A 453,406-nucleotide genomic window follows, 5' to 3' on the forward strand; every position below is an offset into this window, starting at 1 on the left:
GCACGAAAGCCGCCAGCGTTACAATCTGCCGGCCTATACGGGTCATCACGCGCTGAGCGACGCCCTGGCCACCGCCGAGCTGCTGCAGGCCCAGGTTGCCCGCCACTATTCCTGGCAGACCCCGGTGAGCACATTCTGGCGCTGAGGCGTTTGATCGAGGCAAAAGAAGAGCGGCCCGCGGGCCGCTCTTCTCATGGGCAGTGGCGCTCTCATGGAGAGCGCGCCATACGCTTAGGCGCGTGGCTCGCTCATCAGCCCCTTGACGATGGCATAGCATGCCGCCAGCAACACGAGCGTGAAGGGCAGGCCGGTCGAGATCACCGCCGCCTGGAGCGCCGTCAGGCCGCCGCCGAGCAACAGCGCGATGGCGATGGCGCCCTCGATCAGCGCCCAGAACACGCGCTGAGGCTTGGGTGCGTCGACCTTGCCGCCGGCGGTGATTGAGTCGATCACCAGCGAGCCGGAATCCGACGAGGTGATGAAGAACACCATCACCAGCACGATACCCACGAAGGAGGTGACGCTAGTCCACGGCAGCTGCCCGAGCATCACGAACAGTTGCAGTTCGAGCGCGGCATTCTTGACGCCCTCGAAATTGTCGGCCACCAGTTGATGAATGGCCGTGCCACCGAAGGCGGTCATCCACAGTACCGACACCAGCGAGGGCACCAGCAGTACGGCGATCAGGAACTCGCGCACGCTGCGGCCACGGCTGACCCGGGCAATGAACATGCCGACGAACGGTGACCAGCTGATCCACCAGGCCCAGTAGAAGGCGGTCCAGCCCTGGCTGAAGTTGACGTCCTCACGCCCGAACGGATTGGACAGCGCGGGCAGATAGGCCAGGTAGCTCGCCAGATTCTCGAAAAAGCCGGTGACAATCATCAGCGTCGGTCCGACGGCGATCACGAAGGCCAGTAACAGGAAGGCGAGCACCATGTTGACCTGGGACAATCGCTGCACGCCCTTGTCGACGCCGGCCATGACCGACATCAGCGCAACGAGGGTGATGCCCATGATCAGGAGCACCATGGTGACGTTGTTGTTGGGCGTGTCGAACAGATAGTTTAAGCCGGCGGAGGCCTGGGAAGCGCCCAGGCCGAGCGAGGTTGCCAGGCCGAACAGGGTGGCGAACACCGCCAGGATGTCGATCACGTGGCCCGGCCACCCCCAGATCCGCTCGCCGAGGATCGGATAGAAGATCGAACGCATGGTCAGCGGCAGCCCCTTGTTGTACGAAAACAGCGCCAGGGCCAGGGCAACCACGGCATAGATCGCCCAGGGGTGCAGCCCCCAGTGGAAGATCGTCGCCGCCATGCCCAGCGAGATGGCCTCTTGCTGATCGCCCGCGGCAGCACCCAACGGGGCCCAGTCGGTGCGCACGCCACCTTCTACGCTGGTGCCTGCCATCGAAGTGCCGAAGTGGGTGATGGGCTCGGAAACCCCGTAGAACATCAGCCCGATGCCCATGCCCGCGGCGAACAGCATGGCGAACCAACCGGCGTAACTGAAGTCCGGCTTGGCTTCCATGCCGCCGATGCGCACCTTGCCCAGCGGTGTAAAGATCAGCACGACCGTGAGCACCACGAAAATATTGGCGGCGAACAGGAACACCCAGGTCAGGTTGCCGGTCAGCCAGCTCTTGGCGCCATTGAAGATCGGGCCCATCTGGTCCGGCAGAGCCAGGGTGATGAACACGAAGAACAGAATCAGCAAGGCGGAGATCGAGAAGACCTTGCCGTGCAGGTCGACATCCACACCAAACCGGCGGGTGGTGAGGTTGTCCTGGCCGATCACATAGTCGGTATCGATGAGGTCCGAGCGTCCGGTCGGCGCCGGAATGCCTTCCTGGCTTTCCGGCGATGGCGACTCGTTCTGCCTGTTGGGATTTTCAGCCATAGGGCATCTCCGTTTCGGCGTGATGTTCGAAGCGTATGCTGGCGGCGTTGCCGGCCAGGCCGAGATTGCGCGACCAACTGACAAAGCATCAATGGCGTCGTGTGTCATGTCACGCGACGCTGCAAAATGAGAGCGCAATTGGTGCCTTTATCCTGACGCAAAGTGGCGACAGTTGCTACCGGAAGCGGGGCCTGGTTTTGTCGCCGTCCGGCGTTCGTTTATTCATGCGCTCGGCATGCCACCGGCGCGGTGTCGGCCAAACGGCGCCGGGCGAAGGTCGGGCTATAAGCCGACCGGGGTAATGGACTAGTATCCAATCGATCGTTTGAATTCTTGTGCTGCCGCGTGTATTCAGGCAAACCGTACCTTTCCGCCAACCGTTTCAGGAGTGTTTCATGGCCAGCTACCAGGCGCCGCTGCGCGACATGCGCTTCGTGCTCAACGAGGTTTTTCAGGCTGGTGAGGAGTGGGCCGCGATGCCCGCAACCGCCGAGCTCACCCCCGACCTTGCCGAGGCCATCCTGGAGGAAGGAGCGCGGGTCACCCAGGCCGAGCTGTTTCCGCTCAACCAGAGCGGCGACGCCGAAGGCTGTCGCTTCGAGGCGGGCCGGGTCACCACGCCCAAGGGCTTCAAGGAGGCCCAGCGGACCCTGGCCGAGGGGGGCTGGTTCGGCCTGGGCGGCAACCCCGACTATGCCGGCCAGGGGCTGCCCAAGCTGCTTACCGTGGCCTTCGAGGAGATGCTCTACGCCAGCAACGCCAGCTTCGCGCTGTACCCGGCATTGAATACCGGGGCGGCACTGTTGCTCGACCACCACGCCTCCGAGCCGATCAAGCAGCGCTACCTGCCGAAGATGTACGCCGGCGAGTGGCTGGGCACCATGTGCCTGACCGAGCCGCACTGCGGTACCGACCTGGGCTTGATCAAGACACGGGCCGTGCCCATCGGCGACGAGCGCTATGCGATCAGCGGCAGCAAGCTATGGATCACCGGCGGCGAGCACGACCTGGTCGACAACATCGTCCACCTGGTGCTGGCCAGGTTGCCCGATGCGCCGGAGGGCACGCGGGGCATCTCGCTGTTCCTGGTGCCCAAGCGCAAGGTCGCCGAGGATGGCGCACTGGGCGATGTCAACGGCGTCAGTTGCGGCGGTCTGGAGCACAAGATGGGCATCAAGGGCAGCGCGACCTGCGTGATGCATTTCGACCAGGCCCAGGGCGTACTGATTGGCGAGCCGCACCAGGGCCTGGCGACGATGTTCACGATGATGAACTACGAGCGGCTATCGATCGGCATCCAGGGGCTGGGGCTCGGCGAGGTAGCCTACCAGAGCGCCATGGATTTCGCCCGCGAGCGCCTGCAGAGCCGCGCGCCGGGCGGCGCTCGATATCCCCAACAGCCCGCGGACCCGATCCTGGTGCACCCCGACGTGCGGCGCATGGCGCTCAACGTGCGTGCCTGGAACGAGGGCGGGCGCGCCTTTGCCGCCTGCGTGGCGCAGCAGCTCGATCGTGCCAAGTTCCATCCCGATGGGGCGGTACGTGACGAGGCCGAGGCGCTGGTCGCACTGCTCACCCCGGTGGCCAAGGCGTTTCTCACCGATCGTGGCTTCGAGTCGACGGTCGAGGCTCAGCAGATCTACGGCGGCAGCGGCTACTGCGTGGAGTGGGGGGCCGAGCAGTACGTGCGCGATGCGCGTATCGCGATGATCTACGAAGGCACCAACGGCGTTCAAGCCATGGACCTGATAGGGCGCAAGCTGGCCCGTAACCGCGGCCGCTATCTGGTGCAATTCGTCGCGGCCATGCGCGAGGATCTCGGCGAGCGTGCCGGGCCCGACTTGCGCGATTCGCACACGCGCATCTCGCTGGCGCTGGTGCTGCTCGAGAACGTCACTACCCGCGTGCTCGGGCGGAGCGAGAAGCACCCCGATGAGCTCGGCGCGGCGGCGGTCGACTACCTCAACCTGCTCGGCCACGTCGCCTACGCCTGGATGTGGTGGAAGATGATGCGTGCCGCACAGCGCGGGCTGGGCGAAGACGGCGGCGTCGGCGAGCGCTTCTACCGGACCAAGCTGGCGGTCGGCCGTCACTACCTGACACGCATGTTGCCGCGTATCGAAGCCCTGGAACGACAGATCGAGGCGGGCGCCGAGGAATTGATGAATCTGGCCGAAGAGGACTTCTATCCCGAATGATGAGCTTGAAAGTACAGGATACGACCCCGGCCTCTTGAGGCCGGTTTTTTCAATTGCCCGAATTGATGCATCTGATGGGCAGGTTGTCGTCGTGGTGGTGCATGAAAGAGGTGCGTTGAACAACAATGGTGCATGGAAGAAAAGGGGGTGAGCGGCATATATTGTATAAGATACTGATTAATAGGGTAAATAAGCGAAATAAACTAGGTTGGCACATGCCTTGCGAGGGGTAACGCGACGTTATTCGGTGTCGTGGATACCTATAACAATCATTCGCAAGGAGATTGCCGTGAAAAAGCTGAATGTTTCCCTTCGTTGGTTGGCTGGCGCCTCGCTGGTGTCCCTGGGCATGTCCTTCCCCGCTTTCGCCCAGCAAGACACCATCAAAGTGGGGATCCTGCACTCTCTTTCCGGGACCATGGCGATCAGCGAGTCGACGCTGAAGGATGAGCTGCTGATGCTCATCGAACAGCAGAACGAAAACGGCGGGTTGCTGGGCAAGCAGCTCGAACCGGTGGTGATGGACCCGGCCTCGGACTGGTCGCTGTACGCCGAGCAGGCACGCGACATGTTGACCGGGGACGACCGGGTCGACGTGATCTTCGGCAACTGGACCTCGGCGTCGCGCAAGGCGGTTCTGCCGGTGGTCGAGGAACAGAACGGCTTGTTGTTCTATCCCGTTCAATACGAAGGTGAAGAGTCTTCCGAGAACATCTTCTATACCGGCGCGGCGCCCAACCAGCAGGCGATTCCCGCGGTCGACTACCTGATGAGCCAGGGCGTGGAGCGCTGGGCGCTGCTGGGTACCGACTATGTCTATCCGCGCACCACCAACAAGATTCTCGAGGCGTACCTCAAGGATCACGGCGTCGCCGACGACGACATCATGATCAACTACACGCCGTTCGGTTTCAGCAACTGGCAGTCGATCGTCGCCGAGGTCAAGGATTTCGGCAGCCAGGGCAAGAAGACCGCCGTGGTCTCGACCATCAACGGCGATGCCAATGTGCCGTTCTACACAGAACTTTCCAACCAGGGCATCAGTGCCGCCGACATTCCGGTCATGGCCTTTTCGGTGGGTGAGCAGGAACTCAGCGGCATCGATACCGGACCGCTGGTGGGGCATATGGCGGCCTGGAACTACTTCATGAGCGTCGACAGCGACGCCAACTACGACTTCATCGACAACTGGATCGACTACACCGATGACGAGAACGCCGTCACCAACGACCCCATGGAGGCCCACTACATCGGCTTCAACATGTGGCTGGAAGCGGTGCGCAAGGCCGGTACCACCGATGTCGACGCGGTCAAGGAAGCGATCATCGGCGTCAGTGTGCCCAACCTGTCCGGCGGCTACGCAACGATGATGCCCAACCACCATATCACCAAGCCGGTGATGATCGGCGAGATCCAGGATGACGGTCAGTTCAGCGTGGTCTGGGAAAGTGCTGGCACCATTGCCGGCGACGCCTGGTCCGATTATCTCCCCGAGTCGCAGAACCTGATCAGCGATTGGCGTACCCCGCTGCGCTGCGGAAAGCTCAATGTCGACACCATGACCTGCGAAGACGGCGCCGAGTAAGCACGCCCATGGCAAGCGACCTGCGCCTTGCCGTTTCCTTCACGTCAAGGCGCCCTGAAGAACGGGGCGCTCCCGAATCGTGCGCCGCGACCGTCGCGGCGCGAGAAGGAATCCTTCGATGACGCCAACTCACGCGAAGATGCGACCTGGCATCGTGATCGGATCGCAAGCCAGCACCGGTCTTCGGCGTTGCCTGACGGTCGTGGCCGTACTGCTGGTGTGGCTTGTCGGCGTCTCGCCGGTGCAGGCCGAGGTGACGCCACAGCGTGCCCAGGCCCTGCTGCAGGCGCTGGACACCGACGACTTCGATGCCAAGGCCGAGGCCGCCCAGGCCATCGCCGCCAGCGACGCCGCCCAGAAAACGCGCTGGCTCGAGGCCTTGCTCGACGGCCGTCTGGGACGCGAGCGTCGCGGCGAACGTTTTTACATCATCACCGATGATAGCGGCCGCGAATGGCCGATCATCGATGCCATCACCTTCGAGGACGCCGGCACCGGCTCCCGTCGCCGCGTCGATGCGTTTCGCATCAACAACGCGATGCGTACCCAGTTGCAGGGCCTGATCGCCTCGCTGTCGCTCGACGCGGGCGACGAGGCGACCCGTCTCGATGCCGCCAAGCGCTTGATCGGCGAGGTCGATGCGCAAAGCGTCGACGCGGTCGCTGCACAACTCGACGACGAGGAGAGTTCCGCGGTACGCGCCGAGATCGAAACCGCGCTGGCGCTGTATCGCGTGGAGCAGGGCGATGCCGCGGTCCTGGCGACCCTGCGCGGCAATCTCGACACCCGCGTGCGCAATTCGCTCTCTACCATCGCCGCCAGCGACGCCCCGATCGCTGCCCAGGCCGGCGAGACGCTGGCCGGCATCGAGAGCAAGCGTGCCTGGTACGAGCGCGGCCAGACGCTGTTCTTCGGCTTGAGCGCGGGGTCCGTGCTGGTGCTGGCGGCGATTGGCCTGGCGATTACCTTCGGGGTGATGGGGGTGATCAACATGGCGCACGGCGAGCTGATCATGCTGGGGGCCTACACCACCTGGATGATCCAGCAGGTTCTGCCCGGGCAGCCGGGGCTGGCCTTGTTGCTGGCGATCCCCGGCGGCTTCCTGGTGGCGGGCGCATTCGGGATTCTCATCGAGCGCAGCGTGATCCGCTTTCTCAAGGGGCGCCCGCTCGAGACGTTGCTGGCGACCTTCGGCATCAGCCTGATTCTGCAACAACTGGTGCGCACGGTGTTCTCGCCGCTCAATCGGCGCGTGAACTCGCCGGACTGGCTGCAGGGCGCATGGCAGGTCAACGAGGCCTTGTCGCTGACCCTCAACCGCCTGGGCGTGCTGCTCTTCTGCCTGGTGGTGTTCGCCGCGCTGTGGGCGCTGATGCGCTACACCCGGCTGGGGCTGGAGGTGCGCGCGGTGACCCAGAATCGTGCCATGGCACGCTCGATGGGCGTGCGCGCCGCGCGGGTGGACATGCTCACCTTCGGCCTGGGCGCCGGGGTCGCCGGGCTGGCGGGCGTGGCGCTGTCCCAGATCACCAACGTGGGGCCCAACCTGGGGCAGAGCTATATCGTCGACTCCTTCCTGGTGGTGGTCTTCGGCGGCGTCGGCAATCTGTGGGGCACGCTGGTCGCCGGCATGTCGCTGGGGGTGATCAATCAGGTCCTGCAGCCCTGGGTCGGTGCCGTGCTGGCCAAGGTGATCGTGCTGATCGGCGTCATCCTGTTCATCCAGAAACGTCCGCAGGGCCTCTTCGCGCCCAAGGGGCGGACATCATGAGTCTCGCCACGATGTTCAAACGCAATTCCTTGCTCGATGAGCGCTCGACCTGGATCACCAGCGTCGTGCTGATCGTCGGCATGCTGGCGGTGGTTGTGCTCCATGCCTTGCCGCCGGAGCATGCCTGGCACCTGGACGGTTCCGTCGTCTCGCTGCTGGGCAAGTATCTGACCTACATGCTGCTGGCGCTGGCGGTGGATTTGATCTGGGGCTACCTGGGCATCCTGAGCCTGGGCCACGGGGCCTTCTTCGCCCTGGGCGGCTACGCCATGGGGCTCTATCTGACCGCGCAGCAGGCACCGCTGGCGCCCTGGCAGGGTGTCTTGGCCCACTTTCCCGTGGCGGCGCTCGCCGTGGTTCTGGCGCCGGGGCTGCTGGCGCTGATCTTCGGTTGGCTGGCGTTTCGCTCGCGGGTCACCGGCGTGTACTTCTCGATCATCACCCAGGCGCTGACCTTCGCGCTGATGCTGGCCTTCAACCGCAACGAGATGGACATGGGCGGCAGCACCGGGCTGACGCGGTTCGATGAGCTGCTGGGCTTTTCGCTCGCCAGCGAAGGCATGAGCGTGGCGTTGTTCGTGGCCTCGGGCGTGGCCGTGCTGCTGGCGTTCTGGGGCTGCAAGGCGGTCACCCGGTCACGGCTCGGGCGGGTGTGCATGGCCACCCGGGACGCCGAGGCACGGGTGCGCTTCATCGGCTATCGCGTCGAGCATGTCAAGCTGGCGGTGTTCGTGCTGTCGGCGATGATCGCGGGCATTGCCGGGGCGCTCTACGTGCCACAGGTCGGCATCATCAACCCGAGCACCTTCGCGCCGCTGTTCTCCATCGAGGTGGTGGTGTGGGTCGCATTGGGCGGCCGCGCCACGCTGTACGGCGCGCTGCTCGGCGCGCTGGTCGTCAATTATCTCAAGACGCTGCTGACCGGGGTGATGCCTGACGCCTGGCTGTTTCTGCTGGGCGGCCTGTTCGTGGTGGTCACCCTGTTCCTGCCGCAGGGTGTGGCGGGCTTGATGGCACGCCTGCGTCGGCGTCGGGAGGTGACCGCATGAGCATGATGGATTCGCAGCGCATGCAACGCCTGCGCGAGTTCGCGCGTCCCGATCGCGTCTTCGACTTCATGGCGCCGGCGGATTCCCCCGTCGACGTGCGTCACGGGCCGATTCTCTACCTCGAGGATGTCAGCGTGAGCTTCGACGGCTTCAAGGCCATCGACGATCTCAACCTGACCATCGACGACGGCGAGCTGCGCTGCATCATCGGTCCCAACGGCGCCGGCAAGACCACCATGATGGACATCATCACCGGCAAGACGCGTCCCGATCGCGGCCAGGCCTGGTTCGGCAGCCGCCATAACCTGTTGCAGATGGACGAACCGCAGATCGTCAACCTGGGGATCGGCCGCAAGTTCCAGAAACCCACCGTGTTCGAGGCGCTGTCGGTGAGCGCCAACCTCGAGCTGGCGATGGCCGGCGACCGGCGCGTGTGGAAGACCTTGCTGGCCCGGCTCGACCACGAGGGGCGCGAGCGTATCGACGAGGTCATGGAGACCATCGGCCTCAGTGCCGAGCGCGAGCGGCTGGCCGGCGTGCTCTCGCATGGTCAGAAGCAATGGTTGGAGATTGGCATGTTGCTGATGCAGCGCCCGCGCCTGCTGTTGGTCGACGAGCCCGTGGCGGGCATGACCGAGCCGGAAATGCACCGCACGGCGGAGTTGATGACGCGCCTGGCCGGCCAGCAATCGGTGGTGGTGGTCGAGCACGACATGGGCTTCGTGCGCTCCATCGCGCGTACCGTCACCGTGCTGCATCAGGGCAGCGTGCTCGCCGAGGGCAGCATGGACGAAATCGCCAACGACCCGCGGGTGATCGAGGTCTATCTGGGTGGTGACGCGTCGTCCGACGTGTGGGAGGGAGAGTGATGCTCAGCGTCGACACGCTCAACCAGTATTACGGCGAAAGCCATATCCTGCGCGATCTCTCGCTGGAGGTGCCGGCGGGGCGCTGTACCTGCGTGATGGGCCGCAACGGCGTGGGCAAGACCACGCTGCTCAAGGCCATCATGGGCGAAGTGGCGGTGCGCGCCGGTCAGCTGAATTTCGCCGAGGAGAACCTGCTCGAGCGGCGTCCGGAGAGCCGCGCCGACCTGGGCATCGGCTACGTGCCCCAGGGGCGTCAGATCTTCGCCACGCTGAGCGTGGAGGAGAACCTGCGCATCGGCCTGCCGGCACGGCGCAAGCGTGTATCAGGCGAGGCGGAGCGAGGCATTCCCGAGCGTATCTACGAACTCTTTCCGGTACTCAGGGAAATGCGCCACCGGCGGGGCGGCGATCTGTCCGGCGGCCAGCAACAGCAACTGGCCATCGGCCGGGCGCTGGTGATCGAGCCGTGCCTGTTGATCCTCGACGAACCCGGCGAGGGCATCCAGCCCAATATCGTCACGCAGATCGGCGAGGTGCTGCGTCGGCTCAACCAGGAGGACGGGCTCACCGTATTGCTGGTCGAGCAGAAGCTGCCGTTCGCGCGCAAGTACGCCGACCGCTTCACGATCATGGACCGGGGACAGACGGTCGCCGGCGGCGAGATCGGTGAACTCGACGATGACCTGATCAAACGGCACCTGACGGTATGACGGACTTGTCTGTTCCCGGCCATGTGGCATCTCCCGGCGAATCACCGGGCAAGACGCCATCCGGCGATTCGGGGCATCGCTTCGACACCCGGCGCCATTGGGCGGCCTGCTTGTCGCTGGGCTTTCGCCCGCGCGAGGCACGCACGCGCATGACCCACACGCGCCACCACGGCCCCCTGCGCGTGCAACGGCCGTTCTATCCCGAGCCGGGCCGAATCCCCGAGCCTCCGTATGCCGAGCCCTGCCACGTGTATCTGTTGCATCCGCCGGGCGGACTGGTCAGCGGCGACGAGCTGCGCATCGACATCGAGGCCGAGCGCGGCGCCCATGCCCTGTTGACCACTCCGGCGGCGACCAAGCTGTATCGCGCCGATAGCCATGGCGTGAGCTGGGGGCAGCACACGCACCTGACCGTGCGGCCCGGCGCGCTGCTCGAATGGTTGCCGCAGGAAACCCTGTGTTTCGACGGCGCGCGTGGCGTACAGAGCACGACCCTGGATGTGCAGGGTGATGGATGCTGCGTGGGCTGGGAAGTCCTGGCGCTGGGGCGTCCCGCCAGCCGGTTGCCGTTCGCCAGCGGGCGGGTCGAGCAACGCTTCGCGTTGACGCGCGACGGATGCCCGCTATGGATCGAGCGTCAACCGCTCGATCCCATGCATCCGCGCTTCCACGGCCATTGGGGGCAGGGCGGCAGTACGGTACAGGCGACGCTCTGGGCAGTGGGGCTCGACGACCCTGCGGCGGCGGTGAAGGCCCTGCGGCAGCGACTGCCGGCGTCGCGGCACTGGGCGGTCACCCAACGCCTCGACGTGCTCTTGCTGCGTTACCTGGGCGATGAGCGCAATGCCGCCTGGGCGATGTGTCAGCAGGCATGGGAGGTGCTGAGGCCCCGGCTCTGCGGGCGCGAGGCATGTGTGCCGCGGATCTGGATGACCTGACCGGCAGGAGAAGGAAGGCGGAAGAAGCAAGAGGGAAGAGAAGTCTGCTCCCAGGCTCCGGGTCTCATGGGGTGACTTCTTTCTTCAAGGCGCGAAGCGCCGTTCTTACATTTTAGGAGAGCGTTATGGAACTGACCCCGAGAGACAAGGACAAGCTGCTGCTGTTTTCCGCCGCGCAGCTTGCCGAACGCCGCCGCGACCGTGGCCTCAAGCTCAACTACCCCGAGGCGGTGGCCTTGATCAGTTTCGAGATCCTGGAAGGCGCCCGCGACGGCAAGAGCGTCGCCGAGTTGATGAGCGCCGGGCGCGAGATCCTGACTCGCGACGAGGTGATGGAAGGCGTGGCCGAGATGGTCGACGACGTACAGATCGAGGCGACGTTTCCGGACGGTACCAAGCTGGTCACGGTGCATTCGCCCATTGTGTAAGGAGTTGTCGATGATTCCCGGTGAATACCAATTGCAGGACGGCGAAATCGAGCTCTGCGCGGGGCGCGAGCGGATCACCGTCATGATCGCCAATACCGGCGACCGGCCCATCCAGATCGGTTCGCACTACCACTTTGCCGAGGCCAATCCGGCCTTGATCTTCGACCGCGACAAGACGCGCGGTTATCGCCTCGACGTGGCGGCGGGCACGGCGATTCGCTTCGAGCCCGGCCAGCGTCGCGAGGTGACCCTGATTCCCTTTGTCGGCAAGCGCCACATTTATGGGTTCCGCGGAGAGGTCATGGGGCACCTGGATCAGGGAGATAAATCATGAAGATCACGCGTCAGGCCTATGCCGACATGTACGGCCCCACCGTGGGGGATCGTGTGCGACTCGGCGATACCGAGCTGTGGATCGAGGTCGAAAAGGACTTCACTCACTATGGCGACGAGGTCAAGTTCGGCGGCGGCAAGGTGATTCGCGATGGCATGGGGCAGAGCCAGCGCCTCGACGAGGCGGTGATGGATACCGTCATCACCAACGCGCTGATTGTCGACTGGTGGGGTATCGTCAAGGCCGACGTGGGGCTCAAGCAGGGCCGTATCGCGAGTATCGGCAAGGCCGGCAACCCGGACACCCAGCCGGATGTCGACATCGTCATCGGCCCGGGGACCGAGATCATTGCCGGCGAGGGCAAGATCCTCACCGCCGGGGGCATCGACGCGCATATTCACTTCATCTGCCCGCAGCAGGTGCAAGAAGCGCTGATGAGCGGCGTGACCACCATGCTCGGCGGTGGCACCGGCCCGGCCACCGGTTCCAACGCCACCACCTGCACGCCGGGCGCGTGGCATATCGGCAAGATGCTGCAGGCCGTCGATGACATGCCCATGAACATCGGCTTTCTCGGCAAGGGCAATGCCAGCCTGCCCGAGGCGCTGGAGGCGCAACTGGAGGCCGGCGCCATGGGTCTCAAGCTGCACGAGGACTGGGGCACCACGCCGGCCTCCATCGACAACTGCCTGAGCGTCGCCGAGCGTTTCGATGTGCAGATCGCCATCCACACCGACACGCTGAACGAGTCGGGCTTCGTCGAGGATACCCTGGCGGCGTTCAAGGAACGCTGCATTCATACCTACCACACCGAGGGCGCCGGGGGCGGTCATGCACCGGACATCATCACCGCCTGCGCCAAGTCGTACGTGCTGCCGTCATCGACCAATCCCACGCGCCCTTACACCGTCAATACCATCGATGAACACCTCGACATGCTGATGGTGTGCCACCACCTCGATCCCAACATTCCCGAGGACGTGGCCTTCGCCGATTCGCGCATCCGCCGCGAGACCATCGCCGCCGAGGACATCCTTCACGATCTGGGCGTGATATCGATGATCGCTTCGGACTCCCAGGCCATGGGGCGGGTCGGTGAGGTGATCTGCCGAACCTGGCAAACCGCCCACAAGATGAAGGTGCAGCGTGGCTTGCTGCCGGAAGACACCCAACGCGGCACCGACAACTTTCGCGCCAAACGCTACATCGCCAAGTACACCATCAATCCGGCGATCACTCATGGCATCGCTCATGAGGTCGGCTCGGTGGAGGTCGGCAAGCTGGCCGATCTGGTGCTGTGGGAGCCGGCCTTCTTCGGCGTCAAGCCGGCCATGATGCTCAAGGGCGGGATGATCGCCGCGGCGCCCATGGGCGACCCCAACGCCTCGATCCCCACGCCGCAGCCGGTGCATTACCGGGCCATGTTCGGCGCCCTGGGCCGCGCGGCCAGCCGTACGCGCCTGACCTTCGTCAGCCAGGCCGCGCTGGATGCCGGCATCCGCGAGCGCCTGGGACTGCAGAGCGAGCTGCTGGCCTGCAGGGACGTGCGCGGCGTGCGCAAGGCCGACATGAAGCTCAACGGGGTCTGCCCCCATCTCGAGGTGGACCCGCAGACCTACGAGGTGCGTTGCGATGGCGAACTGTTGACCTGCGAGCCGGCGACGGAACTGCCGCTGGCCCAGCGTTATCACTTATTTTAAAACCATCACGGCTGAAGTTCTTGGTGGGAGGGAACTTGTTCCCGATCGGTTTCGGCTGCCCTAATCGCGAATAAATTCGCTCCCACACTGACCTGCGTGCTGAGGTGAAACATGTTGAAACTGATTGAACGCCTGGGGCCGATAGATGAAAGCGCGGCGAGCGACACCCTGACGCTGCCGTTCGAGGCGCGGATGCGCGGTCGGCTCAAGGCGGTCAGCGATGCCGGCCGCGAGCTGGGACTGTTCCTCGAACGTGGCCCGGTGCTGCGCGATGGCGAAGGGTTGCGTGCCGAAAGCGGCGAGGTGATTCGGGTCAGGGCGGCCGACGAGCCGGCCGTGACGGCGCGCATCGAAGGCACACTGGCGCTGGCACGGTTGTGCTATCACCTGGGCAATCGTCACGTGCAACTGGCCATCGGCGGCGACGAACGCTCTTCACGAGATCAGGGCTGGGTGCGCTTCCCGCCGGACCACGTGCTCGAGGAACTCGCCGAGCGCCTGGGGGCGACGCTCGAGCATCACCAGGCGCCATTCGACCCCGAGCCGGGCGCCTATTCGCAGGGTGAAGATCATTCCCACGGACATCGACATTCCCACGGTCATAACCACGATCATGGCCAGTCACATAGACACGACCACGAGCCCGGCCATGCCCACTGAGTCCAGCCAGGCCGGCAGTGACGACCTGGCCCTGCTGGGCCTGCTGCAACTGGTCAGTCCGGCGCTGCCGATCGGCGCGTTCGCCTGGTCCCAGGGGCTGGAAAGCGCCTTCGATCTGGGCTGGGTGAGCGACGAGGTGACCCTCGGCGAATGGCTGGCAGGCGTGCTCGAGGATGGCCTGACCCGTTGCGACCTGCCGGCACTGGCGCGCCTGTACGACGCCTGGCAGGCCGGCGACGCAGACGCCCTCGCCGCATGGAACGCTTGGCTGCAGGCCAATCGCGAGACCGCCGAGCTGGCCGCCGAGGACTTCCGGCTCGGTGAGGCCATGGTGCGCCTGCTGCATTCGCTGGATCGGCTGCCGCTGGCGCCGTCGCTGCCGTCCCGCCCGACTTACGCCGCGACGTTCGCGCTCGCCAGTTGGCAGCGGGGTATCTCGGTCCGTGACAGCCTGCTCGGCTTCACCTGGGCCTGGCTGGAAAACCAGCTGGCGGTGGCCTGCAAGGCCCTGCCGCTGGGGCAGACCAGCGCCCAGCGGCTGATCGAGCGCTTGCGACCGCAGCTGGTGGCGGCAGTCGACACGGCCCTGGCGCTGGAGGACGAGGAGCTGGGGCCGGCATTGCCGGGGCTAGCCTTGGCCAGCGCCCATCATGAAACCCAATATTCGCGGCTATTTCGTAGCTGAGCGGTCATTTAAGGAAGGAGTAACGCCATGAATCATTGCTTGCGTGTGGGTGTCGGCGGCCCGGTAGGCTCCGGCAAGACGGCCCTGCTCAGGCAGCTCTGCCTGGCACTGCGCGACCATTACGATATTGCGGTGGTCACCAATGACATCTACACCCGCGAGGATGCCGATTTCCTGCTCAAGCACGATGCGCTGGCCGCGGACCGTATCCTAGGCGTCGAGACCGGCGGCTGTCCGCATACCGCGATTCGCGAAGATGCCTCGATGAACCTCGCTGCCATCGACGATCTGCACAGCCGCCATCCCAATCTGGAGCTGGTATTGGTGGAATCCGGCGGCGACAACCTCTCGGCGACCTTCAGTCCCGAGCTGTCCGACCTGACCCTGTATGTGATCGACGTCTCCGCCGGCGACAAGATTCCGCGCAAGGGCGGGCCGGGCATCACCAAGTCCGACCTGCTGATCATCAACAAGATCGACATCGCCGAGTACGTCCACGCCTCGCTGGAGGTGATGGACCGCGACGCATGCAAGATGCGCGGCGAGCGACCGTTCGTATTCGCCAATCTGCACGACGGGGTGGGGCTCGAGACCATCATCCGATTCATTCTCGATCGCGGCATGCTGCCGGAGCGCCGTCCGGACGTGCGTGCCGTCAGCTGATCCCCTTTTATACCGTTCAGGAGAGTGTCATGTCTCATTCTTTGCCTTCGCGAACAAGCTCCTTGCCCTTGCGGGAGCGAATTTATTCGCGATGGCGGCGGGCACTGTACCTCCCCGGCCATGCCGGGCGCCTGCGGCGCCAATCGCGAACCAGTTTCCTCCCACCGGCGTCCCCATGCTCCAGTGGGCCATCCAGGCTGGTTTGCGTGGGAGGGAGTTTATTCCCAATAGCGGGGTCTTGACGTTTCACGCTGATCCGCGAAGAACCAAAAAAGGACCGCCATCAGTGGCGGTCCAGTACGCAGGGAACTATCGGAGATGCGAACACGAGGTAGTCGCTGGCCCGAAGGCCCGGAGTGGGCATGCCTCGTCGCCTTGGCGTAGACGCGGCCACCCCGATGGCATGCCCTATCGATGACGCAGCATGCTGGATAGGTGGCATCCTTGCCGGGGAATCCTTTCCCTAGACACCCTTCCTTGCCCGAAGGCGGTGCCGTCTCATCGCAACCTAAGTCACACATCGCATTGAGTGAGTCACGAAGAGCCAGGCTTGCTACGCGGGCGTAGCGTGCCCGGCGCCCAGTTGCTCACTCGCTAAAAACTTAGCCATAAGCGTGCCATCTATTTTAATTCAATTTAAATACAGTGGTTTATAAAAACCATCCAGGCCCGCGCAGGTCGTTGGCTGGGCATCCATCGGCTGAGCTTTTATTAAGCGTTGCTAATATCTGACGCTCACCATGAACGCGGCGTTAACGTTAGTCTAATCAGCGCTCTACAGCGTCTCTTAATGGCGACAAAAAGGATAATTGCCGGATAAGTCAGCATTTGTGGATCCCCTGAGGCCCACGTACACTGGCGAAACAAGGCGCGACGCTGGCGGTTCAAGGAGAGAGTCATGTTCAGAGACGATGTGCCAGGATGCGGAGTCTACAGGCATACCGATGGCCGGCTGGTCAAGCAGAGCAATACGTTGGCCGAGCTACTTCATGGCGATCGTGCTAGCGCGCCGCAAACACTCGAGAACCTTCTTGACGAAGCGGGCTACACGGCCTATGAAACCGTCCAGGGCGTCTATACCGTCTATGCGCCGGTGGAAGACACCGTGCTGGGCGATGCTTTTCGACATGCATTGGAGGGCGTGCGCTATCTGATTCAGGTCGATACCGATCCCAAGTCGCACTTCTTCGTGCTGGTCGACGACAGCCTGGCCGACTATCTCGGTGTGCTTGCGCTGCTGCAGCCATTGGCCATTCACAAGCGCATGGCAGCGGAGCCTCTCCAACCTGTGGGCGAGGCATGAGCCCACGATGCCCTCTGATCGACAGTCTGGATCGCTTCTGACGATGCTGGCAGCCCCTTTCAGCAAGCTCCGCGCTCTGGCATCGCGCTCTATCCTGGCGAGACGCGTCGTTCGCATCATCGCTCGTTGCGGTTATGTCGCCAAAGGCGTGGTCTATATGATCGTCGGCGTCCTGGCGTCGCTGGCTGCCGCCGGGCTGGGTGGCAGCAGTGTCAACACCAAGCAGGCGATCACCCAGCTGGCTAGTCAGCCATTCGGTGGTCTCATGCTGGCATTGCTCAGCCTGGGCCTGCTCGCCTACGCCGTGTGGCGTCTGCTACAGGCTCTGATCGACACCGAGAATCTGGGCTACGGAGTGCGTGCCATTGCGGCGCGTCTGGGGTTTCTGGTCAGCAGCGGTATTTATAGCGGCCTGGCACTTTACAGCTTCAACCTGCTGCGCAACGCCGCCACCGGTAATACCTCGCCAACCGGTCGCACGGCCGAATTGATGAGCCATCCCGGAGGAATCTATCTGGTCTTCGCAGTGGGTGTGGTCTTTTTCGGGGTTGGCGTGCGCCAGATCGTTCGTGCAGTCAAATGCTCATTTCTGAAGAATTGGCACATGCGAGAGATGAACGAGCGTCAGCGCAAACTTGCCAAGTGGGCCACACGCATGGGGCTGACGGCCCGCGGCATCGTGTTTCTGCTCATTGGGCTGTTTCTCTGTCTGGCTGCCTGGCAGTCCGACCCTAGCGAAGCGGAAGGGTTGGGTGGCGCTCTGGCGACGTTGGCTCAGCAGCCGTTGGGTCCCTGGCTGTTGGGTATCGTCTCGCTGGGTTTGGTCGCTTATGGCATCTACTGCTTCATCAATGCGCGTTTCCGTGACGTCAGTGCCTGACAAGTAAACAACGGAGTGCGGGGTTTCTGTTGGCCTGCATGCAGTGCTCCGTCGGTTCAGCCATAGACTCTCTCGTCGAGCCAATTGCCGCAGCGCGCTTGTACGCCGGCCCAATCGCGGCCGATCTGACATACGAAGAGCGAATCGTGAGCGCCGATATGCGGATGGAGGCGTTCGATCAGAGCGGCAGCCGTGGCATCGGCCTCTATGAGTACGCTGCAGTCGACCGCCGTGGCATTGGGAAAGGATTCCAACAGATCATGGAATGCGTTGTAGGCGATGGGTAGGTGTAATTCATACGTTATTAAATAGACTGCCATAACTGCCCTGCGTAGTGGGTGAATTTATATGGCAAGCGCTAACGTAATTAATCATTGCTTAAAAAACAATAGTTTGATTCGGCCATCTGATGGTGAGCTCTCGGTTCTAACTCATGTCTTGAAGCGCGACGCCCCAGGCGGCGATCAGCGCGGTGGCGCTACGCGTAGCGCACTCGACTGCGCCTGACACATAGCCGAAGCGCAGCCGGTAGGTTTATCTCGTGGGCGTATTGCTGCCTGGCGGTGGGCCCTTGCGATTCTGATACTTGCTCCATAACTGCCTTGCCGTGCGCTTGGCCTTCTCGCGGTTCTGAGGATTCCTGAGCCAGTTGGCAACGGCTGCGCCGAGCATGCGTTTCATGGCTATCTCCTTGATGCGATGCCTGTACATAACCATATGGAGGCTTTGCGGGTCTGCGTCAAGCGCTATTCGATTGCCTGAATAGAAACAAGGGGAGAGGGGAGAGCGTTAGCTGGCCTCGTCCGTGCTCAGGAGTGCATGGGGACTTGGCGGGGACTGAGAATGCCAAGTTCTGAGATAGGTAAAGGCTCTGGTAAAGCGGCCTGCAGGCCCATAGATGGTGCGGATGGGGAGACTCGAACTCCCACGCCTCTCGGCACTAGAACCTAAATCTAGCGTGTCTACCTATTCCACCACATCCGCAAATAGGGGGCAGGAAACGCCCGTATTGTACGGGCCGCGTCGGCCAAGTCAATTGCCGTTCCGCGCGGCTAGCGTGACGCGGGAGGATGGCGCGGTTAAGGTCATCACAGGCTTGCGAGCAATTAGTGATCTTTTGTTCATGATGAAGTTGACAGAGATGGCGGGGCGCATGGGTCCGAAGCCAGCCCTGGTTGTTAACCAGGTTGACAAGATGCTGCGTCGCGCCCTGCCCGGGCGCTGTGCGTTCTGCCTGGCGCGCTGCATGCCGAACGTCCCATGGTGCGGGCCCTGCCTGGCGGTGCTGCCGTGGAACCGGCATGCCTGTGTGCAATGCGCCGAGCCCTTGCCGGAAGCGTCTCCGCGCTACTGCGGGCACTGCCTGCGGCGTCCTCCAGCGTTTGCCGTTGCGCGCATCGGCCTGCGCTACGAAGACGAGATCGCGCTGCTGCTGCGTCGCTTCAAGTTCGGCTACGACCCGCGCGCGGGCAACTTGCTGGTAAGCCTGATGAACGAGTCGTTGGCGGGGCTCGAAAGGGAGCAATTGCCTGAACTGTTGATCGCTCTGCCGCGCCATCGTCAGCGTGCCCGGGAACAGGGCTTCGACCCGGGCCCCTGGCTGGCCGAGCGCCTTGCCGCGCGGCTGGGATTGCCCTGGTACCAGCCGTGCCGGCTGCACGCCACCCCCTCGCAGCGCGGCCTGGATCGCACGGCACGGCGGCGCAATCTCAAGGGCGCCTTCGGGGTCGAAACCCTGTTGCCCGAGCGGGTTGCGCTGGTCGACGACGTGATGACTACCGGCGCCTCGCTCGACGCGCTGGCCGTGGCCTGCCGCGGCACCGGCGCCCGCCATGTCGAGGCCTGGGCGGTGGCGCGCACGCCACTCGGTCATTGAGTGCGTGCGCTGCCGTTGACGGGTGGCAATCTGCTAGCATGCGGGCATCGCTTACCGAGGAGGCCCGCATGGCCGCCAACCCGCATCCGTTCGAGAACCTGCCGCCGCAGCGCATCGTTGCCGCCATCGAGGCGCTGGGATTCTGGCTGCCCGGCGAGCCGTTCGCGCTCAACAGCTACGAAAACCGGGTCTTTCTGATCCACGACGACGAGCGACGCCGCTGGGTTGCCAAGTTCTATCGTCCCGACCGCTGGAGCGATGCGCAGATCCGCGAGGAGCATGCCTTTCTCGCCGAGCTGGCGGCCGCCGAGGTGCCGGTGGCGGCGCCCTGGCGTGATGCCGACGGCGAGAGTCTGCATGAGCACGAGGGCTTTCGCTTCGCGCTGTTTCCCCATGTGGTCGGCCAGGCGCCGGAGCTCGAGAACCCTGCCCACCTGTTCGCCCTCGGTGAACTGATCGGCCGGGTGCACTCGGTGTCGGATACAACGCCATTCGTCACACGACCGACCCTCGAACCGATTGGCTGGGCGGCGAGCAGCCGCGAGCAGGTACTCGCCGGCGAATGGCTCAGCCAACGTCAGCGTCGCGCTTACCGGCGAATCAGCGAGGCCTTGGAACACACGCTGGCGGAGCGCGCCTGGCCGGCCCAGGCGGCGATTCGCGTGCACGGCGACTGCCATCTGGGCAATATCCTGGGGCGCGACGAGCAGTTCGCGCTGGTCGATTTCGACGACTGCTGCATGGCGCCGGCCGTGCAGGATCTATGGATGATGCTGACTGCCCAGAACGACCAGGAGTGGCAGATGCAGCTCTCCGAGCTGCTGGAGGGCTACGAGCAATACCGCGATTTCGATCGCCGCGAACTGGCCTGGATCGAGCTGCTGCGGACCCTGCGCCTGATGCGTCACAGCGCCTGGCTGGTGGCACGCTGGCGCGACCCGGCGTTTCCGCGCGCCTTTCCCTGGGTCGCCGACGAAGCATACTGGGATCAGCACATTCGCACCCTCGAGCAGCAGCGCGTCGCACTCGAAAAGCCACGCTGGCTGGCCTGAGCGGCGGTTGGAGTCCATCGACCAAAGCGCTTAGCATGAACCGGCCGTGGTCACGGAGTAAACGTTGGAGGAGACGCTAATCAGTTTCGACGATGCCGCTCGGGGTCGCGGCGCTCGCTGCTACGCTATGCTTGTTGGTGAAGCCACCGGCAACACCACCATCTTGCCGGATATACATTCTCAGTCGCATGCTATCATCACGTCCGGCGTCACGCAGGCCGGATAACGCATCAGGGCATTCGCGAAGCGGGTGCCCTCCAGGAAGGAGCACATCATGGAATCGCTGCAGGACTATCCGCTGTACCGGCCCTTCGCCTACATCGATGGCAGCTGGGTCGCCGCCGACAGCGGCGAGCAGATCGAAGTCGACAATCCGGCCACCGGTGAGATCATCGGCAGCGTGCCGCGACTCGGCCGCGCCGAGACCGAGCGGGCGATCGACGCGGCGCATGCCGCGTTGCCGGCCTGGCGCGCGCATACCGCCCAGGAGCGTGGCGACATCCTGATGAAGTGGTACGAGCTGATGCTCGAGAATCAGGACGAGCTGGCGCGCATCATGACCCTCGAGCAGGGCAAGCCGCTCAAGGAAGCCGCCGGCGAGATCGTCTACGCGGCGAGCTTCCTGCGCTGGTTCGCCGAGGAGGGGCGGCGCATCTACGGCGAGACCATTCCCAGCGCCAAGAGCAATCAGCGGATCATGGTCATCAAGCAACCGGTCGGCGTCGTCGGCGCGATCACGCCGTGGAACTTCCCGGCGGCGATGATCACCCGCAAGGTCGGCGCGGCGCTGGCGGCGGGCTGCCCGATCGTCGTCAAGCCGGCCAGCCAGACGCCGTTCTCGGCCACCGCCATGGCGCTGCTCGCCGAGCGTGCCGGCGTGCCGCGCGGGGTGTTCAACGTAGTGCCGGGGCGTGCCAGCGAGATCGCCGCGGCGCTGACCGAGTCGCCGCTGGTGCGCAAGATCACCTTCACCGGCTCGACCGAGGTCGGCCAGCGGTTGATGGCGCAGGCCGCGCAGCATGTCCAGAAGATCTCGCTGGAACTGGGCGGCAATGCGCCGTTTCTGGTCTTCGAGGACGCCGACCTGGACGCCGCCGTGGAGGGCGCCATGGCCTCGAAATTCCGCAACGGCGGCCAGACCTGCGTCTGCGTCAATCGTTTCCTGGTCCAGTCGAGCGTGGTCAACGCCTTCTGCGAGAAACTTGCCGCCGCCATGAACAGCGAGCTCAGCGTCGGCGACGGCACCGAGGAGGGCGTCAACATCGGCCCGCTGATCGACAGCGACGGGGTCGAGAAGGTCAGCCGGCACATTCGCGATGCGCTCGACAAGGGCGCCGAGTTGATGCTGGGCGGCAATCATCACCCGCTGGGCGGTAATTTCTTCACCCCGACGCTGGTCAATCAGGCGACCAGCGAGATGCTGGTGGCCCGTGAGGAAACCTTCGGCCCGCTGGCCGCGGTGTTCCCCTTCGACGACGAGGAGGACGCCGTGGAAATGGCCAACGACACGCCGTTCGGCCTCGCCGCGTACTTCTATTCGCGCGACCTGAGCCAGGTGTGGCGGGTCTCGGAGGCGCTGGAATACGGCATCGTCGGCATCAATACCGGGCTGATCTCCAACGCCGCCGCGCCGTTCGGCGGGGTCAAGGAGTCGGGTCTGGGCCGCGAGGGCGGCCATCAGGGGCTCGAGGAGTTCCTCGAAACCAAGTACCTGTGCCTCGACCTGGGCTGAATCCGGTCCGGCGGTGGGCAGCCTAGCGCGGCCAAGCGTTGACGAGGCTGCCCGCCGCGTCCTTGCCTTGCGGCGTGAGGATGGTAACTTGGCAGGACTTTTCTTTACCCGAGAGGTATGCGCATGGATTCGAGCATCAGCAACACCGTCGGTGCCGCCGTCGCGCTGCAGCAGTACAACGCCGACCAGAGCGCCCAGATGTCGCTGCTCCGGCAGTCGCTCGACACCCAGGCGGGGCAAGTTGCCCAGCTGATGGAGGCGGTCGGCGACGGGCCGAAACTGGCCAGCGTCGGCAGCATCGGTACGCAGCTCAATACCTACGCCTGAGTAACGCCGCAAGCTCGGCGGTGCAATACGCGAGGCCGCTGAGGTATAGCACGCAAAACGCCGCCCCTTTCGAGGGGCGGCGTTTTGTTGGGCGCCAGGCCCAGGGCATGCGGCTCAGTGGCGGAAGTGGCGCATGCCGGTGAAGACCATGGCGATGCCGGCTTCGTCGGCGGCGTGGATCACCTCCTGGTCGCGCATCGAGCCGCCGGGCTGGATCACCGCGGTGATTCCGGCGGCGGCGGCGGCATCGATGCCGTCGCGGAACGGGAAGAAGGCATCCGAGGCCATTACCGAGCCGGGCACCTCGAGGCCTTCGTCGGCGGCCTTGATGCCGGCGATCCGGGCCGAATAGACGCGGCTCATCTGGCCGGCGCCGACGCCGACGGTGCGGCCGTCCCTGGCATAGACGATGGCGTTGGACTTGACGTACTTGGCGACCTTCCAGGCGAACGCCAGATCGCGCAGTTCCTGCTCGCTGGGCGCGCGCTCGGTGACCACCTGGAGCTCGTCGCGACCGACCATGCCGAGATCGCGATCCTGGACCAGCAGGCCGCCGGTGACACGCTTGAAATCATGCGCGTGGACACGCTCGCCGGGCCAGCTGGCGCCGACGTCGAGCAGCCGCACGTTCTTCTTGTCGGCGACGACTGCCGCGGCCGCGTCGCTGACGCCGGGGGCGATGATCACTTCGACGAACTGACGGGCGACGATCGCGCGCGCGGTGTCGGCGTCCAGCGCCCGGTTGAAGGCGATGATGCCGCCGAAGGCGCTGGTCGGGTCGGTGGCGAAGGCTTTTTCATAGGCTTCGTGAAGCGTTGCGCCGGTGGCCACGCCGCACGGGTTGGCATGCTTGACGATCACGCAGGCGGCCTCGGTGAAGGCCTTGACGCATTCGAAGGCGGCATCGGTGTCGGCGACGTTGTTGTAGGACAGCGCCTTGCCCTGGCGCTGTACGGCGGTAGCGACGCTGGCCTCGCTGGCGTTGGCTTCGACGTAGAAGGCGGCCGCTTGATGGGGATTCTCGCCGTAGCGCATCGCCTGCTTCTTGTGAAACTGCAGATTGTAGGTGCGCGGAAAGCCGTCTTCGCCGCCCTCGACGCGGCTGCCCAGATAATCGGCGATCGCCGCGTCGTAGCCGGCGGTATGCTCGAAGGCCTTCACGGCGAGATCGAAGCGCAGCTCGCCACCGACCGCGCCGTCATTGGCCGCCATCTCGTCGAGCACTCGGCGATAATCCTCGGCACTGACGACGATGCTGGTGTGGGCATGGTTCTTGGCGCAGGCGCGGACCATGGTCGGGCCGCCGATATCGATGTTCTCGATCGCCTCCTCCAGCGTGCAGTCGGGGCGGGCGACGGTCCGGGCGAACGGGTAGAGATTGACCACTACCATGTCGATCGGGGCGATGTCGTGCTCGGCCATCACCGCGTCGTCCTGGCCCCGGCGGCCGAGAATGCCGCCGTGGATCTTGGGGTGCAGGGTCTTGACCCGGCCGTCCATGATCTCCGGGAAGCCGGTATGCTCGGAGACTTCGCTGACATTGATGCCATTGTCGCTGAGCAGGCGGTAGGTACCGCCGGTGGACAGCAGGGCGACGCCGCGCTCGGCGAGTTCGCGGGCGAAGTCGACGATGCCGGTCTTGTCCGAGACGCTGATCAATGCGCGGCGGACCGGCAGGGAACGGGGGTGGTGGGGCTGTTCGGCCATGAGAGTCACTCTTCGATGTCGGCCCCGCCGAGGGCGAGGGCCTGGGCTTTTAAACGCGACGGGGGAGCCGGCTGGCTCCCCCGTGAAAACGGCCGGTGCTCAGATCAGATCGTACTGCTTGAGCTTCTTGCGCAAGGTGCCGCGGTTGAGTCCCAGCATGTCGGCGGCGCGGGTCTGGTTGCCGCCGGCATAGTCGAGCACGGCGTTGAGCAGCGGCGCCTCGACTTCGGCCATGACCATGGCATACAGGTCGGTCACGGCTTCGCCTTCGAGGTGGCTGAAGTAGCGCCGCATGGCATCGTCGACCGCTTCGCGCAGGGTCTGGCCGCGGGGGGCGGGCGTGGCGGAAAGCGGCGATTCCTCGCCTACGAGCTGTTCGGGAGTGATGGCTTGCCTGCTGTTCATGCTGCACTGATCCCTTCGGTTGCCGGCGCCGTGGCCCGGCGAAACAGTTCATCCACGAAACAACGTTGCCCCTCGGCGCTGTCCAGGGCATTGAAACGTTGTCGCAGCGGTTTGGCGTCCTCGCGGGTGGCGAGATACCAGCCGATATGCTTGCGTGCGATCCTTGCGCCCATGTGCTCACCGTAGAAGCCATGCAGCGCATCGAGGTGCTCGCGCATGACCCTGCGCCGCTCGTCGAGAGAGACGGGTGGCAGGATTTCTCCGGTGCGCAGGAAATGGTCGATCTCGCGGAAGATCCAGGGATTGCCCTGGGCGCCGCGACCCACCATGACCGCATCCGCACCAGTATAGTCGAGAACCTCGGCGGCCTTGGCGGGAGTGTCGATGTCGCCATTGGCGAACACCGGGATGCCCACCGCAGCGTTGATCTCGGCAATGGTGTCGTACTCGGCGAAGCCGTTGTAACGCTGCTCGCGGGTGCGTCCGTGCACGGCCAGCGCACGGATACCGGCGGCTTCGGCGAGGCGCGCCACGCGCACGCCGTTGCGGCTTGATTCGCACCAGCCGGTGCGAATCTTCAGCGTCACCGGGACCTCGACGGCGGCGACCACCGCCTCGAGAATCGCCGCGACCAGCTTCTCGTCGCGCAGCAATGCCGAGCCGGCAGCCTTGTTGCAGACCTTCTTGGCCGGACAGCCCATGTTGATGTCGATGATCTGGGCGCCCTGTTCGGCGTTCAGGCGTGCCGCCTCGGCGAGCATCTCGGGATCGCCGCCGGCGATCTGCACGCTGCGCGGGCCGGGTTCGCCGTGATGATCCAGGCGCATCCGCGACTTGCGGGTATGCCACAGCCGCGGGTCCGAGGTGACCATCTCGGAGACCACCAGACCGGCGCCCAACTGCCGGCAGAGCTGGCGGAACGGCCGGTCGGTGACGCCGGCCATGGGCGCCAGGATCACCCGGTTGGGCAATTGGAATCGACCTATGGCGGGCGGCTCGCCGCGTGCGGTAGCGGGCATCGTGTTCGGGACTCGGCTCAAGCGGACCGCCTATGATACCCACCTGCCGGGGCAGACTGAAGGCTGGTCCGCCAACCTGTCGCGTATTGGCTCGCTCAGCCGCCGCTCGGGCGCTCGCCGGTCAGGCACACCCAGCCGTCGCGCTCGCGCGGCTGGTGCATGATCAAGTCCTGGTCGCGATAGGCATCGAGCACGTCGTCGGCCTGGTGGGCAAGGATGCCCGAGAGCACCAGCCGGCCGCCGGGTTCGACGTGACCGGCGATCGCCGGGGCCAGTTCGACCAACGGCCCGGCGAGAATGTTGGCGAGCACGATCTGAAAGCGCTCGTCGGGCAGCCGCTCGGGCAGGCACAGCATGAACGTCGTCTCGTCGATGGCGTTGTGTTCGGCATTGTCGCGGCTGGCGGTGAGCGCCTGCGGATCGATGTCGGTGCCGGTGGCCTTTGGCGCGCCGAGCTTGAGCGCGGCGATCGCCAGGATTCCCGAGCCGCAGCCGTAGTCGAGCACCCGGCAACCCTCGAGGGTGCCGGCGACGCTCTGCTCGTCGAGCCAGCCCAGGCACAGCGCGGTGGTCGGGTGGGTGCCGGTGCCGAAGGCCAACCCGGGGTCGAGGCGCAGATTGACCGCATCGGCGTCGGGGGCGTCGTGCCAGCTGGGCACGATCCACAGCCGTTCGCCCATCGGCAGCGGCTCGAAACCGTCCATCCATTCGCGTTCCCAGTCGCGATCGGCGAGCAGTTCGTACTCGATGCTCGGGCAGGGCTCGTCGCCCATGGCCAGCGACCAGCCGTGGTGGACGCGCTCGAGCATCGCGTCGATGCCTTCGAGGTCGTCGTAGAGCCCGGTCAGCACGGTTTCCTGCCACAGCGGCGTGCTGCCGCGTTCGGGTTCGAAGACCGGGTCGTCGTGGGCGTCCTGCAGGGTGATCGCCGAAGCGCCCTCGTCGAGCAGCAGCTCCTCGAGGAGCTCGGCCTGGTCGGGGGCGATGCGGGCCTTGAGTTGCAACCAGGGCATGGTGGCTGCTCCTAATCGGTGGGTCTGAAAACGCAGGCGGCGCGATCCGGAGCCGCGCCGCCTGTCAAGAAGCCGGCGCTTTAGCCGCCGAGTTTCTTTTCCAGATAATGGATATTGACGCCACCCTGCTGGAAGGCGCTGTCGCGAACCAGATCCTTCTGCAGATCGATATTGGTCTTGATGCCTTCGACCAGCAGCTCGTCGAGGGCATTGCGCATGCGCGTCAGGGCGTTGGTGCGGTCCGCGCCCCAGGTGATCAGCTTGCCGATCAGCGAGTCGTAGTGCGGCGGCACGCTGTAGCCGGTATACAGGTGCGAGTCCATGCGCACGCCGAGCCCGCCGGGGGCATGATAGAGCGTGACCTTGCCGGGCGAGGGCATGAAGGTGCGGGCGTCCTCGGCGTTGATGCGGCACTCGAAGGCGTGGCCCTTGACCTCGACGTCTTGCTGGCGGATCGACAGCGGCTGGCCGGAGGCGATCAGCAGCTGCTGCTTGACGATATCCACGCCGGTGACCATCTCGGTGACCGGATGCTCGACCTGCACGCGGGTGTTCATCTCGATGAAGAAGAACTGGCCCTTCTCGTAGAGAAACTCGAAGGTGCCGGCGCCGCGATAGCCGATCTCGAGACACGCATCGGTGCAGGCCTTGAGCACTTGGGCGCGGGCCTCGGGGTCGATGTGCGGGGCGGGGGCTTCCTCGAGCACCTTCTGGTGACGGCGCTGCAGCGAGCAATCGCGATCAAAGAGGTGAATGGCGTTGCCCTGGCCATCGGCGAGCACCTGAACCTCGACGTGGCGGGGCTCCTCGAGGAACTTCTCCATGTACACGGTGCCATCGCCGAAGGCGCTGTTGGCCTCGCTCTGGGTCACGCTGACCGCCGACAGCAGGTTGGCCTCGCTGTGCACCACGCGCATGCCGCGACCGCCGCCGCCGGCGGCGGCCTTGATGATCACCGGGTAGCCGATCCGCCGCGCCGTCGCCAGTACGGCATCGTCGTCATCCGGCAGGGCGCCGTCGGAGCCGGGCACGGTGGGTACGCCGGCCTTCTTCATCGACTCGATGGCGCTGACCTTGTCGCCCATCAGGCGAATGGTCTCGGCGCGCGGGCCGACGAACACGAAGCCCGAGCGCTCGACCTGCTCGGCGAAGTTGGCATTTTCCGAGAGGAAGCCATAGCCGGGGTGGATGGCGCTGGCGTCGGTGACCTCGGCGGCGCTGATCAGCGCCGGGATGTTCAGATAGGATTGCGCCGAGGAGGCCGGGCCGATGCACACCGCTTCGTCGGCCAGACGCACATGCATGAGCTCGCGGTCGGCCTTGGAATGAACCGCCACGGTGCGGATGCCCAGTTCCTTGCAGGCGCGCAGGATGCGTAGAGCGATCTCGCCGCGGTTGGCGATGAGTACCTTGTCCAACATGATGGGGTCCGCCAGAGTTGTCGAGTGGATCAGGAGATGAGCAGCATCGGCTGGTCGAATTCGACCGGTTCGCCGTCCTCGACCAGGATTGCCTCGATGACGCCATCCTTGTCGGCTTCGATCTGGTTCATCATCTTCATCGCCTCGACGATGCAGATCGTCTCGCCCTGCTTGACGCTCTGGCCGATTTCGACGAACGCCTTGGCGCCCGGTGCCGGCGAGCGGTAGAAGGTGCCGACCATCGGCGAGGTCACCGCATGCCCGGCCGGCTGCGCCGGTGTCGGAGCTTCCATGGACGCGCTGGGTGCCGCTTCGCCGCCGGTGGCCGGATAGTTCGGCTGGCTCGGCGCCGGGCCCCAGTGGGGTTGATACATGGTCGGCTGGCTGGGCGTGCCGTTGGGGTGACGGCTGATGCGCACCGATTCCTCGCCTTCCTGGATCTCGATCTCGCTGATATTGGATTCTTCCAGCAGTTCGATCAGTTTCTTGACCTTGCGAATATCCATGTCGGTGTCTCTATTGCGGTGAGTGAGGCTGGTGACGCTGGCCCCTCCAGCGCCGCCTTCCGACGCCAGGCCGTAGCTTTCGATAAACCTAGCTTTCAAAAGACCTAGCTTTCGGCGCCAAATTCGCTGGTCACGTCCACTGCCGCGCCGGATAAAGGAGATGCTGACGAAGTGGCTCGCGGACATGAACAGGCGACCAATACGGTTCGACAAAAGGCGCGTGAATGACGCAGTCAACTTGCCTGAAACTCGCTAAGATCACGTCAGTTGATGACAAGATCGCGCTTGTGAACGTCGTTTATGCCGATGTCGGCGAAGTTTGCCGAAAAACCCCGGCATTGTCCAGCCGGCCGTGAACAGCGTTTCCTTGGCCCGGAAGGGTGCAAGAAGGCGCGTTCAGCCGCGTCCATCACGACTGGAGCGCAGCCTTGAACGCTTGCACGTGCCGGCAACAACGGACGAGGCATTGGCAGGGAGTCCTTGAGCTCAGCGCCAGCATGCGATCATGGCGCAGTCGGCGAGTTCTACCCGATCGATGGCAGCACCGTGCTGGCCGGCGTGCATCAACGAAAGCGCTGCGTTGGTCGGGCGGGTACGCCGCCAGCGCCATGATAGGATACCCTGCGAGTAAACGCCTTCTTCTCAACCGTCACGCCCAAGGACGTCGTGCCCATGGCCCTGTTTGGCAACCGCAAACGCCGCACCGAGGTGCTCGAGCGCCCCGAATACGGCTGGATCTGGAAACCCTTGCTGGTCCTGCTGGCGATCTATCTGCTGGTCAGTCTGGTACTGGGCATCTGGTGGAGCCAGCGCCCCGAGCCCTTCGATGTCGACCAGGCCACCACGCAGTGGCTGGGGGCGCCGGCAGATGCCGAACTGCCGCGTGGCGCGCGGTTGACGGCGAGCATGCTGACGTCCCTGGACACGTTGCTGGAAAAGCCGGGCGGCTGGCTGCGCAACGACATGCTGCTGCCCGGGGTCTGGTTGGACAACATGCCCAGTTGGGAATATGGCGTGCTCACCCAGCTGCGCATCCTCGCCAAGGCTCTGCCGGCGATGAGTCCCGCGGGCGCGGACGCCCTGGAGAGTGCCAGCAAGGCGTTGCAATCGGATAGTGAGGACTGGCTGTATCCGGCGGCCGAAAAGCGCTACAGCCAGGCCCAGGGTGCGCTTGCCAGCTACTTGAACGGTATGCTTCGCGGTGGCAATGGCTTTGCCGCCACTGGCGAGGGCCTGGCCGGTTGGCTGGATGCCGTCAGTCGGCGCTTCTCGGGGCTGACCCAGCAATTGCTGGCGAGCGTCGACGACCCCGAGGCGTTGCGCGAACTGGGTGTCGACGACGCCGCATTGCCCGAGGCCACGCCCTGGTTTCGTATCGACAACGTGTTCTTCGAAGCCCGTGGCGATGCCTGGGGCCTGTTGCAGTTGCTCAAGGCGGCCCGGCTCGATTACGCCGAGGTGCTCGGCAAGGCCAGCGCCAACACCACGCTGGAGCGGCTGATCGCCGAACTTGAACTGGCTCAGCGGCGGGTCTGGAGCCCGGTGATTCTCAACGGCTCCGGCTTCGGCATCTTCGCCAACCATTCGCTGGTACTTGCCAATTATACCCAGGCCGTCGCCGAACTGACGGGACAGCTCGCGGGCAGCGTGCAGGGGGTCGAGGTGACGGCGCCGAAAAGCGACTCGCAGCCGGCAGCGCCCACTGCATCATCGAATAGCGAAGCGGGCCGAGCCTCTCAAGGCGGTTCCGAAGCCGGTGGCAAGCCGAGTGAAGGTGGCCAGAATGATACTGGTGGCGATAGCAGCGACGCGGCCCCGGCCCGGGTGCAGCAATGAGCGCGAGTCTCGCCCAACCGAAAAGCGCCGCTCCGAGAGCGGCGCTTTGATTACTGCCGGAGCGACGGGTTGGCCGGTAGCGCTTACTGCTTGGCGTAGGCGGCGACCGATTTCTCGATGGCCTTGCGCGCGGCTTCGGCGTTGTCCCAGGACTCGACCTTGACCCACTTGCCCTTCTCGAGATCCTTGTAGTTCTCGAAGAAGTGGGCGATCTGCTGGCGCAGCAGCTCGGGCAGGTCGGTGACTTCATGCACGTCGTCGTACAGCGACGACAGCTTGTGATGCGGCACGCAGATCAGCTTGGCATCCTCGCCAGCTTCGTCGGTCATGTTGAGCACGCCCACCGGACGCGCGCGGATCACGCTGCCCGGCTGTAGCGGATGCGGGGTGACGACCAGCGCGTCGAGCGGGTCGCCGTCGTCGGCCAGGGTGTTGGGAATGAAGCCATAGTTGGCCGGATAGAACATCGGCGTGGCCATGAAGCGGTCGACGACCAGGGCGTCCATTTCCTTGTCGATCTCGTACTTGATCGGGGCGTGATTGGCCGGGATCTCGATCGCCACATAGACGTCGTTGGGCAGGTCCTTTCCAGCGGGAATCTGATTGAAGCTCATCGTCGAATCCTTGCGTTTTGCGGCTTGAAGGCGAAATGGGGCGGATTATACGAACTGCCCCGGGGGATTACCAATCCGTCGCCGGGACGAGGCGAAGGTGACTCCCTCACAGTGTATGATGGGCGCGCCGCGGCCACCTGCAAGGAGAACGACACTTGGCGGAACAAGCACTGTCCCTGAGTTACGGCCAGGCCTTCGTCGCCCCGGAGCGGCGGCGCCATCGTAGCTCCATGTCGGTATTGGTCACCGAGGGCGAGATGCTGCAGAGCAAGGGCGTCAGCGCGTTGATCAGCGACTCCATCTGGCGCAACGCCATCGCCAAGCAGGCCGGCGATCTCAGCGTGCGCGGCTTTCTCGCCGACTACTATTCCACGCCGGCGCATTGGGACGTCAAGACCTCGGCGACGCGCGTACTGCGGGCCCTGAATAGTTGGAGCTACAGTCAGAGCAGCTACATCGAGGGGGGCAGCTACGTCAGCTCGATGTCGCTGATGGTCCTGCGTGGCCGCGACGCGCATCTCTTCCACATGGGCGATACGCTGGTGTTTCGTCTGCGCGGCGCCGAATTCGAGCAGCTCACCCGCGACCACGTCACCGACCTGGGCGGCTATCGTTACCCCTCACGGGCCTTGGGGCTCGACGGCAATCTGGACATCGATTACGCGCAGCTGCCACTCAAGCAGGGCGATCTGTTCCTGTTCACCACCCGGGCGGTGCGTGGCACCTTGATGCCGTCGGATTTCGTGCAGTTGATTCGCGCCGATGTCAGCAATCTCGACGCCGCCTGCGAGCGCCTGGCCGAAGCCGCCCAGGCGCGGGCCGGTGAACGTGGCTACGGCGCCGAGCAATTCTGTTTTCAGTTGGTGCGCATCGATCGCTTGCCCGAGCTCGACTCGGCCACGGTCGACGTGCATCTCGGCAGTCTACCGGTACCCTCGGAACTGGCGGTCGGCGAGCGTCTCGACGGGCTGGAGGTGCTGGACGTGCTGTCGCGTAATGCCCAGTCGCGGGTCTACCGGGTGCGCGACGAGCGCAGCCGTAGCGAGATGCTGCTGCGGGCGCCGAGTCCCGAACTTTCCAGCCGCAATGCCTATCTCGAGCATTTCCTGCTGCAGCAATGGGTCGCCGAGCGGGTCAGTTCGCCGTTCGTCGCCAAGCTGGTCGAACTGCCGCGACCGCGCCGACACCTCTATTACCTGATGGTGGATGTGCGCGGCGAGTCGCTCAGCGACTGGCTGCGGCGTCATCCCCAGGCCAGCCTGGCCCAGCGGCTGGATATCGCCCGCCAACTGGCCAAGGCGGTGCAGGCCCTGCACAGGCGCGACGTGCTGCACCAGCAGATCCATCCCGACACCGTCCTCATCGATCCGCATGGCCAGGTGGTGTTGAGCGATTTCAGCGCCTGTTTCCGGCGCGACGGCGAGAGCGGCAAGGCGCGCGAACTGGCTCGCGAAGTGGGTCTCGGCGTGCACAGCGCGCCGGAATACGCACTGGGCGACGAGGTCGGCCGGCGCAGCGACCAATACGCGCTGGCATCGACCGTCTACTGGCTGTTGACCGGTGACGTGCCCTACGACCGGTCGCCGGGCGAGTTGCGTAGCCATACCGGACTCGAGCAGATGACGTACCGCAGCGCGCGCAGCCGCAACCCGGCGGTGTCGGCGGCGCTCGACGACGCTCTGCGCCGCGCCCTGGACCCGCAGCGTGCGTTGCGCTTTCGGCGGCTGTCCGAATTCCTGGTGGCGCTGCGCGATCCGCGCCAGCGCGGCGGCGATGAGCGCGTGGCGACCGGTACACCGGCCGGCCTCTGGCAGGGGATTGCTGGACTGCTGTTGCTGCTGCTGGTGCTCTCCTGGCTGCTGAAATAATTTCCGCTACGGGCTACGGGCTACGGGCTACGGGCTACGGGCTACGGGCTACGACAAGCGCTGGTGAGTTTTTGGGTTCGCGGCTCGAAGCCCGAGGCTCGTAAGCTACGGGCTACGACAAGCCTTACAGCGTGAACTCGGGCAGCTTGCGCGCGACCTTGGCCAGCTTAAGCTTGGCCACCATGGGCAGGCCGTTCTCGAACGGTGGGAAATCTTCACCCTGGATCAGCGGCGAGAGGTAGCGCCGGCAGGAGGCGGTAATGCCGAAGCCATCCTCGCGAATGAAGTCGCGCGGCATGTACTTCTCCTTGTTGGCGACCTCGGCCAGCGGCGCGGCCTCGATGCGCCACTCGTAGGGCGAGTCGCTGATCCGCTTGATGGCCGGCATCATCGCGTTGTTGCCGGCCAGCGCCAGTTCCACGGCCTTCTTGCCGACCGCGTAGGCCTGCTCGACGTCGGTCTTCGAGGCCAGGTGGCGCGCGGCGCGCTGCAGGTAGTCGGCGACCGCCCAGTGATACTTGTAGCCCAGGTCCTGCTTGACCATGCCGGCCAGCGTCGGCGCCACGCCACCCAGCTGGCGGTGGCCGAAGGCGTCGGTGTTGCCGGCGTCGGCCAGGAAGGTGCCGTCGGCATAGCGCGCCCCCTCGGAAACCACGATCACGCAGTAGCCGTAGTCCTTCACCGCCTGTTCGACGCGGGCCATCACCTTGGTGCGTTCGAAGGGAATCTCGGGGAAGATAACCAGGTGCGGCGGCTGGCCTTCGCCGTTGCCGGCCAGCGCGCCGGCGGCGGCGATCCAGCCGGCGTGGCGGCCCATCACCTCGAGCACGAAGACCTTGGTCGAGGTGGCGCACATAGAGGCGATGTCGAGCGCCGCCTCGCGGGTCGAGGTGGCGATGTACTTGGCGACGCTGCCGAAGCCCGGCGAGTTGTCGGTGATCGGCAGATCGTTGTCGACCGTCTTGGGCACATGGATCGCGGTCAGCGGGTAGCCCATCTTCTCGGAGAGCTGCGAGACCTTGAGGCAGGTGTCGGCGCTGTCGCCGCCGCCGTTGTAGAAGAAGTAACGGATATCGTGAGCCTTGAACACCTCGATCAGACGCTCGTACTGGGTGCGGTGGCTCTCGATGTCCTTGAGCTTGTAGCGACACGAGCCGAACGCGCCGCCCGGCGTGTGGCGCAAGGCAGCGATCGCTTCGTCGCTTTCCTGGGAAACGTCGATCAAATCCTCGGTCAGGGCGCCGATGATGCCGTTGTGTCCGGCGTAGACCTTGCCGATCCGGTCGCTGTGGCGACGGCACGTCTCGATCACGCCGCAGGCGCTGGCATTGATCACGGCGGTTACCCCGCCTGACTGGGCGTAGAAGGCGTTGTGCTGGGCCATAGGGGCTTCCTTTGCTCCTGCTTTTATAGGGATTACGCGCGGTGGGATGGCTGTGCATCATAGCCGAAAGCGCCCGCTGCTGCACGGCAGCCCTGGGGCGCGGCTGCAGGGCTGGCAGATAGCGGTTACGCTCGGGCTGACCCGTCGACAAGCCCGCGTGGAGGCGCTGTAAATACCTCCATGTACGCTACCGACGCCATCCATGGCGTCGGACCTCCACTTCGGTTTGTCCCCGGCGCCCTCATTAGTTCAACGGCGATAGCCCTGGGGCGCGGCTGGCGGCATATGGCAGCGGCTGTGGCGTCATGCTAGGCTCACGCGCCGGTGAGCGGTTCGCTGAAACGAGCCGCCGCCAGCCATACTTCAGGGCTGGAGACCCCGTCATGCACGTGCACATCCTCGGAATCTGCGGCACCTTCATGGGCAGTCTGGCGCTGCTCGCGCGCGAGTTGGGCTACACCGTCAGCGGCTCCGATGCCCACGTCTATCCGCCGATGAGCACCCAGCTCGAAGCCGCCGATATCGCGCTGATGGACGGCTACGCCGCGGCCAACCTCGAGCCGCGACCCGATCAGGTGATCGTCGGCAACGCCCTGTCCCGCGGCAACCCCGAAATCGAGGCGCTGCTCAACGCGCGGCTGAGCTACGTCTCGGGGCCGCAGTGGCTGGCCGAGCACGTATTGCCCGGACGACGGGTGCTGGCGGTGGCCGGTACCCACGGCAAGACCACCACCGCCAGCTTGCTGGCCTGGCTGCTGGAGAGCGCGGGGCTCGCGCCGGGGTTTCTGATCGGCGGGGTGCCGCGCAACTTCGGCGTCTCGGCGCGCCTCGGCGGAGACGACGCGCCGTTCGTGATCGAGGCCGACGAATACGACACGGCGTTTTTCGACAAGCGCTCCAAGTTTGTGCATTACCGCCCGGATGTCGCGGTGCTCAACAACCTGGAGTTCGATCACGCGGATATCTTCGCCGATCTGGCAGCCATCGAGCGCCAGTTCCATCATCTGGTGCGTACCGTTCCTGGCGATGGCCGGCTGCTGGTCGCCGATGGCGAACCGGCGCTCGAACGGGTCGTGAAGATGGGCTGCTGGACGCCCCTGGAGCGCTTCGGCGATGCCGAAGAGAGCGCCTGGCGGCTGGAGCTGGAGCGTGACGACGCCAGCCGTTTTCGGGTCATTCACGACGGCGAGGATGCGGTGGTCGACTGGTCGCTGAGCGGCGTGCACAACGCCCGCAATGCGCTCGCCGCGCTGGCCGCGGCGGCGACCTGTGGCGTGGACCTGGCACGCGGCTGCGCCACGCTGGCACGCTTTGAGTCACCGCGACGACGCCAGGAGGTGCGCGGCGAGATCGCCGGCATCCAGGTCATCGACGATTTCGCCCACCATCCTACGGCGATTTCCGCCACGCTCCAGGGATTGCGTGCCGCCACTCCGCTGGGACGCCTGCTGGCGGTGATCGAGCCGCGCTCGAACACCATGCGCCTGGGCACGCTGCGCTCGCGGCTGGCCGAGAGCGTCGCCGAGGCCGACCGGGTCTGGTGGTACCAGCCGCCCGAGCTCGACTGGTCGCTGGACGAGCTGCTCGAAACCAGTCCGGTGCCGGCGCAGCGGGTCGACGGCATCGCTGCGCTGGTCGCTGCGCTGGTCGACGAGGCGCAGCCTGGAGATCGCATCGTGGTGATGTCCAACGGCGGCTTCGGCGGCATCCACGAAAAACTGCTGGCGGCCCTGGAGGCGCGGCATGGCTGAGGCGACGTTCAAGCCACCGGTGACCGTCGCGCTGACCGGAGCCTCCGGCGCGCAATACGGGCTGCGCCTGATCGAATGCCTGGTGGCGGCCGAGCACGAAGTCTGGGTGATGATCTCCAAGGCGGCGCACATGGTGATCGTCACCGAGACCGACGTGCGCCTGCCGGCTCAGCCGGCCAGGCTCGGCGAGGCGCTGACCGCCCGCAGCGGCGCCGCCGACGGGCAGATCCGCTGTTTCGGCCGCGAGGACTGGATGGCGCCGGTGGCCTCGGGCTCCGGGGCGTCGACGGCCATGGTGATCTGCCCGTGTTCGACGGGCACGCTGTCGGCGGTCGCCACCGGCGCCAGCAACAACCTGATCGAGCGCGCCGCCGATGTCGCGCTCAAGGAGCGCCGCCGGTTGATCCTGGTGCCGCGCGAGGCGCCATTGTCGGCGATCCATCTCGAGCACATGCTGGCGCTGACCCGGCAGGGTGCGGTGATCCTGCCCGCGGCGCCGGGCTTCTACCATCGTCCGACCCGCGTCGAGGCGCTGATCGACTTCATCGTCGCGCGGATCCTCAATCAATTGGGTATCGAGCATCGTTTGATACCGCGCTGGGGAGAACCGCAGTGATCGTCAATCTGTCGCTGCTGTCGGTATTCATCCCCACCTTCTTCATGGTCTCGTTGACTCCGGGCCTGTGCATGACGCTGTCGATGGTGCTGGGGATGACCCTCGGCGTTCGCCGCGCGCTGTGGATGATGATCGGTGAACTGGTCGGGGTCGGCCTGGTCGCCGTGGCGGCGGGGGCCGGCGTGGCGACGCTGATGTTGCGGCAACCGCTGGCATTCGCTGCCTTCAAGTGGCTGGGCGGCGCCTACCTGGTGTATCTGGGGGTAATGATGTGGCGCTCGCGGGGACGCATGGCGATTCCCAGCGAGCCCGCCGCGGTACGCGATGTCTCGCGCTGGCAACTGATTTCCCAGGGGTTTGTCACCGCAGTCGCCAATCCCAAGGGCTGGGCGTTCTTCATTGCCCTGCTGCCGCCGTTTCTCGATACCGACCTGCCACTGGCCCCGCAGCTGGCGGTACTGGTCGGGATGATCCTGACCCTCGAGCTGTGCAGCTTGCTGCTCTACGCCACTGGCGGGCGCACCGCCAGCCATCTGCTCGCCAAGAGCGGCAACGTCCGGCTGCTCAATCGCCTCGCCGGCACGCTGATGGTGGGTGTCGGGGTCTGGCTGGCGCTGGGTTAGGAGCCGGTCGGACGTGATGCCGATCAGGCGTTTGGCAGCCACAGGATGCGACCGACTAGCAGCGCAAGCGAGGCCAGCGACAGGATTTTCCAGGGGGCCGGTGGTGGCATGTGCCGCGCAAAGCTGTGATAACTGAGGCGTACCAGCGCACAGGCCAGCAGGCCGAGCAGGGCGCCGCCAATCAGGTCGCTGAGCCAGTGCACGCCAATCACCAGCCGCGACAGCGCCATGGGAACGCTGATCAGAATCGCCAGCCAGTAGGCCGGTGCCCGATGTCGCGGGGGCAGTCGGTCGGCGACGAACGCCGCGGTCAGTCCATAGAGCACCACAGCGGTCGAGACATGCGCGCTGGGGTAGGAAAACGAGCCGATCAGGTAATCGGGCGTATCGGGCCGCACGCGTCCGGCCAACTGCTTGAACAGCGTATTGGCCAGCGCGATGCCGCCCAGCGCACCGGCCATATGCAGCAGTACGGCATAGGCCCGGCGGTGCGCCAGCCATACCGCCCAGGGGGCCGTCAGGGCGAGCACGCCGAACGTGTCGCCGGCCTTGGCCATCCATTCGGCGACAGCTACCAGGGGGGCGAGTGATAGATCCCCCAGCAGGGCCTGCAGTTGCCGATCCATGGGCAGCGGGCCGCTTTGCTCCAATACCCACAGCGTCCAGCCGGACAGCGCCGCCAGGCTGATCAGCGCCAGCGCCAGCGAGGCCAGCGGCAGTTCCGCTTCGGGGCGTGTGGTGCGTAGCCAAAGCCACAGGCGGCGCAGTCGTGGATGACGGCGCGCCAGCCCGGCGAGCAACCGATAGCCACGTCCCTGGCGGGTAAGCTGGCTGCGCAGCAACGAGAAGACGATCGCCAGCGCGACGACGAGTATCGCCAGCAGCACCAGCCAGCGTCGGCTGCTGCTGGGCAGGTCGAGCAATTGCTGCCAGGTGCTGCCCAGCAGGTAGCCTGGCAGTACATAGATCGGTGCCCAGAGCAGTGCCGAACCGATGTTGGACCACAGGAACGTGGTCGGTCGCATGTGCAGCATTCCGGCGATTAGCGGGATGATCGGGCGCACCGGACCGAAGAAACGGCCGATCAGTACCGACAGCACGCCATAGCGATGGAAGAAGCGCGCGCCGCGGGCCAGCCATTCGGGGTGGTTGCGAAACGGTCGCAACTGTGGAATGCGCTGGCGCTGGTAATAGCCGAACGCAAAGCTTAGCCCATCGCCGATCACCGCGCCGACGAAGGCCGCGGCGAGCAGGGCGAAGATCGCCAGATCGTAGTGTCCGGCCAGCGAGGCCGCGGCGGTGATCAAGATCACGCCGGGCACCAGCAGACCGACGACGGCCAGCGACTCGATCAGCGAGATGCCGGCGACGATCAGAAAAAGCCAGTTGGGTGAGGGCATGAAGCCACTTATCCATTCGGTCATGCTCAAAGGGCGGGCTCCATCAGTTTGAGGCCCGCGCTCAGCAGGCGCTGTTCGAAATGCTGGCGAGTTTCACCGGCGTGTAGGCGGCAAACTTGAATCCGCGACTGCAGGGTGCCGGTCTCGGCGATGACTTCACGATTCAGCGCATGCAGCAGGCGCTCGCGGACGATCAGTGCGCCGGCTTCCCCGGTGTCCGGCAGCAGCAGCCAGAACAACGAGCCCTGCTGACGACCCAGCAGATCGTGCTGGCGCGAGTTGGCCTGGATTGTCTGGCAGATGCGATCGAGCAGGGCGTGCAGCAGCGGGCGGCCGAACTGCTCGTCGGCCATTTCCAGTTGGGGGAGGTGAATGACCAGGGCGGCAAGCGGACGCCTGAGTGCCTTGGCCCGCTCGACCTCGGCGGCCATCCGGCGTTCGAGGGTTTCGCGCGACAGCGCGCAGCAATCGCGATCTCGGCGTACCGATCGATCGCACTGCTGGGCATGACGATGGCCCAGCCAGCCGGGCAACGAGGCCATGCCCAGCAGCGTCAGGTAGGCCAATGCCGCCGGCCCCAGCGTCAGGTCGGGGGCGGCGATGGCAAGCCACACCGGAGTCAGGAACAGGCTCAGCAGCAGCCCCGGGGCGAGCGGCAGCAGCAACAGCGTCAGTACCGGCGGCAGGCCCAGCCAGAATAGCGATAGCGTGGCTTGCTGGTGGGCCAGGTCGATGGCGACGATCAGGTAGCAACTGATCAGCACCAGATAGATGGGCAGGCGGCGGAACTCGGCATTGACCCAGCGTACGAACAGCGCCCCGCCGAGCATCAGGGTCAGTATCGCCGGCAGCAGGATATCGCTGTAGTGGCCCATCATGTACTGCCACAGCGCATAGCTGCCCATCAGCACCACGCCACTGACGTAGACCAGGCGGAACAACCAATCGGCCAGGCGCGAGCGGTCGTCGTAAGCCATTCAGGCTGACTCCTCGAGCACGATCAACGGACGCGACTGGTGGGCCAGGGCGCGTAGCTGTCCGGCCAGCTCGAGCCCCGGCGCCAGCGTGACGAAGCGAGCCTGGCTGATGCCCGGCAGTGCCGCTTTCAAGGCGTCGCGGCGCTGGCCGCCCTCCGTGGCGTCGCGGCTGATCAGCAGCGCGGCGAGGACGTGTCGGTCGAGCTGATAGCCGCTTTCGTAGCTGCGGGTATGGTCGACCAGCAGGCGCGCCAGTGTCGATGTGCGGCTCTTCTGGCGCACCAGCACCAGCATGCCATGGGTCTTCTCGCGCTGGCAGCGAGCGGTCTCCTCGGGCAGGTCCTGCTCGAGCTGATGGCGTGACCAGAACATGGCGTCCGGGATGCGCTCCGCATAGCGATGCTGAGTGCGCCAGCTGGCCTGCAGACTCAGGCTGCGGGCAATCGCCAGCAACCCCAGGGTGGCCAGCAGCAGCCCGGCGAGCACTCCCTGTTCGATGGGAAACGCGGTGCGGCTGTCGAAGTAGCTAAGTGTCGCGAGTGCGGCGTTGAGCGCCAGCAACCATGGGGGCTGCGGCAAGGCCAGCACGGCCACCCAGGCCCATAGCCACAGCAGGAAATATTGAGGGTCGAGCGCCAGCACCAGCGTCAGCACCAGCGCCAGCAAGGCCGGTAGCCAGGCGTTGGCGAGATGGATGCCGCCCGGCCGGGCATGGGTGACTATCACCAGCAACAAGGCACCGACGACCAGTACCGGCGCGGCCGACTCGCCCCGCCAGACCAGCGCCAACGCGAGGATCGACAGGGCGGTCAGCCAGACGATCAGCCGATAGGGGCCTTCTTTGAACTTGCGCTCCATGGTGGCTTACTATTGTGCTCCTTTCCGAGTAGCGGACACTGTACGATACCCGCCCCCCGGCGGCGACTCGTATCTGACTTTTTCGCCAACCCTGCGCCCGACGCACCGGCCCTGGTGGCGTGCGGCAGGCCGATGGAGACTTTTCGGACATGTCACCACAGTTCGCGACGACCGATGTCGCCTCCTACATGCAACAGCTGGGTCGCGAGGCGCGCCGTACCAGCAGTCAATTGCGGCGTGCCACCAGCGCGGCCAAGAATGCCGCGCTGGCGGCCATGGCGGCGCGCCTCGCGGCCTCCCGCGAGGCGCTGCTGACCGCCAACGAAAGCGATCTGGAGCGCGCACGGGCGTCGGGGCTGGACGCGGCGCTGCTCGATCGGCTGGCGCTCAGCGAGGCGCGCATCGAGGCGATGATCGAAGGCCTGCACCAGGTCGCCGCGCTGCCCGACCCGGTGGGTGCGATCGACGATCTGCGAACCCGGCCGAGCGGCATCCAGGTCGGCCAGATGCGCGTGCCGCTGGGGGTGATCGGGATCATCTACGAGTCGCGTCCCAACGTCACGCTCGAGGCGGCCAGCCTGTGTCTCAAGTCGGGCAATGCCTGCATCCTGCGCGGCGGCTCCGAGGCCCGCGAGAGCAACGCGGCGATCGCCGAATGCATCGTCGCCGGGCTCGCCGATGCCGGGTTGCCGGAAAGCGCGGTGCAGGTGGTGGCGATGACAGATCGCGCCGCGGTGGGGGAGTTGATCGCCATGCCCGAGTATGTCGACGTGATTATTCCGCGCGGCGGCAAGTCGTTGATCGAGCGGGTGGCGCGCGATGCGAAGGTGCCGGTGATCAAGCATCTCGACGGGGTGTGTCATGTGTACATCGATGCCAGCGCCGATCGCGACAAGGCGCTGGCGATCGCCGTCAATGCCAAGACGCAACGCTACGGCACCTGCAATACCTTGGAAACGCTGCTGATCGATGCGCCGGTGGCCGGCGAGCTGCTGCCCGAGCTGGCCGCGGCATACGCCGAACACCGCGTCGAGCTGCGCGGCTGTGAGCGTACCCGTGAGTTGCTGCCGGGAATCAAGGCCGCCGAAGAGGCCGACTGGTCGGCGGAATACCTGGCCCCGGTGCTGGCGATCCGGGTGGTCGATGGCATCGATGCCGCCATCGCGCACATCGAGCGCTACGGTTCGCACCACACCGATGCCATCGTCAGCGAATCCTATACGCTGAGCCGGCGGTTCCTTGCCGAGGTCGATTCCAGCTCGGTGATGGTCAACGCCTCGACGCGCTTCGCCGATGGTTTCGAATACGGCCTGGGTGCCGAGATCGGCATCTCCACCAACAAGCTGCACGCCCGGGGGCCGGTGGGCCTCGAAGGTCTCACGACCCGCAAGTACATCGTGCTGGGCGATGGCCAGATCCGTGAGTGACCGCATTTCGGGCGACGCCGCGCCGCGCATCGCCATGTTCGGCGGTACGTTCGACCCAGTGCATCTGGGGCATCTGCGCAGTGCCGTCGAACTGCGCGAGTGCCTGGCGCTGGATCGGGTCCATATGCTGCCCGCCCATGTACCGCCGCACCGGGAAGCGCCGGGAGTTTCGGCCGCCGAGCGCCTGGCGATGCTCGAGGCCGGCATCGGCGATACCCCGGGGCTGGTCGCCGACGCCCGGGAGCTGGATCGCGACGGCCCTTCCTACAGCGGCGAGACCCTGGCTTCGCTGCGTCGCGACTACGGCGAGCAGGCGCGCCTGGTGATGAGCGTGGGGATGGATGCCTTCCTCAGGCTGCATGAATGGCGCGAGCCGCAGCGCTTGTTCGAGCTGGCGCACGTGGTGGTGATCGAGCGTCCCGGTCATCGGGGCCCGCTGCCCGCTGCCCTGGCGCGGCTCGTCGCCGGTCGCGAAGCGGCGGATGCCGAGGCGCTGTTGCGTCGGCCGGCGGGCGGCGTGTTGCACGTGAGGCTGCCCAGCCGCATGGCGATCTCCGCCACCGGGTTGCGCACACGCCTGGCCGCGGGCCGCAGCGTACGCTATCTGTTGCCGGAAGCGGTGGAAGACTATGTTCGCTCACGCAATCTTTATCGGTCGTTGGAACCGTCGGGGTAGAATGACGGTCTGACTAGACTGTTTCTTTAGAGGAGCTATGCAGATCGACGCACTCAAGACATTGGCAGTGGATGCCCTCGAGGAACTCAAGGGCCAGGATATTGCCGAACTCGACGTCGCGGCGCTGACCAGCGTCACCGATGTCATGCTGGTTGCCAGCGGTACCTCGTCACGCCACGTGGCGGCGCTGGCCAACAATGTGGTCGAGCGGGCCAAGGATGCCGGGGTACGGCCGCTCGGTGTCGAAGGGCAGAACGGCGCCGAATGGGTGCTGATCGACCTGGGCGATGTGGTGGTCCATGTCATGCAGCCCGAGACGCGGCGCCTGTACGATCTCGAACGACTGTGGGCCGATCTGCCCGCTGACAGCGAGGAGGAGGTGCGCGGAGGCCGGGCGTGAAGTTGAAGCTGCTGGCCGTCGGCACCAGGATGCCCGACTGGGTCGAGCGGGGCGTTGCGGAATATCGCCAGCGAATGCCGCGTGACTTCGCCCTCGAAGTGATCGAGATCGCTCCCGGTGCGCGTGGCAAGAATGCCGATGTGGCGCGTGCCGTGGCGCTCGAGGGACAGCGCATGCGCCAACGCCTGAACGGCGAACTGTGCGTGGCGCTGGAAGTCACCGGCCAGGCGTGGTCGACCGAGCGGCTTGCCGGCGAGGCCGATCGCTGGCGCCATTCGGGGCGTGATGTGGCGCTGCTGGTGGGCGGTCCCGAAGGGCTCGAGCCGGCACTTTCGGCGTCCGCCGATCAGCGCTGGTCGCTGTCGCCACTGACCCTGCCGCACCCGATGGTGCGGCTGATCATCGCCGAACAGCTCTATCGCGCCTGGACGCTGCTGGTTGGCCACCCCTATCACCGTTGACTGAAGGACGCAATGCAGCATCCACGCCACGAGCCTGCTTCGCCGCCTCGAAACGTCACCCTCGCCTTGTGGCCTTCGCATGCGTAAACGCCGTTCCGCGCTGAAGAATCCCGAACAGGAAGTGCGCATCTTCCGCAACCGCTCGTTGCTGGCGGTGGCGGTGGTCATCCTGCTGTCGGGCGGCCTGATGGCACGCCTGGTCTACCTGCAGATATTCCAGCAAGAAGCCTTTGCCACGCGCTCGGAGAACAACCGCGTGCGCGTCGAGCCGTTACCGCCGACCCGCGGCTTGATCTACGACCGCAATGGCCTATTGCTGGCCGAAAACCGGCCGACCTATAACCTGACCATCGTTCCCGAGCGGGTCGACGATCTGGGCGCGACGCTTGACCTGCTGGTCGGTATTCTCGAGCTTCCCGAGCAGCAGGAAGCGGTCTTTCGCAAGCGGGCCTATCAGCGTCAACGCCCGTATCAGCCGGCGTTGCTGATGAGCGAGCTCGACGAGCGCCAGATTGCACGGCTGGCGGTCAATCGCTATCGCTTGCCCGGGGTCGAGATCGAGGGCCAGTTGCTGCGCTACTATCCCAACCCGGTGCTGATGTCGCACGTGCTCGGCTATGTCGGCCGGATCAACGCCGAGGAACTCGCCGAGCTGGACAGCGGCGACTACGCCGGCACGCACTTCATCGGCAAGACCGGCATCGAAAAGCAGTACGAAGAACAGCTGCAAGGCGACGCCGGGCTGCGCCGGGTAGAGACCAACGCCCGGGGGCGGGTGCTGCGTGAGCTCGGTCGCACCGATCCCGAACCCGGCAAGAACATCACCCTGAGCATCGACGCGCGACTGCAGAAGTTGGCCTACGATCTCCTCGCTGGCCGGCGTGGCTCGATCGTCGCCATCGACCCGCCGAGCGGCGAGATTCTCGCCATGGCCTCGTCGCCGGGCTTCAATTCCAACCTGTTCGTCACCGGCATCAGCTATGAAGATTACCGTGCGCTGCGCGAGGACATCGATCTGCCGCTCTACAATCGCTCGGTTCGCGGGCAGTACCCGCCAGCGTCCACGGTCAAGCCCTACCTGGCGCTGGCAGGGCTGGAAAACGCTGTGATCACCCCGCAGAAGACCATCTACGACCCGGGTTACTACAAGCTGCCCGGATTCGATCGGCGCTATAATAACTGGAAGCGCTCGGGGCAAGGTCGGGTCGACATGAGTCGTGCCATCGAGGTCTCCAACGACACTTACTTCTACAACCTGGCGAACTTGCTGGGAATCGATGCACTGTCCAGCTCCATGTCCCGCTTCGGCTTCGGCGAGGAGACCAGCTATGACGTGTACGGCGCTTCCCAGGGCTTGATGCCCTCGAGAAAATGGAAGCGCGAGAGCCGCAACCAGGTCTGGTTTCCCGGCGAGACGCTCTCGGTGGGCATCGGCCAGGGTTACTGGCTGGCCACGCCGCTGCAGATGGCGACCGCCATGTCGGTACTCGCCAACCGCGGCAAATGGGTGACCCCGCATCTCGCTCGCAAGATCGGCGACGAGATGGTCAAGCCGCCTCCCGCCAAGGAAGACATCAAGTTGCCCGACAAATGGTGGGATCTGGTCATCCAGGCGCTCGAAGCGGTCTTGAGCGGCAACGAGGGCACCGCGCGACGTGCCGGGAAGGGGCTCGAATACCGCATGGCCGGCAAGTCGGGAACCGCTCAGGTATTCTCCCTCGCCAACGACGAGCGCTACAACGCCGACGAACTCGATGAGCGTCTCCTCGATCATGCCCTGTTTACTGCCTTCGCGCCGATCGACGAGCCGCGGATAGCCGTTGCGGTGGTCATCGAGAACGCCGGTGGTGGCAGCTCGAACGCGGCGCCGCTGGCCCGTCAGTTGATCGATGCCTGGTTGCTGCCCGACAACACGGCGCTCGAACAGGCACAAAACGAGCTCACCCAGCGAGAAGACCATGAACCGACGCGATAGCGCCATGCTTCACTACCCGCGCCGCGCCAGCGTTCGTCGTCGTCGCACGCTGTGGTCGCGGATCCATATCGACCCCTGGCTGGGCGGGCTGCTGCTGGTGCTGCTGGGGGCCGGGCTGATCGTGCTCTACAGCGCCAGCGGCCAGCGCATGCCGGTGGTCACCGCCCAGGCCAGCCGATTCGGTATCGCGTTGGTGGCGATGGCGACGCTCGCGCAAATATCGCCCAAGACGCTATGCCGCTGGTCGCCGGTTGTGTACGCCATGGGGCTGGCGATGCTGGTGGCCGTCGAAGTCATGGGCGACATCGGCATGGGCGCGCAGCGTTGGCTGGAAATTCCCGGGTTGATTCGCTTCCAGCCTTCCGAACTGATGAAGCTGGCGATGCCGATGATGGTTGCCGCCTACCTGCAGCGCCAAGTCTTGCCGCCGAGGTTACGCGACATCGCGGTCTGCGCGATGATCATGGCCGTGCCAGTGGCCATGATCGCCAGGCAGCCGGATCTCGGCACCTCGCTGCTGGTGAGCAGCGCCGGGCTCTTCGTGCTGCTGCTGGCCGGCTTGTCCTGGCGCCTGATCGGCTGTCTGGTGGCGCTGGCGGGGGCGGCGCTGCCGTTGCTGTGGATCAACATGCTCGATTACCAGCGCCAGCGGGTCTTGACCTTTCTCAACCCCGAGAGCGACCCGCTGGGTTCGGGCTGGAACATCATCCAGTCGACCACGGCGATCGGCAGTGGCGGGCTCATCGGCAAGGGCTGGACGCTGGGCACCCAGTCGCAGCTGGAATTCCTGCCCGAACGGAAGACCGACTTCATCGTCGCGGTGCTCGGCGAGGAGTTCGGCCTGGTCGGCATGCTGCTGATCCTGACGCTCTACCTGCTGATCGTGGGGCGCGGCCTGTTGATGGCCAATGGCGCCCATGACAGCTATGGTCGGCTGGTCGCCGGCAGCATCATCCTGACGTTCTTCATCTACGTATTCGTGAATATCGGCATGGTCAGCGGTATCCTGCCGATCGTCGGCGTGCCGTTGCCGCTGGTCAGTTACGGCGGGACCTCCAGCGTGACGTTGATGGCCGGTTTCGGTATTCTCATGTCGATTCACAGCCACCGACGGCTACTGCCCCGTTGAGGCGACGATGCCGCAAACGATCGCTGGAGCGGAAATAGCCTATGCCTTCAGGACCTATGCCTTCGGGACCTATGCCTTCAGGAGTAGCAGGACGATGAGCAGCCCCCTGCGTCACTATCGCCACCGTCGGCCTGTCAAGGCGGCGATCATCGTGCTTGGCGGTTGTCTGTGGAGTCTTGGTCTGCCAGCGTTGGCGGGAGAGAACTTCGCGCCGGATGGCCATCCCCGCGTACAGGCGTTGATCGATGAGTTGGCGGCGCGGGGTCTGCCCCGCGACTGGCTCGTCGCCACCCTGTCGCGCGCCGAGTTCCGCCAGCAGGTGCTCGATGCCATGGCCGGCGCGGCCGAGCGGCAGCTGCGCTGGGACGAGTACCGCGATATCTTCATCAAGCCCGAGCGTATCCAGGGTGGCGTCGACTTCATCGCGGCAAACCGCGAGGCCTTCGCGCGCGCCGAGGCCGAGTACGGCGTACCCGCCGAGATCATCGCAGCGATCATCGGTGTCGAGACCTTCTATGGGCGCTACACCGGCTCGTACAAGGTGCTCGATTCGCTGGCCACGCTGGCTTTTCGTCACCCTTCGCGGGGCGATTTCTTTCGCGGTGAACTGGCCGCCTTTCTCGAGATCAGCAACGAGCAGGGCGTCGATCCCGCCAGTCTGCAGGGCTCCTACGCCGGTGCGATGGGCTATCCGCAGTTCATTCCCACCAGTTATCAAGCCTACGCCGTCGACTTCGACGCGGACGGCAAGCGCGACTTATGGGACAACCCGGTCGATGCCATCGGTAGCGTCGGCAACTATTTCGCGCGCAACGGTTGGCAGCCCGGCGCGCCGATTTACGCCAAGGCGCGGGGGCCGGCGACGCCGCCCACGAGCATCGAATTCAATCAGGTGCGCCGCCCCTACATCAGCATCGCCGAGTTGAGCGAGCAAGGTATCGAGCCGGCGAGCGGGACAGCCGCCGCCGGGGCCCCGGTCATCCCGCTGGCTCTCGAGGTCGACGGGGGCAAAACCCGCTATCGTCTGGGCTACGAAAATTTCTACGTGATCACGCGCTACAACCGTAGTCATCTCTATGCGATGGCGGTGAGCGAGCTGGCCGAGCGAATCCGAGCGGCGCGCGAGGCCGGGGCATGAGGTGGGGCTGGTTACTGCTGGTGGGCGGTATCATGCTCCTGGCGGGGTGCGCCGGTGATGGCGGCTCGCGCCCCGAGGCGGGCTCGGGACGCTATGCCATGGCGAACGATGCCTATCCCGACGAGCCGCCCGATGTCTCCCGGGTTCCCAATGCGGTACCTCGGGTCGAGCCGCGTGCGGCGAGCGGCAACCGCTCCACCTATCAGGTCTGGGGCACCACCTATCGGGTCATGGACGACCCCCGCGGTTATGAAGCGGAAGGCATCGCTTCCTGGTACGGCAAGAAGTTCCAGGGCTATGACACGGCCAGCGGCGAACCCTACGACATGTACAAGATGACGGCGGCGCATCGCTCGCTGCCGTTGCCGACCTATGCGCAGGTCACCAATCTCGATAATGGTCGTACGGTGATCGTCAGAGTCAACGATCGCGGACCGTTCAAGGGCAATCGCCTGATCGATCTGTCCTATGCGGCGGCGGCCCGTCTGGGTATCCTGCGCAACGGAACCGGCAAAGTGCGGGTCGAGGCGATCGACCCTGTCGCCTGGCAGGCCGAGTATCGTCAGAATGGCGCGGACAAGGCCTTGGCAAGTGGCGAAACGTCGCCGGGAAAAGGGCCTGCGCAGCGTCCGGAAGAGACTCGACTCAAGGCGCCGGATGCACCGGTTCGTGCGGGTGGTGACGTCGCCAAGGCGCTGCCGGCCACTGGCCAGCCCCAGCCCGTCGCCGAGCCGGTGCAGGCCAGCGCAGCATCGCGGATCTATCTGCAAGTGGCGGCGCTCAGTTCGGCGGCTAGCGCCGAACGGCTCAAGTCACAATTGCAGCAGCAACTGGCGCGACCGGTGCGCGTCGCTCGCGATGATCGCCTGTACCGGGTCCAGGTTGGCCCGGTCGTTAATCAATCGGCGCTCAAGCGCCTGCGCAGCGAACTGCGTAAGGCCGGTTATGCGCAAGCCTTTTCGGTGAGTGCCGGGCGTTGAAGCCGCTTTACCATCACCATCCATCGAATCAAGCCACGAGAAACATTGTCATGAGATTGCCCGCTTTACCGTCACCGTCCTGGCATTGGCTGACTGCCGCCGTCACTGCATTGTTCATCGCGGCCCAACCCGCCCAGGCTCAGGACGCGGCGCCTCAGCCTGATCCGGCTCCCCAGCCCGATTCGGCGCTGCAGCAGACGCTGCCGGAGCCGATGATCCCCTCGCCGCCGACCCTCAATGCCTCGTCATGGATTCTGATCGATGCCAACAGCGGCGAGGTGCTGGCCGAGCAGAATGCCGACAAGCGGCTGCCGCCAGCCAGTCTGACCAAGATGATGACGGCCTACATCGTCGAGAAGGAGATCGACGACGGCAATATCAACGATCAGGATCTGGTCACGATCAGCAAGAAGGCCTGGCAGACCGGCGGCTCACGAATGTTCATCCGCGAAGGGACTCAGGTCAGCGTAGAAAACTTGCTGCGCGGCGTGGTCATTCAGTCGGGCAATGATGCCAGTGTCGCGCTGGCCGAGTACGTCGCCGGCTCCGAGTCGGCCTTCGCCGAGCTGATGAACCAGCAGGCGCAACGCCTCGGGCTCCAGAACAGCCAGTTCGCCAATGCCACCGGCCTGCCAAGTCCCGGGCACTATTCGTCGGCACGGGACCTGGCGACCCTCGCCAAGCACATCATTCAGGACTATCCGGAGCATTACCAGATCTACTCGGAGAAGTACTTCACCTACAACGGTATTCGTCAACCCAATCGCAACCGCCTGCTGTGGCGCGACGCGTCGGTCGATGGCCTCAAGACCGGGCATACCGAAGAGGCGGGATATAGCTTGGCGGCCTCGGCCAAGCAGGGCGAGATGCGACTGATCTCGGTGGTCATGAACACCGCTTCCGAGGAGGCGCGGGCGCAGGAAAGCCAGAAGCTTCTGAACTACGGCTTTCGCTTCTTCGACACTTTCCGTCTCTATCAGCGTGGCGCGGTCATCAATCAGTCGCGGATCTGGGGAGGCGCCCAGGATCAACTGAAGGTCGGCGTCTCCGAGGATATCTACCTGACCGTGCCCAAGGGGCGGCGCGACGAAATGACCGCGCAACTCAACCTGCCCGAGACCCTCGAGGCGCCGGTACAGGCCGGTCAGCAGCTCGGCACCCTGAACGTCAAGCTGGGTGACAAGGTGCTCATGGAACAGCCGCTGGTAGCGCTGCAGACGGTCGAGCAGGGCGGTTTCTTCAAGCGCATCTGGGACACCATCCTGCAGTTCTTCACCGGCCTGTTCGACTGATCCTCAGCGGGTGGCGCACGGCCCTCGGCCCGCGCCACCCTTGGTCGCCGCGAATAGGTTGAGTAGAATACTCGGAAATGTCTTCGCCGAGCCGACCCCATGACCGACAACTCCCTCCGCGACCTGCGTGTCCCGAACGCGCAAGCCACGCCGCCCGCCCCCAAGGTCGAGTTTCCCTGTGACTACCCGATCAAGGTCGTCGGCGACGCCGCGCCCGATTTTGAAGCCGCCGTCATCGACGTGATCGAGGAGCATGCTCCGGGTATCGACCGGCGTACCGTCAACGCCGTCGACAGCCGCAATGGCAAGTTCCGTTCAATACGGGTGACCATCACCGCCACCGGGCAGGAGCAACTGCAGGCGCTGTTCGTCTCGCTCAAGGAAACCGGCCGCGTGCACATGGTGCTTTGACTCGATGACCAGAGTCCTGGCGTGGTGGTGACGACGTGGTGATGACGAGGAGTCGTGATGGACGCAGCGTCGGCGGCAGCGCCGATCAGAGTGTTTCAGCTCGGACGCCAGGCTTATCTTCCGGTCTGGCAGGCGATGCGCGAGCTGACCGATAGCCGCGATGCCGCTACCCCGGATCAATTCTGGGTGGTGGAACATGAGCCGGTCTTTACCCAGGGCCAGGCAGGCAAGCCGGAACATCTACTGATGCCTGGCGATATTCCGGTGGTGCAGACCGACCGGGGTGGCCAGGTCACCTATCACGGCCCCGGACAGCTGGTGCTGTACCCGCTGCTCGATGTGCGGCGCGGCAGGATCGGCGTGCGCGATCTGGTGAGCGCCCTGGAGCAGGCGGTGATCGGGGTGCTGGCCGACGCGGGCATCGAGGCCCATGCGCGCCCCGATGCCCCGGGCGTCTACGTCAATGAGGCCAAGATCGCGTCGCTGGGCCTGCGCATTCGGCGTGGCGCGAGCTTTCACGGCGTGGCGTTGAACGTGACGGGCGATCTATCGCCGTTCCAGCGCATCAATCCCTGTGGCTATGCCGGGATGCAGATGGTGCGTCTTGCCGATCTGGTGGAAGAACCTTGCTTGCCAGCGGTGGCGCAGCGCCTGATCGCGCATCTCGCGGGGCGGCTGGGCCGGAACACCGCGGCGGCCATGCCCGGCGAACTGCCGGAACATTGCCTGGCGCAGGGGCTTTCGTACAGGGTTTCGGCCTGAGCGGGTCAGGCCGCTGGCCTAGCCGACGTTGATGGCGGGAATGATATCGGGGTCGGGCTCCTGCCCCGGCACCGCGGCGGGCGCGGCAAGCCCCAGGTTGTTCTTCTCGAATACCCGATCGGCCCGATAACTGGAGCGAACCAGCGGACCGGCGGCGACTTCCATGAAACCCTTGTCGAGCCCCAGTTGCCGATAGCGTTCGAACTCGTTCGGGGTGACCCAGCGCTCCACCGCCAGGTGGTTCCTGGTGGGACGCAGATACTGCCCGAGCGTGACGATATCCACGCCAATCGCCCTGAGATCGTCGAAGGTGGCGAGGATCTCGTCGTCGGTTTCGCCCAGCCCCAGCATCAGGCTGGTCTTGGTCAGGATATCGGGGCGATGGCGCTTGGCGTGGGCCAGCACGTCCAGGGTCTTGCGATAGCCGGCGCGGGGATCGCGAACCCGCGAGGTCAGGCGTTCCACGGTCTCGACGTTCTGGGCGAAAACCTCCAGCCCCGAATCCACCACGGCCTCCACGGCCGGTTCCCGAGCGTCGAAATCCGGCGTCAGCGCCTCGACCACGACCTCGGGGGTGCGGGTCTTGATGGCGCGAATGCAGGCTGCATAGTGGGCGGCGCCGCCATCGTCGAGATCGTCGCGGTCGACCGAGGTCAGGACGATGTAGCGCAGCCCCATCAGCTCCACCGACTTGGCGGTGTTCTCGGGCTCTTCGTGATCCAGCCAACCTCGGGGGTTGCCGGTATCCACGGCGCAGAAACGGCAGGCGCGGGTGCATACCGAGCCCATCAGCATGATGGTGGCGGTGCCGTTGCTCCAGCATTCGCCCATGTTGGGGCAGTGCGACTCGGCGCAGACGGTGCTCAAGCGATGTTCCTTGACGTTGCGCTTGACCGCATCGAAGCGTTCGCCGCCCGGCATCTGGATCCGCAACCAGGGCGGCTTGCGTCCGGTGACGGCGCTCTCTTCAGCCTGCTGACGCTCCTCGGTTTGCTTGCGCTGCTTGATGCCGTCCTTGATCACGGACATGCCGCGTTCGTTGCGGTACTTCTTGCCGCTGGAAACGGACTGCGAAGACGTATCACTCATATCGGACCTGACTCTCCAATCGACCTGCTGACCGGCCTGTTCGGCGACGCGGGCCGCACGTTAAATGCCCTGCTCGGCGCGTCTCTATGAGAGGCAATTTACCACACTCGACCCGGTGTCATCACATCAGCTGCCGTGGTTGGCGGGGATCGGCAGGCAGACCACCGAGTGGCCGGGCATCGGCTCGAGCGGCGCCTTGAAGTGCGCGTTGAGCTCGGGCAGCAACTCGCGCAAAAAGCGCATGAACAGCTCGGTCACCGGGGTCGGATAACGATCCTTGGGATAAACGGCGCACCACGAGCGCTTGAGCGGAAACCCCGGCAGGGCGGGTGAGGCCAGCAGGCCCGAGGCCAGCTCCAGTTGCACCGCCAGGCGCGGCAGCACGGACACCCCGAGGTGCGCCATGACACCCTGCTTGATCGCCTCGTTGGTACCCAGCTCGAGGGTGTGCGCCAGCGAGACCCGCTCGCGGGAGGCGTACTCCTCGAAGGCGGTACGCGTTCCCGAGCCGGGCTCGCGCATCAGCACATAATGACGCGCGAAGTCCTCGAAGGTCGGTCTGTCGTCGCTGAGCAGCGGATGGCCGGGCCAGACCACGGGAATCATCTCGTTGTCGAGAACCGGCATGAACGCCAGGTTGGCGTCATCCGGCACCATGCCCATCAGCACCAGGTCGTCGCGGCGTTCGGCGAGGCGCTCAAGGGCCTGGCCGCGATTGCACACGTGCAGGCGGATCTGCACTTCGGGATAGCGGGCGCGAAACCGTGCCAGGATATGCGGCACCACGTATTGCGCGGTGGATACCGCCGTCAGGTTGAGTTCGCCGCGAATGGTGCCGGCCAGCTCGGAGAGTTCCATCTGCAGGCTCGATACCTGGCCGAATATCGATTGGACCGTGGCCGCCAGGGCGTCGGCGGCGGGCAGCACATGCAACGTCTTGCCGGCGTACTTGAACAGCGGTTGTTCCAGTGCCTGCTCGAGCTGACGGATCTGCGCGCTGACCGCCGGCTGGGTCAGACCCAGTTGTTCCGCGGCACGCGAATAGGACTGCTGGCGATGCACGGCCTGGAAGACCTGGAGCTGGCGAAAGGTCAGGCGATTGAGCAGATGAGGGCGCGACATGGCGATTTCCGCATAAGAGGTATAAGCCGTCCCTTATAGGTTGGCAAAAAAATATCAATTTTTCTATTGGTAGCCCGCCGGGTAGCGTAAAGGCACATTCAGTACGGTCGTTACCACGTGCGAGCAACCCGTGAGTGTTTCGCATGGCCACCGTGGACGCAACCCGGGAGGACCGCCAGTGTTCCATAAACTGTTGATCGCCAATCGCGGCGAGATAGCGGTGCGTATCGTGCGCGCCTGTGCCGAGATGGACATTCGCTCGGTCGCCGTGTACACCGAGCCCGATCGCTTCGCGCTGCACGTCAAGCGCGCCGACGAGGCGCATTTCGTCGGCGACGACCCGCTGGCCGGCTATCTCGATCCGCAGCGACTCGTCGACCTGGCCCGCGAGACCGGCTGCGACGCCATCCATCCCGGCTATGGTTTTCTCTCGGAGAATGCCGATCTGGCGCGTATCTGCAGCGAGGCGGGGATCGCCTTCGTCGGCCCGTCGTCCACAGTGATCGCGCGGATGGGCGACAAGACCGCCGCGCGTGCGGCGATGCGCGAGGCCGGCGTGCCGGTTACCCCGGGCTCCGAGGGTAATCTGGCCAGTTGCGAAGACGCCCTGGCGCTGGCCGAGACGATTGGCTATCCGGTAATGCTCAAGGCCACCTCCGGGGGCGGCGGTCGCGGCATTCGCCGCTGCGACGATGCCACTCAGTTGCGCCAGGCCTGGGAGCGGGTGATTTCCGAGGCCACCAAGGCTTTCGGCAGCGCCGACGTGTTCATGGAAAAGTGTGTGGTCGAGCCGCGGCACATCGAGGTGCAGATACTCGCCGATCGCCACGCCAACGTCATCCACCTGTTCGAGCGCGATTGTTCGATCCAGCGCCGCAACCAGAAACTGATCGAGATCGCCCCCAGCCCGCAGCTGACCCCCGAACAGCGTGCCTATGTCGGCGAACTGGCGGTGCGCGCCGCCGAGGCGGTGGGCTACGAAAATGCCGGGACCGTCGAGTTCCTGGTCAAGGGCAACGAAATCTATTTCATGGAGATGAACACCCGAGTCCAGGTCGAACACACCATCAGCGAGGCGATCACCGGGGTCGACATCGTCCGCGAGCAGATCCGCATCGCCGCCGGGCTGAAACTGGCGTTCCGCCAGGAAGACATTCGCCATCACGGTTATGCGATCCAGTTTCGCATCAACGCCGAGGACCCCAAGAACGACTTCCTGCCGTCGTTCGGCCGGATCACCCGCTACTACGCGCCGGGCGGCCCGGGGGTGCGTACCGACACGGCGATCTACACTGGCTACACGATTCCGCCGTATTTCGACTCGATGTGCCTGAAGCTGATCGTCTGGGGGCTGACCTGGGAGGAAACCCTGAATCGCGGCATTCGCGCGCTCAACGACATGCGCCTGCAGGGGGTCAAGACCACCGCGCCCTATTACCAGGAGATCCTGCGCCACCCGGATTTTCGGCGCGGCGAGTTCGACACCGGCTTCGTGCCGGCGCACCCGGAGCTGCTCAATTACTCGGTGAAGCGCAATCCCGAAGAGGTCGCATTGGCCATTGCTGCCGCCATCGCCGCCCACGCCGGACTATAAGGAGAGATTCATGAGCCCGAAGCAACCCGACCGGGTCCACGTCACCGACGTCGTGCTGCGTGACGGTCATCAGTCGCTGATTGCCACTCGCATGCGCACCGAGGACATGCTGCCGATCTGTCCGCAGCTGGACGCCATCGGCTTTCATTCCCTGGAGGTATGGGGTGGGGCGACCTTCGACGCCTGCGTTCGTTTTCTCAAGGAGGACCCCTGGGAGCGGCTGCGCGCATTGAAGGAGGCGCTGCCCGCCACGCCGCTGCAGATGCTGCTGCGCGGCCAGAACCTGCTGGGCTACCGCCACTATGCCGACGACGTGGTCGAGCGTTTCGTCGCGCGTTCCGCTGACAATGGCATCGATATCTTCCGGATCTTCGACGCGCTCAACGACCTGCGCAATCTGGAAACCGCGATGCGCGCGGTCAAGGCCAGCGGCAAGCACGCCCAGGGCACGCTGTGCTACACGGTCAGCCCGGTGCATACCCTGGCGATGTTCGTCGAACAGGCCCGCCGGCTGGTCGAGATGGGCGCCGATTCGATCGCCATCAAGGACATGGCGGGTCTGCTCACCCCCTATGCCACCGAACAGCTGGTGGCGGCGCTGGTCGAGGCGGTCGAGGTGCCCATTCACCTGCATGCCCATGCCACCTCGGGGCTGTCGTCGCTGTGTCATCTCAAGGCGATCGAGGCCGGCTGCCGGCACATCGATACCTGCAACTCCGGCTTCGCCGGCGGCACCAGCCACCCGTCCACCGAAGCGATGGTCGCCGCACTGCAGGGCACCGGCTACGATACCGGGCTGGATCTCGAGGCGCTCAAGCAGGTCGGCGACTATTTCCGCGAGGTGCGCAGGAAATACGCCGCCTTCGAGAGCGAGTTCACCCGCGAGGACGTCTCGGTACAGATCAACCAGGTGCCGGGCGGGATGATGTCCAACCTGGCCAACCAGCTCAAGGAGCAGAACGCGCTATCGCGGATTCGCGAGGTGTTCGCCGAGATCCCGCGGGTGCGCGCAGACCTTGGCTACCCGCCGCTGGTCACGCCGACCTCGCAGATCGTCGGCACCCAGGCGGTGATGAACGTGCTCACCGGCGAGCGCTACAAGGCCATCACCAACGAGGTCAAGCGCTACCTGCAGGGCGGTTACGGCCAGCCGCCGGCCGAGGTCGACGCCGAGATCCGTCGCCGGGCGATCGGCAACCAGCCGGTCGAGGAGGGGCGCCCGGCCGATGCGCTGGCACCCGAGATGGAGCGCCTGGGCCGCGAGACCGGAGAGCTGGCCGAGAGCGAGGAGGACGTGCTGACCTTCGCCATGTTCCCCGAACTGGGCCGCGATTTTCTGCAGGGGCGCCGCGACGGCACCTTAAGCCCCGAGCCGCTGCCCGCGCCCGACGCCGCGGCGGGGCGCCCGGCGACCGAGGGCGTGCCCACCGAGTTCGTGATCGATGTGCATGGCGAGTCCTACGAAGTGCAGATCACCGGTGTGGGACGCAACACCGGCGGCAAGCGCCAGGTCTACCTGACGCTTGACGGCATGCCCGAGGAAGTGGTTTTCGAGGCCAAGGACGACTATGTCGGCAGCGCGGCGCCGGGGCGTGCCAAGGCCAGCGCGCCGGGGCACGTCACCACCTCGATGCCGGGCAACATCGTCGACGTGCTGGTCGCTGTCGGCGACGGCGTCGAGGCCGGTCAGCCGGTGCTGGTCACCGAAGCGATGAAGATGGAAAGCGAAGTTCATGCCCGGGTCGCCGGCACCGTGCAGGCCGTCCACGTTGCGCGTGGCGATCGCGTCACGCCCGGCGAAGTGCTGATCGAGATCGACTGAGTCACAGCTTTAGGTGGTCGGCAAGTGGCTGTCGGGATGGGCGATGGTGCCTGCCGACTCACGGCGAGGCATCGCCGGACTTGCAACTGGCGCTGAGCCGGCTAGTAGTTAAGAGTAAGCAATTGTTCGCCCCACCCAGGAGAGACCCCATGGATGACAAGCACCGTAGCGATGAACTGGCCCGCCTGGTCGACCAATGCTACAGCCAGGCGCGCCGCGTCGATGGCCGCAGCGCACTGATGGGCGGTGCGCTCGGGCTATTGTTGAGCAGCCGCCATGGACGCGGCGTGCTCGGCAAGGCCCTCAAGTACGGCCTGGTGGCGGGGGTCGGTGCGCTGGCCTGGCGGGCACGCAGCGAACGCGAGCGCAGCCCATCGCGCGGGCTGGACGACGCGACGCCATCATCCAACGGCGACGAGACGATCGCCGAGACGCGGGTCTCCGAGACGCCGGCCGCCGGAACGCCGGCCGCCGGAACGCCGGCCGCCGGAACGTCGACGGGCTCCTTCGCGACCCAGCGCGACGACGCCGAACCGCCACAGGTGCCTTGAGTCGGCAACTCGCCTTCATGGCCACGTGGTCGCCGACGGCGTTCGGCGCGCGCTTGGCGCTGCATCCCGCTCTACCGTGACGCCCGCAACGCCGGGCGCCACGTATCTGCATTTCCGGACCCTTCAGGCCTGTTTCCGCCGCTGCCGGCTGCGAGTCGTCGCGCCATGGTCCGAAATGAACCCGCAATCGAGGGCTTTTGTTGGCTGCATGGCAGGCAAGATGGCGTTACCCTTATCATGCAGTGCAGCAAAGCCACTACGGGAGCTTTCACCATGTTGTCTCTTTATGCCTCCATGGCGCAGGCGGCCACGACCTTCTGGGATCCGCTGGGGATCGGTCGCGCCGCCATCGACTATTGGCGTGACGCCGCCGAGCGCAGCGTGCTCTATCTGGATGTCATGCGACAGCGCGGCAACCAGTACCTCGAGCACATGGAAAAGACCCGTCCCAGCGTGCTGGGCTTCGCGACCGAGATGCTGGTCGATGGGCGGGATCTGCCGCGTCCGGTCAATTACGAGCTGATGCGCGTGCTGCCGCCCGAGGGCGTTATCGTCGACGACGACATGCGCCCGTTCGTGGTCGTCGACCCGCGTGCCGGTCATGGGCCGGGCATCGGCGGCTTCAAGCCCGACAGCGAGATCGGCGTGGCGCTGCGCGCCGGTCATCCCTGCTACTTCATCGGTTTTCTGCCGTTTCCGGTGCCTGGGCAGACGGTGGAGGACGTCGTCGAGGCCGAAGCGCATTTCCTGCGTCAGATCATCGAGCGTCACCCGCAGACCGACGAGAAACCGATGGTCGTCGGCAACTGTCAGGCCGGCTGGCAGCTGATGATGGCGGCGGCGCTCGAGCCCGACTGTTTCGGGCCCATCCTGATCGCCGGCGCGCCGCTCTCCTACTGGGCGGGCGAGCGCGGCAAGGCGCCGATGCGCTACTCCGGCGGGATGCTCGGCGGCAGTTGGCTGACCGCCTTCGCCAGCGATCTGGGGGCGGGCAATTTCGATGGCGCCTGGCTGGTGCAGAACTTCGAGAAGCTCAATCCGGCCAATACGCTGTGGAGCAAGCAGTACAACCTGTTCGCCAACGTCGACAGCGAGGCGCGTCGCTATCTGGAATTCGAGCGCTGGTGGGGCGGCCACGTGGTCCTCGACGGTGCCGAGATCCAGTATATCGTCGACAATCTGTTCATCGGCAACCGACTGAGCAGCGCCCAGTTGCAGACCCGCGACGGCCGGCGCATCGACCTGCGCAACGTGCGCTCGCCGATCGTGGTGTTCTGCTCGAAGGGCGACGACATCACGCCGCCGCCCCAGGCGCTGGGCTGGATTCGCGATCTTTACGGCAGTGTCGACGACATCCAGGCCAACGACCAGACCATCGTCTATTGCGTCCACGATACCACCGGCCATCTGGGCATCTTCGTCTCGGGCAGCGTCTCGCGCAAGGAGCACGCCGAGTTCACGGAGAACATGGATTACATCGATATCCTGCCGCCGGGGCTCTACGAGGCCGCAGTCAACGAACGGCCCGGTGACGGGTCCGCAGCGCAGCATGTCGATGGCGATTACCTGCTCGAGTTCACCCCGCGCGATCTCGACGATGTCAACGCCATCGTCCAGCCGATCCACGAGGACGAGCGGCGCTTCGCCACCCTGGCCAGGGTCTCGGAGATCAATCTGGGGATATACCAGCGCTACGCGCAGCCCTGGATGCAGGCGATCGTGACCCCCGAGGCGGCGCGCTGGATACGCCGCATGCACCCCATCCGGCTGGGCTACAAGCTGCTCTCGGATCGCAATCCGGCCAGCGTGCCGTTGCCGGTGATGGCCGATTTCGTCAAGGCCAACCGCGCTGCGGTCGGCAACGACAACCCGTTTCGGGTCGCCGAGAGCATGCTCTCGGATCAGATCGTCAACGCCCTCAATGTCTTGCGCGACGTGCGTGACCAAGGCATCGAATGGCTGTTTCTGGAGACCTACGGTCAGCCCTGGTTGCAGACATTGGCCGGGCTCGGCGTCGACCGTGGCGAGCTGCCCAACCGTCGCCCCGGGCTCGAGCCCGAGCATGGCCGCTTCATCGCCCAGCGCATGGAGGCGCTGCGCGGACGGATCGCCGAGGGCGACAGCCATCACGCAGTGATGCGCGCGCTGATCTTCGTGCTGGGGGGCGCGCCATCCACCGACGAGCGCAACTTCCAGCGGCTCAAGCAAACCCGTGCCCAGATCGAGCCGGATATCAATCTGAGCACGTTCAAGGCGCTGGTCCGCGAGCAGTTCTTCATTCTCAAGCTGGATTCGCCGGCGGCCCTGGAGGCGCTGCCAACCCTGCTCGAGGGCCAGAACGCACAGGCCATCGACGCGCATCTTGCGCACATCGAGCATGTCGTCGAGGCCAGTGCGCCGCTGTCCGAGCGTACCCAGTCACGCCTCGATCGGGTGCGCGAATTGTTCGCGCGGGCCAAGCCGGAAGCCAGACCCGGGCCGGCGTGACGTAACGCTCGAAAACCCCTGATCGGCACGGCGGGCCAGGGGGCTTTCATGTGGCCGGGCTTGGCGAGGGTCTCGTGCCAGCGTCCCGCCCATTGGAGCAGTTCCGTCTTCTTGGCGTCATGGGCGATCAGCGCGATGCGCTTTCTCGCCGGCAGGGTGCGCTGAATCTGGCGTCGCGGACGCTCGGGGCCGCTGACCTCACCGCTCATGACGACGCCGCGTCCAGGTCGAGAATCTTCATCGAGTTGGTGCCGCCATGCGCGTTCATGTGATCGCCGCGAGTCAGGATCACATGATCGTCGGGCTCGGCGATGCCGCGGTCGCGGAGCAATCGCAGGGCGCGCACATCGAGCTCCTCGGGCGGAATGTTGGTAGTGTCGAAGGGCAGCGAGACCACGCCGCGATACAGCGCCATGCGCCGCTGGGCGATGGGGCTGTGGGCCAGTCCGACGATCGGCAGTCCCGAGCGGATGCGCGAGGCGATCAGCGGCGTGTAGCCGGTGGCGGTCATGCAGGCGATCGCCGCCACGCCGGCCAGATGGTTGGCGGCGTACATTGCGGATAGCGCCACCGTTTCGTCGATGCGGGTGAAATCCTCGTGGATGCGGTGCTTGGACTCCTGGATGCTGCGTTCGCGCTCGGCGCCCAGGCACAGGCGCTGCATCGCCTCGACGGTTTCGACCGGGTAGTCGCCGGCGGCGGTCTCGGCGGAGAGCATCACCGCATCGGTGCCGTCGAGCACGGCGTTGGCGACGTCGAACACCTCGGCACGGGTCGGCAACGGCGAGGTGATCATCGACTCCATCATCTGGGTGGCGGTGATCACCGCGCGATTGAGGCTACGCGCGCGCTGGATCAGGCGCTTCTGCACGCCGATCAACTGGGCGTCGCCGATCTCCACGCCGAGATCGCCGCGGGCTACCATCACCGCCTCGGAGGCGCGGATGATGTCGTCCATCACCTCGGGGTCGGCGACCGCCTCGGCGCGTTCGATCTTGGCCACCAGGCCGATCTCGGCGCCGGCCTCGCCGAGCAGCTCGCGGGCCAGCTGCATGTCGGCCGCCGAGCGCGGGAACGACACCGCGAGGTAATCGACGCCGATATCGATGGCGGTCTTTAGATCCTCGCGGTCCTTGTCGGTGAGGGCCGCCGCCGACAGGCCGCCGCCCTGCTTGTTGATGCCCTTGTTGTTGGACAGCTTGCCGCCGACGCGCACCGTGGTATGGACCCGCGGTGGCTCGACCTTGATTACTTCCAGTTCGAGGCGGCCGTCGTCGAGCAGCAGCACGTCGCCGGCGCTGACGTCGTCGGCCAGCGTCTTGTAGTCGCAACCGACCTGGGTGGCATCGCCGGCATCGCGCGCAAGCGACACGTCGAGGATGAACGTCTGATCCTCGACGAGCGTAACCGCGCCGTCGGCGAAACGGGCGATGCGAATCTTCGGGCCCTGCAGGTCGCCGAGCGCGGCGACGCTGCGACCATGACGCTCGGCGGCTTCGCGCACCGCACTCAGGCGGCGGCGATGATCCTCGGGCGAGCCGTGGGAAAAGTTCAGCCGCACCACGTCGACGCCGATACGGATGAGTTCGTCGAGTACGCCCTCGCGATCGCTGGCGGGGCCCAGGGTGGCGACGATCTTGGTGCGGCGAAGGGGGGCATGGCCGTGCAAGTCCGGCATGAGAAGCTCCTTACTGCTCGGTACTGTCTCTATAAAGGTGGCAACGATCGTCCGCCATGCAAAGTGCTTGTGCGGAAGTCCACGTCAACAAGCCTGGCGGTCGTGCCTGCGACAACATGTAGTCATTTTACTACATCATAGTACAGCACGTTGTCGCCGGACGTGAAAGCCGCGCGATCCCCGACTCCGCGCGTCCGACCGAGCGCAGTGTGGGACCAGGCCGGCCGCCATGGCAGGCTTGCGCCAAGCCTGGCCGCGCGTCTAGTGTCATGAAAACCCGCCTCGCACTTGACGCCATGCAGCGACTGGCGCCCAGCGGATGGCTGGGGTAGGGTAAGCGCATTTTGTCACCGGCGTTCGCGTTCGGTACGTCGTACACGTCGCCGCGTCATGCATGCGGACTCGACACGTAGAAAGTGGAGCACTATGGGCAAGTCACTGGTCATCGTTGAGTCGCCAGCCAAGGCCAAGACGATCAACAAGTACCTCGGCAACGATTTCATCGTGAAGTCGAGCGTCGGCCACATTCGCGACCTGCCGACCAGCGGCTCCGGCAAGAACGTCAGCGATCCCAAGGAGCGCGCCAGGCAGGCAGCGGCGACACGCAAGATGTCCCCCGAGGAGAAAGCTGTCTACCAGAAGCAGAAGTCCTGGCATCAGCTGGTGCGGCGCATGGGCATCGACCCGGAGCATGGCTGGCAGGCCAACTACGAGATCCTGCCGGGCAAGGAGAAGGTCGTCGAGGAGCTGGCCAAGCTGGCCAGCAAGGCCGACACCATCTATCTCGCCACCGACCTGGACCGCGAGGGGGAGGCGATCGCCTGGCACCTGCGCGAGACCATCGGTGGCGATGACGAACGTTACAAGCGGGTGGTGTTCAACGAGATCACCAAGAACGCCATTCAGGAAGCCTTCAAGGAGCCGGGCAGCCTCAACATGCCGCGGGTCGAGGCGCAGCAGACGCGGCGCTTCCTCGACCGGGTGGTGGGTTTCATGCTTTCTCCATTGCTGTGGAGCAAGGTCGCCCGCGGGCTGTCCGCCGGGCGCGTGCAATCGGTGGCGGTGCGCCTGATCGTCGAGCGCGAGCGCGAGATCCGCGCCTTCGTTCCCGAAGAGTTCTGGGACGTGCATGCCGATCTGGTCAGTTCAGCAGGCGAGCCGATACGCTTCGAACTGGTGCGCCAGGACGGCAAGCCGTTCCGGCCCACCTCCGAGGCCGAGACCCTTACGCGCATCGCAGCGCTTCACAAGGCCGATCTTGAGATCACCGCCCGCGAGGAGAAGCCGACCCGCTCCAAGCCCAACGCGCCGTTCATCACCTCGACCCTGCAGCAGGCCGCCAGCGGCCGGCTGGGATTCTCGGTGAAGAAGACCATGACCCTGGCCCAGCGTCTCTACGAGGCGGGTTACATCACCTACATGCGTACCGATTCCACCAATCTTTCGCAGGAAGCGGTGAGCGGTGTGCGCGACTACATCGAGGGTCAGTTCGGCCAGCGCTACCTGCCCGAAGCGCCGCTGCGCTATTCGAGCAAGGAGGGCGCCCAGGAGGCCCACGAGGCGATCCGTCCCTCCGAGGTGACGCGCACCGCCGCCGACCTGGCCGGCATGGAGCGCGATGCCGAGCGGCTCTACGAGCTGATCTGGCGCCAGTTCGTGGCCTGCCAGATGACCCCGGCGGAGTACCTGTCGACCACGCTGACGGTGGAAACCCAGGGCTTCGAGCTGCGCGCCAAGGGCCGCGTGCTCAAGTTCGACGGTTATACCCGGGTCATGAAGCCGACCGGCAAGAAGGACGAGGACCAGACGCTGCCCGATCTGGCCGAGGGCACCGCGATGGTGCTCGAGCGCCTCGACCCGCAGCAGCACTTCACCAAGCCGCCGGCGCGCTACACCGAGGCGAGCCTGGTCAAGGAGCTGGAGAAGCGCGGCATCGGCCGGCCGTCGACCTACGCCTCGATCATCTCGACCATTCAGGATCGCGGCTACGTCAAGCTCGAGAGCCGGCGCTTCTATGCCGAGAAGCTCGGCGACATCGTCACCGACCGGCTGGCCGAATCGTTCAGCGACCTGATGGATTACGGCTTCACCGCGCGCATGGAGGACAGCCTCGACGAGGTCGCCGAAGGCGAGCGCAACTGGCGGACGCTGCTCGACGCCTTCTACGCCGAGTTCCGGGCCAAGCTGGAAACAGCCGAGGGCGAGGACGGCATGCGCCCCAACCAGCCGGTGCCCACCGACATCGACTGCCCCAAGTGCGGGCGCAAGATGCAGATTCGCACCGCCTCGACCGGGGTATTCCTGGGCTGCTCGGGATACAACCTGCCGCCCAAGGAGCGCTGCAAGACCACCATCGACCTGATTCCCGGCGACGAGGCGGTCGCCGCCGAGGCCGGCGAGGACGCCGAGACCGATGCGCTGCGCGCCAAGCGTCGCTGCCCCAAGTGCGGCACGGCGATGGACAGCTACCTGATCGACGAGACCCGCAAATTGCATATCTGCGGCAACAGCCCCGATTGCGACGGCCACGAGATCGAGTCCGGCAAGTTCAAGCTCAAGGGCTACGAAGGGCCGACCATCGAGTGCGACAAGTGCGGCAGCGACATGCAGTTGAAGTCGGGCCGCTTCGGCAAGTATTTCGGCTGCACCAACGAGAATTGCAAGAATACCCGCAAGCTGCTTAGAAGCGGCGAGGTGGCGCCGCCCAAGATGGACCCGATCCCGATGCCCGAGCTGGCCTGCCAGAAGGTCGACGACCATTACGTGCTGCGCGACGGCGCCAGCGGGCTGTTCTTGGCCGCCAGCCAGTTTCCCAAGAATCGCGAGACCCGCGCGCCGCTGGTCGCCGAACTCAAGGCCCACGCCAAGGAGCTGCCCGAGAAGTATCACTTCCTGCTCGAGGCTCCCGCCCAGGACCCCGACGGCCGGCCGGCGCAGATCCGCTTCTCGCGCAAGACCAAGAGCCAGTACGTGATGAGCGACGAGGAGGGCAGGGCCACCGGCTGGAAGGCGATTTACGAGGACGGCCGCTGGCAGATCGAGGACAAGCGCAAGTGACTCCCCGAGGACGCACCAACCAGTTGCTCTACCAGGCCGAATTGCTGCTCGCCTGCGAGCCCGGCGACGACGAGCATGCCGCGGCGCGGCACATGGCGATCGAGGAGGGCACGCTGGCGCTTGCCGAGCTGGCGCTCGACGCGGCGTTGCGCGAACTCACCGAGCATGCTGCGTTTAAGCGTCACGACTGGCGGGAACTGCTGGAAGGCCAGGATGAAGGCGTCGCCGAGTTGCGCCGCCTGCGGGTGCTGCGCGACGACCCGGAAAGTTGGCTGGCGAGGCTCTGTCTGCGACTGCATGCGCTGCACGATGTCGAGGGCGCGGCGCGGCGCGAGGCGAGCGATTCGCTGATCGTCGCCGCCGATCGCGTGACCCTGGGCGACGAGCTACACTGGTGCCTGCGGGCCTTCAAGGACGAGCTCGCCGCGTTGCGCGAAACCAGCGTCGAATGGTGACGCCCAGGCGCGCTAAGTGTTAGGCTGTCGTCATAGAATAACGACCATGGCCGTATGCCGTGGTCGTTTTTTGTTGCCAAGGAATAACCAGCCATGGCGCAATGAATCGAGGTGACCGTGTCAGAGACTGCCGTGTTGGAAATCGTCGAACTCGCCGATGGCGAATTCGTGTTGCGCCCGGCCGATGAAGGCGAGGGCGAGCCGCTGTTGAGCATTCGCATCTCCGAGGAAGCCGCCGAGCTGCTGAGTCAGAGTCGCTTCGAGGTGGCCCGGAAGATGATCGATCACGCGATAACCCAGACCACCCTGTGGGAGGGCGAGAAGGACGCAACGTCGCTGCCCGAGACGATGCATTGACTGTCGGGCACGTTGCCGTGCCCGCTCATGAATGAAATCCATGGCGGGCCTGAATCGTACCCGCTAGCCAGCACGCTCCTGATCCATCCGGCAACCAACGAGGGGGCGGCATGCAACGTGTAGCCATTCTGGTCGACGTGCAGAACGTCTACTACACCACTCGCCAGGCGTTCGGCCGGCATTTCGACTACAACGCCTTCTGGGCGCAGGCCAGCGCCGGGCGCGAGGTGGTCGCGGCCCACGCCTACGCGGTCGACCGCGGCGACGACAAGCAGCGCCAGTTCCAGAACATCCTGCGCGCCATCGGTTTCGAGGTGAAACTCAAGCCCTACATCCAGCGCCGCGACGGCTCGGCGAAGGGCGACTGGGACGTCGGCATTGCCCTCGACGCCATCGAACTCGCCGAGCGCGTCGACCGCTTGGTGCTGGTGTCCGGCGACGGCGATTTCGCGCTGCTGGTGCAGCGTGTCGGCCAGCGCTTCGCGGTCCCGGTCGAGGTCTACGGCGTCGCTCGACTCAGCGCCGAAGCGCTGGTGCGCGCGGCCTCGCCGTTCATCGCCATCGACGCGCCGCTGCTGCTGGCGGCGCGCCCGGCTCAGCCTTCGCGGTGACGCTTCATCCAGTTGACCAGTCCGCCTTCGAGCAGTATCTCGACCTGGCGCGGGGTCAGGTCGTGGCGCAGCACGATTTCGCCGTCATCGCTTTGGACGGCGATGCGATCGCCCTGCTTCAGGGTCTCGTGCACACCCTCGAAGGTTAGCGTCTGGCCGCTTTCCAGGGTGTCGTAATCGCCGGGATCGTCGAAGCGCAACGGCAGCACGCCGAAGTTCACCAGGTTCTGCCAGTGGATGCGCGCAAAGCTCTTGGCGATGGCCACTCGCAGGCCGTTGTAGCGCGGTGCGATGGCGGCGTGCTCGCGGCTCGAGCCCTGGCCGTAGTTGCGCCCGGCGATGACGCAGTGATCGCCGCTGGCCTCGGCTTTCTGCGGATACTCCTCGTCGATGCCGCGAAAGCAGAATTCGGCGATGCGCGGGATATTGCTGCGATACGGCAGCACCTCGTTGCCGGCCGGCATGATCTCGTCGGTCGACACGTCGTTGTGCATCTTCAGCAGCACCGGTAGTTCCAGACGGTCGGCGATCGCCTCGAATTCCGGCAGCGAGGCGATGTTGGGTCCCTTGATCAATTCCACCTTGCGCGCGGCGTCGGGCTCCAATGGCGGCATCAGATCGCGAACGTCGATCAGTGGATCGTCGGGCTCGCTGACGCGCGGGTAGGCGAAGTCGAGATCGCGCGGATCGCTGATCGCCCCGTTGAGCGCCGAGGCGGTGGCGGTCTCGGGACTGCACAGGAAGACCCGGTCCTCGCGGGTGCCGGAGCGGCCGGGAAAGTTGCGCGGCGTGGTGCGCAGGCTGTTGCTGTCGTTGGCCGGGGCCTGGCCCATGCCGATGCAGCCGTTGCAGCCGGCCTGGTGCAGTCGCCCGCCGGCGCCCAGCAGGCTGAGCACGTGGCCGTCGCGATCGAGCGTCTCGAGGATCGAGCGCGAGGTGGGGTTGATGTCGAACGATACCCAGTCGCTGATCCGGCGATCCTTGAGCATTTCGGCGGCGATCGCGAAATCCCGATAGCCGGGATTGGCGGAAGAGCCGATATACGCCTGGGAGAGGCTTTCGCCGGCGACCTCGCGTACCGGTACCACGTTACCGGGGCTCGAGGGCGTGGCGATCAGCGGCTCGAGGCGTGAAAGATCGATCTTCTCGTCGATGTCGTAGCCGGCGCCGTCATCGGCCGCGAGGGGGCTGAAGTCGTCGCCTCGGCCCACGGCCGCGAGGAAACGCTGTACCGCGTCGTCGGCGGGAAACACGCTGGTGGTGGCGCCGAGCTCGGCGCCCATGTTGGCGATCACGTGGCGATCCATTGCCGACAGGCAGGCAAGGCCGGGACCGTAGTATTCGATGATCCGCCCGATGCCGCCGTCGACGCCGTGACGGCGCAGCATCTCGAGGATCACGTCCTTGGCGCTGACCCAGTCGGGCAGCTCGCCGGTCAGCCTGACCCCCCAGACCTCGGGCATCTTGAGGTGGAAGGGTTCGCCGGCCATGGCCATCGCCACGTCGATGCCGCCGGCGCCGATCGCCAGCATGCCCATCGAGCCGGCGGCCGGGGTGTGGCTGTCGGAGCCCAGCAGGGTCTTGCCGGGCTGGCCGAAGTGCTGCTGGTGGGTGGGGTGGCTGACCCCGTTGCCGGCGCGCGAGAACCACACCCCCAGCCGCGCGGCGGCGCTTTGCAAAAAGCGGTGATCGTCGGGATTCTTGTTGTCCTCCTGGATCAGGTTGTGGTCCACGTACTGTGCCGACACCTCGGTCTTGACTCGCTCGAGGCCCATCGCCTCGAGTTCCAGCATCACCATGGTGCCGGTGGCGTCCTGGGTCAGCGTCTGATCGATGGACAGCGCGATCGCCTCGCCCGGGGCCATTTTTCCCTCGACGAGGTGCGCGTCGATCAGCTGGTGTGCCACGTTCATGGCCATCGTGTGCCTCCTTTCACGCCGACCTGCGGCGTTGCGGTTGCGGTGCGGACAGGCAAATCCGTGCCCCTGTTATTACCAGTGTAGAAAAATGCCCCGTGCCGCCAACTCGTCGTGCTCGACTAACGTTGCATGCCACGACGGCTGACGTTGCGGCCTCGATCCTCTATCTTACGTTAACGTCAACTAGTCGCCTTGGCTCGCCTCGGCGCCTACGACCAAGCGCCGATCCCATAGGCCAGGCGGCTGCTTTAAAGTGATTCAGGGTGAGCCGGCTTGCCCTGCGGCGCACAGGCCCACAAGGCGACCGCGCCGGCACGGCGTTTAACGCGCGACCACTCGCCCGCGATCCGGGCGACGACAAGGGAAGATCCGATGAGCACAACAACAAGGTCCAGCGTCGTTCACCGGCCCGACTTCATGAACGGCGACGAGTTTCAGATCCCCGTCTTCAAGCTGCTCAAGCAGGACGGCACGCCCTACAAGAACGCCAAGCTTCCGCCACTCGACAAGGACAAGGCGCTGCGCATCTACCGCGCCATGCTGTTCACCCGGGTGCTCGACGAGCGCATGCTGGCCGCCCAGCGCCAGGGCCGGCTGAGCTTCTACATGCAGTCCACCGGCGAGGAGGCCACGGTGATCGGCAGTACCGCGGCGCTCGACGATGGCGACATGATCATGGCCCAGTACCGCGAGCAGGGCGCGCTGGCCTATCGCGGCTTCGCTGTCGACGAATTCATGAACCAGCTGTTCGGCAACGATCGCGACTACGGCCGCGGGCGGCAGATGCCGGTTCACTACGGCTCGAAAAAGCTCAACTACCTGACCATCTCGTCGCCGCTGGCGACCCAGATCCCCCAGGCCACCGGCTACGCCTACGGCCAGAAGCTGGCCGGCGAAGGCCACTGCACGATCACCGTGTTCGGCGAGGGCGCGGCCTCGGAGGGCGACTTCCACGCCGCGCTCAACATGGCCTCGGTGCATCGCGTGCCGGTGATCTTCCTGTGCCGCAACAACGGCTACGCGATCTCCACGCCGGCGGTGGAGCAGTTTTCCGCCGACGGCATCGCGCCGCGCGCCTTCGGCTATCGCATGAAGGTGATCCGGGTCGACGGCAACGACATCCTCGCCGTCTACCAGGCCACCCAGGAAGCGCGCAAGCTGGCGGTGGGGCACAACCAACCGGTGCTGATCGAGGCGATGACCTACCGCCTCGCCGCGCACTCGTCGTCGGACGATCCCTCGGGCTATCGCAGTCGCAAGGAGGAGGAAGCCTGGCGCGACAAGGACCCGGTGCTGCGCATGAAGCTGTGGCTCGAGGGCCAGGGCTGGTGGAGCGAGGAGGAGGAAAAGCAGGAGCAGGAAGTCCGGCGGCGCGAGGTGCTCGAAGCCATGAAACGCGCCGAGAAGCGCCCGCCGCCGCCGCTCGACAGCCTGGTCAGCGACGTCTACCACCAGGTGACGCCGGCGCTCGCCGCGCAGCTCGAGGCGCTCAAGGCGCATATCCGCAAGTATCCCGAGGCCTATCCCAAGAGCGCGCCCGGCCTAGATGCCGAGCAAGGAGGCACTCGCGATGCCTAACATGAACATGCTGCAGGCCATCAACCAGGCGCTGGACACGGCGATGGCCGCCGACGACAAGGTGATCTGCTTCGGCGAGGACGTCGGGGTGTTCGGCGGGGTGTTCCGCGCCACCAGCCACCTGCAGGACAAGTACGGCCGCGATCGCTGCTTCAACACCCCGCTGGTCGAGCAGGGCATCGTCGGCTTCGCCAACGGCCTGGCCGCCCAGGGCTCGGTGCCGGTCGCCGAGATCCAGTTCGCCGACTACATCTTTCCGGCCTTCGATCAGCTGGTCAACGAGACCGCCAAGTTCCGCTATCGCTCGGGCAACCTGTTCAACGTCGGCGGCCTGACTCTGCGCGCGCCCTACGGCGGCGGTATCTCCGGCGGGCTCTACCACTCGCAGTCGCCCGAGGCCTACTTCGCCCACACCCCGGGGCTCAAGATCGTCGTGCCGCGCAACCCGCACCAGGCCAAGGGCCTGCTGCTGGCGGCGATCCGCGACCCGGACCCGGTGCTGTTCTTCGAGCCCAAGCGGCTTTACCGCGCCTCCACCGGCGAGGTCCCCGAAGAGGACTACCAGCTGCCGCTGGGCACGGCGGAAGTCACCCAGCAGGGCGACGACATCACCCTGGTGGCCTGGGGCGCGCAGATGGAGGTGGCCGGCAAGGCCGCCGAGCTCGCCGCCAGGCAGGGGATCGCCTGCGAGATCATCGACCTGCGCAGCATCCTGCCGTGGGACGCCGAGACGGTGGTCGCGTCGGTGCTCAAGACCGGCCGGCTGGTGATCACCCACGAGGCGCCGCTGACCGGCGGTTTTGCCGCCGAGATCGCCGCCACCGTGCAGAGCCGCTGCTTTCTCTACCTGGAGTCGCCGATCGCCCGGGTGACCGGACTGGATACGCCGTTCCCGCTGACCCTGGAGAAGGAGTATCTGCCCGATCATCTGAAGATCTTCGAAGCGATCAAGCAGACCATCGAATTCTAGAACCGGCAGCCCGGCGATTTCAGGAGACAATCATGAGCGATTTCATACTGCCGGACATCGGCGAAGGCATCGTCGAGTGCGAGCTGGTCAAATGGCTGGTCGGCGAGGGCGACACCATCGAGGAGGACCAGCCGGTGGTCGAGGTGATGACCGACAAGGCGCTGGTCGAGATCACCGCGCCCGAGGCCGGACGAGTGACGCGGCTCTACTATCAACAGCAGGAGAATGCCCGGGTGCATTCGCCGCTGTTCGCCTACACGCCGCTGGAGCGCGCGGAAGACGACGACGCGGACAGCGGCGCGACGCAGGACGCCGCCGAGCGCGAACCCGCGCACGACAGCGGTCATCCCGAGGCGGTCACGCCCCCCGTCGAGTTGCCGGCCGAACGCCAGGCGGCAAGCGCGCCTGCGCGCCAGGACGAAACGGCACGCAACGCGCCGAATCAATCCGCCGGTGGCCCGCATGGGCGCATTCCGGCCAGCCCCGCGGTGCGCCGGCTGGTGCGCGAGCTCGGCGTGTCGCTGGCGGCGATCCCCGGCTCCGGCAAGCACGGTCGGGTGCTCAAGGAGGACGTGCTGGCGTTCGACAGGCGCGGCGACGGGCCGCGTCAGACGTCGCAAGCCGCGCCCACGGCTAGCGGGGGCGCGGCGCGGGTCGAGCCGATTCGCGGCATGCGCGCGGTGATGGCCAAGCGCATGGTCGAGTCGGCGACGACGATCCCGCATTTCAGTTACGGCGACGAGATCGACGTCACCGAGCTGCTGGCGCTGCGCGAGCGGCTCAAGGCGCAGGCCGAGGCGGCCGGCACGCGGCTCACGCTGATGCCGCTGGTGATGAAGGCGCTGGCGCTGGCGCTTCAAGCCCATCCGCTGCTCAACAGCCGGGTCGACGCCGCCGTCAGCGAGATCCACTACCAGCCGCACTGCAACATCGGCATGGCGGTGGACAGCCGGGCCGGCCTGCTGGTGCCCAACGTCAAGCGCGTCGAGCAGTTGAGCCTGCTCGAGATCGCCCGCGAGGTGGCGCGGCTGACCGAGGCCGCCCGCGAGGGCCGGGTCGGCCAGGCGGATCTCGCCGACGGCACTATCAGCATCTCCAACATCGGCGCGCTGGGCGGTACCTACGCCGCGCCGCTCATCAACCTGCCGGAGGTGGCGATCGTCGCGCTGGGCCGCACGCAGTGGCTGCCGCGCTTCGATGCGCAAGGGCAGGTGGTGTCGCGGGCGATCATGACCGTCACCTGGTCGGGGGATCATCGGGTCATCGACGGCGGCGCCATCGCGCGCTTTAGCAACCAGTGGAAGGGCTATCTCGAGGACCCGCAATCGATGCTGCTCGAGATGCATTGAACCGATTGCCGGGACGTCGTCATGGCCAAGGAAACCCTGGAGCAGTTCTACATCCCCGAAGAGCAGTCGATCTACCTGCTCAGCCATGACGATGCGCGCAAGCTCAAGGATTGGGTGGCGTTGTGTCGCGGCCAGCTCGAACAGCTCGGCTATCGCGGCATCGAGCTGGTGGGCAAGGGCGCCTACGGCTTCGTGTTCGCCGGGGCGCTCCCGCAGGGCGCAGGGCGCGCTGCCGAGCACGTCTTCAAGTTCTCGCGCATCACCTTGCCGCAACACCTGCAGGATCGCCTCGAGGAGGAGGCGTTCATGCTCGAGCAGGTCGATCACCCGCGGGTACCCAAGCTGGTCGCCTATCAGCGTCTCAATCGCCAATCGATCCTGGTCATGGAGCGCGCCCCGGGGGTCAATCTCGAGGAATACTCGCTACGCCACGGGCGCTTGTCGCCGCGGTTGGTGGTGCGCATCGCCGCCCAGCTGGCCGACATCCTGCGCCATCTGCGCCGCGAGACCGGGCCGCACGTGCGGCCGATCGTGCATGGCGACATCAAGCCCTCGAACCTGGTCTTCGACCCGGCCACCGAGCGCATCGCGTTGATCGACTGGGGCTCGTCGGTATTCGCCCAGTTGGACGCCGGCCAGCAGTTCGTGACCACCAACGTCATGGAGCTGATGTCCGCCGACCTGCAGCACACCAATGCGCGGCTCGGCGACGTCTATTTCATCGGCGACGAGCAGTTGAACGGCGGATTGTCGTCGCCGCGCTTCGACGAGCAGGGCACGGCGGCCACGTTGTATGCGCTGGCCTCGGCGCAATCGTGCCGCTTCGGTCACCGGGCGATTCCGCCCACCGCGCTGGGCCTGCCGGTGGAGTTCGCGCGCATGCTCGAGGCGATGCTCGACCCCGACCCGGCGCGGCGTCACCGCGGCGGCGATCATTTCATCAGCGAGATGCCGCGCCTGGCGCGGCTGGTAATGCTCGACCTGGCCGAGCCGGCGGAGACCGCGCGGGTGCCGGTGTGGGTCAGGCCCAGCAACCGCGAGATCGATACCGTGGTCTACAGCTCGCGCAAGTCGTTTTTGCGCGAGGAGGCCGCCAGCGACACCTTGAGCGCAGTCAACGACGTCCAGCTCGACCGCTACTACAAGAATTTCATGCAGGGCATGGGCGAGACCGAGAAGGCGTTTCTCGCCGCGGTCAGCCGGCTCGGGCGCTACCCGGTGGTCGGCGGCCTGGCGGTGCGCTGGGAGAGCGACGGCGTGTACATCGACAGCGTGCTCAACCTGCACGATCTGACGCTCAAGACGGCGTTCGTCGCGGCGGTCAACAACATGGTCTCGCTGGCGCGGGCGATCTACCGCCGCGGGGTGTTCAAGAGCTGCCTGTTCAACGCCCGCGATACCCTGCATATCGACCGTGATTCGCCCCAGGCGCCGTTCGAGCCCGAAGCGGGGCTGGCGTTGCCCTACGAAGTCAGCGCGGCGCCCGATCTCGAGGATCACACCCGGGTGCACTCGTATTTCGAGGACGGTCCCGATCCCGAGGAGTTCCTGCAACTGCCGGCGGCGATCATGGCCCAGCTCGAGGCGCTCAACGCCATCCATCACACCGGGTTGATCATCTTCGAGGCGCTGCCCACCCACCTCAAGATCCACAGCTACTACCGATTGCTCGACCCCGCGCGCGAGACCGAATTCCGCGCCTGTCTCGATGCGATGCTGACGGCGGTGCCGCAGATCAGCGGGCTGGGCGTGTCGGGCTATATGAAGATGCCTTACAAGGACACCAAGGTCTTCTCGCATATCGAGCGACTGCCGGCGCGTTTCTATCCCCGGGATCCGCGTGGCGAAGCGTCACTGACGAACGGTTGAGGCAAACCGACTGGCCATCGGTTTAACACAGGCTAAATACATGCGAACCTCGCAGGCGTAGCCTCGAGCGAGTCGCCAGGAAGGCGACAGGCAGTGACGAGACGGCGTTGCTGGGGCCTGCCTCCCCATCTACGTTTACAGGACGGACGGCAGCGCGCCGCATTAAAGCAGACTAATGGAGGAGTTTGCGATGAAAGAGACTCAAGACCTGTTCCCGACCCGACTGGAACGCAAATTGGGGATGTTCGAGCGTATCGACCCGGTGGTCCATAGCGAAGGCGAGCAACGCAAGGGTCCGCTCAGCGAGGATGAACTCGACGAATTCGACCGCAAGGGTTTTCTCTCCTTCGAAAGCTTCTTCGGCGAGGACGAGATGCAAGCGTTTCTGCAGGAGCTGCGCGATTACGAGAGCGACGAGGATCTCAAGCTCTCGGAAGGCACCGTTCTCGAGCCCGGCAAGGAGGAGATTCGCTCGATCTTCGGCATCCACGAGGTATCCGAGCGGTTCAGCCGCCTGACCCGCGATCCGCGCCTGTTGGCGATGGTCCAGCAGATCCTCGGCGGCGATGTCTACATCCACCAGTCGCGCATCAACTACAAGCCCGGCTTCAAGGGCAAGGGCTTCGACTGGCATTCCGACTTCGAGACCTGGCACAGCGAGGACGGCATGCCGCGCATGCGCTCGGTGAGCTGTTCGATCATCCTCACCGACAACGGCGAGTTCAACGGTCCGCTGATGCTGGTGCCTGGCTCGCACAAGTACTTCGTGCCGTGTGTCGGGCGCACGCCGGAGAACAACTACAAGGAGTCGCTGAAGAGCCAGGACATCGGCGTGCCTGACGATGCCAGCCTGCGCGATTTGATGGTCAAGGGCGACATCGAAGCGCCCAAAGGGCCCTCCGGTTCGCTGGTGATGTTCGAGTGCAACACCCTGCACGGTTCGAACATCAACATGTCGTGCTGGCCGCGCAGCAACCTGTTCTTCGTCTACAACAGCGTCGACAACACGCTGCACGACCCGTACTGCGGCAACCGTCCGCGTCCCGAGTTCCTGGCCAACCGCAAGGACTGGCGGCCGCTGACGCCGGTTGAATAAGAATGCATTCAAAGCCTGCCTCACCCGGCTGCCGCGGCCAGGTTGAAGCAAGGGTCTTTCGCCATGGAGGGCGAAAGTAGCGTCAATGGAAGGATTCACAGCGCCCTTGCGAAAACCTGGCTCGGCAGTTGGCAGCCCGGTTCTAGAACGAGCAGGGCTGCATCGTCGGCTTTCAAGGGCGCTCGCAAGGGTGCCTTTTTCGTCGCCGGCTGGCTGCCCACGGATGAAGAAAGCGTGGCGAATCGGTACAATCGCGCACTTTTGCCGCTCGGCCATTCCCGCGCCGGTCTCTCTTGCCGGCCCTTCTTCGATTGGACCCTCAGTGATTTCCACAGCCAATATCACCATGCAGTTCGGGGCCAAGCCCCTGTTCGAAAACGTTTCGGTCAAGTTCAACAACGGCAACCGCTACGGCCTGATCGGCGCCAACGGTAGCGGCAAGTCCACCTTCATGAAGATCCTCGGCGGCGAACTCGAACCGTCGGCGGGGCAGGTGATGCTCGAGCCGGGCACTCGCCTGGGCAAGCTGCGCCAGGACCAGTTCGGCTACGAAGCGCATCGGGTGATCGACACCGTGATCATGGGCAACGTCGAGCTCTGGCAGGTCGCCGCCGAACGCGAGGCGATCTACGCCCAGGCCGAGATGAGCGAGGCCGACGGCATGCGCGTCGCCGAGCTGGAGACCCAGTTCGCCGAGTTCGACGGCTACACCGCCGAGGCGCGTGCCGGCGAGCTGTTGCTCGGACTGGGGATTCCCGAATCCCAGCATTTCGGCTTGATGAGTGCCGTGTCGCCGGGCTGGAAGCTGCGCGTGCTGCTGGCCCAGGCGCTGTTCTCGGATCCCGACGTGCTGCTGCTCGACGAGCCGACCAACCACCTGGACATCAACACCATCCGCTGGCTGGAAGGCGTGCTGACCACGCGCAGCAGCACCATGGTGATCATTTCCCACGACCGCCACTTCCTCAACAGCGTGTGCACCCACATGGCGGATCTCGATTACGGCGAGATCCAGCTGTTCCCCGGCAACTACGACGAGTACATGACCGCGGCGACCCAGGCCCGCGAGCGCATGCACGCCGACAACGCCAAGAAGAAGGCGGAGATCGCCGAGCTGCAGCAGTTCGTCAGCCGTTTCTCGGCCAACGCGTCCAAGGCCAAGCAGGCCACCTCGCGCCAGCGCAAGATCGACAAGATCAAGCTCGACGAGATCAAGCCGTCGAGCCGGGTCAGTCCGTTCATCCGCTTCGAGCAGAAACGCAAGATCCATCGTGGCGCGCTCAGCGTCGAGGGTCTGACCAAGGGCTACGACGGCACGCCGCTGTTCGAGAAGCTGGGGCTGCAGCTCGAAGCCGGCGAACGCCTGGCGATCATCGGCCCCAACGGCGTCGGCAAAACCACGCTGCTGCGCTGTTTGACCGGTTCGCTGGCGCCGGATCACGGCAAGGTGAAGTGGACCGACGCCGCCGAGGTGGGTTATTTCGCCCAGGACCATGCCGACGCCTTCGCCTTCGATGCCACGCTCTACGACTGGATGGCCCAGTGGACCGACGGCGGCGAGCAGGCTATCCGCGGGGCGCTGGGACGCATGCTGTTCTCCAGCGACGACATCGGCAAGTCGGTCAAGGTGATCTCCGGGGGCGAGCAGGGGCGCATGCTGTTCGCCAAGCTGGCGCTCGAAAAGCCCAACGTGCTGGTCATGGACGAGCCCACCAACCACCTCGACATGGAATCCATCGAGGCGCTCAACCTGGCGCTGGAACACTATCCCGGCACGCTGATCTTCGTCAGTCACGATCGCGAATTCGTCTCGTCGCTGGCCACCCGCATCCTCGACATGAGCGGCGAGGGCGTCACCGACTTCACCGGCCGCTACGAGGACTACCTGCGCAGCCAGGGCGTCTACGGTTGAGCGAGTCGGCGATTGGCGTGTCCAGTGCGCGATACCGTATGGTGAAACGTAAAGTTCTTCCGAGGTGAAGCCAACCGTGACTGACCAGAATCCCCGCTTTCAGGCCGCGCTCGAGCGGCTGGACGCCCTGCACGGCGAAGACCCGCGGCTCGAGCGGACCGAGGATGGCGAGCACATTCCCTATGAATTGCTCTATGCGCGCTGGATGAGCGAATGGCTGGGGCGCGTTGCCCCCGAGGCCAGCGAAGTGCTGCAACTGGCGGTGCGCGCCCAGCACCTGCAACGCTGGCGGATCCCGCGCGACGACTATCCCCGCGATCGCCCGGGCTACCTTGCCTGGCGGCGCGAGCTGGGACGTCGCCAGGCCGAGACCGCCGCCGCGGTGCTGCGCGAGAGCGGCTACGACCAGGCCAGCTGCGAGCACGTCGCGCAGATGATCCGCAAGGAGCGCCTGCGCAGCGATCCCGATGCCCAGGCGCTCGAGGATAGCGCCTGCCTGGTGTTTCTCGAACGCGAGTTCGCGGACTTCGCCAGCCGCCACGACGACGACAAGCTGATCCGCATCCTGCGCAAGACCTGGCACAAGATGTCGCCGCGCGGCCATGAACTGGCGGCGACGATCGGCCTGCCGCCGCGCGCGCAGCAACTACTCGAGCGCGCCCTGGCCTGAGCGGGTCCAGCTCGAAGCCGCTCAACGCAACTTGATAGGCGCAGATCGGCGACGTCGGCCGGCGGATGGAAGCTGTCGGGGTCGGCGTTTTGCCAGAGCCGCCTTCGCCGACGGTTGCGCGCGTTGCTGGCTCGGCTAGCCTTGTAGGTGATCACTGTCATTCGGCGAAACCATTAACAGTGAATTCGCAAAGGCAGGTGCAATACGCGAAGACGCCATGATGACCCAGGATGCGACAGCCCCGGCCTTGCCCTGGTGGCTGCAGGCCGGCGACGAGGAGTGTCCCTTCTGCCTGCGCCGCTACCACGTCGAGGCGGGTTATTACTGTATGCACTGCGACCAGCCGATCTGCCCGTTCTGCGTGGTCGAGTTGCGTGAGAGCCGCGAGACCGTCTGTCCCGACTGCCGAGAGGAGGTGTGACGATGAGCGCCCGTGCCATGTGGCGCGGCGCGCTTTGCTTCGGCGAGGCGCGCGTGCCGGTCAAGCTCTACGCCGCGCTGGCCGATCGCAGCGTGCATTTTCGCCTGCTGCATCGCAAGGACCGCGCCCCGGTCCGTCAGGTGATGGTCGAGCCCGAGGCCGAACAGGTGGTGCCCTACGCCGAGAGCCGGCGCGCCAGGCGCTCTATCAGCGCGCCCAGGAGATGGCTATCGCCGGGCGTAGCCAGATGACCAAGGCCGAACTCATCAAGGCCATCCAGGGTGCGGCCTAGTCCGCCCGGCGCTGGCCGCCCGTGCCCGCATGTACCACCGGCAATTCGCAGGCCCTGGCCAACGCCTCGGCTTTTCGGGCATTGGCGAACAGCCTCACCTCGAGCGGCCTGAACAGCTGATTCTCGACCGCGACCAGCGGGCGCAGCCAGCGTTGATCGGTCACCGCCGCGGCGCGGTGGAAATGGCTCAGCTGGCCGAGCTGGGTCAGGCCGTAGCCCAGGTCGCGCAGCAGCGCCGAAGCGCTCATCCAGCGCAGCGCATCGATCTCGGCGTACAGGCTGACCCGCGGGTGGGCCTGCTTGGCGGCCTCGATGGCGTCGATGGCGGTTTGCAGTTGGTGGGCGTCGAGCCGCCCGCTGACGCGCAGCGCGACGACGTGCGCAGCCGGGGCGGTGAGCAATTCGAGCATGGCGGCTTCCTCGAATGGGAACGGGCCTTTCAAGCGTAGCACTCGAAGAGCACAGTGCCTCGCCCTCCGGCAGCAGGTCGAGGACAAGTTCATGCCATACGCTGGCGGCGAAATTGCGCGGCAGGCTAGAATGCACCGCCGTCTCGAGTCGTCCGGAGTTTCCCGCATGCCTAGCCATCCCGACGTGGTCGTCATCGGCGCCGGCGCCGCTGGCCTGATGTGCGCGCTGACCGCCGGCTACGCCGGCCGACGCGTGTTGGTGCTCGATCATGCCAGCAAGCCGGGCAAGAAGATTCTGATGTCCGGCGGCGGGCGTTGCAACTTCACCAACCTGGACACCGCGCCGGCGAATTTCTTCTCGGCCAACCCGCACTTCTGCATCTCGGCGCTCAAGCGTTACCGCCCGGAGCACTTTCTCGAGCTGGTCGAGCGCCACGCCATCGAGCCGGTCGAAAAGGCTCCGGGTCAGCTGTTCTGTGCCGACTCGTCGCGGCCGATTCTCGACATGCTGCTCACCGAATGCGACTGGGCCGGCGTGGCGATTCGCCTCGCCACGCCCATCGAGCGCATCGAGCGTCACGCCGAGGGCATGCGCCTGAGTACCGCGGCGGGGCGGATCGAGTGCGGGGCGGTGGTGATCGCCACCGGCGGGCTGTCGATCCCCACGCTGGGGGCGAGCGGCTTCGGCTACGATGTCGCCCGCCAGTTCGGCCTGGCGGTGACCGAGACCCGCGCCGCGCTGGTGCCGTTCACCCTGACCTCGCAGTGGAAGGCGCGCGCCGCGGCGCTGGCCGGGGTCGCCTGCGAGGTCGCGGTGCGCTGTCGCGGCGGCTATTACCGCGAGCCGCTGCTGTTTACCCATCGCGGGCTTTCGGGGCCGGCGATGCTGCAGATCTCGAGCTACTGGCAGCCCGGCGACGAGCTCGTCGTCGATCTGCTGCCGGGGCTCGATGCCGGCGCGGCGCTGCGCGAGGAACGCCGGGCGGCGCCGCGACGGCTGGTGTCGACGTGGCTCGCCGAACGCCTGCCCAGACGCCTGGCCCAGGCTCTAATCGAATGGTACGGCGACGACGGGGTGCTCGCCGAGCGTTCCAACGCCCAGCTCGAGGCGTGGGCCGAGCGGCTCAATCGCTGGCGCCTCAAACCGGCGGGCACCGAGGGCTGGCGCACCGCCGAGGTGACCATGGGCGGCGTCGATACGGCGGCCCTTTCGTCGAAGACTTTTGCGGTCCGGGAACTGCCCCAGCTGCGCTTTATCGGCGAGGTGCTCGACGTTACCGGCGAGCTGGGCGGCTACAACTTCCAATGGGCCTGGGCCTCGGCGGTGGCCTGCGGCCTGGCGTTGTAGCGGCCCAGGGGCATCGCGTGGCGGCTGAGGTGACCGGGCTCCTCAAGCGCATGGCCGGCTTCGTGCGCCGCACCGGGTCGATTTCGCACTTGAAGGGCGTGAGATGGCGCCTACGCTGAGAGGGAAACTGACGGACCCTGCCCAGCGCAAAGGAGTGTACCCATGGCCCCGCTCGCTCATCAGCTCGCAAGCGACACCCTCGAGACTCGGCACACCAAGGAGTGGCTGCGCGATTATCAGCGCGTGCGCGCTGCAACCGAGCGCCTGTGCGCGCCGCTGCATCGGGAGGACTACATGGTCCAGAGCATGCCCGATGTCAGCCCGCCGAAATGGCACATCGCCCATGTCAGCTGGTTCTTCGAAGCCTTTCTGCTCATCCCTTTTCTCAAGGACTACCGGTCGCTCGATCCGGCCTACGACTTCCTCTTCAACTCCTATTACGAGACCCACGGCACGCCCTTCCCACGCCCCGAACGAGGCGTTATATCGCGGCCCACCGTAGACGACGTATACCGTTATCGCGCCCATGTCGACGAGGCCATGGCCCGACTGCTCGAAGCGCCGCCCGTCGAGCATGTCGACGAGATCCGCCGTCGCGTGGAGCTGGGGCTTCATCACGAGCAGCAGCACCAGGAATTGCTGGTCATGGACATCAAGCACATCCTGGCGCAGAACCCGTTGTGCCCGGTCTATCGTGATGACCTGCGCGACGATCTCGCCACGTCGCCGGCGGCCACGCCCGGCGAGCTGGCCTGGCTGAATTATCCCGCCGGCGTGCGCCTGATCGGCCATGAGTCGGCTACCGGCAGCTTCGCCTACGACAACGAGATGCCGCGCCACCGGCAGTTCGTCGAGGCCTTCGAACTCGCCGATCGTCCGGTCACCAATGGCGAATTTCTGGCGTTTATCCGCGATGGCGGCTATCGGCGCCCCGACCACTGGCTGGCCGATGGCTGGCAAAGGGTCAAGGACGAGGCGTGGACGGCGCCGCTTTACTGGGTGCAGCGCGATGACGGTTGGTATCACATGACGCTGGGCGGCCTGGTGCCGGTCGACGAGCACGCCCCGGTGTGTCATGTCAGCTTCTACGAGGCCGATGCCTACGCGCGCTGGTCCGGAGCGCGATTGCCCAGCGAGGCCGAGTGGGAAGTCGCCGCCGAGGGCGTGGACATCCACGGCAACTTCGTCGAGAACGATCATCTTCAGCCGGTGGCGAAAGCCACGGATGGCGCCGCGCCGGGCCGGCTATACGGCGATGTCTGGGAATGGACCGGCAGCGCCTATCGCCCCTATCCAGGCTTTCGAACGCTGCCAGGCAGCCTGGGCGAGTACAACGGCAAGTTCATGTCGGGGCAGATGGTGCTGCGCGGCGGCTGTTGCGCCACGCCGCGCTCGCACATCCGCGCGAGCTATCGCAACTTCTTTCCGCCCCAGGCGCGCTGGGCGTTTTCCGGCCTGCGCCTGGCCCGCGACGCATGAGCGCAGCGCAAGCGACAGGGCGAACCGCCCGAGGCGCTGAAACAGGGTCAATCAAGACGCCGAACCCCGCCGGTGTGGCGGGGTTCGGCATTTTCCGGTGAGCGGCATCAGCGATTGATGGCGCGGTAAACCGCCCTTAGCCGGTTGGCCAGCAGCAGGCCGGTCATCACCCGACGTATCATCCGGCCGGTCGCGCGTGGCCGGGTGACCCCGCGCAACGATACCAGGCCCAGTGCGGCAATGGTCGGCGCCCGCCATTGCATGAGTTTCTGCCAGCCATGGTCGATCGGTGCGGTGGCCTCGCGCCAATCGCGCAGAGCCATGCCCATGTCGAGGCGCTGTTGCAGGATCTGCGTCTCGAGCTGATCGCGTCGCGCCAGGCGATCGTTATGCGTCATGCGATGACTCCAGCGCCTGACGATCCTGCTGCATGTGATGCAGGGTCGTTTCCATCAACTTGCGCTGATTGGCGATCTGCTTGGCCTTGGCCGCGAGCAATGCGGCAGCCAGCAATAGCACCAAGGAGCACAAGGCAATGGCCAGCAGGCGATGGTCGTCCCAGTAGAGGACGACCACCAGCAACAACAGCATGCCGACGCCGAACGAGAACAGGATCAGGCTGGCTCCGGCGAGCAACAGTAGCGAAAGCAGGCGGTCTCGCTCGAGTTCGAGTTCGAGCACGGCGAGACGTAGACGCGTCTCGCCCATGGCGACGACATTGCCGATCAGGCGTCGTGCCGCCGAAATGACACGCTCTGCCGGTCCCTGGCCATCGGTCATCAGCGACGTCCAAGCAGCAAGCCGATCACCACCCCGACAGCGGTGCCGACCCCGATGCTGGTCCAGGGATTCTCGTGGACGTAACGGTCGCACAGATCGGCGCTATCGAGAACGCCGTCACGCGTATCGTGGTAAAGCTTTTCACCGCGGGCTTCGAGTCTTCCGCGGGTTTCCTTGAGGCTCCGCTGGGCGCGGTCGCGCATTTCCTTGACGTTGCTGCGGGAGTCTTCGGCAGTCGCGTTGATCAACTCTTCGACAGTATGGGACAGTTGGCGGAGATCTTCCTTCAACTGAGCGGTGCTGGTGTTGTTATCATGCTGTCCGATGGGGAACATGGCCATGTGGTGTCTTTCCTTTGACGGTGAATAACAGTTTCATCATAGCAGCATGACTTGGTGTATCAACGGCTGCCGGGTATACCCGCCAGAAAGGTATTGAGGCTGAAACCGATGCCAAGACGCTGAACGTCGTTGTCATAGTCGATCAGGCTTTCTCCGTAGCCGTCGTAATATTGCACGTGGCCGCGAATCTTGCCGGCCAGCGGAAAGGAATAGTCGAGCTGTACGCCGTAGTTATGCTTGCCGGGGTTGCCCCTCACCATCACCGACAGCTCCTGGTCGCCGAAGGCCCGCGCGACGGTGATGTCGCCGTAGCCGACATAGCTTTCAAGATCGGGGTTGTCGTCGTTACTCTTGCTTTCGGGTATCCGCCAGTGTGGTGCGATGCTCACCGCCCAATCGCCGCGCTGGAACAGCAGGTCGGCGTAGACCCGGTTCCAACTGCGCGACAGTGGCTGTGAACGGCCGTTCGACTGATGGGCAAGGCCAATGCGGTTCAAGGTGTTGGTCCAACCGAGAAACGAGAGATCATTGTCGAAACTGACGAAGACCTCGGGCTCGTAATTGGTCTCGCGAAACGGCGCCGAGGCGTCGGAATTATAGGCCTGCCACCAGCTGCGCTGGGTGTAGGCGAAATACAGATCGCCGTTGTCGCCGAATAGATCGTCGAGCACGTTGATCTTGAGACTGAGCTGGAATTTCACCTCGGAGCTATCGGCCTCCGCGTCGTCGCTGATGGCGTTGAAAGCGCCCTGGTTGGGATCGGTGTTGTATGTCCAGGGCAGCAGATAATTACGCCGATAGGCGGTGATGGCCAAGGGGTTGCGGTTGGATTCGTTCTCGTATTCCCGACGCTTCTGCGCCTGCTCGAGTGCCGATTCAGTGGCGCCTCCCTGTTCGGCATCCTGGGCGATGGCCGCCAGGGGCAGCAGGGTGAGTGACGCGGCCAGTAAGAGTGAGATCGGCAGAGCGATCGGCGCAGCCATAGGGACATCCTGTAGGAAGACATTCGGATAGTCGTTTCTACCATGACTTGCCGGCAAGTCAATTCCCGGCGGCAATTGCCAAGGATCGTGGGTCCCCGCACAATCGCTTGGCGAAACAGTCGACAGTAAAGGCGGGCAGGCGTGGCGAATCAGCGGTGGTGGACAGGATGGCTGATGGCGATCGCAATGATCGCTTTGCTGGGTGGCCCGGCATGGGCGCAGGAGGACATGGCGCTGCCTGAACGGGACAGGGTCTCGCAGCGTCTGGAGACGCTCAAGGCCATCGACAAGCCCGACAGCAGCGAGCAGGCAGCCATGGATATCCTGCGTGGCGTGCTCGATACCTTCGACAAGCTGGAGGACATCGCCCAGGCGCGCACTGAGCTCGAACAGCGCCTCGAGCAGGGTCCCCAGGCGATCGAGCGGCTGCAGCGTGCTGCCCGGCAAGCCGAAAACGCCGAGCTGCCCAGCGCCGAGGCGCTGAAGAATACCCCCCGCGATGAACTCGAAGCCAACGTCAGCGAGATGCTTGATCGGCTGCAGAGCCTGCGCGATAGCCTGGCCGATGCCAATTCGCGGCTGATCGCCGCCCAGACCCTGCCCGAACGCGCCCAGGCGACGATCAGCGAATCGCTGGACAGGATCGAAGCGTTGCGCTCTGCCCGCGATCAGCTGCCGACCGGCGCGGACGGACCCGAAGTCTGGAAGATCCAGGTCGAGATGCAGCTTGCCGAGCGCGAACTGGCCCTCAAGCGTCGCCAGCTGGAGACCAACGCGCGTAGCCGCGAACTCGCCCAGCAACGTCGCGATGCGCTGATCAGACAGAACAAGGCGCTCCAGGACCGACTCGATCTGCTTCAGGCCATTCTCGACCAGCGCCGTCGCGAGGAACTCGAGTCGACGATTGCCGAAGCGGCCAGTCGCGACCCGTTGATCGCCAACGAGCATCCGATGGTGATGCGGGCTCAGTCGACAAACCGCGAACTCAGCCAGTCGCTGCTCGACGCCATCGATCGCCGCTATCGCTATGAACGCGAAGCCATCAAGGTGCGCACTCAACTGGACCGGGTGCGCCAGGTACAGCGCACCCTCAACGAGCAGATCGAGGCGATTCGCGGCAGCCTGCTGCTGTCGCGCATTCTGCGCGAACAGCGCAGCTCGCTACCCTCGATAGATGCCCAGGACGGGTTGCAGGAGGTCATCGCCGACGTGCGTCTCGAGCAGTTCGAACTGAGCCGTCAACGCGAGTCGCTGCGCGATGCTGAAGCGCTGGCCAGACAGCGGATCGGGGATGCCGACGTCGAGGCCACCCCGGCACTGCTCGATTCGCTGTCCGGCCTCTACCGGTCACGGCGTGAGCTCATCGACCAACTCGAGCAGGAATATGGCGAGCTGTTGACCACCGCGATCGATCTGCAGCTCACTCAGCAGCAGCTGGTATCGATCAGCCGTTCGCTGCGCTCGACCATCGAGGAGCAGTTGTTCTGGGTGGCCAATCGCAGCCCGCTCGATCTCGGCTGGCTACGCAAGCTGCCCGCCACGCTGGCCGCCAATGCCAGCCCGGCCATCTGGCAGGAGCGCCTGGCGGCGCTTTGGCAGCCGTTGCAGGCCAAGGCCCTGTGGGCGCTGCCGGTATGGCTGTCGGCGGGCGTGCTGCTGTTGCGTCGGCGACGGATCAAGCAACGCCTGCTGGCGCTGCATGACGAGATCGGCCGACTCAAGCGCGACACCCAGATGCACACGCCGCGGGCGATCGCCATGAATGCGTTGCTGGCCGCGCCCTGGCCGCTGGCGCTGGCCGGCGCCGGGCTGGCGCTGGCCAAGGGCACCGAGGGTAATGCGCAGCTGTTGGGCATGGCCCTGCTGCAACTGACATTGGCCTGGGGGGTGATCGAACTGGCGCGGCGGCTGTTGATCAGCGATGGCGTCGCGGTGCGCCATTTCCACTGGCCCGGCGGCTATGCCTCGCGGTTGCGACGGCTGCTGTGGTGGCTTGGTGTCGCGTTGATACCGGTGCTGTTGATCAGCACCCTGGCACGCGACAACGGTCCGACCCTGGCCGAGCAGCCGATCGCGCTGTTTCTGCTGCTGAGCGGGCTGCTGGCGTTGAGCGTGCTGATCGCCCGCTTGATCCTGGCCCACATACCGTTTTTCGGGACCAAGGTGTTCCGGCTGCTGCTGGGTCTGGCGCTGTCGCTGGTGACCGTGGTACTCGCCGGGCTGATCGTGATGGGTTACGAATACACCGCGCTGCAACTGGTCGGCCGCTTCGTGTTCAGCCTGTACATCCTGGGCGCCTGGATACTTATCGAGGCTGCAGTGGTCCGCGGCTTGGCGGTGGCGGCTCGGCGCCTGGCCTACCGGCGCGCGGTGGCGCGTCGCCGCGCCCAGGCCCAGGAGGGCGCCGAGGGCGGACTGGAGTTGATCGAGGAGCCGCCGCTGGATCTCGAACAGGTCAACCAGCAGTCGCTGCGGCTCTCCAAGCTGATCCTGTTCCTCGGTTTTACGCTGGTGCTCTACCTGGTCTGGGCCGACCTGCTGACCGCGCTGGCGTATCTCGACAGTATCGCCGTATGGACGATCGAGCAGGGCAGCGGCGAGGCGATCGGTCAGACGCCGATCACCATCGCCGACGTGTTGACCAGCCTGATCACGGTGGTGCTGACGTCATTGATGGCACGCAACCTGCCTGGCCTGCTCGAGGTGATGGTGCTCTCGCGGCTGTCGCTCAAGCAGGGCAGTGCCTACGCGATTTCCTCGTTGTTGTCGTATGTCATCGTCGGCACCGGCATCGTCATCGCGCTGGGTACGCTGGGCGTGTCATGGGACAAGCTGCAATGGTTGGTGGCGGCGCTGGGCGTGGGGCTGGGGTTCGGCCTGCAGGAAATATTCGCCAACTTCATCTCGGGGTTGATCATCCTTTTCGAACGCCCGGTGCGGATCGGCGACACCATCACGCTGGGCCAGTTGCACGGCACGGTCAGCCGTATCCGCATCCGTGCGACCACGGTGACCGACTTCGATCGCAAGGAGATCATCATCCCCAACAAGACCTTCGTCACCGACCAGCTGATCAACTGGTCGCTGTCGGACAACATCACCCGAGTGGTGCTGAATTACGGCGTGGCGCACGGCTCGGACCTGGATACGGTGCATCGGCTGTTGCGCGCGGTGGCGGACGACAACAAGCGCGTGCTCAAGGACCCCGAGCCGCAGGTGTTCTGCACCAGCTACGGCGCCACGGCGTTCAACTTCGAGCTGCGAGTCTTCGTCAACGACCTGCTCGACAGGCTCTACGCGGCCGACGAGATCAATCGCCGGCTGGATGCGCTGTTCCGCGAGCACGGCATTCGCGTCGCCTTCAATCAGATGGATGTCTGGCTGCACGACAGCGATGGCCAGGTGGCTCAGGTGAGCTCGCAAAGTGGCGCCGCCCGCCCGCTGGGCGGCGTTGACGAACCCCGGCGCAGACCGGGCCCGCGCGGGCAGTCCGATGCGGACGACGCTGAGACCTGACGGGCGGTCAGCGGCGTCGCGCGTGGAGCAGGAATTCGCGGTTGCCGTCGCCACCGCGGATCGGGCTTTCGCGCCAGGCTTCGACGCTGAAGCCATGCTCGACACAGCAGGCGTGGATGCGCGCCTCGACGCCAACATAGAGGCGTGTATCGCTGACGATGCCGCGTGCGTCGACATTGCCGGGGCCGACCTCGAACTGCGGCTTGACCAGCGACAGCAGATCGCCGCCGCCGGCCAGCAACTGCGCCAGTTGGGGCACGATCAGCGTCTGCGAGATGAACGAAACGTCCATGACCGCTGCCGTCGGTCGCAGCGGCGAGCATCGCTCGATGGCGGCGTGCAGTCGGGCATCGCCGGCCATTGCCCGGGCGTTTAGGCCTTCGATGCAGGTCACGCGGACAGCGTCGCGCAGCGTCGGATCGAGCTGGTCATGGCCGACTTCGATGCCGATCACGTGGACCGCGCCGCGTGCCAGTGCGCAATCGGTGAAGCCACCGGTGGATTGGCCGACATCCAGCACCACGCGCCCATCGAGACGTAGCTCCAGGGCATCCAGCAACGCCTCGAGCTTGAGTCCCGCGCGGGAGACATAGCGCTCCTCGGCGTCCTCGGCGATTACCAGGCGGCTGTCGTCGGGAACTTTCACGCCGGGCTTGGTCAGCGGCCGCTGCGGGGCGTCTTCGAGGGTCACTCGGCCGTGACGGATGAGCCGCTGGGCGCGGGTGCGCGAGCGCGCCAGACCCAGCGCCAGCAGCAACTGATCGAGTCGCATCATCGGGCCGCCTCGCTGGGTGGTACATCGAGCGCAGCGGCGGGTATGTCGGCGGACGGGGCTGCGCGCTGGAACTCGCGCCTCCAGCGGCTCAGCAGCGCTTCGCGCTTGAGGTTGTCGAGGGTCGCCAGCAGGCCCGGGCCGATGTCGATCGGGCGCAAGGCATCGCCCAGCCGCTCACGCAGGGCATTGGCGCTGCCCGGGCCGCTCAGCGCCGGATGGATCGTCCCCAGTGGTGTGAGCCGACCGATCGCGCGCTGGCCATACTCGCTCAGCAGGTAATCGAGAAAGCGGCGTGCGGCGTAGGGATTGCGGGCATCTCGGGCGATGAAGGCCAGCCGGTGCGTCACCAGCGCATAGTCCTTGGGCACCACGACTTCGAGCTCGGGGTGCTCGCGCGCGAATTCCCGGGCGTAGCTGCCCAGCAGGTTGTAGCCGATCCAGTAGCGTCCTTGCGCCAGCCCCTCGAGCATTTCGCGGGTGGTGCCGACCAGCGCGGTATCGACCCGGCCGAGCGCGGCCACCAGTTCCCAGTAGCGTGGTGACAGGCGCGCCTCCTCGATGGCATAGCTGTAGCCGGCGCCGCTGGTTGCCGGATCATAGGTGACGACGCGCCCACGCAGCGCCTCGGCATGGCGCTCGAGGCGCTCGAGAAGATCGGCGTGGCTGTCGATCGCGCCGAAGCGTTCGGCGACGTCGCGGCGATAGACGATCACTACCGGCTCGAAGGTGATCGCGAACAGCTCCTGGCGCCAGCGCGCCCAGGCCGGCCAGGCGCGGGCCGCGGCGCTGTCGAGCGGCTGCGCATAGCCGTTGTTGGCCAGCCAGTACTGCCAGGGCATCGCCGAGGACATGACCACGTCGGCGCGCTCGGCGGCTCCCGCGTCGAGAAAGGTGCGGTACACCGCCAGGGTGGAGAGGTTACGATAGACGATCTCGATATCCGGGTTGCGACGTTGGAAATCTTCCAGCAGCGGTGCGATCAACGGCGTATCGAGCGCGGCGTTAATGACCAGGCGCGAACGGGGCCGCTCGTCGTCCCGAGCCGCTCCGTCGTTGAACGCTGGTCCGTCGGTTAGCGCGGGATAGTTCAATTGCGCCTGGGCGAGGACGCCGAGACTCAGGCCACTCAGCACAAGGCCGGCCAGCAGCGCGACCAGCCGATTGGTGTGGGGTGTCGTCATGCACGGTCTCCCAGGAATGTCATGGTCACGCGCAAGCCGCCGCCGCTGGCTTCGTACAGGGTCAGTCGAGCGGCGTGGGCGCGGGCGATGCCATCGACGATCGCCAAGCCCAGCCCCGAGCCCTCGCCGGCGTTGCGACCGCGGTGAAAAGGCCTCAGTACCAGCAAGCGCCATTCGGCGGCGATGCCCGGGCCGTCGTCCTCGACCTCCAGGGCTGGCGGGGCGGCGCTCACTCGCACGGTGATGTGCCGCGCGCCATAGCGTCGCGCATTGTCGATCAGGTTGGCGAGCGCTTCCTCGAGCTGCCAGCCGATGCCCTCGATCAAGACGGGCTCGTCGGGTGCCTCGAGGCCCAGGTCGACGCCGTCGCGATAGCAGGCGTGCAGGGCGCTGCGGGTCGCCTCGCGAGCGATGGCGGTCAGTTCCAGGCGGCTCAGCTCGGGCTTGGCCTCGGGGTTGTTGAGTCGGGTCAGCGAAAGCAGCTGAACGGCCAGCCGGGCGGTGCGTGCACTGGCTTCCTGAATGGTTTCCAGGGCACTGTGCCAAGCCTGGGGCTGGTCCTTGCGCAAGGCCAGCTCGGCGCGCGCCGAGATCCCGGCCAGCGGCGTGCGCAACTGATGCGAGGCGTCGCCGATGAAGCGTTCCTGGTTAGCGCGCACGCGGCGCATTCGCGCCAACAGCTCGTTGAGGGTCTCGCGCAGCTCGGCCAGTTCGCGAGGCAGCTCGAGGGACAGCGGGGCGAACGTGCGCGGGTCGCGTTCGCGAATCGCCCGGCGTAGCCGGGTCAGCGGAGCCAGGGCGACGCGTACTGCCAGCAGCACCACGCCCACGGCGAGCAGGGCCATGGCGGCGATGCGCCCCAGGCTGCCCTGGAACAGCGCCCAGGTCAGCCGCTCACGGCCTTCGCGGGTGTGTGCGACGCGCACTTCGAAACGCTCGCGCTGGCTCCAGCCCTCGAGCTGCGAGGTGCGCACGGCGACGCGCAGCGCCATGCCGCGCCAGTTGGTGTCGCTGTACTGCAGCGGCTGAGGGTCGTCGCTCTGGCGGACCGGGGCCGGCAGATCGGCGTTGCCGGTGACGAATTCGCCACGCTCATTGTAGAGCGCATAGAAGACCCGCTCCTCGGCGTCGGTGGCGAGCATCTCGAGCGCCGCCGGGGGAAGATCCAGCCACAGTTGGTCGTCTTGCTTCTTGACCTGCTCGGCGATCGCCAGCGAGGCGGCCTCGAGCAGTCGGTCGAAGGCGCGGTCGGCGGTATCCCGCGCGCCCAGGTAAGCCTGGATGAGCATCAACGCGCCGAGCCCCAGCAGGGGCAGCAGCAGCCAGGCCATCAGCCGGCGGTAGAGGCTGCCACCGCCCGTCGTGGCGGCGTTGTTCTGCTCGCGACCGGTCATGTCGGTGCCAGCAGGTAGCCGAGGCCGCGCACCGTATGCAGCGTGACGTCGCTGTCGCCCAGCCGGCGACGCAGGCGATGGACATAGACCTCGATGGCGTTGTCGCCGAGCGCTTCGCCGGCAAAGGCTTCGCTGGCAAGTTGCCGGCGATCGATCGGCTCGCCGGCGCGGCGCATCAGGCAGCTCAGCAGGCGCTGTTCCCGCGGCGGGAGGCTGAGCGGCTCACCGCCCAGCGTGAAGCGCTGCGCCAGGCTGTCGAACACGAGACTGCCGACCTGCAGGCGCACGCCGGGTTTCTGACGACGCAGCAGCGCGCGCACCCGCGCCTCGAGTTCATCGAGCGCGAACGGCTTGGCCAGGTAATCGTCGGCGCCCAGGTCGAGTCCGCGCACGCGGTCCTCGATGGCGCCGCGGGCGGTGAGAATCAGCACCGGCGTGGCGCTGTCGTGATGGCGCAGGGTCTCGAGGATCTCGAGGCCGCTGCGTCCCGGCAGGTTGAGATCGAGCAGGATCAGCTCGTGGCCATGCGGGGGATCGGGGCTGGCCAGGCGTTGATAGGCGACTTCGCCATCGGCGATGGCAAGCACCGAGTAGCCTTCGAGGCGCAGGGCATCCTCAAGCGTTTCGGCGAGCAGGGCATCGTCTTCGATCAGCAGCAGTTGCATCAGCGAGCCTCCGGTGCGGCGACCTGGCGGGAGGCGGGGCTGCGCGTCAGATCGCCCACGGCCGCGTTGAGTCGTGCAGCGGCCTCCGGCGGCTGCAGACGGCCGGCGGGACCGGATAGCGACAGCCACAAGGCGCGGGATTCCAGCACGGTGTCCAGCGCCTGGCAGACCATGATGCCGCCAGCGAAATCAAGCGCCGGCGAGCGCGGGTCGCCGAGCAGCCAGTGCTCGCCGGGTCGCAGTTCATGGCGCAGCGCCACGCCGGGCATCGCGACGAGCAGGCACTCGGCGCGCCCGGCGGCGACTTCCAGCAGCGCCGCGGTTTCGCCGCTGTGCTCGGCCAGCGCATCGAGCGCCGGCTGGATCCAGGCCGCCAGCTGGCGGCCGGGCGGGTGACGCCGCGCCAGGCGTACCGGGCTGTGGCCCAGCTGGTAGCGTCCGTCGCTGCCGCGCTGGACATAATCGTAACGCTCCAGCGAGCCCAGCAGACGCAGCAGCGTACTCTTGTAGAAGCCGGTGGCACTGGCCAGGTCGGCCAGTGTGAAGCGCTCCTGGGGTGCATCGAAGACGTCGAGGATCGTCAGCGCTCGCTCTACCGCTTCAACCCGGTCCTGTGCCATGTCCGTGCCTTTCTCTCGATGCGCTTGTCGAACGTCGCTCGTGCGTTTCGCCGGGTTCAACTTTGGTATTAAGCCCCTGGATAGGCGTTGACTCGTGGAAGGCATCCGCCTAATTTCCATCCTGAGGAACGCCATTCTTCCTTACGGAATTGTAAGGTCAGCGGTCGAGTTCCTGCAAGCGATCCTTTCGCTCATCTTTTCTTTTCAAGGGGACTAGAACAATGTCGATGAGAATGCCTCTCAAGCTTCTTGCCGCTGCTTCGCTGACCCTGGTCAGCAGCATGACCATGGCCTTCGAGCCGCAAGGCAAGGTGGAATGTATCGCGCCCGCCGACCCGGGTGGCGGCTGGGACTTCACCTGCCGCAGCGTGGGTAACGTGCTCGAGGAGCTCGACCTGGTACCGGGCAGCGTGCAGACCGTCAACATGCCGGGTGCCGGAGGCGGTGTGGCCTACGCCCATACCGTCAGCAAGCGCGCCGGCGACGATCAGCTGCTCGTCGCGGCCTCGACCGCCACTACCACCCGCCTGGCCCAGGGCCAGTTTCCGGGCATGAACGCCGAACAGGTCAACTGGCTCGGAGCGCTGGGCGCCGACTACGGCATCATCGCGGTCGCCAAGGATTCCAAGTATGACGACCTCAACGAACTGATGGATGCGCTCAAGAAGGATCCGCGCAGCGTCAAGTTCGCCGGCGGTAGCGCCAAGGGTGGCTGGGACCATCTCAAGGTGCTGATCGCGGCGCAGTCGGCCGGCGTCGACAACCTGCCGCGGATTCCCTATCTGTCGTACAACAACGGTGGCGAAGCGATGACCCAGGTGGTCGGCGGTCAAGTCGATGCCTTCACCGGCGATATCTCCGAGGCCCAGGGGTTCATGGAGTCCGGCGACCTGCGCGTGCTGGCGGTACTGGCCGAAGAGCGCCTGCCCGGCAAACTCAGCGACATTCCCACCGCCAAGGAGCAGGGCATCGACGCCATCGGTGCCAACTGGCGCGGCTTCTACATGCCGGCTGATGTGTCCGAGGAAGCCAAGCAGTACTGGGTGAATGCGATCGATACGGTGTACAAGAGCGAAGAGTGGAAGTCGGTCATGAAACAGAACGGGCTGATGCCGTTCCATCCGGAGTCCGCCAAGTTCGAGCAGTACGTCAAGACCCAGATCTCTGATATCCAAAAGCTTTCCAAGGACATCGGGCTGATTAAATGACACTCAACGACCGCATCTTCGGAATACTGATGCTCACCCTGGCCGTCGCGTACGGCTGGGGTGCCACGCAGTTCCCGGTGCCGTTCGGCGGGTCGGAGGCCATCGGGCCCGAGACCTTTCCCATCATCATCGCGGTAGTGCTGGTGCTTTCCAGCCTCTACCTGATCGTCAAGCCGGATCCCGACAATGCCTGGCCCAAGAGCCGCACGGCGCTGGAGCTGGTCATCGCCGTGCTGGTGCTGATCGCCTACACGCTGCTGCTGGAGCCGCTGGGCTTTATCGTCTCCACCCTGCTGGCGGTGGGCACGCTGTGCTGGCGCATGGGTGCTGCTCCGGTGCGCGCCTATGTGACCGGCGGTGTGGCGGGCATCGTGGTCTTTGCCCTGTTCACCTACGGTCTCGACCTGGCCTTGCCGCTGGGTCTGCTTGGCGTATTGGAGGGAAGCTGATGGAAACCCTGGGGTATCTGATCGATGGCTTTGGCGTCGCGCTTCAGCCACATAACTTGATGTTCGCGTTGATCGGGGCCTTCCTGGGTACCCTGATAGGCGCGTTGCCCGGTCTCGGCCCGGCCAACGGGGTGGCCATCCTCATCCCGCTGGCTTTCAGCCTGGGCCTGCGCCCGGAAACCGCTCTGATCATGCTCACGGCGGTGTATGCCGGGGCCATGTATGGCGGCCGTATCTCGTCGATCCTGCTTAATATTCCCGGTGACGAGCCGGCGATGATGACCTGCCTCGACGGCTACCCGATGGCCAGGAAGGGCAAGGCGGCCGAAGCCCTGGCGATCTCGGCGATCGCCTCGTTCATGGGCAGTTTGATCGCCACCGTCGGGCTGATTCTGCTGGCGCCGATCCTGGCCAAATTTGCCTTGACCTTCGGGCCCGCGGAATATTTCGCGCTGTTCGTGCTGGCTTTCGCCACCCTGGGCGGCATCACCGGCAAGAACCCGGTCAAGACGATCCTGGCCGCGGCGATTGGCCTGATGATCGCCACGGTGGGCATCGATGCCACCGGCACCCAGCGCTATACCTTCGGTATGCTGAAACTTTACGAAGGGGTCGATTTCATTATCGCCATCGTCGGGTTGTTCGCGATTTCCGAGCTTTTGTTCTTCATCGAGGAGCGTGCCGGTGGCGGCAAGGGGAAGATGGTCGTCAACAAGCTCAAGCTCTCGTGGAAAGACATCCGTGAAATCATGCCGTCGAGCATTCGCGGCGGCGTCCTCGGCTTCATTGCCGGCGTGCTGCCGGGCGCCGGCGCTTCGCTGGGCAGCTTCATCGGCTATACCGTCGAGAAGAAGATCATCGGCAAGAAAGGCTACTTCGGCCAGGGCGACCCGCGCGGCGTGGCCGGCCCCGAGGCCGGCAACAACGGCGCCTCGTCGGGTGCGCTGGTGCCGATGCTGACCCTGGGCGTGCCGGGCAGCGGCACCACCGCCGTGTTGCTGGCGCTGCTGATCTCGATGAACATCACTCCCGGGCCGCTGATGTTCACCCAGAACGCGGATATCGTATGGGGCGTGATCGCGGCACTGCTGATCGGCAACTTCCTGCTGCTGCTGCTCAACATTCCGCTGGTGGGCATTTTCGTCAAGCTGCTGTCGGTGCCGCCAATGTACCTGCTGCCGATCGTCACCATGGTGGCCTTCGTGGGCATCTACTCGATCAGCAACTCGGCGTTCGACCTGTACTTCATGGTCGCCTTCGGCGTGTTCGGCTACTTCCTGCGCAAGCTGGAGATTCCCATGGTGCCGATCATCCTCGGTCTGCTGCTGGGGCCGGAGATGGAGAAGAATCTGGGCCATGCATTGACCCTCTCCGACGGTGACTGGACGGTGCTGTGGGACAGCGGGCTGGCGCTGGGCTTGTGGATCGTGGCGATCGCCGGGCTGATCCTGCCGGTCATCGTCGGCCCGATCCTGCGTCGCCGCATGCAGGCGGCCGCCGGCAATCAGCCGGACTGAGCGTCCGCGCTGCACTGAAGAATCACGGCCCCGCTGGCTGCTTGCTGGCGGGGCCGTCTTGCATGCCGGGTGGTCGAATAATCAAGAAGCGTGGGTGCAACTCAGCGGTGCGTTCAACGCGGACCGCTGTGCGCCTGCAGTTCGGCGGCCGGGACCCGGTCGGCGCCCCAGCTTCGATAGACATGGCCGATCACCCGATCGAGCTGCTCCTGGGGAATGTTGGCCAGTTCGCCATGCTCCAGCGGGTCGTAGTGGAAGATGTACAGCCGCGAGGCGAACTGCTCGAAGGGCAGCGAGGCCTCGCCGAAGCGCTCGCCGCAACCCGAGGTGCTGACCTTGGTGTCGTCGCCCCAGTCCTGGCCGCTGTCGTTGTTGGGATTGAAGAAATAGGCGCGCATCACGTCCTGCGGATCCAGATTGACCCGCAGCAGGGTGATGGCGTGCCAGCCAATGAAGCGCGCCGCGCTGTCGGTCACCGCAATGCCTGCGGGCTGCGGATGGATCAACGGCTGGTTGCCGTTGTAGTAGGGGTGATAACTGGCATAGAAATGGCGCAGGAACTCCTCGAGTTCGTGGAGCTGACCGGTTTCCACATCGACATTGATGCGGAACCCGCGGCCGGCCCACCAGCCATGGAATTCCGGATTGACCCAACGATGAGGGTCACCCTCGCGGCCGATGCAACGCCGGCCCATCTCGGCATAAATGCGATCGAGATGCGGCACCACGATCAGCGATACCGGATCGAGATCCAGTGGCAGATTCGAGGCCACGCCGGATAGGCTGGCCATCGACGACAGCGGCATGCCCTCGAAGTGCATGATGATCTCATCGTCGCGGGCCGCCCAGGCGACCATCTGCAATAGGTAGTCGGGGTCGTTGTAGGCCCACATCGACAGCGCCCGCGCCGATTGGCAGGTCGGGTTGTTGCCCTGGCCGACGCCCAGCGGCAGGCCAAGCATGCACAGCACGCCCTCGAGCAGCCGCGCGCGTGGCGCTACCGCATCGCCGTAGGCCATGCGAATGCGTTCCTGTGACCAGGCCGACACCGGCAGTCCTATCTGCCGCCACAGCGCCGGGGCGACCGGCGGCTGATAGAGGATGCCGCGTTCGAGCATCAGCGCCAGACCGTAAACCGCCTGCGGCGTGGCGGCGTAAACGCCTTCCTCGATAAGCGCCTGAACCAGTTGCCGATAGCACAGCAGGCAATCGCGGCCAGTCGCCGAAAGCCCCAGCGCCTCGGACAGCAAGTGATCGCCGTGGTCGAGCAGGTATCGCAACAGCACCGCATGATAGGCCGAGACCAGCCCGGTATCGTGCATGGCGCGGGCGAAGCCGGTGGCTTCGTACTGCAGGGCGCCGCTATCCATCGCCTGCAAACGTTCGAGGTAGACCTCGACCCCCGGATCCTCGCGGGACGCCTGAGTCGCGCCGAACAGGCTGCTGACCAGCCGGTCGGCGCCCTGGCCACTGTTGCCCAGGTCGATGTCGGGGTTGGCCTGGCAGAGGGCGATCTGAGTGATCATGCGCTTGATCGAATCGACCTGGATCGGCCGCTGTTGAAGGATGCGCCAGATCTCATCGATCAACTGGTCGATGACGTGCTCGTAGCCGATGGTTTCGGCCAGGTGCGCAAAAAGCGAGCGCGTCAGCAATGCCAGCCGGCCCTGGGTCTCGCGCTCGGCCTCGCTGGGCGCGGTGAACAGCAGCTCGAGGTTGATCGCCAGTACCTGGGTCAGATAATGGTGGGCTTGCTCGGCCGAGATCAGCGAGTGCTCGTAGCGGCCATGGGCCACGGCCAGCAGCCGCAACTCGCTCAGTGCCTCGAGCACTACGGTATCGTTCGCGCCGCTCTGCAGTGAGTGTACGGTCAGCGAAGGCACCAGAATCTGCGGCTGGGCCCAGTCGGAGCCATTGAAGACCCCGGCCGCCTCGATCGCCTGGGCCCGCGCCTCGATGGCGGCGCACCCGCCGGGCTGCAGCATCACCTTGCGGGCGCTGTCGAAGGCCCGGCGTACCTTGCCGGGCTTGGCGAAGTCGCGCGCCTTGGCGAGGATCTCGATGGCCTCGTCGAGCTTTGCCAGCAGCTCATCCAGCTTGGCGCTGTCCGCGGTGTGTTCGTCGTAGCTCGTCACAAGGGCTCCTTGTGCCCAAAGGTACGGGCGCGATTATACATAGAAATCCAGGTCTTCCTGACGTTTGAGCAGGTCGCGCATGGTGTGCGGATCGTCACCGAAGAAGTACAGCAGGCCCCAGTGCGTGCCGAAGGCCGTGCGCTTGGTCACGGTTTCCTCGACCGGCGCGGTCAGCTCATGGGACTCGAAGTAGGGATGATCCTCGGTTTCTTCGGGCATCTCCAGGCGGCTGACCACACGGCGGCGCGGATAGACGCCGAAACAGCCGGCGACACCCTTGGCGTCGACCACTTCGCGGGGGAAGAAGTCGGTGATTTCCTGCTCGGTGGTCTTGGGGTCGAAGGACAGGATCAGCCCCTGGTAGGCGTTGAAGCCGTACGCTCGCTCGAGGAGTTCGAAGACCTTGAAACCGGGCGGACGGTAGGCGACCTCGCCGAAGTACATCTCGCCATCGCTGGTGACGAAGTACTCGGGATGGACGAAGCCGAAGTCGATGTCGAAGGTCTTTATCAGCTTCTCGATCTGCCGGGTGATCGATTCGCGGTATTTCTCGAGTTCGGGGGTTGCCGGGACGAATACCGAATAGCCCAGGGTCACGTACTCGGAAATGTTGAGAAAGCGAATCTTGCCATTGTGGATCCACGCCTCGACGGCGAACTCCCAGCCATCAAGGTGCGACTCCATGAGCACCGGAAATTCTTCATCGGGAATGGTATCGACCTCGTCGGGCGTCCGGATCACGCGGTGACCCAGGCAGCCGGCCTTGTCGAAGGCCTTGAGGTGGATGGGGTCGTTGGGGTCGCCGTCGAGCTTGAGCAGCGTCTGGTTGACGCGCTTGAGAAAGCGGATCACGTCGTCCCGGTCGTGAGCCTCCTCGAAGATCCCCACGCGGATGCCGCCCAACTGGGCGCGGCGCTTCATCAATGCCTTGTCGCGCAGCAGCAGCGCCTGGCCATAGAGGCGCGGATTGTCGAGCAGCACCGAGTTGATCGCCCCGGCCCATTCCACGGTTTCCTCGTAGAGCGGAATCGCAACGTCGACGCCCATCTCCTTGAGCGTCTCGGCGATCTCCATCGAACGGTCGTTGAGGCGCTCGAAGTTCCAGGGGACATACGGGATGTCATGCTGCTTGCAGTAGTCATCGGCCCATTCCGGTGCGACGACCACGTAACGCCGATCGAAGTTGTCGGCGGCCTCGACGGCGTTGAGGCTCCAGCCAAGCAATGCGACGTAACCCTTGCTGGGGTTCTTATCCATGGTCCATGCCCTCCGTGGGCTGTTCGTTGATCAGATTCGCCACCCCTAGCCTAGCCTACAATGCGTGCCTCTTGCTCGCTCGGGGTTTATCCTTGCGAGGGCCAAGGGCCACTGTTATAGTGCGCCTCGCACTTGGCAAGTCATTGAGCAGATTGCCGGTTCGCGGTTGTCGAAAGGCTTCGAAGGTGTTGCTGAAAGCTTTTTGAACAATCGACTATGGTGGCCCTGTCGGTCCTCTCGCAACGCTAAACCGCAAACCCCGCCAGGCCCGGAAGGGAGCAACGGTAGTGGTGGCTGCGTGTGCCGGGATGTGGCTGATGGGGCCGCCTCCATTTCCGATCCCCGAAACCTCGCTTTTCCCCCCTGCGGCGAACCGCTAGAATGAATCGATTCGACGCGAATACGTCGTCGCTCCGGCGTCGCCACGTTTGTTCGCGCATATCCTCGGGGGCCTCACGGCCGACCCGACCCAGCCGCAAGGACTTCCGCGCTGCATGAGCTATCAGGTACTGGCCCGCAAATGGCGGCCGCGCACCTTCCATGAGCTGGTTGGTCAGGAGCATGTCCAGCGAGCGTTGATCAACGCCCTCGATCAGGGGCGTCTCCACCATGCCTACCTGTTCACCGGCACGCGCGGGGTCGGCAAGACCACCCTGGCGCGGATTCTCGCCAAGTGCCTCAATTGCCAGAATGGCGTGTCCTCGACGCCGTGTGGCCAATGCTCGACCTGCCGGGACATCGACGACGGACGTTTCGTCGACCTGATCGAAGTCGACGCGGCCTCGCGGACCAAGGTCGAGGATACCCGCGAGCTGCTCGACAACGTGCAGTACGCCCCCTCGCAGGGGCGCTACAAGGTGTACCTCATCGATGAGGTGCACATGCTCTCGACCCACAGCTTCAATGCGCTGCTCAAGACGCTCGAGGAGCCGCCGCCCCACGTCAAGTTCCTGCTCGCCACCACCGATCCCCAGAAGCTGCCGGTGACCGTGCTGTCGCGCTGCCTGCAGTTCGCGCTCAAGAACATGCCGCCCGAACGGATCGTCGAACACCTGGCCAAGGTGCTCGACGCCGAGTCGGTGCCCTTCGAGGAGCCCGCGTTGTGGCTGCTCGGCAAGGCGGCCGAGGGCTCGATGCGCGACGCCATGAGCCTGACCGATCAGGCGATCGCCTTCGGCCAGGGGCGCGTCCAGCACGCGGATGTGGCGGCGATGCTGGGGACGCTGGATCATCGCCATCTACTGGCGCTGGTCGAGGCGCTGGCCGAGGTCGATGCCGCGCGGGTACTCGCCGAGATCGCCAGCCTGGCCGAGCAGGGCCCCGACTTTGCCGGCGTGCTCGACGATCTGACCGGCATCCTGCATCGCCTGGCGATCGCCCAGATGGTGCCCGATGCGCTCGATAACGGGCATGGCGATCGCGAGACGCTGCTGGCGCTGGCGGCGCGGTTCACTGCCGAGGACGTTCAGCTCTACTACCAGATCGGCCTGCAGGGCCGCAGCGACATGGACAGCACGCCGGAGCCGCGCACCGCGCTGGAAATGACCCTGCTGCGCATGCTCGCCTTTCGCCCCCAGGGGGTGCCCAGGCCGCCGCAGACGCCCTTGCCGTTGCGCGGCGACTCGACCCCGCAGGCTGCGCCCGGCGAGGCGTCGCCCGGCGAGGGGGGCGCCGGAAGCATGGCGCAGTCGTCAGCCAGCCAGCAGGAACGCGCGGTGATGCCGATATCCGACGCGCCGAACGAAACGCCGCCGGCACCCGCCGAATCGCCGCCGACGGCCGCCGAACGCCCGCCCTGGGAAGCCGACGAGCAGCTCGCTGATCAGGCATCTACGCAGGCGCCTGCATTTCCCGAGCCGTCAGACGCCGCGCCGAGCGAGCCCCCGGGGATCGGTGAAGCCCATGGGGACGCTGTGCACGCCGCGCCGGGGGGGATCGATCATGTCGCCTGGCTCGAGCTGTTCCCGCGCCTTTCGCTGTCCGGGCTGACCCGCAACCTGGCGGCGCACTGCATGGTCGAGCACGACGATGGCAAGACGCTCCAGTTACGTCTCGACCCCGGTCAGGCGGCCATGAACGCCGAGGTGCACGTCGAACGGGTGCGCAAGGCACTGGCGGCGGCAGGCATCGAACGGCGGATCAGCATCGACTCCGCCGAGCTGCCGGCGGCCATCGAGACTCCCAGGTCGCGTAGCGACCGCGAGGCGCGCGAGCGTCATGCCCAGGCAGTTGAAGCGTTGCGCGATGACCCGCATATCCAGGAACTGGAGCGGACGTTCAGCGCGCGGCTGCTCGAGCAGAGCGTCGCGCCGCAGGCCGGGACGCCGACGGCCCGGTAGTTGCGATGCCGCGACCCGACGCGCCAACCACGTCAATCGACAGCCATAGCCACGAGGTGATCGCCATGTTCAAGGGCGGAATGGGCAACCTGATGCAACAGGCTCAGGAAATGCAGGAAAAGATGCAGCGCATCCAGGAAGAGATCGCCAAGTCCGAGGTGACCGGCGAAGCCGGCGCCGGGATGATCTCGGTGACCATGAACGGGCGCCACGACGTCAGCAAGGTGGTCATCGACCCGAGCCTGATGGACGAGGACAAGGAGATGCTCGAGGATCTGCTGGCCGCCGCGGTCAACGACGCGGTGCGCAAGGTCGAGACCAGCTCCCGCGCCAAGATGGAGGAAGCCACCGAGGGGCTCAATCTGCCGCCCGGCTTCAAGATGCCGTTCTGATGAGCTTTTCACCGCTGGTCGATCGCTTGCTGGAAGCGTTGCGCGTGTTGCCGGGCGTCGGCCCGCGCACCGCCCAGCGCATGGCGTTGCACCTGCTCGAGCGTGAGCGCGACGGCGGACGCCGGTTGGTCGAAGTGCTCGGCACGGCGCTCGAGCAGGTCGGTTACTGCCAGCGCTGCCGGACCCTCACCGAAGAGCCGACCTGCACGCTGTGTCGCAGTGCACGGCGCGATGGTGCGTTGTTGTGCATCGTCGAATCGCCGGCCGACATGCTGGCGATCGAGGATGCCGGGGGCTATCACGGCCACTATTTCGTGCTGCACGGACACCTTTCGCCGCTGGACGGCATCGGCCCCGACGACATCGGCCTCGCGCTGCTGGACGCGCGGCTCGACGAGGGCGGTGTCGAGGAGGTGATACTCGCCACCAACCCCACGGTCGAGGGCGAGGCGACCGCGCATTACATCGCCGAACAGATCCGCGAGCGCGGCTTGCGCCTGTCGCGTCTGGCCTATGGCGTGCCCATGGGCGGCGAACTCGAGTACGTCGACGGCGGTACCCTCAGCCGCGCCTTCAACGGTCGCTTGCCCTTCCAGGGCGATTGACCGCTCTTCGTTTCATTCACTGCAGGACATTCATGCCCCAGGAACCGATCAGTCACTGGATAGACACCCCCGATGCCCTCGATGCGGTCTGCGACGAACTCGCCGACGTCCGCTGGCTGGCCGTGGATACCGAATTCTTCCGCGAGTCGAGCTTTTATCCGGTGGCCGCGCTGATTCAGCTGTCGGCTGGCGAGCATGCCTACCTGGTCGATCCTCAGGCGCTTGCCGCGACGCCGGCGGTATGCCGGCTGCTGGGCCCCGAAGGGCCGGTCAAGCTGCTGCATGCCAGCAGTGAGGATCTCGAGGTGCTGTTCAACTGGAGCGGGGTGGTGGTGCAGCCGCTGATCGATACCCAACTGGCCCAGGGACTGCTGTCCGAAGACCCGGCGATCGGCTACCAGCGGCTGGTCGAGCACTGGACCGGCGACAGCCTGCCCAAGGGCGAAACACGCTCGGACTGGCTGGTGCGGCCGCTCAGCGAGGCCCAGCGGCGCTATGCAGCACTCGATGTGATCTACCTGCCGACGCTCTGGGAGGCGCAGCGCCAGGCGCTGCTGGAACTTGAGCGACTGAGCTGGCTCGAAGCCGACTGCGCCGCGCTGGTGGCCCAGGCTCAGCGCAGCCTGGACAGCGACGGCGAGTGGTTTCGCCGCCATCGCCAGCTGTGGCGGCTCAGCCCGCGCTCGATCGCTGCCTATCGGCGCCTGACCGCCTGGCGCGAAGCCGAGGTGCGTAGCCGCAACCTGCCGCGCAACTGGCTGGTCAGCGACAAGGTGCTGTTCGCCGTGGCCGAGCGCATGCCGGCCAACCGCTACGAACTGGCGGCCGTGGAGGACATCAAGCCGAGCCTGGTCAAGCGTGAGGGCGATGCGTTGCTGGCCCTGGTTCGCGAGGCGGCGCAACTTGATGAGGCCGAACTGCCGCCGACCTTGCCGTCGCCGCTGTCGGATCCTTTCAAGAAGCGTCTCAAGCGGCTCAAGCGCTGTGTCGGCGAAACCGCCGAGCGGCTCGGCGTGGCGCCCGAGGTGCTGGCCCGGCGCCGCGAACTGGAAGCGCTGGTGGCTGCCGATCTCGAGGGCCGGGCGTTGCCGTTGCCCGAGGGCTGGCGCGGCGAGCTGCTCGCCGAGCCGCTGCGCCAGGCGCTCGATGGCGCCGCTGCCGATGCCCGGGGCCCGGTATAGCAACGCGACGAGGATCGCCAGGATGGACAAGCGTTTATGCGAAATATTCCGTAGCCCGCGCAAGGACGAGATGTACCTGTTCGTCGACAAGCGCCAGGGTTTCGACGCGGTGCCCGAGGCGCTGCTCGAGCGCTTCGGCAAGCCGCAGCCGGTATTGACCCTGCTGCTGGGCCCCGAGCGCCGGCTGGCGCGGGCCGATGCCGGCGAGGTGCTGGCGGCCATCGCCGACAAGGGCTACTACCTGCAGATGCCGCCGGGCAAGGATGACTATCTACTCAAGCTGTATCGGGCGCCGGCCGAGCTGCCCGACTAGCCAGCATGGTCGGTGTCGCATCGCCGACCGGGGAGTGCGTGTGTTGCGAGAGCGTTTCTGGGAGCGTTACCCGCTCGCCGAACTGACCGGCGAGGAGTGGGAGGCGCTGTGCGACGGCTGCGGGCGCTGTTGCCTGCACAAGCTGGAGGACGAAGAGAGCGGCGACATCGCCACCCTAGATGTCGCCTGCCAGCTGCTCGATATCAACACGTGCCGGTGCGGCGACTATGCCAACCGCAGTGCGCGCGTACCTGGCTGCGTGCCGCTGACTCGCGAGCGGGTCGCGCAGTTTCGCTGGTTGCCGGCGAGCTGCGCCTATCGGCGTCTATCGGAGCGGCGTGGGCTGGCCGATTGGCATCCACTGGTCTCGGGCGATCCCGGCAGCGTGCAGCGTGCCGGGATCGGCGTTGCCAGTTTCGCGATCGCCGAGGACGCCATCGGCGAAGCCGACTGGGAAGATCGCATCATCGACATCCTGTCGATCGACGAGTGACGCCCTTCGCCGCGAGCTAGTCGCGGCTCTCCGCAAGGCCCAGCGCCCAGAGCAGGAACGCGTCTTGACGGGCGTTGTCCTTCCACGCCTTGAAGCGCCCCGAGGCCCCGCCGTGCCCCGAGCTCATGTCGCTATGTAGGAGGATTGGGCGGCCTTCCGCGGGGTCGTGCCCGCCGGCGGCCAGGCGCGCGGCACGCAGTTCGTTGAGCCGGGCATAGAGCTTGGCCGGCTCCCAGTAGGGCACTCGCGAATCGTGCCAGCTGCCCTGCAGGAAGAGCGCCGGGTAGGGCCGGTCGCTCAAGTTGTCGAGCGGCGAATAGTCGCGAATACGGCCTCGCGCAGCGGGCTCGTCGGGATTGCCCCATTCGGTGTATTCGGCGGTGGTCAGCGGCAGGTCGGGGTTCTCCATGGTCCGCAGCACGTCGACGAACGGCACGTCGAGGACCGCCGCGCAGAAGGCGCCGGGATCGAGATTGAGACTCGCCCCCACCAGCAGGCCGCCGGCACTGGCGCCGTAGGCGGCGATTCGTCGCTCGTCGGCGAGGCCGGCCTCGACCAGCGCCTGACGGGCGGCGAGGAAATCGCGGAAGCTGTTCGCTTTGTGCTCGAGCTTGCCGGCCAGGTACCAGGGTTCGCCGCGATCGCCGCCGCCGCGCACATGGGCGACGGCGAAGGCCGCGCCGCGCGACAACAGCTCGAGCCGGGCGATCGAGAACCACGGGTCGAGCACCTCGCCGTAAGCACCGTAGCCGTAGAGCAGCGTGGGCAACGCCTTCGCGCCGAGCAGGTCGGCCCGCGCCACCACCGATACCGGGATGCGCTCGCCATCGTGGGCGGTGGCCCACAGGCGCCGACAGGCCAGTTGCTCGGGTGCCAGGTCGCCGTGGACCGGCTGGGCCTTGAGCAGGCGCCGTGTGTCGCCGTCCAGGTCGTGCTCGATCCAGCGCGGCGGCAGGGTGAACGACTCCTCGCGCAGGCGCAGGCGGTGCGTGGCGAAGTCGGGCATGTCGCCGAGCGCCACACTGCACGGCGCCTCGGGCAGCGGCAGGCGGCGGTCGTCGCTAATGGCGTGATTCGCGTCGAAGCTGACGATGCGCAGCTGAACCTGGGCCTGATCGTGGTCGCGCTCGGTGATCACCAGGCCCCAGGCGAAGGCGTCGACGCCTTCCAGGGTCTGATCGTGGCGATGGGCGATCAATGCTCGCCAGCGTTCGGGGCTGTCTTCCTCGGCCACGTCAAGGCGAAAGTGCGTGGCTTGGCGATTGTGCAGAACGTAGAAATACCCGGGGCGATGCTCGAGCGCATACTCGACGCCGGTTTCCCGGGGGCGCACGCAGCGTGGCCGAGTGTGCGGGGCGGCGGCGGGAATCAGGTGGCATTCGGAGGTGTCCTTGGAGGCGCTCTCGAGTACCAGCCAGGTCCGCGAGCGGGTCTTGCCCAGGCCGACCCAGAATTCGACATCGCGCTCCTCGAACAGCATCATCGGCTCGCCGCCATGGATATCCAGCCGCCACACGCTGGCCGGGCGCTGGGTGGCGTCGTAGCGGGTGAACAGCAGCGTGCGATCGTCCTCGGCCCAGGTCAGCTCGGGGCCGATGCCTTCGAGCACCAGGCGCGGTTCGCCGCCGGGCAGGGCGCGCAGATACAGATCGAAGTATTCGTCGCCGCGGCTGTCCTCGGTCCAGGCCAGGCGGTCCTCGGCGGGCGAGATCGCCAGGTCGCCGAGCTCGAGGAAATGCCGCTCGCCGGCAAGTGCCTCGAGATCCAGCAGGCACTCCGGGCGCTCGGCGTGGTCATTGGGATGACGCCACCACACCGGATAATCGGCGTCGGCGGCCGTCTCGCTCCAGTAGGTGTAGCGTTCGAGGGGCGTGCGCAGGCCGCTGACCGCGAGCTCCCGGCGCGCCAGGTGGCCCTGGTAGAGCGACTCGATTAGTGGCTTAAGCGGCTCGAACCAGTCGTCGCATTCATGATTGGCGGCTTCGAGAAAGGCCGCCACCTGCGGATCGTCGCGCTGTTCAAGCCAGTGCCAGTCAATATCCGCGGAGCGCCTGAAGCGCGTGATCGGGGCCTCGGGCGGTGTTGGAACGGGCTGCTGTGCTTTCATTGGACGCGGTGTACCATGATGAACAAAACGTGTAGAGGGAGAACCTGGAGCAATGCTGATTTCCGACTCGATGCCACTTCTCTGGTTCAGTTACGTGGCATTGTCGCTGGTCGTGCTGATTACCGGCTACCTGGCGATACGCTGGTTGCCGAGGTTGCCGCGGTTCGTCGTCACCGGCGTGGTGGCAGGGCTGGTCTGGATACCCAGTAGTTTCACCCTGCCGCTGCTTGATGCGGATGCGACCTATCATGGCATGGCCCCGGCGGTGGTGGTAGCCGGCATTGCCTTCCTGCAAGGCAACATGGCTGCACTGGGAAGCGCCGCCGCGTTGTTGCTGCTGGGAACGGTGCTGGGCGCGGCACTCGGCGTGCTGGCCTGGTGGGGGCTGCGTCGCCGTGCCAGCCCGGACGCGGGCAACGATGACAGTGCGGGCGACGATCACGACCCGGCGTCGACGCCGCGGCGTGAACCGATCATTGGCTAGGCGCAAGGGCACTGCCATGCGAGGGTTGATTGCTGCGGCCTTGACGCTGCTGCTGTGCGGGACGCTAGAGGCCGCAGAGTCGGCGCCCCCCGACGTGCGCATGCTGTTCGATGTCTCGGGAAGCATGAAGCGCAACGACCCCAACCGCCTCAGCGACAGTGCGCTGGAACTGATGGTGACGTTGTTGCCCGAGGGCGCACGCGGCGGCCTGTGGACGTTCGGCAGTCGCGTGGCCAATCCGCTGCCGAGTGCGACGATCGACGCGGACTGGCGCCAACGGGCATTGGCGTTGAAACCGGCGCTGTCCGACTATCAGCAATACACCGATATCGAACAGGCGGTCCGCGAGACGGCCAGCGCGGCGCCCGCCGATGGCAAGCGGCATCTGATACTGCTCACCGACGGGATGATCGACATACCCGGCGGCGGCGATGAGCGTGGCCGCAACGAGGCGTCACGCCAGCGCCTGATGAAGCAGCTGGCGCCCACCCTGGCCGACGAGTCGGTGGTGGTCCATACCATCGCCTTTTCGTCGGGAGTGGATTCGAGCCTGCTCGCGGGCGTGTCCCGCGAAACCGGCGGCCTCTACGCGGTCGCCGAGGATCCCGCGGCATTGCTGCGGGCTTTCCTCGATGTGTTCGATCGTATCTTCCCCCGCGATCAGGTGCCGCTCGATGCCCAGAGCTTTCCGATCGACGAGCGTGTCGATGCGTTCTCGGCCTTGTTGTTTCATGACCCGGACTCGCCGGAGCCGGCGCTGATCGGCCCCGACGGCACCCGTCATACGCTGGAGGAGCACTCCCCGGCGATCCGTTGGCAGCACCAGCCGCGTTTCGACATCATCCGCGTTCCGCAGCCCCAGGCCGGGAAATGGCGTATTGAAGGCGATGTAGGGCCCGACAGTCGAATCAGCATCGAGTCGGACCTGGCACTTCGCGTTGCGCAACTGCCGACGACCCTCTATCAGGGCTTCGAGACGCCGATCGAGGCCAGCCTGAACCAGCCGGATGCGGCGACCGACGCGCCGCCGGGGCTCGAGATGCGCGCCGAACTGCGTGACATCGACGGCCGGGTGCGCCAGTCGGTCGTCTTGGAGCGCGACGGCGACAGTTATCGCGGCGTTCTGGCACCGCCGCGCAAGGTCGGCAATGCACGCCTGGCGGTGGTCGCGAAGGGTGATCGGTTCATTCGCGAACGACGCCAGGCGGTCAACGTACTGGCGCCGATCAGCGCCAAGCTCGATGAGGCAGCCGGCAGCGTCGCGCTGCGCGCCGAGCATCCGCTGCTTAACAGCGACAACACGCGGATCGCCGCCACACTGCAGGGCGAGTCGTTGACGGTCCGTACGCAGGGCGACAAGCGCTGGCGGGTCGTGCTGCCGGCGATCGACGAGTCGCTTTCGCTGGCGTTGACGCTGACGGCCAACGTGACGCTGGATGGCGATACGCGAACCATCGAGCTGCCCCCGGTGATGCTCAACCCCGAGGCCGATACCGGGCTGCGCGGAGTGAGCCTCGACCGACCCGAGGCCGAGGCCCTCGAGGAAGCAAAGCCGGATCAGCAGCCCGCGGCTTCCGGCTCGTCGCTCGATGCGCTGGGCGATGAACTGGGCCAATGGCTGGCGGCGTTGCCGGCCAGGCTCGAGTCGCTGTGGGAAAAGGCGCCGACGAGCCTGCAGCAGGCCGCCCGCGAAACGCGCCGGAATCCGCTGTGGTGGCTGCTGGCTGCGCTGATCGTGCTGTTGCTGCTCTGGCGCCGGCGTCGCAACGCCCGGCGGCGACGACATCGGCGGCGTGGTGCGCGCCGCCATCACGCCGAGCGGGAGGAGCCGCATGTGTGAGTTGCTGGGCATGAGCGCCAACGTGCCCACCGATATCTGCTTCAGCTTCGCCGGCTTTTTGCATCGCGGCGGACGCACCGGACCGCATCGCGACGGCTGGGGCATCGCTTTCTACGAGCAGGGCGGCTATCGCGACTTCCGCGATCCCAGCCCCTCGGCGGATTCGCCGATCGCCCGTTTGATCCGCGACTATCCGATCAAGTCGCACGTGGTGATCAGCCATATCCGTCAGGCCAATGTCGGCAACGTGCGGATGGCCAATACCCATCCCTTCACCCGCGAGATGTGGGGGCGTCCGTGGTGCTACGCCCACAACGGTCAATTGCAGGGCTGGGGCGCGCTGGCGCTGTCCTTCTATCGTCCGGTGGGCGATACCGACAGCGAGCATGCCTTTTGCTGGTTGCTCGGCGAGTTGCGTCAGCGCTTTGCCGAGCCGCCCGCCGAGCCCGGCCCGCTGTGGACGACGCTGCATGCGCTGTGCGAACGGCTGCGCGGTCTGGGCGTGTGCAATCTGCTGTTCTCCGACGGCGTGCATCTGTATGCCTATTGCTCGACCAAGCTGGTCCACCTCACCCGGCGTGCGCCGTTTGGCCACGCCCATCTCAGCGACACCGAGATGAGTGTCGACTTTCGCGAGCACACCACGCTGGCCGATGTGGTCTCGGTGATGGCCACCGAACCATTGACCGCCAACGAGGACTGGACCGCCATGCAGCCGGGGGAGCTGCTGGTCTGGCGCGACGGCGAGATTCAGGCCCGCTACAGGGCGAACGAGGATGGCGCGCAAACGAGTGAACGTTAGTTTGAATCGGTCGTTTTACGCCCGGGTGCGGTCTGCTAAGGTAAGCTGAACTGGCCGTGCCCATGGGCCTGCGGCCATAAAGCGCACCGGCGGATCGCTTGCCGAGTGGCAGAACAAGAAAGTCCGTCGACTCCGGTCGAACGCATCAGCGGAGATCAGCTCATGAGCCAGCACGCCACTGCGCCTCTCGTATCCGGCCCGGCCCTGCAGGGGTTGGAGGATTACGCCACGGTGACCGATGTCTTCGCGACTTCGGTCGAACGCTTCGCCGACAAGCCGGCGTTCAGCTGCATGGGTCAGGTGTTGCGCTATCGCGACGTCGACCGCCTGGCGGCGGATTTCGCCGCCTGGCTTCAGCACGAGACCGAACTCGAGCCGGGCGATCGCATCGCCATTCAGTTGCCTAACCTGTTGCAGTTTCCGGTGGCGGTGTTCGGTGCGCTGCGTGCCGGGTTGGTGGTGGTCAACACCAACCCGCTGTACACCGAGCGCGAGATGCATCACCAGTTCGTCGATTCCGGCGCCAAGGCGATCGTGATTCTCGCCAACATGGCCGACAAGCTCGAGCGGGTGATCGACAAGACCGAGATCTGCCACGTGGTGGTGACCGAGATCGGCGACCTGCATGGCTTGCCCAGGCGTGCGCTGATCAACTTCGCCGTGCGCCACGTCAAGAAACTGGTGCCGCGTTACTCATTGCCCGGCGCCCTGGGCTTTCGCGACGTACTGGCGCGCGGCGCCAAGCGGCAGTACCAACCGGTCGAGCGCGACCGCGACGACATCGCCGCGTTGCAGTACACCGGCGGCACCACCGGCGTCGCCAAGGGCACCATGCTCACCCATCGCAACCTGGTCGCCAACATGCTGCAGGCCCGGGCGGTAATCAGCGACGTGCTCGGCGAGGGCTGCGAGACGGTGATCGCGCCGTTGCCGGTCTATCACATCTACACCTTCACGGTTAATTGCCTGTTTCTGATGGAGACCGGCAATCACAGCGTGCTGATCCCCAATCCGCGGGACATCGACGGCTTCGTCAAGACGCTGCGCAAGATCCACTTCACCGGCTTCGTCGGGCTCAATACATTGTTCAATGCGCTGTGCAACCGCGACGATTTCCGCGCGCTGGATTTTTCCTCGCTCAAGCTGACCATCTCGGGCGGCATGGCGCTGACCAAGGCCGCGGCCAAGCGCTGGGAGGAGGTCACCGGCTGCCCGGTCACCGAGGGCTACGGGATGACCGAGACCTCGCCGATCGTCTCGTTCAACCCGCCCGCGGCGATCCAGCTGGGGACCATCGGCAAACCGGTACCGGGCACCTCGGTCAAGGTCATCGATGCCGACGGCAACGACCTGCCACTGGGCGAGGCCGGCGAGCTGTGCGTGCAGGGGCCGCAGGTCATGAAGGGCTACTGGAACCGCCCGGAGGACACCGCCAAGACCCTCGATGCCCAGGGCTGGGTGCGCACCGGCGATATCGCCGTACTTCAGGAAGACGGTTACATCCGCATCGTCGATCGCAAGAAGGACATGATCATCGTCTCCGGCTTCAACGTCTATCCCAACGAGATCGAGGACGTCGTCGCCGGTCACCCTGACGTGATCGAAGCGGCGGCGATCGGCGTGCCCGACGAGGACAGCGGCGAGGCGATCAAGCTGTTCGTCGTCGCCCGCAACGAGTCGCTGGACGCGGCGACCCTGCGCAGCTGGTGCAAGAAGGAACTGGCCGGCTACAAGGTGCCCAAGTTCGTCGAGTTTCGCGACGAGCTGCCCAAGACCAACGTCGGCAAGGTGCTACGCCGCGAGTTGCGCGACGCCTGAAGAAACACGGCACAAAATGCCTGCGCGAACTCGGCGTCCCCGGCAAATCGATGCGTTGCGCGGTGCTGGAGCGCCAGCCCGGTCGGAATCCTCACCTATACCCCATAGGCTCTGGTTGACTCGAAACCTGCGGTTTCTCGCCCTTTCGGGGCCGTCCTTTGGACGTTCTCTCCGCTTCGCTTCGAGTCTGTGCCCCGTGCGCCTGGCGCTTTACTCGCTCGGCGATTTGTTCAGCGCTTCTTAAAGCATCAGAGGCTTGCCCCGTCCGCTCGTCTTGCGGCGATTGGCTCGCGGGTGCAGCATGGCGATACAATAACCGGCCCGCCACGGCACGACCGTGGCGGGCCGGTCGTTTATTGAATTCAGCGAGGACGATTTGCGCGCTACCGCTTCGAATCCCGATGCTCTAGGGGCCCTGGACAGTCGCCGGGCCCAACTCGACGCCTGCCTGTTGCGCGACGCCCGCGAACAGGGGCGGCGCTTGGCCAAGCTGCGTCAGCGGGCCAAGGCCGGCAAGCCGATCGATCGTGCGCTACGGGAGCTCGACGCGCGCCTGAGGCGCTCGCAGGCACTGCTCGAAAAACGCCGGGCGCAGCCGGTGACGCTGAATTATCCCGAGTCGCTGCCGGTCGCCGAGAAGCGCGAGGACATCCTCGCCGCGCTGCGCGCGCACCCGATCGTGGTGGTCGCCGGCGAAACCGGCTCGGGCAAGACCACTCAGCTGCCCAAGCTGTGCCTGGAACTGGGCCTGGGCCGGCGCGGGCTGATCGGCCACACCCAGCCGCGGCGGCTGGCGGCGCGCTCGGTGGCCACGCGGCTTGCCGAGGAACTCGAGGTGCCGCTCGGCGCTCAGGTTGGCTACCAGGTGCGCTTCACCGACCAGAGCAGCGACGCCACGCTGGTCAAGCTGATGACCGACGGCATCCTGCTGGCCGAGACCCAGCACGATCCCGACCTCGAGCGCTACGAGGCGATCATCATCGACGAGGCCCACGAGCGCAGCCTCAATATCGACTTCCTGATCGGCTACCTCAAGCGCCTGACTCAGCGGCGGCCCGACCTTAAGATCATCATCACCTCGGCGACCATCGATGTCGAGCGCTTCGCCCGGCATTTCGCCCGCGGCGACGGTACGCCGGCGCCGGTGGTTCAGGTATCGGGGCGCACCTACCCGGTCGAGCTGCACTACCGGCCGCTGGTGCGCGACGCCGACGACGAGGAGGACCGCACCCTGCAGGAGGGCATCCTCCACGCGGTGGAGGAGATCGAGGCCATCGAGCGCGACAAGCGCTGGTTCAGCGGCCCGCGCGACGTGCTGATCTTCCTGCCCGGCGAGCGCGAGATCCGCGAGACCGCCGATACCCTGCGCCGCGCCGACCTCAGGGGCTCCGAGATCCTGCCGCTCTACGCGCGGCTCTCCAACGCCGAGCAGAACCGGGTGTTCCAGAGCCATGCCGGGCGACGTATCGTGCTCGCCACCAACGTCGCCGAGACCTCATTGACGGTGCCCGGGATCCGCTACGTGATCGACCCGGGGCTGGTGCGCATCAGCCGCTACAGCTACCGCGCCAAGATCCAGCGGCTACCGATCGAGCCGGTCAGCCAGGCCAGCGCCGATCAGCGCAAGGGTCGCTGCGGGCGTATCGCCGAGGGTGTGTGCATCCGTCTCTACAGCGAAGAGGACTACCTCGCCCGGCCGGCCTATACCGAGCCCGAGATCCAGCGCACCAACCTGGCCTCGGTGATCCTGTCGATGCTCTCGCTGCTGTCATTGAAACCCGATGACATCTCGGCCTTTCCGTTCGTCGACGCGCCGGACTCGCGCTTCGTCAAGGATGGTTTCCGGCTGTTGTTCGAACTCGGCGCGGTCGACGAGGGCAACCGGCTGTCGCCGCTCGGCCGGCGGCTGGCGCGGCTGCCCATCGACCCGCGGCTGGCGCGCATGGTGCTGGCCGCCGCCGAGCAGGACTGCCTGCGCGACGTGCTGGTGGTGGTCAGCGCGCTGTCGATCCAGGACCCCCGCGAGCGCCCGGTCGACAAGCGTCAGGCCGCCGATCAGAAGCATCAGCAGTGGAACGATCCGGAGTCCGACTTCGCCGCCTGGCTCAACCTGTGGAACGGCTTCGAGGCGGCCCGCGAGGCACTCTCGGGCAATCAACTGCGACGCTGGTGTCGCGAGCAGTATCTTAACTACCTGCGATTGCGCGAGTGGCATGACACTTTCAGGCAACTGCGCCAGCTGCTGCGCGACATGGCCATTCACGTGCCGGCCGCCGCCCCGGCCGAGACGTCCGTCGACGCTGACGAGGCGGGGCAGGCGGCCACACGTGAAGCCGTTCGTCGGCAACAGGCGACCTTCCACCAGGCGCTGCTCAGCGGACTGCTGTCGAACATCGGCCAGCTCACCGAGAACCGCGAGTATCTGGGCGCGCGCAACCGCAAGTTCTTCATTCATCCCGGCTCGGGGCTGGCCAGGAAATCGCCCAAGTGGCTGATGGCCGGCGAACTGGTCGAGACCTCGAAGCTTTATGCGCGTGACGTGGCGCGCATCCAGCCGGAATGGATCGAGCCGCTGGCGGGTCATCTAGTCAAGCGCAGCTACAGCGAGCCGCACTGGGAAATGAAGCGCGCCCAGGTGGTGGCCTTCGAACAGGTCACGCTGTTCGGCCTGCCGATCGTCGCCCGGCGCAAGGTGCATTACGGGCCGATCGCGCCCGCCGAGGCCCGCGAGCTGTTCATCCGTCGCGCGCTGGTCGAGGGCGAATACCGGACCCAGGCGGCGTTCTTCGCCCACAACCGAGCGTTGATCGATGAAGTCGAAGATCTGGAGGACAGGGCGCGAAAGCGTGATATTCTGGTGGATGAGGAAACGCTGTTCGATTTCTACGATCAGCGCTTGCCGGAAGAAATCGTCAACGGCAAGGGCTTCGAGCATTGGCGGCGCCAGGCGGAACGCGACGACCCGGAGGTGCTCAAGCTCGACAAGGCCAGCCTGATGGCCCGCCAGGCCGATGAGGTCAGCGAGGAACACTACCCGGACACGCTGACGCTCAAGGGCGTGCGCTACCCGTTGAGTTACCATTTCGCGCCGGGCGCCGAGGATGATGGAGTGACGCTGACCGTACCCGCAGCGATGCTGTCGCAACTGCCGCGCCGGCGCCTCGAGTGGCTGGTACCGGGGTTGCTGCGCGAGAAGTGCATCGCGCTGCTCAAGTCGCTGCCCAAGTCGGTACGCCGCCAGGTGGTGCCGATCCCCGACTGGGTGGATGCCGCGCTCGAGACGCTGAGCCCCGACGATGTGCCGCTGAGCGAGGCGCTCGGCGAGTTCCTGCGGGTCAAGACCGGACTGCGGCTCGCTCCCGAGGACTGGCGCAGCGAGCAGCTCGAAGCGCACCTGGTGATGAACCTGCGAGTGGTCGATCATGAAGGCAGGGAACTGGGACAGGGCCGCGATCCAGCGGCGCTCGAGCGGCGTTTCGCTGCGGCCGCCAACGCCGGCGCCCAGGCGCTGGATGCGGCCGGCGACACCCGCCAGGCGGTCGACGATCTGCCCGAAACGCCACTGGCCGAGTCGCGCAGCACGACCCAGGCGGGCATTCGGGTCGCCGCCTACCCGGCGCTGGTCGAGCAGGGCGACGCCAAGCGCAATTCCAGCCGCGACGACAAGGCAAAAGCCGGCGCGCTGGCGGTGGCGCTGTTCGATCACCCGGCCAAGGCGCATCAGGCGCATCGACACGGTATCAAGCGGTTGGCGATGCAGCGCCTGCCCGAGCAGGTCAAGGCACTCAAGCGCCTGCCGGGGCTCGAGCGCTGCGCGCTGCTGTTCGCCAAGGTCGGCAGCAAGGCGCAGCTCGCCGACGATCTGGTGGCGGCGGTGTTTCTTCACGAGATCGCCTTCGACCCGCTGCCGCGTTCGCGCCAGGCGCTGAGCGAGCGCCTCGACGAGCGGCGTGGCGAGCTCATGGCCTATGGCGAGGGTCTGGTGGCGACGCTGCAGCGCGCGCTCGAGGGCCATCTGGCGGTGACCCAGGCGCTGAAAGGCAACCTGAGCCTGTCGCTGGCGCTGGTCTATGGCGATCTCAAGGCGCAGATGCAGCGGCTGGTCCATCCCGGCTTCGTCAGCGAAGCGGGCGAATGGCTGCAGGAGTACCCACGTTACATGGAGGCGGCGCGCATCCGTCTCGAGAAGGCCCCGCGCGAGCGCATGCGCGATCAGATGCTGATGCAAGAGGCTCAGGACTTTGAGACCCGACTGGCCAATCGCCGCCAGACCGAGCGTCGCGATGGCTGGGAGGACCCGGCGCTGGTCGAGTTCGCCTGGTGGATCGAGGAATTGCGTGTCTCGCTGTTCGCCCAGCAACTGGGCACGCGCATGCCGGTATCCGCCAAGCGCCTGGAGCGCCGCTGGGCCGAGATCACCGGTCGCCGTGAGGCTTGAATGTCCATCACACGAGAAGCGGCTCAGCCGCCGTGAGGAGAACGCCATGACATCCGCCGTCATCACCGGCACCGGCCTGTACACGCCGCCCCACGCCATCGACAACGAGGCGTTGGTGGCGGCCTTCAACCGCTGGGTGGACGCCGAGAACGGTCGGCATGCCGAGGCCATCGAGCGCGGCGAGCGCGAACCGTTGCTGCATTCGAGCAGCGAGTTCATCGTCAAGGCGTCGGGGATTCATAGTCGTTACGTGCTCGATGCCGAGGGTATCCTCGATCCCCAGCGCATGCGCCCGCGTCTCGACGAGCGGTCCAACGACGCCCATTCCATCCAGTGCGAGATGGCCCTGGCGGCAAGCCGCGAGGCGCTCGAGCGGGCCGAAATCGAGGCTCACGAGATCGAGCTGGTGATCGTCGCCTGCTCGAATCTGGAACGCGCCTATCCGGCGATCGCGGTGGAGTTGCAGGCCGCGCTCGGCGCGAGCGGTCATGCCTTCGACATGAACGTGGCCTGCAGTTCGGCGACCTTCGCCATCGACGTGGCCGCCAACGCGGTGCGCAGCGGTGGCGCCCAGCGTGCGCTGGTGGTCAATCCGGAGATCTGTTCGGCGCATCTCAATTTCCGTGACCGCGACAGCCATTTCATCTTCGGCGACGCCTGCACCGCGTTGCTGATCGAGGCCGACGGCGTCGCTCGCGCCGACGCGCGGTTCGCGATTCTCGGCAGCAAGTTGACCACCCGTTACTCCAACGCGATTCGCAACAATTCGGGCTTTCTCAACCGCATCACCGACAGCGACCCGCTGGCGGAGGACAAGCTGTTCGTGCAGGAGGGGCGACGGGTCTTCAAGGAGGTCTGTCCACTGGTCGCGCAGTTGATCGTCGACCACCTCGGCGAGCTGGGGCTGGCCGCCGATGACCTGTCGCGACTCTGGCTGCATCAGGCCAATCGCCACATGAACGACCTGATCGCCCGGCGCGTGCTGGGTCGCGATCCGGACCTCAAGGAGGCGCCGGTGATTCTCGACCGCTACGCCAACACCAGCTCGGCGGGCTCGATCATCGCCTTCCATCTGCACCGCGACGATCTTGCGGGCGGCGCGCTGGGGGTGGTGTGTTCCTTCGGAGCCGGCTACAGTGCCGGCAGTATCATGTTACGGAAGGTGAGCTGATGGAAAGGTTAGGTAAGGGGCTTTGGGGACTCGTTGCCGCGGCCACGCTCGCCGGCTGTGCCAGTAATTCGCCGCAGGTCGCCAATCCGGCCGACCCGTGGGAAGGCTTCAACCGTCGCGTCTTCGCTTTCAACCAGACCCTCGATCGTTACGCGCTGAAACCCGTCGCCCAGGGTTACGATTTCGTCACCCCGCAGCCGGTCCAGGAGGGCGTCGGCAACTTCTTCAGCAACCTCGGCGAGCTGCGCACGATCATCAATAGCGCACTGCAATGGAAATGGGCCAATGCCGGGGTCGCCTCGGGACGTTTTCTGGTCAACACCACCCTGGGACTGGGCGGCGTCCTCGATCCGGCCACGCGGATGGGCTGGAACGAGAACGAAGAGGACTTCGGCCAGACGTTGGCGGTGTGGGGCGTGGGCGAGGGACCCTTCGTGGTCTTGCCGCTGCTCGGCGGGCGCACCCTGCGCCATGCCAGCGGGCTACCGGCGGACTGGTATACCGATCCGTTGACCTACGTCGAGGACGACGCCACCCGCTATGGCCTGCGCGGTCTCGAGCTGATCAATTACCGGGCCAGCGTGCTCGACCAGGAGCAGTTGATCCAGGGCGATCGCTACAGCTTTCTACGCGATACCTATCTGCAGCAGCGACGCTTCAAGGTCAATGACGGCGAGCAGGGCCGCGACAGCTTCGCCGATGACGACTTCGATTTCAATGCGGATGATTTCGCAGAGTGAGAACTCGACTCCATGGTCAAGTCCCCTACGCTGATCGGTCTTCTCGACCGCCCCGGTGAGGCGCGTGATGCGCTGGCCGCGGCACTCGGCCTGGGCGCCTCCTATACGGTGACCGTTGCCGAGCATGTCGACGCGCTGCCCGCGGAGGCCGTGCTGATCGTTGCGCACGTGCGCGCGGTGAGCCTCGACGACTGGCCGCTGCTGGCGCGTCGGCTACCGACGATCGTGGTCACCGAGACGCGCATCGACGACGATCTGCTGCCGGCGGTCGATGCCGGCCTGGTCGACTATCTGGTCGAGCCGCTGCGCCACGCCGATGTGCTCAGGCGCCTGGTGGCGCGGGCCCTGGAGCATCGGCAGCTTGCCGAGGAACATGCCCGCGATCGCGCGCGACTGGCCGAGCTCAACGAAAACCTGGAAACTCACCTGGCGCTGCTGCGACTCGATCAGCAGGCCGGCTGGCATATCCAGCGCAAGCTGCTGCCGGTGCAGCCGCTGACGATCAACGGCGTGGCGTGTGACTACTGGTTGGCGCCATCGCTCTATTTGTCGGGGGATTTCCTCGATTATCAGCGTTTCGATGGCCGTTACAGCGTGTTCTACTTCGCCGATGTCTCGGGGCATGGGGCTTCGTCGGCCTTCGTCACGGTGCTGCTGCGCTATCTGTGCAACCGCTGGCTGGGCGAATGGGATGGGCAGCGCCCCGAGGCTCTGGCGCCTCGCTGGCTGGCCCAGCTCAACCGCGAACTGCTCGACACCGGCATCGGCAAGCACGTGACGCTGTTCGTCGGGGTGATCGACCATGATCAGCGCGAGTTGCACTATTCGCTGGGCGCGCAATTGCCGATGCCGGTGCTGGTCGACAGAAGTCGGGGCGAGGTCGACGTATTGCGTGGTGAGGGCATGCCGGTGGGGCTGTTTCCGAACGTGGAGTATCCCGCCTATCGCGTGTCGCTGCCGGCGAACTTTCGCCTGTGGCTGTGTTCCGACGGGGTGCTGGAAGGCCTGCCGGGCAAGACGCTGACGGCACGGCTTGACGATCTCAAGCGACGCATCGTCGTCTGCGACGATCTGGCTACCTTGCGCGCCGCTTTGCTGGCGGGCGAGCAGGATGCCGCCACGGGTGGCGAAGAACGACCGGATGATTTGACTATTATGACGCTAAGCGGATTCGATCATGACAACGCATGATGGGCGATTGAAGGCGGCGTTCGATGGCGGTGTTTTCGTGCTCAAGTTATGTGGGGATGTTCGCTTGACCCTGTGCGCCACGCTGGACAATGAAGCCCAGCGACTGGCGGACATGCCGGGATTGACGACGGTGATCGTCGATCTGCGCGAGGCGACCAATGTCGATTCCACGGCGCTGGGCTTTCTGGCCAAGGTCGCTCTGGCGGTCAAGGCGCGGCTCGACCATCCGCCGACGATCGTCGTCGATCATCCCGACGTGCGCCGGATGCTCGACGTCATGGGCTTTTCGCGCTATTTCACGTTGGTCCAGGCGCCGATCGCCGAGCCGGCGGGCGGGCTGGCCGAGCTGCCGGCGGTAAAAGCCGACGAGGAGGGACTGCAGGAGCGCATCCTCGAGGCCCATCGCATCCTGATGCGCATGAACGAGCACAATCGTGCGGAGTTCCAGCCACTGGTCGACCTGCTCGAGGCCCAGCAGCAGCGCAGCGACTCCTGAAGTAGCGCGTTCCTCCACGTACTGGAGTCCCGGCCCATGGCGACGATGACATGCTGTCCGCCTGGGCCGTCCCGACGGGCCGGTCAAGAGCTGCTACCATTAGCGGTTCGTTGGGTCCCTCCCGGTTATTCGTCCGCCATGACAAGGAGCGTTATGTTGCAGCTCGATGCGCGCCGCGTGGCGCTATTGGTGGCAGCCAATACGGCGCTTGCGCCATTGGCCATCGATGCTTATCTACCGGCCATTCCGGCGCTGGCCGCGGCGGTCGGGGCCAGCGTGCACCTGACCGAACTGTCGGTCAGCCTGTTCCTGTTCGGGTTCGCCGTCGGCCAGTTGATCTTCGGCCCGTTGTCCGATCGGTTGGGGCGGCGTCCGGTGCTGCTCGGCGGCATCGTGGTGTTCCTGCTGTCGAGTCTAGCGATCACTCAGGTCGAGAGCCTCGAGGCGCTATGGGCGCTGCGCTTTGTGCAGGCATTGGGCGGCGGGGCCTCGGTGGTCAACTCGGCGGCGATCGTGCGCGACTGCTTCAGTGGCCGCGAAGCGGCCAAGGTGCTCTCGACCATGGTGATGATCCTGATGCTGGCGCCGCTGGTCGCGCCGGCGCTGGGCAGCCTGCTGCTGTATCTTGCCGACTGGTGGCTGATCTTTGCCTTCCTGGCGCTTTATGCGGTCTTTCTGCTGTGGCTGTTGGGTCGCTATCTGCCCGAAACCCACGGCCGCGATCCCGATGCGCCGAGCTTTGCCCAGGTTCTGGGCAATTATCTGACGGTGCTGCGCCATCGCGAGGCGATGGGCTATATCTGCGCGGTATCGATGTCGTTTGCCGGCATGTTCGCCTTCATTACCGGTTCGCCCTTTCTGTACATGGAGTATTTCGGCCTGTCGCCGGCGGTCTACCCATTCGTGTTCGGCGCCAACATCCTGATCATGGCCGGTTCCAACCGCATCAACATCCGCCTGCTCAAGCGCTCGTCGCCGCAGCGCAACCTGCTGTGGGGGCTGGGCATCCAGTTCGCTGCGGGGCTGGCGTTGGTGGTGCTGTTCGCCACCGGGCTGGCTTCGCTCTACACGGTAGCGCCGCTGCTGATGGTGTTCGTCGGCATGCAGGGGCTGATCGGGCCCAATGCGATGTCGTCGATGCTCGATCATTTTCCTACAATGAGCGCGACGGCAACGGCGATGCAGGGCAGCATCCAGTTCTCCTCCGGGGCGCTGGCCGGCGTGCTGGTCGGCGCCTTCGAGATCCCCAGCGCCTGGCCGATGGTACTGACCATGATCGGCGCTTCGATCGCCGGCAACCTGGGAGTGCGCGTACTCTCGGGGCGGGCGCTGCGCGCGCAGAAACTGGCGACCGAGCAGGCGTAGTCACGTGCAGGGCCGATTGGCGATCGTGTCATGAAGCTGTCATCTTGGTTAGGCATCGTGTGTCGGGCGAAAGTTGAACACTCTCATCGACAGGAGTTACACAATGAACCGCATCCTCAACAGCCGTATCGTGAAGACGACCGCGATCGCCGCTGCCGTGATGGGCGTCGCAGGCGTAGCCCAAGCGCGTGAACAGCTGCGCATCGTCGGCTCGAGCACGATCTACCCATTTGCCAGCTATGTCGTCGAGGAGTTCGGCGCGACCACCGATTACCAGACGCCGGTCATCGAGTCCACCGGCTCAGGCGGCGGCCTGAAGCTGTTCTGCGAAGGTGTCGGCGAGGATACGCCGGATATCACTAATGCTTCACGACGCATCAAGACTTCCGAATTCGAACGTTGCCAGCAGAACGGCGTGACCGACATCACCGAGGCGGTGATCGGCTATGACGGTATCGCCTTCGCCGAATCCAGCAGCAACGAACCGATCGACCTGTCTCGCGAGCAGATCTTCCTGGCGCTGGCCGCCAAGGTGCCGCAGGATGGCAAGCTGGTCGACAATCCCTATCAGAAGTGGAGCGACATCGACCCCTCGTTGCCCGATCGCGAGATTTCCGTCTATGGTCCGCCCACCACCTCCGGCACCCGTGACGCCTTCGAGGAACTGGTCATGGAAGCCGCCTCCGAAGACATGTCAGCCTATGGCGGCGATGGCTATACCGACATCCGCTCGGATGGCGCCTATATCGACGCCGGCGAGAACGACAACCTGATCGTCAAGCGCCTGGCCGAGGATACCAAGGCCTTCGGCATCTTCGGTTACTCGTTCCTCGAGGAGAACACCGACACGCTGATCGGCGCCAGCATCGATGGCGTTGCGCCGACCCCGGACGCGATCAGCTCCGGCGAGTACCCGGTCTCCCGCTCGCTGTTCTTCTATATCAAGAACCAGCACGCCGAGTCCGTGCCGGCGATGTACGAATACGCCAATCTGTTCATGACCGAGAAGATGATCGGGCCGATGGGGTATCTGAAGGGGCTGGGGTTGATTCCGCTGCCCGAGGAGATGCGCAGCGAACAGCGTCAGGCGGTCGAGAGCCAAGAGAAGCTCGAACTGGCCGACCTCAAGTAATCATGTCGCTGCATGAAACGGTGGGGCCGGTGGCGCAAGCCGCCGGCCCGCATGCATGCAGGGTGGCCCTGAGGGAGCGGACTCCTGCCAAGAGAATGTTATGTCGACCAACCTGATTTATCTGCTTTTCGGTGGCGTGCTGTTGATGCTGGGGCTGGTTGCCTTCTTCGCGGCACGTGGCAAAGCGACACGCACACGCGTCTCGGGAGTAGCGATGTTCGCCCAGCCCGATCAGTACGCCTGGTTCTCAGTGCTTGCCACGGCCGGCCCGGCGATTCTGGCCGGCGCGCTGGGCGCCTTCGTGCTGCTGCTGCTGGGCGCCGAGATCCCCGTGGTGTACTTGCTTTCGGCCAGCATGGTGATTGCCGCCATCGGCCTGTTCGTCGGACTCAAGCAGGTGCGCCCCGACTTTCATGCCCGCCAGGCGATCGAAAGGGTGATTCGCCTGGCGCTGGCTACGGCGGCCTTGATGTCGATCGTCACCACGGTAGGCATCCTGCTGTCGATCGTCTCCGAGGCGATCCGCTTTTTCCAGATGCAAAGCCTGTGGGACTTCATCACCGGCACCACCTGGGCGCCGGGCGACAGTTTCCTGGCTTCCGCGGGGCGTGCCGGCGAAGGCGCGGGAGGAGCGCAGTTCGGTTCGGTGCCGCTGTTCGCCGGAACCTTCCTGATTTCGCTGATCGCCATGCTGGTGGCGATCCCGGTGGGGCTGATGGCGGCTATCTACATGGCCGAGTTCGCACCGCCCAAGGTCCGCGACCTGGCCAAGCCGGTGCTCGAGGTGCTCGCCGGGATTCCCACCGTGGTCTATGGCTTCTTCGCGGCAATCACCATTGCTCCGATCATCGTCGACGTGGCCGGCTTCTTCGGTCTCGATGCGTCCTACAACAACGCGCTGGCACCGGGGGTGGTGATGGGGATCATGATCATCCCGTTCATTTCGTCGCTTTCCGACGACGTGATCAATGCGGTGCCCGACAGCATGCGCGAAGGCTCGCTGGCACTGGGCATGACCAAGGGCGAGACCATTCGCAACGTGGTGCTGCCGGCCTCGCTGCCGGGGATCATCTCCGCTTCGCTGCTGGCGGTGTCGCGGGCGCTGGGCGAAACCATGATCGTGGTAATGGCCGCCGGCATGCGCCCCAACCTGACCGCCAACCCGCTCGAGGACATGACTACCGTGACGGTGCGCATCGTCGCCGCGCTGACCGGCGACCAGGAATTCGAAAGCGCCGAAACCTTGTCCGCGTTCGCGCTGGGACTGGTGCTGTTCGTGGTCACGCTGATCCTCAACATGGTCTCGGTCCTGATGATTCGTCGCTTCCGCGACAAGTACCGCACCAACACCCTGTGACACGACGAGGAATGTTGCGCTCATGAGCCAATCCTTTGACGAGATCACCGCCCAGCTGAAGCGGCGTCATCGCCGCTCGGCGCGCCTCAAGTACCTGTCGATGGGGGCGCTGATCCTGGCGGCGGCGTTTCTGCTCGTTTTCATCGGCGACATGCTGGTCAAGGGCCTGCCGGCCTTCCAGCAGGCGCAGATTCAGGTCGAAGTCCGCTACAGCGAGCAGGCGCGTGAAATTCCGCCGGCCGCGGTCGACGATGACGTGCGCGCGCTGGTCAGTCGCGGTTATCTGCGCCTGATCCCCGGGCGCATGAACGAAAATCCCGAGCTGCTGGGCACCACCCGCATGGAGTGGGTGCTCGCCGACAGCTCGGTTGATCAGTATCTCAAGGGTAACGAGGACGACCTGCGCGCCAGCGAGGTCCGCGCGGTCGAACGCCTGGTCGAGGCCGGGCGCGCCGAGTTGCGTTTCAATACCACGTTCTTCACCAACGGCGACTCCAAGATGGCGGAACTGGCTGGCATCGCCTCGGCGGCGATAGGCACCGTCCTGACGCTGATCGTGACCATGCTGGTATGCTTTCCGATCGGCGTGATGACGGCGGTCTATCTGGAAGAGTTCGCCCCCGACAACCGGTTGACCCAGCTCATCGAGATCAACATCAACAATCTCGCGGCGGTGCCGTCGATCCTGTTCGGGCTGCTGGGCCTGGCGATCTACATCAACTTCTTCGGCGTGCCGCGCTCCTCGCCGCTGGTCGGCGGCCTGACGCTGGCGCTGATGACGCTCCCGGTGATCATCATCACCACGCGCTCGGCGCTGCGCAGCGTGCCGGACGGCATTCGCCAGGCGGCGTTCGGGGTCGGCTGCTCGCGCTGGCAGGTGGTGCGCGATCATGTACTGCCGCTGTCGCTGCCCGGTATTCTGACCGGCTCGATCATCGGCATGGCCCAGGCGATGGGCGAGACCGCGCCCTTGATCATTGTCGGCATGGTGGCCTTCATCCCCGATGTCGGCGGTTCCTTCACGGATGCCGCGACGGTGATGCCGGCGCAGATATTCACCTGGGCCGGAGAGCCTGACCGTGCCTTCGTCGAGAAGACGGCCGGCGGCATCCTGGTGCTGCTGGCGGTGCTAATCTCGCTCAATGCCACGGCGGTGTGGCTGCGCAAGAAATTCGAACGGCGCTGGTAAGTCACCACTTTGCATAGGACAAGATCATGCTGAACGAGCAAACTGTCGAAAGTCGCGATAAACCCCATGGCGTGCAGCGCCAGCCGGCGCCCGGTGGGCCGGTAAGCCGCAACGAGAAGGCCAATCATGAACTGAGCATCCGCGTGCGCGATCTCAACCTGTGGTACGGCGACAACCAGGCGCTGAAGAATATCGACATCGACATCTACCAGCGCAACGTGACCGCGCTGATCGGTCCGTCGGGCTGCGGCAAGTCGACCTTCCTGCGCTGCCTCAACCGCATGAACGACCTGATCAAGGGCGTGCGAGTCAGCGGACGGGTGGAAATGGACGGTCGCGACGTCAACGACGCCAGAATGGACGAGGTCGCGCTGCGCCGTCGGGTCGGCATGGTCTTCCAGAAGCCTAACCCGTTTCCCAAGTCGATCTACGAGAACGTCGCCTACGCGCCGCGCATGCACGACCTGGTCGGTCGCAAGGCCGAGCAGGACGAACTGGTCGAGCGCGCACTGACCGACGCCGGGCTGTGGAACGAGGTCAAGGACAAGCTGCAGCAGCCCGGTACCTCGCTGTCCGGCGGTCAGCAGCAGCGGCTATGCATCGCCCGAGCGATCGCCGTGCAGCCCGAAGTGATCCTGATGGACGAGCCCACCTCGGCGCTCGATCCGATCTCGACGGCGACCATCGAGGACTTGATGGACAAGCTCAAGCAGCAGTTCACCATCGTCACGGTCACCCACAACATGCAGCAGGCCGCGCGCGTCGCCGACTACACGGCGTTCTTCCACCTCGGCGAGGTGATCGAATACAACGACACGCAGATGATGTTTTCCAATCCCTACACCAAGAAAGCCGAAGATTACATCACCGGTCGCTACGGCTGATCACCCCCTGGGGCTTCTTGAACCGCAGCCGACGGGCGTGGTAAACCTACCGGCCACGGAGATGGCATTCCTCCGGGTCTTCAAGACCGAACCACCGCCCGTCACGGCGGTTAATGATGCCTGCGAAGCGCCCGAGGTGCGTAGCAGGCATCGTATGTCCCTTCCTCCCGGCCGCTTCGCGTTGCTTTCGTTTCCCTTGTAAATGACAGGACGAAGAACGCATGTGGTTATCGATACTGGCCATCGGCGGCGGCGCGGCACTGGGCGCCAACTTGCGCTGGCTGCTGAGTCTCTGGCTGAATGCGCTGTTTCCCGCGCTGCCGCCCGGCACGCTGCTCGCCAATTTGCTGGGTAGCTGGCTGATCGGCGTGGCCTTCGCGTCGTTCGCTCAGATGCCGTCGTTGTCGACGGAATGGCGACTGTTCGTGGTTACCGGCTTTCTGGGCGCGTTGACGACCTTCTCGACGTTTTCCATCGAAATGCTCGCCAATATCCAGACGGGCCGCTGGGGCATGACGCTGGCGGGCATCGCCCTGCACGTCGGCGGTTCGCTGGGCATGGCCGCGCTGGGCATGGCGACGTTCGGCGCGCTGCGCCATCTGGCGGGGATGCTGAAATAGGCACTCGCTCGGGTGCTGAAATAGGCACTCGCTCGGGTGCTGAAATAGGCTCTCGCTCGGGTGCTGAAATAGGCACTCGCTCGGGTGCTGTCAGGATGCTGGGAACGCCCGCTGGCCGATCGGCGCCAACGAGCGCGGTGTCAGTCGGCGAGTTCGACGGCGATTGCCGTGGCCTCGCCGCCGCCGATGCACAGGCTGGCGATGCCGCGCTTGCCGCCGCGTCGGCGCAGTGCGTTGAGCAGCGTGACGATGATCCGCGAGCCGGTGGAACCGATCGGGTGGCCCTGGGCGCAGGCGCCGCCGAAGACGTTGACCTTGTCGTGATCCAGCCGCAACTCGTCGATGGCGATCAGCGTGACCACGGCAAAAGCCTCGTTGATCTCGTAGAGATCGACGTCATCGGCCGACCAGCCGAGGCGCTCGAGCAACTTGCCGATCGCGCCCACCGGAGCGAGGGTGAATTCGCTGGGGTGCTGGGAATGCGTGGCATGGCCGAGGAGCGTGGCCTGCACCGAGGCGCCGACGGCCTCGGCCGCGCCACGGCTGGCCAGGATCAGCGCCGAGGCGCCGTCGGAGATCGAGCTTGAGTTGGCGGCGGTGATGGTGCCGTCGCGACTGAAGGCAGGGCGCAGCGTACGGATCTTGTCGAGGCGCGCCGCGAACGGCTGCTCGTCATGCTCGACGACGTTCTCGCCGTGACGCGAGGCGACCGTGACCGGGGCTATTTCACCACTCAGTTCACCGGCTTCGTGCGCCGCCATGGCGCGCTCCAGCGAGGCGATGGCGAAATCGTCCATGCGCTCGCGGGCGTAGCCCCGGCCATCGGCGACCTGCTGGGCGAACGCGCCCATCAGCTGTCCGCTCTCGGCGTCCTCGAGGCCATCGAGGAACATGTGATCCTTGAGTTCGCCATGGCCCAGGCGATAGCCGCCGCGAGCGCGGGTCAGCAGGTGCGGGGCGTTGGACATCGACTCCATGCCGCCGGCGAGCAGGATCTCGCCGCTGCCGGCGCGAATCAGGTCGTGGGCGAACATGGTGGCCTTCATGCCCGAGCCGCACAGCTTGTTGACGGTGGTCGCGCCGCGCGCGTCGCTGATCCCGGCCTGGCGCATCGCCTGGCGGGCCGGCCCCTGCTTGACCCCGGCGGGCAGCACGCAGCCGAGGATGCCTTCGTCGATGGCGTCGGCGTCGATGCCGCCACGCTGGATGGCGGCGCGGATGGCCACGGCGCCGAGCTGCGGTGCGCTCAGGCTCGACAGGCTGCCGAGCATGCCGCCCATCGGGGTGCGCGCGCCGCCCAGGATGACGATATCGCTCGTTGAAGACATGGCGTCCTCCACTCTCGTAATTCGATGGGGCCGGCATGGCTGCGTTGACCGCCGGGTGGCCCTATGCTTTGCTCGGTAAAAACCAAGCAAACGCTCGTGTTCAGGTCCTGGCTCAATGACTTTAGTGAACGCCTCACCTCGTCGCAAGGAGTTGGTCCGGATTGCCGCTCGTCTGTTCGTCGAAGAGGGCTTCGACCGGACCACGGTGCGCATGCTGTCCCAGGCGATGGGGATCAAGTCGGGCAGCCTGTTTCACCATTTCAGCGACAAGCAGGCGATTCTCCGCGCGGTGATCGAGACCGGCATGCAGCATGCGCTGACGCTGGCGCGTGGTTCGCTGGCCGAGGCCGGATGCTCGCCCGAGGTGCGCCTCGACGCGCTGGCGCGGGCGCACCTCGAGACGTTGTTGACCGAGCGCAATGCGCATGTCGTGGCGCTCTATGAATGGCGGCGCCTGGACGATGCCTCCCGCGATCATCTGATCCACCTGCGTGATGCCTACGAGTCGCTGTGGCAGAAGGTGGTCGACGAAGCGCTGGAGGCCGGGCTGATTCACGGCGATCGCTTGCTGGTGCGGCGTTTCCTGCTCGGCGCGCTCAACTGGACGGTGCGCTGGTACGACCCGGCAGGGCCGCGCTCGCCCCAAGCGCTGGCCGGCGAACTGCTTGCCATGCTGACCGGCCGCGCTTTGGCCGCCGCACAAACGGAGACACGCTGAATGCAATTGACCGAACGTACCTTCCTGATTACCGGCGCCGCCTCGGGGCTGGGAGCGGCGACCGCCGAACGGCTGGTGGCCGGTGGCGCCCGGGTGGTGCTCTGCGATTTGAGCGAGGCCGTCGATGCACTCGCCGAGCGGCTGGGCGCGGCGGCGCTGGCGCAGCGCGGTGACGTCACCGATGGCGATGACATGCAGGCGGCGGTCGATCTCGCCGTCGCCCAAGGCGGGCTGCATGGCGGTTTGCATGGAGTAGTGCACTGCGCCGGGGTAGTCAGCGTCGCCAAGCTGCTCGACCGCGACGGCAAGCCGGCGGATCTCGAGGCCTTCGCGCGCACCGTTCATATCAATCTGGTGGGCACCTTCAACGTGTTGCGACTGGCGGCGGCGGCGATGGCCCGCAACGAGCCGCAGGGCGAGGATGGCGAGCGCGGAGTGATCATTGACACGGCGTCGATCGCCGCCTTCGACGGCCAGGTGGGCCAGGCCGCCTACAGCGCATCCAAGGCCGGGGTGGCGGGCATGACGCTGCCGCTGGCCCGCGAGCTGTCGCGCCACGGCATCCGGGTGATGACCATCGCGCCGGGGATCTTCGAGACACCGATGATGGCGAGCATTCCCGATGAAGCCCTCGCCGCGCTGTCGGCCGCGGTGCCGTTTCCCAAGCGCCTGGGGCGGGCCACGGAGTTCGCCATGCTGGCCGAGCAGATCGTCACCAACGCGATGCTCAACGGCGAGACCATTCGCCTCGACGGCGGCATCCGCATGCAGTGATGAACCTCGCCGGGCGGCTCCCCCCGGATAGTTTCGGGGCACCATCCGGGGGGCTAGGGCGTGTCTTTCGGGAATCAAACGAACGCTTGACTTGCACTCGGTGCCGGGATAATTTCAAACGCATGTTTGAGAGCGGCCCAGGCCGCACGACCGACCGATTCCGGCGTGTATTGAGGAGTGTTCGTCATGCCCGACTATCAGGCTCCGCTGCGCGATCTGCGCTTCGTCATGGATGAGCTGCTGGACTACCCCGGCCACTACGCAGGCCTGCCGGGCGGCGAAGACGCCTCGCCGGACGTGATTGCGGCGATCCTCGAGGAGGGCGGACGCTTCGCCCGCGAGGTGCTGCTGCCGCTCAATCAGCGTGGCGATCAGGAGGGCTGTGTGCTCGAGGGCGGCGAGGTCAAGACCCCGCAGGGCTTCAAGGAGGCCTATGCCCAGTACGTCGATGGCGGCTGGCCGGGGTTGGCGGCCGAGCCCGAGTTCGGCGGCCAGGGGTTGCCGGCGTCGCTGAACCTGGCGCTGTCGGAGATGATCTGCTCGAGCAACCTGGCCTGGGGCATGTACCCGGGGCTGTCCCACGGGGCCGCCGATGCGCTGCGCCATCATGGCAGCGATGCCCAGAAGGCCAGCTACCTGAGCAAGCTGGTCGAGGGCGTGTGGACCGGCACCATGTGCCTGACCGAGCCGCATTGCGGCACCGACCTGGGACTGATCAAGACCCGTGCAGTGCCCGATGACGAGGGCGGCTATCGGATCACCGGCACCAAGATCTTCATCTCCGCCGGCGAGCACGACCTGACCGAGAACATCGTTCACCTGGTACTGGCCAAGCTGCCCGACGCGCCGGAAGGCTCGCGGGGCATCTCACTGTTCGTGGTGCCCAAGTACTTGCCAGAGAGCCTGCCGGATGCCGGGGGCCGCGTCGGCGAGCGCAACGGCGTGAGCTGCGGCTCGCTGGAACACAAGATGGGCATCCACGGCAACGCCACCTGCGTGATCAACTTCGACGCCGCCAAGGGCTACCTGGTGGGGCCGGAGCACAAGGGGCTGGCGTGCATGTTCACGATGATGAACGAGGCGCGCATCGGGGTGGGCATCCAGGGTCTGGGGCTGATGGAAGCGAGCTTCCAGAATGCCCTGGCCTACGCCCGGGATCGCCTGCAGATGCGTGCGCTGTCGGGCACCAAGGCCGCCGCTAAGCCGGCCGATCCGATCATCGTGCATCCCGACGTGCGCCGCATGCTGCTGACCCAGAAGGCGCTCGCCGAGGGTGGGCGGATGCTGGTGATGTACACCGGCCAACTGGTCGACCTGGCCGAGCATGCGAGCGACGCGGCCGAGCGCGAGCGTGCCGAGACGCTGCTCGGCCTGCTCACGCCGATTGTCAAGGCGTTTCTCACCGAGCTGGGCTTCGAGGCGACCAACGAGGGCGTGCAGGTGTTCGGCGGCCACGGCTTCATCGCCGAGTGGGGCATGGAGCAGTTCGTTCGCGATGCGCGCATCACGCGGCTCTACGAAGGCACCACCGGCATTCAGGCACTCGACCTGCTGGGCCGCAAGGTGCTGATGAGCCAGGGTGAAACGCTCAAGGTGTTCACCAAGGAGATCCACACGTTCTGCCAGGCGCAGGCCGACAACGACGCTCTCAAGGGGTATGTCGAGCCGCTGTCCAGGCTCAACGCCGAGTGGGGCGAACTGACCATGGCGGTGGGCATGAAGGCCATGCACGATCGCGATGAGGTCGGCGCGGCGAGCGTCGACTACCTGCTCTACTCGGGCTATGTGGCGCTGGCCTATCTCTGGGCACGCGCCGCGGACACCGCCAGCCAGGCGCTCGCCGCGGGCAAGGGCGACGAGGCGTTCTATCGGGCCAAGCTGGCGACCGCGGATTTCTACTTCCAGCGCCTGCTGCCGCGCACCCGCGGGCATGCCGAGATGATCCGCGCCGGTGGCGTTTCGTTGATGGCGTTGAGTGCCGATGAGTTCGGCCTTGGCTTCGAGATCTAAGGTTTCGGGCATGACACGATGTCTCTAGGTCAGGCGCTCTGACCCTTGCAGGCGGGCCTCGGCTCGCCATTTTTGTGACTCCTCGTTTTCTTATTCAAAACAATACCAGGCGGTTTGTCGTCGGTCGCGGATGGGGTCATCATGGAAGCACCGCAAAAAAGCCAGGATGACCCCATGGAGCACGACGTCGACGACGACAAGCGCCGTATGCCTCTCAACCTGACACTGACTCTGGCGGCACTGGTCATCATCATCGGCGGCATGAAACTCGGCGCCGACTTGCTGGTTCCTTTGATCCTGTCGCTGTTCATCGCGATAATCTGTACCTCGCCGGTACACTGGCTATACCGCAAAGGGGTGGGGCGCCGCAGCGCCGTGCTGCTGACCCTGCTGATTGCCGGGGTCTTTCTGGTGCTGCTGGGTTCGTTGCTGGCGAGCAGTTTCGCGACCTTCATGGAGGCGTTGCCCAAGCTCGAGGGGCAACTGCACAAGCAGTATCTGAGCCTGCTCAACTGGCTATCGAGCCTGGGCGTGTACATTCAGCCCAAGCAAATATCCGAATGGCTCGATCCGAGCAGCACCATGCAGATGGTGCCGACCTTCCTCGGTAGCCTGGGCAGCTTGCTGTCGCAAAGCGTGCTGATCATCCTGCTGGTGATCTTCATGCTTTTCGAGACCCTGGACTTTCGCAACAAGGTGGCGCAATCGCTGGAAAACCCCGCGCCGAGCCTGCGACGGTTCAAGGAATTCAGCTATAACTTGAAGCGCTATCTGGCGATCAAGACGTTGATCAGTCTGGTGACCGGAGCGCTGATCTACGCCGCCTGCCTGCTGCTGGGGGTACAATTTCCGCTGTTGTGGGGAACGCTGGCCTTCGGCCTCAATTACATACCCAATATCGGCTCGGCCCTGGCGGCGCTGCCCGCCGTGCTGCTGACGCTGGTAATGCCCGATGGCGGCCTGGCCAAGGCGGGGATGCTGGCCGGCGCCTATCTGGTCATCAACTTCGTGATCGGCAATCTCATCGAGCCGCGGGTCATGGGCAGGACACTGGGGCTATCGACGCTGGTCGCCTTCCTGTCGCTGGTGGTGTGGGGCTGGATTCTCGGGCCGGCAGGCATGCTGCTGTCGGTGCCGTTGACGATGACCCTGAAGATCGCGCTGAACAGTCATCCCGAAACGCGCTGGCTGGCACGCATGCTGGGTGGGCGCCTCGAATAAGATCACGAAGTCATGACGGAGCCATCGCCCCGCGTGAAGCGGGACGATGGCCAGCCAGGGGGCGAGTCCGAATCAGGCGTTCTGGTCGATGAACTGGACCAGCTGCGACTTGGACTGGGCGCCGACCAGCGAGGCGACCTTGGCGCCCGACTTGAACAGCATGACGGTGGGGACGCCGCGCACGCCCTGCTCGGCGGTAATGTCCGGCGCATCATCGACATTGACGCTGACCACCTTGAGGTTATCGGCCTTCTCGTCGGCGACTTCCTCGATCACGGGGGCCATCATCTTGCAGGGGCCGCACCAGGGTGCCCAGAACTTCAGCAGCACGGGCTTGTCGGCGCCGAGAACTTCCTGCTCGAAGTTGGCCATGGTGACATCGACGTTGTTAGCCATGTATCTCTCCAGATTGCTTGCGCGCTTCTCTTAGCGTAGTCGACCGATGGTAGCTGGCAGCTTTCGGGCTGGCAAATACCCATTGGCAGGCTGCCCGATAGTTGCATGCTATCAATAATCGCCCCGTCTTGCCGTCGGCTGGCGTGCCGACTATGATGCCTTTATATGCCATAAAGTAATCGGTTTAAAGAGTTTTAGTTCCTTTGGGGAATTTCGCGCGGTACGCAAAGGCGCCCGCAGGCCAGCAGCAGCCGTCAGTAGCAATCAGGGATTTGGCATGAAATTGCAGCAATTGCGCTATATCTGGGAAGTCACCCGGCACAACCTCAACGTCTCGGCAACGGCACAGAGCCTGTTCACCTCGCAGCCGGGCATCTCCAAGCAGATCCGCCTGCTCGAGGACGAACTGGGTGTGGAGATCTTCGCCCGCAGCGGCAAGCACCTGACCCGGGTGACCCCGGCCGGCGAGTCGATCGTCGAACTGGCCGGCGAGGTGCTGCGCACCGTCGACAACATCAAGCAGGTCGCCCAGGAACACAGCGATGAGCGGCGCGGCAGCCTGTCGTTGGCCACCACGCACACCCAGGCGCGCTATGCACTGCCGCCGCTGATCGGCGAGTTCACCCGCAAGTACCCGGATGTCGCCCTGCACATGCAGCAAGGCACGCCCAAGCAGATCGCCCAGATGGTCAGCGAAGGGCTCGCCGATTTCGCGATCTGCACCGAGTCGCTGGAGCTGTTCAACGACCTGGTGCTGTTGCCGTGCTACCGCTGGAACCGCTGCATCCTGGTGCCCGAGGATCATCCGCTGGCCAAGCTGGGCGAGCTGACCCTCGAGCGACTCGCCGAATACCCGTTGGTCACCTATGTCTTCGGTTTCACCGGTCGCTCGCAGCTCGACGAGGCCTTTCGTGCCAAGGGGCTGACGCCCAACGTGGTGCTCACCGCCGCCGATGCCGACGTGATCAAGACCTACGTGCGCCTGGGGATGGGGGTGGGCATCGTCGCGCGCATGGCGATCGACCCGGAGGCCGACGACGATCTGGTGCCGCTCGACGCCAGCCACCTGTTCGCCAGCTCCATCACCAAGGTCGGCATCCGTCGCGGCACCTTCATGCGCAGTTACATGTACGATTTCATCCAGCGCTTCGCGCCGCATCTCGATCGCGATCTGATCGATGCCGCTCTGGCCGCCGGGCCGCGTCACGAGCAGGCACTGTTCACCGATGTCGAGCTGCCGGTGCGCTGACGTCGGACCCGGCCAGGTGCGCGTAGGCCAGTCCTGAAAAACCCGCCGCGGCGGGTTTTCAAGGCATGCGCGCTGACTTGCTCAGTGTTGCAGATGCAGGCCGCATTCGCGTGTGTCCTCGACCTTGGTGGGGTCGAAGTAGTCGAAGTTGTTGGGCAGGTCGTGGCGCTGCAGGTACTGGTACATGTCCTTGGCAGTCCAGTGCAGCACCGGCGCGACCTTGATCAGCCCGGCGGCGTTGACCGAGACCGGCTGCATCTGCGAGCGCTCGGCGGTGTCCTCGGCGCGCAGTGCGGTCAGCCAGACCTGCGGGTCCATCTCGCGCAGTGCACGGGCGAACGGCTCGAGCTTGACCTCCTCGGTGAAGGCGGCGTGACGCGGATCGTCGATACTCGGCAGCGGTCCGTCGACGGCTTCGCGGTGGGCCCGCGAGCGGCGCGGATGGTAGATCGTCAGGTTCAGCGACAGCCGCTTGGCGACCTCGTCGGCGAAGCGGTAGGTCGCCTCGGTGTTGTAGCCGGAATCCATCCACACCACGGGAATGTCCGGCTGCACCTGGGTCGCCATGTGCAGGATCACCGCCTCGAAGGGCCGGAAATTGGTGGTGCAGATGGCGCGCCGGTCGAGATTCAGCGCCCAGCGCGTCAGTCCTTCCGGGTCGTGGCCTAGCTGTTCGTTGATCGCCTCGATGTTCAGGTCCATGCCGTCTCCTGGAATCGCCCGGGGACTCCCCCGAAATGCCCTTACGGTAGCAGAGCGCCGAGCCGGGCCCCCAATACCGTTTGGTTCGAACCTTATATAGCCGAATCGAAAGTTATGACGCTCAGTTAGAACGCAATGGCCTGGCTTCGCAGACGTTGGACATGCCATCGCCGAGTGTGGGGGGCTTGGCAGCGAGCGCTGCCATCAGCGGTGCGATCTTGGCCAGGGTCTCCTGATATTCGGCCTCCTCGTCGGAATCGGCGACCAGCCCGCCGCCGCCCCAGATATGCAGCCGGCCGACATCGGCGACCACGCTGCGGATGGCGATCGAGGTATCCATGCGGCCGCGCACGTCGACGTAGCCAAGACTGCCGCAGTACAGGCTGCGCCGGCTGGGCTCGAGCTCGTCGATGATCTGCATCGCGCGCACCTTGGGCGCGCCGGTGATCGAACCGCCGGGGAAAGCGGCGGCCAACACGTCGAGCGGTGAGTGGCCGGCGGCCAGTTCGCCGCTGACCACGCTGACCAGGTGATGCACGTTGGCGTAGCTTTCCAGACCACAGAGCTGCGCTACCCGCACGCTACCCGGCCGGCATACCCGGCCCAGGTCGTTGCGCAGCAGATCGACGATCATCACGTTCTCGGCGCGATCCTTGGCGCTGGCCTGCAGGTCGTCGGCGAGGGCGCGGTCCTCGGTGGGCGTCGCACCGCGCGCGCGGGTGCCCTTGATCGGCCGGGTCTCGACCCGGCCGTCCTCGACCGCCAGGAAGCGCTCCGGCGACAGCGACAGCACGGCCTTGTCGCCCCACGCCAGGTAGCCGGCGAAAGGCGTGGGCGTGGCACGGCGCAGGCGCCGGTAGGCCTGCCAGGCACTGCCGGAATAAGCCGCGCTGAAACGCTGGGCGAGATTGATCTGATAGCAGTCGCCGGCATGGATGTAGCGCTGGACCCGGCGAAAGCGCTCGCCATAGGCGGCGCGATCGAGCTCGGCGCTAAACGCTTCGCGCAACTGGAATGCTTCCTCGCCAGCGGGCGCGCTCGCCAGCCAGGCAAGCGCCTGGACGCGGCGCTCGGGGGTGGCCACCAGCCAGGCCTTTCGGGCATGGTGATCCTCGATCACCGCCCAGTCGTACAATCCCAGGCGGCAGGCGGGCAGGGCGTTGACCGCTCGGGCGTGGCCGGGCAGCGGCTCGAGCTGGCGATTGAGATCGTAGCCCCAGTAGCCGATCAGCCCGCCGAGAAACGGTAGCTCGCTGGCCGGGGCCTCGAGATCGAGGCTATCGAGCAACGCCTGCTGGGCGGCGAACGGCGCCTCGGGCAGCGCCATCGGCGGGTCGCAGTGAATCCCGCCATCGGCGGCGATCTCCAGCACCGCCAACGGGTCGCTTGAGAGGATGTCATAGCGCCCGCCGGGCGCATCGGGGCGGCCGCTATCCAGCAGCACCGCGCCGGGACGCTGACTCAGCGCGGCAAAGCGCAGCGTGGGGTCGCCCTGATAGGGCAGCGGGACGATGTCGAGTCGGGACGTCATGCCTGTTAACCGCGGTGAACGAGCGACCCATTCTATCAGTGGGCCGGCGTTGTTGTGGGTTTGTCGAGGCGCGGCTCGCCGATCAACGCCATGGGCTCAAGCTGACCGGCCACTTGTCGCCCGGCTGGATTCATTGTCGACAACCTATTGCATGATGCCGCCTGCGATATACGCCAAAAGGTGTAGCGGTTTATTATGGCGCGGTATTGACGCGCTATCGGCTGCTGGCTAAAGTGCTTATTTCTCTAGATTGTCGACAATGGTAAGCGAAACCATGCAGGACAGCGACGTACCTGAAGTCCGCACGCTAGCCGAGCGGGTTTTCAACCAGCTGCAGGACGCCATCGTGCGTGGCGAGCTGGCACCCGGCACCAAGATCACCGAGCCGGGGCTCGCCGCGGCCTACGGCATCTCTCGCGGGCCGTTGCGCGAAGCGATGCGCCGGCTCGAGACCCACCGGCTGATCGAGCGGGTGCCCCACGTCGGCGCGCGGGTGGTCAAGCTGTCGATGAAGGAGTTGCTCGAACTGTTCGACGTGCGCGAGGCGATGGAGAGCATGGCCGCGCGGCTCGCCGCCCGCCACATGAGCGCCGAGGAGATCGCCGGATTGCGCGAGGTGCTGGCGGTTCACGAACGCCAGACCGACCTGTCGCGGGGCGAGGCCTACTACCAGCGCGAGGGCGATCTCGACTTCCATTATCGCATCGTGCTCGGCAGTCATAACCGCATGCTGATGACGCTGCTGTGCGACGATCTGTACTACCTGGTGCGGCTCTATCGCACCCAGTTCAGCGCCAGCGGCGCCCGACCGCAGCGGGCGTTCGTCGAACATCATCGCATCGTCGACGCCATCGAGGCCGGCGACGAGGAGCTCGCCGAGCTGCTGATGCGCCGCCACGTCAGCGCCTCTCGCGAGAACGTCGCGCAACGCTATGCCGCGGTTCTCGAGGAGGAGGCCGAGACCACCGTGACCCCCATCCAGAGGAAATCGTCATGACCCGAATGACTCCCGGGGCGCGCTTTCGCGCCGCGCTCGAGGCCCATCGGCCGCTGCCCATCGTCGGCACCATCAACGCCTATACCGCGCTGATGGCCGACAAGGTCGGCCATCCGGCGATCTATCTCTCCGGCGGCGGCGTCGCCAACGCCTCGTTCGGGCTGCCCGATCTGGGCATGACCACCATGAACGACGTGGTCGAGGACGCCCACCGGATCACCGGAGCCACCGACGTGCCGCTGCTGGTCGACATCGATACCGGTTGGGGCGGGGCCTTCAACATTGCCCGCACCGTCAAGGAGATGGGCCGCGCCGGGGTGGCGGCGGTGCACATCGAGGACCAGGTGGCGCAGAAGCGCTGCGGTCACCGGCCCAACAAGGCGATCGTCTCGCAGCCGGAGATGGTCGATCGCATCAAGGCCGCGGCGGATGCCCGGCTCGACCCCGACTTCTACCTGATCGCCCGCACCGATGCCTTCCAGAAGGAGGGCCTGGAGGCAGCCGTGGCCCGCGCCAACGCCTGTGTCGAGGCCGGCGCCGATGCGATCTTCGCCGAGGCGGTGCACAGCCTCGACGACTACCGCGCGTTCTGCGAGAGCGTCGAGGCGCCGATTCTCGCCAACATCACCGAATTCGGCGCCACGCCGCTGTTTACCCAGGCCGAGCTGAGCGAAGTGGGCTGCCGGCTGGTGCTCTATCCGCTGTCGGCGTTTCGCGCCATGAACGCCGCCGCGCTCAAGGTCTATCGCAGCATTCACCAGCAGGGCCACCAGCACGGCGTGGTCGAACTGATGCAGACCCGCGACGAGCTCTACGATTTTCTCGACTACCATGCCTTCGAGCGCAAGCTCGATGCGCTGTTCGATCAGGAGAAATGAACGCGGGGTACTGGTTCGGTCGGAAATAGCCGAGCCAGGGCAGACGATTTAAAACAAGGAGACACGTCATGGCAGAGAAGACGCCCAGCAGCACCGGCCTGCGCGGCCAGAGCGCCGGTAGCACCGCGCTATGCACCGTCGGCAAGGAAGGCTCGGGCCTGACCTATCGCGGTTACGACATACACGACCTGGCCGAGCATGCGCGCTTCGAGGAAGTCGCCCACCTGCTGCTCAAGGGCAAGCTGCCGACCCAGGCCGAGCTCGATGCCTACGTCGCCAGGCTCAAGACCCTGCGTGGCCTGCCCGATGCGCTCAAGGCGGTGCTCGAGCAGATCCCCGCCGGCGCCCATCCGATGGACGTGATGCGCACCGGCGCCTCGATGCTCGGCAACCTCGAGACCGAGCAGCACTTCGACGAGCAGCAGGACCAGTCCGATCGCATGCTCGCGGCGTTTCCGTCGATCATCAACTACTGGTACCGCTATTCCCACGATGGCGTGCGGATCGATACCCAGACCGACGACGAGTCGGTGGGCGGCCACTTCCTGCACCTGCTGCATGGCAAGCCGGCCTCCGAGCTGCATGCGCGGGTCATGAACGTCTCGCTGATCCTCTACGCCGAGCACGAATTCAACGCCTCGACGTTCACCGCGCGGGTCTGCGCCTCGACGCTGTCGGACATCCATAGCTGCGTGACCGGCGCGATCGGCTCGCTGCGCGGGCCGCTGCACGGCGGCGCCAACGAGGCGGCGATGGACATGATCGAAGACTGGCAGAGCCCCGACGAGGCCGAGCGCGAGATCCTCGCCATGCTCAAGCGCCGCGACAAGATCATGGGCTTCGGCCATGCCATCTATCGCGAGTCCGATCCGCGCAACGCGATCATCAAGCAGTGGTCCAGGAAGCTCTCCGAGGATGTCGGCGATACGCGCCTCTACCCGGTTTCGGAGCGCGTCGAGGCCGTGATGTGGCGCGAGAAAAAGCTGTTTTGCAACGCCGATTTCTTCCACGCCAGCGCCTATCACTTCATGGGCATCCCCACCAAGCTGTTCACGCCGATCTTCGTCTGCTCGCGACTGACCGGCTGGTGCGCCCACGTCTTCGAACAGCGCGAGAACAACCGCATCATCCGCCCCAATGCGGATTACACCGGGCCGGAAAAGCAGCAATGGGTGCCGATCGAGCAGCGTCAATAATATTGGCTACGAGCTACGAGCTACGAGCTTCGAGCCCGGTATAAGCAACAACTTCAAGGAAACGCCATGAGCGCCAACGTCGAACAGAATCAGCGTCCCGATTACGACGCCGAACTACAAAAGATCGCCGATTATGTGCTCGGTTATCGCATCGACAGCCAGGAAGCCCTGGATACCGCCCGCAACTGCCTGATGGATACCCTGGGTTGCGGTCTGCTGGCGCTGCGCTTTCCCGAGTGCACCAAGCACCTCGGACCGCTGGTGGAAGGCACCGTGGTGCCGCACGGCGCGCGGGTGCCGGGTACCCAACTGCGCCTCGATCCGGTCAAGGCGGCCTGGGACATCGGCGCGATCATCCGCTGGCTGGACTACAACGACACCTGGCTGGCCGCCGAGTGGGGCCATCCCTCGGATAACCTGGGCGCGATCCTCGCCGTCGCCGATCACCTCTCGCAGCAGCGCGCGGCGCGCGGCGCGGCGCCGCTGACCATGCGCGACGTGCTCGAAGCGATGATCATGGCCCACGAGATCCAGGGCGTGCTGGCGCTGGAAAATTCCTTCAACCGCGTCGGGCTCGATCATGTGGTACTGGTCAAGGTCGCCTCGACCGCGGTAGTCGCCAAGCTGATGGGCGCCGATCGCGAGCAGCTGCTCGCGGCGCTGTCGCACGCCTTCGTCGACGGCCAGTCGCTGCGCACCTATCGCCATGCGCCCAACGCCGGCTCGCGAAAATCCTGGGCGGCGGGGGACGCTACCTCGCGGGCGGTGCGCCTGGCGGATATCGCCATGCGCGGCGAGATGGGCATTCCGGGGGTGCTCAGCGCGCCGCAATGGGGCTTCTACGACGTGCTGTTTGCCAAGACCAACAAGGACCAGCAGGTCAAGCCCGAGGATCAGCGGCGCTTCAAGGTGTCGCAGGAGTACGGCAGCTATGTGATGGAGAACGTGCTGTTCAAGATCTCCTTTCCCGCCGAGTTCCACTCGCAGACCGCCTGCGAGGCGGCGGTGCGGTTGCATCCGCAGGTCAAGGACCGTCTCGGCGAGATCGACAAGATCGTCATCACCACCCACGAGTCGGCGATCCGCATCATCTCCAAGGTCGGTGAACTGGCCAACCCGGCCGACCGCGATCATTGCCTGCAGTACATGACCGCGGTACCGCTGGCGTTCGGCAACCTGGTCGCCGAGCATTACGAGGATAGTTTCCACCGCGATCATCCGATCATCGACGAGCTGCGCGCCAAGATGGTAATCGAGGAGGACGAACGCTATAGCCGCGAATACCTGGAGGCCGACAAGCGCTCGATCGCCAACGCCATCCAGGTGTTCTTCACCGACGGCAGCAAGACCGAGCGGATCGCCATCGACTATCCGGTCGGCCATCGTCGCCGCCGCGAGGAGGGCATCCCGCTGCTCGAGGCCAAGTTCAAGGCCAACCTGGCGACGCGCTTCCCGGCCGCGCGCAGCGAGCGGATCTTTGAGCTCTGCAAGGACCAGGCGCGACTCGAAAGCACCGCCGTCGATGCGTTCATGGATCTGTTCGTGATCTGATCGCAACCGAGGGGGCGATTCCCCCTCGGTGTGTTCTGCCAAGCCCTATTGGGAACAAGCTCCTCCCTCCGCGCTCCACCGCTCGGGGCCGTGAGTCTGTTAGCAGTTGCTCTACGCCTCCTTGTGAGATGAGTAAAAAGGGAATACTTTGTACTCATGGATGGGTTTGAATTCGACGAAGCCAAAAGCCAAGCCAACCTGGAAAAGCACGGTATTGATTTCGAGGCTGCTCAAACGCTTTGGACGGACCCATGCTTGCTGGAAATCCGTGCAAACTCAGATGATGAGCCAAGGTTCTTGCTGATCGGCAAGATTGCTGAAAAGCACTGGTCGGCTGTCGTCACATACAGGCAAGGCCGTATTCGTCTGATTTCAGTCAGGCGTTCCCGCCGGAAGGAGGTTGAGCTCTATGAAAGCTAAAGACTTCGATAAAAAATTCGAGGAAGACCAGGAAGATATTGTTACCGACCTGGATCTGTCCTCGGCTCGCCGCGTTAACCAGGAACAAAAGCGAATTAACGTCGATTTTCCGGCGTGGGTCGTGGAGTCGCTGGATCGTGAGGCCGCTCGCATTGGCGTTACCCGCCAATCGATCATCAAGGTGTGGCTGGTGGAGCGCCTTCAAGCAGAATCTGCTAACAAGCCACTCAATGGTGCGCCGCAGGCGGCGCACACTACCGAGCGTTAGATTGCGTCCCGCTTGGGGGCGAACTCGTTGGCGATTCTGGTGATTTGAGAATCTGCAAACGGCTCAGCGGTTATCGCCGCCGCGCTCCAGCTTGTCGATCAGCGCATCCAAGTCGGCTTCATCCATTGCCGGTTCGCCGACGATGCGGTGCGATTCGTCGGCCCAGGCGCCGAGATCGATCAGCCGGCAGCGCTTGGAGCAGAACGGCCGGTAGGGGTTGTCGCTGGTCCATTCCACACTCTTGCGGCATTGCGGGCAGGCGACTTGCAGCGGGCGGTCGTTCGCCGTGTCGTGAGAGGCGTCGTTGTTTGAATCCTGAGTCATGTTGAATCACCGGATGGGCGGGTGAATGTAGCGGCGAGTTGGCGGTAATGGGCGTCGAGCCGCGCGACCTGAGCGGCGAGCGCGTCGAGATCGCCGCCATTGTCGATCACGTCGTCGGCCCTGGCCAGGCGCTCGTCGCGGGGCATCTGGGCGACGACGATGGCGCGGGCCTGGGCCTCGTCGACGCCATCGCGCGCGGTGGTGCGAGCCAGTTGCAGCGCCTCGGGCACGTCGATCACCAGGCTGCGGTCGACCAGCCGATGCTGGCCCGACTCGAACAGCAGCGGCGAGACCAGCAGGTGATAGGGCGCGCCGCTTGCGCGCATGCGCTCGAGGTGCGCCAGCAGGCGCTCGCGGACCCGCGGATGGGTCACCGATTCCAGCCAGGCGCGTTCGGCGGGCTCGGCGAAGACGATGGCGCGCAGCCGGCGCCGGTCGAGGCGGCCGTCGGCGTCGAGCACCTGCTCGCCGAAATGCGCGGCGATCTCGGCCAGCGCCGGCTCGCCGGGCGCGACGATCTCGCGAGCCACGTCGTCGGCATCGACCCAGGGCACGCCGTGGGCGGCGAAGGCCCGGGCGACGGCGCTCTTGCCGGCGGCGATACCGCCGGTCACGCCGATGGTCAGGGGGCGGCTCACAAACTACTCCTCATGACTGCAAAAGAACGACGCGCCCCGATCAGCTTAGTAACAATGAGCGATAGGCCGCCATCAGTGGCGCCCCATACAGCAGCGCGATCCAGCCGGCCAACGCCAGGAAGGGGCCGAAGGGCAGCGGCATGCCGCGCAGCCGGGGAATCGTCAGTTGCACGATCGAGCCGATCACCGCGCCGACCCCGGCGGACAGGATCAACAGCAGCGGCAGCAGCGGCCAGCCCAGCCAGGCGCCCAGCGCGGCGAGCAGCTTGAAGTCGCCGTAGCCCATGCCCTCCTTGCCGGTGATCAGTTTGAACAGCCAGTAGAAGGCCCACAGCACCGAGTAGCCGGCGACGGCGCCGATCACCGCGCTGGGCAACTGCCAGGGCTGGAAAAATAGCTGGTATAAAAGCCCGGCCCAGAGCAGCGGCAGGGTCAGTACGTCCGGCAATAGCTGGGTGCGCAGGTCGATCACCGCCAGCGCGAGCAGGGTCAGGCAGGCGCCGATCAGCGCCAGGCTGGCCAGCGTGGCGCCATGCAGGGCGACCACCGCCACCGCCAGCACGCCGCCGGCCAGCTCGATCAGCGGATAGCGGGCGCTGATCGGCTGGCTGCAGTGGGCGCAGCGCCCGCGGCGCTTGAGATAGCCGAGCAGCGGAATGTTGTCGTGCCAGGCGATGTTCGCGGCGCAGTTGGGGCAGTGAGAGCCCGGCGTGGCCAGATTGACCTTCGGCAGTTCGGCGACTTCCGGGTCGACGTCCATCTGAAGCGCCGCGCGGGCCTCCACGTGCCACTGGCGCATCAGCATCGGCGGCAGCCGGGCGATCACCACGTTGACGAACGAGCCCAGGCATAGCCCGAGGATCGCGACCAGCGGCCATAACAGCAAAGGCGGGAAATCGGCCGGCAAGGGAGACTCCTTCTAATCGTCGGCAGGCATCGGCGCCAGACGGTACCATAGCCGTGCATTGCTGACATGGCTGAGGTTGAGGTGTGTCACGAGCGAAGGCGAGACAAGGCGACATTCACCGAGGCCGCGGAGTTTAGCAGCGCTAAATGAGCATGCCGAGGTGAATGTCAACGCCGTATCGTCGAGCGCAGTAGCACCTGATCAAATGGCGTTGCCCAACTCGAAGATCGGCAAATACATCGACACCACCAGTCCACCGACCAGCACCCCCAATACCACGATGATGAACGGCTCGAGCAGCGAGGTCAGGGCGTCGACCTTGTTGTCGACCTCTTCCTCGTAGAAGTCGGCGACCTTGTTGAGCATGGTGTCCATCGAGCCGGCTTCCTCGCCGATGCTGACCATCTGCACCGCCAGCGTCGGGAACAGGTTGCCGGTGCGCATCGCGAAGTGCAGTTGCTGGCCGTTGGAGACGTCGTCGCGAATGCGCAGGATGGCGCGCTCGTAGACGTAGTTGCCGGTCGCCCCGGAGGCGGTCTCCAGCGACTCGACCAGCGGCACGCCGGCCGAGAAGGTGGTCGACAGGGTGCGCGAATAGCGCGCCACCGCCGACTTGTCGAGGATGTCGCCGATCACCGGCAGCTTGAGCGCGAGCTTGTGAACCCGATAGGCGAACGCCGGCGAGCGCCTGGTGCCCTGGACGAGAGCGACGATCGCCGCGGCGACGACCGCCAGCCCGGGCAGCCAATAGGCCTGGGCGAATTCCGAAAGCGTGATGGTCATGCGCGTCATCGCCGGCAGTTCGGCGCCGAAGCCGGCGAACAGGCTTTCGAACTGGGGCACCACCTTGACCAGCAGCAGCGCGGTGACGCCGACGCCCACCGCGAGCACCGCAACCGGGTAGTACAGCGCCTTGCGTACCCGCGACTTGAGCGATTCGACCTTTTCCTTGTAGCTCGCCACCCGTTCGAGCATGCGATCCAGCGCGCCGGACTGCTCGCCGGCGTCGACCATGTTGACGAACAGCCGGTCGAAGTGGCGCGGGTGCTGGCGTAGCGCGTCGGAGAAACTCGAGCCGGCGGCCACCTCGTCGGCGAGCTTCTGCACCAGGTTGCGCATCGCCGGGTTCTTGAGGCTCTCGGTGACCACGTTGAAGGCCTGCAGCACCGGCACGCCGGCGCGGATCATGGTCGCCATCTGGCGCGAGAACAGCATCACGTCGCGGGCCTTGATGCGCCCGCCGCCGCCGAACAGGCTGCTCTTCTTGCGGATGCTCGAGACGATCACGCCCTGCTTGGCGAGCTCGCGTTCGACCTCGCCGCGGATGGCCGCGACGATCTCGCCGTCGACCACCTGGCCGCGGCTGTTCTTGCCCTTCCAGCGCCAGCGGTAGAGCTGGGTCTTTTCGCGGCCGTCGCGCGCCTTGCGGGACTGCGGACGCCTGGCGGCGGTGCTTTGCGTAGTAGCCATTGTCGGTTCCCTGCGCCGATGCCGGCGCCCGTGCGTTTATTGGTTTATCGACCGCGCCGGCGCGGTCTTGATAGGCGCCCTCTGCGGGGGCGCTTCAGTCCTTGGTGACGCGGTTGACCTCCTCGAGGCTGGTCAGGCCTTCGAGAACCTTCTGCAGGCCGCTGCGACGCAGGTCGGGGTAGCCCTCCCGGCGAGCGGCCTCGTCGATGTCCATGGCGTTGGCTTCCTGCATGATCAGCCGGCCGATCCTGGCGCGAATCGGCACCACTTCGTAGATGCCCAGCCGGCCCTGATAGCCCAGCGTGCATTGATTGCAGCCCACCGACTGATAGATCGTCGCGCCGGTCAGTTCGTCGTCGCTGAAGCCTTCCTCGTGCAGCGCCTGGCGGGGGATGTCGGCGGGCTTCTTGCAGTGGCTGCACAGCTTGCGGACCAGCCGCTGGGCGATGATCAGCGACACCGAGCTTGCGATGTTGAACGGCGCGATGCCCATGTTGCGTAGCCGGGCCAGGGTTTCCGCCGCCGAATTGGTGTGCAGCGTGGAGAGCACCAGGTGGCCGGTCTGCGAGGCCTTGACGGCGATCTCGGCGGTTTCCAGGTCGCGGATCTCGCCGACCATCACCACGTCGGGGTCCTGGCGCAGGAAGGCGCGCAGCGCCGCGGCGAAGTCCAGGCCGATCTTGGGCAGCACGTTGACCTGGTTGATGCCCGGCATCTTGATCTCCACCGGGTCTTCGGCGGTGGCGATGTTGCGCTCGTCGGTATTGAGGATGTTGAGCCCGGTGTACAGCGTCACCGTCTTGCCGCTGCCGGTGGGGCCGGTGACCAGGATCATGCCCTGCGGCTGGCCGAGGGCCGTCTCGTAGATCGCCTTCTGGGTCGGCGTGAAGCCCAGCGCGTCGATCCCCAGCTTGGCCGAGGCCGAATCGAGGATACGCAGCACGATCTTCTCGCCGTAGACGGTGGGCAGCGAGTTGACGCGGAAGTCGATCGAACGGCTCCTGGAGAGCTTGAGCTTGATCGCGCCGTCCTGCGGCAGGCGGCGCTCGGAAATGTCCAGCCGCGCCATCACCTTGAGGCGCGCGGCGATGCGCGTGCGCATGTTGAACGGCGGCCGGGCGATCTCGAGCAGAATGCCGTCGATGCGCAGGCGAATCCGGTAGCTGGTCTCGTAGGGCTCGAAGTGGATGTCCGAGGCGCCGCGGCGAATCGCGTCGAGCAGGATCTTGTTGACGTACTTGACCACCGGCGCGTCGTCGCTCGAGGCGCTGATATTGGGGCCTTCGTCCTCTGCGTCCTGCTCGGAGCCGACGCTGCCGTACTCCAGCCCGTCGAGGCCTTCCTCCTCGTCGAGCGCCTCGAGCATGTTGTCGGCGTCGGCCTGGGCCAGGTAGCGCTCCACCGCCGGCTCGAGCTGGTCGATCGACGCCAGCACGCCCTCGACCGATAGCCCGGTGGCGAACTGCAACTCGTCGAGCGTCGCCAGCGACGACGGGTAGGGCACCGCCACCGTCAGCCGGTGGCCGACGCGAATCAGCGGCAGGATGCCGTGGCGACGCAGCACCTGGTCGGGCATGTCGCGGTGCGGCGGCAATATCTCCTTGCGCAGCGCGTCGAGATCGACGATCGGCAGGCCGTATTCGTGGGCCGCCGCCTGAGTCGCTTCGCGGGCCGTCACCAGGCCGCTGTCGATGACGTGCTTTAACAGCGAGGTTTCCTGGCGGCTGGCCTGCTGCTCGGCCTGATGAAGCGTCGCCGCGTCGACCAGCCCCTCGGCGAGCAGCCGCCGCGACAGGCCGCGCAGCCCGTCGCCGGCGGCATTCTGCGAGACCCTTGCCAGCGGTGAATGATCGCCGGCCTCTGGGCCGGTTGCGTGAGAAGGCTGGTAGGAGGACATGGCTGGATCGTCGGCCTCGTTGGAGCGTGCGCTCGGCAGAAAGAAGCAGGAAAAAGCGAGCGGCGGTATGGGCCGCCTGATGGTTCTACCTTACCTCAAACCGGCGTTTGACGCGCAATAACCCGCGAAAGCCGGCGCTATTCGAGCCTTGGCCTTTTCGGGCGGCGCGTATGCTGGGCAACACGGGCGGATACGTGGCCGATAGGCTCAAGCAAACAGGCTTTCAGCCGATAGCTAGCGTTGAAACGACCGCCTCATGCATCTGCATGACCCATGTGATAGCGTCCCGATGACGTGACTGGTATACAGACATGGCGGTACTCGGGGAACGTTCAAGTAAAAGCAGGAAAGGCTTCGAAGGGGAGCACCAAGAATGAACCAGGAAAAATTTCAGGCGGCGCGCCGTCAGGGCGGTTTTACCCTGATTGAGCTGATGATCGTGGTGGCGATTGTGGGGATTCTCGCGGCGATCGCGATCCCTAAGTATCAAGACTATACGACAAGGGCGAGGGTGACCGAAGCTTTAAACTTTGCTGCTGCAGCTAAAACAGCTATTTCTGAATATTATATCTCTCAAGGTGTCATGCCCGCTACCGCTGATGAGGCGGGCATCGACTTAAAAAAGAATGATTTGAAAACGGAAGTAGTTAAGTCTGTTTCCTATGCCAAAGGAGAAAGTGATGAGGGGATTATTACTGTAACTGTCAATGAGACAGGTGGCATTGCGAATAACAGCACTTTGCAATTTACAGGTACAGGCAACGAAGGTTCAGTAACTTGGAGTTGCGAGCCAGGTGCTGCTAAACCAATTGACAACAAATATTTGCCGGCAAACTGTCGAGTCGCAAGTAGCTAAAATAAAGAGAAGTAAAAAGAGACCAAGCAACTTGGTCTCTTTTTTTATTTAATACAGCGCCTGCTCTTCCCCCACCACTTCCTTCAATAACTCCAGATACAGCCGATCGGCTTCGGAAAATTCCGCCGGATCGTCGGAAATATGCACGCTGGTGGTGTCAGAAATCTCGTTGGCGATACGCGTCATCACTTCGCGGTCGTTGCCTTGCCCCAAGTGCTTGCGGGCGACGGTCAACGACTGTTCGAGTATCTGCGGGTCCTGCAACAGCTTCTTGATAAAGGCGCGCAGTTCGTTGATCACGCGCGCTTTCTGCATTTCCGAGCTGGCCATGGTCTGCCTCTCCACCGTTTGATGACTGCGATGTGACTGGCTGAAACAGCATGCCGCGAACGATAGCATGGCCGCACCGCGCGCGTCAGCGCTCTCGGTCGTGGGGTGATGATAGGGCGAGCATTCTCGGCGAACGCGCCTCATTTGTCGGTAGAACTACCTTGTCGGCAGAAAAAGCCGTGCCAAGCTTACTGTAAGTTTTTGTTACCCGGCTGCGCGGACTGGCTTACACTTTTCATAAGGCCACATGCAGGCCTCGGTCAACGAGCCGGATACCTAGAGGATAGCCATGTTCGTCAAGCGAAATGCCAAGGGTGAGATTGAACTGGTCAGCCGGCACCTGTCGCCGGACTGCACCGAGTACCTGGCCGCCGATGCCAAGGACTGGCGTGCGTTCCTGGTCGAGGAGGGCGGCGCTCAGATGCAGTGGCACGAATCCGACCAGCAATTCATCCGCGTGCTCGAGGATCTGATCGAGGCGCTGATCGAAAGCGGCACGCTGGATATCGCCAAGCTGCCCGAGGCGGCGCGCAGCAAGCTGGCCGACCGGCGACTGATGCGTTATCAGCAGCAGGTCGACAAGGCGCAGATCGAGCTGCGCTATTGTGAAAACCAGCATGAAGAGCATTGAAGCCAGTCCGAAGAGCACTGAAGCTAGTCCGACCGCCGGCCCGCGAACAGGAGAAATTGCGCTATAGTTGCGGCCCGTTGCCGGATACCAAGGTCGGTAACGCAAGGCCGAAAACGCAAGGGAACGATTTCAATGGCTTCGATTGCAGTGCCGCGCCTGGTGTCAGCGCGCTGGGCGCCGGTGCTCAAGGTGCTGGCCATGCTCTGGCTGGTACTGGCCGCCTTCATGGTGGTGCCGTGGCTGGTGCTGATTGCCGAGCGCGATGGCGATGCGCGGGCCTTCGCACTGTCGCTGGCGATCGTGATGGGCGCGGTGGCGGTCGCGCTGCTGTTGACCTGGCGTGTCGAGATCGAGCTCAGGCCGCGTCAGATGTTCGTGCTGACCACGCTGAGCTGGGTGACGGTCAGTGGCTTCGCCAGTCTGCCGTTGATTCTCGGCGCGCCGCAACTGTCGCTCGCCGATGCGGTCTTCGAGTCGGTCTCGGCGATCACCACCACCGGTTCGACGGTGCTGGTGGGCATCGAGCGGCTGTCCGACGGGCTCAAGCTATGGCGCGGCATGATGCAGTGGCTGGGCGGTGTCGGCATCATCGTCATGGCGATCGCCATCCTGCCGTTTCTCAAGGTCGGCGGCATGCGGCTGTTCCACACCGAATCCTCGGACTGGTCGGACAAGGTGATGCCGCGCACCGGCGGCATCGCCAAGGCGACCATGACGGTGTACGTGGGCCTGACCGGGCTGGCGGTCATCAGCTACTGGCTGGCGGGCATGCTGCCGCTGGATGCGGTGGTGCTGGGCATGACCTCGCTGTCCACCGGCGGCTTTGCCAACTCCGATGCCTCGTTCGGCGCTTATGCCGAGAAGCCGCTGCTGCTGTGGCTGGGGTCGTTGTTCATGCTCAGCGGTGCGCTGCCGTTCGTGCTGTATATCCGCAGCATGCGCGGCGCGCCTTCGGCATTGTGGTGCGACCAGCAGGTGCGCGGCATGCTGATGTTGCTGGCGCTGGCGATCGTCATGCTGACGACCTATCGCGTCATGAGCGGCACGCCGGCCTTCGAGGCGCTGACCCAGGTGGCCTTCAACGTGATCTCGGTGGTCACCACCACCGGTTACGCCGCGGACGATTACACCCTCTGGGGTGGGCTGGCGATCGTGGCGTTCTTCTATCTGACCTTCGTCGGCGGCTGCAGCGGGTCGACCAGCGGCGGGATGAAGATATTCCGTTTCCAGATCGCGCTGCTGATGCTGCGCAACCAGCTGCGCTTTCTGATTCACGGCAACGGGGTGTTCGCCCAGCGCTACAACGCCAGCCTGCTCAGCGACGAGATCGTGCGCGGGGTGGTGGCGTTTTCGTTCTTCTTCTTTCTGACCGTGGCGGCATTGGCGCTGGCGCTGGCGGCGCTGGGGCTCGATCTGGTCACCGCGCTGTCCGGCGCGGCCACTGCGGTGGCCAACGTCGGTCCGGGGCTGGGCGACGTGATCGGCCCGGCCGGCAACTTCTCGAGCCTGCCCGATGCCGCCAAGTGGCTGCTCAGCGTGGGCATGCTGATGGGCCGGCTGGAGATCTTGACGGTGTTAGTGCTGCTGACGCCGATGTTCTGGCGGAAATGAGTGGTAGGGAGGCGAACTCGGAGTAACCATCATCGGGACTGAAGTCCCTCCCACCAGGCCCCTGCCACCTGGGTTAGTTTCGTGGGAGGGAATTTATTCCCGATCGAAGTGGCTGCAACCATCGGGACTAAAGTCCCTCCCACCAAACCCTCGCTCACGCGATTCCCAGCCCGTAGCTATTCCTCGCTGATCCGCCCGGCGCGATTGAGAATCGGGTTGGCGTATTGCGCCAGCCACCAGTCGCGCAACTCCTCGGGTACGCCCGCCAGGCGCGCGGCAAAGCGCGTGCGGTCGGCCTCGGTGACTTCGCTCAAGTCGAGCAGCTCGGGGGCCTGGCCGGTGGCCTCCAGCGCCAGCTGATGGCTGGGAAAGGTGTGGTAGTTGCCGAGTACCTGACGGTCGATCTCGGCGGCGACCTGCTCTGGGGTCTCGAAGTCGGCGCTGAGCGGCTCGCCGAAGCTCAACCGGATGCGGCCCTTGGCGCCGGTGATGCCGGCGACGATCGAGCGGATGTCCTCGAACTCGACCTTCTCATAGCGGCCCTGGGTGTGCACGGCGTGCAGCTCGCGAGCCTTCTGGGTATCGCAGGGATCGTATTCGTAGCTGATCGACACCGGCACCATGCGCAGCTCGCGGATCGCGTCGCCGAGGCTGGCGCTCTTGTCGTGCTGACGGTGGGCCATGGTCAGCATCTTGATGATCGCCGGGTCGGCGCGGTCAATGCCGTCCTTGGCGCGGCCTTCGCGCTGGGCCATCCACACCGGATGGTTGTCCTGGGTGATCGAATGGCGAATGTAGCCGGACAGCGCCTGGTAGGCGGCCAGCATGGCGCGCTTGCCCTTGGCGCTGCGCGGCACGATGAAGCTCTTGTTGAGCCGCATCAGGTCGGTGACGAACGGCTTCTGCAGCAGGTTGTCGCCGATCGCGATGCGCACCGTGTCGCGCCCGGCCTGGTACAGCGCATAGTTGACGAAGGCCGGGTCGAGGGCGATGTCGCGGTGATTGCCGATGAACAGGTAGCCGCGCTGGGGATCGAGCTTTTCAAGGCCCTCGACCTCGAAGGCGTCGGTGCTGGTGGCGAGCATCCGGCGCATGTAATAGGCGATGCTGTTCTGGAAGTCGCGCACGCTTGTCACGCCGCGCATCTGCCGCTGCAGCTTGTAGCCGGCCAGCGCGCGGGCCAGCCAGGGCGCATGACGCGACAGCCGCGGCAGACGATAGCGGGTGATGGCGTCGAGGAACTCGCGGTCGTGGGCGAGGCGGTCGAGCACTTCGGGCACTTCCGCGTCGTAATAAGGCCGGATGCTGTCGAAATTATCCGCTGAAGGCTGTTGAGTCATGGCGTCGGCGCGGCGGGGTTGGCTTCGCCACCCAGCCAGTCGATGAGTTGTTCGATGGCGTTGCTGAGTACCTGGGTCATCAGCGCGAAATCGGCTTCCAGGCGCAGCGTCGGGTCGTCGTCGTCCTCGACCTGGGCGGCTTCGTCGAGCACGGCGTCGGCGAAGCGCAGCGACTTGATCGCCAGGTCGTCGTGAAGCACCAGCGATACCGCTTCGTCGATGGTCAGCGCCAGTCGCGTGGCCTGACGGCCGGCGGCGAGGACGGTCTGGATCTCTTCGCCGTCAAGATCGACCTGGCGGCCGCGCAGTACGCTTTCGTCGCCGCTGGTGGCCTTGAGCTCGACCTGGTCGCCGAGTTCGAGGGCGGCGGGGCGATTGTCGGGCTGGGTCAGCCATTCGGTCATCGCGCGGGTCGGCGTCGTCCTGGTCGCCAGCGGCGTGACCTTGAGGCTGCCCAATGTCTGGCGCAGCAGATCGAGAATGTCCTCGGCGCGCGCACGGCTCGAGGCATTGACGCCGATCAACTGGCGCTGGGTGTCCCACCACAGATCGAAGCGCTGGGTGCGCACGAAGGCGCGGGGCAGGAACTCTTCATAGACCTGTTCCTTGAGCGCCTGCTTTTCCTGGCGACGCAGCGGCCGGCCCTCGTGGGCTTCCTGCTCGGCGGCGCGGGAGTCGACTTCCTCGCGGACCACCGAGGCCGGCAGCAGACGCTCCTGACGCAACGCCGACAGCAGGCGGTGGCCGTGAAGCTCGTGCTGCAACTGCACGCCGGCGCGTCCCGCCGGGGCGCTCCAGCCCAACCGCCGGGCTTCGCTGCCACCCAGCGGGCGAAAAGCCTGGGCGTCGAGCGCAGTCGTCATCTCGTCGCTGGTCAGCGGCGGGGCGTCATGCACGCGATAGAGGTGCAAGTGCTTGAACCACATGGTGTCGTTCCGTTGCAAAAGGGGCACATTATGGCCAATCGTCCCGCCGGGTGCCATAGCTCGAGCCACTTCGTTGGCTCGTCCATTTGCTCAAGATCAGTTTAAAACTCTCGTTTGATAGCCAGCCGGGGGCTGGTTAGAATCGAGACGGCCCCAAGCTCATCGCCATTCTCTTATCTCAGGAAACGCTGAATAAATAGGCGAGCGGAGTGAAGCGCAAGGCGTACGGAGCACAGGAACCGGAGCATATGGGTTATATGTGAGGATTCCGCGCACCGCACAACGCAGCGATTCGCCCGCGCAGACATTTATGCAGTTTTTCCTCATGCCAAGGATCGCTCGCCATGGACCCACGAATCGCCCGTTCCACGCTGCGCGTGCGCGGCTTTCATCTCGACGGCTATGCCCACGTCAACAACGCCCGCTATCTGGAATTTCTCGAGGAGGGGCGCTGGGCCTATTTCGAGCAGCAGTTCGATCTGGCGGCGCTGTTCAATCAGGGCCTGGCCGCGGTCGCCGTCAATCTCAACATCAATTATCGCCGTGCCGCGGTGATCCACGACGAGCTGGAGGTACTGACCTCGCTGGCCAGTCTCAACCATCGCAGCGCCGTGATCCACCAGGAGATCAACCGGGTCGACGACGGCAAGCGGATCGCCGATGCCGACTTCACCTTCGTGCTGCTGGATACCAACACCGGCAAGAGCCTGCCGATCGACGGCGAGGTGCGCGATACCCTGCGCCCCTATGTGCTCGGCGAGGCGAATACCGCTCACTAGACCGAGGCGCGTGACCTGCAGTCTCAACGAGGCGGCGTCCCCGGCGCTGCCTTAATGGGCCGCGCAATGGTATAATCGTCCGATCGTGTCGCCCCGCGGGGCGCACAGCCTTCGCCTCGTCGCCTCCTCGGTGCCGGCCGGGCGAGAGCGAAGGTTAATCGCTTGCTGTTATGCCAGCGCTTATCAGTCGCAGTGCAAAGGATTCGACGACACATGGGTGACATCGCCAGAGAGATTCTGCCAGTCAATATCGAGGACGAGCTCAAGCAGTCGTATCTCGATTACGCGATGAGCGTGATCATCGGCCGCGCGCTGCCGGACGTGCGCGATGGGCTCAAGCCCGTTCACCGTCGGGTGTTGTATGCCATGCACGAACTCGGCAACGACTGGAACAAGCCCTACAAGAAGTCCGCCCGTGTGGTCGGCGATGTGATCGGTAAGTATCACCCGCATGGCGACAGCGCGGTCTACGACACCATCGTGCGCATGGCCCAGGACTTCTCGATGCGCTACGTGCTGGTCGACGGCCAGGGCAACTTCGGCTCGATCGACGGCGACAGCGCGGCGGCGATGCGTTACACCGAGGTGCGCATGGCGCGGCTTTCCCATGAACTGCTGGCCGATCTCGAGAAGGACACCGTCGACTGGGTCGACAACTACGACGGCACCGAGCGCATTCCCGACGTGCTGCCGACGCGGGTGCCCAACCTGCTGGTCAACGGCGGCTCGGGCATCGCGGTGGGCATGGCGACCAACATTCCGCCGCACAACATGGTCGAGGTGATCAACGGCTGCCTGGCGCTGATCGACGATTACACGCTGACCATCGACGATCTGATGGAATACATCCCGGGGCCCGATTTTCCCACCGCCGGGATCATCAACGGCAAGGCCGGCATCCTCGACGCCTATCGCACCGGCCGCGGGCGCATCTACGTGCGCGCCCAGTACACCGTGGAGCACCACGAGAAGAGCGGGCGCGATCATATCGTCATCACCGAGCTGCCGTATCAGGTCAACAAGGCGCGGCTGATCGAGAAAATCGCCGAGCTGGTCAAGGACAAGCGCATCGAGGGCATCGCCGAGCTGCGCGACGAGTCCGACAAGGACGGTCTGCGCGTGGTGATCGAGGTCAAGCGCGGCGAGTCCGGCGAGGTGGTGGTCAACAACCTGTTCGCCCATACCCAGCTCGAGACCGTGTTCGGCATCAACATGGTGGCGCTGGAAGATGGCCAGCCCAAGACGCTCAACCTCAAGCAGATACTCGAGGCGTTCGTCCGCCACCGCCGCGAGGTGGTGACCCGGCGCACGCTGTTCGAGCTCAAGAAGGCCCGCGAGCGTGGCCACATCCTCGAAGGCCTGGCGGTGGCGATCTCCAACATCGACGAGGTGATCGAGCTGATCAAGGCTTCGCCGAGCGCCGCCGAAGCCAAGGAGAAGCTGCTCGACAAGGCCTGGCAACCGGGCCAGGTGACCAGCATGCTCGAGCGCGCCGGGGCGGTGTCGTGCAAGCCGGAAGGCCTCGAGGAAGGCCTGGGGCTTTCCGGCGATCAGCGCGAATACCGGCTGTCGCCGGCTCAGGCCCAGGCGATCCTCGAGTTGCGCCTGCATCGCCTGACCGGGCTCGAGACTGAGAAGCTGCTCAACGAGTACCTGGGCATTCTCGAGAAGATCGCCGAACTCAGCGCGATCCTGGCCTCCGCCGATCGCCTGCTCGAGGTGATCCGCGAGGAACTGATCGCGGTGCGCGATCAGTACGGCGATGCCCGCAAGACGGTCATCCAGACCAGTCGCCTCGACTTGACCATCGCCGATCTGATCAACGAAGAGGACATGGTGGTCACCATCTCGCGCTCGGGCTATGCCAAGACCCAGCCGATCACCGACTACCAGGCCCAGCGCCGCGGCGGACGCGGCAAGTCGGCGACCAGCATGAAGGACGAGGATGTCATCGAGCATCTGCTGGTGGCCTCGACCCACGACACCGTGCTGCTGTTCTCCAACAAGGGCAAGGTCTACTGGCTCAAGGTCTACGAGATACCCGCGGCCAGTCGCGGCTCGAGGGGCAAGCCACTGGTCAATCTGCTGCCGCTGGACGGCGACGAATCGATCAACGCCATGCTGCCGGTGCGCGAGTATCGCGAGGACAGCTACATCTTCTTCGCCACCGCCAACGGCACCGTCAAGCGCACCACGCTCGACCAGTTCTCGCGGCCGCGTAGCGTGGGGCTGATCGCCATCGACCTCGACGAGGGCGATCGTCTGGTCGGCGCCGCGGTGACCAACGGCGAAGACCACGTCATGCTGCTGTCGTCCAACGGCAAGGCGATCCGCTTCGAGGAAGGCAACGTCCGCGCCATGGGCCGCACCGCACGCGGCGTGCGCGGCATGCGCCTGCAGGGCGATGCCGAGGTGATCAGCCTGATCATCCCGCGCTCGACGCAGATCGATGACAGCGACTCGGCCGACGACGACGGCGCTGACGAGGCCATGCAGGGTGAGGCCGTCGAGGTGGAGGTCGGTGCCGTCGACACCGCCGACGAGCAGATCTACATTCTGACCGCCTCGCAGCGCGGCTACGGCAAGCGCACGCGGCTGGAAGCCTTCCCGCTGCGCGGACGCGGCGGCCAGGGCGTGATCGCCATGCAGACCAGCGCGCGCAACGGTGAGCTGGTGTCGGCGATCCAGGTGCACGCCTGCGACGAGATGATGCTGATCACCGATCGCGGCACCTTGGTGCGCACCCGTGTCGAGGAGGTCTCGGCGACCTCGCGCAACACCCAGGGGGTGATGCTGATCCGCCTGGGCGAGGGCGAATCGCTGGTCAAGACCGTGCGCGTCGACGAGCCCAGCGAGGAGCAGGTCGAGGCGGCGATCGAGAGCGAGATTGCACCCGGTGAAGGCGCTGACAGCCAGGCGCTAGCCGAGGATGACGGCGCTGCCGACACCGACGATCTCGGCGACGCTAGCGACGAGCCGGGACCGGAAGAGCCACAGTGAGGCCGGGCCTGGTTCATCCGCGATCGCCGTTTATCGGCGGTCGCTTGGCATAGCTTGCCATGGTTAGTGCGGCCGTTGTAACAGCGCATCAGCTTTTCAGCGAATAGCACTTCAGCGAGAGCACTTCAGCAGAATAAGTTGCGAGAGACGACGCCGATGACACGCCGCTACAACTTCTGTGCCGGGCCGGCCGCGTTGCCCACCCCGGTACTCGAGCGGGCCCGCGAAGAGCTGCTCGACTACCGGGGCCGTGGCCTGTCGGTCATGGAGATGAGTCACCGCAGCCCCGAGTTCACGGCCATCGCCGAGGCCGCCGAGGCCAATCTGCGCACCTTGCTGCGGATCCCCGACAACTATCGGGTGCTGTTCATGCAGGGCGGGGCGACGATGCAGTTTGCCTGTGTGCCGCTCAATCTGCTGGGCGGCGGCGGAACGCCCAACTATCTCGACACCGGCATCTGGTCGGGCAAGGCGATCAAGGAAGCCGACCACCTGGCCGGCTCGCACCTCGCCGCCAGCAGCCGGGCGGGGGGGTATGTCGACGTGCCGGCCAGCGACCGGATCGCGCTGTCCGCGGACGCGGCTTATTTGCATTATTGTCACAACGAAACCATCGGCGGCCTGGCCTACGATTACGTCCCCGACGTGGCGGTGCCGCTGGTCTGCGACATGTCCTCGTCGATTCTCTCGGCGCCGCTCGACGTCTCGCGATTCGGCGTGATCTACGCCGGCGCGCAGAAGAACATCGGCCCGGCCGGGCTGACCCTGGTGATCGTCCGCGACGACCTGCTCGGGCGCGCGCTGCCGCAGACGCCCTCGCTGCTGGACTGGAAGGTCTACGCCGACAACGCTTCGATGATCAATACGCCGCCGACCTACGCCTGGTACCTGGCCGGGCTGGTCTTCGAGTGGCTCAAGGACGACATCGGCGGCCTCGAGGCGATGGCGGCGATCAACCGACGCAAGGCCGCCACGCTGTATGATGCCATCGAGACCAGCGACTTCTACAGCAACCCGATCGCCCCGGCCAACCGTTCGCTCATGAACGTGCCGTTCGTGCTCGCCGACGAGGCGCTCAACGACACCTTCCTCGGCGAGGCCGAGGCGGCGGGGCTGCTCAACTTGAGGGGCCATCGCAGCGTCGGCGGCATGCGCGCCAGCCTCTACAACGCCGTCGGCCAGCAGGCGGTCGAGGCGCTGGTGGCGTTCATGGGCGATTTCGAACAACGTCACGGCTGAACCCAGCCGTAAGCTTGAAGCGGTAAGCTGGAAGTAAAACCAGAAGCGGAACGTTGGCTTCCAGTGCTGTCTCGACCGAGGACTACTGATGAGCGACACCCCTGTCAATCTCGATGCCCTGCGCGAGCGCATCGACGAGATCGATACCCGGATCCTTGAGTTGATCAGCGAGCGCGCCCGGTGCGCGCAACGCGTCGCCCAGGTCAAGACCGCCGACGACCCTCAGGCGGTGTTCTACCGTCCCGAGCGCGAGGCCCAGGTGCTTAGACGCATCATGGCGCTCAACCCCGGCCCGCTGGACGCCGAGGAGATGGCCCGGTTGTTTCGCGAGATCATGTCCGCCTGCCTGGCGCTGGAGCAGCCGGTCAAGGTCGCCTACCTGGGCCCCGAGGGCACCTTTACCCAGCAGGCCGCGCTCAAGCATTTCGGCGAGAGTGCCGTGAGCCTGCCGATGGCGGCGATCGACGAGGTCTTCCGCGAGGTCGAGGCGGGTGCGGTCAACTACGGCGTGGTGCCGGTCGAGAACTCCACCGAGGGGGTGGTCAACCACACTCTGGACTCGTTCATGGATTCGTCGCTGCACATCTGTGGCGAGGTCGTGCTGCGCATCCACCATCACCTGCTGATCGCCGGCACTACCCGGCAGGACAAGATCTCGCGCATCTACTCCCATCCGCAATCCTTCGCCCAGTGCCGCAAGTGGCTCGACGCCCATTATCCACAGGCCGAGCGCGTGCCGGTGTCGTCGAACGCCGAGGCCGCGCGGCTGGTCAAGAGCGAATGGCACAGCGCGGCGATCGCCGGCGACATGGCGGCCAAGCTCTATGAACTGGAGCGGGTCGCCGAGAAGATCGAGGATCGTCCCGACAACTCGACGCGCTTTCTGATCATCGGCCATCAGGACGTGCCGATGTGCGGCACCGACAAGACCTCGCTGGTGGTGGCGATGCGTAACCAGCCGGGCGCGCTGCACGACCTGCTCGAACCGTTCCACCGACATCAGATCGACATGACCCGCCTCGAGACCCGGCCGTCGCGCAGCGGGGTGTGGAACTACGTGTTCTTCATCGACTTCAAGGGCCACGTCGACCAGCCCGAGGTCGCCGCGCTGCTCGACGAGGTGCGCCTGCGCGCCGCCGAGATGAAGGTGCTGGGCTCCTACCCGCAGGGGGTGCTTTAGGTGGTGAAACGCAGCCATGCGGTGGCGAAACGCAGCCACGACACGCTGGAGCGAAGCCACGACGGCGCGCGGCAAGTCGCCGAATCGCGGATCCTGATCGTCGGCCTGGGCCTGATCGGCGGCTCGCTGGCCGCGGCGCTAAAGGCCGGCGGCTATCGCGGCGAGATCGTCGCCTGCGATCGCGATCCCGACGAAATCGCCCGCGGCATCGCCATGGGTGTGATCGACGACGGCGGCAGCGAGCTAACGCCGTGGGTCGAGGCCAGCAGCCTGATCGTGCTGGCGGTGCCGGTGATGGCCATGCAAGGCGTGATGGAAGCGTTGCGTCCGCTGCTCGACGATCAGGTGGTCACCGACGTGGGCAGCACCAAGCTGGCGATTCGCACCGCCGCCGAGGCGGTATTCGGCGCGCTGCCGGCGCGCTTCGTGCTCGGCCATCCGATCGCCGGTTCCGAGAAGAGCGGCGTGGCGGCATCCAACCCGACGCTCTATCGCGGTCACAAGGTGATCCTCACTCCCGAGCCCGACAACGACCCGCAGGCGGTGGCGCGGGTGCGCGCGCTGTGGGCGGCGTGCGGCGCCGAGGTGCTGGAGATGGCCGTCGAGCGTCACGATCAGGTGCTGGCGCGGACCAGCCACCTGCCGCACCTGCTGGCCTTCTCGCTGGTCGACACCCTGGCGCGCCAGGACGAGCGGCTCGAGATCTTCCGCTACGCTGCGGGCGGTTTTCGCGACTTCACCCGGATCGCCGGCAGCGACCCGGTGATGTGGCGCGACGTGTTCACCGCCAATCGCGACGCGGTGCTCGCCGCGCTCGACGATTTCGAGGCCGGCGTGGCGCGGCTGCGCAGCGCGGTCGAGCGTGGCGACGGCGATGCCATGCTGGCGACGCTGGACCGTGCCAGCCATGCTCGGCAGTATTTCGACACCCTTTTGAACAAGACGAGATATCAGACGATGGAACAACGCAACATCCGCTACCGCGTGCAGCCCGGCGGTAGCGTTCGCGGCACGATCCGCGTGCCCGGCGACAAGTCGATCTCGCACCGTTCGATCATGCTCGGTGCGCTGGCCGAAGGCGTGACCCAGGTGCAGGGCTTTCTCGAGGGCGAGGACAGCCTGGCCACGCTGCAGGCGTTCCGCGAGATGGGCGTGGCGATCGAGGGGCCGCACCAGGGTCGCGTGACCATCCATGGGGTCGGCATGCATGGCCTCAAGGCGCCGGTCGGCCCGCTCTACGTGGGCAACGCCGGCACCGCCATGCGGCTGTTCGCCGGGCTGCTGGCGGGTCAGGCCTTCGATACCGAGTTGACCGGCGACGTCTCGCTGACCAGGCGGCCGATGGGCCGCGTGGCCGATCCGCTGCGTGCGATGGGCGCGGTGATCGAGACCGCCGAGGGCGGTCGGCCGCCGCTCAAGATCAAGGGCGGCCAGGCGCTCAAGGGCATCGATTACGCCATGCCGATGGCCAGCGCCCAGGTGAAATCCTGCCTGCTGCTGGCCGGGATGTACGCCGACGGCGAAACCCGGGTGCGCGAGCCGGCGCCGACCCGCGATCATACCGAGCGCATGCTCAATGGTTTCGGTTATCCGGTTTCCCGCGACGGCGATCTCGCCTGGCTCAACGGCGGCGGCACGCTGACCGCCGGGCCGATCGACGTACCCTCGGACATCTCCTCGGCGACGTTCTTCCTGGTCGCCGCGGCGATCACCCCGGGCTCGGATCTGACGCTCGAGCATGTTGGCGTCAATCCCACGCGGATCGGCGTGATCAACATTCTCAAGGCGATGGGCGCCGATCTCGTGCTTTCCAACCAGCATGAGGTGGGCGGCGAGCCGGTGGCCGACATCCGCGTGCGCTACACGCCGCTCAAGGGCATCGAGATTCCCGCCGATCAGGTGCCGCTGGCGATCGACGAGTTCCCGGCGCTGTTCGTTGCCGCGGCCAGCGCCGAGGGCACCACGCGGCTGCGCGGCGCCGAGGAGCTGCGGGTCAAGGAGTCCGACCGACTGCAGGCGATGGCCGACGGCCTGGCCGCGCTGGGCGTCGAGGTCACCCTCTACGCCGACGGCATCGACATCGTCGGTCGTCTGGACGGTCAGGGCGATGACGGCCCCAGCTATGGCGGCGGGCGCATCGACAGCCTCGGCGATCATCGCATCGCCATGGCGTTCAGCGTCGCCGCGCTGCGCGCCCGCGAGGCGATCGTGATCGATGACTGCGCCAACGTGGCGACCTCGTTCCCGGGCTTCATCGAGCTGGCACGCAAGGTTGGATTGGCGCTCGAAGAGCGGGCCGAGGAGGGTGCATGAGCCAGGACGCTTGCGCCGCGGTGCTCGCCATCGACGGCCCCGGCGGGGCTGGCAAGGGCACGGTCAGCCGGCTGATCGCCGAACGCCTGGGCTGGCATCTGCTGGATTCCGGCGCGCTCTACCGACTCACCGCCCAGGCGGCGCTCAAGCACGGCATCGCCCTCGACGACGAGCCGGCGGTGGCGCGCTTGGCCGGGTCGCTGGATGTCGCCTTTCTCGCCGAGGACGGCGCGGCGCGGGTGGTGCTCGAGGGCGAGGACGTCAGCGCGGCGATCCGTACCGAGGCGATGGGCGAATGCGCCTCCCGGGTTGCGGCACTGGCGGCGGTTCGCCAGGCGTTGCTGGCCCGCCAGCGCGACTTTCAGAAGCCGCCCGGGCTGGTCGCCGACGGCCGCGACATGGGCACCGTGGTGTTTCCCGGCGCGGCGCTGAAGATATTTCTCACCGCCTCCGCCGAGGAGCGTGCCCGCCGCCGCCTCCTCCAGTTGCAGGAAGCGGGCGTGGATGCTAGTCTACCGAGTCTTTTAAAAGAGATTCAGGCTCGCGATGCGCGCGACATGCAGCGTGCCGTGGCTCCGCTCAAGCCGGCCGACGATGCCATTGAGCTGGATACCACCGAGCTGTCGATACCGGATGTGGTGGATCACATTCAGAGGCTGCTTGAGGATCGAAGTCTGATCGCCTCGATCTGAAGTGAAGTCCCCGATGCGACGACGCTTCCGGGTGCCCCCGGCAAGATGTAATGACGTGCTCCGGCAACCTGACCCCATGCGACTGAGAGCCGGATCAGGTCGAACCAGCGCCAACATCCCCGGGGATTTGTAAAGTAGGCCCGCACTCGCTGGTGGTGTGGAGAAGGCGACAACCGCCATTACCGTTGATCACGTAGGATGCTCATGAGCGAAAGCTTTGCTGAACTGTTCGAACAGTCCCTCCAGGACATCAACATGGAACCCGGTGCCATCGTCATGGCCACCGTGGTGGACATCGAAGGTGACTGGATTACCGTCAATGCCGGCCTGAAATCCGAAGGCCAGATCCCCGTGGCGCAGTTCCGTAACGATAACGGCGAACTGACCATCGGCATTGGCGACGAAGTCAAGGTTGCACTCGAAGCCGTCGAAGACGGGTTCGGTGAGACGCGTCTGTCCCGCGAGAAGGCCAAGCGTGCCGAAGCCTGGAAAGAGCTGGAAGCCGCCTTCGAGAAGGACGAGATCGTCAAGGGCGTGATCAACGGCAAGGTCAAGGGCGGTTTCACGGTCGACGTGGCCTCCATCCGCGCCTTCCTGCCGGGTTCGCTGGTCGACGTGCGCCCGGTGCGCGACACCACGCACCTCGAGAACAAAGAGCTCGACTTCAAGGTCATCAAGCTCGATCCCAAGCGCAACAACGTGGTCGTTTCCCGCCGTGCCGTGCTCGAAGCCGAGAACAGCGCCGAGCGTGAAGCGTTGCTGGCGACCCTGCAGGAAGGCCAGCAGATCCAGGGTATCGTCAAGAACCTCACCGATTATGGCGCGTTCGTCGACCTGGGCGGCGTCGATGGTCTGCTGCACATCACCGACATGGCCTGGAAGCGCATCAAGCATCCGTCCGAGATCGTCGGTGTCGGCGACGAGATCAACGTCAAGGTGCTGAAGTTCGATCGCGAGCGCAACCGCGTGTCGCTGGGCCTCAAGCAGTTGGGCGAAGATCCCTGGGTCAACATCAAGGCGCGTTACCCGGAAGGCACCAAGGTCGACGCGCGCGTCACCAACCTCACCGACTACGGCTGCTTCGCCGAGCTGGAAGAGGGTGTCGAGGGTCTGGTTCACGTCTCCGAAATGGACTGGACCAACAAGAACATCCATCCGTCCAAGGTCGTGCAGGTCGGTGACGACGTTCAGGTCATGGTGCTGGACATCGACGAAGAGCGTCGGCGTATCTCGCTGGGCATCAAGCAGTGCACCACCAACCCGTGGGAAGACTTCAACGCCCGTTACAACAAGGGCGATCGGGTTGCCGGGACCATCAAGTCGATTACCGATTTCGGTATCTTCATCGGTCTGGAAGGCGGCATTGACGGTCTGGTTCACCTGTCCGACATTTCCTGGTCCGAGACCGGCGAAGAGGCGGTGCGCCAGTTCAAGAAGGGTGACGAAGCCGAAGCCGTCATCCTGTCGATCGACCCCGAGCGCGAGCGCATCTCGTTGGGCATCAAGCAGCTCGAGACCGACCCGGTTTCCGAGTTCCTGGCGGTCAACGACAAGGGCTCGATGGTTACCGGTCGTGTCGTCGAAGTCGACGCCAAGGAAGCCCACGTCGAGCTGGCGACCGATGTCATCGGTATCCTCAAGGCCTCCGAGATCAGCGCCGATCGTGTCGAAGACGCGCGTAACGTGCTGAGCGAAGGCGACAGCGTCGAGGCCCGCATCGTCGGCGTCGATCGCAAGAACCGCGGCATCAGCCTGTCGATCAAGGCCAAGGACCAGGCGGACACGCGCCGCAACATGGGCCGCCTGCGCGAGCAGGAAAGCGAGTCCAGCCCGACCACCATTGGCGACCTGATCAAGCAGCAGATGGGTCAGGACTGATCGTCCACTAGTCTCGCAAGACGCAAGATGGCCGCAGATGGCCAGATAAGAGCCGCGACCTTCGGGTCGCGGCTTTTTTTGGGCGCTCACTCGTCTAAGCCGCTCGGCGGGTAGGAGCGAGGGCGTTCACGCTGTCACGGTTCAGGAGGGCGGGTCGAGATGCGCTTCCAGCGAGCTGAGCAGGCCGCGCAGCAGCGAAAGTTCCTTGCGGTTGGGTTGGGCGCGGGCGAACAGCGCGTGCAGATGATCCGACGTCCGTGCATGGGGCTGATTGATGAATCCCGAGCCCTCCATGACGCGCTGCAGGTGCTCGTGGAAGTAGCCGAGCTGTTGCTGGGTCGGCAGCGGACCGTGGCTCGGCGAGGCCGTGGGCACCGCGTTATCGGCCCGCCGCCAGGCGCCATAGACCTCATGGGCGAGCACCTGGACCGCCTGGGACAGGTTGAGCACGCCATAGTCGGGGTTGGCGGGGATGCTGACCTGGTGGGTGCAGTGGCGGATTTCGTCGTTGGTCAGGCCGTAGCGCTCGCGACCGAAGACCAACGCCACCGGGCCCCGTTCGGCATTGGCGACCAGCGTGCGAGCCATCTCGTCGGGTTCGTCGAAGTGCGGCAAGGGCAGGCTACGCAGGCGCGCGCTGGCGCCGATTACCTGCACGCAATCGCTGACCGCCGCTTCAAGGCTGGTGACGACCCGAGCCTGTTCGACCACGTCGCTGGCACCGGCGGCCCGCCGCGTCGCTTCGGCATCGGGAAAGCAGCGTGGATTGACCAGCGTGAGCCGGGTGAGGCCCATGGTCTTCATGGCGCGGGCGCTGGCACCGATGTTGCCGGGGTGGAAGGTCTGGACGAGAACGATGCGAATATTGTCGAGCATGCTGGGCGCTTGGTGGCGAAATTCCGTCAGTTTACGCGACGACTTCGGTCGGCACGAGTGCACTGCGTCGGGGTTGTCCGATAAGGGTGGCGCGGCTAGACTGCGCTCCTTCCAAGGAGTCGTCATGCCGCCGAATTCATCTCCCCGCAAGCCGCACGCCAAGCCGGCGCCGACGTGCGTGCCCAGCGAGTTGCTGCTGTATTGCCGGCCGGGTTTCGAGAGCGACCTGAGCGCCGAACTGCAGGCCAGGACCGGCGCGCTGAATGCGCGCGACGTCGCCGGGCATGTGACGGCCGAGCCGGGTGCCGGGTATGTGCGCTGGGTTATGAGCGATGGCCGGGCCGCCAATGTCCTGCATCGTGAACTGCCGCTCGATGCGCTGGTCTTCGCCCGCCAGTCGCTGGTTGCCTTGCCGCCGCTCGTCGGGCTGTCCCGGGAAGACCGGTTGACGCCGATCATCGCGCAGGTCGTCGCCAGCGGTTGGAGCTTCGAGTCGCTGTGGCAGGAGACGCCGGACTCCAATGAGGCCAAGGCCCTGGCTGGCTTGATGAAGGCACTGCAGAAGCCGCTGGAATCGACGTTGCGCAAGCGCGGCGCGCTGCGTCGCAAGGCCGGCGGGCGGCGTCTGCATCTTTACTGGACGACCGGCGACGGCGTGCAGCTGGGCATGAGTTTCCCGGGTAAACGCAGTGAGACGCTGGGCGGCATACGCCGGCTGCGCTCCCCCCATGACGCGCCGAGCCGCTCCACGCTCAAGCTGGAGGAAGCCTGGCACGAATTCATCCCTCGCGAGGAATGGCCGGAGCGGCTGCACGCGGGGATGCAGGCGGCGGATCTGGGCGCGGCGCCGGGCGGCTGGACCTATCAGCTGGTACGCCAGGGCATGTACGTCTACGCCATCGACAATGGCCCCATGGGCCGCGAGCTGATGGCGACCGGTCAGGTCGAGCATCTGCGCGAGGATGGCTTCACCTGGCAGCCGCCGCAGCGCCTGGACTGGCTGGTGTGTGATATCGTCGACAAGCCGATGCGGGTCGTCGACATGGTCGAGCGCTGGCTGTTAAAGCGCTGGTGTCGCGAGGCGGTGTTCAACCTGAAGCTGCCGATGAAGCAGCGCTGGGCGGAAGTGGCGCGCTGTCTCGAGCGGCTGGAAGCGCGTCTGGCGGATGCCGGAGTCGAGGCACGCATCGCCTGCAAGCAGCTCTATCACGATCGCGAGGAGGTTACCGTCCACGTGCGGCTGTCATGACCCTATACATCCAACACGCCACCCGAGAGGCCAACGATGGATCCGCAATCCGATTCCTACGATGCCAATGCCGAGCTGGATACCACCGGGCTCTACTGCCCCGAGCCGATCATGCTGATGCATAACCGAATACGCGACATGCGCGCCGGCGAGGTGCTCAAGGTCGTCGCCAGCGATCCCGCGACCACCCGCGACGTGCCCAAGTTTTGTAACTTCCTGGGCCACGAACTGCTCGCCCAGGAGCAGCGCGGCGACGACTATCTCTACTATATCCGCCTTGGCTGACGCCAAGGCTATCGCAGATAGCGTTGTCGCTCGGGGCTGATCCGCCGATAAGCCTGCGAGCGGGGCCGGCCTTCCGGAGGCGCTGTGAATACCTCCATGTACGCTACCGACGCCATCTGACCGCCATGGATGGCGGAAATGCCGGAAAAGTCAGGAACTTTCTTTCCGGCCATGGCGTCGGACCTCCTCTTCGGCTTATCACCGGTGCCCCTCGTCAGTTCAACTGCGATTGCCCTGGGCTGACGCGGCTCGCCTTGGCTGAAGCCTCGCCGGGCCTCGCGACTGCCTTCAATCAGTCGTCGTGACCCACCATGCAGGCCAGCGCCTCGAGGGTGGCCGGGTCCTCCTGGCGAATGCGATTGGCGATGGCCCGCTGGAAGAAGTAGACCACCTGATGGCGGCTGTGGCCGGGATACAAGCAATCGTCGCCGGCGACCACCGGGGTCGACTCGACCCGGCTCTCGTCGACCAGCAGGGCCTCGATCGTGCCATTGTTGTAGAGCCGCCAGCCGAACACCAGCTTGAGCTGCCAGGTCGTCGCCTCCTCGTCGAGGCACAAGGCATGCGTGCCCAGCGTCTCGGGCAACTGCTGAAGAAGGGTCGTTTCGCCGCTCTCCTCGTAATCGAAATAGGCGGCGGCATGCTCGAGTTCGTAGACCTTGTGCTCGGGCGCGGTGTAGAAGATCTCTTCGGTTTCGGGATCGCGGTAGCCGACGAAGTGACCGTGCTCCGGATCGTCGAGATCGTGACAGGGTGTCAGCGCTTCCATCCACGGCACCAGGCCGACCACCTCCCCGTCGTCGCGCAGGCCCCAGGCGAGCAACGGCATGCCGTAGAGCGTGTCGAGATCGGAGGCCAGATGATAGACCATCTCGAGGCCGTCCAGCTCGGGGGCGAGGCGAACCAGATGACGCTTGGCCCTCAGCCGGTTGCGCATGGTCTCCAGATCGATGACCTGGGCGGAGCGGGGGGACATTGGGATACCCATGGTTACCCTCCTCATCGGCAAGATTTCGGCCTAGGCCTCGATTCACTATTAGCACAGCTCGCCAGTCGAAGTTAACCCCTGTCGACGGACGCGCGTGCAACGCTGACATCGGTATTCCCCCGGCTGACCCGCCAGAGACGCCATCCCAGCAGCAGCGCGGCGACGCTCAATCCCGCAACCAGGCCGAGCCAGTAGCCGTAGACGCCGAGCGGCTGCCAGTCGCCGATACCGGCGCTGCCCAGCAGGTAGCCGCCGCCGAGACCCACCGCCCAGTAGGACACCAGGGTGATCGCCATGATGATGCGCGTATCCTTGTAGCCGCGCAGCGCCCCGGCCAGGTTGACCTGCAGGGCGTCGGAGAACTGATAGATCATGGCCAGCCAGATCAGCGACACCGCCAGCGACTGGACCTGTTCGTTGGGCGAGTACAGCGCCACCACCGGCCCGGCGGTGAGCCACAGGATCAGGTCGTTGAGCAGCGCCACCAGCAGACAGGCGACGATGCCGTTCCAGGCCACGAAAGCGGCGCCGCGGCGCTGCCCGCTGCCCAGCGTGTGACCGACACGTATCGTCAATGCCATGCCCAGTGACAGCGGCAGCATGAACAGGATCGAGGTGTAGTTGAGCGCGATCTGGTGGGCGGCGACGGCAATCTCCCCGAAGCTGGCGATGAACAGCGCGATCAGCGTGAACAACGTCACTTCGACGAAGATCGCCACGCCGATCGGCGCGCCGACATGCAGCAATTCACCGAGCATGGCGCGTTGCGGGCGGGCCAGCCTCGACCACAGGTTCAAGGAAGCGAATATCGCGCTGCGCTGCGTATAGATCAGCAGCGCCAGGCACATCACCCACATCGCCAGCGCGGTGGCGATGCCGCAGCCCACCGCGCCCAGTGCCGGTAACCGGCTCAACCCCAGCGGCAGGGCGTCGCCGAACAGCGTCTCGAGGCCGGGACCGCCGTAGATCAGCAGATAATTGAAGGGAACGTTCACGCCCAGCCCCAGCAGGCTGATCCATAATGCCGGACGGGTATGGTTCATGCCGTCGGCGAAGGCACGCAGCGCCTGGAAGGCGGCCACGCCCGGCATGCCGAAGGCGACCATCGCCAGGTAGCTGGCCGAGAGCGAAGCCACGGGCTCGGGCACTGCCATCAGACGAAACACCGGCATCACCGCGAACGCCAGCAACAAGGCGGCGATCACCCCGAGACCCAGCGCCAGCCACAGGGCCTGATGCACGAAGGGCCGGATCCGGTCGACACGCTTGCCGCCCAGCAACTGGGCGACGATCGGTGTCAGGCCCATCAGCGTGCCGGTGGCGAACAGCATCAACGGCAGCCACAGGCTGGAACCCACCGAGATCGCCGCGAGATCGGTGGCGCTGGCGCGCCCGGCCATGATCACGTCGGTCACGCTCATTCCCGACTGGGCGAGTTGCGCACCGCAGATGGGCAGCGCCAGGCGGATCAGCGCGGCGTTTTCTCGCCGCCAGCGCTGCCAGCGGTTTGTGGTCGTCACCACGGCGACGCTCCCTATCGGCCGGCGGAGGAAACCGCATTCTAGGGGACTCGCGACGGCCTGCCTACGGCGACCGTCGTCGCAGGGTCGGACCGGCAAGCGGATGCCAGCCGGGCGGACGACACGTATAATGTCGGCCATGAACGAAGCTAGCGGCTCCCATCGCATCGACGACGTCATCGCGCTGTTCGACGGTCTGTTTGGCGCCGTTCACCGCACCCGGCTGGTGAGCGGCGGCGATGAGCCGCTGTACCGGCCGGCCGCGCATGGCGATGGCCACCACCAGGTGATCTTCACGCGCGACTATTTCGCCAGCGCGCTGCACGAGATCAGCCACTGGTGCATCGCCGGCGAGCGCCGCCGGCAACTCGAGGACTACGGCTACTGGTATTGCCCCGATGGGCGCGATGGCAACATGCAGCAGGCGTTCGAGAACGCCGAGGTGGCGCCGCAGGCCCTGGAGTTGCTGTTCTCGCGGGCCTGTCGGCGACGCTTCCACGTCAGCGTCGACAATCTCGGTGACATGGCGGTCGATCGCCACGCCTTCGGGGCGCGCGTCGAGGCCCGCGCCGAACGCTATCGGCGCGAGGGGTTGCCGCGGCGTGGCGAAGCGTTTCGCGCCGCGCTCGAAGCCTTCTATCGCCACGGCGCGTCGCGCGATGACGCGATCACCGAGGGCCGCGAGCGGCTGGCTCGCGGTGCGGCGGCGAGCTGCATAGCGTGACGGATGCCCCGGGCTAGTTCGCGGCGTCCTCGATCAGGCGCCGGTGAAGGTAGAGCATGACCTGCACTTCGTGGTCGGGGCGCAGCGGCTCGAGGCCCAGCTCGCTGAACAGCTCGTTGCGCGCGCGGGCCCATTCGCCGGTGGCGAGGTCGGGGTACAGGCTCTCGGCCGGGGCCAGCTCGACGAACGGGTCGACGCCATAGTCGTCGAACAGCCGCGACAACCCGGCCTCGTCGTCGAACACCCCGGCGGTGAACAGCGTGGCGCTGTAATGGTCGCCCTCGAGTTCGCGGATCACGTCCAGCGGGCTGACGCCGAAGGTGCGCAGCTCCTCCAGGCTGTAGTCGCCGAGCTTGAGCAGTTCGTCATTCAGCCACTCGTCGTCGGGCTGGATCAGGGTGTGCTTGATCTGGCCGTCGGGCAGCGCCCAGGCGATGGCCAGCGGGAGTGCATCGTCTTCACCGGTCTCGACGGTGATGAAGCCGGGATAATCCGCCATCAGTTATCCTCCAAGCGGAAGAAGCGCCGCGCCGTTGCGGTGGTTGCCCGGCAGATGTCGCCCTCGCCGTCGCCGCGCCAGTGGGCGATCTCGCCGACGATCCAGGGTAGCAGCGCGGGCTCGTGGCGCCGCCCGGGCGCCTTGGCCGGCAGGTTGCGCGGCAGCAGGTAGGGGCAGTCGGTCTCGACCATCAGCCGATTGAGCGGTATGTCGGCGAGCAGTTCGCGCAGGTGATGGCCGCGGCGCTCGTCGCACAGCCAGCCGGTCAGGCCGATGTGCAGGTCGAGATCGAGATAGCCGTGCAGCGTCTTGCGCTCGCCGGTGAAGCAGTGGATGACCGCGTCGGCGATGTCGTCGCGCCAGCTCCTGAGCATCTCGAGCATGCGCGGACCGGCATCGCGCTCGTGAATGAACAGCGGCAGGCCGGCCTCGACGGCGAGCCCTAGCTGCGCTTCGAAGGCGCGCTCCTGATCGGCCGGCGACGAGAAGTTGCGGTTGAAGTCGAGCCCGCATTCGCCGACGGCGACGATTCCCGGCTCGCGGTATAGCGCGGCGAACTCCTGGGCCGGCGTGGCCGACCATTGGCTGGCCTCGTGGGGGTGCACGCCGGCGGTGGCGTGGAGTCCGCGATGGCGCGCGGCCAGCTCGAGGGCCTGATGCGCGTGCTCAAGGTCGGTGCCGGTGACGATCAGCGTCCCGACGCCGGCGTCGCGAGCGCGCTCGATCACTGCCTGGACGTCGCGGCGGAAGCTGTCGTGGGTCAGGTTGGCGCCGATGTCGACCAGCGGCGCAGCGGCCTTGAAGCGCAGCGTGTCGGGCAACGGGTTGGCGCTGTCGGCGATGCCTGGCGAGGTGTCGCTCACGTCGATCTCCTGGGTCGCGGGAACGATCATTGTAACCAAGGCCACGCGGCGCCGGCCATGCGTTACAATGCCCGTTCTTGAAACATATTCTTCTTGAAACTCTCCACGACGAGGTAGGCGTGACGCTGCTACGGCTCGAACAGCTGCAATTGGCCTATGGCCCACAGGTCCTGCTCGATGGCGCCGACCTGACCCTGGAACGGGGTGAGCGCCTGGCGCTGGTGGGGCGCAACGGCACCGGCAAGTCGACCCTGCTGGGGCTGGTGGCCGGCGACAATCTTCCCGACGGCGGCCATATCTGGCGCGCCCCGGGGCTGCGCATCGGCGTGCTGGCCCAGGATCTGCCGGTGGCCAGCGGCGAGACGATCTTCGACGTCGTCGCCCAGGGGCTGCCCCAGGCCGGCGAACTGCTCGCCGAGTATCATCATCTGATCCAGTCGAACGATCCCGACATGAATCGCCTGGCGCAGTTGCAGACGCGGCTCGAGGCGATCGACGGCTGGTCGTTCCATCAGCGCATCGATACCGTGCTGACCCGGCTCGGCCTGCCCGCCGACAGCCTGATGAGCGCGCTGTCCGGTGGCTGGCGGCGGCGCGTGGCGCTGGCCCGGGCACTGGTCGCCGACCCCGATCTGCTGCTGCTCGACGAGCCGACCAACCACCTCGATCTGGATACCATCACCTGGCTCGAGGAGCAGCTGGCGGCATTCGCCGGCGCGGTGCTGTTCATCACCCACGACCGGGCCTTTCTGTCGCGCCTGGCCACCGCCATCCTCGAGCTCGATCGCGGCCGACTGGGGCGCTACCCCGGCGACTATGCGCGCTACCAGGCCCAGAAGAATCACGAACTCGAGATCGAGGCCCGCGAGCACGCCGAGTTCGACAAGAAGCTCGCCCAGGAGGAAGCGTGGATTCGTCAGGGCATCAAGGCCCGGCGGACCCGCAACGAGGGCCGGGTGCGCGCGCTGCAGAAGATGCGTGGCGAGCGCGCCGAACGACGCGAACGCCAGGGCCGGGCGACGATCCGCGTCGACGGCGGCGAGCGCAGCGGCAAGCGCGTGGTCGAGTTGAGCCGCGTCAGCCAGCGCTACGGCGACGACTGGGTGATTCGCGATCTCGATCTGGAGATCCAGCGTGGCGATCGGGTGGGGCTGATCGGGCGCAACGGCGCCGGCAAGACCACGCTGCTCAAGATCCTGCTCGGCGAACTCGAGCCCAGCGAGGGCCGGGTGCGCATGGGCACCAACATCAGCGTGGCCTATTTCGATCAGCTGCGCGCCGGGCTGGAGCCGGAGAAGAGCGTCTACGACAACGTCGCCCAGGGCAGCGACCGGGTCAGCGTGGGCGGCAAGGACAAGCACGTGATCAGCTACCTGCAGGACTTCCTGTTCACCCCCGAGCGCGCCCGCCAGCCGGTCAAGGCGCTGTCGGGCGGCGAGTCGAATCGGCTGTTGCTGGCCAAGCTGTTCACCCAGCCGGCCAACGTGCTGGTACTCGACGAACCGACCAACGATCTCGACGTCGAGACGCTGGAACTGCTCGAGGAGCTGCTGCTCGACTTTGCGGGAACGCTGCTGCTGGTCTCCCACGACCGGGTGTTCATGGATAACGTGGTCACCGAGGTGCTGGCCTTCGAGGGCAACGGCCGCGTCAACGACTACGTCGGCGGCTACAGTGACTGGGTGCGCCAGGGCGGTAAATTGCCGCCGGCGCCCTGGGCCTTCGATGCGGCGGGCGTCGACAAGGGGAGCAGGAACGAAGGCGGCGGGAAGCCTGAGTCCACGGCCTACGACGCTACGGCAAAGCCCGCCAGGAAGGTTGTCAAGCTTTCCTACAAGCTGCAGCGCGAGCTGGATAGCCTGCCGGCGACCATCGAGTCGCTCGAGGCGCAGATCGCCGACTTCGAAGCGCAGATCGCCGACCCGGGATTCTATCGGCAGGATGCCGAGACGGTGAGCCAGTCGCTCGAGGCGCTGTCCGCCAGGCAGGCGGAGCTCGATGCGGCGATGGAGCGCTGGATGGAGCTTGAGGCCATGGCGCAGGGCGAATAGCACGGCCACGGGCCGGCTGGCGGCCCGTGGTCATGTTCAGGCGGCCGGTCATTCGTCGGTTTCGCCGTCCTTGCCGACGCGTACCGCGAGGACGTCGCATTCGGCGCCATGCAACACACCCGTGGATGTCGAACCCAGCAGCAGGGCGAAGCCATGGCGGCCATGCGAACCGACCACGATCAGATCGACGCCATGTTCCTTCGAGAAACGGTGGATTTCGGTATCCGGCATGCCCACCACTACATATTGATCTTCTCGCGGGATGTCGTGGGGATCGGCGATCTCGGCCAGGCGATGCTTGGCATGGTCGTCGAGTTGATCTTGAATGCTGGTCAAGTCCATGGGGATGTCGCCACCGTAGGCAAAGCCCAGTGGCTCCAGGGTATGCATGACCGACAGCTTGGCGTGATTACGCCGAGCAATGGGAATGGCGCGCTCCAGCACCTTGTATGAATCCTTGGTCAGATCCACGGCGACCAGCACATGATGGTATTCGTTACTCATGGGAAGGGCCCTCCCTCATTCAACGATTGGATGCAGTCACTCTAAATCGAGAGTGTTTGCCTCACAATGAGCCTAATCAACGTTTCAGGATACGACATGACGTTTTGGCTGATTCTCGCAGTGACCATGTTGGCGATCATTTCGCCGGCCGTGTGGCTGCGGCCCTCGCGACGCGAGCACCGGATCGCCGCATTGCGCCAGGCGGCGCGGGAAGCAGGCGTTGCTGTGGGCTTTTCCAAGTCGCCGCTGCACATGGCACCGGCCGACCTGGCGAGCTATCGTTGGCGTTACCCGCAGACGCGTCCAGGACCGCGTTGCGTACTGGTGCGCGAGGCGCATGCCAGTACGCAGTTGAAGCCGTACGGGACGAACTGGCGTTGGCGGATCGAGCCGCTGCGGCGCTTGCCCGCGGAGGCGGACCAACGGCTGCAGCAACTCCTGGCGCTCTTGCCGGAGGATGCGCTGGTGCTCGAGTCGACTCGCGACCATCTATGGCTGTGGTGGGGCGAGTCGCTGGACGCGGCGGCGTTCAGCGACATCGAAAGGTCCATGGCGAGGCTGCGCGATGCCCTGGAGGGCGATGAGGCAAGCCGCGGCGCGCCCAATGTGCCGCCTGGCTAGCGCCCCGAAGGCGCGGGCGGCAGCGGTGCTAGCAGTCGCCCCCGGGGCTGCGCGTCTGTAGACGCTGGGCGTTGCGCTCGATGCGGTTCAGCAGGTCCTCGAGAGTGGCGACTTCCTGGGGCGAGATGCCTTCGAGTATCTCGGTGCGCGCCTGGTCGGCAATCGATACGATCTGTTCCAGCATGGGCATGGCGCTTTCGGTCAGGTAGACCCGCTTGGTGCGCCGGTCGTTGGGGCAGGGGCGGCGCTCGATCAGGCCTTGATCGCTCAACTGATCAAGCGTACGCACCAGCGAGGGCGCCTCGACGCCGATGGCGCGAGCCAGGTCGCACTGCGGCTGGCCATCGCCCATCTGCCAGAGATGGTAAAGGGTGACCCAACGGGTCTGGGTCAGATCCAGCGGCGCCAGACGCTCATCGAGGATGGCGCGCCACAGGCGCGGCAGGCGGGACAGTTTGAATCCGATGGTCTCAGGCATTGGGGTTGTCATTTCGCAGGCTAATATTCAGTCGATTGTCCGTAAACCGTAGCGCAATGCAACCCCTAAGGTTGGGTCTTCTCGCCGCCAGGCAACAATTGCCGCACGTCCAGGCCGGGAATGCCGACGGGAGAACGAATCATGCCATCGGCCGTGTCGGCCCGTGCGGCGGATTCGGTGACCGTGAAGCGCATCACGCCGATAAGCTGACCGGTGGCGGTCACCACATCGATGCGCCAGCGCCCGACGCTGTCCAGGGGGAACTGCTGCTTGTGCGTCCAGGCGCGGTAGCCCTGGTCGCGCCCGCCTTCAATGATCAAGGGGATGCGGTCGATCAGTTGTCCCTCGTAGCGCCATTCATGATAGATCTTCTCGCGCAACCCGCGGGGCGCGCGGATCGCCGTATACGCATAGAGGCCTTGATCGCGCAGCGCGCTATTGGTCAGCGTGAGACTGCCGCTGGGTTGGCGGCGGCTCGCATCGAAGCTCGGCGAAAGCGCGGTACCGGTCAGCCACAGCGTCGCCGGCGGCACCCAGGCGCGGCCGGCCCAGGCGGTAGCGCCCAGCAGCAGCGCCAGGCCGATCATCGCCAGCCAGCGTAGCAGTCCCTTGGGCTGCAACAGATGGATCAGGCTCGGCAGGCCGAAGATCATGATCGCCAGCACGGCGAGCAACAGGCTCTCGCCGGTGGTCAGTTGCAGCATCAAGGGCAGGGTGACCAGCACTACCAGGAATACGCATTGGGCGTGAAAGGCGAAATACAGCCAGCGATGACGCTCGGCGAGCTTGAAATACAGCGGGTCGAGAATCGAGAGTAAAGCGCAGCCGATCATCGCCAGGGTGAAGAATGCCTGGCCACTGGCCCACACGGTGGTCGCCAGCAGAAAAGGCAGGGTGAAGAACAGCGTCTCCTGATGAATCATCTGGGCGATGAAGGTGGTCACTCCCGAGGGCAGGGTGGGATAGCCCCGGCGCGCCAGGAGACGGCCTATCATGCTTTCGGAGAGCAATAGCAGCCAGGCGAACAGTAGACCCAGTGCCAGCATGACGCCGAGCGCCTGCTGGCGGTCGACCAGGAAGAAACTCAGCGCACCGATCAGAAACGCCATGGGCGGCCACAGCCAGGCATAGGGCTGTAAACGCTTCACCCAGCGTTCGATGAAGTGGTGCAGGCGCAGTAGGCGAGGCTGTGCGGCGGCGGGCATTGGGCTGACTCGGTCGGGGCTCGTGGTCGGTGCGAAGTCGCGCATCCTAGCAGCTGTCGCCGCGCCTGAGGGAGTCGCCCCGGTGCGACAGCGCCGACGGGTCGCCATTCAGTGCTTGACGAAGTCACCGGGCTTGACTCAAGCTAGCTGTATTCAAACGCTTGTATGAATGTTCTTCTCAACCCGTGGAGATGGGTCCATGATCTACCAAGGCAGCGCCCTGTCGGTTGTGAAACGCAGCGATGGCATCGCCATGCTGACCTTCGACTTGCAGGACGAATCGATCAACAAGCTCTCCAGCACCGTCATTGCGCAACTGAGAGAGGCAATCGATGCGCTCGATACCGAGCGGGGCATCACGGGGCTGGTGATCGCCAGCGCCAAGGACGTGTTCATCGTCGGCGCCGACATCACCGAGTTTCACGCGCTGTTCGCCAAGGGCGAGGACTATCTGGTCGACATGAATCAGCAGGTTCATGCGCTGTTCAATCGTATCGAGGACCTGCCCTTTCCCACCGTCACCGCCATCAATGGCCTGGCACTGGGGGGCGGTTTCGAGGTCACCCTGACCACCGACTTCCGGGTGATGGCGGATTCGGCCCAGGTCGGCCTGCCGGAAACCAAGCTGGGCATCCTGCCGGGCTGGGGTGGTTGCGTGCGCCTGTCGCGGTTGACCGGGGCCGACAACGCCATCGAGTGGATCGCCGCCGGCTCCCAGAACGGGGCCAACCAGGCGTTGAAGATCGCCGCGGTGGATGCGGTGGTGCCGGGCGAGCGGCTCGAAGCCGCGGCGCTGGACATCCTGGCGCGGGCCAATGACGGTGAGCTGGACTATCGGGCACGTCGCGCGGAGAAGACCGGGCCGCTCAAGCTCAACGCCATCGAGCAGATGATGGTCTTCGAGACCGCCAAGGGCTACGTCGCCGGCAAGGCCGGGCCGCACTATCCGGCACCCATCGAAGCCATCAAGGTGATCCAGAAAGGGGCGGGAGAAAACCGCGAACGGGCTCAGGCGATCGAGGCCAAGGTCTTCGCCAAGCTGGCGCTGAGCGATGTCTGCTACAACCTGGTGGGGCTGTTCCTCAACGACCAGCTGGTCAAGAAGAAGGGCAGCCAGTACGAGAGAAAGGCCGCGCCGGTCAACCGGGCGGCGGTGCTTGGAGCCGGCATCATGGGCGGCGGGATCGCCTACCAGAGCGCCTACAAGGGCACGCCGATCCTGATGAAGGACATCAACGAGGAGGCCGTCCAACTGGGGCTGAAGGAGGCGCGCAAGCTGCTTGCCAAGCAGGTCGAGCGCGGCAAGCTGACTACCGAGCAGATGGCCGAGGCGCTATCCAATATTCGCCCGACGCTTTCCTACGGCGATTTCGGCGAGGTCGATCTTATCGTCGAGGCGGTGGTCGAAAACTCCAAGATCAAGGACGCGGTGCTCACCGAGGTCGAAGGCCAGGTCGGCGAGAACACCATTCTTACCTCCAACACCTCGACGATCTCGATCAATCGGCTGGCGCAGAACCTGAAGCGCCCCGAGAACTTCTGCGGCATGCACTTCTTCAACCCGGTGCACCGCATGCCGCTGGTCGAGGTGATCCGCGGCGAGAAGACCAGCGATGCCGCCTTGGCGGCGACCGTGGCTTATGCCCGCAAGATGGGCAAGACGCCGATCGTGGTCAACGACTGCCCGGGCTTTCTGGTCAATCGCGTGCTGTTCCCCTACTTCGGTGGTTTCAGCTTCCTGGTCGAGCAGGGCGCCGACTTCGAGCACGTCGACAAGGTCATGGAAAAATTCGGCTGGCCGATGGGGCCAGCCTACCTGCTCGACGTGGTCGGCATGGACACCGCGGTACACGCCAACGAGGTGATGGCCGAGGGCTTCCCCGAGCGCATGGCACGTGACGAGAAAACCGTCATTCAGGTGATGTACGAAAACGGCCGCCTGGGCCAGAAGAACGGCAAGGGCTTCTACCGCTACGAGGAAGACAAGAAGGGCAAGCCACGCAAGGTCTCTGATGAGCAGGCCAGGGCGCTGGCCGGCGAGGTGGCCGTTGCCAAGCGCGAATTCGAGGACGACGAGATCGTCGCGCGGATGATGGTGCCGTTGTGCATGGAAAGCGTGCGCTGCCTGGAAGACGGTATCGTCGGCAGCCCGGCTGAAGCCGACATGGCGCTGATCTACGGCATCGGCTTCCCGCCGTTCCGCGGGGGCGCGTTGCGCTACATCGACGCCATGGGCGTGGCCGAGTTCGTGGCGCTGGCCGAGCGCCTGGCCGAAGAGCTCGGGCCGCTTTACGCGCCGACCCGGCGGTTACGCGAGATGGCCGCCAACGGCGAGCGTTTCTATAGCGCCGATGCGACTTCCAGCCACAACCCGGCCTGATCCGCCACGTATTTCAGGAGAGACGAGATGAGTTTGAATTCCAGAGACATCGTGGTGGTCGATGCCGTACGCACCGCCATGGCCAAGGCCAGGAACGGGGCGTTTCGCAACGTGCGCGCCGAGAACCTGTCCGCCGCGGTGATGCAGGCGCTGTTCGATCGCAACCCCAAGCTCGACCCCGCCGAGGTCGATGACGTGATCTGGGGCTGCGTCAACCAGACTCTCGAACAGGCCATGAACATCGCCCGCAACGCGGCGATCATGACCGGCATTCCGCGCTCGGTACCGGCGCAGACCGTCAATCGCCTGTGCGGTTCGTCGATGAGCGCGCTGCACATCGCCGCCGCCAACATCAAGGCCGGGATGGGCGACTTCTACGTCATCGGCGGCGTCGAGCACATGGAGCATGTGCCGATGGATCACGGCGTCGACGTCAATCCGGCGGCCAGCAAGCACGCCGCCAAGGCGGCGATGATGATGGGCCTGACTGCCGAACTGCTGGGCAAGATGCACGGCGTCACTCGCGAGGAGCAGGACAAGTTCGGGGTGCGTTCTCATCAGCGTGCGCTCGCGGCCAATGAGAAGGGCTATTTCGATAACGAGATCATCGGTGTCGAGGGCCACGACAGCGACGGTTTCCGGCAGCTCGTGACCCGCGACGAGGTGGTGCGTATCGACGCCAACCTCGAGGACATGGCCAAGCTCAAGCCGATCTTCGATCCCAAAGGCGGTACCGTCTCGGCCGGCACGTCCTCGGCGCTGTCGGTGGGCGCGTCGGGCCTTGCGGTGATGAGTTACGAGCGTGCCAAGGCGCTGGGGCTCGAGCCGATCGCCCGGGTGCTGTCCACCGGCGTGGCCGGCTGCGACGCCTCGATCATGGGCTATGGCCCGGTGCCGGCGAGCAAGAAGGCGCTTGCCGCGGCGGGGTTGAAGATCGACGACATCCAGAGCGTCGAGCTCAACGAGGCCTTCGCCGCCCAGGCGTTGACGGTGCTCAAGGAGCTCGGCCTGCGCGAGCGCATGGACGAGGCCGTCAATCTCAATGGCGGCGCCATCGCGTTGGGCCATCCATTGGGCTGCTCGGGCGCGCGTATCTCGACCACCCTGCTCAACGTGATGCGTCAGCAGGACACCACGCTGGGACTGGCGACCATGTGCATCGGCATGGGTCAGGGGGTGGCGACGATCTTCGAGCGTCTCAAATAAGAGCGGCGTGATTTCCAGGCGGGCCTTACCTGACTCCAGCATCAAACACAGGGCGGGGTGAAGGACTCGCGCCGCTTTCCAAGCCGCCTACGGGCGGCTTTCTGGTGCGCGGATACCGGCGTATGGCGAGCCCAAGCTACAAGCGGCGCGACGTATCGATCGGTTATACTTGAAGGCAGGCCAGCGAGGAGGCGTCATGGAACAACGCATGATCACTGCCATTGACGAAGGTGGCCAGTTGTATCCCATCGACAAGCTCGGGGCGCACCGTCTGGGAACGCGCCACGTCGCCATTTCGGTCTTCGTGTTCTCGGGCACTCAAGTGTTGCTGCAACAGCGCGCCCCGGGCAAATACCACTCGGCTGGACAATGGGCCAACGCCTGCTGCTCGCATCCCGACTGGGGCGAGGCGGTAATCGACTGCGCTCACCGCCGGCTCAAGGAGGAAATGGGCTTGGATCTACCGGTGCACAGCGCCGGTATCATGGATTACCGGGCCGATGTCGGTGGTGGCCTGGTGGAAAATGAGCACGTGCATCTGTTTTCTGCCGAGTGCGAAGCCGAAGGAGTGATGATTCGGCCCGACCCCGCTGAAGTCAGCGACTACCGTTGGCTGGATATCGTAGCGCTACGCCAAGAGATCGCCGAGTCACCATGCGCATTCACGCCTTGGCTGCGAATTTATCTGAGGCGTTCGGGCGAGACCGGCATCGTACGCTTGCAAGGTCAGCCGTAAATATTCTCGCCCGAGATAAGTCTCGGTTACTGGGCCAGCGCTTCTTCCTGTGAACTCAGGAAGTCCGATTGTGAAGTGGCTGTCCCACCGTTAGATGTCTGACTGGAATCGGTGCTTAACGATCCCTGAGCATTGTCACCCAGTGTCATCTCGATCTGCTGCCAATTGGTAGCAGAAATAGTCGTATTGCTATATATGGTGGCGGAGCCGGAGGAGCCCGAAGACGAGGCGTTCTGCTTGCTTTCGTAGAGTATCGCCGCGGCCTGGGCACTTCGAGCCGGAAAATTATACGGTTGCGGGCCGATCAAGGAACCGTCACCGGCTTGTGCAATCGGGAAGACTGTCATCCAAGCGCCGATAGCCAGTAAAACGCGGATCGGGATGAGCGTTTTTTCGTGGGCAAGCGCCTTGTCCAATAGGTTCATAAGGTTCTCCCGAACCGGGGGGGCGAATGCCCCCCGGCAGTCCCTGATGTTGTCAGTTACTGAAACTACCCAGGCTGACGTTGACGTTGTTACCAACAGCTGTTGCCACAGAGCTGATCTCAGGGCCTTTCAATGTTCCAGGATCAGTAACCATGAGGCTTACGTCATTGACGTAGGAGTAGGCTGATACGCTGCCTGTGCCGACCTGGTTAATGTTAGCAAGCAGGATGGAGTCTGCAGCTGTATTGGCCTGAAGATCCAGCGACAAGTTATTGCCGACAGCCGTCGCTGCACTGTCAACGGTCATGTTGTCGATCCCAGCAACCGTGGAGCTGGCGCTGATACTGCCCGAGCCGTACCAGATCTGGTTGCTATCCAGGTTGGTTTGCACGTCGGTTTCGACACTGGCGTTATTGGCGACAGCGGTCGCTGCACTTTCGATGGCGCCATTACCGATGGCCGAGTAGTCGTAGTTGATGTCGACGTCGACGCCGCCTTTGCCATGGCCGGTGGACCACCAGTCGGCATCGATGGTCTTGTCCGGCTTGACCATGTTGTCGATGTTGGTGACGTTACTGGTAGCACTAACACTGCCGGTGAATGTCTGGTCGATCTCGGCTAGTGCGAGCCCGCTGGGATCATCGAGACCCACATTTATATCGATATCTTGATCAACATATGTATCGACATCAAGATCCCAATCCCAGTCAGATCTATCAAAGGCCTGAGCCTGCGAGATTCCCAGCACCATGGCGCTTGCGGCGCTGATGGCGAAGGCCAGTTTATTCAGTTGTTTCATTGTTGCGTTCCTCTTGACTTACGGCTAGGTATTGCCCGGTTTCCGGCTGACAGGTCTCCCCGTCTGGTATCGGAAGACCCAGGCCTTCGGTCAGGATCTGGTAGGTACCCATTTCCACGACCGATCGAACGCCGAGTTGCAGGGGTTCATTCCTGACACCGCCGGCGTCGAATTCGATGAGTTGATTGCCAAAAAAACGATAGATCCCGGTTTCCACCTCGTAACCGACGATCTGCTTCTGCAGGCTGGTGACATAGAGCGTTCGGAAAGTCCTGACATCGACCAGGCGTAGGTCGATTCCGACGTTGATCACCGCCGTACGAACACCGCCGCCAATGCCACTGACATAGAGACGTGCCCCGCCGCTGGCAATGTTGTAGTTGAGTTCGGTAAGCGCGCCGAGGATCACGAAGTTGGCCGGCAGAACGGCGATAGGCTTGGGCTCGTAGGCCATCGCATTGCGTTCGAATAGCTGCTGCTCAGCCAGTGGCACGCGCACGTCGAGGCGCTCAGTGAGGTTGACCTTGCCCGTCTTGTACAGGGCACTGATCAGCATTTCCGAGACACCCTGGGTGAGCGCGGTGCTTTCAGTAACCGTGGTATAGGTACGTTGGCCGGTCTTGTCGGCGATCTGGCCCACGGCAATCACTGGAAGATTATTGGCAGCCGGTAACTTGTCGAGATCGGCCAGGCATTGGCTATAGGGTGTGTTATTGCTGGTCACGGGCGGCCCTAGCAGCGGCTTCACATGCTCGAAGTCCGGATCGACTGCTGCACAACCACTACCCAGGAGAACGAACAAGAGCGCTGGATAATACTTGAAATTGAGCATGTGCTATTCACCCGAGATAGTCCGTAAGTGCTTGACTATCCTTTAAGCATCATGTGTGCCAAATATTCATTTTCTCTTTCGGGCAATGAGTTGTTGGACAATAATGGCGTGATGTTATTGTTGTTTTTTGCAAAATGCCTTGTATTTTGAAAAATTCTTATTAGTGTGGCCAGCTTCAGGTTTTATAAGTTGATGACGCTTGAAGATCGAGACTTGATGAGAGCGATGGTTGCGCACTTTGCTAATGTTTTGATGTAGGTGATATCGATTAGTTCGTTGATGCTTTTTTGTTATTTTCGTAGATGTTGGCATAATGTTTTTTTGGGATTTTTGAGAGCTATGACAGGGCGTCTATTTAATTTTTCAGTAATTGGGATTAGTTTTCAATAGTTTGCGTTGATTTTTTAATGGCTGTGCTTTTGCTTTTATTGTTGCAAGCGGGCGACGTTCGGTTAGTCTACGTTTTATTGGATGTAAGCGATTGAAAAAGTAATAAAGATGCTTAGTGTGTTGGTTGGTGTTATATAACCCAATAAGATTATTAAACAAATAAATCTAGAAATTTTCTGGGGGCTTGTTATGGGTTGTGAATCATATCTTTCAAGCAGGCAAGGTGCGGCAACGGATCCTCGGGTCATGAACGCCTTTATCGGTGACTCGCTGCCGATGAAAATGTTATACAAAAAGCTGAAGCAAGTTTCATGTTCCGATGCGCCCGTTTTTATTAGCGGAGAAAGTGGCACCGGCAAGGAACTCTGCGCCAGTGTTCTCCATAAATACGGAAAGCGCCATCAAGGCCCTTTCATCGCCGTCAATTGTGCGGCGATTCCGTCTGAACTCTTCGAGTCGCAATTATTCGGCCACTTGAGGGGCGCCTTTACCGGGGCTTCCTGTGATCGAGACGGCTATACCATGGCGGCAGATGGCGGAACGTTGTTTCTGGACGAGGTCGCCGAACTCAGTCTCGATGTACAAAGCAAGCTGCTGAGATTCCTGCAGACCGGTCAGGTGATTCCCGTGGGGGCGACGGCGCCGCGTGTCGTCGATTGTCGTATCGTTTGCGCCACCAACGTCGATCCTTCCGTGCTGGTCCGTGAGGGCCGCTTTCGCGAGGATCTCTATTACCGCCTGCATGTAATTCCCGTTGCATTGCCACCGTTGCGCGACCGAGGCGATGACATCGTCGAGATCGCTCGTGCGTTGGTGGCGCGCTATGCCGGGTCGGAGGGCAAGGCCTTTCAACGGATTTCGCATCAAGCCGAGCTTGCCCTGCGGTGCTACAGTTGGCCGGGCAATGTCCGCGAACTGGAAAATGTCATCCGACGTGCGGTCGTCATGCATGACGGCGAGCAATTAACCGAGCATATGCTCGAACTATCTGTAGCGGCGCGAAGGGTGCCTCTGCCCCCAACGTTCAAGCAAGTTCCTGACGAGGGGTCCTCTGCACACGTTCGTCCACTATGGATGATCGAGCGAGATGCGATCGAGCATGCCATAGCTGCTTGTGGGGGAAACATTCAGCGAGCGGCGGCATTGCTAGAGGTAGCGCCTTCGACCCTCTACCGCAAGCGTCTCGTCTGGAAGACATCTTGAATCGTCTAATGAAGCGGCATCGTCGCTGTGGCCGGTAATAGCCGTCAAACGCTTATATTGCTGAGGAAATACTGCCTATACTGCCAACATGAAAGCTGATATCGGCTACGCTACGGCACGCAGCCTATTTGCGAAATCGGTGATAAAGGAGGTGTTGATATGCTCACGCACGTCTGGGGACTGTTGGCGCACCCGAACCGTGAATGGAGGCAGATCCATAGCGAACGGGAGACGCTGACCCATCTCTATGCTCACCACGTATTGGCATTGGCGGCGATCCCGGTGGTAAGCGCCTTCATCGGCACCACCCAGATCGGGTGGGATTACGGCGGTGGCGAAACGATACGCCTTGCATACTCGGATGCCTTTTTCGCCGGTATCGCCTTTTACGTGGCCATTCTGGCGGCGGTGGGTTTGATGGGGGTGGTCATTCATTGGCTGGCGCGGCGCTACTCTACCCAACCGAGTCGCCGCGACTGCATCATTTTCGCCGGCTACGTGGCGACGCCGATGTTCTTGAGCGGATTGGTGGCTCTCTATCCATTGCTCTGGCTATGCCTGCTGGCGATCATCGTGGGGCTCTGTTATAGCGCCGTCCTGCTGTATATCGGTATTCCCGCGTTTCTAGGCATCAGCAACGAAGAAGGCTTCATCGTCACCGGCTCGACACTGGGAATCGGCGTCTTGGTACTCGAGGTATTGCTGGGGCTGACCGTGCTGCTGTGGGGCTACGGCGCGAGACTGCTGGGTGTCGAATTGTGATGTCCAGGTCTCTTGCAATGCGAGGTGAACAACCGGGTGTCGACGACGTCCGGTTTGTTGTGCGCTCGGGAGGTGCCGAGACATGATGTCTGTTCACTGTAACGATGCCTTTAGATGATTCGGGGCTGTTATAGGTGGAATGGCGGGCGGCCTTTCAGTAGCTGGGCAGCAGCTCGGCGGGCACCAGGTGGCTCAGGGTGCGTGCCTTGAGCAGCTCGCCGGCGGCCTCGATATCCGGGGCGAAGAAACGGTCCTTGTCGTAGTAAGTCACGCGCTCACGCAATGCCCCGCGGGCCTGCTCCAGGGGTGCGGTGGTGGTGAGGCCGTTGCGGAAATCGAGCCCTTGGCAGGCGGCCAGCCATTCGATGGCGATGGCTCCACGCACATTATCGGCCATTTCCCATAGCCGTTTGCCGGCTGCGGGGGCCATCGAGACGTGATCCTCCTGGTTGGCCGATGTCGGCAGGCTGTCGACGCTATGCGGGTGCGCCAGTGCCTTGTTCTCGCTGGCCAGCGCCGCGGCGGTGACCTGGGCGATCATGAAGCCGGAGTTGATCCCACCGTTCTCGACCAGAAACGGTGGCAACTGCGACATATGCTTGTCCATCATCAGCGAAATACGCCGCTCGGTGAGCGAGCCGATTTCGGCGATGGCCAGCGCCAGATTGTCGGCCGCCATGGCCACCGGCTCGGCGTGAAAATTACCGCCGGAGATGATGTCGCCATTATCGGTGAATACCAGCGGATTGTCGGAGACCGCGTTGGCCTCGATGGCCAGTACCTCGGCGGCCTGGCGGATCTGCGTCAGGCACGCACCCATCACCTGCGGTTGGCAGCGCAGCGAGTAGGGATCCTGAACCTTATCGCAGTCGGCATGCGAATCGCTGAGCTCGCTACGCTCACCGAGCAGGTGGCGATAAGCCGCAGCGGCGTCGATCTGGCCGCGCTGGCCACGCACCTCGTGGATGCGGGCATCGAAGGGCGAACGCGAGCTCAGGGTCGCCTCCACGGTGAGCGCGCCGCACACCGTGGCCGCCGCGAACAGGTCCTCGGCCTCGAACAGGCCCTTGAGGGCGTAGGCGGTGGACACCTGGGTGCCGTTGAGCAGGGCGAGGCCCTCCTTGGGCGCCAGCGACAGCGGCTCGAGCCCGGCGATGGCCAGGGCCTCTCGGGCCGGCAGCCATTCGCCGCCGTGGCGGGCCTTGCCCTCGCCGAGCAGCAGGGCGCTCATGTGGGCCAAGGGCGCCAAGTCGCCGGAGGCACCTACGGAGCCCTTGAGCGGAATGCGTGGATAAACCTCCGCATTGATGAGCGCGATCAGTGCGTCCAGTACCTGGCGGCGAATACCCGAGAAGCCTCGCGCCAGGGCATTGACCTTGAGCACCATGATCAGCCGCACCAGAGCGTCGTCCATGGGCGCGCCGACGCCGGTGGCGTGGGACAGCACCAGCGAGCGCTGCAAGTCCCCGAGCTGGCCCTTCTCGATACGTGTCCGGGCCAGCAGGCCGAAGCCGGTATTGATGCCATAGGCGGTACGCTCTTCCGCGAGCACCCGATTGACACAGTCCACGCTGCGCTGGATGGCAGTGTCGGTGTGTCATTTTCAGAAGACGACTGCACCAATCAACGAGACATGAAGCCTGCTGTGCATACGGCTCCTGACAGCCCGATATCAGGACTCCTCTGCACGAAACTCGTCTATGCTCAATACTCGTGTGCACCAAAGCGAGGCGAGCATGGCGACCGATACCGTACCGATTGCCGAGCGCGGCGTAGCCACCCTGTCAGAACAGGCATGGGAGCGTGCTCGCTGCCGCGCGGAGATCATTGGGCCGTTGGCGCAGTCGGAGACGGTCGGGCATGAAGCGGCCGACGCAGCAGCCCAGGCGCTGGGTCTGTCCCGGCGGCAGGTCTACGTCCTGATCCGCCGTGCCCGGCAAGGTTCGGGGCTGGTCACTGATTTGGCTCTTGGACAGTCGAGCGGTGGCAAAGGTAAAGGCCGCTTGCCGGAGTCGGTCGAACGAATCATCCGCGAGCTACTGCAAAAGCGCTTCCTGACCAAGCAGAAGCGCAGCTTGGCGGCGTTCCACCGTGAAGTTGCGCGGGTGTGCAAGCTGCAAAAGCTGCGGATGCCGGCGCGCAACACGGTCGCGTTGCGGATCGCCAGCCTTGATCCACTCAAGACCACTCGACTTCGGGAAGGCCAGGATGCGTCCCGCATCCTGCAAGGTGTTGGCGGTGTTCCTCCGCCAGTCTCCGCACCGCTGGAGCAGGTACAGATCGACCACACAGTCATCGACCTGATCGTGGTGGACGAGCGCGACCGGCAACCGATTGGCCGTCCGTACCTGACCCTCGCCATCGACGTGTTCACCCGCTGCGTGGTTGGCATGGTGGTCACGTTAGAAGCGCCATCTGCCGTCTCGGTCGGCCTGTGCCTCGCACACGCCGGTTGCGACAAGCGCCCTTGGTTGGAAAGGTTGGACGTGGAAATGGACTGGCCGATGAGCGGCAAGCCCGCGCTGCTCTACCTGGACAACGCGGCCGAATTCAAGAGCGAGGCGCTACGCCGTGGCTGCGAGCAGCATGGCATCCGGTTGGACTATCGGCCTCTCGGGCAGCCGCACTATGGCGGCATCGTGGAACGGATCATCGGCACGGCGATGCAAATGATCCACGACGAATTGCCGGGGACGACCTTCTCCAACCCTGACCAGCGCGGGGAATACGCCTCCGAGAAGATGGCCGCCCTGACACTGCGCGAGCTGGAACGCTGGCTCGCATTGGCGGTTGGCACCTATCACGGCTCCGTGCACAACGGCCTGCTCCAACCGCCGGCCGCACGCTGGGCCGAAGCTGTCGCGCGTACCGGCGTTCCAACCGTCATCACTCGCACCACGGCTTTTCTGGTCGATTTCCTGCCCGTCCTCCGCCGCACCCTGACCCGCACTGGCTTCGTCATCGACCACATCCACTACTACGCCGATGCGCTCAAGCCGTGGATAGCTCGGCGCGACCGCCTGCCTGCGTTCCTGATCCGGCGCGACCCACGCGACATCAGCCGCATTTGGGTGCTGGAGCCGGAGGGGCAGCACTATCTGGAAATTCCATACCGTACCTTGTCGCACCCGGCTGTCACCCTCTGGGAACAACGGCAGGCGCTGGCGAAATTGCGGCAGCAAGGGCGCGAACAGGTGGATGAGTCGGCGCTGTTCCGCATGATCGGGCAGATGCGCGAAATCGTGACCACTGCGCAGAAAGCCACGCGCAAGGCGCGGCGCGACGCGGATCGACGCCAGCATCTCAAGTCAACGGAACAACCTGTCAAAACCACGCCACCAGCGGACACGGACATGGCAGACCCGCAGGCGGACAACCAGCCACCTGCCAAACCGTTCGACCAGATTGAGGAGTGGTAGCCGTGGACGAATATCCCATCATCGACCTGTCCCACCTGCTGCCGGCGGCCCAGGGCTTGGCCCGTCTCCCGGCGGACGAGCGCATCCATCGCCTTCGCGCCGACCGCTGGATCGGCTATCCGCGAGCAGTCGAGGCGTTGAACCGGCTGGAAGCCCTGTATACGTGGCCAAACAAACAACGCATGCCCAACCTGCTGTTGGTCGGTCCAACCAACAACGGCAAGTCGATGATCGTCGAGAAGTTCCGCCGCGCCCACCCGGCCAGCTCCGACGCCGACCAGGAGCACATCCCGGTATTGGTCGTGCAGATGCCGTCCGAGCCATCGGTGATCCGCTTCTACGTCGCGCTGCTCGCGGCGATGGGAGCACCATTGCGACCGCGCCCACGGCTGCCGGAAATAGAGCAACTGGCGCTGACACTGCTGCGCAAGCTCGGTGTGCGTTTGCTGGTGATCGACGAGCTGCACAACGTCCTGGCCGGCAACAGCGTCAACCGCCGGGAATTCCTCAACCTGCTGCGCTTCCTCGGCAACGAATTGCGCATCCCGCTGGTCGGTGTGGGCACACGCGACGCCTACCTGGCCATCCGCTCGGATGACCAGTTGGAAAATCGCTTCGAGCCGATGATGCTGCCGGTGTGGGAGGCCAACGACGATTGCTGTTCACTGCTGGCCAGCTTCGCGGCTTCGCTCCCGCTGCGGCGACCTTCGTCGATTGCCACGCTGGACATGGCTCGCTACCTGCTCACGCGCAGCGAGGGCACTATTGGCGAGCTGGCGCACCTTTTGATGGCGGCGGCCGTGGCCGCCGTGGAGAGTGGTGAGGAAGCGATCAACCACCGCACGCTCAGCATGGCCGATTACACCGGTCCCAGCGAGCGGCGGCGGCAATTCGAGCGGGAACTGATGTGAAGCCAGCGCCACGCTGGCCACTGCATCCGGCACCCAGGGAAGCCGAAGCCCTGTCTTCGTGGCTCAACCGCGTGGCCCTTTGCTATCACATGGAAGTGTCCGAGCTGCTGGAGCACGATCTTGGTCACGGCCAGGTTGATGACCTGGACACCGCGCCACCACTGGCGCTGCTGGCGATGCTCTCCCAGCGGAGCGGTATCGAGCTGGATCGGCTGCGCTGCATGAGTTTCGCCGGCTGGGTGCCTTGGCTACTGGACAGCCTTGATGATCAGATTCCAGCCGCATTGGAAACCTATGCGTTCCAGCTCTCGGTACTGCTGCCGAGACTCCGCCGTAAGACGCGATCCATCACGAGCTGGCGTGCCTGGCTGCCCACCCAACCGATACACCGCGCCTGTCCGCTCTGCCTGAACGATCCGGAGAACCAAGCCGTACTGCTCGCGTGGAAGCTGCCCCTGATGCTGAGCTGCCCACTGCATGGCTGCTGGCTGGAATCCTATTGGGGCGTGCCAGGGCGGTTTCTCGGCTGGGAGAACGCCGACGCCGAACCGCGCACTGCCAGCGACGCGATTGCGGCGATGGACCAGCGTACCTGGCAGGCACTGACGACCGGCCACGTGGAGTTGCCGCGCCGACGCATCCACGCCGGATTGTGGTTTAGGCTGCTACGCACGCTGCTCGATGAGCTGAACACCCCGCTTTCGACGTGCGGCACCTACGCGGGGTATCTCCGCCAAATCTGGGAATGCTGCGGGCATCCGCTGCGTGCTGGGCAAAGTCTGTGGCGACCGTATGAAACCCTGAACCCGGCAGTACGGTTGCAGATGCTGGAGGCGGCGGCAACGGCAATCAGCTTGATTGAGGTGAGGGATATAAGCCCGCCAGGCGAGCACGCAAAGCTATTCTGGTCCGAGCCCCAAACCGGGTTCACCAGTGGCCTGCCGGCGAAAGCGCCGAAGCCCGAACCCGTCGATCACTGGCAGCGTGCAATCCAGGCCATTGATGAGGCCATCATTGAAGCACGACACAACCCCGAGACGGCACGCTCGCTGTTCGCGTTGGCTTCCTATGGTCGGCGCGACCCCGCTTCCTTGGAACAGTTGCGCGCCACCTTCGCGAAGGAAGGCATCCCCCCGGAATTTCTGTCACATTATGAGCCTAGCCTACCCTTTGCATGCCTTAGACAGAATGACGGGTTAAGTGACAAATTTTGACGTGCAGAGCTTCCCGATGCAAACTGTCACATAATCGAACGTATATGTGACAGGTACAAGATGCTGATTGGCTACATGCGAGTATCGAAGGCGGATGGCTCCCAGGCGACGGACTTGCAGCGCGATGCGCTGGTCGCGGCCGGTGTTGATCCGGCGCATCTCTATGAAGACCAAGCGTCCGGAAAACGCGAGGATCGTCCCGGTCTGGCGAGCTGTCTGAAGGCACTACGGCCAGGCGACACGTTGGTCGTTTGGAAACTGGATCGGCTCGGGCGCGACCTGCGCCATCTGATCAATACCGTCCATGACCTGACCGGACGCGGCATCGGCCTCAAGGTGCTGACCGGGCACGGCGCGGCCATTGACACCACGACCGCCGCCGGCAAGCTGGTCTTCGGTATCTTCGCCGCGCTGGCCGAGTTCGAGCGCGAGTTGATCGCCGAGCGCACCGTGGCGGGCCTGGCCTCAGCACGGGCACGCGGCCGGAAAGGCGGCCGGCCGTTCAAGATGACCGCCGCCAAGCTGCGGCTGGCGATGGCGGCAATGGGGCAGTCAGAGACCAAGGTCGGCGACCTGTGCCAGGAACTTGGCATCACGCGGCAGACCCTGTATCGGCATATTTCACCCAAGGGCGAGCTACGTCCAGATGGCGAGAAGCTACTCAGCCGAATTTGATGCCGACATGAGGCGACGTAGCGAAAGCGTGGTTTGTCTCAATTTGACGGCGGCGAACCGCAAGCGTTCGGTTCGCCGCTCGTTTCGGTCGCAGTGCTGGCCCGCGCCTGGAAACGTTGATAACACTCCAGCCCGCAGAAGTGCTCGACGTACTCCGCGCCTTCCGGTGTGAAGGCGGCATCGAGCGGAATTTCCTTGCAGCACACGCAGCAACTGGTGGCGGTCGGATCATTTGCATTCATGGTGGCACCCCTCCATTGACTGACGAAGACGGCGAATGCCGCCGCCGGCATCGGCTTTGCGAACAGAAAGCCTTGCCCGCGCTCGAACGCTTGGGCCCTCCGCCGTAGTCCATCCATCCGGCCGGGAAGCGCTCATGATCTTTCCCTGAATGCCCGCAACGCCCGCGCCAGTGACAGAAGAAACAGGCCGGTCAAACCGAGCGCCGTGATGACCCAATACTCGACAAGGAATGCACCGGCGGTTGTGCCGGCCAGCACGGCAGCGAGGATGGACAGGTGGCAGGGGCAAGTCAGCACGGCCAGCGTGCCCCACAGGTAGCCGGTGAACGGTTTGTGCGTCTCGGCCGGCATGCGCTCGGGGCTGTTCATGGCAAACTCTCCGCATGCTGTGCCGGCGCGGTCGGCATGGCGGCCAACTGCACTTCCAGATTGGCCAACGCTTCGCGCCGGCGTTCGACGAACTGACGCAGCACAGCAAGCTGCGCGGCAGTTTCATCGCAGTTCGCCGCATCCAGCGCCCGGCACAGCCGCGCCAATGCGCCGAGGCCGATGCCCGCCTCGAAGGCGGCCCGCACGAAGCACAGTCGCTGCAAGGCGGCGTCATCGAACAGGCCGTAGCCACCCGTGGTGCAGGCGACTGGCCGCAGCAATCCGCGCAGCAGGTAGTCGCGCACGATATGCACGCTCACCCCGGCATCAAGGGCCAGCCGGGACACCGTGTAGGCGTTCATCGAACACCTCCTTTTGGTCGGTTCACGGCAATGCATATACCGTTTCGCCGAGTTCAATCCGCGCGCTGCGAATCCGATGCCGGTGCCGTAGAACATTGGGTCGATATCCGATCACGGTGTCCTAGATGACATGGTCTGCAACAGATGTCGATTAAACTCCTGGCCCAAGCCGAAAGCCTCGTGGACACTGACGATCGCCAATCCTTCCAATCCTTGATGCTTGGAGGCCCAGTCTTCCGCCGTCGGGACAGATGCAAAGAAATGTACATGGCAACAGAAGGACTGACGAACGTCGGCTGCTTCCTGCGGCAATACCAAGGACACCGCCATGCCGGCAGGTTCGACAGCCTGTATCTCGCTGGGTGAAACCGTGAGTGAAACGGGTGCTCCGGTTGCAGCGCAATGCGACGACACGCGCGCCGTCTGGCCAATGAGGGCCGGAAACATCAGAGTGTCCAGTGCGCACCAGGCGTATAGACGGCGGCCATCAATCTCGAAGATATGCGAAGTCTCGCGCAAGGTGAGGCCATAACCAACGATATTCCCATCACTATCGTACTCGGTACTGGTGGCCCGTTCGAGCACGGCATTCACTTGCTGAGCAGGCCAGTCGAGAGACATGGCAAGTGTCGTTTGCGAAACCGGACGCCCCTTGGCCAGCTCACGCAGCAGCACGACGAACAGCTGCCCGAACCCTTCGGGCTGATTAGCTGGCGCCAGACTTTCAGCAATTTCGGTGATGTAGCGTGTATGTTTCATAGCTATTTCCTTGGGATGCACAGCGCGAAAGCTGCTTTGCTTCTCTGTTTGACGCCCGCTTTGATTGCCTTGCGGGGGCCCCCGGGTAGATTTCGCAGAGGGCAATCCGCACCTACGAAGCGAATACCGGGCTGTAGAATCGTTATCCAATCACGATTTTCTCGATGGAATGGTCTGCAGCATATGTCGATTAAGCTCTTGGCCCAAGCGGAAGGCATCTTGGACGCTTACGATCTCCACGCCTTGATGCTTGGAGGCCCAATCTTTCGCCGTCACGACCGATGCAAAGAAATGGACGTGGCAACAGAATGACTGACGAATGTCCGCTGTTTCCTGCGGCAGGACCAACGACACTGCGGCGTCGGTCGGTGCGATATCCCGGATTTCGTTCGGCGAAACCGTGAGTGAAACTGGTGCTCCGGTTGCAGCGCAATGCGACGACACGCGCGCCGTCTGGCCAATGAGGGCCGGAAACATCAGAGTGTCCAGTGCGCACCAGGCGTATAGACGGCGGCCATCAATCTCGAAGATATGCGAAGTCTCGCGCAAGGTGAGGCCATAACCAACGATATTCCCATCACTATCGTACTCGGTACTGGTGGCCCGTTCGAGCACGGCATTCACTTGCTGAGCAGGCCAGTCGAGAGACATGGCAAGTGTCGTTTGCGAAACCGGACGCCCCTTGGCCAGCTCACGCAGCAGCACGACGAACAGCTGCCCGAACCCTTCGGGCTGATTAGCTGGCGCCAGACTTTCAGCAATTTCGGTGATGTAGCGTGTATGTTTCATAGCTATTTCCTTGGGATGCACAGCGCGAAAGCTGCTTTGCTTCTCTGTTTGACGCCCGCTTTGATTGCCTTGCGGGGGCCCCCGGGTAGATTTCGCAGAGGGCAATCCGCACCTACGAAGCGAATACCGGGCTGTAGAATCGTTATCCAATCACGATTTTCTCGATGGAATGGTCTGCAGCATATGTCGATTAAGCTCTTGGCCCAAGCGGAAGGCATCTTGGACGCTTACGATCTCCACGCCTTGATGCTTGGAGGCCCAATCTTTCGCCGTCACGACCGATGCAAAGAAATGGACGTGGCAACAGAATGACTGACGAATGTCCGCTGTTTCCTGCGGCAGGACCAACGACACTGCGGCGTCGGTCGGTGCGATATCCCGGATTTCGTTCGGCGAAACCGTGAGTGAAACTGGTGCTCCGGTTGCAGCGCAATGCGACGACACGCGCGCCGTCTGGCCAATGAGGGCCGGAAACATCAGAGTGTCCAGTGCGCACCAGGCGTATAGACGGCGGCCATCAATCTCGAAGATATGCGAAGTCTCGCGCAAGGTGAGGCCATAACCAACGATATTCCCATCACTATCGTACTCGGTACTGGTGGCCCGTTCGAGCACGGCATTCACTTGCTGAGCAGGCCAGTCGAGAGACATGGCAAGTGTCGTTTGCGAAACCGGACGCCCCTTGGCGAGTTCCCGCAGTAGCGGGACCAAGAGATCCGCAGTACCATTGGTACGATTGACCGAAGTGAGACGTTCTAAAATATATGGGGCGAGCTTCATGGTTCCATCTCCTTTCATCCTGCGCAGCAGGACAATTGTTTGACATCCTTGGTGAAGGTCTGCGCCGCGAGCTTCAGCCCCTCGACCATCGTCAGGTAGGGGAACAACTGGTCAGCCAGTTCCTGTACGGTCATGCGGTTACGGATCGCGAGCACCGCCGTCTGGATCAGCTCGCCCGCTTCCGGGGCCACTGCCTGTACCCCAATGAGTCGTCCGCTACCTTCCTCGGCTTGTCCTTTCGAATTTGAATTGGATAGCGTAACCTTACTTCCGTACTCATGTACGGAGTCAAGCGGTATGGAAAATAATTTGGAGAACCTGACCATTGGCGTTTTTGCCAAGGCAGCCGGCGTCAACGTGGAGACCATCCGGTTCTATCAGCGCAAGGGCTTGTTGCCCGAGCCGGACAAGCCCTATGGCAGCATTCGCCGCTATGGCGCGGCGGACGTGACACGGGTGCGATTCGTGAAATCGGCCCAGCGGTTGGGCTTCAGCCTGGATGAAATCGCCGAGTTGCTGCGGCTCGACGATGGCACCCACTGCGAGGAGGCCAGCAGCCTGGCCGAGCACAAGCTCCAAGACGTGCGCGAGAAGATGGCCGATTTGGCGCGCATGGAGGCTGTGCTGTCTGACCTGGTGTGCGCCTGCCATTCGCGGCAGGGGAATGTTTCGTGTCCGCTGATTGCGTCGTTGCAAGGTGGAACGAGCTTGGCAGGGGCTTCCACAGCTTAGCGTGCTTTATTTTCCGTTTTCTGAGACGACCACAGATCAGAAAAGACTGTGCAGCCGACTCTTGATATTCCGTGCAGTCACCTTCTGAAAATGACACGGTGCTATCCGGCAGGCTGACTTGAAGCGGGGCCTCGAAAACCTGGCGCATTTGCGCCAGGGTCATCTTGCCGGGGGAAATCTCGAGATGGCTCATCACTTGCCCTCCTGTGCGTCGATCATCGGCAGATCGAGGCCACCCTCATGGGCGCTCTGTTTGGCGATGTCATAGCCCGCATCGGCATGGCGCATCACCCCGGTGGCCGGATCGTTACGCAGCACGCGACCGAGGCGCTTGTGGGCATCGTCGCTGCCATCGGCGACGATCACCACCCCGGCGTGCTGGGAATAGCCCATGCCCACGCCGCCGCCATGGTGCAGCGACACCCAGGTGGCGCCACCGGCGGTGTTGAGCAGAGCATTGAGCAGCGGCCAGTCGGACACCGCGTCGGAGCCGTCCTGCATGGCCTCGGTCTCGCGGTTGGGGCTGGCCACCGAGCCGGAATCCAGATGGTCGCGGCCGATGACCACCGGCGCCTTGAGCTCGCCGCTTTTGACCATCTCGTTGAAGGCTTGGCCGAGACGCGCACGGTCCCTCAAGCCGACCCAGCAGATGCGTGCCGGCAGGCCCTGGAAGGAGATCCGCTCGCGGGCCATGTCCAGCCAGTTATGCAGGTGCGGGTCGTCGGGAATCAGCTCCTTGACCTTGGCGTCGGTCTTGTAGATGTCCTCGGGGTCGCCGGACAGCGCCGCCCAGCGGAACGGGCCGATACCCTGGCAGAACAGCGGCCGGATGTAGGCGGGTACAAAGCCCGGGAAGTCGAAGGCATTCGCGACACCTTCGTCCTTTGCCATCTGGCGGATATTGTTGCCGTAGTCGAAGGTCGGGATGCCCAGGGCCTGGAAGTCGAGCATCGCCTGCACATGCACCGCCATGGATTGCTTGGCGGCCTTGACCACCGCCTTGGGCTCGGACTTGCCGCGGGCGACGTAGTCGTCCCAATTCCAGCCCGCTGGCAGGTAGCCGTGCAGCGGGTCGTGGGCGCTGGTCTGGTCGGTGACCATGTCCGGACGCACGCAACGCCGGGCGTCGCAACGCTTGACCAGTTCCGGCAACACCTCGGCGGCGTTGGCGCACAGGCCGATGGAGACCCCCTGGCCCGCCTTGATGTACTTCTCGATGCGTGCCAGGGCGTCGTCGAGATCGTTGGCCTGTTCGTCGAGATAGCGCGTGCGCAGGCGAAAATCGATGCGTGACTGCTGGCACTCGATGGTAAGCGAAGTTGCGCCGGCGAGCGTCGCCGCCAGCGGCTGAGCGCCGCCCATGCCGCCGAGTCCGGCGGTGAGGATCCAGCGACCGGCGAGCTTGCCGCCATAGTGCTGGCGACCGGCCTCGACGAAGGTTTCGTAGGTGCCCTGGATGATGCCCTGGGAGCCGATGTAGATCCACGAGCCGGCGGTCATCTGGCCGTACATCATCAGGCCCTTGCGATCCAGCTCGTTGAAATGCTCCCAGTTGGCCCAGGCCGGCACCAGGTTGGAATTGGCGATCAATACCCGGGGGGCATCCTTGTGGGTCTCGAACACGCCCACCGGCTTGCCGGACTGAATCAGCAACGTTTGATGATCTTCCAGGCGCTGGAGCGTCTCGACGATCTTGTCGAAGCATGGCCAGTCCCGCGCGGCGCGGCCAATGCCGCCATAGACCACCAGGTCCTCGGGGCGCTCGGCGACGTCCGGATGCAGATTGTTCATCAACATGCGCAGCGGCGCTTCGGTCAGCCAACTCTTGCAGGTAAGCTCGGTGCCGGTGGGTGCGGCGATCTGGCGGCTGGGGTCGTGACGCTTGTCGGTGTCGGACATGCTTGTGGTCTCTCTTGGTTCTTTTAGACAAATATTGAGGCTGGTTTAGACAAACACTGCGGTTGGTGGCTGGTGGCTGGTGGCTGGTGGCCGATTCAGCCGGTCAGGGTCAATTGATGGACGAGTCGCGCCGCGACCTTGGCGGTGCGGCCGTCGATGTCGTGCTCAGGATTGAGTTCGGCGATATCGGCGAGTCGCAGCTTGCCGCTATCGCGGATGATCTCGATCAGCGGCTCGATCAGCGCCAGCGACACGCCGCGCGCCGCCGGCGCGCTGACCCCCGGCGCCTCGGTAGCGGGCAGTACATCGAGATCGATGGTGAGATAAAGATGCTCGCAGTGAGCGATGAAACGCTTGACGTCGCGCAAGATGGCCTCGAGTGTGGCCGCGGTGAATTCGCGGTCCTCGCGCACCAGCACGCCGAGATCCTTGGCACGCTGGAACAGGGCGCGGGTATTGCTGGCGCGACTGACGCCCAGACAGGCATAGCGGAACGGCCAGTGACGTTGCTCGCACGCATCGGCGATCTGGGCGAAGGGCGTACCGGAGGAGTGCGCATGGCTCGGGTCGCGCAGATCGAAGTGCGCATCGAGATTGACGATACCGATTTGCGGTGGCCGGTCGTGCTTGCTGCCTTGCGCTTCCAGGTGCCGGGCAAGCCCCTGCCAGCTGCCGAAGGCGATCTCGTGGCCGCCGCCCAGCGCCACCGGGAAATGGCCGGCGTCGAGCAATTCGGCCAGGCGCTCACCAAGACGCTGCTGGGCCTCTTCCAGGGCATCGCCTCGGCACACCACATCGCCGGCATCGAAGGCCGGGGCCTGGCGATGCCAGGCCAGCGGCGCCAGGGCGCGACGGATCGCCTGCGGACCCTGGGTGGCGCCGGGCCGGCCCTGGTTGCGCTTGACCCCCGCATCCGAGGCGAAGCCGAGCAGGGCGACGCCCTTGCTACCTGCTTGATCCAGCGGCCGAATGCATTGATGCCAGCGCTCGCTGTTGCTTTCCGGGTCGATGCGCCCGGTCCAGGCGGACATGTCGATGGTCTCAGCGGTCATGGGTGAGCTCTCCCCTGAACAGGCGCTGGCGCAGCCGGCCGGGTTGCACGGCATAGGCCAGTTCGGCGGGGCGCTGAATGTCCCACACGCACAGGTCGGCGGGCGCGCCCTCGTAGAGGCGGCCCAGCTCGCGGCGGCCTAGGGCGGCGGCGCCGTGGGCGGTCATGCCGGCCAGCGCCTCACGGGGTGTCAGACGAAACAGCGTGCAGGCCAGGTTGAGCATCAGCGTCGGCATGAACAGCGGCGAGCTGCCCGGGTTGCAGTCCGTGGCTACGGCCATGGGCACGCCGGCGTCGCGCAGCGCCTGGATAGGCGGCAGTTGGGTTTCCCGCAGGGTATGAAAGGCGCCGGGCAGGATGACCGCGACGCTGCCGGCCTGGCGCATGGCCGCGATGCCCGCCTCGTCCAGGTATTCGATATGGTCCACGGAGCGCGCGCCGTAGCCCGCCGCCATGGCGCTGCCACCCAGCTTGGAAAGCTGTTCCGCGTGCGCCTTGATGGGCAGATCATGGGTCTGGGCCGCCTGGAAGACGCGCTCGCACTGGGCCACGGAGAAGGCGATCGCCTCGCAGAACACGTCGACCATATCGACGAGCCCTTCGGCGACGGCGGCAGGAATCATCTCGTCGCACACCAGATCGATATAGGTGTCGCTGGCGGCTGCGTATTCCGGCGGCAAGGCATGGGCGCCGAGCAGGGTAGTGACGACCCGCACCGGTAGTGTCTCGCCGAGGCGCCGGGCGACCCGCAGCATCTTGAGCTCGTCTTCGACGTTCAGCCCGTAGCCGGACTTGATCTCCACGGTGGTCGCGCCGTCGTCGATCAGCGCCTGCAAACGCGGCTGGGCCTTGTCGAAGAGCGCTTCCTCGCTGGCGGCCCGCGTCGCGCGCACGGTACTCAGAATGCCGCCGCCGGCCTTGGCGATCGCCTCGTAGCTGGCGCCCTCCAGGCGCATCTCGAACTCGTCGGCACGGCTGCCGCCGAACACCAGGTGGGTGTGGCAGTCCACCAGCCCCGGGGTCATCACCCCGCCCCGGCCGGCGTCGTGGGCGTACTCGCAGCGCATCGCGTCGAATTCCTGCATCGGCTGCAGCGCTTCGATCCGGCCATCGCGTACCAGAACGGCCATCGGCTCCGGCAATTCTCGATTGCCGTCGAATACCGTCATGTCACGCCATAGCAGGGAGGATATCTCGGGCATGGAGGCTCCTTGAAGAATATCGCTTCTAATTGTATATACAAATGCGTTGACTACAAGAAACGAGAGGTCTTCATGTCGCACCAAGAAAAGACATCATTTGCGAGCGAGGAGCAGGAGCGTCGGTATTCCCTGAAGACGATGCTCTACCTGTTCATTCCCAGCCTGCTGGGGATCCTGATCTTTTTCGTGCCCGTGACACTGGCGGGACGGACCACCATCCCGCTCGATCACATGGTCACTGGGGCACGATATTTGTTGGGTGGGCTGGATGGCTGGTATGCATTGGCACTGATCGTCGCCGGGGCGGCCTATCCTTTGGTGACCGGTAACTGGCGACGTAGCGTTACCGACCGGGTCTTCACCGTGCTCAAGCTATTGGGCGTCGTGGCGGCGGTAATGGCGCTCAGCGGTTGGGGGCCGGCGTTGCTGCATACGCCGGACATGTTGCCTTTTCTGTTCGGCAAACTGGTGATCCCGGTGGGGCTGATCGTGCCGATTGGGGCTATCTTCCTGGCATTGCTGATCAGTTATGGCCTGCTCGAGTTGATCGGCATTCTGCTGCAACCGATCATGCGGCCGATCTGGCGGACGCCGGGAAAATCGGCGATCGACGCCGTGGCATCCTTCGTCGGCAGTTACTCGATTGGTCTGCTGATCACCAATCGCGTCTATCAAGCGGGGCAGTATTCGCCGCGCGAGGCGGCCATCATTGCGACCGGGTTTTCCACGGTATCGGCGACCTTCATGATTATCGTCGCCAAGACGCTGGACTTGATGGCGGTATGGAACCTGTATTTCTGGCTGACGCTGCTGATCACCTTCGCGGTGACCGCGATTACCGTGCGCTTGCCACCGCTGGCACGGATGGACGACGAGAAATCTGATGACGAGCCTGGAGTGCCTCGCGGACGCCGGCTGGTGACCGCCTGGCGCGCTGGCCTTGATGCTGCGCATCACGCGCCGAGTCTGATGCGCAGTGTGGCACTCAACTTCAAGGAAGGGCTGCTGATGGCGATCAGCATTCTGCCGTCGATCATGTCGGTGGGGTTGATCGGTCTGCTGCTCGCCAAGTACACGCCGCTGTTCGATTGGCTGGGTCTGCTGTTTTACCCAATGACGGCGTTGTGGGGGCTCGACGAGGCGATGGCGCTGGCCCAAGCCGCCTCGACCGGGCTGGCCGAAATGTTCCTGCCGGCCCTGCTGATGGGGGATGCCGGTTTCGTGGCTCGCTTCGCCACGGGCGTGGTATCGGTATCGTCGGTATTGTTCTTCTCGGCTTCGATCCCCTGCATCCTTTCGACCACGATTCCGCTTTCGGTGGGGCGCATTGTCGTCGTCTGGTTTTTGCGCACGGCGCTGGGATTGTTGCTGGCGGTGCCGGCTGGCTATCTGGCCCAGGCCTTGGCTGGCGGTTAACCGCGTGCGAAGGCCCGCCACGTCCAGCGGCGGCGCGATCAATGCGCCGCCGCTGGCGTTTGGTAGTTTGCAAAGGGCCTCTATCCCGAATGATGTTTGGCAAATTCAGGCAGAGCGTGCCTGTGAGCGCAACTTGTAGCGGTCGCCGGGATGGATCAATCGGGCGTAGCTGATCAGGTGTTCTCCGGACCAGGTGCGTCGCACCATGCTCAGGCACGGTGCGCTGACAGGAATTTCCAGCCAGTCGGCGGTCTGGGTATCGACCAGCACGGCTTCCACCACATGCTCCAGATCGGAAATCGGGCAGGCGGCGACCAGCACCTCGTTGGGTGTATAGCGCGAGAAGTCGGTTTTCAGGTAATTCGGCACCCAGCGTGGGTTGACGTAGCGATTTTCCAGTTGGATCGGAATCTCGTTCTCGCGGTGAATCAGGATGGTATGGAAAACCCGCGTGCCGAGGCGCACGCCGAGGCGCAAGGCGACTTCATCGTCGGCCTCGATGGATTCGCAGCGCAGCATGTCATTACGGTAGTGATGCCCCCGCTGACGCACTTCTTCGGCGATGTTGCGGATCTCGAGTAGCGATGATTCGGCCTTCAAGTCGGTAACGAACGTCCCCAGCCCCGGCTGGCGGACCAGATAGCCTTCGTGAACCAGGTCGCGAATCGCCTTGTTGGCGGTCATTCGGCTGACGTCGAACTGCTGGGCAAGTTGCTCTTCCGGTGGAATCTGATGATGGACCGGATAGTTTCCGGAGCGAATTCGCTCGAGAAGGAACTGCTTGATCTGTAGATAGCGTGGCGCTTGGGTCACAGGCATCTCAGGCGATCCGGTAAGCATGCGGCAGTTCGGCGAGCAGGCCGCGGCCGCCGGCCATGGTCAGGGCCAGGTCGTTGAGTGCGTCCCACACCGGCAGCGCCAGACCGCCCTTGACGGCCTGATCGATGCGCTGGGCGAACAGCAGCAATTTGTGCAGGCGGCGATGGGGTAGGCGTTGCAATGCTTGCTGATAATTGGCGCGGTGCTTTTCGGGGATCATCGGGCGCTGGGCCTTGCAGGCGTGCTCGAGGCTCTGGCCCTGCTCGAGGTGCTGTTGCAGGGAGAGCAGCGTTCGCATCTCGCGGCTCAGCGCCCACAGCACCACCGGCGCCTCGATGCCTTCGCTCCTGAGTCCGCGCACGATCCGCACGGCGCGCTCGCGCTCGCCGCGCAGGCAGGCATCGGTCAGCGTGAAGACGTCGTAGCGGGCGCTGTCTTCGACCCCCGAGGTGATCGCCTCGGTGTCGAGTCGCGCGCCGGGGGGCAGCAGCAGCGAGAGCTTCTGCAACTCCTGGTCGGCGGCGAGCAGATTGCCCTCGGTGCGTTCGCCGAGCAGCCGGGCGGCGTCCATGTCGAGGGTGAGACCGTAGCGGGTGGCCCGGTCGCGCATCCAGAAACCCAGCCGCGAATGATCGACCGGCCACACCGGCACGAACACGCCGAGCTTGTCGAGTGCCTTGAACCATTTGCTCTGCTGCTGCTTGCGATCGAGCCGGCCCGCCGAGATCAGCAGCACGTCGTCGCTGTTCGGCGCCTGCGCGGCGAACGCTTCCAGCGCCTTGCCGCCTTCCTGGCCGGGCGCCTGGTCGCCGAGGCGCAGTTCGATGAGCTTGCTGGTAGCGAACAGCGACATGCTGGCCGCGGACTCGGTGAGCCGCCCCCATTGAAAACCGCTCTCGACGTGTAGCACCTCGCGCTCCTCGATGCCGCGTTCGCGGGCCACCCGCCTGACTTCGTCGCAGGCGTCGCGCTGGATCAGCGGCTCGTCGCCGGCGACGATGATCACCGGCGGCAATTTCCTGGCCAGCGTCTCGGGCAGCTTGTCGGGGAAGACCTTCACCGCGTGGCGTCCAGGTTGCGCAGCCGATCGATCAGGCGCTGGGCGGCGTCGCGGCGCAGCGCCTCGAGCGCCCGCTCGCGGTCGTTGTCCCGAGTCAACAGCTCATTGTCGTTGGCCCGGAACGTGGTCGTCACCTGCATTCGCTGCTGGTCGAGCAGGTAGGCGTTGTCGGCGGTGCGCTGGATCGAGAACGGCACCTCGAGCTGCAGTTCGATCTCCTGGGTGCCGCTGTCGCTTCCGCTCAGGCTGATCTCCTGAATGCGCTCCGTGCCGAGATTGAGGCGCAACGGTGCGGCGTCGCTCAGTTCGATCCCGGCGTCGTGCAGCGCGCGAGTGACACTATCGCTGAGCGCCGAGGGTGTCGTCGCCAGGACCAGACGCTCGATGCCTGCGTCTTGTGTGGCCCCGGTGCCGCGCAGCTGGAAGCCGCAGCCGGGCAGGGCGGTGATGCCGGCACCGAGCAGCGCAGCGCTCAGCGACCGGGCGAGAAAGGTTCGACGCTTCACGGCTAGCTCCTTGCATTGTGGTTAGCGACACGCGCTGGGTGGCGACGCTCAGCTGGCAACGATGTTGACCAGTTTTCCCGGCACCACGATCACCTTGCGCAGCGTCTTGCCCTCGATGTGTCGCTGGACGTTCTCGTTGGCCAGCGCTTCGGCCTCGACGGTGTCCCTGACGGTATCGGGGGCGATCTCGATGCGCGCGCGCAGCTTGCCGTTGACCTGCACGACGAGCTCGAGGCTGTCCTTGACCAGCGCGTGCTCGTCGAGCTCGGGCCAGCGGGCGTCGATGGCCGGCTCGCGATGGCCGAGGGCCTGCCACAGCGCATGGCAGGCATGCGGGGTGATCGGGGCGAGCAGCAGCACGCAGGTCTCGACCGCCTCGCGGGCGACCGCCAGATCCTGAGGCGCGCCGCCGGCGCGCTCGCCCTGGAAGCGGCCGAGCGCGTTGGTCAGTTCCATCACCGCGGCAATGGCGGTATTGAAGGTGGTGCGCCGGCCGATGTCATCGCTGGCCTTCTTGATGGTCTCGTGGGTCTTGCGACGCAACCCCCTTTGCGCGTCATCGAGCGCCTGAGGGTCGAAAGAGTGAGGGTCGAGTGCAGGCGCCGTGCCGGCGTCTTGCTCGGCGGCCAGGTGATCGGCGACCAGTTTCCATAGCCGCTTCATGAAGCGATGCGCGCCTTCGACGCCGGCATCGGACCATTCCAGCGATTGCTCCGGCGGGGCGGCGAACATCATGAACAGGCGCACGGTGTCGGCGCCGAAGCGCTCGATCATCGCCTGCGGGTCGACGCCGTTGTTCTTCGACTTGGCCATCTTCTCGATGCCGCCCATCTGCACCGGCTCACCGTCGCTCTTCAATACCGCGCTGACCGGCCGGCCCTTGTCATCGCGCTTGACCTCGACGTCGGCCGGATTGAACCAGTCCTTGCCGCCGTTTCCGGTCTCGCGATAGAAGGTCTCGGCGATCACCATGCCCTGGGTCAGCAGGCGCTGGAACGGCTCGTCGCTCGCAATCAGGCCGAAGTCGCGCATCAGCTTGTGGAAGAAGCGCGCGTAGAGCAGGTGCAGAATGGCGTGCTCGATACCGCCGATGTACAGATCTACCGGCAGCCAGTAGTCGGCGCGTTCGTCGAGCATCGCCTCGCGGTTGTCGGCGCAGGCGAAGCGTGCGTAGTACCAGCTCGACTCCATGAAGGTGTCGAAGGTGTCGGTCTCGCGGGTCCAGCCGTCGCCCAGATCATAGAACGCCGGCATCTTCTTGAGCGGCGAGCCGCTGGCGTCGACCTCGACCTCCATCGGCAGCGCGACCGGCAACTCCTCGTCGGTCAGCGCCACGGTCTGACCCCCGGGGCCGTACTTGACCGGGATCGGCGCGCCCCAGTAGCGCTGACGGGCCACTCCCCAGTCGCGCAGCCGGAAATTGGTCTTGACCGTGCCGCGGCCGTCGGACTCGAGCCGCGCGGCGATCGCCTGGAAGGCGGCGTCGAAGTCGAGGCCGTCGAACTCGCCGGAATTGATCAGCGCGCCATGCTCGACATAAGCGCCTTGGCTGAGATCCGGAGCGTCGCCTCGTGCGTCGGCGATCACCGCGACGATCGGCAGGTCGTACTTGGTGGCGAACTCCCAGTCGCGCTGATCGTGGCCGGGGACGGCCATCACCGCGCCGGTGCCGTATTCCATCAGCACGAAGTTGGCCACGTAGATCGGCACTGGGTTACCGCTCAGCGGGTGACGCGCGGTGAAACCGGTATCGCGGCCACGCTTCTCCATGGTTGCCAGATCCGCTTCCGAGGTACCGCCGCGGGCGCACTCCTCGAGGAAGTCGGCCAGCGACGGGTCGTTCGCGGCCGCGGCCTTGGCCAATGGATGGCTGGCGGCAACGGCGACGTAGGTCACGCCCATCAGCGTATCGGGGCGGGTGGTGTAGACATCCAGCGTCTCGTCGCGGCCGTCGACGTCGAAGCTCAGCTCGACCCCGCGGGACTTGCCGATCCAGTTGCGCTGCATGGTCTTGACCTGTTCCGGCCAGTCGACGTGATCGAGGTCGGCGAGCAGTTCCTCGGCGTAATCGGTGATCTTGAGAAACCACAGCGGGATCTCCCTGCGCTCGACCAGCGCGCCGGAGCGCCAGCCGCGCCCGTCGATGACCTGCTCGTTGGCGAGCACGGTGTTGTCCACCGGATCCCAGTTGACCGCGGCCATCTTCTTGTAGACCAGCCCCTTGTCGACAAGCTTGGCGAAGAACCACTGCTCCCAGCGATAGTAGTCGACGTCGCAGGTGGCGAACTCGCGGCTCCAGTCGTAGGCGAAGCCCAGCGCCTTCAACTGGCGACGCATGTAGTCGATGTTCTGGTAGGTCCAGTCCCCGGGCGGCACGCGGTTCTTGATCGCGGCGTTCTCCGCCGGCATGCCGAAAGCGTCCCAGCCCATCGGCTGCAGGACGTTCTTGCCCTGCATGCGCTGGTAGCGCGAGACCACGTCGCCGATGGTGTAATTGCGCACGTGCCCCATGTGCAGCTTGCCGCTGGGGTAGGGGAACATCGACAGGCAGTAGAACTTCTCGCGGCAGGCGTCCTCGACGGCCTTGAAGCACTGATTCTCGTCCCAGTAGCTCTGGGCGGCCGATTCGATCGCGTGGGGCTGGTACTGAGTGTCCATCGTTTGCGTGGGGCACCTTGCGTTGGGGATCGGTGGCGTCGGCTCGACCCGGCGGCGGGGAGCGCGATGCAACCGCTGGAGATAACACCCTGCCACACAATGTGTGAGAAAATTAATGGAGGCAGGCATGGAATACCGTCAATGCTGGCCCAAGGATACCCCAAGACGTGCATGGGCAGGTAGGGCCGCCGGCAAGGCGGCGACCGTCAGGCCAGCACCCGAGAATGATAGGAGAGGCACCATGAGTGACGACAAGCAACAGGACCGGCGGCTGCACGATGCCTACGAGCGCGTGCTGCACCGCATGCGCGACGGGGCCGACGAGCTCTCCTGGGAGCGGCTGCAGCATGAACTCGACGAAGCGGTGGCTTTCGAAGTCGAGGTCGAGGAGTTCACCAAGGATGAGATGTCGCTGTTGCGGGCCTGGGTCGAGCGCGACTTGAAGGACCTGCGTCGCTACCTGGCCGCCGGTGGCAGCGGCGTGGCCAGTTGGCTGGGCATCGACCTGAACGTGCTGTCGCGCAAGATCAGCGAGGCGCTGTTGTCGATCGCCGATCGCAGCGTGGTGGAGCGCGAGCGTTTCGAGGACGACCTGGAAGCCGCCCGCGCCGATTACGTCGAGGGCGAGCTGGCCGCGCCGGGTCGCATGGCCTGCGTGCACTGTGGCGAGACGCTGGCGCTGGAGCGCGTCGCCCGGCTCGAGCCCTGCCATGCCTGCGGGCATCGCTACTTCGAGCGCGCCCCGGCGCGTGGCGCGGCCGAGTGACTGGCTGTTGATCGGCGCCCTGATTCGCTATCAATGGTGCCGCTGTCAATCAGCGCCGCCGGGCCTGGCGCAAGCGTAGTCCGGCGGCGAGCATCAGCCCGGCGAGCAGCCAGGTCGGCCAGCTGCCGGTGCGGGTGAAGGGCGTTTCGCCCTGCATGGTGCGGACCTCGCCGATGACCTGCGCGGTCTCGAACTGCGCCGCGCGGCTGGTTATTCGCCCCTGTGGGTCGATGATCGCGGTGACTCCGTTGCTGGTGGCGCGCATGAGATAGCGGCCGTTCTCCAGCGCTCTCAGACGGGCCATCTGCAAATGCTGCAGCGGGCCGATGGAATCACCGAACCAGGTGTCGTTGGACACTGTCATCAACACCTCGGCCTGGCGTGCCCGGCTCGCCACCAGGTCGGGATAGGTGATCTCGTAGCAGATCGCCGTGCCGATTCTCAGGCCGGCCGCGCGGATCGGTTGCTGGTCATTCGCGCCGGCCGAGAAGCTCGACATCGGCAGGTCGAAGAAGGCGATGACGCCGCGCAACAGCCCTTCCAGCGGCATGTATTCGCCGAACGGCACCAGGTGCTCCTTGCGATAGCGCCCCTGGCTGTCGCCGAAACCGATCACCGCATTGTAGTAATCGTCCTGCGCGTCGCGTTCGACGATCCCCGTCAACAGTGCCGTATCGGCGGGCAGCGTCGCCTGGAGGCGTTCGAGTAGCGGCAGGGCCTGTCGTTCGAACATCGGCAGGGCGGTTTCCGGCCAGACAATCAACTGGATATTGTCATCGAGGCCGCGGGTCAGGCGGGTATAGGTGTTGGCAGCGGTACGTCGGCCCTCGTCGGTCCATTTCATCAATTGCGGCAGATTGCCCTGCAAGAGCGCCACGCGAGTCGTCTCGCCGGGCGTCGTCCATTGCCCGGGTAGCGTCAGTGGCGCCAGCCACATCGCGGCGAGGGGAGCGAGCGCCCACCAGCGCCTTCGCAGCAGTTCGACCAGCAGCGTGCCGCTGAGCGCGGTGATCAGGCTCAGCAGATAGACGCCGCCGAGCGGCGCCAGCGGTGCCAGCGGCGAGTCGACATGGGCGCTGCCCAGCAAGAGCCAGGGGAAGCCGGTGAACAGGTAGGTGCGCAGCACTTCGACGAGTACCCAGAGCCCGGCGAAGCTGAGCCAGGCCAGCCGCGCTCCGGTGAATCGCCGGTAGCACCAGAACGGCACGGCGTAGAACAGCGCCAGGGTCACCACGAACAGCGCGGTCAGGAACACCGCCAGCGGCACGCCGGTATAGCCGTAGTCGTGAATCGACACGTAGATCCACGAGGTGCCCGAGCCGAACAGGCCGACGCCGTAGCTCCAGCCACGCAGTGCTGCCTGTCCCGGGGTCTGGGTATGAAGCCCGGCGAACACCAGAGCGACGGCCACCGGCCCCAGCCACCACAGCTGGAAGGGCGAGAAGGTCAGCGTGGTCAGGCCGCCGGCGATCAAGGCGGCCAGGTAGCCCATCCAGGGCCGATAAACAGTCGGCATTCGAGGTACTCCGTAGCGGGACGTGCCTCTTATACCAGAGCCGTTGTGCAAAACGAAACTGCCGCGATCGGCCGGGTCGGGCTGATCCTAGCCGTCGTGCCCGTCGTCGCTCGCGCCTTCGGCGACCTGCTCGACCTGCAGCAGGCGGATGCGCCGGTTGTCGGCGCCCAGTACGGTGAAACGCCACTCGCCGAGATGGGCCTGCTCGCCGCGCCGCGGCAGGTAGCCGAAGCGCTGCATCACCAGGCCGCCGACGGTATCGAACTCGTCGTCGGAGAACGCGGTATCGAAGCGCTCGTTGAAATCGTCGATGGGGGTCAAGGCGCGAATCGCGAAGCTGCCGTCGCCCATGTCGCGGATGTCGTCTTCCTCGTCGGTGTCGTGCTCGTCTTCGATGTCGCCGACGATCTGCTCGAGGATGTCCTCGATGGTCACGATGCCCGCCGTGCCGCCATACTCGTCGACCACCACCGCCATGTGGTTGTGGGTGTCGCGGAACTCCTTGAGCAGGCTGTTGAGGCGCTTGGACTCGGGGATGAACATCGCCGGGCGAATCACTTCGCGCAGGGCGATGCGGTCACGCTTGCCGTCGTTGACCTGCAGCAACGGCAGCAGGTCCTTGACCAGCAGGATGCCGAGTACCTCGTCGAGATTCTCGCCGATCACCGGATAGCGCGAGTGGCCGGTTTCGAAGATCACCGGCAGGTAGTCTTCGGGGGGCTGGTCGATGCCGATGGCGGTAACCTGCGAACGCGGGATCATCACCTCGCGGGTCTGCTGATCGCTGATCTGGAAGGCGCCCTCGATGATCGTCAGCGCGTCCGGGTCCAGGCGCAGCTTGGCGGCGGCCTCGCGCAAAAAGACCAGCAACTCGTCGCGTGAATTGGGTTCGTCGGAATCGCTGGAAAAGGCAGTGAACAACTTCTCGAGCCAGGACTTGCCGCCCTGGCTGCTCGATCGGTCTTCGCTCATGCGTCGGGTCTCGTGTCCTCGCTGTCACGCTCGTCATCGGCAAGCGCGTAGGGATCGGGAATGCCGAAGCCATCGAGAACGGCACGCTCGATGGCTTCCATGATCTCGGCTTCAGCCTCATCTATATGGTCGTAACCCAATAAATGCAAGGTGCCGTGGATCACCAAATGGGCGTAGTGATCGGCCAGTGGCTTGTGCTGCTGGCGGGCTTCGCGACGCATGACCGGATGGCTGATCACCAGGTCGCCGAGCAGCGGCAGGTCAATTCCGGGGGGCGCCTCGAAAGGAAAGGAAAGCACATTGGTGGGCCGGTTCTTGCCGCGATAGTCGCGATTGAGCGCCTGGCTCTCGGCGTCGTCGACCAGGCGGATGGTCAGCTCCGGCGCCGCGGCGCCGGATTGCCCGGTGACGCGCGCATGCGCGGCAAGGGTCGCCGCGACCCAACGACTCAGCGCCTCGACACCGGGCAGCTCATCGCCTCTCTCGATGGCCAGCTGCAGGTCGATCAGCGGCCCGGGGGCGTCGTTCATGAGGCGTTCTCGCCCGAGGAGGCCGCGCCGCGCGATTCAAACGCCCCTGTCTCGGCGGCCTGTCTCTCCCGGCGGGCCGCCTCGCGGGCCTCGCGGCGGGCGCGGTCATCGGCTTCCTGCTCGGCCTCGAAGTAGTCGTAGGCCTCGATGATCCGCTGCACCAGCGGATGACGGACCACGTCCTTGGCGGCGAAGTGGGTGACGCCGATCCCCGGCGTGTCCTTGAGCACGTCGAGCACCTGGATCAGTCCGGACTGCTGGCCGCGCGGCAGGTCGACCTGGGTGATGTCGCCGGTGATCACCGCGGTGGAGCCGAAGCCGATGCGAGTCAGGAACATCTTCATCTGTTCGCGGGTGGTGTTCTGGCTCTCGTCGAGAATGATGAAGGCATTGTTCAGCGTGCGCCCGCGCATGTAGGCAAGCGGGGCGATCTCGATCACCTGGCGCTCGATCAGCTTGGCCACCTGTTCGAAGCCGATCATCTCGTAGAGCGCGTCGTAGAGCGGGCGCAGATAGGGATCGATCTTCTGGGCCAGGTCGCCGGGCAGAAAGCCCAGCTTCTCGCCGGCCTCGACCGCCGGGCGCACCAGCAGGATGCGCCGCACCTGCTGCTGGTTGAGCGCCTCGACGGCGGCGGCGACGGCCAGGTAGGTCTTGCCGGTGCCCGCCGGGCCGATGCCGAAATTGATGTCGTGCTTGCGGATGCTGGCGACGTAGTTCTGCTGGTTCAGACCGCGCGGCTTGATGACGGCGCGCGGGGCGCGAATGATCACCTCGCCGTCGCCGCTCGTGCCTTCTTCTTCCTCGAGCGCCTCGATGCCGGATTCCTGCAGAAACAGATGCACGGTATCGGGATCCAGGTCGCCGGATTCGGTCTCGCGGTAAATATGCTCGACTACATTGGCCGCCGCCTTGACGTGCGGCCCGGGGCCGGCCAGCTGGAAGGTGTTGCCGCGGTTGCGCAGGGTCACGCCGAGGCGCGATTCGATCAGTTTGAGATGTTCATCCCGCTGCCCGCAGAGCTTGGCCAGCCGCATGGGATCATTGGGCTCGAGGGTCAGGGTGAGGACGCGATTGGCCGGAGAACTTTGTTGACTCAAGAACAGGCTTCCATAGGGTGTCTGGGAAATAGGGTATCTGGGAACATGCAGTCAGCTTAGTGCCCCGGGCGAGCCCGGGGCAAACAAATGCAGTCGACTGTCTCTGCAAGCGGACTTTGCAAGCGGGGCGCGGTCAGTGACGGACCGGCGAGACCAGCGTGGCGCGCAGCGAATTGGGCAGCGCTTCGGTGATCTCGACGTCGACGAAGGTGCCGATCGTTGCGGTGGGGTCGTCGGCGCTGAAGTTGACCACCCGGTTGTTCTCGGTGCGTCCGGTGAGCTTGCCGGGGTCGCGGGGCGAGAAGCCGGTGACCAGAATGCGCTGGGTCGAGCCGACCATGCGCCGGCTGATCTGCATGGCGTTCTGGTTGATGCGCTCCTGGAGGATCGCCAGGCGCTGTTTCTTGACCGCCTCGGGCGTGTCGTCCTCGAGCGCCGCGGCCGGCGTGCCGGGGCGTGCGGAGTAGACGAAGCTGAACGAGACGTCGAAACCGATCCGCTGGATCAGGTCCATGGTGGCCTCGAAGTCGGCCTCGGTCTCGCCCGGGAAGCCGATGATGAAGTCCGAGGAGAAGCTGATGTCGGGACGCAGCGCGCGAATGCGCTCGAGCTTGGCGACGTATTCCTCGACGCCGTGACCGCGCTTCATCGCCGCCAGGATCCTGTCGGACCCTGCCTGTACCGGCAGGTGCAGGTGGCTGACCAGTTCGGGGATCTCGCCATAGGCCTCGATCAGACTGTCGGAGAATTCCACCGGATGCGAGGTGGTGAAGCGAATGCGGTCGATGCCCTCGACGGCGGCGACGCAGGCGATCAGCTCGGCCAGGTCGATCTCCTCGCCGGTCTCGTCTTCGCCGCGGTAGGCGTTGACGTTCTGGCCCAGCAGGTTGATCTCGCGCACCCCCTGGTCGGCGAGGTGGACGACTTCTTCCATCACCGCGGCAAACGGCCGCGAGACCTCCTCGCCGCGGGTATAGGGCACCACGCAGAACGTGCAGTACTTCGAGCAGCCTTCCATCACCGACACGAAGGCGGTCGCGCCGTCGGCGCTGGGCTTGGGCAGATGGTCGAACTTCTCGATCTCGGGGAAGGTGACATCGACCACCGAGATCGGCTCGGCATTCTTGCCGCGCGCCTCGAGCATCGAGGGAATGCGATGCAGCGTCTGGGGACCGAACACCATGTCGACGTGGGGCGCGCGCTTGCGCAGGTTCTCGCCTTCCTGGCTGGCCACGCAGCCGCCGACGCCGATCACCAGCTCGGGATTGCGCTCCTTGAGCTTCTTCCAGCGGCCGAGCTGATGGAAGACCTTCTCCTGCGCCTTCTCGCGAATCGAGCAGGTGTTGAGCAGGATGACGTCGGCATCGCGTTCGTCGTCGGTCAGCTCCATCTGATGCGATTCGCCGAGCAGATCCGCCATGCGTGCGGAGTCGTACTCGTTCATCTGGCAGCCGTGGGTCTTGATGAAGAGTTTCTTCGCCATAGAATGCGTCGGCGCCTGGCGCCCGCTTTGTCCGTGAGTCGAGGGAGTGAAGGCGTGACCGAAGGGTCGCCTGCGACAGATCGAGCAAATTATACGTACCCGGCCCCCGGCTTGACCAGCCTTGGCCTTGTGAAGGCAAAGGCGCGCATGCCTACGCGGGCGGCCATGTGGTAGACTAAGCCGCCCGAATACGCTCGGCACCGGCCTGGCGGCGGGCGCGCCTGAGGTCGCACGCTGGCCGCGTTGCGACCCATGTTTTCGACTATTGCGCAGGATCCAACGGCTCATTGCAATGACGCTTCTCGCCCTGGGAATCAACCACAAGACCGCCGATGTTGCGGTGCGTGAGCGGGTCGCCTTTACCCCCGGTCAACTGGAAGCGGCGCTGGTCGCGCTCAAGGGGCTGCCGGCGGTGAGCGAGGCCGCAGTGCTGTCGACCTGCAATCGTACCGAGCTCTACTGCGTCACCGAGGCGCAGGGCGAGCAGGCGGTCATCGATTGGCTGGGTCGCTTCCACGACCTGCCGGTCGAGGAACTGATGCGCTGTGCCTATCACTATCTGGATGCGTCGGCGGCGCGGCATCTGATGCGCGTGGCCTCGGGGCTGGACTCGATGGTGCTCGGCGAGCCGCAGATTCTCGGCCAGATCAAGGGCGCCTACCAGCAGGCGCGCCAGCATCAGGGGCTGGGCGGCGAGCTGGAGCGGCTGTTCCAGCACGCCTTCGCGGTCGCCAAGCAAGTGCGCACCGAGACCGGCATCGGCGAGAATCCGGTCTCGGTGGCTTACGCGGCGGTCAGCCTGGCGACATGCATCTTCGACGACCTGACGCGTTCCCGGGCGCTGCTGGTCGGCGCCGGCGACACCATCGAGCTGGTCGCCCGGCACCTGCACGAAGCGGGCATCAGAGAGCTGATCGTCGCCAACCGCACCCGTGAACGCGCCGCGCAACTAACCGGCGAGTTCGGCGGCCAGGCGATCACCCTCGGCGAGATCCCTCAGGCGCTGGAGCGAGCCGACATCGTCATTACCTCGACCGCGGCGCCGTTGCCGATCATCGGCAAGGGCATGGTCGAGCGGGCCCTGAAGGTGCGTCGCCATCGGCCGATCTTCATGGTCGACATCGCCGTGCCGCGGGACATCGAGCCGCAGGTCGGCGAACTCGACGACGTGTTCCTGTACACCGTCGACAACCTCCAGGAGGTGATCGAGGAGAACCGGCGCCATCGGCAGGTCGCCGCCGACCAGGCCGAGGAGCTGATCAGCCAGGGCGTCAGCCACTGGCAGCACGAGCGCCGGGTGCGCGGCGCCGGCGAGCTGATCAAGCGCTATCGCGAACAGGGCGAGGCGCTGCGCCAGGGCGCCGAGGCCCAGGCACTGGCGCAGCTGGCGCGTGGCGAGGACCCCGAGAAGGTACTGCGCCGATTCAGCCAGCAATTGACCAACAAGCTGATGCATGGCCCGACGCTGCGCCTGCGCGAGGCGTCGGGCGCCGAACGACACGATGTCATCCAGGCGGCCGAGAGCCTGCTGCTCGACCCGGCCGCGCCTGCCCAGGATCCGGAATAGGACACTGCATGAAAGCGTCTTTGCGCCAGCGTCTTGAAAGCCTTCACGAACGCTTCGACGAACTCGCCGCGCTGCTCGCCGAGCCGGACGTCATCGCCGATCAGGCGCGCTTTCGCGACTACTCGCGGGAATACGCGGAACTCGATGAACTCATCGAGGCGTGGCGCGAATTCCGTGCCACCGAGAGCGACGTCGAGGCCGCCGAGCAGCTCACCGGCGACGCCGATGCCGAGATGCGCGAACTCGCCAACGAGGAGCTCTACGCCGGTCGCGAGCGGCTCGCCGAGCTCGAGACGCGACTCAAGGTGCTGCTGGTGCCCAGGGACCCCGACGATGCGCGCAACGTGTTCCTCGAGGTGCGCGCCGGTACCGGCGGCGACGAGGCGGCGCTGTTCGCCGGCGACCTGTTTCGCATGTACTCGCGCTATGCCGAGAAGCACCGCTGGAATGTCGAGGTGATCAGCGCCAGCCACGGCGAGCAGGGCGGCTACAAGGAGATCATCGCGCGGATCAAGGGCGACGGCGTCTACGCGCGGCTCAAGTTCGAATCCGGCGCGCATCGCGTCCAGCGCGTTCCCGCCACCGAGTCCCAGGGGCGCATTCATACCTCGGCATGCACGGTGGCGGTGATGCCCGAGGCCGACGCGGTCGGCGACATCGACATCAACCCTAACGATCTGCGTGTCGATACCTTCCGTTCCAGCGGCGCCGGCGGCCAGCACGTCAATACTACCGATTCGGCGATCCGCATCACCCACCTGCCGAGCGGCGTGGTCGTCGAGTGCCAGGAGGAGCGCAGCCAGCACAAGAACCGCGCCAAGGCGATGTCGCTGCTGGCCGCCCGGCTCAAGCAGAACGCCGTCGACAGCCAGCGTCAGCAGCAGGCCGATACGCGCAAGTCGCTGGTCGGTTCCGGCGATCGCAGCGAGCGCATCCGCACCTACAACTTCCCCCAGGGCCGGATCACCGACCATCGCGTCAACCTCACGCTCTACAAGCTCGGCGAAGTGATGGGCGGCGAACTCGACGAGGTCATCGCGCCGCTGATCAACGAATACCAGGCCGAGCGGCTGGCGGCCTTGCAGGACGCCTGATGCGCATCGATCGGTTGCTGGTCGAGGCCACCGCGCGTCTGGCCGCCGCCGGCTCGCCGACCCCACGACTCGATGCCGAGGTGCTGCTGGGCCATGTGCTGGGCCGCGAGCGCAGCTGGCTCTACACCTGGAACGATCACGGTGTCGAGGGTTTTCTGCGGGCCCGCTTTGCCGCGCTGATCGCCGCACGGGTCGTCGGCGAACCGGTGGCCTACCTGACCGGCGAGCGCGAATTCTGGGGGCTGGCGCTTGCCACGCACGCAGCGACGCTGATCCCGCGGCCGGACACCGAATGCCTGGTCGAAACGGCGCTGGCGCTGAGGCCGGCGACGGCGCAGCGGGTGCTCGACCTGGGCACCGGCAGCGGGGCGATCGCCCTGGCGCTGGCCAGCGAACGACCCGCCTGGCGGGTCACCGGCGTCGACAGGATCATTGAGGCCGTAACGCTGGCCAGCGCCAATGCGCGCCGCCTGGGCATCGCCAATGCCGACTTCCAGGTCAGCGACTGGTTTGCCGCGCTCACCGACCAGCGCTTTGAACTGATCGTCGCCAATCCGCCCTATCTGGCAGAAGACGACCCGCACCTCGCGCTCGGCGACGTACGCTTCGAGCCGCGCTCGGCGCTGGTGGCCGGGGGCGAGGGCCTGGCCGACCTGCACTATCTGATCGGCGCCGCGCGCCATTACCTGGAGACCGAGGGCTGGCTGCTGCTCGAGCATGGCATGGCGCAGGGCGAAGCGGTGCGCGAGGCGCTGAATCAGGCAGGCTATGGGGCGGTCGCGACCCGCCTCGACCTGGCCGGCCGGCCGCGGGTTTCGCTGGGTCGGCGCGACGACTGAACGCAGCGTGGAATATGCCCGCTGGTTATCCTTCGGGCCGATGTGATAAGACTATCGAGCCGTCATGCCGCATTGGCAGATATTGCTGTTTGCTTGTGGCATTTCGCGATAAGACCATCACTTGCTGCGCCAAGACGCGGTCAACGTAGGTGATCATCCTGCTATCGTGCAGTAGGGAACATTCTTACAATGAAAGCCAAGACACGCTCGCTGGACCGTATCGATCTCAAGATCCTGCGCAGCCTGCAGGAAAACGCGCGCATCTCCTATGTCGATCTGGCCGCCCAGGTGGGACTGTCGACAACGCCCTGCCTGGAGCGCGTCAAGCGGCTGGAAAGGGCGGGCATCATTCGCGGCTACCGGGCGATTCTCGATCCGCAAGCGCTCAAGGCGAATCTGCTGGTGTTCGTCGAAATCTGCCTGGAAACCCAGTCGCCGGCAGTATTCGACGAATTCCGTCGGGCCGTCGCCAAGTTGCCGCAGATCCAGGAGTGTCACCTGGTATCGGGCCAGTTCGACTATATCCTCAAGTGCCGGATTCCCGAGATGTCCGCCTACCGCCAACTGCTCGGCGACGTGGTGCTGACGCTGCCCGGGGTCAAGGAATCCAAGAGCTATGTGGTCATGGAGGAGGTCAAGGAGGAGTTTTCCCTGCACGTTCCCGAGCTCGACGAGCTCGACGCCAACAAGTAGTCCGGCCAGCGACGATTCCGGCCATGGCGGTAACCATCAATTCGTACTGCGAACCCGGGAGTGGTGATGAACGATGAGGCGCTGTTGCGCTATAGCCGGCATATCATGCTCGCTGCGCTGGACATCGAGGGCCAGCAGCGCCTGCTCGACGGCCATGCGCTGGTGATCGGCGCCGGCGGACTGGGCTCGCCGGTCGCGCTTTATCTGGCGGCGGCCGGGGTGGGCCGGTTGAGCATCGCCGATGCCGATGTCATCGAGATCAGCAACCTGCAGCGCCAGATCGCCCACCGTCAGGCTGACCTGGGGCGCAACAAGGCCGAGTCCGCGGCCGCGGCGGCAAGTGCCCTCAACAGCGACTGCGAGATTGTTCCACTGACCGCGCATCTCGACGGCGAGACGCTCGCCACGGCAGTGGCGGCGGCCGACGTGGTGCTCGACTGTACTGATCGCTTCGCCAGCCGCTACGCGATCAATCGTGCCTGCGTCGAGGTCGGGCGTCCGTTGGTCTCGGGAGCGGCGATCCGCTTTTCCGGTCAGTTGGCGGTGTTCGATCCGCGCGACCCGCAAAGTCCCTGCTATGCCTGCCTCTACCCGCCCGCGGCCGACGACGACGACGACGGCGATGACGAATTGCGTTGCGCCGAGAATGGCGTGATCGGCCCGCTGGTCGGGCTGATCGGCTGCTTTCAGGCGCTCGAGGCGATCAAGCTGTTGAGCGGCGCGGGCAGGCCCCACCGCGGCCTCTCGACCTTCGACGGCCTGGACGGCGAGTGGCGCCGCTTCAACGTGCCCCGCGACCCGGACTGCCCGGTCTGCGGCGTATCCGCCCGCGCGGCGAGGTAGGCCGATGGAAGGGCCGCTCGGTCAGGTCAGCGATTTCGACATTCGCCTGCTGCGGATCTTCAAGGCGGTGGCCGAAAGCGGTGGTTTTACCGCCGCCGAGGTGTCGCTGGGCATTGGCCGCTCGGCGATCAGCGTGCACATGGCCGATCTCGAAAAACGTCTGGGGCTGCGCTTGTGTCAGCGCGGGCGAGGCGGCTTCGCGCTCACCGAGGAGGGGCGCGAGGTCTACCAGGCGGCGCTGACCCTGCTGGCCTCGCTGGAGACCTTTCGCACCGAGGTCAACGGCCTGCATCAGACGCTGCGCGGCGAATTCAGCATCGGCATCACCGACAACCTGGTCAGCCTGCCGCGCATGCGCATCACCCACGCGCTGGCCGATCTCAAGGCGCGCGGACCGGACGTGCGCCTCAATATCCACATGACGCCGCCGGACGAGATCGCCCGAGCGGTACTCGATGGCCGCTTGCAGCTGGGTGTGGTACCCGACGTCAACCGCCTTGCCAGCCTCGAGGTGCGTCCGCTGTACAGCGAGCGATCGCTTCTTTATTGCGCTGACGCGCATCCATTGTTCGGCGTGGACGAAGCGCAGTTGAACGAAACCTGCCTGGCCCGTCAGCCGGCGGTGGTGCCGGGCTATCCGCTCCCCGGCGAGGCGCGCGAGCGCATCGAACGTCTGGACGGCCAGGCGACGGCATCGGATCGCGAAGGTGCGGCATTCCTGATTCTCACCGGATGTTTCATCGGCTATCTGCCCGATCACCTGGCACGCCCCTGGATCGAGGCGGGGCGCTTGCGCGCGCTGGCGCCGGAGCGCGAACGCTTCGCCACCGACTTCGTCACCGTGACCCGCCGTGGACGGCGACCGCACCGGGTGCTGGAGGCGTTTCTCGAGGCCTTGGCGGCACAGGACCGGGAGGCGGATGAGCATAGCGAAACAGGCTAGGTGTTATCGAATACTTGACAATAAGCGCGGTGTTGGTGTCAGACTAAGTGGACATTATCACGATTGCCGATTTGCGATGGTGAAAGAATTCAACAATAACTTGGGTTCTCCCGACGAGAACCAACGCTTTCGGAAGTGTGTATGAATGTAGCTGCCGTCCTGCGTCGCCCGGCGTCCTACTACGCCGCCAGTACCCAGGTGACCCTCGCGCCGACACCGCCGCTGGCCGGCGAGCAGCGTGTCGACGTCTGCGTGGTGGGCGGCGGCATCACCGGCTGCTCGGCGGCCCTGCACCTGGCCGAACGCGGCTATAGCGTGGCGCTGCTCGAGGCCGGCGAGATCGGTCATGGCGCCTCGGGGCGCAGCGGCGGTCAGATCCTGCCCGGGCTGGGCACCGACATTGGCGTGATCGAGAAGGCCCTGGGCCACGAGCGCGCCAAGGCGATCTGGGAGATGAGCCGCGAATCGGTGCGCCTGACCGCCGCGCTCATCGAGCGCCACGCGATCCCCTGCGACTTGCACTGGGGGTATCTGCACGCCGCCGTCAAGCCCCGTCATGTTCGTGAATTGCGCAACTTCCAGGCTTCCATGGCCGAGCGCTACGGCTACGAGTCGCTGCACCTGCTCGAAGGCGAGGCGCTACGCGAGCGGGTCGTCACCGACGCCTACCCGGCGGCGCTGTTCGACGCCGAAGGCGGCCACCTGCATCCGCTCAACTACACGCTGGGACTGGCGCGCGCCGCGCAGCGCGCCGGGGTGAGCATCCACGAACACAGCGCCGCCGTGGCCATCGAACGTGGCGAGCCGGCCCGGGTGAGCACTGCCCAGGGCCGGGTGAGCGCCGATTATGTGGTCATCGCCGCCAATGCCTACCTGGGTGGCCTGGTGCCCGAGCTCGGCGGGCGCATCATGCGCGCCGCCAACTATATCGTCGCCAGCGAGCCGCTCAGCGAAGCGCAGGCCGCCCAGGTGCTGCCCCACAACGACGCGCTGTCGGATGCCAACTTCGTGCTCGACTACTATCGTCTGTCGGCCGATCGCCGCCTGATCTACGGTGGCGAGGTCAGCTACGACGGGCGTGAACCGCGCCATCTCCAGGCGCGCATGGATGCCAAGATCGCGCGGCTGTTTCCGGCGCTGAAGGGCGTTGGCATCGACTACCGCTGGGGCGGCGACGTGGCGATCACGCTCAACCGCGCCCCGGATTTCGGCCGCCTCGACGGCAACCTGTTCTACGCCCAGGGCTATTCAGGCCACGGCATGTCGCTGGCCGGGCTGGCCGGGCAGCTGCTGAGCGATGCCATCGCCGACCAGGCCGAGCGTTTCGAGCTGTTTTCCGCCATGCCGCACCGACCATTCCCGGGCGGGCGCTGGCTGCGTACGCCGCTATTGGTGCTGGCGACGAGTTTCTACAAGTTGCGGGATCGCCTGTGAGGAACGCGCCCGGGGCGAGGCCGTCTGCCGCGCCGGCATGCCGTCAACAGTCGTTATACCCGTCAACGATAGGGAGAGTGGCGATGAGTGATCCCATGCCGGCTGCCGAGGCCGGTCCCCGAGAGGCGGCGGTCGCTGACGCGCCTGTCCAGTCGCGGCCCCGCGAGGCCTCGTCCATCGAGCTCGAAGGGTTGCACAAGCGATTCGGCCGCGACACCGTCGCCCTCGACGGGGTCGATCTGACCATCGAGGCCGGCGAGTTCTTCACCTTGCTGGGGCCCTCGGGCTGCGGCAAGACGACCCTGCTGCGCATCCTCGCCGGGCTCGAGGAGCCCAACGGCGGGCGCCTCAAGATCGGCGGCAAGGACGTCACCGATACCCCGCCGCACCGGCGCAGCGTCAACACCGTCTTCCAGTCCTATGCGCTGTTTCCCCACTTGTCGGTACGCGACAACCTGGCCTTCGGCCTGCGCATGCGCGGCGAACCGGCCGCCGAGCGTGACCGCAAGGTTGCCGAAGTCGCCGAATTCATTCAGCTCGGCTCGTTGGTCGAGCGCCCTGTCGATCAGCTCTCCGGCGGTCAGCGCCAGCGTATCGCGCTGGCCCGGGCGCTGATCTGCGAACCCGACGTATTGCTGCTCGACGAGCCGCTGTCGGCGCTCGATGCCGGCCTGCGCGGGCAGTTGCAGGTGGAACTGCAGCGTCTGCAGAAGCGCCTGGGCATGACCTTCGTGTTCGTCACCCACGATCAGGACGAGGCGATGGTGATGTCGGATCGTATCGCCGTGCTGGACAGCGGCATCATCCAGCAGGTGGGCTCTCCCAGCGACGTCTACGAGCATCCCGCCAATGCCTTCGTGGCGCGCTTCATGGGCCATGACAATCTGTTCGCGATCAGCCGCAGCGAGGCCGACTGGGTCGAGACCGAGCTCGGCCGGCTGACCCTGGAGCCGGCCGAGCAGCGCGCCGAGCAGGACGGCTGGTTGCTGATCCGCCCCGAGACGCTGGAACTGGGCTGCGAGGTTCCCGAGGGTTACAACCGTCTCGAGGGCGTCGTCCGCGAGCGCCTGTATCGCGGCAGTCGCATCGAATACCGGCTCGAGGTCAACGGTCAGCCGCTGATGGCGATGGCCAGCAATCTGGGCCAGCGCATGCACGATGTCGGCGATCGCGTCATCATCAGCGTGTGCCCCGAGGACCTGGTGCGCGTGGCGTCCTGAGGAGAGCAGCATGGCCAACATACAACAAGTCACACGTCGCCATGCGGTGGTCAGCGAGACCCGCCATCTGCTGTTCAGCGTGATGCCCGGGGCCGTATGGATATTGATCTTTCTGGTGCTGCCCAGTCTGTACCTGATGGCGGTGGCCTTCATGACCAACGGCGCCTACGGGCTTCCCGAGTTGCCGCTGTCGCTGGATGCCTTCAAGCAGTTGGCCGGCTTCGGCTTTCTCGGCTGGAGTCCGGGCAATTTATATACGCTGCTGCGTTCGCTGTGGCAGACCCTGGTGTCGACGGGCCTGGTGGTCCTGGTTGCCTACCCGATCGCCTATTACATCACCACCTGTCGCACGAGCCTGCGTCCGCTGATGCTGCTGGCGGTGGTGGTCCCGTCGTGGACCAACCAGGTGATTCGCGCCTTCGGCTGGATGAACCTGCTGGCCCCGGGCACGCCGCTCTCCGATGCCGCCCAGGCGCTGGGCCTGATCGGCGACTACATGGGCCTTTATCCCTCCAATTTCGCGGTGACGCTGGGGCTGGTCTACAACTTCCTGCCGTTCATGGTGCTGCCACTGTATGCGGCCTTCGAGAAACTCGATGTCGCCCAGGTGCAGGCCGCCCAGGATCTCTACGCCGCGCCGGTGCGGGCCTTCTGGCACGCGGTGTTTCCACAGACGCTACCCGGGCTGCTGGCGGGCACGGTGCTGGTGGCGATTCCCGCCTTCGGCATGTACGTGATTCCCGAGCTGCTCGGCGGCGGCAAGGGCATGATGCTCGGCAACCTGGTCGCCAATCAGTTCGCCGGCGGCTCCAACTGGCCGCTGGGCGCGGCGGGGGCGCTGCTGATGCTGCTGGCGACCTTCGTCGGGTTGTTCGCCATGCGCCGGATCGGCAAGCGCCTGGGTGGCGGCGAGGAGGTGGTGATATGAGAAAGCGCACCCTCAACCGCGGTCTGGCGGGTTTCTGGTGGCTGACCCTGGTCTTTCTCTATCTGCCGCTGGCGATCGTCGTGCTGTTCTCGTTCAACTCGACCAACAGCGCCGCCAATTTCTCGGGCTTCTCGCTGCGCTGGTATCACCGTCTGCTGGGCAACGATCAGATCATCTCGGCATTCTACAACAGCCTGATACTGGCCATCGTGTCGTCGATCGTCGCACTGATGATCGGTTGTCTGATCGGTTATGGCATGTATCGCCACCGTCATCGCAAGCTGGGCTGGCTGATCGTGCTGATCTACCTGCCGATCGTGTTGCCGGACATCGTCTTCGGCATTTCGGAGATGGCCTTCTTCGTCCAGTTCAACCGTCTGACCGGGCTGCTCGAACCGGGGCTGGGGACGATGATCATCGCCCACGTGACCTTCCAGATCCCGTTCGTCGCGCTGATCGTCTATTCGCGGTTCGTGGGCCTCGATCCGAGCCTGTTCGAGGCCGCCAAGGATCTGTACGCCTCGCCGTTCAAGCGCGCGTTGCACTTTCTGCTGCCGACCGTCAAGCCGGCGCTGATCTCGGCGTTCTTCCTGTCGTTCACGCTGTCGATCGACGACTTCGTGATCAGCTTCTTCACCGCCGGACCCGAGAGCGCGACGCTGCCGATCTATATCTGGGGCGCCATCAAGAAGGGCGTGTCGCCGGAAATCAATGCCATAGCGACGCTGATGATCGGCGCGGTGGCACTGGCGGCGGTCTTGAGTCTGCTGTTCAATCGTCAGGGGCGCCGCTAGGTGCGACTGCCAAACCTGGGAACTAGGAGAACGACACCATGAAAACAATCACCACACGCGTCGTCACCGCGCTGGGCGGGCTGTTGCTGGCCGGCGCAGCGCAGGCCGAAGAGGGCAAGCTGTACCTGTTCAACTGGACCGCGTACATGGACCCGGCGATCATCCAGGCGTTCGAGGACAAGTACGATGTCGAAGTGGTCCAGAACTACTTCAATTCGCTGCCCGAGATGTTCGCCAAGCTCAACACCGGCGGGGCCTCGCAGTACGACATCATCGTACCGTCCAACTACTATGTGCCGCGGCTGATCGAGACCGGCCTGGTCCAGAAGCTCGACAAGTCGAAGATCCCCAACTTCGACAACATCATGGACCAGTTCAAGAATACCGATTACGACCCCGATAGCGACTACACCGCCGCCTACCAGTACGGCGTCACGGGTATCGTCTACAACACCGAGACCTTCCCCGACGCCCCCAAGAGCTGGTCGTTGCTGTTCGATCCCGAGGTCAATCCCGGCCGGCCGTTCGGCCTGATGGGCGACGGCCAGGTGAGCATGGGCGCCGCCTGCGCCTACCTGGGCTACGGCTATGCCTGCACCGATTCCGAGGCCTGGAAGGAGGCCGCCAAGCTGCTGCTCGACACCAAGCAGCGCGGCAACTTCAGCGGCTTCGTCGATGGCACGCCGGCGCTGCAGCAGCTGGCGCGCGGCGTCACCCACGTCTCGCTGTCGTACAACGGCGATTATCTCTATTACCGGGAAGAGAACCCCGAGTCCTTCGCCAACATCGAGTTCATGATTCCCGACGAAGGCACCGAGATCTGGGTCGACTCGATGATGATTCCATCCGGCGCGCCCAATCCGGAGCTGGCCTACAAGTTCATCAATTTCATTCTCGATCCCGAGATCGGCGCCCAGCTGTCGAACTACAACTACTACTCGAGCCCCAACGCGGCGGCCAAGCCGTATCTCGACGCGGTGTTGACAAAGCCGCCGGTCACGCCCAGCGATGCGGATCTCGAGCGGCTCTCTTTCACGCCCAGCCTGCAGGGCGACAAGCTACAGATGTTCAACCAACTGTGGACCGAGGTGCAGTCGCGCTGATCGTTCGCGGCGGGGCGACCCGCCGCCGCACGAGCACGTGAACGCCCGATGCCGCTCCGGTGCCGCACCCCGGCCTTCGCAGCAGCATCGGGCCTGCCCCCGGCCGATCAAGGAATCTTTATGAGCGAGCGTAGCGGCCATGAACTCAGTGAATGGTTTCATGCTCATGGCATCACCGAAGTGGAATGCCTGGTCAGCGATCTGACCGGCATCCTCAAGGGCAAGATCATGCCCGCCGGCAAGTATCTCAACGGCGGCCGGCCGCGGCTGCCCGATTCGATCTTCATCCAGACGGTGACCGGCGGTTATCCCGACGACGAGGATATCCGCTTCTGGAACCCCGCCGAGCGCGACATGCAGCTGGTTCCCGACCCCGGCGCCGTCTACCTGGTGCCATGGGCCGACGATCCCACCGCGCAGATCATCCACGACTGCTTCTACCTGACCGGCGAACCGGTCGAGCTGTCGCCGCGCAGCGTGCTCAAGCGCGTGCTGGCACTCTACGAGTCGCGCGGCTGGCGCCCGGTGGTGGCGCCCGAGGTGGAGTTCTACCTGGTCAAGACCAACACCGACTCCGATTATCCGCTGGAGCCGCCGGTTGGCCGCAGCGGCCGCCAGGAAAGCAGCCGACAGTCGTTCTCGATCGACGCGGTCAACGAGTTCGATCCGCTGTTCGAGGAGATGTACGACTACTGCGAAGCGATGGACCTGGACCTGGACACCCTGATTCACGAAGAGGGCGCCGGCCAGATGGAGGTCAACTTCCAGCACGGCGATCCGCTCAAGCTCGCCGACCAGGTGGTGATCTTCAAGCGCACGTTGCGCGAAGTGGCGCTGCGCCACGGCATGTACGCCACCTTTATGGCCAAGCCGATGGCTCACGAGCCGGGCAGCTCGATGCACGTGCACCAGAGCCTGCTCGACATCAAGTTCGGCGACAATCTGTTCGCCGGCGACGATGGCGAGCCCAGCCGGCTGTTTCATCACTTCCTCGGCGGGCTGCAGGCCTACCTGCCGGCGGCGATGCCGTTCTTCGCGCCCAACGTCAATTCCTACCGGCGCCTGGTACGCACCGAAACCAGCGGCTCGGCGCCGGTCAATACCGAATGGGGTTTCGACAACCGTACCGTGGGCTTGCGCGTGCCGGTGGGCGACGCCGTGGCGACCCGGGTCGAGAACCGTCTGGGCGGCGCCGACTGCAATCCGTATCTGGCGATCGCCGCTTCGCTGGCCTGCGGCTACCTGGGCATGCTCAGCCAACTCGATCCGCGCCCGCCGATGGTCGGTTCGGCGTGGTCGTCGGGCAGCAAGTTGCCCGACGACATCGGCCCGGCGCTGGCCGCGCTGCGCGAATGCAAGCCGTTGGCCGACCTGCTCGGCGAACGCTTCGTCAACAGCTACCTGGCGGTCAAGCGCGCCGAGCATGCGGCCTACTTCGGCGTGATCAGTTCCTGGGAACGCGAGCATCTGCTGTTGCGGGTCTGACCCGCTGGATCACTGAGCGAAAGGCGAGGGGCGGCATGAAGGCGTATCGATTGAGTGGTATAGCACGCAGTCATTAGCAGTCTCCCTGCCTTCGCTTAGAAGCGACCCCGTTTCGTTGGTTGGAGATTTTCATGCAAACGACCGATACCCCCCATGTAGCGTCCTACTATGCCGCATCGGCCAACCCCAGCCCGACACGCCCGGCCCTGCAGGGCGAAACTCGGTGCGACGTCTGCGTGGTCGGGGCCGGCTTCACCGGTATTTCCGCCGCCCTGCACCTGGCCGAGCAAGGCCAGCAGGTGGTGGTGCTCGAGGCGGCGCGGGTCGGTTTCGGCGCCTCGGGGCGTAACGGCGGACAGCTCGTCAACAGCTACAGCCGCGACATGGACGTCATCGAGGCGCGCTACGGCGAGCAGACAGCGCGGGCGCTGGGCGACATGGCCTTCGAGGGCAATTGGATCATCCGCGAGCGCATCGCCCGCTACGACATCGCCTGCGATCTCAAGGACGGCAATCTGTTCGCGGCGTGCAACGCCAAGCAGATGAAGGCGCTGATCGAGCACAAGGCCCTGTGGGAGCGCTACGGCCATGAGCGACTCGAGCTGCTCGAGGGCCAGGCCTATCGACAGGACATTGGCAGCGAGCGTTATGTCGGCGCGCTGCTCGACCATTCGGGCGGTCATCTGCATCCGCTCAATCTGGTGCTGGGCCAGGCCGCGGCGCTGGAGTCGCTGGGTGGGACGATCCACGAGCAGACGCCGGTGGATCGTATCGAGCATGGCGAGCCGGTGCGCTTGCATACCCCTCAGGGGATGGTCGTCGCCGAGCGGGTGGTGCTGGCCGGCAACGCCTACATGAAAGGCTTGCTGCCGCAGATGGAGGGCAAATCGATGCCCGCCAGCACCCAGATCGTCACCACCGCGCCGCTCGACGCCGTCCAGGCCGAGGCGATTCTGCCCAGCGACCGTGCGGTGGAAGATTGCAATTACCTGCTCGACTATTACCGGCTGTCCGCCGATCGGCGGCTGATCTACGGCGGCGGGGTCAGTTACGGCGGTCAGGACCCGGCGAGCATCGAGGGGGCGATCCGCCCCAAGCTGGAAACCACCTTCCCCCAGCTCAAGGGCGTAAAGGTCGATTACGCCTGGAGCGGGACCTTCCTGCTGACGCTCAACCGCCTGCCGCAGTTCGGGCGGATCAACAGCAACGTCTATTATGCCCAGGGTTATTCCGGGCATGGCGTGACCTGCTCGCATCTTGCCGGACGCCTGATCGCCGAGGTCATGGCCGGCCACAGCGAGCGCTTCGATGCCTTTGCCGGCGTGCCGCAATTGCCGTTCCCCGGTGGCCGCGCGCTGAGCGTGCCGCTGACCACGCTGGGTGCCTGGTACTATCGCATGCGCGACGCGCTGGGTATCTAAGGGAGACTGTCGGAATGGAAACATCGTTCGAAAACTGACTTTTCTTACATTTTGTCATAAACTGTAACCCTCTCTCATCGCTTGAACCCGACGGGTGCAATCGGAAGCCGCCGAACTCCCGTATACATCGCCTGTGCAGAGCGTCGCTCATCGGATAGCGGCCCAGGCTCGCCAGGAGGCGGGCTCGCGGTCGCCGACAATGGCATCATGCGGATGCAGCAAAGAGAAAGGAGGCGACTATGAACAAGTCGATCGTCGTAGGCGGCACGCTGGCCGTGCTTGGATTGGGCGGGCTGGCGTTTGGCACCTATCAGATGAACGAGGCCCAGTCCGAACCGCAATTCGCCCGGATCACCCAGGTCGATCGGGTCACCGAAACCGTCGAGACGCCTCGCGAGGTCTGCGAAGACGTGGCGGTGACGCGCCAGCGTCCGGCCAAGGATCCCAACCGCATCGCCGGCACCGCGGTCGGCGCGATCGTCGGTGGCGTGCTGGGCAATCAGGTCGGAGGCGGCAGCGGCAAGAAGATCGCCACCGCGGCGGGGGCGGTGGCCGGTGGTCTGGCCGGTCGCGAGGTGCAGCAACGCATGCAGCAGGGCGAAACCTACACCACCACCGAGCAGCGTTGTCGTACGGTTGCCGATAGTCGCGAGAAACTGATCGGCTACGATGTTGAATATCGTGTCGATGGAGAGACCCGTACCGCGCGTCTCGATCAGGCGCCCGAAGGGGATCGGGTGCCGCTGGTCGACGGTCGAGCGCAATGGCCTGCCGATACCAGCTCCGGATCGTAGCGCCCCATCGCGCTGAATGAACGAGGCCCTGCCAATGGCGGGGCCTCGTTCTGTCGGGGCTCAGACGTGGCGCAGATACCAGTCGTATTCCAGAGTACTGACGGTACGCATCGTCTCGGCGCGTTCGGCGAGCCGGTTGGCGAGAAACACGTGATGGAAGTCGCGGCCCAGGATTTCGGCCAGCACGTCGTTCTCGGCGAACAGGTCGAGCGCGCGTTGCCAGCTGTTGGTCAGCGTCGGTTCGAGTTGTTCGTAGGCGTTGCCCTCGATCGGCGGCGGCGCCATGAGCTCGTTGCTCAGGCCATGCAGGACCGAGGCGAGTAGCGTCGCCAGCAGCAGGTAAGGGTTGGCGTCGGCGCCGGCGACCCGATGCTCGATGCGTCGCGCGGCGTTGTGCCCCGAAGGGATGCGCACCGCCACCGAGCGGTTGTCGTAGCCCCAGGAGGGGGCCATGGGCACGTACAGGCCGGCCTGAAAGCGACGATAGGAATTCAGGTTGGGGGCGAAGATCGCCATCGACGCCGGCATCAGTTCGAGCACTCCGGCGATCGCTTGGCGCAGTGCCGGGGTGCCGAGTGGATCCTCGTCGGTACTGGCGAAGACATTGTTGCCGGTCTCGTCGAGCAGGCTGATGTGTACATGGGCGCCGCTGCCGGCCTCGTCGCCGTAGGGCTTGGCCATGAACGTGGCCTCGAAGCCGTGGTTGAGCGCCACGCCCTTGATCAGCCGCTTGAGCAGCACGGCGCTGTCGCCGGCACGCAGGGCGTCGTTGCAGTGGATCAGGTTGATCTCGAACTGGCCCGGTGCGCATTCCTTGAGTGCGGTGTCCAGCGGCAGCGCCTGCTCGGCGGCGGCCTGCTGGATTTCCTCGAGGAAATCGGCATATTCGTCGAGTTCGTTGATCGAATAGAGCTGGCTCTGGGTGGCCCGCTCGCCGGTGCCGGGCGAACGCGGCGGCTGGGCCAGGCCCAGGTCGTCGCGGCGCCGGTCGACCAGGTAGAATTCCAGTTCCATTGCCACCACCGGCGTCAATCCGCGGGCCGTAAAGCGCTCGAGAACGTGCCTCAGTACCTGACGAGGGTCGGCGAAGAACGGGCTGCCGTCGATCTCTTCCATGGTCATCAGCAGTTGCGCCTGGCGGCCTTCGCGCAGCCAGGGGGTCGGGTGCAGCGAGCCGGCAATCGGACGGCAGACCCGGTCGCTGTCGCCGCTGGAAAGCCCCAACCCGGTTTCCTCGATGGTATTGCCGTTGATATCCAGCGCGAACAACGAGGCAGGCAGGTTGATGCCGTTACGATACGCCTTGATCAGGTTGTCGCGTGGGATGCGTTTGCCACGCAGAACGCCATTCAGGTCGCTGATCAGCAGATCGAAGCTTTCGATGTCCGGGTGATATTCGAGAAAGCTCCGGGCTTCGGCCTGGGCGGATGCGGACGTCATGAGGCGATACCTTTGTGCTGATGGTTGTTGTCCATGATGCTCATCTTTCCGTCGGGCACGGGTGTTGTCAAATTTTTTACGCCTTTTCCGCGCCAGGAAGTGCTCACGCCTCCTCTGCTAACGGGTTTTTGCCTTTTAATGGGGGTTTTTCAGTAATGATTAAAAAAGCCCGGGTGCCTTGGCAATCGTTTTCAATGGCATTATGTTGATTAAAACATAACACGCGAGCCGCGCTGACTATCAAAGGAGCTCACCAGGAGAAGCCCATGATAAGCCCGAGTACACGCGAACTGCAGGCGCTGGATCGCGCGCATCACCTGCATCCTTTCACCGACTTCAAGGCGCTGGGCGAAGAAGGCAGCCGCATCGTCACCCATGCCGAGGGTGTCTACATCCATGACAGCGAGGGCAATCGTATCCTCGACGGCATGGCCGGATTGTGGTGCGTCAACCTGGGCTATGGACGCGATGAGCTGGTCGACGCCGCCACGGCCCAGTTACGCGAACTGCCGTACTACAACAATTTCTTCAAGACCACGCATCCGCCGGCGGTGCGTCTTGCCGAGCAGCTTTGCCGGCTGGCGCCGGCCCACATCAACCGGGTGTTCTTCACCGGCTCCGGCTCCGAGGCCAACGACACCGTGCTGCGCATGGTGCGCCGCTACTGGGCGCTCAAGGGCAAGCCCGAGAAGCATATCGTCATCGCCCGCGAGAATGCCTACCACGGCTCCACCGTGGCCGGCATGAGCCTGGGGGGCATGGCGCCGATGCACGGCCAGGGCGGCCCGTGCGTGCCGGGCATCGAACACATCCGGCAACCCTATTGGTTTGGAGAGGGGCGCTTCAGCCAAGGGCGCGACCAGTCGCCGGCGGCGTTCGGGCGGGCCTGCGCCCAGGTCCTCGAGCAGCGCATCCAGGCGCTGGGCGAGGACAACGTGGCGGCGTTCATTGCCGAACCGGTGCAGGGCGCGGGCGGTGCGATCATTCCACCGCAAAGCTACTGGCCGGCGGTCAAGGCGGTGCTGGCCAAGTACGACATTCTGCTGGTGGCGGACGAGGTGATCTGCGGCTTTGGCCGGCTGGGCGAATGGTTCGGCAGTCAATACTACGGACTCGAGCCCGACCTGATGTCGATCGCCAAGGGGTTGTCGTCGGGCTACCTGCCGATCGGCGGGGGGCTGGTTGGCGACCGCGTCGCCGAGACGCTGATCGACGAGGGCGGCGAGTTCTTCCATGGCTTCACCTACTCCGGCCATCCGGCCTGCGCCGCGGTGGCGCTGAGGAATCTCGAGCTGATGGAAGCGGAGAACGTCGTCGCGCGGGTGCGGGACGAATTGGGCCCCTACCTGGCCCGACGCTGGGCCGAACTGGGCGAGCATTCGATCGTCGGCGAAGCGCGCAGCCTGGGGTTGATCGGCGCGCTGGAGCTGGTTGCCGACAAGGCCAGCGGCGAGCGCTTTGCCAGAACGCTTGCGGCGGGCAACCTGTGTCGCGACCTGTGCTTCCAGAACGGTCTGGTGATGCGCTCGGTAGGCGATACCATGATCATCTCGCCGCCGCTGGTCATCCGCCATGAACAGATCGACGAGCTGGTCGCGCTGGCGCGTCGCGCCCTGGACGAAACCGCGCGTCGCCTGAATACCAATACGACTGTAAGGGAGACAAGAACATGAGCGCCAACTTGACCCACGCCGACTGGCAGCGTCTCGCCGGCGAGCTGAGCTTCGAGACCCGCGCCTATATCGGCGACGCCTTCGTCGAGGCCGCCAGCGGCGAAACCTTCGAAGCGATCAACCCGGCCACCGGCCAGCGACTGGCCCGGGTCGCCAGCTGCGATGCCGCCGATGTCGAGGCCGCGGTGGGCCATGCCCGCGCGGCCTTCAATCGTGGCGACTGGTCGCGGCTGGCCCCGGGGGCGCGCAAGCAGGCCATGCTGCGCCTGGCCGCGCTGATGGAAATGCACATCAACGAGCTGGCATTGCTCGACACCCTGGACATGGGCAAGCCGATCGGCAGCTCGCTGGGCGACATGGCCGGGGCGATCGGCTGCATCCGCTACAACGCCGAGACCATCGACAAGCTGTATGGCGAGGTCGCGCCCACCGGCGAGGAGAGCCTGGGCCTGGTGCTGCGCGAGCCGCTCGGGGTGGTCGGCTCGATCGTGCCGTGGAATTTTCCGTTGATGATGACCGCCTGGAAGATCGGTCCGGCATTGGCCGCCGGCAACAGCGTGATCCTCAAGCCTTCCGAGAAGTCGCCGCTGTCCGCGCTGCGTCTCGCCCGGCTGGCCCAGGAAGCCGGTCTGCCGGCGGGTGTGTTCCAGGTGCTGCCGGGGTTCGGCCATACCGCCGGCAAGGCGTTGGCACTGTCGATGGACGTCGACTGCCTGTCGTTCACCGGTTCCACCGGGGTCGGCAAGCAATTGATGCAGTACGCCGGCCAGTCGAATCTCAAGCGTGTGTATCTCGAATGCGGCGGCAAGAGCCCCAACCTGGTGTTCGCCGACTGCCGGGATCTCGATGCCGTGGCCCGTCATGCCGCCGAGGCGATCTTCCACAACCAGGGCGAGGTGTGCATCGCCGGTTCGCGGCTGCTGGTCGAGAACTCGATTCGCGAGGCGTTCGTCGAGCGCGTGCTGGCGCATGCCGAGACCATGCAGCCCGGCGATCCGCTCGACCCGGCGAGCTTCATGGGCGCCATCGTCGACGCGACCCAGCACGCGCGCATCCTCGATTACATCCGCCAGGGCGTGGCCGAGGGCGCGAACCTGCGCACCGGCGGCCAGGCGGTGAGCCCGGTCGCCGGCGGGCTGTTCGTCGCGCCGACCGTCTTCGACAACGTCACTCCGCAGATGGCCATCGGCCGCGAGGAGGTGTTCGGCCCGGTGCTGGCGGTGTTCGGCTTCGACAGCGAGGAGCAGGCCGTGGCGCTGGCCAACGACAGCGAGTACGGGCTGGCCGCCGGGCTGTGGAGCCAGGACATCGATCGCATCATGCGGGTCTCGCGGCGGCTGCATTCCGGCCAGGTGTTCGTCAACAACTGGGCCGGCGGTGACATGACGGTACCGTTCGGCGGCGTCAAGCAGTCCGGCAACGGGCGCGACAAGTCGCACCACAGCCTGGCGGAGTATTCCGAGCTCAAGACGGTGTGGATGTCGCTGGCGACCTGACGCCGGGCGGTCCTGGCGCGCCGAGGCTTTGTCCGAAAAGTGCCTGCGCTCGACCATGCGGCGTTAAAAATAGGCTCAAAGTACTCATTTACAACCCGTAAACTCCGCCTTTTCGCCCATTTTTGCCTTGCCTGGCCATCGCTCGTCGACTTTTCAGACGAAGTCTAGAAGGTGCGCGCCGGGGTGCAGCAACTGACCAGCCGGCAGGGCGTCGAGCCGGGATTGCGGAAGCGGTGGGGCAACTGGGTATTGAAGTAATAGGCCTCGCCGGGGCCCAGTACCCGGGTGTCGATACCGATGGTGATCTCGATTTCGCCTTCGAGCACCACGCCGGCTTCCTCGCCGCGGTGGGTGATCATCTCGCGGCCGGTGTCGGCGCCCGCCGGGTAGGTCTCGATCATGAACGACAGGCCGCGGGTCTGATGATTGGCGCCGACCAGCTTGTAGATCACCTCGCCGCTGCCGATGTCGGTGAGTTCGTCGGCCGAATAGAAGACCTGATCACGGCTTTCCAGGTCGAGGGTGAAGAAATCGCCGACGCTGATCGGGATGGCGTCGAGGATCTTCTTCAACGAGCTGACCGAGGGGCTGACCTTGCCCTGTTCGATCAGCGACAGGCTCGAGTGGGTGACGCCGCAGCGCTTGGCCAGCTCGCGCTGGGAGATACCGCGCAGGGTGCGCAGCGAGCGCAGGCGTGGGCCGACATCGTCTGACATCGCGAGGGGTTCCTTGTGCGCCTTGTGCGATCGCGCCGGCAGCTTGCCCGCCGGCGCGATGGTCTTCACGCGTTGTCGAGTTTTTCCTTGAGCAGGGCGTTGACCTGCTGCGGGTTGGCGGTGCCGCGCGAGGCCTTCATCACCTGGCCGACGAAGTAGCCGATCATCTTGCCGCGCTTGTCGGGCTCGGCCTCGCGGTACTGGGCGACCTGCACCGGGCTGTCGGCGATTACCTGATCGATCATCGCCTCGATGGCGCCGCTGTCGGTGACCTGCTTGAGTCCTCGGGCGTCGATGATCGCGTCGGCGCTATTGTCATCCCCGCCTTCGCCGTTCCACAGCGCGGCGAACACCTGCTTGGCCGCCTTGCCGTTGATGGTCTCGTCCTTGACGCGGGCCACCAGGCCGCCGAGCTGCGAGGCCGAGACCGGACTGTCGGCGATTTCCAGGCCCTCCTTGTTGAGGCGCCCGGCGAGCTCGCCCTGGACCCAGTTGGCGGCCAGCTTGGCGTCGCCGCTGACGTCCTTGACGACTTCGAAGTACTCGGCCATGGCGCGGCTTGAGGCGAGCACGCCGGCATCGTAGGCCGACAGGCCCAGCTCGTTCTGGAACCGTGCGCGCTTCTCGCTGGGCAACTCCGGCAGGCTGGCGCGCAAGTGATCGACATACGCCTGGTCGAGCACCACCGGCAGCAGGTCGGGGCAGGGGAAGTAACGGTAGTCGTTGGCCTGCTCCTTGGTGCGCATGCTGCGCGTCTCGTCGGCCTCGGGATCGTACAGGCGGGTTTCCTGAACCACGCTGTCGCCGTCCTCGATCAGCTCGATCTGGCGCTCGATCTCGTAGGCGATCGCCTTCTCGACGAAGCGGAACGAGTTGACGTTCTTGATCTCGGCGCGGGTACCCAGCGTCTCCTGGCCCTTGGGGCGCACCGAGACGTTGACGTCGCAGCGCATCGAGCCCTCGGCCATGTTGCCGTCGGAGATGCCCAGGTAGGTGACGATGGCGTGGATCGCCTTGAGGTAGGCCGCCGCCTCCTTGGCCGAGCGCATGTCCGGCTCGGAGACGATCTCGAGCAGCGGCGTGCCGGCACGGTTCAAGTCGATGCCGGTCATGCCCTGGCCCATTCCGTTAGAGAAAGTTTCGTGCAGCGACTTGCCGGCGTCCTCCTCGAGGTGGGCGTGGTGCACGCGGATGCGCTTGGTGCTGCCGTCGTCGAGGGAAATCTCGACCTCGCCCGGGCCGACGATCGGCTGATACATCTGGCTGGTCTGGTAGCCCTTGGGCAGGTCGGGGTAGAAGTAGTTCTTGCGATCGAAGACCGAGGTTTCGGGAATTTCGGCATCGATGCCCAGCCCGAACTTGACCGCCATCGCCACGGCGCCTTCGTTGAGTACCGGCAGCACCCCCGGCAGCCCCAGGTCGACGGCGCAGGCCTGGGTATTGGGCGCGGCGCCGAAGGCGGTCGAGGCGCCGGAAAAGATCTTCGACTGGGTGGCGAGCTGGACGTGGACTTCCAGGCCGATCACGGTTTCCCACTGCATCATGCGTTCTCCTGACCGAAAGCGGGCTGGCGGCGATGCCAATCGGTCGCCTGCTGGAAGCGATGGGCCACGTTGAGCAGGCGCTGCTCGGCGAAATGCGGGCCGAGAACCTGGAGGCCTACGGGGCGGCCTTCCGCGGGGCGGCCTCCCGCGGGGCGGCCTCCCGCGGGGCGGCCTCCCGCGGGGCGCTGGCCGACGAAGCCGGCCGGCACGCTGATGCCCGGGATGCCGGCCAGGTTGACGGCGATGGTGTAGATGTCCTGCAGGTACATCGACAGCGGATCCTTGTTGGCACCCCGGTCGAAGGCCGGGGTCGGCGAGGCCGGCCCCATCAGCACGTCGACATCCTCGAAGGCGTCGAGAAAGTCCTGGCGAATCAATCGGCGGACCTGCTGCGCCTTCTTGTAGTAGGCGTCGAAGAAACCTTCCGAGAGCGTGTGGGTACCGATCAGGATGCGTCGCTTGACCTCGTCGCCGAAGCCTTCGGCCCGCGAGCGTTGATAAAGATCGATCAGGTCGCGGGGGTTGTCGCAGCGATGACCGAAGCGTACGCCATCATAGCGCGACAGGTTCGACGAGGCCTCGGCGGGGGCGATCACGTAATAGGTGGGGATCGCCAGCGCGGTGTGCGGCAGGCTGACCTCGCGCACCGTGGCGCCCAGCGATTCGTAGACGCCGATCGCCTCGCGGATCGCCGCTTCCACCGCCGGGTCGAGACCGTCGCCGAAGTACTCGCGAGGCAGGCCGATCTTGAGCCCCGACAGCGACTCGCCGAGCTCGGCGGTGTAGTCGGGTACGCCGCGCGCCACGCTGGTCGAGTCGCGCAGGTCGTGGCCGGCGATCGCGCCGAGCAGCAGCGCGCAGTCCTCGGCGGTGCGCGCCAACGGTCCGCCCTGGTCGAGGCTCGAGGCGTAGGCGACCATGCCGTAGCGCGACACGCGGCCGTAAGTGGGCTTCAGGCCGGTGATGCCGCAGAACGCCGCCGGCTGGCGGATCGAGCCGCCGGTATCGGTGCCCAGCGCGGCCGGAACCAGCCCGGCGGCGACCGCCGCGGCGCTGCCCCCGGAGCTGCCGCCGGGCACCGCGGACAGGTCCCAGGGATTCTTGACCGGGCCGTAGTAGCTGTTCTCGTTGGACGAGCCCATCGCGAACTCGTCCATGTTGGTCTTGCCGAGGCTGACGCTGCCGGCGGCGGCGAGTTTCTCGACCACCGTGGCGTCATAGGGCGCGACGAAGCTGTCGAGCATCCGCGAGCCGCAACTGGTGCGCACGCCCTGGGTGCAGAAGATGTCCTTCAAGGCCAGTGGCAAGCCGCTCAGCGGACCGGCCTCGCCCCGCGCGCGCGCGGCGTCGGCGCGGTCTGCAGCCGCGAGGGCGGCGTCTGGCGTTACGGTGATGAAGCTGTTGAGTTCGCCGTCGAGGCGCGCGATGCGCGCGAGCAGCGTCTCGCTCAACTCGCGGCTGGAGAACTCACCGGCGGCCAACGCCGTGGCCAGCTCGGTCAAGGTCTTGTCATGCATGAACAGAGGGGCTCCCTGAAAGGCTTTTCTTTCTTACGCAGTCTTGCGCAATCGCCAGCGACTTATTCGACGACTCTGGGGACCAGATACAGGCCGTCTTCCACGGCCGGTGCGCAGCGCTGAAAGCGTTCGCGCTGGTCGCTCTCGGTCACTTCGTCGGCGCGCAGGCGCTGGGTGGCGTCGAGCGGGTGGGCCAGCGGCGCCACGCCGCTGGTGTCGACGGCCTGCAGACGATCGACCATGTCCAGGATTCGGCTCAGGTCGTCCACGTAGCCCGCGGCTTCGTCGTCGTTCAGGCCTAGGCGAGCGAGAAAGGCGGCTCGCCGCACGTCTTGGAGTTCAAGCGCCATAACGTCTGCGGTCCTCAATGAAGGCTTCAGGCAAGGCGGGTCGATTGCGGTGCGATGCGCCGCAATCGACCGTTGGGAAAATAGCTTGATACGGTAGCATAACTCGCTTGGAAGGGCATCTCGCTTGCCGGGCTGCCCCCGCGATGATACCGTTTGCCTCCGCACAGGGTTCCGGTCTGGACTAGGTGAAAGACTTCCATGTTTAAACGTTTGAGGGGGCTGTTCTCCAGCGATCTGTCGATTGATCTGGGTACCGCCAACACACTGATTTATGTACGCGGTCGCGGTATCGTCCTGGACGAGCCCTCGGTAGTCGCGATCCGCCAGTCGGGCAATATGCGTTCTGTCGCGGCCGTGGGGGTCGACGCCAAGCGCATGCTCGGCCGTACCCCGGGCAACATAACCGCGATCCGCCCGATGAAAGACGGCGTGATCGCCGACTTCACCGTCACCGAGCAGATGCTCCAGCATTTCATTCGCAAGGTTCACCAGAGCACGTTCCTGACCCCGAGCCCGCGTGTGCTGGTCTGCGTGCCGTGCATGTCGACCCAGGTCGAGCGGCGTGCCATCAAGGAATCCGCCGAAGGGGCGGGCGCCCGCGAGGTGTTCCTGATCGAGGAGCCGATGGCGGCCGCCATCGGCGCCGGACTGCCGGTCGAGGAAGCCCAGGGCTCGATGGTCGTCGACGTGGGCGGCGGTACCTCCGAGATCGCCATCATCTCGCTCAACGGCGTGGTCTACTCCGAGTCGATCCGTGTCGGTGGCGACCGTTTCGACGAAGCGATCACCGCCTATGTGCGTCGCCACTACGGCAGCCTGATCGGCGAGGCCACGGCGGAGCGCATCAAGGAAGAGATCGGCTGTGCCTATCCGGGTGGCGAGCTGCGCGAGATCGACGTGCGTGGCCGCAACCTGGCCGAAGGCATTCCGCGCAGCTTCACGCTCAATTCCCACGAGATTCTCGATGCCTTGCAGGACCCGCTGGCTTCCATCGTTGCCGCGGTCAAGAGCGCGCTGGAACAATCGCCGCCGGAACTCGCCTCCGATATCGCCGAGCGTGGCCTGGTGCTGACCGGCGGTGGCGCCCTGCTGCGCGACATGGACAAGTTGATTGCCGAGGAAACCGGTCTGCCGGTGATCGTCGCCGAGGATCCGCTGACCTGTGTGGCCCGCGGCGGTGGCAAGGCCCTCGAGATGATCGACCAGCACACCTTCGAACTGCTTTCCAGCGATTGATCAACGGCGGCGCTTTGCGCCGCCGTTGATCGTCGCAGATGGGCCGCCTTCTCGAATGCGGCCCGCTTTCGTGGTCAGCTCGCAGGGAGTCGATCTATCAAACCGCTGTTTTCGCAGGGGCCCGCCCCCGGCTATCGCATGCTGCTATGCGCCTTCATCGCCTTCGCGTTGATGTTTGCCGAGCACCGTCTGCCGCGATTCGCGGAATTTCGCGCGGAGTTGTCGACCCTGGTCACCCCGGTGCAGTGGCTGGTCAGCCTGCCCAGCGATGCACTTTCCTGGGGGGCGCTGATGATCACCGACCAGCGCGAGCTGGTCGAGGAGAATCGCCGCCTGCGCGAGCAACTGCTGACGCTGTCCTACCGCGTCAAGCGCATGGCCAGCCTGACTGCCGAGAACACGCGTCTGCGAGAGTTGCTGTCCGCAGCGCAACGTCGTCAGGTGCCGTATATCGGCGCCGAACTGCTGTCGCTGGACTCCGACCCCTTTACCTACCAGATGGTCATCGACCGCGGCCGCAGTAGCGGCGTGCGTGTCGGTTTGCCGGTGATGGACGCTTCGGGGCTGATCGGCCAGGTAGTCTCGGTGTCCGCCTACACCAGCCGAGTCCTGATGGCCGTCGATGCCAGCCATGCGGTACCGGTGCAGAGCACCCGCAACGGGCTGCGGTTCATCGTCCAGGGGACCGGCAGTTACGACACCCTGGATGTGCTGAATGTGCCCGATACGGCCGACATCCAAGCCGGCGACCTGCTGGTGACTTCCGGTTTGGGCGGGCGTTTTCCCGAAGGCTTCCCGGTGGCTCGCGTCAGCGAAGTGGTCCACGATCCCGGCGAGCCGTTCGCCCAGGTCAGCGCCGAGCCGATCGCCCAGCCCGAAAGCTCGCGGTATTTTCTGATCCTGTTTCCGCCGCCGCGCGCAACGCGGATCAGCAGCGACGCGGTCGGTGTTGCCGTCGAGGCCGCCACCGGCCAGCCACAGCCCGGCCAAGGCGCCGCCAAGGAGCAGCCATGAACGTGTCCCTGCGCGGCCTGGCGACTACCTGGATCAGCCTGTTTCTGGCCTTGTGTCTGCAGGTCATGCCGCTTCCCGATGCCTGGCTGGTCTGGCGCCCCGACTGGCTGGGCCTGGTGCTGATCTACTGGTGCGTGGTCGCACCGCAACGGATCGGCGTGTTCCACGGCTTCATCCTCGGTCTACTGCTCGACCTGATCGAGGGCGCGCCACTTGGCCAGAATGCACTGGTGATGGCGCTGATCGCCTTTCTCGCCTTGCTGGTCTATCAGCGCATGCGCGCCTACGCGCTGGTTCAACAGGCGGTGCTGGTGTTCGTGCTGCTGGGTATCGCACAACTGCTCGAGCAGTGGCTGCGGATCATCTTCGGGCCCTTCGCGATCAATCTCGCCTTCCTACTGCCGGCACTGATCGGCGCGGTGCTATGGCCCTGGTTCTATACCTTGCTGCAAATGCTACGGCGACGCCTGGGGGTGAGCTGAATCCGCCTCATGCCGGCGATAGTTCGTCAAGGAGACGCCAATGACGCTTGTTGCCCCTGTGCTGCGCCTGGCATCGGCTTCGCCGCGACGCCGTGAATTGCTCACGAGCATTGGCGTGACGAGTGAGGTGGCACCGGTGGCTATCGACGAGACGCCCCACGCCGGTGAAAGCGCTGGCGATTATGTGTCGCGGCTGGCCCGCGACAAGGCATTGGCGGGGGCGGCCGGCAGCACGTTGGTGACACTCGGCTCGGATACCGCGGTGGTGATCGATGGTGCCATTCTCGGCAAGCCGCGCGATCGCGAGCATGCCTGCGCGATGCTCAGTGCCTTGTCCGGGCGCTGGCATTCGGTGATGACCGCGGTGGCAGTGACCGGCCCGCAGGGATTGCTGCAAGCGTGCGTGACCACGCGGGTGGCGATGCGCCCGATCGCCGCGACCGAGATGGCCGCCTACTGGGCGACCGGCGAGCCCGCCGACAAGGCCGGTGGCTATGCCATCCAGGGGCGTGCGGCGATGTTCGTCGAGCGCATCGAAGGCAGCCATTCGGCAGTGGTCGGCCTGCCGCTTTACGAGACCGCGCAATTGCTTGAGCGTCAGGGCCTCGCACTATGGCCTGACGGCGCCGGCGCTGTGTCATAATCGAGCCAAGAGCTTAGCACAAGGATTCCCGCATGAGTGGTGAGGTACTCATCAACCTGACCCCGATGGAAACCCGCGTCGCCGTGGTCGAAAACGGTGTCCTGCAGGAAGCCTTCATCGAGCGTAGCCGGCGTCGCGGTATCGTCGGCAACATCTACAAGGGCAAGGTCGTGCGCGTGCTGCCCGGCATGCAGGCGGCATTCATCGACATCGGTCTGGAACGGGCCGCCTTCATCCATGCCAACGAGGTGCTGCCGCCCAACACCCCGAGCGATGAGCAGGCGTCGATCAGCCAGTTGCTGCAACAGGGGCAGTCGCTGATAGTGCAGGCTACCAAGGACCCGATCGGTTCCAAGGGGGCGCGTCTGACCACTCATCTGTCGGTGCCCTCGCGCTATCTTGTCTACATGCCCGACTCGCCGCACACCGGCGTTTCCCAGCGCATCGAGGATGACGTCGAGCGCGAGCGCCTCAGGACGCTGGTCGAATCCTGCCTGGCCGATCACGACGCTGACGTGCCCGGCGGCTTCATCATTCGCACCGCGGCCGAGGGCGTGGGCGCCGACGAACTGATTGCCGACATGCAATTCCTGCTGCGGCTATGGCGCAAGGTCGACGAACGCAAGCTGACCGCGGCCGCGCCGAGCCGCATCTACGACGACCTGCCGCTGTACATACGCACGCTGCGCGACGTGATGCGCGACGACATCGAGAAGGTGCGCATCGATTCGCGCGAGAACTACCAGCGGCTGATCGAATTCGCCGAGGAGTTCATGCCCAACGTGGTCGAGCGCGTCGAATACTATCCGGGCGAACGGCCGATCTTCGACTTGTTCAGTGTCGAGGACGAGATCCACAAGGCGCTGGGCCGAAAGGTTCAGCTCAAGTCGGGCGGCTACCTGGTGATCGATCCCACCGAGGCGATGACCACCATCGACGTCAACACCGGCGGCTATGTCGGGCACCGCAATCTCGAGGAGACGATCTTCAAGACCAACCTCGAAGCGGCGACCACCATTGCCCGCCAGCTGCGCCTGCGCAATCTCGGCGGCATCATCATCATCGATTTCATCGACATGGAGGACAACGAGCATCAGCGTCAGGTCCTGCGGGTGCTGGAGAAGTCGCTGGAGCGCGATCATGCCAAGAACAAGCTGACCGGCGTCACCGAGCTGGGGCTGGTGCAACTGACCCGCAAGCGGACCCGCGAAAGCCTCGAACAGACATTGTGCGAGCCGTGCCCGACCTGTCAGGGGCGGGGCACGCTGAAGACGCCGGAAACGGTGTGCTACGAGATCTTTCGCGAGATCCTGCGCGAGGAGCGTGCCTATAGTCCCGATACCTACATGGTGCTCGCCTCGCAGGAAGTGGTCGACCGCCTGCTCGACGAAGAGTCCGCGGCGGTCGCCGATCTGGAGATCTTCATCGGCAAGACGATTCGCTTCCAGGTCGAAGGTCATTATTCCCAGGAGCAGTACGACATCGTGCTGATGTGAGCCCATGAGCCCGTTCCGTCTAACCCTGCGATGGGCCCTGACGTTGACGGCCCTGGCGCTGGTCCTGCTGGCGTTGCTGATCGGCGGCCTGCGTCTGAGGGTCGCGCAGCTCGACGCCGTGCGTGGGCGAATCGTCGCCGAGCTGTCGCAACAGTTCAATGCGAGTCTGACGATGAAGGCGTTCGAAGGGCGCCTGCAATGGTTCGATCCGGCGCTGCGTATCGACGATCTGCGCTTGATGTCGCAGGCAGGCAGCGATCCCTTTCCGCTGCTCGAGATCGAGTACGCCGACCTGCGCCTGGACACTGCTGCCTCGCTTCTTGCGCGGCAGCCGGTGCTCGGCGAAGCGCGCATCAGCCAGGCGACGCTGCATCTTTACCAGGATAGCGAAGGCCGCTGGCAATGGCCGGGACCGGCCGAAATCCCGCCCTACGTGATACCCGAGGGCGGCATGGACTTGTCGCGGCTTGACTATTGGGTACAGCTGTTGCTGCGCCAGCGGGTGGTGTTCAACGACCTGCGGGTGGTGCTGCACGGCCTCGACGAGACGCTGACGTTACGGGCGCCTCAGTTACTGATCGCCGAAGAATCGGGGCGTGCCCATCTCGAGGGGCAACTGTTCGTCGCCGACCAGTCGCAGCAATCGCTTTCCGTGGTGCTCGAAGTCCTGCCCGGGTCCCAGGGATTGAATGATTTCAGCGCTGCACTTCAGGCGCGCACGGATCTGGGCAGCCTGACGCGGCTGGGTCGGCTGCTCACACGCCGTGAGCCCTTGAGTCTCGAGCGGGTGAGTGGCGAGGCCGAGCTGTGGGCGCGTTGGCGCGACGGGCGCGTCGAGGATGCTCGGCTGGCCCTGTCGATACCCGAGCTGAGTGTCGCGGACAGCGAGGGCACCCTCGAACTGCGCGATATCCAGGCCCGCGGGCAGTGGCTGCGCGGTGACGGCGATGAATGGAATGCCTGGGTCAATAGCTTGTCCATGAACGATGCCCGGGACGGCGCCTCGTCGCTGCCCGAGCGTCTGCAACTGGCCGGCGAGGGCGATGACTGGTGGCTGCGCAGCTCGGCGTTTTCGGTGGATGAGCTGATGGCCTGGCGACGGCGGCTGCCGTTGCCCGAGCGCTGGCAATCGATGCTCGATGCGCTCAAGCCCGGGGGTCGCGTCGAGGGCCTGCAGGTGGGCCGACAGCAGGGCCAGTGGCAGGCGCGCGCCGCCTTGCAGGAGATGACCGCCCAGCCCTGGCAGGACGCCCCCGGTGGCGGCCCTTTCGATGCCTGGGTCGAGGCCGACGGTCGCACCGGGTACGTCGAATTCGCCGGCCGGCAGGGTGTCGAGCTGCGCTTTCCCAAGCTGTTTCCTGCCCCCTTGTCGCTCGATTATGCCAGCGGTCGCGTCAATTGGTCGCTGAACGGCGAGCAGCCGCAAGTCGCTGGCGAGGAGTTGTCGCTCGGCTGGCGCGGCGCTTCGGTCGACGGCGACTTTCAGCTGACGGTACCGGGCGAAAACGCCCGCCAGCGGCCCGGGCAATTCGCGTTGAACCTCGACATGCGCAATGTCGATGCGACGCAGACGCCGCTGGGCGAGTGGTTGCCGCTCGAGGTGTTCGATAGCGAGCTGCGTGAATGGCTGACCTCGGGCATCACCGGCTATGTCCCGCGCGGCTCGCTGCAGTTCAGTCAGCGCCTCGATGGCGAGGAGGCTGGCGCGACTCGGGAGAACGTCGATGAACTCGGCAAGAGCGCCGAGCTGCGCCTGGCCCTCGACGTCGAACGGGGCTACCTGCCCTACGATCCCGAATGGCCGGCGCTCAACGCGCTCAGCGGTCAGCTCACGCTGAATAACCAGACCCTCGAAGCGACGGTGGAGCATGCCGAGACCCTGGGCCTGGTCAGCGAAGGCGCCAAGGTATCGCTGGCCGACGAACGCTTGACGGTCGAAGGGCCGGTCGCTGGCCCCATTCAAGGCCTGTTCGACTTTCTGGCCGCCGCGCCGCTCGATGGCCTGGAGAGTTTCAGCGACTGGCGAGGCGAAGGGCGAGTCGACGGCCAACTGCGCCTCGGTGTGGCCATGGACACTCCGGAATCGGTAGACGCGCCTGTCGATGTCGATCTGCAGGCCCGTGTCGATGCACCGTCGATCCGTCTGCCCCAGGCCGATCTGGAGTTGGGCAACGTCAATGGCGCGTTGCGCTATAAATACCTCGGCGAACCTGGCAGCGACACCCTGACCGGTCAACTCGGCGCACGGGTCTTCGAGGGGCCGCTGCTTGCCGACTTCGATGTCGGCGGCCAGGGCGTGACCCTGGAGGGTCGCGCCCTGGCCCGCGGGCTGCTGGACTGGGCGGGAGTCGATGGCCTCGGCGGCCTGATCAGCGGCTATTTTCCCTATACGGCCGAACTCGACCTCGAGGCCGACAAGCCGAGCCTGAGCCTGAATAGCGATCTCCAGGGTCTGGCCATCGACCTGCCGGCGCCGTTCGGCAAGACGCTGGATGCCCGGGTTCCGCTTGCCGTGACGGCCTCGATCCCCGATCGTGTGGTCGAGCTCGAGCTGGCCGAGCGCTTGCGTCTGCGCTGGCGTTCGCTGGGCCCCGAAGGCGGCCAGGGTCAGGCCTGGTTGGAAAACTGGCCGGTCGATCCTGAATGGCCGAGTGGCAGCGGGTGGGACATCGCCTGGAACACCCCGCGGCTGTCGCTGGCAGGCTGGCAGCAAGCGCTGGCCGAGGTATCGCTGCCCTCGGCCGCGGATGAAGCCGAGGCCAACGGCCGCTCGGCGCTGACTCGGTTGCAGCGCTTTAACCTGCAAATCGACTGCCTGTACTATCAGCAGCGCTGCCTCGGCGATCTGCAGGCCTCGGCCAGCCCGCTGAACGAATATGGCTGGTCGCTGGGTCTGGCGGGTTCGCTGATGCAGGGACGTGGCGAGTATCGGCCGAGGCAGGCCGCGCCGCTGGATATTAGCCTCGCACGCTTGAATCTTGACCCGCTGCTCGCCGGTGGCGGCGAACAGAACGACGCCTCGTCACCCAGCCTGCAGAGCGAGATCGTCACCGCACCGCCCGAGCCCGCACCGCTGCCCGACTGGCTGACCCAGGTGCCGGCAGGCCGGTTGAGCATCGCCACGCTGTCGCGCAGCGGCCGTCAATTCGGCCCTTTCGAGGCGAATTGGCGGGAATCCCCCGACCGCCTGCGGCTCGATCCGGTCTCGCTGAAGCTGGGCGAGATAACCGCGCAGGGCGAACTGGTCTGGGAGGCCTCGGGCGAGCAGGCCAGCCTGACTCGTTCACGGCTATCGATCAGCGGCGGCGATCTGGGCACGGCGCTGGCGACGCTCGATCAGCCGGTGGCCATCAACTCGACGCGCACCGAGGTACAGACCCAACTGGCCTGGCCGGGCGCGCCCTGGCAATTCGCCCTGGCGCGTTCGCGGGGCAGCATCGAGGCGGAGCTGACCGACGGCCGTTTTCGCACCCTGGAGTCGCCCTCGGCGCGGCTGGTTGGATTGCTCAACGTCGACAACCTGCTGCGCCGGTTGCGCCTGGATTTCTCCGACGTCACCGGCGAAGGCACCGCATTCGACAGTGTCAGCGGCGATGCCACACTGTATGGTGGACGTCTGGAAACCCGCGGGCCGGTTGAAATCGACGGGACCTCCACCCAATTCACCCTGGACGGCAGCGTGGATCTGCTGGCACGCCAGCTCGATCTGACCCTTGGGGTCACCGTGCCGGTCAGCCAGAATCTGCCTCTGGCCGCCGTGATCGCCGGCGCGCCCTATGTCGGCGGCGCGCTGTTCCTGGCGGACAAGGTCTTCGGTGGCTGGCTCGACAAGGTCACGAGAATTTACTATCGCGTGGAGGGGCCCTGGACCTCGCCGCGAATCACCGTGGAAGATGCCGAATGACGCAACGCTCCCATTCGCCTCTCGACGAGGCCATAACCACCCTGCTCGCCCCCGGCGGCCTGGATGCCGAGGCGCTCGAGCCGGGCCTGGAACAGGCGCTGGGGCCGGGCATCGATTATGCCGACCTGTATTTCCAGCGTAGCTGGCAGGAAAACTGGGTCCTCGAGGACGGCGAGGTCAAGGACGCCAGCTTCAATATCGACGGCGGCGTCGGCGTACGCGCGCTGGCCGGAGAAAAGACCGGCTTCGCCTATTCCAACCAGATCACCGCCGATGCGCTGGCCGAGGCCGGGCGCACCGCTTCGGGGATCGCGCGCAGCGGTTCCCGGCTGATGCGGGTGCCGGTACACAGCGCGGCGGCGGCGCAGCGCTATGCCGGCATCGATCCGCTATCGGGGCTGTCCGCGGAGGACAAGATCGCCCTGCTCAAGCAGGCCGATCGCGTCGCCCGCGCCGCCGATCCCAGCGTCGCTCAGGTCAGTGCCTCGCTGAGCGGCGTCCATGAAGTGGTGCTGGTGCGCGCCAGCGACGGCACGCTGGCCGCGGACATCCGCCCGCTGGTGCGTTTCAACGTCAGCGTCATCGCCATGCGCGATGGTCGCCGCGAGCGTGGCAGCGCCGGCGGCGGCGGGCGCTATGCAATGTCGCGGCTGCGTGACGAGAACGTCGCCGAGCGCTACGCCAAGGAAGCCGTGCGCCAGGCGCTGGTCAACCTCGAGGCGGTCGACGCGCCGGCCGGCCAATTGCCGGTGGTGCTGGGCGCCGGCTGGCCGGGCATCCTGCTTCACGAGGCGGTGGGCCATGGCCTGGAGGGGGACTTCAATCGCAAGGGCAGCTCGGCGTTCGCCGGGCGCATCGGCCAGCCAGTCGCCGCCAGGGGGGTGACCGTGGTCGACGACGCCACGCTGGCCGAGCGGCGCGGTTCGATGTCGATCGACGACGAGGGCACGCCCGGCGCCTATACGCCGCTGATCGAGGACGGCATCCTCACCGGCTACATGCAGGACAAGCTCAACGCGCGGCTCATGGGCATGAGCCCGACCGGCAATGCGCGGCGTGAATCCTACGCGCACATGCCGATGCCGCGGATGTCCAACACCTACATGCTGGCCGGCCAGGACGACCCCGAGGACATCGTCAAGAGCGTCAGGCGTGGCATTTACGCGGTCAGCTTCAGCGGTGGGCAGGTCGACATCACCTCCGGCAAGTTCGTGTTCGCGGCCAGCGAGGCCTATCTGATCGAGGACGGCCGCATCACCGCGCCGGTCAAGGGAGCGACGTTGATCGGCAATGGCCCCGAGGCGATGGGGCGGGTGTCGATGATCGGCAACGACATGCAGCTGGACAGCGGGATCGGCGTCTGTGGCAAGGAGGGCCAGGGCGTGCCGGTGGGCGTCGGCCAGCCGACGCTGAAATTAGACGAGCTGACGGTCGGCGGCACGCAATCGTGAACGAACGTGCCTGCGCTCGCTCATGCGGCGTTGAACATCGGCTCGGCATGCTCATTTACGAACTTGTAAACTCCGCTGCCTCGCCGCTGTTCGCCTTGCCTGAGCATCGCTCGGCTACGTCCCGCGGGTATAGCACTATTAAATGCTGGCGGTATCGCGGATCAGTTGGAACAGCTTGCGGGCGTTGGTCGGCGGTTTGCCGCGCTGGCGCTCGCTCTGGGCATTGCGGATCAGCTGGCGCAGCGCCTGACGGTCGACGTGGGGGTGTTCGGCGATAAAGGCTTCGAGCGCCTCGCCGTCGTCCTCGACCAGCCGGTCGCGCCACTGTTCAAGGCGGTGGAAGGCGTGATCGCGGCGCAGCTTTTCCTGCTCGAATTCGTCGAACACGGCCTGGATGGCGGCGATGTCCTCGCGCCGCATGACCTTGCCGACGTACTGCATGTGCCGGCGGCGGCCTTCGTGGGAGCGGATGCGCGAGGTTTCCTCGACCGCCGCGAGCATGTCCTCGGACAGCGGCAGTCGGGCGCGCTGCGGGGCGGGCAGGGCGATGATCTTTTCGCCCAGCGCCTGCAGCGCCAGCATTTCGCGTTTGAGTTGGGACTTGCTCGACCGTTCCGGAAGATCGGCGGGGGACTCGAATGACATGCCATTTCCATAAGCATTTGGGAGGTTGGCGCAGTATACCAGCCAGCCTTCGCACAAGGAGACCAACATGACACAGGCTTTCGATGCGAGTGCGCAGCAGGCGCTGCTGGAAGCGCGTGCGGCGGCCGCGCTCGAGCAGGCCCGCGAGGCGGGTGCCGACGCTTGCGAGGTGGGCGCCAGCGTCGACCAGGGGATCAATGTCAGCGTGCGCATGGGCGAGGTGGAGACCGTCGAGTTGGCGCGCGACCAGGGCATTGCCGTCACCGTCTATGTCGGCCAGCGCAAGGGCAGCGCCTCATCGTCGGACGCCAGCGAGGCGTCGATCCGCGCGCTGGTCGACAGAGCCCTGACAATCGCCCGTCAGACCGGCGAGGACACGGCGTCCGGCCTGGCCGACAAGGCGTTGATGGCCACCGAGCTGCCGGATCTGAAGGTCCACCATCCATGGCAGTTGTCGACCGATCAGGCGATCGAGATGGCCCTGGCCTGCGAACAGGCCGGGCGCGGTGTGGCGGGCATCAGCAACTCCGAAGGCGCCGAACTGTCGAGCGGTGAAGGCGTACGGGTCTATGCCAACAGCCACGGCTTCATGGGCAGCCAATGCGGTAGCCGGCATTCGCTGTCGTGCATGCTGATCGCTCAGGACGAGCAGGGCATGCAGCGCGACTACGATTATTCCAGCGAGCGCGATCCGGCCAAGCTGGCCTCGCCCGAGGCGATCGGCCGGCGCGCCGCCGAGCGTACCTTGCGGCGGCTCGGCGCCAAGCGCCCGGCCACCGGTCGCATGCCGGTGATGTTCGCCCCTGAATTGGCCGGCGGGCTGATCGGACACTTGCTGAGTGCCATCGCTGGAGGCTCGCTCTATCGCGACGCCTCGTTTCTCTGTGACAGCCTCGGCGAGACGCTGTTTCCCGAGTGGCTGTCGCTCCAGGAGAAGCCGCGCGAGATCGGTGGGATGGCGAGTGCGCCGTTCGACAACGATGGGGTCTATACCCGCGACAACGTCTACGTCGAGCAGGGGCGGATCGCCAGTTACATGCTCTCGGCCTACAGTGCGCGGAGGCTCGGCATGACCACCACCGGCAACGCCGGCGGTGCGCGCAATGTGCGGCTGGACGCGCCGTTGAGCACACCCGAGGCGCTGCTGGCGCGGATGGGCAGCGGCGTGGTGGTCACCGAGCTGATGGGCCAGGGGGTCAACGGCGTGACCGGCGATTATTCACGCGGGGCGGCCGGCTTCTGGGTCGAGAACGGCCAGCTGCAATATCCGGTCGAGGAGTTCACCATCGCCGGCAACCTGCGCGGCATGTTCGGCAATCTGCTCGGGGTGGGCGACGATGTCGATACCCGCGGCAGCGTGCATACCGGCAGTTGGCTGATCGACGACATGATGGTGGCGGGGGGCTAAAGAGGGCCTACGGCCAGAAGAGGGAAGAGGCAAAATGATTCTTGCTACTTGTTCTTCTTCCAGGCGCATAGCGCCGTTCTTCCCTCTTCGAGACGCGAAGCGTCGGTCTTCCGTCTCCTATAGGTAGAACAGCGTCGCCAGGCCGAGGAAGGCCATGAAGCCGATCACGTCGGTGACGGTGGTCAAAATCACGTTGCCGGACAGCGCCGGGTCGATGTCGAGCTTCTTGAGCGCCACGGGCAGCAGGGTGCCGCAGAGCGCGGCGATCAGCAGGTTGATGACGATCGCTGCGGCGATGATGGCGCCCAGCGTCAGATCGTCGAACCAGACCACGGCGATGGCGGCGATCACCAGCGCCCAGAGCAGGCCGTTGAGCACGCTGACGATCAGCTCGCGGCTGAGCAGCCAGCGTACGTTGCTGCCCGAGACATGGCCGAGAGCGATGCCGCGGATCAACACCGTCAACGTCTGGGAACCGGCGATGCCGCCCATGCTGGCGACGATCGGCATCAATACCGCCAGCGCGGTGACACGCTGGATGGTGCCTTCGAACAGCCCGATCACCGCCGCCGCCATGAACGCGGTAATCAGGTTGACGCCCAGCCAGACCGCCCGTCGCCGACTGGTCCGCCAGACCGGGGCGAAGGTGTCCTCGTCGTCGTCGAGACCTGCCATGCTCATCACCTGATGCTCGGCGTTCTCGCGAATCACGTCGACCACGTCGTCGATGGTGATCCGGCCCAGCAGATGGCCATCGGTGCCCACCACCGGCGCCGACACCAGATCGAACTTCTCGAATAGCTTGGCGACGTCGCTCTCGTCGGTCATTGCTGCGATGCTGACCATGTCGGTATCCATCACTTCGCGGACCAGCATCGACGGATCGGAAACCAGCAGGCGATTGATCGGCAGGCTGCCGATCAGCTTGTCGTCGCGGGTCACCACCAACAGCGTGTCGGTGGTGTCCGGCAGGCGCTCATGACGACGCAGATAGCGCAAAACCACGTCGAGCGTGATATCCGGGCGGATCGTCAGCGCATCGGTGTTCATCAGCCCGCCGGCGGTGTCCTCGGGATAGGCGAGGACGGTCTCCAGACGCTGGCGTTCCTGCGCCTCCATCGAGGCCAGCACTTCGAGAGTGACGGTGTTGGGCAGGCGCTGCAGCAGATCGGCCAGGTCGTCGACGTCGAGCCGCTCGGTGGCCGAGACCAGCTGCTGGGTGTCCATGCGGCTGAGAAACACCGTCTGGATATCATCGTTGAGATATTGCAGGACGTCGCCCTGCAACTCGGGGTCGACCAGTGCCCAGAGCACCTCGCGCTCGCGCGGCGGGGTCGATTCGAGCAGATGAGCCACGTCGACCGGTGCCAGGCCGCGGTTGAGCATGCGTCGGACCTGATCCAGGGCGCCGTTTTCCAAGGCTGCGTTGAGCCGATCGAGGCGAGGCTGTAGTCGGCTTGGATTCTGGCTCATGGCAGTCGGCGTCCTTGATCGCCCCGCGGTGGGCGGCGTCATTCTAACATCGTGGCCGGGCTCGAAGGGCAACGATCCGTCGCGCGGTCGCACGTTCGCCGATGGACGCTTACAGATCCTCTTCGAAACGTGCCGCGAGCAACGCCTCGAGCGCATCGAGCGCCTGGCTGGCCTGCGGGCCCTCGGCTTTGATGGTCAGCCGGCTGCCACAGGGCGCGGCGAGCATCAGCAACGACATGATGTTGGCGGCATCGCCGCTGCGACCCTGATGATGAACGGTAACGCTGGCGTCGTAACCCTGACAGCACTGGACCAGCCTGGTCGCGGCACGGGCATGCAGGCCGCGCTTGTTGATCAGCGTCAGCTCACGCTGTGGCATCGGCGGCTCCCACGGCGGCGTGGATGCCCAATTCCCGATGACGAATTCGCACCCGGTAACGGCCGGTAAAGTGCTGCGCCAGACGTTCGGTCAGATACACTGAACGATGCTGGCCGCCGGTGCAGCCGATCGCCACCGTCAGATAACTGCGGTTGCTGGCGCGGTAGGCGGGCAACCAGCGTTCGAGCCAGTCGCGGATATCGTCGGCCATGGCGCCGACATCCGGATAATCCTCGAGAAAGGTCACGATCTCGGCATCTCGGCCATTGAACGGGCGCAGCCGCGGATCCCAGTAGGGATTGGGCAGGCAGCGGGCGTCGAAGACGGTATCGGCATCGAGCGGCACGCCGCGCTTGAAGCCGAACGATTCGAAGGTCAGCGTGAGCTGTTCGCTGGTATGGTGGGCGACCTGCTCGGCGATGCGTCCGCGCAGGTCGTGGACCGAGAGCTGCGAGGTATCCATCACCAGGTCGGCCAGATCCCGGATGTCCGCCAGTGCCTTCTCCTCGGACTCGATCGCCTCGGCCAGGGTCATCTGGCTATTACGGGTCAGCGGATGGCGGCGGCGGGTCGCCGAGTAGCGCTCGAGCAGGATCTTGTCCTCGGCGGTCAGATAGACCACCTGGCAATCGATGCCGCGCTGGCGCACGGCCTCGAGCTGCGCGGGAAAGCGCTCGAGGGCCGTGGGCAAGTTGCGCGCATCAATGCTGACCGCGACGCTGGCGCGCTTGCTGTCGGCCTGCTGGAGCTCATCGATCAGCGCATCGAGGAGCATCGCCGGCAGGTTGTCGATGGCATAGAAGCCCAGGTCCTCGAGTGCCTGGAGGGCGATCGACTTGCCGGATCCGGAGCGGCCACTGATGATCACGAGTTGCATGGGGCGGCTCCCTTGTCACGATGAGTCACGAGGCGGTCGTATGACGCTGGGCATACCAGACCCGAATTGAATAGGCCGGGGCGAATTAAAGCGCAGCCTTCAGGCTACCTGGCCTGCCGCGGCGCGCTACCGGCGCCGCCATCGAGGGCATGGATGGCATCGATGAGCGTTTCGTGCAGTTCACGCTGGCTGGCACTGTGGCGCAGCCGGTTGCGGGTGTCGGCGTCGTTCATGATGCCGGCGACCTGGGCGAGTAGCGCCAGGTGGGTGTCGTCGGCCTCTTCGGGTACCAGCAGCACGAACAGCAGGTCGACCGGTTCGCCATCGACTGCATCGAAATCGATCGGCTCCTGTAGCTTGATAAAGCCGGCTACCGGCGCCTTGCAATGGGGATTGCGCGCATGGGGAATGGCCACGCCATTGCCGATGCCGGTACTCCCCAGCCGTTCACGACCGATCAGCCGGCTGAACACCTCCTGGCTGTCCAGGCTAGGGGTGTTCTGGGCGATGAAGGTGCTGAAGAACTCAAGCACGCGCTTCTTGCTCCCCCCGGGCACGGCAAACAGAGTGCGTTCGGGGGGCAGTATGGTTTCCAGTGACATGATGGGGAGTCAGCGGGCGCCGGCGCCTTGCGCGCGGGCCTGGGCCTTTTCCTTGTGTTTGACGAGTTGGCGGTCGAGCTTGTCGGCCAGGGCATCGATGGCGGCGTACATGTCGCCGTTCTCGGCTTCGGCATGCAAGTCAGCACCCGCTGCGTGAAGCGTGCAGGCCGCCTGATGGCGTTCCTTCTCGATCGAGAGCGTTACCTGCACGGTGGTGATGTTGTCGTAGTGGCGTTCCAGCCGCGCCAACTTTTCGTTGACGTAGTCACGCAATGCATCCGTCAGTTCGACGTGATGGCCGGTGATGTTGGCTTGCATGGCACGTTCCTTTTCGACGAGTGATGGCCGATTGTAACCCTTTTTGCAGCTTAGCAAACCCCTCGCGGGATGGTGGCCGCAAACGTCGCTTGTCGAGAGCGGGAAGACATGTGAATCGACGTTTCGATGCGATAGGGCGCGGCACTTTCCTTGTGCCGGGGAGAGAGCTGCATATGTCTGAAGGAGCCTCAGGCGAGGCGTCTGCGTTCACCGGAGGAGGGGATGCCCAGCGCTTCGCGATACTTGGCGACGGTGCGTCGCGCCACCGCGATGCCATCGGCGGCGAGCAGCTCGACCAGCTTGCTGTCGGAAAGTGGCTTGCGCGGCGGCTCGTCGCCGATCAGCTTCTTCAGGCGTGCGCGTATCGCGGTGCTGGAGTGCGCATCGCCTTCGCTGCCGCCGCCGACATGGCTCGAGAAGAAGTACTTGAGTTCGAAGACGCCGCGCGGGGTATGAATGAACTTCTGTGTGGTGACCCGCGAGATGGTCGATTCGTGCATCTCCACGGTCTGGGCGATGTCGGCGAGCACCAGCGGTTTCATGGCCTCCTCGCCACGCTCGAGGAAGTCGAACTGGCGGATCATGATCTCGCGACCGACCTTGAGCAGGGTGTCGTTGCGACTCGACAGACTCTTGATCAACCAGCGCGCCTCCTGAAGGTGCTGCTTCATGAAGGTGTTGTCGTCGCTCTTGTCGGCGCGCTTGATCAAGGCGGCATAGTCGGGCTGGACGCGCAATCGCGGTAGCGCCTCGGGATTGAGCTCGATACGCCAGCCCTCGCGAGTATGGCGAGCCACCAGGTCGGGGATCACGTAATCCTCGCCACTGGCGTCGAAGGCTTGGCCGGGGCGTGGATCGAGGGCGCGGATCAGGGCGATCACCGCATCGAGCTGGGCATCGTCGAGACGCAGCCGACGCTTGAGCAACTTGCGGTCATCATTGGCCAGCGCGTCGAGAAACTGGCGTACCAGGCGCTTGGCCTGGGGCAGCAGCGGCGTATCGTCGGCCAGCGTAGCCAGTTGCAGCAGCAGACACTCGCGCAGGTCGCGGGCGAATACACCGGTGGGGTCGAACTGTTGAAGACGATGCAGAATCTGCTCGACCTCGGCGGCCTTGAGTCCGGAAAGCCCCTGGCTGCGCAGGCCTTCCGTCAATTCGTCGAGCTGACCGTCGAGATAGCCGTCGAGGTTGACTGCATCGATGAGACAGTCGGCGATCGCATGTTCGCGACTGTCGAGCCCGGTCATGTCGAGCTGCCAGCGAAGGTGATCCTGCAGGCTCTGATCGGCGGTGTTGCGCTCGAAGTCGGGAGCGTCTTCGCTGCGTCCGGCGCCGGGGGCCAGATCCTGGTAGGTGTCCGACCACTCGCTGTCCAGGGCGAGTTCCTCAGGGATGTCGCTGGCCCAGTCGTCGTCGAGCGCTTCGCCGACGTCGGCTTCCCCGAAATCATCCTCCATCTCGAGCATGGGGTTGGATTCCAGCGCCTGCTGGATCTCCTGGCGTAGATCCAGCGTCGACAGCTGCAGTAGCTGGATGGCCTGCTGCAACTGAGGCGTCATGGTCAGCTGGGTGCCGACCCGAAGCTGCAACGTGGGTTTCATTGCCATGACAAGCGTGACTTCACTGAGAGGATTTCACGACACGTTATCCTGCTCGGTGAGGCCTTGCAAGTGTAAAAGCAATAACCATGCCATCATGCGGGCTAATACAGCTTGGCGAGACCTTGCGTGGAGGCGCGGGCTTGACAGCCGCCATCGTGCTGCGAGCGCTCAAAGGCGGAATTCGCTACCCAGATAGACCTCGCGGACCTTCTTGCTGGCGAGTATCGCTTCCGCGTTGCCTTCGGCGATGATCTGGCCGTCGCCGACGATGTAGGCGTTGTCGCAGATATCCAGCGTCTCGCGCACGTTATGGTCGGTGATCAGTACGCCGATGCCCCGATCGCGCAATTGACGGATGATCGACTTGATTTCGCCGACCGAAATCGGGTCGACCCCCGCGAAGGGCTCGTCGAGCAGGATGAACGCCGGCTCGGTGGCCAGTGAGCGGGCGATCTCTACCCGGCGACGTTCGCCGCCGGACAGGCTCATGCCCATGTTGTCGCGAATATGGGTGATATGGAATTCCTCGAGCAGTTGCTCGAGCTGGCGCTTGCGTCCCGGCTTGTCCAGGTCGCGACGCATCTCGAGGATCGCCATGATGTTGTCGGCGACCGACAGCTTGCGAAAGATCGAGGCTTCCTGAGGCAGGTAGCCGATGCCGGCGCGGGCGCGGTGATGCATCGCTGCGCGGCTGAGGTCCTGGTCGTCGATGCCCACCTCGCCGGCGTCGGCGCGCACCAGGCCGACGATCATGTAGAATGAGGTCGTCTTGCCGGCCCCGTTGGGGCCGAGCAGGCCGACGATGCTGCCCTGGCCGATCGATAGGCTGATGTCCTGGACCACGCGGCGATTCTTGTAGCTCTTGGCCAAATGCCGGGCGAACAATGTCTTCATCGCGCGGGGCTCTCCTCTGGGCTGGCCTCTGGACTGATCTCGGCCGGCGGGGTCATTGTTCGGCCGACTTCGGTGTCAGGCTCATGCGCACGCGCTCGTTCTCGGCTCCCTGGGCCTGGGAACGCGCCTGGACCTGACGGCTATCGAGGAAGTACTCGACATAGGCGCCCTTGAAAGTGTCGCTGGCCTGGTGCAGTTCGGCCTGGCTGATCAGTTCGACGCGTCGCTCGCCGGCGTAGTAGACGATCGTCTCGCCCCAGCCCTTGACCAGCGGATCGTCGGGCGCCGGGCGCTGTTCGAGATAGGCGCGCTCGGTGCCGCCGGTAGCGGTCACCAGAGTCACTTCGCCCTGGTCGTTGCGCTCGATCTCGACACGCTGAGCGGTCAATTTCATGCTGCCCTGCTGCATGGCGACGTCACCGGTGTAGACGGCGGTGCCGGCACGGTCGTCGAGATTCAGGCGGTCGGCGGCAATGTTGATCGGCTGGTTGGCATCGCCTTCCAGCGCCAGGGCCGGCGTGGCGAGCAGCGCCGCACCGGACAGGCCTAGGGCAGCGATTAGGGTGCGCATCATGATCCTGATTCCTCGTCGATCGGCGGGTGATAGCCGCGTACATTGCCGTTGAGCTGCATTTGTCCGCTGTCCAGCCAGGCATCGAAACGATCGCCGCGCACGCGTTGCTGAAACTTGCGCAGCACGGCCTCGCTTTCACTCCAGGCATGACCGGTTTCGGCGTCGTAAATCAAGACCTCGCTGTTGATTTTCCAGCCCTGTTCGGGCGCCTGGAGCTGGGCGTTGCCGCTTAGCTTGAGCGGATTGGCGTTGGCTCCCAGCCTACCTGTGTCGGCGCTGGCGAGCCAGACCCGGCCGCGGTCGTCGACGAGCCGAGCGTCGGGCGCTTGCAGCCGCGTCACGTCATCGGTGGGGGTATGCGTAAGCCGGGGTGTCTCGAGTCGCTGATAGGCGGTACCGGTCGCATCGAAGCGGGTCAGCGTGGCGTCTTCCAGGTAGTAATCGGGTTCGCCGCTCTCGCCCGTGGAAGGGGGCGAGGGCAACGAGATGAGGTTGCGTTGCTCGATCAAGGCCAGCAGCCCACCCAGCGCGAGCAGGATGAGCGCCAGCCACCCTTTGGGCGAAAGCCGCGAGAAACGCTGGAGCATCGTTCAGTTCCGGCCGTGGAGATAAGCGTCGAGCAGCGCCGTCCAGTGGCCCCGCATCTGCAGCAGGCCATCGCAGATCTCGCGTATGGCGCCGTGGCCGCCGGCACGCAGAGTGACCCAGTCGGCCCGCTCACGGACGTAGTCTGGCGCATTGGGCACGCTGATGCCGAGCCCCGCGTAGTGGATGGGGGCGAGATCAGGCAGGTCGTCGCCGCAATAGGCGAGCTGCTCGAAATCCAGGCCCAGCGTGTCGAGTAATTCGCGCAGCAAGGTCAACTTGTCGTCACGCCCTTGAAAGACATGTTCGATTCCCAGCGCCGCGGCACGCCGAGCCACCATCGGCGACTCGCGACCGGTGATGATCGCCACCTCGATCCCGGTGCGACGCAGCAGCTTGATGCCCTGGCCGTCCTGGGTACTGAAGGCTTTGGTTTCCTGGCCATCGGCCTGGAAGTACAGCTGACCGTCGGTCATCACGCCATCGACATCGAAGGCCAGCAGCCGCATGTGACGAGCGCGCTCGACCAAATGGGGGGGATGGGGCATCGCTGTCTCCTCAGACCACGCCGCTGACGAGCAGGTCGTGCATGTGGATGGCGCCGATGGGGCGGTCGTCGTCGTCGACCACGGCCAGCGCAGTGATCCGGTTGTCCTCCATGAGCCTGACGGCCTCGGCCGCCAGAATGTCGGCGCGAATCCGTTTGCCGCCGCGGGTCATTACATCGTCGACCCGCAGCGCGCGCAGGTCGCCATGCTGGTCGAGGGTGCGGCGCAGATCGCCGTCGGTGTAGACGCCGGCCAACCGGCCCTTTTCATCGACCACGCAGGTGAAGCCCAGCCCCTTGTGCGTGATCTCGAGCAGCGCTTCGCGCAACGGGCTGCCGATGACGACGCTGGGCAGCCGCGCGCCGCTGTGCATCAGATCCTCGACCTTGAGCAGCAGGCGCCGGCCCAGCGTGCCGCCGGGATGTGACAGGGCGAAGTCCTCGGCGGTGAAGCCGCGCGCCTCGAGCAGGGCCACCGCCAACGCGTCGCCAAGCGCCAGCGCGGCGGTGGTCGAGGCGGTCGGCGCCAGATCGAGCGGACAGGCTTCGCGCTCCACGCTGGCGTCGAGGTGGGCCTCGGCATGGCAGGCCATGGCCGAGGCGGGACGCCCGGTCATGCTGATCAGCGGCGTGCCCATGCGCTTCAACAGCGGCAGCAGCGCGGTGATCTCCTGAGTCTCGCCGGAGTTCGACAGCGCCAGTACCACGTCGCGGGCGGTGATCATGCCCAGGTCGCCGTGGCTGGCCTCGCCGGGGTGGACGAAGAAGGCCGGCGTTCCAGTGCTCGCCAGCGTGGCGGCGATCTTGCGTGCGATATGCCCCGACTTGCCCATGCCGGTGACCACCACGCGCCCCTGGCAGGCGAGGATCAGCCGGCAGGCGCGGTCGAAATCGTCGGACAGCTTGCCGATCAGTGTGGCGATGGCCTGCTGTTCCAGTTTCAAGGTGCGTCGGGCGCTGGCACGAAAGGCGAAGTCGATATCGATGGTCATGGCAGTGATTGTTGCCCCCGGGGCGATTGGACTCAAGAGGCGACGCTGCCGGACGCTCCGGCCGGTTCGTCGCAACTGTGCCGGGCGCTTATTAGACGCATAGTGGCGGTGGCATGCAAGGGTGAAACCCGGTCGGGCTGGTCGTGGTACGCTGGGTTAGGATACGATGTTCGATAATTTTTCACCACTGAGTCGCCTGAATGAACGAATCGCTGCTCGTCGAGGTGGAAGGATTGCGCTTTTCCCGTGGCGAGAAGGAAATCTTTCGCGGTGTCGATCTGCAGATTCCGCGCGGCAAGATCACTGCGATCATGGGACCCAGCGGCACCGGCAAGACGACGCTGCTCAAGCTGATCGGCGGCCAGTTGCGGCCGGACGCGGGGCGGGTCAGGATCGCCGGCCACGACGTGCACCGCCTGTCGCGGCGGGCGCTGTTCCGGCTGCGCCGGCGCATGGGCATGCTGTTCCAGAGCGGCGCGCTGTTTTCCGATCTCTCCGTGTTCGAGAACGTGGCTTTCCCGTTGCGCGTGCATACCGATCTGCCCGAGGCGATGGTACGCGACATCGCCCTGATGAAGCTCGAGGCGGTGGGCTTGCGTGGCGCTCGCGAACTGATGCCCTCGGAACTGTCGGGGGGGATGCTGCGACGGGTGGCGCTGGCCCGGGCGATCGCCCTGGATCCCGACTTGATCCTCTATGACGAGCCGTTCGTGGGGCAGGATCCGATCTCGATGGGCGTGCTGGTGCAATTGGTCAAGAAGGTCAATCAGGCACTGGGACTGACCGCCGTGGTGGTCTCCCACGACGTCAAGGAGACCCTGACGATCGCCGATTATGTCTACGTGATCTCCGATGGCCAGGTGATGGCGCATGGCACGCCGGCATCGCTGGATGACACCGGCGACGCCCGGGTGCGCCAGTTCATCCACGGTGAACCCGACGGACCGGTGCCGTTTCATTATCCAGCGCCGGATTACGTCACCGACATCATGGCCGGGAGGGTGCAGCGTTGAGCGATCGTCACGAAAATCGTAGCCATGCCTTGCCCGGTACGATCTTGCGCCGGGCTGTCTTGCGCAGGATCGCGGCGCTGGGTCGGACGACGCTGGATGCCATCGACGCGCTGGGGCGGGCGGGGATGATCCTGGTGTTGTCGAGTCTGACCGTGCCGTCACGGGAAGGCTGGCGGCTGTGGCTGCGCCAGATGCATTTCGTCGGCGTGATGTCGCTGGCCATCGTGCTGGTATCCGGCATGTTCATCGGCATGGTGCTGGGGCTGCAGGGCTACACCATTTTGGTCGATTTCGGCGCCGAGGATGCGCTGGGGCAGATGGTCGCCCTGTCGTTGCTGCGCGAACTGGCGCCGGTGGTCACGGCGTTGCTGTTTGCCGGGCGCGCCGGCTCGGCGCTGACCGCCGAGATCGGCCTGATGAAGGCCACCGAGCAACTCTCGAGCATGGAGATGATCGGTGTCGACCCGTTGCGCCGGATCATCGCCCCACGGTTGTGGGCGGGCTTCGTTTCGCTGCCGCTGCTGACCGTCGGCTTCAGTGTGGTGGGCATCTGGGGCGGTTACCTGATCGGCGTGCAGTGGCTGGGCGTCTTCGATGGCTCCTACTGGAGCAACATGCAGGACAGCGTCGGCTTCTTCGCGGATATCGGCAACGGCATGATCAAGAGCGTGGTGTTCGCGCTGGTGGTGACCTGGATCGCGGTCTTCCAGGGCTATGACCTGGTGCCAACCTCGGAAGGCATTTCGCGCGCCACCACGCGCACGGTGGTTTATTCTTCGCTGGCGGTGCTGGGGCTGGACTTCGTGCTCACCGCGACGATGTTTGGAGAACTCGGATGAGACGCAGCAAGGGGATAGAATTTGGGGTCGGCCTGTTCATGCTGGCCGGCGTGATCGGCGTGATCTTCCTGGGACTGCGAGTCAGCGGTCTGGGCACCGGCGTTACGGGCGATACCATGACGCTGCACGCCAATTTCGCCAATATCGGCGGTCTCAAGGTGCGCTCCAAGGTGACGCTGGCCGGCGTCGAGGTGGGGCAGGTCTCGGCGATCGAACTCGACCCTGAATGGTTCGACGCCCGCGTCACTTTCGAGGTCGACGACAAGCTCGAAGGCGTTTTGCCGCGCGACTCCACGGCGGCGATACTTACTGCGGGGCTGTTGGGCGAGCAGTACATCGGTCTGTCGATGGGCGGCGACCCGCAAACTCTCGAGGATGGCGATACGATCCGCGATACGCAGCAGGCCCTGGTGCTTGAAGAACTGATTCAGCAGTTCGTGTCGAACATGGTGAAGGATTGAGCAGGAGTCGAGTATGGCGATGCACAGCAAGTTTTTCGTTTTGCGTTGGTTGGCCGTGATAGGCGCGGTGCTATTGATGGCATCGGCGGCCCAGGCTCAACAGAAACCCGAGCAGTTGATCCGCGACAGCATCAATCAGCTGATGGGGCAGATCGAAGGGCGCAAGGACTACTTCGTCGCAAATCCCGATGAATTGAAGGCACTGATCGACAAGAATCTCGAGCAGATTGCCGATTTTCGCTACATCGGGGCCAGCGTCATGGGCCGCTATTTTCGCAATGCCTCGCCGGAGCAGCGTTCACGCTTCGTCGATACGTTCCGTCAGACCTTGATTGACACCTACGCCAGGGGCCTGGTGACGTTCAACTATCGCGAATTGCGGGTGCTGGACGGGACGGGCGGCCGATACGAGGACCAGGCCAGCGTCGACATGGAAGTGGTGGCCGAGGACGGTCAGGTCTATCCGGTGAGCTATACCCTGCGCCAGGACGACGGCCAGTGGAAGGTCGTCAACGTCATCGTCAACGGCATCAACTTAGGGCTGACGTTCCGTAACCAGTTCGATCAGGCAATGCGCAACAATAATCGCAACTACGACAAGGTCATCGATGAGTGGGCGCCCGAAGTCGCCACCGAGGAGCTGGAGAAAGGGGGCACCGCTTCCTCGGGGCAAGAGGCGGCGCAGTGAGTATATTGCTCGATCACGACGGTGTGCGGCTGGTCGTGGAGGATCAGGCACTGATCGCCAGTGGCGAGGCCGATTTCGACGTCGCCGCCAGCCTGGCCGAGAGCGGCTGTGAATGGTTGGGTGCCCAGGCCGTTGGCAGTGTGGTGCGCTTTGATTTGAGCGGCGTCGATCGGGCCAGCAGCGTGGCGATCAGCGTAATGCTCGAATGGCTGCGCTGTGCTCGCGAACGCGGTCTCAAGATCGAGTCGGTCAGACTTTCCGAGCCGCTGGCTCGGGTGACTTCGCTGGCGGGCATCGACCAGCTGTTGCCATCTCCCACGCAAGCGGTGGGGGGCTGATCGCCTCGAGGTGATCGCGCGGTGGGCCGACAGCGCGGCTGGGCATCGCCATTGCCGGTGCTTTTCATTACCATGGACGCCTTCACGATACCCGCCGGCGACGCGTCGCCGGCCCATCTTCGACAGGAGTCCCACGGCCATGCAACCCAGTGATGTCAAGGCGCGACTGGAGTCGCGGATCGACGACTGCGAATTTCACATCCAGGGCGAAGGCTGCAACTTCCAGGTCGTCGCTGTGGGCGAAGCATTCGCAGGACTGAGCCCCGTCAAACGTCAGCAACTGATCTACGGCGCGTTGTCCGAGGAGATCGCCAGCGGCGCGCTTCACGCCGTGAGCATCAAGACCTATACCCCGGCGCAGTGGCAGGACGCGCCCGAGAGCGCCCAGAGCTGAGTACTCGACCACCATGGACAAGCTGATCATCACCGGTAACGGCCCGCTCAACGGCGAGGTCTGGGCGAGCGGGGCGAAGAATTCCGCGCTGCCGATCCTGGCCGCCACGCTGCTCGCCGACGAGCCCGTCATCATCGGCAACCTGCCGCACCTTCAGGACATCACCACCACGCTGGAATTGCTCGCGCATATGGGCGTCGAGCCGGTGATGGGCGAGAAAATGAGCATCCAGCTCGACGGCTCCCAGGTCCGCGAGTGCCACGCGCCCTATGAGCTGGTCAAGAAGATGCGCGCCTCGATCCTGGTGCTGGGGCCGTTGCTGGCGCATTTCGGCCAGGCCGACGTGTCGTTGCCCGGCGGTTGCGCGATCGGCACCCGGCCGGTCGACCTGCATATTCGCGGTCTGGAAGCCATGGGCGCCGACATCACGGTGGAGGGCGGCTATATCCGGGCCCGCGTCGATGGTCGCCTCAAGGGCGCGACGGTCATCTTCGACACCGTCACCGTCACCGGCACCGAGAACCTGCTGATGGCGGCGGCGCTTGCCGAGGGCACCACCGTGCTGGAGAACGCCGCCCGCGAACCGGAAGTGGTCGACCTGGCCGCGTGCCTGATCGCGATGGGGGCGAAGATCCGCGGCCAGGGCAGCGATACCATCACCGTCGAAGGGGTCGAGCGCTTGCACGGCTGCCACTACGACGTGATGCCCGATCGCATCGAGACCGGCACCTTTCTGGTCGCCGCGGCGGCCTCGGGGGGCTGCGTCCGAGTGCGCAATACCCGCGCCGACATCCTCGACGCGGTGCTCGCCAAGCTGGAAGAGGCGGGGGCGATGGTCCGCCACGCCGACGATTGGATCGAACTCGACATGCAGGGGCGCCGCCCGCGTGCGGTCAACGTCAGAACCGCGCCGTACCCGGCGTTTCCCACCGACATGCAGGCCCAGTTCATGGCCTTGAACTGCATCGCCGACGGCACCGGCCGCGTCGTCGAGACGATCTTCGAGAACCGCTTCATGCACGTGCAGGAGCTCAAGCGCATGGGCGCCGAGATCGCCATCGAAGGCAACACCGCGATCGTGACCGGGGTCCGGCGGCTTTCCGGTGCGCCGGTTATGGCCACCGATCTGCGGGCTTCGGCCAGCCTGGTCGTGGCTGCCATGATCGCCGAGGGCGAGACGCTGGTCGATCGCATCTACCACATCGATCGCGGCTACGAGTGCATCGAGGAAAAGCTTCAGTCGCTCGGCGCCAAGATCCGCCGCGTGCCCGGTCACTGAGCCTTCCGAGCCGTCTGGAAACACCTGGAATCGAAGTCGCCATGTCAAAGCAATTGATACTCGCCCTGTCGAAGGGGCGCATTCTCGACGAGACGTTGCCGCTGCTGGCCGATGCCGGGGTGGAGCCGAGCGAGGATCTCGGCAAGAGCCGCAAGCTTTTGTTCGACACCAATCTGGAAGGCATCAAGCTGGTGGTGATCCGCGCTACCGACGTGCCCACCTATGTACAGATGGGCGCCGCCGATCTGGGGGTCGCCGGCAAGGACGTGCTGCTCGAACACGGCGCCGAAGGGCTCTATGAACCGCTCGATCTGGAGATCGCCCGCTGCCGCCTGATGACCGCCGGTGTCACCGGCATGCAGGCACGCCATGCGCGGCGCCGGGTGGCGACCAAGTTCGTCAATATCGCGCGGCGCTACTACGCCGAGCAGGGCATTCAGGCCGAGGTCATCAAGCTCTATGGCGCCATGGAACTGGCGCCGCTGATGAACCTCGCCGACGAGATCGTCGATATCGTCGACACCGGCAACACGCTGCGCGCCAACGGCATGGAGCCGCGCGAGCTGATCGCCGACATCAGCACGCGGCTGGTGGTCAACAAGGCCGCCATGACCATGCAACACGAGCGTCTCAAGCCGCTGATCGAACGCCTGCGCCAGGCCGTCGAGGCGCGCCACGCCAAGGCCCCGGTTTCCTGATTCCCGGCGCTGCGAGTCGAGCGCCACAGACGAGGTTCGCATCATGGCCGATACCGTTACCGACAGTGCCACCGAGAGCTTCAAGATGCCCCGGCTGGATACCCGGGATGAGGATTTTGGTCCGCTGCTCGAGGTCTTGCTCGATTGGGAGGGCGTCTCCGACGCCGAAGTTCAAAAGCGCGTCAGTCAGATCATCGAAGACGTGCGTACGCGCGGCGACGCCGCGCTGGTCGAGCTGACCCGGCGCTTCGATCGCGTCGAGGCGGACAGCGTCGAGGCGCTGACGCTCAGCCCCGAGCGCCTTGAGCAGGCCTTCGATAGCCTCCCCGATGCCCAGCGCGAGGCCCTGGCACACGCGGCACAGCGGATCCGCAGCTATCATCGCCATCAGAAACCCGAATCCTGGCAATACCGCGAAGCCGACGGCACGCTGCTGGGCCAGCAGATCACCGCGCTCGACCGGGCCGGCATCTATGTGCCCGGCGGCAAGGCGGCCTATCCCTCATCGGTGTTGATGAACGCGATCCCGGCGCATGTCGCCGGCGTGCGCGAGATCGTCATGGTGGTGCCCACGCCGGATGGCGTACTCAACGATCTGGTGCTGGCCGCCGCGCACGTGGCGGGGGTCGATCACGTCTTCACCATCGGCGGGGCGCAGGCGATCGCCGCGCTGGCCTACGGCACCGAAAGCGTGCCGCGAGTCGACAAGATCGTCGGGCCCGGCAACATCTACGTGGCGACCGCCAAGCGCGCGGTATTCGGCCAGGTCGGCATCGACATGATCGCCGGCCCTTCGGAGATTCTGGTGGTCAGCGATGGCGGCACCGATCCCGACTGGTTGGCCATGGACCTGTTTTCCCAGGCCGAGCACGACGAGGATGCCCAGGCGATTCTGGTGGGCTGGGACGCGGCGCATCTCGACGCCGTCGAGGCGGCGATCGAGCGATTACTGCCGACGTTGGAGCGCGCGCCGATCGTGCGCGCCTCGTTGCGCTCGCGTGGCGCGCTGATTCGTTGCCGGGATCGCGACGAGGCGCTGGCGTTGGTCAACCGCATCGCCCCCGAGCATCTGGAATTGTCGGTGGCCGATCCCGAGTCCTGGCTGCACGAGGTGCGTCACGCCGGGGCAATCTTCATGGGCCGCTATACGGCCGAGGCGCTGGGCGATTACTGCGCGGGGCCCAACCATGTGCTGCCGACCTCGGGAACGGCGCGCTTCTCGTCGCCGTTGGGGGTTTACGACTTCCAGAAGCGTTCTTCGATCATCCACTGTTCCGCCAAGGGCGCGGCGACACTTGGCCGCACCGCCTCGGTGCTGGCGCGGGGCGAAGCACTTACCGCCCATGCGCGCTCGGCGGAGAATCGCATCGACGACTGAGTGGCGTGCCGTGCGGCTTGCGCCCGCCGGCGCATGAACACGGGCCTGCCCGACGCGGGCCCGTTTCTATGGGCGAGTGAATTTCACGGCTGACCGCGTTCAGGCTTGCTGCGGACGCGGCCGTTCGTCGACCACGACTTCCACGGTATAGCGCTTGCCACCGCGAATGTAGGTGACCGGCAGCCGCGTGCCGGGCGCGATCTCGGCAATATCGGCCATCGCCACGCGCGGGTCGATGATCGGCTTGCCGTCGATGGCGGTCATCACGTCGCCGGGTTGCAGGCCGGCCTCGGCGCCGGGCCCGCCCGGTACCACATTGGCGACGACGACCCCCTGGATGGCATTGAGCCCGAACGATGAGGCCAGATTGGCGGTGACCTCCTGTACCTCGATGCCCAGCCAGCCACGAATGACTCGGCCGTTGGTGATGATCTGGCTGAGGATGTCGCGCGCCAGATTGGTAGGGATAGCGAAGCCAATGCCCTGCGAGCCGCCGGAGCGCGAGAAGATCGCGGTATTGATGCCCACCAGCGCACCCTGCGCGTTGACCAGTGCCCCTCCCGAGTTACCGGGGTTGATCGCGGCATCGGTCTGAATGAAATCTTCATAGGTGGACAGCCCCAGTTGATTACGACCGGTGGCGCTGATGATGCCCATGGTCACGGTCTGACCGACGCCGAAGGGGTTGCCGATCGCCAGGCTGATATCGCCGACGGCGATTTTCTCCGAATCGGCAAGCCGAATCACCGGCAGCCCGTCGAGGCCGATCTTGAGCACGGCGAGATCGCTCTCGGGGTCGGTGCCGACCAGCTGGGCAAGCGTCTCGCGGCCGTCGCGCAGGGCGACCTGAATTTGATCGGCGCCGCGAATGACATGCTGATTGGTGAGGATGTAGCCCTCGGCACTGACGATCACCCCTGAGCCCAGGCTCGAGAGCAGGCGTTGTCGGCGCGGCGTGTCGTCGCGGAAGAACTGGCGGAAGAAGGGGTCGGACATCAGCGGATTCTGTTCGCGCTCGACGACCCGCGAGGAATAGACGTTGACCACTGCCGGGGCCGCCTTGGCGACCGCGCTGGCGTAGCTGGTCGTGCCGCTGAGGCGTGCGAGCGGCACGGCCTCCTGCAATTTCGGCGCCGGGCGCGGGGTGGCCGTGGCGTTGCTTGCCCGGGGTGCCGCGACGCCCGGAGCTTCGCTGGCTGTCGGCTCGCTCGGGGCCGTGGAATTGGCCGGCGGCTGGGGCTCTTCGGTGCCCAGCAGATCGGGAAACTGGTAAAGCAGGACGACGGCCAGCAACACACCACTGATGACAGGCCAGACAAGGGGCATCACGAAGCGACGCATGTATGATCCTTGAGCAAGGGGCCGCCAGCGCCACGCTTGTGTCGAAGCCGATGGGTGCAGCCATTACAATGGCGGCAGTGTATCACCGCCTTTTCATGAATGCCCGGGAGGAGCCATGCTGGCACGCGACCAACTGATACAAGCCTGCGATGCCGAGCTGCATGCGGCGCGGTTCAAGGATTATACCTTCAACGGCTTGCAGGTGGCCGGCCGCGAGCGGGTCGCCAGGGTGATGAGCGGCGTGACCGCTTGCCAGGCGCTGGTTGACGAGGCGGTTGCCTGGGGAGCCGATCTGCTACTGGTGCATCACGGTTATTTCTGGAAGAACGAGCCGCTGGCGATCACCGGCATGAAGCGTCGGCGGCTCGCGGCGCTGCTGGCCAACGATATCAACCTGCTCGCCTATCATCTGCCGCTGGACGCTCACGTCAGCCTGGGCAACAACGCCTGCCTGGCCGAACGGCTGGGCTTTCGGGTCAACGGCTGCGCCGATGGCGAACTGGGCGAAGGCCTGATATGGCTGGGCGAGCCGGCAAGCGCCATGGATACGACGGCCATGGGACGTCATCTGGCGGCGGTATTGAATCGCCAGCCGACGGTGATCAGCGGTCATGCCCGCGAGATTCGCCGTATCGCCTGGTGTACCGGGGGCGCCCAGGACATGATTGCCCAGGCCGCCGAGGCGGGAGCGGAGGCGTTCATTTCCGGCGAGATATCCGAGCGCACAACGCACATGGCCCGCGAGATGGGAATCAGCTATTTCGCGGCCGGCCACCACGCCACCGAGCGTTACGGTGTCCAGGCGCTCGGCGAATGGCTGGGGAGGGAGCTGGGTGTCGAGCACCGTTTCGTGGATATCGATAACCCGGCCTGATGACCCGCATAGCCTGCTACAAGCCGCTGCGCTCAGTAGCGCAGCGGAGTTGCGGGATCGGCCGTTTGCTCGCGCTGACGCAGGCCGAAGTCCTCGGCCAGCGTGCCTCGGCCATCGTCGGCATAGTCGCGCGGGGCAGGCGCGTCGCCATCGCTGGGCGTCTCCTCCTCGCCCTGACCACTCAGGCGGCGCTTGATCTGCAGGTCGTCGCACAGTTGGTCGGCGCCCTGGGCGAGCTGTTGTTCGAGCTCGTGACTCTGGCGCTGAATGCTGGTTACCAGGTCCGCCGCGCGGGCGAAGTGATCGTTGAGCACGCCCTTCATCTGGCTCAGCTCGAGTTCGGTCTCGGCCAATCGCTGGCGGGTTTTCTGGTTGCGCGCGACATTGGCGTTGAGCAGGTGATAGCCCAGGGCGCCGATGCCGACACCCGCCAACAGACTGGCGATTGCCAGGATCCAATCGATGTTGCCTTGATACACGTCGTTCCCCTTGATCTCTAACCACGGCCACGACGCCCACCCGGCGGTCGTCGTGGTGACACGGCTCATTATACGGGGCAGGGCGCGCGCCGGGTCAACGCGCCGCGCGACCATCGCGGTCGCATGCGCGGCGAATCTTAGCGGCGTATAATGCGCGATTTATCGATTGCAGCCGGGAGATGCCTGACGCTCATGTGCACGATAACCCCTACCTCGGCGAGCGCCAACGCCGGCACCGCGCTTGCGCCATTGGCCCGTTACCGGTCCGATCTAAAGCGCGCGGGCTTCGAGTATGACGCCGCCCAGGAGCGTGCGGTCGAGCATCTTCAGCGACTCTATGACGAGCTGATCAGCACGCCGCGCCGTTCGCTGGCGCCGATGAGTGCCGATGGCGGGCTCAAGTCGCGGATGGCCAAGCTGCTCCGCAGGCGCGATGATGAACCCGAGGCGCCGCCGGTGCCCGATGTCACCGGGCTGTACTTCTGGGGAGGAGTCGGCCGCGGCAAGACCTACCTGGTCGACACCTTCTACGAGTCGCTGCCGTTTCCGGACAAGATGCGCACGCACTTCCATCGCTTCATGCAGCGCGTGCACAACGAGCTTGAGCACTACAAGGGCGAGAAGAACCCGCTGACGCTGATCGCCGGCAAGTTCGCCAGCGAGGCGCGGGTGATCTGCTTCGACGAGTTCTTCGTCAAGGACATCACCGATGCGATGATCCTGGCCAATCTGCTCGAAGCCTTGTTCGCCAAAGGCGTGGTGCTGGTCACGACGTCGAATATCGTCCCCGACGAGCTCTACAAGAACGGCCTGCAGCGGGCGCGTTTCATTCCGGCGATCGAGCTGCTCAAGCGGCATTGCGAAATCGTCAATGTCGATTCGGGCGTGGATTATCGGCTGCGTGCGCTCGAGCACGTCGATCTTTTTCATACGCCGCTCGGCGCCGAGGCCGACGAGCGGCTCGAGCGCAGCTTTCGCGAGCTCGCCGGTGGCGAGGGCGAGCGTGAGGTGCCGGTGGAGATCAACCGTCGCGTCCTCACGGCACGGCGCTTGCACGACGAGGTGGTATGGTTCGATTTCGCGATGCTCTGCGATGGCCCGCGCAGCCAGGATGACTACATCGAGCTGGCCCGCGAGTTTCATGGCGTGCTGGTCACCAACGTTCCCAAGCTGGGGCGGGCCAGCGACGATCAGGCGCGACGCTTCATCAACATGGTCGACGAGTTCTACGACCGTGGCGTCAAGCTGCTGATGTCGGCGGCGGTGCCGATCGAGTCGCTGTATCCCGAGGGTTCGTTGACCTTCGAGTTCGCGCGCACGCTTTCAAGGCTGCAGGAGATGCAGTCGCGGGAGTACCTGGCACTGCCGCACAAACCCTGATAATGCCCTTAACCTGAGCGATCGGCTCATGTACAATGCGCGCTCGCTCAACCGTTGTCGGCGGCCTGGCCGGCTGGCAACCAAGAAAAATAGGGATGGTCGAGCGCTTTTGGCGCGCGACCCAATACATCAATTGGTGATTCAATCCATGAAGACGTTCAGTGCTAAGCCGCAGTCCGTCACGCGCGACTGGTATGTCGTCGATGCCGCGGACAAGACGCTCGGCCGCCTGGCCACCGAGATCGCTCGCCGCTTGCGTGGCAAGCACAAGCCCGAATACACGCCGCATGTCGACACCGGCGATTACATCGTCGTCGTCAATGCGGAAAAGGTTCGCGTGACCGGCAACAAGGCTCAAGCGAAGAATTATTATCGGCACACCGGTTATCCGGGGGGCCTGCGCTCGCTGTCCTTCGAGCAGATGATCGATCACGCCCCCGAGCGGGTCATCGAAGCGGCCGTCAAAGGCATGCTGCCCAAGGGCCCGCTGGGTCGTGCCATGTACACCAAGCTCAAGGTCTACGCCGGTACCCAGCATCCGCATGCCGCGCAGCAGCCGCTAGAACTGAACATCTAAGGGACCATTCGCCATGTCACAGCAGTACTACGGTACCGGGCGCCGCAAGACTTCCACGGCCCGCGTATTCCTCAAGCCGGGCACCGGCAAGATCACCGTCAACAATCGCGAACTCGGCGAGTACTTCGGTCGTGTCACCGCGCAGATGGTGGTTCGTCAGCCGTTCGAACTGACCCAGACCGGCGAGCAGTTCGATGCCTACATCACCGTTGCCGGCGGTGGCGGTTCCGCCCAGGCGGGCGCCATTCGTCACGGCATCACCCGGGCATTGCTCTCGTACAATGAAGAGTTCCGCAAGCCGCTGCGCGAAGCCGGCTACGTGACCCGCGATGCGCGTGAAGTCGAGCGTAAGAAAGTGGGTCTGCGCAAGGCGCGCCGTCGCCCGCAGTTCTCCAAGCGCTGATTTTCCGCGCTTTGCAGAAAACGCCCAGGCCGGCCAGCCTGGGCGTTTTTGTTTAGCTGGCGTCAGCATGAGCGCTCTGGACCATGCACCTGCCGAGGCCTTCGACCGAGCGGCCTGGCACTGGCGTGATATCGATTGGCTGGCCGCGCTACGGCGCCATGGATGGCTGGCAGGGAAAAGGTCGGCGGTGTCGGTGGCGGGCTCTCGCAATCGGTATGTCGTGTTATCATTCGGGTTCGAACTGATGCGAGGAAGTGTTACATGGGTGTAGTGGCCAAGCGGTCGTCGATGACCTTCTATTCCGGCAGCGATGATCATTACAGCCATCGCGTACGTATCGTGCTGGCGGAGAAAGGGGTCGCCGTGGACATTATCGAAGTCGGTGACGAGAACCGCCCCGAGGAGCTGGCGGATCTCAACCCTTACAACAGCGTGCCGACGCTTTTGGATCGCGATCTGGTGCTCTATGAGTCCAAGGTGATGATGGAGTATCTCGACGAGCGGTTCCCGCATCCGCCGCTGTTGCCGGTGTATCCGGTGGCCCGCGCCCAGAGCCGCCTGTGGATGCATCGCATCGAGCGGGAGTGGTGCCCGCTGGTCGAGGAAATCCTCTCGGGCAGCAAGAAGGACGCGGAGCGTGCCCGCAAGGAGCTGCGCGAGAGCCTGGTGGGCATCTCGCCGATCTTCGAGGACATGACGTTTTTCATGAGCGAGGAGTTCTCGTTGGTCGATTGCTGCCTCGCTCCGCTACTATGGCGGCTGCCCGCACTCAACATCGAGCTGCCGGAAAAGCAGGTCAAGCCACTGATCGGTTACATGGAGCGCCTGTTTGCGCGCGATGCGTTCAAGGCCTCGTTGACGGAAACCGAGCGCGAGATGCGCACCTGAATCCACCCGGTTGTGGCCGCCTGACGGTCACTTTCCTTTTCTACAAGGGGTATGCGCATGCTGTCCAGCCGTCCCTATCTAGCCCGGGCGCTCTACGAATGGTTGGTGGATAACGACCATACGCCTTACATCGTCGTCGATGCCGAAGGTGCTGGCGTCCAGGTGCCCGAACCATTCGTCCAGAACGGGCAGATCGTCCTCAATATCGCCCCTGGTGCGGTTCGCGAATTGAACATGGCCAACGATGCGATCACCTTCAATGCGCGCTTTGGCGGCCATCCGATGCAGGTGATCGTGCCCAGCGAGTCGTTGATCGCCATCTATGCCCGCGAGAATGGCGTCGGCATGGTGTTCGGCCATGAGCCGGTAATGCCGGGACACGATGCACCGGCGACGCAGCGCTCGGCCTCGGACGAGCAACGTCCTACCCTCGAGAGTGTCGGTGACTCATCCGACGCGCCCGAAGGCGAGGACTCGGAGTCGCCCGAAGTTGACGAGGGCGACGACAAGGCGCCGGATAAAGCGCAGAAGAAGGGGCGAGCATCGTTGCGCGTGATCAAGTCCCCGCCCCCCCCGTTTCGCAGGCAGCGCCCATCGTCCGCCGCTGCGAGTGCATCAGTCGAGGTACTCGAAGATCTTGACGATGCGCTGGACGCCATTGATACCCGAGACCTCACTGACGACGCGCTGAGCTTCATCACGTGTCACCGTTCCCATCAGGTACAGAGTGGCATTCTCGGCGATCACTTCGAGATGGCGGGTATCGATGTCTTTGTTGGCCGCCAACACGGTCTGAGCACTGGTTTCCAGCCAGTCGTCCTTCAAGCGCTGGCCCAGCGGCAGGTTGGCCGCCACCGTCAGCTCGTTGTATACCTGGCGAACCTGGCGGGTGTCCTGGGCGATCTGGCCGGCCAGATCCTTGAGCTCCTGGCTGGGTACCTGGCCGAACAGCAGGACGACCCCATTATAGCTATTGACCCCGACCCGCGCATCGTCGAGGCGAGCGTCGGTGGTGGTCATGGTGTCCTGGATCTTCGACTCGATGGTTTCATCTTCGACCTTCATGCCCGCCGTGCGGGCGCTGTAATCCTCGCCTTGGGGAGCCGGGGTGGCCACGCTGTTGATGGCCGAGCAGCCGCCGAGGGCAAGGAACGTGGCCAGCAGGGCCGGGGTAAGAATGCGTTTGTTCATTTTGGTCACTCGCTACTGCCGAAAAGTTGTTCGTCGATCAGGTCGCACAGACAGTGAATGGTCAGCAAGTGGACCTCCTGTATCCGTGCGGTCGAGGTGGCGGGCACGCGTATCTCGCAATCGTCCTGACCCAGCAGCGAGGCCATGTCGCCACCGTCACGGCCGGTCAGCGCGACGACCGCCATGCCCCGATCATGGGCAGCCTGGATCGCTTGCACGACATTGGCCGAATTGCCGCTGGTCGAGATCGCCAGGAGAATGTCGCCGGACTGACCGAGTGCACGAATCTGCTTCGAGAAGACCTCGTTGTAGCTGTAATCGTTGGCGATCGACGTCAGCGTCGAGGTGTCGGTGGTCAGTGCGACTGCGGGAAGGCTGGGCCGCTCGCGCTCGAAACGGTTGAGCAGTTCCGCGGAGAAGTGCTGGCTATCCCCGGCGCTACCCCCGTTGCCGCAGGCGAGTATCTTGCCTTCGTTGACCAGACACTGAACCATCATCTGACTGGCGACCTCGATGAAGGGAGGCAGCACCTCGCTGGCATAGGTCTTGGTGTCGATGCTGGCGTTGAAGTGGTCGAGAATGCGTGCTTGGAAATCCATGTTATCCAACGTTCGGTAGCGGTCAAAACGCGTCGAAGGCGGCGCGCACCCAAGTATACTCCAGTTGCGGTGGAGTGCCGGTGACGCCGACCACATCGAAGCGGCAGGGACATGATAGCCCGTTGCGTTGGAGATAAAAACGCGCAGCCATGATGATCCGGCGCTGCTTGCCGGCGGTCACCGTTTCCAGCGGATGGCCATGGCGGGCATCGGCGCGATGGCGAACCTCGATGAATACCAGCGTGTCGCCTTCCTGCATGACCAGGTCGAGTTCGCCACCTTTGGCATGCTGGTTGCGATGGCGTGGCTGCAGGCCATGAGCCTGCAGCCACGCCTCGGCGGCGAGCTCGATGCGTGCGCCGCGGGCACGGGCGTCGTTAGGGCGTAGGCTGGGCATTGCCACCTGCCGTCTCGCTGACTTCGCCCGTCGGTTCGGTGGGCCCGGGCATGGTCTGCTGGATGCCACGCAGCGGCGGTTGGGGGATCCCTGCACTGAACTGCGCCCAAGGCAACACGCGTTCGAGTCGACCGTCATCGCCGGCGTGCAGCGCGCCGGTGGCGCCGAGATACTCGATATCGGGGGCCGCCTTGAGCAGCGGCACGCGACGCGCCAGTTCAAAAGCGTCGACGCCCATCGCCTGGAGCTTTAATAGCGCCGGATCGCTGGTGTCATACAGCGCCTGATAACTGCTGTAATAGGGTAGCGCTTCGGCACCGCCGACAGCGGCGTCGGGGATCAGCCAGGGGATCTCGACGAACTGTACGCCGTCCAGGTCATGGTCAAGACGCGGTTGCGGTTCGCCCTCGTAAAGATGCGAAGTGGCGTAGATCGGCAGCTCGCCGGCATCGAAATAGTCGAGGGTCGGCGGTACCTGGCGAGCGAAGGGCGGCAGCGCGAGCAGGAACAGCATGTCCAGCTGGCGAGTGGTCAGCGGGCGCACCGCGTTGGCCACCGAGCCCTCGGGATTGTAGTTGACCTGAGCGGCGACCGTTCCGCCCTCGGCCTGCCAGGCCTGACGAAAGCTTTCGGCGACGCGCTGGCCCCAGGCATTGTCCGGCACCAGCAAGCCGGCCCGCCGATAACCATCCAGCGTGGCGCGTCGGGCTGCTTGACGCGCTTCGTCTTCGGCCGACAGTCCGTACTGAAATAGATCGTCGGCACGGTTTTCGGGCGAGGTGCCGTAATTCAGCGCCAGGGTCGGCAACGGCACGCTGGAGCGCTGCTCGAGCTGTGTCACCGTATCCTTGTTCAGCGGGCCTAGAACCACCTGGGCGCCGGCCAGCGTCGCCTGCGCATAAAGCGTTTCGATAGTGGCGCTGCGGGTATCGTAGAACGTCAGTTGCGGGGTCTGCTCGCCCTGGTTGAGTGCGTTCATGAGGCGCGTTTCGATCCCCTTGCGGAGCGCCGCGGCGACATTTGCCAACGGGCCGCTTTCGGGCAGAAAGACGGCAATCCGCCGGACGTCCTGGCCGCGCAGTTCGCGCAGGGCTTGCAGGTCGGCAGGCAACCGGCGCGCGGCGGGATGATTGGGGTTCCGGGCGCGCCAGTCGTCGAGCATGACGAACAGTCGGGCGATATCGCTGTCGTAGCGACGCTGCAGTCTGAGCAGATCGACCCAGTCGCGGGCAAGCGGGCTCTGCTGCGCGATCGCCTCGAGCCCCGAGCCGCGAAGCCGCGTCAGCTGGCGCCAGATGGCGTCGTTGAGATCGAAGGGGGGCTGCTCCGCCTGAAGCGCAATCAGGGTGCTCGCCGCGGCCTGCGGGTCGCCCGCCATGCCCAATGCCAGCCCGCGGCGCTGGCGCAGGGTGAGTTCTGCGTCGCGCGACAAGGCGGTATTCTCGTCGAGCAGCTCGGTAGCCTTCAGGACGCTGCGGCCATCCTGCTGCTCGAGACCCAGCTGCGAAAGCAGCAGGGCCCACTGTACACGGGGCTCGTCGGGAAGGGCCGCGGCATCGATACTGGCCGCTACCTGTAGCGCCTGCGCGGTGTCGCCGCGGCGTGCTAGGATGTCGGCGGCCTGAAGGCGGGTCTGAGCCGCCTGGGAGCCACTCTGCTGCTCGGCCTGGTTGAGCAGTTCAGCGGGTGCCTGTTGCCCGCGAATGCCTTCCATCGGCGACCGCTGGCTGGCGCAGCCGGACATCACAAGAGCAACGAGACCGACAGCGCACAGGCGTTGCAGCGATTTGTCCATACGTTTTCCATTCCTTGTCTCTGGCGGAGTCAGGCCATGCTCGGCTGAGCATCGACAGCGCTTGTTCTAGACCGCTTGCTTGTGGGGCGCCCGCTGGCTGGCGCCCGTTTTGATCTTGACGTGCGGATAACGACACATGACCGAGTCTAACAGTGGCACATTGTACGTGGTGGCCACACCGATTGGTAATCTCGATGACTTTGCCCCGCGGGCGCAACGCACCCTGGCGAAGGTGGCGCTGATCGCCGCCGAGGATACCCGGCATACGGCGCGGCTGCTCAACCATCTGGGCCTCGAGCGGCCGATGATGTCGTTGCACGAGCACAACGAGGCGCAGCGCGTCGAGCAGCTCGTCGCTCGGCTGGAGTCCGGCGACGACGTGGCGCTGGTCAGTGACGCCGGCACGCCGCTGATCGCCGATCCTGGCTTCGTGCTGGTGCGTGCCTTGCGCGAACGCGGTCACCGAGTGGTGCCGGTTCCCGGCCCCTGCGCGCTGATTGCGGCACTGTCGGCGGCGGGCCTGCCTACCGATCGTTTCCTGTTCGCCGGTTTCCTGCCGGCCAAGGGCGGCGCGCGTCGCGCGCGCATCGGTGAACTCGCCGAACGCGCTGAAACCTGGCTGTTCTACGAGTCGCCGCACCGCATCCATGCCACCCTGGCCGACCTGCAGGCGCTGCTCGGCGAGCGACGCATCGTGATCGCGCGGGAGTTGACCAAGACCTTCGAGACGTATCTGCAGGGTAGCGCGGCGACGCTGCTCGAGCGGCTCGCCAGCGACTCCAATCAGGCGCGCGGCGAGTTCGTGGTGATGGTCGCCGGGGCGCCGCCGGCGGACACCGAGGGCGGCTGGGTCGAAGGCGCGACATTGCTGCGCGCACTGCTGGCCGAGGGGGTCGGCGTCAAGCAGGCCGCGGCGGTGGCGGCCGAGTTGCTGGGCGGCCGCAAGAAGGCCTGGTATGCCCGGGCGATGTCGCTGCAGGCCGACGGTTGAGGGGGTGACGCCGCGCTGCTATTCTTGCGCGCTTGGGAGTGGGCCAGACAGTCGCCGCCGGGACTCATCGAGTCGCGGGGGAGGAAAGTCCGGGCTCCATAGGGCAGGGTGCCAGGTAACCCCTGGGCGGCGCGAGCCGACGGAAAGTGCAGCAGAGAGTAGACCGCCTAAGCAGCGCAGGCTGCCGGCAAGGGTGAAAGGGTGCGGTAAGAGCGCACCGCGCGCCTGGCAACAGTGCGTGGCACGGTAAACCCCACCCGGAGCAAGACCGAATAGGCCCCCGACGCTGTGGCCCGCAGTGGGGGCGGGTAGGTCGCTTGAGCTCAGTGGTGACGCTGAGCCTAGATGAATGGCTGTCCTCGACAGAACCCGGCTTACCGGCCGACTCCCAAGCCTAAATTCCCGTCACCCTCATCGAGTTCCGCATGTCGCAACGCGCCACGTCTTCGCCCGTCTATCAGCATGCCAGCGTTCTCCTCGACGGCGCGATCGAGCTGCTGATCGGCGATCCCCGGGCATGTTATCTCGACGGCACCTTCGGCCGCGGCGGGCATTCACGGGCGATTCTCGAGCGGCTGTCCGCCGATGGCCGATTGCTGGCCATCGACCGCGATCCTGAAGCCCTGACGGCGGCGCGCGAGATCGACGATCCGCGCTTCTCGATCCATGCCGACACCTTCAGTCGATTGGCACAAGTGGCTCGCGAACAGGGTGTCCATGGGCAACTGGCGGGCATCCTGCTGGATGTCGGGGTGTCCTCGCCGCAGCTCGACGATCCCGAGCGCGGCTTCAGCTTCCTGCGCGACGGCCCGCTGGACATGCGCATGGACCCGAGCTGCGGCGAAAGCGCCGCCAGCTGGCTTGCGCGCAGCAGCGAGAGCGAGATCGCCCGGGTCTTCAAGGCCTACGGCGAGGAGCGCTTCGCCAGGCGCCTGGCGCGGGCGGTGGTCGAACGGCGCCGCGCAGCGCCGATCGCGCGGACCGTGGAGCTGGCCGAGTTGCTCAAGGCTGCGCACCCCGCCTGGGAGAAGGGCAAGCATCCGGCGACCCGGGCCTTTCAGGCGCTGCGCATCCACCTCAACGGCGAACTCGATGAGCTCGATGCCGCCCTCGATGCCGCCCTCGACGCCCTCGCGCCCGGTGGCCATCTGGTGGTGATCAGCTTCCACTCGCTGGAGGATCGCCGTGTCAAACGCTTCATTCGCGATCAGGCGCGCGGCGACACGCACTTGCCGCGGGGCATGCCGATTCGTGACGATCAACTCAAGCGTCGGCTCGAACCGTTGGGCAAGGCCCGCCGCCCCGGCAGCCTTGAAATCGAGGAAAATCCCCGCGCGCGCAGCGCGGTGATGCGCGCCGCGCGTAAAATCGCCTGAGGAGACGCATGGTACAGGGTCGCTTGAACACGCCATCTTCCATGTGGGCGCGGATTGTCAGACCCGGTTGGCGCTATCTGATGATCGCGATACTGGTGCTGGCTGTATTGGCGAGCGCCATGGCAGTGATTGCCAGCGCTCATCTGACCCGCGTTCAATACGCACGCCTGCAGCAGCTCGAGGCCGACCAGGACAAGATGCAGACGGCCTGGGGCCGGCTGCTGCTTGAAGAAAGCACCTGGTCGGCGCCGTCGCGTATCGAGCGTCTGGCGGTCGAGCGTCTGGAAATGCGCGTCCCCGATCTTGAACAGATCGAGATCATTCGGCCATGAGTCGGCGCTCCGATAACACCCACAATCCGACCCGGGCCGAGGTCGCCCCGTTGGGTAGCGGTCGTTTCCGTTTCATGCTGGTGATGCTGGTGGTCGCCATGCTGGTGCTGGTCGGACGGATCGTCGACCTGAACGTGCTCGACCGGGTGTTTCTTCAGGGCCAGGGGGATGCGCGTACCCTGCGCGTCGAAACCATCGACGCCCATCGCGGCATGATCAGCGACCGCGACGGCGACCCGTTGGCGATATCGACCCCGGTGGTGACGCTGTGGGCCAACCCTCAGCAGCTGCCTGACGACGATATCCAGCGCATGATGCTGGCGCGTGCTCTGGCTATCGAGCTCGACGACCTCAACGCACGCATCGAGCGCTATGCCGATTACGAGTTCATGTATCTGCGGCGTCGCATGACTCCGGCCGAGGCGCAGAAGGTCATCGATCTGAACGTGCCCGGCGTCTACGTCAAGAACGAGTACAAGCGCTACTACCCATCCGGCGAGGTCACCGCGCAGCTGGTCGGCGTGACCAACGTCGACGATCGCGGCCAGGAGGGCCTCGAACTGGCCTATAACAGCTACTTGACCGGCACACCCGGCAAGCGTCGCGTGCTCAAGGATCGCAAGGGCCGTCTGGTTCGCGACCTGCACCTGATCAAGGAGGCCAAGCCGGGCGGCGAACTGACCCTGTCGATCGATCTGCGGCTGCAGTACATGGCCTACCGCGAGCTCAAGGCCGCCGTCGACGAAAACAACGCCGACGGCGGCACCCTGGTGATGATGGATGCCCGCAACGGCGAGGTTCTGGCGATGGCCAACGCGCCGTCCTACAACCCCAACAATCGCGCCGAGCTCGATGTCGAGGGGCTGCGTAACCAGGCGATCACCGATGCCTTCGAGCCGGGCTCGGTGATGAAGCCGCTGGCGATGTCGGCGGCCCTGGAAAGCGATCAGTTCTCGCCGGACACGATCGTCGATACCTCGCCCGGTTATATGCGTGTCGATGAATACACGATCAACGACTTTCGCAACTACGGCAAGCTGGACATGGGCGGCATTCTGTTGCACTCGTCGAATGTCGGCATGTCGCGGGTCGCGCTGCAATTGCCTGAAGACGCGATCTGGAAGCGTTACTACGAGCTGGGGCTGGGACAGGCGCGGGGGACCGGCTTTCCGGGCGAGGCCACCGGCAGCCTGCCGGCCCCCTACAACTGGTCCGACAGCAAGCGCGCGACGCTGGCCTATGGCTATGGCGTGGCGGTTTCCGCATTGCAGTTGGCGAGCGCCTATACGGCGATCGCCAATCAGGGCAGGCAGCTGTCGCCATCGCTGCTCAAGCTCGAGGGCGAGGATCCGCAAGGCAAGCCGGTGATCGAGCCGCAGATCGCCAACAATCTGCTGGGGATGCTGGAAAAGATCGTCCAGCCCGGCGCCGGTGGCGCGCGGGCCATGGTCCCCGGTTACCGAATCGCCGGCAAGACCGGCACCGTGCGCAAGGTGGCGAGTACCGGCTATCAGCAGACCGCCTATCGTTCGTTGTTCGCGGGTATCGCTCCGGTTTCCGATCCGCGTATCGTCACGGTGGTGATGATCGACAACGCCAAGGGCCAGGAATACTACGGCGGCCTGGTCGCCGCACCGGTATTCAGCCGCGTGGTGGGCAAGGCGCTGCGCCTGCTCGATGTCCTGCCCGACAAGAAGGAGGCCCTCAAGTGATCGTCACCACGCAGGCGCGACTCGCCCGGACGTTGAGCGCGCTATGGCCCGGCGCCGAGGCCTTGCCCAGGTTGGCCGACGACGATGCACCGCTGGCGTTGTGTCTGGATAGCCGGGCCATCGCCGACTGCCCGCATGCGGTCGTTTTCATCGCCGTGCCCGGGGTGAACGTCGATGGTCGACGGTTTATCGATCAGGCTCGGGCGGCCGGCGCCGCCTGGACGCTGGCCGCTGCCGAGCGGACCGAAGATGGCGGCGAGACCGAAGGCGTTACCAGGCTGCCGGCGCTCGGAGAACGCCTCGGTGAACTCGGCCGCTTGTTGTTCGAGGTGCCCGAAACGCTGACCCTGATCGGGGTGACCGGCACCAACGGCAAGAGTTCGGTCACCCATTATCTCGCTGCCTTGTCGGAAGCGTTGGGTCGTCCCGCCGGCGTGGTCGGCACGCTGGGCTGGGGGCGCCCCGCTGAGCTCGTCGACAGCGGCCAGACCACGCCCGGGGCGCTGGAGCTGCAGGCCGCGCTCGGGAGCATGGCCGAGCGCGGCGTCGAGCGGGTCGCGCTCGAGGTATCGTCGCACGCCTTGACGCAGCAACGCCTCAACGGCTGCCGTCTCGCCGCCGCAGTGTTCACCAATCTGAGCCGCGATCATCTCGATTATCATGGCAGCATGGCGGCCTATGCCGCCGCCAAGGCACGCCTCTTTCGACGTCCCGAGCTGCGGCTGGCGGTGGTCAACGGCGACGACCCATTGGCCCGGCTGATGCTGGCCGGGCTTTCGCCCGAGGTCCGCGTGCTGGCGAGCGGTACCCAGGAGGCCACCACCTTGCGGGTGCTCGACTGGCTGCCCCACGCAGCCGGCCAGCGTGCCTTGGTTGCCACGCCGGACGGCGAGCGCGCGCTCGAGCTTGCGCTGATGGGGCGCTTCAACCTTGACAATGTACTGCTGGCGATGGCCACGCTGCTGGGGCTGGGCGAGGATCTCGATGCGCTGTGCGTGGCGGCCGAGAAGCTCGTGCCGGTGCCCGGTCGCATGCAGTGCCTGAGTCGTCCCGGGGCGCCGAGCGTGATCGTCGACTACGCGCATACCCCGGAGGCGCTGCGCCACGCCCTCGAGGCGCTACGCGCGCACCTGCCCGGGCGCGACGACGGCGATACCGCCCACCCCGGCCAGCTGTGGTGCCTATTCGGTTGCGGCGGCGAGCGTGACAGCGGCAAGCGCGCGCTGATGGGCGCGGTCGCCGAGGCCAACGCCGATCGTTGGGTGATCACCGACGACAACCCGCGCAGCGAGGACCCTGCACGCATTCGCGAGCAGATCCTCGCCGGGCTGAGCGAATCAGCCCGGGCATCGGCCTGGTGTGTCGATGGGCGCGAACGAGCGATCGGACGTACCATCGAGGCCGCGGGTCCCGACGACGTGATCCTGATCGCCGGCAAGGGCCACGAGGACTATCAGGAGATTAAGGGCCGGCGGCTGGCGTTCTCCGACTGCGCCTGTGCCGAAGCGGCGCTGGCCCGTCGGCAGGAGAGTGCCTGATGAGCGGATGCGGGTTGGAAACGCTCGACGCAGTCGCCGCAGCGCTGGGCTGCGAGGCGCCCGAGGCACCCGCGCGAGTGGCGGCGATCATTACCGACACTCGGCAATTGCAGCCTGGCGATCTGTTCGTTGCGCTGTGCGGCGAGCGCTTCGACGGCCATGATTATCTGGCTCAGGCGCGCGAGGCGGGAGCGATCGCGGCGGTGGTTTCGCGGCCCGTCGATGACCCGTTGGCGCAACTGCTTGTCGCCGATACGCGACTGGCGCTGGGGCTGCTGGGACAGGCCCGTCGTCGGGCCTGGGGCGGGCCGCTGGCGGCAATCACCGGCAATAGCGGCAAGACCACCGTCAAGGCGCTGCTGGCGGCGATTTTCGAACGCCGCGGCAGCACGCTGGCAACGCACGGCAACCTCAACAACGACATCGGCGCGCCGCTGACGCTGCTGCGGCTCGAGCGGAGTCATCGTCAGGCAGTGGTCGAGTTGGGCGCCAATCATCTCGGCGAGATCGCCTGGACGTCGATGCTCGCGCGGCCCCAGGTGGTGGTGATCACCAACGTCACCGGAGCGCATGTCGGCGAGTTCGGCGGCATGGGACGCATCGCCCAGGCCAAGGCCGAGATTCTCGCCGGGCTGAGTGGTGACGGCACGGCGGTGCTCAACCGCGACGATGCGTTCTTCCCGTTCTGGCGCGCGCTGGTCGCCGAGGCTCGAATCATCGATTTCGGCCTCACGGAAAGCGCGCGTGTCAACGCGCGCGACCTAGTCTGTGATTGCCGGGGGCGCTATGCTTTCACGCTGGTTTTCGCGGGTCAGGCGCTGGGGCGCGTGCAACTTCAGTTGATGGGCTTGCACAACGTGCGCAACGCGCTGGCCGCCGCCGCCGCCGCGCTGGCGCTGGGTGCGGCCGAAGCCGATGTCCTGGCGGGTTTGCAGGGTGTCGTGGCGACGCCCGGCCGGCTGATGATGAGCGAAGGCATCCGCGACTGCCGTCTGCTCGACGATACCTATAACGCCAATCCCGGCGCCGTGAAGGCGGCGCTCGACACACTGGCCACGTTGCCTGCGCCGCGCTGGTGTTTCCTGGGGGCGATTGGCGAACTCGGCGATGAATCGGCGGCGTGGCACGCCGACGTCGGCCGGTACGCACGGAGCCTGGAGATCGATTTTCTCGGCACGCTGGGCGCCGAAGCCGAGCCCGCTGCTCGCGCCTTCGGCGTCAATGGCTGCCACTTCGCCGACTGGGAGGCGCTGTTGCGCCATGCCCATGAGCACTTGCCGGTCGGCGCCAGTGTGCTGATCAAGGGCTCGCGCAGTGCCGGCATGGAACGACTCGTCGCCGATTTGCGCGCCGATACACCAAGGTGATCACACTACATGCTGCTTTTGCTTGCCAATTTTCTGGCTCAATTCCAGAGCGCTTTCACGGTATTCGACTATCTCACCCTGAGGGCCGTGCTGGGTACGTTGACCGCGCTGTTGCTGTGCCTGTGGCTGGGCCCGATGGTGATTCGCCGTCTGGTCGAGCGCCAGATCGGCCAGGCGGTGCGTGACGACGGTCCGCAATCCCACCTCTCCAAGGCCGGGACGCCGACCATGGGCGGGGCGATGATTCTGATGGCGATGGCCATCAGCACGCTGCTGTGGGGCGACCTGAGCAATCATTACGTATGGCTGGTGCTGGTCGTCACGCTCGGCTTCGGCGCCATCGGCTGGGTCGATGACTACCGCAAGGTGGTCGAGAAGAACCCGCGCGGGTTGCCGGCGCGCTGGAAATATTTCTGGCAGTCGGTGCTGGGTGTCGGCGCCGCGCTGTTTCTGTATTACACCGCCGCCAGCCCGGTCGAGACGAGCCTGATCGTGCCGCTGTTCAAGGAGGTCGTCGTTCAGCTGGGCCTTTTCTATATCGTGCTGAGCTATCTGGTCATCGTGGGGAGCTCCAACGCCGTCAATCTGACCGACGGCCTCGACGGCCTGGCGATCATGCCGACCGTGATGGTCGCCATGGGCCTGGCGGTATTCGCCTACGCCAGCGGCAACGTCGTCTTCGCCGAATACCTGCATATCCCGCTGGTGCCGGGGGCCGGCGAACTGGCAGTCTTCTGCGGCAGCATCGCCGGGGCGGGGCTGGGTTTTTTATGGTTCAACACCTACCCCGCGCAGGTCTTCATGGGCGATGTCGGCGCGCTGGCGCTGGGCGCCGCGCTGGGTATCGTGGCGGTCATCGTACGCCAGGAGATCGTGTTGTTCGTGATGGGCGGCGTGTTCGTCATGGAGACCGTGTCGGTGATCCTCCAGGTGGGCTCCTACAAGCTGACCGGGCGGCGCATCTTCCGCATGGCACCGCTACACCATCACTTCGAGCTCAAGGGCTGGCCGGAGCCGCGGGTCATCGTGCGTTTCTGGATCATCACCGTGGTGCTGGTACTGCTGGGTCTGGCCACCCTGAAAATTCGCTGAATGGGTGGCCGCCAATCGCCCACGGAAGGCACTGCTCAAAGGAGGCGAGCGCCGATGCAAGCGGTACCGCAGGGTCATACGCTGGTGGTCGGCCTGGGCGTGTCGGGGTGGGCGATCGCCCGTCACCTGACGCGCCAGGCACGGCCATTCATGGTTGCCGACACGCGCCAATCGCCGCCCGGTCTCGAGGCGTTCCGGGCGGCCTTCCCAGGGGTCGAGATTCACTGCGGCCGGCTGGATGAAATCGATGCGAGCCGGGCCGTTGAGATCGTCGTCAGCCCCGGGGTCGATCCGCGATCTCCCGGCCTGGCCCGTTACTGGCAGGCGACGCTCGAGGGCGCGCCCGGCATGCCGCGGGTGATCGGTGAGATTGCGCTGTTCGCGGGTGCCTGTCGGGCGCCGATCGCGGCGATCACCGGCGCCAATGCCAAGTCGACGGTGACCACGTTGCTCGGTGAGATGGCTCGCCAATCCGGCAAGCGTGTCGCGGTCGGCGGAAACCTGGGCATCGCCGCGCTGGATTTGCTCGCCGAGTGTCCCGATGCAGAGCTTTACGTACTCGAACTCTCGAGCTTTCAGCTCGAGACGACGCCACGGCTGGGCGCGGCGACGGCGGCGTTCCTCAACCTGTCCGAGGATCATCTCGACCGGCACGGCGACATGGCAGGCTATCGGGCCGCCAAGCTGGCAATATTCCGCGGTGCTGAGCATGCGGTGGTCAACGCCGAGGATCATTTGACCTGGCCCGATGACGTTGACCTGCCCGTGTCGCGGTTCACCACCCGGCCGCCGCAGCCTGAAGAGTGGGGAATCGCCGAGTCTGGTAGCGAGGCCGCTCGCGAGCCCTGGCTGATGCACGGCGAGGTGCCGATCATGGCGGTGCGCGAGATGCGCCTGGCCGGACGCCACAATCAGGCCAATGGCCTGGCGGCGATGGCGATGGGCGAACGCCTGGGGCTATCGCATGAGGCGATGGTGCGTGTATTGAAGCGCTTCGCGGGGTTGCCGCACCGCGGTGAGCTTGTCGCGGAGGCGCACGGCATCCGCTGGATCAACGACTCCAAGGGTACCAACGTCGGCGCCACGCTGGCGGCCATTGCCGGGCTGGGGCCGACGCTCGGCGGACGTCTCATCTGGCTGGGAGGCGGTATGGGCAAGGCAGCCGACTTCACGCCGCTGGCCGAACCACTGGCGCGTCATGCCCGCGAAGCGGTGGTGTTCGGCGCCGACGCAGCGCGCCTGGCACAGGCCTTGGCGGGCCATGTGGCAATCACGCGCTGCGACGATCTGAAGGCAGCCATGGCGCGCGCCGGCGATATCGCCGAACCCGGAGATTGCGTGCTGCTTTCGCCGGCCTGCGCGAGTCTCGATCAGTTCAGCAATTATCAGGCGCGCGGTGAGGCTTTCCGTGCAGGTGCTGCGGCCTGGCTGCAAACATTCGATCAACAGGAGGCGCCATGACCGCCCTGGCTCGACGCCTGTCGACAGCAGGCAGCTCCTTTGACGGCTGGTTGCTGTTCTCTGCGCTTGCCCTGCTGCTGCTGGGGTGGGTAATGGTGACCTCGGCGTCTATCGAGATCGCCACCAGTCAAACCGGCAATGCGCACTATTACAGCCTGCGTCACGGCATCTTCGACGTGCTGGCGCTGGGGAGCGCTATGATCACCCTGCGCATTCCCCTGCTATGGTGGCAGCACAACGGTTCTCGGTTGCTGATGCTGGGGTTCGTACTGTTGATTGCCGTGCTGGTAGTTGGCCCCGAAACCAACGGCAGCCGCCGCTGGATCTCGCTTGGCGTCGTCAACGTGCAGGTTTCAGAGCTGGTCAAGCTGTTCTTGATCGTCTATCTGGCCGGTTATCTGGAACGCTTTTTGCCCGGGGTGCGCCGGCATTGGTGGGAGTTTCTCAAGCCATTGGTGATCATGGTGCCGCTGGGCGGGCTGCTGATCCTCGAACCGGACTACGGCGCACTCGTGGTCATGACCGGTTGCGTGATGGGCATGCTGCTGTTGGCCGGGGCGCCGCTGATACGCTTTCTGCTACTGATGGTGGCGGTGATTCTGATCGGTGGTTATGTGGCGGTGGCCGAGCCCTATCGGCTAGAGCGGATCACCAGCTTCGCCAACCCCTGGGCCGACATGTATGATTCCGGCTACCAGCTGACCCAGGCGCTGATCGCCTTTGGCCGTGGTCACTGGTTGGGGCTCGGGCTGGGCAATAGCGTCCAGAAGTTGTTCTACCTGCCCGAAGCGCATACCGATTTCGTGTTTGCGGTGATTGCCGAGGAACTGGGGCTGGTCGGCGCGGTAACGGTGATCGCCCTGTTCGCGATTCTCGTCTATCGCGCTTTGCTGATCGGCCGGCGGGCCGAGCTCGCCCGATTGCCGTTCGCGGCCTACCTCAGCTACGGTATTGCCTTGGTTTTTGGCGCCCAGGCATTCATCAATATCGCCGTGAGTACCGGCATGCTGCCGACCAAGGGCCTGACGCTGCCGCTGTTGAGCTACGGCGGGTCGAGCCTGATCGTCAGTGCCGTGATGGTGGCCCTGCTGTTGCGGGTTGATATCGATACGCGCAAACGCGGCCGCAGCTCACCATCCCGCGCCAAGCCGGCGACCTAGATCAAGGAGTACTCGGCGGTGGTAGAACGAGCAGCGGTCCTGGCGGGCCAGGGTAGTCGGCTTCGCGTGCTGATCATGGCCGGCGGCACTGGCGGACATGTTATTCCGGCGCTATCGCTGGCCAAGGCGTTGGCGACTGAAGGGGCTCGGGTCGAATGGCTGGGCAGCCCGAGAGGGATCGAGAATCGTCTGGTACCGGCGGCCGGTCTGGCGCTGCATCGGATCGACGTGTCGGGGCTGCGTGGCAATGGCCTGGTCGGCTGGCTGGCGGTGCCGGTACGCCTGACGCGGGCAATCTGGCAGGCACGTCGGGTGATCGTCGCTTTCGACCCCCACTTGGTGGTGGGACTGGGAGGGTTCGCCAGCGGACCGGGAGGGCTGGCAGCATGGTTGTTGCGCCGGCCGTTGATCGTGCATGAGCAGAATGCCGTCGCGGGCCTGACCAATCAGGTGCTGGCACGCTTGGCAACGCGCGCTTACGCGGCCTTTCCCGGCGCCTTTCGCAAGTCCGGCGGACGCGAGGCGATCGTCATCGGCAACCCGGTGCGCGAGGAGATCGCGCTGCTCGGCGAGTCGCCTCGGCAGGCTCCGGAAATGCAGGGGCGACGGCTTAGATTGCTGGTCGTTGGTGGCTCCTTGGGGGCAGTGGCGCTCAATGATCGAGTGCCCCAGGCCCTTGCCCTATTGCCCGCGGCCCAGCGGCCGACGGTGCGTCATCAGGCCGGGCGCGAGCGCGTGGATGCTACCCGCGACAACTACCGTGAGGTGGGCATCGAAGCCGATATCGGCGAATTTATCGACGACATGGCCGAAGCCTATGACTGGGCCGACCTGGTGGTCTGTCGCTCCGGCGCATTGACCGTCGCCGAGCTGGCGGCGGCGGCCAAGCCGTCATTGCTGGTGCCGTTTCCGCATGCCGTCGACGATCATCAGACCGTCAACGCGGGGTATCTGGTCGAGGCCGGCGCGGCACGACTGTTGCCCCAGAAAACCTTGAGTGCCGCATCGCTTGCCGAAGCGCTGAGCGAGGTACTCGACCCCCAACGACTCGCCGGCATGGCCACGGCGGCACGCGGTCGTGCGCAGCTCGACGCTGTCGAGCGGCTGGTGGCTGGCTGTATGGAGACATGTTTTGAACGATAGCAGGCGCGATCCCACACCTGCCCGGACCCGCCGGGGCCTGGGGATGCGGCGGACCCGCAACATTCACTTCGTGGGTATTGGCGGGGCCGGCATGTGCGGCATCGCCGAGGTGCTGGCCAACGAGGGCTACCGGATCAGCGGTAGCGATATCAAGGAATCGCCGATCGTTGTGCACCTGCGCCAGTGCGGAATTCACGTGGCGATCGGCCATGCGGCGGATAATGCCCATGGCGCGGATGTCGTGGTGGTCTCGACGGCGGTCGATACGAGCAATCCGGAGATTGCCTGGGCACGCGAGCATCGCGTGCCGGTGGTGCGGCGTGCCGAGATGCTCGCCGAGCTGATGCGCTTTCGTCACGGCATCGCCATCGCCGGTACGCACGGCAAGACCACTACCACCAGCCTCACCGCAACGCTGCTCGGAGAGGGCGAGCTCGATCCCACTTTCGTGATCGGCGGCAAGCTGACCAGCGCGGGAACCAATGCCCGGCTCGGGGCGGGCGATTATCTGGTCGCCGAAGCCGACGAATCGGATGCCTCCTTCCTGCATCTGCAGCCGATGGTCGCGGTGGTGACCAATGTCGATGCCGATCACATGGAGACCTATGCCGGCGACTTCGCACGGCTCAAGGACACCTTCGTCGAGTTTCTGCACAACCTGCCGTTCTACGGTCTCGCCGTGGTGTGTCTCGACGATGCCAATGTGCAGGAGCTGCTGCCGCGGGTACAGCGTCAGTTAGTCAGTTACGGCTTTCACGAACAAGCCGACTATCGCATCAGCGACTTCGCCCAGCAGGGCGGGGAGATCCGCTTTACCGCCTGGCGCCCCGAAGGCTACGCGCCGCTCAAGGTACGTCTGGCAATGCCTGGCGAACACAACGCACTCAACGCACTGGCGGCGATTGCCGTGGCGACGGATGCCGGCGTCGATGACGCGGCGATCCAGCGCGGCCTGGCAAGCTTCGCCGGCGTCGGTCGACGCTTTCAGGTGCATGGCGACTATGCATTGGCGCACGGCCGGGGCGAGGTCATGCTGGTCGATGATTACGGTCATCATCCACGCGAAGTGGAGATGGTCGTTCGCGCGGTGCGCGCCGGCTGGCCGCAGCGTCGGCTGGTGATGGTCTACCAGCCGCATCGCTACTCGCGTACCCACGACCTTTACGAGGACTTCGTGCGCGTGCTTTCCGGCGTCGACGTGCTGTTGCTGCTCGACGTATACAGCGCAGGGGAAAAGGCGATCGCCGGGGCTGATGGACGCAGCCTGGCCGGTTCGATCCGCCAGCGCGGTGAGGTCGACCCGCTGTTCGTCGAGAGCAAGCATGAGCTTCCCAAGCTGCTGGGCAACGTACTGCGTGACGGAGATATCCTAATTACCCAGGGGGCCGGTGATGTTGGCGGGATCGCCGTCTCTCTCGCAGCCGGCCGGCTCCAGGTGGATGAGATCGCATTATGAGCAGAGATACGCAGGCCGCAGTGCGCGGTGAGCGTCGACAGGATTATGGCCGCGTCGTGGTTCTCTATGGCGGCGATTCCGCGGAACGCGATGTCTCGCTGGCCAGTGGTGGCGCGGTTCTCGCGGCTCTGCAACGCAGTGGCGTCGATGCCCAGGGCTACGACCTGGCCGCTGGCGGCCTGAGCGGTCTGGAGGCGCTGGCTGCGGATCGGGTCTTCATCGCCCTGCATGGGCGGGGCGGGGAGGATGGCACCTTGCAGGGGGCGCTGGAGCTGCTGCGCATCCCCTATACCGGTAGTGGCGTGCTGGCCTCGGCGCTGGGGATGGACAAGCAACGCACCAAGCGGCTCTGGCAGGCGCACGACTTGCCTACTCCGGCGAGTATTACTCTGGGCCCCGAGTGCGACTGGTCGACAGTGGTCAGGCGCCTGGGTTTGCCGCTTGTCGTCAAACCGATACACGAAGGCTCGACGCTCGGCATCACCATCGTTGCCAATGCCGATGACCTGGCGTCGGCCTACCGCGAAGCGGCACGTTTTGATGCCGAAGTCATGGCCGAACGCTTCATTCAGGGCGAGGAATATACCGTGTCGCTGTTGGGGGACGGCATCCTGCCGGCGATACGCGTCGAAGTGCCGAGCGGCTTTTATGACTATCAAGCCAAGTACCATTCCAGCGAGACACTTTACCATCTGCCCTGTGGCTTGGACGCCGCGACCGAGGCACGGCTTGGCGAGCTGTGTCGTGAGGCCTTTGTTGCCGTGGGCGGGCGTGGCTGGGGACGGGTGGATGTGATGCGCGACGGCGAGGGACGCTTCTGGTTGCTCGAGGTGAATACCGTGCCCGGGATGACCGATCATAGCCTCGTTCCGCAAGCCGCGGCGCATGCCGGGCTCGATTTCGAGAGTCTGGTGCTGCGCATTCTCGACACCACGCTGGAGCCCTGAGCGCATGGCGGAAAGTGGCTTTCGCGTGCGCGGGGCGATCCTGGGGCTCGTGCTGTTGCTGGTCCTGCTGGGTGCTGGCGGGCGGGCGCTGTGGTTATGGCTGGATCGGCCCATCCAGCGGGTTTCGATCCGTGGCGATCTGGAGTATGTCAGCGCGGATTATCTGCGTGAGAGGCTCTCGCCGGCGGTGCAGGGCGAGACTTGGTTGTCGGTTGATTTGGATGAGTTGCGCCGACAGGCCCGCTCCGCCGAGTGGATCGCCGAAGCGCGCGTATCCAGGCAGTGGCCCAACTCGCTGACGTTCGAACTCTTTGAACAACAGCCGGTCGCACGCTGGAACGATAGCTATTTTCTCAATCCCCAGGGCGTCGCTTTTGATCGCGACAACGTGACGGTTGCCGAGGATTTGCCGGATCTCGCTGGCCCCGATGGCAGCGGTAGCGAGGTGCTTGCCCGGTATGATCGGCTGCAGAATCGATTGCTGTCATTGGGTCTGCAGGTCACGCAGCTACGGATGGAAGATCGCGGTGCCTGGCGTTTCCAGATCGATGATGCCTTTTGGGTCATGCTGGGACGTAATCAGCGTCAGGAGCGAGTAGCCCGGTTCATTGCCGCATGGCAACGCGAGTTGAGTGGCAAGGCGTCGCGAATACGCTACATCGATCTACGTTACCCGAACGGTGTTGCCATAGCCTGGCATGGAGAGAGCGACAGCAAGATCGACGAACCTTGAGCTCAAGCGTTACCTTTAATATGGCTGTCGCCCACCAACAAAGGCGTAGGGGTATTTCTTTCGACGAAAAATACCCGTATTCTGAGCGCGTATTCAATTGAACCGGTTTTAAACGCGCTGCACTCACTATAATCTGTTCAATATCTATTTAGGCTGATAAACGGATTCTTAATTCAGTGAAGATCGAGGAGTAATCCCGACCCATGCCAGGACAATCCAACGCATCCAATATGGTGGTCGGGCTGGATATTGGAACATCGAAGGTGGTCGCCATCGTTGGGCAGCCTACCGACGATGGGGGGCTCGAGATCGCCGGGATCGGCTCGCATCCCTCACGGGGGATGAAGAAGGGCGTGGTCATCAACATCGAGTCAACGGTGCAGTCGATTCAGCGTGCCGTGGAAGAGGCCGAGCTAATGGCCGGCTGCGATATTCACTCGGTCTATGTCGGTATCGCCGGCAGCCACATTAGTTCGATGAATTCCGATGGCGTGGTGGCAATCAAGGATCGCGAAGTCACTCCGTCGGACATCGATCGAGTCATCGATTCCGCGCGGGCCCGTGCGATATCCGAAGGACAACGGATACTGCACGTGTTGCCCCAGGAATTCGCCATCGATACCCAGGAGGGTATCCGCGAGCCGCTGGGCATGTCCGGGGTACGGCTTGAGGCGCGCGTGCACTTGGTTACAGCGGCATTGAATGCAGTGCAGAACATCGAGAAGTGCGTGCGACGTTGCGGGCTCGAAGTTGATGCCATCATCCTGGAGCAGTTGGCCTCGAGCCATGCCGTGCTGACAGAAGACGAGCGTGAACTCGGCGTTTGCATGGTGGATATCGGCGGCGGCACCACGGACATCGCGGTGTTCACCGAGGGTGCCATTCGCCATACGGCGGTCATCCCTATCGCCGGCGATCAGGTGACCAACGACATTGCCATGGCGCTGCGCACACCGACCCAATACGCTGAGGACATCAAGGTCAAATACGCTTGCGCGTTGACGCAGTTGGCCTCCAGCGACGAGCTGATCAAAGTTCCCAGCGTAGGCGACCGCCCGGCCCGCGACCTGTCAAGGCAGGCATTGGCCGAAGTGGTCGAGCCGCGCTACGAGGAACTCTTTACTTTGGTACGTGAGGAACTGAGACGCAGCGGTTACGAGGATCTCGTGGCCGCTGGCGTGGTGCTGACCGGGGGCACATCACGCATGGAGGGCGTGGTCGAGCTTGCGGAGGAAATCTTCCATATGCCGGTACGCATTGCCAGCCCACAGAATGTGCGAGGCCTGGCGGATGTGGTACGCAATCCGATTTATTCCACGGGCGTGGGTTTGCTACTCTACGGTATGCGCGATGCCAAGCATGCGCAGAGCCGTGCAGTTTCCGCCCAGCCCCGTAGAGAGGAAGTCTCGCGGCGTGGTCTCAAGGACGGCATTTCGGCGCTGGAACGGGTCAAAGGCTGGTTCAAAGGAAATTTCTGACAGGGCCGCACTGCGCGGTCACAGGAGACGGGGCAAATGTTCGAACTGGTAGATAACGCACCTTCCAGCAGCGCGGTCATCAAGGTGATTGGCGTTGGTGGAGGCGGCGGCAATGCCGTCAATCACATGGTCGAAAGCAACATCGATGGCGTCGAGTTCATCTGCGCCAATACCGATGCGCAGGCGCTCAAGCGAGTCGCCGCCAAGACCGTTCTCCAGTTAGGCAGCGAGATTACCAAGGGGCTCGGGGCGGGCGCCAGCCCGGACGTCGGGCGCCAGGCCGCCATGGAAGACCGTGAGCGCATCGCCGAGCTCCTTCAGGGCGCCGACATGGTATTCATTACTGCGGGCATGGGTGGCGGTACCGGTACCGGTGGCGCACCCGTGGTCGCTCAGGTAGCCAAGGAACTGGGGATACTCACGGTCGCGGTGGTCACCCGGCCTTTCCCCTTCGAAGGGCCCAAGCGCATGCGTGTCGCCGAGGAGGGCATGCGCGAGCTTTCCGAGCATGTCGACTCGCTGATCACCATCCCCAATGAAAAGCTGCTGGCCGTGCTGGGCAAGAGTGCCAGTCTGCTGACTGCCTTCAGTGCTGCCAACGATGTCCTGTTGGGTGCCGTGCAGGGGATTGCCGAGCTGATCACCAGCCCGGGCATCATCAACGTCGACTTCGCCGATGTGCGTACCGTGATGTCCGAAATGGGTATGGCGATGATGGGCACCGGCGGCGCCGTCGGCGAGAACCGAGCCCGGGAAGCTGCCGAGAAAGCGATCCGCAGCCCGCTGCTCGAAGACATCGATCTGCATGGCGCACGCGGTATCCTGGTCAATATTACGGCCGGGCCCGATTTGTCCATCGGTGAGTTCAACGATGTCGGCGCCACTGTTCAGGAATTCGCCTCCCAGGATGCGACAATCGTGGTGGGCACCGCCATCGACATGGAAATGTCCGATGAGCTGCGGGTTACCGTGGTGGCGGCGGGGCTCGATGGCCGTCGTGAGAAGCCGGCGGGCCGCGAGGCGGCAACGCGTCCGGAGACGACCGACTACCGCAAGCTCCAGCAGCCGACGGTCATGCGTCAGCAAGCGGCCAAGGCCGATCAGGAAGAGGCCGCCAAAGCACGTCAGGAGCGCCGCAAGAGCAAGGAAATGGACGACTACCTGGACATCCCGGCCTTTCTGCGGCGCCAAGCCGATTGAATTTTGCTATCGTGACGATGGGCGTGGCCGGATGACATTTTTTGTTTAAACAGCTGTTCGATGTTATAGTGAACACTGTTTCGCAACTGTGATGAAGCCTGGCCATTGCCCATGATCAAGCAAAGAACGCTCAAGAACACCATGCGCGCCACAGGGGTGGGTCTCCACTCCGGTGAAAAGGTCTACTTGACCCTGCGCCCGGCTCCGGCCGACACGGGGATCGTATTCATTCGCAGCGATCTCGATCCTGTCGTGCACATTCCCGCACGCGCCGAAAATGTTACCGATACGACGCTATGCACGGCCTTGTCCTGCGATGGCGTCAAGGTGGCTACGGTCGAGCACCTGATGTCTGCGTTCGCGGGGCTGGGTATCGACAATGCCTTTGTCGAGCTCAGCGCGCCCGAAGTGCCGATCATGGACGGTAGCGCGGGGCCTTTCGTGTTCCTGATTCAGTCCGCGGGAATCACTGAGCTGGAGGCGCCCAAGAAGTTCATTCGCATCAAGCGTGAGATCGTGGTGCGCGACGAGGACAAGGAAGCTGTCTTTCTGCCTTACAACGGTTTCAGGGTTTCCTTTTCGATCGACTTCGACCATCCGGTCTTCGAAAACCAGAAGCAGACGGCAAGCGTCGACTTCTCGACGACGTCTTTCGTCAAGGAAGTATCGCGCGCGCGCACCTTCGGCTTCATGCGTGACCTGGAGTTCCTGCGTTCGCATAATCTCGCCCTGGGAGGCAGCCTGGACAACGCGATCGTCGTGGACGACTACCGCATCCTCAACGAGGGCGGATTGCGCTACGACGACGAATTCGTCAAGCACAAGGTACTCGACGCGATCGGCGACCTGTATCAGCTTGGTTATAGCCTGATCGGGGAATTCCGGGGCATGAAATCCGGGCATGCGCTCAACAATCAGTTGTGCCGCGCCATGCTGGCCAATCCCGAGTCATGGGAAATCGTCACTTTTGAAGGGGCTAGCCAAAAGGCACCGATCTCCTATTCGGCTCCGGCAATGGCCATGTAGGACCGATGCTTGTTCTCGGCAGGTCATCCATTGACGCCAGCTCAGCGGGGCTGGCGTTTTTCGTTGCGAAAAACTTTGTATGCGCAGTATGGCCGAGCGCAGGCAGTTTTCGGACAAAGCCTAGTCTGCACCAGTCGACGGCTCTGCATGAGCCGCCAAGCGCTCGAGCGCTCGCTTCAGGCGCGGATTGTCGGTGTCGCGGGCGCAGCTCGAGAGTTCGTCGGCCGCCTGGCTCGACAAGGCGCGTGGTTGGCTGATCGGCACCCTGGGTGGCACGATTGGACGCACCTTGAAAGTCAGTCCGGTAACGGCTTCGAGTTCGGGCAATTGGCGTAATAGCTCGAGCAGACGTGCCTGCTCGTAGCGAAGCCAGGTCAACCAGACGGCGCGATCGGTGATCAGCGTGAGCTTGCCTTGACGATAGCCGCCGACGAAAAGATGGCCGCGCACTTCTTCGGGCAGGTGGCTGCGTAAGTGTTCTTGCGCGCGACCAATCACATTGGCTACACGCATCAGGCCGTTGAGTTCCGAGCCGCGACGGCCGTTACCGTCGAGTAGCGTTGTGGTGGGCTGGGCGCGAAAACGCTTAGCCTTTATACTCATTGGCTTGCACCGTTGCTTAGCGGTGCACTCAATCTAGCATGCCCCGGAGCCCTTCAACAGCATGACCGACGTGACGTTCGATTCTCAGGCCGAGACCAGTGGCAGCCGGCAGCGCTCAAGGCGCCTGTCGCGTTGGTGGCTGGCCGGTTTGCTGGTCGGTTGTCTGTTGCCCTCGTCACTCGTGCATGCGGAAGCGGTGCGTATTGCCGAGCAATTGACCCAGATTTGTCTGATGGCTCCGGCTGCCATCCGCGCCGAATCGCGCCGCGTGGCCCGCCATCGGGCGCAACGCGGCATGCCGCGACGCCGACATGTCAGAGCGTGCCTGCAAGCCCTGTGTACTCAGTGCGCAGGGCAGCCCTGTGCCGGGCTCGATGTCCTGAATCGACGCGGTCCGCCCGCACGAATGATCTAGTCTGGCCGATGGGCCAGCAAGTCGGTTGCCGAGGCATCGGACGGTGCTTCGTAACAATGATTACTTCGTGATTCAGGATATCCAATGTTAAACACCCTGGTGCGCAAGATGGTCGGCTCGAAAAACGACCGTGAAGTGAAACGCATGGGCAAGCTTACCGGCGAGATCGGCGCTTTCGAGCAGAGCCTCGCGGCGTTGGCCGATGACGAGTTACGGCAACGTACGGAGCAATTGCGAGAGCGCCTCGGAGGCGGCGAAAGCCTCGACAAGTTATTGCCCGAAGCCTTTGCGTGTGTACGCGAGGCCAGCAAGCGGGTCATGGGCATGCGCCACTTCGACGTCCAGTTGATCGGCGGGATCACCCTGCATCGGGGGCGCATCGCCGAGATGAAGACCGGCGAGGGCAAGACGCTGGTGGCCACTTTAGCGGTCTATCTCAATGCCTTGCCGAGCCGAGGCGTGCATGTGGTCACCGTCAATGATTATCTCGCACGGCGCGATGCCGAATGGATGCGTCCGCTCTACGAATCGCTGGGCCTGACGGTTGGCGTGATCTATTCGGGACAGAGCTCCGAAGACAAGCGCGCGGCTTACGCCTGCGATATTACCTACGGAACCAACAACGAGTTCGGCTTCGATTACCTGCGCGACAACATGGCTTTCGCGCTGGGCGACAAGGTTCAGCGCGAGTTGCATTACGCGATCGTCGACGAGGTCGATTCGATACTTATCGATGAGGCAAGAACGCCGCTGATCATCTCGGGACCCGTCGAGGAGAACACCGATCTCTACAAGGTCGTGGATCGGCTGGCCACCGAACTCAAGCAATGCGAGGATCCCGAAGACCCCGAGAGCGGTGAGTTCAGCCTCGAAGAAAAGCAAAAGCAGGTCGAACTGACCGAGGCCGGTCACCACAAGGTGGAAGAGCTGATGCGTCGCCAAGGGCTGCTGGCCGAAGAAGATTCGCTTTACTCGGCGCAGAATCTGGGGCTGCTGCAACACATGCATTCCGCACTCCGCGCACGCCACCTTTTCCATCGGGACGTCGATTATATCGTCAGCAACGACGAGGTGGTCATCGTCGATGAGCATACCGGGCGCAGTATGCCCGGGCGTCGCTGGTCGGAAGGCCTTCATCAGGCCGTAGAAGCCAAGGAAGGCGTGGCCATCCAGAAGGAAAGCCAGACGCTGGCCTCGACGACGTTCCAGAACTATTTCAGGCTCTATGAAAAGCTTTCGGGGATGACCGGCACGGCCGATACCGAAGCTTTCGAATTTCGCCAGATCTACGGGCTCGATGTCACGGTCATTCCGACCAACAAGCCCATCACGCGTATCGATTACAACGATCTGGTCTATCTCTCCGCCCAGGAGAAGTACGAGGCGATCATCGAGGACGTCAAGACCCAGCGTGAATCCGGCCGGCCGGTGCTGGTCGGTACGGCCTCGATCGAGACTTCCGAGCTGTTGGCGAACCTGATGAAGCGGGGAGACATCCCGCATAACGTGCTCAATGCCAAGCAACACCAGAGCGAAGCCGAGATCATCGCCCAGGCGGGTCGTCCCGGGGCCATCACCATTGCCACGAACATGGCGGGCCGCGGCACCGATATCGTCCTGGGGGGGAACTGGGAGGCTGAAGTCGCCAAGCTGGACAATCCCACTCAGGCGCAGATCGATGCCGCCAAGACCGAATGGCAGCAACGTCACGATGCGGTTCTGGAGGCCGGTGGGCTGCACGTCATCGGCTCCGAGCGCCATGAATCGCGGCGCATCGATAACCAGTTGCGTGGTAGGGCGGGGCGTCAGGGCGATCCCGGTTCGACGCGTTTCTTCCTGTCGCTGGAAGACAACCTGATGCGCCTGTTCGGCTCCGAGCGGGTACAGCGCCTGATGCAGGCACTGGGGCTCGAACATGGCGAGGCGATCGAGCACAAGATGGTTTCAAACGCTGTCGAGCGGGCTCAGAAGAAGGTCGAGGGACGTAACTTCGATATTCGCAAGCAACTGCTCGAATACGACGATGTGGCCAACGACCAGCGCCGGGTGATCTACGAGCAGCGCGATGCCATTCTCGGCGCCGATGAAGTGGCCGAGAACGTGGCAGGCATTCGCGACGAGGTCCTGGACGAAGCGATTACCGCCTACGTGCCGCCACAGAGTCTGCCCGAACAATGGGATCTGGAAGGATTGCAGCATCATCTCAAGAGCGAATTCAACCTCGACGTGCCGCTACTCGAGTGGGCCGAGGAAGACGAACATTTCCACGAGGAACAGCTGCGCGAGCGTCTACAAAACCAGCACCGCGAGATCTATGCGGCCAAGGTCGAGGCGGTCGGGCCCGAGTTGATGCGGCGATTCGAGAAGCAGGTCATGCTGCAGGTGCTGGATACCCGCTGGAAGGAACACCTGCAATCGATGGACCATTTGCGGCGCGGCATCCATTTGCGTGGCTATGCCCAGAAGAATCCCAAGCAGGAATACAAGCGCGAGGCCTTCGAGCTTTTCCAGAGCCTGCTGACCAATATCAAGCATGACGTCACGCGTATCCTGAGCCATGTGCAGGTCCGTCGCCAGGAAGAGGTCGATGAATTGGAGCGACAGCGTCGCGAAACGCTCGAGCGCGAGAAGGCCTCCGCGACGCAGCAGCACGAAACGGCAGAGGACGAAGCCGAGCCGGGTGGCGGCGCGCAGGCTGAGGCCGCAGTCTCTCAGACGGTACGGCGCGAAGGGCCCAAAGTCGGACGTAACGATCCGTGCCCCTGCGGTTCCGGCAAGAAGTACAAGCAGTGTCATGGCAAGTTGGATTAACCGCGAGCGTGTTTAACGGCGGCCGCACGGCCGCCGTAGCCCGCACCACATCGGTTCAGGAGGCTAGCGGATGGCGGTAGGCGAAGCAATCTTCCCGCAGATGCCGGCTATTGCCGGGATCCGGCTCGGTACGGCACAGGCGGGGATCAAGAAGGCGGGGCGCCGCGACGTCCTGATAATCGAAGTGCCGGAACAGGCGCGAGTCGCCGGTGTCTTCACGCGCAACGCATTCTGCGCTGCACCGGTGCATGTCGCCAAACGCCATTTGCAGCATGGCGCGAGCCGCTATCTGTTGGTCAATACCGGCAATGCCAATGCCGGCACCGGCATGCAGGGCATGCAGGACGCCCAGGCCTGTTGCGATGCCTTGGCGGCGCTCACCCATGTGGCCAGCCAGAGTGTCCTGCCGTTCTCCACCGGTGTGATTGGCGAACGGCTACCTGTCGAGCGCCTCTGCAACAGCCTTTCCGAAGCCTTGACGAACCTGGGCGATTCGGCTGTCGCCTGGGAGCTTGCCGGCCAGGCCATCCTGACCACCGATACGCGCCCCAAGGGGGCTACTGCGACGTGTAACGTCAATGGTCAGATGGTGACCATCAACGGCATCGCCAAGGGCTCCGGGATGATCAAGCCGAACATGGCCACCATGCTGGCCTTTGTGGCTACCGATGCCGAAATCGAGACGGCGTTGCTCGAGAGATTGCTGCGAGATAGCGTGGATCGCAGCTTCAACTGCATTACCGTCGACAGCGATACGTCAACCAACGATGCCTGCATGTTGATCGCTACTGGCGAGGGGCCTCGCATCGCTGGCGAGGAGTCCATCGCTGTCTTTCGCGACGCGCTGGATAGGCTCACGCGGGAGCTTGCCCAAGCAATCATCCGTGACGGCGAGGGAGCGACCAAGTTCGTCACGCTGGACGTGCAAGGCGCAAGGTCCCGCGACGAGGCCTTGAATGTGGCTTTTACCGTGGCGCATTCGCCCCTGGTCAAGACCGCCCTATACGCTTCGGATGCCAACTGGGGACGTATTCTGGCGGCAGTCGGTCGTGCACCGGTCGAAGACTTCGACGTCGAGCGCGTGACCATAGACCTGGGCGAAGTGCGACTGGTGGAAGCGGGAGAGCGGGTTCCCGGCTACACCGAAAAAGCGGGAAGCGCGGTAATGACGCGCGACGAGATCGACATTCGTATTCACCTGGGACGCGGCGAGGCTTCGGCGACAGTATGGACGTCCGATTTGTCGCATGACTACGTTTCGATCAACGCCGATTATCGCAGCTAGTCGCGATCGAAGCTTCAGAATGAGCGAGTTCTCTCATGAACTCGCGCCAGTAACGTGACAAGGGTAATAAGGCAACATGATCAAGCGACGGGTGCACGTGGCGGCTGCCGCCATCTTCAGTGATGACGGCCAGGAAGTACTGCTTGCCAGGCGGCCCTCTACGGTCGATCAAGGTGGGTTGTGGGAATTTCCCGGTGGCAAGCTGGCTCCTTACGAGACAGGCTTCGTGGCCCTGCAACGTGAACTGTACGAGGAATTGGGCCTCACGATCGATCGAGCGCAGCCCTTGATCCGTGTCCATCATGAATATCCGGACAAGCACATTCTGCTCGATGTCTGGCAGGTAGGTGACTTCAGTGGCGAACCCTATGGACGGGAGGGGCAAGCCGTGCGCTGGGTGAAGCTCGACGAGCTGTTCAACTATCCATTCCCGGCGGCCAACTTGCCTATTCTGCGGGCCGTGATGCTGCCTACCGAATATTTGATCAGCGCCGAAGAGGCTGACGATGGGGTCTTTTTGAACAAGCTGGAGCGGGCGCTGCAGGAAGACGGCCTTCGCCTCGTCCAACTGCGGGCCAAGACCCTGGATCACGAAGACTACGTGCAGCGTGCCGAGCAGGCACTTGCCCTGTGTCGCAGGTTCAGTGCTCGCCTGCTGCTCAATGGCGAGCCCGAATTGCTCAAGCTTGTCGACGCCGATGGCATTCACTTGACCAGCGATCGCCTGATGACCCTCGATCGCCGGCCCATCGTGCAGGGTAAGTGGCTTTCTGCGTCAACTCACAATGCCCAGCAACTCGATCATGCTGCGCATATCGGTTGTGACTTCGTCACGCTTTCGCCCTTGCGCACGACCCCGACGCACCCCGACGCAACACCGCTTGGCTGGCATGACTTCCAGCAGCTGGTGGAGCCGGCCGGCATGCCGGTTTTTGCGCTTGGCGGCATGACTCGCCACGATGCCAACCATGCAAGGGCGGTGGGCGCTCAAGGTATCGCATCAATACGTGACTTCTGGCAGTAGTGAGGGGGCAGTGAGATAAGCGCGGCAAGTGCTTTGAATGTGGTCTTTCGTGCCGATGCAGGTCAGAAGGACTAAACTAAAAATTCTGGTCAGCCCCCTTGCGTTCGCCGCCATCGATCCGTAAAGTACGCATCCGCTGTCGACGACGCACAGCGCTGCCGCGGCGAACGGCGCGCTTGACAGCGCGGCCCGACTCGGTAGAATACGCCTTCCTCGCAGGGCGCTGACGAGCCACCCGGTGGCGCGCCAGCACAGCGAGACGCTCTTTAACAATCGATCAGGTAATTCATGTGGGCGCTTGTCCGATACGCGGTGACAAGTCACCAAGTATCAAGGCAAGCGACTCGTCAGAGATCTTCGGATCTTGTTGAGAACGTTTGACCCTTGAGCCAAGTTTGGTCCGCTCAACGGACCGTATGATTTTAAACTGAAGAGTTTGATCATGGCTCAGATTGAACGCTGGCGGCAGGCTTAACACATGCAAGTCGAGCGGTAACGGGTCCAGCTTGCTGGATGCCGACGAGCGGCGGACGGGTGAGTAATGCATAGGAATCTGCCCAGTCGTGGGGGATAACCTGGGGAAACCCAGGCTAATACCGCATACGTCCTACGGGAGAAAGCGGGGGCTTCGTGTTCTTTCGGAATGGGGGACCTCGCGCGATTGGATGAGCCTATGTCGGATTAGCTGGTTGGTGAGGTAACGGCTCACCAAGGCGACGATCCGTAGCTGGTCTGAGAGGATGATCAGCCACACCGGGACTGAGACACGGCCCGGACTCCTACGGGAGGCAGCAGTGGGGAATATTGGACAATGGGCGCAAGCCTGATCCAGCCATGCCGCGTGTGTGAAGAAGGCTTTCGGGTTGTAAAGCACTTTCAGTGGGGAAGAAGGCCTGGCGGTCAATACCCGCCAGGGACGACATCACCCACAGAAGAAGCACCGGCTAACTCCGTGCCAGCAGCCGCGGTAATACGGAGGGTGCGAGCGTTAATCGGAATTACTGGGCGTAAAGCGCGCGTAGGCGGCCAAGTAAGCCGGTTGTGAAAGCCCCGGGCTCAACCTGGGAATGGCATCCGGAACTGGTTGGCTAGAGTGCAGGAGAGGAAGGTAGAATTCCCGGTGTAGCGGTGAAATGCGTAGAGATCGGGAGGAATACCAGTGGCGAAGGCGGCCTTCTGGACTGACACTGACGCTGAGGTGCGAAAGCATGGGTAGCAAACAGGATTAGATACCCTGGTAGTCCATGCCGTAAACGATGTCGACTAGCCGTTGGGTCCCTTGAGGACTTGGTGGCGCAGTTAACGCGATAAGTCGACCGCCTGGGGAGTACGGCCGCAAGGTTAAAACTCAAATGAATTGACGGGGGCCCGCACAAGCGGTGGAGCATGTGGTTTAATTCGATGCAACGCGAAGAACCTTACCTACCCTTGACATCCTGCGAACCCACCGGAGACGGCGGGGTGCCTTTCGGGAGCGCAGAGACAGGTGCTGCATGGCTGTCGTCAGCTCGTGTTGTGAAATGTTGGGTTAAGTCCCGTAACGAGCGCAACCCTTGTCCTTATTTGCCAGCGAGTAACGTCGGGAACTCTAAGGAGACTGCCGGTGACAAACCGGAGGAAGGTGGGGACGACGTCAAGTCATCATGGCCCTTACGGGTAGGGCTACACACGTGCTACAATGGCCGGTACAAAGGGTTGCCATCCCGCGAGGGGGCGCCAATCTCATAAAGCCGGTCTCAGTCCGGATCGGAGTCTGCAACTCGACTCCGTGAAGTCGGAATCGCTAGTAATCGTGAATCAGAATGTCACGGTGAATACGTTCCCGGGCCTTGTACACACCGCCCGTCACACCATGGGAGTGGACTGCACCAGAAGTGGTTAGCTTAACCTTCGGGAGAGCGATCACCACGGTGTGGTTCATGACTGGGGTGAAGTCGTAACAAGGTAGCCGTAGGGGAACCTGCGGCTGGATCACCTCCTTAATCGACGCGTCATCGCGTTCGGTCAGCGCTCACAATGAATTACCTGATCGGCCAGAGCAACGACTGTTTGGGTTGAGACCCAGCGTGACCATTGGGTCTGTAGCTCAGTTGGTTAGAGCGCACCCCTGATAAGGGTGAGGTCGCGGGGGTTGTTCGAGTCTGCCCAGACCCACCAGCAAAGCTGTAAGCTTGAAGCTATAAGCTGTAAGAAAATCCCTGAAGTCTTGGGTGGGTTTCTTAAAGCTTACGGCTTACCGCTTAAAGCTAGTGTTCAGGGGCCTTAGCTCAGCTGGGAGAGCGCCTGCCTTGCACGCAGGAGGTCACCGGTTCGATCCCGGTAGGCTCCACCAGCACAAGCTATAAGCTATAAGCTATAAGCTATAAGCTGTCAGCAACAGCCAGTCAAACAGTCTCCCGTTAGCGCTAAGCTATAGGCTTTGACGACACCCTGCGGTGTTGACTCAGAGCTTACCGCTTAGGGCTTATGGCTCTAACTGCTCTTTAACAATGTGAATCAAGCTGACAAATTTGAGATACGACTCAAGCGTATCCGGCAATTGTCGTGTGAAATCGCACCAGACCCCTTGGGGTTATAGGGTCAAGCGATTAAGCGCATACGGTGGATGCCTAGGCAGCCAGAGGCGATGAAAGACGTGGAAGCCTGCGATAAGGCTCGGTGAGGTGGCAAACGACCTGTGACCCGGGCATGTCTGAATGGGGAAACCCACCCAGCACAAGCTGGGTATCCCACCCTGAATCCATAGGGGTGGGAGGCGAACCGGGGGAACTGAAACATCTAAGTACCCCGAGGAAAAGAAATCAACCGAGATTCCCCCAGTAGCGGCGAGCGACCGGGGAGCAGCCCTTAAGCGTCATGATTGATAGGCGAACGCGTTGGGAAGCGCGGCCATAGCGGGTGATAGCCCCGTAGCCGAAATCCGAGTGACGTGAAATCGAGTAAGTCGGGGCACGAGAAACCTTGACTGAAGACGGGGGGACCATCCTCCAAGGCTAAATACTCCTGGCTGACCGATAGTGAACCAGTACCGTGAGGGAAAGGCGAAAAGAACCCCGGCGAGGGGAGTGAAATAGATCCTGAAACCGTATGCGTACAAGCAGTGGGAGCCCCATCACTAAGCTTCTTCGTGATGTGGACCTGTCATGGCGTCCGCTTGGCGGTTAACGTTGCCTGCAACGTTCAACCGCACCAATCGAGCAGAGGTGGCTTAGTGATGGGGTGACCGCGTACCTTTTGTATAATGGGTCAGCGACTTATATTCAGTGGCGAGCTTAACCGCGTAGGGGAGGCGTAGGGAAACCGAGTCTTAACAGGGCGATGAGTCGCTGGATATAGACCCGAAACCGGGCGATCTATCCATGGCCAGGGTGAAGGTTGAGTAACATCAACTGGAGGCCCGAACCCAAGTATGTTGAAAAATGCTGGGATGAGCTGTGGATCGGAGTGAAAGGCTAATCAAGCTCGGAGATAGCTGGTTCTCCTCGAAAGCTATTTAGGTAGCGCCTCACGTATCACCGCCGGGGGTAGAGCACTGTTTCGGCTAGGGGCCCATCCCGGGTTACCAAACCGAGGCAAACTCCGAATACCGGTGAGTGCAGCGTGGGAGACACACAGCGGGTGCTAACGTCCGTTGTGAAAAGGGAAACAACCCAGACCGTCAGCTAAGGTCCCGAAATCCTGGTTAAGTGGGAAACGAGGTGGGAAGGCTTAGACAGCTAGGAGGTTGGCTTAGAAGCAGCCATCCTTTAAAGAAAGCGTAATAGCTCACTAGTCGAGTCGGCCTGCGCGGAAGATGTAACGGGGCTAAACCAGGTACCGAAGCTACGGGTATGCCTGCATCACTTAAGGCTATTCGCTTACGCGAGTGAAACGAGCGAACGCGTCCCACGAACGGTGAGTGGGTGTGCGCGCGGACATTGGCGTAACGAGTGGGTTTAAGGATGCAGGCATGCGGTAGAGGAGCGTCGTGTACGCCGATGAAGGTTCGTTGAGAAGCGAGCTGGAGGTATCACGAGTGCGAATGCTGACATGAGTAACGACAAGGGATGTGAAAACCATCCCCGCCGGAAGACCCAGGGTTTCTGTTCGACGTCAATCGGAGCAGAGTGAGTCGGCCCCTAAGGCGAGGCCGAAAGGCGTAGTCGATGGGAAACGGGTTAATATTCCCGTACCTCACGTGATTGCGATGGGGGGACGAAGAAGGCTAGGTGAGCCGGGCGTTGGTTGCCCCGGTGAAAGTGTGTAGGCAAGTGACTCAGGTAAATCCGGGTCGCTCTTTCAAAGAGACTGCCGAGACACGAGACGAACAGGCCACGGCCTGGAAGTCATTGATGCCACGCTTCCAAGAAAAGCCTCTAAGCTTCAGATCACGTGAGACCGTACCCCAAACCGACACAGGTGGTCAGGGTGAGAATCCTAAGGCGCTTGAGAGAACTCGGGTGAAGGAACTAGGCAAAATGGTGCCGTAACTTCGGGAGAAGGCACGCCGGCGTTAGGTGAACACCCTTGCGGTGGGAGCCGAAGCCGGTCGAAGAGTCCAGGTGGCTGCAACTGTTTATTAAAAACACAGCACTCTGCTAACGCGTAAGCGGACGTATAGGGTGTGACGCCTGCCCGGTGCCGGAAGGTTAAGTGATGGTGTTAGCGCTTGCGCGAAGCTCTTGATCGAAGCCCCGGTAAACGGCGGCCGTAACTATAACGGTCCTAAGGTAGCGAAATTCCTTGTCGGGTAAGTTCCGACCTGCACGAATGGCGTAATGATGGCCACGCTGTCTCCACCCGAGACTCAGTGAAATTGAAATCGCCGTGAAGATGCGGTGTACCCGCGGCTAGACGGAAAGACCCCGTGAACCTTTACTATAGCTTCACACGGGACGCTGATGTTGCTTGTGTAGGATAGCTGGGAGGCTAGGAAACCCGGACGCCAGTTCGGGTGGAGCCACCCTTGAAATACCAGCCTGGCATCATTGGCGTTCTAACTTGGCACCGTGATCCGGTGTGAGGACAGTGTGTGGTGGGTAGTTTGACTGGGGCGGTCTCCTCCCAAAGCGTAACGGAGGAGCACGAAGGTACCCTCAGCACGGTTGGAAATCGTGCAGTGAGTGCAAGAGCATAAGGGTGCTTAACTGCGAGACAGACACGTCGAGCAGATACGAAAGTAGGTTCTAGTGATCCGGTGGTTCTGCATGGAAGGGCCATCGCTCAACGGATAAAAGGTACTCCGGGGATAACAGGCTGATACCGCCCAAGAGTTCACATCGACGGCGGTGTTTGGCACCTCGATGTCGGCTCATCACATCCTGGGGCTGAAGTCGGTCCCAAGGGTATGGCTGTTCGCCATTTAAAGTGGTACGCGAGCTGGGTTTAGAACGTCGTGAGACAGTTCGGTCCCTATCTGCCGTGGGCGTCGGAAGTTTGAGAAGGGCTGCTCCTAGTACGAGAGGACCGGAGTGGACGCACCGCTGGTGTTCCGGTTGTCATGCCAATGGCATTGCCGGGTAGCTATGTGCGGACGGGATAACCGCTGAAAGCATCTAAGCGGGAAGCCCCCTTCAAGATGAGACTTCCCTGGGGCCTTGCGCCCCCTGAAGGACCCTCGAAGACGACGAGGTTGATAGGCGCGGTGTGGACGTGCGGCAACGCATTGAGCTAACGCGTACTAATGGTCCGTGAGGCTTGACCCTATAACACCCAAGGGGCCTGATGGCCCATGGGCGAGAACGCACGACGGATACGCGAGTCGCCTCGAAAAACTGTCAGCTTGATTTGCCTTGTTCAAGACCAGGTAGCGGGGCGTTGCCACGGCAGCGTGCCCCCAGTTACGCCTGACGACCATAGCGAGCGGGTCCCACCTGACCCCATGCCGAACTCAGCCGTGAAACCGCTCAGCGCCGATGGTAGTGTGGGGCTTCCCCATGCGAGAGTAGGTCATCGTCAGGCATCTTCATGAAAAGCCCCCGGGACACCCCGGGGGCTTTTTTTTGTGGGTGCGCGAGAAAGCTGGGGCGCGATAGCGGTGGGTCGTGTCCTTCCCGCCCGTGAATGTTTTCTCGCTCACGTCAGGATTTGAGCCATCACAAAAAAACGCCGAGGCTGAGCGCTGGTTACCGGATTTTCCCGCCATCCAAGACGCAAGGCGGCAAAATCGGGATAATGGTTGACTCCCCGCCTATAGCGCGCCGAAAGTCACCAACCCGGCTCAGTTCATGGAAATCAAGGTCAACTATCTCGACAACCTGCGTCAGGAAGCGCTGTTCGACGACTTCACCGTCATCACCGACCAGCCGATTCGCTACAAGGGCGATGGCTCCGCGCCGGGGCCGTTCGATTACTTCCTGGCCTCGTCGGCTCTGTGTGCCGCCTACTTCGTGCGGGTGTACTGCAACGCGCGGGACATCCCTACCGAGAACATCCGGCTGTCGCAGAACAACATCGTCGACCCGGAGAACCGCTACAACCAGATCTTCAGGATCCAGGTGGAGCTGCCGGAGGATATGTCCGAGAAGGATCGCGCCGGCATCCTGCACTCCATCGAGCGCTGCTCGGTCAAACGGGTGATTCAGAACAATCCCGAGTTCCAGATCGAGACGGTGGAGAACATCGACGAGGACGCCCAGGCGCTGCTGATGGGCACTAATGCCAAAAACGGTGTCGAAGGGGGAAATACCTGGATTGAGGGTAAGGATCTGCCGCTGGAGCAGACCATCGCCAACATGACAGGCATTCTCGAAAAGCTCGGCATGAAGATCGAGATCGCCTCGTGGCGCAACATCGTGCCGCACGTGTGGTCGCTGCACATTCGCGATGCCGCTTCGCCGATGTGCTTCACCAACGGCAAGGGCGCTACCAAGGAAGCCGCGCTTTGCTCGGCGCTGGGCGAGTTCATCGAGCGCTTGAGCTGCAACTTCTTCTACAACGATCAATTCTTCGGCGAGGAGATCGCCGCGAGCGCGTTCGTCCACTACCCGAACGAGGAGTGGTTCCAGCCTGGGCCGAATGATGAGCTGCCGGAAGGCATTCTGGATGACCACTGCCGTGCGATCTATGACCCGGACGGCGAACTGCGCGGCTCGCACCTGATCGACACCAACTCCGGCAAGGTGGAGCGCGGCATCGTTGCCTTGCCCTTCGTGCGCCAGTCGGACGGCGAGACGGTCTATTTCCCCTCGAACCTGATCGAGAACCTGTATCTGAGCAACGGCATGAGTGCCGGCAATACGGTGGCCGAGGCGCAGGTGCAGTGCCTGTCGGAGATATTCGAGCGGGCGGTGAAGAGACAGATCATCGAGCAAGAGATCGTGCTGCCCGACGTGCCCCAGGCAGTGCTGGCAAAATACCCCGAAATCGTTGAAGGCATCGAGGCACTGGAAGCGCAGGGCTTCCCGGTACTGGTCAAGGACGCTTCGCTTGGTGGGCAGTTCCCGGTGGCCTGCGTCACGCTGATGAATCCGAAAACCGGTGGCGTGTTCGCCTCGTTCGGCGCGCACGCGAGCATGCAGGTGGCGATCGAACGCAGCCTCACCGAGCTGCTGCAGGGGCGCAGCTTCGAGGGCCTGAGCGACCTGCCACCGCCCACCTTCAACTCCCAGGCGGTGGCCGAGCCCAACAACTTCGTCGAGCACTTCATCGACTCGTCCGGGGTGATCTCCTGGCGCTTCTTCAGCGCCCGCGCCGACGTTGAGTTCTGCGAGTGGGACTTCGCGGGCTCCACCGACGAGGAAGCGGATCGGCTGTTCGACATCCTCGAGGAGGAAGGCCTGGAAGCTTACGTGGCCATCCATGAAGACCTGGGCGCGCCGGTATGCCGCATTCTGGTGCCCGGCTATTCCGAGGTCTACCCCGTGGAGGATCTGGTCTGGGACAACACCAACATGGCGCTGGCCTTCCGCGAGGACATTCTCAACCTGCACTCCCTGGACGATGCGCAGCTGGCCGATCTCCTTGAACGCCTGGAGGAGAGCGAGCTCGACGAGCAGATGAAGATCGTCACGCTAATCGGCATCGAGTTCGACGACAACACCGTCTGGTCCGAGTTGACCATCCAGGAACTGAAGCTGTTGATCCACCTGGCGCTCGGGAATCACGAAGACGCACTGGACCAGGTCGAGATGTTCCTGCAGTTCAACGACAACACCGTTGTGCGGGGGTTGTTCTATCAGGCGGTTCTCGTGGTGCTGGAAGTTACGCTGGACGACGAACTGGAACTGGACGACTACCTTTACAACTTCAGGCGCATGTTCGGCGCCGAGACCCTGGATGCCGCGGTCGGCTCGGTAACCGGCGAGGTGCGCTTTCATGGCCTGACACCTACCAGCATGAAGCTGGAAGGCATCGACCGACACCAGCGGCTGATCGAAAGCTACAAGAAGCTGCACGCGGCGCGTGCAGCCAAGGCCGCCGTATAGCCGGAGCGGGAGCCGCGATGCGCAGCTTCATCTACGACACCCTCATCCTCAGGCTCACGCCCCGCTGGTACGCGGAAGTGCTGAAGCGCGTACCCGAGGGTGCCGCCGTGCTGGATGTGGGCATCGGCACGGCGGGTGCGCTGCTGGCCAATGCCGATCTGGTGAAGTGCAAGCGCCTGCGCATCACCGGCATCGACATCGATGAGCGCCACAATGCCCAAGGTGAACAATACGCTCCGCCCCCCATAGTAACCTCTTGATCGATGTGGGATGCCCACCGTCAGTATAAGTGGGTTGCCAAACGCTGATAGACAGCGACTACCCGGCATTTTCGCTGGTTAACCCTCGCTTTGATCCGATATAGGCCAGGCAATATCCGCCAGTGTGCGATTATCCTCATGCGACCCGGAGCCTATCCCATGTTCAGCAAGCACAAGCCCGCCAGTGTCCCTGCCGACCGTACGGTATCGTCGCCTGCACAGCCACAGCGATCCTCTAGTGCGGATGAGTCGCGTAGTAGCGGTATGCGACCCGCCATCATCGGCGCCCAGACCAGCATCGAGGGCAGTGTCGTCGGCGCCGAAGAACTCATCATCGATGGTCAGGTGACGGGCACGGTCGAGTACAAGTGCAACAGGGTCAGCATTGGTAACACCGGCCGCGTAAAGGGCGATATCTATGCGCAGACGCTGCATGTTGCCGGTAGCGTCAAAGGGCGTCTGATGTCTCGGAAAAGGTCACCGTACATCGCTCGGCGCATATCGTGGGTACGATCATCACGCCCTGCCTGGCGTTGGAGGATGGAGCAGCCTTCCAGGGCAACATTGACATGGATAGCGAGAACGAGGTATTGCGCTCGGCGTTTGATGAGGTAGATAGCGAAGTGGCTACCCGGACTGTGGATCGCGACGAGGTGCCTGGCAACGTTGAACAGGAGGAGGCGCCCACGGATGAAACAGAAGTGCGTCGCGAAGATAACGCCTGATTCATAGGGACTTCATCACGTAGCTTCATGGACGGCTATCCCCCTAAACGCATCATCTCTTCGTCTGCCTTGTTGCCGAGTTAATCGCCGCCGTTATTCTTTGCGTACGTATTGACGAACGTACTGAAAGGCGTACATTGATTGAAAGTTACCAAATCGGAGGTGCGTCATGACGGGCATTACGGCAACGGAGGCGCGTAGCAATCTTTATCGACTCATTGATGAAGCAGCCGAATCTCACCAGCCGCTGGTGATCATGGGCAAGCGGAACAAGGCTGTTCTGGTTTCCGAAGAAGACTGGCAGGCTATTCAGGAGACGCTGTTTCTGCTGTCCGTTCCCGGCATGCGCGAATCGATCCGTGAGGGTATGGAGACTCCCATCGGTGAGTGTGATGGAGAGTTGGACTGGTGACATGGAAAGTGGTTTACACCAAGCAGGCTCAAAAAGACGCCAAGAAACTGGCAGCTAGCGGCCTGAAGCCCAAGGCGCAAGAACTGCTTGCCTTGATTTCAGAGGATCCATTTAGAAAACCGCCCTCGTTCGAGAAGCTTGTTGGCGATCTCGCGGGGGCGTATTCACGCAGGATCAATATCCAGCATCGGCTCGTTTACCAAGTCCTCGACGACGAGGGGGTGGTTAAAGTCCTCCGGTTATGGAGCCATTACGAATAAGCGCCAGCCGTGCCGCCGCTACATCTTGCTGACGATCAGCGCGGCATTCACCCCGCCGAAGCCGAAGCCGTTGCACAGTACATGCCGGCCGTGATGCTCGCGTGCCGCGCCCGAGACGAAGTCCAGGTCGTGCAGATCCTCGTCGGCATTTTCCAGGTTCAGGGTCGGGGGCAGGCGGTCATGCATGACCGAAAGCGCCGAGAAGATGCTCTCCACGCCGCCGGCGGCACCGAGCATATGGCCGGTGGCCGACTTGGTCGCGGAAATCGGGATGCCGGAAAGGGCCTTGCCGAAGGCATTGCGCAGGGCCGCGATCTCGGCGCGGTCGCCGACCGGAGTCGAGGTGGCGTGGGCATTGATGTGATCGATGTCGGCGGGAGTGAGTCCGGCCATCTTCAGCGCCGCCCGAATGGCCGCCGCGGCCCCGGCGCCATCTTCCGGGCCGGCGGTGATATGGTGGGCGTCGGCGCTGGTGCCGTAGCCGCTGAGCATCGCCAGCGGCGTTGCCCCGCGTGCCTCGGCGTGGGCCAGGCTTTCGATCACCAACAGCCCCGCGCCTTCGCCCATCACGAAGCCGTTGCGTGCCCGGTCAAAGGGGCGCGACGCCCTGGCGGGATTGTCCTGCTCGGTGGAGAGCGCCTTCATGGCATGGAAGCTGGCCAGCGACAGCGGGTCGATGCAGGCTTCGGCGCCGCCCACCAGGGCCACGTCAGCCTCGCCGCTGCGGATCAGGCGCATGCCATCGCCGATGGCCTGCACGCCCGCCGCACAGGCGGTCACCGGGCAACCCAGCGGCCCGCGCAAGCCATGGCGAATCGACACATTGCCCGCCGCCAGGTTGGCCAGGAAAGCCGGCACGGTGAACGGCGAGAGCCGGCGGTGGCCGCGCGTCGACAGCGTGTTCTGCGCCTGGGTGATGGTGGGGAAGCCGCCGATGCCGGAGCCGACGATGGTGGCGGTGGCCAGCCGCTCCGCATCGCTGGCCGGGAACCAGTTGGCTTGGATCAGTGCCTCTTCGGCGGCAGCCATGGCATATATACTGAACAGCTCCAGCTTGCGGCGTTCCTTGGCATCGGCCACGCGATCCGGGTCGAGGCCGGCCTGTGGATCGTCGGCGATGGCGGGCACCGAGCCCGCAATCTTGATCGGCAGCTCGCCGGTATCGAACCGAGTGATCGGGGAGACACCGGAGCGGCCGGCCAGCAGGCGCTCCCAGCCTGCCTTGACGCCGCAACCAAGCGGGCTGACCATGCCCATGCCGGTGATGACGAGCGGTGATTGCATGCTGGTTTTCCTGAACAGCTTGAGTTTGCGCCACGCTAGCACCGGGCTTGATATGATCAAGGTAATATTCAGCGTGGGAGTGTGAAACGCCATGCCCTACTCGACCAACCACAAGGCCAAATCGCGGGAGCGCATCCTCACGTCCGCGATCGAGCTGTTCAGCCGCAAAGGCTTCGAGAAGGTCTCGATAGGCCAGATCATGAAGCTGGCCAAGATGACCCACGGGGCGTTCTATGCGCACTTCGCCTCGAAGGAAGCGCTCTATCACGCCTCGGTGCGGGAAACCCTGGAAAGCAGCCGTGCGGCGCGGCTGGTCAAGGGTCCGCTGTCGGTAAAGCACCTCACTGAGCTGGTCTCCAACTGCTGGAACCTCCAGGAACTGGAACGCAAGCACAAGCCGGGGCCGGAGACGGTGCTGTTCAACGAGATCGGCAACGAGAACGCCGAGATCCGCACGTTGTTCGAAGCATCCTACCTGCGCATGAAGAAGATGCTGGAAACCCGTCTCATCGCGCTTAGTCGGCTCAAGAAACTGCCTTTCGAACCCGATCGCGAGGTTATCGCCGACAAGTCCCGGGTCATTCTCGCTTCGCTGGTCGGCGCCGTGGCCATCGCCAAAAGCCTGCCTGGCGAGCAGGAACGCCAGCACATCCTCAACGCCGCTCAGCGCAACATCCTGCAGATGCTCGGCGTCAACGAAAGCGAGCTGGAAAGCATGCTGGGCGACGCTGGGCCGGAGCAGAGCCCCGCGTAATTCATCCCGACTGGCGGCTTCTGTAATGAACGGCATGCCACGTCGCCCGAGGCCAGCACCCGACACAAAGGCGGGTCGTTCAAGCCATTTTCTGCCTAAGTGACTGCCCTCATAGGCTATTCCTATCGTGGCTAAAGCTTCTCCCTGCTTGACGATTTAGCAGTTGAAATCTTCAATGAATAGACGTCGTTTTCATGGAATCCGTTTATCCTTTTTACGTTCTGAAAGGTGCGCGAGAAACCATAAGGCGATCCAGAATTGCTGGCTCAAATGCTCTGTGAGCCACAAGCTAGCCGAGGAGAAGACTGTGTCCGATAACAAGCCTACACGCCCGGAGTGGGCCGCACGCACCACCCCCCGATTGCAGGGCAACGAGCATTGGTGGCCCGACCAGCTCACCCTCCACATTTTGCATCAGAAGCATCCCGACGCCAGCCCGTTCGGCGCCGATTTCCGCTACGCCGAGGCGTTCTCGCAGCTCGATGTCGACGAGCTGAGCGCCGATGTCGACGCGCTGATGACCGACTCGCAGGAATGGTGGCCCGCCGACTGGGGCCACTACGGGCCGTTCTTCATTCGCATGTCATGGCACGCGGCGGGGACCTACCGAGCGGTCGACGGCCGCGGTGGCGGCGGCACCGGCGCGCAGCGCTTCGCGCCGCTCAACAGCTGGCCCGACAACGGCAATCTGGACAAGGCTCGCCGGCTGCTCTGGCCGATCAAGAAGAAGTACGGCGAGAAGATCTCCTGGGCCGACCTGCTGGTCTTCGCCGGCAATCGTGCGCTCGAGACGATGGGCTTTCGCACCTTCGGTTTCGGGTTCGGCCGCGCCGACATATGGGCGCCCGAGGACGACATCTATTGGGGCCCCGAGACCGAGTGGCTGGCCACCAACGACGAGCGCTACACCGGCTCGTGGGAGGACGGCAACCGGGTGCTCGACAACCCATTGGCCGCAGTGCAGATGGGGCTGATCTACGTCAACCCCGAAGGCCCCAACGGTGTTCCGGATGCGATGAAGTCCGCGCAGGACGTGCGTGAAACCTTCGCGCGCATGGGCATGAACGACCGCGAGACCGCCGCGCTGACCGTCGGCGGCCACACCTTCGGCAAGATGCACGGCAACGGGCCGGCGGATGCCGTCGGCGAGGCGCCCGAAGGCGCGAAAATCCATCAGCAGGGCATCGGCTGGGCCAACAAGCACGAGACCGGCCTCGGCGAGTACACGGTGACGTCCGGGCTCGAGGGCGCCTGGACCCCGACGCCGACCAAGTGGGACCACTCCTATCTCAACACCATCTTCGCCCATCAGTGGGAGGTCAAGAAGTCGCCGGCCGGCGCGAGCCAGTGGGAGCCGGTCGAGGTCAAGGAAGGCTTCTGGGTGCCCGACGCCCACGTCGAAGGCAAGAAGAATCCGCCGGTGATGAACACCGCCGACATGGCGATGATCACCGATCCGACCTATCTGGAGATCGTCAAAGAGTTCCACGAGAACCCGGACGTGCTTGCCGACGAGTTCGCTCGCGCGTGGTACAAGCTGTTGCATCGCGACATGGGGCCACGCGCGCGCTATCTCGGCCCGCAGGTGCCCGCCGAGGTTCTCATCTGGCAGGACCCGGTGCCCGAACACCAGGGGCCGCTGGTCAGTGACGCGCAGATCGCCACGCTCAGGCGGCAGATTGCCGACTCCGGCCTCACCGCCAAGCAACTGGTGGGCACCGCCTGGGCCTCGGCCTGCACCTACCGCCAGACCGACCACCGCGGCGGCGCCAACGGCGCGCGCATCCGCCTCGAGCCGCAGGCCGGCTGGGATGTCAACGTGCGCTCCGGCGTGCCCGAGGTGCTCGACCGCCTCGAGCAGCTCAGGAACGCCTCCGAGGCGAACATCTCGCTGGCCGACATGATCGTGCTGGGCGGCAGTGTCGGGGTCGAGATGGCGGCGAAGGCGGCCGGCCACGACATCACGGTACCGTTCACTCCGGGGCGTACCGACGCGACCCAGGAAATGACCGAGGTGGACACGCACGCCTTCCTAGAACCGAGGCACGATGCGTTCCGCAACTACATGCAACCCCAGGCGACCGCCATCCCCGCCGAGCACCTGATGGTCGACCGCGCCTTCATGCTCAACCTCAGCGTACCGCAGATGACTGCGCTGCTTGGCGGCATGCGCGTCATGGGCATCAATGTCGGTGACAGCAACGAGGGCATCCTCACCGACCGGCCAGGACAGCTGACCAACGACTTCTTCGTTAATCTCGTCGACATGGGTACCGTCTGGGAGCCGACCGACGAGAACGAAGAGTGTTTCGTCGGCAAGGACCGGGCAACGGGCGAGCAGAAGTGGACCGCCACCCGCGTCGATCTCGTCTACGGCTCCAACTCGCAGCTACGCGCCATTGCGGAGGAGTACGCCGCTGACGGTGGCGAAGAGCGAATGCTTGACCGCTTCGTCAAGGGCTGGGTCAAGGTGATGGAGAACGACCGCTTCGACCTGCACCGCTGAGTGTCAAGCCGCGGCGGGAGAGCGATTCCGCTGTTGAAATGCCCCTAAGGTTGGATATCCAGCCTTAGGGGTTTTTATTTCCACCTCATATTTTCGTTGGCGTTGCCCTCAGCGTAACGGTTGGTTACGGTTAGGAAAAAGCTACTAAAGATGGCTTACGCAACCAAGAAGTACGCAGGGACTGCCGCACTAGGGATGATGCGAATCATCATCAATTCTACCGGGTAGGGGCGGTAGCGTCTCGTGGATCAGGGCTTAACCGCTTAACCCAGTGGGCTGCGCACGCCGGCGAACCCCTTTCCTAGCACATGAGTATAGATTTGAGTCGTTTCGAGACTCTTGTGTCCCAACAGCTCCTGCACCGTCCGGATATCTGTGCCTTGACTCAGTAATTGGGTAGCGAAGCTGTGTCGCAGTGTGTGGCAAGAGCCTGGACGAGGCAGTCTTGCCGATTTCATCGCTTGCTTGACTGCTTTTTGCACTGCCGATGGGTGAATGTGGTGAAGCACGACTTTTCCGGCATCGTCACAGCAGGGGCGGCTGGCCGGGAACAGCCATTGCCAGGCCAGGGAAGTCCCTGCGTTTGGGTACTTGCGATCCAGTGCATCGGGCAAGGTTACCGGCACACTACCATGCTGCAGACGGCAGCTAAGTTGTTGCTCGGCAGTAGCGATCTGCTGTCGCAGGGTAAGGATACAGGTGGCAGGAAGCAGCGTAGTTCTGTCCTTGTTGCCCTTGCCGGCCCTCACTGTGATGACCTGGCGTTCGATGTCGATATCCCGAACGCGTAGGCGGCAGGTTTCGATGAGTCGCAATCCTGATCCGTACATCAAGGTTCCCATCAGGTGCATGTAACCCGATAGGAAGCCGATCACGCGCATCACTTCCTCATGGGATAAGGCCACGGGTAGCCGGCGCGGCCGCTTGGCGCGTGAGAATTCACCGATATCTCCTAAGGGCTGCTCAAGGATATGGCGATACAGGAACACGAGGGCGTTCAGGGCCTGGTTCTGCGTGGCCGCCGCCACATGCCGCTCCACTGCCAGGTGTTCCAGGAAAGCATGCACCTCGGAAGCTCCCATGCTGGCAGGATGTTGGGTCCCGTGGAAACGGATGAAGTAGCGTATCCAGTAGCAATAGGTCTTCTCGGTACGTGGGCTGTAGCGTTTCACCCTCATGGTGGCCTTCACCCGGTCCATTAGCTTTGGAGGCTTGCGGTGCGCATCCATACGGCTATCCTCTAGTTGTTATGTATATACATACAGTATTATTGGTGCTGGCAGGACGTGCAAGCGCGCTACCCCCGCATAGGTAGCCGAATTATAATTAGTTTTCTTTAAAATCATTGAATTAGACGGTAAATGGTAAGCTATATTTAGTGGACCAACGTTCCGGCAGGTTGGTCCAATCATAAAACGCGCCGTCTAATACCTGTTAGCTGAAAAATATATCGAGGTAATAAATGACACACCATGAAATGCATAGATCTCATAGAGTAGGCTGGTTGCGAGCGGCAGTTTTAGGGGCCAATGATGGTATCGTATCTACAGCTAGCCTTATTATTGGTGTGGCGGCAGCAAGCTCATCACAGGAAAGCATTCTTTTAGCTGGTATTGCTGGCCTAGTTGCAGGTGCGATGTCAATGGCAGCAGGTGAGTACGTATCTGTAAGCTCTCAGTCAGATACAGAAAGTGCTGACCTTGCACTAGAAAAAAAATCATTAGCCAATAATTTTGAGTTTGAAAAAGATGAACTCGCAAAAATATACGAAAATAGAGGGCTCGAACCTGTATTAGCAGAAAAAGTAGCTGAACAGTTAATGGCGCATGATGCTTTAGGGGCGCATGCCAGAGATGAAATAGGTATATCAGAAACAGTTAGCGCTCAGCCAGTTCAAGCTGCTTTTTATTCGGCTGGTACATTTACAGTAGGAGCTGCGCTTCCACTATTAGTGGCTTGGGTTATTCCTGGAAACTTATTAATAACAGCTGTTTCTGTGTTATCTCTAGTATTTTTAGCAGTTCTTGGCGGACTTGCAGCTCGTGCTGGTGGAGCATCAATTGCTGTTGGTGCCTTTAGAGTAACTTTTTGGGGAGCTCTTGCCATGGGTTTAACTGCAGTAGTAGGTAGTGTCTTTGGCGTCGTTGCTTAATAAGTAATTAGCCAATGGCGCTATATCATCTAAATTCAGCTAACAAACAGCTCCACCGGACTCTGTAATGTTTGCACCTTTCCTGCAAAAACACGCAGCAAAGTCGCCAACATCACATCGCGCGGTGAGCTGGGCGTTATACAGACTAAGGAGAGTCAGGTTTGGAGTTAACCAAGGTAGTCCCATGGGGCCGGTCTTTTGAAGAATATCAGGGGATGTTTGGATTATCCGAGGGTGACCTGAGCAAGCGTATCCTTGGTTGTGGTGATGGCCCGGCGAGCTTCAATGTAGAGGCAACAGACCGTGGGTGCCAGGTCACGTCTTGTGATCCGGTATACCAGTTCCAGGCTGACGAAATACGACACCGGATTGACGACGTGTACCCGGAAATAATGGCTAAAATGCACCAGGGCGCAGACAACTTCATCTGGGAGTCACTGAGTAGCGTCGAGCAGCTTGGCGAAGTCCGGATGAAGGCCATGTCGAGGTTCCTGTCCGACTTTGATGCGGGTTGCCGGCAAGGGCGGTATGTATCAGCATCGTTGCCTTCGCTGCCGTTTCCTGACTCCGAATTCGATTTAGCACTCTGCTCCCACTATCTTTTTCTCTACAGTGACCATGTAGATGGGGCGGCTCACTTGGAATCAATGCGGGAGCTATGCAGAGTTGCGTCTGAGGTTCGCGTCTTTCCTGTTGTATCGCTGGATGGAAATATCTCGAAGCATTTGGATCAGGTCATGACGGCATTATCCGCAAATGGTATTGATGTCTCGTTGCAGCCTGTTAGCTACCGGTTTCAAAAAGGTGCTACCGAAATGTTGGTGGCAAAGTCTGTATAACCATGCCAGGCACGGCGACGCCTTTTTCGTTGCGGCTTCGCCTCCACTACAAAGGCGCGCATGCTGGCTAGCGTTATGCCCTGGGGTGCTATGAGTAATTATTACGTCTACGTGTACATTGACCCTCGAAATTTCGAGGAGTTTTACTATGGAAAAGGTAAAGGATCGAGAAAACACGCTCACCTGAATGATGACTCAGATAGTGAAAAATCCAGACGGATAAAAGCCATCAAGAAAGAAGGGTTAGAGCCAATCATCAGGGTGATCGCTCGTAATCTTTCGGGACACGATGCATTGCTCGTTGAGAAGACGCTGCTATGGAAGCTAGGCAAGCAGTTGACGAATATTTCATCGGGCCACTACGCAGACAATTTTCGCCCACACGACTCCCTGCACAAGTATCTTTCGGGTTTCGATTTTCAAAATGGACTGTATTACTACAACGTTGGGGAAGGTCCGCACCGCAACTGGGATGACTATGTTTCCCATGGGTTTATCTCCGCAGGGCAGGCGCCAAGGTTCCGGGATGCCATGCTAGGTTTGCAGGCAGGGGATTTCGTTGCAGCATATCTTAAGCGCCACGGTTTTGTTGGGGTTGGCCAAATTACTCAAAGCGCGAGGCCGGTTCGTGACGTTCTGGTCGGTGGCATCCCGCTTTTGCAGAAAGAACTGGTATGTCCAAATATTTCGGAAAACTCGAACGATCTCGATAAGTCGGAGTATGTGGCTCTCGTCGATTGGATCAGCACTGTTCCGCGAAATGAGGCAAAATGGAAACCAAAGAATGGATTGTTTACCTCGCAGCTCGTTCGAGCCTCGCTGGACGGTCAGCCAGAAACTGTGAAGTACTTGGAACAGGAGTTTGCCGTTGATTTCGCGGAACTTTTGGCATAACAATCGGCTGCACAGCGACCGATTTTCCGCCGCTTCGCGGCTCCAAACCGGCGCGTGAGCCGGGCGTTAGCCTTCATGGGAGAAGCATGAACGAATTTGAAACCATCTACGAGAAGTGGCATGAATATGCCAAGGGTCGAGACGTTCCGTCTCTCATCAATTTGTACGCCGAGGATGCCATCTTTGAAAGCCCGCTTGTGCCTGCCATCCTGGATCAAGACTCGGGCGTTCTTCGGGGGCGGTCGGAGATTGTCCGCTTCTTGGAGGAAGGCACTAAACGAAGGCCCAACGACTTGGTCCGTTGGTATCGAACAGGCAAATACTTCATAAATGGCGACACTCTAATTTGGGAATACCCGAGGGGAACGCCTGAAGGTGATCAAACCGACATTCTTGAGGTCATGCAAATTTCTGGCTACAAGATTACAAATCACAGAATCTACTGGGGCTGGTTCGGTTGCAAGCAACTCATCGCATCTACTCTAAAGAAGTCCCGAGTTGGAGGCTAACAATTCATTCCAGCCGACCGTCAACCCGCTGCGCGGGTTGTCGTCGGCTGAATTCCGGCGTTAGCTCCTGAGCACATAAAGCACACAATGTGCTACACTCCGACTTATGAAACCAATCACTTGGAACCCAGAGAAGAACAGGCTTCTCCAAGAGGAACGGAATATCTCTTTCGAGGATGTAGTTTTGCATATCTCGGTAGGGGGTATCCTGGATACGTTCGAGCATCCGAATCAGGAACGGTATCCGGGCCAGCAAATCCATGTGATTGAGATAGAGGGGTATGCCTATTTGGTACCCTTCGTGGAGTCGGAGGATGAGGTTTTTCTGAAAACGATCATTCCGAGCCGGAAAGCGACCAAAACCTATTTGGGAGGTCCAAAATGAGCAGGCTGGATAAAGAAGAGCAGGAAATTCTGGACGCATTTGATGCAGGAGAACTGCAGCGAGCGTCAGACATTGAAGATAGGAAAGCGCGGCATCAACAGTACGCCGAGGCGATGTTCAAGAAAGATGCACGCATCAACATCAGGCTTTCTTCCAAGGATCTCCGGGGGCTCCAGAAGAGAGCTCTTGCCGAAGGTATTCCTTACCAAACACTGGTTGCCAGCATTCTTCACAAGTATGTGGAAGGTCGATTGCATGAGGATCGGTAGCTAACCAGGCCATGCACCGGATGCCAAACCCTCCGCTTCGCTGCGGTTTTGTCACCGGTGATGGCAGGCGTTAGGCGTTCGCTTATACCTTGTCGAAGATTCTCGATAGAGCGCCATAAATGGAGAAAACTGACATGCGTAACGTAGTGTTGATCATGACGGCGTGAATCGATGGCTACGTCGTGGCCCCGAACGGACATGCAGGTGGGATACCGGAACCCGTTGAACTGAAGCGTTGGAAGCTGAGTCGAATTCGTCGCGCCAGTACACATATCATGGGTCGTGTGACCTATCAAGAAATGGAAAGGTTCTGGCCTGCCTCGACCGACGACTACGCTGCACCGATGAACGACATTCCAAAGGTTGTATTTTCGAAAACTCTCAACAAGGCCACTTGGCCTGAGTCCTCCATAGCGCGCGGGGATCTGGACGAGGAAATTCGGGCACTCAAGAGTCGGCCGGGTGGCGAAATCATTGCTTGGGGAGGTGCCGGATTCGCTCAGGCCCTCTCCAGAGCCGGACTGATCGACAGTTATGCGATCGTGGTTCAGCCCGTCGTGTACGGCGGCGGCAAGCCGATTTTCCAAAACCTACATGAAACACTCCATTTGCACCTCGTCGCGTCGACAACGTTCTCGTCAGGAACACAACGTAATCAATATGAGCCGCAGAGGCAGGGTATTGGTGCCGCTTAACGGAAGAGTGGGCCATCATGGGGCCGGATTGGGTTTGCTTCGACTGGTCGCGCCCGAATCGTTTTGCGGCAGTTCCCATGCGCTCGGATCTTCCGCCCAACAAATCGCTGCACCTGACCGCTATTCCGCTACTGGAACCTGTCAACCTGATTCGGACAGATCGTTAAAAATTAGTGTCGATTTCGTCGCGCTGCCGCTTGCCGCCGCCAGTGTCGGGAAGTTCACCACGCTGTAGGGGGCCGGGTCGTCGTCATCGGGCTGTACCGGATTGATCGAGACACTGGCCGGTGGCATCGCCACCTTGGGGCGTCCGCGTAGGAATCGCTCGGGGTGCGCCTCGAAGCTGTCATCGAGCGCTCGCTGACGGACCTCCGCAATCTCGCGATATCGGCCGGTGAAGACCTGCTCCGGGGTGAAGCCAGCCCGCCCGCTGTGAGGGTGCTGCAGGTTGTACCAGTCGACGTAAGCGCGGTACCACTGCCGGGCATGGACGATGCTTTCGAAGCGCCCGGGATAGTCGGGCTGGTACTTGCTGGTCTTGAACTGGCTTTCGCTGAACGGGTTGTCATTACTCACCCGCGGGCGGCTATGGCTACACGTCACCCCCAGCTCTCCCATGAGGTCCAGGTAGCTGCGGGCGATCATCGGCGAGCCTCGATCCTGGTGGAGCGTCAGCGCTCCCTGCGGGATTCCGTAGCGATCCACGGCCTCCTGGAAGAGCTGCTGAGCCAAGGCGGCATTCTCCTTGTGGGAGACCATCCAGGCCACGATGAAGCGGCTTTACAGGTCCAGCACCACGTAGAGAGTGAGATAGACGCCGCGGCGCCGCGTGGGCAATTTGCTGATGTCCCACGTCCACGCCTCATTGGCGGCCCTTGCCGTGATCCGTGGTATGGCATGGTGCTGAGGCGCACGTTGAGGGCGGCGATCACCGCTTTCCTTGGCCTCACGCAGCTGCCGGTACCAGGTGCTGAGCGAGCCGAGATAGATCCCTTGCTGCAGCAGGTCGTGGTAGATCTCATACACCGGCTGATCCCGGTAGGGCTCGCTGTGCGCGATCTCAAGCAGCTGCGCGCGCTCCTCGGCCGATAGCGCTCTGGGTTGCGGACAGTGCCGGCGCGACGTAGAGGCCCCGGTAGACGGCGCATGGCGGCGTTTTCGCCAGGCGTACACTGTGCTGCGGTTGATGCCCAAGGCTCGACAGGCCATGGCCAGCGGGAGCTGCGCCGGGCGCTCGTCGAGCACCGTGATCATGGTTCGCTCCCAGTGTTCATGCGATCGAGCATCGATAACGCTTTTTTTGGAGCGACAGGCAATCTTCGGCGGTCGAGAGCCTCTGCTGAAGACGGGCGTTCTCACGCTCCAGTGCCTCGATGCGCTTCTGCTCCGGGGTCTTGCTCGGGGTCGGCCCCGGGGCGGTCTTGTGGAGCTTCTCCACGCCGTTCTCGGCAAGCTCTTGGCGCCAGGTGGTCAGCTGGCTGCTGTACAGCTTTTCGCGGCGCAACAGCTCGCCGAGTTCGCCATGCCGGCAGGCATCGGCTTCAGCCAGGATGCGCAGCTTGTACTCGGTCGAGAACTGACGACGTGTGCGCTTCTCGAGCTTGGGATTCGGCGTGACCTGATGGTCGGGCAGCTCGGTTGGCGGTTTAGGCATGATACGGGCTCCTGAACCTCGGGCTCTGATAGTGAGCTTGACTCACTGAGCCGGTGTATGGATTCAGGTTGACACACAGGGATCTGGGGTCCCGGCGATCCTTTCAGCCGCGAGATCCCGGACGCGATCGGTTCGGGCCGCTTCGCATTCGTCAACCAGGGCGATTATCCCTTCTCCACGTGCCATGTCGACAACGTGGTGGAAGCGATACGCTTGACGCTGGACCACGGAACCGGTGGGTGGGCCTACTTTGTCAACGACCTCGAAACGACAACCTTTCGCGACTTCATCGCAAAGCTGGCGGCGTTGCAGGGCTTATCCATCGACAAGGTGCGCTCCATATCCTACCGCCTTGCGTTCACCCTCGGCCGGCTCATGGAAATAGGTGCTGCCTTGGTTCGATCCGATGATGATCCGCCGCTAACGCGCTCTATGATCCGAATGATTGGCCGCGAGATGACGACCAGCGATGCGGCCGCGCGCCGCGATCTGGGCTATGTCGACAAGGTTTCGCGTGCCGACGGATTGGCGACGTACCGCGTTTGAATCAAAAGAAGGTGCTTGAGAGCCATGCAACATAACTTAGGCGTTATGCTCTCTCTCAGCCTGCTCTGTCGGATAATAACGCTTGACGTCAATAACGCTCTGCGTTACCATTTCCCTATGATCATATCGTTCAAGTGTAAGGATACAGAGAAGCTGGCAAGCGGACGCCGAGTCAGACGCTTCGTCAACTTTGAGCGAGTTGCCCTGAGGAAAATTCGGCAACTCCAGGCTGCAAGCCAGTTGGATGATCTTAGAGTACCGCCCGGGAATATGTTGGAGCCATTGCCTGGTGATCGCCAGGGTCAACACAGCATCCGAATCAACAGGCAGTTCCGGGTTTGCTTCCGATGGACCAAGGCTGGTGCGGAAGACGTCGAAATTGTTGATTACCATTAGGAGGTAACTCATGCGCAACATTGAAGCTGTAACGCCAGGCGAGTTACTAAAAGAAGAATTCCTGGAGCCGATGGGGATTTCTCAATACCGCTTGGCCAAAGAGATTGGGGTGCCTGCTCAGAGGATCGGCCAGATTATTGCCGGAAAGCGTTCGATAACCGCCGACACGGACCTGCGACTTTGTCGCTTCTTTGGTTTGTTCAATGGCTACTGGTTGCGAGCTCAGACAGCCTACGACACTGAGATTGCGGAAGATGCCCTTGAAGAACAGTTGAAGAATATTCGTCCCTGGAGTGCTGTATCGGAAATCGGGCACAGGGCATAACCAACGGCTGCACAGTGCCTCCAATGACGCCCTGACCTGGTTGGCCCCGCATCCCAAGCGCGGCCAGGAGGCGATGGATGCCATCGGCGTATTGCCCTTCGTGTGTGGCGTGCTGGTGCATGATCATTGGAAGCCCTACTACCGCTACTCGGATTGCCGGCATGTCCTGTGCAATGCCCATCATCTGCGGGAATTGACGGCGGTCTGGGAAAACGACCACCAGCGCTGGGCCAAGTCGCTCCATGACCTGCTGTTGGCCATGAGCCGAGCGGTGGATGCCGCCGGCGACTGCCTCTGCGCCGATGAGGCCCAGCGCTGGCGAGCGCGTTACCGACGCTGCCTGGCGGCGGGCGACGCCGAGTGCCCGCCACCGGCAAAGCCACCGCCCGGGACGCGCGGGCGTGCCAAACGCACAAAAGCGCGCAACCTGCTGGAACGTCTCCAGGCGTACGAGGACGACGTGCTGCGTTTTCTCGAGGATCCCGCCGCGCCTTTCACCAACAACCAGGGGGAGCGCGACCTGCGGATGACCAAGGTGCAGCAGAAGATCTCGGGCTGTTTTCGCGCCTGGGAGGGCGCCGAGATCTTCTGCCGGATGCGCAGCTTCCTCTCCACCGCGGTCAAGCAAGGCATGGCGGCGCATACGGCGCTGGAGCAACTGTTTGCCGGCGAGGTGCCCACCTTCATGCGACAGGACGACCAGGATCAGGCGGCATGAGCTGAATAGTTACCCATTTTCTTAAAAGTGCTGTCCTCAAGAAATCAGCGCTCGCCGATCAGTGAGGTGAGAAAGCGCTGGCGGCGTTCGGCGTCGTTCAGCGGCTGGGCGAGCAGGTGAACGAGCTTGGTGATTGCCGCTTCGGGCGTCATGGCATCGGCGGGCAGCACGCCGGCGTCGATCAGGCCCTGTCCGGCAGCGTAGGTGTTCATCGAAACCGGCCCGTGCGGGCACTGGCTGATCGCGGCGATCAGCTTGCCTGCGCCGCTGGCCTGAGCGAGCAGCCCGGTCAGCGCCGGATCGGCGGGAATGTTGCCGCTGCCCCAGACTTCCAGCAACGCGCCCCGAACATGATCGTCGAGCAGCCAGCTTTTAAGCAGGCGCGCCGATAGCCCAGGCCAGAGCGCGATACGTACCACGGGCGACTCTTCAAAGGATGAATAATCGGCGAGTTCGAAGCGCGGCAGGCCACGCTGCTGGGCATCCAGGCCTCGGGAGGGGTAGAGCACCGGCTGATTGTCGACGAGTTCGCCGAGGAGTGGATAATTGGGGCTGGCAAAGCCATCGAAGGCATGAGTGTGCCATTTGCGGGTGTGCGCGCCGCGCAGCAATTTGCCGGCGAAGCACACGGCGACTTCCTGAAGGTTCCGGCAGGCGGCGAAGCGCAGCGCGGCTTCGATGTTGCCCGGCGCATCGCTGTCCTCGGCTTCCAGGGGGCGCTGGGCACCGGTGACCACCACCGCACGGTCGATGCCCTGCAACTGATAGGCCAGGCTCGAGGCCGTCCAGGCCAATGTGTCGGTGCCATGCAGCACGACGAAACCGCTGTAGCGTGGCGAACCCGCATCCGTAGCCGAATAGGCGCCGGCGATATCCTGCGCCAGGCGCTGCCAGTCGGCAGGCGTGGCGGCGCTCGAGTCGATCGGCGCGGCGTACTGCACCACCTCGAAGGCGGGCAGCGATGCCTGGCGGGCCGGCGGCAACGCTTCAAGGGCCGTGCGCAGGCGGCTTTCGATGTCATGGCCCGGGACGAGGCCGCGCGGGCCTTCCTGCATGCCCAGGGTGCCGCCGGTATAGATGACGAGGATGGAAGAAGAATGCATGTCAGCGTTTCAGGTCGCGGTAAAAGTTCTCGTGACTGCCGAGCGTCAGCACGCAGAAGCTGCATTAATCGGGCTGCCCGAATATGTATTCGGTTAGTTCGTTATCCTTAGCTTCCAGCTCGGCCAGTAGTGTTTCGTTGATGAAGGTAAAGGAGAGTTGGGGGGGTTCCTCGGCGATCCGGTCAATGCGAGTCCAATAATCGACCTGCTTAGGTGTGAACATAGCCATCTCTCCTTTTCAATGGGGTCCATTGTGGCGCAAAAGGCGGTGCTAAAGCACTGATAGCGCCATCAGCGCCCGCTCATCGCCTGCGGCAGATTAGGTGACGATGGCCGGAAAGAGCGTGATCAGCGCGACGCCGAGCGCCATCAGGAAGAAGAACGGCAGCGCGGCGCGGGCGATGCTGAGGATGTTCTTGCCGGTCATGCCCTGCAGAACGAACAGGTTGAAGCCCACCGGCGGGGTGATCTGCGACATCTCGACGACGATCACCAGGTAGATGCCGAACCAGCTCAGTTCGATGCCGGCGGCCTCGACCTTCGGCAGCAGAATCGAGGTGGTCAGCACCACCACCGAGATACCATCGAGAAAGCAGCCGAGCACGATGAAGAACAGCGTGAGTGCCAACAGCAGCATGTAGGGCGAGAGATTCTGCGCGGCGATCCAGGAGGCCAGATCGCCGGGCAGACCGGTAAAGCCCATCGCCGCGGTGAGAAACGACGCCCCGGCAAGAATGAAGGCGATCATCGTGGCGGTGCGTACCGCGCCCAGAGTGGCCGCCACGAAGGTCGCCCAGGGCATCTGGCCCTGTACTCGGGCCAATGCCAGCGAGAGCATGACGCCTACCGCCGCGGCCTCGGTGGGTGAGGCAAGGCCGGCGTAGATCGAGCCGATGACGCCGACGATCAGCACCAGCATGGGAATCAGACTCCGCGAGCGACGGAATTTTTCGCCCAGCGTGGTAGACGCTTCGGCCGCCGGGACGCGCTCGGGAAAGCGCCACGCCCAGAGCATCAGGTAGCCGGCGACCCGCCTGTTGGCTAATTCTGCGGCCAGGCAACGCACTGCCGATCGGCAGTCGTGTTTTGCCGGTCGGTTGTCGATACTATGAAGATGCCATGCGCCAGGGAGGTTTGCCATGCCCGCGCTGTTAGTCAATGCCGATATGGGCGAAAGCTACGGTGCCTGGACGCTGGGTGCCGACGATCGGGTCATGCCGCATGTCGATCTGGCCAACGTCGCCTGCGGCTTTCACGCCTCGGACCCCGACGTGATGCGACGCACGGTCAGGCTGGCGGTGGCCAATCGGGTCGCCGTGGGTGCGCATCCGGCCTATCCGGATCTGCAGGGTTTCGGCCGCCGTTCGCTGGCCTGCTCGTCGGCGGAGATCGAGAACCTGATGCTTTACCAGCTGGGCGCGCTGGCGGCGATGTGCCGCGCCGAGGGCACGCGTTTGCGTTACGTCAAACCCCACGGCGCGCTGTATAACGACATGATGCGCGACGAGGCGCGATTGACAGCGGTGCTGCGCGGGGTGGCGGCCTTCGATCCGGACCTGCCGGTGATGGTGATGGCGACTCGCGATCCCGGCCCGGCCAAGGCGCTGGCCGAGCCGTTGGGCGTTACGCTGTGGTTCGAGGCATTCGCCGATCGTGCCTACGACGGCCAGGGGCGGCTGGTGTCGCGCCGCGAGCCGGGCGCGGTCCATCACGATCCCGAAGCGATCGTCGACCAGGCGCTGCGCATCGCACACGGCCAGCCACTCGTCGCCAGTGACGGTAGCGAGCTGGTGCTCGAGGCGCAGACGCTGTGCGTCCACGGCGACAACCCCGAGTCGATTGCCGCCGTGCGGGCGATTCGCGAGGCGCTCGGCGAACGCGAGCCGTTGGAATGAGCGAGGCGATAATGACAAAGCTGCCGCGGCTGGAGTCGGCCGGGCTGGATGGCTGGCTGGTGCGCCTGTTCGAGTCCATCGACGAAGCCAACATGTCCTGGATCACGGCGTTGATGGCTGCCTGCGAAAAGTCTTTCGGCGCGGCGCTGATCGACCTGGTGCCGTCCTATACCAGCGTGCTGGTGCACTACGATGTGATGCGCCTGGAGGCGGGCGAGGCGCGCGAGCGCTTGATCCGCATCCTCGCCGAGCTGGCGCCCGACGCGAACGATGCAGGCGGTGAGGTCAAGGAGCTGCCGGTGTGGTACGACGAGTCGGTGGGCCCCGAACTTGTCCGGCTGCAGGAATCGAGCGGGTTGAGTCGCGAGGCGGTTATCGCCGCGCATGGCGAGCCCGAGTACCGGGTCTTTGCGCTGGGTTTCGCGCCCGGCTTCGCGTTCATGGGCCGGCTTGCCGACGAGCTGGTGCTGCCGCGGCTGGAAACCCCGCGCCAACAGGTGCCCGCCGGCAGCGTGGGCGTCGCCAATCGCCAGACCTCGGCCTATCCGCGGGTCTCGCCGGGCGGCTGGAATCTGATCGGGCGCACCGCGGCGCGTTTGTTCGACCGTCAGCGCGAAGGCTTCAGCCTGTTGCGGGTCGGCGATCGGGTACGCTTCGTCGCCGTCGACCGCGACGAATTCGAACGCCTGGGCGGCGACGTCTCGCCGCTCGAGACAAGGAATGCGAAGCGCTGATGAGCGAAATGACGGCACTGCGTGTCGAGCGCGCCGGCCCTTTGGCGCTGCTCCAGGATGCCGGGCGCTTCGGCGTGCGGCGGCTGGGCGTGACTCAGGGCGGGCCGCTCGATTTGCACGGCTGGGCCTGGGCCAACGCCCTGCTGGGCAATTCCTGGGGCGCACCGGCGCTGGAGATCGCGCTGGGCGGTGGGCTGACCCTGATCGCCGAGAGCGACAGCACGCTGGCGCTGGCCGGCGGCGATCTTTCGGCAACGCTCGATGGCGAGCCGCTATTGCCGTGGCAGAGCTTCTCGATTCGAGCCGGCCAACGTTTGACGTTTGCCGCGCCGAAGACGGGGGTGCGCGCCTACCTGGCCGCGCCGGGCGGCTTTCAGGCCGAGCCGGTGCTGGGCAGCGTGGCGAGCGTGGTGCGCGAGGAGCTTGGCGGATTCGACGGCTACGGGCGCACGCTCAGGGCGGGCGACAGGCTGGAGTTCCGCCCCGCCGCACGCGCCTTGAGGGAGGTGCCCCAGGATCGACGTGTCGATTACACTTCCGCGCCGCTGCTGGCGTTGATCCCCGGCGCGCAGATCGGCGATTTCGGCGGGGTGAGCCTGTATCGCGCCTTCAACCAGGACTGGCGGGTCGATGAGCGCGCCGATCGCATGGGTATACGGCTCACCGGCACGCCATTGGCCTGTGCGGTGGACAGCATGATTTCGGAGGGGATCGCGCTGGGCGCGGTGCAGGTGCCGCCCGACGGCCAGCCGATCGTGCTGCTCAATGACCGCCAGACCATCGGCGGTTACCCGCGGCTGGGGGCGTTGACGCCGCTGGCCTGCTCGCGACTGGCGCAGTGCGCGCCGGGGCAGTCGGTCCGCTTCGTCGCGCAATCCCTGTACCGGGCGCAGAGGGAGCACCGCCGCTTCATGGCCGGCTTTGCAAGCGACGCGCCGTTCAGCCGCGACGGGTGATCAATCGCCCCTGGTCGTCGATGGCCAGCTGGCGCTGACGCCCGGCGAGCAGCGAACACAGCGCCGCCGCGCCGATGAAGCCCATCAACACCAGCGTCAGCCGATTCATGCTGTCGCTGAACTCGATCAGACTGCCGACCAGCAGCGGTGCCAGCGACGACAAGGCCGGGCGTAGAGTGAGCGCGACCAGGATCATCAGCCCGAGAAAGGGCAGTAGCCCTCGCCAGGCAGCGTCATGGGTCCTGGCTGGCCCTTAGCGTGAGCGGTGGCCACGCCGGTTGGACGCCGTTTTATCGTCTAGTCGTGCAGGCTCGCGCGATTCGAGCGAGAAAAACGGCGCGGTCGATTGCGCCGTCATCGTCTTGGCGCGTATCTCGCTGACGTCTTCGCTGCTGACCAGGCACGGGTGGCCGTCGACCTGGCTGGGCAGGGCGACCAAACGGCCGTCGTACAGCCAGCAGCGCTGTGGCGTCCAGGCGATCTGCCAGTGGCGACCGCGCCAGTTGGCGTCACGATCACTGTAGAGCTGGAAGTCGTCCTGCGGGATCAGCGCCGCGAACTGCCCGGCATTGAGCAGGGCGCCATGTTCCTTCATGCGTACGGCACCTTGAAAGCTGCCGTCGCGTAGCCGTTTCATCAGCTGTGAGGTGCTGCCTCGGGCCTCGACGGCGGCTTCGCCACATACATGCAGCAATCCTTCGTCGAGCTGCTTGACGACCCAGATCGTTTGCCATGTCTTGCGTCGGCGTTTCAGCCAGTTGCCAAAACCCACGGGCAGTTCCCTTGTCGGTTGCACATGCCGGCTCGCATCGCGCGTAAATAACGTCACGGACCGAGTGGCTCTCTCGGTCCGGTTTTTATCAGTGATTTCAATCGCTTATGCGTCTTGTTGGTGGGCGCCATTCTACTCGGCTTTGGCGGCTCTGCCACCGCTGGCATGTTCGGGCCTTACAGTTCATGTCCCAGAATGACTTGGCAGATGGTGGAGAAGTTGCGCGCCTCCGGCGGACGATCGAGCGTGATGCCCAGGGCGCGTCCGATATCGGCCGCCGAGACCAAGCCGCGCACGCACTGGCTGCCCTGTCCATCAGTCTCGGTGATCAACAGGTGTTGGTCGCCAAAGGCCTTCAGCGCTTCGACCAGTTCGCCGACGGTGATGCGCTCCAACCGGGCGAGAGGCAGGCCGTGGAGTTCCTGGCGCGGGGTCTGGACCATTTCAACCGTCACCTCGGGACGTTCGACCTGGTACTGATGCATCGCCAGGGTCACCCGCCGGCCGCCGATCAGTTCGCGGGCGGTGATCACGCCGCTCAGCTGGTTGCTGGCGTCGATCACGAACAGCAGTCGCACGCCGCCCTGTTTCATCAGATCCAGGGCATGGGATATCGAACTCGAAGCACCGATCGTGAAGGCGCCGGTCTGCGAGAAGTCGGTCAGCAGGGCGCGGGCAGGGCTATCGATATCGAGGCTGGTGACCGCCATCGGGCGGCGTATGCTGACGTTCTTGTCGAGGGGCTCCAGGTTCAATGTCGGGCCGGCAAGGTGCGGTGATGCTGTAGTCATGGTCTTGCTCCTTGATGTGCGACGAAGGAAAGGCATCCGAGGCGATGACAAGTTCAAGTTCTGTCTCGTGATGCCGATTGATACAGGGTCATTTCATGTACTTGGCCAGATCGCCCCGCACGCTGTCCAGAAAGGTCACGAAATGCGTGTCGCGCTGGTCGTCGTGACGATCGATGCGACAACCCAGCTGCATGTCGCGCTGGATCAGGATCTCGTCGAATATTTCCAGGGTGATCTTGTTCGGGGAGTGTTGCGCGGGATCGACGAAGCCGGCCTCGAGAGTAAAGCCTTCCATGAGCGTGGCGCGAACGCGGGTCGTCCCGCCCTCGGCGAGGACTCGGCGTACGAACAGCCAGCCTTCACATGCCAGTGCCGTGGCGTCTTCCCGCTGACGACGAAACAGCGTGCGATAACAGGCGCCTTCCTGGACGCCCTTGTCGGCCATGCTGCGATACCCCTGAGTCACCCGGGACGCCATCGCACCCGAATCGGCGAGCTTGCGCAGTGCCGCCGCATGTTCACGCTGCAGTTGATCCTGACGCTGAAAGCGCTGCCAGCGGCGGTAGTCGGCGATAACGGAGGTCGCGTCGTCCATCGGGTGTCCTTGGCTGAAAAATTCGACCACGCGGGGCCAAGCTTGGCACCCGCCCGGTTGGTGCAGGATGAAGCAATTGGCCAAATATGATGGCCCAGCGTACTTGCCATGGCCAGCCCGCGATCATTCTCGCTGATAACCGTAGAGACCCTAAAGTACCGGCGTAGTTCGGCCGATACATTGATTAGATTGCCTAAACCGCGCCTTTTCGCTGAGTAGCGAAGCGCAAGCGGCTGGTTAAATGGCGCAGACTTCAGGGGACTACCATGGCGAGCATTTCATCACTGGGTATCGGTTCGGGGCTGGACCTCAATGGTCTGCTTGATCAACTCGAGGCCGGCGAGCGGCAGAAGCTGTCGCCGATCACTACCCAGCAGTCCAGCTACAAGACCAAGATTTCCGCCTTCGGCCAGCTCGAGTCGGCGCTGGACAAGCTCCAGCAGGCCGTCGGCAAGCTGACCAAGACAGACGGTTTTCAAGCCGTGTCGTCCTCGGTCACCGGCGAGGGAGTAACCGCTGGCGCGCAGACGAGTGCCGTCCCAGGTAGTTATCAGGTCAGTGTGTCGCAATTGGCGCAGGCTCATTCCGTTGCCAGCGGCCAAATGAGCGATACTACCAGTGCGCTGGGGGCAACCGGGTTTACCATCACTCAGACTTCCGGCAAGGGGACGACCACCTCGATCGATCTGGCCTTGACGGGCGACGAATCCCTCGAGGATCTGCGCGACAAGATCAATGCACAGGACGGTGATGTTGGCGCATCGATTATCAACGATGGCTCGGGCTATCGTCTCGTCCTCAACGCCAAGGATACCGGTGCTGCCTCCGAGATGACGGTGGCCATGTCCGGCGCCGATGCGGCGACCAACGCCAAGTTTACATTTGATCCGAACGCTGCGGCTGGCGATATAGACAATATGTCCCAGACGGTAACGGCTCAGGATGCGGCGCTCAAGGTGAATGGTGTTGCCATTACCAGTGCGTCCAATGAGGTCGAGGAAGCCATCCAAGGCGTGACGCTGAATATTTCTTCGCTCGTAGACGAGTCGTCGCCGGCGACGGTCAAGGTGGCTCGCGATGAAGCGGGTATCAAGAAAGGCGTGCAATCCTTTGTAGATGCCTACAACTCGTTGCAGAAAAGCATCGGTTCGCTATCGTCATACGATAGTGACAGTGGCACTGCCGGCACCTTGCTGGGCGATGGCACCCTGCGCAGTGTCGAATCCCAGCTGCGACGCGTCATGAGTGGCGCCGAAGAGGGCGCGTTCAGCATGCTCTCGGACATCGGCGTCGAGTTGACCCTGGAGGGCACGCTGAAGGTCGATGACGAAAAACTTTCCGGGGCCATCAGCGATAACTTGTCGGGGCTGCAGCAGTTCTTCATGGGCAGTGGCGGAGCGGGTGAAGGGCTGGCCGGTAAGCTGGACGGTGCGCTGGGGACGATGCTGGATGACAAGGGGCTCATCGATTCCGCCACGACGGGCTACGAAGATCGTATCGATGCGCTGAAAGAGCGCTATACGCGTACCGAAGAGAGTATCAACAATACCGTCGAGCGTTACCGTCAGCAGTTTGCCCAGATGGATTCGCTGGTATCGCAGATGAATTCCACCATGAGCTATCTAAGCCAGCAGTTCGACGCCATGAAAGCACAGACATCGCAGTAACCGAACAAGGGATCAGAAACGATGAGTACAATGCGTGGCGCAAATGCTTATGCGCGCATGGGCGTGGAAACCGGCGTGATGTCGGCCAGCCCGCACCAGTTGATCGTCATGCTGTTCGACGGTGCCCAGGCGTCGCTGCGGGCGGCACGGCTGCACTTGCAGCAGGGCAACATGGCCGAGAAGGGCAAGGCGCTTTCCAAGGCGATCGACATCGTCAACAACGGGTTGTCGGCGTCGCTGGATCACGACAAGGGCGGCGAAATTGCCGGTCGGCTGGCGTCGCTCTATGACTATGTGGTGCGCTTGCTGATGCAGGCCAACTTGCATAATGATTTACAGCGGATCGATGAAGCCGCACGGCTGCTCGACGATATCGGTACTGCCTGGCGCGATATAGCGCCTGCGGCAAGGAGCTAACGACGCATGACGGCGGCAAGAGACGTGATCGCGGAATACGAGCAATTATTGTTGCGCTCGACGCAGATGCTTGGGCTGGCGCGCGAAGGTGACTGGGCGCGTCTGGTCGAGGAGGAGTCGGCGTATGTCGTGGCCGTGGAAACCCTCAAGCACAGCGACGCCAATGGTTCACTGGATGCAAGGGGCATGACCCGCAAGGCGGAAGTGCTCGAGCGTATCCTCGAGCAGGATGTGGAAACACGTCGTCGGCTCGAAGCGCGCCGCGAGGAACTCAGTGAACTGATCGGCGGCAATCGCCGCCAGCTCAATGCCAATCGCGCCTATCGTGCGGGCAGCGCTATGGCGGTGCCGATCGGACAAGGGCGTAAGTGAGCGGCGTCATCACGCCGATTATTGATACCCTGCTTCATCAGGTGCTGGGTAAGCGCAGCAGCGTGCCCAGCAACCTGGATGTCATCGAGCCGGTAAAACCGATGGCGCCGGGCAGCGCTGCGCAGGCTTTGAAGAGTGACTCACGGTTGGAGCCGGGGCGCGCTGGCGCTGCATTGCAGCCCGGATTCAAGGAAGGGGAGCCCTCGACACCGCGGCAGATGCCCGTGGTTCCATCATCGACGGCAATGCATTTCAGTCCGGCAGCCCGCACCATTGCCGATATTCTGGTCAAGTTTCCCGCCCCCCCTTCGGTCATTTCACCGGCAACGTCCCTGCTGGCCAAGCCGGATACCGCCAACGTGCCGTTGCTGGCGGCTAGCCTGCAAGACAGTATTGAAAGCAGTGGTCTATTCTACGAGTCGCGTCTTGCCCGCTGGTTTCGTGGTGAGCTTCCGCGTGCCGTTCTGATGCGCGAGCCACAGATGCAGTTGCAGGCACAATTGCAGGGCGGTGTGCTGCCGGATGGCAGCGGGCGAACGTCGCAGGGCGCTATGCCGGCTTTGGCACAGTCGCGCCTGATGCCGATGACGGCGCAGCGGGGTGAGGGGCCGTCGCCCTTGACGCCGCCGCCTGCCACATCGGCGGCAAATGGAGCCGCCAGTGGCCCAGCGGCGGCGGCAATGCCTGGCGTCGAAGCGATGCGTACGGCAGCCGAGGCCGGATCGGCCCGGGACGTGGACCCTGCCCGCCCTCCTGAATTCGCCGATGAGACGTTACAGCGTGTGGTCCGTCATCAACTCGAGCTATTGGTGACGCCGACCCTGCGTTGGGAAGGCGATATCTGGTCGGGGCTATTCATGGCGCTGACGCTGCAATTTCCGGCGGGACTTCAGGAGCGCGATGCCCGGGGCGAGCAGGAGGGCGACGATGAGTTGCCCTGGCATAGCCGGATCAGCCTGCAGCTTGCCAACCTGGGTGAGCTCGATGTGCAGCTGCAATTACGCAACCGTTCCTTGTCGTTGGCCATTCATGCCGATCAACAGGATTCCCTGGACGCCTTGAAGCGCTCTCAGACGACGTTCGAGGAGCGCTTGTATCGGTGCGGTTTCGAGAGTGTCCGCGTCAGTGTCCTGCCGGGCACTGACGCGGATGACGCCTCCGATGGTCAGGTAAACAGCGAGCGATCCATCTCATGAGCCATGGGCGAGACTCCGATGGCCGTCGTCAGGCCGTGGCGCTGGCTTACCGGGATGGCGATCAGGCGCCGCATGTCATCGCCAAGGGTTATGGCGAACTGGCCGAGCGAATCGTCGCCGAGGCCAGTCGCCAAGGTATCTTCGTGCATGACGCGCCGGAACTGGTCGGTCTGCTCATGCAGATCGACCTCGATGAGCGTATCCCTCCCATGCTTTATCAAGTCATCGCCGAGCTGCTGGTCTGGGTCCATGAGCTCGACCAGAATGTCGCAAATCCACGACAACTTCGTTGAAGTCGTTACACGATTTCAACGAAGGGCTACGTCGAGACGCTTGTTGTATCTTCCGCATCCTAAATAAATCGCCTTTACTCGCCAAATCGCTTTTTGAAGCAATCACTTAACATTCAGTTACTTAAGTAGTTCTGTACGCTGCTGACAGAATTAAGTTTCTACTCACGAATGTTGAAGTTCGTCATAAAAACGCCTCACAATATGGTTACGATAAATGACGAATCGGACGCTACGTTGGCCCGGTTCGATAAAAAGTCGGTGGCCTAGACCCATCGACACTACGTAACGCAACGCAGGGAATGTTTCATGACGATGCCGATCGATAGCCTCCTGAGCGACATTCAGGATACCAACCTTTCCTATTTGCTGCTGGTCCAGCGATTGCTCAACGAGGACCGGGCCACCGCCATGTTCAGGCTCAAGCTCGACGAGTCGATGGCTGACTTGCTGGCCTCGCTGTCGGTCAAGCAGCTTAGCCAGCTTGCGCGCTCCAACCAGCTGCTGTGCCGGCTGTGCTTCGACGAGCCCGAGCAGCTCACCCGACTTATCGAGGATCCGCGCGATCAGGGGCTGGGTCAGATCCATGCCGCGTTGTCGATGGCATCGCGACAGCCAAGCGCCTCCCCCGTTCGCATGAGTCGGAGGTGAGTCATGGCTGACAAGAGCCTGGTTACAGAGATGCATCAGGTACAGATGGCCATCGAGTTGATTGAACTCGGCGCTCGCCTGCAAGTATTGGAAACCGAGACCGATCTCAGCCGTGCCCGTTTGATCAAGCTCTACAAGGAAGTTCGTGGCATGTCGCCGCCCAAGGGCATGCTGCCATTTTCCACCGACTGGTTCATTACCTGGCTGCCCAACATTCATTCATCGCTTTTCTACAATATCTATCAGCGCTTGATTGAAGATCACGACTGCGAACGCATGGGGGCCTTCGTTCGCGCCTTTCGCCTTTACCTCGAACAGCTCTCCCTGGAAAGTGCCGAACCGGTGCTCGGCCTGACCCGGGCCTGGACGCTGGTGCGCTTCTTCGAAAGCGATCTGCTCGAACTGTGCGAATGTACCAGCTGCCAGGCAAGCTTCGTCGTGCATGCGCATACCCCCGCCCAATCGTTCGTCTGCGGTATCTGTCAGCCGCCGTCGCGCGCCGGCAAGACGCGCAAGCGCCGTGAAGCCGCTGCCCATGCCCCGGCCAGGCAGGCCGACCAGCTGACCATAACGGCGCTGGTCGAACTCGAGGAGGCAGCCGATAGGCGAAGCGCCTGATAGCGGATTTTCTCGCCATTCTCTTGGGCTACCGGCTCAAGCTACCGGGGCCTCTGCCGATAACAGGTTAGAGGCCCCGGTTCTTTTCAGGCGAAGGAAGTTAATGTGTTAATTACCCTTGGTTATCTTATTGTTCTTGGCTCCGTGTTCGGGGGCTACTGGATGATTGGCGGGTACTTGGGCGCCCTCTATCAGCCGCCCGAAATCCTCATGATCGTCGGAGCAGCCATGGGGGCCTTCGTGGCGTCCAACAACGGCAAGGCGATCAGGGCAACCTTACGCTCTTTCTCCAAGCTCAAGCGTACCAACAAGTACAACAAGGCCATGTACATGGAGTTGCTGGCCTTGCAGTACAAGCTGCTTTCCAGGGCGCGCCGCGACGGCATGCTGGCAATCGAACGCGATATCGACGATCCGCAAAACAGTGCGCTGTTCGGCGAATACCCCAGGCTGCTCGGCGATCCAATGCTCATGGCTTTTTTGACCGACTACCTGCGCTTGATGGTCAGCGGCAACATGGATCCCTTCGAGATCGATGCGCTCATGGAACACGAAATCGAGACCTTCCAGCACGAAGCCGAAATTCCCTCCCACGCGTTGCATGCGGTCGGCGATGGCCTGCCGGCATTCGGTATCGTCGCCGCGGTCATGGGCGTGGTGTACGCGCTGGGCTCCGCCGACCAGGGCGCGGGCGAGATGGGTATCCTGATCGCCAATGCGCTGGTCGGTACCTTTCTGGGCATTCTGCTGGCCTATGGCTTCATCAACCCGTTGGCCGGGCGGATCCTGCATCAGGTCACCGAAGCGGTGAAGATGCTGCAGTGCATCCGCGTCACGCTGATGGCGAGCCTCAATGGCTACGCGCCGCAGCTGGCGGTGGAGTTCGGGCGCAAGGCGCTGTTCACCGCCGAACGGCCGACGTTCGATGAACTGGAAGATCATGTGCGCTCGACCAAGAATTCTACGGGTGGCTCATGAGTGACCATCGGCCAATCATCGTCAAACGCAAGAAGGTAAAGGCCAAGGGGCATCATGGCGGTTCCTGGAAGATCGCCTACGCCGACTTCATGACCGCGCTGATGGCCTTGTTCCTGGTGCTATGGATTCTCTCCACGGCGAGCGAATCGGAGCTGGCGAGCATTGCCGAATATTTCCGCACGCCCTTGCCGGTAGCGATGGCGGGCGGCGACAAGTCGACGGCGAGTACCAGCGCGATTCCCGGCGGCGGTCCCGATCCTAAATACAGCGAGGGTGAGCGCCAGCGCATCGATACGCGTCTGCAGACCCGGCCCAGCGACGAGCAGCGTCGCCTGCTGGGCCTCGAACGGCGTATCGAATCGGTAATCCAGAGCAAGCCTCAATTGCGCGATCTACGCTCGCAGCTACGCATGGAAATGACTCCCGAGGGATTGCGCATCCAGATCGTCGATACCGATAGGCGGCCGATGTTCAAGTTGGGTAGCGACCAGGTCGAGGATTACATGCGCGACATCCTTCGGGCGATCGCCCCGGTGCTCAATGAATTGCCCAACCGGATAAGTCTGAGTGGGCACACCGACAGTCTGCCGTATGTCGGCGGCGAGCAGGGCTACAGCAACTGGGAGCTGTCCACCGATCGTGCCAATGCCTCGCGGCGGGAACTGGTGGCCGGCGGCCTGGATGCCGACAAATTGCTGCGCGTGGCCGGCATGGGCTCGCGGGTGCCATTGAATGCGCAGGACACCACGGACCCGATCAATCGCCGCATCAGCATCGTGGTGCTGGACCGCAAGACCGCCGATGCCATCGAATTCCAGAGCGGCCCGTCTAGCCCGGTTCTGCCAGAAACCGGGGCATCCATTCTGCCCGAAGAGCTGAATACTGTGCCCGCCTTGAACCCGGGGTTGCCTGTCGCTGAGCAAGCGCCCAATGACCCTTTGACCCGAGTGGATTAGCGCATGGATATCACTGATTTCTATGACACCTTTTTCGAAGAGGCCGAGGAGCTCCTGGGCGATATGGAGCGCCACCTGCTGGATTTGGATGTCGACGACCCCGACCCGGAACTGCTCAACGCGATCTTTCGCGCCGCGCATTCCATCAAGGGTGGGGCGGGGACCTTCGGCTTCGTCGTGCTGCAGGAAACCACCCATATCCTCGAGAACCTGCTTGACCATACCCGCCGGGGCGAGCTGACCCTGCGTCGGGACATCGTCGATACCTTTCTGGAAGCGAAGGATATGTTGCACGAACAGATGAACGCCTATCGCAACGGCGTCGAGCCCGACCCGGTGGCCTTCGAGCGGATCTGCAATACGCTGAAGCAGCTGGCGCTCGATGAGCTGGGCAAGTCGATGGGCGAGCCCGCCGCCCAGGCTCAGGCGGCGAGCGGGCCCGAGGTTGCAGCGCCCGTCAGCACTGCCGGCGACGAAGCGGGGCCTGGCGCAGCGACGGACGAAGCCGACGTTAATGACAGCGATGCGCAGAACGCCGACGAGGTGCTGCGTGTATCGTTGCTCGGCGTCGGCGAGAAGGATCGCCAGCTGCTGGTCGAGGAGCTCGGTCAACTGGGCACGATTCTCTCCCAGCAGGGCGACGCCCAACGCTACGACGTCGAGCTGAGCGCGAGCATCAGCGCCGAGGATATCGAGGCGGTGATGTGCTTTATCGTCGAGCCCGAGCAGTTGGCCATCGAGCGTGTCGCGAAGCCGGCCCCAGAAGAGGGCGTAGAGGCCAGCGCTTCAGTGCGGCCCGAGCCGGCTGGCCAAGCCAGCGATGAGCCGGCCGAGCAGCTCGCAGACACCTCGGCAGCGGTTGCAAGCAACGCGACGACGCCCAAGCCCGTCGAAAGCAAGGCGCCCGCGGCCAAGAACAAGGCCAGCGAGTCGAGCTCGATCCGTGTTCCGGTCGACAAGGTCGACCAGATCATCAATCTGGTCGGCGAGCTGATCATCACCCAGGCGATGCTCGACCAGACCGCCAGCGAAATCGATGGCGTGACACACAGCTCGCTGCACAATGGGCTCAACCTGCTGCAGCGCAACGCCCGCGACCTGCAGGAAGCGGTCATGTCGATCCGCATGATGCCCATGGATTACGTGTTCAGTCGCTTTCCGCGGCTGGTCCGCGATCTTGCCGCCAAGCTCGGCAAGGATATCGAGCTGATCACCGAAGGCAAGTCCACCGAACTCGACAAGAGCCTGATCGAGCGCATCATCGATCCGCTCACGCACCTGGTGCGCAACAGTCTCGATCATGGCATCGAGATGCCCGACGCCCGTGAAGCGGCGGGCAAGCCGCGCGGCGGCAAACTGACGCTTTCGGCACAGCACCAGGGCGGCAATATCCTGATCGAGGTCATCGACGATGGCGCGGGTTTGTCGCGCCAGAAGATTCTCGCCAAGGCGGAAAACAACGGTATCGCCGTCTCCGACAGCATGAGCGACGACGACGTCTGGCAGTTGATCTTCGCGCCGGGATTCTCGACCGCCGAACAGGTCAGCGACGTTTCCGGACGTGGCGTGGGCATGGACGTGGTCAAGCGCAACATCCAGGCGATGGGCGGTCATGTCGAGATCATGTCCCGCGAAGGCCGCGGCACCACGACGCGCATCGTGCTGCCGCTGACCCTGGCGATTCTCGACGGCATGTCGATCAAGGTCGGCGAGGAGATGTTCATCCTGCCGCTGGGGGCGGTACTCGAGTCGCTGCAGCCATCCCGCGCCGAGCTGTATTCGATGGCCGGCGACGATCTGCTGCTCAAGGTGCGCGACGAGTACCTGCCGGTGATCGCCCTGCATCACGTGCTTGACGTGGCCAACGCGCGTACCGACATCACCGAAAGCATCGTGGTGATCGTGCAGGGCGAGGGGCGTCGTTACGCCCTGGTCGTCGACGATCTGGTCGGCCAGCAGCAGGTCGTGGTCAAGAATCTCGAAACCAATTACCGCAAGGTGCCGGGGATTTCCGCGGCGACCATTCTCGGTGATGGCAGCGTTGCATTGATCCTGGACATCGCCGATCTCCATCGTCTCAGCCGGCGCAAGAGCACACCGCGCTCTGCCGTCACCAACACGCCTATTCAAGAGGTGATTCCGTCATGACCACCGTTACCCAAACTGTCTCGCCGACCGACAAGGCGCACAACGCTGACGCCCATAGCCGCGAATTCCTGGTGTTCTCGCTGGGCAGCGAAGAATACGCCGTGGACATTCTCAAGGTTCAGGAGATCCGCGGTTACGAGAACGTCACGCGCATCGCCAATGCCCCCGATTTCATCAAGGGCGTGACCAACCTGCGCGGCGTGATCGTGCCGATTGTCGATCTGCGCATCAAGTTCCACCTCGACAACGTCGAGTATGGCGGCCAGACCGTGGTCATCGTGGTCAATGTCGGTGAGCGCATCGTCGGCATCGTGGTCGACGGTGTGTCCGACGTGATGACCCTGACTCCCGAGCAGATCAAGCCGGCGCCCGAGTTCGGCGTGACGCTGTCCTCGGATTACCTGAGCGGGCTCGGCAGCCTCGAAGACCGCATGCTGGTACTCGTCGATATCGACAAGCTGCTCACCAGCGAGGAAATGGCCCTGGTCGATAGCGTCAAGAAGTGATCGTCCTGGAACGCTTCTGACAGTAGAAGAACGACCTCGAGAGCCCGATCGACTCGGGCTTTCGAAACGCTGTATGTCGGTTCACACGTCAAGCCCCCGTTCGCGCAGAGCAACGGGGGCTTTTGTTCGAGCGCTGCATGCCGTTCACGGCTTGCATTCAGCGCTTAGGCGACTCCTTGCCTGACCCGCGATAACCCGCCCGCACTATCAAGGATCCGTCGTGTCTGCCGATAGCTTTCTATACCAGGGCCTGACGACAGGCATGGCGTCGATCAGCCTGTTCGCCATTACTAAAGACGCTCGCGCCAGGCCGCGAGTTGGCCACGGCCGAGTCGTAACGTGGCCATTCAACTCGGGCGCTTGTTGATTAAAACGATAGAAAGCAGGGGAACCATGAAGCTACTCGATAACATGACCGTCAAGGTCAGCTGGCTGCTGGTATTGATGGTGTTCAGTGCATTGCTGGTGGGCGTCAGTGCGCTGGGCTGGTACGCCGTGCAGTACAGCCAGCAGGCGTTGGGCACGCTGAATCGTGTCAATGTCGAACAGCAAGCGACTCTCAATCGGGTCAACAGTCAACTGCTCAATCTGCGCTTGACCATTCAGAACGAATACGCACGGATGACCGGTTCGACCTGGGGATCGCAGGCATCCCAGCTCGATTCATTGCCGGCCCGGCTCGACGAGGTGCGCGAGACCTTCGCACAGTTCAAGGCCATTCCGGTACAGCCCGGGCACCAGGCGCTGGTCGAAAGGATCAAGACCAACTTCCAATCCCTGGTCGATGAGGCGCTGACCCCGCAGGTGGCGGCATTGAGCGACATGGATCTTGCCGCCTACAGCGAGTTCGCAGGGCCCTTGCAGGAACTCAGCGATGCCTTCTATGACAGCGCCGTGGCCTTTTTCGGGACGGCCGAAGCCGAAGGCCGCGCGCTGTATGGCGAATTCCACAGCATGGCGGTTGCGCTGAAGGTCGCCATTGGCGTGGCGCTGATGGTGGCGCTTGCGATGATCCTGGGCGTGCTGTGGGGTATCACCAAAAACGTCATTCGCCCGCTGGAGCGTGTCGTCGCTCATTTCGAGCGGATGGCCGAGGGCGACTTGTCGGCACCCGTCGAACGCCGCGGCAGCAACGAGATCGGCAAGCTGTTCTCGGCGCTGGAACGCATGCAGGACGGGCTGTCGCGCACCGTCGGCAATGTGCGGCGCAGCAGCCAGTCGATCTATCGCGATTCGCAGAGCATCGCCAATGGCAACAATGACCTGTCGGCGCGTACCGAGCAGCAGGCTGCCTCGCTGGCCGAGACTGCCTCGAGCATGGAGCAGCTGACCTCGACCGTCGACCAGAACGCCGACAATGCCCGCCAGGCCAGCCAGCTTGCCGAGAGCGCCGCCCAGACGGCCGAGCGCGGCGGCAGCGTGGTCGGTCAGGTCGTCGATACCATGCGCGATATCAGCGATAGCTCGCACAAGGTCGTCGATATCATCGATGTGATCGACTCGATCGCCTTCCAGACCAATATCCTGGCGCTCAACGCCTCGGTCGAGGCGGCGCGGGCCGGCGAGCAGGGCCGCGGCTTCGCGGTGGTCGCCGACGAAGTGCGCAACCTGGCCAGCCGCAGCGCCAGCGCCGCCAAGGAAATTCGCGGGCTGATCGAGGCCTCGGTATCGCGGGTCGATACCGGCTCGCAACTGGTCGATCAAGCCGGCAGCACCATGACCGATATCGTCACCGCCGTGCAGCGCGTCAACGACATCATGGAAGAGATTGCCGCCGCCTCGCAGGAGCAGAGCAACGGCATCGGCCAGACCAACCAGGCGATCAGCCAGATGGATCAGGTCACCCAGCAGAATGCCTCGCTGGTGCAGGAGTCGGCGCACGCCGCCGCCACGTTGGCTCAGGAGGCCGAGCGGCTGCGCGAATCCGTGGCCCAGTTTCAGCTCGCCCGGGAGCAGCAGGCCAGCGCCGAGGCCGCCACCCGGCCGTCAGCCAGGGCAGCCGCGAGCCAGGCCGCCTTGCCGGCGCGTCGTCAGGGTTCGCCCACCCCCCCAGCCAGGAGCGAGGAACTCGATTGGGAGTCGTTCTGACCCTCGGGCAACCACCATAAGCGGCATTTGTCACGCCGCAATACAAACAATCAAGGGAAGCACGCATGCGCAACAACCAGCCCATCAGCCAACGCGAATACGTGCTCGACGACGAGCACTACCTGATCTCGCGGACCGATCTCAAGGGGCGCATCACCTATGCCAACCCGGCCTTCGTCGAGGTCAGCGGCTTTGCCCGGGAGGAGCTGATCGGTGCTCCGCACAGCCTGGTGCGCCACCCGGACATGCCCGAAGCGGCGTTTGCCAATCTCTGGGAAACGCTGGAAGCCGGCGAATCCTGGCGTGGCCTGGTCAAGAACCGGCGCAAGGATGGCGATCATTACTGGGTCAACGCCAGCGTCACGCCGATCTTCGAGGCGGGCGAGCTGCAGGGCTATGCCTCGGTGCGCGTCAAGGCCGAGCCCGAGGCCTGCGCCTACGCCGAACGGATCTACGCGCAGTTGCGTGCCGGCAAGAGCGGGGGAGTCAAGCTGGTGCGCGGGCAGATCGTGCGCCGCGGGATGATCGGTTGGCTGAGCCGGGTACGCCTGCGCTCGCTGCAGGGGCGCATGGCGACGATGATCGCGCTGGCGGTGCTGTTGCTGGTGGCCAGTGGCGCGTTGGGCCTCTACGGTCTGCAAACCTCGGCTGAGCGCCTGCAGTCGGTCAACGACAACGGCCTCAAGGACGTCGCCCGGTTGCAGCGGATCGATCAATTGATGAACCGTGGTCGGTCGATGCTGGCTGGTCCGGTGAGCAACCCCATGGCCGGTGACTTCGAGGACACGGTCGCCAAGGTCGAGGAGATGGCCGTGGAGATCAACGTGGTGTGGGACAACTACATGGCTCGTGAAGTCAACCAAACCCAAGAGGCGGCGACGTTCGCCGAAGGGCTCGAAAATTACCTCGAGGCGGGATTGCTGGCGACCACTCAGAGCCTGACCGACGGCGAGTCCTATCAGGCCTACCTGGCCTATAACGATGTGCTGAAACCGGAAGGCGAGCGGTTGAGTGCCATTGTCAGCGGCCTGGTCTCGGCCAAGCAGGAGGCGGCCCAGGCATTGGTCGAGCAGGCTCGAAAGATCAAGGAGCGGATCATTGCCGCCCAGCTGATCCTGGGTCTGGTGGGGTTGTTGCTGTTGATCGTCATGGGGGCCATGAGCATGCGCGCGATACGCCGGCCGCTCAATGAATCCAAGCGTTTCACCTTGCAGATTTCCGCCGGCAATCTGGCGGCGACCATGCCTGGCAATCGCAACGACGAGATCGGCGAACTGATGGCCTCGCTGAACATCATGCGTCTGAGCCTGGCGAGCATCGTCAAGGATGTCGATCGCAGTGTGGGCATCGTGCGCCCGGCGTCGCGGGACATCGCCGATGGCAACGAGGATCTGTCGTCGCGCACCGAGCAGCAGGCCGCGTCGCTGCAGGAAACCGCCTCGAGCATGGAGCAGATGACCGCCACGGTGAAGCAGAACGCCTCCAATGCCCGCGAGGCCAGTGGCCTGTCGAGCAACGCCGCGAGCTCGGTGCGCGAGAGCGGCGAGGTGATGAACGAGGTGGTCGACACCATGGGCCGGATCACCGACAGCTCGCGCAAGGTTTCCGAGATCATCGGGGTGATCGACTCGATCGCCTTTCAGACCAACATCCTGGCGCTCAACGCCTCGGTCGAGGCGGCGCGGGCCGGCGAGCAGGGCCGCGGCTTCGCGGTGGTCGCCAGCGAAGTGCGCAACCTGGCCGGGCGCAGCGCCGACGCCGCTCGCGAGATCCGCGCGCTGATCGACGGTTCCGCCCAGGAGATCGACAGCGGTGCGGCGCTGGTCAAGCGCGCCGAGCGCTCGATCGAGAGCGTGGTCGGCGCGGTGCTCAAGGTCAACGACATCATGGGCGAGATCGCCTCGGCCTCCGACGAGCAGACCGGCGGCATCGACCAGATCAACCAGGCGATCGCCCAGATGGACGAGGTGACCCAGCAGAACGCCGAACGCGTGCAGAGTTCGGCGCGTGCGGCGCAAAGCCTCGATGAGCAAGTGAGCAGGCTGGCCGACGCGGTGGCGGTGTTGCGCCTGGCGGGCAGCGGCAAGGAGAGCGTCGATCGGGCGAGTCGCTTCAAGGCGGCCGAGCGCCGTCGCGAACTCAGCCATGCGACTTCGGAAAGCGCTGCCTCGTCAGCGAAGCCGGCCAGGACTCCAGCGCGCCTCGCCGGCAGTGAATCCGAATGGGAGGCCTTTTGAACAGCCGAGTGGACTATTCCGACAAGCTGGGTGCCGTCATGGCAGGGAGCGCCACGAGCGCTTCCCTGGAGCGCGATCTGACCATGACCGATACGGACTTCGATCGCGTGCGCAAGCTGATCTATCAGCGCGCCGGCATCGTCTTGGCGGAGCACAAGCGCGAGATGGTCTACAGCCGCCTCGCGCGGCGCTTGCGCCACCACAAGCTGACGCTGTTCTCGGAGTATCTGGCGCGCCTCGAGCGTCAGCCCGACTCCAAGGAGTGGGAGGCCTTCACCAATGCGCTGACCACCAACCTGACGGCATTTTTCCGCGAAGCGCATCACTTTCCGCTGCTCGCCAACCATGTGGCGGCCAGTACGGCGCCGGTGCGTATCTGGTGCGCGGCGGCCTCGACCGGCGAGGAGCCGTATTCCATCGCCATGACGCTGCACGAGGCGTTGGGGACGCGTGCCCGCGAGGCGCGAATCGTGTCCACCGACATCGATACCGAGGCGTTGGCCAAGGCCCGTGAGGCAGTCTATCCCCTCGAGCAGGTGCTCAAGTTGAGCGAGGCGCGGCGCAAGCAGTTCTTCCTGCGCGGCGGTGGCGCTCGCGCCGGCCTGGCGCGAATACGTCCCGAGCTGACTGCCCTGGTCGAACTGCGCCAGCTCAACCTGTTGGCGCCGAACTGGGGGCTGGATGGCGGCTTCGATGCGATTTTCTGCCGCAACATCATGATCTATTTCGACAAGCAGACCCAGGCGAAAATCCTCGAGCGTTTCGTGCCATTGCTCAAGCCCAACGGACTGCTGTTTGCCGGCCATTCCGAGAATTTTTCCTACATCAGCCAGGCGTTCCGGCTGCGCGGCCAGACCGTCTACGAGTTGGCTTCGCAACCCTCAAGTCGTCCATCGGCAAGCCGATAACACCAAGACTATGGTAATCCCCCGAGCGGCGTGTCCGCTCGGGGGAAGGAAAGGAGAGAGCCCTTGAGCGCCCCCAGGATCAAGGTACTGTGTGTCGATGACTCGGCGCTGATCCGTGACCTGATGAGCGAGATCATCAACTCGCAATCGGACATGGAAGTCGTGGCGACAGCGCCCGACCCGCTGGTGGCACGTGACCTGATCAAACGCACCAATCCCGACGTGCTGACGCTGGACGTGGAAATGCCGCGCATGGATGGGCTCGATTTCCTCGAGCGCCTGATGCGGCTGCGTCCGATGCCGGTCTTGATGGTCTCGTCGCTCACTCAGGCGGGCTCGGAGATCACCCTGCGCGCGCTGGAACTTGGCGCCGTGGATTTCGTCTCCAAGCCGCAACTGGGCATCCGCAGCGGCATGCTCGACTACAGCGAGATGATCGCCGACAAGATTCGCGCCGCCGCCCGATCGCGTCCGCGCGCTGGGCGCCGCCAGCAGGACGCACCGGCCGAGCCGATCAGGGCGCCGTTCATCTCCAGCGAGAAGCTGATCATCATCGGCGCCTCGACCGGCGGCACCGAGGCGATCCGCCATGTGCTCGAGCCGCTGCCGGCCAATACCCCGGCGATTTTGATCACCCAGCACATGCCGGGCGGTTTCACCCGCTCGTTCGCCGAACGCCTCGACCGGCTGTGCCGGATCAGCGTCAAGGAGGCCGAGGACGGCGAGCGGGTGTTGCCCGGCCACGCCTACATCGCCCCTGGCGATCGCCATCTCAAGCTTTCGCGTAGCGGCGCCAACTATGTGGTGGCGCTCGACGACGGCGAACCGGTCAATCGCCACCGCCCCTCGGTGGACGTGCTGTTCAACTCGGCGGCCAAGAACGCCGGGCGCAATGCGATCGGCGTGATTCTCACCGGCATGGGCAAGGATGGCGCCGCGGGGCTGCTGGACATGCGCAAGGCCGGCGCCCATACGCTGGCCCAGAGCGAAGCGACCTGCGTGGTTTACGGCATGCCCCGCGAAGCGGTCGCGGTGGGTGGCGCCGTCGAAACCGTCGATCTGGAGCAGATGGCGAGCAAGATCATGCAGCAGGTGGCGTCCTCGGGACGTGCCCAACGCGTCTGACGCCGTGCGCCGCCAAGCCTCAACGTTAATCAAGCTGCAACGTCAATAATGCCGAAACTGAAGAGAGCCCTATGAAACGCCTGTTCGCCAACCTGTCCATTAGTTCGTTGCTGAGTGTCGCCGTGGTGACCTTCGGCGTGCTGATCCTGATCATCGCTACATTGGGTTATCGGACCGATCGCATCAGCGAAGCCTCGATCGCTACGCTGAACCGGATCAACGTCGAGCAGCTCAACGAGATCGGCCGCGCCGAATCGCTGATGCTCTACAGTCGCATGCGCACCAACGATGTCGTCTCCGAGCGCATGATGGGGCGCTTCGCCGAAGCCAAGGGCTATCTCGGCGAGGCCAGGGGGTATCTCGAGCGCGCCCGGGCGCGCTTCGCCAATTTCGCGGCGGTGCCCAAGACCGACGCCGGAAAGCCGTATACCGTGCCGCTCGAAACCAACATGACGGCGCTGTTCGACAACCTCGTGGGGCAGATGACCGCGCTCGAACAACTCGACATGGAGACCTTCGATGCGCTCAAGGCGCAAGAAAGTTCCCTTAGCGCAGCTTTCGACCAGGCGATGACCGATTTCGTGGGCTATGCCGGCAAGCGTGGTGATCAGGTCGTCAGCGACTATTACTTCGAGATCCGGCAAAGCGAGCTGATCGGCCTGGGCGTGGTGGTCTTCGCGTTGCTGTTGCTCGCCGCGCTGCGCCTGGGGCTGGCGCGCCTGGTGGTTGGGCCGCTGCGCGAGGCGGTCGAGCATTTCCAGCGCATCGCCAAGGCGGATCTGTCCCACGAGATCGCCGCGACGACGCGCAACGAGATCGGCCAGCTGTTCGCCGCCATGCGCGACATGCAGCAGGGTCTTTCCAAGACCGTGCGCACGGTGCGCGACAGCAGTGGCTCGATTTATCTGGGCACCCGCGAGATCGCCGGCGGCAACACCGACCTGTCTTCACGCACCGACCAGCAGGCGGCTTCGATCGCCGAGACCGCGGCGAGCATGGAAGAGCTGACCGCGACCGTCAAGCAGAACGCCGACAATGCCCGCCAGGCCAGCACGCTGGCCAACGAGGCGTCGTCGACGGCCGGGCGCGGCGGCGAGGTGGTCGATCAGGTGATCACCACCATGCAGGGGATTTCCGCGAGTTCCAAGCAGATCGCCGATATCACCGGGGTGATCGATTCGATCGCCTTCCAGACCAATATTCTTGCGCTCAATGCCTCGGTCGAGGCGGCCCGGGCCGGCGAGCAGGGACGGGGCTTCGCGGTGGTCGCCGGCGAAGTGCGCAACCTGGCGAGCCGCAGTGCGTCGGCGGCCAAGGAGATCCGCGAATTGATCGACGGCTCGGTCACCCAGGTCAAGCAGGGCTCGACGCTGGTCGAAGAAGCCGGCACCACCATGCGCGATGTCGTATCCGCGGTGCGCCGGGTGACCGACATCATGGACGAGATCTCGGCGGCCTCGCAGGAACAGAGCGATGGTATCACCCAGGTCGGGACCGCCGTCTCGCAGATGGACGAGGTCACTCAGCAGAATGCGGCACTGGTTCAGCAGGCCGCCGCCGCCGCCGCCTCGCTGGAAGAACAGGCCGATCGGCTGGAGCAGGCTGTAGCGCTGTTCCGCCTGGCCGACGACGGCCGGGCGGAACAGCGTGCCGCTGGCGCCACACCGGCGCTGCCGCAGGCTGGCGTCACACCCGGCCAGACACCAGCCGCCCGTCGTTCCGCCAAGCCCGAGCCGTTGCTCGAGAGCGAAGACGACTGGCAGGAATTCTGACAACGCGTTGCCCAAACCCGATTGAGATGAGGAAGCAAGATGGCCGACAAGAACATGAGCATCCTGGTGGTGGACGATTTTCCCACCATGCGCCGTATCGTGCGTAGCCTGCTCAAGGAGCTGGGCTACACCAACGTCGAGGAGGCCGAGGACGGCCAGGACGCGCTGGGCAAGTTGCGTGCCGGTGGCTTCGAGTTCGTGGTTTCCGATTGGAACATGCCCAATCTGGATGGCCTCGAGATGCTCAAGCAGATCCGCGCCGACGATGCGCTCAAGTCGCTGCCGGTGCTGATGGTGACGGCCGAGGCGAAGAAGGAAAACATCATTGCCGCCGCCCAGGCAGGCGCCAACGGTTATGTCGTCAAGCCCTTCACCGCGGCCACGCTGGAAGAAAAGCTCAACAAGATTTTCGAAAAGCTGGGCAAATAAGACCAATTTCGTGGAGGAGGGCAAGCAATGAGCGTTCAAGCGCAGCATGCCGGCACTCAGCAGGGTGAGGACCTGGTCCAGCGGATCGGGCAGGTGACGCGCATGTTGCGAGACAGCATGCGGGAACTGGGACTGGACAAGGAGATCGAGAAGGCCGCCGAGGCGATCCCCGACGCGCGCGATCGGCTGAGCTACGTGGCGACGATGACCGAGCAGGCCGCCGAGCGGGCGCTCAACGCCATCGACCGTGCCCAGCCGATCCAGGATGCATTGGAAAGTCGTGCCGAGGAACTCGACACGCGCTGGGCGCAGTGGTTCGCCGAGCCCAAGGAGCTCGACGAGGCCAAGGAGCTGGTGGTCGATACGCGTGCCTATCTGAGCGCGGTGCCTGCACAGACGCGCGCGACCAATGCCGAACTGCTCGAGATCATGATGGCCCAGGATTTTCAGGACCTGACCGGCCAGGTGATCAAGCGCATGATGGACATGATCAAGGAGATCGAGAACCAGCTCGTTCAGGTGTTGCTGGATAACGTGCCGGACAGTCAGGATCGCCAGGAACTGCGCAAGACGCTGGTCAACGAGCGCGAGACCTCGCTGCTCAACGGGCCGCAGATCAAGTCCGAAGGCACTGACGTGGTCAGCGACCAGGGCCAGGTCGACGACTTGCTGGACTCGCTGGGCTTCTGATCCGTCAGGCGGTGGCCAGCGACCGTTGCGCTGTCGTGGCCTGACCCTTGCGCTCTTGAATAGCCTGCCGCGCGACAATCGTGGATTAACGCCCGATTCGTCGCGCTTTTTGCGTGTTTGTTGACTGCCGCCCCCGCGCAGAATAAGCCTCGTTAGAATTTTGCCGAAAACCCGGCGCGGGGACCATGGCCGACAACAGCAGCGACGAGGAAAAGACCGAAGACCCCACGCCGCGACGCCTGGAAAAGGCGCGGGAGGAGGGGCAGGTTGCACGCTCGCGCGAACTTTCCACCTTCCTGATGCTGCTTGGCGGCGTCATCGGCCTGTGGACGATGGGCGGCATGCTTTACGATCAGCTCGGGCTGGTCATGGAACAATCGTTCATTTTCGATCGCGGCATCACTTTCGACACGGCGCGGATGATGTCCAGTGTCTGGGTGCTCGGCAGCAACACGCTATTCGCGCTGATCCCGTTGTTTCTGCTGCTGGCGGTCATTGCGATCGTCGCCCCCGCGCTGCTCGGCGGCTGGCTGATTTCCGGCAAGTCGCTGCAACCCAAGTTTTCCAAGCTCAACCCCGCGAAGGGGTTGAAGAAGATGGTCTCGACCCAGGCGCTGGCCGAACTGGCCAAGGCCGTCGCCAAGTCGCTGCTCACCGGCAGCGTGGCGTTCGTCTTCCTGTGGTACAAGCGCGACGAGTTCCTGGGACTGATGAACCAGCCGGTCCAGCAGGCCTTCTATCACGCCATGCAGCTGACGGCGATATGCAGCGGCTTGATCGTGCTGTCGCTGGTGGTGGTGATTCTGATCGATGTGCCTTATCAGTTGTGGAGTCACAACAAGCAACTGCGCATGACCAAGGACGAGATCAAGAAGGAGCACAAGGAATCCGAAGGCGACCCGCAGGTCAAGGGTCGCATCCGCCAGCAGCAGCAGGCGATGGCGCGCGGGCGGATGATGAGCAAGGTGCCCGAGGCCGACGTGATCGTCACCAACCCCACGCATTATGCGGTCGCGCTGAGCTATCGCGACAGCGATATGGGGGCGCCGCGGGTCGTCGCCAAGGGCGCCGATGCGGTGGCCGCGCGCATCCGCGAGATCGGCGACGAGCACCGCATTCCGCGCCTGGAGGCCCCGCCACTGGCGCGGGCGCTGTACCGGCATGTCGATCTCGACCGGGAGATCCCGGCCGATCTGTACACCGCGGTCGCCGAAGTACTGGCGTGGGCGTTTCGTCTGCGTCAGGTGCGCCAGGAGGGCGGCGAGATGCCCGAGCCGCCGCGCGATATCCAGGTGCCCGTTGAAATGGCGGATAGCCCCCACGATGCCTCTTCCCGCGAGGAAACGCGATGAGTTTGATGAATACCCTGGGCCAGAACTGGCTGGGCAACGTCCCCATGAAGCTGCTGGCCGGGCCGGTGCTGATCATCATGATTCTGTCGATGATGATCCTGCCGCTGCCGCCGTTCGCCCTGGACATGTTCTTCACCTTCAACATCGCGCTGGCGATCATGGTGCTGCTGGTCAGCATGTTCACCAGCAAGCCGCTGGATTTCGCGGCCTTCCCGGCGGTGCTGCTGTTCACCACCTTGCTGCGACTGTCGCTCAACGTCGCTTCGACCCGGGTGGTGCTGATGGAGGGCAATGAGGGGGGCGATGCGGCGGGCAAGGTGATCGAGGCGTTCGGCGAGTTCCTGATCGGCGGCAACTTCGCGGTGGGTCTGGTGGTATTCCTGATTCTGGTGGTCATCAACTTCATGGTCATCACCAAGGGGGCCGGTCGTATCGCCGAGGTCGGTGCGCGCTTCACCCTGGATTCCATGCCCGGCAAGCAGATGGCCATCGATGCCGACTTGAACGCCGGGCTGATCGGCGAGGAGGACGCCAAGCAACGGCGCGCCGAGATCGCCCAGGAGTCCGACTTCTACGGCTCGATGGACGGTGCCAGCAAGTTCGTGCGTGGCGACGCCGTGGCCGGCCTGATCATCATGGTCGTCAATCTGATCGGCGGACTGCTGATCGGCATGATGCAGTATGACATGGCCTTCGGCGCTGCGGCACGTACCTACACCTTGCTGACCATCGGCGACGGCCTGGTCGCGCAGATTCCGGCCTTGGTGATCTCGACCGCGGCGGGCGTCACCGTCTCGAGGGTCAACACCGAGCAGGATGTCGGCCAGCAGATGATGGGCCAGCTGTTCAACAATCCCCACGTGCTGATTCTGTCGGCCTGTGTAATGGGTCTGCTGGGCCTGGTACCGGGCATGCCCAACTTCGTATTCCTGCTGTTCAGCGTGGCGCTCGGCGCGCTGGCCTGGTGGATGATTCGCCAGCGCGAGAACAAGCTCGCCGAAGAGGTCGTCAACAAGCAGCCGGTAACGACACCCGACGTGCCCGAAGCCAGTTGGGACGATGTCCAGCTGGTCGATACCCTGGGGCTCGAGGTCGGCCATCGGCTGATTCCGCTGGTCGATCATCGCCAGGATGGCGAGCTGCTGGGACGGATCAAGAGCGTGCGCAAGAAGTTCGCCCAGGAGGTCGGCTTCCTGCCGCCGGTGGTGCATATTCGCGACAATCTGGAGCTCGGTCCCAACCAGTACGTGATCACTCTCAAGGGCGTCGAGGTCGGACGCGCCGAAGCCTATCCCGGCAAGTGGCTGGCGATCGACCCGGGCCAGGTTTCGGGCCATCTCGAGGGCGCGCCCACCCAGGACCCGGCGTTCGGCCTGCCGGCGGTGTGGATCGACGGCAGTCAGCGTGAACAGGCGCAGATCTATGGCTATACCGTGGTCGATGCCGGTACGGTGGTGGCGACGCACCTCAACCACCTGCTGCACGAGCACGCCGGCGACATGCTCGGCCGTCACGAGACGCAGCAGCTGCTCGACAAGCTGGGCGAGGACAACAAGGCGCTGGTCGAGGATGTGGTGCCCAAGCTGGTGTCGCTGACCGTCTTGCAGCGGCTGTTGCAGAACCTGCTCGAGGAGGAGGTCTCGATTCGCGACCTGCGAACCATCCTCGATACCCTGGCCGAACACGCCACCGCGCAGAGCGATGTCCACGACCTGACCTCGGTGGTGCGCATGGCGTTGGGACGGGCGATTACCCAGCAATGGTTCCCGGGCAACAGCGAGCTGCATGTGATTGGCCTGGACGCCAACCTGGAACAGGTGCTCGGTCAGGCGATGAACGGCGGCGGGGCGATCGAGCCCGGGCTGGCCGATACCCTGATGCAGCAGACCGAGGCCGGGCTGGCCCGCCAGGAGGCGCTGGGCGAGCCGCCCGTGCTGGTCGTGACGCCGTCGCTGCGCCCGCTGCTGGCGCGCTTTTTGCGCCGCCGCCTGCGTCACCTGGTGGTGATGTCGCAGGCCGAGATTCCGGATGACCGCACGATTCGAGTAACCACGCTGATCGGAGGCGTTGATGAGCGTTAGACGTTTCATAGCTGCCAACAGCCGCGATGCGATGCGCCAGGTGCGCGCCGCACTGGGCGAAGACGCCTTGATCCTGGCCAATCGCCGCGTCGATGCCGGGGTCGAGATACTCGCCCTGGCCGAAGAGCCGGGGCCGGCGGATGCCTTGCCCGTCGAACGCCAAGCCGCACCCCGCGAACCGCAGGCCGGCGCGGCCAGCAGTGCCGCGCGGGCCTATCTGCCCGAGCGCCAGGCTTCCCAGTCGCCGCCTGTGCCGTCGCGACCCGCGCCGGTGGCGTCCGTCACGCCTGCCGCTGCTCAGCCGGCCCCCGCGGGGAACCAGGACCAGGGCCCGCCGGGCGATTTCGCCGCCTTCAGCGCACGCCTGCTCGACGAGATGCAGGATCTGCGCATGCTGATCGCCGACCGGCAGGCCCGCCAGGAACCCGCGGCGGGCGAGGCGGACAAGGAGGACAACCGCCACCGGCTCAATTGCCGGTTGCAGAATGCCGGCTTCGGCAATGCGCTGGCGCGTGAACTGCTCGACGCGCTGCCCGGCGAGCTGGTTCATGGCGACCCGTCCGGGGCCGCCGCCTGGTTGCATCGTCAGCTCGGCGGGCGCCTCGAGGTGCTCGAGGACGAAGCCGGCCTGCTCGATCAGGGTGGTGTGTTCGCGCTGCTCGGGCCCACCGGAATCGGCAAGACCACGACCACCGCCAAGCTGGCGGCGCGCTACGTCATGCGCCACGGCGCCGGCGGGGTCGCGCTGATCACCACCGACAGCTATCGTGTCGGCGCCCACGAACAGCTGCGTATCTATGCCCGGTTGCTGGGCGTCGAGGTCCACGCGCTGGCCGACGACGCGCCGCTCGGCGAATTGCTGGCGCAGCTCGACGACAAGCGCCTGGTGATCATCGATACCGTCGGCATGAGCCAGCGCGATCAGCGCCTGGTCGGCCAGGTGGCGATGCTCGGCGAATCGAGCCAAAACGCACCGCGCCCGGTCCGCCGCCTGCTGCTGCTCAATGCCGCCAGTCATGGCGAAACCCTCGACGAGGTGGTGGAAACCTATCAACGCGCCTCGCTCGCCGCGGGGGCGCCGCTCTACGGGGCGATCCTGACCAAGGTCGACGAGGCCCCGCGGCTCGGTGCGGTACTGGATATCGCCATACGCCACGGGTTGCGTCTGCATTACGTCTCGCAGGGTCAGCAGGTACCCGAGGATCTGCAGCTTGCCGATCGCCAGGCGCTGGTCGACCAGGCCCTGGCGGTGGGCGACGACTCGGCCTTCAGCGGCGACCCGCTGGAGTGGCAGCGCACTTCATCGCCCCGACGCTGGAAAAGCTTGTCGCGCGGCCTGTTCAGCCAGGGACGCAACCTGGCGACGCTGTTCGCCCGCCTGCGCGAGCACGTCGGCGGCTTTGCCCAGCTCGAATCGGCCTGGCCGTGGCTGGGTTATCCGCTGCAGGCCCAGCAGCAACAGCTGCCGCGGCTGCACGCGGCCTGGCGCGGCGATGGCGGTGAAAGCGCAGCGTTCGGCAGCGAGCCTTCACATGGCCTGCTGTGGCCGCGCAGTGCCGCGGTCAAGGGCAGCGACTGGTACTTGCCGGCCGTGCCGCTCAACAGCGAGGGGCTGGCGCAGACGCTGCCCTGGGCGACGCATCATCAGCCCGCCGGCGAGTCGCAGAAGCTGCACTTTGCTGCGCGGCTGGGACTGCACATGCAATGGCTGCCGCGCTGCCCGGTGGCAGCGACGCGCCATGAACTCGACGTAGCAGGCGTGCGTTGGGTGGCCACGACGCAGGCCAACACCCGGGTCAGCGTCGACGGCGTGCGCCACAAGCTGGCGGCACTGGCAGCCCACGCCACGCCCGAGGCGAGTCGAACATGCCGTTACCGCGGTCGCAGCGTCCGACTCAAGAGCGCTCGGTTGGCCGTGGCGCTGGATTCCCCGGATTCGCTCACGGCCTGGTTCGTCAACCTGAGCGACCCGGATAGCGGGCGCTCGCTGGCGCATCGCTACTGGTTGATGCCGTCGGGCGATGCCGCGAACGGTCTCGCGGCCTTTGCCGCCCAGCTGGCCCATGAAGAACTGCCGCTGCTGGCGCGTCGCGCCTGGCAGTGGCTGGCACCCTCGCAGGCGATGCGCGTGGATGACGAGCTGCGTGTGTGGATCGCCACCGCGCTGGCGTCGCTGGCGATCCGGCTCGATCAGGAGCAGGCCGACTGGGCGGTGGACGTCCGCGGCCAGCTGCTGAGCATGCTCGGCAGTGGTCGCAAGCGCAGTGCCCAGGCGCTGCTCGAGGCGCTTTGGTATCTATTCACTGCCCGCGACGCCTTGCTGCAGGTGAGCGGTCAGAGACGGGATGACAGGACTCAACCGTGAGCCAGATCGATCAAGCGGCCGGCTTGCGGCGCTGGGCGCAGGCCGGGCTTGGCAGCCAGCCCGAGCAACACCAGGAGCTGGAGACGAAGGCGACCGTGGCCCCGGCCGTTGCGTCGCGGGTGCTGATGATCGTTGGCCTGGCGGGCGGTGAGAATGCCTCGCTGCAACCGGTGCATGACGCCTTGCAGCGCTGGCGCGAACAGGGTCAGCGCTGGGTGGGTGAGCCCGAGCAATGGCGATTGGTGCCGATCGCTGTCGACAGCCCGCATCTTGCCACGCTGCTGGGTCAGCAGGGGCACTGGGCGCTGTGGGTAGGCGGCGAGGGCGACGGCTTTCGTCGTGCCTATCGCACGCTCAAGCGGCTGGCTCAACGTGGTGGTCCCAAGCGCTTGCTGCTGGTGCATCCGCCGTTTGCCTCGCGAGCGGGGTTGCTGAGCAACCTTCAGCAGGCCGCGGCCGAGTTTCTGGGCCTCGAACTCTGGATCGTGCCGCTGCCGCGGCGTCCGCGGCTCCCCTCCGAGGCATCGCGATGAGCGCTCGACGCTCGGCGCGGCGCGACCTGCGGCGGCTGTCGGGCGTTGCGTTGACGAGTCTGTGGTTGACGAGCCTGGGGTTGCCGGCTGTCTTTTCTGCGCCCGTCAGCGCCGGGGCGGCCGGTAGCTGGGTCGGCGACGCGCCGAGCGTCAGGCTCTATACGCCGGGGCGCGAGGTCGTCTCCCAGCCATTCCTACCGCCTGGGACGCCCATGAGTGCCGAGATCACGTCCGTTAGCTGGCGGTTTACCCCGCCGCCGGGTAGCGCGCGACTGGAAACCCGGCTGTGTCATCCGCAGCGCTGCCTGTGGCTCGCCACCCCGCGCGGGCAGAGCAGGGCCTTGGCCGGGCTGGCCGCCACCGGGCCCTTCGTGATGCGCTTTCGCCTGCCCGAATCGGCACGCCCATCGGCGCCGCTGCGGATCGAAGGGTTACAGCTGATCGTCAACTATCACTGAGAGAGTGCTTACAAAGTGCCTGCGCTCGCCAATACTGCGTTAAAAACATCCTCGTTCGCGAGCCCGGTCAATATGCTCATTTAACCTCTTGTAAACTCCGCTATTTCGTCTGCTTTTGCCTTGTTTTGCCTTCGCTCGCCTACTTTGTAAACACCCTCTAAAGCACAACGCATCGCTAAAAGCTTGAATAACCTTTCACGAAATGGGGTATTCATCGCTTGGCGCGGGACGGCGCGGAGTAATAATCCCACCATCGGTAGCCGCTTTGGTGCTGCCACGGTCACACAGGTTCCAGACGCGGAATGTATACGGCACAAGGTAAGATCGATCAGCATGCTTTGCTCGACCAGTATCTGCCGGTTGTCAGGCGCCAGGCGCTGGCGCTGCAGGTAAGGCTGCCGGCCAGCGTTGATCTCGATGACCTGATCCAGGCCGGAATGGTTGGCTTGCTCGATGCGCTGGGACGCTACAACGCCGACCAGGGGGCAAGCTTCACCACCTATGCCAGCCAGCGCATACGCGGATCGATGATCGATGAGCTGCGCAGCCGCGACTGGGTGCCGCGTAGCGTGCGGCGTAACGCGCGGGAGATCGACGAGGCTACCCGGCGTCTCGAACAGCAACTCGGGCGTCCCGCCGAGGAGCGCGAGATTGCCGATCATCTATCGCTGAGTCTCGCTGACTATCATCAGCGACTGGCCGATACCAACGGTGGCCACCTGCTCGGCTTCGAGGACTTGATCGAGGAGAGCGGCGAGCCGGAGGGGGGCGAGTCGTCACCGAAATCGCCTTTCGATGCGCTGGTAAGCAACGAGCAGCGGGCGCGTCTGGTGGCAGCCATCGACAAGCTACCGGAGCGCGAAAAGCTGCTGCTGGGGCTGTACTATCAGGAAGAACTCAACCTCAAGGAGATTGGCGCGGTACTCGGCGTCAGCGAGTCGCGAGTCTGCCAGTTGCATAGCCAGGCGGTAGCCCGGCTGCGCGGCCAGCTGGCTTCCGACGAGGCGCAAGCGTCGCTGTGACGCGGTACTAGTCGACTGTGCCCGAGGCACGCAGTCGACGAATCTGCGCGGCGAAATTCGCCGCCACCTTGTCCCAGCTTGCTCCCAGCGCGCGCACCAGCGCCGGATAACCGTCCTTTGCGAGCGGAGTGCTGGCCGAGAAGTTGCGCTCGAGCAGCAGATCGCCGTTCGCTGCTCGCAACTGCCAGTAGCCGCTGGCCATGCCTACGCCCTGGTAATGGCCCTGGAACTGCTCGACATTGACTTGCAGATGCAGGGCTTCGGGGGGGTCGCCTTCCACGAGAATTCGCGTGTCGGGAAGTTCCGCGGCGAGCCGTTGACGCAGCCCCCGGCCGAGTTGCTGGTCGAGTGCCTCGGCCCATTGGTGACTGCTGGCCTGGCGTAGGCGAATCGCGTCGGGTTGCAGCACGATACCCGGGTTGTCGAGATAGCCTGCTACGCTCACCCGGTCGATGACCAGACTGTAGTCTGGCGTCGCGGCGTCAGACGGGCCCACCCCGGACACTGCGTCATTCATCGGGGCAGGCAAGGTATAGCGTTCGGTGGTCGGCGAGCCGGCGCAACCCGCCAGGGCGAACAGTGCGCCAACCATCAGCGCCCCGCGTAATCTGCGTGTCATGTCTTTGCTCCTTGACTTGGCCTTGCGCTCAGCGCCCGGGCGCCCGGGGCACCGGATCCGGCCCCGGACTGCGATCGAAGATCAGTGCATTGGGATTGTCGCTGAGCGTCTCGGCCAATGGCTGCAGCTGGCGTACCAGTTTCTCGATGCTCTGCAGCGTAGCGTTGAGTTCGCGGTAGGCCGGCGAGTCCGGGGAGAGACCCTTGAGCGTGCGCTGCAGCTGCTTCAATGACTCGTTGACATTGCCGGGTATTGCGCGTGTCGCCGGATCCTCCAGCATAGCCTTGAGCGATTCGGCGCTCGCGCGGACTTCCTCGAGGGTTGCCTGCGAGGTGGCCATGGTGCGATCGAGCTTGTCGAGAATCGGCTCGACCTGCAACTCGTTGAGCTTGTCGAGCAGGTTCGAGACCTTCTGCTCGATCTGCGCAAAGCCCCCCGACGTGGTGGGGAAGACGGTGCGCTTCTCGAAGGTCTCCGGGGTGTACTCGCCAGCCAGCTCCTTGTTGAAGTTGAGATCGACGAACAGTGCGCCGGTGAGCAGGTTGCCGGCCTTGAGCGAGGCGCGCAGGCCGTACTCGAACAGCTTCTTGAAGCGCTGTTCCCACTCATCCAGATCAACGGGCTGGTCATCGAGGGTCAGCCGCTGTGGCTCGATGCGGATCAATACCGGAATCGCGAAGCGCTGGCGAGTCTCCGGCTGCGGCGCCGTGAAGCGCCAGGGAACGCTGACCACCGTGCCGACGCGCACCCCCCGGTATTCGACCGGTGAGCCCTTCGACAGGCCGCGCACGGTGTCGTCGACCAGCAGCACATACTCCAGATTGCGGTTGTAGGTGCCCTGGAGGGCGTCCTCCTCATTGGCATAGAGCGTATAGGTGCTGTCCGGCTTGGCCTTGGCCCCCGGCGGAATGTCCTCGGGAATGCCGAACGTCACACCACCGCCGACCAGCGTTTCCAGCGATTCCAGCTGGACGTTGACCCCTTCGGAACTGAGCTTGACGTTGATGCCTGAGGCCGACCAGAAGCGAGTGGTTTCGGTGATCAATACGTCATAGGGCGATTCGATGAACAGACGATGGCGCATTTCCCGATCCTGCGGGTCGAACGAGGCATCCTCGACACGGCCCACGGTGAAGCCCTGGTAAGTGACCGGGTCGCCGACCCGCAGCGAGCTGCCCAGCTTGCTGACCAGATTGATACGAATGCCCTTGGCGCCGGGCGGTGCGACCGGTGGCTGGTCGAGGACGGTGAACTGATATTGCGGTTTATCGCTCTGACCGGGCTGCAACTGAATATAGGCCCCCGACAGCACGGTATTCAGCCCGCTGATGCCCTCACGGCCGATACGCGGCTTGACTACCCAGAAGCGGCTGCCGGCATTGAGCATGCGTTCGGCATCCTCGCTCATGCGGGCGGTGACCACGGTATGCGAGAGATCATCCGAAAGGCGTACGTTCTTGACCCGCCCGACCTCGACATTACGCGTCTTGATCAGCGTCTTGCCCGCTTCGATGCCTTCCGCGGTGGGCATCTCGAGGGTGATTTCGGGGCCCCGCCGGCTGGCGTTGTCGTAGACCAGCCACAGGCCGATCAGCACTGCCACCAGTGGTACGATCCAGATCGGTGAAATGCGCGACTGAACATGACGTTGGGCGCGATGCGCTTCAGGCATGAGGGGATTCCTTGGCGGGAACGGGCGGCTGCCACAGCAGGCGCGGATCGAAAGTGATGGCGGCAAGCATGGTCAATACCACGACCGACATGAAGGCCAGCGCGGCCGGCCCCGGGGTGATCGACATCAGTCTGCCGGCGCGAATCAGGGCGACCAGAATCGCCACCACGAAGACGTCGACCATCGACCAGCGGCCGATGAACTCGGTCAGCCGATAGAGCCGGGTTCGCACGATGCGGTGATAGCCGCCGCTGCGGCGCACGGCGATGCACAGCCAGCCGAGGGCGAGCAATTTGCCGACCGGCACCAGAATGCTGGCGACGAAGATCACCGTGGCGACCGGATAGGAGCCCATCTGCCAGAGCTGGATCACGCCGCCGATGATCGTCGACGGGTTGGCTTCGCCAAGGTAAGTGGTGGTCATGATCGGGTAGATGTTGGCCGGCAGATACAGGATCGTCGCCGTGACGAGCAGGGCCCAGGTCCGCTGCAGGCTTCGCGGCTGACGTGCGTGCAGCGCTTCGCCGCAGCGTCGACAGCGTCCGCGTCCGTGGCCATCGAGCGCATTGACCAGGCCGCAGGTCTGGCAGCCGGCCAGACCCTGCTCGGCGGCCGGAGCGCCGGTGCGGCTGTGTTCGGGCGCGAGCGGTTCGCCGGCCAGCGAGAACCACATCCAGTCGCTGTCGAGCGATTGCGTGGTCAGCAACAGCAGGATGGCGAACAGGCAGAAGGCCCAGAACGAGACGCCCAGGCTGACTTCGGCGAGGCCGGCCACCTTGATCAAGCTGACCAGCGCACCGATGATGAACACGTCGGCCATCATCCACGGGTGCAGATGGCTCAGCGAGCGCGCGATGCCGCGGCTGAAGGGCAGCGGTTCGCGACTCAGCAGGCCGAGCTGCAGCCAGGCGACGCAGGCAAGATAGAGGGCCGGCAGCACGGCGACGCTCAGCGCCACGCTGATGGCCACCCATGGCTGGCTGTAGCCGACCAGGCTGCGTACGGTCTGGGCCAGCTCGATGCGGTTGCTAATGCCGCTGACCTCGAAACTGATGAAGGGGAAGGACAGCGCGACGATCAGCGCAACCAGCGCTGCCAGCGAAAGCGCCAGGCTGCGCTGTGCCGGTCGATTGTGACGCTGGGCGAGACTATGGCCACAGCGCGGACAGTCTGCCTTCTGCCCCGGGCTCAGCGGCGGCAGCGCCACCAGCCAGTCGCACTCGTGGCAGGCACGCAGCCGGCGCCGGCTCGGGCGTGGCGAACCAGCGCCGCTATCCGTCAGCGTATCGGGCGGTTGCGTATCGGCGGTCACCGTGTCAGCGTCCTGTGGCGATGAGTGTTCTCATTCATGCGAACCAGTGTAACCGCTTAGTGTCCATGGTCGAACAGCGTTCATCGTTTGCCGTCGCCAAGTGGCGCGACTCGGTCCCCTCGTCAGCTCGACTGCAATTGCCCTGCGAGCCCGGGCCGGGCGCTGGTCCTGCTCGGGCAACTCGGGCATCATGCCGCCGGACGTTCCACGAGCCGGATCATCGAAGTCATGCGTTAACAAAGGGAGGCGAGCTTGCTACTTGCGATCGGTGCTGTCGTTCTGGGGTTGGTGTTGCTGGTATGGAGTGCCGATCGTTTCGTCGACGGCGCGGCTGCCACGGCGGGGCACCTGGGCCTGCCGTCGCTGTTGATCGGCATCCTGGTGATCGGTTTCGGTACCTCGGCCCCCGAGATGATGGTATCGGCACTCGCCGCCTGGCAGGGTAATCCGGGGCTGGCGCTGGGTAATGCCTACGGCTCGAACATCACCAATATCGGGCTGATTCTCGGCCTCGTGGCGCTGCTCAGTCCGCTGACGGTACACTCGCAGGTCATCCGCCAGGAGTTGCCGCTGCTGGGGGGCGCCACCTTGATTTCCGGCTGGCTACTGCTGGATGCCCAGGTCACGCGCCTCGATGGCTGGCTGCTGCTGGTGCTGCTGGTAGGGGTCATGGGGTTCAGCATCTGGCGCGCCCGCAGTGGCGCTACCGATGCGCTGATGGTGGGTACCGAGTCCTCGCTCGCCGAGCACCCGATGACGCTGCGCGCCGGCATCCTCTGGACGCTAGCCGGCCTGGTGGTATTGATCGCCAGTTCGCGGCTGCTGGTCTGGGGGGCGGTGCAGATCGCTCAGGCGTTCGGCGTCAGCGATCTGGTCATCGGCCTGACTGTGGTCGCGGTGGGCACCTCGCTTCCCGAGCTGGCCTCGTCGATCAGTGCGTTGCGCAAGAACGAGCACGACCTGGTGCTGGGCAACGTGGTGGGTTCCAACCTGTTCAATTCGCTGGCCGTGGTGGGGCTGGCCGGGGTGATCACGCCGATCGATGCCGAACGTGCGGTGATCCTGCGCGACTGGCCGGTGATGGCGGTGCTGACCCTGGCGGTGCTGATATTCGGCATCGGTTGGCGAGGGCGTCAGGGGCGAATCAATCGTTTCGAAGGCGGCGCACTGCTGCTCGTCTATCTGGCCTACAACGCCTATCTGATCAGCAGCGAAATGGTCTGATCACCCGCTTCGATCGTCAGCGAGCCCACCTTGCGCCGGGTTCCATGCCCGGCGCAGTCGTGTCCAGATTTATCGCCCCGTTCTTGATCTGCGTCAACTCGACGCGCCCGTTAAGACTTAAGTCGGTTTCGTGGGCGGCGTATCATGTCCTCGTGCCAGCGGCGATTGCCAGTGTCTGAGGCTCGCAATGAGCGTCTGCTTGGCTAGCCTGTGGTGAGTCGCACCAGCGCACGGCGACCGGCTGCAAGGCTTGGGTTAATGGGGCTGCTGCATCGGTGGCGGCCCTGACTTCAGACGGATTAGGAGTGGACATGGAACTTGATCCGGTCTTCCTGTCGCGATTGCAATTCGCGTTTGTCGTAACCTTTCATGCCATCTTTCCGGTCTTCACGATCGGCCTGGCCTCCTACCTGGCGCTGCTCTATGGCCTGCTCGTCAAGACCGGCAACCCGGCCTGGGAGCGCCTGGCAGAATTCTGGACCAAGGTCTTCGCGGTCGTGTTCGGCATGGGGGTGGTGTCGGGCATCGTCATGGCCTTTCAGTTCGGGACCAACTGGAGCAACTTCTCCCAGGCAGCCTCGAATTTCATCGGCCCGCTGCTCAGTTACGAGGTGGTCACGGCGTTCTTTCTCGAGGCCGGCTTCCTCGGCGTGCTGCTGTTCGGTCGCGAGCGGGTATCGCCCAAGGTGCACCTGTTCGCGGCGATCATGGTGGCCCTGGGGACGCTCATCTCGTCGTTCTGGATCCTCTCGGCCAACAGCTGGATGCAGACCCCCGCCGGCTTCGAAATGCGCGAGGGCATGGTCCACGTGACGTCCTGGGTGGAGGCGATCTTCAACCCCTCGTTCCCGTATCGCTTCGCGCACATGGTGATGGCCTCGTTTCTGACCGGTGGCTTCGTGGTCTGCGGGGTCAGCGCCTGGTATCTGCTGCGCGGGCATGACGTCGAGGCCAATCGCAAGGCGCTGTCGATGTCGCTGTGGCTACTGCTGTTCGCGGCCCCGGCCCAGGCGGTCATCGGCGACATGCACGGTACCAACACGCTGGAGTATCAACCGAGCAAGATCGCGGCCATCGAGGGGATCTGGGAAACCGAATCATCGGTGCCGCTATTGCTGTTCGCCGTGCCGGATCAGGCCAATCAGACCAATGACTTTGCCGTGGGTATTCCCAAGCTGGCCAGCCTGATCCTCACTCGCGACCCGAACGGCGAACTCCCGGGGCTCAACGAGATCCCCCGCGACCAGCAGCCGCCGGTGTGGATCACCTTCTATTCGTTTCGCATCATGGTCGGGCTGGGCGTATTGATGATTGCGTTCGCGGTCGCCGGCCTGTTGCTGCGGCGCGGCGGTCGGATCTATCACAATCGCTTCTTCCTTCAGGGGCTGCGGCTGATGGCGATCTCGCCGTTCATCGCCGTGAGCGCTGGCTGGTTCGTGACCGAAACGGGCCGTGCGCCATGGCTCATCTATGGCGTGATGACCCAGGCCGAAGCGGTGACGCCGTCGCTTACCGGCTGGATGGCATTGACGACGCTGATCGGCTACATCCTGGTCTATGCCGTGGTCTTCATCGCCGGGCTCTATTACCTGGGTCGGGTGATCCGCCAGGGCATGGTCGAAGGCGACGTCGATGACGTGACACGCGCCATGCGCCCGATGTCGGCCTCTCACGTGCCGTTCGACGACGGTCAGTATCAAGCCCCCAACGCCGCTTCCAGGAGCTGAAACCATGCTGGGAACTATCGATCTTTCGCTGATCTGGGCCGCGATCATCGCCTTTGGCGTCATCATGTACGTGCTGATGGACGGCTTCGACCTGGGTGTGGGCCTGCTCTTTCCGTTCGCCCCGGATGAAGAGGCGCGCGACGTGATGATGAACTCGGTGGCGCCGATCTGGGATGGCAACGAGACCTGGCTGGTGCTCGGCGGAGCCGGGTTGATCGGCGCCTTTCCGCTGGTTTACACGATCCTGTTGCCGGCGCTCTATCTCGGGGTGTTCCTGATGCTGGCGGGGCTGATCTTCCGTGGCATCGCCTTCGAATTCCGCTTCAAGGCGCGCAGTTCCAAGAAATGGTGGAACGTCGCCTTCGCCGGGGGCTCGGCGGTCGCCACCTTCGCCCAGGGGGCGGTGGTCGGCGCCTACATTCAGGGCTTCGAGACCCAGGACCGGATCTACACCGGTGGCGCCTTCGACTGGTTGACGCCGTTCTCGGTACTCACCGGCCTGGGCATGCTGGCCGGTTTCGCGTTGCTCGGCGCGACCTGGGTGGCAATGAAGACCGAGGGTTACATCCAGCGCTGGGCGCGCGGTCTGGTGGTCAAGCTGCTGCTCGCGGTGCTTGCGGTGTTCGTGGTGGTCAGTCTGTGGACGCCCTTCATCAATGCCGATGTCTGGACCCGCTGGTTTGATCATCTACAGGTCATCTGGCTGCTGCCGGCGCTGGCGCTGGGCTGTGCGGCGCTGATCTGGTGGGGCGCCAAGCGCGAGCGCGATATCCTGCCGTTCGTCGCCACCATGGGGCTGTTCATCTTCACTTACCTGGGCCTGCTGGTGAGCCGCTGGCCGTACGTGGTGCCGCCGGACTACACCCTCTGGGACGCCGCTTCGGCACCCGAATCGCAGCTGTTTCTGCTGGTCGGGGTGTTGTTCGTGATCCCGATCATCCTCGGCTATACCGCCTGGTCCTATTGGGTGTTCCGCGGCAAGGTGCGTCCTGGCGAGGGTTACCATTGAGCGGTCGGCTGAACGACACGGCATGCTAGATCCGCAGCTCACCAATCGCCGCTGGCTTCGCGAGCTGTCGGGCAGCGTCCGCGGCTGGCTGGGCCTGGCGGGCGCCGCCGGCATTCTGGCCGGCCTGTGCACGATCGTGCAGATGGGCTTGCTGGCCTGGCTGGTCGACCAGTTGGTGACTCATGCCAGCGCGCCCGCGGCGTTGGGGTGGGCGTTCTTCGGGCTGATCGGCGTGCTGGTATTGCGCGCCGTGGCGCAATGGGTCCAGGAGCGCGCCAGCGCCGAGGCCAGCCTGAGGATCCGCGCCCGGGTGCGCGGCGAACTGCTCGAGCATCTCGCTGCGTTGGGCCCGGTGCGCCTCGGCGATCGTCATTCGGCGGGGCTCGGCCAGCAGCTGGTCGAGCAGGTCGAGGCGCTGGACGGTTACTTCGCGCGCTTTCTGCCGCAGATGCGCCTGACGACGGTCCTGCCGCTGGTGATCCTGGCGGTGGTGGCCTCGCTCGACTGGCTGGCGGCGGCGCTGCTGCTGCTGGCGGCGCCATTGATTCCGCTGTTCATGGCGCTGGTGGGGATGGGCGCCGAACGCCTCAATCGCGAGCAGTTCGTCGCCGTGACCCGGCTGGCGGGGCACTTTCTCGACCGGGTGCGCGGGGTGACCACGCTGCAACTGTTCAACCGTACCGCCGACAGCATCAACGAAGTGCATGCCGCCGCCGACGACTATCGCCGGCGCAGCCTGCGCACGCTGCGCCTGGCGTTCCTGTCATCGGCGGTGCTCGAATTCTTCGCCTCGGTGGCGATCGCCATGGTGGCGATCTACATCGGCTTCGGCCTGCTCGGCTACATTGCTTACGGTCCTGCCGATGCGCTGACCCTGTTCAGCGGTCTGTTCGTGCTGCTGCTGGCGCCGGAATTCTTCCAGCCGCTGCGTACGCTGTCGCAGCATTATCATGACCGCGCCGCCGCGCTGGGGGCTGCCGACGGCCTGCTCGCGCTGCTCAAGGAGCCGCTACCCCAGGGCCACCGGGCAGGCGCGTCGCGCGCCGAACCTGGCCACGTTGGGAATGACCACGTTGGCATTGGCTACGCCGCGGATGGCCATGGCGCGTCTATCGCCTTGCGCGGGGTGACAATCGCCCATCCCGGGCGCGGCCGGGTGCTGGGGCCGCTCGATCTCGAGATCGCCGCCGGCGAGTGCGTGGCGCTGATCGGGCCGTCGGGCAGCGGCAAGTCGAGCCTGCTGCAGTTGCTGGCCGGCTTCATCGAGGCCGACAGCGGCACGCTGACGATCGGCGCTAGCGGGCGTATCGCCTGGATGGACCAGCGCCCATGGCTCATTCAGGGCACGCTGGCTGACAATCTGCGTCTCGCCGCGCCGCGGGCCAGCGACGCCGAACTGTGGGCGGCCCTCCGGCGGGCCGGGCTGGGCGAGCTGGTCGGTGGGTTGCCGGAGGGCCTGGCGACGCCGCTCGGCGAGCGCGGCTACGGTTTTTCCGGCGGCCAGGCCCAGCGCCTGGCACTGGCCCGGGTCTTTCTCGCGCGGGCATCGCTGGTACTGCTCGACGAGCCCACGGCGAGCCTTGACAGCGAGACCCAGGGGGGGGTCGTCGACGGCCTGCGCGAGTTGATGGCGAGCGGCGCCACGGTCGTCGTCGCGACCCACCAGCAGGCGTTGATGAGCATGGCCGGTCGGCGCATCGAATTGAGCCACCAGGCCCGGCGACAGGAGATCGGCCATGACGCCTCGGCCTGAGCCGTCACTGCGCGACGATTTCGCCCCCTGGTTGCGGCGCCTGGGTCGGCGGCGCTGGCGATTGGGTGCCGGGGCACTGCTGATGGCGCTGACCGTCGCTGCGGGGATCGGCCTGCTGGCGCTGTCGGGCTGGTTCATCACCGCCACGGCGGTCACCGGGGTGTTGCTCGCCGCCGGCGCGGCGGCGACGCTGGACGTCTACGTGCCGGGCGCGGGCATTCGTCTGTTCGCCGTGACCCGCACGGTGGCGCGCTACTGCGAACGGCTCTACAACCACGACAGCGTACTGCGGGTGCTGGCCGAGCTGCGCGCCGGCATGTTCTCGGTGCTCACCCGCCTCGACGGAAGGACGCTGTCGCAACTGCGCGCCTCGGAATGGCTCAACCGGCTGACCGCCGACATCGATACCCTCGATGGGCTCTATCTGCGCCTGCTGGCGCCGCCGTTGGTGGCGGCGCTGGCAATCGGCGGGGTCGGGACGCTGCTGGGCCTTTTCGTGCCGGGCATCGCGCTGGCGGTGGTCGCCCCGCTGGGGGCGCTGTGGCTGTGGCTGGTGTTCGGCCAGGCGTGGCTCGGCATGGCCCCGGCGAGGCGTCGGGTGGCCAGCCAGGACCGGCTGCGCGGTCGGGTGATCGAGCAGCTCCAGGGGCTTTCCGAGCTGCGCTGCTACGGCACGCTGGCCAGCCATCGCCAGGCGCTGCTCGAGGAGCAGGCGGCGCTTTACGCCGACCAGCGTCGCCTTGCCGGTCGTCAGGCGCTGGGCAGCGCGCTGGCCAATCTGGTGGTCGGCCTGTGCGTGGTGCTGGCGCTGTGGCTGGCGGCGCATGGCCAGGCTGACGGACGCATCAGCGGCGCGGTGATGGTGATGATGCCGCTGGCCATATTGGCGCTCAACGAGGCGGTGGGCGGCCTGCCCCAGGCGTTCACCCAACTGGGTGCGACCCGCGCCGCGGCACGTCGGCTCAACGAGCTGGCGAGCCGGCAGGGTACGCTGCGTGAACCCGCAACACCGATCGACGCGCCGGCCGGCACGCCGACCGTCGTGCTTGACGCGGTTAGCGTGCGCTATCCCGGCGCACTCGTCTCGGCGCTGGATGCGTTGACGCTGCGCCTCGAGCCCGGCGAGCGGCTGGCGGTGCTGGGTGCGTCGGGGGCCGGCAAGTCGACGCTCGGTCAGTTGCTGGTTCGCCAGCTCGACCCGACGGCGGGGGCGGTGACCTACAACGGCATCGACCTGCGCGACATGCCGCTGAGCGCGCTGCGCGCCCGGGTGGGTTACCTGACCCAGCACAGCGAGCTGTTCCAGGCCAGCCTGGCGGACAACCTGCGCCTGGCCGATCCCGACGCGAACGAGGCGGCGCTTTGGCGCGTGCTCGACGTCGTCGACCTGGCCGATTGGGCGCGGGACTTGCCCGATGGGCTGGACACCTGGGTCGGCGAATCCGGCCGCCAGGTCTCGGGTGGTCAGGCACGGCGCATCGCGCTGGCGCGGGTACTGCTCAAGGCCCCCGAACTGGTGGTTCTCGACGAACCCTTCAGCGGCCTCGACGCGGCGACGGCAGAGCGTATCGCCGGGCGTCTGGACCGCTGGCTCGCGGGCCGCAGCGTGGTGTTTCTGGCCCACGCCGCGGACGGCCTGCCGGGCGTCACCCAAGCCATCGAACTGGTCGCCGGACGAGCCAGCGAATGATTTTGCGCAAACGGTCTACTCGGGCAAGATAAGCGGACACCGTTTTCGGGAGTTCGCTATGCGCGATTGGTTGGAATCCCTGCCCAAGGCCGAGTTGCACCTGCATATCGAGGGCTCGCTGGAGCCCGAGCTGATGTTCGATCTGGCCGAACGCAATGGCGTGTCGCTGGTCTACGACTCGGTCGAGGCGGTCCGGGCCGCCTACGCCTTCGACGATCTTCAAGCGTTTCTCGATCTTTACTATCAGGGCATGGCGGTATTGCGTACGGTCGATGACTTCGACGACCTGGCGATGGCCTATCTCCGCCGCGCCCACGCCGAGGGCGTGGTGCACGTCGAGCTGTCCTTCGATCCCCAGGCGCATCTGCTGCGCGGAGTGAGCCTGGCGACCCAGATCGAGGGCCTGCGCCGGGCGATGCGCCGCGCTGCCCGCGAGCTGGATCTGTCCACCGCGCTGATCATGAGCTTTCTGCGCGATAGGCCGGCGGCGGAGGCCATGCAGGTGCTCGAGCAGGCCAATTCCCACCTCGAACTGATCGACGCCGTGGGGCTCGACAGCGCCGAGCGCGGCAATCCGCCCGGCCAGTTCGCCGAGGTCTTCGCCCGCGCCCGGGATCTGGGCCTGGCGCGGGTCGCCCACGCCGGCGAGGAAGGCCCGGCGAGCTACATTAGTGAAGCGCTGGACAGCCTCGGTGTCGGTCGCATCGATCATGGCGTATGCTGCCTCGAGGACCCAGCGCTGGTTGCCCGATTGCGCGAGGCGCAGATCCCGTTGACCGTCTGTCCGCTGTCCAACGTGCGTCTCAAGGTGGTCGAGGCGATGAGCGATCATCCGCTGCCGGCATTGCTCGATGCCGGGCTCAAGCTGACCGTCAATTCCGACGATCCGGCGTACTTCGGCGGTGGCGTGCTTGACAACTATCTGGCCTGCCACGAGGCGTTCGGCTGGGACGAAGCGGTATTCAAGGGGCTGGCACGCAATGCCATCGAAGTGGCCTACATGGACGACGCCCGGCGTCTCGAACTGCTGGCCCGTATCGACGCGCTCTGAGGGAACATTGCTACATGTTTGCGCGGACTAGGCGCCACGCAGCCAGCCACGACAGTTGAGAGCAAGCTTCTCTCATCTGCCTGGGCGTGGTCTTCGTGGGAACGAATTTATTTGCGATTAATGTAGCCAGGTCCATCGGGAATGAACTCCCTTCCCCTATAATCGCGCCCGGTAGGGCGCTATCCAATGCCAGGGAGTCACCTCGTTGAGAACGCTAGTGATCGTTCGTTCACTCAAGATGGGAGGCATGGAACGAGTTGCGGTCAACCTTGCCGATGCCTTCGCCGAGGCGGGCTGTGAAAGCCACTTGCTGACTCTCCGCCGCCATCGGGCTCCACTGGTGCCCGAAAACGCCACGGTGCAGATTCATCACCTGCCCATCGTGAGCTGGAACCGGTTGACGGTGGTTGGTCTGCTCATCGAATGGCTATCCCGGCTATTTCTCAACCCGCTCCTGCGTCGCTCACACTTCGTCTGGACCGGCTGGCTCGGCGGCCCCTTGTTCCGCTTCTGGCTCAGGCGTTTCGAGAAGCGGCATGGGCGTGTCGACCGCCTGATCTTTCGAGGCCGGGGCACCTTCGAGATGGTGTGGAACTTCCGCGACGAGCGTCTACGCTTCGTGCTCGAGAACATCGTGAGGCCCGAACAGCGCAACTTGAAATCACGCCTTTTTGCGCGCTGCCTCTATCAGGACAATCATCTTGTTGCCGTTTCCGACGGCGTACGCAAGACGCTGGAAGTCGGTGAGCGCATCTGGGGTTTTTCACCGCGTTCGCTTCAGACAATCGTCAACCCATGCCCGATCGCCAGCATTCAGCGCATGATGAATGAGCCCGACGGCGACATACCCGACAGCCCGTATATCATCAACGTCGCGCGGCTGACCAAGGCCAAGGATCATCCATTGTTGATCCGGGCTTATGCCCGGGCGGGCATCGCCGAGCAGCTGGTCATCATCGGCGAGGGGCCCGAACGCCCGACTATCGAAAAGCTGATTGCCGAGCTTGGCCTTGAAGATCGGGTCATTCTCGCTGGCCACCGGCTTAACCCCTACCCCTGGCTGAGGCAGGCGCGCCTGTTCGTGCTGAGTTCACGCTTTGAAGGGATGGGCATCGTGCTGTTCGAAGCCTTGGCATGCGCTACGCCGGTGTTGTCGGTGGACTGCCAAGGCGGTGTCCGCCAGATTCTCAAGGGGCCTCTCGAATCCTCGCTGGTACCCCGTGAGGAACAAGCCCTGGCCGAGGGCATCCTGAAGGCCATGCACGGCGACAAGCCTGCCATCGACATGGCTTGGCTGGATGAGTTCGAGCCCAGGAGAGTAGCTCAGCGCTTTTTGGATACGCCCTGAACAACCTTGCCATGACAATGGTCGGGCCCACGCACTGCTTTATCGAGCGGTCTCTGGTCCCTTCAAAATCGGCCTTGGCCTATTTTAAACCAGTGTCCTGATTTCGGGGTCCACTATACTTTTGTGGGAGGGGCTCTAGCCCCGAAGGCGGCTGCCCCGTAGCTAGAACTGCTGCAGGGCATCGCGATAGCCGAGGTACTCCTTGCGGCGTTCCTGCAGGCGGCTGGCCATGCCGAAATCATCCTCGCGCTTGGCGTTGTCCTCGGCGATCTCGAGCTGCTTGATGGCGCGCTCGACATGCCCGGTCAGTTGCAACGTCTCGGCGCGGGCCAGCAGCCCCCAGGTCTTGTGGCCGCTGCGCCCGGCGGCCTCGGCGAGCAGGTCGTAGACGCGCGGATTCTCCGGCTGCTGGCGGCTCAGTTCGCGCAGTGCGGCGAAGGCTTGGTCAGGGGCACGCTGCAGCAGCACACGGGCGCGCACCAGTTGCGCCGGCAGGTAGTCGGGGGTCAGTCGCAGGATGCGCTCGCTGCGGGTCAGGGCACTGTCGTAGCGGCTGGCGTCGAGGGCGATCTGCGCGGCGCTGGCGGGAATCAGGGTCAGGTCGGGCCACTTTTCTGCCAGGCTGTCGAGCTGGGCGAGGGCGGCATCGACGCGGTTGCCCTGCGCGGCGATCAGCGCCTCGAGGTAGTCGATCGCTGCCTGGGGCGGGTCGTCCTGGCGCAGCTCGGTCATCGCCTGGGCCGGATTGTCGCCGTTGAGGCCGAGCAGCGCACGGGCGCGGATCATCGCGTAGGATGGGTCGTCGGCGTCACGAGACGCCGCCCGCGAAACCTGGAACTGATCGGCACGCGCCTGGGTATCGCTGATACGCGACTCGGTGACCGGGTGAGTAAGTAGAAATTCCGGCGGGTTACCGCCCTGCAGGCTGGTCAGGCGCTGCATGGCACGGAACATCGCCGGCATCGCTTCGGGGTCGAAGCCGGCCTCGGCCATCGCCTCGAGACCGACACGGTCGGCTTCCTGCTCGAAGCGCCGCGAGTAAGCCAACTGGTCCTGAATGAAGGCGGCCTGCGAGCCCATCATTGCGGCCACCCCGGCATTGCCGGCACCACCGGCGGCGAGCACCATGGCGGCGAGCATCGCCGCCATGGTCGGTAGCTGGGTCTCCTCGGCACGCTCCATGCGTCGCGCGTAGTGGCGCTGCGACAGATGGCCGAGTTCGTGGGCGAGCACCGAGGCAAAGGCGTCCTCGGTATTGGCGAAGGCGAACAGGCCTTGGTTGACGCCGATCACCCCGCCCGGCACGGCGAAGGCGTTGAGCATTCGGCTGTCGACCAGGGTGACCGTCCAGTCGAGGTCGCCGACATTGCTGTAGGGCAGCAGCCGGGCAATCAGCGATTCGGCGTAGGTGTCGACGATCGGGTCCTGCCAGGTCTGGGTCTGGGCGCGGAACTGGCGCAGCCAGGCGCGCCCCAGCCGGTATTCCTCGCCGCCCGAGACGCTGCCCCCGCCGCTGCCCAGCGCGGGCAGCGAGTCACCGCCGGCCTGAGCGATCGGTAGCGGGGTGAAGGCCAGCAGTCCTGCCAGCAGCCCTGACTTCACGACACTCGGCATCGTCTTCCTCGTCGTCTCCAAGCGTTTATGTCCGACATTGATTCACCCGGCAAAGTGCCTTTAAATCGAGGCGGTTTTTCATTCTCCCGGGAGGTGGCATGGCCCTGCAACCCACTGATCGACTCGATGCGCGTGGCCTGGCCTGTCCGCTGCCGTTGCTCAAGGCCAAGCAGGCGTTGGCGCACCTGGCGGTGGGCGACATCCTGCATGTGGTGGCGAGCGATCCCGGGTCATGGCGCGACTTCGAGGCCTTCGTCGCGCACAGCGACCACGAACTGCTGGAGCGCGACACGCGCGATTCAGAATATCACTACTGGCTACGCAAGGGCGGTACCCGAGCATGACCATGAAGGCGGTCTTCAAGACCTGGTTCGAACGCTACTTCTCCGACGAGGAAGCGATCGTGCTGTTGCTGGTGCTGGTGCTGGGCTTCGCCGCGGTGTTCTGGTTGGGCAAGATGCTGGCGCCGTTCTTTACCGCGCTGGTACTGGCTTTCCTGTTGCAGGGGGTGGTCGGCTGGCTCGAACGCCGCGGCCTGCCACGACTGCTGTCGGTGCTGCTGGTGTTCCTGGCGTTCGTCGGTGCGCTGCTGGCGCTGGCGCTGATCGTGCTGCCGCTGGTGTGGAATCAGTTGCTCGAGCTGGTCCAGGAAAGCCCGCGGATGTTCGACAGCGTTCGGGGGTGGCTCGATGAGATGCAGGCGCGCTACCCGACAGTGATCACTCCGGCGCAGATCGACGACTGGATCGCCACCGCCGGCCGCGAGGCGACCCAGCTCGGCCAGCGTGCGCTGACCTTTTCACTGGCCTCGCTGGGCAACTTGCTGGGGTTGATCATCTACCTGGTGCTGGTGCCGATCCTGGTGTTCTTCCTGCTCAAGGATCGTGAGCCGCTGATCCGCTTCATGCTTTCATTGCTGCCACAGAAGCGCACCCTGATGACGCGCATCTGGTACGAGATGGACGATCAGATTGCCAACTACATCCGCGGCAAGGCGATCGAGATCGCCATTGTCGGTGGGGCGGCGTACATCACCTTCTGGCTCTTCGGGCTGCCTTATGCCGCGCTGCTGGGGCTGACGGTCGGGCTGTCGGTGCTGGTGCCTTATATCGGCGCGGCGGTGGCGACGCTGCCGGTGGCCGCGGTGTCCGGTTTTCACTTCGGGCTGAGCGATCAGTTTTTCTACGTGATCATCGCCTACGGCGTGCTGCAGGCACTCGATGGCAACGTGCTGGTGCCGGTGCTGTTCTCCGAGGCGGTCAACCTGCATCCGGTGTCGATCATCCTTGCGGTGCTGTTCTTCGGCGGCATCTGGGGCTTCTGGGGGGTGTTCTTCGCGATTCCGCTGGCGACCCTGCTCAAGGCGCTGGCGCGCGCCTGGCCGCGCAGCGTCGCGCAGCGCGACCAGCGGTTGCACCAGGTCGATCTTCAGGACTGAACGCTACCTTGGGCATGCAGCTCGCGGGCCGCATCGAGCACCTCGGCGACGTGGCCCGGCACCTTGACCTTGCGCCATTCGCGGGCCAGGTTGCCGTCGGCATCGATCAGGAAAGTGCTGCGCTCGATGCCCAGATGCTCCTTGCCATAGAGCTTCTTGAGCTTGATGACGTCGAACTGCCGGCACAGTGCCTCGTCCTTGTCGGAAATCAACTCGAAGTTGAAGTCCTGCTTGGCCTTGAAATTCTCGTGGGCGCGCAGGCCGTCCCGCGAGACGCCCAGAATCAGCGTGTTGGCCGCCTCGAAAGCGGCCTTGCGGTCGCGGAAATCGCCACCCTCGGTAGTGCAGCCGGGGGTGCTGTCCTTGGGATAGAAATAGATCACCACCTGCCTGCCGCGCAGTTGCGAGAGGGTCACGGTGGTATCGCCGGTGGCCTGGGCGGTGAAATCCGCGACCGGCTGACCGAGGCTGATGCTCATGGCTGGACTCCTGGAATGAATGACGTCAGCGATTACACGCAAGCGCGGCAGCGCTGTAAAGTCTAAACGCCATCATCGGGCCGCGAGCATCTGTACAGGCTTTCGTCGCCTGAGTACCATTTGGTGCCTGGACCGAGCACCGATTACGTGGTTTATCGGCGGGTGGGTCGTCCTTGACCGACTCGGCCGCTTCACAGGAGAACATCGCAGGATGATCACAGGCAGCATCGTCGCGCTGGCGACCCCGATGAAAACATCCGGTGAGATCGACTGGGAGGCGCTGCGCCGCCTGGTGGGCTTCCATCTCGACAACGGCACCGATGCCATCGTCGCCGCCGGCACCACCGGCGAGCCGACCACCATGTCCTTCGCCGAACACTTCGACGTCATCCGCACCGTGGTCGAGGAAGTGCGCGGGCGCATCCCGGTGATTGCCGGCACCGGTGCCAACGCGACCTCCGAGGCCGTCGAACTGGCGCGCTACGCCAAGGACGTCGGCGCCGATTATTGCCTGTCGGTGTGCCCCTATTACAACAAGCCGACCCAGGAAGGCCTGTTCCAGCACTTCAAGGCGGTCGCCGAGGGCGGCGACCTGCCGGTGATCCTCTACAACGTGCCGGGGCGCACCTGTTCGGATCTGTACAACGAGACGGTCTTCCGGCTGGCCGAGGTCGACAACATCGTCGGTCTCAAGGATGCCACCGGCAATCTCGAGCGCGCCGAAGAACTGGTCGAGCGGCTGCGCGATACCGGTTTCGCGCTGTATTCCGGCGACGATCCCACGGCCTGCGAGTTTATGCTGATGGGCGGCCACGGCGACATCTCGGTGACCGCCAACGTCGCGCCGCACGCCATGCACGAGCTGTGCCGTGCCGCGCTGGCCGGCGACACCGAGCTGGCCCACCAGCTCAATACACGGTTGATGCCGCTGCATACCGCGCTGGGCGTCGAGGCCAATCCGATTCCGGTGAAGTGGGGCCTCAATCGCATGGGCTATGCCGATTCCGGGATACGCCTGCCGTTGACCTGGCTGTCCGAGAAATACCACTCCACCGTCGGCGAGGCCCTGCAACTGGCCGGTGTGCTGGACGACTGAGGCCATTCCTGGCCCGCACCCACAAGAAGGTAGAAGCATGAATCCCGTCTTCACATGGATGCCGCTGATCGTGGCCGCCGCCGTTGCTCTGAGCGGTTGCAGCCGCGACGGCTACTATTACGATCGCAGCGACGAGTACCAGACCGCCGAGATGAGCCAGCCGCTGGATCTGCCCGATGCGCGGCGTTCCAGCCGCTATCAGAACGCCATGCCGGTGCCGGATGCCAGGAACGACTTCAGCGCCGAAGGCGATTTCGAAGTGCCGCGCCCGCAGCCGCTGGCCGGCAGCCGCGAAGCGGATCTGGCCTATGTCGAACTGCGCGAGGCGGGCGACGATCGCTGGCTGCTGGTCAATGCCTCGCCGGGCAGCGTATGGCCGCAATTGCAGGGTTTCGTCGAAAGCCGCGGGCTGACGGCGTCCACTCTGGATGCATCCCAAGGCCGGATCGTCACCGAAGAGGCCGATTTTCAGGTCCGTCAGGGGCTGCGTAGCGGGACCAGCGAAGTGCGCTGCACCGCGCCAGCTGCGGGAGGGCAATGCCTGACGGCGCTGCAGGGCTATCTCGACAGCCGCAGCGAGCAGGCCGGCGGCGTCTCGCTGGCCGCCCAGAGCCTGTCGCAGGAGCAGCGGATCCGCCTGCTCAAGCGCGACGACCGCTGGCAGTTGCAATTGGCGCTGGGCATCGACCGCGCCTGGTCGGAGCTGCAATACCAGTTATCCAACAATTTCACCGGCGAAGGCCGCAAGCTGGTCGACCAGAATCGCAGCGCCGGCGATTTCCTTGTCGACTACACGCCACGCGAGGAGGACGGCGGCTGGTTCGACTGGTTCGGCGGCGATGCCGAGCCGCGTCGTTATCGCTTGCATGTCGCCTCGGCGGGTGCCGGCGAGAGCCTGGTGACGGTTGCCGCGGCCGACGGCGAGAGTCTGGGTGACAGCGAGGCCCGTGCGGTACTCGACGCCCTGGCCTCGACCCTGCGCTGATGGCCGAGCGGGAGTCGCAAGCGGCCCGCTTGCCCGGCGAACGGGTCCTGAGCTTCGCCTCGCTGGGCAGCGGCAGCAAGGGCAACGCCACGCTGGTCAGCGACGGCGAGACCCAGGTGCTGGTCGACTGCGGCTTCGGTCTGCGCGAGACCGAGAAGCGCCTGGCGCGTTACGGCCTGCATCCGCGTCAACTGGCCGCGGTGCTGGTCACCCACGAGCACGGCGATCACATCAGCGGCGTCGGCGCTCTGGCGCGGCGCCACGGCCTGCCGGTCTACCTGACCGCCGGCACGCTGCTGTCGCGGCGTCTTGGCGAGGTGGCGCAACATCGCTTGATCGTGCCCCAGGTGCGCTTCGCCATCGCCGGACTCGAAATCGACCCGATAACCGTGCCGCACGATGCCCGCGAGCCGGTGCAGTTTCGCTTTCATGCGCGCCAGCGCACACTCGGCGTACTCACCGATCTGGGCCACCCCAGCGAGCACGTGATCGCCCGTTTCCAGCGCTGCGACGCATTGCTGCTGGAGTGCAATCACGACCCGCGGATGCTCGTCGACGGGCCCTATCCGCCACGCCTCAAACGGCGCGTCGGCGGCAACTGGGGGCATCTGGCCAACGCTCAGGCGCGCACGCTGCTCACGCGTATTGGTCTGGATCGCCTGCAGCGCATCGTCTGCTCGCATCTTTCGGAGCACAACAACCGCCCGGAGCTTGCCCGCGAGGCCCTGGTGCCGCTGCTCGACGGCGATGAATCGCGGCTGGTGGTGTCCGCCCAGGACCGCGGTTTCGACTGGCAGGTCATCGCATGAACGTGGCTCGGGATCATGCTCAGGCGGGTGATGACTCCTTCAATGACGCTTTCAGAGAAATTCCTCATGGAAAAACGTGACGCGCTGTATGCCGGCAAGGCCAAATCCGTCTACCGTACCGACGATCCCCAACGTCTGATCCTGCATTTTCGCGATGACACCAGTGCCTTCGACGGCGAGCGCGTGGAGTCGCTGGCGCGCAAGGGCATGGTCAACAACAAGTTCAACGCCTTCATCATGGGCAAGCTCGAGGCCGCGGGCATTCCGACCCACTTCGACGGCCTGGTGTCGGAGACCGAGTGCGTGGTCAAGAAGCTCGAGATGATCCCGGTCGAGTGCGTGGTGCGCAACCTGGCCGCCGGCGGCCTGGTGAAACGTCTGGGGATCGAGGAGGGGCGTGAACTCACCCCGCCGACCTTCGAGCTGTTCCTCAAGAACGACGCCCAGCACGACCCGATGATCAACGAATCGCTGGCCGAGACCTTCGGCTGGGCGAGTCGCGAGCAGCTGGCGCGCATGAAGACGCTGACCTTTCAGGTCAACGACGTGCTCAAGCAGCTGTTCCTCGACGGCGGCATGCTGCTGGTCGACTACAAGCTCGAGTTCGGGATGTTCAACGGCGAGATCGTGCTCGGCGACGAGTTCTCGCCCGACGGCTGCCGGCTGTGGGACGCCAAGACCCGGGAGAAGATGGACAAGGACCGTTTCCGTCAGGGGCTCGGCGGGGTGATCGAGGCCTACGAGGAAGTCGGCCGGCGCATCGGTATCGAGTTCGATTGACGCCTACGCCGGCGTACGGTCACGACCGGGCGCCGGCCAGCGGCACGATCTCCATCACCTCCATTACGATGCCGCCCGCGCCATCATCGTGGGCGCGGAAGCGCACGTCCACATCTCTCAGCGCCACGCCGTAGCGACGCGCGTCGCGGCCGCCCCGGTAGGCCGGGCGCGGGTCCTGGGCGAGCACCTGCTCGATCAGCCGGCGTAGCGAGTCGCCGTCGTCGCGGCTGGCCAGCTGGGCCTCGGCGGCGGTACTGAAGGTCACCTGGCGACGGGGCGGCGGCGCGGGGGCGAAGCCGGCTTCCGCAGCGGGGCGCGACTCGGCCCACGGCAGGTAGGGCTTGATGTCGAGCACCGGCGTGCCGTCGACCAGGTCGTGGCCGCGCAGATGCAAGCGGACGCCGTTGCCGATCTCGATCTTCTCGAGTTCGACCAGTGACAGCCCCAGGCGATTGGGGCGGTGAGTGCTGCGAGTGGCGAACACCCCGAGCCTGGCGTTGCCGCCCAGGCGCGGCGGACGCACCAGCGGCGTCCAGCGCTCGGGGCTGCGGTGAAAGACGAAGGTCAGCCAGAGATGACTGACGCCTTCGAGACCGCGTACCGCCAGCGATTCGTCGAAGGGCGGCAGCAGTTCAAGCACCGCGCGTGCTTCATCGGCCAGGCCGGGCTGGCGGGGGATGCCGAACTTGTCGGGATAATCGCTGGCGATGCGACCGATGGCCTGCATCGTGAATCGGTCGCCGGGGTCAGAGTCGATGTCGTGCATCGGCTCATTATGCCGGCGAGGCGCGCGCCCGGCGAGACAACACACGGCGAGTGATTTGCAGATCAATCAGCGAGTCTCGACGTGATCGATGCGCATCGACAGATCGATTGCCTTGATGTCCTTGGTCAGTGCGCCGATCGAGATGCAATCGACACCGGTGGCGGCGATCGACTCAAGCGTGGTTTCGCTGACGTTGCCCGAGGCTTCCAGGGTCGCCTTGCCGGCGTTCAGCCGTACCGCTTCGCGCAGGTCGTCGAGCGAGAAGTTGTCGAGCATCACCACGTCGGCATGTGCCTCGAGCGCCTGGGCCAGTTCATCGAGGTTCTCGACCTCGACCTCGACCGAAAGGTCGCGGGCGATGTCGCGCGCCTCGTGCACGGCGGCCGCGATGCTGCCGCAGGCGGCGATATGGTTTTCCTTGATCAAAAAGGCATCGTAGAGGCCGATGCGGTGATTGTAGCAACCGCCACAGGTCACGGCATATTTCTGGGCCAGACGCAGCCCGGGCAGCGTCTTGCGAGTATCGAGCAGCCGCACGCCGGTGTCGGCGACGCGATCGGCGTAGTAGCGGGCGCGGGTGGCGGTGGCCGACAGCGTCTGCAGCAGATTGAGCGCCGGGCGTTCGCCGGTCAGCAGGCTGCGCGCGGGCCCCTGCAACTCGAGGAAGCACTGGTCGGCTTGCAGGGCGTCGCCATCGGCGGCGTGCCAGATCAGCTCGACGCGATGGTCGAGGCGCCGGAACAGCTCGTCGACCCAGGCCACGCCGCACAGCACCGCGTTTTCTCGGGTGATCACCCGGGCGGATGCCCACTGACGCTCGGGAATCAGCTGGGCGGTGATATCGCCGGGACCGACGTCTTCGGCCAGCAGCCGGGCGGCGCTGATGCGGATCTCCTCGGCGAGGGCCTCGTAGTAGTGCATGGCTTTCCCTGCTCGTTGGTGTGCGACAATGCGCCCATTATAGAGAATGCCGGGCACTTGCGGCAGGGGAGGAAACGTGCAGATTACCCGGGGGTGGTTGGCCGAGGCGCGTCGCGTCGCCTCGCCCAACTGCAACGAGCGTCCGCAGGGCGAGATATCGGCGCTGGTGATTCACGCCATCAGCCTGCCGCCGGGCGAGTTCGGCAGCGATGCGATCGAGCGGTTGTTCACCAATCGCCTCGATGGCGCGGCGCATGGCTACTTCCGGACGCTCGAGGGACTGCGCGTCTCGGCCCACCTGTTGATTCGCCGCGACGGGGAGCTGGTGCAGTTCGTGCCCTTCGAGCGGCGCGCCTGGCATGCCGGGCGCTCGCGCTGGTTCGACGGTGAACGCGAACGCGTCGAGCTCAACGACTTCAGTATCGGCATCGAGCTCGAAGGCGACGACGTCCAGCCCTATCGCGACGCCCAGTACCGGGCACTGGCCCGGGTGGTGGCGAGCCTGCTGGACAACTACCCGCAGTTGACCGCGCAGCGCATTACCGGCCATGCGCGAATCGCCCCGTTGCGCAAGAGCGATCCCGGGCCGTGTTTCGATTGGGCCTATTTTCGTCAGCGTTTGGCCGCCAAACGCTGAATTTGTAGCTAGGCTACACTCAACGGCCGAGCGGTAGAGCCTCATCGGCAAGTAGCTAATGTTGCTATGCAATATACAATTATGGAAAATATTTCCAGGCTTTCACCAATTGGCAGACAGGGACGTTTGCGGTATCTTCGAGCCGGTATTTGTGACGATCGCATATCTGTTTGTAAAGCGATTACAAACCCTGTTTGACGGAGACACGGCCCCCAGAAAGGTCGGCTCGCACTGAAGAGCGCCCAATGTCGCCACCTGTCGTGTGGAGGCAGACTGACACCTTATCTTCATTCGGAGACACGTCTTATGAGTCTGGAGGCAAGAGAAGATATCGATCCGACCGAAACCTCGGAATGGGTTGATTCCCTGGTATCGGTCGTCGATCGGGAAGGCGAGGAGCGTGCTCAGTATCTGTTGAGTCGTCTGGCCGACCGGCTGCGCCGCGATGGCAGGGTCCCGCCGTTCTCTGTGACCACGCCCCATCGCAATACCATTCCGGTTCATCGCGAGGCGAAGATCCCCGGCGACATGTTCATCGAGCGCAAGCTGCGTTCGGCAATTCGCTGGAACGCCATGGCCCAGGTTCTGCGTGCCAACAAGAAGCACAAGGGATTGGGCGGCCACCTTGCCAGCTATCAATCCTGCGCAACGCTCTACGAAGTCGGTTTCAATCACTTCTTCCGTGCCGACGACGGCGAGCACAAGGGCGATCTCATCTACATCCAGGGTCATGTGACGCCGGGTATCTATGCGCGTTCCTTCCTCGAGGGCCGGCTCACCGAAGAGCAGATGGACGGTTTTCGTCAGGAGGCCGACGGCGAGGGGCTGCCCTCCTACCCGCACCCCTACCTGATGCCCGACTACTGGCAGTTCCCCACCGTTTCCATGGGGCTGGGGCCGATCCAGGCGATCTACCAAGCGCACGTCATGAAGTACATGGACTCGCGGGAGCTGACCGACATGCGCGATCGCAAGGTCTGGGCGTTCCTCGGCGACGGCGAGTGCGACGAGCCGGAATCGCTGGGTGCGCTGCACCTGGCGAGCCGCGAGCAGCTGGGCAACCTGATCTTCGTGATCAACTGCAACCTGCAGCGTCTCGACGGCCCGGTGCGCGGCAACTCGCGGATCATGGACGAACTCGAGGGCGTGTTCCGCGGGGCCGGCTGGAATGTCATCAAGGTGGTTTGGGGCGGTCTGTGGGACCCGCTGCTCGAGCGCGACAAGCACGACATGCTGCAAAAGCGCATGGACGAGGCGGTCGACGGCGAATACCAGAACTACAAGGCCAACGGCGGCGCCTACACCCGCGAGCATTTCTTCGGCAAGTACGAAGAAACCCGCAAGCTGGTCGAGGACTACTCCGACGAGGATATCTTCCGTCTCAATCGCGGAGGCCACGATCCGCAGAAGGTCTACGCGGCCTATCATGAGGCGGTCAACAATGCCGGCGATCGCCCCACGGTGATCCTTGCGCACACCGTCAAGGGCTACGGCATGGGCGGCGGCAGCGGCGAGGCCGACATGGAAGCCCACCAGATCAAGTCCATGGAGGACAAGGCCCTCAAGGCGTTCCGCGATCGTTTCGGCATTCCTGTCTCCGACAAGCAACTGGAAAACGGCGAGATACCCTACTACAAGCCCGAGGAAGACAGCCCGGAGATGAAGTACCTGCATCTCCAGCGCGAGAGACTCGGCGGCTTCCTGCCCAAGCGGCGCACCGATTACGAGGCCCTCGAGATTCCGGGGCTGGACGACAAGATGTTCGCCACCCAGACCAAGGGCTCGGGCGATCGCGAAGTCTCGACCACCATGTCGTTCGTGCGGGTGCTCAACGGGCTGGTCAAGCACAAGCAGCTGGGCTCGCGGGTGGTACCGATCATCCCCGACGAGGCGCGTACCTTCGGCATGGAGGGCATGTTCCGCCAGTTAGGCATCTACGCCTCCGGCGGGCAGAAGTACGATCCGGTCGATGCCGGCCAGATCATGTACTACCGCGAGGACAAGAAGGGCCAGATCCTCGAGGAAGGCATCACCGAGGCCGGTTCGATGTCCGCCTGGCTGGCCGCGGCAACCGCCTACGCCAACCATGACCTGACGCTGATCCCGTTCTACATCTACTATTCGATGTTCGGCTATCAGCGCGTCGGCGACCTGGTCTGGGCCGCCGGGGACCTGCAGGCGCGCGGCTTCATGATCGGCGGTACCGCCGGGCGCACCACCATCAACGGTGAAGGCCTGCAGCACCAGGACGGCCATAGCCACATCCTGATGTCGACCGTGCCGACCTGCCGTTCCTACGACCCCTGCTACGGTCACGAGGTCGCGGTGATCCTGCAGGACGGCATGAAGCGAATGTTCCAGGACCGTGAGAACTGCTTCTACTATCTGACGGTGATGAACGAGAACTACTCGCACCCCGAGATGCCGGAAGGTTGCGAGGAAGGCATCGTGCGCGGCATGTATCTGCTGCACGAAGGCGAGGCGGGCAAGAAGAAAGCGCCGCGTGTGCAGCTGCTGGGCAGCGGTACCATCCTGCGCGAGGTCGAGGCCGCTGCCGAGATGCTGGCCGACGAGCATGGCGTCGTTGCCGACGTGTGGAGCGTGACCAGCTTCAACGAGCTGCGTCGCGAAGCCCTCGACTACGATCGCTACCAGTTCCTGTCGGCGGACGACGAGCGCGAAAAGCCCTGGATCATGCAGCAGCTGGAGGGTCGCGAAGGTCCGGTGATCGCCTCGACCGATTACATGCGGCTCTATGCCGATCAGGTGCGCGCCTGGGTACCCGGCGACTTTCATGTGCTGGGCACCGATGGCTACGGGCGTTCGGACACCCGCGAGGCGCTGCGGCGCTTCTTCGAGGTGGATCGTTACTACGTCGCCGTAGCCGCGCTGCGCGCGTTGGCCGAGCGTGGCGAAGTCGACCGCAAGGTCGTCGCGGATGCCATGAACAAGTACGGCATCGATCCGAACAAGCCGAACCCGGTGAACTCCTGAGGCGCCTGCGAACGGCTGATCAGGTGACAGGCGAGCTATGCTGCAAAGACATGCCAGCGTAGCCCGCCTGCCCTGCACGATTTGCGCCTGCGGCGAGCATGATTAGAAAGGAGCGCGACCTTGAGTAGCGAAATCATCAAAGTCCCCGACATCGGTGGCAGCACCGACGTCGAAATCATCGAGATCGCGGTGTCCGAAGGCGACCAGATCGCCGCCGAAGACACCATGATCACCCTCGAGTCCGACAAGGCCAGCATGGATGTCCCGGCGCCCAAGGGCGGCAAGGTGGTCAAGGTACTGGTCAAGGAAGGCGATAGCGTTTCCGAAGGCGACGACATTCTCGAGCTCGAGGCCGAGGATGGCGGCAAGAGCGAACAAGCGACCTCGGAAGACGAACAAGCGACCTCGGAAGACGAGCAGGGCGCCGACGAGAAGCAGGAAAAGTCGGCCAAGCAGGACGAGACCAAGCAGGACGAGACCAAGCAGGACGGCAAGAGCGCCGACTCCCAGGACGGCAAGAGCGCCGACTCCGGTTCGTCCAAGAGCGATGCCCAGCCGGCCAAGAAGTCGGGCGGCAAGCGTACCGTCGAGATCAAGGTTCCCGATATCGGCGGCAGTGAAGACGTGCCGATCATCGAGCTGGCGGTCGCCGAGGGCGACGAGGTCAGCGAGGAAGATCCGCTGATCACGCTGGAATCCGACAAGGCCTCGATGGACGTGCCCAGCCCGTATAGCGGCAAGCTGGTCTCGCTGGCGGTCAAGGAGGGCGACACCGTCTCCGAGGGCGACCTGATCGGCACCATGGAGATCTCGGACGCGCGTAGCGGCGAAGAAGGCGGCGAAGACGAGTCCGAGAGCGAGCCCGAGCAGGCGAGCGGCGGCGAGGCGGAAGGTGAAAGCACCGAATCCGACGAGGCCGAAGCGTCTGAAGGCACGGAGGACGAAGGCGAATCCCAGCGCAAGGAGATTCGCGTTCCCGATATCGGCGGCAGCGAGAACGTACCGATCATCGAGCTGGCGGTCGCCGAGGGCGACGAGATCAACGAGGAAGATCCGCTGATCACGCTGGAATCCGACAAGGCCTCGATGGACGTGCCCAGCCCCTTCAAGGGCAAGCTGGTCGAGCTTGCCGTGAAGGAGGGCGATACCGTCTCCGAGGGCGACTTGATCGGCTATGTCGAGGTGGTCGGCGCCAAGCCGTCCAAGCCCAAGCAGAGCGAGTCGCCCAAGCGGGAAGCAGCTTCGGGCAAGCAGAGCGACAAGAGTGCCGGCAAGGCTGAGGCCAAGTCGCAGCCCAAGGCCGACTCCGGCGCCAAGCAGCCGGCGGCGCCGGCCGAGCAACCGCGCGACGGCAAGCTCGTGCACGCCGGCCCGGCGGTGCGCATGCTGGCCCGCGAGCTGGGCGTCGAGCTGGCGCGGGTCAAACCCAGCGGTCCCAAGGAGCGGGTGCTCAAGGAAGACGTCCATGCCTACGTCAAGCAGGCGATGAAGGCCCAGCAGGAGGGCGGCGCCAAGCCGTCGGCACCGGCCGCTGGCGGCTCGGGCATCCCGCCGATCCCCGACGTCGACTTCAGCCAGTTCGGCGAGGTCGAAGAGAAGCCGATGGGTCGGCTGATGAAGATGGGCGCGACCAACCTGCACCGCAGTTGGGTCAACCTGCCTCACGTCACCCAGTTCGACGAGGCCGACATCACCGAGCTGGAAGCCTTTCGCAAGTCGATGAAAGCCGAGGCCGAGGCTCAGGGCGCCAAGCTCACGCCGCTGCCGTTCCTGGTCAAGGCCTGCGCCTATGCGCTGCGTCAGTATCCGCAGTTCAACGTCAGCCTGAAGAGCGACGGCGAAACCCTGGTGTGGAAGAAGTACGTGCACATCGGTATCGCCGTGGACACGCCGGACGGCCTGATGGTGCCGGTGATCCGCAACGCCGATCAGAAGTCGCTGATCGAGCTGGCCAAGGAGTCCGTCGAGCTGGCCAAGAAAGCGCAGAGCAAGAAGCTCAAGCGCGAGGAGATGCAGGGCGGTTGCTTCACCATTTCCAGTCTCGGTTCGATCGGCGGTACCGCCTTCACGCCAATCGTCAATGCGCCGGAAGTGGCGATCCTGGGGATCTCCAAGTCGCAGATGAAGCCGGTGTGGGACGGGGCCGAGTTCACGCCGCGGCTGATGATGCCGCTGTGTCTCTCCTACGACCACCGGGCGGTCAATGGCGCCGATGCGGCACGCTTCACGGCGTTCCTGGCGCAGGCGTTGAGCGATATCCGGCGCCTGCTGATGTGATGCGCTGATGCCGAGCGGGATTCCCGCTGGGCATGCGGCAGACGTAAACGGCGCTCCATGCGGGGCGCCGTTTTTTTATGCGTGCTTGGCGGCGTGCCGACCATTGGACCCGGGGCGGCGGTTCAGTGTTGGCGGGCCGTTCGCTATGCTAGAGCGAGCAAGGACAAGGGCCTGCTCAAAGAGCTGCCGCTTGCTCATTCACCGTTTCAGGACGTATCCATGGCGCTATCCGAAGGCTTCCTGCCGCTGACCGACATTCCCGCTGCGCTGCATCCGAGACTGGGTCAGCTCGAGCAGCGACTGCGCGAGTCCCTCGACGAGGCGGATGGCCGCGCCGGGCGCAACGCGGAGGAGCCGCCGGGCGAGGTCTGGGCAGCGCTGAGTCAGGCGCGGCGTGGCGAGCTGGCCCGGGTGCTGGCGGTCTCCAATCTGGTTGCCGAGAGTCTGATCCGCTTCCCCGGCTGGCTGGGCTATCTGGATGCCGAGGGCGAACTGGATCGCGCCCCGGAGCGCGAGCAGTACGATCGGCTGCTGGCCGACGCCCTCGAGCGGGCCGCCGACGAGAGCCAGCTGCATGCCGCGCTGCGGCGCTTTCGGCGCGCGCGCATGCTGGGTATCGTCTGGCGCGATCTGATCCGCCCCCAAGGCGTCGACATGTGGCAGACCGCGGCCAGCGTCTCGCGGCTTGCCGAGAGCTGTCTCGAGGGTGCGCTCGGCTGGCTGGAGGCGCACTTCGCGCCACGCTGGGGGCGGCCGGCGACGACCGCCGACGGCGAAGCGCAGCGCCTGGTGGTGCTGGGCATGGGCAAGCTGGGCGCCGGCGAGCTCAACCTGTCGTCGGACGTCGACCTGATCTTCGCCTACCCCGAGAAGGGCACCACCCAGGGCGGCAAGCGCGAGTACGACCATCAGGAATACTTCACCCGCCTGGGCCAGAAACTGATCGGCGCGCTCGACGCCGTCACCGCCGACGGCTTCGCGTTTCGCGTCGACATGCGCTTGCGCCCGCTGGGCGATGGCGGGCCGCTGGTCGGCAGCTTCGCCATGCTGGCCAGCTACTATCAGGACCAGGGTCGCGAATGGGAGCGCTACGCGATGCTCAAGGCACGCCCGGTGGCTGGCGACATCGAGGCCGGCCGCGCACTGCTCGCCGAGCTGCGCCCGTTCGTCTACCGCAAGTACCTGGATTTCGGCGCGATCGAATCGCTGCGCGAAATGAAGTCGCTGATCAATCGCGAGGTGCGGCGCAAGGGCATGGCCGGCAACATCAAGCTGGGTCCCGGCGGCATCCGCGAGGCCGAATTCGTGATCCAGGCCTTCCAGCTGATCCGCGGCGGGCGCGATACCGAGTTGCAGGTCGCCTCGCTCAAGGCGGCCCTCGAACGCCTGGCGCCCCTCGAGCTGCTGCCCCAGGCGGTGGTCGACGAGCTCACCCCGGATTACGCTTTCCTGCGCGATCTCGAGCACGTCCTGCAGGCGCTCGACGACCGCCAGACCCAGACGTTGCCCGACGCTGCCGACGAACGCGAACGGGTGGCGCTGGGCATGAGCCGGGGCGAGGTCTGGTTCGATGACTGGCCGGCGCTGATCGCCCGGCTCGACGAGGTCCGCGAACGGATTCGCGGGCATTTCGATGCGGTGATCGCCGATCCCGAAGACGACAGCGAGACGTCGGCGGCGGACGCGCAGGCCGACGAGGCGACGGTGCCGCTCGACGAATGGCGTGCGCTGTGGCGCGGCGAATTGGCCGAGAGCGAGGCGCAGGCGCTGCTCGACAGGGCAAGCTTCGAGGCGCCCGTGTCGCTGCGCCGGATTAACGGGCTGCGCGAGTCGCGCGCCGTGCAGGGCATGCAGCGGATCGGCTTCGAGCGCCTCGATGCGCTGATGCCGCTGCTGCTGGATGCCGCCGCCGACAGCGCGGCGCCGAGTACTGCGCTGGAGCGCGCCCTGCCGCTGGTCGAGGCGGTGCTGCGGCGCACCGCCTACCTGGCGCTGCTGCGCGAGAATCCCGAAGCGCTGGGCCATCTGATGCGGCTGTGCGCCGCCAGCCCATGGATCGCCGAGCAACTGGCCCGTCATCCGGTGCTGCTCGACGAATTGCTGACCCCGGCGACCCTCTATTCGCCGGCCGACAAGACACGCCTGGCCGATGAGCTGCGCCAGGCGCTGGCGCGAATTCCCGAGGACGACGAGGAGGCCCAGCTCGAGGCGCTGAGAGTCTTCAAGCACGCCCAGGTACTGCACGTAGCCGCCTCGGACATTGCCGGAGCGCGCACCTTGATGAAGGTCAGCGACTACCTGACCTTCATCGCCGAGGTGGTGCTCGACCAGGTACTGGCGATGGCCTGGCGCAACCTGACCAACAAGCATGGCCGTCCGCAGCGGCGCGACGGCTCGCGGGTCGATCGCCACAGGCCCGAATTCCTGATCGTCGGCTATGGCAAGCTGGGCGGAATCGAGCTTGGCTACGGCTCGGATCTCGACCTGGTGTTCGTTCACGACGGCGCGCTGAAGGGCAGCACCGATGGCAAGCGAGCGATCGACAACCCGGTGTTCTTCACTCGTCTGGGCCAGCGCATCATTCATCTATTGACCGCGGTGACCCCGGCCGGGGCGCTCTACGAGGTCGACATGCGCCTGCGTCCCTCGGGCAACTCGGGGCTGCTGGTCAGCAGTCTCGAGGCCTTCGCCGACTATCAGCGCAACCAGGCCTGGACCTGGGAGCACCAGGCGCTGGTGCGCGCCCGGGTCGTCGCGGGCGACGCAATGCTCGAGGAGCGCTTCGCGGCGATCCGCGGCGAGGTGCTGGGCCGCGCGCGCGAGTCTCAGGCACTGCGTGACGAGGTAGTGGCGATGCGCCACAAGATGCGCGATCACCTGGGCAGTCGGGCCAGCGAACGCGAGGCGGGGCGCTTCGACATCAAGCAGGATGCCGGCGGCATGATCGACATCGAGTTCCTCTGTCAGTACGCGGTACTGGCGATGAGCCACGACGAGCCGGCGCTGCTCGCGTTCAGCGACAACATGCGGCTGCTGGAAACCCTCGAGGCGACCGGCCGCCTGCCCGCCAACGACGCCAGGGCGTTGCGCGAGGCGTATCTGGCCTACCGCAACACCAGCCATCGCCAGGCGTTGACCAAGCAGGGCGGGCGCGTAGCGGCGGAGGATTTCGTCGACCATCGTCGGGCGGTGAGCGATCTCTGGCAACGCTGGCTGGCGCCGGGCGATTAATCGAGAGGCCATCTGATACAGCGTGCTGTCGCCATGCAGGTTTATGCTCAGCCTTGACTAGGCTTGCTACAGGATAATGCAGGGCGGATAGCGTTCGACTAGTCTCTCGCTCCATGGCGAGGCGGAGTCCACGCCAGTTTTCGGGAGGCAATGACAAGGACCGTTATGCTCGACTGGATCTCGCAGCATCAGAAACTGCTCAGTCTCATCATCAATTTAGGCACGCTGCTGATCTGGCTGGTCTACGCGCAGCTGCTGTATCTGGGCTTTCGCCGCCAGCGCCGGCCACGGCTGATCATCAACCGCGGCAAGAAGAAGGATATCAACGCGCTGTGCATCATCAGCAACATGAGCGCCGAATCGGTGTTCATCGAGTACATCATCGCCACGCTGGACACCTCCCGGGGGCAGATCGTCATGGATGTCACCGATTTCGAGCAACAGTACAGCGACGACGATGATCTGGGCAGTAACGAGGAGGAGAATCGCAAGTCGCGGCGCGTTCTCAATGACTCGAGCGTCAGAGAGAACACCCGTCAGGGGCCGCTGGGGTCGGGCGATTTCCTGCATATCGGTACCTTCAACGACCTGATTGCCCGGATGGCCAGGGATGAAGGCATCGAGATAGAGCACCACCGGCCCAAGGGCGACCTGACGCTGGACAGGCTGACCATTCGGCTGGTGGGCATCTACGGTCCCGAGGACATGCCGATCGGCGCCGAGCGCTCGTTCACGCTTTCAGACAATGGTGTCTACTGTTCGTTGGTACCGGAAAGCTGGGACACCAAGCGCATGGCCTCGATGCGCCAGCGTCGTGAACTGCGCAAGCAGATCCAGCGCTTCAATTCGACCAACTTCAGCGCGTCTTCGTCGTTCCAGGCACAGCAACAGGATGAGGAGAAACCGAGCGATACGCAGTGAACTCGCACGGATCAATCCGCTGTCGGCAACCGGGCGAGACCGTCCTCTAGATCGGTGAGGTCCGGCAGGATGACGCTATTGGTCGGGAACGGTGAATGACTGGCGTCGCCGGCAAGGATGCCGAGAAAATGTGTGCCATTGGAGCGTGCGGCCCGGTAGTCGTTGTAGGAATCGCCGATCATCACGGTACACGCTGCATCGAAGCCGTGTTGATCGATCAGATTGCGCAGGCCGTTGGCCTTGTCCGGCGGCGCGCCGAGTACCGCGTCGAACAACCCGCTCAGGCCGCGCCGTTCGATCACCCGACGCAGCTCCATCTGGGGGGTCGCCGAAAGCAGGAACAATGGCAGACGGCCCTGCCAGCGTTGCAGGAATTCGTGGGCCCCGGGCAGCATGGGCGCATCGGCGACCCGCGCCTCGATATGCTCGGCGAAAGCCTGGGATAGCTCACGGATGCGTGTCTCGGAGACCGGTCGGCCGAGAATGTGCGCCTCGATGTGGTGGAACTTGACGTCGCGTGGCTGGCCGCCGCCGCGCGCCAGATAGGCATGAATGGCCTGACGCAGCGGTTCGGGTTCGTCTCGATAGAATTCGGCGAAGGCGCTGCGCTTGAGTGTCGCCGAGTCGAGAATGACCCCGTCGCAATCGAAGACAAGGGCGTCGAAGTGGGGCTCGATGGCATCGGACATGAACAACTCGTGAGCGAATCCATGAAAAAGCCCGGGCAGACCCGGGCCTTGGCCATTATGCTTGATTGCGGCGCTTTAACAACTGCTTCAGCGGTGTGTTGCTCAGCAGCAGCAGTACCACAGCGATGGTTAGCACCAGCGACAGCGGATTGGTGACCAGCGACAACAGGAAGGCTCCAGAGTCGTCGCCCACCGATGACATCGCCTGGCGATAGGTCTGATCCATCAGCGGACCGAGGATCACGCCGAGAATGACCGGGCCCATCTGGAAGCGGTATATCTTCATAAAGTAGCCGAGCAGGCCGAAACCGAGCATCCAATAGACTTCGGTCATACTGCTGTTGAGCGAGTAGCTGCCCACCACAGACAACACCAAAATCAGCGGAATCAGGATCGCCTTGGGCAGTTCGACTACCTTGGCGAAGATCTTGATACCGGTGAGGCCGAATATCAGCAGGAAGATGTTGGCCAGCGCAAGGTTACCGACCGTAAACCAGAAGATATACGGCGTCTGGATCATCAACATCGGGCCAGGGTTGAGGCCGTGGATGATCAGCGCGCCGATGATGATCGCAGTGACCGCGTCGCCGGGCATGCCCAGCGTCAGCATCGGCACGTAGGCCCCGCCGACCGCGGCGTTGTTGGCGGTTTCGGGGGCCACCAGGCCTTCGTAGGCACCCTGGCCGAATGGCTTGCTGGGGTTCTTGACCGAGCGCTTGGCATGGTCGTAGGCGAACAGCGAGGCAATGTCGCCACCGGTGCCGGGCAGCGCGCCGACGATCACCCCTATCAACGAGGTACGGATCGACAGCGGTAGGTACTTGCGCACCAGTTTGAACGAGGGAATGATCTTGTCGACCTTCTGGCGCACCGGCTGGGCGTTGAGCTGATGGAGCTGAAAGAATGCCTCAGCGACACCGAACATGCCGATCATCACTACGACATAATTAATGCCGCCCATCAGTTGCATGCTGCCCATGGTGAAGCGCGGCTCTGCGGTGACCTGGTCGAGGCCTACCAGACCGATGACCGCGCCCATGGCAGCGGCGAAGATGCCGCGGGACAGCGACTCGGCGGCCAAACTTCCGACCAGCAGCAGACCCAGGGCGGCGATCAGAAAGTAGTCACGCGGAGCGAATTCCAGCGCCATATCGGCGAGAAAGGGGGCAACACTGGCCAGCACCAGGGTGCCGAGCAGGCCGCCGATCACCGACATCACCGTGCTCAGGCCGATGGCGCGGCCAGCCTCGCCCTGCTGGGCCAACGGGTAGCCGTCGAACGAGGTCGCCACCGACGAGGGGGCGCCGGGAATGTTGAGCATGATCGCGGTGCGCGAGCCGCCGTAGACGCCGCCGGTGTAGATGCCCACTATCAACGCCAAGGCATCGTTGATGTCCCAGGAGAAAGTGAAGGAGATCAGGATCGACGTGGCCATGGTCACCGAAAGGCCGGGAATCGCGCCGATATAAATGCCCGCTAGCGTGCCTATGGCTGTCAGCATCAACAGTGACGGGTCGAGCCATGCCATCAGGAAATAGGAAATCGAGTCAGCCATGCTGGGAACCTCGGTCGGTCAGGGCAGGTAGACCTGAAATAGCAGCTTGAACAGGGCGTAGATGACGCCGGTCGCCACCGCGGTGATGATCAGGGACGCCAGGAAACGACCACGGCGCAGAAAGACCTGCGAGACGAACAGGAAGAGCACCGTCGCCGGGAGGAATCCGACCAGTTCAAGCAGGAACAGGTAGCAGAGAGCCAGTACGGAGAAGATTACGATCGGCAGTGGGAAATGCTGTTGGACGAATTGGCGGGCCTCGTCGAGGGCGCCTGTTGTATCCGGTTTGGGATGATGGCGCTGACCCCAGAGAATGGCCAGCATCGAGCCGATCATGATCGCCCCCAGCAGGAGGGGAAAGGCCCCGGCAGAGTTGGGTAGATCGAAACCGGCGATCTGGTAGGCCTCGTAGAACACGCCCACGCTGAGCAGGAGCAGCAGCGCGTTGAAGGCGCGTTCCCCTGTCTTGAGTTGCTGTTCGTTGGACATGGGTGTCTCCATGTGAGCGACGGCGGGATTGTTATCCCACCGTCGCCTTGCAGGTCAGAGGATTATGGCTTGGGGATGCCGACATCTTCCGGTGAGATCTTGGCTGCATCTGCCTTCTGTAGGGCCCAGGCGGTTACCGACTGCCAACGGTTCAGGAACTCTTCGGCTTTTTCACCTTGCAGGTTAAGTGACTTTGCGCCGTTCTCTGAGAGGAATTTCTGAAAATTCTCATTGGCCACGCCCTTCTGATAGGCCTCGCTGAGAGTAGCGACGATGTCTTCCGGTGTGTCCTTGTTCACGGCTACGGCCCAGAACGGCCCCCAGGGTAGATACGATTCGATTTCGGGCAGTGCCTGGGTGATCGGCGGCGTATTGGGCAGTTCTTCGATCTTTTCCTTGGTGAACACGGCCAGGCCCTTAAGACGCCCGGCGGCTATCTGATCCTGGGCTGCGGCCAAGCTCAGCGGCATGAAGTCGATATGACTACCGAGCAGCGCGGTGATTCCCGGGCCATCGCCGCCGAAGGTCACATTGCGCACGTCCAGACTGCTGACCGAGTTGACCATTGCTAGAATGGTGCTCGGTAGACCACCCGCGCCAGTGCCTCCCATGCGCAGCTTGCCTGGATTCTTATTGGCATAATCGAGCAACTCCTTGAAGTTGTCGAACTGGCTGTCGGCTGGTGCGGCGATAACCACCAGACCCTGACCGATCACGTTGATCGGCGTCATGGCACTATAGTCGAAGTCTGCCAGTCCCATGATGGGGTAAAGCTGCGGGTTTTCGGCGCCGTAAAGTACGGTGTAGCCGTTCGCGGGCTGTTGCATAACAGCGTTCATACCGATCACGCCGGTGCCACCCGGACGATTGTTGAGAATGATGTCGGTGCCCAGCGCGTCCTCGACGTATGGCGTCAGGCTGCGTGCGACCGTATCCGTAGCGCCGCCGGCACCCCACTGGATGATGCCTTGGATATTGCGCTCTGGGTACTCGGCGAAGGCAGGCGAAATGGCTGCCAGGGTTCCGGCCGAGAGCGCCAGGCCGGTAAGTAGTTGCTTGATCATGGGCTGTTATCCTCCAGACGGTGCGACGCGTTATTTTTTAGAGTGCCCGACATCGTCGCAATGGTATTTGTGTTCGATAGGCGAATCGTCGTCCTACCTGCGAACAAACTAGAGGCGGCACGTGATGCTGTCAATCGCCTAACGCCCGACTACGACCAATGTCGAAGCAAATATGGAACGTCGTGCCAGAACTGCTCTTCAGGCGCCTGAGGCCCCGATTCATGGGGGCTCACTGGGTAAACGCGCTTGACAGGATCGTGCTCCGGGAGTCCATAATGCGAACTAACGAACGCTATGCGAACAACGAGCCGTCCAGCACCCGCTATCTTATACTAGGGCGCCAACGTCGATGACGGTATCTTGCCCGACAAATCAGGAGAGTATCTCATGCGAGCCATAGCCACCGTATGCCTCAGCGGTGACCTGCGCAGCAAACTGGAAGCCGTCGCGCGCGCAGGCTACGACGGGGTGGAGATATTCGAAAATGACCTGTTGTCCTTCGATGGCTCGCCAAGCGACGTACGCGCGTTGTGCGAATCGCTCGGCCTGCGGATCGTCGCCTTCCAGCCGTTTCGCGATTTCGAGGCGATGCCCGAGCCGCAGCGTCGGCGCAATCTCGAGCGCGCCGAGCGCAAGTTCGATCTCATGGAGGAGTTGGGCACCGACTTCCTGCTGGTCTGCAGCAACGTCTCGCCGCAGTGCATCGACGACCTGCAGCGGGTGATCGACGACCTGCGCGAACTGGCCGAGCTGGCCGGCAAGCGTGGTCTGCGCGTCGGCTTCGAGGCGTTGGCCTGGGGACGTCATATCAGCGACTACCGGGTGGCCTGGGAGGCGGTGAGACGTGCCGACCATCCGGCGCTGGGGGTGGTTCTCGACAGCTTTCATATTCTCTCGCGTGGCTTCGAACTCGACACCCTGGCGAGCATTCCCGCCGACAAGATCGCCTTCGTGCAGATCGCCGACGCGCCGCTGCTGGACATGGACGTGCTGCAATGGAGCCGGCACTTTCGCTGCTTCCCCGGCCAGGGCCGGCTGCCGCTCGAGGCGTTCATGCAGGCGCTGGCCAGGACCGGCTACGACGGGCCGCTGTCGCTGGAGATCTTCAACGACGCCTTTCGCGCCGCGCCGAGCGACGCCACCGCCAGGGACGGGCTGCGCTCGCTGATCTGGCTCGAGCAATGCGCCGAAGGCGCGCCCTGGTCGCAGCCGGCCCCGGCGCAGCCCGACTACCGCGGGATTCACTTCATCGAGTTCACCCTCGATGAGGGCAGTGCCGCACCGCTCGGCGAATTCCTCTCGGCGCTGGGCTTCCAGCACATCGGCCGGCACCGCTCGAAGAACGTCGAACTGTGGCGCCAGGGCGACATCCATCTGGTGCTTAACTTCGAGACCGACAGCTTCGCGCATACCTTCCGCCTGCTGCATGGCACCTCGGTATGCGCGGTGGGCTTTAGGGTCAGCGATCTTGACACCGCCATGGCCCGGGCGCGCATCTATCAGGCGCCGCTGTTTCGCGGTCCGGTGGGCGAGGGCGAGATGCAGATTCCGGCGTTGCGCGGGATCGAGGGCAGCCTGATCTACCTGGTCAACGACGCCCAGGCCCGCGACGTGCAGTGGCGAACCGACTTCACGCTGTTCGACGACGCCTCCGATCAAGGCACCGGTCTGCTCAACGTCGATCACATGTCCTATGTGCTGCCGCCCACCCAGCAGCTCGGCTGGCTGTTGTTCTATCGCAGCGTGTTCGGTTTTGCCGCCGGCAGCGAGCACGAGATAGCCGATCCCCGCGGCATGATGATCAGCCAGACGGTAACCAGCCCGGAGGGCTCGATTCGCCTTCCGCTCAACGTCTCGTCGGCCTCGGACACCCAATCGGGGCGCTTTCTGTCGGCGCATCAGGGCGGCGTGCAGCAGATCGCCTTCGCCACCGGCGAGATCTTCGCCACCGTCGATGCCATGCGCGCGCGCGGCCTGCCGATGCTGCGCATTCCGGCCAACTACTACGACGACCTGGCGGCGCGGTTCGAGCTCGACGATAGCCTGCTCGAGGCGATGCGGACCCGCAATATCCTTTACGACCGCAACGACGACGGCGAATTCTTCCACGCCTATACCGAGACCTTCATGGACCGGTTCTTCTTCGAGGTGGTCGAACGACGGGGCGACTATTCGCAGTTCGGTGCGGTGAATGCCCCGATTCGCCTGGCCGCGCAGGCCGCCCAGCGCTGAACGCAATCACCGCTATGCAACCGGGGGCTCGCCAGGGCGGTTCCCGCAATGGAGACAGTGCATGAAACTCGGTCTGATCGGCAGGGCGATCATGAATTCCAGCTCGCCGGACTTGCATGTTCGGCTGGGCAAGCTGACGGGCATTCCCGCCAGCTACGATCTCTTCGATGCCAACGAGCAGCCCATCGAGTCGCTCGACAGCCAGGTCCGCGAAGTGATGGCGCAGGGCTATCGCGGCGTCAACGTCACCTATCCGTACAAGGAAGCCGCACTCGAGGTCGCGACGACGATGGGCGAGGGCGCGCGGCTGGTCGGCGCGGCCAACACGCTGATCTTCGAGAATGGCGCAGTTCAGGCCGAGAACACCGACTTCACCGGCTTCATCAACGGCTATCGGGCGACCCTCGGCGAGCGCCGGCCGGGGCGCGTGCTGCTGGTTGGCACCGGCGGCGTGGGCAAGGCGGTGGCCTTCGGCCTGGGCAAGCTGGGCGCCACGGAGATCGTCCTGCTCGACCTGGACCCCGACAAATCGCGCCGGCTCGCCGAGGAGTTGAAGCGCGCCGGTTTCCCGGCATCGACGATTATCGCCGAAGAACTGGAAACGACCGCGGCGCGTTGCGACGGGCTGGTCAACTGCACGCCGATCGGTCACGAGAAGAGTCCCGGCTGCCCGTTGCCCAGCTCGGCGATTCAGGGTCATCAATGGATATTCGACGCCGTCTACGTCCCGGCGGTGACCGAGTTCATCGCCGCGGCGAAGACGATGGGCGCGCAGGTGGTCAGCGGGGTGAGCCTGTTCGTGTTCCAGGGTGTCGATGCCTTCAAGTTCTTCTGCGAAGATGCCGACAAGCGGGCGCTGGTCGAGAAGCAGGCCGCGGCGCTGTTTGCCCACTACAAGCGTGAACTGATGAAGGAGAACGAGGCATGAGCGCGTCCAAGGTGCTAATCCTGCACGGCCCCAACCTCAACCTGCTGGGCACCCGCCAGCCGGAGATCTATGGCCACGAGACGCTCGACGACATCAATAACCGGCTCTATGAGAAGGCCGCGATCAACGGCTGGGATATCGCCTGCCGGCAGAGCAACCACGAGGGCGAGCTGATCGATGCCATCCAGACCGCGCGGACCGACGGCACCGATCTGATCGTCATCAACCCCGCGGCCTACACGCACACTTCGGTGGCGATCCTCGACGCCCTCAACGCTTACGAGGGCCAGGTCATCGAGGTGCATCTTTCCAACATCCACAAGCGTGAGGCGTTTCGTCATCACTCCTACGTCTCGCGGCGCGCCGACGGTGTGATCGCCGGGCTGGGCAGCCGGGGCTATCTGCTGGCGCTCGACACCCTTTCCTGATATTTCCAGCGCCTATGGCGCAATTTCCCCGCCATGGCGTTTTGCTCGGGCCCGGAGAAAGAGGGGATCTGCTGAGAATCCCCTGTCGAAAAAGCAATGCGTCTAGTGCGCCGAGCGCCAAAGAGGTGTTGATCGTAGCTGATGAGCCACTTGAGTAAACCATCCTATGAGGGAAGGAATTGCTAGAGAGACAGACGCATTGACAGGTCTGCTGCCTTGATATCCTTCGTGAGGGTTCCCAGAGAAATGTAATCGACTCCCGTCTGAGCGATATCGGCCAGCGTATTTTCAGTAATACCGCCCGACGCTTCCAGTACAGCGCTGCCATTGTTCAACTGGACGGCTGAATACATGTCATCAAGGGTGAAATTGTCCAGCATGATAATATCGGCTTTGGCTGCGAGAGCTTGTTTCAGCTCGGAAAGGTTTTCAACTTCGATCTCGATAGGAGCCTCCAGTCCCGTCTGCCTTGCCGCTGTTATGGCTTCGCTGATACCACCGCAGGACATGATATGGTTTTCCTTGATGAGGAAACCGTCATAGAGACCTGTCCGGTGGGAATGGCAGCCACCACAGGTTACAGCATACTTCTGCGCCAGGCGTAGACCGGGCAACGTCTTGCGAGTATCCAGGAGCTTGGCGTGTGTATTGCCGACCAGGGTTGAATAGGCATGACAACGCGTAGCGATCCCCATCAGCAGCTGCAGGAAGTTGAGAGCGCTACGCTCACCGCTCAAGAGGGAGCGGGCTGAACCTGACAGGTGACACAACGGGGTATTGGCTTCGACCATGTCTCCGTCCGAAGCTACCCACTCGATCTTCACGCCTTGGTCAATTTCTCGGAAAACCTCATCGACCCATCGGCTACCACACATTATGGCACGTTCCCTTGTCGTGACAGTGGCTTCGGCGTGAATGTTCTCGGGAATCAGGTGGCTAGTGATATCGCCACTGCCGATGTCCTCCAGAAGTGCTGCGGCGACGTTGTCGTGGATGGCTCGTGCAAGGGCCTCTTTGTCAATCTCGTACATCAGGATGGTCCTTTTAGTGCTAAAAGTCGTTTTGTGAGCAGTTTCTTAAGAAGAGATTCGGAATTTTCATGCAGGATCGCCGAACGGGCGAAGCAGAGAGCTCGGCTCATAGTCAGAAAAAGGCACCCTGTGAAGGGTGCCGTAGGATAAGCCGAGGTCGTTTTGGGTTCTTAAATCATGCGGGTATTTTATGATCGCTGTGTCGAAGGTGTGGCGTAGTCACGAAACAAATGCCAAAGATCACTATGGCAACGATAATCGTCCACCAACTTGGGACGATGAACATCAGGCCCGCTACGCCAAAGCCGACCCTTGGGAAGGTTTTCAGGGGCTTTCGCCAATAGCCTTCGATCCCAATGCTCAGTAGCAGTACTCCGACTACCGCCGTCAGGCAGGACATGGCGATATTGAGCCAACTTCCGACCAGCAGCAGCCCTTCACCATACACGAACGCGAAGGGCACGATGAACGCCGTGATGGCTAATTTGACTGCGCCTATTGCGATTTCGGTGGGCTTTGCGTCCGCTATCGCCGAAGCTGCAAAGGCGGCGACGGCTACCGGGGGCGTCATTGCCGACAAGACCGCAAAGTACAAGATGAACATGTTGGTCTGTAATACGCTGAACCCTAGAGACAGCAACGTTGGGCTGACCAGGACAGTGGCGAGAATGAAGGCCGACGGCGTGGGCATGCCCATGCCGAGAATAATCGCCAAGATGGCCGAAATGACCAGCGCCAGGAATGCACTGTTACCAGCCAGCAAGAAGACCAGGTCGGAGAATTTGCTGCCGAGCCCAGTCATGGAGATACCACCGATGACGAGCCCGGCAGCCGCACAGGCGGCCACGACGGATACCATGCGCAGCGTGGTAACCGCTAGCGCATCCCAGACCGCCCTGGGACCCATGCGGGTCGATTTTCGGAAGGCGGCAACAACCAGGACCATGAAAGTCGAAATGGCAGCCACATAGGTGGGCGAGTAACCCATGACCAGTGCGGTCGACAGAGCTACTAGCGGAACGATAAAAAGGCCGCCGTTTTTAAGAGTGCCCTTGAAAGACGGCGTTTCCCCTTTGGCGAGTCCGCCAAGGCCCAGCTTCATCGACCGAAGGTGTACTTGGCTGTAGACACACAGGTAGTAGAGGAGAGCGGGGATGATGCCAGCGATGGCGATATCCCGGTAATCAATGCCGGTGTACTCTGCCATGATAAAGGCTGCAGAGCCCATGACAGGGGGGAGCAAGCTGCCACCGGTCGAAGCAGCGACTTCGACACTACCCGAGAGCGCCTTGTTGTAACCCAGGCGTTGCATGATGGGAATGGTGACAGAGCCCGTCGTCACAACGTCAGAAGTGGGGCTGCCAGACATGGTGCCGTAGAGGCCGGAGGAGATTACTGCAATCTTGGCAGGACCTCCCGTTCTCCGTCCCGCAATGGCGGAAGATAAATTATAGAAAAATTCGGCGCCACCTGCTTTAGAAAGGAAGGTCCCGAACATGACGAACAGGAACGCATAAGTGGCCGCTACCCGCAGGGGAACGCCGAACAGGCCGTCAGAGGTGAACATCATGATGTCCATGAAGTGATTGTAACTCACTTCTCTGAAACCCAATGGACCAGGCAGCGAGTGGCCGAACAAGTTATAGACAAGGAACAGGAGAACGACACTGGTCAGGCCCATGCCGACCGTGCGACGCGTCGCTTCTATGGTGAGAAAGAGCAATACGCTGGACGCGATCAGGTCCGCTGTCTCCAGTGGGAAAAGCAGGGTTATCCTTTCAGCGATACGATCACTCTCGATGAAAAAATAAATGCCTACCGCTATGCTGGCCGTCACTAACAACCAGTCCAGCAGGCTGGGTCGGTCGGTACGGCCCTTGGGGCCAGCATTGATGACCAAGAATAATACCGCCAGCATGGCGGACAGGAAGATGACGGTCATCGTGTACAAATCAATATAGACGATGGTCGTCGTGTAAATGACCGCAATCGCTATCAAGGCAGCACATCCATGTACTGCCATGCCCAGTTTACCCTTTAGTGGCCGCCTCGTTCCCGTGCCGGCCAAGAGTTTGAAAAACGGAATCATCGAAATCATCCTCAGCAGCGAGAGTATGCCGGGTTAGTCAGTTAACGAAGCCCCGCTTCCTTCAGATAGCGAATAGCCCCTTCGTGGTAGGGCACGCCTTCGGAGGAAGCCATGACTTCGGGGGTCAACCCTTTCATCGCAGGATGGACGGTGGCGATCTTCTGGTAGTTTTCAAACAGGGCCTTGGTGATGTTGTACGCAGTCTGCTCGTCCATGTCGCTGCGTACTGCCAAGGCGGCACTGATCGTCACGGTAGGAATGGCTTTGGGCGCCCACTTGTAGGCACCGCCGGGGATGACAAAAGGCTTGGTGCCTGATTTTTCATCGACAGCCTTGACCGTTTCTTCTGAAAGCGGCAACAGAGTCAGGTCGATACTATTGCTGGCTTGTAGAATGGAGCTCTGACGCACGAACAGGCTATTCAGGAACATATCGATGCGGCGATCCTGGATGAGGTTGGATTGCTCACCTGAAGCCGCATAAATAATTTCCCCACCCCAACTTTTAATCTTGTCAGGACCTGCGCCGATTTCGTTCAGCATTTCCATGGCAACGCTGGAGGCAATATTGCCTCGCTTGTTAATGGCGATCGTGATCGGGGGCTTGACCTTGGCAATGTCAGAAAAGGTCTTGATGCCGTATTTCTCGGCAAAGTCCTTCCGCATGACGGCCTGCATGGGGGCCCAGTTGTACAGGTTGGCAAGTACCCTGATGTCCTTGATCGGCTCCCGGAACGGCGGTGAGCCATCCTGTGCCAGCTTCAATACGGCATCCTCGATGATTGCGAGACTGGCGTCGTCACGCTCCAGGACGGCGACATTGGCCAGGCCGCCGCCCGAAGTCTGATAGGTGATTGTCGAACCAGGGTACTCGGCCTTCAAGGCTGAGTCGATGCCAGCCCCCAGCAGTGACCACAATCCACCGGGAGAGGCGCCGGCCACGGTCATTTCGTAACTTTGGGCCGAGGCAGGGTTGATGAGCAGGCTGGGAGCTATAAAGGCGGCTGTGCAGAGCGCTTTCTTGATGAACTTCTTCATTATATTCACCGTGTTTGTCAGGTTTGAAGGTTGTTTTTATAAATAACCATGAATTTATATTTTAAAACTTTCCAGGGTGGAAGGATGGAATAGATCCTCGGGTTTGAGTCGGCGACTGGAGAGGCCTTCCGCATGGTGCTGGTTCAGGAAACGCTCGAGGGTATTTTTATTTTCGGCAAAACCATACGACCAGAAGTCGTCGCCCATCAAGTTCCGGGCAGCACGGAGCTGATCTTCAACGAAGGGTAGCGTCACTTTCGTGGCGGCAGTATCGCTGAGCTTGGCCACGGCTAATGCCTTGGACTGTTCGAAGGCCTTGTAGACCGAAAACGGCAGCCAAGGGTGACGTTCGACCAGTGTCTTGCGAATGCCCAATAAATGCATGATCGGAAAGATACCGGTACGCCGGTACCAGTCCGATGCGGCCTGTTGCGGGTCGGCATAGAGATAGCCCACATGAGGGTGTCCGCGGTCGAAACAGGATGGGGCACGTGGCCCCATCACTGCGTCCAGTTCACCCGAGGCGAGCATGCCGGAAAGCGTTTCCCCTGCAGGGATGTTTTCCACATGGACGCCTTCCGGCAGATTGAGGTTGATTTTCTCGACTCGACCCGGCTGCTCGTAACCGCCGCGCAGCCAAGTGACGTCGCTAGGCTTCAGACCATGGTCTTCTTCGAGAAACAGCCGCGCCCAGACGTTGGCAGTGAGCTGGTACTCCGGAACGCCGATGCGCTTGCCTCGAAGATCCGCGGGCGTCTCGATGCCTCGGTCGGTGCGGATATAGATCGAGGTGTGGCGAAAGGCGCGCGAGGGAAACACGGGGACACCCACGTAGGGGCAATTGTCTGCCGCGGTCTTCACCGAGAAACTGCTCAGCGAAAGCTCGGTGATGTCGAATTCGGCATGACGAAAAGCGCGGAAGAAAATCTCTTCCGGGTCGTGGAGCATGAACACCGGATCCACGCCGTCGATCTGTACTTCCCCGTCGATCAAGGGACGCATGCGATCATAGTTACCTACGGCAATGGAGAGTTCTAGTTTGTTCATCAGCAGTCCTGGGTCGGTCGTTGATTGTCGTTTGCCGTGTATCAGCCGGGATCAGGAACTGATCGGCTACTTGGCTTGGGCATCCGCCGCATAGAGTTCGGCTTCCTCGGGCGCGGTGCCCAGCTCGCGCCAATCGGTTTCCTTGGGGACGACGCCCTGGAAAGATTTCAGCTTGTACTGCGGAATGCGCGGCTCTTCGGTACCAATTGCCGGTCCACCTTGCTGCATGGTCTTGGCCGCCTGGACCATCTGGCGACGGAACTCGACGATGGCGAGGTCGCTGGCACCAAGGCGGTCGTGGGTGCGGTCGGCAATGGGGCCCATGGTTTCCCACATGGCGATGTCCTGGTTGGGGATGCCGCGGATACCGGTGAAACTGGTGCCGAGCTGCATGATCCGACGATCCTGCCAGTAATTGTTCTCGCGATTACGGAACTTGTGGAAACGCTCGTCCAGATCGATGCCGACCTGAGCCCCGAGGAACTTGCGCCAGGATTCGGTATCCGGAGTGGTGGCTTTGTCGCCCCAGGCGATGAAGTGAAATGCCGTGTGGGTATCATCAATCGGTACATGCAGAATCGCGATATCATAAAGATTGTTCGGGGGTATCTGCACGGTGTAGGGCGCAATGAATAGGGTCGTACGCACATAGTCGTGCGTCTTGGAATCCGTGATTGGACGGCGGATTGCTGCATAGCGAAACCCGAAACGGGTCTTTTGCAATTGCAGGCGTGGGGCCTTGTCCGTTGACGGGCGAAGCCAGAGTTTATCGTTGGCTTCGGCACCACCGATGCGTGCGGGGACCATATCGGTGGAATGCAGGGAGGACGAGTGTGCCGAGTCGATGGCACCTTCCAGAATCTGCGCCCAGTTGCAATCGATGATGATCTTGGCGATCGATACCTTGGTTTCCGGCGTCGGCTGGAACACCGGTGCGGTGAATTCCGGCTTCTCCTCGGCGGGCCCCATGTAGACCCAGATGAAACCGGCCTCCTCGTGGGTCGGGTACGCCTTGTGCTTGACCTTTTCGGTCATTTTCGATTCCGGCGGCTCGGACGACATTTCGAGGACATTGCCTTCGACGTCCATCTTCCAGCCATGGTACAGACAGCGCAGCCCGCACTCCTCATTGCGGCCCAGCGCCAGTGATGCGCGGCGGTGAGGACACATCTCGTCCATAACACCAACGCGACCATCAGTGTCGCGGAAGGCTACCAGGTCTTCGCCCAAAAGGCGTACCCGAACGGGATCGCCGTCCGGTTCGGCGACTTCTTCGGAGAGGCAGGCAGGCAGCCAGTGACGACGCATGATCTGCCCCATGGGGGCGTCACCTTCGACACGGCAGAGGAGTTCGTTTTCTTCGTGAGTCAACATTGCACGAGATCTCCAGATTGGGTTTGCGACGCTATCCAAGCCTTGTGCAGTGAAAATGCTTAGATATCTAACTTACATGCCTAAGTTAGTCCAAGAGTCCGCAACGTCAAATACGGCGAAAGTCGTATTTTGTGCCGTATTCGCAATATTTTGAGACCTTCGTCTAGAGGGGCTTCCCGGGATCTGGCGGTCATTCTTCCGCGATCCCTTCGCGCTTGACGCGAGCCCCACGCGGCGACTCGGTATCGTTCGGCCAAGGCGTATTTTCTGATCGTAGAAAGGCGGAATGGCGAATGGTTTGCAATGACTTATAAAGCATTATCGAGCGGTACTTTATTGTCCGCGATGCGTTCGCGCACCTCGCGCTGCAGAAAAAGAGAGCACGGCCCATGCGCCTTGTGCTTGGCACTTATCGAAACTGTCGGGAAGCGGTGGCGGGCAACTACAAAAAGGCTCGTCCGATGGCATGACCGTGCGCCCCGCTCCTCGGTCAAGGGAGCGGGGCGCACGGGGTCGACTGAATTGAACACGCTGATCGGGCAGGAGTGCCGGAGCGATGGCCCCGTCAGTCGCCGTTGCCAATCATAATGGCGCCGGCGAGCGGGCGGTCGGCTAGCGACGTGCCTGGGCGCGCTGCTTCCACAGCTGCCAGGGTCTCTCGACCTGACCCTCGATCATCTCCATCGCCGTCTTGGCTTCTCCCGGGGTCAGGTATTCGACAGGACCGAGGCGCAGGGCATCGGCCTGCAGGCGTGCATTCACCTCAACGTAAACCGCCCGATAGACGGCTTGCTTGAGTGTTGGGCCGGTGACCGTCGCACCGTGTCCACGCATCAGCACGACATTATTGTCGCCCAGTGAGTGGGCCAGTGACTCGCCAAGCGGGGCGTTTCGGATCAGCAGGTCCGTGGCGTCACCAGCGACGTCGCGGATCTCGAAGATCGGGGCGCCTTCGCCGATAAAACCGCTCATGTGACACATGGGTCTCAGCGGCGTCGACTTGACCGCACTGAACGGCACCACCGAGGGCGAATGGCTATGCACCACGGCCATGACATCCGGTCGGGCGCGATAGATCTCTCCATGGATGAAACGTTCGAGATAGACCTTGCGCCCGTCGGCATCGACGGGCGTGCCGTCGAGGTCGAATTCGATGATGTCCTCTGCATCGACCAGGCCTGGCGCCATGTTGCGAGCGAGCAGAAAGCGCTCGGGACGTTCGGGGTGGCGGGCGCTGACGTGGCCGAACGCATCGACAACGCCTTCGTCGAAGAGAATGTGGTTGGCATGGACCAGATCCTGCAGCAGGTCGTCGATGTCCGGCGTTCCGGCAGCGGCCTGCGGCGTATTGTTGTTCATCGCATATCCTTGGCTGGGTATGGGGTTTCGTCTAGTGGGTGCGTTATTCGTTGGCTTCCGCCAGGTTGCTGATAATGGCGAGCAGGGTGCGCCGGGTCGCCAGCAGGTCGTCGTCGTCGACGCCGCGCACCGCGCTATCGTTGACCGATTCGGCCAGCGGAATCAGGGTCTGCTTGAGATCGCGGCCTTTCTCTGTCAGATAGATGTGGATGTTCTTGCGGTTGCCGTTGAGCTGGCGCCGCTCGATCAGGCCATTGGCCTCCATGGCCTTCAGCGCCGTGTAGGTGGTCGGTTCCATGAGACCGGCCTGTTCGCTGAGCTCACGCTGAGTGAGCCCCTCGGTCACCCACAGGATGCGCAGAAACGACCAGTGGCCGAAGCTCACGGAGTGATCCGCCAGCTTCGTCTGCAGGGTTTTGGTAAGCACGCGCCCGGCATCGCGTACCAGGTGGGCCAGGCGGTCGTCGGGGACGTCCTCCTGCCAGTGCCGCAGTACCGTTCTTGTCTCTTGGTTGTTGCTTCGTGCCATCACGGTTTCCTTCTGACGAGCCAATGGGTCTCCCAGCCAACGCCTACCTTAGCGCAGCGCGGTGGGGCAGTCCCACCTGCTGGGAGAGCACTACATCGCGCCTGGTGGCTGCGGACTCGAGCATGCCCAGGCAGACTTCCATGGTCGCCAGGCCCCATTCGCCGGAGTGGATCGGGGCTCGGCCGTGGCGCACGGCGTCGATCAGCTCGTCGAGCACCTCGCGGCGCGGAATCGTCGGGGGCGCCAATGCCTCCAGGTAGCGCCGGGTATCGGCGTAGACCTGTACCCCCTGGGGCGAGGGGCGCAGATCGGCGTGATCGCAGGCGACCACGACGAAGCCGAAATGATTGTGGGTGATCTCCTCGAGGCGGCTGTTGGCGAGCGACAGGCCGGCGCCGTAGGTGCGGGTGTTCTTGAGTGCGGCCTCTTCCTCGGGGGTCTGTACCTGGGCGAGTCTGCGTCGGGCATGACCGTACTGGCTGGGGTCGCGTGGCTGACCGAGCTCGCCCGACCAGCCACAGAACTCGTCGCTGTCGAAGTGCGCGAAGCCGCTGTAGGTCATGGTGGCGAAGGGGCCGCCCTCGAAGCTCAGCAGGGCGCCATAAGCGCCTTCGGTGGGGCGGGCGGCATCCCAGCTGCCGGTGATGGCCCGTACGCTGCTCGCTCGACCGCCTCCCAGTAGTCGCACGATATCGACCTGATGGGCGGCCTGGCTGAAGACCACGCCGCCACCGCGTGATGTATCCAGTTCCTCGGGACGTCGCGGGCGATAGAGAAAGTCGGTGAAGTTGAGCGCATGAATCATGCGGACTGCGCCGAACTCGCCGCTGTCGATCAGTTCACGGGTACGCAGATAGGGCGTATCGAAGCTGTGGCTGTGCCCGACCATCAGCCAGCGTCCGGCCTGGCGCATGGCCGCTATCATGGCCCGGCAATCCTCGAGCGAGAGTGCCATGGGCTTCTCGACGAGGACATGCTTGCCGTGCGCCGCCGCCAGTTCGACATGCTCGCGGTGAAACTGGTGCGGTGTGGCGACGTAGACGGCTTCGACATCAGGGTTGGCGCACAGCTCGGCAACGTCGGCGTAAGTCACGGCGTCGAAATCGCTTGCGAATTGCCGCCGGGCCTCCTCTCGAGGATCGGCGGCCGCAACGAGACGAATGCCAGGGTGTGCCGCCAGGGTCGGCAGCAGCAACATGAAGCCGCGACCGAGACCGGCGATCCCGAGTCGCAAGGGCGGTGGTGTCATGGGATTCTCCGGCGAAAGCGAACGGCTCATTCTGGAAGGTCGATGATTAGTTCTTCCGAGATGGCACGCGAGACGCAGACCATAATGTTGTCCTGGTGTTCGGCCTCTGACAGCACCAGGTCGCGATGGTCTGCCTCACCTTCCACCAGGCGGGTGCGACAGGAGCCACAGGTGCCGCTTTCGCAGGAGTAAGGGACGTGATGCCCGTTGGCTCTCAACGCTTCGAGAATCGACACGCCCGCCGGGACAGGCACGGCTTCGCCGGTCTTGGCCAACCGTACGGTGAAGGGCTTGTCATCTTCCTTGCTTGCTGACTTGCGCGTGCCGAAATCCTCGAAACGCACACTCGAGGATGACCAGTGCCCCGTCATATCGCGTACGGCTTCCATCAGGCCGCGCGGACCACAACAGTAGACGTGTGCGCCCTTGGGCTGCTCGAGTACCGGCCACAGGTCGTAAGCATTATCAGGGTCACCCTGGTCATGGTGAATGATGACCTTGCCACGGTACTCGGGGCCGCTCAGCTCCTCGAGAAAGGCCGTCTGGGCGGCGTCGCGCGTTAGATAATAGAGCTTGAATGGCTTGCCGCCGGTGGCGCGCAGATGGCGGATCATCGCCATGATCGGAGTGATGCCGATGCCGCCAGCGATGAACACGTAGCGTGCCGGATTGCCCTTGAGCTCGAAGTCGTTGTGCGGGTCGGAGACCTGCAGCCTGTCGCCGGCCTGGGTCTCGTCGATCAGACTCTTCGAACCACCTGTCCCGGCCTCCTCGCGCTTGACCGCGATCACGTAGCGGTGGCGCTCTTCGGGATCGTTGCACAGCGAGTAACGACGCACCTGGCCATTGGGTACGCGGATGTGGAGATGCGCCCCGGGTGTGAATTCGGCAAGCTCATGGCCATCGGGATGCGCTAATTCGATGCGATAGATCCCTTCGGCGATCATGTCCAGCGCCGTCACTTCGAGTGCGCTCATGGGAACTTCGGCGGGAGTGCTAGCCATGGGGAAATCCCGTGTTGTCATTGATGGCACAAAATACTTTTATATCTAAGTATTTTTGAAGACCAAATGCAATCGGGGGAGCATTCGACTTTAGTCGTGCGGCTGAGGGGCGGCTCGGGCACAGGCCCAAGGCGGCGGAGCGGATAAAGTAGTGCGAAGCGACACGTCTGTGGGGAGCCGGGTTCACGGGCGCATGGGGCGATCCATGAGCCGGGAATTGCAAGGGTATTGCGGGCAACGCGCAAGGCGCTGTCGCCCAGCACGGTGTCGTTTCAGCAGATGATGTCGAGCAATCGCCGGCTGGCTGTCAGCGCCCCGCGGGCACGCTCCAGTGCGCTCACGCCGCGTTCGCGCAAGGCCTGGGTAGGGACCTCCAGGCTCAGCGGCACGTCGGGTGGCAATACCGCTAGCAGCCCGGCCAGGTCGATGTCGCCCTCGCCGGGGAAGCAACGCGCCTGGCGGGCCTGGCGAATGATTTCGTCCATCGAGTCGGGGCGTGGCCCGGCCACGTCGCACAGCTGCGCGTAGCGTATCCAGTGGCGTGGCACCTCGGCCAGCTCGTCGAGCCGGCTCCCCGAATGCTCGAAATGGAAGGCATCGACCAGCAGCCCAGCGTTGGGCCGGTTCGCCGTGGCGACGATGCGCCGGGCCTGGGACAGGTCACAAACGCCGGTCCATGGCATGAACTCGAGGTGCGGGTGTAGGCCGAAGCGCTCGGCCAGCTCGCACAGTGCGGCGAAGTTGTCGGTCAGCCGGCCCTCGTCGTCATCGTTGCCGGCGACCAGCACTTCGCTTGCGCCCAGCTCGGCACCGACTTCCAATGCCGCTGCGAAATCGCATGCGACGTCGGTTTCCGGCCTGAGACGCAGGATCTCCACATCGAGCACCGCGATCCCGGTGTCGCGCAGCCGCGCCTGGGTCCGACGGCGCAGGGCGGCGTCGGCGATCAGCGGGAAGTGATGCTCCTCGGGGGTGGCGGGGATCAACCGCAGCCCGACCCGGTCGTAGCCGGCCCGTGCCGCGACCTCGGCCATCTCGGGCGGAGAGAGTTCGAGCACGGTCAGTGCGGCCAGCGAAAAGCAACGCTCGTTCATGGTATGTCTCGCGGTTTCGGAGGAGTTCCGGCCCGGGCGTCTGCGTCGAGTCCCGCCGCGTGACGCGCGGCGATGTAGCCGAAGGTCATCGCCGGACCCAGGTTGACGCCACCCGCCGGATAGAAGCCGCCCATGATGCTGGCCATGTCGGTGCCGGCAGCGTAGAGCCCGGCAATCGGCGTGTTGTCGCCAGCGAGCACCCGGGCATGGGCGTCGGTCTCGAGCCCGGCGAAGGTGCCGAAGCTGCCGGGAACCACCTTGACCGCATAGAACGGCCCTCTTTCGATGGGTGCCACGCAGGGGTTGGGTCGATGCAGCGGGTCGCCCTGCTTGCGGTTGTAGGGCGTCGAGCCACGCCCGAATTCGGGGTCCTCGCCATGACGGGCAGGCGCGTTATACGCCTCGACGGTCGCTGCCAGTCCCGCCGCGTCGATGCCGCAGTGCGCGGCCAGTTGCTCCAGGGTACGGCCGCGCTTGAGATAGCCGCGGCGAATCCAGTGCCCGAACGGCACCGGCACCGGTCGCACGATGCCCAGCCCGTAGCGACGCAGGAAGCGGTGATCGCAGATCAACCAGGACTCGACCGGCTGGTCCTCCGGCAGTGCCTCGATCAGCGCCGCCACGTAATCGTAGTAGCCGTGGGCCTCGTTGACGAAGCGCCGGCCGTCGGCGAGCACGCCGATCAAACCCGGCTTGCCGCGATCGATGATGTGCGGGAAATGGCCGACCCGGCCGTCCCGGTAGGGCACCGCCGAGACCGGGCACCAGGCGGCGGGCGAGGCCAAGCCGGTACTCAGCCGCCCACCGGCGGACTCGCCCAGGGTGATGCCGTCGCCATTCGCCGCTTCGGGCGGCAGCGCGAGATGCTCGCGGCCGGTCGGGGTGCGCGGGAAGTGGCGCCGGCGGCGTTTGACGTCGTGGGGAAAGCCGCCGGCGGCGAGGATCACGCCGCGGCGGGCGTGCAGCGTCTGTTCGCCGTCATGGGTTGCCACCGTCACGCCATACGCGCGGCCATCGGCCATTACCAGGCGCCTGGCCGGCGAGGCCGTCCAGGTTTCCACACCCAGCGTGTCGGCGGACTTGACCAGCCTCCCGATCAGCGCCACGCCGTTGACCCAGTGCATCGCTCGACCGTAGCGGGCGAGGTGGTAGAGATGGCGCGTCACGCGCCGGGCCACGTGCCGCGCCGAGCGCCACGAGCGGGTCACGGAGAGAAACGCCATCAGGTCCGGCCCGGCCTGGATCGGCATGCCCAGGAAGGCGGTTTCGGGCATGGTCCTGCGGATGTCCGCGACGCGCTGGCCGAGCTCGCGGGCGTCGAAGGGTGCGGCGATCACCGAGCGCCCGCCGTTGCCGGCGCCCGGCGCATCGCCATGGATGTCGGGGATGGCGTTGCCGTCGTTGAACGCGAGTGCAGTATGCGCCTGGAAGAAGTCGACCATGCGCGGCGCGGCGTCGAGGAAGGCGTCGATCCTCGTCGCGTCGAAGCGCTCGCCGAGTTCGTTACGGAGATAGGTGCGGATCGTCTCGACGTCCTCGTCGATCCCCGCCTCGCGGGCGAAGCGGTTGCGGGGAATCCACAGCCAGCCGCCGGACCAGGCGGTGGCACCGCCCAGGACGTTCTCCTTCTCCACCACGATCACCTCGAGGCCGTGATGGGCGGCGGTCACCGCGGCCGCGAGTCCGGCGGCGCCGGAGCCGACCACCACCAGGTCGCAATGGCGCTCATGCGAGGCCATGGCTCAGGCCTCCCAAGGATAGCTGGGCTGGGTTGCGCGGCCGCTCGCGGCGGCTCGTTCGACGGCGTCGATCAGTGCCAGCGTGCGGGCGGCGTCTTCGACATCGATCAGCGCCACCGCCTCGCCGCGTGCCACGGCGATGAAGTGGGCGAGCTGACGATCTAGCGCGGCGCCTGCGTCGGGCGTGATGGCTTCTTCGGCCAGCGGGGCGTGCCAGTGCGGCTCGTCGGCGTAGCGCCAGGCGCGGAGCTGGGGTAGGGCCAGCGCGCCGGCGGTGCCGGCGAGCAGATAGCAGGGCTGGCCGGACTGCTGCGGATAGACGGGATTCTCGCCGCTGGTCAGTTCCCAGCTCCACGGCGCGCTGGCGCTATCCGAGGCGTTGACGGTGCCCAGCGCGCCGTTGGCGAAGCGCAGCATCAGTGCCGCGGTGTCGGCGTAGGGCAGGCCACGCAGCCGCTGGCTGGCCATCGCCTGGACCTCGACCACCTCGCCGCACAGATGGCGCAACAGGTCCAGGTCATGAATCAGGTTGGTATGCAATAGCCCATTGCCCGGCTCGCGTCGCCAGGGCGCGGCGAAGTAGTCGTCGGGTTTGTGCAGCTGCCACAGCGCGGTGACGTTGGTCGGCTCGCCCAGCACGCCGTCGGCGAGCCACTCGTGAGCGCGACCGATCAGCGGGTTATGGCGACGGTGGTGGCCGACCAGCAGCGGTGTCGAGTGGCGACGGGCCGCGGTGACGAGCGTGGCGACTTCCTCCAGCGATACGCCCACGGGCTTCTCGATCAACGCCGGCACGCCTGCCGCCAAGCACTCGAGCGCGCTGGCGACGTGCAGGGCGTTGGGGTTGGCAATGATCGCGGCGTCGGGGCGCTCGGCGGCGAGCAGTTCGCGCGGGTCGCGATAGGCCGGCACCCCGAGTTCGGCGGCGAAGGCCCGGCCGGCGTCGCCGGGGTCGGCGATGGCGCAGAGTGTGGCGTCTGGCTGGCGGGCGATCACCGCCTGGTGCTGACGGCCCATGGTACCGGCACCAATCAAGGCGATGCGCAGGGGCTTGGAAGCGGGCATCGTGGAGCTCTCCGGAGGAGTGTCTTGCGAATTTAGAACTAAGTTCTGAAATTTGCAATGCGTACGCTTGTTCGCAAACCAGCGTTGCCTGCCGGTGCGGGTCTCAGGGAATGGGCAGCCGCTGCGCTTCGATGAGCCACAACAAGGTGCTCACGGTGACGAACGACAATAGCGTGGCGAGCATCAGCGAGGCGGTGCACAACTCGCCGTGTCCGTAGCGCTGGCCGAGGATCGGGTAGACGCTGAGCATCGGCACGCTGGCGAGGACGATCGCCGCCGTGGCCAGGGCGGGATCGAGTGGCGGTAGCCACAGCAGCATCAGAAATACCGCCAGCGGATGCAGCAACAACTTGGCGAAGACTATCTGGCTGACCTCTGAGAACATGCCGCGCACCTGCAGCCCATAGAGACTGCCGCCGACCACGAACAGCGCCGTGGGCCCTGCCGCGGTGGCCAGCATGTCGATGGTCTTGAACACCGGGGCGGGCAGTTCGAGCCCGCTGACAGCGATGATCAGGCCGCTGAAGATCGCGATCAGGATCGGGTTGCGGGTCAGCCGACGCAGCGTCTTGAACAGCGCACTCCAGAACGAGCCGCCCTGCTGCCGGCCGGCCTCGGCCAGCGCCAGGGCGGTGGGAATCATCAGCAGGTTTTCCACCACCATGTTGAGCGCCATGGCGATCGCCGCCATCGGCCCGACGACCATGGCGGCGATCGGGTAGCCGATGAAACCGCTGTTGGCCGATGAGGTGCCGAGGGCGAACACAGCGCTCTCGCCGAGCGGCTTGCCGCGCAGCCGGGCGAACACCAGCACCGCGGCGAATAGCGCCCCCGAACCGAGCCCATAGGCGGCCAGGTAGATGGGGTTGAAGACCTCGCCGATCGGCTTCTGGATCAGCGCGCGGATGATCAGCGCGGGCAGTGCGAAGTTGATCACGAAACCGCCCAGGCTCTGGACCTGGCCCTTGTCGAGCAGGCGAAGCATCACGGCCAGGTAGCCGATGCCGATCAGCAGGAAGATCGGTGTGGTGATGGCAAAGATGTCGAGCACGGCAGCGTCCTTGTCGGGGGCGGGTCACTCGCAGAAGAGCTGTGATGACTGGCTGCAATGCGAGAGTTCCTCGACGGCCTGCAGCAGCTTGGGGGCCAGTTCGTGCATGCGGCTTTCGGTGAGTCGCACGCTGGGCCCGGCAATGCTGATCACGCCGATCGGGTGACGCCTGATGGGGTGGCGAATGACCGCGCCGAAGGCCGAGGTGCCCAGCGCCGAGCTGTCGACGCAGCAGGTGTAACCGCGCTCCCGGGCCAGCGCCAGACGCTCGAGCAGCTCGGCGTCGGTGCGCGGCGCGTTGGGGCCGAAGCGCTCGGGATCGTCGCCGTCCTGGCGGGCGAGCAGGGTCAGGGCGGTATGGTCGTCCAGGCTGGCCAGCCAGGCCTGCCCCGAGGCGGTATAGCGCAGTGGCGCCTCACGGCCCATGTCGGGGTCGTAGCGTAGTCCGGTGCGCGTGCCCTGGGCCTTGGCGATCCAGGTCTGGCGATCGCCCTCGATCACCCCCAGGCGCACCAGTTCCCCGGTCTCGGCGGCCAGTCGGTCGAGGATGGGTTGCAGTACGTCGCTGGCGCCGGTGCTGCCCAGATAGCGAAAGCCCAGTGCAACCAGTCGGGTCGACAGCCGGTAATGGCCGGTGCGGCTTTCCTGACGGGCGTAACCCAGCCGGATCAACTCGTTGCAGATGCGGTGCGCGGCGCTCTTGGGGATTTCCAGGCGTTCGGCCAGCCGCTGTAGGGGAATGCCGTCGGGTTCGCTGGATAGGGTCTCGAGTACCCGCAGCGTGCGTTCGATCAGGCTGCCTGCCATCTATCCTTCCTTTGATGTCGACGGTTGAAGCGCGGTGAAAGACGTCAACTGACCTGGATAGCGATCTGGCGGGTCTTTTCCTGCAGTAACGGCAGGAAGCGCTCGGTGAGCGTGGCCAGGTCGATACGGGCGGCGTTGGTGCTGACGTTGATCGCACCGAGCAGCTTGCCGTTGGCGTCGAACGCCGGCACCGCCAGCGAGCGCAGCGCCGAGTCGAGTTCCTGATCGACGATGCAGTAGCCCTGCTGGCGAACCTGGCGCAGCCGCACGCGCAGCTCGTCTTTGTCGACGATCGTGCGCTCGGTGTAGCGCGTGAGCGTGACCGTTTCGAGCAACGCCTCGAGCTCGTTTTCGGGTAATTGCGCCAGCAGCACGCGACCCATCGAGGTGGCGACCGCCGGCAGCCGGGTGCCCACCGACAGGGCGATCGCCATCAGCCGGTGAGGCGCCGCCGAGCGTGCCACGTAGATCACGTCGTTGTCGTCGAGCACGCCCAGCGACGACGATTCGCCGATCTGCGCGGTGATGTCCTCGAGATGCTGCTGGATCACCGTGCGGTAGTTGTTGGCCGACAGGAACGCGTAACCCAGTTGCAGGGTGCGCGGCGCCAGTTCGAAGTGGCGGTTCTGCTTGCGCACGTAGCCCAGCGAGTTCAGGGTCAGCAAAAAGCGCCGCGCCCGCGCCCGGTTCATGCCGGTCTTGGCGGCGACCTCGCTCAGGGTCATGCGCGGATTGGCGTGATCGAACGCCAGGATGACATCCAGACCGCTGGCCAGCGCGGTGACGAAGTCCCGGTCGTCGGGACTCAGCGGTTCATCCTTCAGGTGCGTCGTCATGGCGCCACTCTTCCTGTATTGCGTGTTGGAGGGAGTATTACTGAACAGTGTCGTGCCGGAACAGTATCGTGCCGGGAATCCGAGCGCGTCGGGGTCCAAGACACGTTGTCGTCGACTCGCTGTGACTCTAGCATAGAGTTCGAATTGCGAACATGTGTCCGCCAATTCGCCATTAGTGGCATGCCAACCGGAGAAAAGCGCATGTATGACCTGCTGTTACGCCACCCTTTCATGAGCGATGCCGGGCGCGAGGCGTGCCAGGCGACGGCGCTGGTGCGGGCGATGTGCGACGTCGAGCTGGCGCTCGCCGCTGAGCAGCAGGCGCTCGGGCTGTTGCCGGCGGGCAGCGCCGAGGCCATGGCCGAGCAGCTCGACGCGGCCGACTTCGATATCGCTGCGCTGGCGCGCGATACCGCCAAGGGCGGCAACGCGGCGATTCCCTTCGTCAAGCAGGCCCGGGCGGCGCTTTCCGACGACCTGAAAGGGGCCTTTCATCGTGGCGCGACCAGCCAGGACATCGTCGACAGCGCGCTAATGCTGCTGCTCAAGCCGCGTCTTGAGCGCTGCTCGCAACTGCTCGGGCAGAGTCTCGCCGATGGCGCGGCGCTGATGCAACGTCACCGCGACACGCCGATGGTCGGGCGCACGCTGATGCAGCAGGCGCTGCCGATCACCTTCGGCGCCAAGCTCGCTCAGTGGCTGTGGGGGCTTCATCAGGCCCGCCGACGCCTCGATGAGACGATCGACAGCGGTCTCTACCTGCAGTTCGGCGGTGCGGTGGGCGTGCATTCGGGCCACGGCGAGCACGGCGTCGCGCTAATGGCCGGCATGGCCCGGCGGCTGGGGCTCAGCGAGCCCTGGCTGCCATGGCATACCGACCGTCAGCCGATCCATGCGTTGGGCTGCGCGCTGGATGGCGTCGCCGTGGCCGCCGAGAAGATCGCCCTCGACGTGGCGCTGATGACCCAGACGGAAGTCGGCGAGCTGGCCGAGCCGGCCGAGGCCGGGGTCGGCGAGTCGTCGTCGATGCCGCACAAGCGCAACCCGGTGGGCTGTGCACGGATCCGTGCCGCGGCGCGCCAGATCCACGGCGTCTTGAGCGTGCTCGCCAATGCCGGCGCTCAGCCGCTGGAGCGTGGGCTCGGCGAGTGGCACGCCGAATGGGCGCCGCTGGTGGACGGCGTGCTGCTGTTGGAGGGCGCGCTGGAAACCCTCGGCCACCTGCTCGCGGGGCTGGAAGTCAATCAACAAGCCATGGCGCGCAACCTGGCGGTGACCGGCGGGGCGATCATGGCCGAGCCGGCGGCGCAGGTGCTGCAGACGGTGATGGTCAGCGACGACGCCAAGCGGGTGGCCCGCGAAGCCAGTGAAACGGCGCGTCGCGACGGGATCGCCTATGCTGATGCCTTGCTGGCCCACGAGCGGGTCGCGGGCAGCGACATCGATGCCGCGGCGCTACGCAATGCGGTGCGACCGGAGTTATACATTGGTAGTAGCCGGGCGCTCGTCGAGCGTGTCGGCGAGCGCCTCAAGGGCTAAGAAGGCGTTTGTTTTTAAAAGCCATTTTTAGAATCCGAAGGGATAGCGACGGGCCGCGCAAGCGGCCCGTCGCGTTTGACGCGGCGCGGCGGCGTGAATTACTTTGTTCGTATTACAAACCTGTGTTCACCAAGCGAACATAACGCGTTGAGAGGCGACATCATGGCCGAATTCCTCAACCTGCATGACGCGGTGGCGCGCTACGTCGACGATGGCGCCACCGTGGCCATGGAGGGCTTTACCCACCTGATCCCGTTTGCCGCCGGTCACGAGATCATCCGCCAGGGCAAGCGCGAGCTGACCCTGATCCGCATGACCCCCGACCTGATCTACGATCAACTGATCGGCGCCGGCTGCGTCAAGAAGCTGATCTTCTCGTGGGGCGGCAACCCCGGCGTCGGCTCGCTGCATCGGCTGCGCGACGCGGTGGAGAAGGACTACCCGCATCACGTCGAGATTCTCGAACACAGCCACGCGGCGATGGCCTGCGCCTACGAGGCCGGCGCCTCGGGCCTGCCGCTGGCGGTGCTGCGCGGCTACGTGGGCAGCGACCTGCCCAAGGTCAACGACCAGATCAAGTTCATCGAATGCCCGTTCAGCGGCGAGAAGCTCGCCGCGGTACCGTCGATTCGCCCCGACGTCAGCGTGGTGCATGCGCAGAAGGCCGACCGCAAGGGCAACGTGCTAATCGAGGGCATCGTCGGCGTGCAGAAGGAGGCGGTACTGGCGGCCAGGCACAGCATCGTCACCGTCGAGGAGATCGTCGACGACCTCGACACCCATCCCAACGCCTGCGTGATTCCCGGCTGGGCGATCAGCGCCGTGGCGGTCGCCGAGCAGGGCGCCTATCCGTCGTATGCCCACGGCTACTATCCGCGCAACAACCGCTTCTACAAGGAGTGGGATACCATCGCCCGCGACCGCGATGCCTTCGAGGCCTGGCTCAAGACTCATGTGCTTGAAGCGGGAGGAGAATCCTGATGAGCAACTACACTTCCGCGGAAATGATGACCGTGACCGCCGCCCGCGCGCTGGCCAACGGCATGACCTGCTTCGTGGGCATCGGCCTGCCCTCCGAGGCGGCCAACCTGGCGCGGCTGACCCATGCCCCCGAGGTGGTGCTGATCTACGAGTCCGGCACGCTGCAGACCAAGCCCGAGGTGCTGCCGCTGTCGATCGGCGACGGCGAGCTTTGCGAGACCGCACTGACCACCGTGTCGGTGCCCGAGATGTTCCGCTACTGGCTGCAGGGCGGCAAGGTCGACGTGGGCTTTCTGGGTACCGCGCAGATCGATCGCTACTGCAATCTGAACACCACCCTGATCGGCGACTACACGGCGCCCAAGGTGCGCCTGCCGGGGGGTGGCGGGGCGCCGGAAATCGCCACCAACGCCGGCGAGGTGTTCATTACTCTCAAGCACTCCACGCGCACCTTCGTCAACGAGGTCGACTTCGTCACCACGCTGGGCTTCGGGCGCGACGGCAAGGGCCGCGACGGCGTGCCCAACATCGGCAAGGGCCCGACCCGGGTGATCACCGACCTGTGTGTGATGCGTCCCGATCCCGACACCAAGGAGCTGGTGGTCGTCTCGCTGCACCCCAGCGTGACCGCCGAGCAGGTCCAGGAAGCCACCGGCTGGAAGATCCGCTTTGCCGAGACGCTGGAGACCACCGAGGCGCCCAGCGAGAAGGAACTGAGCGTGCTGCGTGAACTCAAGGACAGGACCGACCGCCATCATGCGGGAGAATAAGGAGTATCGACATGACTGACGTCTATCTGTGTCATCCGATTCGTTCGGCGGTGGGCAAGTTCGGCGGCGCACTGGCCAGTGTGCGCCCCGACGATCTCGCCGCGGATCTCTTCCGCGCGCTGCTCGCACGGGCCCCGGATCTCGATCCGGCGGCCATCGACGACGTGATCATGGGCTGCGCCAACCAGGCCGGCGAGGACAACCGCAGCGTGGCGCGCATGGCGCTGCTGCTCGCGGGGCTGCCGACCAGCGTGCCCGGAACCACCATCAACCGGCTGTGCGGCTCGAGCATGGACGCCATCGGCACCGCGGCGCGCGCCATCCGCGCCGGCGAGGCCGAGCTGATGATCGCCGGCGGCGTCGAGTCGATGTCGCGGGCGCCCTACGTGCTCGGCAAGGCCGAGACGGCGTTCTCGCGCGGCCAGGTGATGGAGGACACCACCATCGGCTGGCGCTTCATCAATCCGCTGTTGAAAGCGCAGTACGGGGTCGACTCGATGCCCGAGACGGCGGAGAACGTCGCCGAGCAGTTCAATATCTCCCGCGAGGATCAGGATCAGTTCGCCTACACCTCGCAGCTCAGGACCAAGCGGGCCCAGGACAGCGGCCGGCTGGCGCGCGAGATCGTGCCCATCGAGATTCCCCGGCGCAAGCAGGAGCCGCTGATCTTCGATACCGACGAGCACCCGCGCGAGACCACCCTCGACAAGCTCGCCACCCTGCCCACGCCGTTTCGGGCCGCCGGCTCCAGCGTGATGGGCTCGGTCACCGCGGGCAACGCCTCGGGGGTCAACGACGGCGCGGCGGCGATGTTCGTCGCCAGCGAGGCGGCGATGAAGCGCCATAGCCTGGTGCCGATCGCACGTATCCACGGCATGGCCACCGCCGGCGTCGAGCCGCGGATCATGGGCATCGGCCCGGTGCCGGCGACGCGCAAGCTGCTCGCTCGGCTCGACATGACGCTCGACCAGCTCGACCACATCGAGCTCAACGAGGCCTTCGCCTCGCAGTCGCTGGCTTGCCTGCGCGAGCTGGGCATTGCCGACGACGATCCGCGCGTCAACCCTAACGGCGGGGCGATCGCGCTGGGCCATCCGCTGGGCATGTCCGGGGCGCGCCTCATCACCTCAGCGGCCCACGAGCTTGCGCTCAGCGACAAGCGCTTCGCGCTGTGCACCATGTGCATCGGCGTCGGGCAGGGGATAGCGACCGTGATCGAGCGGATTTAAGAGAGGGAAGAAAGAAGAGGAAAGACCGAAGAGATGCATCATCGCGCCGTCGCGACACGAAGTGGCGCTCTTCCACCTTCAAGGGCGCAGCCCGTTCTTCCATCTTTCGGGATATCGCGCCGAGGCATCCGCCAAGGCGCTTACGATTGGAGAAGCCTTATGGCATTTCTCGACATCAACGGCCGCAGCGTCGCCTATCGCCTGCTGGGCAGCCAGGCCAACCCATTGGTGGTTCTCGCCCATCCACTCGGGATGACGCAGACGGTGTGGGACGACGTGCTGGCCCGGCTATTGCCGCGCTATCGCGTGCTGACCTGGGACCTGCCGGGGCACGGTGCCAGCCAGGCCTGGCCCGAGCGGGGCGGCGACATCACCCCGGCCGACCTGGCGCACGAGGCATTGGCCCTGGCGGATCACGCCGGCGCCGGGCGCTTCCATTTCGTGGGTACCTCGATCGGCGGGGTGGTTGGCCAGCAGTTGCTTGCCGCTCACGCCGAACGGCTGCTGTCGGCGACCCTGACCAACACCGGCGCGGTGATCGGCACCGCCGAGCTGTGGAATACCCGGGCGCGGCGCGTGCGCGACGAAGGCCTGGCGGCGATGGCCGAGGAGATCGTGCCGCGCTGGTTCGCGCCGGCGCTTGTCGAGGCCGACCCGGCGCTCAAGGCCGGCTGGTGCGTGCAGATGGGCCGCGGCGACGATGAATCCTACGCCCGGCTGTGCGAGATGCTGGGCCGCGACACCTTCACCGGCCGGTTGCACGCCACGTCTATCAATATCCAGCTGCTGGGCGGCAGCGAGGACCTGGCCACGCCGCAGAGGACGCTCGAGGCGCTGGCCGGGGAGTGCGACGGCGCGCCGCTGGTGATCTTCGACGGCGTCGGCCACGTGCCATCGGTGGAAGCGCCCGAACGGCTGGCGGCCGCGCTGCTGGCGACCCTGGCAGTGGACCTTGGCGATGTCGGCGAGCGGGGCGTCGATTACGCCACGGGCCTGGAAACCCGCAAGCAGGTGCTCGGCGAAGAACACGTGGCGCGTGCCTCGAGCAAGGCGACCAGCCTGGACGCGCCCTTCCAGCAGATGATCACCCGGCTGGCCTGGGGCGAGCTGTGGAGCAACGAGGATCTGACCCGGCGCGAGCGCAGCATGATCACTACCGGTATTCTCGCCGCGCTGGGCCGCGAGGAACTGGAACTGCACCTCAAGACCGCGCAGCGCATCGGGCTTTCCGAGGCCGAGTTGCGCCAGGTACTCATGCATGTCGCCGTCTATGGCGGCGTGCCGGCCGCCAACCATGCCTTCGCGCTGGCCAAGCGGCTGGGCTGGGACGAGACGTTACAGTGACACTCGGGTATGGCAGGCGAATGGCAGTGTTAGGGAACGGTAGCTCCGATGAGCCATCGCCAGCGATATCCGGAAAGCTGGCGCAGTGGGTTTGGCATAAAGGCCAGGGCAGCCGTAGCAACAGCCTGATGATGTGAGCCGGGCGCGGTGTAGCGGATACCGGTGATAACTTCCTGAGAGTGCTTGTTCTCGGGGTGATATGCCGGTCAGTCCGTTTGGCGCACCGGCACGCGGCTTAAATGATTGTTTTCGTCGGCCAGCCGTTGCAGCAGTCGACACAGGGTTTTGTGATCGCTCTCGCATAGAGGGGCGAGCATCTCTTCCTGCACTTCGGCCACGGCGGGCTCAGCGATCTGACGCAGGTGTTTTCCTTCCGCAGTTAGGGAAACCATCAGGCAACGACGATCCTTGGGGTTGCGTCTCCGGGTGATCAGGCTGCGTTCCTCCAGCTTGCGTACCACCACGGTCACAGTATTTCGGTCCAAGGCCGTATGGCGGCCTAGGAGCCCGTCGGACTTGACACTGACCTACTGCGAATCCCGGCCTTTCGGCCAATTCCATCGATCCATTTCGTTAAATAGCGCGCTATTCGCCTCAATCGATCGATAAATTTGACTCGAAACCCGTGCTTCTCGTGACGATCGGCCAAGCCCGACAGACTCCTAGGTCACTTCGCTTCTAGCATGAAGCGCTCGAAAAACGCCGCCAGCTCGTCATGGGCTTTTAGCGGCAGCACGTTGGCGATGTGCTGGTCAGGGCGCACGATTACCAGACAGCCGTGCTCCCGGTCGATACCGCGCATGTCGAAAATATTCTGCGCATTCTTCAGATCGGGACAGAACACCTTCTCATAGTCGTGCAGGCCATAGCGCCCCTTGCGTGGCCACAGGAGCTGCGGGAAGCCATCCAGGGAGAGCTCGCGAAAATCCTGCTGGCAGATGGCGCGCAGATCGAACACCGAGTCGATGTCGTCGCCTGGCGGCGTGTGCTTGCGCACCGGCGAGTCAGGCGATTCATCGAGGAACCGGCACAGGCCACCGAGGCCCGATTCCGCTGCGGCGGGGTCACCGCCGCCGGCGAAGGCGAACAGTCGCCAGCGGCCATCTGCCTCCACCGTGTGGCCCAGGTGCATGGGCTTGGCATCCGACAGGCGCACCACCGGCGCGGAGTGGAAGCGCGTGCCGATTTCCAGGCCCGCAGCGAGATGCTGGTGGATGGGTTCCGCGGAAATTAGCGAGGGGTAGTACTGGATCGCCGTGCCGGCGGTAAAGCGCCCCTGTCTAACGAAGTACTCCTGGAATTCCTTGGGATCCACGCCGTCGCCCTTGTCCTCGGGCGAGCCCTTGGGCGGAGCGCTGAACATCCTGGCGAACTTGCGATCGAAGTCGATCAGCTCCTTGGCCACGGTCTGACGCTCGGTGGTGTAGGTATCGAGGATCGCCGGCGAGGCTTTGCCCTGCAGCACCGAAGCCAGCTTCCAGCCCAGGTTGAATGTGTCGCGCATCGAGACATTCATGCCCTGGCCCGCCTTGGGGCTGTGGGTGTGGCACGCATCACCGGCGATGAACACATGGGGCACGCGGTTGCCGACCGCCTCGAGGGGCACGTCATCGAATTTGTCGCACAGTCGCTGGCCGATTTCGTAGACCGACCACCAGGCGATCTCCTTCACGTCCAGCTTGTAGGGGTGCAGAATCCGCTGGGCGACGGCCACCAACTGATCCGAGGTGATGTTGCGGCTCGCCACCCGCTCGTCTTCGTTGAGCTTGTCGAGCTCGATATAGAGGCGGGTGAGGTAGCCGCCCTCCCGCGGGATCACTAGGATGTTGCCCTCGTTGGCGGAGTGGATGGTGGCCTTCATGCGGATATCGGGGAAGTCGGTGACCGCGAGCACATCCATCACGCCCCAGGCCTGGTTGGCCGAGTCGCCCACCAGCGAACGCCCCAGCGATTTGCGCACCTGGCTGCGTGCCCCGTCACAGCCGACCACGTAGCGGGCTCGCACCGTTTCCATTTCACCCCTATGTGCCTCATCGGTGCGCTCGAGGGTGACGGTGACCGGATAGTCGTCCGAGGTCAGGGTGACGGCATTGGCCTTCTCAATGTCGATCTGCACGTCGACCACGCGGCGCGAGTAGTTGGGTTCCAGCCGGCTGGGGGAGTGGCGCATCTGCTCCAGGTAGAAGTCATGCACCCGTGCCTGGTTAAGCACCGTATGGGGGAGCTCGGAGAGGCCATCCTCGGTGTCCTGGACACGACCGTGACGCATGATGTTCTTGCGGTCTGTCTCGTCGGGCTTCCAGAACACCGTCTCGTTGATCCAGCAGGCCTCCTTCATCACCTTGTCGACGAAGCCGAAGGCATTGAACATCTCCATGCTGCGGCAGGCGATGCCGTCGGCCTGGCCGAGCCGGATCGCCCCGTCTTTCTGCTCGACGATGCGAGTCTTGATGTCGGGGAAGGCCGAGAGTTGCGTGGCCAAGGTCAGGCCGGCCGGACCGCAGCCGACGATCAGCACGTCGACTTCATCAGGCAAACAATCGGAGTTGGCTGGTTCGCCTGCTGAGGCGTGGTGCTTGGGGTCGCCGGTGTGAAAGCCGTTGAGATGAAACTGCATGGTAGCCTCGTCGGTTGCTTCATCAGTCATTAATTGATCACTATTGTGATTATATGGCGAGTCCACAATTAGACTTTTTGCTAGCTTAAGCGCAGCGAAGCCACGTTTGGTCCAGGTCGGGGAGGTTGACCACTACAGATAGACTGAGTTGGCACAGCCGAGCGCAGGAGTTAAGGCGGGCCAGGAGCCCGTCGGACTTGACACTGACCTACTGCGAATCCCGGCCTTTCGGCCAATTCCATCGATCCATTTCGTTAAATAGCGCGCTATTCGCCTCAATCGATCGATAAATTTGACTCGAAACCCGTGCTTCTCGTGACGATCGGCCAAGCCCGACAGACTCCTAGAGCCCGGTTAAGACTAAAGTCGCTTTCCCCTCGGCGGCCGGTAGTTTACCTTCGTGTTATTAACGAACAGGTGTTCACCATGCGAATTTGGTGGGTGGGCACTAACGACAAAAACGCTTGGAGAAACCATGAAAACCAGAATCACCGCTTGCCTACTGGCGACATCCATCGCCGGCTTGACCGCTACCTCCGCCCAGGCCGCAACCACCTTGCGGCTGTCGCACTTCTGGCCGGAAGTCTCCACCGTCAACAAGCAGGTCTTCGCAAAGTGGGCCAAGGCGGTCGAAGAGGACTCCAATGGGGAACTGCGCGTTCAGCTCTTTCCCTCGCAGACGCTGAGCCAGGCCGATGAGACCTACAATGCCACCGTCAATGGCATCGCCGACATCGGCATCACTGCCCAGGGCTACACCAACGGCCGCTTCCCGCTGAGCCAGATCGTCGAGCTACCGGGAGTATCGACCTCGGCGCCCCAGGGAGCCTGCGTGCTGCAGACGCTCTATGACGATGGCCTGATCGATCAGGAATACGACGATTCCCGCGTATTGTTCATGTTCACCACCGGGCCGGGTTATTTGCATACCAAGAACACCAACATCGAGAAGCCCAGCGACCTCGAGGGGCTGCGCATGCGACGCCCCACCGCGGTGGCCGGCGACATCATGGAGAACATGGGGGCGCAGCCGGTGGGCATGCCCGCGCCGGATATCTACACCTCGCTGCAGCGTGGGGTGATCGATGGGCTGAGCATTCCCTGGGAGGGCATCAAGAGCTTCCAGTTGGGCGATCAGCTCAATTACCACACCCAGGTCCCGTTTTATACGCTGATCTTCGTCGCCACCATGAACCAGTCGACCTACGCCTCGCTGACGCCTGAGCAGAAGCAGGCGATCGACGAGAACTCCGGCATGGTATGGGCCGAGAAGGCCGGACAGGTATTCGCTGCCGAGGACGAAGCGGGTCGCAAGAACGCCGTGGAGCAAGGCGAAACCATCAACGTGATCGACAACCCGTTGCAGAACCCGGACTGGCAGAAGCCGCTCGAGGATGGCATCGAAGACTATCTGAGCGGGCTCGAGGAGCGGGGGCTCGATCAGGCGCGTGACGTCTACCAGGCGGCGCTGGATGCCGCCCAGTCCTGCGCACAATGAGTCGGAGTCGATCCATGCACGCGCTTTTGCGACTCAGTCGTTGGCTGGAGGTGTTCGCGCGCTTCATCGCCGGCCTCGCCTTGATCGGCCTGCTGGGGGTGACGGTCGTCGACGTGGCGCTGCGCTATCTCTACCGCTTGAGCGACGGGGCGTTCTCGCTGAGCGTGGTGGGTAGCGTGGAGCTGGTCAGCTACCTGATGCTGTTCGCGCTGCTGGCGGCAATGGCCGCCAACGTCGAGAAGAGCCAGGTGGTGGTGGAGGCCTTCAGTCACGGGCTGCGAGACTCTCTCAAGGCGCGCATCGCCGGTGTCTACCTGCTGGGCTTCGTGGTGTTGGGGCTGGTACTCGCGGTGGGGCTCTGGGACGCGGCGGTCAGCGCCGCGTCCTACGGCGAGACCACCCAGGACCTGCGCCTGCCGATGGCACCGATCTATACCATCGCCTCGGGATTGTGCGTGCTGCTCGGCGTGCGCTGCCTGTTGCATGCCATGCTCGGCGCGCTGTTCGCCCATCAGGTGGAGGGCGTCGAATGAGCAGTGAAATGATCGGCGCCCTGGGCCTCGGACTGCTGCTGGTACTGATGGTGCTGCGTGTGCCGGTGGCGTTGTGCATGCTGATCGTCGGTGTCGTCGGATTCTCTCAGGTGATCTCCTGGGGTGCGGCCATTTCGATGGTCAAGTCGGTGCCGGTCGAGGTGCTGTCGAACTACAGCTTCAGCGCGATCCCCATGTTCATCCTGATGGGCGTGCTGGCGGCCCATTCGGGGATGGCCGGCAAGCTGTTCAATTCCGTGCGGGTGATCTGTGGCGGCTGGAAGGGCGGCCTGGCGATCGCCGCGGTGGGTTCCTGCGGGATCTTCTCGGCGATCTCCGGCTCGTCGCTGGCCACCGCCAGCACCATGACCCGGGTCGCGCTGCCGGAGATGGAACGCCACGGCTACAATCGCGGCCTGGCCACCGGCGCGCTGGCTGCCGGCGGCACGCTGGGGATCATGATTCCGCCGAGCATCGCGCTGTTGATCTATGCCATTCTCACCGAGCAGTCGGTGGGCGACATGTTCGTCGCCGGGTTGATCCCCGGACTGATGGGGCTTTTGTTCTACGCCCTGACGGTCACTGTAGTGGTGCATCTCAAGCCGTCGCTGGCGGCGTCGGGCGAGCGCACCTCATGGCTCGAGAAGTGCGCCTCGCTGGCCGGTCTGCTGCCGTTCCTGGGGGTGTTCCTGGTGATCATCTTGGGCATCTACTTCGGGCTGTTCACGCCTACCGAAGGCGCCAGCGTCGGGGCTTTCGTCACACTGCTCTACGCGCTGGCCAAGGGCCTGCGCGGCAAGCAGCTGTGGGCGGGCGTGCAGGAGACTCTGGCGCTGTCGGCAGTGGTGTTCTTCATGCTGGTGGGCGCCGAGACGCTGGGCTACTTCATCTCGGTGTCGCGCATTTCGTTCTCGATCAGCGATTTCATTTATGGCCTGTCGCTGTCGCCGATGGTGGTCATGCTGTGCATTCTGTTGCTGTATTTCGTGCTGGGGATGTTCATGGACTCGATCGCCATGCTGGTGATCACCGTGCCGGTGGTCTACCCGATCATCCAGGCGCTGGGCATCGACCCGATCTGGTTCGGCGTCGTCACCGTGCTGACCGTGGAACTCGGCCTGATCACCCCGCCGGTGGGCATGAACGTGTTCGTGATCAAGGCGATGGCGCCGCATGTCGGGCTCGGCGAGATCTTCCGCGGCGTGGCGCCGTTCATCGTCTCGGACTTCGTGCGCCTGGCGCTGTTGCTGCTGTTCCCGGTGTTGACCACCTACCTGCTGACGGTGTGACAGCCGAGTTGTCTTCAGGGAGAGACCCATATGCGTGACATCAAGTTATTGCTGGGCGGCGTCCCACGCGACGCCGAAGGCCTGGCCAACTTCGAGCGCTGTAACCCGTTCGACGATAGCGTGGCGACCCGCGCCGCGGCCGCCTCGGTGGAGGACGCCCGGGCCGCGGCGAATGCCGCCGGCGAGGCCTTCAAGGGCTGGTCGCAGACCGGCCCCGGCGAGCGTCGCGCCAAGCTGCTCAAGGCCGCCGAGCTGATGGAGGCGCGCCAGGACGCGTTCATCGAGCGCATGGTCGACGAGACCGGCGCCACGCCGGGCTGGGCCGGCTTCAACGTGATGGTCGCCGCCGGCATGCTGCGCGAGGCGGCGGGCCTGACCACCCAGGTGGGCGGCGAGGTGATCCCCTCCGACGTGCCCGGCAGCCTGGCGATGGGCGTGCGCGTGCCGTGCGGCGCGGTGCTGGGCATCGCGCCGTGGAACGCGCCGATCATCCTCGGCACGCGGGCCGTGGCCACGCCGCTGGCCTGCGGCAACAGCGTGATCCTCAAGACCTCGGAGCAGTGCCCGGCGACCCATCAGTTGATCGGCGAGATCCTCGTCGAAGCGGGCTTCGGCGAGGGCGTGGTCAACGTGATCAGCAACGCCCCCGAGCAGGCCGCCGCGGTGGTCTCGGCGCTGATCGAGCACCCCGCGGTGGCGCGCATCAATTTCACCGGCTCGACCGGCGTCGGCCGGCTCATCGCCGAGCAGGCGGCCCGAGCGCTCAAGCCGGCACTGCTCGAGCTGGGCGGCAAGGCGCCGTGCGTGGTGCTCGACGATGCCGACCTGGATGCCGCGGTGGAGGCCGCCGCGTTCGGCGCGTTCTTCAACCAGGGCCAGATCTGCATGTCCACCGAACGGCTGGTGGTCGATGCCGCGATCGCCGAGGATTTCACCGACAAGCTGGCCAGCAAGGCCGCCAGCCTCAAGGCCGGCGACCCGCGCGATACGGCCAACGCGCTGGGCACGCTGATCAATCGCGAGTCGGGCGACAAGCTCAACGGCCTGATCGACGATGCCGTCGAGCAAGGCGCGCGGCTTGCATGCGGCGGCAAGGCCGAAGGCGTGATCATGCAGCCCACGCTGCTCGATGGCGTGACCCCGCAGATGCGCCTGTATCGCGAGGAGTCGTTCGGTCCGCTGGTGGCGATGATCCGCGTCGATGGCGAGGAGGAGGCGATCCGGGTGGCCAACGACAGCGAATACGGCCTGTCGGCGGCGGTGTTCAGCCGCGACACGGCGCGTGCCATGCGCGTCGCGCAACGCATCGAATCGGGCATCTGCCACATCAACGCCCCGACCGTGCACGACGAGCCGCAGATGCCGTTCGGCGGGGTCAAGTCGAGCGGCTACGGGCGTTTCGGCGGCAAGGCGGGGATCGCCGAATTCACCGAACTGCGCTGGATGACAATGCAACTCGGGCCGCGTCACTATCCCATTTGAGCGCGTTGCCCCGGCTGGAGCCGCGAAGGCTGACCCGGCCCCGCCGCTGGGTTACATTCGGGGCTTCGTGCAACCAAGGGACCTGCGCGCGTCATGCTCAACCCGCGAATCAAGCTACGCCATTTGCAGGCCTTTCTCGAACTCGCCAAGCGGCGCAGCTTCGTGCGCGCCGCCGAAAGCCTGGCGATCACTCAGCCGGCGCTGTCCAAGGCGATCCGCGAACTCGAGGATAACCTGGGCACGGCGCTGTTCGATCGCGGCCCGCGGGGCGTGTCGCTCAATCAGGCCGGGTTGACCCTGCTGCGCCATGCCGGGCCGGCGCTGCGCACGCTCGACGAGGGGCTCACGGCGATCGGCGAAGTGTCGGGGCGCGAGCGCTGGGTGCGCGTCGGCGCCCTGTCGACCGTCGAGAGCCGCCTGGTGCCGCTGGCCATCGAGCGCCTGCATGCGCGCTTCGACGACATCGGCGTGCGGGTCGATTCGGGGCCCAGCGCCTATCTTCTTTCGCGGCTGCGCGGCGGCGAACTCGATCTGGTGGTGGGGCGCATGACCGCCGCTCGTGAGATCGGCGACCTGGCCTTCGAACACCTTTATTACGAGCCGCTGGTGGTGGCGGTGCGCACGGGCCATCCGTTGGCCGGCGATACGCCGCCCACGCTGGCGCGCCTCGTCGACTATCCATGGATCCTGCCGCCGCCGCAGACCACCCTGCGCCAGCAGCTCGACAGCTTCTGTGTCCAGCATGGCTTGCGTCCGCCCGAACGCCGGGTGGAAACCCTGTCGCTGGCGATCAGCCGGCGCTATGTGCTGGATGGCGAGGCGCTGTGGATCGCTCCCCGCGAGGCGATCGATGAAGACGTGGCGGCGGGGCGGCTGACGCTGCTCGACGTGGGGCTGGAACGCCAGGGCGGCTCGGTGGGGCTGTGCCTGAACGCCAGCATGCAGCCCACGCTCGCCCTCGAGGCGTTCTGCGAGGCGCTGCGCGAGGTGGCCGGCGAGCGCTAGCGCCGTTCGCGCAGCGCCTCGACGACCCGTGCGAACGCCGGCGATAGCTCGCGTCGGCCCGGGTAGTAAAGATGATAGCCGGCAAAGGTCGGGCACCATTCGGTGAGGACACGCTCCAATCGGCCTGCTTCGATGAGTGGTTGTACCCGATCCTCCATGAGAAACGCCAAGCCAAAACCCGCCTTGGCGGCCTTCAAGGCCATGGGCGTGTCGTTGAACGTCAACTGGCCGTCGACGCGAACGTTCAGCGCTCGTCCCTGCTTGGCGAATTCCCAGATGTAGAGGCCTCCCAGCGTCGGCAGCCTCAGGTTGATGCAACGATGATGGATGAGTTCGTGCGGGGTCCGGGGCCTCCCATGCGCCGCGAAATAGGCCGGTGCCCCCACTACCGCCATACGCAGGTCGGGGCCAATGCGCACGGCGATCATGTCCTGCTCCACTCGCTCGCCCAGGCGTACTCCGGCATCGAAGCGGCCGGCCACGATATCGGTCAGACTCTGGTCGATCGACAGCTCCACGCGAATATCCGGGTGACCCGGCAGCAACTCGGCCAGAGTGGGCCAGAGGACCGTTCGCGCGGCGTGCATGCTGGTAGTGATGCGCACGTTGCCCGCCGGCTTTTCCCTCAACGCACTCAATGCATCCAGCTTGGCGTCGATGTCGTCGAATGCCGGGCGCAGCGTCTCCAACAGACGTTCACCGGCTTCGGTGGGGGCGACACTGCGCGTCGTGCGTGACAGCAGCCGCAGCCCGAGGCGTTCCTCGAGTCGTCGGAGCGTATGGCTGAGTGTGGATTGTGAGGTGCCCAACTTGGCGGCAGCTCGCGTGAAGCTGCCTTCGTCGGCTATGGCCAGGAAGGCGGTGAGATCGCCCAGCTCCTCTCTGCGCATTCATGAATCCTCGATATAGGCCTAAGCAGTTTTTGCGCTCTAATCATATCAAAGCGAGTGACCTAGACTGCGATGTACCGGCAGGCGGCGGACTGTCGCTCGGGGCAGCGTCAACTGTCCTCGCACGTCACCAACGAACCGATTCGCAGGAGGGACGCCATGGAAATCCAGCGCAACGGCACCAAGGCATCCGTACAGGGCCCCAAAGAGTACTTCACCGGCACCGTACGTATCGATGCGCCCTTTCAGGCCACAGAGCCCGCCCAGGTAGGTGGCGCCACAGTGACCTTCGAGCCCGGCGCCCGCACTGCCTGGCATACCCATCCGCTGGGTCAGACGCTGATCGTCACCGTAGGGCTGGGGTGGGTTCAGCGCGAAGGCAGCCCGAAGGAGACGATCCGCCCGGGCGATTTGGTCTGGTTCGAGCCGGGCGAGAAGCATTGGCATGGCGCGACCGACACTACGGCCATGACGCATATCGCCATCGCCGAATCGCTGAATGGTTCACCGGTCACCTGGCTGGAAAAGGTCGCCGATGAGGATTATCTCGCGGAGCGCGCCTGACGAATGACAAGGAGCGGAAAACGATGCAAACACGCAAACTTGGCAACAGTGGTCTGGAAGTTTCGTCACTCGGCTATGGTTGTATGGGGCTCAGTTATGGCTACGGACCCGCCAAGCGCGAGCAGGAAGCTATCGAAATGATTCGTGCCGCTTTCGATCGCGGTGTGACGCTGTTCGACACCGCCGAAGCCTATGGTCCCTATCTTAATGAGGAAGTCGTGGGTAAGGCGTTGGCGCCCTATCGAGACGAGGTGGTTATCGCCACCAAATTCGGCTTCGAATTCGATGAGCAGGGCGGCCAGAGCGGCATGAACAGCCATCCGGAGCATATCCGGGCGGTGGCCGAAGCGTCGCTGAAGCGGTTGAAGACAGACCGCATCGATCTATTTTACCAGCACCGCGTCGACCCGGATGTGCCGATCGAGGATGTCGCTGGCGCCATCAAGGAACTGGTCGCGGAGGGCAAGGTGAAACACTGGGGGCTCTCCGAGGCCGGCGCCGAAGTCATCCGCCGCGCGCATGCGGTGCACCCAGTAGCCGCCCTGCAGAGCGAATATTCGCTGTGGTGGCGGGAGCCAGAGACTGAAATCCTGCCGACCCTCGAAGAGTTGGGCATTGGCTTCGTGCCTTTCAGTCCTCTGGGCAAAGGCTTCCTTACCGGCGCGATCGACGAACAGACCACTTTCGACGAGGGTGACTTCCGCAATATCGTGCCGCGCTTCTCGGCCGATGCGCGCCAAGCCAATCAGTCTCTGGTGGATCTGCTGGACGCTATCGCACAGCGCAAAGCGGCGACTCCCGCGCAAATTGCGTTGGCCTGGCTGCTGGCCCAGAAGCCATGGGTCATACCCATTCCAGGCACCACCAAGCTGCATCGTCTGGAGGAAAATCTCGGTGCCGCCGAGTTGACACTGAATGCCGGTGAGCTGGACGAGATCGAGGCTGCTCTGTCGCGTATCGAGATTCAGGGCGAGCGCTATCCCGCTCATCTGCAGCAGCGGGTCAACCGCTGATCGAAAGACTGGCGATACGCGATTACGGATACAGAGAGGAGAACTCACGATGGACGGTATCAAGGATAAAGTCGTCGTCATCACCGGGGCCAGTAGCGGTCTCGGCGAAGCCACGGCACGTCGCTTGGCGCAGGGTGGTGCCAAGCTGGTCCTCGGCGCGCGGCGTATGGAACGGCTCCAGGCACTGGCCAAGGAGCTCGGCCTGGATGACCAGGCGGTGGTCAAGACCGACGTGACGCACAGCGACCAGGTCGAGGCACTGATCGAGCGCGCCATCAAGCTGCATGGCCGCATCGATGTCCTCCTCAACAATGCCGGCGTGATGCCGCACTCGCCCCTGGCGCGTCTCAAGGTCGAGGAGTGGGAGCAGATGATCGACGTCAACATCAAGGGGGTGCTTTATGGCATCGCTGCGGCAATGCCGCACATGACGTCCCAGAAGAGCGGGCAAATCATCAACGTGTCTTCGGTCGCCGGCCACAAGGTCCGGCCCGGCAGCGTCGTCTACTCGGCCACCAAGCATGCCGTTCGCATTATCTCCGAAGGGCTGCGCCAGGAAGTCAAACCCTACAATATCCGCTCGACGATCATCTCGCCCGGGGCGGTCGCTACCGAACTGCCCAACAGCATCTCGGAAAAGGACGTATCCGACGCGGTTCATGACTTCTACGAGCAGTATGCGATTCCTGCCGATTCGTTCGCGCGCGCGGTGGAGTTCGCCATGAGCCAGCCGGAGGACGTGGATATCAACGAGATCCTGTTCAGGCCGACCAGCCAGGAACTGTAACCGGCGCCCGCAAGCAACACTGAAAAACCTGATAACGCCCCGGATGGGTACCTGTTTCGGCTAATGGCCTGGAATGGTGCTTCTAAAGGGGCGTGAACGGTGAAGGAGTTAGTATGGCCATTCCCACCCTGACATTGAACAACGCTGTCGAGATTCCCGCGTTCGGGCTGGGCGTCTATCGCGCCAGCGCCGAAGAAACCACCGGCGCGGTGCTGGCCGCTTTCGAGGCGGGCTATCGACACGTCGACACCGCCGCCGCTTACAGCAACGAAGAGCAGGTCGGCGAGGCGTTTCGCGCAAGCGGTCTCGACCGCTCGGACGTGTTCATCGAATCCAAGCTCTGGCTGTCCGATTACACCTATGACGGCGCGCTGCATGGGTTCGAACGCTCGCTGCGCAAGCTGGGCATGGATCATGTCGATCTTTACCTGCTTCACCAGCCGGCGCCGGACGAGTTCGAGCGCACGCTCGGGGCTTGGAAGGGGCTCTGCGAGATCGTCAAAAGCGGCCGCGCCCGGGCCGTCGGCGTATCGAATTTCAACGAGGAAGAGCTCAAGCGCGCCATTGATGAGACCGGTGTGACGCCAGCAGTGAACCAGGTGGAACTGCATCCGTTCTTCACCCAGAAGAAGCTCAGTGCATTCCACCGGGAGCACGGCATCCTCACCCAGGCGTGGTCGCCTATCGGTGGCGTCAATCGCTATTTCACAGAAGATCCGAAACCTGAAGACGACCCATTGACCCACCCCACGATCACGCAGATTGCCCAGCGGTACGGCAAGTCACCGGCTCAGGTGATCCTGCGCTGGCATATCGAGCTGGGTCATTCGGTGATTCCGAAGTCGGTACATACTGCGCGAATCAGGGAGAACGTCGATATCTTCGACTTTGCGCTCTCCGCCGAAGAGATCGCTTTCATCGATGGGCTCGACACCGGACGGCGCGGTGGGCCGGATCCCAAATCGCTCAGCACCAAGACTGTGAGTTTCACCATCCCCGACTGATACTTGGCGATCAGCCAATGGAAAACCGAGGCGTCATGCGGTCGTCGCTTGATCAATAACCCAGAGGTTATGGCGAAGGGATGAAATTTCATTTCCCAGCCCGGGCGGCGCTGGCGACACTGGCGAACCATCGTCCTTCGGGTCGAGCCTCATCAACACGCCAGCCACCGAGGACCGTCATGAAAAACGTGGACAACAAGTGCTTCATCCCGCGCGATCGCAACTGGCATCCGCCGGCCTATGCACCGGGCTACAAGACCACCGTGGCCCGCTCGCCGCGCCAGTCGCCGGTGAGCATGCAGCACCCAACACGTTCGGAACTCACCGGGCCGAACTTCGCCTCGCTGCGGCTGGGTCCGCACGACAACGACCTGTTGCTCAACTACCGCGAGAACGCCGGCCGCGATGGCCTGCCGATCGGCGAGCGGATCGTCATGTTCGGCCGCGTGGTCGACCAGCTCGGCAAGCCGGTGCCCGATACCCTGGTCGAGATGTGGCAGGCCAACGCCGGCGGGCGTTACCGGCACAAGAAGGACCAGTACCTGGCGCCGCTCGATCCCAACTTCGGCGGGGTGGGGCGCTGCATCACCGATGCGCAGGGCTGGTATCATTTCCGCACCGTCCGCCCCGGCCCCTATCCCTGGCCCAACGACGTCAACTCCTGGCGCCCGGCGCATATCCACGTGTCGGTGATGGGCCCGGCGATTTCCACCCGGCTGGTGACCCAGATGTACTTCGAGGGCGACCCGCTGATTCCGCGCTGCCCGATCGTGCATACGCTCAACGATCCCGAAGCGGTCGACACCCTCATCGGGCGGCTCGACATGGCGCGCAGCCGGTCGATGGATTATCTCGCCTATCGCTTCGACATCGTCACGCGCGGCGAACTGCAGACCTATTTCGAACCGGGAGTGACGCTATGAGTCAGCAACCGATCCGGAGTCAACAACCGACCCATGGCGGCTGCGTGCTGTATCGCGAGACGCCGTCGCAAACCGCCGGCCCCTACGTGCACATCGGCCTGGCGCTGGAGGTTGCCGGGATACCGCTGCGCGACGAGGAGGTCTGGAGCCGGCTGGCCACGCCCGAAGCGGACGGCGAGCTGATCGAGGTGGTCGGCACGGTGATCGACGGCAACGGCGACCTGGTGCGCGACGCCTTCCTCGAGGCCTGGCAGGCCGATGCCCACGGCGAGTTCCAGCTCGACTATGATCTGGGCAAGCCGTTCAACAGCTTCGGCCGCACCGCCACCACTGCCGAGGCCGCCAGCGAATGGTCGTTCACCACGGTCAAGCCCGGGCGGGTGCCGGCGGCCAACGGCAAGCCGATGGCGCCGCACATCAGCCTGGCGATCTTCGCCCGAGGCATCAACGTGCACCTGCAGACGCGGTTGTATTTCGACGACGAGAGCGAAGCCAACGCCGAGTGCCCGGTGCTCGCCGCCATCGAATCGTCGGCGCGCCGCCAGACGCTGATCGCGCGGCGCGAGGAGGGCGCGGACGGTACGCCCCGCTATCGTCTCGATATCCGCCTGCAGGGCGATGACGAAACGCTATTCTTCGAATTCTGAAGCGAACCGTTGCCGGTTGGTAAAGGAACCCCGCTATCCGTGGATGGCGGGGAGTCTTCGTGTGCGTTCGATGTCGGCCCCGGCGCTTGCGCAAGTGGCCAGTTCAGGTATTACAATCGCGGCAAGTCGTGTTTCGGCCACTATTCTTTGAGATGCCGTCTTTGCGAGATGCCGTCTTTGCGAGGTGCCGCGGCGCCGTTGCGGCTGGCGCGTTTTAAGCTGACGTGGCATCTTTCGGGTTCAGCGAAGCGAATAGATGGGTTATGCAGATCTACAACCAAGATTGCCGGACCGCAAGCGGTGAGCCCTTCAATCTGCGCGCCCTGCGTGGCCAGGTACTGCTGGTGGTCAATGTCGCCAGTCGCTGCAGCTACACGCCGCAGCTCGCCGAGCTCGAACGGCTCTATCGGCGCTATCGCTATCAGGGCTTTACCGTGCTGGCGTTTCCCTGCAACCAGTTCGCCCACCAGAGCCCCGAACCGGCGCATACCTTCGGCGCCTTCTGCGAGCGTGAATACGACGTGACCTTCCCGGTCATGGAAAAGGTCCGCGTCAATGGCCGTCACGCTCATCCGCTGTTCGTGCTGTTGCGTCGCCAGGCCCCGGGAATGCTGGGCAGCACCCCGATCAAGTGGAATTTCACCAAGTTCCTGGTCGGCCGCGACGGCCAGGTGATTCGCCGCTTCTCGCCACGCACCGGCCGGCTGGGTATCGTGCCGGAACTCGAAAGAGCCCTGCAGATTCCCTTTTCGGCCTAGTAGTCATCGCCATCGCCGCTCAATGCGGCGGCTGCTGGCCGCGGGCGACCATCAAGCGCGTCATCAAGGTATTCCAGCGCGCCCGGGTGAGCATCGTCGTCAAGCCCGAGAACAACGTCCAGAAGCCCTTGCGCCAGCCATGCAAGCGTCGATTATGAGTGACCAGCTGACGCAGCAGCCGGTGCTCGTCGACGTCGCGCCAGCTGTCGGTGACCGACATCTGCTGGCGGGCCAGCACCGGGGCGAGTTCCAGACGGAAGATCCACTCCAGCTGCTCGAGACTCAGGTCATGGCGTTCGATCACTTCGATCATGCGCGCATAGTCGCTTTCGCGGGGCTCGTTTTCCCGCCACAGCGTCGCCAGGGCGAGCCACAACTCGCCACGCTCGTCGACCAGGGTTTGCGGGTCTTTCATGGCAGGGGCCTCCTTGGTAGCGACAGAATTGTGAAGGGCATGCGCGCTTATTGCGAGACCCGGCTCCTCGATCTGACCGCTGTGTGATCGGCGCCGTGGCGCGGGGCGGACAGTGCGCCGGCAAACCGCTAGAATAGCCGCATCGGCCGGCCCCGGTGAAACCGGGCTTCAGGCAGGGAATGTCCCGTTCTTCCCAAAGCAAGTTATTCCAATAGAGAGTCGAGGTCTGACGTGATCATCAAACCCAAGGTCCGCGGTTTCATCTGCACCACCACCCATCCCACCGGCTGCGCGATGAACGTGCTCGAGCAGATCCAGGCGACGCGCGCCGCGCTCGGCGAACGCAAGGCTGCCGACGCGGGGCCGAAGAAGGTGCTGGTGATCGGCGCCTCGAGCGGCTATGGCCTGGCGGCGCGGATCACCGCGGCGTTCGGCTACGGCGCCAGCACCCTGGGGGTGTTCTTCGAAAAGCCCGGCAGCGAGAAGAAGCCGGGCACCGCGGGCTGGTACAACTCGGCCGCCTTCGACCGTTTCGCCAAGGAGGAGGGCCTCTACAGCAAGGCGATCAACGGCGACGCCTTCTCCCACGAGACTCGCGACAAGGCGATCGAGATGATCAAGCAGGATCTCGGCGAGATCGACCTGGTGGTCTACTCGCTGGCCTCGCCGGTGCGCAAGCTGCCCGACAGTGGCGAACTCAAGCGCTCGGCGCTCAAGCCGATCGGCGAGACCTACCGCGCTACCGCCATCGACACCAACAAGGACGCCATCATCGAGGCCGAGGTCGAGCCGGCCAGCGAGCAGGAGATCGCCGACACCATCCAAGTGATGGGCGGCGAGGACTGGGAGCTGTGGATCGACGCGCTGGACCAGGCCGGGGTGCTCGCCAAGGGCGCCAAGTCGGTGGCCTTCAGCTACATCGGCACCGAGATCACCTGGCCGATCTACTGGCACGGTGCGCTGGGCAAGGCCAAGGAGGATCTCGACCGCGCCGCCGGCGAGATCGACAAGCGCCTAGGCAAGAGCGGTGGCGGCGCCAACGTCGCGGTGCTCAAGTCGGTGGTCACCCAGGCCAGCGCGGCGATCCCGGTGATGCCGCTGTACATCGCCATGGTCTACAAGGTGATGAAGGAGCAGGGCCTGCACGAAGGCACCATCGACCAGTTGAACCGCCTGTTCCGCGATCGGCTCTACGCCGATGCCGCCCCCGAGACCGACGAGGCCGGGCGGCTGCGTCTCGACGACTGGGAGCTGCGCGACGACGTCCAGCAGGCCTGCAAGGAGCTGTGGCCGAAGGTGACCAGCGACAACCTGTTCGAGATCACCGACTACGCCGGCTACAAGCACGACTTCCTCAAGCTGTTTGGCTTCGTGCGTGACGACGTCGACTACGACGCCGAGGTCGAGCCGGTCGCCGACTACGACGTCGTCCAGCTGTAAGGCGACGTCATGGTTCGGCGAATGCTAGATGCAGCGGGGCGCTTGTTGCTGGATTTGCTGGCCACCATCGCACGTTCGAAAGCCTTAATAGCTGAGCTCGATCGCCACGATGCCCCTCGAGAGTAACCCGCCGGGCGTTATCCGACAGGTCGGTTTCGTGCTGCTGCCGGGGTTCTCGCTGCTCGCCCAGGCGTGTGCCCTGGAGCCGCTTCACGTCGCCAACCTGCTGGCCGGCGAGCGCCTCTATACGCCGTTGACCTTCGGTCTCGACGAACGCGCGGTGAAGAGCGCCGCCGAGCTGGCGCTGTCGCCGCACAGCGTGGCCGGCGACGATGCCGGCGAGCTCGATATGCTCATCGTCTGCGCGCCGGCGGCTTTCAACGGCGCCCACGATGCGCTGTTGGCATGGCTGGCGCGGCTGGCCGGACGCGGCGTGGCGCTAGGCGGCATCGCCGGCGGCACCGAGGTGCTGGCCCGCGCCGGGGTACTCGACGGCTATCGTGCCACGCTGCCCTGGCAGAGCGCCGAGTCGTTCGTGCAGGCGCATCCCGCGGTGCGCGTCAGCCAGCAGCTGTTCGAGATCGATCGCGATCGCCTGACCTGCGGTGGCGGCACCGCGGCGATGGACATGATGATGACGCTGATCGCCCAGCACCACGGTCAGACGCTCGCCGAGCGGATATCCGAGCACTTCGTCTGCGAACGCATTCGCATGGGCGACGAGCCGCAGCACGTACCGCTGCGCTCGCGCCTCGGCCACGCCCCGCAGAGCCTGTTCGATGCCATCACGCTGATGGAGTCGAACATCGAGGAGCCGTTGACCACCCACGAGTTGTCCACCCACCTGGGCATCTCGCGGCGCCAGCTCGAGCGGCTGTTCAAGAAATACCTGCAGGCGGTGCCCAGCCGCTACTACCTCGACCTGCGCCTGCAACAAGCCCGCAAGTTGCTGCGCGAGACCGACCAGGCGGTCGGCGACATCGCCCTGCAGACCGGCTTCTCCTCCGGCGCGCATTTCTCCACCGCCTATCGCAACCACTTCGGCATGACCCCGCGGGAGGAGCGGCTGGGCTGAGCGTTCAGCGCGGCGAGGCCTTGCGCGCCAGCAGTGCCCGAAACAGTCTGCCCAGCATCACCGGCTGGTCCTCCTCGATGACGAACCCCGCTTCACTCAAAAGCGGCCCGGCCTGACGGGTGATGTCGGTGGCGATGGCACTGGTCAGCGCGTTCAGCGCTCGACGGCCCGGGCCCGGGGAGTGGCCGTCGGGCTGAAACTTGTCCATCACGCACAGCTGGCCGTCGTCGGCGAGCACTCGGTAGGCTTCGCGAAGGCCCCGATCGGGGTCCGGCATCACTGCCAGAATCAGATGCATGATCACCACGTCGAAATGGCCGTCGGGGAAGTCGAGGCGCTCGGCGTCCATCTCGCGGGCGACGAAATCGAAGCCCAGCGATTCGGCGCGGGCGCGAAAGCGCGCCACCATCGCCGGACTGAGATCGCTCGCGTGCAGCTCGATATGGCGGGGCAGGTAGCACAGATCGAGCCCGGTGCCGGCACCCACGATCAGTACCCGCTCGCCACCCGCCCAGTCGACAGCATCCAGCGCCCGCCGCCGCGCGCGACGAAAGGCGCGGTCGGCGACCAGATCGTAGAGCGGGGCATACAGCGAATAGCGCAGGCGATTCCAGGCGGTGGTGTTGAACATGGCGATCATTCCCCGGTGCGTGGCGCATGCGACTCCATGCGCCTCATGGGGAGGATAGCGCGAGTTACCTGTCTGTGGCGCCCGGTCAGCGCGTCAGGCCATGGTATCGACGATCCCGCCCTCGACGCGCAGTGCCGCGCCGGTGGTCGCGCTGGCCTGCGTGGAGGCGGCGTAGACGCTCATGTTGGCGACCTCCTCGGGGGTGGCCAGGCGCTGGATGATCGACGAGGGGCGATTCTCGGCGACGAAACGCGCTTCCATTTCGGCTGGCGAGACGCCCTCCTGCTCGGCGGCCTGCTTGATCATGCCGAGTACGCCTTCCGAACGGGTCGGCCCCGGCAGGATGGCGTTGACGGTGACGTTGGTGCCGCTGAGCACCTTGGCCAGCCCGCGCGAGATCGACTGCACGGCGCTCTTGGTCATGCCGTAATGGACCATCTCGCTGGGGATGTTGAGCGCCGACTCGCTGGAGATGAACTGCACGCGGCCCCAGTCGCGCTGCTTCATGCCCTGGGCGTAGTGACGCGACAGCCGCACCGCGCTCATCACGTTGACGTCGAAGAATTGCTGCCAGGTGGCGTCGTCGATCGCGAAGAAATCCTGCGGGCCGAAAATGCCCACGTTGTTGATCAGAATGTCGGCCTCGGGGCGGGCCTCGATCAGCGCCTGGCAGCCCTCGGCGCTGCCCAGGTCGGCGGCCACGCCGGATACGCCGGCATCGGGTACCGCTTGCCGGATGGCTTCGATGGCGGCATCGACGCGCGCCTGGGTACGCCCGGTGACGGTGACCTCGGCGCCGGCCCGGGCTAGCCCCTGGGCGATGGCGAAGCCGATGCCGGCGGTGGAGCCGCTGACGATGGCGCGTTTGCCGGAAAGATCGATCTGCATTGCACACTCCTTGGCTTGCGGTACCCGGCGATCCGTTCACGATTGCGCCGGGGTCGAAATTTGTAGCCTGCTAAAAAGATGGGTCGAAAGCAGGATAGTTCAAGCCGCTTTTTATGGGAGCCCGAAGCCGCTCCCTTTATGAGAGCCCGAAGCCGCTCTCGCCAAAAGCCCGCAGCCGCTTTTCATAATTCGCCGTCCCATCGCTGAAAGCCTTTGGCCAAGTGTGTCCTTATACTCGAATTATCATCAATCCCAGGATGGAGAACCCCATGACCGACACCCCGACCCGCGCCGACTTCGACCGTTACATGGTGCCCAACTACGCGCCGCAGCAGAGAATTCCGGTGCGCGGCGAGGGTAGCCGGCTGTGGGATCAGGACGGCCGCGAGTATGTCGACTTCGCCGGCGGTATCGCGGTCAACTCGCTGGGGCATTGCCATCCGGTATTGGTCGACGCGCTCAAGGCCCAGGCCGACAAGCTCTGGCACCTGTCCAACGTCTACACCAACGAGCCGGCGCTCAAGCTGGCCCGCGCGTTGACCGAGCGCACCTTCGCCGACAAGGTCTATCTGTGCTCCTCCGGCGGCGAGGCCAACGAGGCCGCGCTCAAGCTGGCGCGGCGCTGGGCCCACGACACCCACGGCGAGAACAAGCACAAGATCGTCTCGTTCCGCCAGTCGTTCCACGGGCGTACCTTCTTCACCGTCAGCGTCGGCGGCCAGCCCAAGTACTCCCAAGGCTTCGGCCCGGTGCCCGGCGGCATCGTGCACGGCGAGTTCAACAACCTCGACAGCGTGCGCGAGCTGATCGACGCCGATACCTGCGCGGTGATCGTCGAGCCGCTGCAGGGCGAGGGCGGCATCGTTCCGGCCACCCAGGCATTCCTCGAAGGCCTGCGCGCGCTGTGCGACGAGCACCAGGCGCTGCTGATCTTCGACGAGGTGCAGTCGGGCATGGGGCGTCCCGGCACGCTGTTCGCCTACATGCGCTACGGCGTGACTCCGGACATCCTGACCAGCGCCAAGTCGCTGGGCGGCGGTTTCCCTGTCGGCGCGATGCTGACCACCGATCGCATCGCCCCGGTGTTCAAGCTGGGTACCCACGGCTCCACCTACGGCGGCAACGCGCTGGGCTCGGCGGTGGCGCTGGCGGCGCTCGAATACATCGACACCCCGGAAGTGCTGGAGGGCGTCCAGCGCCGCCACGAGCGCTTCCGCGAGCACCTCGACACGCTCAACTCGAAGCATGGCGTGTTTCAGGGCGTGCGCGGCATGGGCCTGTTGATCGGCGCGCAGATGGCCCCCGAGTACGAGGGCCGCGCCAAGGAGATCCTGCCGCTGGCCATCGAGGAGGGCGTGATGGCGCTGATCGCCGGGCCCAACGTGCTGCGCATGGCGCCGTCGCTGGTAATTCCCGAGGCCGACATCGACGAGGGCATGGCGCGTCTCGACCGGGCCATCGCACGCTTCGTCGAGTCGGCATGAACGTCCAGTCGCCATCGATGAGTGCGCCGATGTCACCGCCGAGAGGAAACGCCATGCTGGTCGTGCGTCCCGCCAAGCCAGCCGACCTGCCGGGCCTCGAGCGCCTGGCGGGCAGCGCCACGCCACGCCTGACCAACCTGCCGACGCACCGCGACCGGCTCGAGGAGCGGATCACCCGCTCGCAGCGCTCGCTGTCCCGCGAGGTCGACTTCCCCGGCGACGAGAGCTACACCTTCGTGCTCGAGGACCTGGAGCGCGGCGAAGTGGTGGGCACCGCCACCATCCGCGCCCACGCCGGTGCCCACGAGGCGTACTATACCTATCGCCAGGAAACGCTGATCCACGCCTCGCAGCAGCTCAACGTGCGCCGCGAGGTGCAGACCCTGTCGCTGTCCCACGAGGTCTCGGACGCCAGCCTGCTGTGCGCGCTGTCGCTCGACGCGCGTTACAAGGGCACCAGCGCCGAGAGCCTGCTGCGCCGCTCGCGACTGATGTTCATCGCCCAGTATCCGGAGCGCTTCGCCGAGATCCTGGCGATCGCCTTCCCCGGCTACCTGGACGACGATGGCGAATCGCCGTTCTGGAACAGCGTCGGCCGGCACTTCTTCGTGCGTGGCTATCAGGAGATGAACCACCTCGCCGGGGTGCGCTCGAAGAGCTTCATCGCCGAGGTGATGCCGCAGTTCCCGCTGTACCTGCCGTTGCTCACGCCGGCGGCCCGCGCGGCGATCGGCCAGGAGCATCCGGCCCACGAAGCGGCGCTCGCCGAGATGCTCGCCGAGGGCTTCTCGCGCTCGCGCCACGTCGACATCTTCGATGCCGGCCCGCTGATCAAGGCCGACCGCGAACGCCTGGCGACCTTTTGCCACAGTACCTGGCATCCGGTGCGCATCCGGCCGGCCGGCGCGCTGCCCGATGCCGAGCCGGCGCTGATCGCCAATCAGAAGCTCGGCGGGTTCCGCTGCGTGGTGGCCCGCTACGCGCTGTCGCCCACCGGCCAGTTGGTGCTCTCGCCCGAGCACGCCGCGGTGCTCGGCGTCGAGGAGGGGCGCGCGGTGCTCGCCACGCCGCTGGCGCTGCCCGCTGCGGAAGACACCTTCGACGAGGGGGAACTGTAATGCGCATTCGTCCCATCGCCCGCGGCGACATCGACGGCCTGCAGCAGATCGCCCAGGAAACCGGCGTGGGCTTCACTTCGCTGCCCGACAACCGCGACTTCCTGGTCGGCAAGATCGAGTCGGCGACGCGCGCCTTCGAACAGCAGACCCCGGTCGACGACCGGCTGTATTTTTTCGTACTCGAGGACGACGAGCGCGGCGAACTGGCCGGCTGCTGCGCCATCGAGGCGCAGGTGGGCCGCGAGGTGCCGTTCTATCACTATCGATTGGGTACGCTGGCCCACTCCTCGGTTCAGCTCGACCTGCATCGCACCATCGATACGCTGTTTCTAAGCTCGGACCATACCGGCGACGCCGAGGTAGCCTCGCTCTACCTGCGCCCGGAATATCGCGGTGGCCAGCGCAATGGCGCCTTGCTCTCCCAGGCGCGCTGGCTGTTCATGGCCCAGTTCCGCGACAGCTTCCCCGACAAGGTGCTCGCCGAGATGCGCGGCAAGTTCGACGAGAACGGCGTGAGCCCCTTCTGGCAGTGCCTGGGCAGCCACTTCTTCCCGATGGATTTCAACGAGGCGGACCGCCTGACCGGGCTGGGGCAGAAGAGCTTCATCGGCGAGCTGATGCCCAAGTTCCCGATCTACACCACTTTTCTGAACGACGAGGCGCGGGCCTGTATCGGCGAGGTTCACGCGCACACCCGGCCGGCGCTGGAGATGCTCAAGAAGGAGGGCCTGCGCTGGGAGGGCTATATCGACATCTTCGACGCCGGCCCCACGGTGGAAGCCTATATCGACGACGTGCGCGCGGTGCGTCACTCCCGGCTGTGTCCGGTGGAGATCGTCAGCGATTCACGGGCCGGCGCGACGAACGGCGAGCGGCCGAGCTGGCTGGTGGCGACCACCCGCATGGCCGACTTTCGCGCCAGTTGGGTCGGTCGCGGCCCCGACGCGGACGACAGCCTGGCCTTGACCGACGCCGAGGCCCACCGGCTGGGCGTCACCGCCGGAGATTTCCTGCGGGTGCTCGAAAGCTGAGCTTCGAGCTACGAGCTTCGAGCTTCGAGCTTCGAGCTACGAGCTACGAGCTACGAGCTTCGAGCTTCGAGCTTCGAGCTTCGAGCTTCGAGCTTCGAGCTTCGAGCTTCGAGCGAAGGGGTTGCGAACGTTGTGCGTTGGCTGAAGCTGCGGCTCGCGTCTCGCGGCTTACAAACCAATCACCAGGAGCGATGTATGAACGCCAAGCAGCAACTATTCATCGGCGGTCGCTGGATCGACGGCGAGGCCGAGCGCTTCGCCAAGACCGACCCGATCACCGGCGCCATCCTTTGGCAGGCCGATGCCGCCAGTGCCGGCCAGGTCGGGCGGGCGGTAGCCGCCGCGCGCCAGGCGTTTCCCGACTGGGCGCGGCTGGGCTTCGATGCCCGCCTGGCGCTCGTCGAGCGTTTTCGCGACGAACTCGAGGCCAACCGCGAGGCGCTCGCCGAGAGCATTGCCCATGAAACCGGCAAGCCGCTGTGGGAGGCGCGCACCGAGGTCGGCGCGATGATCGGCAAGGTGGGCATCTCGGCCACTGCCTATCAGGAGCGCACCGGCGAGCGCAGCCGCGACGTCGCCGGCGCGCGCGCCGTATTGCGCCATCGCCCGCACGGCGTGCTGGCGGTGTTCGGCCCGTACAATTTCCCTGGTCACCTGCCCAATGGGCACATGGTGCCGGCATTGCTGGCCGGCAATTGCGTGGTCTTCAAGCCCAGCGAGCAGACCCCGCTGACCGCCGACCTGACACTGCAGTGCTGGCAGGCCGCCGGGCTGCCCGACGGCGTGATCAACCTCGTCCAGGGTGGGGCGCCGGTGGGCCAGGCGCTGGCCGGCGCGGGCGATATCGACGGCCTGCTGTTCACCGGCAGCGCCAGGATCGGCAAGTTGCTGCACGAGCAGTTCGCCGGCCAGGTCAGCAAGATCCTGGCGCTCGAACTGGGCGGCAACAACCCGCTGGTGGTCAAGGACGTGCCGGACCAGGACGCCGCGGTGCTGACCATCCTGCAGTCGGCGTTTCTCTCCGGCGGCCAGCGCTGCACCTGCTCGCGGCGGCTGATGGTGCCGGAGGGCGAGGCCGGCGATCGGCTGCTCGAGGCGCTGACCGAGGCCATCGCCAGGCTGCACGTCGCCGCGCCGTTCAGCGAGCCGGCGCCGTTCTACGGCGGCCTGGTCAGCGTGGCGGCGGCCGACGGCCTGCTCAAGGCCCAGGATGCGCTCGAGGCGCTGGGCGGCAGCGTGCTCGCGCGCATGCAGCGCCTGGTCGGCGATACCAGCCTGGTGTCGCCGGCGCTGATCGACGTCACCGGCCTCGCGGTGCCCGACGAGGAGCATTTCGGTCCGCTGCTCAAGGTGCATCGCTACCGCGACTGGGACGAGGCGATCGCGCTTGCCAACGACACCCGCTACGGACTTTCCGCCGGGCTGATCGGCGGCGACCAGGCCGATTGGGACGACTTCCTGCTGCGCATTCGCGCCGGCATCGTCAACTGGAATCGTCAGACTACCGGCGCCTCCTCTGACGCGCCGTTCGGCGGCATCGGCGACAGCGGCAACCATCGCCCCAGTGCGTACTATGCGGCGGATTACTGCGCCTACCCGATCGCCTCGATGGAGAGTGAGGCGCTGGCGATGCCCGACAACCTGCCGCCGGGCGTGACGCTGGGGGAAAGCTCATGAGCGCGACCGCGAACGACGCCGATACCCGGCGCGGGGTGCGCGAAGTCAACTTCGACGGACTGGTCGGGCCGACCCACAACTACGCCGGGCTGGCCCACGGCAACGTGGCGTCGATGCGCCACGGCGGGCTGGCCTCCAACCCCCGCGAGGCCGCGTTGCAGGGCCTGGCCAAGATGAAGGCGCTGGCCGACGCCGGCTACGCCCAGGGCGTGCTGCCGCCGCAGCAGCGCCCCGATCTGGGCGCGCTGCGCGATCTGGGATTCACCGGCAGCAATGCCGAGGTGCTCGAACGCGCCGCGTGCGAGGCGCCGCAATTGCTGCGTGCGGTGTGCTCGGCCTCGAGCATGTGGACGGCCAACGCCGCCACCATCACCCCGAGCCGTGACGCCGCCGACGGTCGGGCGCATTTCACCCCGGCCAATCTGCAATCGAGCTTCCATCGCTTCCTCGAGCCGCAGACCACGGCTCGGGTGCTCGCGGCAATCTTTCGCGACCCGATGCGCTTCGCCCACCATCCGGCGCTGCCGGCGACCCCGGCGTTCGCCGACGAGGGCGCGGCCAACCACACCCGGCTCGCCGGCGAGCACGATGAGCCCGGCGTGCATCTCTACGTCTACGGTCGTCAGGCGTTCGGTGGCAATACTGAACGAGAGCCCAAGCGCTTCCCGGCGCGCCAGACGCTCGAGGCCAGCCAGGCGGTGGCTCGCCAGCACGGCCTCGGCGCGGATCAGGTGGTGTTCGCCCAGCAGCATCCCGAGGCCATCGACGCCGGGGTGTTCCACAACGACGTGATCGCGGTGGGCAACGGGCCGGTGCTGCTCTATCACGAGATGGCCTTCCTCGACGAGCAAGGAACGCTCGACGAGCTGCGCGGCAAGATGACCACGCCGCTGATCCCGGTGCGCGTGCCCAGCGCGGCGGTGAGCCTCGACGACGCGGTGAGCACCTACCTGTTCAACTCGCAGCTGCTTTCCGCTCCGGACGGCTCGGGGGCGATGACCCTGGTGGTGCCCGGCGAGTGCCAGGAGAACGAGGCGGTGTGGCGGACGATCCAGAATCTGCTGCTGGCCGGTGCCAACCCGATCAGCAAGGTGATGGTCAAGGACGTCAAGCAGAGCATGCGCAACGGCGGCGGCCCGGCCTGCCTGCGCCTGCGCGTGCCGCTTTCGGAGGTCGAGCGCGCCGGGCTGTCGGGCCGGGTGCTGCTCGACGCAGCGCTGTACGACGAACTCACCGGCTGGGTCGAGCGCCATTATCGGGACTCGCTGACCCCGGCGGATCTCGCCGATCCGCGGCTCGCCGAGGAGACGCTGACCGCCCTCGACGAGTTGACGCGAATTCTCGCCATCGGCTCGGTGTATCCGTTCCAGCTGGATGCGTGACGTTGCCGTCACCAAGCCGCTGAATCCGGGCCAGGGCGGACATCCCATACAGTCTGGCCAATGCCTGGCACACTCGATACCCGTTCTCCGGCAGTGCTGGCCTGCCAAGGCTGGCGCGCCGCTGGGGGGAAGCGCCCTGCTGCATAAGCTATCATTTCACGCTATGATGCGCTGTCACGACCACTCGCCTGGAGGAACCCAATGATCAGGAAGACTCTCTCCTGTACCCTCATGGCTGTCGCCATGACCATGGCAGCAACGATGCTTTTCTTTGCCAGCTCTGCATCGCTGCAAGCAGCTGTTACCGAGCTATCCGCAGATCAGAAAAATCGCCTGGAGCGTTCCTACTCGCCTAGTTTCGGTCCCCAGGACGCTCCCGTGACTATCGTGGAGTTTTTTGATCCCGCCTGCGAGGCTTGCCGGGCTTTCTACCCGATAGTGAAGCAGATCCTTGCCGAGAATCCCGACGATGTCCGCCTGGTACTGAGATATACGCCATTCCATGAGAGCTCGGAAGCCGCAGTGCGCCTGCTTGAGGCTGCAAGGCTGCAAGGCGTTTTCAAGCCAGTCCTGGAGGCGATACTTGCCGCGCAGCCAGAGTGGGGGAATGGTGGACCCCGTATCGAGGCTGCCTGGGCGGCAGCGGAAGAGGCCGGTCTTGATGTGGAAAAAGCGCGCAAAAATCTTGTCAGGCCGGATATAGACGCCACCATCAATCAGGACAAGAAAGATGTGGCGGCGTTGAAGATCATGCAAACCCCGACTTTCTTTGTCAATGGCCAGCCACTTTCCTCCTATGGCGCTCAACAGCTAAAAGACCTGGTTAGCAAGAAGATTGAATCCAGTCAGTAATCCCGCAATCAAATAAATCCCGTAATCAAGTAAGCACGTATCCCTCGGCTTTGCCGGGGATACGTGCTTGTTTACCCACCAGATCGTTTGCTGAGCGGCTGACTGAAGCCAATTTAGCGCCGCCAGGCCGATGCCCGTCGTTGCTCCGTTAATGATGATCGCTTGATTTTCGAGTTTCAAATGCAGTGACGTCAAGGGCGGCAAGCCGCTAAGCTGACGCCCATCAGCACATGGAGGCATGCCTGTGGCCGGTAGCAGTCTGCTCACATTGATCGATGACATCGCCACGCTCCTCGACGACGTCTCGTTGATGACCAAGGTGGCGGCGAAGAAGACCGCCGGCGTGCTGGGCGACGACCTGGCGCTCAACGCCCAGCAGGTCGCCGGGGTGAAGGCCGACCGCGAGTTGCCGGTGGTCTGGTCGGTGGCCCGCGGGTCGCTGCTCAACAAGGTGATCCTGATTCCCGCGGCGCTTCTGATCAGTGCCTTGCTGCCCTGGGCGGTGACGCTGTTGCTGATGCTCGGCGGGGCGTATCTGTGCTACGAGGGTGTCGAGAAGCTGGCGCACAAGTTCCTGCAGCGTGCCGGGGACGACGACGAGCATCGCCGGCGGATCGCGGCGATGGCCGACGAGCAGGTCGACATGCGCGCCTTCGAGCGCGACAAGATCAAGGGCGCGGTGCGCACCGATTTCATCCTCTCCGCCGAGATCATCGTCATCACCCTGGGCACGGTGGCCGGGGTCTCGCTGGGCCAGCAGGTCGCGGTGCTGGTGGGGATCGGCCTTTTGATGACCGTCGGGGTCTACGGGCTGGTCGCCGGCATCGTCAAGCTCGACGACCTGGGGCTGTATCTCAGCCGTCGCGGGGGCCTGCTCAACGCCATCGGGCGCGGCCTGCTGGCCGGTGCGCCCTATCTGATGAAGAGCCTGTCGGTGATCGGCACGCTGGCGATGTTCCTGGTTGGCGGCGGCATCCTCACGCATGGCATCCCGGTGCTGAATCGACTCGTGGAAGGCGTCGCCGAAAGCGATTTCGCCGTCCCCGGCCTCGATGCGGTGATCCAGGGCCTCGGCCCGTCGCTGCTCAACATGCTCGTCGGGCTGATCGTTGGTGCGCTGGCGCTGGGCGCGGTGACGCTGATCGGGCGCCTGCTCGGGCGCGGCAAACCACGCCGCGGCGACAGCGAGCCCTCGTGAGAAGGCGGCCATGGCCAGGCGGGGCCGCCAGCGTACTTTTGTCGATGATCGACTGCGCCGAGATAGCCGGTGATCGGCCGCGCCAAGACAATCGAACCCATGACTCCAGGAGAAACGGTGAACGATCCCCAGTCCCCCTTGCGCCAGGCCAGTAACTTCCCGGGGAACCTGCTGCGTCGCTGCCACCAGATCAGCGTGGCGATCTTCCTCAACAAGGGCAAGCCGCTGCAAGTGACCCAGCTGCAATACATTGTGCTGGCGGCGCTGGAAGAGCGGGGCACCCTCGACCAGAGCCGCCTGGGCGGCTTGACCGCCCTCGATCGCAACACCACGGCGGTAGTGGTCAAGAAGCTCGAAGCGCGGGGACTGGTGACCCGCGAGCGCAACGCGCAGGACCGGCGTTCGATGCTGGTCACGCTGTCGGCGCAGGGCCGCGATCTGCGGCGCCGGGCCGAAGTCGTCGCCGTCGATACCCAGGACGAGCTGATGGCGCCGCTGTCGGCCGCGGAGCGCGAGACGCTGCGCGGCTTGTTGCAGAAGATCGCCGATCAGAACAATGGCTTGAGCCGGGTGCCGGTGATCAAGTGATCCCGCTCAACGGGCGTCGCGCATCGACACGTTCATGCCCTGGCCGGCCTTGGGGCTGTGGGTATGACAGGCGTCGCCGGCGTCGAGCTTGTCGAGCTCGATGTACAGCCGCACCAGGAGTCTGTCGGGCTTGGCCGAGTCGCCTTCCAGCGAGCGCCCGAGTGCTTGGCGCACCCGACTGCGGGCCCCGTCGCAGCCCACCGCGTAGCGCGCCTTGATGGTTTCCTGCTGGCCTTCATGGCCCGGCTCGAGGCGCTCCAGGGTGGCCGTCACCGGGTAATCGACAGCGTCCGCCCTTGCCGCGTCGGCCAGGCCGGCAGCGATGGTCAGATCGCGCCGCCGCCGCGAGTAGTTAGGGGTCAGCCGCGAGCTGTGCCGCCAGGGTCAGCCCCGCCGGCCCACGAGTAACCGTTGCGCAGGGTCACTTGGATCGCATGGGCGATTTCATCAGATGACTCGGAGATGCCGCTGGACATGGAAGCCTCGCTCAAGGAGCAGGGCATCCCCAGCATCGAGGAACTGATGCAGGCGCTGCGGGCAGAAATCGATAAGCACCGAAAGGGTGACGGGCACCTCGATTGAACCGGTGCCGGCCCCGTATCAGGAGCGGGTCGGCATGTCGGCCAGCAGAAAGTCGCGGATGAAGCGGTGGCGGCGAGCCTTGACCACATCAAGCACCAGCGACATGTCCAGATTAAGGTAGTAGTCGTGGACCATGCGGTTACGCAGGCCAATGACGGCGTTCCAAGCCGGTTCATCCGTCTTGGCCAGCTGACCCAGGGTAATTAACTGATGGAAGGCGTCATAGGCCGAGATCGGTACCGTATGGCCCTGAAGTTTCAATAGGTGCTTGGCCTTGCCGATGGCATTCTCGGTCAGCACCTGCAAGGCATGCAATACGCCGTTCTCTTCCAGAGCATTCAGGGTGTCACCATCTTCCAGCCGACTGGCGGCCTGGTCGAGCACCGCGGATTGCCGTTCGGCGAGCTGGCGGGTTTCGGCGAGGTAGGCTTCAAGGTGCATAGCGCTGTTCCAGCATCCAGTGTTCCATATCGCGCCAGGTACGTGTCAGAAAGCGTGCCCACGGCAGGCCGTCATCCCCCTGCAGCGGAATGCCTTCCTCGGCCACGGCGATTCGTATCGTCAGGCCGGCACGGTGAAGATCGACGATATCCAGGCGGGCTTCCGATACCTCCAGGGCCTTCGCCAGTACTCGGCGCAGGGTCTCGTTGCGACCAAAATACTCGAACGGGTCGTCCGGTACGGCTTGCCACTGCACGGCGATATCCCAGTCACTCGCCTCGCGGCGCGCCCGTTGGCCCGGCTGCCGATGAGTACGGCAAAGGCCAGGCCGGGGTAGTCGGCCAACGCCGCCTCCAAGGCGGACAGGGTCGTATCAAGGTCGTTGCGCATGGTGGGCTCCCGAAGCTGCCTGCCAGCATAGCATGGCCGTTTTATTGCCGAATGGTGATGCGTTTCCGAGATCGGATTGGCTCGCCCACTGTTAAACGTCGGTGGGGGACCTGCTGATGCGAGCTGTTCAATGCTTGCTGGTCTTGCAAAAAAGCTTCAGCTTTATATTGCGACACTACCCTGGCGGCTTCGTGTCGCCCCTTGGCTCGCGCTACCATGCGCTCATCCGATGCCCCGCGAGTGAGATCCCATGACCCTGGAACCGATACCGATGGCGCTGCTGGCGGCGCTGATGGCCTTCTTCGCCGGCTGGAGCCTGGCCGCCTGGCGTGGCGCGCGTCGCCTTGCGCCGCTTAAGGAGGCCAAGGCCGAGCTCGAGAAACAACTGGCCGAGCGGACGAGCCAGCTGGACGACGCGCAAGCGGCGCAGGACGCTCAGCGCGAGGCGCTGTCCCAGGCGCAGCTCGCCCAGGCCCGGCTGGAAGCCGAGCTGACCGGGGTCCGGGCGCATCAGGCCAATCTGCGCGAAGGCTTCGACGAGCGCCTGCGCGAGCGCGACGCCGAGCGTCAGCGCCTGGACAGCCAGCGCCGCGACGCCCAGCTCGCGCTCGAGGCCCGTCAGGAGAAGGTCGCCGAGCTGCGCGAGGCGCTCAAGTCGGCGACCACCCGGCTAGAGGCCAAGCAGCAGCACTTTCGCGAGCAGTTCGAGTTGCTCAAGGAAAGCCGCGACAGCCTCAAGAAGGAGTTCGAGAATCTCGCCAACGAGATTCTCGAGCGCAAGGGCAAGGCCTTCTCGGAGCTTTCCTCGGAGCGCATAGGCGGCCTGCTGCAGCCGATCCAATCCGAGATGAAGGGCTTTCGCGAGAAGGTCGAGTCGATCCATCAGCAGGAGAGCGAGCAGCGCGTGCAACTGCGCACCGAGCTGCAGCAGCTGCAGCATCTCAACCGCGCGATCACCGATCAGGCCGACAAGCTGACCACCGCGCTGCAGGGCCAGAAGAAGATCCAGGGCAACTGGGGCGAGCTGATGCTCGAGAACGTGCTCGACGGCGCCGGGCTGCGGCTGGGCATCGACTACAAGCGCGAGGTCAGCTTCACCACCGAGGACGGCCGCAAGCGCCCCGACGCGATCGTCTACCTGCCGCAGGGCAAGCATCTGGTGATCGACGCCAAGACCTCGCTGGCCGCCTATACGCGTTACGTCAACTGCGACGACGACGCCGAGCGCCGCCAGGCGCTCGGCGAGCATTGCCAGGCGGTGCGCGAGCGCATCAGCGAACTCGCCGATCGCCACTACCACGACCTGCCGGGACTCAATTCGCCAGAGGTGGTGATCATGTTCGTGCCGGTGGAGTCGGCCTACGTCGAGGCGCTCAAGCACGACGAGGGGCTCTACCAGCGCGCCATCGAGAACAACGTGCTGGTCGCCACGCCGACCACGCTGCTGACCAGCCTCAATATCGTCCGCCAGCTGTGGCGCTTCGAGGACCAGAGCAAGCACACCGCCGAACTCGCCAATCGCGCCGAGAAGTTCTACGCCAAGCTGGCGACCTTCCTTGACAGCATGGAGGACGTCGGCAGAAAGCTCGACGGCGCGCGGGGCAGCTACGATCGGGCGATGAACCAGCTGGTCAGCGGCAAGGGCAACTTGATCAAGCAGACCGCCGAGTTCAAGGAACTGGGCGTAGCGGTCAAGAAGGAGCTGCCCGCCGAGCTGGTCGATCGCGCTCGCCTGGAGCTCGACAGCGGCGCAGCGGACGACGCTCGGGACGCGGCGCCGCAGGCGCATCGGCAAGCGACGCCATAGGAAGCCGCTAAAAACTCAAGGCACCGAGCTCGGGCCGGCCCATCGATGGGTGCCATCGGTCGCCGTCGGTTCAGCAATGCTGATGCTGCTTGAGACGTTCGCGCAGCCCGTTCATGTCATCGCTGAGGTAACGCCCGTCGAAATCCGCTTCTTCGTACAGCTTTTCGCGATCCAGGATCTCGACATGATCGCGATGCTTGATCAATACGTGGTCCCTTTCCAAGGCGCTCAGCGAGCGGCTGATATGCACCGAGGTAAGACCCAGTATTTCGCCCAGCACTTTTTGTGAAATGGGCAGGTAAAAACAACCCAATTCGATGGTGTGTACACGGTTGAGACGGGTGAAGGTCTCGACGAAGAAGTGCGCGATGCGTGAACGCGCGCTGCGGTGAACCGACATCAGCATGCGTTCGCTCAGCATCGACTCCTGTCGGGACAGCGACGCCATGAGGGCTATCGTCAATGGAGTCGAACTCTCGATGATGTCGACGATCCTGTGATGCGGAAAAGGGCAGATGACGCCCTCGGTGAGCATCCGCGCATGCGAGAGATGAGTCGCGAAGGTGAGTTCGCGCAGGCCGAGGACATCGCCGGGAAGCAGTATGTCGACGACCTGCCGGTTGCCATCGAGATTGTCGCGGCAGGTATAGGCCCAGCCGCTCTTGATAGTGTAGAGCTGATCCACCCGGTCGCCAATCGACCACAACGTCTGATTGACAATGGCGCGATAGGGGTTTTTTTCGAGTTCCCGAAGCAATTGCTGATCATGCTCACCCAACGATATAAATTGGCCGAGTTTGGTGGATATGCAACTTTCATGCTGGTACATTAAATCGCCTTTTGACTTCGTATAGCTGAATGAAGCAAACGGGAAGCGAGTGGCCAACCGCTGGCTGAGATAGGGTCGGAAAGGCGATTGCTTGGAAGTTTCCGCCAAGGCAGGCTCGTCTTGGTTACTATAATTTCACTACTTGTTATATTTGCTGCTTATTACTGATCAGCTAGTTGACGAAGTGCTGAATGGCTGTGACTCGAGGCATGCCACGCGAGCAGGGGCTACAAGTGTAGGTGCTGATTCAAGATGAAACATAGTGATTTTCCCAATGAATTGTAATAAAAGGTAATGATCGAGCTGACGCTACCGTTTGTTGGTACGCTATTGATGTAAAAATTAATACTTGAGTGATGGCTCATGGCAGCTGAAGGCTCGGTGTCGATTATTGCTGTTCCAGCCGGCCGCTAGCAGAACGCCCGGCGCAGTTGTGACAGATGTTTGCAGTTGTCGCTCAGAAGGCGTCGTAGTGACCGCTGGCTACCTTCGACGACCGATACTGTCCGGCGAGCTCATTCTCGATGTGGCGATACAGATCGCGCAGGCCAGGCTGCATGTCGGCGACGGCCTGGCGCTGATCGATATAGAAGGCGCGCTCGGCCTCGCTGAACAGAGATAGTCGGTGGGCGGCGGCTCGCTAAACGCCCCTGACTCGCGGAGAGAGCGGCGTCGGCTCAGCACCTGGGTGGTCACCAGCACGCCCGGGTGGGGGCGAAACGACAGATTCGCGCCCAACTCGGTATATTGGTAGCTGCCTCCGCCTTTGCTGCTGGAGCCGAAGAGATCGTTGTCGTCGCTGACCAGCCAGGCCTGACTGATGGAGCCATGCACCTGCAAGGTGTCCATGGCCTCGGCGGCCAGGGCCGGCTGGCAGGCGAGTCCCGCCAGGGCTGCCAACGACCCGCGGGCCCGGAAACTATGGTTCATCGCATTTTGCCGGGAAATGCGGCACAGATCATCGCGAACCAGCTCCCTCCCACAGCCCCCTGCCGGTTAGCTTGCCCTTGTGGGAGTGAATGTATTCGCGATGGCGGCGGGCACTGTACCTCCCCGGCCATGCCGGGCGCCTGCGGCGCCAATGACGAGATATTCGCGGCTCTGGAGCGTCTCGGCGATCTCAAGGCCGGGGGCATCCTCAGCGAAGAGGCGTTCACCGCCAAGAAGGCCGAGCTGCTGTCGCGCTTGTGACCGAGGAGCCATCTCTTTGCCGCGTCGATGTCGCTTACTTGGACAATTTCTACTTAACTACATAGAGAGTAGAGGCCAGCTAGTCCTCGCTGAAGGTCAAGAAAGCGCTTCATTGGAAAATCATGCATCACGATGAGCGCAATTAATGCTCGTCTTAAATCGAACCGTTGTTAAATGGATCGTTGGCCGTAGGGGTTGAACAGGGAGAGGTTGCCTCATGGGTAGAAGCGTATTTCACGGCGTTTCAAAGCAGCTCGATTCAGCGTTGGGTAAAGAAGATGCTTCTTGTGGCCTGCCGGGGTTGGCCACACAAGTTACGCGCGCGAAAAGAGCTGACACGTCATCAACCCGACGTGGCCATAGCCACGGAGAAAGTTACCGACTGCTTTTCGTAACGCCGGAAATTGCCGACCTGGTCAAGGTCGGAGGGCTCGGCGATGTCTCGTCGGCGCTGCCGCGGGCGCTGAGAGCGAGCTACGAGGCGCACGACGTGCGGGTGCTGATGCCTGGCTATCGCGAAGTGATCCACTCGGGCCATGTCATCGAGCCGGTGTGCACGCTGCCTGGCCATGCCGACATCCCCGCCTGCGAGCTTGGCCGGATCACGTGCGCCGATGGGCTGACAATCTACGTGCTGCGCTGCCCCGAACTCTACGAGCGCGAAGGCACCCCCTACGGCGATGAGCTGGGCATCGGCTGGCCGGACAACGACATCCGCTTCGCGCGTCTGGGGCTCGCCGCGGCGGATATCGCCTCGAACAGGCTGGGGCTCGGCTGGCGGCCGCAGCTGTTGCACCTCAACGACTGGCCGAGCGCGCTGGCGGCCGGCTACCTGCGCTGGCGGGGCGATGCCACCCCAAGCATCTTCACCATCCACAACCTGGCCTACCAGGGCGTCTATGAGGCCTCGCGCTGCCGTGCACTGGGTATTCCCGAGGCGGCCATGAACCTCGAGGAGCTCGAATACTATGGCCAGTTGTCGTTCATGAAGGCGGGAATCGCCTATTCCGCCCACGTCACCACCGTGAGCGCGACCTATGCCCGCGAGATCACCACGCCGGCGTTCGGTTGCGGGCTCGAGTCGCTGCTGGAGCGCAGGGCGGAACAGGGGCGGCTATGGGGGATCCCCAACGGCATCGACGATTCCTGGGACCCGCGTACCGATGCGCACCTCGCCCAGGCGTTCGCCATGAACGACTGGCGCGGCAAGCGGGCCAATGCCGAGCACGTGCGCCGCCTGTTCGGGCTCGGCGTGAGTAGCGGGCCGCTGTTCGCGGTAGTGTCGCGGCTGGTGCAC

413 protein-coding genes, 4 tRNA genes, 3 rRNA genes, 2 other RNA genes, 7 pseudogenes and 1 riboswitch (2 of these 430 only partly in view) are annotated in these 453,406 nt (G+C 64.4%); of the genes and pseudogenes, 281 read left to right on the plus strand and 148 right to left on the minus strand.

Going from position 1 to position 453,406, the window contains the following annotated elements; genetic code table 11:
- Positions 1–145, plus strand: the 3' end of a protein-coding gene (locus HALZIN_RS0103735) for a 3'-5' exonuclease (RefSeq protein ID WP_422723632.1). It extends 584 nt beyond the left edge of the window; only the last 145 of its 729 coding nucleotides appear in the window; the start codon falls outside the window, past its left edge; the stop codon is at positions 143–145.
- A gap of 86 nt (positions 146–231) precedes the next feature.
- Here the strand turns inward: HALZIN_RS0103735 and HALZIN_RS0103740 are convergent, their stop codons facing one another.
- Positions 232–1,899, minus strand: coding sequence for a BCCT family transporter (locus tag HALZIN_RS0103740; RefSeq protein ID WP_031382908.1), 1,668 nt, complete (start codon positions 1,897–1,899; stop codon positions 232–234).
- Positions 1,900–2,294: 395 nt separating this feature from the next.
- Here HALZIN_RS0103740 and HALZIN_RS0103745 point away from each other — a divergent pair, with 395 nt between their 5' ends.
- From HALZIN_RS0103745 to HALZIN_RS0103815, 15 genes are all read left to right on the plus strand, one after another.
- Complete coding sequence (locus HALZIN_RS0103745; protein WP_031382909.1) at positions 2,295–4,097, plus strand: acyl-CoA dehydrogenase C-terminal domain-containing protein; 1,803 nt, start codon at positions 2,295–2,297, stop codon at positions 4,095–4,097.
- Positions 4,098–4,446: 349 nt separating this feature from the next.
- The gene (gene urtA / locus HALZIN_RS0103750) at positions 4,447–5,682 is read left to right on the plus strand and encodes an urea ABC transporter substrate-binding protein (RefSeq protein WP_231663711.1); all 1,236 of its coding nucleotides are present in this window, start codon (positions 4,447–4,449) and stop codon (positions 5,680–5,682) included.
- Between the two features lie 118 nt (positions 5,683–5,800).
- Positions 5,801–7,453 (plus strand): urea ABC transporter permease subunit UrtB, encoded by a 1,653-nt coding sequence (urtB, locus tag HALZIN_RS0103755; protein WP_231663647.1) that lies wholly within the window; start codon positions 5,801–5,803, stop codon positions 7,451–7,453.
- Positions 7,450–8,502: an urea ABC transporter permease subunit UrtC gene (gene urtC / locus HALZIN_RS0103760; RefSeq protein ID WP_031382912.1), complete on the plus strand. Its 1,053-nt coding sequence runs from the start codon at positions 7,450–7,452 to the stop codon at positions 8,500–8,502. Before urtB ends, urtC begins: the two co-directional genes overlap by 4 nt.
- Positions 8,499–9,371, plus strand: a complete 873-nt coding sequence (urtD, locus tag HALZIN_RS0103765) for an urea ABC transporter ATP-binding protein UrtD (RefSeq protein WP_236254956.1) — start codon at positions 8,499–8,501, stop codon at positions 9,369–9,371. Before urtC ends, urtD begins: the two co-directional genes overlap by 4 nt.
- On the plus strand, positions 9,371–10,081 hold the full coding sequence (gene urtE, locus HALZIN_RS0103770) for an urea ABC transporter ATP-binding subunit UrtE (RefSeq protein WP_031382914.1): 711 nt from the start codon (positions 9,371–9,373) through the stop codon (positions 10,079–10,081). The genes urtD and urtE overlap by 1 nt, the downstream gene beginning before the upstream one ends.
- Positions 10,078–11,019 (plus strand): urease accessory protein UreD, encoded by a 942-nt coding sequence (locus HALZIN_RS0103775; protein ID WP_031382915.1) that lies wholly within the window; start codon positions 10,078–10,080, stop codon positions 11,017–11,019. The genes urtE and HALZIN_RS0103775 overlap by 4 nt, the downstream gene beginning before the upstream one ends.
- A gap of 125 nt (positions 11,020–11,144) precedes the next feature.
- Positions 11,145–11,447, plus strand: a complete 303-nt coding sequence (locus HALZIN_RS0103780; protein ID WP_031382916.1) for an urease subunit gamma — start codon at positions 11,145–11,147, stop codon at positions 11,445–11,447.
- A 10-nt stretch (positions 11,448–11,457) separates the two neighbouring features.
- The gene (locus tag HALZIN_RS0103785; protein WP_031382917.1) at positions 11,458–11,781 is read left to right on the plus strand and encodes an urease subunit beta; all 324 of its coding nucleotides are present in this window, start codon (positions 11,458–11,460) and stop codon (positions 11,779–11,781) included.
- Positions 11,778–13,481: an urease subunit alpha gene (gene ureC, locus HALZIN_RS0103790; protein WP_031382918.1), complete on the plus strand. Its 1,704-nt coding sequence runs from the start codon at positions 11,778–11,780 to the stop codon at positions 13,479–13,481. Before HALZIN_RS0103785 ends, ureC begins: the two co-directional genes overlap by 4 nt.
- A gap of 111 nt (positions 13,482–13,592) precedes the next feature.
- On the plus strand, positions 13,593–14,141 hold the full coding sequence (gene ureE / locus HALZIN_RS0103795) for an urease accessory protein UreE (RefSeq protein ID WP_031382919.1): 549 nt from the start codon (positions 13,593–13,595) through the stop codon (positions 14,139–14,141).
- On the plus strand, positions 14,131–14,826 hold the full coding sequence (locus tag HALZIN_RS0103800) for an urease accessory protein UreF (protein WP_031382920.1): 696 nt from the start codon (positions 14,131–14,133) through the stop codon (positions 14,824–14,826). The genes ureE and HALZIN_RS0103800 overlap by 11 nt, the downstream gene beginning before the upstream one ends.
- A 27-nt stretch (positions 14,827–14,853) precedes the next feature.
- Entirely contained in the window at positions 14,854–15,489 is a 636-nt protein-coding gene (gene ureG / locus HALZIN_RS0103805) for an urease accessory protein UreG (RefSeq protein ID WP_031382921.1), read from the plus strand.
- A gap of 898 nt (positions 15,490–16,387) precedes the next feature.
- Positions 16,388–16,792, plus strand: a complete 405-nt coding sequence (locus HALZIN_RS0103810; protein WP_031382922.1) for a hypothetical protein — start codon at positions 16,388–16,390, stop codon at positions 16,790–16,792.
- A gap of 7 nt (positions 16,793–16,799) precedes the next feature.
- Positions 16,800–17,672, plus strand: coding sequence for a DUF1206 domain-containing protein (locus HALZIN_RS0103815; RefSeq protein WP_231663657.1), 873 nt, complete (start codon positions 16,800–16,802; stop codon positions 17,670–17,672).
- Positions 17,673–17,728: 56 nt separating this feature from the next.
- Here the strand turns inward: HALZIN_RS0103815 and HALZIN_RS17800 are convergent, their stop codons facing one another.
- From HALZIN_RS17800 to HALZIN_RS0103825, 3 genes are all read right to left on the minus strand, one after another.
- Positions 17,729–17,992, minus strand: a complete 264-nt coding sequence (locus HALZIN_RS17800) for a hypothetical protein (RefSeq protein WP_150113077.1) — start codon at positions 17,990–17,992, stop codon at positions 17,729–17,731.
- A 214-nt stretch (positions 17,993–18,206) separates the two neighbouring features.
- A complete protein-coding gene (locus HALZIN_RS18150) occupies positions 18,207–18,353 on the minus strand; it encodes a hypothetical protein (protein WP_201448173.1) in 147 nt (48 codons plus the stop codon).
- A gap of 218 nt (positions 18,354–18,571) precedes the next feature.
- A tRNA-Leu gene (locus HALZIN_RS0103825) sits at positions 18,572–18,656 on the minus strand.
- A gap of 211 nt (positions 18,657–18,867) precedes the next feature.
- On the opposite strand from HALZIN_RS0103825, the gene HALZIN_RS0103830 reads away from it, so the two are divergent.
- From HALZIN_RS0103830 to HALZIN_RS0103850, 4 genes are all read left to right on the plus strand, one after another.
- Entirely contained in the window at positions 18,868–19,548 is a 681-nt protein-coding gene (locus tag HALZIN_RS0103830; protein WP_236254957.1) for a ComF family protein, read from the plus strand.
- Positions 19,549–19,616: 68 nt separating this feature from the next.
- Positions 19,617–20,600, plus strand: a complete 984-nt coding sequence (locus HALZIN_RS0103835) for a serine/threonine protein kinase (protein ID WP_031382926.1) — start codon at positions 19,617–19,619, stop codon at positions 20,598–20,600.
- Between the two features lie 274 nt (positions 20,601–20,874).
- Entirely contained in the window at positions 20,875–22,332 is a 1,458-nt protein-coding gene (locus HALZIN_RS0103845; RefSeq protein ID WP_031382927.1) for an NAD-dependent succinate-semialdehyde dehydrogenase, read from the plus strand.
- Between the two features lie 123 nt (positions 22,333–22,455).
- Entirely contained in the window at positions 22,456–22,659 is a 204-nt protein-coding gene (locus HALZIN_RS0103850) for a putative motility protein (protein ID WP_031382928.1), read from the plus strand.
- Positions 22,660–22,773: 114 nt separating this feature from the next.
- On the opposite strand, the gene purH is transcribed toward HALZIN_RS0103850, so the two are convergent.
- The 6 genes from purH to accB all read right to left on the minus strand — a co-directional run bounded on the left by purH (position 22,774) and on the right by accB (position 28,730).
- Positions 22,774–24,366: a bifunctional phosphoribosylaminoimidazolecarboxamide formyltransferase/IMP cyclohydrolase gene (gene purH, locus HALZIN_RS0103855; protein WP_031382929.1), complete on the minus strand. Its 1,593-nt coding sequence runs from the start codon at positions 24,364–24,366 to the stop codon at positions 22,774–22,776.
- A gap of 99 nt (positions 24,367–24,465) precedes the next feature.
- Positions 24,466–24,771: a DNA-binding transcriptional regulator Fis gene (gene fis / locus HALZIN_RS0103860; protein ID WP_031382930.1), complete on the minus strand. Its 306-nt coding sequence runs from the start codon at positions 24,769–24,771 to the stop codon at positions 24,466–24,468.
- Positions 24,768–25,790 carry a tRNA dihydrouridine synthase DusB gene (dusB, locus tag HALZIN_RS0103865; protein ID WP_051907363.1) on the minus strand — a complete coding sequence of 341 codons (1,023 nt, stop codon included), beginning with the start codon at positions 25,788–25,790 and terminating at the stop codon, positions 24,768–24,770. Before dusB ends, fis begins: the two co-directional genes overlap by 4 nt.
- Positions 25,791–25,885: 95 nt before the next feature.
- On the minus strand, positions 25,886–26,803 hold the full coding sequence (gene prmA, locus HALZIN_RS0103870; protein ID WP_031382932.1) for a 50S ribosomal protein L11 methyltransferase: 918 nt from the start codon (positions 26,801–26,803) through the stop codon (positions 25,886–25,888).
- A gap of 80 nt (positions 26,804–26,883) precedes the next feature.
- Positions 26,884–28,224: an acetyl-CoA carboxylase biotin carboxylase subunit gene (gene accC, locus HALZIN_RS0103875; protein WP_031382933.1), complete on the minus strand. Its 1,341-nt coding sequence runs from the start codon at positions 28,222–28,224 to the stop codon at positions 26,884–26,886.
- 29 nt (positions 28,225–28,253) lie between these two features.
- The gene (gene accB / locus HALZIN_RS0103880) at positions 28,254–28,730 is read right to left on the minus strand and encodes an acetyl-CoA carboxylase biotin carboxyl carrier protein (protein WP_031382934.1); all 477 of its coding nucleotides are present in this window, start codon (positions 28,728–28,730) and stop codon (positions 28,254–28,256) included.
- Positions 28,731–29,402: 672 nt separating this feature from the next.
- On the opposite strand from accB, the gene HALZIN_RS0103885 reads away from it, so the two are divergent.
- Positions 29,403–30,566, plus strand: coding sequence for a DUF2333 family protein (locus HALZIN_RS0103885; RefSeq protein ID WP_084173327.1), 1,164 nt, complete (start codon positions 29,403–29,405; stop codon positions 30,564–30,566).
- An 83-nt stretch (positions 30,567–30,649) separates the two neighbouring features.
- Here HALZIN_RS0103885 and ppa read toward each other — a convergent pair whose 3' ends face one another.
- Positions 30,650–31,180 carry an inorganic diphosphatase gene (gene ppa / locus HALZIN_RS0103890; protein WP_031382936.1) on the minus strand — a complete coding sequence of 177 codons (531 nt, stop codon included), beginning with the start codon at positions 31,178–31,180 and terminating at the stop codon, positions 30,650–30,652.
- 155 nt (positions 31,181–31,335) lie between these two features.
- On the opposite strand from ppa, the gene HALZIN_RS0103895 reads away from it, so the two are divergent.
- Entirely contained in the window at positions 31,336–33,048 is a 1,713-nt protein-coding gene (locus HALZIN_RS0103895; RefSeq protein WP_031382937.1) for a bifunctional protein-serine/threonine kinase/phosphatase, read from the plus strand.
- Positions 33,049–33,172: 124 nt separating this feature from the next.
- Here HALZIN_RS0103895 and HALZIN_RS0103900 read toward each other — a convergent pair whose 3' ends face one another.
- Complete coding sequence (locus HALZIN_RS0103900) at positions 33,173–34,432, minus strand: 6-phosphofructokinase (protein WP_031382938.1); 1,260 nt, start codon at positions 34,430–34,432, stop codon at positions 33,173–33,175.
- A 383-nt stretch (positions 34,433–34,815) separates the two neighbouring features.
- Here HALZIN_RS0103900 and mpl point away from each other — a divergent pair, with 383 nt between their 5' ends.
- From mpl to HALZIN_RS0103915, 3 genes are read left to right on the plus strand one after another with little or no spacing between them, the layout of a single operon-like run.
- Positions 34,816–36,183 carry a UDP-N-acetylmuramate:L-alanyl-gamma-D-glutamyl-meso-diaminopimelate ligase gene (gene mpl / locus HALZIN_RS0103905; protein WP_031382939.1) on the plus strand — a complete coding sequence of 456 codons (1,368 nt, stop codon included), beginning with the start codon at positions 34,816–34,818 and terminating at the stop codon, positions 36,181–36,183.
- Positions 36,176–36,799 (plus strand): flavin prenyltransferase UbiX, encoded by a 624-nt coding sequence (locus HALZIN_RS0103910; protein ID WP_031382940.1) that lies wholly within the window; start codon positions 36,176–36,178, stop codon positions 36,797–36,799. Before mpl ends, HALZIN_RS0103910 begins: the two co-directional genes overlap by 8 nt.
- Complete coding sequence (locus HALZIN_RS0103915; protein WP_031382941.1) at positions 36,799–37,422, plus strand: LysE family translocator; 624 nt, start codon at positions 36,799–36,801, stop codon at positions 37,420–37,422. The genes HALZIN_RS0103910 and HALZIN_RS0103915 overlap by 1 nt, the downstream gene beginning before the upstream one ends.
- A gap of 23 nt (positions 37,423–37,445) precedes the next feature.
- Here the strand turns inward: HALZIN_RS0103915 and HALZIN_RS0103920 are convergent, their stop codons facing one another.
- From HALZIN_RS0103920 to HALZIN_RS17805, 3 genes are read right to left on the minus strand one after another with little or no spacing between them, the layout of a single operon-like run.
- Entirely contained in the window at positions 37,446–38,822 is a 1,377-nt protein-coding gene (locus HALZIN_RS0103920; RefSeq protein ID WP_236254958.1) for a bifunctional DedA family/phosphatase PAP2 family protein, read from the minus strand.
- 26 nt (positions 38,823–38,848) lie between these two features.
- Positions 38,849–39,799, minus strand: a complete 951-nt coding sequence (locus HALZIN_RS0103925; protein ID WP_051907364.1) for a diguanylate cyclase domain-containing protein — start codon at positions 39,797–39,799, stop codon at positions 38,849–38,851.
- On the minus strand, positions 39,800–40,657 hold the full coding sequence (locus HALZIN_RS17805) for a hypothetical protein (RefSeq protein ID WP_031382944.1): 858 nt from the start codon (positions 40,655–40,657) through the stop codon (positions 39,800–39,802).
- A 149-nt stretch (positions 40,658–40,806) separates the two neighbouring features.
- On the opposite strand from HALZIN_RS17805, the gene HALZIN_RS0103935 reads away from it, so the two are divergent.
- The 11 genes from HALZIN_RS0103935 (at position 40,807) to lipB (ending at position 51,308) form a co-directional block, all read left to right on the plus strand.
- Complete coding sequence (locus tag HALZIN_RS0103935) at positions 40,807–42,084, plus strand: glutamate-5-semialdehyde dehydrogenase (RefSeq protein ID WP_031382945.1); 1,278 nt, start codon at positions 40,807–40,809, stop codon at positions 42,082–42,084.
- Positions 42,065–42,760 carry a nicotinate-nucleotide adenylyltransferase gene (gene nadD / locus HALZIN_RS0103940; protein WP_031382946.1) on the plus strand — a complete coding sequence of 232 codons (696 nt, stop codon included), beginning with the start codon at positions 42,065–42,067 and terminating at the stop codon, positions 42,758–42,760. The genes HALZIN_RS0103935 and nadD overlap by 20 nt, the downstream gene beginning before the upstream one ends.
- Before the next feature lie 37 nt (positions 42,761–42,797).
- Positions 42,798–43,160 (plus strand): ribosome silencing factor, encoded by a 363-nt coding sequence (gene rsfS / locus HALZIN_RS0103945; RefSeq protein WP_031382947.1) that lies wholly within the window; start codon positions 42,798–42,800, stop codon positions 43,158–43,160.
- Complete coding sequence (gene rlmH / locus HALZIN_RS0103950; protein ID WP_031382948.1) at positions 43,157–43,621, plus strand: 23S rRNA (pseudouridine(1915)-N(3))-methyltransferase RlmH; 465 nt, start codon at positions 43,157–43,159, stop codon at positions 43,619–43,621. Before rsfS ends, rlmH begins: the two co-directional genes overlap by 4 nt.
- Positions 43,622–43,700: 79 nt before the next feature.
- Positions 43,701–45,596 (plus strand): penicillin-binding protein 2, encoded by a 1,896-nt coding sequence (mrdA, locus tag HALZIN_RS0103955; protein ID WP_031382949.1) that lies wholly within the window; start codon positions 43,701–43,703, stop codon positions 45,594–45,596.
- Positions 45,580–46,725 carry a rod shape-determining protein RodA gene (gene rodA / locus HALZIN_RS0103960; RefSeq protein ID WP_031382950.1) on the plus strand — a complete coding sequence of 382 codons (1,146 nt, stop codon included), beginning with the start codon at positions 45,580–45,582 and terminating at the stop codon, positions 46,723–46,725. Before mrdA ends, rodA begins: the two co-directional genes overlap by 17 nt.
- A gap of 94 nt (positions 46,726–46,819) precedes the next feature.
- Positions 46,820–47,863 (plus strand): lytic murein transglycosylase B, encoded by a 1,044-nt coding sequence (gene mltB / locus HALZIN_RS0103965; protein ID WP_051907365.1) that lies wholly within the window; start codon positions 46,820–46,822, stop codon positions 47,861–47,863.
- Positions 47,860–48,843: a septal ring lytic transglycosylase RlpA family protein gene (locus HALZIN_RS0103970; protein WP_031382952.1), complete on the plus strand. Its 984-nt coding sequence runs from the start codon at positions 47,860–47,862 to the stop codon at positions 48,841–48,843. The genes mltB and HALZIN_RS0103970 overlap by 4 nt, the downstream gene beginning before the upstream one ends.
- A 50-nt stretch (positions 48,844–48,893) precedes the next feature.
- Positions 48,894–50,135 carry a D-alanyl-D-alanine carboxypeptidase family protein gene (locus HALZIN_RS0103975; protein WP_035575141.1) on the plus strand — a complete coding sequence of 414 codons (1,242 nt, stop codon included), beginning with the start codon at positions 48,894–48,896 and terminating at the stop codon, positions 50,133–50,135.
- Between the two features lie 99 nt (positions 50,136–50,234).
- On the plus strand, positions 50,235–50,546 hold the full coding sequence (locus HALZIN_RS0103980; protein WP_031382954.1) for an HP0495 family protein: 312 nt from the start codon (positions 50,235–50,237) through the stop codon (positions 50,544–50,546).
- A gap of 57 nt (positions 50,547–50,603) precedes the next feature.
- Positions 50,604–51,308: a lipoyl(octanoyl) transferase LipB gene (lipB, locus tag HALZIN_RS0103985; RefSeq protein ID WP_084173333.1), complete on the plus strand. Its 705-nt coding sequence runs from the start codon at positions 50,604–50,606 to the stop codon at positions 51,306–51,308.
- A gap of 18 nt (positions 51,309–51,326) precedes the next feature.
- Here lipB and lipA read toward each other — a convergent pair whose 3' ends face one another.
- Both lipA and HALZIN_RS0104000 read right to left on the minus strand, forming a co-directional pair.
- A complete protein-coding gene (lipA, locus tag HALZIN_RS0103995; protein WP_031382956.1) occupies positions 51,327–52,397 on the minus strand; it encodes a lipoyl synthase in 1,071 nt (356 codons plus the stop codon).
- A gap of 126 nt (positions 52,398–52,523) precedes the next feature.
- Positions 52,524–53,519 (minus strand): LysR family transcriptional regulator, encoded by a 996-nt coding sequence (locus HALZIN_RS0104000; RefSeq protein ID WP_031382957.1) that lies wholly within the window; start codon positions 53,517–53,519, stop codon positions 52,524–52,526.
- Between the two features lie 178 nt (positions 53,520–53,697).
- Between HALZIN_RS0104000 and HALZIN_RS0104005 the strand changes: the two genes are divergently transcribed.
- The 4 genes from HALZIN_RS0104005 (at position 53,698) to HALZIN_RS0104020 (ending at position 59,973) form a co-directional block, all read left to right on the plus strand.
- Entirely contained in the window at positions 53,698–55,113 is a 1,416-nt protein-coding gene (locus tag HALZIN_RS0104005) for an acetyl-CoA carboxylase biotin carboxylase subunit (RefSeq protein WP_031382958.1), read from the plus strand.
- Between the two features lie 10 nt (positions 55,114–55,123).
- Positions 55,124–56,935: a sodium-extruding oxaloacetate decarboxylase subunit alpha gene (gene oadA, locus HALZIN_RS0104010; RefSeq protein WP_031382959.1), complete on the plus strand. Its 1,812-nt coding sequence runs from the start codon at positions 55,124–55,126 to the stop codon at positions 56,933–56,935.
- Positions 56,936–57,084: 149 nt separating this feature from the next.
- Positions 57,085–57,486 carry a DUF533 domain-containing protein gene (locus HALZIN_RS18585; protein WP_031382960.1) on the plus strand — a complete coding sequence of 134 codons (402 nt, stop codon included), beginning with the start codon at positions 57,085–57,087 and terminating at the stop codon, positions 57,484–57,486.
- 273 nt (positions 57,487–57,759) lie between these two features.
- Entirely contained in the window at positions 57,760–59,973 is a 2,214-nt protein-coding gene (locus HALZIN_RS0104020; protein WP_051907366.1) for a DUF3141 domain-containing protein, read from the plus strand.
- Between the two features lie 205 nt (positions 59,974–60,178).
- Here HALZIN_RS0104020 and pyk read toward each other — a convergent pair whose 3' ends face one another.
- Positions 60,179–61,651, minus strand: coding sequence for a pyruvate kinase (gene pyk / locus HALZIN_RS0104025; RefSeq protein ID WP_031382962.1), 1,473 nt, complete (start codon positions 61,649–61,651; stop codon positions 60,179–60,181).
- A 426-nt stretch (positions 61,652–62,077) separates the two neighbouring features.
- On the opposite strand from pyk, the gene topA reads away from it, so the two are divergent.
- The 4 genes from topA (at position 62,078) to HALZIN_RS0104045 (ending at position 66,131) form a co-directional block, all read left to right on the plus strand.
- Complete coding sequence (topA, locus tag HALZIN_RS0104030) at positions 62,078–64,708, plus strand: type I DNA topoisomerase (protein WP_031382963.1); 2,631 nt, start codon at positions 62,078–62,080, stop codon at positions 64,706–64,708.
- The gene (locus HALZIN_RS0104035) at positions 64,705–65,163 is read left to right on the plus strand and encodes a DUF6586 family protein (protein ID WP_031382964.1); all 459 of its coding nucleotides are present in this window, start codon (positions 64,705–64,707) and stop codon (positions 65,161–65,163) included. Before topA ends, HALZIN_RS0104035 begins: the two co-directional genes overlap by 4 nt.
- Positions 65,164–65,280: 117 nt before the next feature.
- A complete protein-coding gene (locus HALZIN_RS0104040) occupies positions 65,281–65,520 on the plus strand; it encodes a hypothetical protein (RefSeq protein ID WP_031382965.1) in 240 nt (79 codons plus the stop codon).
- Positions 65,521–65,630: 110 nt separating this feature from the next.
- Positions 65,631–66,131, plus strand: coding sequence for a LabA-like NYN domain-containing protein (locus tag HALZIN_RS0104045; RefSeq protein WP_031382966.1), 501 nt, complete (start codon positions 65,631–65,633; stop codon positions 66,129–66,131).
- Here HALZIN_RS0104045 and HALZIN_RS0104050 read toward each other — a convergent pair.
- A complete protein-coding gene (locus HALZIN_RS0104050; protein ID WP_031382967.1) occupies positions 66,116–68,050 on the minus strand; it encodes an aconitate hydratase in 1,935 nt (644 codons plus the stop codon). The genes HALZIN_RS0104045 and HALZIN_RS0104050 overlap by 16 nt on opposite strands.
- Before the next feature lie 372 nt (positions 68,051–68,422).
- Between HALZIN_RS0104050 and HALZIN_RS0104055 the strand changes: the two genes are divergently transcribed.
- The 9 genes from HALZIN_RS0104055 (at position 68,423) to HALZIN_RS0104095 (ending at position 78,166) form a co-directional block, all read left to right on the plus strand.
- On the plus strand, positions 68,423–69,628 hold the full coding sequence (locus tag HALZIN_RS0104055) for a thiamine pyrophosphate-dependent dehydrogenase E1 component subunit alpha (RefSeq protein WP_031382968.1): 1,206 nt from the start codon (positions 68,423–68,425) through the stop codon (positions 69,626–69,628).
- Entirely contained in the window at positions 69,621–70,598 is a 978-nt protein-coding gene (locus HALZIN_RS0104060; protein WP_031382969.1) for an alpha-ketoacid dehydrogenase subunit beta, read from the plus strand. Before HALZIN_RS0104055 ends, HALZIN_RS0104060 begins: the two co-directional genes overlap by 8 nt.
- A 32-nt stretch (positions 70,599–70,630) precedes the next feature.
- On the plus strand, positions 70,631–71,947 hold the full coding sequence (locus HALZIN_RS0104065) for a 2-oxo acid dehydrogenase subunit E2 (RefSeq protein WP_031382970.1): 1,317 nt from the start codon (positions 70,631–70,633) through the stop codon (positions 71,945–71,947).
- Between the two features lie 21 nt (positions 71,948–71,968).
- Positions 71,969–73,816, plus strand: a complete 1,848-nt coding sequence (locus HALZIN_RS0104070; protein WP_031382971.1) for a protein kinase domain-containing protein — start codon at positions 71,969–71,971, stop codon at positions 73,814–73,816.
- Between the two features lie 190 nt (positions 73,817–74,006).
- Positions 74,007–74,912 carry an ectoine hydroxylase gene (gene thpD, locus HALZIN_RS0104075; protein WP_031382972.1) on the plus strand — a complete coding sequence of 302 codons (906 nt, stop codon included), beginning with the start codon at positions 74,007–74,009 and terminating at the stop codon, positions 74,910–74,912.
- A 322-nt stretch (positions 74,913–75,234) separates the two neighbouring features.
- Entirely contained in the window at positions 75,235–76,824 is a 1,590-nt protein-coding gene (locus HALZIN_RS0104080; protein ID WP_035575144.1) for an ABC-F family ATPase, read from the plus strand.
- Between the two features lie 76 nt (positions 76,825–76,900).
- Positions 76,901–77,494, plus strand: coding sequence for a DUF4202 domain-containing protein (locus HALZIN_RS0104085; RefSeq protein WP_031382974.1), 594 nt, complete (start codon positions 76,901–76,903; stop codon positions 77,492–77,494).
- Positions 77,495–77,711: 217 nt separating this feature from the next.
- Positions 77,712–77,915, plus strand: a complete 204-nt coding sequence (locus HALZIN_RS0104090; RefSeq protein WP_031382975.1) for a hypothetical protein — start codon at positions 77,712–77,714, stop codon at positions 77,913–77,915.
- A gap of 2 nt (positions 77,916–77,917) precedes the next feature.
- Positions 77,918–78,166, plus strand: a complete 249-nt coding sequence (locus HALZIN_RS0104095; protein WP_031382976.1) for a Ku family protein — start codon at positions 77,918–77,920, stop codon at positions 78,164–78,166.
- Positions 78,167–78,203: 37 nt separating this feature from the next.
- Here HALZIN_RS0104095 and HALZIN_RS0104100 read toward each other — a convergent pair whose 3' ends face one another.
- Entirely contained in the window at positions 78,204–78,617 is a 414-nt protein-coding gene (locus HALZIN_RS0104100) for a SpoIIAA family protein (RefSeq protein ID WP_084173335.1), read from the minus strand.
- 166 nt (positions 78,618–78,783) lie between these two features.
- Between HALZIN_RS0104100 and HALZIN_RS0104105 the strand changes: the two genes are divergently transcribed.
- Both HALZIN_RS0104105 and egtB read left to right on the plus strand, forming a co-directional pair.
- The gene (locus HALZIN_RS0104105; RefSeq protein ID WP_031382978.1) at positions 78,784–79,965 is read left to right on the plus strand and encodes a BaiN/RdsA family NAD(P)/FAD-dependent oxidoreductase; all 1,182 of its coding nucleotides are present in this window, start codon (positions 78,784–78,786) and stop codon (positions 79,963–79,965) included.
- A gap of 162 nt (positions 79,966–80,127) precedes the next feature.
- Entirely contained in the window at positions 80,128–81,444 is a 1,317-nt protein-coding gene (egtB, locus tag HALZIN_RS0104110; RefSeq protein WP_031382979.1) for an ergothioneine biosynthesis protein EgtB, read from the plus strand.
- 107 nt (positions 81,445–81,551) lie between these two features.
- Here the strand turns inward: egtB and HALZIN_RS0104115 are convergent, their stop codons facing one another.
- From HALZIN_RS0104115 to HALZIN_RS0104130, 4 genes are read right to left on the minus strand one after another with little or no spacing between them, the layout of a single operon-like run.
- Complete coding sequence (locus HALZIN_RS0104115) at positions 81,552–81,842, minus strand: YqjK-like family protein (protein WP_051907367.1); 291 nt, start codon at positions 81,840–81,842, stop codon at positions 81,552–81,554.
- The gene (locus HALZIN_RS0104120; protein WP_031382981.1) at positions 81,832–82,224 is read right to left on the minus strand and encodes a phage holin family protein; all 393 of its coding nucleotides are present in this window, start codon (positions 82,222–82,224) and stop codon (positions 81,832–81,834) included. The genes HALZIN_RS0104115 and HALZIN_RS0104120 overlap by 11 nt, the downstream gene beginning before the upstream one ends.
- Entirely contained in the window at positions 82,224–82,565 is a 342-nt protein-coding gene (locus HALZIN_RS0104125; RefSeq protein ID WP_201448174.1) for an ElaB/YgaM/YqjD family protein, read from the minus strand. Before HALZIN_RS0104125 ends, HALZIN_RS0104120 begins: the two co-directional genes overlap by 1 nt.
- 59 nt (positions 82,566–82,624) lie before the next feature.
- Positions 82,625–83,548: a phospholipase A gene (locus tag HALZIN_RS0104130; protein ID WP_035575146.1), complete on the minus strand. Its 924-nt coding sequence runs from the start codon at positions 83,546–83,548 to the stop codon at positions 82,625–82,627.
- 174 nt (positions 83,549–83,722) lie between these two features.
- Between HALZIN_RS0104130 and mscK the strand changes: the two genes are divergently transcribed.
- Positions 83,723–87,064, plus strand: a complete 3,342-nt coding sequence (mscK, locus tag HALZIN_RS0104135) for a mechanosensitive channel MscK (RefSeq protein WP_084173337.1) — start codon at positions 83,723–83,725, stop codon at positions 87,062–87,064.
- Positions 87,065–87,071: 7 nt separating this feature from the next.
- Here mscK and HALZIN_RS0104140 read toward each other — a convergent pair whose 3' ends face one another.
- The 5 genes from HALZIN_RS0104140 to HALZIN_RS0104160 are packed head-to-tail and all read right to left on the minus strand — an operon-like array spanning position 87,072 to position 91,699.
- Entirely contained in the window at positions 87,072–87,839 is a 768-nt protein-coding gene (locus HALZIN_RS0104140; RefSeq protein WP_031382985.1) for a TlyA family RNA methyltransferase, read from the minus strand.
- The gene (locus tag HALZIN_RS0104145) at positions 87,836–89,020 is read right to left on the minus strand and encodes an ABC transporter substrate-binding protein (protein ID WP_051907368.1); all 1,185 of its coding nucleotides are present in this window, start codon (positions 89,018–89,020) and stop codon (positions 87,836–87,838) included. Before HALZIN_RS0104145 ends, HALZIN_RS0104140 begins: the two co-directional genes overlap by 4 nt.
- Positions 89,017–90,414 (minus strand): sensor histidine kinase, encoded by a 1,398-nt coding sequence (locus HALZIN_RS0104150; protein WP_051907369.1) that lies wholly within the window; start codon positions 90,412–90,414, stop codon positions 89,017–89,019. The genes HALZIN_RS0104145 and HALZIN_RS0104150 overlap by 4 nt, the downstream gene beginning before the upstream one ends.
- The gene (locus HALZIN_RS0104155) at positions 90,411–91,079 is read right to left on the minus strand and encodes a response regulator transcription factor (protein ID WP_031382988.1); all 669 of its coding nucleotides are present in this window, start codon (positions 91,077–91,079) and stop codon (positions 90,411–90,413) included. Before HALZIN_RS0104155 ends, HALZIN_RS0104150 begins: the two co-directional genes overlap by 4 nt.
- Positions 91,079–91,699 (minus strand): helix-turn-helix domain-containing protein, encoded by a 621-nt coding sequence (locus HALZIN_RS0104160; protein WP_031382989.1) that lies wholly within the window; start codon positions 91,697–91,699, stop codon positions 91,079–91,081. The genes HALZIN_RS0104155 and HALZIN_RS0104160 overlap by 1 nt, the downstream gene beginning before the upstream one ends.
- Before the next feature lie 227 nt (positions 91,700–91,926).
- Between HALZIN_RS0104160 and HALZIN_RS0104165 the strand changes: the two genes are divergently transcribed.
- From HALZIN_RS0104165 to HALZIN_RS0104175, 3 genes are read left to right on the plus strand one after another with little or no spacing between them, the layout of a single operon-like run.
- Positions 91,927–92,907 carry a Bug family tripartite tricarboxylate transporter substrate binding protein gene (locus HALZIN_RS0104165; RefSeq protein WP_422723641.1) on the plus strand — a complete coding sequence of 327 codons (981 nt, stop codon included), beginning with the start codon at positions 91,927–91,929 and terminating at the stop codon, positions 92,905–92,907.
- A complete protein-coding gene (locus HALZIN_RS0104170) occupies positions 92,904–93,356 on the plus strand; it encodes a tripartite tricarboxylate transporter TctB family protein (RefSeq protein WP_031382991.1) in 453 nt (150 codons plus the stop codon). The genes HALZIN_RS0104165 and HALZIN_RS0104170 overlap by 4 nt, the downstream gene beginning before the upstream one ends.
- Entirely contained in the window at positions 93,356–94,873 is a 1,518-nt protein-coding gene (locus HALZIN_RS0104175; RefSeq protein WP_031382992.1) for a tripartite tricarboxylate transporter permease, read from the plus strand. The genes HALZIN_RS0104170 and HALZIN_RS0104175 overlap by 1 nt, the downstream gene beginning before the upstream one ends.
- A gap of 113 nt (positions 94,874–94,986) precedes the next feature.
- Here the strand turns inward: HALZIN_RS0104175 and HALZIN_RS0104180 are convergent, their stop codons facing one another.
- Together HALZIN_RS0104180 and HALZIN_RS0104185 are read right to left on the minus strand one after the other, a co-directional pair.
- Positions 94,987–97,008, minus strand: a complete 2,022-nt coding sequence (locus HALZIN_RS0104180; RefSeq protein ID WP_031382993.1) for a hypothetical protein — start codon at positions 97,006–97,008, stop codon at positions 94,987–94,989.
- A 33-nt stretch (positions 97,009–97,041) separates the two neighbouring features.
- Positions 97,042–98,265: an ATP-grasp domain-containing protein gene (locus tag HALZIN_RS0104185; RefSeq protein WP_031382994.1), complete on the minus strand. Its 1,224-nt coding sequence runs from the start codon at positions 98,263–98,265 to the stop codon at positions 97,042–97,044.
- A 226-nt stretch (positions 98,266–98,491) separates the two neighbouring features.
- On the opposite strand from HALZIN_RS0104185, the gene ffs reads away from it, so the two are divergent.
- The 7 genes from ffs to HALZIN_RS0104215 all read left to right on the plus strand — a co-directional run bounded on the left by ffs (position 98,492) and on the right by HALZIN_RS0104215 (position 103,588).
- Positions 98,492–98,588, plus strand: an RNA gene (ffs, locus tag HALZIN_RS17355) — signal recognition particle sRNA small type.
- A 171-nt stretch (positions 98,589–98,759) separates the two neighbouring features.
- Positions 98,760–100,604 carry a DNA polymerase III subunit gamma/tau gene (dnaX, locus tag HALZIN_RS0104190; protein ID WP_031382995.1) on the plus strand — a complete coding sequence of 615 codons (1,845 nt, stop codon included), beginning with the start codon at positions 98,760–98,762 and terminating at the stop codon, positions 100,602–100,604.
- A gap of 65 nt (positions 100,605–100,669) precedes the next feature.
- Positions 100,670–100,996, plus strand: a complete 327-nt coding sequence (locus HALZIN_RS0104195; protein ID WP_031382996.1) for a YbaB/EbfC family nucleoid-associated protein — start codon at positions 100,670–100,672, stop codon at positions 100,994–100,996.
- The gene (gene recR / locus HALZIN_RS0104200) at positions 100,996–101,601 is read left to right on the plus strand and encodes a recombination mediator RecR (protein WP_031382997.1); all 606 of its coding nucleotides are present in this window, start codon (positions 100,996–100,998) and stop codon (positions 101,599–101,601) included. The genes HALZIN_RS0104195 and recR overlap by 1 nt, the downstream gene beginning before the upstream one ends.
- Before the next feature lie 32 nt (positions 101,602–101,633).
- The gene (rnd, locus tag HALZIN_RS0104205) at positions 101,634–102,782 is read left to right on the plus strand and encodes a ribonuclease D (RefSeq protein WP_031382998.1); all 1,149 of its coding nucleotides are present in this window, start codon (positions 101,634–101,636) and stop codon (positions 102,780–102,782) included.
- Between the two features lie 22 nt (positions 102,783–102,804).
- On the plus strand, positions 102,805–103,095 hold the full coding sequence (locus HALZIN_RS0104210) for a YcgL domain-containing protein (RefSeq protein WP_031382999.1): 291 nt from the start codon (positions 102,805–102,807) through the stop codon (positions 103,093–103,095).
- Between the two features lie 43 nt (positions 103,096–103,138).
- Positions 103,139–103,588, plus strand: coding sequence for a YcgN family cysteine cluster protein (locus tag HALZIN_RS0104215; protein ID WP_031383000.1), 450 nt, complete (start codon positions 103,139–103,141; stop codon positions 103,586–103,588).
- A gap of 16 nt (positions 103,589–103,604) precedes the next feature.
- On the opposite strand, the gene HALZIN_RS0104220 is transcribed toward HALZIN_RS0104215, so the two are convergent.
- Entirely contained in the window at positions 103,605–105,695 is a 2,091-nt protein-coding gene (locus HALZIN_RS0104220) for a S9 family peptidase (RefSeq protein ID WP_031383001.1), read from the minus strand.
- Positions 105,696–105,747: 52 nt separating this feature from the next.
- Here HALZIN_RS0104220 and HALZIN_RS0104225 point away from each other — a divergent pair, with 52 nt between their 5' ends.
- The 15 genes from HALZIN_RS0104225 (at position 105,748) to crcB (ending at position 125,222) form a co-directional block, all read left to right on the plus strand.
- A complete protein-coding gene (locus HALZIN_RS0104225; RefSeq protein ID WP_031383002.1) occupies positions 105,748–106,179 on the plus strand; it encodes a hypothetical protein in 432 nt (143 codons plus the stop codon).
- Between the two features lie 16 nt (positions 106,180–106,195).
- A complete protein-coding gene (locus HALZIN_RS17075; RefSeq protein WP_160171086.1) occupies positions 106,196–108,019 on the plus strand; it encodes a VWA domain-containing protein in 1,824 nt (607 codons plus the stop codon).
- A complete protein-coding gene (locus HALZIN_RS0104235; protein WP_031383004.1) occupies positions 108,012–108,821 on the plus strand; it encodes a class II glutamine amidotransferase in 810 nt (269 codons plus the stop codon). Before HALZIN_RS17075 ends, HALZIN_RS0104235 begins: the two co-directional genes overlap by 8 nt.
- 162 nt (positions 108,822–108,983) lie before the next feature.
- Positions 108,984–110,639: an AMP-binding protein gene (locus tag HALZIN_RS0104240; RefSeq protein WP_031383005.1), complete on the plus strand. Its 1,656-nt coding sequence runs from the start codon at positions 108,984–108,986 to the stop codon at positions 110,637–110,639.
- A gap of 376 nt (positions 110,640–111,015) precedes the next feature.
- Positions 111,016–115,077, plus strand: a complete 4,062-nt coding sequence (hrpA, locus tag HALZIN_RS0104245; protein ID WP_084173343.1) for an ATP-dependent RNA helicase HrpA — start codon at positions 111,016–111,018, stop codon at positions 115,075–115,077.
- Positions 115,078–115,123: 46 nt separating this feature from the next.
- Complete coding sequence (locus tag HALZIN_RS0104250; protein WP_031383007.1) at positions 115,124–116,248, plus strand: beta-ketoacyl-ACP synthase III; 1,125 nt, start codon at positions 115,124–115,126, stop codon at positions 116,246–116,248.
- Positions 116,248–116,988: an MlaA family lipoprotein gene (locus HALZIN_RS0104255; RefSeq protein WP_031383008.1), complete on the plus strand. Its 741-nt coding sequence runs from the start codon at positions 116,248–116,250 to the stop codon at positions 116,986–116,988. The genes HALZIN_RS0104250 and HALZIN_RS0104255 overlap by 1 nt, the downstream gene beginning before the upstream one ends.
- 12 nt (positions 116,989–117,000) lie before the next feature.
- Positions 117,001–118,179 carry a PP2C family protein-serine/threonine phosphatase gene (locus tag HALZIN_RS0104260; protein WP_031383009.1) on the plus strand — a complete coding sequence of 393 codons (1,179 nt, stop codon included), beginning with the start codon at positions 117,001–117,003 and terminating at the stop codon, positions 118,177–118,179.
- The gene (locus HALZIN_RS0104265) at positions 118,166–118,675 is read left to right on the plus strand and encodes an STAS domain-containing protein (RefSeq protein WP_031383010.1); all 510 of its coding nucleotides are present in this window, start codon (positions 118,166–118,168) and stop codon (positions 118,673–118,675) included. Before HALZIN_RS0104260 ends, HALZIN_RS0104265 begins: the two co-directional genes overlap by 14 nt.
- A gap of 153 nt (positions 118,676–118,828) precedes the next feature.
- A complete protein-coding gene (locus HALZIN_RS0104270) occupies positions 118,829–120,040 on the plus strand; it encodes a Bcr/CflA family multidrug efflux MFS transporter (RefSeq protein WP_084173344.1) in 1,212 nt (403 codons plus the stop codon).
- 103 nt (positions 120,041–120,143) lie between these two features.
- A complete protein-coding gene (locus HALZIN_RS0104275; RefSeq protein ID WP_031383012.1) occupies positions 120,144–121,172 on the plus strand; it encodes a PstS family phosphate ABC transporter substrate-binding protein in 1,029 nt (342 codons plus the stop codon).
- 100 nt (positions 121,173–121,272) lie between these two features.
- A complete protein-coding gene (gene pstC, locus HALZIN_RS0104280) occupies positions 121,273–122,529 on the plus strand; it encodes a phosphate ABC transporter permease subunit PstC (RefSeq protein WP_031383013.1) in 1,257 nt (418 codons plus the stop codon).
- Between the two features lie 22 nt (positions 122,530–122,551).
- Positions 122,552–123,718: a phosphate ABC transporter permease PstA gene (gene pstA / locus HALZIN_RS0104285; RefSeq protein ID WP_031383014.1), complete on the plus strand. Its 1,167-nt coding sequence runs from the start codon at positions 122,552–122,554 to the stop codon at positions 123,716–123,718.
- Positions 123,719–123,744: 26 nt separating this feature from the next.
- Positions 123,745–124,602, plus strand: a complete 858-nt coding sequence (gene pstB / locus HALZIN_RS0104290) for a phosphate ABC transporter ATP-binding protein PstB (RefSeq protein WP_084173346.1) — start codon at positions 123,745–123,747, stop codon at positions 124,600–124,602.
- A 48-nt stretch (positions 124,603–124,650) separates the two neighbouring features.
- Positions 124,651–124,732: riboswitch (Fluoride riboswitch) on the plus strand.
- Between the two features lie 91 nt (positions 124,733–124,823).
- A complete protein-coding gene (gene crcB / locus HALZIN_RS0104295) occupies positions 124,824–125,222 on the plus strand; it encodes a fluoride efflux transporter CrcB (protein WP_031383016.1) in 399 nt (132 codons plus the stop codon).
- 140 nt (positions 125,223–125,362) lie between these two features.
- Here crcB and HALZIN_RS0104300 read toward each other — a convergent pair whose 3' ends face one another.
- A complete protein-coding gene (locus HALZIN_RS0104300; protein ID WP_031383017.1) occupies positions 125,363–126,550 on the minus strand; it encodes an acetyl-CoA C-acyltransferase in 1,188 nt (395 codons plus the stop codon).
- A gap of 115 nt (positions 126,551–126,665) precedes the next feature.
- Between HALZIN_RS0104300 and HALZIN_RS0104305 the strand changes: the two genes are divergently transcribed.
- The 4 genes from HALZIN_RS0104305 (at position 126,666) to HALZIN_RS0104320 (ending at position 131,273) form a co-directional block, all read left to right on the plus strand.
- Positions 126,666–127,268 (plus strand): TetR/AcrR family transcriptional regulator, encoded by a 603-nt coding sequence (locus HALZIN_RS0104305; protein WP_035575150.1) that lies wholly within the window; start codon positions 126,666–126,668, stop codon positions 127,266–127,268.
- Positions 127,269–128,042 (plus strand): SDR family NAD(P)-dependent oxidoreductase, encoded by a 774-nt coding sequence (locus HALZIN_RS0104310; RefSeq protein ID WP_031383019.1) that lies wholly within the window; start codon positions 127,269–127,271, stop codon positions 128,040–128,042.
- A gap of 186 nt (positions 128,043–128,228) precedes the next feature.
- Positions 128,229–130,052: an acyl-CoA dehydrogenase C-terminal domain-containing protein gene (locus tag HALZIN_RS0104315; protein ID WP_031383020.1), complete on the plus strand. Its 1,824-nt coding sequence runs from the start codon at positions 128,229–128,231 to the stop codon at positions 130,050–130,052.
- A gap of 174 nt (positions 130,053–130,226) precedes the next feature.
- The gene (locus tag HALZIN_RS0104320; RefSeq protein ID WP_051907371.1) at positions 130,227–131,273 is read left to right on the plus strand and encodes an AI-2E family transporter; all 1,047 of its coding nucleotides are present in this window, start codon (positions 130,227–130,229) and stop codon (positions 131,271–131,273) included.
- Between the two features lie 72 nt (positions 131,274–131,345).
- Here HALZIN_RS0104320 and trxA read toward each other — a convergent pair whose 3' ends face one another.
- Positions 131,346–131,669, minus strand: coding sequence for a thioredoxin (trxA, locus tag HALZIN_RS0104325; RefSeq protein ID WP_031383022.1), 324 nt, complete (start codon positions 131,667–131,669; stop codon positions 131,346–131,348).
- A gap of 277 nt (positions 131,670–131,946) precedes the next feature.
- On the opposite strand from trxA, the gene cysB reads away from it, so the two are divergent.
- A complete protein-coding gene (gene cysB, locus HALZIN_RS0104330; RefSeq protein WP_031383023.1) occupies positions 131,947–132,918 on the plus strand; it encodes an HTH-type transcriptional regulator CysB in 972 nt (323 codons plus the stop codon).
- 81 nt (positions 132,919–132,999) lie between these two features.
- On the opposite strand, the gene HALZIN_RS0104335 is transcribed toward cysB, so the two are convergent.
- Both HALZIN_RS0104335 and pabB read right to left on the minus strand, forming a co-directional pair.
- A complete protein-coding gene (locus HALZIN_RS0104335) occupies positions 133,000–133,620 on the minus strand; it encodes a phosphoadenosine phosphosulfate reductase domain-containing protein (protein ID WP_031383024.1) in 621 nt (206 codons plus the stop codon).
- Between the two features lie 121 nt (positions 133,621–133,741).
- Entirely contained in the window at positions 133,742–135,151 is a 1,410-nt protein-coding gene (pabB, locus tag HALZIN_RS0104340) for an aminodeoxychorismate synthase component I (RefSeq protein ID WP_051907372.1), read from the minus strand.
- A gap of 274 nt (positions 135,152–135,425) precedes the next feature.
- Here pabB and HALZIN_RS0104345 point away from each other — a divergent pair, with 274 nt between their 5' ends.
- The 6 genes from HALZIN_RS0104345 (at position 135,426) to brnA (ending at position 140,461) form a co-directional block, all read left to right on the plus strand.
- On the plus strand, positions 135,426–136,148 hold the full coding sequence (locus HALZIN_RS0104345) for a GntR family transcriptional regulator (RefSeq protein ID WP_150113079.1): 723 nt from the start codon (positions 135,426–135,428) through the stop codon (positions 136,146–136,148).
- Positions 136,145–137,026, plus strand: a complete 882-nt coding sequence (gene prpB / locus HALZIN_RS0104350) for a methylisocitrate lyase (protein WP_031383027.1) — start codon at positions 136,145–136,147, stop codon at positions 137,024–137,026. The genes HALZIN_RS0104345 and prpB overlap by 4 nt, the downstream gene beginning before the upstream one ends.
- Before the next feature lie 68 nt (positions 137,027–137,094).
- Positions 137,095–138,222 (plus strand): bifunctional 2-methylcitrate synthase/citrate synthase, encoded by a 1,128-nt coding sequence (gene prpC / locus HALZIN_RS0104355; protein ID WP_031383028.1) that lies wholly within the window; start codon positions 137,095–137,097, stop codon positions 138,220–138,222.
- A 66-nt stretch (positions 138,223–138,288) separates the two neighbouring features.
- A complete protein-coding gene (gene prpD, locus HALZIN_RS0104360) occupies positions 138,289–139,773 on the plus strand; it encodes a 2-methylcitrate dehydratase (RefSeq protein WP_031383029.1) in 1,485 nt (494 codons plus the stop codon).
- Between the two features lie 156 nt (positions 139,774–139,929).
- Positions 139,930–140,193 (plus strand): BrnT family toxin, encoded by a 264-nt coding sequence (locus HALZIN_RS0104365; RefSeq protein WP_031383030.1) that lies wholly within the window; start codon positions 139,930–139,932, stop codon positions 140,191–140,193.
- Positions 140,183–140,461, plus strand: a complete 279-nt coding sequence (gene brnA, locus HALZIN_RS0104370) for a type II toxin-antitoxin system BrnA family antitoxin (protein ID WP_031383031.1) — start codon at positions 140,183–140,185, stop codon at positions 140,459–140,461. Before HALZIN_RS0104365 ends, brnA begins: the two co-directional genes overlap by 11 nt.
- 63 nt (positions 140,462–140,524) lie before the next feature.
- Here the strand turns inward: brnA and yacG are convergent, their stop codons facing one another.
- From yacG to pilB, 5 genes are all read right to left on the minus strand, one after another.
- Positions 140,525–140,785 (minus strand): DNA gyrase inhibitor YacG, encoded by a 261-nt coding sequence (gene yacG / locus HALZIN_RS0104375; RefSeq protein ID WP_051907373.1) that lies wholly within the window; start codon positions 140,783–140,785, stop codon positions 140,525–140,527.
- Positions 140,782–141,423: a dephospho-CoA kinase gene (gene coaE / locus HALZIN_RS0104380; protein ID WP_236254959.1), complete on the minus strand. Its 642-nt coding sequence runs from the start codon at positions 141,421–141,423 to the stop codon at positions 140,782–140,784. The genes yacG and coaE overlap by 4 nt, the downstream gene beginning before the upstream one ends.
- Before the next feature lie 40 nt (positions 141,424–141,463).
- Positions 141,464–142,330: a prepilin peptidase gene (locus HALZIN_RS0104385; RefSeq protein WP_051907374.1), complete on the minus strand. Its 867-nt coding sequence runs from the start codon at positions 142,328–142,330 to the stop codon at positions 141,464–141,466.
- A gap of 201 nt (positions 142,331–142,531) precedes the next feature.
- Positions 142,532–143,800 (minus strand): type II secretion system F family protein, encoded by a 1,269-nt coding sequence (locus tag HALZIN_RS0104390; RefSeq protein WP_035575153.1) that lies wholly within the window; start codon positions 143,798–143,800, stop codon positions 142,532–142,534.
- Positions 143,801–143,894: 94 nt separating this feature from the next.
- On the minus strand, positions 143,895–145,697 hold the full coding sequence (pilB, locus tag HALZIN_RS0104395) for a type IV-A pilus assembly ATPase PilB (RefSeq protein ID WP_051907375.1): 1,803 nt from the start codon (positions 145,695–145,697) through the stop codon (positions 143,895–143,897).
- Positions 145,698–146,070: 373 nt separating this feature from the next.
- Here pilB and HALZIN_RS17360 point away from each other — a divergent pair, with 373 nt between their 5' ends.
- Positions 146,071–146,553, plus strand: coding sequence for a pilin (locus tag HALZIN_RS17360; RefSeq protein ID WP_031383037.1), 483 nt, complete (start codon positions 146,071–146,073; stop codon positions 146,551–146,553).
- Positions 146,554–146,601: 48 nt separating this feature from the next.
- Here HALZIN_RS17360 and HALZIN_RS0104410 read toward each other — a convergent pair whose 3' ends face one another.
- Entirely contained in the window at positions 146,602–146,883 is a 282-nt protein-coding gene (locus tag HALZIN_RS0104410) for a hypothetical protein (RefSeq protein WP_031383038.1), read from the minus strand.
- A gap of 289 nt (positions 146,884–147,172) precedes the next feature.
- Between HALZIN_RS0104410 and HALZIN_RS0104415 the strand changes: the two genes are divergently transcribed.
- Complete coding sequence (locus HALZIN_RS0104415) at positions 147,173–147,514, plus strand: hypothetical protein (protein ID WP_051907376.1); 342 nt, start codon at positions 147,173–147,175, stop codon at positions 147,512–147,514.
- Between the two features lie 132 nt (positions 147,515–147,646).
- Entirely contained in the window at positions 147,647–149,125 is a 1,479-nt protein-coding gene (locus HALZIN_RS0104420; RefSeq protein ID WP_051907377.1) for a TrkH family potassium uptake protein, read from the plus strand.
- Positions 149,126–149,301: 176 nt separating this feature from the next.
- Here the strand turns inward: HALZIN_RS0104420 and HALZIN_RS0104425 are convergent, their stop codons facing one another.
- Both HALZIN_RS0104425 and HALZIN_RS0104430 read right to left on the minus strand, forming a co-directional pair.
- Complete coding sequence (locus HALZIN_RS0104425) at positions 149,302–150,465, minus strand: 1-acyl-sn-glycerol-3-phosphate acyltransferase (RefSeq protein ID WP_031383041.1); 1,164 nt, start codon at positions 150,463–150,465, stop codon at positions 149,302–149,304.
- Complete coding sequence (locus tag HALZIN_RS0104430) at positions 150,462–151,391, minus strand: recombination-associated protein RdgC (protein ID WP_031383042.1); 930 nt, start codon at positions 151,389–151,391, stop codon at positions 150,462–150,464. Before HALZIN_RS0104430 ends, HALZIN_RS0104425 begins: the two co-directional genes overlap by 4 nt.
- A gap of 344 nt (positions 151,392–151,735) precedes the next feature.
- On the opposite strand from HALZIN_RS0104430, the gene HALZIN_RS0104435 reads away from it, so the two are divergent.
- From HALZIN_RS0104435 to rpsA, 7 genes are all read left to right on the plus strand, one after another.
- Complete coding sequence (locus HALZIN_RS0104435; protein WP_031383043.1) at positions 151,736–152,170, plus strand: acyl-CoA thioesterase; 435 nt, start codon at positions 151,736–151,738, stop codon at positions 152,168–152,170.
- A 213-nt stretch (positions 152,171–152,383) separates the two neighbouring features.
- On the plus strand, positions 152,384–155,170 hold the full coding sequence (gene gyrA / locus HALZIN_RS0104440) for a DNA gyrase subunit A (RefSeq protein ID WP_031383044.1): 2,787 nt from the start codon (positions 152,384–152,386) through the stop codon (positions 155,168–155,170).
- Between the two features lie 156 nt (positions 155,171–155,326).
- Positions 155,327–156,409 carry a 3-phosphoserine/phosphohydroxythreonine transaminase gene (gene serC, locus HALZIN_RS0104445; protein WP_031383045.1) on the plus strand — a complete coding sequence of 361 codons (1,083 nt, stop codon included), beginning with the start codon at positions 155,327–155,329 and terminating at the stop codon, positions 156,407–156,409.
- An 88-nt stretch (positions 156,410–156,497) separates the two neighbouring features.
- The gene (gene pheA, locus HALZIN_RS0104450) at positions 156,498–157,589 is read left to right on the plus strand and encodes a prephenate dehydratase (protein ID WP_031383046.1); all 1,092 of its coding nucleotides are present in this window, start codon (positions 156,498–156,500) and stop codon (positions 157,587–157,589) included.
- Positions 157,590–157,634: 45 nt separating this feature from the next.
- Positions 157,635–159,902, plus strand: a complete 2,268-nt coding sequence (locus HALZIN_RS0104455) for a bifunctional prephenate dehydrogenase/3-phosphoshikimate 1-carboxyvinyltransferase (RefSeq protein WP_051907595.1) — start codon at positions 157,635–157,637, stop codon at positions 159,900–159,902.
- On the plus strand, positions 159,899–160,594 hold the full coding sequence (cmk, locus tag HALZIN_RS0104460) for a (d)CMP kinase (protein ID WP_031383048.1): 696 nt from the start codon (positions 159,899–159,901) through the stop codon (positions 160,592–160,594). The genes HALZIN_RS0104455 and cmk overlap by 4 nt, the downstream gene beginning before the upstream one ends.
- A gap of 204 nt (positions 160,595–160,798) precedes the next feature.
- Positions 160,799–162,472, plus strand: coding sequence for a 30S ribosomal protein S1 (gene rpsA, locus HALZIN_RS0104465; RefSeq protein ID WP_031383049.1), 1,674 nt, complete (start codon positions 160,799–160,801; stop codon positions 162,470–162,472).
- 141 nt (positions 162,473–162,613) lie between these two features.
- On the opposite strand, the gene HALZIN_RS0104470 is transcribed toward rpsA, so the two are convergent.
- Entirely contained in the window at positions 162,614–163,348 is a 735-nt protein-coding gene (locus HALZIN_RS0104470; RefSeq protein ID WP_031383050.1) for an RNA methyltransferase, read from the minus strand.
- Positions 163,349–163,472: 124 nt separating this feature from the next.
- Between HALZIN_RS0104470 and rlmM the strand changes: the two genes are divergently transcribed.
- Positions 163,473–164,597 (plus strand): 23S rRNA (cytidine(2498)-2'-O)-methyltransferase RlmM, encoded by a 1,125-nt coding sequence (gene rlmM, locus HALZIN_RS0104475; protein WP_051907378.1) that lies wholly within the window; start codon positions 163,473–163,475, stop codon positions 164,595–164,597.
- A gap of 36 nt (positions 164,598–164,633) precedes the next feature.
- Entirely contained in the window at positions 164,634–164,882 is a 249-nt protein-coding gene (gene tusA, locus HALZIN_RS0104480; RefSeq protein WP_031383052.1) for a sulfurtransferase TusA, read from the plus strand.
- 292 nt (positions 164,883–165,174) lie between these two features.
- Here the strand turns inward: tusA and HALZIN_RS0104485 are convergent, their stop codons facing one another.
- Together HALZIN_RS0104485 and HALZIN_RS0104490 are read right to left on the minus strand one after the other, a co-directional pair.
- Positions 165,175–165,870 carry a hypothetical protein gene (locus HALZIN_RS0104485; protein WP_031383053.1) on the minus strand — a complete coding sequence of 232 codons (696 nt, stop codon included), beginning with the start codon at positions 165,868–165,870 and terminating at the stop codon, positions 165,175–165,177.
- Between the two features lie 71 nt (positions 165,871–165,941).
- A complete protein-coding gene (locus tag HALZIN_RS0104490) occupies positions 165,942–167,393 on the minus strand; it encodes an MATE family efflux transporter (protein WP_051907379.1) in 1,452 nt (483 codons plus the stop codon).
- A gap of 136 nt (positions 167,394–167,529) precedes the next feature.
- Here HALZIN_RS0104490 and HALZIN_RS0104495 point away from each other — a divergent pair, with 136 nt between their 5' ends.
- Positions 167,530–168,114 (plus strand): elongation factor P hydroxylase, encoded by a 585-nt coding sequence (locus HALZIN_RS0104495; RefSeq protein ID WP_031383055.1) that lies wholly within the window; start codon positions 167,530–167,532, stop codon positions 168,112–168,114.
- 13 nt (positions 168,115–168,127) lie between these two features.
- Here the strand turns inward: HALZIN_RS0104495 and HALZIN_RS0104500 are convergent, their stop codons facing one another.
- Both HALZIN_RS0104500 and HALZIN_RS0104505 read right to left on the minus strand, forming a co-directional pair.
- Complete coding sequence (locus tag HALZIN_RS0104500) at positions 168,128–168,613, minus strand: hypothetical protein (RefSeq protein ID WP_031383056.1); 486 nt, start codon at positions 168,611–168,613, stop codon at positions 168,128–168,130.
- Positions 168,613–169,455 carry a TatD family hydrolase gene (locus HALZIN_RS0104505; protein ID WP_031383057.1) on the minus strand — a complete coding sequence of 281 codons (843 nt, stop codon included), beginning with the start codon at positions 169,453–169,455 and terminating at the stop codon, positions 168,613–168,615. The genes HALZIN_RS0104500 and HALZIN_RS0104505 overlap by 1 nt, the downstream gene beginning before the upstream one ends.
- A gap of 140 nt (positions 169,456–169,595) precedes the next feature.
- On the opposite strand from HALZIN_RS0104505, the pseudogene HALZIN_RS0104510 reads away from it, so the two are divergent.
- Together HALZIN_RS0104510 and HALZIN_RS18665 are read left to right on the plus strand one after the other, a co-directional pair.
- A pseudogene (locus tag HALZIN_RS0104510) lies at positions 169,596–171,020 on the plus strand (ATP-binding cassette domain-containing protein); the annotation flags it as partial.
- A 291-nt stretch (positions 171,021–171,311) separates the two neighbouring features.
- Positions 171,312–171,527: pseudogene (locus tag HALZIN_RS18665) on the plus strand (ABC transporter ATP-binding protein); the annotation flags it as partial.
- Between the two features lie 48 nt (positions 171,528–171,575).
- Here the strand turns inward: HALZIN_RS18665 and HALZIN_RS0104515 are convergent.
- Complete coding sequence (locus HALZIN_RS0104515; protein WP_031383059.1) at positions 171,576–172,031, minus strand: universal stress protein; 456 nt, start codon at positions 172,029–172,031, stop codon at positions 171,576–171,578.
- Between the two features lie 96 nt (positions 172,032–172,127).
- Between HALZIN_RS0104515 and HALZIN_RS0104520 the strand changes: the two genes are divergently transcribed.
- Positions 172,128–172,652: a hypothetical protein gene (locus HALZIN_RS0104520; protein ID WP_035575156.1), complete on the plus strand. Its 525-nt coding sequence runs from the start codon at positions 172,128–172,130 to the stop codon at positions 172,650–172,652.
- Positions 172,653–172,680: 28 nt separating this feature from the next.
- Here HALZIN_RS0104520 and slyA read toward each other — a convergent pair whose 3' ends face one another.
- Together slyA and HALZIN_RS0104530 are read right to left on the minus strand one after the other, a co-directional pair.
- Positions 172,681–173,130, minus strand: a complete 450-nt coding sequence (gene slyA / locus HALZIN_RS0104525) for a transcriptional regulator SlyA (RefSeq protein WP_031383061.1) — start codon at positions 173,128–173,130, stop codon at positions 172,681–172,683.
- Between the two features lie 65 nt (positions 173,131–173,195).
- Positions 173,196–174,335, minus strand: coding sequence for a DUF5924 family protein (locus tag HALZIN_RS0104530; protein WP_031383062.1), 1,140 nt, complete (start codon positions 174,333–174,335; stop codon positions 173,196–173,198).
- Positions 174,336–174,534: 199 nt separating this feature from the next.
- Here HALZIN_RS0104530 and fadB point away from each other — a divergent pair, with 199 nt between their 5' ends.
- The 3 genes from fadB (at position 174,535) to HALZIN_RS0104545 (ending at position 178,657) form a co-directional block, all read left to right on the plus strand.
- A complete protein-coding gene (fadB, locus tag HALZIN_RS0104535; protein ID WP_031383063.1) occupies positions 174,535–176,715 on the plus strand; it encodes a fatty acid oxidation complex subunit alpha FadB in 2,181 nt (726 codons plus the stop codon).
- A 27-nt stretch (positions 176,716–176,742) separates the two neighbouring features.
- Positions 176,743–177,921, plus strand: a complete 1,179-nt coding sequence (gene fadA, locus HALZIN_RS0104540; protein WP_031383064.1) for an acetyl-CoA C-acyltransferase FadA — start codon at positions 176,743–176,745, stop codon at positions 177,919–177,921.
- A gap of 196 nt (positions 177,922–178,117) precedes the next feature.
- Positions 178,118–178,657, plus strand: a complete 540-nt coding sequence (locus HALZIN_RS0104545) for an isopentenyl-diphosphate Delta-isomerase (protein WP_031383065.1) — start codon at positions 178,118–178,120, stop codon at positions 178,655–178,657.
- A gap of 26 nt (positions 178,658–178,683) precedes the next feature.
- Here HALZIN_RS0104545 and HALZIN_RS0104550 read toward each other — a convergent pair whose 3' ends face one another.
- The 3 genes from HALZIN_RS0104550 to HALZIN_RS0104560 are packed head-to-tail and all read right to left on the minus strand — an operon-like array spanning position 178,684 to position 180,713.
- Positions 178,684–179,082 carry a hypothetical protein gene (locus tag HALZIN_RS0104550; RefSeq protein ID WP_031383066.1) on the minus strand — a complete coding sequence of 133 codons (399 nt, stop codon included), beginning with the start codon at positions 179,080–179,082 and terminating at the stop codon, positions 178,684–178,686.
- A 52-nt stretch (positions 179,083–179,134) separates the two neighbouring features.
- Complete coding sequence (locus tag HALZIN_RS0104555; protein ID WP_031383067.1) at positions 179,135–179,881, minus strand: hypothetical protein; 747 nt, start codon at positions 179,879–179,881, stop codon at positions 179,135–179,137.
- The gene (locus HALZIN_RS0104560; RefSeq protein WP_084173352.1) at positions 179,865–180,713 is read right to left on the minus strand and encodes a CsgG/HfaB family protein; all 849 of its coding nucleotides are present in this window, start codon (positions 180,711–180,713) and stop codon (positions 179,865–179,867) included. Before HALZIN_RS0104560 ends, HALZIN_RS0104555 begins: the two co-directional genes overlap by 17 nt.
- 636 nt (positions 180,714–181,349) lie before the next feature.
- On the opposite strand from HALZIN_RS0104560, the gene HALZIN_RS0104565 reads away from it, so the two are divergent.
- Together HALZIN_RS0104565 and HALZIN_RS0104570 are read left to right on the plus strand one after the other, a co-directional pair.
- Entirely contained in the window at positions 181,350–182,306 is a 957-nt protein-coding gene (locus tag HALZIN_RS0104565; RefSeq protein ID WP_051907380.1) for a sigma-54 interaction domain-containing protein, read from the plus strand.
- Positions 182,307–182,465: 159 nt separating this feature from the next.
- The gene (locus HALZIN_RS0104570) at positions 182,466–183,068 is read left to right on the plus strand and encodes a Yip1 family protein (protein WP_031383070.1); all 603 of its coding nucleotides are present in this window, start codon (positions 182,466–182,468) and stop codon (positions 183,066–183,068) included.
- Positions 183,069–183,222: 154 nt separating this feature from the next.
- Here the strand turns inward: HALZIN_RS0104570 and hutH are convergent.
- A pseudogene (gene hutH / locus HALZIN_RS0104575) lies at positions 183,223–184,656 on the minus strand (histidine ammonia-lyase); the annotation flags it as partial.
- A 148-nt stretch (positions 184,657–184,804) separates the two neighbouring features.
- Here hutH and HALZIN_RS0104580 point away from each other — a divergent pair.
- From HALZIN_RS0104580 to HALZIN_RS0104595, 4 genes are read left to right on the plus strand one after another with little or no spacing between them, the layout of a single operon-like run.
- Positions 184,805–186,487 carry a Mu transposase C-terminal domain-containing protein gene (locus tag HALZIN_RS0104580; RefSeq protein ID WP_011494284.1) on the plus strand — a complete coding sequence of 561 codons (1,683 nt, stop codon included), beginning with the start codon at positions 184,805–184,807 and terminating at the stop codon, positions 186,485–186,487.
- A gap of 2 nt (positions 186,488–186,489) precedes the next feature.
- A complete protein-coding gene (locus HALZIN_RS0104585) occupies positions 186,490–187,398 on the plus strand; it encodes a TniB family NTP-binding protein (RefSeq protein ID WP_013741668.1) in 909 nt (302 codons plus the stop codon).
- Positions 187,395–188,612: a TniQ family protein gene (locus HALZIN_RS0104590; protein WP_009288528.1), complete on the plus strand. Its 1,218-nt coding sequence runs from the start codon at positions 187,395–187,397 to the stop codon at positions 188,610–188,612. The genes HALZIN_RS0104585 and HALZIN_RS0104590 overlap by 4 nt, the downstream gene beginning before the upstream one ends.
- A gap of 60 nt (positions 188,613–188,672) precedes the next feature.
- Positions 188,673–189,287 (plus strand): recombinase family protein, encoded by a 615-nt coding sequence (locus HALZIN_RS0104595; RefSeq protein WP_010981357.1) that lies wholly within the window; start codon positions 188,673–188,675, stop codon positions 189,285–189,287.
- 38 nt (positions 189,288–189,325) lie between these two features.
- On the opposite strand, the gene HALZIN_RS18525 is transcribed toward HALZIN_RS0104595, so the two are convergent.
- From HALZIN_RS18525 to HALZIN_RS18730, 7 genes are all read right to left on the minus strand, one after another.
- Complete coding sequence (locus tag HALZIN_RS18525) at positions 189,326–189,646, minus strand: DUF3330 domain-containing protein (RefSeq protein WP_010981356.1); 321 nt, start codon at positions 189,644–189,646, stop codon at positions 189,326–189,328.
- A gap of 15 nt (positions 189,647–189,661) precedes the next feature.
- Positions 189,662–189,898, minus strand: a complete 237-nt coding sequence (merE, locus tag HALZIN_RS0104605; RefSeq protein ID WP_005413392.1) for a broad-spectrum mercury transporter MerE — start codon at positions 189,896–189,898, stop codon at positions 189,662–189,664.
- On the minus strand, positions 189,895–190,260 hold the full coding sequence (gene merD / locus HALZIN_RS0104610; RefSeq protein WP_000995361.1) for a mercury resistance co-regulator MerD: 366 nt from the start codon (positions 190,258–190,260) through the stop codon (positions 189,895–189,897). Before merD ends, merE begins: the two co-directional genes overlap by 4 nt.
- Positions 190,261–190,371: 111 nt before the next feature.
- On the minus strand, positions 190,372–191,019 hold the full coding sequence (merB, locus tag HALZIN_RS0104615) for an organomercurial lyase MerB (RefSeq protein WP_031383072.1): 648 nt from the start codon (positions 191,017–191,019) through the stop codon (positions 190,372–190,374).
- Between the two features lie 150 nt (positions 191,020–191,169).
- Positions 191,170–191,808, minus strand: a complete 639-nt coding sequence (gene merB / locus HALZIN_RS0104620) for an organomercurial lyase MerB (RefSeq protein WP_031383073.1) — start codon at positions 191,806–191,808, stop codon at positions 191,170–191,172.
- 150 nt (positions 191,809–191,958) lie between these two features.
- Positions 191,959–192,588, minus strand: a complete 630-nt coding sequence (gene merB, locus HALZIN_RS0104625) for an organomercurial lyase MerB (RefSeq protein WP_031383074.1) — start codon at positions 192,586–192,588, stop codon at positions 191,959–191,961.
- A gap of 14 nt (positions 192,589–192,602) precedes the next feature.
- Positions 192,603–192,956, minus strand: a complete 354-nt coding sequence (locus HALZIN_RS18730; RefSeq protein WP_077269372.1) for a hypothetical protein — start codon at positions 192,954–192,956, stop codon at positions 192,603–192,605.
- Between HALZIN_RS18730 and HALZIN_RS0104635 the strand changes: the two genes are divergently transcribed.
- Entirely contained in the window at positions 192,886–193,320 is a 435-nt protein-coding gene (locus tag HALZIN_RS0104635; RefSeq protein WP_010981353.1) for a mercury resistance transcriptional regulator MerR, read from the plus strand. The genes HALZIN_RS18730 and HALZIN_RS0104635 overlap by 71 nt on opposite strands.
- 192 nt (positions 193,321–193,512) lie before the next feature.
- On the opposite strand, the gene hutU is transcribed toward HALZIN_RS0104635, so the two are convergent.
- The 3 genes from hutU to hutI all read right to left on the minus strand — a co-directional run bounded on the left by hutU (position 193,513) and on the right by hutI (position 197,472).
- Positions 193,513–195,219 carry a urocanate hydratase gene (hutU, locus tag HALZIN_RS0104640; protein ID WP_031383075.1) on the minus strand — a complete coding sequence of 569 codons (1,707 nt, stop codon included), beginning with the start codon at positions 195,217–195,219 and terminating at the stop codon, positions 193,513–193,515.
- 95 nt (positions 195,220–195,314) lie between these two features.
- Complete coding sequence (hutG, locus tag HALZIN_RS0104645; protein ID WP_031383076.1) at positions 195,315–196,271, minus strand: formimidoylglutamase; 957 nt, start codon at positions 196,269–196,271, stop codon at positions 195,315–195,317.
- Complete coding sequence (hutI, locus tag HALZIN_RS0104650; protein ID WP_031383077.1) at positions 196,261–197,472, minus strand: imidazolonepropionase; 1,212 nt, start codon at positions 197,470–197,472, stop codon at positions 196,261–196,263. Before hutI ends, hutG begins: the two co-directional genes overlap by 11 nt.
- A gap of 72 nt (positions 197,473–197,544) precedes the next feature.
- Between hutI and HALZIN_RS0104655 the strand changes: the two genes are divergently transcribed.
- Positions 197,545–198,888 carry a YjiH family protein gene (locus HALZIN_RS0104655; protein WP_084173358.1) on the plus strand — a complete coding sequence of 448 codons (1,344 nt, stop codon included), beginning with the start codon at positions 197,545–197,547 and terminating at the stop codon, positions 198,886–198,888.
- A 105-nt stretch (positions 198,889–198,993) separates the two neighbouring features.
- Here HALZIN_RS0104655 and hutC read toward each other — a convergent pair whose 3' ends face one another.
- The 4 genes from hutC to leuS are packed head-to-tail and all read right to left on the minus strand — an operon-like array spanning position 198,994 to position 203,931.
- A complete protein-coding gene (gene hutC / locus HALZIN_RS0104660; RefSeq protein WP_035575510.1) occupies positions 198,994–199,701 on the minus strand; it encodes a histidine utilization repressor in 708 nt (235 codons plus the stop codon).
- A 7-nt stretch (positions 199,702–199,708) separates the two neighbouring features.
- Complete coding sequence (gene holA, locus HALZIN_RS0104665) at positions 199,709–200,767, minus strand: DNA polymerase III subunit delta (protein ID WP_031383080.1); 1,059 nt, start codon at positions 200,765–200,767, stop codon at positions 199,709–199,711.
- Positions 200,764–201,273, minus strand: coding sequence for an LPS-assembly lipoprotein LptE (locus tag HALZIN_RS0104670; RefSeq protein WP_031383081.1), 510 nt, complete (start codon positions 201,271–201,273; stop codon positions 200,764–200,766). Before HALZIN_RS0104670 ends, holA begins: the two co-directional genes overlap by 4 nt.
- Before the next feature lie 48 nt (positions 201,274–201,321).
- Positions 201,322–203,931: a leucine--tRNA ligase gene (leuS, locus tag HALZIN_RS0104675; protein WP_031383082.1), complete on the minus strand. Its 2,610-nt coding sequence runs from the start codon at positions 203,929–203,931 to the stop codon at positions 201,322–201,324.
- A gap of 241 nt (positions 203,932–204,172) precedes the next feature.
- Between leuS and HALZIN_RS0104680 the strand changes: the two genes are divergently transcribed.
- A complete protein-coding gene (locus HALZIN_RS0104680; protein ID WP_031383083.1) occupies positions 204,173–204,697 on the plus strand; it encodes a zinc ribbon-containing protein in 525 nt (174 codons plus the stop codon).
- Between the two features lie 49 nt (positions 204,698–204,746).
- Here the strand turns inward: HALZIN_RS0104680 and lnt are convergent, their stop codons facing one another.
- From lnt to HALZIN_RS0104700, 4 genes are all read right to left on the minus strand, one after another.
- Complete coding sequence (lnt, locus tag HALZIN_RS0104685; protein ID WP_031383084.1) at positions 204,747–206,213, minus strand: apolipoprotein N-acyltransferase; 1,467 nt, start codon at positions 206,211–206,213, stop codon at positions 204,747–204,749.
- 87 nt (positions 206,214–206,300) lie between these two features.
- Positions 206,301–207,185: an HlyC/CorC family transporter gene (locus HALZIN_RS0104690; protein ID WP_031383085.1), complete on the minus strand. Its 885-nt coding sequence runs from the start codon at positions 207,183–207,185 to the stop codon at positions 206,301–206,303.
- A complete protein-coding gene (gene ybeY, locus HALZIN_RS0104695) occupies positions 207,182–207,715 on the minus strand; it encodes an rRNA maturation RNase YbeY (RefSeq protein ID WP_031383086.1) in 534 nt (177 codons plus the stop codon). Before ybeY ends, HALZIN_RS0104690 begins: the two co-directional genes overlap by 4 nt.
- Positions 207,712–208,461: a PhoH family protein gene (locus HALZIN_RS0104700; protein ID WP_150113149.1), complete on the minus strand. Its 750-nt coding sequence runs from the start codon at positions 208,459–208,461 to the stop codon at positions 207,712–207,714. The genes ybeY and HALZIN_RS0104700 overlap by 4 nt, the downstream gene beginning before the upstream one ends.
- Here HALZIN_RS0104700 and HALZIN_RS17815 point away from each other — a divergent pair.
- Positions 208,423–208,501: transfer RNA gene (locus HALZIN_RS17815), tRNA-OTHER, on the plus strand. The two genes, HALZIN_RS0104700 and HALZIN_RS17815, sit on opposite strands and share 39 nt — an antisense overlap.
- A 447-nt stretch (positions 208,502–208,948) precedes the next feature.
- Here the strand turns inward: HALZIN_RS17815 and miaB are convergent.
- Complete coding sequence (gene miaB / locus HALZIN_RS0104705; protein ID WP_031383088.1) at positions 208,949–210,298, minus strand: tRNA (N6-isopentenyl adenosine(37)-C2)-methylthiotransferase MiaB; 1,350 nt, start codon at positions 210,296–210,298, stop codon at positions 208,949–208,951.
- A gap of 292 nt (positions 210,299–210,590) precedes the next feature.
- Between miaB and hemA the strand changes: the two genes are divergently transcribed.
- From hemA to HALZIN_RS0104775, 14 genes are all read left to right on the plus strand, one after another.
- Positions 210,591–211,865, plus strand: coding sequence for a glutamyl-tRNA reductase (gene hemA / locus HALZIN_RS0104710; protein WP_031383089.1), 1,275 nt, complete (start codon positions 210,591–210,593; stop codon positions 211,863–211,865).
- A gap of 8 nt (positions 211,866–211,873) precedes the next feature.
- A complete protein-coding gene (gene prfA / locus HALZIN_RS0104715; RefSeq protein ID WP_031383090.1) occupies positions 211,874–212,959 on the plus strand; it encodes a peptide chain release factor 1 in 1,086 nt (361 codons plus the stop codon).
- Positions 212,959–213,798: a peptide chain release factor N(5)-glutamine methyltransferase gene (prmC, locus tag HALZIN_RS0104720; RefSeq protein WP_031383091.1), complete on the plus strand. Its 840-nt coding sequence runs from the start codon at positions 212,959–212,961 to the stop codon at positions 213,796–213,798. The genes prfA and prmC overlap by 1 nt, the downstream gene beginning before the upstream one ends.
- A 189-nt stretch (positions 213,799–213,987) precedes the next feature.
- On the plus strand, positions 213,988–214,491 hold the full coding sequence (locus HALZIN_RS0104725; protein WP_031383092.1) for an Lrp/AsnC ligand binding domain-containing protein: 504 nt from the start codon (positions 213,988–213,990) through the stop codon (positions 214,489–214,491).
- Positions 214,492–214,557: 66 nt separating this feature from the next.
- The gene (locus HALZIN_RS0104730; RefSeq protein ID WP_031383093.1) at positions 214,558–215,334 is read left to right on the plus strand and encodes a HesA/MoeB/ThiF family protein; all 777 of its coding nucleotides are present in this window, start codon (positions 214,558–214,560) and stop codon (positions 215,332–215,334) included.
- A gap of 4 nt (positions 215,335–215,338) precedes the next feature.
- Positions 215,339–216,277: a LysR family transcriptional regulator gene (locus tag HALZIN_RS0104735; RefSeq protein WP_051907382.1), complete on the plus strand. Its 939-nt coding sequence runs from the start codon at positions 215,339–215,341 to the stop codon at positions 216,275–216,277.
- A gap of 141 nt (positions 216,278–216,418) precedes the next feature.
- Complete coding sequence (locus HALZIN_RS0104740; RefSeq protein ID WP_031383095.1) at positions 216,419–217,711, plus strand: NAD(P)/FAD-dependent oxidoreductase; 1,293 nt, start codon at positions 216,419–216,421, stop codon at positions 217,709–217,711.
- A gap of 83 nt (positions 217,712–217,794) precedes the next feature.
- The gene (locus HALZIN_RS0104745) at positions 217,795–218,931 is read left to right on the plus strand and encodes an ABC transporter ATP-binding protein (RefSeq protein WP_031383096.1); all 1,137 of its coding nucleotides are present in this window, start codon (positions 217,795–217,797) and stop codon (positions 218,929–218,931) included.
- Between the two features lie 10 nt (positions 218,932–218,941).
- Positions 218,942–219,859: an ABC transporter permease gene (locus tag HALZIN_RS0104750; protein WP_031383097.1), complete on the plus strand. Its 918-nt coding sequence runs from the start codon at positions 218,942–218,944 to the stop codon at positions 219,857–219,859.
- Positions 219,856–220,653 carry an ABC transporter permease gene (locus HALZIN_RS0104755; protein ID WP_031383098.1) on the plus strand — a complete coding sequence of 266 codons (798 nt, stop codon included), beginning with the start codon at positions 219,856–219,858 and terminating at the stop codon, positions 220,651–220,653. The genes HALZIN_RS0104750 and HALZIN_RS0104755 overlap by 4 nt, the downstream gene beginning before the upstream one ends.
- A gap of 38 nt (positions 220,654–220,691) precedes the next feature.
- Positions 220,692–221,756 (plus strand): ABC transporter substrate-binding protein, encoded by a 1,065-nt coding sequence (locus HALZIN_RS0104760; RefSeq protein ID WP_031383099.1) that lies wholly within the window; start codon positions 220,692–220,694, stop codon positions 221,754–221,756.
- Positions 221,757–221,876: 120 nt separating this feature from the next.
- Complete coding sequence (locus HALZIN_RS0104765) at positions 221,877–223,241, plus strand: glutamine synthetase family protein (RefSeq protein ID WP_031383100.1); 1,365 nt, start codon at positions 221,877–221,879, stop codon at positions 223,239–223,241.
- A gap of 131 nt (positions 223,242–223,372) precedes the next feature.
- The gene (locus tag HALZIN_RS0104770; RefSeq protein ID WP_031383101.1) at positions 223,373–224,662 is read left to right on the plus strand and encodes an NAD(P)/FAD-dependent oxidoreductase; all 1,290 of its coding nucleotides are present in this window, start codon (positions 223,373–223,375) and stop codon (positions 224,660–224,662) included.
- A gap of 239 nt (positions 224,663–224,901) precedes the next feature.
- The gene (locus HALZIN_RS0104775) at positions 224,902–225,456 is read left to right on the plus strand and encodes a glycine zipper 2TM domain-containing protein (protein ID WP_031383102.1); all 555 of its coding nucleotides are present in this window, start codon (positions 224,902–224,904) and stop codon (positions 225,454–225,456) included.
- A gap of 60 nt (positions 225,457–225,516) precedes the next feature.
- Here HALZIN_RS0104775 and HALZIN_RS0104780 read toward each other — a convergent pair whose 3' ends face one another.
- A complete protein-coding gene (locus tag HALZIN_RS0104780; protein ID WP_031383103.1) occupies positions 225,517–226,896 on the minus strand; it encodes a glutamine synthetase family protein in 1,380 nt (459 codons plus the stop codon).
- Positions 226,897–227,162: 266 nt separating this feature from the next.
- On the opposite strand from HALZIN_RS0104780, the gene HALZIN_RS0104785 reads away from it, so the two are divergent.
- Together HALZIN_RS0104785 and HALZIN_RS0104790 are read left to right on the plus strand one after the other, a co-directional pair.
- On the plus strand, positions 227,163–228,569 hold the full coding sequence (locus HALZIN_RS0104785) for an aspartate aminotransferase family protein (protein ID WP_035575166.1): 1,407 nt from the start codon (positions 227,163–227,165) through the stop codon (positions 228,567–228,569).
- Positions 228,566–230,065 carry an aldehyde dehydrogenase gene (locus tag HALZIN_RS0104790; protein ID WP_031383105.1) on the plus strand — a complete coding sequence of 500 codons (1,500 nt, stop codon included), beginning with the start codon at positions 228,566–228,568 and terminating at the stop codon, positions 230,063–230,065. The genes HALZIN_RS0104785 and HALZIN_RS0104790 overlap by 4 nt, the downstream gene beginning before the upstream one ends.
- Positions 230,066–230,229: 164 nt before the next feature.
- Here HALZIN_RS0104790 and HALZIN_RS0104795 read toward each other — a convergent pair whose 3' ends face one another.
- The 4 genes from HALZIN_RS0104795 to gatC form a co-directional block, all read right to left on the minus strand.
- On the minus strand, positions 230,230–230,781 hold the full coding sequence (locus tag HALZIN_RS0104795; protein WP_031383106.1) for a cupin domain-containing protein: 552 nt from the start codon (positions 230,779–230,781) through the stop codon (positions 230,230–230,232).
- A 65-nt stretch (positions 230,782–230,846) separates the two neighbouring features.
- Positions 230,847–232,322 (minus strand): Asp-tRNA(Asn)/Glu-tRNA(Gln) amidotransferase subunit GatB, encoded by a 1,476-nt coding sequence (gatB, locus tag HALZIN_RS0104800; protein WP_031383107.1) that lies wholly within the window; start codon positions 232,320–232,322, stop codon positions 230,847–230,849.
- Entirely contained in the window at positions 232,322–233,842 is a 1,521-nt protein-coding gene (gatA, locus tag HALZIN_RS0104805) for an Asp-tRNA(Asn)/Glu-tRNA(Gln) amidotransferase subunit GatA (protein WP_031383108.1), read from the minus strand. Before gatA ends, gatB begins: the two co-directional genes overlap by 1 nt.
- A gap of 62 nt (positions 233,843–233,904) precedes the next feature.
- Positions 233,905–234,192, minus strand: a complete 288-nt coding sequence (gene gatC, locus HALZIN_RS0104810; protein ID WP_031383109.1) for an Asp-tRNA(Asn)/Glu-tRNA(Gln) amidotransferase subunit GatC — start codon at positions 234,190–234,192, stop codon at positions 233,905–233,907.
- Positions 234,193–234,390: 198 nt separating this feature from the next.
- On the opposite strand from gatC, the gene HALZIN_RS0104815 reads away from it, so the two are divergent.
- The 7 genes from HALZIN_RS0104815 to tldD all read left to right on the plus strand — a co-directional run bounded on the left by HALZIN_RS0104815 (position 234,391) and on the right by tldD (position 244,418).
- Positions 234,391–235,428, plus strand: coding sequence for a rod shape-determining protein (locus HALZIN_RS0104815; protein WP_031383110.1), 1,038 nt, complete (start codon positions 234,391–234,393; stop codon positions 235,426–235,428).
- A 96-nt stretch (positions 235,429–235,524) separates the two neighbouring features.
- Entirely contained in the window at positions 235,525–236,442 is a 918-nt protein-coding gene (gene mreC, locus HALZIN_RS0104820) for a rod shape-determining protein MreC (RefSeq protein ID WP_268871190.1), read from the plus strand.
- Positions 236,439–236,924, plus strand: a complete 486-nt coding sequence (gene mreD / locus HALZIN_RS0104825; RefSeq protein WP_031383112.1) for a rod shape-determining protein MreD — start codon at positions 236,439–236,441, stop codon at positions 236,922–236,924. The genes mreC and mreD overlap by 4 nt, the downstream gene beginning before the upstream one ends.
- A gap of 40 nt (positions 236,925–236,964) precedes the next feature.
- Positions 236,965–237,567: a Maf family protein gene (locus HALZIN_RS0104830; RefSeq protein ID WP_031383113.1), complete on the plus strand. Its 603-nt coding sequence runs from the start codon at positions 236,965–236,967 to the stop codon at positions 237,565–237,567.
- A gap of 32 nt (positions 237,568–237,599) precedes the next feature.
- Positions 237,600–239,063, plus strand: coding sequence for a ribonuclease G (rng, locus tag HALZIN_RS0104835; protein WP_031383114.1), 1,464 nt, complete (start codon positions 237,600–237,602; stop codon positions 239,061–239,063).
- A 4-nt stretch (positions 239,064–239,067) separates the two neighbouring features.
- Positions 239,068–242,967: a YhdP family protein gene (locus tag HALZIN_RS0104840; protein WP_031383115.1), complete on the plus strand. Its 3,900-nt coding sequence runs from the start codon at positions 239,068–239,070 to the stop codon at positions 242,965–242,967.
- Positions 242,964–244,418: a metalloprotease TldD gene (gene tldD / locus HALZIN_RS0104845; protein ID WP_031383116.1), complete on the plus strand. Its 1,455-nt coding sequence runs from the start codon at positions 242,964–242,966 to the stop codon at positions 244,416–244,418. Before HALZIN_RS0104840 ends, tldD begins: the two co-directional genes overlap by 4 nt.
- Positions 244,419–244,556: 138 nt before the next feature.
- On the opposite strand, the gene yjgA is transcribed toward tldD, so the two are convergent.
- Complete coding sequence (yjgA, locus tag HALZIN_RS0104850) at positions 244,557–245,063, minus strand: ribosome biogenesis factor YjgA (protein WP_031383117.1); 507 nt, start codon at positions 245,061–245,063, stop codon at positions 244,557–244,559.
- 67 nt (positions 245,064–245,130) lie between these two features.
- Between yjgA and pmbA the strand changes: the two genes are divergently transcribed.
- Positions 245,131–246,471: a metalloprotease PmbA gene (gene pmbA / locus HALZIN_RS0104855; RefSeq protein ID WP_031383118.1), complete on the plus strand. Its 1,341-nt coding sequence runs from the start codon at positions 245,131–245,133 to the stop codon at positions 246,469–246,471.
- 117 nt (positions 246,472–246,588) lie between these two features.
- Here pmbA and mgtE read toward each other — a convergent pair whose 3' ends face one another.
- The 11 genes from mgtE to HALZIN_RS0104910 all read right to left on the minus strand — a co-directional run bounded on the left by mgtE (position 246,589) and on the right by HALZIN_RS0104910 (position 255,313).
- The gene (mgtE, locus tag HALZIN_RS0104860; protein ID WP_031383119.1) at positions 246,589–247,944 is read right to left on the minus strand and encodes a magnesium transporter; all 1,356 of its coding nucleotides are present in this window, start codon (positions 247,942–247,944) and stop codon (positions 246,589–246,591) included.
- 109 nt (positions 247,945–248,053) lie between these two features.
- A complete protein-coding gene (locus HALZIN_RS0104865; protein ID WP_031383120.1) occupies positions 248,054–248,323 on the minus strand; it encodes an HPr family phosphocarrier protein in 270 nt (89 codons plus the stop codon).
- Complete coding sequence (gene rapZ / locus HALZIN_RS0104870) at positions 248,310–249,200, minus strand: RNase adapter RapZ (RefSeq protein WP_031383121.1); 891 nt, start codon at positions 249,198–249,200, stop codon at positions 248,310–248,312. The genes HALZIN_RS0104865 and rapZ overlap by 14 nt, the downstream gene beginning before the upstream one ends.
- A gap of 104 nt (positions 249,201–249,304) precedes the next feature.
- Complete coding sequence (gene ptsN, locus HALZIN_RS0104875) at positions 249,305–249,802, minus strand: PTS IIA-like nitrogen regulatory protein PtsN (RefSeq protein WP_051907384.1); 498 nt, start codon at positions 249,800–249,802, stop codon at positions 249,305–249,307.
- Positions 249,803–249,811: 9 nt separating this feature from the next.
- Positions 249,812–250,120 (minus strand): ribosome hibernation-promoting factor, HPF/YfiA family, encoded by a 309-nt coding sequence (gene hpf / locus HALZIN_RS0104880; RefSeq protein ID WP_031383123.1) that lies wholly within the window; start codon positions 250,118–250,120, stop codon positions 249,812–249,814.
- A gap of 188 nt (positions 250,121–250,308) precedes the next feature.
- Positions 250,309–251,727 (minus strand): RNA polymerase factor sigma-54, encoded by a 1,419-nt coding sequence (locus HALZIN_RS0104885; protein WP_031383124.1) that lies wholly within the window; start codon positions 251,725–251,727, stop codon positions 250,309–250,311.
- Between the two features lie 162 nt (positions 251,728–251,889).
- Positions 251,890–252,615 (minus strand): LPS export ABC transporter ATP-binding protein, encoded by a 726-nt coding sequence (gene lptB, locus HALZIN_RS0104890; protein ID WP_031383125.1) that lies wholly within the window; start codon positions 252,613–252,615, stop codon positions 251,890–251,892.
- A 52-nt stretch (positions 252,616–252,667) separates the two neighbouring features.
- On the minus strand, positions 252,668–253,189 hold the full coding sequence (gene lptA / locus HALZIN_RS0104895) for a lipopolysaccharide transport periplasmic protein LptA (RefSeq protein ID WP_031383126.1): 522 nt from the start codon (positions 253,187–253,189) through the stop codon (positions 252,668–252,670).
- The gene (lptC, locus tag HALZIN_RS0104900; protein WP_031383127.1) at positions 253,186–253,776 is read right to left on the minus strand and encodes an LPS export ABC transporter periplasmic protein LptC; all 591 of its coding nucleotides are present in this window, start codon (positions 253,774–253,776) and stop codon (positions 253,186–253,188) included. Before lptC ends, lptA begins: the two co-directional genes overlap by 4 nt.
- Before the next feature lie 3 nt (positions 253,777–253,779).
- Positions 253,780–254,322 (minus strand): KdsC family phosphatase, encoded by a 543-nt coding sequence (locus HALZIN_RS0104905; protein ID WP_031383128.1) that lies wholly within the window; start codon positions 254,320–254,322, stop codon positions 253,780–253,782.
- A 10-nt stretch (positions 254,323–254,332) separates the two neighbouring features.
- Positions 254,333–255,313, minus strand: a complete 981-nt coding sequence (locus HALZIN_RS0104910; RefSeq protein ID WP_031383129.1) for a KpsF/GutQ family sugar-phosphate isomerase — start codon at positions 255,311–255,313, stop codon at positions 254,333–254,335.
- A 200-nt stretch (positions 255,314–255,513) separates the two neighbouring features.
- Here HALZIN_RS0104910 and HALZIN_RS0104915 point away from each other — a divergent pair, with 200 nt between their 5' ends.
- From HALZIN_RS0104915 to hisD, 9 genes are all read left to right on the plus strand, one after another.
- Complete coding sequence (locus tag HALZIN_RS0104915; RefSeq protein ID WP_031383130.1) at positions 255,514–256,326, plus strand: ABC transporter ATP-binding protein; 813 nt, start codon at positions 255,514–255,516, stop codon at positions 256,324–256,326.
- Between the two features lie 59 nt (positions 256,327–256,385).
- Positions 256,386–257,165, plus strand: a complete 780-nt coding sequence (gene mlaE / locus HALZIN_RS0104920; RefSeq protein WP_201448219.1) for a lipid asymmetry maintenance ABC transporter permease subunit MlaE — start codon at positions 256,386–256,388, stop codon at positions 257,163–257,165.
- Positions 257,162–257,626 carry an outer membrane lipid asymmetry maintenance protein MlaD gene (mlaD, locus tag HALZIN_RS0104925; protein ID WP_031383132.1) on the plus strand — a complete coding sequence of 155 codons (465 nt, stop codon included), beginning with the start codon at positions 257,162–257,164 and terminating at the stop codon, positions 257,624–257,626. The genes mlaE and mlaD overlap by 4 nt, the downstream gene beginning before the upstream one ends.
- Positions 257,627–257,639: 13 nt before the next feature.
- Positions 257,640–258,314 (plus strand): MlaC/ttg2D family ABC transporter substrate-binding protein, encoded by a 675-nt coding sequence (locus HALZIN_RS0104930; protein ID WP_051907385.1) that lies wholly within the window; start codon positions 257,640–257,642, stop codon positions 258,312–258,314.
- The gene (locus HALZIN_RS0104935) at positions 258,311–258,652 is read left to right on the plus strand and encodes an STAS domain-containing protein (protein ID WP_031383134.1); all 342 of its coding nucleotides are present in this window, start codon (positions 258,311–258,313) and stop codon (positions 258,650–258,652) included. Before HALZIN_RS0104930 ends, HALZIN_RS0104935 begins: the two co-directional genes overlap by 4 nt.
- Positions 258,653–258,791: 139 nt before the next feature.
- Positions 258,792–259,046: a BolA family protein gene (locus HALZIN_RS0104940; protein WP_031383135.1), complete on the plus strand. Its 255-nt coding sequence runs from the start codon at positions 258,792–258,794 to the stop codon at positions 259,044–259,046.
- 13 nt (positions 259,047–259,059) lie between these two features.
- Positions 259,060–260,325, plus strand: coding sequence for a UDP-N-acetylglucosamine 1-carboxyvinyltransferase (gene murA, locus HALZIN_RS0104945; protein ID WP_031383136.1), 1,266 nt, complete (start codon positions 259,060–259,062; stop codon positions 260,323–260,325).
- Positions 260,326–260,366: 41 nt separating this feature from the next.
- Positions 260,367–261,023 (plus strand): ATP phosphoribosyltransferase, encoded by a 657-nt coding sequence (gene hisG, locus HALZIN_RS0104950; protein WP_031383137.1) that lies wholly within the window; start codon positions 260,367–260,369, stop codon positions 261,021–261,023.
- A gap of 43 nt (positions 261,024–261,066) precedes the next feature.
- The gene (gene hisD / locus HALZIN_RS0104955; RefSeq protein WP_031383138.1) at positions 261,067–262,401 is read left to right on the plus strand and encodes a histidinol dehydrogenase; all 1,335 of its coding nucleotides are present in this window, start codon (positions 261,067–261,069) and stop codon (positions 262,399–262,401) included.
- Positions 262,402–262,500: 99 nt separating this feature from the next.
- Here hisD and HALZIN_RS0104960 read toward each other — a convergent pair whose 3' ends face one another.
- Positions 262,501–263,742 carry a S1C family serine protease gene (locus tag HALZIN_RS0104960; protein WP_031383139.1) on the minus strand — a complete coding sequence of 414 codons (1,242 nt, stop codon included), beginning with the start codon at positions 263,740–263,742 and terminating at the stop codon, positions 262,501–262,503.
- 115 nt (positions 263,743–263,857) lie between these two features.
- Between HALZIN_RS0104960 and HALZIN_RS0104970 the strand changes: the two genes are divergently transcribed.
- The gene (locus tag HALZIN_RS0104970) at positions 263,858–264,616 is read left to right on the plus strand and encodes a Nif3-like dinuclear metal center hexameric protein (protein WP_031383140.1); all 759 of its coding nucleotides are present in this window, start codon (positions 263,858–263,860) and stop codon (positions 264,614–264,616) included.
- 32 nt (positions 264,617–264,648) lie between these two features.
- On the opposite strand, the gene HALZIN_RS0104975 is transcribed toward HALZIN_RS0104970, so the two are convergent.
- Positions 264,649–265,095 (minus strand): Z-ring associated ZapG family protein, encoded by a 447-nt coding sequence (locus HALZIN_RS0104975; RefSeq protein ID WP_035575169.1) that lies wholly within the window; start codon positions 265,093–265,095, stop codon positions 264,649–264,651.
- A gap of 192 nt (positions 265,096–265,287) precedes the next feature.
- Here HALZIN_RS0104975 and zapE point away from each other — a divergent pair, with 192 nt between their 5' ends.
- From zapE to HALZIN_RS17375, 5 genes and pseudogenes are all read left to right on the plus strand, one after another.
- Complete coding sequence (gene zapE, locus HALZIN_RS0104980) at positions 265,288–266,475, plus strand: cell division protein ZapE (protein ID WP_031383142.1); 1,188 nt, start codon at positions 265,288–265,290, stop codon at positions 266,473–266,475.
- Positions 266,476–266,623: 148 nt separating this feature from the next.
- Positions 266,624–267,052, plus strand: coding sequence for a 50S ribosomal protein L13 (gene rplM, locus HALZIN_RS0104985; RefSeq protein ID WP_031383143.1), 429 nt, complete (start codon positions 266,624–266,626; stop codon positions 267,050–267,052).
- A 13-nt stretch (positions 267,053–267,065) separates the two neighbouring features.
- Positions 267,066–267,455: a 30S ribosomal protein S9 gene (gene rpsI, locus HALZIN_RS0104990; protein WP_031383144.1), complete on the plus strand. Its 390-nt coding sequence runs from the start codon at positions 267,066–267,068 to the stop codon at positions 267,453–267,455.
- Between the two features lie 261 nt (positions 267,456–267,716).
- Positions 267,717–268,343, plus strand: a complete 627-nt coding sequence (gene sspA / locus HALZIN_RS0104995) for a stringent starvation protein SspA (protein WP_031383145.1) — start codon at positions 267,717–267,719, stop codon at positions 268,341–268,343.
- A gap of 57 nt (positions 268,344–268,400) precedes the next feature.
- Positions 268,401–268,904, plus strand: a pseudogene (locus HALZIN_RS17375) (ClpXP protease specificity-enhancing factor); the annotation flags it as partial.
- A 54-nt stretch (positions 268,905–268,958) separates the two neighbouring features.
- Here HALZIN_RS17375 and HALZIN_RS0105005 read toward each other — a convergent pair.
- From HALZIN_RS0105005 to HALZIN_RS0105020, 4 genes are read right to left on the minus strand one after another with little or no spacing between them, the layout of a single operon-like run.
- A complete protein-coding gene (locus HALZIN_RS0105005) occupies positions 268,959–269,534 on the minus strand; it encodes a BON domain-containing protein (RefSeq protein ID WP_031383147.1) in 576 nt (191 codons plus the stop codon).
- Between the two features lie 5 nt (positions 269,535–269,539).
- Positions 269,540–270,133 (minus strand): phosphoheptose isomerase, encoded by a 594-nt coding sequence (locus tag HALZIN_RS0105010; RefSeq protein WP_031383148.1) that lies wholly within the window; start codon positions 270,131–270,133, stop codon positions 269,540–269,542.
- A gap of 22 nt (positions 270,134–270,155) precedes the next feature.
- Positions 270,156–270,530 carry a YraN family protein gene (locus HALZIN_RS0105015; protein WP_031383149.1) on the minus strand — a complete coding sequence of 125 codons (375 nt, stop codon included), beginning with the start codon at positions 270,528–270,530 and terminating at the stop codon, positions 270,156–270,158.
- The gene (locus HALZIN_RS0105020; RefSeq protein ID WP_084173360.1) at positions 270,511–272,325 is read right to left on the minus strand and encodes a penicillin-binding protein activator; all 1,815 of its coding nucleotides are present in this window, start codon (positions 272,323–272,325) and stop codon (positions 270,511–270,513) included. The genes HALZIN_RS0105015 and HALZIN_RS0105020 overlap by 20 nt, the downstream gene beginning before the upstream one ends.
- A gap of 136 nt (positions 272,326–272,461) precedes the next feature.
- Here HALZIN_RS0105020 and rsmI point away from each other — a divergent pair, with 136 nt between their 5' ends.
- The 17 genes from rsmI (at position 272,462) to lpxC (ending at position 291,337) form a co-directional block, all read left to right on the plus strand.
- Positions 272,462–273,316 carry a 16S rRNA (cytidine(1402)-2'-O)-methyltransferase gene (gene rsmI, locus HALZIN_RS0105025; protein ID WP_031383151.1) on the plus strand — a complete coding sequence of 285 codons (855 nt, stop codon included), beginning with the start codon at positions 272,462–272,464 and terminating at the stop codon, positions 273,314–273,316.
- Between the two features lie 35 nt (positions 273,317–273,351).
- An RNA gene (gene rnpB / locus HALZIN_RS17220) (RNase P RNA component class A) lies at positions 273,352–273,709 on the plus strand.
- A gap of 32 nt (positions 273,710–273,741) precedes the next feature.
- A complete protein-coding gene (gene rsmH, locus HALZIN_RS0105030) occupies positions 273,742–274,692 on the plus strand; it encodes a 16S rRNA (cytosine(1402)-N(4))-methyltransferase RsmH (protein ID WP_031383152.1) in 951 nt (316 codons plus the stop codon).
- 80 nt (positions 274,693–274,772) lie between these two features.
- Positions 274,773–275,024: a cell division protein FtsL gene (gene ftsL / locus HALZIN_RS0105035; RefSeq protein ID WP_231663835.1), complete on the plus strand. Its 252-nt coding sequence runs from the start codon at positions 274,773–274,775 to the stop codon at positions 275,022–275,024.
- Entirely contained in the window at positions 275,021–276,736 is a 1,716-nt protein-coding gene (locus HALZIN_RS0105040; RefSeq protein WP_031383154.1) for a peptidoglycan D,D-transpeptidase FtsI family protein, read from the plus strand. Before ftsL ends, HALZIN_RS0105040 begins: the two co-directional genes overlap by 4 nt.
- Complete coding sequence (locus tag HALZIN_RS0105045; RefSeq protein ID WP_031383155.1) at positions 276,736–278,274, plus strand: UDP-N-acetylmuramoyl-L-alanyl-D-glutamate--2,6-diaminopimelate ligase; 1,539 nt, start codon at positions 276,736–276,738, stop codon at positions 278,272–278,274. The genes HALZIN_RS0105040 and HALZIN_RS0105045 overlap by 1 nt, the downstream gene beginning before the upstream one ends.
- Positions 278,274–279,641: a UDP-N-acetylmuramoyl-tripeptide--D-alanyl-D-alanine ligase gene (locus tag HALZIN_RS0105050; protein ID WP_031383156.1), complete on the plus strand. Its 1,368-nt coding sequence runs from the start codon at positions 278,274–278,276 to the stop codon at positions 279,639–279,641. Before HALZIN_RS0105045 ends, HALZIN_RS0105050 begins: the two co-directional genes overlap by 1 nt.
- Before the next feature lie 9 nt (positions 279,642–279,650).
- On the plus strand, positions 279,651–280,733 hold the full coding sequence (gene mraY, locus HALZIN_RS0105055) for a phospho-N-acetylmuramoyl-pentapeptide-transferase (RefSeq protein ID WP_031383157.1): 1,083 nt from the start codon (positions 279,651–279,653) through the stop codon (positions 280,731–280,733).
- A 54-nt stretch (positions 280,734–280,787) separates the two neighbouring features.
- On the plus strand, positions 280,788–282,194 hold the full coding sequence (gene murD / locus HALZIN_RS0105060; RefSeq protein ID WP_031383158.1) for a UDP-N-acetylmuramoyl-L-alanine--D-glutamate ligase: 1,407 nt from the start codon (positions 280,788–280,790) through the stop codon (positions 282,192–282,194).
- Entirely contained in the window at positions 282,191–283,354 is a 1,164-nt protein-coding gene (gene ftsW / locus HALZIN_RS0105065) for a putative lipid II flippase FtsW (protein ID WP_031383159.1), read from the plus strand. Before murD ends, ftsW begins: the two co-directional genes overlap by 4 nt.
- 75 nt (positions 283,355–283,429) lie before the next feature.
- Positions 283,430–284,497, plus strand: coding sequence for an undecaprenyldiphospho-muramoylpentapeptide beta-N-acetylglucosaminyltransferase (murG, locus tag HALZIN_RS0105070; RefSeq protein ID WP_031383160.1), 1,068 nt, complete (start codon positions 283,430–283,432; stop codon positions 284,495–284,497).
- A 43-nt stretch (positions 284,498–284,540) separates the two neighbouring features.
- The gene (murC, locus tag HALZIN_RS0105075) at positions 284,541–285,953 is read left to right on the plus strand and encodes a UDP-N-acetylmuramate--L-alanine ligase (protein ID WP_084173362.1); all 1,413 of its coding nucleotides are present in this window, start codon (positions 284,541–284,543) and stop codon (positions 285,951–285,953) included.
- A complete protein-coding gene (locus tag HALZIN_RS0105080) occupies positions 285,950–286,900 on the plus strand; it encodes a D-alanine--D-alanine ligase (protein ID WP_051907386.1) in 951 nt (316 codons plus the stop codon). The genes murC and HALZIN_RS0105080 overlap by 4 nt, the downstream gene beginning before the upstream one ends.
- Before the next feature lie 4 nt (positions 286,901–286,904).
- Positions 286,905–287,633 (plus strand): cell division protein FtsQ/DivIB, encoded by a 729-nt coding sequence (locus HALZIN_RS0105085; RefSeq protein ID WP_031383163.1) that lies wholly within the window; start codon positions 286,905–286,907, stop codon positions 287,631–287,633.
- 203 nt (positions 287,634–287,836) lie between these two features.
- Positions 287,837–289,111, plus strand: a complete 1,275-nt coding sequence (gene ftsA, locus HALZIN_RS0105090; RefSeq protein ID WP_031383164.1) for a cell division protein FtsA — start codon at positions 287,837–287,839, stop codon at positions 289,109–289,111.
- Positions 289,112–289,147: 36 nt separating this feature from the next.
- Complete coding sequence (gene ftsZ, locus HALZIN_RS0105095) at positions 289,148–290,311, plus strand: cell division protein FtsZ (protein ID WP_031383165.1); 1,164 nt, start codon at positions 289,148–289,150, stop codon at positions 290,309–290,311.
- A gap of 111 nt (positions 290,312–290,422) precedes the next feature.
- Complete coding sequence (gene lpxC / locus HALZIN_RS0105100) at positions 290,423–291,337, plus strand: UDP-3-O-acyl-N-acetylglucosamine deacetylase (protein ID WP_031383166.1); 915 nt, start codon at positions 290,423–290,425, stop codon at positions 291,335–291,337.
- A gap of 120 nt (positions 291,338–291,457) precedes the next feature.
- Here lpxC and HALZIN_RS0105105 read toward each other — a convergent pair whose 3' ends face one another.
- Complete coding sequence (locus tag HALZIN_RS0105105; protein ID WP_031383167.1) at positions 291,458–291,940, minus strand: DUF721 domain-containing protein; 483 nt, start codon at positions 291,938–291,940, stop codon at positions 291,458–291,460.
- A 61-nt stretch (positions 291,941–292,001) separates the two neighbouring features.
- Between HALZIN_RS0105105 and HALZIN_RS17380 the strand changes: the two genes are divergently transcribed.
- From HALZIN_RS17380 to HALZIN_RS0105170, 14 genes are all read left to right on the plus strand, one after another.
- A complete protein-coding gene (locus HALZIN_RS17380) occupies positions 292,002–292,355 on the plus strand; it encodes a hypothetical protein (protein WP_084173364.1) in 354 nt (117 codons plus the stop codon).
- An 84-nt stretch (positions 292,356–292,439) separates the two neighbouring features.
- The gene (gene secA / locus HALZIN_RS0105110; RefSeq protein WP_031383168.1) at positions 292,440–295,166 is read left to right on the plus strand and encodes a preprotein translocase subunit SecA; all 2,727 of its coding nucleotides are present in this window, start codon (positions 292,440–292,442) and stop codon (positions 295,164–295,166) included.
- A 70-nt stretch (positions 295,167–295,236) separates the two neighbouring features.
- Positions 295,237–296,451: a bifunctional glutamate N-acetyltransferase/amino-acid acetyltransferase ArgJ gene (argJ, locus tag HALZIN_RS0105115; protein WP_031383169.1), complete on the plus strand. Its 1,215-nt coding sequence runs from the start codon at positions 295,237–295,239 to the stop codon at positions 296,449–296,451.
- Between the two features lie 76 nt (positions 296,452–296,527).
- A complete protein-coding gene (locus HALZIN_RS0105120) occupies positions 296,528–297,475 on the plus strand; it encodes a Nudix family hydrolase (RefSeq protein ID WP_031383170.1) in 948 nt (315 codons plus the stop codon).
- A 424-nt stretch (positions 297,476–297,899) separates the two neighbouring features.
- Positions 297,900–299,457: ribosomal RNA gene (locus tag HALZIN_RS0105125) — 16S ribosomal RNA — on the plus strand.
- A gap of 93 nt (positions 299,458–299,550) precedes the next feature.
- Positions 299,551–299,632, plus strand: a tRNA-Ile gene (locus HALZIN_RS0105130).
- A gap of 99 nt (positions 299,633–299,731) precedes the next feature.
- A tRNA-Ala gene (locus HALZIN_RS0105135) sits at positions 299,732–299,807 on the plus strand.
- Between the two features lie 246 nt (positions 299,808–300,053).
- Positions 300,054–303,159: ribosomal RNA gene (locus HALZIN_RS0105140) — 23S ribosomal RNA — on the plus strand.
- Between the two features lie 140 nt (positions 303,160–303,299).
- A 5S ribosomal RNA gene (gene rrf / locus HALZIN_RS0105145) occupies positions 303,300–303,415 on the plus strand.
- Together the 16S, 23S and 5S rRNA genes with 2 tRNA genes alongside form the textbook arrangement of a ribosomal RNA operon.
- A 266-nt stretch (positions 303,416–303,681) precedes the next feature.
- A complete protein-coding gene (locus HALZIN_RS0105150) occupies positions 303,682–305,880 on the plus strand; it encodes an OsmC domain/YcaO domain-containing protein (RefSeq protein ID WP_031383171.1) in 2,199 nt (732 codons plus the stop codon).
- Positions 305,881–305,897: 17 nt separating this feature from the next.
- Positions 305,898–306,140, plus strand: a complete 243-nt coding sequence (locus tag HALZIN_RS0105155; RefSeq protein WP_031383172.1) for a hypothetical protein — start codon at positions 305,898–305,900, stop codon at positions 306,138–306,140.
- A gap of 264 nt (positions 306,141–306,404) precedes the next feature.
- On the plus strand, positions 306,405–306,755 hold the full coding sequence (locus tag HALZIN_RS18300; RefSeq protein WP_231664706.1) for a bactofilin family protein: 351 nt from the start codon (positions 306,405–306,407) through the stop codon (positions 306,753–306,755).
- A gap of 279 nt (positions 306,756–307,034) precedes the next feature.
- The gene (locus tag HALZIN_RS0105165) at positions 307,035–307,277 is read left to right on the plus strand and encodes a type II toxin-antitoxin system Phd/YefM family antitoxin (RefSeq protein WP_031383173.1); all 243 of its coding nucleotides are present in this window, start codon (positions 307,035–307,037) and stop codon (positions 307,275–307,277) included.
- The gene (locus tag HALZIN_RS0105170) at positions 307,274–307,537 is read left to right on the plus strand and encodes a Txe/YoeB family addiction module toxin (protein ID WP_031383174.1); all 264 of its coding nucleotides are present in this window, start codon (positions 307,274–307,276) and stop codon (positions 307,535–307,537) included. The genes HALZIN_RS0105165 and HALZIN_RS0105170 overlap by 4 nt, the downstream gene beginning before the upstream one ends.
- 18 nt (positions 307,538–307,555) lie before the next feature.
- Here the strand turns inward: HALZIN_RS0105170 and fabF are convergent, their stop codons facing one another.
- Positions 307,556–308,821 carry a beta-ketoacyl-ACP synthase II gene (gene fabF / locus HALZIN_RS0105175; RefSeq protein ID WP_031383175.1) on the minus strand — a complete coding sequence of 422 codons (1,266 nt, stop codon included), beginning with the start codon at positions 308,819–308,821 and terminating at the stop codon, positions 307,556–307,558.
- Between the two features lie 91 nt (positions 308,822–308,912).
- On the opposite strand from fabF, the gene HALZIN_RS0105185 reads away from it, so the two are divergent.
- Together HALZIN_RS0105185 and katG are read left to right on the plus strand one after the other, a co-directional pair.
- Positions 308,913–309,575 (plus strand): TetR/AcrR family transcriptional regulator, encoded by a 663-nt coding sequence (locus HALZIN_RS0105185; protein WP_031383176.1) that lies wholly within the window; start codon positions 308,913–308,915, stop codon positions 309,573–309,575.
- Between the two features lie 307 nt (positions 309,576–309,882).
- Complete coding sequence (gene katG, locus HALZIN_RS0105190) at positions 309,883–312,081, plus strand: catalase/peroxidase HPI (RefSeq protein WP_031383177.1); 2,199 nt, start codon at positions 309,883–309,885, stop codon at positions 312,079–312,081.
- A 263-nt stretch (positions 312,082–312,344) separates the two neighbouring features.
- Here the strand turns inward: katG and HALZIN_RS0105195 are convergent, their stop codons facing one another.
- Positions 312,345–313,310, minus strand: coding sequence for an integron integrase (locus tag HALZIN_RS0105195; RefSeq protein WP_031383178.1), 966 nt, complete (start codon positions 313,308–313,310; stop codon positions 312,345–312,347).
- A 233-nt stretch (positions 313,311–313,543) separates the two neighbouring features.
- Here HALZIN_RS0105195 and HALZIN_RS17390 point away from each other — a divergent pair, with 233 nt between their 5' ends.
- From HALZIN_RS17390 to HALZIN_RS16730, 6 genes are all read left to right on the plus strand, one after another.
- Positions 313,544–314,233: a VIT1/CCC1 transporter family protein gene (locus tag HALZIN_RS17390; protein WP_016898901.1), complete on the plus strand. Its 690-nt coding sequence runs from the start codon at positions 313,544–313,546 to the stop codon at positions 314,231–314,233.
- 161 nt (positions 314,234–314,394) lie between these two features.
- On the plus strand, positions 314,395–315,072 hold the full coding sequence (locus tag HALZIN_RS0105200) for a class I SAM-dependent methyltransferase (RefSeq protein WP_031383179.1): 678 nt from the start codon (positions 314,395–314,397) through the stop codon (positions 315,070–315,072).
- A 90-nt stretch (positions 315,073–315,162) separates the two neighbouring features.
- Complete coding sequence (locus tag HALZIN_RS0105205; RefSeq protein ID WP_031383180.1) at positions 315,163–315,966, plus strand: GIY-YIG nuclease family protein; 804 nt, start codon at positions 315,163–315,165, stop codon at positions 315,964–315,966.
- 86 nt (positions 315,967–316,052) lie between these two features.
- Positions 316,053–316,475: a nuclear transport factor 2 family protein gene (locus HALZIN_RS0105210; protein ID WP_031383181.1), complete on the plus strand. Its 423-nt coding sequence runs from the start codon at positions 316,053–316,055 to the stop codon at positions 316,473–316,475.
- A 381-nt stretch (positions 316,476–316,856) separates the two neighbouring features.
- Positions 316,857–317,129, plus strand: a complete 273-nt coding sequence (locus HALZIN_RS0105220; protein WP_031383183.1) for a CopG family antitoxin — start codon at positions 316,857–316,859, stop codon at positions 317,127–317,129.
- A 167-nt stretch (positions 317,130–317,296) separates the two neighbouring features.
- Positions 317,297–317,824 (plus strand): dihydrofolate reductase family protein, encoded by a 528-nt coding sequence (locus HALZIN_RS16730; protein ID WP_328286638.1) that lies wholly within the window; start codon positions 317,297–317,299, stop codon positions 317,822–317,824.
- Positions 317,825–317,965: 141 nt separating this feature from the next.
- Here the strand turns inward: HALZIN_RS16730 and HALZIN_RS17820 are convergent, their stop codons facing one another.
- From HALZIN_RS17820 to HALZIN_RS16740, 3 genes are read right to left on the minus strand one after another with little or no spacing between them, the layout of a single operon-like run.
- The gene (locus HALZIN_RS17820) at positions 317,966–318,592 is read right to left on the minus strand and encodes an integrase core domain-containing protein (protein WP_328286627.1); all 627 of its coding nucleotides are present in this window, start codon (positions 318,590–318,592) and stop codon (positions 317,966–317,968) included.
- 12 nt (positions 318,593–318,604) lie between these two features.
- Positions 318,605–319,078: a hypothetical protein gene (locus HALZIN_RS17825; RefSeq protein WP_150113081.1), complete on the minus strand. Its 474-nt coding sequence runs from the start codon at positions 319,076–319,078 to the stop codon at positions 318,605–318,607.
- A 16-nt stretch (positions 319,079–319,094) separates the two neighbouring features.
- Positions 319,095–319,478, minus strand: coding sequence for a transposase (locus HALZIN_RS16740; RefSeq protein WP_084173366.1), 384 nt, complete (start codon positions 319,476–319,478; stop codon positions 319,095–319,097).
- Between the two features lie 213 nt (positions 319,479–319,691).
- On the opposite strand from HALZIN_RS16740, the gene HALZIN_RS0105240 reads away from it, so the two are divergent.
- The 4 genes and pseudogenes from HALZIN_RS0105240 to HALZIN_RS0105255 form a co-directional block, all read left to right on the plus strand.
- A complete protein-coding gene (locus HALZIN_RS0105240) occupies positions 319,692–320,024 on the plus strand; it encodes a Rossmann-fold NAD(P)-binding domain-containing protein (protein WP_051907387.1) in 333 nt (110 codons plus the stop codon).
- A 117-nt stretch (positions 320,025–320,141) separates the two neighbouring features.
- On the plus strand, positions 320,142–320,420 hold the full coding sequence (locus HALZIN_RS17395) for a type II toxin-antitoxin system RelE/ParE family toxin (RefSeq protein ID WP_084173670.1): 279 nt from the start codon (positions 320,142–320,144) through the stop codon (positions 320,418–320,420).
- A 10-nt stretch (positions 320,421–320,430) separates the two neighbouring features.
- A complete protein-coding gene (locus HALZIN_RS0105250) occupies positions 320,431–320,745 on the plus strand; it encodes a HigA family addiction module antitoxin (protein ID WP_031383186.1) in 315 nt (104 codons plus the stop codon).
- A pseudogene (locus HALZIN_RS0105255) lies at positions 320,738–321,463 on the plus strand (IS66 family transposase); the annotation flags it as partial. The gene HALZIN_RS0105250 and the pseudogene HALZIN_RS0105255, both read left to right, overlap by 8 nt.
- 44 nt (positions 321,464–321,507) lie before the next feature.
- Here HALZIN_RS0105255 and HALZIN_RS0105260 read toward each other — a convergent pair.
- From HALZIN_RS0105260 to HALZIN_RS0105270, 3 genes and pseudogenes are all read right to left on the minus strand, one after another.
- The gene (locus HALZIN_RS0105260; RefSeq protein ID WP_031383188.1) at positions 321,508–322,566 is read right to left on the minus strand and encodes an asparaginase; all 1,059 of its coding nucleotides are present in this window, start codon (positions 322,564–322,566) and stop codon (positions 321,508–321,510) included.
- 64 nt (positions 322,567–322,630) lie between these two features.
- Positions 322,631–322,789, minus strand: coding sequence for a TA system antitoxin ParD family protein (locus HALZIN_RS17400; protein ID WP_160171087.1), 159 nt, complete (start codon positions 322,787–322,789; stop codon positions 322,631–322,633).
- 68 nt (positions 322,790–322,857) lie between these two features.
- Positions 322,858–323,590, minus strand: a pseudogene (locus HALZIN_RS0105270) (TRAP transporter large permease subunit); the annotation flags it as partial.
- A gap of 115 nt (positions 323,591–323,705) precedes the next feature.
- On the opposite strand from HALZIN_RS0105270, the gene HALZIN_RS0105275 reads away from it, so the two are divergent.
- Genes HALZIN_RS0105275 through HALZIN_RS0105285 form a run of 3 tightly spaced genes read left to right on the plus strand, consistent with a single transcriptional unit; the run spans position 323,706 to position 326,151 of the window.
- Complete coding sequence (locus tag HALZIN_RS0105275; RefSeq protein WP_031383190.1) at positions 323,706–324,461, plus strand: 5-oxoprolinase subunit PxpA; 756 nt, start codon at positions 323,706–323,708, stop codon at positions 324,459–324,461.
- Between the two features lie 11 nt (positions 324,462–324,472).
- A complete protein-coding gene (gene pxpB, locus HALZIN_RS0105280) occupies positions 324,473–325,195 on the plus strand; it encodes a 5-oxoprolinase subunit PxpB (RefSeq protein ID WP_031383191.1) in 723 nt (240 codons plus the stop codon).
- An 8-nt stretch (positions 325,196–325,203) separates the two neighbouring features.
- Positions 325,204–326,151 carry a 5-oxoprolinase subunit C family protein gene (locus HALZIN_RS0105285; protein ID WP_031383192.1) on the plus strand — a complete coding sequence of 316 codons (948 nt, stop codon included), beginning with the start codon at positions 325,204–325,206 and terminating at the stop codon, positions 326,149–326,151.
- Here the strand turns inward: HALZIN_RS0105285 and HALZIN_RS0105290 are convergent.
- The 4 genes from HALZIN_RS0105290 to HALZIN_RS0105305 form a co-directional block, all read right to left on the minus strand.
- Entirely contained in the window at positions 326,135–326,347 is a 213-nt protein-coding gene (locus HALZIN_RS0105290; RefSeq protein ID WP_031383193.1) for a hypothetical protein, read from the minus strand. The two genes, HALZIN_RS0105285 and HALZIN_RS0105290, sit on opposite strands and share 17 nt — an antisense overlap.
- Positions 326,348–326,404: 57 nt before the next feature.
- Positions 326,405–326,923, minus strand: coding sequence for a hypothetical protein (locus HALZIN_RS0105295; protein ID WP_031383194.1), 519 nt, complete (start codon positions 326,921–326,923; stop codon positions 326,405–326,407).
- 176 nt (positions 326,924–327,099) lie between these two features.
- Complete coding sequence (locus HALZIN_RS0105300; RefSeq protein WP_035575171.1) at positions 327,100–327,714, minus strand: CBS domain-containing protein; 615 nt, start codon at positions 327,712–327,714, stop codon at positions 327,100–327,102.
- 88 nt (positions 327,715–327,802) lie between these two features.
- Entirely contained in the window at positions 327,803–328,309 is a 507-nt protein-coding gene (locus HALZIN_RS0105305; protein WP_031383196.1) for a hypothetical protein, read from the minus strand.
- A 266-nt stretch (positions 328,310–328,575) separates the two neighbouring features.
- On the opposite strand from HALZIN_RS0105305, the gene fliD reads away from it, so the two are divergent.
- The 24 genes from fliD to HALZIN_RS0105425 all read left to right on the plus strand — a co-directional run bounded on the left by fliD (position 328,576) and on the right by HALZIN_RS0105425 (position 355,168).
- Positions 328,576–329,976 carry a flagellar filament capping protein FliD gene (gene fliD, locus HALZIN_RS0105310; protein WP_031383197.1) on the plus strand — a complete coding sequence of 467 codons (1,401 nt, stop codon included), beginning with the start codon at positions 328,576–328,578 and terminating at the stop codon, positions 329,974–329,976.
- Between the two features lie 21 nt (positions 329,977–329,997).
- Positions 329,998–330,393 (plus strand): flagellar export chaperone FliS, encoded by a 396-nt coding sequence (gene fliS, locus HALZIN_RS0105315; protein ID WP_031383198.1) that lies wholly within the window; start codon positions 329,998–330,000, stop codon positions 330,391–330,393.
- A 6-nt stretch (positions 330,394–330,399) separates the two neighbouring features.
- On the plus strand, positions 330,400–330,765 hold the full coding sequence (gene fliT / locus HALZIN_RS0105320) for a flagellar protein FliT (RefSeq protein ID WP_031383199.1): 366 nt from the start codon (positions 330,400–330,402) through the stop codon (positions 330,763–330,765).
- Positions 330,762–331,961 carry a flagellar hook-length control protein FliK gene (fliK, locus tag HALZIN_RS0105325; RefSeq protein WP_031383200.1) on the plus strand — a complete coding sequence of 400 codons (1,200 nt, stop codon included), beginning with the start codon at positions 330,762–330,764 and terminating at the stop codon, positions 331,959–331,961. The genes fliT and fliK overlap by 4 nt, the downstream gene beginning before the upstream one ends.
- Complete coding sequence (locus HALZIN_RS0105330) at positions 331,958–332,254, plus strand: EscU/YscU/HrcU family type III secretion system export apparatus switch protein (RefSeq protein ID WP_031383201.1); 297 nt, start codon at positions 331,958–331,960, stop codon at positions 332,252–332,254. Before fliK ends, HALZIN_RS0105330 begins: the two co-directional genes overlap by 4 nt.
- 312 nt (positions 332,255–332,566) lie before the next feature.
- Positions 332,567–332,902, plus strand: a complete 336-nt coding sequence (flhD, locus tag HALZIN_RS0105335; RefSeq protein ID WP_031383202.1) for a flagellar transcriptional regulator FlhD — start codon at positions 332,567–332,569, stop codon at positions 332,900–332,902.
- Between the two features lie 3 nt (positions 332,903–332,905).
- Positions 332,906–333,520, plus strand: coding sequence for a flagellar transcriptional regulator FlhC (gene flhC, locus HALZIN_RS0105340; protein WP_051907389.1), 615 nt, complete (start codon positions 332,906–332,908; stop codon positions 333,518–333,520).
- Positions 333,521–333,625: 105 nt separating this feature from the next.
- Complete coding sequence (gene motA / locus HALZIN_RS0105345) at positions 333,626–334,498, plus strand: flagellar motor stator protein MotA (protein ID WP_031383204.1); 873 nt, start codon at positions 333,626–333,628, stop codon at positions 334,496–334,498.
- Complete coding sequence (gene motB, locus HALZIN_RS0105350) at positions 334,495–335,454, plus strand: flagellar motor protein MotB (RefSeq protein ID WP_084173372.1); 960 nt, start codon at positions 334,495–334,497, stop codon at positions 335,452–335,454. Before motA ends, motB begins: the two co-directional genes overlap by 4 nt.
- A gap of 3 nt (positions 335,455–335,457) precedes the next feature.
- Positions 335,458–337,602, plus strand: coding sequence for a chemotaxis protein CheA (gene cheA, locus HALZIN_RS0105355; protein WP_035575177.1), 2,145 nt, complete (start codon positions 335,458–335,460; stop codon positions 337,600–337,602).
- Positions 337,599–338,108, plus strand: coding sequence for a chemotaxis protein CheW (gene cheW, locus HALZIN_RS0105360; protein ID WP_031383207.1), 510 nt, complete (start codon positions 337,599–337,601; stop codon positions 338,106–338,108). Before cheA ends, cheW begins: the two co-directional genes overlap by 4 nt.
- A 393-nt stretch (positions 338,109–338,501) precedes the next feature.
- Entirely contained in the window at positions 338,502–340,196 is a 1,695-nt protein-coding gene (locus HALZIN_RS18590; RefSeq protein WP_031383208.1) for a methyl-accepting chemotaxis protein, read from the plus strand.
- A 65-nt stretch (positions 340,197–340,261) separates the two neighbouring features.
- Positions 340,262–342,433 (plus strand): methyl-accepting chemotaxis protein, encoded by a 2,172-nt coding sequence (locus tag HALZIN_RS0105370; protein WP_031383209.1) that lies wholly within the window; start codon positions 340,262–340,264, stop codon positions 342,431–342,433.
- A gap of 38 nt (positions 342,434–342,471) precedes the next feature.
- Entirely contained in the window at positions 342,472–343,341 is an 870-nt protein-coding gene (locus HALZIN_RS0105375; RefSeq protein ID WP_031383210.1) for a CheR family methyltransferase, read from the plus strand.
- Between the two features lie 63 nt (positions 343,342–343,404).
- Entirely contained in the window at positions 343,405–344,466 is a 1,062-nt protein-coding gene (locus HALZIN_RS0105380) for a protein-glutamate methylesterase/protein-glutamine glutaminase (RefSeq protein ID WP_031383211.1), read from the plus strand.
- Positions 344,467–344,537: 71 nt separating this feature from the next.
- Complete coding sequence (locus HALZIN_RS18595) at positions 344,538–346,238, plus strand: methyl-accepting chemotaxis protein (protein WP_031383212.1); 1,701 nt, start codon at positions 344,538–344,540, stop codon at positions 346,236–346,238.
- Between the two features lie 39 nt (positions 346,239–346,277).
- Positions 346,278–346,667 carry a chemotaxis response regulator CheY gene (gene cheY, locus HALZIN_RS0105390; RefSeq protein ID WP_031383213.1) on the plus strand — a complete coding sequence of 130 codons (390 nt, stop codon included), beginning with the start codon at positions 346,278–346,280 and terminating at the stop codon, positions 346,665–346,667.
- Between the two features lie 27 nt (positions 346,668–346,694).
- Positions 346,695–347,357, plus strand: a complete 663-nt coding sequence (gene cheZ / locus HALZIN_RS0105395) for a protein phosphatase CheZ (protein ID WP_031383214.1) — start codon at positions 346,695–346,697, stop codon at positions 347,355–347,357.
- A gap of 185 nt (positions 347,358–347,542) precedes the next feature.
- Positions 347,543–348,709 (plus strand): flagellar biosynthesis protein FlhB, encoded by a 1,167-nt coding sequence (gene flhB / locus HALZIN_RS0105400; protein WP_031383215.1) that lies wholly within the window; start codon positions 347,543–347,545, stop codon positions 348,707–348,709.
- Positions 348,706–350,790 (plus strand): flagellar biosynthesis protein FlhA, encoded by a 2,085-nt coding sequence (flhA, locus tag HALZIN_RS0105405; protein ID WP_150113083.1) that lies wholly within the window; start codon positions 348,706–348,708, stop codon positions 350,788–350,790. The genes flhB and flhA overlap by 4 nt, the downstream gene beginning before the upstream one ends.
- On the plus strand, positions 350,780–353,155 hold the full coding sequence (gene flhF / locus HALZIN_RS0105410; RefSeq protein WP_031383217.1) for a flagellar biosynthesis GTPase FlhF: 2,376 nt from the start codon (positions 350,780–350,782) through the stop codon (positions 353,153–353,155). Before flhA ends, flhF begins: the two co-directional genes overlap by 11 nt.
- Positions 353,152–353,688: a hypothetical protein gene (locus HALZIN_RS0105415; RefSeq protein ID WP_031383218.1), complete on the plus strand. Its 537-nt coding sequence runs from the start codon at positions 353,152–353,154 to the stop codon at positions 353,686–353,688. Before flhF ends, HALZIN_RS0105415 begins: the two co-directional genes overlap by 4 nt.
- Positions 353,685–354,146: a flagellar protein FlhE gene (locus tag HALZIN_RS17405; protein WP_084173376.1), complete on the plus strand. Its 462-nt coding sequence runs from the start codon at positions 353,685–353,687 to the stop codon at positions 354,144–354,146. Before HALZIN_RS0105415 ends, HALZIN_RS17405 begins: the two co-directional genes overlap by 4 nt.
- A 302-nt stretch (positions 354,147–354,448) precedes the next feature.
- Entirely contained in the window at positions 354,449–355,168 is a 720-nt protein-coding gene (locus HALZIN_RS0105425) for an RNA polymerase sigma factor FliA (protein ID WP_031383220.1), read from the plus strand.
- 7 nt (positions 355,169–355,175) lie between these two features.
- Here HALZIN_RS0105425 and HALZIN_RS0105430 read toward each other — a convergent pair whose 3' ends face one another.
- Genes HALZIN_RS0105430 through HALZIN_RS0105440 form a run of 3 tightly spaced genes read right to left on the minus strand, consistent with a single transcriptional unit; the run spans position 355,176 to position 358,771 of the window.
- A complete protein-coding gene (locus HALZIN_RS0105430; protein ID WP_031383221.1) occupies positions 355,176–355,787 on the minus strand; it encodes a PqiC family protein in 612 nt (203 codons plus the stop codon).
- Positions 355,788–355,815: 28 nt separating this feature from the next.
- On the minus strand, positions 355,816–357,459 hold the full coding sequence (pqiB, locus tag HALZIN_RS0105435) for an intermembrane transport protein PqiB (RefSeq protein WP_031383222.1): 1,644 nt from the start codon (positions 357,457–357,459) through the stop codon (positions 355,816–355,818).
- On the minus strand, positions 357,452–358,771 hold the full coding sequence (locus HALZIN_RS0105440; RefSeq protein WP_084173378.1) for a PqiA/YebS family transporter subunit: 1,320 nt from the start codon (positions 358,769–358,771) through the stop codon (positions 357,452–357,454). Before HALZIN_RS0105440 ends, pqiB begins: the two co-directional genes overlap by 8 nt.
- A gap of 252 nt (positions 358,772–359,023) precedes the next feature.
- Between HALZIN_RS0105440 and HALZIN_RS0105445 the strand changes: the two genes are divergently transcribed.
- From HALZIN_RS0105445 to HALZIN_RS0105475, 7 genes are all read left to right on the plus strand, one after another.
- Positions 359,024–359,995, plus strand: coding sequence for a calcium/sodium antiporter (locus tag HALZIN_RS0105445; protein WP_031383224.1), 972 nt, complete (start codon positions 359,024–359,026; stop codon positions 359,993–359,995).
- Between the two features lie 311 nt (positions 359,996–360,306).
- On the plus strand, positions 360,307–361,722 hold the full coding sequence (locus tag HALZIN_RS0105450; protein ID WP_031383225.1) for a cytochrome ubiquinol oxidase subunit I: 1,416 nt from the start codon (positions 360,307–360,309) through the stop codon (positions 361,720–361,722).
- 4 nt (positions 361,723–361,726) lie between these two features.
- The gene (gene cydB / locus HALZIN_RS0105455; protein WP_031383226.1) at positions 361,727–362,731 is read left to right on the plus strand and encodes a cytochrome d ubiquinol oxidase subunit II; all 1,005 of its coding nucleotides are present in this window, start codon (positions 361,727–361,729) and stop codon (positions 362,729–362,731) included.
- 22 nt (positions 362,732–362,753) lie between these two features.
- On the plus strand, positions 362,754–364,484 hold the full coding sequence (gene cydD, locus HALZIN_RS0105460; RefSeq protein ID WP_031383227.1) for a thiol reductant ABC exporter subunit CydD: 1,731 nt from the start codon (positions 362,754–362,756) through the stop codon (positions 364,482–364,484).
- Positions 364,468–366,174 carry a thiol reductant ABC exporter subunit CydC gene (gene cydC / locus HALZIN_RS0105465; RefSeq protein ID WP_031383228.1) on the plus strand — a complete coding sequence of 569 codons (1,707 nt, stop codon included), beginning with the start codon at positions 364,468–364,470 and terminating at the stop codon, positions 366,172–366,174. The genes cydD and cydC overlap by 17 nt, the downstream gene beginning before the upstream one ends.
- A gap of 58 nt (positions 366,175–366,232) precedes the next feature.
- Positions 366,233–367,225 (plus strand): adenosine deaminase, encoded by a 993-nt coding sequence (locus tag HALZIN_RS0105470; protein ID WP_031383229.1) that lies wholly within the window; start codon positions 366,233–366,235, stop codon positions 367,223–367,225.
- A 247-nt stretch (positions 367,226–367,472) separates the two neighbouring features.
- Positions 367,473–368,573 (plus strand): glycosyltransferase, encoded by a 1,101-nt coding sequence (locus HALZIN_RS0105475; RefSeq protein WP_231663871.1) that lies wholly within the window; start codon positions 367,473–367,475, stop codon positions 368,571–368,573.
- A 162-nt stretch (positions 368,574–368,735) separates the two neighbouring features.
- Here the strand turns inward: HALZIN_RS0105475 and HALZIN_RS0105480 are convergent, their stop codons facing one another.
- Complete coding sequence (locus tag HALZIN_RS0105480; RefSeq protein ID WP_031383231.1) at positions 368,736–370,187, minus strand: M48 family metalloprotease; 1,452 nt, start codon at positions 370,185–370,187, stop codon at positions 368,736–368,738.
- Positions 370,188–370,285: 98 nt separating this feature from the next.
- Here HALZIN_RS0105480 and HALZIN_RS0105485 point away from each other — a divergent pair, with 98 nt between their 5' ends.
- Complete coding sequence (locus tag HALZIN_RS0105485; protein ID WP_031383232.1) at positions 370,286–370,531, plus strand: sulfurtransferase TusA family protein; 246 nt, start codon at positions 370,286–370,288, stop codon at positions 370,529–370,531.
- A complete protein-coding gene (locus HALZIN_RS0105490) occupies positions 370,528–371,625 on the plus strand; it encodes an AI-2E family transporter (protein ID WP_031383233.1) in 1,098 nt (365 codons plus the stop codon). The genes HALZIN_RS0105485 and HALZIN_RS0105490 overlap by 4 nt, the downstream gene beginning before the upstream one ends.
- Here HALZIN_RS0105490 and HALZIN_RS0105495 read toward each other — a convergent pair.
- Positions 371,616–372,104, minus strand: a complete 489-nt coding sequence (locus HALZIN_RS0105495; protein ID WP_031383234.1) for a peroxiredoxin — start codon at positions 372,102–372,104, stop codon at positions 371,616–371,618. The genes HALZIN_RS0105490 and HALZIN_RS0105495 overlap by 10 nt on opposite strands.
- A gap of 211 nt (positions 372,105–372,315) precedes the next feature.
- On the opposite strand from HALZIN_RS0105495, the gene dapA reads away from it, so the two are divergent.
- The 4 genes from dapA (at position 372,316) to purC (ending at position 375,774) form a co-directional block, all read left to right on the plus strand.
- Positions 372,316–373,200, plus strand: coding sequence for a 4-hydroxy-tetrahydrodipicolinate synthase (gene dapA / locus HALZIN_RS0105500; protein ID WP_031383235.1), 885 nt, complete (start codon positions 372,316–372,318; stop codon positions 373,198–373,200).
- Between the two features lie 37 nt (positions 373,201–373,237).
- Entirely contained in the window at positions 373,238–374,185 is a 948-nt protein-coding gene (locus HALZIN_RS0105505) for an outer membrane protein assembly factor BamC (RefSeq protein ID WP_031383236.1), read from the plus strand.
- Positions 374,185–374,994: an MBL fold metallo-hydrolase gene (locus HALZIN_RS0105510; RefSeq protein WP_051907392.1), complete on the plus strand. Its 810-nt coding sequence runs from the start codon at positions 374,185–374,187 to the stop codon at positions 374,992–374,994. Before HALZIN_RS0105505 ends, HALZIN_RS0105510 begins: the two co-directional genes overlap by 1 nt.
- A gap of 66 nt (positions 374,995–375,060) precedes the next feature.
- Complete coding sequence (purC, locus tag HALZIN_RS0105515; protein ID WP_031383238.1) at positions 375,061–375,774, plus strand: phosphoribosylaminoimidazolesuccinocarboxamide synthase; 714 nt, start codon at positions 375,061–375,063, stop codon at positions 375,772–375,774.
- Positions 375,775–375,793: 19 nt separating this feature from the next.
- Here the strand turns inward: purC and tsaA are convergent, their stop codons facing one another.
- Positions 375,794–376,540: a tRNA (N6-threonylcarbamoyladenosine(37)-N6)-methyltransferase TrmO gene (gene tsaA, locus HALZIN_RS0105520; protein WP_031383239.1), complete on the minus strand. Its 747-nt coding sequence runs from the start codon at positions 376,538–376,540 to the stop codon at positions 375,794–375,796.
- Between the two features lie 66 nt (positions 376,541–376,606).
- Positions 376,607–377,461: a carboxylating nicotinate-nucleotide diphosphorylase gene (gene nadC, locus HALZIN_RS0105525; protein ID WP_031383240.1), complete on the minus strand. Its 855-nt coding sequence runs from the start codon at positions 377,459–377,461 to the stop codon at positions 376,607–376,609.
- A gap of 76 nt (positions 377,462–377,537) precedes the next feature.
- Here nadC (HALZIN_RS0105525) and ampD point away from each other — a divergent pair, with 76 nt between their 5' ends.
- From ampD to HALZIN_RS0105550, 5 genes are all read left to right on the plus strand, one after another.
- Positions 377,538–378,098, plus strand: coding sequence for a 1,6-anhydro-N-acetylmuramyl-L-alanine amidase AmpD (gene ampD / locus HALZIN_RS0105530; RefSeq protein ID WP_031383241.1), 561 nt, complete (start codon positions 377,538–377,540; stop codon positions 378,096–378,098).
- 306 nt (positions 378,099–378,404) lie between these two features.
- A complete protein-coding gene (gene aceE / locus HALZIN_RS0105535) occupies positions 378,405–381,092 on the plus strand; it encodes a pyruvate dehydrogenase (acetyl-transferring), homodimeric type (protein WP_031383242.1) in 2,688 nt (895 codons plus the stop codon).
- 120 nt (positions 381,093–381,212) lie between these two features.
- Positions 381,213–383,369 carry a dihydrolipoyllysine-residue acetyltransferase gene (aceF, locus tag HALZIN_RS0105540; protein WP_031383243.1) on the plus strand — a complete coding sequence of 719 codons (2,157 nt, stop codon included), beginning with the start codon at positions 381,213–381,215 and terminating at the stop codon, positions 383,367–383,369.
- A gap of 219 nt (positions 383,370–383,588) precedes the next feature.
- Complete coding sequence (gene glnE, locus HALZIN_RS0105545; RefSeq protein WP_031383244.1) at positions 383,589–386,600, plus strand: bifunctional [glutamate--ammonia ligase]-adenylyl-L-tyrosine phosphorylase/[glutamate--ammonia-ligase] adenylyltransferase; 3,012 nt, start codon at positions 383,589–383,591, stop codon at positions 386,598–386,600.
- Positions 386,601–386,765: 165 nt separating this feature from the next.
- Positions 386,766–387,521 carry a hypothetical protein gene (locus tag HALZIN_RS0105550; protein ID WP_031383245.1) on the plus strand — a complete coding sequence of 252 codons (756 nt, stop codon included), beginning with the start codon at positions 386,766–386,768 and terminating at the stop codon, positions 387,519–387,521.
- Between the two features lie 11 nt (positions 387,522–387,532).
- Here HALZIN_RS0105550 and HALZIN_RS0105555 read toward each other — a convergent pair whose 3' ends face one another.
- The 4 genes from HALZIN_RS0105555 to HALZIN_RS0105570 form a co-directional block, all read right to left on the minus strand.
- The gene (locus HALZIN_RS0105555; RefSeq protein ID WP_031383246.1) at positions 387,533–388,210 is read right to left on the minus strand and encodes an HAD family hydrolase; all 678 of its coding nucleotides are present in this window, start codon (positions 388,208–388,210) and stop codon (positions 387,533–387,535) included.
- A gap of 55 nt (positions 388,211–388,265) precedes the next feature.
- A complete protein-coding gene (locus HALZIN_RS0105560) occupies positions 388,266–389,765 on the minus strand; it encodes a tripartite tricarboxylate transporter permease (protein WP_031383247.1) in 1,500 nt (499 codons plus the stop codon).
- A gap of 18 nt (positions 389,766–389,783) precedes the next feature.
- Positions 389,784–390,254 carry a tripartite tricarboxylate transporter TctB family protein gene (locus tag HALZIN_RS0105565; protein ID WP_031383248.1) on the minus strand — a complete coding sequence of 157 codons (471 nt, stop codon included), beginning with the start codon at positions 390,252–390,254 and terminating at the stop codon, positions 389,784–389,786.
- A gap of 62 nt (positions 390,255–390,316) precedes the next feature.
- Positions 390,317–391,318, minus strand: coding sequence for a tripartite tricarboxylate transporter substrate binding protein (locus tag HALZIN_RS0105570; protein WP_031383249.1), 1,002 nt, complete (start codon positions 391,316–391,318; stop codon positions 390,317–390,319).
- Between the two features lie 387 nt (positions 391,319–391,705).
- On the opposite strand from HALZIN_RS0105570, the gene HALZIN_RS0105575 reads away from it, so the two are divergent.
- The 3 genes from HALZIN_RS0105575 (at position 391,706) to aroQ (ending at position 394,906) form a co-directional block, all read left to right on the plus strand.
- A complete protein-coding gene (locus HALZIN_RS0105575; protein WP_031383250.1) occupies positions 391,706–393,550 on the plus strand; it encodes a bifunctional sugar phosphate isomerase/epimerase/4-hydroxyphenylpyruvate dioxygenase family protein in 1,845 nt (614 codons plus the stop codon).
- A gap of 61 nt (positions 393,551–393,611) precedes the next feature.
- Entirely contained in the window at positions 393,612–394,478 is an 867-nt protein-coding gene (locus tag HALZIN_RS0105580) for a shikimate dehydrogenase family protein (protein ID WP_031383251.1), read from the plus strand.
- The gene (aroQ, locus tag HALZIN_RS0105585; protein WP_031383252.1) at positions 394,475–394,906 is read left to right on the plus strand and encodes a type II 3-dehydroquinate dehydratase; all 432 of its coding nucleotides are present in this window, start codon (positions 394,475–394,477) and stop codon (positions 394,904–394,906) included. The genes HALZIN_RS0105580 and aroQ overlap by 4 nt, the downstream gene beginning before the upstream one ends.
- A gap of 182 nt (positions 394,907–395,088) precedes the next feature.
- Here the strand turns inward: aroQ and nadC (HALZIN_RS0105590) are convergent, their stop codons facing one another.
- The 15 genes from nadC (HALZIN_RS0105590) to HALZIN_RS0105660 form a co-directional block, all read right to left on the minus strand.
- Complete coding sequence (gene nadC / locus HALZIN_RS0105590; RefSeq protein WP_031383253.1) at positions 395,089–395,937, minus strand: carboxylating nicotinate-nucleotide diphosphorylase; 849 nt, start codon at positions 395,935–395,937, stop codon at positions 395,089–395,091.
- 175 nt (positions 395,938–396,112) lie between these two features.
- On the minus strand, positions 396,113–398,026 hold the full coding sequence (locus HALZIN_RS0105595) for a TRAP transporter permease (RefSeq protein WP_035575184.1): 1,914 nt from the start codon (positions 398,024–398,026) through the stop codon (positions 396,113–396,115).
- A gap of 41 nt (positions 398,027–398,067) precedes the next feature.
- A complete protein-coding gene (locus tag HALZIN_RS0105600; RefSeq protein WP_031383255.1) occupies positions 398,068–399,063 on the minus strand; it encodes a TAXI family TRAP transporter solute-binding subunit in 996 nt (331 codons plus the stop codon).
- Between the two features lie 54 nt (positions 399,064–399,117).
- A complete protein-coding gene (locus HALZIN_RS0105605) occupies positions 399,118–400,110 on the minus strand; it encodes an ABC transporter substrate-binding protein (RefSeq protein WP_031383256.1) in 993 nt (330 codons plus the stop codon).
- 66 nt (positions 400,111–400,176) lie between these two features.
- Positions 400,177–401,484, minus strand: a complete 1,308-nt coding sequence (locus HALZIN_RS0105610; protein WP_051907393.1) for a Rieske 2Fe-2S domain-containing protein — start codon at positions 401,482–401,484, stop codon at positions 400,177–400,179.
- A 612-nt stretch (positions 401,485–402,096) separates the two neighbouring features.
- The gene (locus HALZIN_RS0105615) at positions 402,097–402,843 is read right to left on the minus strand and encodes a class II aldolase/adducin family protein (protein ID WP_051907394.1); all 747 of its coding nucleotides are present in this window, start codon (positions 402,841–402,843) and stop codon (positions 402,097–402,099) included.
- A gap of 43 nt (positions 402,844–402,886) precedes the next feature.
- Positions 402,887–403,372, minus strand: coding sequence for a MarR family winged helix-turn-helix transcriptional regulator (locus HALZIN_RS0105620; RefSeq protein WP_031383259.1), 486 nt, complete (start codon positions 403,370–403,372; stop codon positions 402,887–402,889).
- Positions 403,373–403,415: 43 nt separating this feature from the next.
- On the minus strand, positions 403,416–404,621 hold the full coding sequence (locus tag HALZIN_RS0105625) for a Gfo/Idh/MocA family protein (protein WP_031383260.1): 1,206 nt from the start codon (positions 404,619–404,621) through the stop codon (positions 403,416–403,418).
- 26 nt (positions 404,622–404,647) lie between these two features.
- Positions 404,648–405,625: a PDR/VanB family oxidoreductase gene (locus HALZIN_RS0105630; RefSeq protein WP_084173380.1), complete on the minus strand. Its 978-nt coding sequence runs from the start codon at positions 405,623–405,625 to the stop codon at positions 404,648–404,650.
- A gap of 272 nt (positions 405,626–405,897) precedes the next feature.
- The gene (locus tag HALZIN_RS0105635) at positions 405,898–406,719 is read right to left on the minus strand and encodes a sugar phosphate isomerase/epimerase family protein (RefSeq protein WP_031383262.1); all 822 of its coding nucleotides are present in this window, start codon (positions 406,717–406,719) and stop codon (positions 405,898–405,900) included.
- Positions 406,716–408,458 carry an FAD-dependent oxidoreductase gene (locus HALZIN_RS0105640; protein WP_031383263.1) on the minus strand — a complete coding sequence of 581 codons (1,743 nt, stop codon included), beginning with the start codon at positions 408,456–408,458 and terminating at the stop codon, positions 406,716–406,718. Before HALZIN_RS0105640 ends, HALZIN_RS0105635 begins: the two co-directional genes overlap by 4 nt.
- 3 nt (positions 408,459–408,461) lie before the next feature.
- Positions 408,462–409,523, minus strand: a complete 1,062-nt coding sequence (locus HALZIN_RS0105645) for a Gfo/Idh/MocA family protein (protein ID WP_031383264.1) — start codon at positions 409,521–409,523, stop codon at positions 408,462–408,464.
- Between the two features lie 103 nt (positions 409,524–409,626).
- Positions 409,627–410,574, minus strand: coding sequence for an AEC family transporter (locus HALZIN_RS0105650; protein WP_031383265.1), 948 nt, complete (start codon positions 410,572–410,574; stop codon positions 409,627–409,629).
- A 24-nt stretch (positions 410,575–410,598) separates the two neighbouring features.
- A complete protein-coding gene (locus HALZIN_RS0105655; RefSeq protein ID WP_031383266.1) occupies positions 410,599–411,381 on the minus strand; it encodes an IclR family transcriptional regulator in 783 nt (260 codons plus the stop codon).
- Positions 411,382–411,425: 44 nt separating this feature from the next.
- Positions 411,426–412,217, minus strand: a complete 792-nt coding sequence (locus HALZIN_RS0105660; protein ID WP_031383267.1) for an IclR family transcriptional regulator domain-containing protein — start codon at positions 412,215–412,217, stop codon at positions 411,426–411,428.
- 201 nt (positions 412,218–412,418) lie between these two features.
- Between HALZIN_RS0105660 and HALZIN_RS0105665 the strand changes: the two genes are divergently transcribed.
- The 5 genes from HALZIN_RS0105665 (at position 412,419) to HALZIN_RS0105685 (ending at position 418,080) form a co-directional block, all read left to right on the plus strand.
- Positions 412,419–413,756, plus strand: a complete 1,338-nt coding sequence (locus HALZIN_RS0105665; RefSeq protein WP_031383268.1) for a class-II fumarase/aspartase family protein — start codon at positions 412,419–412,421, stop codon at positions 413,754–413,756.
- Positions 413,757–413,918: 162 nt separating this feature from the next.
- Complete coding sequence (locus HALZIN_RS0105670; RefSeq protein ID WP_031383269.1) at positions 413,919–414,737, plus strand: CoA transferase subunit A; 819 nt, start codon at positions 413,919–413,921, stop codon at positions 414,735–414,737.
- Entirely contained in the window at positions 414,737–415,507 is a 771-nt protein-coding gene (locus HALZIN_RS0105675; protein WP_031383270.1) for a CoA-transferase subunit beta, read from the plus strand. Before HALZIN_RS0105670 ends, HALZIN_RS0105675 begins: the two co-directional genes overlap by 1 nt.
- 11 nt (positions 415,508–415,518) lie before the next feature.
- Complete coding sequence (gene pcaF, locus HALZIN_RS0105680) at positions 415,519–416,736, plus strand: 3-oxoadipyl-CoA thiolase (RefSeq protein ID WP_031383271.1); 1,218 nt, start codon at positions 415,519–415,521, stop codon at positions 416,734–416,736.
- Between the two features lie 159 nt (positions 416,737–416,895).
- Positions 416,896–418,080: an alpha/beta fold hydrolase gene (locus HALZIN_RS0105685; protein ID WP_031383272.1), complete on the plus strand. Its 1,185-nt coding sequence runs from the start codon at positions 416,896–416,898 to the stop codon at positions 418,078–418,080.
- A gap of 206 nt (positions 418,081–418,286) precedes the next feature.
- Here the strand turns inward: HALZIN_RS0105685 and HALZIN_RS0105690 are convergent.
- Positions 418,287–418,571: pseudogene (locus HALZIN_RS0105690) on the minus strand (MarR family winged helix-turn-helix transcriptional regulator); the annotation flags it as partial.
- Positions 418,572–418,747: 176 nt separating this feature from the next.
- Positions 418,748–420,727, minus strand: a complete 1,980-nt coding sequence (locus tag HALZIN_RS0105695) for an FAD-binding monooxygenase (RefSeq protein WP_328286628.1) — start codon at positions 420,725–420,727, stop codon at positions 418,748–418,750.
- 445 nt (positions 420,728–421,172) lie between these two features.
- Between HALZIN_RS0105695 and HALZIN_RS0105700 the strand changes: the two genes are divergently transcribed.
- The 5 genes from HALZIN_RS0105700 to pcaQ all read left to right on the plus strand — a co-directional run bounded on the left by HALZIN_RS0105700 (position 421,173) and on the right by pcaQ (position 426,504).
- Positions 421,173–422,195: a TRAP transporter substrate-binding protein gene (locus HALZIN_RS0105700; protein ID WP_031383275.1), complete on the plus strand. Its 1,023-nt coding sequence runs from the start codon at positions 421,173–421,175 to the stop codon at positions 422,193–422,195.
- 14 nt (positions 422,196–422,209) lie between these two features.
- Positions 422,210–422,728 (plus strand): TRAP transporter small permease, encoded by a 519-nt coding sequence (locus HALZIN_RS0105705; protein ID WP_031383276.1) that lies wholly within the window; start codon positions 422,210–422,212, stop codon positions 422,726–422,728.
- Positions 422,725–424,017 (plus strand): TRAP transporter large permease, encoded by a 1,293-nt coding sequence (locus HALZIN_RS0105710; RefSeq protein ID WP_031383277.1) that lies wholly within the window; start codon positions 422,725–422,727, stop codon positions 424,015–424,017. Before HALZIN_RS0105705 ends, HALZIN_RS0105710 begins: the two co-directional genes overlap by 4 nt.
- 30 nt (positions 424,018–424,047) lie before the next feature.
- Entirely contained in the window at positions 424,048–425,499 is a 1,452-nt protein-coding gene (locus HALZIN_RS0105715) for an aldehyde dehydrogenase (RefSeq protein WP_031383278.1), read from the plus strand.
- Positions 425,500–425,592: 93 nt separating this feature from the next.
- Complete coding sequence (gene pcaQ, locus HALZIN_RS0105720) at positions 425,593–426,504, plus strand: pca operon transcription factor PcaQ (RefSeq protein ID WP_031383279.1); 912 nt, start codon at positions 425,593–425,595, stop codon at positions 426,502–426,504.
- Here the strand turns inward: pcaQ and HALZIN_RS0105725 are convergent.
- A complete protein-coding gene (locus tag HALZIN_RS0105725) occupies positions 426,501–427,394 on the minus strand; it encodes a LysR family transcriptional regulator (RefSeq protein ID WP_031383280.1) in 894 nt (297 codons plus the stop codon). The genes pcaQ and HALZIN_RS0105725 overlap by 4 nt on opposite strands.
- A gap of 159 nt (positions 427,395–427,553) precedes the next feature.
- Between HALZIN_RS0105725 and HALZIN_RS0105730 the strand changes: the two genes are divergently transcribed.
- The 7 genes from HALZIN_RS0105730 (at position 427,554) to HALZIN_RS0105760 (ending at position 433,090) form a co-directional block, all read left to right on the plus strand.
- Positions 427,554–427,958 carry a (R)-mandelonitrile lyase gene (locus HALZIN_RS0105730; protein WP_031383281.1) on the plus strand — a complete coding sequence of 135 codons (405 nt, stop codon included), beginning with the start codon at positions 427,554–427,556 and terminating at the stop codon, positions 427,956–427,958.
- A gap of 23 nt (positions 427,959–427,981) precedes the next feature.
- Positions 427,982–428,971, plus strand: coding sequence for an aldo/keto reductase (locus tag HALZIN_RS0105735; protein WP_031383282.1), 990 nt, complete (start codon positions 427,982–427,984; stop codon positions 428,969–428,971).
- Positions 428,972–429,020: 49 nt separating this feature from the next.
- Positions 429,021–429,758: an SDR family oxidoreductase gene (locus HALZIN_RS0105740; protein ID WP_031383283.1), complete on the plus strand. Its 738-nt coding sequence runs from the start codon at positions 429,021–429,023 to the stop codon at positions 429,756–429,758.
- A 113-nt stretch (positions 429,759–429,871) separates the two neighbouring features.
- The gene (locus tag HALZIN_RS0105745) at positions 429,872–430,762 is read left to right on the plus strand and encodes an aldo/keto reductase (RefSeq protein WP_031383284.1); all 891 of its coding nucleotides are present in this window, start codon (positions 429,872–429,874) and stop codon (positions 430,760–430,762) included.
- Between the two features lie 179 nt (positions 430,763–430,941).
- Positions 430,942–431,685, plus strand: coding sequence for a protocatechuate 3,4-dioxygenase subunit beta (gene pcaH, locus HALZIN_RS0105750; protein WP_031383285.1), 744 nt, complete (start codon positions 430,942–430,944; stop codon positions 431,683–431,685).
- Positions 431,682–432,332, plus strand: a complete 651-nt coding sequence (pcaG, locus tag HALZIN_RS0105755; protein WP_051907395.1) for a protocatechuate 3,4-dioxygenase subunit alpha — start codon at positions 431,682–431,684, stop codon at positions 432,330–432,332. Before pcaH ends, pcaG begins: the two co-directional genes overlap by 4 nt.
- Positions 432,333–432,595: 263 nt before the next feature.
- A complete protein-coding gene (locus tag HALZIN_RS0105760; protein WP_031383287.1) occupies positions 432,596–433,090 on the plus strand; it encodes a glutathione peroxidase in 495 nt (164 codons plus the stop codon).
- 19 nt (positions 433,091–433,109) lie between these two features.
- Here the strand turns inward: HALZIN_RS0105760 and HALZIN_RS0105765 are convergent, their stop codons facing one another.
- A complete protein-coding gene (locus tag HALZIN_RS0105765; RefSeq protein ID WP_031383288.1) occupies positions 433,110–433,505 on the minus strand; it encodes a DUF7079 family protein in 396 nt (131 codons plus the stop codon).
- Positions 433,506–433,736: 231 nt separating this feature from the next.
- Between HALZIN_RS0105765 and fabV the strand changes: the two genes are divergently transcribed.
- Together fabV and HALZIN_RS0105775 are read left to right on the plus strand one after the other, a co-directional pair.
- Entirely contained in the window at positions 433,737–434,945 is a 1,209-nt protein-coding gene (gene fabV, locus HALZIN_RS0105770; RefSeq protein WP_031383289.1) for an enoyl-ACP reductase FabV, read from the plus strand.
- Positions 434,946–435,054: 109 nt separating this feature from the next.
- Positions 435,055–436,020: a GlxA family transcriptional regulator gene (locus HALZIN_RS0105775; protein ID WP_201448177.1), complete on the plus strand. Its 966-nt coding sequence runs from the start codon at positions 435,055–435,057 to the stop codon at positions 436,018–436,020.
- A gap of 4 nt (positions 436,021–436,024) precedes the next feature.
- On the opposite strand, the gene HALZIN_RS0105780 is transcribed toward HALZIN_RS0105775, so the two are convergent.
- Together HALZIN_RS0105780 and HALZIN_RS0105785 are read right to left on the minus strand one after the other, a co-directional pair.
- Entirely contained in the window at positions 436,025–436,651 is a 627-nt protein-coding gene (locus tag HALZIN_RS0105780) for a class I SAM-dependent methyltransferase (protein ID WP_031383291.1), read from the minus strand.
- A gap of 93 nt (positions 436,652–436,744) precedes the next feature.
- Positions 436,745–437,539, minus strand: coding sequence for an SDR family NAD(P)-dependent oxidoreductase (locus tag HALZIN_RS0105785; RefSeq protein WP_031383292.1), 795 nt, complete (start codon positions 437,537–437,539; stop codon positions 436,745–436,747).
- A gap of 269 nt (positions 437,540–437,808) precedes the next feature.
- On the opposite strand from HALZIN_RS0105785, the gene HALZIN_RS0105790 reads away from it, so the two are divergent.
- The 8 genes from HALZIN_RS0105790 (at position 437,809) to HALZIN_RS0105825 (ending at position 446,869) form a co-directional block, all read left to right on the plus strand.
- Positions 437,809–439,023 (plus strand): aspartate aminotransferase family protein, encoded by a 1,215-nt coding sequence (locus HALZIN_RS0105790; protein ID WP_031383293.1) that lies wholly within the window; start codon positions 437,809–437,811, stop codon positions 439,021–439,023.
- Positions 439,024–439,076: 53 nt separating this feature from the next.
- Entirely contained in the window at positions 439,077–440,141 is a 1,065-nt protein-coding gene (locus HALZIN_RS0105795; RefSeq protein WP_031383294.1) for an arginine N-succinyltransferase, read from the plus strand.
- Positions 440,141–441,172, plus strand: coding sequence for an arginine N-succinyltransferase (gene astA / locus HALZIN_RS0105800; protein ID WP_031383295.1), 1,032 nt, complete (start codon positions 440,141–440,143; stop codon positions 441,170–441,172). The genes HALZIN_RS0105795 and astA overlap by 1 nt, the downstream gene beginning before the upstream one ends.
- A 195-nt stretch (positions 441,173–441,367) precedes the next feature.
- Positions 441,368–442,849, plus strand: coding sequence for a succinylglutamate-semialdehyde dehydrogenase (astD, locus tag HALZIN_RS0105805; protein ID WP_031383296.1), 1,482 nt, complete (start codon positions 441,368–441,370; stop codon positions 442,847–442,849).
- Positions 442,846–444,231 (plus strand): N-succinylarginine dihydrolase, encoded by a 1,386-nt coding sequence (astB, locus tag HALZIN_RS0105810; RefSeq protein WP_031383297.1) that lies wholly within the window; start codon positions 442,846–442,848, stop codon positions 444,229–444,231. The genes astD and astB overlap by 4 nt, the downstream gene beginning before the upstream one ends.
- Before the next feature lie 201 nt (positions 444,232–444,432).
- On the plus strand, positions 444,433–445,083 hold the full coding sequence (locus HALZIN_RS0105815; protein WP_031383298.1) for a DsbA family protein: 651 nt from the start codon (positions 444,433–444,435) through the stop codon (positions 445,081–445,083).
- 244 nt (positions 445,084–445,327) lie between these two features.
- The gene (locus HALZIN_RS0105820; RefSeq protein ID WP_035575188.1) at positions 445,328–446,281 is read left to right on the plus strand and encodes a DUF808 domain-containing protein; all 954 of its coding nucleotides are present in this window, start codon (positions 445,328–445,330) and stop codon (positions 446,279–446,281) included.
- Positions 446,282–446,398: 117 nt separating this feature from the next.
- Positions 446,399–446,869, plus strand: a complete 471-nt coding sequence (locus HALZIN_RS0105825) for a MarR family winged helix-turn-helix transcriptional regulator (protein WP_231663281.1) — start codon at positions 446,399–446,401, stop codon at positions 446,867–446,869.
- 6 nt (positions 446,870–446,875) lie between these two features.
- Here the strand turns inward: HALZIN_RS0105825 and HALZIN_RS18325 are convergent, their stop codons facing one another.
- The 3 genes from HALZIN_RS18325 to HALZIN_RS16750 form a co-directional block, all read right to left on the minus strand.
- Entirely contained in the window at positions 446,876–447,142 is a 267-nt protein-coding gene (locus HALZIN_RS18325) for an FAD-dependent monooxygenase (protein WP_031383301.1), read from the minus strand.
- 327 nt (positions 447,143–447,469) lie between these two features.
- Positions 447,470–447,892 (minus strand): DUF86 domain-containing protein, encoded by a 423-nt coding sequence (locus HALZIN_RS0105840; RefSeq protein WP_031383302.1) that lies wholly within the window; start codon positions 447,890–447,892, stop codon positions 447,470–447,472.
- A complete protein-coding gene (locus tag HALZIN_RS16750) occupies positions 447,882–448,148 on the minus strand; it encodes a hypothetical protein (protein ID WP_201448178.1) in 267 nt (88 codons plus the stop codon). Before HALZIN_RS16750 ends, HALZIN_RS0105840 begins: the two co-directional genes overlap by 11 nt.
- Before the next feature lie 384 nt (positions 448,149–448,532).
- Here HALZIN_RS16750 and HALZIN_RS0105850 point away from each other — a divergent pair, with 384 nt between their 5' ends.
- Entirely contained in the window at positions 448,533–450,089 is a 1,557-nt protein-coding gene (locus HALZIN_RS0105850) for a DNA recombination protein RmuC (RefSeq protein WP_051907396.1), read from the plus strand.
- Positions 450,090–450,159: 70 nt separating this feature from the next.
- Here HALZIN_RS0105850 and HALZIN_RS0105855 read toward each other — a convergent pair whose 3' ends face one another.
- Positions 450,160–451,026: a Crp/Fnr family transcriptional regulator gene (locus HALZIN_RS0105855; RefSeq protein ID WP_150113085.1), complete on the minus strand. Its 867-nt coding sequence runs from the start codon at positions 451,024–451,026 to the stop codon at positions 450,160–450,162.
- A gap of 375 nt (positions 451,027–451,401) precedes the next feature.
- Positions 451,402–451,848, minus strand: a complete 447-nt coding sequence (locus tag HALZIN_RS18160) for a hypothetical protein (RefSeq protein ID WP_201448253.1) — start codon at positions 451,846–451,848, stop codon at positions 451,402–451,404.
- 129 nt (positions 451,849–451,977) lie between these two features.
- On the opposite strand from HALZIN_RS18160, the gene HALZIN_RS18330 reads away from it, so the two are divergent.
- A complete protein-coding gene (locus tag HALZIN_RS18330) occupies positions 451,978–452,109 on the plus strand; it encodes an SHOCT domain-containing protein (RefSeq protein ID WP_231663296.1) in 132 nt (43 codons plus the stop codon).
- Between the two features lie 217 nt (positions 452,110–452,326).
- Positions 452,327–453,406, plus strand: the 5' portion of a protein-coding gene (gene glgA / locus HALZIN_RS0105870) for a glycogen synthase GlgA (protein WP_084173388.1). Its footprint extends 540 nt past the window's final position; only the first 1,080 of its 1,620 coding nucleotides appear in the window; its start codon is at positions 452,327–452,329; its stop codon lies beyond the right edge, outside the window.

Origin of the sequence: Halomonas zincidurans B6, assembly GCF_000731955.1 — a bacterium.
GTDB lineage: Bacteria > Pseudomonadota > Gammaproteobacteria > Pseudomonadales > Halomonadaceae > Modicisalibacter > Modicisalibacter zincidurans.

Excerpts from the sequence above, each read along its gene's own strand:
- HALZIN_RS0103740 (WP_031382908.1), bottom strand. The coding sequence starts at position 1,899 with ATGGCTGAAAATCCCAACAGGCAGAACGAGTCGCCATCGCCGGAAAGC.
- HALZIN_RS0103745 (WP_031382909.1), top strand. The coding sequence starts at position 2,295 with ATGGCCAGCTACCAGGCGCCGCTGCGCGACATGCGCTTCGTGCTCAAC.
- urtA (WP_231663711.1), top strand. The coding sequence starts at position 4,447 with ATGTCCTTCCCCGCTTTCGCCCAGCAAGACACCATCAAAGTGGGGATC.
- urtB (WP_231663647.1), top strand. The coding sequence starts at position 5,801 with ATGACGCCAACTCACGCGAAGATGCGACCTGGCATCGTGATCGGATCG.
- urtC (WP_031382912.1), top strand. The coding sequence starts at position 7,450 with ATGAGTCTCGCCACGATGTTCAAACGCAATTCCTTGCTCGATGAGCGC.
- urtD (WP_236254956.1), top strand. The coding sequence starts at position 8,499 with ATGAGCATGATGGATTCGCAGCGCATGCAACGCCTGCGCGAGTTCGCG.
- urtE (WP_031382914.1), top strand. The coding sequence starts at position 9,371 with ATGCTCAGCGTCGACACGCTCAACCAGTATTACGGCGAAAGCCATATC.
- HALZIN_RS0103775 (WP_031382915.1), top strand. The coding sequence starts at position 10,078 with ATGACGGACTTGTCTGTTCCCGGCCATGTGGCATCTCCCGGCGAATCA.
- HALZIN_RS0103780 (WP_031382916.1), top strand. The coding sequence starts at position 11,145 with ATGGAACTGACCCCGAGAGACAAGGACAAGCTGCTGCTGTTTTCCGCC.
- HALZIN_RS0103785 (WP_031382917.1), top strand. The coding sequence starts at position 11,458 with ATGATTCCCGGTGAATACCAATTGCAGGACGGCGAAATCGAGCTCTGC.
- ureC (WP_031382918.1), top strand. The coding sequence starts at position 11,778 with ATGAAGATCACGCGTCAGGCCTATGCCGACATGTACGGCCCCACCGTG.
- ureE (WP_031382919.1), top strand. The coding sequence starts at position 13,593 with ATGTTGAAACTGATTGAACGCCTGGGGCCGATAGATGAAAGCGCGGCG.
- HALZIN_RS0103800 (WP_031382920.1), top strand. The coding sequence starts at position 14,131 with ATGCCCACTGAGTCCAGCCAGGCCGGCAGTGACGACCTGGCCCTGCTG.
- ureG (WP_031382921.1), top strand. The coding sequence starts at position 14,854 with ATGAATCATTGCTTGCGTGTGGGTGTCGGCGGCCCGGTAGGCTCCGGC.
- HALZIN_RS0103810 (WP_031382922.1), top strand. The coding sequence starts at position 16,388 with ATGTTCAGAGACGATGTGCCAGGATGCGGAGTCTACAGGCATACCGAT.
- HALZIN_RS0103815 (WP_231663657.1), top strand. The coding sequence starts at position 16,800 with ATGCCCTCTGATCGACAGTCTGGATCGCTTCTGACGATGCTGGCAGCC.
- HALZIN_RS17800 (WP_150113077.1), bottom strand. The coding sequence starts at position 17,992 with ATGGCAGTCTATTTAATAACGTATGAATTACACCTACCCATCGCCTAC.
- HALZIN_RS18150 (WP_201448173.1), bottom strand. The coding sequence starts at position 18,353 with ATGAAACGCATGCTCGGCGCAGCCGTTGCCAACTGGCTCAGGAATCCT.
- HALZIN_RS0103830 (WP_236254957.1), top strand. The coding sequence starts at position 18,868 with ATGCTGCGTCGCGCCCTGCCCGGGCGCTGTGCGTTCTGCCTGGCGCGC.
- HALZIN_RS0103835 (WP_031382926.1), top strand. The coding sequence starts at position 19,617 with ATGGCCGCCAACCCGCATCCGTTCGAGAACCTGCCGCCGCAGCGCATC.
- HALZIN_RS0103845 (WP_031382927.1), top strand. The coding sequence starts at position 20,875 with ATGGAATCGCTGCAGGACTATCCGCTGTACCGGCCCTTCGCCTACATC.
- HALZIN_RS0103850 (WP_031382928.1), top strand. The coding sequence starts at position 22,456 with ATGGATTCGAGCATCAGCAACACCGTCGGTGCCGCCGTCGCGCTGCAG.
- purH (WP_031382929.1), bottom strand. The coding sequence starts at position 24,366 with ATGGCCGAACAGCCCCACCACCCCCGTTCCCTGCCGGTCCGCCGCGCA.
- fis (WP_031382930.1), bottom strand. The coding sequence starts at position 24,771 with ATGAACAGCAGGCAAGCCATCACTCCCGAACAGCTCGTAGGCGAGGAA.
- dusB (WP_051907363.1), bottom strand. The coding sequence starts at position 25,790 with ATGCCCGCTACCGCACGCGGCGAGCCGCCCGCCATAGGTCGATTCCAA.
- prmA (WP_031382932.1), bottom strand. The coding sequence starts at position 26,803 with ATGCCCTGGTTGCAACTCAAGGCCCGCATCGCCCCCGACCAGGCCGAG.
- accC (WP_031382933.1), bottom strand. The coding sequence starts at position 28,224 with ATGTTGGACAAGGTACTCATCGCCAACCGCGGCGAGATCGCTCTACGC.
- accB (WP_031382934.1), bottom strand. The coding sequence starts at position 28,730 with ATGGATATTCGCAAGGTCAAGAAACTGATCGAACTGCTGGAAGAATCC.
- HALZIN_RS0103885 (WP_084173327.1), top strand. The coding sequence starts at position 29,403 with ATGGCCCTGTTTGGCAACCGCAAACGCCGCACCGAGGTGCTCGAGCGC.
- ppa (WP_031382936.1), bottom strand. The coding sequence starts at position 31,180 with ATGAGCTTCAATCAGATTCCCGCTGGAAAGGACCTGCCCAACGACGTC.
- HALZIN_RS0103900 (WP_031382938.1), bottom strand. The coding sequence starts at position 34,432 with ATGGCCCAGCACAACGCCTTCTACGCCCAGTCAGGCGGGGTAACCGCC.
- mpl (WP_031382939.1), top strand. The coding sequence starts at position 34,816 with ATGCACGTGCACATCCTCGGAATCTGCGGCACCTTCATGGGCAGTCTG.
- HALZIN_RS0103910 (WP_031382940.1), top strand. The coding sequence starts at position 36,176 with ATGGCTGAGGCGACGTTCAAGCCACCGGTGACCGTCGCGCTGACCGGA.
- HALZIN_RS0103920 (WP_236254958.1), bottom strand. The coding sequence starts at position 38,822 with ATGCCCTCACCCAACTGGCTTTTTCTGATCGTCGCCGGCATCTCGCTG.
- HALZIN_RS0103925 (WP_051907364.1), bottom strand. The coding sequence starts at position 39,799 with ATGGCTTACGACGACCGCTCGCGCCTGGCCGATTGGTTGTTCCGCCTG.
- HALZIN_RS17805 (WP_031382944.1), bottom strand. The coding sequence starts at position 40,657 with ATGGAGCGCAAGTTCAAAGAAGGCCCCTATCGGCTGATCGTCTGGCTG.
- HALZIN_RS0103935 (WP_031382945.1), top strand. The coding sequence starts at position 40,807 with ATGTCACCACAGTTCGCGACGACCGATGTCGCCTCCTACATGCAACAG.
- nadD (WP_031382946.1), top strand. The coding sequence starts at position 42,065 with ATGGCCAGATCCGTGAGTGACCGCATTTCGGGCGACGCCGCGCCGCGC.
- rsfS (WP_031382947.1), top strand. The coding sequence starts at position 42,798 with ATGCAGATCGACGCACTCAAGACATTGGCAGTGGATGCCCTCGAGGAA.
- mrdA (WP_031382949.1), top strand. The coding sequence starts at position 43,701 with ATGCGTAAACGCCGTTCCGCGCTGAAGAATCCCGAACAGGAAGTGCGC.
- rodA (WP_031382950.1), top strand. The coding sequence starts at position 45,580 with ATGAACCGACGCGATAGCGCCATGCTTCACTACCCGCGCCGCGCCAGC.
- mltB (WP_051907365.1), top strand. The coding sequence starts at position 46,820 with ATGAGCAGCCCCCTGCGTCACTATCGCCACCGTCGGCCTGTCAAGGCG.
- HALZIN_RS0103970 (WP_031382952.1), top strand. The coding sequence starts at position 47,860 with ATGAGGTGGGGCTGGTTACTGCTGGTGGGCGGTATCATGCTCCTGGCG.
- HALZIN_RS0103975 (WP_035575141.1), top strand. The coding sequence starts at position 48,894 with ATGAGATTGCCCGCTTTACCGTCACCGTCCTGGCATTGGCTGACTGCC.
- HALZIN_RS0103980 (WP_031382954.1), top strand. The coding sequence starts at position 50,235 with ATGACCGACAACTCCCTCCGCGACCTGCGTGTCCCGAACGCGCAAGCC.
- lipB (WP_084173333.1), top strand. The coding sequence starts at position 50,604 with ATGGACGCAGCGTCGGCGGCAGCGCCGATCAGAGTGTTTCAGCTCGGA.
- lipA (WP_031382956.1), bottom strand. The coding sequence starts at position 52,397 with ATGAGTGATACGTCTTCGCAGTCCGTTTCCAGCGGCAAGAAGTACCGC.
- HALZIN_RS0104000 (WP_031382957.1), bottom strand. The coding sequence starts at position 53,519 with ATGTCGCGCCCTCATCTGCTCAATCGCCTGACCTTTCGCCAGCTCCAG.
- oadA (WP_031382959.1), top strand. The coding sequence starts at position 55,124 with ATGAGCCCGAAGCAACCCGACCGGGTCCACGTCACCGACGTCGTGCTG.
- HALZIN_RS18585 (WP_031382960.1), top strand. The coding sequence starts at position 57,085 with ATGGATGACAAGCACCGTAGCGATGAACTGGCCCGCCTGGTCGACCAA.
- HALZIN_RS0104020 (WP_051907366.1), top strand. The coding sequence starts at position 57,760 with ATGTTGTCTCTTTATGCCTCCATGGCGCAGGCGGCCACGACCTTCTGG.
- pyk (WP_031382962.1), bottom strand. The coding sequence starts at position 61,651 with ATGCCGGACTTGCACGGCCATGCCCCCCTTCGCCGCACCAAGATCGTC.
- topA (WP_031382963.1), top strand. The coding sequence starts at position 62,078 with ATGGGCAAGTCACTGGTCATCGTTGAGTCGCCAGCCAAGGCCAAGACG.
- HALZIN_RS0104045 (WP_031382966.1), top strand. The coding sequence starts at position 65,631 with ATGCAACGTGTAGCCATTCTGGTCGACGTGCAGAACGTCTACTACACC.
- HALZIN_RS0104050 (WP_031382967.1), bottom strand. The coding sequence starts at position 68,050 with ATGGCCATGAACGTGGCACACCAGCTGATCGACGCGCACCTCGTCGAG.
- HALZIN_RS0104055 (WP_031382968.1), top strand. The coding sequence starts at position 68,423 with ATGAGCACAACAACAAGGTCCAGCGTCGTTCACCGGCCCGACTTCATG.
- HALZIN_RS0104060 (WP_031382969.1), top strand. The coding sequence starts at position 69,621 with ATGCCTAACATGAACATGCTGCAGGCCATCAACCAGGCGCTGGACACG.
- HALZIN_RS0104065 (WP_031382970.1), top strand. The coding sequence starts at position 70,631 with ATGAGCGATTTCATACTGCCGGACATCGGCGAAGGCATCGTCGAGTGC.
- HALZIN_RS0104070 (WP_031382971.1), top strand. The coding sequence starts at position 71,969 with ATGGCCAAGGAAACCCTGGAGCAGTTCTACATCCCCGAAGAGCAGTCG.
- thpD (WP_031382972.1), top strand. The coding sequence starts at position 74,007 with ATGAAAGAGACTCAAGACCTGTTCCCGACCCGACTGGAACGCAAATTG.
- HALZIN_RS0104090 (WP_031382975.1), top strand. The coding sequence starts at position 77,712 with ATGATGACCCAGGATGCGACAGCCCCGGCCTTGCCCTGGTGGCTGCAG.
- HALZIN_RS0104095 (WP_031382976.1), top strand. The coding sequence starts at position 77,918 with ATGAGCGCCCGTGCCATGTGGCGCGGCGCGCTTTGCTTCGGCGAGGCG.
- HALZIN_RS0104100 (WP_084173335.1), bottom strand. The coding sequence starts at position 78,617 with ATGCTCGAATTGCTCACCGCCCCGGCTGCGCACGTCGTCGCGCTGCGC.
- HALZIN_RS0104105 (WP_031382978.1), top strand. The coding sequence starts at position 78,784 with ATGCCTAGCCATCCCGACGTGGTCGTCATCGGCGCCGGCGCCGCTGGC.
- egtB (WP_031382979.1), top strand. The coding sequence starts at position 80,128 with ATGGCCCCGCTCGCTCATCAGCTCGCAAGCGACACCCTCGAGACTCGG.
- HALZIN_RS0104115 (WP_051907367.1), bottom strand. The coding sequence starts at position 81,842 with ATGACGCATAACGATCGCCTGGCGCGACGCGATCAGCTCGAGACGCAG.
- HALZIN_RS0104120 (WP_031382981.1), bottom strand. The coding sequence starts at position 82,224 with ATGACCGATGGCCAGGGACCGGCAGAGCGTGTCATTTCGGCGGCACGA.
- HALZIN_RS0104125 (WP_201448174.1), bottom strand. The coding sequence starts at position 82,565 with ATGGCCATGTTCCCCATCGGACAGCATGATAACAACACCAGCACCGCT.
- HALZIN_RS0104130 (WP_035575146.1), bottom strand. The coding sequence starts at position 83,548 with ATGGCTGCGCCGATCGCTCTGCCGATCTCACTCTTACTGGCCGCGTCA.
- mscK (WP_084173337.1), top strand. The coding sequence starts at position 83,723 with ATGGCGATCGCAATGATCGCTTTGCTGGGTGGCCCGGCATGGGCGCAG.
- HALZIN_RS0104140 (WP_031382985.1), bottom strand. The coding sequence starts at position 87,839 with ATGATGCGACTCGATCAGTTGCTGCTGGCGCTGGGTCTGGCGCGCTCG.
- HALZIN_RS0104145 (WP_051907368.1), bottom strand. The coding sequence starts at position 89,020 with ATGACGACACCCCACACCAATCGGCTGGTCGCGCTGCTGGCCGGCCTT.
- HALZIN_RS0104150 (WP_051907369.1), bottom strand. The coding sequence starts at position 90,414 with ATGACCGGTCGCGAGCAGAACAACGCCGCCACGACGGGCGGTGGCAGC.
- HALZIN_RS0104155 (WP_031382988.1), bottom strand. The coding sequence starts at position 91,079 with ATGCAACTGCTGCTGATCGAAGACGATGCCCTGCTCGCCGAAACGCTT.
- HALZIN_RS0104160 (WP_031382989.1), bottom strand. The coding sequence starts at position 91,699 with ATGGCACAGGACCGGGTTGAAGCGGTAGAGCGAGCGCTGACGATCCTC.
- HALZIN_RS0104165 (WP_422723641.1), top strand. The coding sequence starts at position 91,927 with ATGAGAATGCCTCTCAAGCTTCTTGCCGCTGCTTCGCTGACCCTGGTC.
- HALZIN_RS0104170 (WP_031382991.1), top strand. The coding sequence starts at position 92,904 with ATGACACTCAACGACCGCATCTTCGGAATACTGATGCTCACCCTGGCC.
- HALZIN_RS0104175 (WP_031382992.1), top strand. The coding sequence starts at position 93,356 with ATGGAAACCCTGGGGTATCTGATCGATGGCTTTGGCGTCGCGCTTCAG.
- HALZIN_RS0104185 (WP_031382994.1), bottom strand. The coding sequence starts at position 98,265 with ATGGATAAGAACCCCAGCAAGGGTTACGTCGCATTGCTTGGCTGGAGC.
- dnaX (WP_031382995.1), top strand. The coding sequence starts at position 98,760 with ATGAGCTATCAGGTACTGGCCCGCAAATGGCGGCCGCGCACCTTCCAT.
- HALZIN_RS0104195 (WP_031382996.1), top strand. The coding sequence starts at position 100,670 with ATGTTCAAGGGCGGAATGGGCAACCTGATGCAACAGGCTCAGGAAATG.
- recR (WP_031382997.1), top strand. The coding sequence starts at position 100,996 with ATGAGCTTTTCACCGCTGGTCGATCGCTTGCTGGAAGCGTTGCGCGTG.
- rnd (WP_031382998.1), top strand. The coding sequence starts at position 101,634 with ATGCCCCAGGAACCGATCAGTCACTGGATAGACACCCCCGATGCCCTC.
- HALZIN_RS0104210 (WP_031382999.1), top strand. The coding sequence starts at position 102,805 with ATGGACAAGCGTTTATGCGAAATATTCCGTAGCCCGCGCAAGGACGAG.
- HALZIN_RS0104220 (WP_031383001.1), bottom strand. The coding sequence starts at position 105,695 with ATGAAAGCACAGCAGCCCGTTCCAACACCGCCCGAGGCCCCGATCACG.
- HALZIN_RS0104225 (WP_031383002.1), top strand. The coding sequence starts at position 105,748 with ATGCTGATTTCCGACTCGATGCCACTTCTCTGGTTCAGTTACGTGGCA.
- HALZIN_RS17075 (WP_160171086.1), top strand. The coding sequence starts at position 106,196 with ATGCGAGGGTTGATTGCTGCGGCCTTGACGCTGCTGCTGTGCGGGACG.
- HALZIN_RS0104235 (WP_031383004.1), top strand. The coding sequence starts at position 108,012 with ATGTGTGAGTTGCTGGGCATGAGCGCCAACGTGCCCACCGATATCTGC.
- HALZIN_RS0104240 (WP_031383005.1), top strand. The coding sequence starts at position 108,984 with ATGAGCCAGCACGCCACTGCGCCTCTCGTATCCGGCCCGGCCCTGCAG.
- HALZIN_RS0104250 (WP_031383007.1), top strand. The coding sequence starts at position 115,124 with ATGACATCCGCCGTCATCACCGGCACCGGCCTGTACACGCCGCCCCAC.
- HALZIN_RS0104255 (WP_031383008.1), top strand. The coding sequence starts at position 116,248 with ATGGAAAGGTTAGGTAAGGGGCTTTGGGGACTCGTTGCCGCGGCCACG.
- HALZIN_RS0104260 (WP_031383009.1), top strand. The coding sequence starts at position 117,001 with ATGGTCAAGTCCCCTACGCTGATCGGTCTTCTCGACCGCCCCGGTGAG.
- HALZIN_RS0104265 (WP_031383010.1), top strand. The coding sequence starts at position 118,166 with ATGACAACGCATGATGGGCGATTGAAGGCGGCGTTCGATGGCGGTGTT.
- HALZIN_RS0104270 (WP_084173344.1), top strand. The coding sequence starts at position 118,829 with ATGTTGCAGCTCGATGCGCGCCGCGTGGCGCTATTGGTGGCAGCCAAT.
- HALZIN_RS0104275 (WP_031383012.1), top strand. The coding sequence starts at position 120,144 with ATGAACCGCATCCTCAACAGCCGTATCGTGAAGACGACCGCGATCGCC.
- pstC (WP_031383013.1), top strand. The coding sequence starts at position 121,273 with ATGTCGACCAACCTGATTTATCTGCTTTTCGGTGGCGTGCTGTTGATG.
- pstA (WP_031383014.1), top strand. The coding sequence starts at position 122,552 with ATGAGCCAATCCTTTGACGAGATCACCGCCCAGCTGAAGCGGCGTCAT.
- pstB (WP_084173346.1), top strand. The coding sequence starts at position 123,745 with ATGCTGAACGAGCAAACTGTCGAAAGTCGCGATAAACCCCATGGCGTG.
- crcB (WP_031383016.1), top strand. The coding sequence starts at position 124,824 with ATGTGGTTATCGATACTGGCCATCGGCGGCGGCGCGGCACTGGGCGCC.
- HALZIN_RS0104300 (WP_031383017.1), bottom strand. The coding sequence starts at position 126,550 with ATGTCTTCAACGAGCGATATCGTCATCCTGGGCGGCGCGCGCACCCCG.
- HALZIN_RS0104305 (WP_035575150.1), top strand. The coding sequence starts at position 126,666 with ATGACTTTAGTGAACGCCTCACCTCGTCGCAAGGAGTTGGTCCGGATT.
- HALZIN_RS0104310 (WP_031383019.1), top strand. The coding sequence starts at position 127,269 with ATGCAATTGACCGAACGTACCTTCCTGATTACCGGCGCCGCCTCGGGG.
- HALZIN_RS0104315 (WP_031383020.1), top strand. The coding sequence starts at position 128,229 with ATGCCCGACTATCAGGCTCCGCTGCGCGATCTGCGCTTCGTCATGGAT.
- HALZIN_RS0104320 (WP_051907371.1), top strand. The coding sequence starts at position 130,227 with ATGGAGCACGACGTCGACGACGACAAGCGCCGTATGCCTCTCAACCTG.
- trxA (WP_031383022.1), bottom strand. The coding sequence starts at position 131,669 with ATGGCTAACAACGTCGATGTCACCATGGCCAACTTCGAGCAGGAAGTT.
- cysB (WP_031383023.1), top strand. The coding sequence starts at position 131,947 with ATGAAATTGCAGCAATTGCGCTATATCTGGGAAGTCACCCGGCACAAC.
- HALZIN_RS0104335 (WP_031383024.1), bottom strand. The coding sequence starts at position 133,620 with ATGGACCTGAACATCGAGGCGATCAACGAACAGCTAGGCCACGACCCG.
- pabB (WP_051907372.1), bottom strand. The coding sequence starts at position 135,151 with ATGACGTCCCGACTCGACATCGTCCCGCTGCCCTATCAGGGCGACCCC.
- HALZIN_RS0104345 (WP_150113079.1), top strand. The coding sequence starts at position 135,426 with ATGCAGGACAGCGACGTACCTGAAGTCCGCACGCTAGCCGAGCGGGTT.
- prpB (WP_031383027.1), top strand. The coding sequence starts at position 136,145 with ATGACCCGAATGACTCCCGGGGCGCGCTTTCGCGCCGCGCTCGAGGCC.
- prpC (WP_031383028.1), top strand. The coding sequence starts at position 137,095 with ATGGCAGAGAAGACGCCCAGCAGCACCGGCCTGCGCGGCCAGAGCGCC.
- prpD (WP_031383029.1), top strand. The coding sequence starts at position 138,289 with ATGAGCGCCAACGTCGAACAGAATCAGCGTCCCGATTACGACGCCGAA.
- HALZIN_RS0104365 (WP_031383030.1), top strand. The coding sequence starts at position 139,930 with ATGGATGGGTTTGAATTCGACGAAGCCAAAAGCCAAGCCAACCTGGAA.
- brnA (WP_031383031.1), top strand. The coding sequence starts at position 140,183 with ATGAAAGCTAAAGACTTCGATAAAAAATTCGAGGAAGACCAGGAAGAT.
- yacG (WP_051907373.1), bottom strand. The coding sequence starts at position 140,785 with ATGACTCAGGATTCAAACAACGACGCCTCTCACGACACGGCGAACGAC.
- HALZIN_RS0104390 (WP_035575153.1), bottom strand. The coding sequence starts at position 143,800 with ATGGCTACTACGCAAAGCACCGCCGCCAGGCGTCCGCAGTCCCGCAAG.
- pilB (WP_051907375.1), bottom strand. The coding sequence starts at position 145,697 with ATGTCCTCCTACCAGCCTTCTCACGCAACCGGCCCAGAGGCCGGCGAT.
- HALZIN_RS17360 (WP_031383037.1), top strand. The coding sequence starts at position 146,071 with ATGAACCAGGAAAAATTTCAGGCGGCGCGCCGTCAGGGCGGTTTTACC.
- HALZIN_RS0104410 (WP_031383038.1), bottom strand. The coding sequence starts at position 146,883 with ATGGCCAGCTCGGAAATGCAGAAAGCGCGCGTGATCAACGAACTGCGC.
- HALZIN_RS0104415 (WP_051907376.1), top strand. The coding sequence starts at position 147,173 with ATGTTCGTCAAGCGAAATGCCAAGGGTGAGATTGAACTGGTCAGCCGG.
- HALZIN_RS0104420 (WP_051907377.1), top strand. The coding sequence starts at position 147,647 with ATGGCTTCGATTGCAGTGCCGCGCCTGGTGTCAGCGCGCTGGGCGCCG.
- HALZIN_RS0104425 (WP_031383041.1), bottom strand. The coding sequence starts at position 150,465 with ATGACTCAACAGCCTTCAGCGGATAATTTCGACAGCATCCGGCCTTAT.
- HALZIN_RS0104430 (WP_031383042.1), bottom strand. The coding sequence starts at position 151,391 with ATGTGGTTCAAGCACTTGCACCTCTATCGCGTGCATGACGCCCCGCCG.
- HALZIN_RS0104435 (WP_031383043.1), top strand. The coding sequence starts at position 151,736 with ATGGACCCACGAATCGCCCGTTCCACGCTGCGCGTGCGCGGCTTTCAT.
- gyrA (WP_031383044.1), top strand. The coding sequence starts at position 152,384 with ATGGGTGACATCGCCAGAGAGATTCTGCCAGTCAATATCGAGGACGAG.
- serC (WP_031383045.1), top strand. The coding sequence starts at position 155,327 with ATGACACGCCGCTACAACTTCTGTGCCGGGCCGGCCGCGTTGCCCACC.
- pheA (WP_031383046.1), top strand. The coding sequence starts at position 156,498 with ATGAGCGACACCCCTGTCAATCTCGATGCCCTGCGCGAGCGCATCGAC.
- cmk (WP_031383048.1), top strand. The coding sequence starts at position 159,899 with ATGAGCCAGGACGCTTGCGCCGCGGTGCTCGCCATCGACGGCCCCGGC.
- rpsA (WP_031383049.1), top strand. The coding sequence starts at position 160,799 with ATGAGCGAAAGCTTTGCTGAACTGTTCGAACAGTCCCTCCAGGACATC.
- HALZIN_RS0104470 (WP_031383050.1), bottom strand. The coding sequence starts at position 163,348 with ATGCTCGACAATATTCGCATCGTTCTCGTCCAGACCTTCCACCCCGGC.
- rlmM (WP_051907378.1), top strand. The coding sequence starts at position 163,473 with ATGCCGCCGAATTCATCTCCCCGCAAGCCGCACGCCAAGCCGGCGCCG.
- tusA (WP_031383052.1), top strand. The coding sequence starts at position 164,634 with ATGGATCCGCAATCCGATTCCTACGATGCCAATGCCGAGCTGGATACC.
- HALZIN_RS0104485 (WP_031383053.1), bottom strand. The coding sequence starts at position 165,870 with ATGGGTATCCCAATGTCCCCCCGCTCCGCCCAGGTCATCGATCTGGAG.
- HALZIN_RS0104495 (WP_031383055.1), top strand. The coding sequence starts at position 167,530 with ATGAACGAAGCTAGCGGCTCCCATCGCATCGACGACGTCATCGCGCTG.
- HALZIN_RS0104500 (WP_031383056.1), bottom strand. The coding sequence starts at position 168,613 with ATGGCGGATTATCCCGGCTTCATCACCGTCGAGACCGGTGAAGACGAT.
- HALZIN_RS0104515 (WP_031383059.1), bottom strand. The coding sequence starts at position 172,031 with ATGAGTAACGAATACCATCATGTGCTGGTCGCCGTGGATCTGACCAAG.
- HALZIN_RS0104520 (WP_035575156.1), top strand. The coding sequence starts at position 172,128 with ATGACGTTTTGGCTGATTCTCGCAGTGACCATGTTGGCGATCATTTCG.
- slyA (WP_031383061.1), bottom strand. The coding sequence starts at position 173,130 with ATGCCTGAGACCATCGGATTCAAACTGTCCCGCCTGCCGCGCCTGTGG.
- HALZIN_RS0104530 (WP_031383062.1), bottom strand. The coding sequence starts at position 174,335 with ATGCCCGCCGCCGCACAGCCTCGCCTACTGCGCCTGCACCACTTCATC.
- fadB (WP_031383063.1), top strand. The coding sequence starts at position 174,535 with ATGATCTACCAAGGCAGCGCCCTGTCGGTTGTGAAACGCAGCGATGGC.
- fadA (WP_031383064.1), top strand. The coding sequence starts at position 176,743 with ATGAGTTTGAATTCCAGAGACATCGTGGTGGTCGATGCCGTACGCACC.
- HALZIN_RS0104545 (WP_031383065.1), top strand. The coding sequence starts at position 178,118 with ATGGAACAACGCATGATCACTGCCATTGACGAAGGTGGCCAGTTGTAT.
- HALZIN_RS0104550 (WP_031383066.1), bottom strand. The coding sequence starts at position 179,082 with ATGAACCTATTGGACAAGGCGCTTGCCCACGAAAAAACGCTCATCCCG.
- HALZIN_RS0104555 (WP_031383067.1), bottom strand. The coding sequence starts at position 179,881 with ATGAAACAACTGAATAAACTGGCCTTCGCCATCAGCGCCGCAAGCGCC.
- HALZIN_RS0104560 (WP_084173352.1), bottom strand. The coding sequence starts at position 180,713 with ATGCTCAATTTCAAGTATTATCCAGCGCTCTTGTTCGTTCTCCTGGGT.
- HALZIN_RS0104565 (WP_051907380.1), top strand. The coding sequence starts at position 181,350 with ATGAACGCCTTTATCGGTGACTCGCTGCCGATGAAAATGTTATACAAA.
- HALZIN_RS0104570 (WP_031383070.1), top strand. The coding sequence starts at position 182,466 with ATGCTCACGCACGTCTGGGGACTGTTGGCGCACCCGAACCGTGAATGG.
- HALZIN_RS0104580 (WP_011494284.1), top strand. The coding sequence starts at position 184,805 with ATGGCGACCGATACCGTACCGATTGCCGAGCGCGGCGTAGCCACCCTG.
- HALZIN_RS0104595 (WP_010981357.1), top strand. The coding sequence starts at position 188,673 with ATGCTGATTGGCTACATGCGAGTATCGAAGGCGGATGGCTCCCAGGCG.
- HALZIN_RS18525 (WP_010981356.1), bottom strand. The coding sequence starts at position 189,646 with ATGGATGGACTACGGCGGAGGGCCCAAGCGTTCGAGCGCGGGCAAGGC.
- merE (WP_005413392.1), bottom strand. The coding sequence starts at position 189,898 with ATGAACAGCCCCGAGCGCATGCCGGCCGAGACGCACAAACCGTTCACC.
- merD (WP_000995361.1), bottom strand. The coding sequence starts at position 190,260 with ATGAACGCCTACACGGTGTCCCGGCTGGCCCTTGATGCCGGGGTGAGC.
- merB (WP_031383072.1), bottom strand. The coding sequence starts at position 191,019 with ATGAAACATACACGCTACATCACCGAAATTGCTGAAAGTCTGGCGCCA.
- merB (WP_031383073.1), bottom strand. The coding sequence starts at position 191,808 with ATGAAACATACACGCTACATCACCGAAATTGCTGAAAGTCTGGCGCCA.
- merB (WP_031383074.1), bottom strand. The coding sequence starts at position 192,588 with ATGAAGCTCGCCCCATATATTTTAGAACGTCTCACTTCGGTCAATCGT.
- HALZIN_RS0104635 (WP_010981353.1), top strand. The coding sequence starts at position 192,886 with ATGGAAAATAATTTGGAGAACCTGACCATTGGCGTTTTTGCCAAGGCA.
- HALZIN_RS18730 (WP_077269372.1), bottom strand. The coding sequence starts at position 192,956 with ATGGTCTCCACGTTGACGCCGGCTGCCTTGGCAAAAACGCCAATGGTC.
- hutU (WP_031383075.1), bottom strand. The coding sequence starts at position 195,219 with ATGTCCGACACCGACAAGCGTCACGACCCCAGCCGCCAGATCGCCGCA.
- hutG (WP_031383076.1), bottom strand. The coding sequence starts at position 196,271 with ATGACCGCTGAGACCATCGACATGTCCGCCTGGACCGGGCGCATCGAC.
- hutI (WP_031383077.1), bottom strand. The coding sequence starts at position 197,472 with ATGCCCGAGATATCCTCCCTGCTATGGCGTGACATGACGGTATTCGAC.
- HALZIN_RS0104655 (WP_084173358.1), top strand. The coding sequence starts at position 197,545 with ATGTCGCACCAAGAAAAGACATCATTTGCGAGCGAGGAGCAGGAGCGT.
- leuS (WP_031383082.1), bottom strand. The coding sequence starts at position 203,931 with ATGGACACTCAGTACCAGCCCCACGCGATCGAATCGGCCGCCCAGAGC.
- HALZIN_RS0104680 (WP_031383083.1), top strand. The coding sequence starts at position 204,173 with ATGAGTGACGACAAGCAACAGGACCGGCGGCTGCACGATGCCTACGAG.
- lnt (WP_031383084.1), bottom strand. The coding sequence starts at position 206,213 with ATGCCGACTGTTTATCGGCCCTGGATGGGCTACCTGGCCGCCTTGATC.
- HALZIN_RS0104690 (WP_031383085.1), bottom strand. The coding sequence starts at position 207,185 with ATGAGCGAAGACCGATCGAGCAGCCAGGGCGGCAAGTCCTGGCTCGAG.
- ybeY (WP_031383086.1), bottom strand. The coding sequence starts at position 207,715 with ATGAACGACGCCCCCGGGCCGCTGATCGACCTGCAGCTGGCCATCGAG.
- miaB (WP_031383088.1), bottom strand. The coding sequence starts at position 210,298 with ATGGCGAAGAAACTCTTCATCAAGACCCACGGCTGCCAGATGAACGAG.
- hemA (WP_031383089.1), top strand. The coding sequence starts at position 210,591 with ATGACGCTTCTCGCCCTGGGAATCAACCACAAGACCGCCGATGTTGCG.
- prfA (WP_031383090.1), top strand. The coding sequence starts at position 211,874 with ATGAAAGCGTCTTTGCGCCAGCGTCTTGAAAGCCTTCACGAACGCTTC.
- prmC (WP_031383091.1), top strand. The coding sequence starts at position 212,959 with ATGCGCATCGATCGGTTGCTGGTCGAGGCCACCGCGCGTCTGGCCGCC.
- HALZIN_RS0104725 (WP_031383092.1), top strand. The coding sequence starts at position 213,988 with ATGAAAGCCAAGACACGCTCGCTGGACCGTATCGATCTCAAGATCCTG.
- HALZIN_RS0104730 (WP_031383093.1), top strand. The coding sequence starts at position 214,558 with ATGAACGATGAGGCGCTGTTGCGCTATAGCCGGCATATCATGCTCGCT.
- HALZIN_RS0104735 (WP_051907382.1), top strand. The coding sequence starts at position 215,339 with ATGGAAGGGCCGCTCGGTCAGGTCAGCGATTTCGACATTCGCCTGCTG.
- HALZIN_RS0104740 (WP_031383095.1), top strand. The coding sequence starts at position 216,419 with ATGAATGTAGCTGCCGTCCTGCGTCGCCCGGCGTCCTACTACGCCGCC.
- HALZIN_RS0104745 (WP_031383096.1), top strand. The coding sequence starts at position 217,795 with ATGAGTGATCCCATGCCGGCTGCCGAGGCCGGTCCCCGAGAGGCGGCG.
- HALZIN_RS0104750 (WP_031383097.1), top strand. The coding sequence starts at position 218,942 with ATGGCCAACATACAACAAGTCACACGTCGCCATGCGGTGGTCAGCGAG.
- HALZIN_RS0104755 (WP_031383098.1), top strand. The coding sequence starts at position 219,856 with ATGAGAAAGCGCACCCTCAACCGCGGTCTGGCGGGTTTCTGGTGGCTG.
- HALZIN_RS0104760 (WP_031383099.1), top strand. The coding sequence starts at position 220,692 with ATGAAAACAATCACCACACGCGTCGTCACCGCGCTGGGCGGGCTGTTG.
- HALZIN_RS0104765 (WP_031383100.1), top strand. The coding sequence starts at position 221,877 with ATGAGCGAGCGTAGCGGCCATGAACTCAGTGAATGGTTTCATGCTCAT.
- HALZIN_RS0104770 (WP_031383101.1), top strand. The coding sequence starts at position 223,373 with ATGCAAACGACCGATACCCCCCATGTAGCGTCCTACTATGCCGCATCG.
- HALZIN_RS0104775 (WP_031383102.1), top strand. The coding sequence starts at position 224,902 with ATGAACAAGTCGATCGTCGTAGGCGGCACGCTGGCCGTGCTTGGATTG.
- HALZIN_RS0104780 (WP_031383103.1), bottom strand. The coding sequence starts at position 226,896 with ATGACGTCCGCATCCGCCCAGGCCGAAGCCCGGAGCTTTCTCGAATAT.
- HALZIN_RS0104785 (WP_035575166.1), top strand. The coding sequence starts at position 227,163 with ATGATAAGCCCGAGTACACGCGAACTGCAGGCGCTGGATCGCGCGCAT.
- HALZIN_RS0104790 (WP_031383105.1), top strand. The coding sequence starts at position 228,566 with ATGAGCGCCAACTTGACCCACGCCGACTGGCAGCGTCTCGCCGGCGAG.
- HALZIN_RS0104795 (WP_031383106.1), bottom strand. The coding sequence starts at position 230,781 with ATGTCAGACGATGTCGGCCCACGCCTGCGCTCGCTGCGCACCCTGCGC.
- gatB (WP_031383107.1), bottom strand. The coding sequence starts at position 232,322 with ATGCAGTGGGAAACCGTGATCGGCCTGGAAGTCCACGTCCAGCTCGCC.
- gatA (WP_031383108.1), bottom strand. The coding sequence starts at position 233,842 with ATGCATGACAAGACCTTGACCGAGCTGGCCACGGCGTTGGCCGCCGGT.
- gatC (WP_031383109.1), bottom strand. The coding sequence starts at position 234,192 with ATGGCGCTTGAACTCCAAGACGTGCGGCGAGCCGCCTTTCTCGCTCGC.
- HALZIN_RS0104815 (WP_031383110.1), top strand. The coding sequence starts at position 234,391 with ATGTTTAAACGTTTGAGGGGGCTGTTCTCCAGCGATCTGTCGATTGAT.
- mreD (WP_031383112.1), top strand. The coding sequence starts at position 236,439 with ATGAACGTGTCCCTGCGCGGCCTGGCGACTACCTGGATCAGCCTGTTT.
- HALZIN_RS0104830 (WP_031383113.1), top strand. The coding sequence starts at position 236,965 with ATGACGCTTGTTGCCCCTGTGCTGCGCCTGGCATCGGCTTCGCCGCGA.
- rng (WP_031383114.1), top strand. The coding sequence starts at position 237,600 with ATGAGTGGTGAGGTACTCATCAACCTGACCCCGATGGAAACCCGCGTC.
- HALZIN_RS0104840 (WP_031383115.1), top strand. The coding sequence starts at position 239,068 with ATGAGCCCGTTCCGTCTAACCCTGCGATGGGCCCTGACGTTGACGGCC.
- tldD (WP_031383116.1), top strand. The coding sequence starts at position 242,964 with ATGACGCAACGCTCCCATTCGCCTCTCGACGAGGCCATAACCACCCTG.
- yjgA (WP_031383117.1), bottom strand. The coding sequence starts at position 245,063 with ATGTCATTCGAGTCCCCCGCCGATCTTCCGGAACGGTCGAGCAAGTCC.
- pmbA (WP_031383118.1), top strand. The coding sequence starts at position 245,131 with ATGACACAGGCTTTCGATGCGAGTGCGCAGCAGGCGCTGCTGGAAGCG.
- mgtE (WP_031383119.1), bottom strand. The coding sequence starts at position 247,944 with ATGAGCCAGAATCCAAGCCGACTACAGCCTCGCCTCGATCGGCTCAAC.
- HALZIN_RS0104865 (WP_031383120.1), bottom strand. The coding sequence starts at position 248,323 with ATGCCACAGCGTGAGCTGACGCTGATCAACAAGCGCGGCCTGCATGCC.
- rapZ (WP_031383121.1), bottom strand. The coding sequence starts at position 249,200 with ATGCAACTCGTGATCATCAGTGGCCGCTCCGGATCCGGCAAGTCGATC.
- ptsN (WP_051907384.1), bottom strand. The coding sequence starts at position 249,802 with ATGTCACTGGAAACCATACTGCCCCCCGAACGCACTCTGTTTGCCGTG.
- hpf (WP_031383123.1), bottom strand. The coding sequence starts at position 250,120 with ATGCAAGCCAACATCACCGGCCATCACGTCGAACTGACGGATGCATTG.
- HALZIN_RS0104885 (WP_031383124.1), bottom strand. The coding sequence starts at position 251,727 with ATGGCAATGAAACCCACGTTGCAGCTTCGGGTCGGCACCCAGCTGACC.
- lptB (WP_031383125.1), bottom strand. The coding sequence starts at position 252,615 with ATGAAGACATTGTTCGCCCGGCATTTGGCCAAGAGCTACAAGAATCGC.
- lptA (WP_031383126.1), bottom strand. The coding sequence starts at position 253,189 with ATGATGCGCACCCTAATCGCTGCCCTAGGCCTGTCCGGTGCGGCGCTG.
- lptC (WP_031383127.1), bottom strand. The coding sequence starts at position 253,776 with ATGCTCCAGCGTTTCTCGCGGCTTTCGCCCAAAGGGTGGCTGGCGCTC.
- HALZIN_RS0104905 (WP_031383128.1), bottom strand. The coding sequence starts at position 254,322 with ATGCCCCATCCCCCCCATTTGGTCGAGCGCGCTCGTCACATGCGGCTG.
- HALZIN_RS0104910 (WP_031383129.1), bottom strand. The coding sequence starts at position 255,313 with ATGACCATCGATATCGACTTCGCCTTTCGTGCCAGCGCCCGACGCACC.
- HALZIN_RS0104915 (WP_031383130.1), top strand. The coding sequence starts at position 255,514 with ATGAACGAATCGCTGCTCGTCGAGGTGGAAGGATTGCGCTTTTCCCGT.
- mlaD (WP_031383132.1), top strand. The coding sequence starts at position 257,162 with ATGAGACGCAGCAAGGGGATAGAATTTGGGGTCGGCCTGTTCATGCTG.
- HALZIN_RS0104930 (WP_051907385.1), top strand. The coding sequence starts at position 257,640 with ATGGCGATGCACAGCAAGTTTTTCGTTTTGCGTTGGTTGGCCGTGATA.
- HALZIN_RS0104940 (WP_031383135.1), top strand. The coding sequence starts at position 258,792 with ATGCAACCCAGTGATGTCAAGGCGCGACTGGAGTCGCGGATCGACGAC.
- murA (WP_031383136.1), top strand. The coding sequence starts at position 259,060 with ATGGACAAGCTGATCATCACCGGTAACGGCCCGCTCAACGGCGAGGTC.
- hisG (WP_031383137.1), top strand. The coding sequence starts at position 260,367 with ATGTCAAAGCAATTGATACTCGCCCTGTCGAAGGGGCGCATTCTCGAC.
- hisD (WP_031383138.1), top strand. The coding sequence starts at position 261,067 with ATGGCCGATACCGTTACCGACAGTGCCACCGAGAGCTTCAAGATGCCC.
- HALZIN_RS0104960 (WP_031383139.1), bottom strand. The coding sequence starts at position 263,742 with ATGCGTCGCTTCGTGATGCCCCTTGTCTGGCCTGTCATCAGTGGTGTG.
- HALZIN_RS0104970 (WP_031383140.1), top strand. The coding sequence starts at position 263,858 with ATGCTGGCACGCGACCAACTGATACAAGCCTGCGATGCCGAGCTGCAT.
- zapE (WP_031383142.1), top strand. The coding sequence starts at position 265,288 with ATGTGCACGATAACCCCTACCTCGGCGAGCGCCAACGCCGGCACCGCG.
- rplM (WP_031383143.1), top strand. The coding sequence starts at position 266,624 with ATGAAGACGTTCAGTGCTAAGCCGCAGTCCGTCACGCGCGACTGGTAT.
- rpsI (WP_031383144.1), top strand. The coding sequence starts at position 267,066 with ATGTCACAGCAGTACTACGGTACCGGGCGCCGCAAGACTTCCACGGCC.
- sspA (WP_031383145.1), top strand. The coding sequence starts at position 267,717 with ATGGGTGTAGTGGCCAAGCGGTCGTCGATGACCTTCTATTCCGGCAGC.
- HALZIN_RS0105005 (WP_031383147.1), bottom strand. The coding sequence starts at position 269,534 with ATGAACAAACGCATTCTTACCCCGGCCCTGCTGGCCACGTTCCTTGCC.
- HALZIN_RS0105010 (WP_031383148.1), bottom strand. The coding sequence starts at position 270,133 with ATGGATTTCCAAGCACGCATTCTCGACCACTTCAACGCCAGCATCGAC.
- HALZIN_RS0105015 (WP_031383149.1), bottom strand. The coding sequence starts at position 270,530 with ATGCCCAGCCTACGCCCTAACGACGCCCGTGCCCGCGGCGCACGCATC.
- HALZIN_RS0105020 (WP_084173360.1), bottom strand. The coding sequence starts at position 272,325 with ATGGACAAATCGCTGCAACGCCTGTGCGCTGTCGGTCTCGTTGCTCTT.
- rsmI (WP_031383151.1), top strand. The coding sequence starts at position 272,462 with ATGACCGAGTCTAACAGTGGCACATTGTACGTGGTGGCCACACCGATT.
- rsmH (WP_031383152.1), top strand. The coding sequence starts at position 273,742 with ATGTCGCAACGCGCCACGTCTTCGCCCGTCTATCAGCATGCCAGCGTT.
- ftsL (WP_231663835.1), top strand. The coding sequence starts at position 274,773 with ATGATCGCGATACTGGTGCTGGCTGTATTGGCGAGCGCCATGGCAGTG.
- HALZIN_RS0105040 (WP_031383154.1), top strand. The coding sequence starts at position 275,021 with ATGAGTCGGCGCTCCGATAACACCCACAATCCGACCCGGGCCGAGGTC.
- HALZIN_RS0105050 (WP_031383156.1), top strand. The coding sequence starts at position 278,274 with ATGAGCGGATGCGGGTTGGAAACGCTCGACGCAGTCGCCGCAGCGCTG.
- mraY (WP_031383157.1), top strand. The coding sequence starts at position 279,651 with ATGCTGCTTTTGCTTGCCAATTTTCTGGCTCAATTCCAGAGCGCTTTC.
- murD (WP_031383158.1), top strand. The coding sequence starts at position 280,788 with ATGCAAGCGGTACCGCAGGGTCATACGCTGGTGGTCGGCCTGGGCGTG.
- ftsW (WP_031383159.1), top strand. The coding sequence starts at position 282,191 with ATGACCGCCCTGGCTCGACGCCTGTCGACAGCAGGCAGCTCCTTTGAC.
- murG (WP_031383160.1), top strand. The coding sequence starts at position 283,430 with ATGGCCGGCGGCACTGGCGGACATGTTATTCCGGCGCTATCGCTGGCC.
- murC (WP_084173362.1), top strand. The coding sequence starts at position 284,541 with ATGCGGCGGACCCGCAACATTCACTTCGTGGGTATTGGCGGGGCCGGC.
- HALZIN_RS0105080 (WP_051907386.1), top strand. The coding sequence starts at position 285,950 with ATGAGCAGAGATACGCAGGCCGCAGTGCGCGGTGAGCGTCGACAGGAT.
- HALZIN_RS0105085 (WP_031383163.1), top strand. The coding sequence starts at position 286,905 with ATGGCGGAAAGTGGCTTTCGCGTGCGCGGGGCGATCCTGGGGCTCGTG.
- ftsA (WP_031383164.1), top strand. The coding sequence starts at position 287,837 with ATGCCAGGACAATCCAACGCATCCAATATGGTGGTCGGGCTGGATATT.
- ftsZ (WP_031383165.1), top strand. The coding sequence starts at position 289,148 with ATGTTCGAACTGGTAGATAACGCACCTTCCAGCAGCGCGGTCATCAAG.
- lpxC (WP_031383166.1), top strand. The coding sequence starts at position 290,423 with ATGATCAAGCAAAGAACGCTCAAGAACACCATGCGCGCCACAGGGGTG.
- HALZIN_RS0105105 (WP_031383167.1), bottom strand. The coding sequence starts at position 291,940 with ATGAGTATAAAGGCTAAGCGTTTTCGCGCCCAGCCCACCACAACGCTA.
- HALZIN_RS17380 (WP_084173364.1), top strand. The coding sequence starts at position 292,002 with ATGACCGACGTGACGTTCGATTCTCAGGCCGAGACCAGTGGCAGCCGG.
- secA (WP_031383168.1), top strand. The coding sequence starts at position 292,440 with ATGTTAAACACCCTGGTGCGCAAGATGGTCGGCTCGAAAAACGACCGT.
- argJ (WP_031383169.1), top strand. The coding sequence starts at position 295,237 with ATGGCGGTAGGCGAAGCAATCTTCCCGCAGATGCCGGCTATTGCCGGG.
- HALZIN_RS0105120 (WP_031383170.1), top strand. The coding sequence starts at position 296,528 with ATGATCAAGCGACGGGTGCACGTGGCGGCTGCCGCCATCTTCAGTGAT.
- HALZIN_RS0105150 (WP_031383171.1), top strand. The coding sequence starts at position 303,682 with ATGGAAATCAAGGTCAACTATCTCGACAACCTGCGTCAGGAAGCGCTG.
- HALZIN_RS0105155 (WP_031383172.1), top strand. The coding sequence starts at position 305,898 with ATGCGCAGCTTCATCTACGACACCCTCATCCTCAGGCTCACGCCCCGC.
- HALZIN_RS18300 (WP_231664706.1), top strand. The coding sequence starts at position 306,405 with ATGCGACCCGCCATCATCGGCGCCCAGACCAGCATCGAGGGCAGTGTC.
- HALZIN_RS0105165 (WP_031383173.1), top strand. The coding sequence starts at position 307,035 with ATGACGGGCATTACGGCAACGGAGGCGCGTAGCAATCTTTATCGACTC.
- fabF (WP_031383175.1), bottom strand. The coding sequence starts at position 308,821 with ATGCAATCACCGCTCGTCATCACCGGCATGGGCATGGTCAGCCCGCTT.
- HALZIN_RS0105185 (WP_031383176.1), top strand. The coding sequence starts at position 308,913 with ATGCCCTACTCGACCAACCACAAGGCCAAATCGCGGGAGCGCATCCTC.
- HALZIN_RS0105195 (WP_031383178.1), bottom strand. The coding sequence starts at position 313,310 with ATGGATGCGCACCGCAAGCCTCCAAAGCTAATGGACCGGGTGAAGGCC.
- HALZIN_RS17390 (WP_016898901.1), top strand. The coding sequence starts at position 313,544 with ATGACACACCATGAAATGCATAGATCTCATAGAGTAGGCTGGTTGCGA.
- HALZIN_RS0105205 (WP_031383180.1), top strand. The coding sequence starts at position 315,163 with ATGAGTAATTATTACGTCTACGTGTACATTGACCCTCGAAATTTCGAG.
- HALZIN_RS0105210 (WP_031383181.1), top strand. The coding sequence starts at position 316,053 with ATGAACGAATTTGAAACCATCTACGAGAAGTGGCATGAATATGCCAAG.
- HALZIN_RS0105220 (WP_031383183.1), top strand. The coding sequence starts at position 316,857 with ATGAGCAGGCTGGATAAAGAAGAGCAGGAAATTCTGGACGCATTTGAT.
- HALZIN_RS17825 (WP_150113081.1), bottom strand. The coding sequence starts at position 319,078 with ATGATCACGGTGCTCGACGAGCGCCCGGCGCAGCTCCCGCTGGCCATG.
- HALZIN_RS16740 (WP_084173366.1), bottom strand. The coding sequence starts at position 319,478 with ATGCCTAAACCGCCAACCGAGCTGCCCGACCATCAGGTCACGCCGAAT.
- HALZIN_RS17395 (WP_084173670.1), top strand. The coding sequence starts at position 320,142 with ATGATCATATCGTTCAAGTGTAAGGATACAGAGAAGCTGGCAAGCGGA.
- HALZIN_RS0105250 (WP_031383186.1), top strand. The coding sequence starts at position 320,431 with ATGCGCAACATTGAAGCTGTAACGCCAGGCGAGTTACTAAAAGAAGAA.
- HALZIN_RS0105260 (WP_031383188.1), bottom strand. The coding sequence starts at position 322,566 with ATGCATTCTTCTTCCATCCTCGTCATCTATACCGGCGGCACCCTGGGC.
- HALZIN_RS17400 (WP_160171087.1), bottom strand. The coding sequence starts at position 322,789 with ATGTTCACACCTAAGCAGGTCGATTATTGGACTCGCATTGACCGGATC.
- HALZIN_RS0105275 (WP_031383190.1), top strand. The coding sequence starts at position 323,706 with ATGCCCGCGCTGTTAGTCAATGCCGATATGGGCGAAAGCTACGGTGCC.
- pxpB (WP_031383191.1), top strand. The coding sequence starts at position 324,473 with ATGACAAAGCTGCCGCGGCTGGAGTCGGCCGGGCTGGATGGCTGGCTG.
- HALZIN_RS0105285 (WP_031383192.1), top strand. The coding sequence starts at position 325,204 with ATGACGGCACTGCGTGTCGAGCGCGCCGGCCCTTTGGCGCTGCTCCAG.
- HALZIN_RS0105290 (WP_031383193.1), bottom strand. The coding sequence starts at position 326,347 with ATGATCCTGGTCGCGCTCACTCTACGCCCGGCCTTGTCGTCGCTGGCA.
- HALZIN_RS0105300 (WP_035575171.1), bottom strand. The coding sequence starts at position 327,714 with ATGACTACAGCATCACCGCACCTTGCCGGCCCGACATTGAACCTGGAG.
- HALZIN_RS0105305 (WP_031383196.1), bottom strand. The coding sequence starts at position 328,309 with ATGGACGACGCGACCTCCGTTATCGCCGACTACCGCCGCTGGCAGCGC.
- fliD (WP_031383197.1), top strand. The coding sequence starts at position 328,576 with ATGGCGAGCATTTCATCACTGGGTATCGGTTCGGGGCTGGACCTCAAT.
- fliS (WP_031383198.1), top strand. The coding sequence starts at position 329,998 with ATGAGTACAATGCGTGGCGCAAATGCTTATGCGCGCATGGGCGTGGAA.
- fliT (WP_031383199.1), top strand. The coding sequence starts at position 330,400 with ATGACGGCGGCAAGAGACGTGATCGCGGAATACGAGCAATTATTGTTG.
- HALZIN_RS0105330 (WP_031383201.1), top strand. The coding sequence starts at position 331,958 with ATGAGCCATGGGCGAGACTCCGATGGCCGTCGTCAGGCCGTGGCGCTG.
- flhD (WP_031383202.1), top strand. The coding sequence starts at position 332,567 with ATGCCGATCGATAGCCTCCTGAGCGACATTCAGGATACCAACCTTTCC.
- flhC (WP_051907389.1), top strand. The coding sequence starts at position 332,906 with ATGGCTGACAAGAGCCTGGTTACAGAGATGCATCAGGTACAGATGGCC.
- motB (WP_084173372.1), top strand. The coding sequence starts at position 334,495 with ATGAGTGACCATCGGCCAATCATCGTCAAACGCAAGAAGGTAAAGGCC.
- cheA (WP_035575177.1), top strand. The coding sequence starts at position 335,458 with ATGGATATCACTGATTTCTATGACACCTTTTTCGAAGAGGCCGAGGAG.
- cheW (WP_031383207.1), top strand. The coding sequence starts at position 337,599 with ATGACCACCGTTACCCAAACTGTCTCGCCGACCGACAAGGCGCACAAC.
- HALZIN_RS18590 (WP_031383208.1), top strand. The coding sequence starts at position 338,502 with ATGAAGCTACTCGATAACATGACCGTCAAGGTCAGCTGGCTGCTGGTA.
- HALZIN_RS0105370 (WP_031383209.1), top strand. The coding sequence starts at position 340,262 with ATGCGCAACAACCAGCCCATCAGCCAACGCGAATACGTGCTCGACGAC.
- HALZIN_RS0105375 (WP_031383210.1), top strand. The coding sequence starts at position 342,472 with ATGGCAGGGAGCGCCACGAGCGCTTCCCTGGAGCGCGATCTGACCATG.
- HALZIN_RS18595 (WP_031383212.1), top strand. The coding sequence starts at position 344,538 with ATGAAACGCCTGTTCGCCAACCTGTCCATTAGTTCGTTGCTGAGTGTC.
- cheY (WP_031383213.1), top strand. The coding sequence starts at position 346,278 with ATGGCCGACAAGAACATGAGCATCCTGGTGGTGGACGATTTTCCCACC.
- cheZ (WP_031383214.1), top strand. The coding sequence starts at position 346,695 with ATGAGCGTTCAAGCGCAGCATGCCGGCACTCAGCAGGGTGAGGACCTG.
- flhB (WP_031383215.1), top strand. The coding sequence starts at position 347,543 with ATGGCCGACAACAGCAGCGACGAGGAAAAGACCGAAGACCCCACGCCG.
- flhA (WP_150113083.1), top strand. The coding sequence starts at position 348,706 with ATGAGTTTGATGAATACCCTGGGCCAGAACTGGCTGGGCAACGTCCCC.
- flhF (WP_031383217.1), top strand. The coding sequence starts at position 350,780 with ATGAGCGTTAGACGTTTCATAGCTGCCAACAGCCGCGATGCGATGCGC.
- HALZIN_RS17405 (WP_084173376.1), top strand. The coding sequence starts at position 353,685 with ATGAGCGCTCGACGCTCGGCGCGGCGCGACCTGCGGCGGCTGTCGGGC.
- HALZIN_RS0105425 (WP_031383220.1), top strand. The coding sequence starts at position 354,449 with ATGTATACGGCACAAGGTAAGATCGATCAGCATGCTTTGCTCGACCAG.
- HALZIN_RS0105430 (WP_031383221.1), bottom strand. The coding sequence starts at position 355,787 with ATGACACGCAGATTACGCGGGGCGCTGATGGTTGGCGCACTGTTCGCC.
- pqiB (WP_031383222.1), bottom strand. The coding sequence starts at position 357,459 with ATGCCTGAAGCGCATCGCGCCCAACGTCATGTTCAGTCGCGCATTTCA.
- HALZIN_RS0105450 (WP_031383225.1), top strand. The coding sequence starts at position 360,307 with ATGGAACTTGATCCGGTCTTCCTGTCGCGATTGCAATTCGCGTTTGTC.
- cydB (WP_031383226.1), top strand. The coding sequence starts at position 361,727 with ATGCTGGGAACTATCGATCTTTCGCTGATCTGGGCCGCGATCATCGCC.
- cydD (WP_031383227.1), top strand. The coding sequence starts at position 362,754 with ATGCTAGATCCGCAGCTCACCAATCGCCGCTGGCTTCGCGAGCTGTCG.
- cydC (WP_031383228.1), top strand. The coding sequence starts at position 364,468 with ATGACGCCTCGGCCTGAGCCGTCACTGCGCGACGATTTCGCCCCCTGG.
- HALZIN_RS0105470 (WP_031383229.1), top strand. The coding sequence starts at position 366,233 with ATGCGCGATTGGTTGGAATCCCTGCCCAAGGCCGAGTTGCACCTGCAT.
- HALZIN_RS0105475 (WP_231663871.1), top strand. The coding sequence starts at position 367,473 with ATGGAACGAGTTGCGGTCAACCTTGCCGATGCCTTCGCCGAGGCGGGC.
- HALZIN_RS0105480 (WP_031383231.1), bottom strand. The coding sequence starts at position 370,187 with ATGCCGAGTGTCGTGAAGTCAGGGCTGCTGGCAGGACTGCTGGCCTTC.
- HALZIN_RS0105485 (WP_031383232.1), top strand. The coding sequence starts at position 370,286 with ATGGCCCTGCAACCCACTGATCGACTCGATGCGCGTGGCCTGGCCTGT.
- HALZIN_RS0105490 (WP_031383233.1), top strand. The coding sequence starts at position 370,528 with ATGACCATGAAGGCGGTCTTCAAGACCTGGTTCGAACGCTACTTCTCC.
- HALZIN_RS0105495 (WP_031383234.1), bottom strand. The coding sequence starts at position 372,104 with ATGAGCATCAGCCTCGGTCAGCCGGTCGCGGATTTCACCGCCCAGGCC.
- dapA (WP_031383235.1), top strand. The coding sequence starts at position 372,316 with ATGATCACAGGCAGCATCGTCGCGCTGGCGACCCCGATGAAAACATCC.
- HALZIN_RS0105505 (WP_031383236.1), top strand. The coding sequence starts at position 373,238 with ATGAATCCCGTCTTCACATGGATGCCGCTGATCGTGGCCGCCGCCGTT.
- HALZIN_RS0105510 (WP_051907392.1), top strand. The coding sequence starts at position 374,185 with ATGGCCGAGCGGGAGTCGCAAGCGGCCCGCTTGCCCGGCGAACGGGTC.
- purC (WP_031383238.1), top strand. The coding sequence starts at position 375,061 with ATGGAAAAACGTGACGCGCTGTATGCCGGCAAGGCCAAATCCGTCTAC.
- tsaA (WP_031383239.1), bottom strand. The coding sequence starts at position 376,540 with ATGCACGACATCGACTCTGACCCCGGCGACCGATTCACGATGCAGGCC.
- nadC (WP_031383240.1), bottom strand. The coding sequence starts at position 377,461 with ATGCACTACTACGAGGCCCTCGCCGAGGAGATCCGCATCAGCGCCGCC.
- aceE (WP_031383242.1), top strand. The coding sequence starts at position 378,405 with ATGAGTCTGGAGGCAAGAGAAGATATCGATCCGACCGAAACCTCGGAA.
- glnE (WP_031383244.1), top strand. The coding sequence starts at position 383,589 with ATGGCGCTATCCGAAGGCTTCCTGCCGCTGACCGACATTCCCGCTGCG.
- HALZIN_RS0105550 (WP_031383245.1), top strand. The coding sequence starts at position 386,766 with ATGCTCGACTGGATCTCGCAGCATCAGAAACTGCTCAGTCTCATCATC.
- HALZIN_RS0105555 (WP_031383246.1), bottom strand. The coding sequence starts at position 388,210 with ATGTCCGATGCCATCGAGCCCCACTTCGACGCCCTTGTCTTCGATTGC.
- HALZIN_RS0105560 (WP_031383247.1), bottom strand. The coding sequence starts at position 389,765 with ATGGCTGACTCGATTTCCTATTTCCTGATGGCATGGCTCGACCCGTCA.
- HALZIN_RS0105565 (WP_031383248.1), bottom strand. The coding sequence starts at position 390,254 with ATGTCCAACGAACAGCAACTCAAGACAGGGGAACGCGCCTTCAACGCG.
- HALZIN_RS0105570 (WP_031383249.1), bottom strand. The coding sequence starts at position 391,318 with ATGATCAAGCAACTACTTACCGGCCTGGCGCTCTCGGCCGGAACCCTG.
- HALZIN_RS0105575 (WP_031383250.1), top strand. The coding sequence starts at position 391,706 with ATGCGAGCCATAGCCACCGTATGCCTCAGCGGTGACCTGCGCAGCAAA.
- HALZIN_RS0105580 (WP_031383251.1), top strand. The coding sequence starts at position 393,612 with ATGAAACTCGGTCTGATCGGCAGGGCGATCATGAATTCCAGCTCGCCG.
- aroQ (WP_031383252.1), top strand. The coding sequence starts at position 394,475 with ATGAGCGCGTCCAAGGTGCTAATCCTGCACGGCCCCAACCTCAACCTG.
- nadC (WP_031383253.1), bottom strand. The coding sequence starts at position 395,937 with ATGTACGAGATTGACAAAGAGGCCCTTGCACGAGCCATCCACGACAAC.
- HALZIN_RS0105595 (WP_035575184.1), bottom strand. The coding sequence starts at position 398,026 with ATGATTCCGTTTTTCAAACTCTTGGCCGGCACGGGAACGAGGCGGCCA.
- HALZIN_RS0105600 (WP_031383255.1), bottom strand. The coding sequence starts at position 399,063 with ATGAAGAAGTTCATCAAGAAAGCGCTCTGCACAGCCGCCTTTATAGCT.
- HALZIN_RS0105605 (WP_031383256.1), bottom strand. The coding sequence starts at position 400,110 with ATGAACAAACTAGAACTCTCCATTGCCGTAGGTAACTATGATCGCATG.
- HALZIN_RS0105610 (WP_051907393.1), bottom strand. The coding sequence starts at position 401,484 with ATGTTGACTCACGAAGAAAACGAACTCCTCTGCCGTGTCGAAGGTGAC.
- HALZIN_RS0105615 (WP_051907394.1), bottom strand. The coding sequence starts at position 402,843 with ATGAACAACAATACGCCGCAGGCCGCTGCCGGAACGCCGGACATCGAC.
- HALZIN_RS0105620 (WP_031383259.1), bottom strand. The coding sequence starts at position 403,372 with ATGGCACGAAGCAACAACCAAGAGACAAGAACGGTACTGCGGCACTGG.
- HALZIN_RS0105625 (WP_031383260.1), bottom strand. The coding sequence starts at position 404,621 with ATGACACCACCGCCCTTGCGACTCGGGATCGCCGGTCTCGGTCGCGGC.
- HALZIN_RS0105630 (WP_084173380.1), bottom strand. The coding sequence starts at position 405,625 with ATGGCTAGCACTCCCGCCGAAGTTCCCATGAGCGCACTCGAAGTGACG.
- HALZIN_RS0105635 (WP_031383262.1), bottom strand. The coding sequence starts at position 406,719 with ATGAACGAGCGTTGCTTTTCGCTGGCCGCACTGACCGTGCTCGAACTC.
- HALZIN_RS0105640 (WP_031383263.1), bottom strand. The coding sequence starts at position 408,458 with ATGGCCTCGCATGAGCGCCATTGCGACCTGGTGGTGGTCGGCTCCGGC.
- HALZIN_RS0105645 (WP_031383264.1), bottom strand. The coding sequence starts at position 409,523 with ATGCCCGCTTCCAAGCCCCTGCGCATCGCCTTGATTGGTGCCGGTACC.
- HALZIN_RS0105655 (WP_031383266.1), bottom strand. The coding sequence starts at position 411,381 with ATGGCAGGCAGCCTGATCGAACGCACGCTGCGGGTACTCGAGACCCTA.
- HALZIN_RS0105660 (WP_031383267.1), bottom strand. The coding sequence starts at position 412,217 with ATGACGACGCACCTGAAGGATGAACCGCTGAGTCCCGACGACCGGGAC.
- HALZIN_RS0105665 (WP_031383268.1), top strand. The coding sequence starts at position 412,419 with ATGTATGACCTGCTGTTACGCCACCCTTTCATGAGCGATGCCGGGCGC.
- HALZIN_RS0105670 (WP_031383269.1), top strand. The coding sequence starts at position 413,919 with ATGGCCGAATTCCTCAACCTGCATGACGCGGTGGCGCGCTACGTCGAC.
- HALZIN_RS0105675 (WP_031383270.1), top strand. The coding sequence starts at position 414,737 with ATGAGCAACTACACTTCCGCGGAAATGATGACCGTGACCGCCGCCCGC.
- pcaF (WP_031383271.1), top strand. The coding sequence starts at position 415,519 with ATGACTGACGTCTATCTGTGTCATCCGATTCGTTCGGCGGTGGGCAAG.
- HALZIN_RS0105685 (WP_031383272.1), top strand. The coding sequence starts at position 416,896 with ATGGCATTTCTCGACATCAACGGCCGCAGCGTCGCCTATCGCCTGCTG.
- HALZIN_RS0105695 (WP_328286628.1), bottom strand. The coding sequence starts at position 420,727 with ATGACTGATGAAGCAACCGACGAGGCTACCATGCAGTTTCATCTCAAC.
- HALZIN_RS0105700 (WP_031383275.1), top strand. The coding sequence starts at position 421,173 with ATGAAAACCAGAATCACCGCTTGCCTACTGGCGACATCCATCGCCGGC.
- HALZIN_RS0105705 (WP_031383276.1), top strand. The coding sequence starts at position 422,210 with ATGCACGCGCTTTTGCGACTCAGTCGTTGGCTGGAGGTGTTCGCGCGC.
- HALZIN_RS0105710 (WP_031383277.1), top strand. The coding sequence starts at position 422,725 with ATGAGCAGTGAAATGATCGGCGCCCTGGGCCTCGGACTGCTGCTGGTA.
- HALZIN_RS0105715 (WP_031383278.1), top strand. The coding sequence starts at position 424,048 with ATGCGTGACATCAAGTTATTGCTGGGCGGCGTCCCACGCGACGCCGAA.
- pcaQ (WP_031383279.1), top strand. The coding sequence starts at position 425,593 with ATGCTCAACCCGCGAATCAAGCTACGCCATTTGCAGGCCTTTCTCGAA.
- HALZIN_RS0105725 (WP_031383280.1), bottom strand. The coding sequence starts at position 427,394 with ATGCGCAGAGAGGAGCTGGGCGATCTCACCGCCTTCCTGGCCATAGCC.
- HALZIN_RS0105730 (WP_031383281.1), top strand. The coding sequence starts at position 427,554 with ATGGAAATCCAGCGCAACGGCACCAAGGCATCCGTACAGGGCCCCAAA.
- HALZIN_RS0105735 (WP_031383282.1), top strand. The coding sequence starts at position 427,982 with ATGCAAACACGCAAACTTGGCAACAGTGGTCTGGAAGTTTCGTCACTC.
- HALZIN_RS0105740 (WP_031383283.1), top strand. The coding sequence starts at position 429,021 with ATGGACGGTATCAAGGATAAAGTCGTCGTCATCACCGGGGCCAGTAGC.
- HALZIN_RS0105745 (WP_031383284.1), top strand. The coding sequence starts at position 429,872 with ATGGCCATTCCCACCCTGACATTGAACAACGCTGTCGAGATTCCCGCG.
- pcaH (WP_031383285.1), top strand. The coding sequence starts at position 430,942 with ATGAAAAACGTGGACAACAAGTGCTTCATCCCGCGCGATCGCAACTGG.
- pcaG (WP_051907395.1), top strand. The coding sequence starts at position 431,682 with ATGAGTCAGCAACCGATCCGGAGTCAACAACCGACCCATGGCGGCTGC.
- HALZIN_RS0105760 (WP_031383287.1), top strand. The coding sequence starts at position 432,596 with ATGCAGATCTACAACCAAGATTGCCGGACCGCAAGCGGTGAGCCCTTC.
- HALZIN_RS0105765 (WP_031383288.1), bottom strand. The coding sequence starts at position 433,505 with ATGAAAGACCCGCAAACCCTGGTCGACGAGCGTGGCGAGTTGTGGCTC.
- HALZIN_RS0105775 (WP_201448177.1), top strand. The coding sequence starts at position 435,055 with ATGCCCCTCGAGAGTAACCCGCCGGGCGTTATCCGACAGGTCGGTTTC.
- HALZIN_RS0105780 (WP_031383291.1), bottom strand. The coding sequence starts at position 436,651 with ATGTTCAACACCACCGCCTGGAATCGCCTGCGCTATTCGCTGTATGCC.
- HALZIN_RS0105785 (WP_031383292.1), bottom strand. The coding sequence starts at position 437,539 with ATGCAGATCGATCTTTCCGGCAAACGCGCCATCGTCAGCGGCTCCACC.
- HALZIN_RS0105790 (WP_031383293.1), top strand. The coding sequence starts at position 437,809 with ATGACCGACACCCCGACCCGCGCCGACTTCGACCGTTACATGGTGCCC.
- HALZIN_RS0105795 (WP_031383294.1), top strand. The coding sequence starts at position 439,077 with ATGCTGGTCGTGCGTCCCGCCAAGCCAGCCGACCTGCCGGGCCTCGAG.
- astA (WP_031383295.1), top strand. The coding sequence starts at position 440,141 with ATGCGCATTCGTCCCATCGCCCGCGGCGACATCGACGGCCTGCAGCAG.
- astD (WP_031383296.1), top strand. The coding sequence starts at position 441,368 with ATGAACGCCAAGCAGCAACTATTCATCGGCGGTCGCTGGATCGACGGC.
- astB (WP_031383297.1), top strand. The coding sequence starts at position 442,846 with ATGAGCGCGACCGCGAACGACGCCGATACCCGGCGCGGGGTGCGCGAA.
- HALZIN_RS0105815 (WP_031383298.1), top strand. The coding sequence starts at position 444,433 with ATGATCAGGAAGACTCTCTCCTGTACCCTCATGGCTGTCGCCATGACC.
- HALZIN_RS0105840 (WP_031383302.1), bottom strand. The coding sequence starts at position 447,892 with ATGCACCTTGAAGCCTACCTCGCCGAAACCCGCCAGCTCGCCGAACGG.
- HALZIN_RS0105850 (WP_051907396.1), top strand. The coding sequence starts at position 448,533 with ATGACCCTGGAACCGATACCGATGGCGCTGCTGGCGGCGCTGATGGCC.
- HALZIN_RS18160 (WP_201448253.1), bottom strand. The coding sequence starts at position 451,848 with ATGAACCATAGTTTCCGGGCCCGCGGGTCGTTGGCAGCCCTGGCGGGA.
- HALZIN_RS18330 (WP_231663296.1), top strand. The coding sequence starts at position 451,978 with ATGCCGGGCGCCTGCGGCGCCAATGACGAGATATTCGCGGCTCTGGAG.